The sequence below is a fragment of the Paenibacillus sp. P13VS genome, assembly GCF_015143645.1.
GTDB classification, from domain to species: Bacteria; Bacillota; Bacilli; order Paenibacillales; family Paenibacillaceae; genus Paenibacillus; species Paenibacillus xylanilyticus_A.
Window position 1 is genome coordinate 1 of sequence record NZ_WYEV01000004.1, and the last position, 461,373, is coordinate 461,373.

General features: G+C 47.0%; 431 protein-coding genes, 6 tRNA genes, 5 pseudogenes, 2 riboswitches and 2 other annotated features (1 of these 446 only partly in view). Of the genes and pseudogenes, 122 read left to right on the forward strand and 320 right to left on the reverse strand.

The genetic code is table 11. The annotated features are described in order from the left end of the window. Positions 1-199: 199 nt before the first annotated feature. The 24 genes from GUA98_RS09735 to GUA98_RS09850 all read right to left on the reverse strand — a co-directional run bounded on the left by GUA98_RS09735 (position 200) and on the right by GUA98_RS09850 (position 15,510). Entirely contained in the window at positions 200-487 is a 288-nt protein-coding gene (locus tag GUA98_RS09735) for an SHOCT domain-containing protein (RefSeq protein WP_193722889.1), read from the reverse strand. Between the two features lie 133 nt (positions 488-620). Further along, positions 621-1,133 (reverse strand): hypothetical protein, encoded by a 513-nt coding sequence (locus GUA98_RS09740; RefSeq protein ID WP_227779556.1) that lies wholly within the window; start codon positions 1,131-1,133, stop codon positions 621-623. A gap of 42 nt (positions 1,134-1,175) precedes the next feature. Next, a complete protein-coding gene (locus GUA98_RS09745; protein WP_193722890.1) occupies positions 1,176-1,676 on the reverse strand; it encodes a DUF6985 domain-containing protein in 501 nt (166 codons plus the stop codon). 15 nt (positions 1,677-1,691) lie between these two features. Next, on the reverse strand, positions 1,692-2,732 hold the full coding sequence (locus GUA98_RS09750) for a hypothetical protein (RefSeq protein ID WP_193722891.1): 1,041 nt from the start codon (positions 2,730-2,732) through the stop codon (positions 1,692-1,694). A 206-nt stretch (positions 2,733-2,938) separates the two neighbouring features. Beyond that, positions 2,939-3,793: an MBL fold metallo-hydrolase gene (locus GUA98_RS09755; protein WP_193722892.1), complete on the reverse strand. Its 855-nt coding sequence runs from the start codon at positions 3,791-3,793 to the stop codon at positions 2,939-2,941. Between the two features lie 144 nt (positions 3,794-3,937). Beyond that, complete coding sequence (locus GUA98_RS09760; protein WP_321573860.1) at positions 3,938-4,309, reverse strand: hypothetical protein; 372 nt, start codon at positions 4,307-4,309, stop codon at positions 3,938-3,940. 102 nt (positions 4,310-4,411) lie between these two features. Then, positions 4,412-4,885 carry an NUDIX domain-containing protein gene (locus tag GUA98_RS09765; protein ID WP_193722894.1) on the reverse strand — a complete coding sequence of 158 codons (474 nt, stop codon included), beginning with the start codon at positions 4,883-4,885 and terminating at the stop codon, positions 4,412-4,414. Positions 4,886-4,957: 72 nt separating this feature from the next. Further along, positions 4,958-5,803, reverse strand: coding sequence for a DUF4085 family protein (locus GUA98_RS09770; protein ID WP_193722895.1), 846 nt, complete (start codon positions 5,801-5,803; stop codon positions 4,958-4,960). A gap of 17 nt (positions 5,804-5,820) precedes the next feature. Continuing rightward, positions 5,821-6,366 carry an HAD-IIIA family hydrolase gene (locus GUA98_RS09775; protein WP_193722896.1) on the reverse strand — a complete coding sequence of 182 codons (546 nt, stop codon included), beginning with the start codon at positions 6,364-6,366 and terminating at the stop codon, positions 5,821-5,823. Between the two features lie 101 nt (positions 6,367-6,467). Next, positions 6,468-7,016 carry a GNAT family N-acetyltransferase gene (locus GUA98_RS09780; RefSeq protein ID WP_193722897.1) on the reverse strand — a complete coding sequence of 183 codons (549 nt, stop codon included), beginning with the start codon at positions 7,014-7,016 and terminating at the stop codon, positions 6,468-6,470. Between the two features lie 15 nt (positions 7,017-7,031). Continuing rightward, the gene (gene yqeK, locus GUA98_RS09785) at positions 7,032-7,652 is read right to left on the reverse strand and encodes a bis(5'-nucleosyl)-tetraphosphatase (symmetrical) YqeK (protein ID WP_193722898.1); all 621 of its coding nucleotides are present in this window, start codon (positions 7,650-7,652) and stop codon (positions 7,032-7,034) included. Between the two features lie 88 nt (positions 7,653-7,740). Beyond that, positions 7,741-8,016, reverse strand: coding sequence for a GNAT family N-acetyltransferase (locus tag GUA98_RS09790; RefSeq protein ID WP_193722899.1), 276 nt, complete (start codon positions 8,014-8,016; stop codon positions 7,741-7,743). 498 nt (positions 8,017-8,514) lie between these two features. Continuing rightward, a complete protein-coding gene (locus GUA98_RS09795; protein ID WP_193722900.1) occupies positions 8,515-9,000 on the reverse strand; it encodes a GNAT family N-acetyltransferase in 486 nt (161 codons plus the stop codon). A gap of 38 nt (positions 9,001-9,038) precedes the next feature. Next, a complete protein-coding gene (locus GUA98_RS09800) occupies positions 9,039-9,515 on the reverse strand; it encodes a GNAT family N-acetyltransferase (protein WP_227779559.1) in 477 nt (158 codons plus the stop codon). 72 nt (positions 9,516-9,587) lie between these two features. Next, a complete protein-coding gene (locus GUA98_RS09805) occupies positions 9,588-10,022 on the reverse strand; it encodes a GNAT family N-acetyltransferase (RefSeq protein ID WP_227779560.1) in 435 nt (144 codons plus the stop codon). Positions 10,023-10,073: 51 nt separating this feature from the next. Then, entirely contained in the window at positions 10,074-10,604 is a 531-nt protein-coding gene (locus GUA98_RS09810; protein WP_193722902.1) for an AAA family ATPase, read from the reverse strand. A 54-nt stretch (positions 10,605-10,658) separates the two neighbouring features. Further along, positions 10,659-11,102, reverse strand: coding sequence for a GNAT family N-acetyltransferase (locus GUA98_RS09815; protein WP_193722903.1), 444 nt, complete (start codon positions 11,100-11,102; stop codon positions 10,659-10,661). Between the two features lie 182 nt (positions 11,103-11,284). Beyond that, positions 11,285-12,022 (reverse strand): class I SAM-dependent methyltransferase, encoded by a 738-nt coding sequence (locus tag GUA98_RS09820; protein ID WP_193722904.1) that lies wholly within the window; start codon positions 12,020-12,022, stop codon positions 11,285-11,287. Further along, the gene (locus tag GUA98_RS09825) at positions 12,019-12,393 is read right to left on the reverse strand and encodes a hypothetical protein (RefSeq protein ID WP_193722905.1); all 375 of its coding nucleotides are present in this window, start codon (positions 12,391-12,393) and stop codon (positions 12,019-12,021) included. The genes GUA98_RS09820 and GUA98_RS09825 overlap by 4 nt, the downstream gene beginning before the upstream one ends. Positions 12,394-12,700: 307 nt before the next feature. Then, complete coding sequence (locus tag GUA98_RS09830; protein ID WP_193722906.1) at positions 12,701-13,243, reverse strand: AAA family ATPase; 543 nt, start codon at positions 13,241-13,243, stop codon at positions 12,701-12,703. Between the two features lie 34 nt (positions 13,244-13,277). Then, entirely contained in the window at positions 13,278-13,700 is a 423-nt protein-coding gene (locus GUA98_RS09835; RefSeq protein WP_193722907.1) for an NUDIX hydrolase, read from the reverse strand. A 76-nt stretch (positions 13,701-13,776) separates the two neighbouring features. After that, positions 13,777-14,349: a hypothetical protein gene (locus tag GUA98_RS09840; protein WP_193722908.1), complete on the reverse strand. Its 573-nt coding sequence runs from the start codon at positions 14,347-14,349 to the stop codon at positions 13,777-13,779. Positions 14,350-14,547: 198 nt separating this feature from the next. Next, complete coding sequence (locus GUA98_RS09845) at positions 14,548-15,063, reverse strand: hypothetical protein (RefSeq protein ID WP_193722909.1); 516 nt, start codon at positions 15,061-15,063, stop codon at positions 14,548-14,550. Positions 15,064-15,120: 57 nt separating this feature from the next. After that, complete coding sequence (locus GUA98_RS09850; RefSeq protein WP_153977523.1) at positions 15,121-15,510, reverse strand: winged helix-turn-helix transcriptional regulator; 390 nt, start codon at positions 15,508-15,510, stop codon at positions 15,121-15,123. A 252-nt stretch (positions 15,511-15,762) separates the two neighbouring features. Here GUA98_RS09850 and GUA98_RS09855 point away from each other — a divergent pair, with 252 nt between their 5' ends. Continuing rightward, positions 15,763-16,344: an NAD(P)H oxidoreductase gene (locus GUA98_RS09855; protein ID WP_193722910.1), complete on the forward strand. Its 582-nt coding sequence runs from the start codon at positions 15,763-15,765 to the stop codon at positions 16,342-16,344. A 91-nt stretch (positions 16,345-16,435) separates the two neighbouring features. Here GUA98_RS09855 and GUA98_RS09860 read toward each other — a convergent pair whose 3' ends face one another. From GUA98_RS09860 to GUA98_RS09875, 4 genes are all read right to left on the reverse strand, one after another. Continuing rightward, positions 16,436-17,077: a FusB/FusC family EF-G-binding protein gene (locus GUA98_RS09860; RefSeq protein WP_193722911.1), complete on the reverse strand. Its 642-nt coding sequence runs from the start codon at positions 17,075-17,077 to the stop codon at positions 16,436-16,438. Positions 17,078-17,359: 282 nt separating this feature from the next. Then, positions 17,360-17,920, reverse strand: coding sequence for a stalk domain-containing protein (locus GUA98_RS09865; RefSeq protein WP_227779561.1), 561 nt, complete (start codon positions 17,918-17,920; stop codon positions 17,360-17,362). Between the two features lie 163 nt (positions 17,921-18,083). Beyond that, a complete protein-coding gene (locus GUA98_RS09870; RefSeq protein ID WP_095289392.1) occupies positions 18,084-18,956 on the reverse strand; it encodes a carbohydrate ABC transporter permease in 873 nt (290 codons plus the stop codon). A gap of 18 nt (positions 18,957-18,974) precedes the next feature. Next, complete coding sequence (locus tag GUA98_RS09875; protein WP_193723398.1) at positions 18,975-19,925, reverse strand: ABC transporter permease subunit; 951 nt, start codon at positions 19,923-19,925, stop codon at positions 18,975-18,977. Positions 19,926-20,111: 186 nt separating this feature from the next. Here GUA98_RS09875 and GUA98_RS09880 point away from each other — a divergent pair, with 186 nt between their 5' ends. The 3 genes from GUA98_RS09880 (at position 20,112) to GUA98_RS09890 (ending at position 25,889) form a co-directional block, all read left to right on the forward strand. Then, complete coding sequence (locus tag GUA98_RS09880) at positions 20,112-21,902, forward strand: sensor histidine kinase (protein WP_193722913.1); 1,791 nt, start codon at positions 20,112-20,114, stop codon at positions 21,900-21,902. A 410-nt stretch (positions 21,903-22,312) separates the two neighbouring features. Further along, positions 22,313-23,920, forward strand: coding sequence for a response regulator transcription factor (locus GUA98_RS09885; protein WP_153977518.1), 1,608 nt, complete (start codon positions 22,313-22,315; stop codon positions 23,918-23,920). 289 nt (positions 23,921-24,209) lie between these two features. Further along, on the forward strand, positions 24,210-25,889 hold the full coding sequence (locus tag GUA98_RS09890; RefSeq protein ID WP_193722914.1) for an ABC transporter substrate-binding protein: 1,680 nt from the start codon (positions 24,210-24,212) through the stop codon (positions 25,887-25,889). A 101-nt stretch (positions 25,890-25,990) separates the two neighbouring features. Here the strand turns inward: GUA98_RS09890 and GUA98_RS09895 are convergent, their stop codons facing one another. Together GUA98_RS09895 and GUA98_RS09900 are read right to left on the reverse strand one after the other, a co-directional pair. Next, positions 25,991-27,205: a hypothetical protein gene (locus GUA98_RS09895; RefSeq protein ID WP_193722915.1), complete on the reverse strand. Its 1,215-nt coding sequence runs from the start codon at positions 27,203-27,205 to the stop codon at positions 25,991-25,993. Positions 27,206-27,262: 57 nt separating this feature from the next. Then, positions 27,263-27,865, reverse strand: coding sequence for a hypothetical protein (locus GUA98_RS09900; protein ID WP_153977515.1), 603 nt, complete (start codon positions 27,863-27,865; stop codon positions 27,263-27,265). A gap of 311 nt (positions 27,866-28,176) precedes the next feature. Between GUA98_RS09900 and GUA98_RS09905 the strand changes: the two genes are divergently transcribed. Beyond that, on the forward strand, positions 28,177-28,725 hold the full coding sequence (locus GUA98_RS09905) for an RNA polymerase sigma factor (RefSeq protein ID WP_193722916.1): 549 nt from the start codon (positions 28,177-28,179) through the stop codon (positions 28,723-28,725). A gap of 1 nt (position 28,726) precedes the next feature. Beyond that, the gene (locus tag GUA98_RS09910; RefSeq protein ID WP_227779562.1) at positions 28,727-29,482 is read left to right on the forward strand and encodes an extracellular solute-binding protein; all 756 of its coding nucleotides are present in this window, start codon (positions 28,727-28,729) and stop codon (positions 29,480-29,482) included. A 152-nt stretch (positions 29,483-29,634) separates the two neighbouring features. Here the strand turns inward: GUA98_RS09910 and GUA98_RS09915 are convergent, their stop codons facing one another. From GUA98_RS09915 to GUA98_RS09965, 13 genes and pseudogenes are all read right to left on the reverse strand, one after another. Next, complete coding sequence (locus GUA98_RS09915) at positions 29,635-30,084, reverse strand: hypothetical protein (protein WP_193722917.1); 450 nt, start codon at positions 30,082-30,084, stop codon at positions 29,635-29,637. A gap of 112 nt (positions 30,085-30,196) precedes the next feature. Next, complete coding sequence (locus GUA98_RS29490; protein ID WP_227779563.1) at positions 30,197-30,610, reverse strand: hypothetical protein; 414 nt, start codon at positions 30,608-30,610, stop codon at positions 30,197-30,199. A gap of 90 nt (positions 30,611-30,700) precedes the next feature. Then, the gene (locus tag GUA98_RS29495) at positions 30,701-30,916 is read right to left on the reverse strand and encodes a metallophosphoesterase (protein ID WP_227779564.1); all 216 of its coding nucleotides are present in this window, start codon (positions 30,914-30,916) and stop codon (positions 30,701-30,703) included. A 26-nt stretch (positions 30,917-30,942) separates the two neighbouring features. Beyond that, positions 30,943-31,464, reverse strand: coding sequence for a phosphotransferase-like protein (locus GUA98_RS09925; RefSeq protein ID WP_193722918.1), 522 nt, complete (start codon positions 31,462-31,464; stop codon positions 30,943-30,945). A 78-nt stretch (positions 31,465-31,542) separates the two neighbouring features. Then, positions 31,543-32,190, reverse strand: coding sequence for a lysozyme inhibitor LprI family protein (locus GUA98_RS09930; protein WP_193722919.1), 648 nt, complete (start codon positions 32,188-32,190; stop codon positions 31,543-31,545). Positions 32,191-32,416: 226 nt separating this feature from the next. Further along, positions 32,417-32,812, reverse strand: a complete 396-nt coding sequence (locus tag GUA98_RS09935; RefSeq protein ID WP_193722920.1) for a hypothetical protein — start codon at positions 32,810-32,812, stop codon at positions 32,417-32,419. Positions 32,813-32,884: 72 nt separating this feature from the next. Beyond that, on the reverse strand, positions 32,885-33,262 hold the full coding sequence (locus GUA98_RS09940) for a hypothetical protein (protein WP_193722921.1): 378 nt from the start codon (positions 33,260-33,262) through the stop codon (positions 32,885-32,887). 295 nt (positions 33,263-33,557) lie between these two features. After that, positions 33,558-33,925, reverse strand: a pseudogene (locus GUA98_RS09945) (cytoplasmic protein). Between the two features lie 218 nt (positions 33,926-34,143). Next, positions 34,144-34,305: pseudogene (locus GUA98_RS29500) on the reverse strand (VOC family protein); the annotation flags it as partial. Positions 34,306-34,389: 84 nt separating this feature from the next. After that, positions 34,390-34,833, reverse strand: coding sequence for a GNAT family N-acetyltransferase (locus GUA98_RS09950; RefSeq protein WP_193722923.1), 444 nt, complete (start codon positions 34,831-34,833; stop codon positions 34,390-34,392). 223 nt (positions 34,834-35,056) lie between these two features. Next, on the reverse strand, positions 35,057-35,791 hold the full coding sequence (locus GUA98_RS09955; RefSeq protein WP_321573861.1) for a hypothetical protein: 735 nt from the start codon (positions 35,789-35,791) through the stop codon (positions 35,057-35,059). 157 nt (positions 35,792-35,948) lie between these two features. Further along, on the reverse strand, positions 35,949-36,407 hold the full coding sequence (locus GUA98_RS09960; RefSeq protein WP_193722924.1) for a GNAT family N-acetyltransferase: 459 nt from the start codon (positions 36,405-36,407) through the stop codon (positions 35,949-35,951). A 238-nt stretch (positions 36,408-36,645) separates the two neighbouring features. Beyond that, positions 36,646-37,101 (reverse strand): hypothetical protein, encoded by a 456-nt coding sequence (locus GUA98_RS09965; protein ID WP_193722925.1) that lies wholly within the window; start codon positions 37,099-37,101, stop codon positions 36,646-36,648. 337 nt (positions 37,102-37,438) lie between these two features. On the opposite strand from GUA98_RS09965, the pseudogene GUA98_RS09970 reads away from it, so the two are divergent. Further along, positions 37,439-37,666 (forward strand): annotated as a pseudogene (locus GUA98_RS09970) (ABC transporter ATP-binding protein); the annotation flags it as partial. Positions 37,667-37,986: 320 nt separating this feature from the next. Here the strand turns inward: GUA98_RS09970 and GUA98_RS09975 are convergent. From GUA98_RS09975 to GUA98_RS29505, 10 genes are all read right to left on the reverse strand, one after another. After that, positions 37,987-38,823 (reverse strand): carbohydrate ABC transporter permease, encoded by an 837-nt coding sequence (locus GUA98_RS09975; RefSeq protein WP_193722926.1) that lies wholly within the window; start codon positions 38,821-38,823, stop codon positions 37,987-37,989. Between the two features lie 14 nt (positions 38,824-38,837). Then, on the reverse strand, positions 38,838-39,773 hold the full coding sequence (locus GUA98_RS09980) for a carbohydrate ABC transporter permease (protein WP_193722927.1): 936 nt from the start codon (positions 39,771-39,773) through the stop codon (positions 38,838-38,840). A 72-nt stretch (positions 39,774-39,845) separates the two neighbouring features. Beyond that, on the reverse strand, positions 39,846-41,147 hold the full coding sequence (locus tag GUA98_RS09985) for an ABC transporter substrate-binding protein (protein WP_193722928.1): 1,302 nt from the start codon (positions 41,145-41,147) through the stop codon (positions 39,846-39,848). Between the two features lie 524 nt (positions 41,148-41,671). Then, on the reverse strand, positions 41,672-42,796 hold the full coding sequence (locus GUA98_RS09990) for a GntR family transcriptional regulator (protein ID WP_193722929.1): 1,125 nt from the start codon (positions 42,794-42,796) through the stop codon (positions 41,672-41,674). A gap of 159 nt (positions 42,797-42,955) precedes the next feature. Then, a complete protein-coding gene (locus GUA98_RS09995) occupies positions 42,956-44,506 on the reverse strand; it encodes a hydantoinase/oxoprolinase family protein (RefSeq protein ID WP_193722930.1) in 1,551 nt (516 codons plus the stop codon). Beyond that, on the reverse strand, positions 44,499-45,602 hold the full coding sequence (locus GUA98_RS10000) for a DUF917 domain-containing protein (protein ID WP_193722931.1): 1,104 nt from the start codon (positions 45,600-45,602) through the stop codon (positions 44,499-44,501). The genes GUA98_RS09995 and GUA98_RS10000 overlap by 8 nt, the downstream gene beginning before the upstream one ends. Before the next feature lies 1 nt (position 45,603). Next, positions 45,604-46,869, reverse strand: a complete 1,266-nt coding sequence (locus GUA98_RS10005) for a cytosine permease (protein WP_193722932.1) — start codon at positions 46,867-46,869, stop codon at positions 45,604-45,606. A 129-nt stretch (positions 46,870-46,998) separates the two neighbouring features. Continuing rightward, entirely contained in the window at positions 46,999-48,528 is a 1,530-nt protein-coding gene (locus tag GUA98_RS10010) for a PucR family transcriptional regulator (protein WP_415753017.1), read from the reverse strand. A 361-nt stretch (positions 48,529-48,889) separates the two neighbouring features. Beyond that, a complete protein-coding gene (locus tag GUA98_RS10015; RefSeq protein ID WP_193722933.1) occupies positions 48,890-49,642 on the reverse strand; it encodes a nucleotidyltransferase domain-containing protein in 753 nt (250 codons plus the stop codon). Between the two features lie 11 nt (positions 49,643-49,653). Then, complete coding sequence (locus tag GUA98_RS29505; RefSeq protein ID WP_227779565.1) at positions 49,654-49,890, reverse strand: hypothetical protein; 237 nt, start codon at positions 49,888-49,890, stop codon at positions 49,654-49,656. 805 nt (positions 49,891-50,695) lie between these two features. Between GUA98_RS29505 and GUA98_RS10020 the strand changes: the two genes are divergently transcribed. Continuing rightward, positions 50,696-51,403, forward strand: coding sequence for a CAP domain-containing protein (locus tag GUA98_RS10020; RefSeq protein ID WP_193722934.1), 708 nt, complete (start codon positions 50,696-50,698; stop codon positions 51,401-51,403). Positions 51,404-51,593: 190 nt separating this feature from the next. Here GUA98_RS10020 and GUA98_RS10025 read toward each other — a convergent pair whose 3' ends face one another. The 7 genes from GUA98_RS10025 to GUA98_RS10055 all read right to left on the reverse strand — a co-directional run bounded on the left by GUA98_RS10025 (position 51,594) and on the right by GUA98_RS10055 (position 59,592). Further along, the gene (locus tag GUA98_RS10025; protein ID WP_193722935.1) at positions 51,594-51,887 is read right to left on the reverse strand and encodes a hypothetical protein; all 294 of its coding nucleotides are present in this window, start codon (positions 51,885-51,887) and stop codon (positions 51,594-51,596) included. Between the two features lie 134 nt (positions 51,888-52,021). Further along, positions 52,022-52,978: a serine hydrolase gene (locus tag GUA98_RS10030; protein ID WP_193722936.1), complete on the reverse strand. Its 957-nt coding sequence runs from the start codon at positions 52,976-52,978 to the stop codon at positions 52,022-52,024. Then, positions 52,957-53,829: a serine hydrolase domain-containing protein gene (locus GUA98_RS10035; protein WP_193722937.1), complete on the reverse strand. Its 873-nt coding sequence runs from the start codon at positions 53,827-53,829 to the stop codon at positions 52,957-52,959. Before GUA98_RS10035 ends, GUA98_RS10030 begins: the two co-directional genes overlap by 22 nt. Before the next feature lie 554 nt (positions 53,830-54,383). Beyond that, on the reverse strand, positions 54,384-55,571 hold the full coding sequence (locus GUA98_RS10040) for a glycoside hydrolase family 88 protein (RefSeq protein WP_193722938.1): 1,188 nt from the start codon (positions 55,569-55,571) through the stop codon (positions 54,384-54,386). A 63-nt stretch (positions 55,572-55,634) separates the two neighbouring features. Continuing rightward, positions 55,635-56,438 (reverse strand): polysaccharide deacetylase family protein, encoded by an 804-nt coding sequence (locus GUA98_RS10045; RefSeq protein WP_193722939.1) that lies wholly within the window; start codon positions 56,436-56,438, stop codon positions 55,635-55,637. A gap of 11 nt (positions 56,439-56,449) precedes the next feature. After that, positions 56,450-57,622 (reverse strand): serine hydrolase domain-containing protein, encoded by a 1,173-nt coding sequence (locus tag GUA98_RS10050; protein WP_321573862.1) that lies wholly within the window; start codon positions 57,620-57,622, stop codon positions 56,450-56,452. Beyond that, on the reverse strand, positions 57,619-59,592 hold the full coding sequence (locus tag GUA98_RS10055) for a beta-galactosidase trimerization domain-containing protein (protein WP_193722941.1): 1,974 nt from the start codon (positions 59,590-59,592) through the stop codon (positions 57,619-57,621). The genes GUA98_RS10050 and GUA98_RS10055 overlap by 4 nt, the downstream gene beginning before the upstream one ends. Positions 59,593-59,750: 158 nt before the next feature. Between GUA98_RS10055 and GUA98_RS10060 the strand changes: the two genes are divergently transcribed. Beyond that, positions 59,751-60,620 carry a helix-turn-helix transcriptional regulator gene (locus GUA98_RS10060; RefSeq protein ID WP_193723401.1) on the forward strand — a complete coding sequence of 290 codons (870 nt, stop codon included), beginning with the start codon at positions 59,751-59,753 and terminating at the stop codon, positions 60,618-60,620. A 190-nt stretch (positions 60,621-60,810) separates the two neighbouring features. Here GUA98_RS10060 and GUA98_RS10065 read toward each other — a convergent pair whose 3' ends face one another. After that, the gene (locus tag GUA98_RS10065) at positions 60,811-61,671 is read right to left on the reverse strand and encodes a helix-turn-helix domain-containing protein (RefSeq protein WP_193722942.1); all 861 of its coding nucleotides are present in this window, start codon (positions 61,669-61,671) and stop codon (positions 60,811-60,813) included. Between the two features lie 76 nt (positions 61,672-61,747). Between GUA98_RS10065 and GUA98_RS10070 the strand changes: the two genes are divergently transcribed. The 3 genes from GUA98_RS10070 to GUA98_RS10080 all read left to right on the forward strand — a co-directional run bounded on the left by GUA98_RS10070 (position 61,748) and on the right by GUA98_RS10080 (position 67,472). Beyond that, positions 61,748-62,404, forward strand: a complete 657-nt coding sequence (locus GUA98_RS10070) for a hypothetical protein (RefSeq protein ID WP_227779566.1) — start codon at positions 61,748-61,750, stop codon at positions 62,402-62,404. 31 nt (positions 62,405-62,435) lie between these two features. Beyond that, complete coding sequence (locus GUA98_RS10075; protein ID WP_193722943.1) at positions 62,436-66,428, forward strand: glycoside hydrolase family 2 TIM barrel-domain containing protein; 3,993 nt, start codon at positions 62,436-62,438, stop codon at positions 66,426-66,428. A 78-nt stretch (positions 66,429-66,506) separates the two neighbouring features. After that, on the forward strand, positions 66,507-67,472 hold the full coding sequence (locus GUA98_RS10080) for an alginate lyase family protein (RefSeq protein WP_193722944.1): 966 nt from the start codon (positions 66,507-66,509) through the stop codon (positions 67,470-67,472). Between the two features lie 52 nt (positions 67,473-67,524). Here the strand turns inward: GUA98_RS10080 and GUA98_RS10085 are convergent, their stop codons facing one another. From GUA98_RS10085 to GUA98_RS10100, 4 genes are all read right to left on the reverse strand, one after another. Beyond that, entirely contained in the window at positions 67,525-72,042 is a 4,518-nt protein-coding gene (locus GUA98_RS10085) for an Ig-like domain-containing protein (RefSeq protein WP_193722945.1), read from the reverse strand. Between the two features lie 51 nt (positions 72,043-72,093). Next, positions 72,094-72,963 (reverse strand): carbohydrate ABC transporter permease, encoded by an 870-nt coding sequence (locus GUA98_RS10090; RefSeq protein WP_183522861.1) that lies wholly within the window; start codon positions 72,961-72,963, stop codon positions 72,094-72,096. Positions 72,964-72,982: 19 nt separating this feature from the next. Next, complete coding sequence (locus GUA98_RS10095; protein WP_193722946.1) at positions 72,983-73,882, reverse strand: ABC transporter permease; 900 nt, start codon at positions 73,880-73,882, stop codon at positions 72,983-72,985. An 83-nt stretch (positions 73,883-73,965) separates the two neighbouring features. After that, on the reverse strand, positions 73,966-75,528 hold the full coding sequence (locus GUA98_RS10100) for an extracellular solute-binding protein (protein ID WP_193722947.1): 1,563 nt from the start codon (positions 75,526-75,528) through the stop codon (positions 73,966-73,968). Positions 75,529-75,855: 327 nt separating this feature from the next. Here GUA98_RS10100 and GUA98_RS10105 point away from each other — a divergent pair, with 327 nt between their 5' ends. Next, positions 75,856-78,183 (forward strand): helix-turn-helix domain-containing protein, encoded by a 2,328-nt coding sequence (locus tag GUA98_RS10105; protein WP_193722948.1) that lies wholly within the window; start codon positions 75,856-75,858, stop codon positions 78,181-78,183. A 211-nt stretch (positions 78,184-78,394) separates the two neighbouring features. On the opposite strand, the gene GUA98_RS10110 is transcribed toward GUA98_RS10105, so the two are convergent. The 11 genes from GUA98_RS10110 to GUA98_RS10160 form a co-directional block, all read right to left on the reverse strand. After that, positions 78,395-80,116: a helix-turn-helix domain-containing protein gene (locus GUA98_RS10110; protein WP_193722949.1), complete on the reverse strand. Its 1,722-nt coding sequence runs from the start codon at positions 80,114-80,116 to the stop codon at positions 78,395-78,397. A gap of 45 nt (positions 80,117-80,161) precedes the next feature. Then, positions 80,162-80,938 (reverse strand): (2Fe-2S)-binding protein, encoded by a 777-nt coding sequence (locus GUA98_RS10115; RefSeq protein WP_193722950.1) that lies wholly within the window; start codon positions 80,936-80,938, stop codon positions 80,162-80,164. Between the two features lies 1 nt (position 80,939). After that, on the reverse strand, positions 80,940-81,980 hold the full coding sequence (locus GUA98_RS10120) for an ABC transporter substrate-binding protein (RefSeq protein WP_193722951.1): 1,041 nt from the start codon (positions 81,978-81,980) through the stop codon (positions 80,940-80,942). Positions 81,981-82,605: 625 nt separating this feature from the next. Then, the gene (locus GUA98_RS10125) at positions 82,606-83,190 is read right to left on the reverse strand and encodes a chloramphenicol phosphotransferase CPT family protein (RefSeq protein WP_193722952.1); all 585 of its coding nucleotides are present in this window, start codon (positions 83,188-83,190) and stop codon (positions 82,606-82,608) included. Between the two features lie 395 nt (positions 83,191-83,585). Beyond that, a complete protein-coding gene (locus tag GUA98_RS10130; RefSeq protein WP_193722953.1) occupies positions 83,586-83,861 on the reverse strand; it encodes a hypothetical protein in 276 nt (91 codons plus the stop codon). Positions 83,862-83,881: 20 nt separating this feature from the next. Beyond that, positions 83,882-84,382: an NUDIX hydrolase gene (locus GUA98_RS10135; RefSeq protein ID WP_193722954.1), complete on the reverse strand. Its 501-nt coding sequence runs from the start codon at positions 84,380-84,382 to the stop codon at positions 83,882-83,884. 68 nt (positions 84,383-84,450) lie between these two features. Next, positions 84,451-85,005, reverse strand: coding sequence for a hypothetical protein (locus GUA98_RS10140; RefSeq protein ID WP_193722955.1), 555 nt, complete (start codon positions 85,003-85,005; stop codon positions 84,451-84,453). A 45-nt stretch (positions 85,006-85,050) separates the two neighbouring features. Continuing rightward, positions 85,051-85,548 carry a hypothetical protein gene (locus GUA98_RS10145; RefSeq protein ID WP_227779568.1) on the reverse strand — a complete coding sequence of 166 codons (498 nt, stop codon included), beginning with the start codon at positions 85,546-85,548 and terminating at the stop codon, positions 85,051-85,053. 234 nt (positions 85,549-85,782) lie between these two features. Beyond that, positions 85,783-86,070: a hypothetical protein gene (locus tag GUA98_RS10150; protein WP_153977475.1), complete on the reverse strand. Its 288-nt coding sequence runs from the start codon at positions 86,068-86,070 to the stop codon at positions 85,783-85,785. After that, entirely contained in the window at positions 86,067-86,795 is a 729-nt protein-coding gene (locus tag GUA98_RS10155; protein ID WP_193722957.1) for a hypothetical protein, read from the reverse strand. The genes GUA98_RS10150 and GUA98_RS10155 overlap by 4 nt, the downstream gene beginning before the upstream one ends. A gap of 62 nt (positions 86,796-86,857) precedes the next feature. Continuing rightward, positions 86,858-87,424, reverse strand: a complete 567-nt coding sequence (locus tag GUA98_RS10160) for a histidine phosphatase family protein (protein WP_153977473.1) — start codon at positions 87,422-87,424, stop codon at positions 86,858-86,860. Positions 87,425-87,545: 121 nt separating this feature from the next. Here GUA98_RS10160 and GUA98_RS10165 point away from each other — a divergent pair, with 121 nt between their 5' ends. Beyond that, positions 87,546-88,160 carry a hypothetical protein gene (locus GUA98_RS10165; protein WP_153977472.1) on the forward strand — a complete coding sequence of 205 codons (615 nt, stop codon included), beginning with the start codon at positions 87,546-87,548 and terminating at the stop codon, positions 88,158-88,160. Between the two features lie 360 nt (positions 88,161-88,520). Here GUA98_RS10165 and GUA98_RS10170 read toward each other — a convergent pair whose 3' ends face one another. From GUA98_RS10170 to GUA98_RS10180, 3 genes and pseudogenes are all read right to left on the reverse strand, one after another. Further along, positions 88,521-90,530, reverse strand: coding sequence for a B12-binding domain-containing radical SAM protein (locus GUA98_RS10170; RefSeq protein WP_193722958.1), 2,010 nt, complete (start codon positions 90,528-90,530; stop codon positions 88,521-88,523). A gap of 519 nt (positions 90,531-91,049) precedes the next feature. Next, a complete protein-coding gene (recQ, locus tag GUA98_RS10175; RefSeq protein WP_095360484.1) occupies positions 91,050-92,930 on the reverse strand; it encodes a DNA helicase RecQ in 1,881 nt (626 codons plus the stop codon). Between the two features lie 339 nt (positions 92,931-93,269). Next, a pseudogene (locus GUA98_RS10180) lies at positions 93,270-93,575 on the reverse strand (Rpn family recombination-promoting nuclease/putative transposase); the annotation flags it as partial. Positions 93,576-93,730: 155 nt separating this feature from the next. Here GUA98_RS10180 and GUA98_RS10185 point away from each other — a divergent pair. Then, positions 93,731-94,291: a DUF5412 family protein gene (locus GUA98_RS10185; RefSeq protein ID WP_153977469.1), complete on the forward strand. Its 561-nt coding sequence runs from the start codon at positions 93,731-93,733 to the stop codon at positions 94,289-94,291. 299 nt (positions 94,292-94,590) lie between these two features. Here the strand turns inward: GUA98_RS10185 and GUA98_RS10190 are convergent, their stop codons facing one another. Genes GUA98_RS10190 through GUA98_RS10210 form a run of 5 tightly spaced genes read right to left on the reverse strand, consistent with a single transcriptional unit; the run spans position 94,591 to position 99,713 of the window. Beyond that, positions 94,591-95,721, reverse strand: a complete 1,131-nt coding sequence (locus GUA98_RS10190) for a glycosyltransferase (RefSeq protein ID WP_193722959.1) — start codon at positions 95,719-95,721, stop codon at positions 94,591-94,593. Positions 95,722-95,774: 53 nt separating this feature from the next. After that, on the reverse strand, positions 95,775-96,521 hold the full coding sequence (locus tag GUA98_RS10195) for a class I SAM-dependent methyltransferase (protein WP_153977468.1): 747 nt from the start codon (positions 96,519-96,521) through the stop codon (positions 95,775-95,777). Then, positions 96,508-97,983 carry a nucleotide sugar dehydrogenase gene (locus tag GUA98_RS10200; protein ID WP_193722960.1) on the reverse strand — a complete coding sequence of 492 codons (1,476 nt, stop codon included), beginning with the start codon at positions 97,981-97,983 and terminating at the stop codon, positions 96,508-96,510. The genes GUA98_RS10195 and GUA98_RS10200 overlap by 14 nt, the downstream gene beginning before the upstream one ends. A 32-nt stretch (positions 97,984-98,015) precedes the next feature. Then, on the reverse strand, positions 98,016-99,005 hold the full coding sequence (locus GUA98_RS10205) for a polysaccharide biosynthesis protein (protein WP_193722961.1): 990 nt from the start codon (positions 99,003-99,005) through the stop codon (positions 98,016-98,018). 18 nt (positions 99,006-99,023) lie between these two features. After that, positions 99,024-99,713, reverse strand: a complete 690-nt coding sequence (locus GUA98_RS10210) for a glycosyltransferase (protein WP_193722962.1) — start codon at positions 99,711-99,713, stop codon at positions 99,024-99,026. 249 nt (positions 99,714-99,962) lie between these two features. Between GUA98_RS10210 and GUA98_RS10215 the strand changes: the two genes are divergently transcribed. Then, a complete protein-coding gene (locus tag GUA98_RS10215) occupies positions 99,963-100,673 on the forward strand; it encodes a GT-D fold domain-containing glycosyltransferase (RefSeq protein WP_193722963.1) in 711 nt (236 codons plus the stop codon). Between the two features lie 246 nt (positions 100,674-100,919). Here the strand turns inward: GUA98_RS10215 and GUA98_RS10220 are convergent, their stop codons facing one another. Further along, complete coding sequence (locus GUA98_RS10220; RefSeq protein WP_153977464.1) at positions 100,920-101,327, reverse strand: hypothetical protein; 408 nt, start codon at positions 101,325-101,327, stop codon at positions 100,920-100,922. 190 nt (positions 101,328-101,517) lie between these two features. Here GUA98_RS10220 and GUA98_RS10225 point away from each other — a divergent pair, with 190 nt between their 5' ends. The 12 genes and pseudogenes from GUA98_RS10225 (at position 101,518) to GUA98_RS10275 (ending at position 111,053) form a co-directional block, all read left to right on the forward strand. Beyond that, positions 101,518-102,639 carry an RluA family pseudouridine synthase gene (locus GUA98_RS10225; RefSeq protein WP_153977463.1) on the forward strand — a complete coding sequence of 374 codons (1,122 nt, stop codon included), beginning with the start codon at positions 101,518-101,520 and terminating at the stop codon, positions 102,637-102,639. A 54-nt stretch (positions 102,640-102,693) separates the two neighbouring features. After that, the gene (locus GUA98_RS10230) at positions 102,694-103,272 is read left to right on the forward strand and encodes a DUF1273 domain-containing protein (RefSeq protein WP_193723403.1); all 579 of its coding nucleotides are present in this window, start codon (positions 102,694-102,696) and stop codon (positions 103,270-103,272) included. Positions 103,273-103,384: 112 nt separating this feature from the next. Then, entirely contained in the window at positions 103,385-104,221 is an 837-nt protein-coding gene (speD, locus tag GUA98_RS10235) for an adenosylmethionine decarboxylase (protein WP_095289300.1), read from the forward strand. 180 nt (positions 104,222-104,401) lie between these two features. Further along, positions 104,402-104,893: pseudogene (locus GUA98_RS10240) on the forward strand (GNAT family N-acetyltransferase); the annotation flags it as partial. A gap of 117 nt (positions 104,894-105,010) precedes the next feature. After that, positions 105,011-105,442, forward strand: coding sequence for an NUDIX domain-containing protein (locus GUA98_RS29510; protein WP_321573878.1), 432 nt, complete (start codon positions 105,011-105,013; stop codon positions 105,440-105,442). A gap of 16 nt (positions 105,443-105,458) precedes the next feature. Beyond that, the gene (locus tag GUA98_RS10245; protein ID WP_193722964.1) at positions 105,459-105,980 is read left to right on the forward strand and encodes an ankyrin repeat domain-containing protein; all 522 of its coding nucleotides are present in this window, start codon (positions 105,459-105,461) and stop codon (positions 105,978-105,980) included. 208 nt (positions 105,981-106,188) lie between these two features. Continuing rightward, entirely contained in the window at positions 106,189-106,698 is a 510-nt protein-coding gene (locus tag GUA98_RS10250) for an RNA polymerase sigma factor (RefSeq protein ID WP_321573863.1), read from the forward strand. A 2-nt stretch (positions 106,699-106,700) separates the two neighbouring features. After that, positions 106,701-108,038, forward strand: a complete 1,338-nt coding sequence (locus GUA98_RS10255; protein ID WP_193722965.1) for a DUF4179 domain-containing protein — start codon at positions 106,701-106,703, stop codon at positions 108,036-108,038. 93 nt (positions 108,039-108,131) lie between these two features. After that, on the forward strand, positions 108,132-109,175 hold the full coding sequence (locus GUA98_RS10260; protein ID WP_193722966.1) for a S66 peptidase family protein: 1,044 nt from the start codon (positions 108,132-108,134) through the stop codon (positions 109,173-109,175). Positions 109,176-109,239: 64 nt separating this feature from the next. Beyond that, entirely contained in the window at positions 109,240-109,545 is a 306-nt protein-coding gene (locus tag GUA98_RS10265; protein ID WP_095289295.1) for a hypothetical protein, read from the forward strand. A gap of 275 nt (positions 109,546-109,820) precedes the next feature. Next, positions 109,821-110,585 (forward strand): threonine/serine exporter family protein, encoded by a 765-nt coding sequence (locus GUA98_RS10270; protein ID WP_390584586.1) that lies wholly within the window; start codon positions 109,821-109,823, stop codon positions 110,583-110,585. A gap of 18 nt (positions 110,586-110,603) precedes the next feature. Next, positions 110,604-111,053 (forward strand): threonine/serine exporter family protein, encoded by a 450-nt coding sequence (locus GUA98_RS10275; RefSeq protein ID WP_095360501.1) that lies wholly within the window; start codon positions 110,604-110,606, stop codon positions 111,051-111,053. Positions 111,054-111,175: 122 nt separating this feature from the next. On the opposite strand, the gene GUA98_RS10280 is transcribed toward GUA98_RS10275, so the two are convergent. The 10 genes from GUA98_RS10280 to GUA98_RS10325 form a co-directional block, all read right to left on the reverse strand. Further along, entirely contained in the window at positions 111,176-111,721 is a 546-nt protein-coding gene (locus tag GUA98_RS10280; RefSeq protein ID WP_193722967.1) for a DUF2569 domain-containing protein, read from the reverse strand. 103 nt (positions 111,722-111,824) lie between these two features. Beyond that, a complete protein-coding gene (locus GUA98_RS10285; RefSeq protein WP_227779570.1) occupies positions 111,825-113,687 on the reverse strand; it encodes a transglycosylase domain-containing protein in 1,863 nt (620 codons plus the stop codon). Continuing rightward, positions 113,684-114,406: a hypothetical protein gene (locus GUA98_RS10290; RefSeq protein WP_193722968.1), complete on the reverse strand. Its 723-nt coding sequence runs from the start codon at positions 114,404-114,406 to the stop codon at positions 113,684-113,686. The genes GUA98_RS10285 and GUA98_RS10290 overlap by 4 nt, the downstream gene beginning before the upstream one ends. A gap of 116 nt (positions 114,407-114,522) precedes the next feature. Then, positions 114,523-115,665, reverse strand: coding sequence for a sensor histidine kinase (locus GUA98_RS10295; protein WP_193722969.1), 1,143 nt, complete (start codon positions 115,663-115,665; stop codon positions 114,523-114,525). Positions 115,666-115,731: 66 nt separating this feature from the next. After that, positions 115,732-116,463 (reverse strand): response regulator transcription factor, encoded by a 732-nt coding sequence (locus tag GUA98_RS10300; protein WP_193722970.1) that lies wholly within the window; start codon positions 116,461-116,463, stop codon positions 115,732-115,734. Further along, positions 116,460-117,401: an aminoglycoside phosphotransferase family protein gene (locus tag GUA98_RS10305; protein ID WP_193722971.1), complete on the reverse strand. Its 942-nt coding sequence runs from the start codon at positions 117,399-117,401 to the stop codon at positions 116,460-116,462. Before GUA98_RS10305 ends, GUA98_RS10300 begins: the two co-directional genes overlap by 4 nt. A gap of 134 nt (positions 117,402-117,535) precedes the next feature. Next, on the reverse strand, positions 117,536-117,994 hold the full coding sequence (locus GUA98_RS10310; protein ID WP_193722972.1) for a DinB family protein: 459 nt from the start codon (positions 117,992-117,994) through the stop codon (positions 117,536-117,538). Between the two features lie 197 nt (positions 117,995-118,191). Further along, a complete protein-coding gene (locus GUA98_RS10315; protein WP_193722973.1) occupies positions 118,192-119,133 on the reverse strand; it encodes a YwqG family protein in 942 nt (313 codons plus the stop codon). Positions 119,134-119,284: 151 nt separating this feature from the next. After that, positions 119,285-120,574, reverse strand: a complete 1,290-nt coding sequence (locus GUA98_RS10320) for an ammonium transporter (RefSeq protein WP_193722974.1) — start codon at positions 120,572-120,574, stop codon at positions 119,285-119,287. Further along, on the reverse strand, positions 120,571-120,990 hold the full coding sequence (locus tag GUA98_RS10325) for a hypothetical protein (RefSeq protein WP_153977448.1): 420 nt from the start codon (positions 120,988-120,990) through the stop codon (positions 120,571-120,573). The genes GUA98_RS10320 and GUA98_RS10325 overlap by 4 nt, the downstream gene beginning before the upstream one ends. Before the next feature lie 280 nt (positions 120,991-121,270). Between GUA98_RS10325 and GUA98_RS10330 the strand changes: the two genes are divergently transcribed. Then, positions 121,271-121,762, forward strand: coding sequence for a DinB family protein (locus GUA98_RS10330; protein ID WP_193722975.1), 492 nt, complete (start codon positions 121,271-121,273; stop codon positions 121,760-121,762). 135 nt (positions 121,763-121,897) lie between these two features. Here GUA98_RS10330 and GUA98_RS10335 read toward each other — a convergent pair whose 3' ends face one another. After that, a complete protein-coding gene (locus GUA98_RS10335; protein WP_193722976.1) occupies positions 121,898-122,404 on the reverse strand; it encodes a GNAT family N-acetyltransferase in 507 nt (168 codons plus the stop codon). Between the two features lie 386 nt (positions 122,405-122,790). Between GUA98_RS10335 and GUA98_RS10340 the strand changes: the two genes are divergently transcribed. Beyond that, complete coding sequence (locus GUA98_RS10340) at positions 122,791-123,336, forward strand: GNAT family N-acetyltransferase (protein ID WP_193722977.1); 546 nt, start codon at positions 122,791-122,793, stop codon at positions 123,334-123,336. Here the strand turns inward: GUA98_RS10340 and GUA98_RS10345 are convergent. Both GUA98_RS10345 and GUA98_RS10350 read right to left on the reverse strand, forming a co-directional pair. Next, entirely contained in the window at positions 123,325-124,230 is a 906-nt protein-coding gene (locus GUA98_RS10345) for a hypothetical protein (RefSeq protein ID WP_193722978.1), read from the reverse strand. The genes GUA98_RS10340 and GUA98_RS10345 overlap by 12 nt on opposite strands. An 82-nt stretch (positions 124,231-124,312) precedes the next feature. Then, a complete protein-coding gene (locus tag GUA98_RS10350; protein WP_193722979.1) occupies positions 124,313-125,818 on the reverse strand; it encodes an alpha/beta hydrolase family protein in 1,506 nt (501 codons plus the stop codon). Positions 125,819-126,133: 315 nt separating this feature from the next. On the opposite strand from GUA98_RS10350, the gene GUA98_RS10355 reads away from it, so the two are divergent. The 4 genes from GUA98_RS10355 to GUA98_RS10370 all read left to right on the forward strand — a co-directional run bounded on the left by GUA98_RS10355 (position 126,134) and on the right by GUA98_RS10370 (position 129,646). Beyond that, complete coding sequence (locus tag GUA98_RS10355) at positions 126,134-126,481, forward strand: winged helix-turn-helix transcriptional regulator (RefSeq protein WP_153977443.1); 348 nt, start codon at positions 126,134-126,136, stop codon at positions 126,479-126,481. Between the two features lie 162 nt (positions 126,482-126,643). Continuing rightward, positions 126,644-126,985: an antibiotic biosynthesis monooxygenase gene (locus tag GUA98_RS10360; RefSeq protein WP_153977442.1), complete on the forward strand. Its 342-nt coding sequence runs from the start codon at positions 126,644-126,646 to the stop codon at positions 126,983-126,985. Between the two features lie 246 nt (positions 126,986-127,231). Further along, positions 127,232-128,104 (forward strand): SDR family oxidoreductase, encoded by an 873-nt coding sequence (locus GUA98_RS10365; RefSeq protein ID WP_153977441.1) that lies wholly within the window; start codon positions 127,232-127,234, stop codon positions 128,102-128,104. 345 nt (positions 128,105-128,449) lie between these two features. After that, on the forward strand, positions 128,450-129,646 hold the full coding sequence (locus GUA98_RS10370; RefSeq protein WP_153977440.1) for an MFS transporter: 1,197 nt from the start codon (positions 128,450-128,452) through the stop codon (positions 129,644-129,646). 192 nt (positions 129,647-129,838) lie between these two features. On the opposite strand, the gene GUA98_RS10375 is transcribed toward GUA98_RS10370, so the two are convergent. The 4 genes from GUA98_RS10375 to GUA98_RS10390 form a co-directional block, all read right to left on the reverse strand. Then, positions 129,839-130,804 (reverse strand): quinone oxidoreductase family protein, encoded by a 966-nt coding sequence (locus GUA98_RS10375; RefSeq protein WP_193722980.1) that lies wholly within the window; start codon positions 130,802-130,804, stop codon positions 129,839-129,841. 104 nt (positions 130,805-130,908) lie between these two features. Further along, positions 130,909-131,646: a UMP kinase gene (gene pyrH, locus GUA98_RS10380; RefSeq protein WP_153977439.1), complete on the reverse strand. Its 738-nt coding sequence runs from the start codon at positions 131,644-131,646 to the stop codon at positions 130,909-130,911. Positions 131,647-131,992: 346 nt separating this feature from the next. After that, positions 131,993-132,661, reverse strand: coding sequence for a Type 1 glutamine amidotransferase-like domain-containing protein (locus GUA98_RS10385; RefSeq protein WP_153977438.1), 669 nt, complete (start codon positions 132,659-132,661; stop codon positions 131,993-131,995). Positions 132,662-132,776: 115 nt separating this feature from the next. Next, the gene (locus tag GUA98_RS10390) at positions 132,777-133,694 is read right to left on the reverse strand and encodes a ketopantoate reductase family protein (protein WP_153977437.1); all 918 of its coding nucleotides are present in this window, start codon (positions 133,692-133,694) and stop codon (positions 132,777-132,779) included. A gap of 149 nt (positions 133,695-133,843) precedes the next feature. Here GUA98_RS10390 and GUA98_RS10395 point away from each other — a divergent pair, with 149 nt between their 5' ends. Then, the gene (locus GUA98_RS10395; protein ID WP_153977436.1) at positions 133,844-134,395 is read left to right on the forward strand and encodes a TetR/AcrR family transcriptional regulator; all 552 of its coding nucleotides are present in this window, start codon (positions 133,844-133,846) and stop codon (positions 134,393-134,395) included. A gap of 215 nt (positions 134,396-134,610) precedes the next feature. Here GUA98_RS10395 and GUA98_RS10400 read toward each other — a convergent pair whose 3' ends face one another. The 7 genes from GUA98_RS10400 to GUA98_RS10430 form a co-directional block, all read right to left on the reverse strand. Then, positions 134,611-136,074 carry an MDR family MFS transporter gene (locus tag GUA98_RS10400; RefSeq protein ID WP_153977435.1) on the reverse strand — a complete coding sequence of 488 codons (1,464 nt, stop codon included), beginning with the start codon at positions 136,072-136,074 and terminating at the stop codon, positions 134,611-134,613. Between the two features lie 105 nt (positions 136,075-136,179). Further along, entirely contained in the window at positions 136,180-136,752 is a 573-nt protein-coding gene (locus tag GUA98_RS10405) for a TetR/AcrR family transcriptional regulator (RefSeq protein ID WP_153977434.1), read from the reverse strand. Positions 136,753-137,087: 335 nt separating this feature from the next. Further along, positions 137,088-137,867, reverse strand: a complete 780-nt coding sequence (locus GUA98_RS10410; protein ID WP_153977433.1) for an alpha/beta hydrolase — start codon at positions 137,865-137,867, stop codon at positions 137,088-137,090. A gap of 471 nt (positions 137,868-138,338) precedes the next feature. Then, positions 138,339-138,926: a GNAT family N-acetyltransferase gene (locus GUA98_RS10415; RefSeq protein WP_193722981.1), complete on the reverse strand. Its 588-nt coding sequence runs from the start codon at positions 138,924-138,926 to the stop codon at positions 138,339-138,341. 386 nt (positions 138,927-139,312) lie between these two features. Then, entirely contained in the window at positions 139,313-139,852 is a 540-nt protein-coding gene (locus GUA98_RS10420) for a hypothetical protein (protein ID WP_193722982.1), read from the reverse strand. Between the two features lie 284 nt (positions 139,853-140,136). After that, the gene (locus tag GUA98_RS10425) at positions 140,137-141,219 is read right to left on the reverse strand and encodes a nucleotidyltransferase domain-containing protein (protein ID WP_193722983.1); all 1,083 of its coding nucleotides are present in this window, start codon (positions 141,217-141,219) and stop codon (positions 140,137-140,139) included. Positions 141,220-141,376: 157 nt separating this feature from the next. Next, positions 141,377-141,643, reverse strand: a complete 267-nt coding sequence (locus tag GUA98_RS10430; protein ID WP_193722984.1) for a CD3324 family protein — start codon at positions 141,641-141,643, stop codon at positions 141,377-141,379. 959 nt (positions 141,644-142,602) lie between these two features. Here GUA98_RS10430 and GUA98_RS10435 point away from each other — a divergent pair. Then, entirely contained in the window at positions 142,603-142,986 is a 384-nt protein-coding gene (locus GUA98_RS10435) for a RidA family protein (protein WP_153977422.1), read from the forward strand. Between the two features lie 212 nt (positions 142,987-143,198). On the opposite strand, the gene GUA98_RS10440 is transcribed toward GUA98_RS10435, so the two are convergent. The 11 genes from GUA98_RS10440 to GUA98_RS10485 form a co-directional block, all read right to left on the reverse strand. After that, positions 143,199-143,468, reverse strand: coding sequence for a hypothetical protein (locus GUA98_RS10440; protein WP_193722985.1), 270 nt, complete (start codon positions 143,466-143,468; stop codon positions 143,199-143,201). A gap of 245 nt (positions 143,469-143,713) precedes the next feature. Next, positions 143,714-144,076, reverse strand: a complete 363-nt coding sequence (locus GUA98_RS10445) for a hypothetical protein (protein ID WP_193722986.1) — start codon at positions 144,074-144,076, stop codon at positions 143,714-143,716. Between the two features lie 197 nt (positions 144,077-144,273). After that, positions 144,274-144,402, reverse strand: a complete 129-nt coding sequence (locus GUA98_RS29515; protein ID WP_227779572.1) for a hypothetical protein — start codon at positions 144,400-144,402, stop codon at positions 144,274-144,276. Between the two features lie 50 nt (positions 144,403-144,452). Further along, positions 144,453-144,734 carry a hypothetical protein gene (locus GUA98_RS29520; RefSeq protein ID WP_227779573.1) on the reverse strand — a complete coding sequence of 94 codons (282 nt, stop codon included), beginning with the start codon at positions 144,732-144,734 and terminating at the stop codon, positions 144,453-144,455. 100 nt (positions 144,735-144,834) lie between these two features. Then, a complete protein-coding gene (locus GUA98_RS10455; protein ID WP_227779574.1) occupies positions 144,835-145,611 on the reverse strand; it encodes a DUF1361 domain-containing protein in 777 nt (258 codons plus the stop codon). A 270-nt stretch (positions 145,612-145,881) separates the two neighbouring features. Beyond that, positions 145,882-149,550 (reverse strand): GH32 C-terminal domain-containing protein, encoded by a 3,669-nt coding sequence (locus GUA98_RS10460; protein WP_153977418.1) that lies wholly within the window; start codon positions 149,548-149,550, stop codon positions 145,882-145,884. Positions 149,551-149,844: 294 nt separating this feature from the next. After that, positions 149,845-150,747: an ROK family protein gene (locus GUA98_RS10465; RefSeq protein ID WP_193722988.1), complete on the reverse strand. Its 903-nt coding sequence runs from the start codon at positions 150,745-150,747 to the stop codon at positions 149,845-149,847. A gap of 19 nt (positions 150,748-150,766) precedes the next feature. Then, positions 150,767-152,242: a glycoside hydrolase family 32 protein gene (locus GUA98_RS10470; protein ID WP_153977416.1), complete on the reverse strand. Its 1,476-nt coding sequence runs from the start codon at positions 152,240-152,242 to the stop codon at positions 150,767-150,769. 33 nt (positions 152,243-152,275) lie between these two features. Further along, positions 152,276-153,883, reverse strand: coding sequence for an ABC transporter substrate-binding protein (locus tag GUA98_RS10475; RefSeq protein ID WP_095360564.1), 1,608 nt, complete (start codon positions 153,881-153,883; stop codon positions 152,276-152,278). A 56-nt stretch (positions 153,884-153,939) separates the two neighbouring features. Continuing rightward, the gene (locus GUA98_RS10480; RefSeq protein WP_095289251.1) at positions 153,940-154,821 is read right to left on the reverse strand and encodes a carbohydrate ABC transporter permease; all 882 of its coding nucleotides are present in this window, start codon (positions 154,819-154,821) and stop codon (positions 153,940-153,942) included. A gap of 15 nt (positions 154,822-154,836) precedes the next feature. Then, entirely contained in the window at positions 154,837-155,772 is a 936-nt protein-coding gene (locus GUA98_RS10485) for an ABC transporter permease (RefSeq protein ID WP_170948148.1), read from the reverse strand. A gap of 466 nt (positions 155,773-156,238) precedes the next feature. On the opposite strand from GUA98_RS10485, the gene GUA98_RS10490 reads away from it, so the two are divergent. After that, the gene (locus tag GUA98_RS10490) at positions 156,239-157,306 is read left to right on the forward strand and encodes a LacI family DNA-binding transcriptional regulator (protein ID WP_193722989.1); all 1,068 of its coding nucleotides are present in this window, start codon (positions 156,239-156,241) and stop codon (positions 157,304-157,306) included. A gap of 217 nt (positions 157,307-157,523) precedes the next feature. On the opposite strand, the gene GUA98_RS10495 is transcribed toward GUA98_RS10490, so the two are convergent. From GUA98_RS10495 to GUA98_RS10505, 3 genes are all read right to left on the reverse strand, one after another. Beyond that, on the reverse strand, positions 157,524-157,970 hold the full coding sequence (locus GUA98_RS10495) for a DUF1569 domain-containing protein (protein ID WP_153977414.1): 447 nt from the start codon (positions 157,968-157,970) through the stop codon (positions 157,524-157,526). Positions 157,971-158,129: 159 nt separating this feature from the next. Next, a complete protein-coding gene (locus GUA98_RS10500) occupies positions 158,130-158,468 on the reverse strand; it encodes a hypothetical protein (RefSeq protein WP_193722990.1) in 339 nt (112 codons plus the stop codon). 263 nt (positions 158,469-158,731) lie between these two features. After that, the gene (locus GUA98_RS10505; protein WP_227779575.1) at positions 158,732-159,688 is read right to left on the reverse strand and encodes a class I SAM-dependent methyltransferase; all 957 of its coding nucleotides are present in this window, start codon (positions 159,686-159,688) and stop codon (positions 158,732-158,734) included. Between the two features lie 77 nt (positions 159,689-159,765). Here GUA98_RS10505 and GUA98_RS10510 point away from each other — a divergent pair, with 77 nt between their 5' ends. Together GUA98_RS10510 and GUA98_RS10515 are read left to right on the forward strand one after the other, a co-directional pair. Beyond that, a complete protein-coding gene (locus GUA98_RS10510) occupies positions 159,766-160,008 on the forward strand; it encodes a (4Fe-4S)-binding protein (protein WP_095289244.1) in 243 nt (80 codons plus the stop codon). After that, the gene (locus tag GUA98_RS10515) at positions 160,005-160,289 is read left to right on the forward strand and encodes a GNAT family N-acetyltransferase (protein ID WP_415753018.1); all 285 of its coding nucleotides are present in this window, start codon (positions 160,005-160,007) and stop codon (positions 160,287-160,289) included. Before GUA98_RS10510 ends, GUA98_RS10515 begins: the two co-directional genes overlap by 4 nt. Before the next feature lie 135 nt (positions 160,290-160,424). Here the strand turns inward: GUA98_RS10515 and GUA98_RS10520 are convergent, their stop codons facing one another. Beyond that, a complete protein-coding gene (locus GUA98_RS10520) occupies positions 160,425-160,898 on the reverse strand; it encodes an HIT family protein (RefSeq protein WP_193722992.1) in 474 nt (157 codons plus the stop codon). A gap of 291 nt (positions 160,899-161,189) precedes the next feature. Between GUA98_RS10520 and GUA98_RS10525 the strand changes: the two genes are divergently transcribed. Further along, a complete protein-coding gene (locus GUA98_RS10525; RefSeq protein WP_193722993.1) occupies positions 161,190-161,441 on the forward strand; it encodes a hypothetical protein in 252 nt (83 codons plus the stop codon). A 494-nt stretch (positions 161,442-161,935) separates the two neighbouring features. Here GUA98_RS10525 and GUA98_RS30145 read toward each other — a convergent pair whose 3' ends face one another. Next, entirely contained in the window at positions 161,936-163,078 is a 1,143-nt protein-coding gene (locus tag GUA98_RS30145; RefSeq protein ID WP_193722994.1) for a M23 family metallopeptidase, read from the reverse strand. Positions 163,079-163,329: 251 nt separating this feature from the next. Here GUA98_RS30145 and GUA98_RS10535 point away from each other — a divergent pair, with 251 nt between their 5' ends. The 3 genes from GUA98_RS10535 (at position 163,330) to thrS (ending at position 168,259) form a co-directional block, all read left to right on the forward strand. Further along, positions 163,330-164,091, forward strand: coding sequence for a response regulator transcription factor (locus tag GUA98_RS10535; RefSeq protein ID WP_153977405.1), 762 nt, complete (start codon positions 163,330-163,332; stop codon positions 164,089-164,091). Beyond that, entirely contained in the window at positions 164,088-165,854 is a 1,767-nt protein-coding gene (locus GUA98_RS10540; protein ID WP_153977404.1) for a sensor histidine kinase, read from the forward strand. The genes GUA98_RS10535 and GUA98_RS10540 overlap by 4 nt, the downstream gene beginning before the upstream one ends. A gap of 473 nt (positions 165,855-166,327) precedes the next feature. Continuing rightward, the gene (gene thrS, locus GUA98_RS10545) at positions 166,328-168,259 is read left to right on the forward strand and encodes a threonine--tRNA ligase (RefSeq protein ID WP_153977403.1); all 1,932 of its coding nucleotides are present in this window, start codon (positions 166,328-166,330) and stop codon (positions 168,257-168,259) included. A gap of 112 nt (positions 168,260-168,371) precedes the next feature. Here thrS and GUA98_RS10550 read toward each other — a convergent pair whose 3' ends face one another. Further along, entirely contained in the window at positions 168,372-169,235 is an 864-nt protein-coding gene (locus tag GUA98_RS10550; protein ID WP_153977402.1) for an SDR family oxidoreductase, read from the reverse strand. Between the two features lie 137 nt (positions 169,236-169,372). On the opposite strand from GUA98_RS10550, the gene GUA98_RS10555 reads away from it, so the two are divergent. Beyond that, on the forward strand, positions 169,373-169,870 hold the full coding sequence (locus GUA98_RS10555) for a hypothetical protein (protein ID WP_193722995.1): 498 nt from the start codon (positions 169,373-169,375) through the stop codon (positions 169,868-169,870). 54 nt (positions 169,871-169,924) lie between these two features. Further along, positions 169,925-170,656 (forward strand): MBL fold metallo-hydrolase, encoded by a 732-nt coding sequence (locus tag GUA98_RS10560; protein ID WP_193722996.1) that lies wholly within the window; start codon positions 169,925-169,927, stop codon positions 170,654-170,656. A 170-nt stretch (positions 170,657-170,826) separates the two neighbouring features. Here the strand turns inward: GUA98_RS10560 and GUA98_RS10565 are convergent, their stop codons facing one another. Further along, positions 170,827-172,032, reverse strand: a complete 1,206-nt coding sequence (locus GUA98_RS10565; RefSeq protein ID WP_193722997.1) for a PQQ-dependent sugar dehydrogenase — start codon at positions 172,030-172,032, stop codon at positions 170,827-170,829. A gap of 329 nt (positions 172,033-172,361) precedes the next feature. On the opposite strand from GUA98_RS10565, the gene GUA98_RS10570 reads away from it, so the two are divergent. Beyond that, complete coding sequence (locus tag GUA98_RS10570) at positions 172,362-173,450, forward strand: M24 family metallopeptidase (RefSeq protein ID WP_193722998.1); 1,089 nt, start codon at positions 172,362-172,364, stop codon at positions 173,448-173,450. Between the two features lie 132 nt (positions 173,451-173,582). Here GUA98_RS10570 and GUA98_RS10575 read toward each other — a convergent pair whose 3' ends face one another. Continuing rightward, entirely contained in the window at positions 173,583-174,266 is a 684-nt protein-coding gene (locus GUA98_RS10575) for a queuosine precursor transporter (protein WP_127538252.1), read from the reverse strand. A 225-nt stretch (positions 174,267-174,491) separates the two neighbouring features. Continuing rightward, a complete protein-coding gene (locus tag GUA98_RS10580; protein WP_153977398.1) occupies positions 174,492-175,889 on the reverse strand; it encodes an L-cystine transporter in 1,398 nt (465 codons plus the stop codon). 335 nt (positions 175,890-176,224) lie between these two features. Here GUA98_RS10580 and GUA98_RS10585 point away from each other — a divergent pair, with 335 nt between their 5' ends. Further along, positions 176,225-177,925, forward strand: coding sequence for a methyl-accepting chemotaxis protein (locus tag GUA98_RS10585; protein WP_193722999.1), 1,701 nt, complete (start codon positions 176,225-176,227; stop codon positions 177,923-177,925). 176 nt (positions 177,926-178,101) lie between these two features. Here GUA98_RS10585 and GUA98_RS10590 read toward each other — a convergent pair whose 3' ends face one another. The 11 genes from GUA98_RS10590 to cobD all read right to left on the reverse strand — a co-directional run bounded on the left by GUA98_RS10590 (position 178,102) and on the right by cobD (position 189,694). Continuing rightward, positions 178,102-179,664 carry a cobyric acid synthase gene (locus GUA98_RS10590; RefSeq protein ID WP_193723407.1) on the reverse strand — a complete coding sequence of 521 codons (1,563 nt, stop codon included), beginning with the start codon at positions 179,662-179,664 and terminating at the stop codon, positions 178,102-178,104. Between the two features lie 95 nt (positions 179,665-179,759). Beyond that, the gene (gene cobS / locus GUA98_RS10595; RefSeq protein ID WP_227779576.1) at positions 179,760-180,746 is read right to left on the reverse strand and encodes an adenosylcobinamide-GDP ribazoletransferase; all 987 of its coding nucleotides are present in this window, start codon (positions 180,744-180,746) and stop codon (positions 179,760-179,762) included. Then, positions 180,743-181,303: a bifunctional adenosylcobinamide kinase/adenosylcobinamide-phosphate guanylyltransferase gene (gene cobU / locus GUA98_RS10600; RefSeq protein ID WP_193723000.1), complete on the reverse strand. Its 561-nt coding sequence runs from the start codon at positions 181,301-181,303 to the stop codon at positions 180,743-180,745. The genes cobS and cobU overlap by 4 nt, the downstream gene beginning before the upstream one ends. Then, positions 181,300-182,427, reverse strand: a complete 1,128-nt coding sequence (gene cobT / locus GUA98_RS10605; protein ID WP_193723001.1) for a nicotinate-nucleotide--dimethylbenzimidazole phosphoribosyltransferase — start codon at positions 182,425-182,427, stop codon at positions 181,300-181,302. The genes cobU and cobT overlap by 4 nt, the downstream gene beginning before the upstream one ends. 48 nt (positions 182,428-182,475) lie before the next feature. After that, on the reverse strand, positions 182,476-183,285 hold the full coding sequence (locus GUA98_RS10610; protein ID WP_193723409.1) for an ABC transporter ATP-binding protein: 810 nt from the start codon (positions 183,283-183,285) through the stop codon (positions 182,476-182,478). 32 nt (positions 183,286-183,317) lie between these two features. Then, positions 183,318-184,364 (reverse strand): FecCD family ABC transporter permease, encoded by a 1,047-nt coding sequence (locus tag GUA98_RS10615; protein ID WP_095360590.1) that lies wholly within the window; start codon positions 184,362-184,364, stop codon positions 183,318-183,320. Then, on the reverse strand, positions 184,361-185,362 hold the full coding sequence (locus tag GUA98_RS10620; RefSeq protein ID WP_397332427.1) for an ABC transporter substrate-binding protein: 1,002 nt from the start codon (positions 185,360-185,362) through the stop codon (positions 184,361-184,363). Before GUA98_RS10620 ends, GUA98_RS10615 begins: the two co-directional genes overlap by 4 nt. Positions 185,363-185,808: 446 nt before the next feature. Beyond that, a riboswitch (cobalamin riboswitch) is annotated at positions 185,809-185,939 on the reverse strand. A gap of 170 nt (positions 185,940-186,109) precedes the next feature. After that, positions 186,110-186,757, reverse strand: coding sequence for a histidine phosphatase family protein (locus GUA98_RS10625; protein ID WP_153977393.1), 648 nt, complete (start codon positions 186,755-186,757; stop codon positions 186,110-186,112). Further along, the gene (gene cbiB / locus GUA98_RS10630) at positions 186,748-187,728 is read right to left on the reverse strand and encodes an adenosylcobinamide-phosphate synthase CbiB (protein ID WP_153980596.1); all 981 of its coding nucleotides are present in this window, start codon (positions 187,726-187,728) and stop codon (positions 186,748-186,750) included. The genes GUA98_RS10625 and cbiB overlap by 10 nt, the downstream gene beginning before the upstream one ends. A gap of 41 nt (positions 187,729-187,769) precedes the next feature. Beyond that, positions 187,770-188,567 carry an adenosylcobinamide amidohydrolase gene (locus GUA98_RS10635; RefSeq protein WP_193723003.1) on the reverse strand — a complete coding sequence of 266 codons (798 nt, stop codon included), beginning with the start codon at positions 188,565-188,567 and terminating at the stop codon, positions 187,770-187,772. Beyond that, positions 188,567-189,694, reverse strand: a complete 1,128-nt coding sequence (gene cobD / locus GUA98_RS10640; RefSeq protein ID WP_193723004.1) for a threonine-phosphate decarboxylase CobD — start codon at positions 189,692-189,694, stop codon at positions 188,567-188,569. Before cobD ends, GUA98_RS10635 begins: the two co-directional genes overlap by 1 nt. 211 nt (positions 189,695-189,905) lie before the next feature. Here cobD and GUA98_RS10645 point away from each other — a divergent pair, with 211 nt between their 5' ends. Next, positions 189,906-190,907, forward strand: coding sequence for a lipoate--protein ligase (locus GUA98_RS10645; protein WP_110821339.1), 1,002 nt, complete (start codon positions 189,906-189,908; stop codon positions 190,905-190,907). A gap of 242 nt (positions 190,908-191,149) precedes the next feature. After that, a complete protein-coding gene (locus GUA98_RS10650; RefSeq protein WP_193723005.1) occupies positions 191,150-191,953 on the forward strand; it encodes a Cof-type HAD-IIB family hydrolase in 804 nt (267 codons plus the stop codon). Between the two features lie 202 nt (positions 191,954-192,155). Here GUA98_RS10650 and GUA98_RS10655 read toward each other — a convergent pair whose 3' ends face one another. Continuing rightward, a complete protein-coding gene (locus GUA98_RS10655) occupies positions 192,156-192,491 on the reverse strand; it encodes a hypothetical protein (RefSeq protein WP_193723006.1) in 336 nt (111 codons plus the stop codon). A 37-nt stretch (positions 192,492-192,528) separates the two neighbouring features. Beyond that, the gene (locus tag GUA98_RS10660) at positions 192,529-193,467 is read right to left on the reverse strand and encodes a DMT family transporter (protein ID WP_193723007.1); all 939 of its coding nucleotides are present in this window, start codon (positions 193,465-193,467) and stop codon (positions 192,529-192,531) included. A 120-nt stretch (positions 193,468-193,587) separates the two neighbouring features. On the opposite strand from GUA98_RS10660, the gene GUA98_RS10665 reads away from it, so the two are divergent. Continuing rightward, complete coding sequence (locus GUA98_RS10665) at positions 193,588-195,012, forward strand: PLP-dependent aminotransferase family protein (protein ID WP_321573864.1); 1,425 nt, start codon at positions 193,588-193,590, stop codon at positions 195,010-195,012. 147 nt (positions 195,013-195,159) lie between these two features. Here GUA98_RS10665 and clpP read toward each other — a convergent pair whose 3' ends face one another. From clpP to cysT, 13 genes are all read right to left on the reverse strand, one after another. After that, the gene (clpP, locus tag GUA98_RS10670; RefSeq protein ID WP_153977386.1) at positions 195,160-195,744 is read right to left on the reverse strand and encodes an ATP-dependent Clp endopeptidase proteolytic subunit ClpP; all 585 of its coding nucleotides are present in this window, start codon (positions 195,742-195,744) and stop codon (positions 195,160-195,162) included. Between the two features lie 17 nt (positions 195,745-195,761). Next, positions 195,762-196,628 carry an RNA polymerase sigma factor gene (locus GUA98_RS10675; RefSeq protein WP_193723008.1) on the reverse strand — a complete coding sequence of 289 codons (867 nt, stop codon included), beginning with the start codon at positions 196,626-196,628 and terminating at the stop codon, positions 195,762-195,764. A 157-nt stretch (positions 196,629-196,785) separates the two neighbouring features. Continuing rightward, entirely contained in the window at positions 196,786-197,568 is a 783-nt protein-coding gene (locus GUA98_RS10680; protein ID WP_193723009.1) for an MBL fold metallo-hydrolase, read from the reverse strand. Between the two features lie 188 nt (positions 197,569-197,756). After that, complete coding sequence (locus GUA98_RS10685; protein WP_193723411.1) at positions 197,757-198,203, reverse strand: hypothetical protein; 447 nt, start codon at positions 198,201-198,203, stop codon at positions 197,757-197,759. Between the two features lie 50 nt (positions 198,204-198,253). After that, positions 198,254-199,189 (reverse strand): ABC transporter ATP-binding protein, encoded by a 936-nt coding sequence (locus tag GUA98_RS10690; protein WP_153977383.1) that lies wholly within the window; start codon positions 199,187-199,189, stop codon positions 198,254-198,256. Then, the gene (locus GUA98_RS10695) at positions 199,186-200,211 is read right to left on the reverse strand and encodes an ABC transporter ATP-binding protein (protein ID WP_153977382.1); all 1,026 of its coding nucleotides are present in this window, start codon (positions 200,209-200,211) and stop codon (positions 199,186-199,188) included. The genes GUA98_RS10690 and GUA98_RS10695 overlap by 4 nt, the downstream gene beginning before the upstream one ends. Before the next feature lie 54 nt (positions 200,212-200,265). Then, complete coding sequence (locus tag GUA98_RS10700; RefSeq protein ID WP_153977381.1) at positions 200,266-201,111, reverse strand: ABC transporter permease; 846 nt, start codon at positions 201,109-201,111, stop codon at positions 200,266-200,268. Positions 201,112-201,117: 6 nt separating this feature from the next. Beyond that, a complete protein-coding gene (locus GUA98_RS10705) occupies positions 201,118-202,068 on the reverse strand; it encodes an ABC transporter permease (protein WP_127538232.1) in 951 nt (316 codons plus the stop codon). 271 nt (positions 202,069-202,339) lie between these two features. Next, positions 202,340-203,947, reverse strand: a complete 1,608-nt coding sequence (locus GUA98_RS10710) for an ABC transporter substrate-binding protein (RefSeq protein ID WP_153977380.1) — start codon at positions 203,945-203,947, stop codon at positions 202,340-202,342. A 184-nt stretch (positions 203,948-204,131) separates the two neighbouring features. Beyond that, on the reverse strand, positions 204,132-205,193 hold the full coding sequence (locus GUA98_RS10715) for a sulfate ABC transporter substrate-binding protein (RefSeq protein WP_193723010.1): 1,062 nt from the start codon (positions 205,191-205,193) through the stop codon (positions 204,132-204,134). Positions 205,194-205,219: 26 nt separating this feature from the next. After that, positions 205,220-206,284, reverse strand: a complete 1,065-nt coding sequence (locus GUA98_RS10720; protein ID WP_153977378.1) for a sulfate/molybdate ABC transporter ATP-binding protein — start codon at positions 206,282-206,284, stop codon at positions 205,220-205,222. A 1-nt stretch (position 206,285) separates the two neighbouring features. Continuing rightward, positions 206,286-207,083, reverse strand: coding sequence for a sulfate ABC transporter permease subunit (locus tag GUA98_RS10725; RefSeq protein ID WP_153977377.1), 798 nt, complete (start codon positions 207,081-207,083; stop codon positions 206,286-206,288). Further along, positions 207,080-207,895 (reverse strand): sulfate ABC transporter permease subunit CysT, encoded by an 816-nt coding sequence (cysT, locus tag GUA98_RS10730; RefSeq protein WP_153977376.1) that lies wholly within the window; start codon positions 207,893-207,895, stop codon positions 207,080-207,082. Before cysT ends, GUA98_RS10725 begins: the two co-directional genes overlap by 4 nt. 302 nt (positions 207,896-208,197) lie before the next feature. Between cysT and GUA98_RS10735 the strand changes: the two genes are divergently transcribed. Next, positions 208,198-208,599, forward strand: coding sequence for a secondary thiamine-phosphate synthase enzyme YjbQ (locus tag GUA98_RS10735; RefSeq protein ID WP_127538226.1), 402 nt, complete (start codon positions 208,198-208,200; stop codon positions 208,597-208,599). A gap of 179 nt (positions 208,600-208,778) precedes the next feature. Here the strand turns inward: GUA98_RS10735 and GUA98_RS10740 are convergent, their stop codons facing one another. From GUA98_RS10740 to tkt, 5 genes are all read right to left on the reverse strand, one after another. Next, entirely contained in the window at positions 208,779-209,360 is a 582-nt protein-coding gene (locus GUA98_RS10740) for a TetR/AcrR family transcriptional regulator (protein ID WP_095289205.1), read from the reverse strand. A 5-nt stretch (positions 209,361-209,365) separates the two neighbouring features. After that, positions 209,366-209,998 (reverse strand): YigZ family protein, encoded by a 633-nt coding sequence (locus GUA98_RS10745; protein ID WP_095289361.1) that lies wholly within the window; start codon positions 209,996-209,998, stop codon positions 209,366-209,368. A 168-nt stretch (positions 209,999-210,166) separates the two neighbouring features. Next, complete coding sequence (locus GUA98_RS10750) at positions 210,167-211,522, reverse strand: glucose-6-phosphate isomerase (protein WP_095289204.1); 1,356 nt, start codon at positions 211,520-211,522, stop codon at positions 210,167-210,169. A 184-nt stretch (positions 211,523-211,706) separates the two neighbouring features. After that, positions 211,707-212,024: a pyrimidine/purine nucleoside phosphorylase gene (locus tag GUA98_RS10755; protein WP_095289203.1), complete on the reverse strand. Its 318-nt coding sequence runs from the start codon at positions 212,022-212,024 to the stop codon at positions 211,707-211,709. Between the two features lie 145 nt (positions 212,025-212,169). Beyond that, positions 212,170-214,212 carry a transketolase gene (gene tkt, locus GUA98_RS10760; protein ID WP_193723011.1) on the reverse strand — a complete coding sequence of 681 codons (2,043 nt, stop codon included), beginning with the start codon at positions 214,210-214,212 and terminating at the stop codon, positions 212,170-212,172. 422 nt (positions 214,213-214,634) lie between these two features. On the opposite strand from tkt, the gene GUA98_RS10765 reads away from it, so the two are divergent. Next, positions 214,635-215,120 carry a hypothetical protein gene (locus GUA98_RS10765; protein ID WP_193723012.1) on the forward strand — a complete coding sequence of 162 codons (486 nt, stop codon included), beginning with the start codon at positions 214,635-214,637 and terminating at the stop codon, positions 215,118-215,120. A 72-nt stretch (positions 215,121-215,192) separates the two neighbouring features. Here GUA98_RS10765 and purU read toward each other — a convergent pair whose 3' ends face one another. Further along, on the reverse strand, positions 215,193-216,086 hold the full coding sequence (purU, locus tag GUA98_RS10770) for a formyltetrahydrofolate deformylase (RefSeq protein WP_127538223.1): 894 nt from the start codon (positions 216,084-216,086) through the stop codon (positions 215,193-215,195). A 22-nt stretch (positions 216,087-216,108) separates the two neighbouring features. Next, the gene (locus GUA98_RS10775) at positions 216,109-217,236 is read right to left on the reverse strand and encodes a deoxyribonuclease IV (RefSeq protein WP_110821347.1); all 1,128 of its coding nucleotides are present in this window, start codon (positions 217,234-217,236) and stop codon (positions 216,109-216,111) included. Positions 217,237-217,403: 167 nt separating this feature from the next. Here GUA98_RS10775 and GUA98_RS10780 point away from each other — a divergent pair, with 167 nt between their 5' ends. Both GUA98_RS10780 and GUA98_RS10785 read left to right on the forward strand, forming a co-directional pair. Beyond that, positions 217,404-217,874, forward strand: coding sequence for a DUF2621 domain-containing protein (locus GUA98_RS10780; RefSeq protein WP_095360610.1), 471 nt, complete (start codon positions 217,404-217,406; stop codon positions 217,872-217,874). A 148-nt stretch (positions 217,875-218,022) separates the two neighbouring features. Then, the gene (locus GUA98_RS10785; protein ID WP_095289197.1) at positions 218,023-218,934 is read left to right on the forward strand and encodes a TIGR01777 family oxidoreductase; all 912 of its coding nucleotides are present in this window, start codon (positions 218,023-218,025) and stop codon (positions 218,932-218,934) included. Here the strand turns inward: GUA98_RS10785 and GUA98_RS10790 are convergent. From GUA98_RS10790 to GUA98_RS10865, 16 genes are all read right to left on the reverse strand, one after another. Next, positions 218,923-220,734: a DUF6382 domain-containing protein gene (locus GUA98_RS10790; RefSeq protein ID WP_193723013.1), complete on the reverse strand. Its 1,812-nt coding sequence runs from the start codon at positions 220,732-220,734 to the stop codon at positions 218,923-218,925. The two genes, GUA98_RS10785 and GUA98_RS10790, sit on opposite strands and share 12 nt — an antisense overlap. 60 nt (positions 220,735-220,794) lie before the next feature. After that, positions 220,795-221,307 carry a prepilin peptidase gene (locus GUA98_RS10795; protein ID WP_193723412.1) on the reverse strand — a complete coding sequence of 171 codons (513 nt, stop codon included), beginning with the start codon at positions 221,305-221,307 and terminating at the stop codon, positions 220,795-220,797. A gap of 19 nt (positions 221,308-221,326) precedes the next feature. Then, the gene (locus GUA98_RS10800; protein ID WP_193723014.1) at positions 221,327-222,358 is read right to left on the reverse strand and encodes a TadE/TadG family type IV pilus assembly protein; all 1,032 of its coding nucleotides are present in this window, start codon (positions 222,356-222,358) and stop codon (positions 221,327-221,329) included. Positions 222,359-222,389: 31 nt separating this feature from the next. Next, entirely contained in the window at positions 222,390-224,618 is a 2,229-nt protein-coding gene (locus tag GUA98_RS10805) for a hypothetical protein (RefSeq protein ID WP_193723015.1), read from the reverse strand. Further along, a complete protein-coding gene (locus GUA98_RS10810; RefSeq protein WP_193723016.1) occupies positions 224,599-225,273 on the reverse strand; it encodes a TadE/TadG family type IV pilus assembly protein in 675 nt (224 codons plus the stop codon). Before GUA98_RS10810 ends, GUA98_RS10805 begins: the two co-directional genes overlap by 20 nt. After that, the gene (locus GUA98_RS10815; RefSeq protein WP_095289191.1) at positions 225,257-225,445 is read right to left on the reverse strand and encodes a Flp1 family type IVb pilin; all 189 of its coding nucleotides are present in this window, start codon (positions 225,443-225,445) and stop codon (positions 225,257-225,259) included. The genes GUA98_RS10810 and GUA98_RS10815 overlap by 17 nt, the downstream gene beginning before the upstream one ends. An 11-nt stretch (positions 225,446-225,456) precedes the next feature. Continuing rightward, the gene (locus tag GUA98_RS10820; RefSeq protein ID WP_193723017.1) at positions 225,457-226,326 is read right to left on the reverse strand and encodes a type II secretion system F family protein; all 870 of its coding nucleotides are present in this window, start codon (positions 226,324-226,326) and stop codon (positions 225,457-225,459) included. A 12-nt stretch (positions 226,327-226,338) separates the two neighbouring features. Beyond that, the gene (locus GUA98_RS10825) at positions 226,339-227,100 is read right to left on the reverse strand and encodes a type II secretion system F family protein (protein WP_193723018.1); all 762 of its coding nucleotides are present in this window, start codon (positions 227,098-227,100) and stop codon (positions 226,339-226,341) included. Positions 227,101-227,121: 21 nt separating this feature from the next. Further along, complete coding sequence (locus GUA98_RS10830) at positions 227,122-228,426, reverse strand: CpaF family protein (RefSeq protein ID WP_193723413.1); 1,305 nt, start codon at positions 228,424-228,426, stop codon at positions 227,122-227,124. Continuing rightward, positions 228,426-229,646 carry a ParA family protein gene (locus tag GUA98_RS10835; protein WP_193723019.1) on the reverse strand — a complete coding sequence of 407 codons (1,221 nt, stop codon included), beginning with the start codon at positions 229,644-229,646 and terminating at the stop codon, positions 228,426-228,428. The genes GUA98_RS10830 and GUA98_RS10835 overlap by 1 nt, the downstream gene beginning before the upstream one ends. Positions 229,647-229,827: 181 nt before the next feature. Continuing rightward, entirely contained in the window at positions 229,828-230,211 is a 384-nt protein-coding gene (locus tag GUA98_RS10840; protein WP_095360620.1) for a VOC family protein, read from the reverse strand. A gap of 232 nt (positions 230,212-230,443) precedes the next feature. Further along, positions 230,444-231,307 (reverse strand): DUF6612 family protein, encoded by an 864-nt coding sequence (locus tag GUA98_RS10845; protein ID WP_193723020.1) that lies wholly within the window; start codon positions 231,305-231,307, stop codon positions 230,444-230,446. 95 nt (positions 231,308-231,402) lie between these two features. Beyond that, entirely contained in the window at positions 231,403-231,825 is a 423-nt protein-coding gene (locus GUA98_RS10850; protein WP_095289183.1) for a thiol-disulfide oxidoreductase DCC family protein, read from the reverse strand. 149 nt (positions 231,826-231,974) lie between these two features. Continuing rightward, the gene (locus GUA98_RS10855) at positions 231,975-232,253 is read right to left on the reverse strand and encodes a hypothetical protein (RefSeq protein WP_095289182.1); all 279 of its coding nucleotides are present in this window, start codon (positions 232,251-232,253) and stop codon (positions 231,975-231,977) included. A gap of 150 nt (positions 232,254-232,403) precedes the next feature. Next, positions 232,404-232,649 (reverse strand): zinc ribbon domain-containing protein, encoded by a 246-nt coding sequence (locus tag GUA98_RS10860; protein WP_024629326.1) that lies wholly within the window; start codon positions 232,647-232,649, stop codon positions 232,404-232,406. A 206-nt stretch (positions 232,650-232,855) separates the two neighbouring features. Then, positions 232,856-233,275: an organic hydroperoxide resistance protein gene (locus GUA98_RS10865; RefSeq protein WP_095289181.1), complete on the reverse strand. Its 420-nt coding sequence runs from the start codon at positions 233,273-233,275 to the stop codon at positions 232,856-232,858. Positions 233,276-233,702: 427 nt separating this feature from the next. On the opposite strand from GUA98_RS10865, the gene GUA98_RS10870 reads away from it, so the two are divergent. Next, a complete protein-coding gene (locus GUA98_RS10870) occupies positions 233,703-234,998 on the forward strand; it encodes an Nramp family divalent metal transporter (protein WP_193723414.1) in 1,296 nt (431 codons plus the stop codon). Positions 234,999-235,161: 163 nt separating this feature from the next. Here the strand turns inward: GUA98_RS10870 and GUA98_RS10875 are convergent, their stop codons facing one another. Continuing rightward, positions 235,162-235,845 carry an HAD family hydrolase gene (locus GUA98_RS10875; RefSeq protein ID WP_193723021.1) on the reverse strand — a complete coding sequence of 228 codons (684 nt, stop codon included), beginning with the start codon at positions 235,843-235,845 and terminating at the stop codon, positions 235,162-235,164. A 172-nt stretch (positions 235,846-236,017) separates the two neighbouring features. Beyond that, positions 236,018-236,413: a hypothetical protein gene (locus GUA98_RS10880; protein ID WP_095289178.1), complete on the reverse strand. Its 396-nt coding sequence runs from the start codon at positions 236,411-236,413 to the stop codon at positions 236,018-236,020. Between the two features lie 118 nt (positions 236,414-236,531). Further along, a riboswitch (cyclic di-AMP (ydaO/yuaA leader) is annotated at positions 236,532-236,704 on the reverse strand. A gap of 368 nt (positions 236,705-237,072) precedes the next feature. Between GUA98_RS10880 and GUA98_RS10885 the strand changes: the two genes are divergently transcribed. Beyond that, positions 237,073-237,549, forward strand: a complete 477-nt coding sequence (locus GUA98_RS10885) for a glutathione peroxidase (protein ID WP_095289177.1) — start codon at positions 237,073-237,075, stop codon at positions 237,547-237,549. A 137-nt stretch (positions 237,550-237,686) separates the two neighbouring features. Here the strand turns inward: GUA98_RS10885 and GUA98_RS10890 are convergent. After that, positions 237,687-237,769, reverse strand: a tRNA-Leu gene (locus GUA98_RS10890). Between the two features lie 425 nt (positions 237,770-238,194). Between GUA98_RS10890 and GUA98_RS10895 the strand changes: the two genes are divergently transcribed. The 3 genes from GUA98_RS10895 to GUA98_RS10905 all read left to right on the forward strand — a co-directional run bounded on the left by GUA98_RS10895 (position 238,195) and on the right by GUA98_RS10905 (position 240,072). After that, positions 238,195-238,896, forward strand: a complete 702-nt coding sequence (locus GUA98_RS10895) for an urease accessory protein UreF (RefSeq protein WP_193723022.1) — start codon at positions 238,195-238,197, stop codon at positions 238,894-238,896. A gap of 258 nt (positions 238,897-239,154) precedes the next feature. Further along, entirely contained in the window at positions 239,155-239,358 is a 204-nt protein-coding gene (locus GUA98_RS10900; protein ID WP_095289174.1) for a Rha family transcriptional regulator, read from the forward strand. Between the two features lie 57 nt (positions 239,359-239,415). Next, positions 239,416-240,072 carry a hypothetical protein gene (locus GUA98_RS10905; protein WP_193723023.1) on the forward strand — a complete coding sequence of 219 codons (657 nt, stop codon included), beginning with the start codon at positions 239,416-239,418 and terminating at the stop codon, positions 240,070-240,072. Positions 240,073-240,105: 33 nt separating this feature from the next. Here GUA98_RS10905 and urtE read toward each other — a convergent pair whose 3' ends face one another. The 5 genes from urtE to urtA all read right to left on the reverse strand — a co-directional run bounded on the left by urtE (position 240,106) and on the right by urtA (position 244,968). Continuing rightward, positions 240,106-240,801, reverse strand: a complete 696-nt coding sequence (gene urtE / locus GUA98_RS10910; protein WP_193723024.1) for an urea ABC transporter ATP-binding subunit UrtE — start codon at positions 240,799-240,801, stop codon at positions 240,106-240,108. After that, on the reverse strand, positions 240,779-241,588 hold the full coding sequence (gene urtD / locus GUA98_RS10915) for an urea ABC transporter ATP-binding protein UrtD (protein ID WP_193723025.1): 810 nt from the start codon (positions 241,586-241,588) through the stop codon (positions 240,779-240,781). Before urtD ends, urtE begins: the two co-directional genes overlap by 23 nt. Continuing rightward, entirely contained in the window at positions 241,551-242,642 is a 1,092-nt protein-coding gene (urtC, locus tag GUA98_RS10920; protein ID WP_397332446.1) for an urea ABC transporter permease subunit UrtC, read from the reverse strand. Before urtC ends, urtD begins: the two co-directional genes overlap by 38 nt. A 21-nt stretch (positions 242,643-242,663) precedes the next feature. Beyond that, positions 242,664-243,569, reverse strand: coding sequence for an urea ABC transporter permease subunit UrtB (gene urtB, locus GUA98_RS10925; protein WP_095289165.1), 906 nt, complete (start codon positions 243,567-243,569; stop codon positions 242,664-242,666). 148 nt (positions 243,570-243,717) lie between these two features. Beyond that, a complete protein-coding gene (gene urtA, locus GUA98_RS10930) occupies positions 243,718-244,968 on the reverse strand; it encodes an urea ABC transporter substrate-binding protein (RefSeq protein WP_193723026.1) in 1,251 nt (416 codons plus the stop codon). Positions 244,969-245,188: 220 nt separating this feature from the next. Between urtA and GUA98_RS10935 the strand changes: the two genes are divergently transcribed. The 6 genes from GUA98_RS10935 to GUA98_RS10960 all read left to right on the forward strand — a co-directional run bounded on the left by GUA98_RS10935 (position 245,189) and on the right by GUA98_RS10960 (position 250,168). Beyond that, positions 245,189-245,530: an urease subunit gamma gene (locus tag GUA98_RS10935; RefSeq protein WP_415753019.1), complete on the forward strand. Its 342-nt coding sequence runs from the start codon at positions 245,189-245,191 to the stop codon at positions 245,528-245,530. 18 nt (positions 245,531-245,548) lie between these two features. Further along, entirely contained in the window at positions 245,549-245,938 is a 390-nt protein-coding gene (locus tag GUA98_RS10940) for an urease subunit beta (protein WP_193723027.1), read from the forward strand. After that, positions 245,935-247,653: an urease subunit alpha gene (gene ureC / locus GUA98_RS10945; protein ID WP_193723028.1), complete on the forward strand. Its 1,719-nt coding sequence runs from the start codon at positions 245,935-245,937 to the stop codon at positions 247,651-247,653. The genes GUA98_RS10940 and ureC overlap by 4 nt, the downstream gene beginning before the upstream one ends. Positions 247,654-247,808: 155 nt before the next feature. Further along, on the forward strand, positions 247,809-248,504 hold the full coding sequence (locus GUA98_RS10950) for an urease accessory protein UreF (RefSeq protein ID WP_193723029.1): 696 nt from the start codon (positions 247,809-247,811) through the stop codon (positions 248,502-248,504). Positions 248,505-248,568: 64 nt separating this feature from the next. Then, positions 248,569-249,291 (forward strand): urease accessory protein UreG, encoded by a 723-nt coding sequence (gene ureG / locus GUA98_RS10955; RefSeq protein ID WP_095360634.1) that lies wholly within the window; start codon positions 248,569-248,571, stop codon positions 249,289-249,291. Beyond that, positions 249,206-250,168, forward strand: a complete 963-nt coding sequence (locus GUA98_RS10960; protein WP_193723030.1) for an urease accessory protein UreD — start codon at positions 249,206-249,208, stop codon at positions 250,166-250,168. The genes ureG and GUA98_RS10960 overlap by 86 nt, the downstream gene beginning before the upstream one ends. A 117-nt stretch (positions 250,169-250,285) precedes the next feature. Here GUA98_RS10960 and GUA98_RS10965 read toward each other — a convergent pair whose 3' ends face one another. The 4 genes from GUA98_RS10965 to GUA98_RS10980 all read right to left on the reverse strand — a co-directional run bounded on the left by GUA98_RS10965 (position 250,286) and on the right by GUA98_RS10980 (position 251,252). Next, the gene (locus tag GUA98_RS10965; RefSeq protein WP_193723031.1) at positions 250,286-250,702 is read right to left on the reverse strand and encodes a helix-turn-helix domain-containing protein; all 417 of its coding nucleotides are present in this window, start codon (positions 250,700-250,702) and stop codon (positions 250,286-250,288) included. Positions 250,703-250,915: 213 nt separating this feature from the next. Beyond that, positions 250,916-250,998 (reverse strand) — tRNA-Leu (locus tag GUA98_RS10970). Between the two features lie 17 nt (positions 250,999-251,015). Beyond that, positions 251,016-251,091 (reverse strand) — tRNA-Lys (locus GUA98_RS10975). An 89-nt stretch (positions 251,092-251,180) separates the two neighbouring features. Beyond that, a tRNA-Glu gene (locus GUA98_RS10980) sits at positions 251,181-251,252 on the reverse strand. Positions 251,253-251,570: 318 nt separating this feature from the next. On the opposite strand from GUA98_RS10980, the gene GUA98_RS10985 reads away from it, so the two are divergent. Together GUA98_RS10985 and GUA98_RS10990 are read left to right on the forward strand one after the other, a co-directional pair. Then, positions 251,571-252,347, forward strand: a complete 777-nt coding sequence (locus tag GUA98_RS10985; RefSeq protein ID WP_095360636.1) for a DeoR/GlpR family DNA-binding transcription regulator — start codon at positions 251,571-251,573, stop codon at positions 252,345-252,347. A gap of 4 nt (positions 252,348-252,351) precedes the next feature. Beyond that, positions 252,352-253,248 carry a Cof-type HAD-IIB family hydrolase gene (locus GUA98_RS10990; protein ID WP_153977353.1) on the forward strand — a complete coding sequence of 299 codons (897 nt, stop codon included), beginning with the start codon at positions 252,352-252,354 and terminating at the stop codon, positions 253,246-253,248. Positions 253,249-253,279: 31 nt separating this feature from the next. Here the strand turns inward: GUA98_RS10990 and GUA98_RS10995 are convergent, their stop codons facing one another. After that, positions 253,280-253,951: an MgtC/SapB family protein gene (locus GUA98_RS10995; RefSeq protein ID WP_193723032.1), complete on the reverse strand. Its 672-nt coding sequence runs from the start codon at positions 253,949-253,951 to the stop codon at positions 253,280-253,282. Positions 253,952-254,210: 259 nt separating this feature from the next. Continuing rightward, a complete protein-coding gene (locus GUA98_RS11000) occupies positions 254,211-254,855 on the reverse strand; it encodes a flavin reductase family protein (protein ID WP_193723033.1) in 645 nt (214 codons plus the stop codon). Positions 254,856-254,964: 109 nt separating this feature from the next. On the opposite strand from GUA98_RS11000, the gene GUA98_RS11005 reads away from it, so the two are divergent. Further along, on the forward strand, positions 254,965-255,663 hold the full coding sequence (locus GUA98_RS11005; protein ID WP_193723034.1) for an ArsR/SmtB family transcription factor: 699 nt from the start codon (positions 254,965-254,967) through the stop codon (positions 255,661-255,663). A gap of 223 nt (positions 255,664-255,886) precedes the next feature. Here GUA98_RS11005 and GUA98_RS11010 read toward each other — a convergent pair. The 3 genes from GUA98_RS11010 to GUA98_RS11020 form a co-directional block, all read right to left on the reverse strand. After that, a tRNA-Ser gene (locus GUA98_RS11010) sits at positions 255,887-255,975 on the reverse strand. A 6-nt stretch (positions 255,976-255,981) separates the two neighbouring features. Continuing rightward, positions 255,982-256,057 (reverse strand) — tRNA-Asn (locus GUA98_RS11015). A gap of 153 nt (positions 256,058-256,210) precedes the next feature. Further along, complete coding sequence (locus GUA98_RS11020; protein ID WP_193723035.1) at positions 256,211-256,681, reverse strand: SprT family protein; 471 nt, start codon at positions 256,679-256,681, stop codon at positions 256,211-256,213. A gap of 121 nt (positions 256,682-256,802) precedes the next feature. On the opposite strand from GUA98_RS11020, the gene GUA98_RS11025 reads away from it, so the two are divergent. Both GUA98_RS11025 and cmpA read left to right on the forward strand, forming a co-directional pair. Beyond that, on the forward strand, positions 256,803-257,159 hold the full coding sequence (locus GUA98_RS11025) for a hydrolase/acyltransferase (RefSeq protein ID WP_095289072.1): 357 nt from the start codon (positions 256,803-256,805) through the stop codon (positions 257,157-257,159). Positions 257,160-257,367: 208 nt separating this feature from the next. Beyond that, a complete protein-coding gene (cmpA, locus tag GUA98_RS11030; protein WP_153977349.1) occupies positions 257,368-257,511 on the forward strand; it encodes a cortex morphogenetic protein CmpA in 144 nt (47 codons plus the stop codon). A 145-nt stretch (positions 257,512-257,656) separates the two neighbouring features. Here cmpA and GUA98_RS11035 read toward each other — a convergent pair whose 3' ends face one another. The 6 genes from GUA98_RS11035 to GUA98_RS11060 form a co-directional block, all read right to left on the reverse strand. Beyond that, entirely contained in the window at positions 257,657-259,876 is a 2,220-nt protein-coding gene (locus tag GUA98_RS11035) for a Tex family protein (RefSeq protein WP_321573865.1), read from the reverse strand. Positions 259,877-260,153: 277 nt separating this feature from the next. Continuing rightward, entirely contained in the window at positions 260,154-262,343 is a 2,190-nt protein-coding gene (locus tag GUA98_RS11040; protein WP_193723036.1) for an alpha-galactosidase, read from the reverse strand. Positions 262,344-262,575: 232 nt separating this feature from the next. Continuing rightward, the gene (locus GUA98_RS11045; RefSeq protein ID WP_024630714.1) at positions 262,576-262,926 is read right to left on the reverse strand and encodes a type II toxin-antitoxin system PemK/MazF family toxin; all 351 of its coding nucleotides are present in this window, start codon (positions 262,924-262,926) and stop codon (positions 262,576-262,578) included. Positions 262,927-262,929: 3 nt separating this feature from the next. Then, complete coding sequence (locus GUA98_RS11050; protein ID WP_056699650.1) at positions 262,930-263,211, reverse strand: CopG family ribbon-helix-helix protein; 282 nt, start codon at positions 263,209-263,211, stop codon at positions 262,930-262,932. A gap of 259 nt (positions 263,212-263,470) precedes the next feature. Further along, on the reverse strand, positions 263,471-264,661 hold the full coding sequence (alr, locus tag GUA98_RS11055; protein ID WP_193723037.1) for an alanine racemase: 1,191 nt from the start codon (positions 264,659-264,661) through the stop codon (positions 263,471-263,473). Between the two features lie 439 nt (positions 264,662-265,100). Further along, a complete protein-coding gene (locus GUA98_RS11060) occupies positions 265,101-266,312 on the reverse strand; it encodes a DUF4367 domain-containing protein (protein ID WP_193723038.1) in 1,212 nt (403 codons plus the stop codon). Between the two features lie 290 nt (positions 266,313-266,602). Here GUA98_RS11060 and GUA98_RS11065 point away from each other — a divergent pair, with 290 nt between their 5' ends. Next, on the forward strand, positions 266,603-268,117 hold the full coding sequence (locus tag GUA98_RS11065; protein ID WP_193723039.1) for a serine hydrolase: 1,515 nt from the start codon (positions 266,603-266,605) through the stop codon (positions 268,115-268,117). Positions 268,118-268,151: 34 nt separating this feature from the next. Here GUA98_RS11065 and GUA98_RS11070 read toward each other — a convergent pair whose 3' ends face one another. Next, complete coding sequence (locus tag GUA98_RS11070; protein WP_193723040.1) at positions 268,152-270,011, reverse strand: ABC transporter substrate-binding protein; 1,860 nt, start codon at positions 270,009-270,011, stop codon at positions 268,152-268,154. 122 nt (positions 270,012-270,133) lie between these two features. Here GUA98_RS11070 and GUA98_RS11075 point away from each other — a divergent pair, with 122 nt between their 5' ends. Both GUA98_RS11075 and GUA98_RS11080 read left to right on the forward strand, forming a co-directional pair. Next, positions 270,134-271,402 carry an MDR family MFS transporter gene (locus tag GUA98_RS11075; protein WP_193723041.1) on the forward strand — a complete coding sequence of 423 codons (1,269 nt, stop codon included), beginning with the start codon at positions 270,134-270,136 and terminating at the stop codon, positions 271,400-271,402. 126 nt (positions 271,403-271,528) lie between these two features. Next, positions 271,529-273,706: a serine hydrolase gene (locus GUA98_RS11080; protein WP_193723042.1), complete on the forward strand. Its 2,178-nt coding sequence runs from the start codon at positions 271,529-271,531 to the stop codon at positions 273,704-273,706. A gap of 100 nt (positions 273,707-273,806) precedes the next feature. On the opposite strand, the gene GUA98_RS11085 is transcribed toward GUA98_RS11080, so the two are convergent. Together GUA98_RS11085 and GUA98_RS11090 are read right to left on the reverse strand one after the other, a co-directional pair. Further along, positions 273,807-274,862 (reverse strand): hypothetical protein, encoded by a 1,056-nt coding sequence (locus tag GUA98_RS11085; RefSeq protein ID WP_193723043.1) that lies wholly within the window; start codon positions 274,860-274,862, stop codon positions 273,807-273,809. Then, complete coding sequence (locus GUA98_RS11090) at positions 274,862-276,697, reverse strand: HSP90 family protein (RefSeq protein ID WP_193723044.1); 1,836 nt, start codon at positions 276,695-276,697, stop codon at positions 274,862-274,864. The genes GUA98_RS11085 and GUA98_RS11090 overlap by 1 nt, the downstream gene beginning before the upstream one ends. Positions 276,698-277,150: 453 nt before the next feature. Here GUA98_RS11090 and GUA98_RS11095 point away from each other — a divergent pair, with 453 nt between their 5' ends. From GUA98_RS11095 to GUA98_RS11105, 3 genes are all read left to right on the forward strand, one after another. Further along, positions 277,151-278,056 (forward strand): ABC transporter ATP-binding protein, encoded by a 906-nt coding sequence (locus tag GUA98_RS11095; protein ID WP_193723045.1) that lies wholly within the window; start codon positions 277,151-277,153, stop codon positions 278,054-278,056. Further along, positions 278,049-278,882, forward strand: coding sequence for an ABC transporter permease subunit (locus GUA98_RS11100; protein WP_193723046.1), 834 nt, complete (start codon positions 278,049-278,051; stop codon positions 278,880-278,882). Before GUA98_RS11095 ends, GUA98_RS11100 begins: the two co-directional genes overlap by 8 nt. A gap of 117 nt (positions 278,883-278,999) precedes the next feature. Continuing rightward, positions 279,000-279,797, forward strand: a complete 798-nt coding sequence (locus GUA98_RS11105) for a MurR/RpiR family transcriptional regulator (protein WP_227779577.1) — start codon at positions 279,000-279,002, stop codon at positions 279,795-279,797. On the opposite strand, the gene GUA98_RS11110 is transcribed toward GUA98_RS11105, so the two are convergent. Then, positions 279,794-280,780: a Gfo/Idh/MocA family protein gene (locus GUA98_RS11110; RefSeq protein WP_193723417.1), complete on the reverse strand. Its 987-nt coding sequence runs from the start codon at positions 280,778-280,780 to the stop codon at positions 279,794-279,796. The two genes, GUA98_RS11105 and GUA98_RS11110, sit on opposite strands and share 4 nt — an antisense overlap. Before the next feature lie 20 nt (positions 280,781-280,800). Between GUA98_RS11110 and GUA98_RS29530 the strand changes: the two genes are divergently transcribed. The 3 genes from GUA98_RS29530 to GUA98_RS11120 all read left to right on the forward strand — a co-directional run bounded on the left by GUA98_RS29530 (position 280,801) and on the right by GUA98_RS11120 (position 284,081). Beyond that, on the forward strand, positions 280,801-280,938 hold the full coding sequence (locus tag GUA98_RS29530) for a hypothetical protein (RefSeq protein ID WP_227779578.1): 138 nt from the start codon (positions 280,801-280,803) through the stop codon (positions 280,936-280,938). 82 nt (positions 280,939-281,020) lie between these two features. Beyond that, the gene (locus tag GUA98_RS11115) at positions 281,021-282,307 is read left to right on the forward strand and encodes a DUF5050 domain-containing protein (RefSeq protein WP_193723047.1); all 1,287 of its coding nucleotides are present in this window, start codon (positions 281,021-281,023) and stop codon (positions 282,305-282,307) included. A 202-nt stretch (positions 282,308-282,509) separates the two neighbouring features. Continuing rightward, positions 282,510-284,081, forward strand: a complete 1,572-nt coding sequence (locus tag GUA98_RS11120) for a helix-turn-helix domain-containing protein (RefSeq protein WP_227779579.1) — start codon at positions 282,510-282,512, stop codon at positions 284,079-284,081. Positions 284,082-284,170: 89 nt separating this feature from the next. On the opposite strand, the gene GUA98_RS11125 is transcribed toward GUA98_RS11120, so the two are convergent. Then, positions 284,171-284,746 carry a GbsR/MarR family transcriptional regulator gene (locus GUA98_RS11125; protein WP_153977333.1) on the reverse strand — a complete coding sequence of 192 codons (576 nt, stop codon included), beginning with the start codon at positions 284,744-284,746 and terminating at the stop codon, positions 284,171-284,173. A gap of 494 nt (positions 284,747-285,240) precedes the next feature. Between GUA98_RS11125 and GUA98_RS11130 the strand changes: the two genes are divergently transcribed. Both GUA98_RS11130 and GUA98_RS11135 read left to right on the forward strand, forming a co-directional pair. After that, positions 285,241-286,470, forward strand: coding sequence for a quaternary amine ABC transporter ATP-binding protein (locus tag GUA98_RS11130; protein ID WP_153977332.1), 1,230 nt, complete (start codon positions 285,241-285,243; stop codon positions 286,468-286,470). Then, positions 286,436-289,027, forward strand: a complete 2,592-nt coding sequence (locus GUA98_RS11135) for a glycine betaine ABC transporter substrate-binding protein (RefSeq protein WP_193723049.1) — start codon at positions 286,436-286,438, stop codon at positions 289,025-289,027. Before GUA98_RS11130 ends, GUA98_RS11135 begins: the two co-directional genes overlap by 35 nt. 178 nt (positions 289,028-289,205) lie before the next feature. Here GUA98_RS11135 and GUA98_RS11140 read toward each other — a convergent pair whose 3' ends face one another. The 21 genes from GUA98_RS11140 to GUA98_RS11240 form a co-directional block, all read right to left on the reverse strand. After that, entirely contained in the window at positions 289,206-289,418 is a 213-nt protein-coding gene (locus GUA98_RS11140; protein ID WP_193723050.1) for an immunity 17 family protein, read from the reverse strand. Positions 289,419-289,628: 210 nt separating this feature from the next. After that, entirely contained in the window at positions 289,629-295,157 is a 5,529-nt protein-coding gene (locus GUA98_RS11145; protein WP_227779580.1) for an S-layer homology domain-containing protein, read from the reverse strand. Positions 295,158-295,673: 516 nt separating this feature from the next. Then, on the reverse strand, positions 295,674-297,038 hold the full coding sequence (locus GUA98_RS11150) for an ABC transporter substrate-binding protein (protein ID WP_193723052.1): 1,365 nt from the start codon (positions 297,036-297,038) through the stop codon (positions 295,674-295,676). A gap of 292 nt (positions 297,039-297,330) precedes the next feature. Continuing rightward, on the reverse strand, positions 297,331-298,152 hold the full coding sequence (locus GUA98_RS11155) for a carbohydrate ABC transporter permease (RefSeq protein WP_193723053.1): 822 nt from the start codon (positions 298,150-298,152) through the stop codon (positions 297,331-297,333). Next, positions 298,149-299,111: a carbohydrate ABC transporter permease gene (locus GUA98_RS11160; protein ID WP_193723054.1), complete on the reverse strand. Its 963-nt coding sequence runs from the start codon at positions 299,109-299,111 to the stop codon at positions 298,149-298,151. The genes GUA98_RS11155 and GUA98_RS11160 overlap by 4 nt, the downstream gene beginning before the upstream one ends. 428 nt (positions 299,112-299,539) lie before the next feature. Then, positions 299,540-301,357 (reverse strand): APC family permease, encoded by a 1,818-nt coding sequence (locus GUA98_RS11165; protein WP_095360663.1) that lies wholly within the window; start codon positions 301,355-301,357, stop codon positions 299,540-299,542. A 271-nt stretch (positions 301,358-301,628) separates the two neighbouring features. Further along, positions 301,629-303,509, reverse strand: a complete 1,881-nt coding sequence (locus GUA98_RS11170) for a beta-glucoside-specific PTS transporter subunit IIABC (RefSeq protein WP_193723055.1) — start codon at positions 303,507-303,509, stop codon at positions 301,629-301,631. A 207-nt stretch (positions 303,510-303,716) separates the two neighbouring features. Next, a complete protein-coding gene (gene licT / locus GUA98_RS11175; RefSeq protein WP_127538299.1) occupies positions 303,717-304,547 on the reverse strand; it encodes a BglG family transcription antiterminator LicT in 831 nt (276 codons plus the stop codon). Between the two features lie 366 nt (positions 304,548-304,913). After that, the gene (locus tag GUA98_RS11180; protein ID WP_193723056.1) at positions 304,914-306,353 is read right to left on the reverse strand and encodes a 6-phospho-beta-glucosidase; all 1,440 of its coding nucleotides are present in this window, start codon (positions 306,351-306,353) and stop codon (positions 304,914-304,916) included. Between the two features lie 299 nt (positions 306,354-306,652). Next, positions 306,653-307,513, reverse strand: a complete 861-nt coding sequence (gene rhaD / locus GUA98_RS11185) for a rhamnulose-1-phosphate aldolase (RefSeq protein ID WP_153977321.1) — start codon at positions 307,511-307,513, stop codon at positions 306,653-306,655. Positions 307,514-307,837: 324 nt separating this feature from the next. Then, positions 307,838-308,395, reverse strand: a complete 558-nt coding sequence (locus tag GUA98_RS11190; protein WP_193723057.1) for a GNAT family N-acetyltransferase — start codon at positions 308,393-308,395, stop codon at positions 307,838-307,840. A 211-nt stretch (positions 308,396-308,606) separates the two neighbouring features. Further along, on the reverse strand, positions 308,607-308,894 hold the full coding sequence (locus GUA98_RS11195; RefSeq protein ID WP_095360666.1) for a hypothetical protein: 288 nt from the start codon (positions 308,892-308,894) through the stop codon (positions 308,607-308,609). Positions 308,895-309,072: 178 nt separating this feature from the next. After that, the gene (locus GUA98_RS11200) at positions 309,073-309,561 is read right to left on the reverse strand and encodes a DinB family protein (protein WP_193723058.1); all 489 of its coding nucleotides are present in this window, start codon (positions 309,559-309,561) and stop codon (positions 309,073-309,075) included. 36 nt (positions 309,562-309,597) lie between these two features. Continuing rightward, positions 309,598-310,503 carry a DUF6597 domain-containing transcriptional factor gene (locus GUA98_RS11205; RefSeq protein ID WP_193723059.1) on the reverse strand — a complete coding sequence of 302 codons (906 nt, stop codon included), beginning with the start codon at positions 310,501-310,503 and terminating at the stop codon, positions 309,598-309,600. A gap of 382 nt (positions 310,504-310,885) precedes the next feature. Then, entirely contained in the window at positions 310,886-312,517 is a 1,632-nt protein-coding gene (gene groL / locus GUA98_RS11210) for a chaperonin GroEL (RefSeq protein WP_095289026.1), read from the reverse strand. Between the two features lie 71 nt (positions 312,518-312,588). Then, positions 312,589-312,870, reverse strand: coding sequence for a co-chaperone GroES (gene groES, locus GUA98_RS11215; protein WP_153977313.1), 282 nt, complete (start codon positions 312,868-312,870; stop codon positions 312,589-312,591). Between the two features lie 393 nt (positions 312,871-313,263). Further along, positions 313,264-314,046: a twin-arginine translocase subunit TatC gene (gene tatC, locus GUA98_RS11220; protein ID WP_193723060.1), complete on the reverse strand. Its 783-nt coding sequence runs from the start codon at positions 314,044-314,046 to the stop codon at positions 313,264-313,266. 77 nt (positions 314,047-314,123) lie between these two features. Next, entirely contained in the window at positions 314,124-314,378 is a 255-nt protein-coding gene (gene tatA, locus GUA98_RS11225) for a twin-arginine translocase TatA/TatE family subunit (protein ID WP_193723061.1), read from the reverse strand. A gap of 189 nt (positions 314,379-314,567) precedes the next feature. Further along, positions 314,568-315,053, reverse strand: a complete 486-nt coding sequence (locus tag GUA98_RS11230) for a molybdenum cofactor biosynthesis protein B (RefSeq protein WP_095289023.1) — start codon at positions 315,051-315,053, stop codon at positions 314,568-314,570. Positions 315,054-315,090: 37 nt separating this feature from the next. Further along, positions 315,091-315,603, reverse strand: a complete 513-nt coding sequence (gene moaC / locus GUA98_RS11235; RefSeq protein WP_095360672.1) for a cyclic pyranopterin monophosphate synthase MoaC — start codon at positions 315,601-315,603, stop codon at positions 315,091-315,093. A 9-nt stretch (positions 315,604-315,612) separates the two neighbouring features. Further along, on the reverse strand, positions 315,613-316,236 hold the full coding sequence (locus tag GUA98_RS11240; RefSeq protein ID WP_193723062.1) for a 5-formyltetrahydrofolate cyclo-ligase: 624 nt from the start codon (positions 316,234-316,236) through the stop codon (positions 315,613-315,615). Positions 316,237-316,518: 282 nt separating this feature from the next. On the opposite strand from GUA98_RS11240, the gene GUA98_RS11245 reads away from it, so the two are divergent. Beyond that, on the forward strand, positions 316,519-318,474 hold the full coding sequence (locus GUA98_RS11245; RefSeq protein WP_193723063.1) for an ABC-F family ATP-binding cassette domain-containing protein: 1,956 nt from the start codon (positions 316,519-316,521) through the stop codon (positions 318,472-318,474). Positions 318,475-319,046: 572 nt separating this feature from the next. On the opposite strand, the gene GUA98_RS11250 is transcribed toward GUA98_RS11245, so the two are convergent. The 7 genes from GUA98_RS11250 to GUA98_RS29535 all read right to left on the reverse strand — a co-directional run bounded on the left by GUA98_RS11250 (position 319,047) and on the right by GUA98_RS29535 (position 325,201). After that, positions 319,047-320,603 carry a 2-isopropylmalate synthase gene (locus GUA98_RS11250; protein ID WP_153977307.1) on the reverse strand — a complete coding sequence of 519 codons (1,557 nt, stop codon included), beginning with the start codon at positions 320,601-320,603 and terminating at the stop codon, positions 319,047-319,049. A gap of 190 nt (positions 320,604-320,793) precedes the next feature. Then, positions 320,794-321,102: a binding site (T-box leader), on the reverse strand. A gap of 53 nt (positions 321,103-321,155) precedes the next feature. Next, positions 321,156-321,514, reverse strand: a binding site (T-box leader). 85 nt (positions 321,515-321,599) lie between these two features. Further along, complete coding sequence (tsaD, locus tag GUA98_RS11255; RefSeq protein WP_397332466.1) at positions 321,600-322,655, reverse strand: tRNA (adenosine(37)-N6)-threonylcarbamoyltransferase complex transferase subunit TsaD; 1,056 nt, start codon at positions 322,653-322,655, stop codon at positions 321,600-321,602. Beyond that, positions 322,652-323,173, reverse strand: coding sequence for a ribosomal protein S18-alanine N-acetyltransferase (gene rimI / locus GUA98_RS11260; RefSeq protein ID WP_167301687.1), 522 nt, complete (start codon positions 323,171-323,173; stop codon positions 322,652-322,654). Before rimI ends, tsaD begins: the two co-directional genes overlap by 4 nt. Positions 323,174-323,191: 18 nt before the next feature. Beyond that, on the reverse strand, positions 323,192-324,043 hold the full coding sequence (tsaB, locus tag GUA98_RS11265) for a tRNA (adenosine(37)-N6)-threonylcarbamoyltransferase complex dimerization subunit type 1 TsaB (RefSeq protein ID WP_193723418.1): 852 nt from the start codon (positions 324,041-324,043) through the stop codon (positions 323,192-323,194). Beyond that, positions 324,043-324,528: a tRNA (adenosine(37)-N6)-threonylcarbamoyltransferase complex ATPase subunit type 1 TsaE gene (tsaE, locus tag GUA98_RS11270; protein WP_193723064.1), complete on the reverse strand. Its 486-nt coding sequence runs from the start codon at positions 324,526-324,528 to the stop codon at positions 324,043-324,045. The genes tsaB and tsaE overlap by 1 nt, the downstream gene beginning before the upstream one ends. A 195-nt stretch (positions 324,529-324,723) precedes the next feature. Continuing rightward, the gene (locus GUA98_RS11275) at positions 324,724-324,900 is read right to left on the reverse strand and encodes an H-type small acid-soluble spore protein (RefSeq protein WP_193723419.1); all 177 of its coding nucleotides are present in this window, start codon (positions 324,898-324,900) and stop codon (positions 324,724-324,726) included. A gap of 4 nt (positions 324,901-324,904) precedes the next feature. Next, entirely contained in the window at positions 324,905-325,201 is a 297-nt protein-coding gene (locus tag GUA98_RS29535; protein ID WP_227779581.1) for a hypothetical protein, read from the reverse strand. Positions 325,202-325,397: 196 nt separating this feature from the next. On the opposite strand from GUA98_RS29535, the gene GUA98_RS11285 reads away from it, so the two are divergent. The 5 genes from GUA98_RS11285 to ligD all read left to right on the forward strand — a co-directional run bounded on the left by GUA98_RS11285 (position 325,398) and on the right by ligD (position 330,686). After that, the gene (locus GUA98_RS11285; RefSeq protein ID WP_193723065.1) at positions 325,398-326,306 is read left to right on the forward strand and encodes a Ku protein; all 909 of its coding nucleotides are present in this window, start codon (positions 325,398-325,400) and stop codon (positions 326,304-326,306) included. A gap of 278 nt (positions 326,307-326,584) precedes the next feature. Further along, positions 326,585-327,454 (forward strand): VOC family protein, encoded by an 870-nt coding sequence (locus tag GUA98_RS11290; RefSeq protein WP_193723066.1) that lies wholly within the window; start codon positions 326,585-326,587, stop codon positions 327,452-327,454. Between the two features lie 174 nt (positions 327,455-327,628). Further along, on the forward strand, positions 327,629-328,732 hold the full coding sequence (locus tag GUA98_RS11295; protein ID WP_153977304.1) for a GerAB/ArcD/ProY family transporter: 1,104 nt from the start codon (positions 327,629-327,631) through the stop codon (positions 328,730-328,732). 60 nt (positions 328,733-328,792) lie between these two features. Then, on the forward strand, positions 328,793-329,749 hold the full coding sequence (locus GUA98_RS11300) for an RNA ligase family protein (protein ID WP_193723067.1): 957 nt from the start codon (positions 328,793-328,795) through the stop codon (positions 329,747-329,749). A 46-nt stretch (positions 329,750-329,795) separates the two neighbouring features. Continuing rightward, the gene (gene ligD / locus GUA98_RS11305; protein WP_153977302.1) at positions 329,796-330,686 is read left to right on the forward strand and encodes a non-homologous end-joining DNA ligase; all 891 of its coding nucleotides are present in this window, start codon (positions 329,796-329,798) and stop codon (positions 330,684-330,686) included. Positions 330,687-330,762: 76 nt separating this feature from the next. Here ligD and GUA98_RS11310 read toward each other — a convergent pair whose 3' ends face one another. The 3 genes from GUA98_RS11310 to GUA98_RS29960 all read right to left on the reverse strand — a co-directional run bounded on the left by GUA98_RS11310 (position 330,763) and on the right by GUA98_RS29960 (position 333,728). Then, positions 330,763-331,671 (reverse strand): YitT family protein, encoded by a 909-nt coding sequence (locus GUA98_RS11310; RefSeq protein ID WP_193723068.1) that lies wholly within the window; start codon positions 331,669-331,671, stop codon positions 330,763-330,765. 345 nt (positions 331,672-332,016) lie between these two features. Further along, positions 332,017-333,456, reverse strand: coding sequence for a cardiolipin synthase (cls, locus tag GUA98_RS11315; RefSeq protein WP_193723069.1), 1,440 nt, complete (start codon positions 333,454-333,456; stop codon positions 332,017-332,019). Between the two features lie 146 nt (positions 333,457-333,602). Beyond that, on the reverse strand, positions 333,603-333,728 hold the full coding sequence (locus GUA98_RS29960) for a hypothetical protein (RefSeq protein WP_265333582.1): 126 nt from the start codon (positions 333,726-333,728) through the stop codon (positions 333,603-333,605). 96 nt (positions 333,729-333,824) lie between these two features. Between GUA98_RS29960 and GUA98_RS11320 the strand changes: the two genes are divergently transcribed. After that, a complete protein-coding gene (locus tag GUA98_RS11320; RefSeq protein ID WP_193723070.1) occupies positions 333,825-335,171 on the forward strand; it encodes a hemolysin family protein in 1,347 nt (448 codons plus the stop codon). 107 nt (positions 335,172-335,278) lie between these two features. Here GUA98_RS11320 and GUA98_RS11325 read toward each other — a convergent pair whose 3' ends face one another. From GUA98_RS11325 to GUA98_RS11455, 27 genes are all read right to left on the reverse strand, one after another. Then, complete coding sequence (locus GUA98_RS11325) at positions 335,279-336,868, reverse strand: stalk domain-containing protein (RefSeq protein ID WP_193723071.1); 1,590 nt, start codon at positions 336,866-336,868, stop codon at positions 335,279-335,281. 50 nt (positions 336,869-336,918) lie between these two features. Further along, positions 336,919-337,701 carry a DUF1648 domain-containing protein gene (locus tag GUA98_RS11330; protein ID WP_227779582.1) on the reverse strand — a complete coding sequence of 261 codons (783 nt, stop codon included), beginning with the start codon at positions 337,699-337,701 and terminating at the stop codon, positions 336,919-336,921. Positions 337,702-338,042: 341 nt separating this feature from the next. After that, positions 338,043-338,438, reverse strand: a complete 396-nt coding sequence (locus GUA98_RS11335; protein ID WP_193723073.1) for a GntR family transcriptional regulator — start codon at positions 338,436-338,438, stop codon at positions 338,043-338,045. Positions 338,439-338,654: 216 nt separating this feature from the next. Further along, a complete protein-coding gene (locus GUA98_RS11340; RefSeq protein ID WP_193723074.1) occupies positions 338,655-339,728 on the reverse strand; it encodes an AI-2E family transporter in 1,074 nt (357 codons plus the stop codon). Positions 339,729-339,902: 174 nt separating this feature from the next. Then, the gene (locus tag GUA98_RS11345) at positions 339,903-340,697 is read right to left on the reverse strand and encodes an ABC transporter permease (RefSeq protein WP_095360691.1); all 795 of its coding nucleotides are present in this window, start codon (positions 340,695-340,697) and stop codon (positions 339,903-339,905) included. Then, on the reverse strand, positions 340,690-341,598 hold the full coding sequence (locus GUA98_RS11350) for an ABC transporter ATP-binding protein (RefSeq protein ID WP_193723075.1): 909 nt from the start codon (positions 341,596-341,598) through the stop codon (positions 340,690-340,692). The genes GUA98_RS11345 and GUA98_RS11350 overlap by 8 nt, the downstream gene beginning before the upstream one ends. Before the next feature lie 32 nt (positions 341,599-341,630). Further along, positions 341,631-341,882, reverse strand: coding sequence for a hypothetical protein (locus GUA98_RS11355; RefSeq protein WP_127538137.1), 252 nt, complete (start codon positions 341,880-341,882; stop codon positions 341,631-341,633). Between the two features lie 269 nt (positions 341,883-342,151). Then, positions 342,152-342,670 carry a hypothetical protein gene (locus GUA98_RS11360; RefSeq protein WP_153977293.1) on the reverse strand — a complete coding sequence of 173 codons (519 nt, stop codon included), beginning with the start codon at positions 342,668-342,670 and terminating at the stop codon, positions 342,152-342,154. Positions 342,671-342,782: 112 nt separating this feature from the next. Then, complete coding sequence (locus GUA98_RS11365) at positions 342,783-343,325, reverse strand: VanZ family protein (RefSeq protein ID WP_227779635.1); 543 nt, start codon at positions 343,323-343,325, stop codon at positions 342,783-342,785. Between the two features lie 42 nt (positions 343,326-343,367). Then, the gene (locus GUA98_RS11370; RefSeq protein ID WP_153977291.1) at positions 343,368-344,285 is read right to left on the reverse strand and encodes an LCP family protein; all 918 of its coding nucleotides are present in this window, start codon (positions 344,283-344,285) and stop codon (positions 343,368-343,370) included. Positions 344,286-344,320: 35 nt separating this feature from the next. Then, positions 344,321-345,652, reverse strand: coding sequence for a UDP-glucose dehydrogenase family protein (locus tag GUA98_RS11375; protein WP_153977290.1), 1,332 nt, complete (start codon positions 345,650-345,652; stop codon positions 344,321-344,323). Beyond that, positions 345,649-347,043, reverse strand: coding sequence for a sugar phosphate nucleotidyltransferase (locus GUA98_RS11380; protein ID WP_193723077.1), 1,395 nt, complete (start codon positions 347,041-347,043; stop codon positions 345,649-345,651). Before GUA98_RS11380 ends, GUA98_RS11375 begins: the two co-directional genes overlap by 4 nt. 60 nt (positions 347,044-347,103) lie before the next feature. Further along, a complete protein-coding gene (locus GUA98_RS11385) occupies positions 347,104-348,105 on the reverse strand; it encodes a polysaccharide pyruvyl transferase family protein (protein ID WP_193723078.1) in 1,002 nt (333 codons plus the stop codon). Further along, a complete protein-coding gene (locus GUA98_RS11390; protein ID WP_193723079.1) occupies positions 348,071-349,456 on the reverse strand; it encodes an oligosaccharide flippase family protein in 1,386 nt (461 codons plus the stop codon). The genes GUA98_RS11385 and GUA98_RS11390 overlap by 35 nt, the downstream gene beginning before the upstream one ends. After that, positions 349,456-350,352 carry a glycosyltransferase gene (locus GUA98_RS11395; RefSeq protein ID WP_153977286.1) on the reverse strand — a complete coding sequence of 299 codons (897 nt, stop codon included), beginning with the start codon at positions 350,350-350,352 and terminating at the stop codon, positions 349,456-349,458. Before GUA98_RS11395 ends, GUA98_RS11390 begins: the two co-directional genes overlap by 1 nt. A 31-nt stretch (positions 350,353-350,383) precedes the next feature. Beyond that, entirely contained in the window at positions 350,384-351,529 is a 1,146-nt protein-coding gene (locus GUA98_RS11400; RefSeq protein WP_153977285.1) for a glycosyltransferase family 4 protein, read from the reverse strand. Between the two features lie 39 nt (positions 351,530-351,568). Then, positions 351,569-352,651: a glycosyltransferase family 4 protein gene (locus GUA98_RS11405; RefSeq protein WP_162009903.1), complete on the reverse strand. Its 1,083-nt coding sequence runs from the start codon at positions 352,649-352,651 to the stop codon at positions 351,569-351,571. Continuing rightward, a complete protein-coding gene (locus GUA98_RS11410) occupies positions 352,644-353,798 on the reverse strand; it encodes a glycosyltransferase (RefSeq protein ID WP_236146702.1) in 1,155 nt (384 codons plus the stop codon). The genes GUA98_RS11405 and GUA98_RS11410 overlap by 8 nt, the downstream gene beginning before the upstream one ends. Before the next feature lie 5 nt (positions 353,799-353,803). After that, a complete protein-coding gene (locus tag GUA98_RS11415; protein ID WP_153977283.1) occupies positions 353,804-355,108 on the reverse strand; it encodes a hypothetical protein in 1,305 nt (434 codons plus the stop codon). A gap of 1 nt (position 355,109) precedes the next feature. Continuing rightward, complete coding sequence (locus GUA98_RS11420; protein ID WP_162009902.1) at positions 355,110-356,303, reverse strand: glycosyltransferase family 4 protein; 1,194 nt, start codon at positions 356,301-356,303, stop codon at positions 355,110-355,112. Positions 356,304-356,328: 25 nt separating this feature from the next. Continuing rightward, positions 356,329-357,291 carry a UDP-glucuronic acid decarboxylase family protein gene (locus tag GUA98_RS11425; RefSeq protein WP_153977281.1) on the reverse strand — a complete coding sequence of 321 codons (963 nt, stop codon included), beginning with the start codon at positions 357,289-357,291 and terminating at the stop codon, positions 356,329-356,331. Positions 357,292-357,310: 19 nt separating this feature from the next. After that, complete coding sequence (locus tag GUA98_RS11430) at positions 357,311-357,982, reverse strand: sugar transferase (protein ID WP_321573867.1); 672 nt, start codon at positions 357,980-357,982, stop codon at positions 357,311-357,313. After that, complete coding sequence (gene galU / locus GUA98_RS11435) at positions 357,979-358,887, reverse strand: UTP--glucose-1-phosphate uridylyltransferase GalU (RefSeq protein ID WP_153977280.1); 909 nt, start codon at positions 358,885-358,887, stop codon at positions 357,979-357,981. The genes GUA98_RS11430 and galU overlap by 4 nt, the downstream gene beginning before the upstream one ends. Positions 358,888-359,142: 255 nt before the next feature. Next, on the reverse strand, positions 359,143-359,826 hold the full coding sequence (locus GUA98_RS11440; protein WP_095360708.1) for a CpsD/CapB family tyrosine-protein kinase: 684 nt from the start codon (positions 359,824-359,826) through the stop codon (positions 359,143-359,145). Continuing rightward, positions 359,807-360,556, reverse strand: coding sequence for a YveK family protein (locus GUA98_RS11445; RefSeq protein ID WP_193723080.1), 750 nt, complete (start codon positions 360,554-360,556; stop codon positions 359,807-359,809). Before GUA98_RS11445 ends, GUA98_RS11440 begins: the two co-directional genes overlap by 20 nt. Positions 360,557-360,613: 57 nt before the next feature. Beyond that, on the reverse strand, positions 360,614-361,378 hold the full coding sequence (locus GUA98_RS11450; protein ID WP_153977279.1) for a tyrosine-protein phosphatase: 765 nt from the start codon (positions 361,376-361,378) through the stop codon (positions 360,614-360,616). A gap of 153 nt (positions 361,379-361,531) precedes the next feature. After that, the gene (locus GUA98_RS11455) at positions 361,532-361,966 is read right to left on the reverse strand and encodes a hypothetical protein (protein ID WP_193723081.1); all 435 of its coding nucleotides are present in this window, start codon (positions 361,964-361,966) and stop codon (positions 361,532-361,534) included. A gap of 331 nt (positions 361,967-362,297) precedes the next feature. On the opposite strand from GUA98_RS11455, the gene GUA98_RS11460 reads away from it, so the two are divergent. Continuing rightward, complete coding sequence (locus GUA98_RS11460; protein WP_095360712.1) at positions 362,298-362,666, forward strand: helix-turn-helix domain-containing protein; 369 nt, start codon at positions 362,298-362,300, stop codon at positions 362,664-362,666. 103 nt (positions 362,667-362,769) lie between these two features. Here the strand turns inward: GUA98_RS11460 and GUA98_RS11465 are convergent, their stop codons facing one another. The 4 genes from GUA98_RS11465 to GUA98_RS11480 all read right to left on the reverse strand — a co-directional run bounded on the left by GUA98_RS11465 (position 362,770) and on the right by GUA98_RS11480 (position 371,506). Then, positions 362,770-362,922 (reverse strand): hypothetical protein, encoded by a 153-nt coding sequence (locus GUA98_RS11465; protein WP_153977277.1) that lies wholly within the window; start codon positions 362,920-362,922, stop codon positions 362,770-362,772. A 227-nt stretch (positions 362,923-363,149) separates the two neighbouring features. After that, positions 363,150-367,748 (reverse strand): glutamate synthase large subunit, encoded by a 4,599-nt coding sequence (gene gltB / locus GUA98_RS11470; protein WP_193723082.1) that lies wholly within the window; start codon positions 367,746-367,748, stop codon positions 363,150-363,152. Positions 367,749-368,419: 671 nt separating this feature from the next. After that, positions 368,420-370,711, reverse strand: a complete 2,292-nt coding sequence (locus tag GUA98_RS11475) for a YhgE/Pip domain-containing protein (RefSeq protein ID WP_193723083.1) — start codon at positions 370,709-370,711, stop codon at positions 368,420-368,422. 213 nt (positions 370,712-370,924) lie between these two features. Next, positions 370,925-371,506, reverse strand: a complete 582-nt coding sequence (locus tag GUA98_RS11480) for a TetR/AcrR family transcriptional regulator (protein ID WP_095288977.1) — start codon at positions 371,504-371,506, stop codon at positions 370,925-370,927. 352 nt (positions 371,507-371,858) lie between these two features. Here GUA98_RS11480 and GUA98_RS11485 point away from each other — a divergent pair, with 352 nt between their 5' ends. Continuing rightward, positions 371,859-373,079 carry an MGDG synthase family glycosyltransferase gene (locus tag GUA98_RS11485; RefSeq protein ID WP_193723084.1) on the forward strand — a complete coding sequence of 407 codons (1,221 nt, stop codon included), beginning with the start codon at positions 371,859-371,861 and terminating at the stop codon, positions 373,077-373,079. Between the two features lie 300 nt (positions 373,080-373,379). Here the strand turns inward: GUA98_RS11485 and GUA98_RS11490 are convergent, their stop codons facing one another. Together GUA98_RS11490 and thpR are read right to left on the reverse strand one after the other, a co-directional pair. Then, positions 373,380-374,240: a cell wall hydrolase gene (locus GUA98_RS11490; protein WP_193723085.1), complete on the reverse strand. Its 861-nt coding sequence runs from the start codon at positions 374,238-374,240 to the stop codon at positions 373,380-373,382. A gap of 130 nt (positions 374,241-374,370) precedes the next feature. Next, positions 374,371-374,973 (reverse strand): RNA 2',3'-cyclic phosphodiesterase, encoded by a 603-nt coding sequence (gene thpR, locus GUA98_RS11495; protein ID WP_193723086.1) that lies wholly within the window; start codon positions 374,971-374,973, stop codon positions 374,371-374,373. Between the two features lie 190 nt (positions 374,974-375,163). Between thpR and GUA98_RS11500 the strand changes: the two genes are divergently transcribed. Continuing rightward, positions 375,164-376,120 carry a D-2-hydroxyacid dehydrogenase gene (locus GUA98_RS11500; protein ID WP_193723087.1) on the forward strand — a complete coding sequence of 319 codons (957 nt, stop codon included), beginning with the start codon at positions 375,164-375,166 and terminating at the stop codon, positions 376,118-376,120. A gap of 125 nt (positions 376,121-376,245) precedes the next feature. On the opposite strand, the gene GUA98_RS11505 is transcribed toward GUA98_RS11500, so the two are convergent. The 4 genes from GUA98_RS11505 to GUA98_RS11520 form a co-directional block, all read right to left on the reverse strand. Further along, a complete protein-coding gene (locus GUA98_RS11505; protein WP_415753023.1) occupies positions 376,246-377,223 on the reverse strand; it encodes a TRM11 family SAM-dependent methyltransferase in 978 nt (325 codons plus the stop codon). 53 nt (positions 377,224-377,276) lie between these two features. Next, complete coding sequence (locus tag GUA98_RS11510) at positions 377,277-378,989, reverse strand: methyl-accepting chemotaxis protein (RefSeq protein ID WP_193723089.1); 1,713 nt, start codon at positions 378,987-378,989, stop codon at positions 377,277-377,279. 331 nt (positions 378,990-379,320) lie between these two features. Beyond that, entirely contained in the window at positions 379,321-380,367 is a 1,047-nt protein-coding gene (locus GUA98_RS11515; protein WP_227779585.1) for an MsnO8 family LLM class oxidoreductase, read from the reverse strand. Between the two features lie 18 nt (positions 380,368-380,385). Continuing rightward, a complete protein-coding gene (locus GUA98_RS11520) occupies positions 380,386-381,801 on the reverse strand; it encodes a deoxyguanosinetriphosphate triphosphohydrolase family protein (RefSeq protein ID WP_193723090.1) in 1,416 nt (471 codons plus the stop codon). Positions 381,802-382,065: 264 nt separating this feature from the next. On the opposite strand from GUA98_RS11520, the gene GUA98_RS11525 reads away from it, so the two are divergent. After that, the gene (locus GUA98_RS11525) at positions 382,066-382,224 is read left to right on the forward strand and encodes a hypothetical protein (RefSeq protein ID WP_193723091.1); all 159 of its coding nucleotides are present in this window, start codon (positions 382,066-382,068) and stop codon (positions 382,222-382,224) included. A gap of 273 nt (positions 382,225-382,497) precedes the next feature. On the opposite strand, the gene htpG is transcribed toward GUA98_RS11525, so the two are convergent. From htpG to GUA98_RS11635, 23 genes are all read right to left on the reverse strand, one after another. Continuing rightward, complete coding sequence (gene htpG / locus GUA98_RS11530; protein ID WP_193723092.1) at positions 382,498-384,378, reverse strand: molecular chaperone HtpG; 1,881 nt, start codon at positions 384,376-384,378, stop codon at positions 382,498-382,500. A gap of 572 nt (positions 384,379-384,950) precedes the next feature. Further along, positions 384,951-385,847, reverse strand: coding sequence for a nickel transporter permease (nikC, locus tag GUA98_RS11535; protein ID WP_193723093.1), 897 nt, complete (start codon positions 385,845-385,847; stop codon positions 384,951-384,953). A gap of 255 nt (positions 385,848-386,102) precedes the next feature. Further along, the gene (locus tag GUA98_RS11540; protein WP_095360724.1) at positions 386,103-387,107 is read right to left on the reverse strand and encodes an ABC transporter permease; all 1,005 of its coding nucleotides are present in this window, start codon (positions 387,105-387,107) and stop codon (positions 386,103-386,105) included. 176 nt (positions 387,108-387,283) lie between these two features. Then, positions 387,284-388,933 carry an ABC transporter substrate-binding protein gene (locus tag GUA98_RS11545; RefSeq protein ID WP_153980581.1) on the reverse strand — a complete coding sequence of 550 codons (1,650 nt, stop codon included), beginning with the start codon at positions 388,931-388,933 and terminating at the stop codon, positions 387,284-387,286. Positions 388,934-389,767: 834 nt separating this feature from the next. Continuing rightward, on the reverse strand, positions 389,768-390,697 hold the full coding sequence (locus GUA98_RS11550; RefSeq protein ID WP_193723094.1) for a glycoside hydrolase family 25 protein: 930 nt from the start codon (positions 390,695-390,697) through the stop codon (positions 389,768-389,770). A gap of 149 nt (positions 390,698-390,846) precedes the next feature. Then, positions 390,847-391,050, reverse strand: a complete 204-nt coding sequence (locus GUA98_RS11555; protein WP_227779586.1) for a hypothetical protein — start codon at positions 391,048-391,050, stop codon at positions 390,847-390,849. Positions 391,051-391,078: 28 nt separating this feature from the next. Beyond that, on the reverse strand, positions 391,079-391,576 hold the full coding sequence (locus GUA98_RS11560; protein WP_153977262.1) for a holin family protein: 498 nt from the start codon (positions 391,574-391,576) through the stop codon (positions 391,079-391,081). 269 nt (positions 391,577-391,845) lie between these two features. After that, positions 391,846-393,048: a tail fiber protein gene (locus GUA98_RS11565; protein WP_153977261.1), complete on the reverse strand. Its 1,203-nt coding sequence runs from the start codon at positions 393,046-393,048 to the stop codon at positions 391,846-391,848. Further along, positions 393,048-393,641 carry a YmfQ family protein gene (locus GUA98_RS11570; protein ID WP_193723095.1) on the reverse strand — a complete coding sequence of 198 codons (594 nt, stop codon included), beginning with the start codon at positions 393,639-393,641 and terminating at the stop codon, positions 393,048-393,050. Before GUA98_RS11570 ends, GUA98_RS11565 begins: the two co-directional genes overlap by 1 nt. Then, positions 393,634-394,773 (reverse strand): baseplate J/gp47 family protein, encoded by a 1,140-nt coding sequence (locus GUA98_RS11575; RefSeq protein WP_153977259.1) that lies wholly within the window; start codon positions 394,771-394,773, stop codon positions 393,634-393,636. Before GUA98_RS11575 ends, GUA98_RS11570 begins: the two co-directional genes overlap by 8 nt. 4 nt (positions 394,774-394,777) lie before the next feature. Beyond that, complete coding sequence (locus tag GUA98_RS11580) at positions 394,778-395,233, reverse strand: DUF2634 domain-containing protein (RefSeq protein WP_153977258.1); 456 nt, start codon at positions 395,231-395,233, stop codon at positions 394,778-394,780. Further along, positions 395,226-395,636 (reverse strand): hypothetical protein, encoded by a 411-nt coding sequence (locus GUA98_RS11585; RefSeq protein WP_095288944.1) that lies wholly within the window; start codon positions 395,634-395,636, stop codon positions 395,226-395,228. Before GUA98_RS11585 ends, GUA98_RS11580 begins: the two co-directional genes overlap by 8 nt. Then, positions 395,629-396,615 carry a phage portal protein gene (locus GUA98_RS11590; RefSeq protein ID WP_193723096.1) on the reverse strand — a complete coding sequence of 329 codons (987 nt, stop codon included), beginning with the start codon at positions 396,613-396,615 and terminating at the stop codon, positions 395,629-395,631. The genes GUA98_RS11585 and GUA98_RS11590 overlap by 8 nt, the downstream gene beginning before the upstream one ends. Continuing rightward, on the reverse strand, positions 396,612-397,241 hold the full coding sequence (locus tag GUA98_RS11595) for a LysM peptidoglycan-binding domain-containing protein (RefSeq protein WP_193723422.1): 630 nt from the start codon (positions 397,239-397,241) through the stop codon (positions 396,612-396,614). Before GUA98_RS11595 ends, GUA98_RS11590 begins: the two co-directional genes overlap by 4 nt. Positions 397,242-397,295: 54 nt before the next feature. Further along, positions 397,296-399,098 (reverse strand): hypothetical protein, encoded by a 1,803-nt coding sequence (locus tag GUA98_RS11600; RefSeq protein ID WP_193723097.1) that lies wholly within the window; start codon positions 399,096-399,098, stop codon positions 397,296-397,298. Positions 399,099-399,123: 25 nt separating this feature from the next. Beyond that, the gene (locus GUA98_RS29965; RefSeq protein ID WP_265333588.1) at positions 399,124-399,246 is read right to left on the reverse strand and encodes a hypothetical protein; all 123 of its coding nucleotides are present in this window, start codon (positions 399,244-399,246) and stop codon (positions 399,124-399,126) included. A gap of 35 nt (positions 399,247-399,281) precedes the next feature. Next, entirely contained in the window at positions 399,282-399,716 is a 435-nt protein-coding gene (locus GUA98_RS11605) for a phage tail assembly chaperone (protein ID WP_193723098.1), read from the reverse strand. Positions 399,717-399,859: 143 nt separating this feature from the next. Then, positions 399,860-401,101, reverse strand: coding sequence for a right-handed parallel beta-helix repeat-containing protein (locus GUA98_RS11610; RefSeq protein ID WP_193723099.1), 1,242 nt, complete (start codon positions 401,099-401,101; stop codon positions 399,860-399,862). Between the two features lie 211 nt (positions 401,102-401,312). After that, positions 401,313-401,720 carry a phage tail tube protein gene (locus tag GUA98_RS11615; protein ID WP_110821452.1) on the reverse strand — a complete coding sequence of 136 codons (408 nt, stop codon included), beginning with the start codon at positions 401,718-401,720 and terminating at the stop codon, positions 401,313-401,315. Between the two features lie 93 nt (positions 401,721-401,813). After that, entirely contained in the window at positions 401,814-403,277 is a 1,464-nt protein-coding gene (locus GUA98_RS11620) for a phage tail sheath family protein (RefSeq protein WP_193723100.1), read from the reverse strand. Then, positions 403,277-403,477, reverse strand: a complete 201-nt coding sequence (locus GUA98_RS11625; RefSeq protein ID WP_193723101.1) for a hypothetical protein — start codon at positions 403,475-403,477, stop codon at positions 403,277-403,279. Before GUA98_RS11625 ends, GUA98_RS11620 begins: the two co-directional genes overlap by 1 nt. A gap of 68 nt (positions 403,478-403,545) precedes the next feature. Then, positions 403,546-404,502, reverse strand: coding sequence for a hypothetical protein (locus GUA98_RS11630; protein WP_227779587.1), 957 nt, complete (start codon positions 404,500-404,502; stop codon positions 403,546-403,548). Between the two features lie 472 nt (positions 404,503-404,974). After that, positions 404,975-406,768, reverse strand: a complete 1,794-nt coding sequence (locus GUA98_RS11635; RefSeq protein WP_193723103.1) for a DUF4127 family protein — start codon at positions 406,766-406,768, stop codon at positions 404,975-404,977. Positions 406,769-407,099: 331 nt separating this feature from the next. Between GUA98_RS11635 and GUA98_RS11640 the strand changes: the two genes are divergently transcribed. Next, positions 407,100-407,573 carry a hypothetical protein gene (locus GUA98_RS11640; protein WP_193723104.1) on the forward strand — a complete coding sequence of 158 codons (474 nt, stop codon included), beginning with the start codon at positions 407,100-407,102 and terminating at the stop codon, positions 407,571-407,573. 120 nt (positions 407,574-407,693) lie between these two features. Here GUA98_RS11640 and GUA98_RS11645 read toward each other — a convergent pair whose 3' ends face one another. From GUA98_RS11645 to GUA98_RS11675, 7 genes are all read right to left on the reverse strand, one after another. After that, positions 407,694-408,644 carry a hypothetical protein gene (locus GUA98_RS11645; RefSeq protein ID WP_193723105.1) on the reverse strand — a complete coding sequence of 317 codons (951 nt, stop codon included), beginning with the start codon at positions 408,642-408,644 and terminating at the stop codon, positions 407,694-407,696. Positions 408,645-408,762: 118 nt separating this feature from the next. After that, positions 408,763-409,398, reverse strand: a complete 636-nt coding sequence (locus GUA98_RS11650) for a VOC family protein (protein ID WP_193723106.1) — start codon at positions 409,396-409,398, stop codon at positions 408,763-408,765. 18 nt (positions 409,399-409,416) lie between these two features. Next, the gene (locus GUA98_RS11655; RefSeq protein ID WP_193723107.1) at positions 409,417-409,872 is read right to left on the reverse strand and encodes a VOC family protein; all 456 of its coding nucleotides are present in this window, start codon (positions 409,870-409,872) and stop codon (positions 409,417-409,419) included. 16 nt (positions 409,873-409,888) lie between these two features. Next, positions 409,889-410,464, reverse strand: coding sequence for an NADPH-dependent FMN reductase (locus GUA98_RS11660; protein WP_193723108.1), 576 nt, complete (start codon positions 410,462-410,464; stop codon positions 409,889-409,891). Between the two features lie 182 nt (positions 410,465-410,646). Continuing rightward, positions 410,647-411,378: a response regulator gene (locus GUA98_RS11665; protein WP_227779588.1), complete on the reverse strand. Its 732-nt coding sequence runs from the start codon at positions 411,376-411,378 to the stop codon at positions 410,647-410,649. Between the two features lie 19 nt (positions 411,379-411,397). Next, positions 411,398-413,068, reverse strand: coding sequence for a GAF domain-containing sensor histidine kinase (locus tag GUA98_RS11670; protein ID WP_193723109.1), 1,671 nt, complete (start codon positions 413,066-413,068; stop codon positions 411,398-411,400). Positions 413,069-413,160: 92 nt separating this feature from the next. Beyond that, entirely contained in the window at positions 413,161-413,643 is a 483-nt protein-coding gene (locus GUA98_RS11675; RefSeq protein WP_193723110.1) for an ArpU family phage packaging/lysis transcriptional regulator, read from the reverse strand. A gap of 687 nt (positions 413,644-414,330) precedes the next feature. Between GUA98_RS11675 and GUA98_RS11680 the strand changes: the two genes are divergently transcribed. The 3 genes from GUA98_RS11680 (at position 414,331) to GUA98_RS11690 (ending at position 417,235) form a co-directional block, all read left to right on the forward strand. Beyond that, positions 414,331-414,780, forward strand: a complete 450-nt coding sequence (locus GUA98_RS11680; protein WP_193723424.1) for a helix-turn-helix domain-containing protein — start codon at positions 414,331-414,333, stop codon at positions 414,778-414,780. Between the two features lie 42 nt (positions 414,781-414,822). After that, positions 414,823-415,239, forward strand: coding sequence for an ImmA/IrrE family metallo-endopeptidase (locus GUA98_RS11685; RefSeq protein WP_153977241.1), 417 nt, complete (start codon positions 414,823-414,825; stop codon positions 415,237-415,239). A 181-nt stretch (positions 415,240-415,420) separates the two neighbouring features. Next, a complete protein-coding gene (locus GUA98_RS11690) occupies positions 415,421-417,235 on the forward strand; it encodes a 5'-nucleotidase C-terminal domain-containing protein (protein WP_193723111.1) in 1,815 nt (604 codons plus the stop codon). 618 nt (positions 417,236-417,853) lie between these two features. On the opposite strand, the gene GUA98_RS11695 is transcribed toward GUA98_RS11690, so the two are convergent. Further along, on the reverse strand, positions 417,854-419,587 hold the full coding sequence (locus tag GUA98_RS11695; protein ID WP_193723112.1) for a proline--tRNA ligase: 1,734 nt from the start codon (positions 419,585-419,587) through the stop codon (positions 417,854-417,856). A gap of 534 nt (positions 419,588-420,121) precedes the next feature. Between GUA98_RS11695 and GUA98_RS11700 the strand changes: the two genes are divergently transcribed. After that, entirely contained in the window at positions 420,122-420,793 is a 672-nt protein-coding gene (locus GUA98_RS11700) for a 3'-5' exonuclease (RefSeq protein ID WP_193723113.1), read from the forward strand. Between the two features lie 58 nt (positions 420,794-420,851). Here the strand turns inward: GUA98_RS11700 and GUA98_RS11705 are convergent, their stop codons facing one another. The 3 genes from GUA98_RS11705 to GUA98_RS11715 all read right to left on the reverse strand — a co-directional run bounded on the left by GUA98_RS11705 (position 420,852) and on the right by GUA98_RS11715 (position 423,050). Next, the gene (locus tag GUA98_RS11705) at positions 420,852-421,814 is read right to left on the reverse strand and encodes a helix-turn-helix transcriptional regulator (protein WP_193723114.1); all 963 of its coding nucleotides are present in this window, start codon (positions 421,812-421,814) and stop codon (positions 420,852-420,854) included. A 108-nt stretch (positions 421,815-421,922) separates the two neighbouring features. Further along, positions 421,923-422,675: a hypothetical protein gene (locus GUA98_RS11710; RefSeq protein WP_153977237.1), complete on the reverse strand. Its 753-nt coding sequence runs from the start codon at positions 422,673-422,675 to the stop codon at positions 421,923-421,925. 207 nt (positions 422,676-422,882) lie between these two features. Next, on the reverse strand, positions 422,883-423,050 hold the full coding sequence (locus tag GUA98_RS11715; protein WP_167301686.1) for a hypothetical protein: 168 nt from the start codon (positions 423,048-423,050) through the stop codon (positions 422,883-422,885). A 305-nt stretch (positions 423,051-423,355) separates the two neighbouring features. Between GUA98_RS11715 and GUA98_RS11720 the strand changes: the two genes are divergently transcribed. From GUA98_RS11720 to GUA98_RS11750, 7 genes are all read left to right on the forward strand, one after another. Then, positions 423,356-423,811, forward strand: coding sequence for a hypothetical protein (locus GUA98_RS11720; RefSeq protein ID WP_193723115.1), 456 nt, complete (start codon positions 423,356-423,358; stop codon positions 423,809-423,811). 18 nt (positions 423,812-423,829) lie between these two features. Then, complete coding sequence (locus GUA98_RS11725; RefSeq protein WP_153977235.1) at positions 423,830-424,534, forward strand: AIM24 family protein; 705 nt, start codon at positions 423,830-423,832, stop codon at positions 424,532-424,534. A 348-nt stretch (positions 424,535-424,882) separates the two neighbouring features. Continuing rightward, positions 424,883-425,563, forward strand: a complete 681-nt coding sequence (gene queC / locus GUA98_RS11730) for a 7-cyano-7-deazaguanine synthase QueC (protein ID WP_153980579.1) — start codon at positions 424,883-424,885, stop codon at positions 425,561-425,563. Continuing rightward, a complete protein-coding gene (gene queD / locus GUA98_RS11735) occupies positions 425,560-426,051 on the forward strand; it encodes a 6-carboxytetrahydropterin synthase QueD (protein ID WP_110821465.1) in 492 nt (163 codons plus the stop codon). The genes queC and queD overlap by 4 nt, the downstream gene beginning before the upstream one ends. Next, complete coding sequence (gene queE / locus GUA98_RS11740; RefSeq protein ID WP_153977233.1) at positions 426,044-426,823, forward strand: 7-carboxy-7-deazaguanine synthase QueE; 780 nt, start codon at positions 426,044-426,046, stop codon at positions 426,821-426,823. Before queD ends, queE begins: the two co-directional genes overlap by 8 nt. Positions 426,824-426,988: 165 nt before the next feature. Next, positions 426,989-427,462: a preQ(1) synthase gene (gene queF, locus GUA98_RS11745; RefSeq protein ID WP_095289120.1), complete on the forward strand. Its 474-nt coding sequence runs from the start codon at positions 426,989-426,991 to the stop codon at positions 427,460-427,462. A gap of 287 nt (positions 427,463-427,749) precedes the next feature. Beyond that, complete coding sequence (locus GUA98_RS11750) at positions 427,750-429,024, forward strand: MFS transporter (RefSeq protein WP_397332502.1); 1,275 nt, start codon at positions 427,750-427,752, stop codon at positions 429,022-429,024. 117 nt (positions 429,025-429,141) lie between these two features. On the opposite strand, the gene GUA98_RS11755 is transcribed toward GUA98_RS11750, so the two are convergent. Together GUA98_RS11755 and GUA98_RS11760 are read right to left on the reverse strand one after the other, a co-directional pair. Next, the gene (locus tag GUA98_RS11755; protein WP_153977232.1) at positions 429,142-429,987 is read right to left on the reverse strand and encodes an EcsC family protein; all 846 of its coding nucleotides are present in this window, start codon (positions 429,985-429,987) and stop codon (positions 429,142-429,144) included. Positions 429,988-430,060: 73 nt separating this feature from the next. Then, the gene (locus GUA98_RS11760; protein ID WP_193723116.1) at positions 430,061-430,930 is read right to left on the reverse strand and encodes an AraC family transcriptional regulator; all 870 of its coding nucleotides are present in this window, start codon (positions 430,928-430,930) and stop codon (positions 430,061-430,063) included. Positions 430,931-431,176: 246 nt separating this feature from the next. Between GUA98_RS11760 and GUA98_RS11765 the strand changes: the two genes are divergently transcribed. Both GUA98_RS11765 and GUA98_RS11770 read left to right on the forward strand, forming a co-directional pair. Then, on the forward strand, positions 431,177-432,859 hold the full coding sequence (locus tag GUA98_RS11765) for an ABC transporter substrate-binding protein (RefSeq protein WP_153977230.1): 1,683 nt from the start codon (positions 431,177-431,179) through the stop codon (positions 432,857-432,859). A gap of 12 nt (positions 432,860-432,871) precedes the next feature. After that, a complete protein-coding gene (locus GUA98_RS11770) occupies positions 432,872-434,395 on the forward strand; it encodes a glycoside hydrolase family 43 protein (protein WP_153980577.1) in 1,524 nt (507 codons plus the stop codon). Positions 434,396-434,538: 143 nt separating this feature from the next. Here the strand turns inward: GUA98_RS11770 and GUA98_RS11775 are convergent, their stop codons facing one another. Continuing rightward, positions 434,539-435,462: an S-layer homology domain-containing protein gene (locus GUA98_RS11775; protein WP_153977229.1), complete on the reverse strand. Its 924-nt coding sequence runs from the start codon at positions 435,460-435,462 to the stop codon at positions 434,539-434,541. 356 nt (positions 435,463-435,818) lie between these two features. Between GUA98_RS11775 and GUA98_RS11780 the strand changes: the two genes are divergently transcribed. The 4 genes from GUA98_RS11780 to GUA98_RS11795 all read left to right on the forward strand — a co-directional run bounded on the left by GUA98_RS11780 (position 435,819) and on the right by GUA98_RS11795 (position 440,881). Further along, the gene (locus GUA98_RS11780) at positions 435,819-437,567 is read left to right on the forward strand and encodes an ABC transporter ATP-binding protein (protein ID WP_193723117.1); all 1,749 of its coding nucleotides are present in this window, start codon (positions 435,819-435,821) and stop codon (positions 437,565-437,567) included. Then, positions 437,554-439,419 (forward strand): ABC transporter ATP-binding protein, encoded by a 1,866-nt coding sequence (locus tag GUA98_RS11785; protein ID WP_153977227.1) that lies wholly within the window; start codon positions 437,554-437,556, stop codon positions 439,417-439,419. The genes GUA98_RS11780 and GUA98_RS11785 overlap by 14 nt, the downstream gene beginning before the upstream one ends. A 233-nt stretch (positions 439,420-439,652) precedes the next feature. Continuing rightward, positions 439,653-439,988, forward strand: a complete 336-nt coding sequence (locus tag GUA98_RS11790) for a hypothetical protein (protein WP_153977226.1) — start codon at positions 439,653-439,655, stop codon at positions 439,986-439,988. 119 nt (positions 439,989-440,107) lie between these two features. After that, on the forward strand, positions 440,108-440,881 hold the full coding sequence (locus tag GUA98_RS11795; protein ID WP_153977225.1) for an MBL fold metallo-hydrolase: 774 nt from the start codon (positions 440,108-440,110) through the stop codon (positions 440,879-440,881). Between the two features lie 81 nt (positions 440,882-440,962). Here GUA98_RS11795 and GUA98_RS11800 read toward each other — a convergent pair whose 3' ends face one another. Continuing rightward, entirely contained in the window at positions 440,963-442,468 is a 1,506-nt protein-coding gene (locus tag GUA98_RS11800) for an alpha-N-arabinofuranosidase (RefSeq protein ID WP_153977224.1), read from the reverse strand. 177 nt (positions 442,469-442,645) lie between these two features. Between GUA98_RS11800 and GUA98_RS11805 the strand changes: the two genes are divergently transcribed. Next, complete coding sequence (locus GUA98_RS11805; protein WP_153977223.1) at positions 442,646-443,554, forward strand: ArsR/SmtB family transcription factor; 909 nt, start codon at positions 442,646-442,648, stop codon at positions 443,552-443,554. 134 nt (positions 443,555-443,688) lie between these two features. Here the strand turns inward: GUA98_RS11805 and GUA98_RS11810 are convergent, their stop codons facing one another. The 3 genes from GUA98_RS11810 to GUA98_RS11820 form a co-directional block, all read right to left on the reverse strand. Continuing rightward, a complete protein-coding gene (locus GUA98_RS11810; protein ID WP_153977222.1) occupies positions 443,689-444,480 on the reverse strand; it encodes a C40 family peptidase in 792 nt (263 codons plus the stop codon). A gap of 499 nt (positions 444,481-444,979) precedes the next feature. Further along, on the reverse strand, positions 444,980-446,683 hold the full coding sequence (locus tag GUA98_RS11815; RefSeq protein ID WP_153980576.1) for a methyl-accepting chemotaxis protein: 1,704 nt from the start codon (positions 446,681-446,683) through the stop codon (positions 444,980-444,982). A 246-nt stretch (positions 446,684-446,929) separates the two neighbouring features. Beyond that, positions 446,930-447,481 carry an undecaprenyl-diphosphatase gene (locus tag GUA98_RS11820; protein ID WP_162009901.1) on the reverse strand — a complete coding sequence of 184 codons (552 nt, stop codon included), beginning with the start codon at positions 447,479-447,481 and terminating at the stop codon, positions 446,930-446,932. Between the two features lie 181 nt (positions 447,482-447,662). Here GUA98_RS11820 and GUA98_RS11825 point away from each other — a divergent pair, with 181 nt between their 5' ends. Both GUA98_RS11825 and GUA98_RS11830 read left to right on the forward strand, forming a co-directional pair. Then, positions 447,663-448,640, forward strand: coding sequence for an LCP family protein (locus GUA98_RS11825; protein ID WP_153977221.1), 978 nt, complete (start codon positions 447,663-447,665; stop codon positions 448,638-448,640). A 121-nt stretch (positions 448,641-448,761) separates the two neighbouring features. After that, positions 448,762-450,018 carry an acyltransferase gene (locus tag GUA98_RS11830; protein ID WP_153977220.1) on the forward strand — a complete coding sequence of 419 codons (1,257 nt, stop codon included), beginning with the start codon at positions 448,762-448,764 and terminating at the stop codon, positions 450,016-450,018. A gap of 123 nt (positions 450,019-450,141) precedes the next feature. Here GUA98_RS11830 and GUA98_RS11835 read toward each other — a convergent pair whose 3' ends face one another. Beyond that, the gene (locus GUA98_RS11835) at positions 450,142-450,873 is read right to left on the reverse strand and encodes a hypothetical protein (protein ID WP_153977219.1); all 732 of its coding nucleotides are present in this window, start codon (positions 450,871-450,873) and stop codon (positions 450,142-450,144) included. A 260-nt stretch (positions 450,874-451,133) separates the two neighbouring features. Here GUA98_RS11835 and GUA98_RS11840 point away from each other — a divergent pair, with 260 nt between their 5' ends. Both GUA98_RS11840 and GUA98_RS11845 read left to right on the forward strand, forming a co-directional pair. After that, entirely contained in the window at positions 451,134-452,057 is a 924-nt protein-coding gene (locus tag GUA98_RS11840; RefSeq protein WP_227779589.1) for a hypothetical protein, read from the forward strand. A 45-nt stretch (positions 452,058-452,102) separates the two neighbouring features. After that, entirely contained in the window at positions 452,103-452,345 is a 243-nt protein-coding gene (locus tag GUA98_RS11845) for an NHLP leader peptide family RiPP precursor (protein ID WP_095288899.1), read from the forward strand. An 81-nt stretch (positions 452,346-452,426) separates the two neighbouring features. Here GUA98_RS11845 and GUA98_RS11850 read toward each other — a convergent pair whose 3' ends face one another. Together GUA98_RS11850 and GUA98_RS11855 are read right to left on the reverse strand one after the other, a co-directional pair. Then, entirely contained in the window at positions 452,427-454,328 is a 1,902-nt protein-coding gene (locus tag GUA98_RS11850; protein WP_193723118.1) for a sensor histidine kinase, read from the reverse strand. Positions 454,329-454,531: 203 nt separating this feature from the next. After that, positions 454,532-454,813 (reverse strand): hypothetical protein, encoded by a 282-nt coding sequence (locus tag GUA98_RS11855; protein WP_095288897.1) that lies wholly within the window; start codon positions 454,811-454,813, stop codon positions 454,532-454,534. A 144-nt stretch (positions 454,814-454,957) separates the two neighbouring features. Between GUA98_RS11855 and GUA98_RS11860 the strand changes: the two genes are divergently transcribed. The 3 genes from GUA98_RS11860 to GUA98_RS11870 all read left to right on the forward strand — a co-directional run bounded on the left by GUA98_RS11860 (position 454,958) and on the right by GUA98_RS11870 (position 455,867). After that, positions 454,958-455,119: a hypothetical protein gene (locus GUA98_RS11860; RefSeq protein WP_164764231.1), complete on the forward strand. Its 162-nt coding sequence runs from the start codon at positions 454,958-454,960 to the stop codon at positions 455,117-455,119. Between the two features lie 152 nt (positions 455,120-455,271). Next, positions 455,272-455,643, forward strand: coding sequence for a hypothetical protein (locus tag GUA98_RS11865; RefSeq protein WP_193723446.1), 372 nt, complete (start codon positions 455,272-455,274; stop codon positions 455,641-455,643). 44 nt (positions 455,644-455,687) lie between these two features. Further along, entirely contained in the window at positions 455,688-455,867 is a 180-nt protein-coding gene (locus tag GUA98_RS11870) for a hypothetical protein (RefSeq protein ID WP_153977215.1), read from the forward strand. Positions 455,868-456,024: 157 nt separating this feature from the next. Here GUA98_RS11870 and GUA98_RS11875 read toward each other — a convergent pair whose 3' ends face one another. Further along, positions 456,025-457,257 carry an MFS transporter gene (locus tag GUA98_RS11875; protein ID WP_193723119.1) on the reverse strand — a complete coding sequence of 411 codons (1,233 nt, stop codon included), beginning with the start codon at positions 457,255-457,257 and terminating at the stop codon, positions 456,025-456,027. Between the two features lie 255 nt (positions 457,258-457,512). Between GUA98_RS11875 and GUA98_RS11880 the strand changes: the two genes are divergently transcribed. The 3 genes from GUA98_RS11880 to GUA98_RS11890 all read left to right on the forward strand — a co-directional run bounded on the left by GUA98_RS11880 (position 457,513) and on the right by GUA98_RS11890 (position 459,848). Continuing rightward, entirely contained in the window at positions 457,513-458,163 is a 651-nt protein-coding gene (locus tag GUA98_RS11880) for a peptidylprolyl isomerase (protein WP_193723120.1), read from the forward strand. Between the two features lie 458 nt (positions 458,164-458,621). Further along, a complete protein-coding gene (locus GUA98_RS11885; protein ID WP_110821486.1) occupies positions 458,622-458,879 on the forward strand; it encodes a YqkE family protein in 258 nt (85 codons plus the stop codon). Positions 458,880-459,053: 174 nt separating this feature from the next. Continuing rightward, the gene (locus tag GUA98_RS11890) at positions 459,054-459,848 is read left to right on the forward strand and encodes an SDR family oxidoreductase (RefSeq protein ID WP_153977212.1); all 795 of its coding nucleotides are present in this window, start codon (positions 459,054-459,056) and stop codon (positions 459,846-459,848) included. Between the two features lie 99 nt (positions 459,849-459,947). Here GUA98_RS11890 and GUA98_RS11895 read toward each other — a convergent pair whose 3' ends face one another. Continuing rightward, positions 459,948-460,763 (reverse strand): TIGR02206 family membrane protein, encoded by an 816-nt coding sequence (locus tag GUA98_RS11895; protein ID WP_321573868.1) that lies wholly within the window; start codon positions 460,761-460,763, stop codon positions 459,948-459,950. A 187-nt stretch (positions 460,764-460,950) separates the two neighbouring features. On the opposite strand from GUA98_RS11895, the gene GUA98_RS11900 reads away from it, so the two are divergent. Continuing rightward, positions 460,951-461,373, forward strand: partial view of a ring-cleaving dioxygenase gene (locus tag GUA98_RS11900; protein ID WP_153977210.1) — the 5' end (the start) only. The gene runs 552 nt beyond the window's last position; only the first 423 of its 975 coding nucleotides appear in the window; its start codon is at positions 460,951-460,953; the stop codon falls past the right edge of the window.

The following is a 461,373-nucleotide window of genomic DNA, read 5'->3' on the forward strand; positions in this document are numbered from 1 at the left end:
CTTTCCGATTTGCTTTGATATCTAATAACTGCATCCATTTTTTGTTCGTTTGTAAATTTAGCCATAGAAAAACTGCACCTCCAATTGTTGATAATGTCTAACAATTGGGGTGCAGTTCAGGAATGCCCTGTTTTTGATTTGTGTATATCTGTCTTCTCTTATCGGGTTTGCCAAGCTCTAAACTACCTAATTTTCTGGATTACTTGTACTTAGAGAGCAGTTTATGTTTCTTTTGATCAAATTCAAAGTCAGTAATGATGTTTTTTTCCTTCAGCTCACCTAACTGCAAAAGTTGTTCATGAACATTAACTGGCGGCTTCTTTAACTTATTAGCTCTAACCAAAACAACAATTGAAAAAGGGATTGCATACAACATAGTTAACAGCGCCAAGAATGCAGCATTATCTGGATCTTCTGGCCCTAAACTGAATATCGCAAAAAACATTAATGTGAACAACACGATCCCAATGATCGACAATGCTTTCAAATCCATTCCTCCCAAACATTATGTACTTCTTATTGACGAGATAACTGATGTTAATTGCGAAGCTTGTTTTGAATCTCTTGGCCTGTTCTATGTATTCTTCTTCATTACTCATTCTTCCACTGGCAGAAGGTCTCTAACTTCCATTATTACATAAAACGCAGCCATGGCAAGACAAGTACACTTCATGTTTAGCACATTTCGGGTAACCTGGCGGGATTGTCGGTTGATCGTCATCCTCTTCAATCTCGGACCACTCCAGATAATTGTCCAGATTAACATCTCCTTTAGTAAACGCATGAATCATGATCTGAAATAGCTCCAAGCAGGGTATGAGCGACTCTTTTCGCGGTTTATAACTCAACCTCTCCCACCCCGCTTCAGCAATAGCATGTATAATCATACGGAGCATAAAATCCTTTTCCTCTTCAAAAGTATCTATAGACCAAGGCATCTCATCGATGTCGAAGCCAACCGTTCCGATACCTACGACAGACTGATCCCTCTGGGCCAACCAGATGGTCATTTCCCTCTCACGGTTCGTCCTGGCGAGCATCGAGCCACTGATGGAGAGCACTTCTATAAACACTGATGTTAACCCATTGGACATTCCGATGGATTCGATCACTGGTACAGCATGTTCAGGCATTGAAATGGTATTTCCGATTCTGCTCACCCCTTATAACCAATACTACTCATCCGATTCAGTCCAGATGGCAAATTCGCCATACCCCAAATACTCACGTACTTCAAGAACCTGATGACCAAGCATAACTATTTCCATACCGTTCTCCGTGTCCCAATCCGTACTTCCACCTAGTATGGCTCCCAAGATCTGATCATCCGAATTAGCTGGATTCCGATAAAGTTCAACTTCGCCAACCGCCATGAACGCGAGAATCCCCCTACCTTCCACTTCGGCCAAGCCTGCAGGGTAGTCTGCCGTATCACTCGACATTTTCTCTGTTTTCCATTCGTATACCCGGTTGCATATGTCGTTAACCGTGTCATCCGGCAAGCGATTCAACACATTTTGGATATACCACTCTGCTTCTTCTAAACAGATGTCTTCCGTAGTAAATCGATACTCCACCTCGCATTGGAACAACTCAAGCAGCCCGTATCCAGACACCCGATTCTCATCTGCTGGCTCTTCTACGCCAACACGTTCCAAATGAAAACTATCGGTCATACGATCCCTCCTTCATTAATCTCCGCCTCCGCCACAAGATGAGCAGCTGGATGAGCTGCAGGAAGAGTCAGAAGAGGAGCTACTGCACGATGAACCGGAATTTCCCGAGGAGCCGCTGCTGTCGTTACAATGATCGGCATAACAGCTTGAACTGCTTGAACAACTGCTGCTTGACGAAGCTCCTTGTCCAGCCTTTTCCGGTGGGATAAGTTCCTGTTCGAGACGACCCATGTGCACTCCGTACGTTGCCTCATGATACATGGAGTGATATACCATGGCACTCGCCATGATGAGAGCCACATCGACCGAACCTGAGGATTCCAGGGATAGCTCTTTTTCGCTTAGACTTGCCGATCTCTGCAGCCTCTCAATCAAATAAGAAATGACCTGTGCAGCTTCAGGATCTTCCTGCATGCGTCTAATGTGGAAAAATTGATTCACCAATTCAGTTCGATCTCCCTGAGCGATCAGCGTCTGCAGTTCACCGGATATCGGGTAGCTGAAGAACTCCCCCCAGATTGCGGAGCTATATGGAGTGAACTCGAATAATTGACAGTACACCCAGTCAAACCATGCCCGTGCACCTGGATTTTCACGGCGGGTAACTGCCGGCTCATGATGTACCGTAGAACCCATAAATTCTGCACAAAAATCAGCGTAGGATTTGGTAAACATCAGCATTTCGTGCCATAACTCATCTACCTCATCGCTAAACATCGGGACCTGTTTCAGCAGAGAAGCCATAACGAAGTATCTTTTAAGTTCGAGCAGCTTCCATCGATACTCCAGCTTTTTCATATGAGGATATTCCTGCTCCATACGGAGCTTTAGTTTATTGGAAAAATGCTTATTAAAGCTCTTCTCCAATTGTTGAACGGTTTTATCGTAGGAAATGTCATCACGCAGTCCCAGATTCAAAGGTAATTTTTTGCGTCTATACGTAACTCTCGTGTGCCTTCTGCGTCTTCCTTTCGAACGAAAAATCCTGATCCTGCGCCGAATCACCAAGGCTGCAACCACCAGTAATCCTGCTGCAATGTAGTAGTAGATAGGCATAATAGAGCCTCTCCTCTCCGTTGTTCTTTTTCTATGTATGGATGAAACTACCATTAGTATAAATGACGATTCAAAACTATTAAAGAGCCCTTAGGCATAAAAGCCAGGGCCCTTTAATATCATAGATCTTTCGATGTCGATGAACTCTCGGTAATCAGAATCTTAGTCCTCTCAGCATCAATGCTGCGAGCGTAGGTTTAAACTTTCTACTTATGCTGTAACTGTAAACGTTGATCGTTAACAAATGCTTGTAAAAAGAACATCTCGTTTTCATTGGGAGTCCGCTCATGTTCTTTCTCGAAGTTTGTTATTGCGCTATCTAATGATGTAGATGTCACTGCTCTATTACAGGAAGTCAGCTCTCTCCAAAACACGTCCATCTCATCCAGGTCGCATATCGATTCATGCCCGAGTAGGAAATGATCCGCATCATACTTTTGAATATCCTCTATCATCGGTAACAACATAGCCTGCTTGAAATGAAACAATGAATTAGTTGTTGTTCCATAAGCGCTGTCTCCAAGAAAAATAGTTTTTTCATCCGGAATGTATACGATCGTTGAATCATCTGTATGTGTGCTCCGAATGGTTTCAATCCTACAGATTTTATTGCCCAAATCCAGTTCGAGAGAACCTTCAAAAATGATATCAGAATCATTTAATTGAAACGAGTTTCTCATCGGTATTTCATTCTTGATGATCTCCATACAGTGAGAACTCATCTTGTTTGCCTTCACATATTCATGGAGTGAGTGGTCATCAAAGGAAAAGTTTCTCCAGATATTCATCATTTGTTGGGTTAACCGATTAACAATAATCGTCGCATTGAATTCATTCATTCCTAAAAAATGATCCCAATGCGCATGCGTGATAACCAGGTATTTGATAGGTGGTACATCTAAACGGCTTATTTCCTGTAAAAAATCCTGGGCATGCTGAACCGAATTCCCACCATCGATCACTAGGCTGTATTGATCTCCACATACTAATCCTAAAGTCGGTCTATCTTTATCATTTTGGTTAGATGAGTAATAGATCGATTCACTTAATTTATTTAACATGTCAATTCTCCTCTAATTGTATTGTGGGAGTAAGAGAAAAATCGCATGTTAATGTATATTAACCATGGATCTTTCTCGCTTTTATCGATTTACCAATGGAATCACCCCGATTTCATGTTTAGGTAGTACGTATGTAAATGTTTTTTAAGATAAGGCAATAATCAAACTGGTAATAAGAAGCAGTAGCGTTACCGGAGCCCAGATTCTTCGTTCCCACACGCTGCGTGTTATGAGATTTAGGATTGTTCCCAGCACCAGATACCCAACAATAAACCAAATTGCTGTATTTGCAAATGAAGACCACTCCGGCAATAGCATACCCGCTCTACTCAGTACAACTAAACCAATGAATATGAGAATAGTGATCTGCAGCAAACAGGAATAACGCATGGTTGTCGGATATTTCCCGGGAAACTTCCCACCCATCGCTGCCTCTCCCCACGGCATACCTGCAGCGAGTGCCACTTGAAAGAGAATGACAATCAGAATTAGGACAGAAAACAATATCGAAGACACCAATATCACCAATACACATCCCCACATCTAAATGTAGTATCTTTCCTTATACTTTATTGATGCAAATCGGTCAGTATTCTTCAAACCACAATCGATATTGGATTATCTATCAAAATGCGCTCGTTCTTGGTGATTGGAACTGAAAATGTAATCCGGGTAATGATTGGCTAAAGGTGGACGTTCATGCTCACGGAAAAATTGCAAATCCTTCATCTCTTCATTATTTGATGTTAATTGCCCCGATTGGATTCTGCATTCAAAAACAATGGTTAAATATTCAACTTGATGACCGTTATGATATGTAAAACGTTGACCTTCTCCGCCGTAGACACCAATGATCTTTTCGGGCTCAATGACAAGACCTGTTTCCTCCAATGCTTCTCTGACCATCGCTTGTGCCGGTGTTTCACCAATCTCAATTGCTCCAGCAATTAGCCCCCATGTTGATTCATTATGTTTACGCCCAAATAGGATCTCTCCACGTTCATTTCGAATAATACCAGCCACACCTGGCATAAATATGAGATCATTCCCAATCTTAGCTCTAAGGTTCTTATAGTAATCAGAAATGCTCATTAATGCTGTACCTCCCTCTAGACACCGATAATAAAATGCTACAACTCCAGACAACCTTCATTTGTTATGTTGTCACTCTTCTTCTACGACAATATCCTGGCACTGAATAATCAGTTCAGACATTTCTTCACCATCAAAAAGCATATGTAGTTCATATCCATTTTTGATACAATATAGTTCTTGATAGAGCCAGTACCTACCGACAATGATCCCTTCTTGCTTGATGATCTCAGGTGCAATAAACGTAATCTTATTTAAATTCGTGAACCCTCCACGGGTATCGAATCGAATGACCAAGTCCGAATCCGAGACCAATTCCGTCACGGTGCAATCATGAAAATGGACCTGGTTACGAATATGTTCAGGAATAGGTTCAGCTAGCTGCGCCTCTCTATATTCCTTCGAGATCAGCTGCATTTGAGCCTCATTTAATTTGCTCTGTTTTTTCAACTGCAGCATGACTTTTTTAGTGCAATAACCCAGGGAAAATACACGAATATCTGCAATTTGGTCATAGATCTCTTTCGGTAATTGTGCAATCTTGTTTTCGCAGTTCCATTCCACATTACCTTTAAATTCTTGTTTGCTGCCCAACTCATCAAAAGGTGGCCTCGCATCGTAATTTGCAATTAATTTCTCAGTCGGCATATGATAAACCATCGTATCCTCTTCCGATACCTCATCCCCACTAATAAATTTCTCCGCACGCACCAGAACCGCACCATCCTGCTCCAGCATAAAACGGGGATCGACATTGTAAACATCGCGTTGAAACTTTACATGCTCTTTTTCTTTTCTTTTATATAATCGAAGATAAAGCTCTTCATCCATTTGTTGGGCTCCGCTGTGTACTCGCATACCAAAATGGAGATGTGTTTGTTGGCAAAGTTCATACCACTCTTTTGTAAGATATTTCATGCGCACTCCCTCCTATTTCAATTCTTCAGTTTGGCTTGGATGATCCAATAAACTGCATCTAAAATGTCTCCTGCTATGTAATCAGGTTCCGTTTCCTTCCACTTGTTTCTGTACGTTGTTAATGATGATTCTCCCCAGCCTGTTCTTACAAGAACCTTCATAGCTCCAACAGCGTGAGCAGCAAGCATATCCGTATCGCCTACGTCACCAATAACGATACATCTTGATAAATCTAGATGGTGCTGCTGTGAAGCCTCTAACAACATGCCCGGTTTGGGTTTTCGGCAGCTGCATTCTTGTTCATGTGGGCAAATATAGGATTGATCGAATCCGTATTCACTAAATTGTTCTTCAAACTCTTGGATCGTTGCCTCTCCACGCGATATCCGATACTGATTCGTTATAGCAAATACCTTGATTCCATTTTTCTTCAGAAGTGCTATCGCTTCTTGTGCATTAGGGTATAATTCAAAATCTCTAGGATGAATAAAGTGGCCTGTGCCACCGATGGTTCCATCTCTGTCCATAAAAACAGCTTGTATGTCCAAATTTGGTTTCAGCATGCTTTATTCCTTTCTCCGTTAACTACCGGAATAAAATCATGTTATTGTTACATTTCTTAATGGCGTTCATGCTGATTTTCCAAGGAATACAACGGAAGAAATCAAGGATGTAGAAACTGCTTTTTCAATAGAGCATAGATAACCGTATCCACAAACTGATTCTTCCAATAATAATGTTCCTTTAAAATTCCTTCTTCTCTGAATCCAATGTTCTCAAGCAACTTTCTGGATCCCATATTCTTTGGCTCTACATAGGCTTCAATTCGGTTTAATCCAAGATGGCTAAATCCAAATTCAATGATTCGTTGAATCGCCTCGGTCATATATCCTTGCCCCCAATACTCCGGTGCTAATTCATAGCCTATGTGAGCTTTGTAATGATTTTTCGCCCAACCATGAAATCCACATGTGCCAATCACCTTGTTCTCCGATTTCAACGTAATTCCCCAGCGAATGGCCTGTTCTTGATTAAACCGATCATTCCATCTATGAATGAGCTCTTCCGCTTGTTCAACACTCGTAAAACTCTCTACATCATAAAACTTCGTCACTTCATGTGAAGAAAAATAATGAAATAGATCTCTTGAATCTTCTTGTTTAATCTCTCTTAATACGAACCGAGCTGTCTCTAATACGGGAAATTGAGGCATATTCTTCTCCTTTCATTATCGATTCAATTCTAGCAATTCTTCTCTCGCTTCTATAAGCCAGGGATGTACTAATTTAAGCTTGGAACGTTGTTCCCATACATGGTTCAAATAGATGAGTATTCCATCATTGAGATTGGATTCATCTACTTTATCTCGTATCTCTTGCAGGTAACCATGCTCTCCCGGTAAATTCCAAGATATTTTGTCTGAAATGAAAAGTACTTTATCCAGTAAACTAGAATGTGGTTTAAGCGTGGTATGACATTCGATTGCACTTAGTACTTCTTGATCATTGATATGAAATATTTCTTTTGCCATAGCTTTAGATAACTTCTGGTGAATGATTCTATCATACTTATATTCTTCATCCATGATTTCTACCGATAATGCCTTTGCCAGATTTAGCATTTCACTTACTGGAACCACATTACTAATATCGTGCAATAATCCTGCTTGTTCTGCCTTTTCAGGGTCGGCTCCAAATAATCCGGCTACTCGCTTTGCTTCTGCGGCAACGTCTAATGTGTGTTTCAGGGTTTCTGGATCATTATGTGATTCGAAGAATGAATAAATATTTTGACTTAAATCACTGGATAATTCCACATTCAATACATATGGCTTAAGAATTGGATTCATGTTTTGACCACCTATACGTTAATTTAGCTAACAGTCCCATCCCTACACGATTAGTAATATCTACCGATTCCAATCACTCGATAACATACTATATGACAATATTCTCATAATGATCATGAAGCCATTGCGCTTCTCTAGAAATCCCCTCATTGATGAAACCAACCCGTTCTGGTATCGATCTGCTTTTAAGGTTAGTTTCTGCACATTGTATAATTACACGATTTAATTTCATTTCATTGAATAAGTCATCCAGTAGCCTTGTGATACTTTTGGTAATAATCCCTTGACCTTCCGCTGACGCCGCTAAAAAATATCCAATACTAGTTACTTTATTCTTCCAATCAATATAATGTAATGCGATCATTCCAACCAGTTTACCATCGAACCACAAGCCAGCATCAAAGCCGTTTTAATCTTCATAATTTTGTTTCCACATCTCTATTACTGGATCTAAGTCTTCTGGGGATTGCCGCTTATCCACCCATAGCAACCATTCTCGAAGATGCATTCTGTTCTCATCAATTAATGTGTACAGTTCATCTCTTTCTTGCGGTTGAATTAGATTGATTACTATCGATTCATTCACTTGAAACGGAAACAAATTAATCCCTCCATCAACATCAATCTAGGGTCGATCCAGCTCCGTATGTAATTTGTTCTATGTTTCCCACCAGTAAAAAATACGCCTCAACCTGAGAATTCTCTTAATCTTAGGTTAGGCGTTTGAGGTTCAAACTTTACTCTATTCCATTTTTATACATATAGCAACCAAGAACTTGAACTTCTATATACGACTAAATTGTAGCTGTTTATATCCACCCAATCATTTTCAACATGCCACAATACTTGCAAATACTTCCATTCAAATTTCTAGCTTCATCTGTATAGTTATTATCCTTTTTCCATCTTCTAAATTCGTTATTCTCATATCATTGGGTTTAAATCCATGCTTGTGATAGAATGTGAGCCCTCTTGAATTCGTGCTATGACACGATAATAATAAATTTTTTACTCTATAAATCGATTTTGCCTTCATTATCATTGTCTCTAACAAATACGAAGAAGCACCTTGTCCTCTAAAATGATTGGATACAATAACATTGCCAAGCCAACATACATCACCCTTATAATCATACAAATTGGCATAAGCTATAACTTGATCTGACTCTTTGTGAACTATAACGGTAGGTTCGTATCGATTCTCAAGAAGTTTCACTATCTGATCTGGTGTTAGCGGATATTTAAATTGAGGACTAACATAGAACAATTCTTCATCTGACTGAGGGAAAGAGCTTATATCTTTTAAATCGTCGTTTATTAAAGACCTATAGGAATAGACGAATTTCATCTCCTTTCTCGTTTTGAATAATTCCTGAGTCTTTTTTTTTACACCTTTTTCTTAATATAGCTCATCGAAATGAACTCTAATTCATTCTCTTCATACTTGCTCAAAAAATGTGTTTCTTTCACAAACCCAATCCGCTCATACACCCTGATAGCTCTCTCATTAAATGCTGCAACGACTAATTGATACTCTCGACCACTAAATTGATTGTTCAAAAAGGAAAGGACCTGTGATAGAAACCCCCGACCTCTGCCGTTTCCCGTCAAGTCAGGCTTCAATCCTAAACCAATATCTAACTTCCTCAGATCTGTATAGATGCCCGCTGCATATCCGCCTGGGACCCGTGCTGATCCGCCTACGCATATAAAACCGATTAGATCATCGTGTTCATCTAACGCGTAATAATATTCTCCATTCATCAACTCCAAAATGCTGTCCTCACTACTATCCATGTCATACAGCGAGTACGGATATTCGTACTGCCACTTTGAAATCTGTAAGGCTCTATCCTTGGTCATGGGGTAAAAATGGTAACGTGACACTTTTCAACTCACCTTCCTTTAGTAAATATTTAATACAATTCTGAAAAATCACTTCAACTCCTTAGCAAATACGAATTCATCCTCCCGGTCATAACCTGCTTTTTCATATGTTTTTATCGCCTTAGCATTCTTATTTCCTGTCAAAATTTTGATGTTTTTCACTCCTGAATGATTAAAAATCCCTTCCAGTCGTTCAATCATCATTCCAGCCAATCCATTCCTGCGTGCGGATTCTTGTATGTACATTTCAGTGATCTCAGCCTGATGCTCTGCATAGCAAAACGATTTATAGATCTGTCCGCATGCAAATCCAACGACTTGCTCTTCCATTACAGCTACTACAATAACTTCTCTTCCATTTAAAAGGTCCGTTTCCACCTCTCCCCGGCTTCGACGAACTCCATTAAATTGATCATTCAATTCGATCAAAAATGGTACATCTTCCCTCACGGCTTCACGAACGAATAAATTAAGAATGGACAATGAAATACCTCCTTAATTGGGCTAACCTCAAACTCGAATCACAAACTCGAATCATCTCAATCTGTACTTATCGTTATTAATAATTTCATGAACGATCTCAGGTAGCTGTTCTTCCGTATAATTGCTCGTATATAATTTATTCTCTTCTTTTAGATTGGAGTTGTTTTCAAATTCATTGAGCAGTGTTATGCTTCTTTCTTTCATTTGATTTGCAGCTGCTCTTAAACTGTCTCTATACATAATCGTTTGACGATCTACCATTAGTACCACATAGACTATTCTCACATCATAATTTGCTAATTCTTTTATCAACCCATCGATATCTTCTGGAAAAGCCACATAGTCAACAACTACATCATAACCATAATCTATTAAATTCGTTGTCAAAGAGGATATGTTTTTCCATGTTAAGTCGTTTGTTTCTTTGTCTAACCAGGGTTTACCCCGTCCCTTCACTGGGATATGACTAACCTCATCTCCAGAAATATACACACTTTTATTTAAAGTTTGAACTAGCATTTTTGACGTTGTGGATTTCCCAACTCCTGCGGGTCCAGATATGATGTATAGACTTTTACTCATTTTGTAATCTCCCCATTTTTCAGCTTAATGTCTTTCGTTATTCTTTATCGCATTTTAAGTTAGAACACGAACCACTTCACCGTCAATTAATTCTTCACTTACTCTTTTAAAGCCCAGAGATTCATATAAATGACCTGCAACAGCATTTTCAGCTCTATGTCCTATCATGATTTTCTGGCAGTTCAATGATTCTCTCATTAATGCGATCAATTGTTTCATCGATTCTTTTCCATAACCTTTTCCCTGATATTGTCCATCAATCATTAGAGCGGGTATCCAGTAGTTTCCTTCATGATCCGGTATCGTACAATACACAAGAAATCCAATGATACTTGCACCGAGATATATCGCCATGGGTTGAAATTCAGGGACAAACTTGGATTCAGCAATCCAGTATACGACCGGGGCCGGGAATACTTGCTTTTGGTCCTCTGCTACTTCCAATTGGGTGCAACTATACCAGTTGTCAACGGTTACAGGCTTCAGACTAATTTCCATATTAGATTCCTCCTACCCAAATTACGCAGAGGAATCACTTCATCATTCCCCTGCGTTAAATCCAAACACCTCTTAGATCACTGTCAATGCTGCTCGAATTCATGTTTTTCATACCACATCACTCCTTTCAAATCATTTGACCATAATACTGATTATCTAAGTACTCCCTGGCTAAGATCGGATCAGGAACATTCAAACACTTGAAAATAGGTGCCTTCCCCATATCCGTCCTTCACTTCATGCAAATGAATATGTTGAAATCCATTTGCTCTAAGAATGTCTTCAAACTCTTTCATATCATACAAACGAAGAGGGAAGTTCATCACCTCGGTCTTTTCGATTTTGTCGTCTTTCACTAACTCATATTTCAGCTCCGTTACGAGCATGGATTGCTCTTTGCGATACTGAACTTTTTTGGATAAAACAATTAATTCATCGTTTACCACCTTCCGATCCGTTTCTCTCCATTCTGGAATCTCTTGCACGTCGTTCCCTCTTAACTTAATCGTCAATAGAAGTTTCCCTTCAGCCTTAAGCGCAGATTGCAGATTGGCGAGGCTTTGGTTCACTAATTCACTGGGGAGCAGCGAGAACGATCCAAATGGAATCATAATTAAATCGAACTGGTCGGAGCTTACGAAATTTTCAATCTTTTGATAATATACATGAGGCTTCAGATTTAATCGGTCACCTTTTTCTCTACATACCTTCAGCATATCTTCAGATATATCGAATCCCTCTATCTGTATTCCACGCTGCATAAAAGGGATTAGCATTCTTCCGTTTCCACACATGGGTTCAAGCACACGCATATCTGTTTTGTCCACAAATGATAGGTAAAACTCAAGCTCTCTGCCTTCGGCTAACGATTTGTCACTTTCATATATTCTCGTACAAAGTTCTCCATAATAACTGCTCACTGGTGCTCCTCCTTCATTAGATCATCCATCGCCTGAACAGCCAGTTCCAATGCTTGGATTCTTCGTATGAGAAGCGTCCTCTGAGGACTGCCTTCCTTAGCCTTAGCAAGTGAGTTGTCAATGGATGGCATTAAACCTGTAAGAACACTGCGAGCTTCAGTCAGATCTCTGGAGGTATATGGATGAGGTTTGTGCTGCCACACATGTTCAAGCATAGATAAACCAATACGGAGAGCCTTAAGTCTCTTTTCTATTAAAGTTGTATTTGCCCCTTTCTGAGTCATCTGAGCCAGGGCATTTTCGGATTTAAGGATGGTTGATTGGATGGATTGGGTGGACTGTAATTGAATTCGTTCTGATACGTTTTCCATAATAGGACTGTCCTCCTTTCGCCACTGTCTCTATCCTTCTATGATGCTGTTGATCAACTTTCAGAATTATAGATGTCGGGCGCATTTGTTAACCAGATTTCCAAATGTTTTGATATCCTCTAGATAATCATATCCTGCTGGATTGGATCCGGTTTGATTATACATTCTTACCGCTACCGTTCTATACATTTACTGCTGTAGCAGATGGTTTAACCCGTAAAACATAGTTCATTGAATGTTGTATTCTCTGTTTTCTGTAGGTTGAGCAAAGAGACTCACACATTCTTCACTTTTATCTATTAGTTAGCTAGGTATGATTATGATGTTCGTCTATCTTCCTCAATATGATGTCTACAACCTCACTAGTCTCAAGATGATCCGTTATCAGGTGTGTTCCAAACTTATCATCCTTCAGAGCGTGAACAACCTTCGGCGCTTGTTGATACTGCCAGCCTCCAAATTCATCTCCGCGTTTAGCTAACCGCTTGTATATCGTTTCTTCAGTAGCCACAAGCGAAAAATGATATAATTCTTCGTCAATGGCTTTGAATCCGTTATAGATGTGGTTAAAGTTCTCTTCTTTATAAATAGTCATGGGAACGATTAGGTGCTTGTTATATTTCCGCCTTACTTCTACAGCCGTCTTCACGGTTAGAACTCTCCATAGTTCAATATCCTGAAAATCATCCGTACGCTCATTCTCTTCCCGGCATTCCTCCGGAATGAGTTTTCTGATCATATAACCTATTTCTTCGGGGTCGTATATCATACTATTGTTGATTAAGGGTTGGAGCATCTTTGCTGCCGACGTTTTGCCGGAACCGAATGCTCCATTAATCATAACGATCATAGGATCACTCCGTTTCTAGAAGAGTTTAACTGCATTACTTTCTCCCTTGGTCATAATAAGGAATCTCATTTCCTTCGACTAGACTCCGTATGCCATCCTTAAAATACGGCATTAGCTCACCAGCCTTGTCCACATCCATCCAGGCAACTTCAGATATTTCATGAGGCCTTACAAGCTCTAAGCTTCCTCCAATAACCTCAGCTCTAAACGTGAAGAAGATGGCATGCTCCTGCTTTTTCTCAAATATACATTCATTGATGGCAATGATTCCTTGGACTTTTACATCAAGACCAGTTTCTTCTTTGGCTTCTCTGATGGCTGCTTGATCCAACGTTTCCTCCTTTTCCACAGCGCCACCAGGCAGCGACCAACTGGCATTGCCTTTGTTCTTGACCATTAGAATTTTGGGTGAGGTATCATCCAGGATTAATGCATAGGCTACGTCAACTCGTCTCATTGAGCTATCTCCTTCCGAGATTTATTCAATCGCAGTACCTGGTCTAGTATGACGGCTTCTGCTTCTTCAAAAACACTTAATAACGCTCTTCAAATCTCTTCATCCACCAATCCCTGTTTAATAAATAATCAATTTTAACTGGCATAATCATATATTGTTCATTCACTTCAATGGGTTCTCTTAAACCTGTGTACACTAGATCAATATCTAACTTAAAAGGTTTGATTTTTCTTCCAATCTGACTTTCAAATTCCTGTACATAAGACAAAAGATTCGGCGCACCTTCCCAGTAGTTCATCGCCGCTTGGCCGCCTGCAGGCATGTTCCACCATTTAATAAAAGATGGCCACATATTGATTAGAACAGCCCTCACGTTCTTGTCTGTAATCATTGAAAATTCAGGGGGATCCAAAATCAAACTTCGCTCGATTCCACTTTTAATTAGTCCTTTTTTATAGATACATTGTTTCCATAACTCATTCCACTGCCCTTTGAACTTTTCATTACTTCGTCCACCATTAGAAAAATGACTCCCAGGCCACGTATCTTCTCCGAATTCATCTGTCAACAGTCCATGTGCACTTGCCACAAACATAAGAAAATTCAAATCATAATCTCCTGAGAAGCAAATGGTCCATGTATTGTTCATCCGGTGACCTCCTCTAATATCATGATACCTGGTAGTTCATTGACTATTCGTTGTGCACGAGGTTGTCCGTAACATAACAAATCATTGGTAGTAAAAAAGAGAAACCATAAATTGTAATGACTACGCTTACAAATTTCAGGAACTGCACAACGAATGTAACTTTTCGCTCAAATATGTGTGCAGCTGCTCGGTTTAGGTTTAATTCTTGATTGAAGCGTATACTTTTTTAATTTGGGATGAGAATTTAGCTGCGCCTGGAATTCGCGTACGTTTGAAATATCCGGTTAACAGTTTGGGATGATTTTTGACCAGATCATATTCAATAACGGTGTCAGCGATGACTGATCTTGTAAAACCCAAAATCTCGACTACTTCAGATTTATCCCCCTCATCAAGCTCCTCGCCTTCCCGAAATTCCCCATCCGGGTCACCTTCCAGCTGCTCACTGAATGTTAGACGAGCAACAACATAAGACATAATATTTTCCTTGTCCCGGGCCAATTGCTCCATGATCCACTTAACGCATTCTTCCTCTGTTGGAGACGAGATGCCGAAGCCGTGCAGAGTATACATCCGTTCTCTAAAGGAATCCATTAAGAACTCTGCTTCATAATTGGCATGTTCAACAAACTTGATATCTGGTTTAAGCTGAACAAGTTCATCCGTAACCTTTTTGTACCAATCGCTTGTTAGGAATTCTTCTATTGTTTTCATAACTTCATTCTCCTTCCTGTCCCCAGCTCGTATTTAACTCTTCAATACACCGGAGATTCAAAAATCCTCCAACACTTTGGACTTATCCCCGTACACCTTGTCCAGATGCTCTTCCCCCCAGTAACACAAATGGTCCAGAGCCGGTTTTAATCCCCAACCGTAGTCTGTTAACTCATATTCCACTCTAGGGGGAACCTCCGAATAGACTTTTCGTTGCACAATTTCGTCTTTTTCCAAGCCTCTTAGCTGCGTCGTCAGCATCTTTTGCGTAATTTCAGGTATCAGCTTCCTAAGCTCTGATGAACGTTTCCTCCCTGTCATCAGATGGTAAATAATCAGAGGCTTCCATTTTCCGCCCATTACTTCCAAGGCCGCCTCCACACCTACTTTATACTTTTTGGGAGCGCCAGTTTTATGGTCTTCTGTCAACGTATATCTCTCCTTCATCAAACTATATCCAAAGACTACATCCAAGATAAAAACATAGCCAGTTCCTTCTTTTACGTGTATTATTTCAGCCCACAATAAGGCACAATTTCAGGGTCTATTTAGGGTACTTTCAAGTTCCTATAGCACTCTAATCTTCCTATAGAACTTCAAAGTACGTTCTTCCAGAATATATCATCCCTGTTTATAATAGCATCAGCCATGAAGTGTGGCTACCAAACAAGCGCTGTAGAAAGGTAGTGAAATATAATCATGAACGTTTTAGTTGTTGTTTCTCATCCAAGAAAAGATTCCCTTACATTTCAGGCCGCCGAACGTTTTCTTCAAGGTCTTACTGAGGCTGGTCATGATGTTGAGATATTGGATTTACATGCGATTGGCTTCGATCCTATTCTCCGAGGCATGGATGAACCTGATTACACCCAACCGAATCAAATGTTTTCCCCTGAGGTTAGAACGGAGATGGAGCGATTGAAGAAGCATGATGCTGTGGCTTTTGTGTTTCCTCTCTGGTGGTGGCATCTGCCAGCCATGCTGAAAGGGTATGTGGATCGTGTCATGAACAACGGATTTGCCTACGGTTCGAACAAGCTTCAGCATCAGAAGATCACGTGGATCGCGCTTGCAGGCGTGACCGAAGAACAGATGAAGAAGCGAAATTACGATGAATCAATCACAAACCTGCTCAACGTGGGGATTGCAGATTACTGCGGCGTCTCTAACTCCAGCGTTGAATTTCTGTACGAGACGTTGGATGCCAAGCCTGAGCACTATGAGAACCTGCTTAACCAGGCGTATCAATTGGGACTGAAATATGACAAGGACATAAGCTAACCACACGCAAGTCGGGTAATTGAAATAAGACGCACAGGAATAATCAACTCAAAAAGGTCGCTCCGAAGAGCGACCCTGTCTGTTCCAAGAATTATTTTACTGTCGAAAGAAGAAACTTCTCCAGCATGGTGACGTCAGTGATGCTATGGTTGCAAGCCGTGCTATCCATGCATACGTACTGGCCAATGGAAGCCAAGTTATCCGGCGAATGGCCCTTCGTCTTCACGTTGAAGAATCCGAGCTCCTGATGCCGATTACAGAACATGCAGTACCCTTTTTTGTTCGTAGCTGTAATCCGTCCCTCGATGCCGAGAAAATTCTCTTCGTACGGGTACACAATGAACAGGCGATTGGTGGCAATATCCGTCCATCTCAGATAGGTCGTACGTGCGTAATCGACCGTTTCCAGATCAGGCAGCTTGAGCTTCTTCGCCTTCGGAAACAGCTTCTGAATCTGCTTCGCCGACACTTGCGGGAATGGAATCAGGAATCCTTCCAACCGGTCCAGATAATCCTGCAGCTCATGCGCAGCCTCGTAGGTAGATAACTGCTCCAACAGCTGCTTCTGTTCGGCAGTCAGCTCATCGAAGACTTCAAGAGAATTCGTTACGGCCGTATAACGGACGGTTTCCAGGACTTTGCGATCCGCGACTGTACGCAGCGCTTTGAGCAGGAAATTGGCTTGTTTTGTAATCACATTGAATTGATGATTTTGAATAAATGGTGTTTGCATGGCTTTCAGCCCCTTATTTTTATTAGTATAACAAATAAGGTGCAAAGCCTGCGGGATGATACGTTATGCTTCACTCAGGGCGATCGATGTTCTTCTCGTCGCGCCCTACACAAAGTCCGCCCCTAACAGGCTTTGCGTAAGGCCTTTCTAGCGAACGAGCAATCCGGCGCTGCCAATATTGCCACGGTATAACCCCCAATGCAGTAGATATACCGGAATTATAACAGGACTGGGACTGTATGGGCAACGGAGTTTGCGCCGATTCTTCGCAATTTGTATCGCTCACTGCTGATTTTTCGTAGTTATTCGGATCCCACTCTGACCGTTACTGGATTCCCAACGGATCTCTTTGCCATATGCTTCACTAACGGCTCTTAACGGTAAATAAACTCTCCCCTTCACCATTACGATTTTACTCTTTAATTCAATTTGCTTGTCAAACTCGGTAAAATGACTTTCTCCCACCTTGAAGGTTAACCTTGGCTTGGGGTAATCATCTATGTCTACATATGCAAAAGTTACACTTTTAGCTTTGTTATCCCACCAGATCCCTTTACCAGGCACAGTGAAATCCAGCACACTAATGATATAGACTGGCGAAACCAGTATATGACCTGCAGCGATGATATAATCAGTTCCTTCTACTAACTGGAATGCCTGTTCGTCAATCTTTACTTCGATTGATTTTTGGTGAGCTTCAGTACCCGCTTGAGTCTTTATTTCTTTTTCATTAAGTATAATATCGATCTTTTTTGGTGCACTTGTAGCTGTAAAAGCCATGGATCCGCTTAATAATACACAAGCAAGAGTAACAACCAGCATCTTCTTCACTTTCTTACTCATCCCCTCATGGTCAAAATGCTAACGCTCAGAACCCCACATATAATACCATTTAATTTAAATTAAGGTAATTAAATCTTTTTCACAGTAAAAAAGAGCCACCTCCCTGGCTTCAGGCCAGTTCAGCAACTCCTTTTCACAACCCTATTCCATCCGCTCCACGCGGCTACTCCTTCACAGCCCCCACCACAATCCCCGTTACAAAGTACCGTTGCAGGAACGGATATACGAGCAGGATTGGCAGCGCGCTAATAAAAATCTGGGACGCCCGAATCGTTCGCTGCGACAGGTTCGCAATTGCTTCCGGATCAAGCTTCGTCATGTCGGCCTGCACGATAATCGTCTGCATAAACGTCGCGAGTGGCAGCTTTTCTGAATCGCGGATATAGATGATGCCGTCAAAATATGCGTTCCAATGACCAACCATCATGAACAGAGACACGGTGGCGATCACGGGCACGGAGACGGGCAGATAGATTTTGATAAACGACTGAAAGTGCCCTGCACCATCGATAAAAGCCGCCTCCTCCAGATCCTTCGGCACCGTGCGGAAGAAATTCAGCAGCAGGATAATATTGAACACGGCGACGAGTCCTGGCAGAATGAGTGCCCATAATGTGTTCATCAGCCCGAGCTTCAGAATCAGGATATACCCCGGAATGAGGCCCCCGCTGAAAAGCATCGTGACAACAAAATACCACAGATAAAGGTTGCGTGCGCGGAACACACGTGTCTCCTTGGAGAGCGCATAGGCAGCAATCGTATTCACGATGAGTGCAAGCCCGGTTCCCAGCACCGTCCGCTCCACGGACACCCACAGGGAGGACAGGAAATTGGCGTTATCGAACGTCTTCGCATATGCTTCGAGCGTAAAACCAATCGGCCAGAACGTCACCAGACCGGCATTCGCAGGTGCGGACGCGCTAAGCGATACCATCAGTAAGTGATACAGAGGCAGCAGGCAGAGCAGCGAAAGGATGGTCAGGAACACATTATTGAAGATGCTGAATATGCGATAAGGTAGCGTTTTATGATACATGGCTCGTCATCATCCTTTCTAGAAAATTCGGTATCCGGCGAATCGGTACGCCAGTCGGTAGGAGATCACGATGAGGATCAGACTGATGACCGATTTGAACAGATTCACCGCGGTAGCGAAACTGAACTGCCCACTCAGCAGACCTTCACGATATACAAACGTATCGATAATATCCGCTTGCTGGTAGATTAATGGACTATATAAGTTGAAGATTTGGTCGAAGTTGGCGTTAAGCACATTCCCCAGTGCCAGGGTGGCGATTACGATTCCGATAGGAACCAGCGCCGGGATGGTGATATAGATCGTCTGCTTCCAGCGTCCCGCCCCATCCACTTCAGCTGCTTCGTACAGTGACGGGTTAATGCCGGACAATGCCGCAAGGAAGATAATCGTGTTGAAACCAAACTCTTTCCAGACATCACTCGCAATGATCGTAAATCGGAACCAGTTGCCATCTCCCAGGAAGAAAATCGGCTTGATGCCGAACACCGAGACAAGGAACTGATTGAGAATGCCCGTCTGTGCCAGAATGTCGATCAGGATACCGGACAGCGTTACCCAGGACAAGAAGTGTGGCAGATACACGAGTGTCTGAATGGTTCTTTTGAGCGCCATCTTCCGTACCTCATTGAGCAATAGCGCGAAGACAAAAGGTATGATCAGATTCATGATGATTTTGGAGCAGGCAAAGAACAACGTGTTCCACGTAATCTGCAGGAAATAATCATTTTCCCACATATACCTGAAGTGCTTCAGTCCCACCCATTCCGAACCCGCGAACCCAAGTGCAGGCTTGTAATCCTGAAATGCCATCAATATACCCGACATCGGAATATACGAAAAAATAAAAACCATAATGGCCGCCGGCAGCACCATGAAGTGCAGTACCCACGGCTGTTTGTAGCGTTTCTTTCTCTTCTGTTCTAGCTTGTTCCCCACATTCGCCTGTGGGACCCGTTGACCCTCCATTTTAGCCTCCATAGTGCCCTTCTCCTGTTCCCAAAAAAAGTTTTGTGTGTTAATGGGGTTCTCTGCTATAAATAGTATCAGGCCATTCTGAGCTCTGACTATATAACATTGTTAGGCCGGATAGGGTTTTGTTAGGAATCTGGTGAATACCAGCCTCTACGAACACGAATACGAAGGAGACTTTTTATGCATATATGGAAGCGCTTTATATTATTCGAAAAAAGGACCCGTTCCCGCTTCAGCCTCTTTGCCAAAATCAACTGCTTGATCGTGTTGCTGTTCATCCCGATTATTATCATGTACACCTACTCGAACAACGTCACCTATAACGTGGTCAGCAAAGAACTGCAGATTTCGAATACGAAACAGCTCACGTTTCTGGCCAGTCAGATCGATTCCCGCATTAATCAGATGATGGATTTCAGTCTGATCCTTTCAAGAGATCCCAATGTCCGCGCATTTAACGGTCTGAACATATGGGCTGATCGGTATGATCAGATGCAGACCCGCTATGCCATTCAGGAGAAGATGGTGCTCCAATCTGGCGTCACGGATATATGGAACACCCGATATGCCGTATACTCGCAACAGAATCAGGATGTTATCGCCAACTACAATCGTTCATCCGGGTATGATGAGGATTACTTGAAACGCAATATGAGCGGACAATGGACATACGGGGATCAAGGGGCAGAATCGCAGGAGGGCATGCAGTCCTTTTACTGGTTTTACACCGATTCCTTGGCCCAACCGGGCATGTTGACCGGCAGCAATCTTGTCATTGAAGCCAGCTTCAGTTACGAGAACATTCAGAACATGCTCGATACGTACAAGGCAGGTGGGCAGGGAGATCCCTTCCTTTATCATAAGGGCAATGACCCCATTCTGAATCGCAGTGCAGACAACCAGTTATCGGAGGAACTTATTCAATATCTGGATACACACTCCCTGGAGGATACTACACAGGACGTTGTGCAACTGAATGGGAAAAAGTATCTGGTTAGCGCAGTCAAATCTTCCTATCTGGATTGGCATTTGGTCGACGTGGTCCCGCTGTATCAGATTTTGCAGCCGATCTCGCTCAGCCGAAATTTGTTCTATCTCTTTATGACGCTGCTGTTTGTCGTGGGCATATCTGCTTCGATTCTGCTGTACAGAAACATTCAATCTCCGATCAAAAAGCTGATCCAGGGCCTTCGCCGCGTGCAGCGCGGTGACTATTCCGTACGGCTGCATAGCAAGGATCAGAATGAGTTCTCCTTCCTGTTTCATCGATTCAATGATATGTCTCACCAGATTCAAGACCTGATCGAGAATGTATTCCAGGAGAAAATCAGAGCCAAAGAAGCAACGCTGAAGCAGCTGCAGGCGCAGATTAACCCCCATTTTCTATATAACTGTCTTGGCTACATCATCAACATGGCCCAGATGAAGGACGAGCAGGCTGTCGTGTCCATGGCGCATAATCTGAGTGCATATTATCGGTACACCACCCGCATGGAACGGGAGACGTCCTCGCTTCGGGACGAGATCAAGCTGCTCATCAACTATCTGGATATTCAGAAGCTGCGCAATGGACGAATTGAGTATCATATCGATATCCCTGAGGACATGCTCGCCCAGTCTGTACCGCGCTTAATGCTTCAGCCGATGGTCGAGAACTCCGTCATACACGGCGTGGCGAAGTCCTATTCATCCGGGGAGATTCGCATTACCGGCGAGAGCGTGGATGGTTTCGGCAAGATCTATATCGACGACGACGGCCCCGGCTTAAGCCCGGAACAGTACGATGCGCTGAACCTGAAAATGCAGGAGCCACTACAGGAAGAAATGGGCTGCGGCCTCTGGAATACGAACCAACGAATTATGCATCTGTTCGGCAGCCAGTCCCACCTTCAATTCGGCCCATCCCCACTTGGCGGATTCCGCACCGAGATCGTCTGGGAGATGCCGAAGGAGGATACAGATTCTGAGTGAGATACCGACATTAATTTAAGTTGAGTCATTTTATTTGAAACGAAATATCTACACGTGAACGTAGAGGACAGAAAAAAACTGAAGAAGCGAAGCAAAAAGTTTTCTACAGAAAAGCCTCATTGGAAGGAAGCTACGCTGCACTTTTAATACAATTCCATCTTTATATAAAGCCTGGTTTAAAATAAAGGGTTAGCCGTTATGTGAACCAAAGCGAAGGATTGAAGGGATTCTGTAGAAACGAAGTGTTCGCCTTTCAAGCCCCATTTCAACCTTACCATCATCTAATCCGGAAATGGGGCTTGAACAGCGATCGAAAGAACCCTTCGAATCCGCAGCGACTTCGTTCACAAGAAGTATCCATTTTTTCATTCTAGGCCTTATATTTACACCACCAAGGGAGACGAAAGAATATGCAGATGATCATCGTAGACGACGAAGCACACTGGGTGGATAACCTGTCCATGACCAAGCCCTGGCACACATTGGGGATCGAGCAGGTTCATAGAGCGTACTCCGCGCATGAAGCCTTACAACTGATCGACACCCACCCCATCGATATCGTGATCTCGGACATTCAGATGCCGGAAATGACAGGCATAGAACTGATCGAACGCATCCGGATCCGGGACAAAAAAATAAAATGCATTCTGTTATCGGGTTATTCCGAATTCGATTACGCCAAAAAAGCCATCCAGTACGAGGCCGTGGACTACCTGCTCAAACCGCCGACAGACGATGAATTAATGGGCGCCGTGCAGAAGGCCATCGATCAATTAAATCATGAATGGGAACTCGTCAGTTCACTTAGTCGAACTCAGTTTACTTTACGGGAGAATTTGCCACACTTGCGCGGACGACTGCTTTTGGAGGCATTGCAGGGGCACCGGTTTTCATCCGGCGAATGGGAGCGGAAACTCACCAATTATGATCTGCCCTTTCACGCCGGGGACGCCGCACTCATGCTCGTTCGGTTGGATGAAGAATTCGGACACTATGACAGTCATGATCAGACCCTGATCGAATATGCCATCATCAACATGGCCGAGGAAATTATGGGCGAGTTTATGCACGTGTGGGGTGTGAAGGAGGAGCACGGATATGTGGTGTTTTTGCTGCAGCTGAAGGAACGAAATGACGATATTGGAAAAGAGACCATTCTGGAGAAACTGTCCATTCAGCTTCAATCCAAAGTAAAACAGTTTCTCAAAGGCTCCCTCTCCATTGTCATGACCGAGTGGTTCATCTTTCCGGATCAGCTCTACGATCGCTTCCGTCAGGCCTCCGCATATTTCCGGCAGATCGTCGGAGACGAGCGCGAATTTGTCATGCGCGTCAGCGATGTGGAGACACCTTCAGCTCAAGGTCCGCTGGACGTGCTGTACACTCCGCCCACCTTCATCCATCTGCTGGAAAGCGGACAATGGGATGCCGCCGAAGAGAAAATACTCGCCGTCTGCGCAGAGCTGGATGAGAAATGGTCCGAATCGTGGGAGCATTGCATGGAGGCTGGTTTTCTCATTACCGCTTCATTCACCAACCTCGCCCACCGGAACAAGCTGACCCTGACGAGCCTCATGGGCAGTGATATTGAATATCTTCAGAGCGGGGAGGCCTTCTCCACCATCGGCAAACTGCGCAAATGGTCGCTCGGCGTCCTCGCCAAGCTGAAGGAAGGTACATCCAACGAAATCAAGGATATCCGGTCCGAGTATGTGAAGAAGGTTCAAGAGTTTACGGATAAAAATCTGCATCTGGATGTCTCTTTGCGTGTGCTCGCCGATCATGTCAATCTGCATCCGACCCATTTGTCCAAGATTTACAAGATCGAAACGGGCGAAGGCATCAGTGAATATATCTCGCGCCTGCGCATGGATCGGGCCTGCCACAAGCTGGTCACGACCACCAAAAAAGTATATGAAATCAGCATGGAGATTGGCTATATGGACCCGGCGTATTTTATCAAAGTGTTCAAGCGCCAGTTCGGCGTCACCCCGCAGGAATATCGAGACCAGCATTAAACAGCATATAGAGGTTGTTCAAAAAGTCCGCTTTTGATTACGAATCATGCCTAACGGCATCATCTGCATCGAATATGGAATTCAGCCGAAATGTCCGTTGCTCACGTAGCTTCCTACGCTCCGCTACTCCATTTCTAGCTTTATCCCATCTTCTCGGTACTGAAAACCGATCTTTTTGAACTTTCACTAATAGAGTCCTATCGAAACTAACAAACTCATATAGATGCCCTCCCGCCCGACTTGGTACAGTTACACTTGTAAAGATCATACACCGTAGGGGGATTGAACAATGATCAAATTCAAAACATGGTGGTCCTTGCTCATGGTCATCGCACTCATCACCATCACTGCGTGCGGCAGTGGCGATTCAGCCAGCGAGAATGGTACAGACGATACAACGGCGACGGTCGGCTCAGCCGAAGCTGAAGCTGCTTTTGCCAAAGGAAAATACGACCCACCCATTGAGTTCAGTTCGGTTCGTATGCCGAAGAAATATGTGCAAGGTGACACCAAAGAGAACAACGTTCACGATCGCTGGATGCTCGAAACGCTGGGCATGAAGCATAAGGATTCATGGTATCCGGCTAATGACGATCAATACAGACAGAAGCTGCAGCTGGCTATCGCTTCAGGCGAGAAATTGCCTGATTTCGTATCCGTTCCAACGAACGCGGTACTCACCAATCAGCTGATCGACTCCGGTCAATTCATCGCCATCGATGAACTGTTCGACAAGTACGCCAACCAAATCCTGAAGGATCACGCTGCAGCGCATCCCGAGCTGTGGTACCCGTTCACCAAGGATGGCAAGAGATACAACATGCCGATCCTGGAGTACACCGATAACGACGATACCCTGCTCTGGCTCAGAGAAGACTGGATGGAGAAGCTGAACCTGAAAGCACCTAAGACCATCGCAGATCTTGAGAACATCATGGACAAATTCAAAAACGAGAACCCGGACGGCCTGTCTCCGGATAAAGTATTTCCACTGGCGATCTCGCTGAAAAATAACACCAACACCTGGATGGGCTCGCTCGACTGGTTATTCGGCGCTTACGGCACGATCCAGGAACAATGGAACAAGGACGCGAACGGCAATCTGGAGTACGGCTCCATTAATCCCGGTGCCAAACAAGCCCTTGCGAAGCTGAATGAATGGATGAACAAAGGGTATATCCATACCGACTCCGCGCTGTGGGACGAAGGCAAGTCTGCTGAAAGCTGGACTGCTGGTACGGCAGGCATCCTGCCTGGCGCAAACTGGGTACCCGACTGGCCAGCACCGGACCTGCTCAAGAATGTACCTGGCGCGAAATACAAAGCCTACCCTATTCCGGCTGGACCAGACGGCAAGATCGGCACGAAGTGGCAGAACTCTGGCGTCAACGCCAGTATCATGATCAACAAGGATGCCAAGCATCCGGAAGCCATTTTCCTATACTACAACTACCTGCTCGATAACCTGGCCAACCCGGCAGCGGGCAGTCCATATGAGTACGGCTTTGCCAAAGGTTACGACTGGGATATCGTAGACGGTCAACCGACCAGTGACAAAGAGAAGATCAAAGACTTCTCCAACGAGTTCCCGTTCCTGACGGGTCCGGCTCGTATTCCAGATCTGTATATGAAAACCCTCGTGAAGCTGGCTGACGGCGAGAAACCAGAAACCCCATACGAGAAACAAATGGCCGAGTTCCGCAAACCCGAAAACTGGGCCGCTGCCAAAGTCGTGATGTCGCAGCTCGACATTCGTAAACAAAACTACTTCACCGGCGCAGCCACACCAACCATGGTCTCCAAATGGAACCTGCTTCGCCAGTCCGAGATGGAAACCTTCAACAAAATCATCTACGGCAAACTGCCGATCGATGCCTTTGATCAATTCGTCGCCAACTGGAAATCCAATGGCGGAGATCAGATCACGCAAGAAGTGAATGATTGGTTTAAGTCGGTGAGTGCGAAGTAAGATTTGGATTTTTTGAAAAATAAAGAGTAAACAAAACAAGCCGAAGCGGTAAGATACACGCTTCGGCTTGTTTTTCTATATCTAGTTAACCCAGCTTTATTCTAAGCTTCGTTTTGGAAAGCTTTCCTTTGAGCATTTATAGCTCCTGAATCCTCTTCATTTAAGGATTGCACCTTGTTTAAGAGTTCTTTCAATTTCATTATTTTGATCGTATGTTTCTCAATAATAGCCTGATCCTCTTCCTGGAGAACTTCGTTAGTTGAGAAGGCTTCTACAATTTTTGAACTTCTTTCCAAGCTTTGATTTATTTCTTGAATTAAATCAGTTTTAGACGACGAAGTGGCCGCAAGCTCAGGTTGGCTTACTTCATATTCCTTAAAATCATGTGCGTAATAAAAAACGTCTTCATCTGAATTCGTAAATTCCTCAATACTTCTGGAAGAGATATTCAGTTCCTTTGCTCTTTTATCAAACTGCTCTCTTGGAATTTCTTCAATTCCATACTCTTCTTTTTCCGTAGCCGACATCATTCCCGGGTTCCATTCCTCATTCGTTTTAGCTGCTAAACTCCTTCCTGCACTACCAGCTTCAAGATTCCGGTATCTTACACCCGCAGATAAGAGTTCATAACCCGGACCAAAAATCATATATTCAGTTGATATTTGGGCGGTCTGGTTAGGCTCCACATCAGCGATGAACCAGAAGTACTGACCGGTATCTGAAATATCCGATGACCAATCCCACTTCCTCCATAAACGATTATCTGTCGAAATAACGTCATCCACTGTACTACGCATTGCATCAATTAATCCAACAACTGACCATGCATATCCAGCACTTAAATTGTTAATAGCTGTAATTGCAAAACCAATAACAGCGCCTGCAAGAGAGCTATAGCCTGGTTTTGAACCTGAAGATTCTGGCGCAGAGCCAATATACTTACTGTCTGCGCTAGACCATAAAGCTAATTTGCTTGTATTCGAGGTTCCTTCTATTTCAAATGCTGCTATTCTTATTCTACTCGTCGCTTTATCGTTGTATCTGCTTGCTCCTGTTCCAACCAATCTATAGTTGAATCCCCACGCTCGGCGAGCACTTGACCATTCCGCACCCATAAACCCAATCGAATAAGCGCTGTAGATATCATAATGATTATTTCCAGCTTCCTTCCAAGTCAGAGAATTACTTGCCTCTGTATGATTGACAGGTTGATCCGCTGCAAAAGCATAGTTTCCAAACAATATTGTCGAAAAAATACTTGTAATTAGCAGTGCGCTTACTGCTTTTTTAAAAGGCTTTCTTAATAATGAATTCATTTAGGTCAACTCCCTTTGTATTCGTTTCTCAAAACAAAAGAATCACAATTAAGTACTTTAAAATACAGGAACTTCAACAGAATCTGTACCCATAACTCTTTTTCCATTTTTCTCTTCTGACCCAACCTCAATACCAATTTTTAATGACTCAGAGGGGGACATACCCTTTTGATCCGGACTTAAATCGATCACAATCGTTCCAGTTCCTCCGCCATTTGCTGTAAAATTCCGTTCTCTCCCAATTTCGATCATCGTGCGCCAAGAAGAGTCATCAGAAGAATTCATCCAGGTTGATACATACTCAGCGGGCTTTAACTTTGGTTGATGTTCAGGATAACTACTGGTGATGCTGGAGACACTCCATTGATCAGGGATATAAAATGCAACACCACCCCAGTCAACGGGGTCAATCTCTACATGTGCTACTATTTTGATATGATCAATATGCTCCTTTTCACCCTCAACGAATATCGACCCTTCTGTCATTGTCTTTAAATTTGTTGATTTAGCATCCAGATCAAAGTTTTTAACTTGAATAATATTTCCATTCACAACTGGCTCATTGGCTTCCTTTTTGTTAAAATTCAAAAAAAACAGAATAGATACAATCACAATAAACATAAAAAGCAAGATTAAGTATTTAGATCTTTTTTTCATCATATATCCATACCTCACTTCTGCCTTTGTTTCTTTAAGCTTAACACATAATTAACGCCCTCCTTTCCTTATCAGCTCCTCCCAAGCCTTCGCAGAATTAAATTCATGGTGTAAAGGTGCATACATATATAACGTTACAATCTGCATTATCTAACGAAAAAAGTATGAATATGTAAAATTTAAAAGTCAATTGAATTATTAGTGATATGAATCAACGAAATTAAATAACTTATTATTCCATATAAGATGTATAATTAACAATTAAGAGATTGTTCTGTTTCGTGTTAATTACATAAAATTTATGGAGGACACGTATGGTTCAATGGTTTGATTTTTTTAGAGACCCACTAGACAGTGTTGATTCAACAATTCAGGAAAAGGTGTATAGCTCTTTTTACAAGTTCGTATATCCGAGCGTTTATTCCATGATACTTGATCATTCTTTAACAGAAGATATTATTCAGGATGCTTTCATTAAAGCAATCACAAAGGGTCCATATATTAGATCAGATGCAAATATCCCAGCCTGGATTAAACGATTGACCTATAATACTACTTTAGATTACTTAAGAAAATTGAATAGAGAACGCCGCTTTTTGGCACACCCCTGCAGTTACAATACTGAAACTCTCAGTGATGCACTTACTGTGGAACGAGAAGTAGAGAGAACAGAGACTAATGAAGAACTTTACAGGGCAATTGGCGAGTTGAAATTAGACTATCAAGTAGCTCTTCTATTATTTTATGTGGAGGGAAAAACGTATCGTGATATCTGTCAAGAACTTCATTTAACAGAGTCTGTATTTACACAAAGATTAGCTAGAGCCCGAAAAAAATTACTTCACAATCTCCAAAAAAACTGATTTGATAACGTCGACCTATGCCGGGCACGCGGGCATCCTGCCAGGCTTCAACTGGGTTCTAGACTTGCCTGCATCCGATCTGATCAAGAACGTACCTGGCACGAAAATCAAAGCCTATCCCGTTCCAGCAGGTCCTGACGGCAAGATCGGTACGAAGTGGCAGAACTCTGGTGTCAACGCAAGTATCATGATCAACAAGGATGCCAAGCATCCAGAAGCCATCTTCCTGTACTACAATTACTTGCTCGATAACCTGGCTAACCCGGCTGCTGGCAGTAAGTATGAATACGGCTTCGCCAAAGGTTACGACTGGGATATCATTGACGGACAACCGACCAGTGACAAAGAGAAGATCAAAGACTTCTCCAACGAATTCCCTTTCCTGACCGGCCCAGCACGTATCCCGGATCTGTACATGAAAACACTCGTGAAGCTGGCCAACGGCGAGAAGCCCGAAACACCTTACGAGAAACAAATGGCCGAATTCCGTAAACCGGAAAACTGGTATGCAGGTAAAGTCGTTATGTCCCAGATCGACGTCCGTAAACAAAACTATTTCACTGGCGCTGCAACACCAACCATGGTATCCAAATGGAACCTGCTCCGTCAGTCTGAGATGGAAACCTTCAACAAAATCATCTACGGCAATTTGCCAATTGATGCCTTTGACCAATTCGTCGCCAACTGGAAATCCAACGGCGGAGATCAGATCACGCAAGAAGTGAATGATTGGTTTAAGTCGGTAAGTACGAAGTAAGATTGGGTTAGATTTGAGTTGAAAAGTAAACAAACCAAAACAAGCCGAAGCGTGTATTTCTGCCGCTTCGGCTTGTTTTTCGTTCAAGATTAGTATAACCACCCATTGTTTACGAACCTCTAAGTGGTTTTAAGAAAGATAAATGCCCAATTCTATTGTTCGGTCAACTCATACCACGTCTCGTACCCCTCAATGTTTGTATCTGAGTGGTCACTGGCGTCGGATGTCTTGAAATACCTAGCATAATATGCATGTTCAATTGTCTTTTTATTTTGATCCGTGTTGATATCTAGATAGATATTGGATATTTCCAACCCCCATTTGACACTTCGGGCAATTTCGTTGATGTTATTTACAGTTGAAAATTCGTCCATTTCCATAAGAATGGATTCCAGTTCCTCTTTACTCGGTTCCTCGCTCATATCTATTCTGCAAGAAAGGTTTGGACGAGTAAATGTAAATTGCACTCTTTCGATTGTCGGAAAAAGTTTTTTCAAGTTTTTTGTTAATTCTTTCGTTGTATCGGTGTTGATTCTGTATGTAGTACTGCATCCTGTTGCAAATAGAAGGAAACAAATTAAGAATACGATCCATTTATTCATTTCACACCTTCTCCAAGATTTCATACAACGTTCTTGTACTGACGACGCTCAAGCGACTTATGCGACAATGGATATGATTTTAGTATATGTCCCCTGCAATCCAGATTAACTTTCAGCAGTTCTTTACCTGCTCCGTTATATACAATCCTTCTTGGAAAATTAAACAATTCAGCTGCATTCCATATGCACACCCGCCATCAATTCCGATCTTATCATCACTAAACCAAATATCGGATGTGCCATGGATATCCATCGTTCGTGTATGTCCAAAGATAACTTTTTTGTTTAGATTCTCAAAAGTATGTCGAATGAATTCATCTTTAATATACATAAAATCATGCTCTGACTGGTTCTTCCAGTCCATAACACTCGGATTCAACCCCGCATGAACATAAATGTGATGATCGTCTTCGTGATATAAAGGCAATTTACTTAAAAAATCGATGTGGTGACCATAAGAAGTCATCATTGTAGCCTTCAATTGATTAAATATCTCATTAGACACTTCGCTATCTATGATATTCATATCACAATAACTTTGAAGGGTTGGTATTCCCCCATGTTCAATAAATTTAGATCTAACCAATTCGCTGTCATTATTTATTAAATCAACCAATCATTGGTCATGATTACCCCGTAAAGCAATGGCATGATGCTCAGTTACTAATTCGATGACTTTATCAACTACTGCTTTGATGTTTGGCCCTCTATCTACATAATCCCCCAGCAAAATCAACTGATCATCTATCGAATTAAATTGGATCAGATGCAGCATTTGATTCAATTGATCAATGCATCCATGTATATCGCTAATCATAATTGTTCGCTTCATAGAGGCTCCTAACTGTAATTTTATGATTATTTATCGTTTTGAAATAAGGATGTAATAATAATTTCCGCACATTCTTCTGGTGTATTTAAACTTGTATCGACTGAGCAGCTGTAGCGAATGTTTTGCGACATTATTTTGTTTTGCTCATCAGATTGATCTTCCCTTCTGTCACCACGTTCTACATTTCTCTTACGACAGATATCCAAAGGACAATACACTTCAACGATATCCAAAGGATACCCATTAAAAATTTCTATGACCTTATCGTAATGTGGCTTTAACTCAGGTCTTTCAACAAGTATCCCATCGATTAAGATATTCTTTCCACGATCCGAAAATAATGTTGCTGTGTGATACATCATCATTATGGCTTCACTTAGATGCTTCCAGTAATTATCCTGTAGGTGCTTATCACCAATCGTATTTTCAAAAAGATCATTGGCCACAACATAAAAAAACGGTTCAGAGTAAGTTTGCATAGCTTCTACTATCGAGGTTTTACCTGAACTTGTTACACCATTCAAAAATATAATTCTCCCTTTATCCATATTTCTCATCTTCCTTTGCATCAGTTATTTTTTATAAGATTCGGGGCCAAATTTCTCCTTTTGAGCACGATTCCAACTCTATTCTTTATTTTGGTAAACAAACTCAACTTCACCATCTAGCAAATATCGATATTCAAATAATTGCATTGTTCTTTCCCTAATTCTCTCCCGTATAACCGTGGTTAAGCTTACTGGCCCTCTTGATCCAAGATAACCATTATAAATAAATGTCTCCTCTACAAATTTTGATTCCCTTAAGTGATACTGCAACCATTCTTTCTGCGTTTCAATTAGTGCCTCTCTTGGTTCTTTATCCAATTTAGAAAGAAGCGTTTTATATATTTGATTCAACTCTTTATCCCAAATCTCTGTATATTTGCTTTCGAATGCCCCCCATTCCAATGTTGTAATAATCTCTTTAGAATTTTGAAATTCATTAAATTCCACTTCATAATCATGATCTATAGGGTTATGAAGCATTTCATCATAAAATTCTCCTTTCGAATCAAGGTTCCCAATGCTCATGGGTAATATATTATTGTTAGCAAGATTTGATCGACCTTCCGTTATTTCTTTTGATTCTGTTCCATCACCTGTACTCATTACATCAGGTTCAGAATTCTTTATTGAATTAGTTTCGCTGTTCAAAGTAGTCGGTTGACTACTCTCTTGACAAGATGAACACATTATCGCCATCAAAAATAAGAAGAGTAGTTTAGCTTTCATAATTTATCTCCTTAAGTATTATCTTTAATATTTTCAGGTAATGGTGCATAACGTTCCTTTATTTACGAAACGCCCCAGCCTTAGATAGCTGTTATCCTAGGTTGGGGCATTTATGTCTAACCTCTTCAATGATTTAACATCTGTCAACCAAAGGCAATAGCCTTTATGCGTGAGTACGTTGTTGTATGATGTCATCGCCTTCTTTAAAATACTTTTTCTTATCTAGTTATTCATTATTATATACATACTGGGAGCCAATTCCCCAAAATTTATATTCATAGTTTGCTGGATTTTGCATTAGGTTCTTAGATCGAGTAATCCACGATTTTAACTCTTCTGACTTTGCTGTCACTTCTATTTTCTTTATTAATTGAGACAATTTATTGAGTTCTTCGATTTCTTCCGCTCTTACAATGTCACCGGTAAACACATAAAGACTACTAAGAAAAAAAGAGGTATGTTTGCATTCTTTATCATCTACGAATGTACAAATCATTGGAATGTTTTCAAAACTATTTACGGCTAATTCCCAATCTTGTTCTGGTATTAACTCATTACTATACGCCCACAGTCTAATTTCCTCAGGCGCAGGGTTCCATGCATGTTGAGAATCTCTGAACACATACTTCACCTCCTTGATTTGTTTTTAAATTTCGATATGGAGTTCCTCTTTTATTGATTTTAAAGCTATTAGCTATCTGTTTTTTAGCTTTTCCAATAGTTCTATCTCCTCTTCACCTGAAAGTTGTTCTTCTGCTTTTATTCTCGTCTCATCTATCTTCCGTACCTTTAATCCTCTTTTTATGAGCCATTCTTCACCAGGTTTCATTGTAGTTGCGGGATGTGGGTATACATCCTCACTTATAATTTCTTCATCGATTATGTAAATATATCCACATAACTTACCATTATGAAATCTTGCGCCATTCTCGTCAAAAGCAACAATAGATGGTTTGTGTGAAAAGATTCTTGCTAACTCTCGATCCTGAGTTATTGTGCTTCCGACTAGTAGTTCATCTAATAATATTGGAGAACCATGAAACCAAGGCTTACTGTAGTCCCAATCCTTCATAAGTATCACCTTCAATTAAGTTATATAATGGTTCTTCTTTTTATTGTTCTTTGGTTTATTCATCTTGGCTTTAGGGATTGCGCCTAACGTCTCTGCGTTTACGAACCCGACATGCTTAAAGGACAATCAGCGACAGGGTCGAAGACTTATCCTCTCAGGAGTTGTCTGTGGGATATTACTTCCTCAAATTCCTCTGGCAGTCCAAGGGACGTTTGTTATCGGATGCATCCGAATTCTCAAAAAATTCACCAAGCGTCTCTATCTTTAAATATTATTTGATTTAATCTTCGTTATTCTAAACTATTGTTCTGAACGGTCCTTTCCCATCTGATAGTGTAGAAATTAGTTCTTCGTTTTTTACTTCATAGATATATTCCTTAGCTATATGATCTCTTCCCCCGTGGAGTTCATACCACTGAGTGATCTTCTTATAATGTTCTTTGTCGCTTCTGATATTCGTTTCAATCTCTTCATATTTTTCAATACTATCATATTCCCAGATTGCAATAATCTCAGTTGTTTTCTCTGAATGTGGACCATCCATCTACCTACTAGACGAGCTCCATTCTTCAACTGATTAGGTAAATTGGTTTCAATGAAGTGTCTGTTAAAGATGTCAACGAATTCATTATTGACGATATAATGCTTTCTTCGATAAAACACAGTGATCATCTCCACTAAGTAATATTAAGTACTCTTCGTCTCACGCACTTCGGATGTTTCAGATAACATTCCCTGTATTCATGAACCCCGAAGGGATTGTCTGCTGAAATGCTCCTCTATATTCCTACTTGCAGACCAAGGCTCCATCGGAGCCGCAGCATGAATATTATGTTATCTGACGCCGCACTTCATTAGAAATATCACAATTAATAAGTTCTTTAATTCATCTCTTTCAAAAGCTCTTCCCATTCTTCTATTGATAATTTATTTGATATATTTTTTAAGTTTTCAGGGACACTTACAAAACACATTAATTCTAAACTATTTCCATCTGGATCATCGAAGTAAACTGAAGCGTTTCCCTGATTAGGTCTGACAAAAATAACGTTTTGTATCTACGGGCTGGACGACCCGCAGCTTAGGTACACTTTTTACGACGGACCTCTAGAACTACTTTCAGATTCTTATGATTTAAATTTCATGTTTGTATAATATGTTTTAAATCCGAGTTCTTCCCAAAAACTTCTTCCAGTCGGATTACTTTCTAAAACATCTATAGATATAGTTGAATCCTGAAATAATTCATTTCTTAATAAATCAATTCCTTGTTTCCCTAATCCTCTTCTTCGATATTTCCTACTGATATAATACTGTCTTATATGGAAGGTTTTTTTCTTTTTATTGCTTACGTCCTCTCTTTCCTGATATAAGGCATACCCTACAACATGATCACCCAAGACAAGTAAAGTCGCCTTCCAATCATTATCCAGAAAATCTTTCATCCTGTCGTTCAACTCATTTATTGTCATTTGGTTATCGCTTTTTTCATCTTCAATAAGCTCTTTATTCATTTGGCTTAAAATGTGCACATCGCATAATTGCGCAGGTATTATTCTCAAGTTTTCCATGTTTCAATACCTCGTCTTCTATAAAATAATTGCTTTGGTCTGTGTATAACGTTCCCGTATTCACGAGGCCCCCCCTTAAGCTCGAAGGGCGGCCGGAATGCGGTTAGGTGGTGCGGATGTTTCCGACTGATTTCGCTTCTCTGCTGCTGCCAATTACTTCTCCGATTCCTCATCTATCTTCTGCCGGACCGAGGGCCGAATGGCTCGAAGCATGAATATTATGTTATTTGCTGTTACCTGCCCTCTTCGAGTCCGCTATCAATGTCCTAGCCTTATAAAATATCCATGTCTTTAGCAATGATTCTTTATCTTTATGTGTTGCAATCCTATTCCGATAATAAAAATCATCCAATGAAACTTTCATCTTTCCTAATGGAAAAATTGGTTCGCGACAGATCCATTCATCAAATTGAACTTTCCCTTGACCTGATGTTGTAAACATATCTTTAGGAAGAAGGTATACCATTCCTTCTGTCCAAGGCTTATTCTTCATTGTTGATTCATTTATTGAATAAAAATGATATTTCTTTCTTCGGCCAATAATACAGCCGTTCCTAAAGCTTCCGACTAATCTGGTCCGATTAAATATTGCATAAAACATTGACCAGATCGGATCTGAAGATGCAAAAACTGCTTTCGTTATTCCGCCGTTATATAAGGTTTGTTCACGAGGTTCAAAGCATTCAATATCAAGTTTGTTGGAGCCATGAAACACATATTGGCCTTTCAAAGATAAATACGATAAAAATCGGAACTTTTGAAATGGTAATTGATAATTAATCAAACTCCCATCATTAATTGTTAAAGCTAATTCTTCATATTTGGCAATCTCATCATCGGAAAATACAATCTTCGGAGATGGATATAACAAAATCGAAATTAGTAACGAAATCATTTGCTTTGAATTCCCCTCTCCTAAAATGTTAGCAAGTAATTGCCATAACGTTCCTTTATCCACGACATCTCACCGATTTAAGGCTGCGAATGCATCCAGGCGCGATGCGCTTAGTCGGTGCGGATGTGTCCGCTGATTCTGCTTCCCAGCCGATTGCTAGCCGCCAGGCTGCGATACGTGGATATGATGTTATATGAAGTGGCCACTTCTAAATAACCCTTTATAATATGTATTCAAATTCTACTTCATGTTTTATTGGAATTCCTTCATATCCATTCATTGGAATTGAAGGCTTTTGTCTTCTTGCTTCAGTAATAGCATTTCTATGAATACGAATCATATCAAATCCACGTTTCTGATAGAAACGAATTGCATTTATATTATCATTCGAAGTAATTAACCATACCCTATTGCAATTATTCTTCCTTGCTTTGTCTATAACGAATTGAATTAATTTACTTCCAACTCCCTGTCCTTCTTGTCTACTCTCTATCGATATAATCTCACAGTCGTGTCCATTAATGAGATATAGAACACAACTTATTATGTGATCATCTTCTGTATATACATATCCGTCTAGATTCTTTATTTGGTGCACTTGACCTCTTGAAACCATAATATCTCCACTGAATTTAACAACACGGTTCTTTAGATCTTCATTAATTTCTAAATATGGCATTAAATTATCTCCTGATTTTATTATTATTCACTTCTTTAGCCGTTTCATATAACGTTGTTGTATTCACGAACCATAGAGGCTTAAGGAGCGTTAGCGCCAGGCCGAAGACTTAGCCTCGCAGGGTTGCCCACCTGAACCCACTTCTTCGAAATTCCTCTAGTGGACCAAGGGGCCTAAGCCCCGCAGTGTGAATCTGTTGTTATCAGATTTTGGTGCGTCTTTGAATATTATTCTCAAATTATTCTTTTAATTTTTCTTTAGCGCCAGATAACACTATTTCTATCTCTTCATATAAATTTAAGTCACTAAATTCTTCATGAATCCACAATTTCTCTGTTATTTCTCCGCCGCCCATACCTCCGCAAATTCCTTCTTCAGGTTGGCGAACTTCATAATATAGTCCTTTACCTTCACCTTCATTACAGTCCCAAGCAATGGTATCTAAATCAATAAGTAAGTTTTTTAATGTGTCTTCATTGCATTTGACTATGTCCATTGGACAAGAAAGATAAACCTGTCCACCCCAATCACCTTCCATAATCACATATGTACCATTTGTATTTTTGGCTTGTAGAAAACTTTCAACAAACATATCATTCGGTTTCCCGTTGGCTTCATTAAGAATATGCCTTACAGCACTATGATGTTCAGGTACAATCATTTCTTCATTATTTTCATCTTTCTTATTACTCACTTTGATTCACCTTCTTTGATAGTTTTACGCCAATTTCAGCTAACAGCTAATTTATGTACTTCGTAAATACCAAACATTCGTTCACGTATCTGAACTACGTATATGATAACCCATGTTATGGCATTTGCATAAAAAAAATTAGCGAAAAAGGGAAATTTAGAAAATCATTTAATCCCCATGTCCATCCGATCCAACGGGCTTTGAATACGCTAAATACTTTTCTTACTAACCGCTGAGTTGTTCGCGCTCTCATGTGACCAAGTAATTCCTGAATATACCGTAGTTCTGTCCCATTTTCCTGCAATTAAGTGGAAGGGAGTTCCTCAGGGCATGAATACTTACATTCGCCAGAGTTTTGGTCGGAGAACCTGAATTAATTCTGGCCGATGAGTCTACTGGAAATCTGGATCGAAAAACCGGAGAAGAGATCATGAATCTCTTGCAGCAGCTCCATCAAGGAGGGAAAACCGTCATTATCGTAACGAATGATCTGGAAGTCGCCAAAAGATGCAACCTAATCATCGAAATTGTTGATGGAAAAATAAATAAAGATCAGCTTTCATAGCATGTTGAATGTACAAAGAAACCATCTCTATTGGTATATGGTTGCTCGCACACCCCTTTACCAAGGAACGGTTTCTTTTGATTTTACAATTTTAATAATGGGGCTATGCCTAATCGATTTACGACTTATGGGACAGCCCCACGAGCTGGATGTTTCTCCTCATCTAAAAGTGCCTCGCAAACCAACAATGCCATGAGCAATCTGATCGATAATGCCATTGATGCTTGTGAGTCCATAACAGCCGATCCATGTCGCGGAATGGTCCGTCCTAACATCCCTCGGGTTCCGCATCGTTGGAGCTTAATTCATTTAAATGATATTCAACCTTTTATACCGCTAAATGTAATGCCGCTAATAAACGTCTTTTGAAGAAAAAAGAACAAAACGATAATAGGTAATGTCATCAAGGTGGATACGGCCATTAATAGACCCCATTCCGACCCCTTTTGGCTCTGAAATTGCTGCAATCCGAGCGAAACCGTGTAAGATGGTTCATTGGTTAAATAAAGCAAGGGGCCCATGAAATCAGTCCAGCTCCCCATAAATTGAAACAATGCCACGGCTAATACGGCGGATTTGGCAAGTGGAAACATAATCTGTAAATATATACGGAACTCACTAGCACCGTCTAAGCGGGCCGCTTCGCGCAGGGCATCAGGCAGTCCCATGAAAAACTGCCGCAACAGAAAAATGTAAATGGGCACTCCAAAAAATTGGGGTACAATCAGTGGAAGAGGTGTTCCTACCCAACCTAATTTAGTAAACAACAGGAATAGAGGAATCATTGTCACCTGTCCGGGGATCATCATAACAGCAAGGGTAACAAAGAAAAGTAAACCTCTCCCACGGTACTCTAACTTGGCAAAACTATATGCAACCAAGGGACAGGATATGATCACACCGAGTGTACTAGCGATGGTTATAATCGCCGTGTTTTTCAGATATGTCCAGAAAGGGATATACTCAACAGCACGGGAATAATTACTCCACAGAATTGGACGCGGAATCCACTCTGGTGGGAATGTAAAGATTTGTGTGAGTGGTTTAAGAGAAGTCGAAAGCAGCCAAATGAACGGAATCATGAAAAATGCAGAAGCAACAATTAGACATACATAGGCTAACGCACGATTGATTCTTTTAATAGCGGTAGGATTCATCCCTTACTTCCTCCTTATTTCCCTTGATAATGAACCCAGCGTTTAGACGTAATAAAAATAATTCCGGTTAATGCCATAACGATAATAAATAAGATCCAGGCCATTGCGGAGGCATAACCCATTTTGAAATACCTAAATCCGTTCTCATATAAATACATGACGTAAAATGTCATGGAATTTGCAGGAGTTCCTTGCCCTTTGGTCAACGTATAGGGAAGAGTAAACTGTTGGAATGCACCAATCATTCCCATGACAAGGTTGTAGAAAATAACGGGAGTGAGCAAAGGCAGGGTTACCTTTCTCGTTTTCTGAAACCAGTTAGCTCCATCGATTTGCGCCGCTTCATAGTACTCCTCAGGGATGTCTCCTAATCCAGCAAGGTAGATAACGACAGCTTGCCCAATACCCCAAAGCGACATCAGAATGAGAGAGGGCTTGGACCACGACTCACCACCAAGCCAAGCGGGCCCATCGATACCGATATTCGCTAACATCCCGTTCACCAATCCGAAGTTTGGATGTAACAGCCACATCCACAGAACAGCCAGAGCTACTTGTGGCACGAGAGTAGGTAAGAAAAAGATCGTTCTGAATACAGCCATACCCTTGACCTTCATATTCAACATCATAGCGAGTGCCACACCAAAAAATATACTTAAGGGAACAAAAAATACCGTAAAATAAATCGTGTTGTATACGGATTTCCAAAACAAAGGATCATGGAAAAGATCTCTATAATTATTCATCCCGACAAATTCACCAGGCTGTAGAATGCTGTAAGTAGTGAAGCTGAAGTAGATGGACATTAGCATGGGAATTGCATAAAAGCATAGCAGCCCTATAGCCCAAGGTGAAGCAAACAGCCACCCAATCACGTGAGTTCTGCGGAGTGCTCGTTTCCTTGCCGAAGGAATTGCTTTTACTTGAACTGGATCGGCCAGTTTCGCCATGTACATTCTCCTTCCAATTGTCATTTATGAATAGGCAAGGAGAGAGAGTTCGCTCCCTGCCTACCGAGCACCCTATTTGTCGTATTTTTCTAAAGCCTTATTAACAGTCTCTGTAACTCTATCCAGGTTCTCTTTCGGAGTACCGTTACCGCGGGTAGCCTTTTCAGTAGCGGAAGCTAACTCATTCCACAGCAGTTGCCCTTCAGGAATAACCGGGCGGTTATGTGAATTGGGCAAGATATTAATAAATTCCTTCATAATCGGATCGTCTTTGTAACCGTATTGGTCGTTAACCGAATCAATAACGGAAATTTGAGAGTCAGCATTTAATAACGTTTGCCCCTCTTCTTTCCCTAAGAATTCGAGGAATTCCCAAGCAGAAGCGACGTTCTTGGCGCCTTTAGGGATAATAGCGGACCCGCCTCCCGACCATGTCGTAAAATTAGTACCTGTTGGGGTCGGTATTGGTGCAACACCGTAGTTTAAATCCGGCTTAAATTTTTCGATACCCTTCACCGTGAAGTTTCCACTTATCTTCATGCTGACTTGACCGGAAATGAACGGATCCATTTCCTCCGTACCCGCTGCACTTGTGAATCCGGCGATATCCTCGACATTGTATTTTTTGCCGAAGTCGGTCATCCATTGTAATGCTTCAACGACTTTAGGATCATTTGCGGTAATTTTGCCAGTGTCAGCATCCTGGAATTCTCCTCCAAATGCCCATCCCCAAGTATACAGCCAGCCTTGCGAATACCATGGGATGAACCCGATCCGTTTGAAACGTTTACCTTCCTTGATGGTTAACTTATCGGCGGCCGCTTCAAGCTCGGCGATCGTTTGCGGTGGTTTGTTGGGATCCAACCCTACTTCTTTGAAATGATCCTTATTGTAAAATAGCAGGCGAGAGTCCGTATCCATCGGCATTGCATAAAGCTTTCCTTGATAACTGGACTCCTCCCATGCAAATGGATAATACATTTCCTTACGTATTCCGGATTCAGCTGCCATCGAGGATAAGTCAGTCAGAGAACCTTGTGCAGCCCAAGTACCGACCTTAAACCGATCGAAAAGTGCAACGTCAGGAGGATTGCCGCCTGCGACTGCAGTCAGCAGCTTCTGATCGGATCCCTCGTTGGATTCTGTATAAACCAAATTCATTTTGATCGTAGGGTTTTTCTCCTCAAATGCCTTCACGACTTTATTCATATTATCTAAATCAATTGAGGTAAGACCATGCCACATCGTAACCGTTGTAATCCCCTCTCCGGCCTGATCGCTAGAGCCTCCCTTCGTTGAACAAGCCGTTACAAGTAGTAACATAACCAGAAAGCAAACAAGAATTGGAAATGCGAATTTTTTGGATCTCCTCATTCAAAGTCCCCCTTAAGTTAAATGAACTCGTTTAACTTGAATTCCTATAGGATCCACTTCATTTTCTGATCATCCACAACTTATGTAAGCGCTAACAACTTTGGCGATATGAACTATTAAAATCAGAAAATGATGAACACCGTGAATTTGTTATAGGAACCCACTAGTTATACTAAGTATATTAATATGACATTACAAAACATGTCAATTGCAATATTACGACATCACTATTCATGATGTATGGCTATAATTTAGATATAGAAATCATCGTTTCAAGGTTGGTTGATCTCCGGTCCCCTAACCAATTCCCTGATGTGAAACATGCTTTACCCTAGGAAAAACGCCTATCGACATACTTCATAGAAGACAGACCGCGTCTAAAATGGGTTTTCTTGCGATATCAGGTCAGGAAGGTCCCTGCTTCGAAGTTTATATGTCTGATATCAAAAAAAGTGCCGATAAGCCCCTTGGGACTTCTCGACACTTTGAACATTTGCTTTGGTTTAGCTGCCCTTGTACAGAACTTACCCGTTATCTTTCATGACCATACGATGTTTAATAATGTTCAGCTCGGGAACTGCTGTTCCATGCAATTGAGAGATTAACATATCCACTGCCAATTCACCCATCTGCTTCTCATCCTGCTTAATATGAGTGAAGATGGGTTGACCCAGGTGATCGTTCAGGGAGTCGAAACAAACGATTTCAAATTCCTCCAGAGATTTCCCCATCGAGTGGATGACTTGAGCCAGCATGGTAGCTATTAGGAATTCCGATGCAACAAACGCCTTTACATCAGGGTGTTGTTCCAAAAAATGCTTTACTATTTCTTTATCACTTTCAATCGCTGTTCCATTTATGTTCTTGGGAAGGGTGCCCTTCAAGTTCGTCAATACATAATTTTTGTTCAAATTCATTCCTTCCTGGGTGAAGGCAAACGTATATCCGAGCAGCCTTTCCTCCAATGTTGAAGTGTTCTCTTCCGGCGGAGATAAAAAGGCAATTTTTTTATGACCTTTGCTAATCAGATGACGCGTAAGATCCATGGCTGCTTTCTTATTGTCTGTATATACCGAACAAACCGGAATTCCTTTTAGATATCTATCGGCCAAAACAATTGGAAACCGATCTAATACAAGTCGAAGCAGTTCCGAATTATAGTGATGACCATGAATGGGGGTCACGATTAATCCTTTAATGCCTAAACCAATAAATAAGTCAATCGCACGTTTTTCCTCATCCCGGTCCCCCCAAGTTCGCTTGATAATGAGTTGATAATTATGCTCAGCACTCCGCTTTTCCATCGATCTAAGAAGTTGTAAACCAAACTCGTCAGAAAAATTCGGTATAATAAACCCGATCAACTGCTTATCATCCTCAGGAACTAAGGTTGTTTTTACCTCTGAATAGTGCTTCGGTTCTTGTCCTCCAATGATACCATCGGCCACAAATGAACCCTTTCCTTGTATTCGTTTAATAACTCCAGAATCTGCCAATTTCTCCAGAGCTTTTTTAGATGTAATACGACTGACGCCAAATTGTTCAGCCAACTCTTTTTCAGAAGAGACACGGTCTCCTTCCTTTAATCGACCGTCTTTGATCTCTTGTACAATATAGACATATATCTGCTCGTATAAATGCAATTCCACAAGACCACCCTGACATCATAATATTAATATACTAAGTATATTACACAAGAAGTAATTCGCAAAGTTAATGAGAATACTTTTCCGCTCATCCACTTGCACCTCATCGATAACAAAAAAGAGCCCCACACAAGTTGTATCAACTCATGTGAAGCTCCTCTTCTACTTCATGTTTCCTACGACTTTCACTCGAAGCCTTGTCGCATTTCCCGGATGATAAGCGAGCGGGGTTTCTTCCACTTCGACTAGTTCAACCGTTGCCGGATCGGCGCCAGCAAGTACTGCCTGTTTCACGGCTTTTTCCCGTGCATCTCTTAATGCTGCCTCACGGGGCTCTGTAGAATAGATGTAAATCTGCTCATATTGGCCGCTGATTTGAGCAATACACGCACCAATGGCATTAGCCACGCCCCCGTTCTCTAGCTTAATCATATGGGATACCCCGCGAATGGTGTCCGGAATCACGACACTGCCTCCGCCTACCAACACAAGCTCAACATCACCTGAAGATGTCTTCATTTTATCAATGGTCTGTTCAATGATGGCTGCTATTTCGTCCTGCACCTGTTTAGCAAAGTCTTCATCCAGATGCGCTACCAGGCTCTGATCCCCGACATCTGCAAGACCCAGCCGAACGGCAATGTCCGTTGTCGTAAGTGTATTCCCGCCAAAGACAAGTGCCTCTTGTCCGATCCTGTATCCTACGCTGTCCGGGCCAACTGTAATGTTGCCATTCTCCGAGCGCACGATGCTACCGCCGCCTAGTCCCACTGAGATAATATCGGGCATGCGGAAATTCGTGCGGATATCGCCAACCTCGACTGCAACCGACGATTCCCTCGGGAAGCCATCCTGCAAAACGCCGATGTCCGATGTCGTGCCGCCCACGTCGAGAACCATCGTATCTTTGATTTTTGCCAAATAAGAGGCACCGCGTATGCTGTTCGTAGGTCCACAGGCAATCGTCAGGATCGGAAACTGTTTAGCGTAATCAACTGACATTAAGGTACCGTCATTTTGGCATAAAAACACCGCTGCATCCAATATGCCTTCTTCTTCTAATGCCTTCACAAACCCCTCGGTTGTCGTTTCAATGACCTTGCACAATGCCGCATTGAGGATGGTCGCATTTTCCCGTTCGATTAAACCAACCGAACCAATCAATGAAGAACAGGAAACAGGAAATTCGGGTCCATACATTTGATGGATGAGATCGCGAACGTGGAACTCCTGGTCATTTTTAAGGGATGAAAATACGCCGATGACTGCTATGGATTCAACACTACCGCGCCACTCCTCCAGAAGAGCTGTAATTTCGCCTTCATCAACTTCTCCAAGCAATTGGCCATCGTATTCATATCCGCCATGTACGAGAGAATATTTACCCGACAGCTTCTGAACCATATCCTCAGGCCAGGACGTGTACGGAGCAACGGAAGCCGTTGCCGGGTACCCCAGACGAATGACACCGACTTGGGCCAGCTTTTTCCGTTCAACAATGGCATTGGTGCATTGTGTTGTGCCTAACATGGCATGTGTAATTTGATTTTTATCAATATTCGCCCCCTGCAGCAGCTGCCGGAGCGAGGTTTCAATCCCTGTGCGAATATCCAAGGTTGTTGGGGATTTCACCGCATGGATCAACTGATGATTCTCGTTCAAAATGATGGCATCTGTGTTGGTGCCGCCTACATCGATCCCGATTCTATACATTGTCAGCCACCGCCTTTTTCACCATTTCCTCAAGTGGTACATAATCGTAATCATAGCCGAAGTATCTTGGACCTGCCGTCTGAATTCCCTTATCCGTTCTCCACTTTTCATGAGCGGGCAATCCAATAACCCGTACGCGTTTACCGTATTTCAGGCTCTCTGTGGTCAAAGGCAACAAGGTTTCGTAATCAACCAGACAGATCAAATCAGGCGTCATCGCTATCACCTGACCGTTCTTTTCAGCAATCAGGTTTTCATTTTGAAAATGAACCTGCATCTCTCCGGCTTTAAACGCCTCGATGCCTTCGAGATGCATGCAGCCGAGATTAAATCCGCCCTTGGTTTCACGGATAACATCCACAATTTTCCCTTGAAATAGCTCATAGCCGGATACCCGTTTTAACAGCTCCTCAAGCTTGTCCTTGGCATCTCGGTTCTTCGATGTAATGATTGCTCCGATCTGTTCGGACAGGGTTACGATATGATGAACACCACTCTGCTTCATTTGTGCACCCGTTGCTGGATACAGGCTGACTAAAGAACTGGCCCCCATTTCGACTGTAGCTACCCTGGCGAGCCGTTCTGTCCATTTGTTGTCAATGGTTTCAAAGATGCCAATATTCCCTTTTTCATCCGTTATGGCCATCGGTGTCGCTGGAATGCCGTCCAGGTTAAACGTCACCATCTGAAGCTCCGGAAACGCCCGGCCCATACCGTCACAGTCGATCAGAGGCAATCCCAGCTGTGCCGCAACAACAATCGGAATCATGGAATTGACGCCGCCCGCTTCCATCGGAAACGTACCCGCAATCTTGTCTTTTCCTAAATAATTCGCTAATTTCTGAAAAACCTTCACAAACTCGTCCCCGCGAGGGAATTTCTCCACTAATACGGAAGGTGCCCCCATCATCGCGGCTGGAATGAAAAAATCCTCATCCCCAATCTCGTCCACGGAATATAGTTTGACAGGTCCAAACTTCTTAATGGCCGAGAGAGCCATCAATTTTCCGATATAAGGGTCTCCCCCTCCACCCGTTCCCAGAAATGCTGCTCCGACGGCAATATGTTCAACAGCTGTTTCATCTAAATATCTCATTTTATGATTCCTCCAATATAACTGTCTTCTGAGCAAATAAACGATAGCCTATATAATATATGACAAAAGAAATGACAATTCCGGTCAACGGCTGATTTGGTACCTGCGGAAGGCTTGGGAACAAGGATAACACGACAGGCGTGCAGGCTATGATCGCGCCAACGAGCCATGAGACAACGCCCAACACGTTCACACCCTCAACCTCTTGCCAGCGTCTCTTATCCCCTTTGCCAAGCACCCAATACGAAGCAATCATCACGCCTGCCACCGGCGGAATCATAGCCGACAGAATGGACATGATCGGAGTAAAATAGTTAAGTATACCAACGACAGCGAGTACGGTCCCAAGGGTTCCCGCAATGCCGACAGCCCACTTCTCTTTCTCCTTCGAAACGTTGAACACGTTAATTAAGGCAAAACCACCTGAAATCACATTCACAAGATTCGTTTTCCATGTAGCCAAGATCAAAATCACACCGCCAACAAACGGGGTCATGATGCTCAAAAAGGTTGCTGTGATATCGCTGGCTTGGTAAGCAATCGTCAGGACGGCTCCTGCACCAATCATCAGCAAGCCTGCCGGAACAATCCCGAATAGCGCGGCTTTCAGGACATCAGACCGTTTTCTCGAAAATTGCGAATAATCTCCCGCGATGACTGCCCCCAGCGCAAATGAACCCAGGGTTACGGCCAGTCCGTCGGTAAAATTCATAACGGCCGCAGGCTTATAATTTTGGATGATCTGCAGCGAGTCCCCAGTCAATGCTTCGACCAGACCGTACACGCTGATTCCGATCAATAAAGGGACGGCAATATAACTGATCACCCGCAGCACTTTAACGCCGTACATGGCCGAAACGACCATCACGAGACCGCAGATGAGTGATGCCAGCGGTACAGGAATATTTATACCGATCTCGGCGAGCAGATTGGCCAAAGCTTCCCCGCATACATTCGCCTGAATCCCGAACCATCCAAGACACGCAACAGCGAGGATAATGGACAAAATCGTTCGAGACCCTGTTTTGCCAAACACCTGACCTGCGACCTGAACCGTCGGCCTTCCCAAATCCGTGCTTTGAATCCCCTGTAAAATCATGAGCAGCACAATAATGGAGTAACCTACTAACGTGACAAGCAATACCTTCGATACTCCCATGCCAGCAATCAGCGCATTCCCTACCAACAAACTCGGGATGCTGATGACTGCGCCAGCCCAGATGATCCCGAGACTGAACCAGGATTGATGCTCTTTAACGGCTTTCATATGATCCCCCCCAATCCTGTTCGTTCGAATATTGTTTTCTTATTGTAAAAGATGAAGGAGGTCAGCGTCTTTTTCAGAAAACAAAAAAAATCCGATGTTTTTGTCTTATTGGACAAAACATCGGAACTTTTAGTCATGAATGAGACGGTAGACCATGCAGGCGATATAAACATCGTACGATTCGGAATTGATGGTCACATCATATCCGATGAGCTCGCAAATTTTTTTAATGCGATATTTCACCGTATTTTTGTGGACGAACAACAGCTTGCTGCAATCATCCATATTCCCCTTCGCATCCAGCAGAAAAGTCATCAGGGTTTTCAACGCGTCAGGGTCGTCCATAATTGGCTCCATCACGGACAGGCATTCTTCAGTGATTTCTTCCCCTTGCTTACTGAGGTCTATGGCTCGTTTCATAGAACGAACTTCAGCTGCGGTGTATAGTTTGCGGTGATGATAAATGCTGTGAACCTCTTTAGAGACTTCGTTAACGAGCTGATACATTCGGCGTACGTCCTGTGTGTTACGCATTCTCGGAGAATACACGATGCTTGATATGTCAGCAATGAGACCCGTCGTTTCGATATATTCCGCTGCGATTTCAAACTCATTGTATTTAGATGAACAATTCCCTAGCAACACGACAACGCAGTGATCGATCGTTTGAATGACCGCGGTTTTATAATATTGCAGGAGATGCGCTTTTAAATCTTCCCTTACTCTTCTTTCCTCCGACAAATCCTGAACGTACACGAGCCACATCATTTGAATCCCGGAAACGTCAATATGGAGCAAACTGGCCAATCGGCGCATTTTTTCGCTTTCATCATTCACGATGGCTTTGACCAAAGCGTACTCGCTGACCTCGTTATGCTTATCTCCCCACAAATTGATGGCCACCTGCACCACTTCGCTGATTTGCTCCATCGTCTTCGGAGGCAGCTTCGTATTCTCTTTAATGAGAAACAGGTAAAGGACCTCCCCGTTTTTTTGATGAACACGTTTGTATTCAACAAAGCAGGACGAATCCAGCTCATCTCCTCCCATTCTACCGTTCAAAATGGAAGGCGCCATGGACCGGATCAGACTCTTCACATCAAGCGATGAATTGCGCGGCCACATGACACGATTGATGATATCCAGATTGCTGTTTGTCAGCACGATGTTCGCTTTCATCCGGTCCGACAGCAGTTTAAGGGTAATTTCCACGCTCCGCAAATGTTCCGGCAGCAGCGAGACCTTTTCCAGTGATTCATTCACGAAATGCTCATTCACCTTCTGATTGCTTACGATTGCCTCCATGGCTTCATAAATGACTTCATTATACCTAAGCGAGTAATCGTTTCTCGGCATGCAAATGATAATAAAATTCAGCGATTCTGCCAGCTCAAGCACTTCATCGGCGATATCCGGCAATACAATGCCAACATAATACAAAATCAATCCCATTTCACCAAGGTCATGCAAGTATTGAACCGTCTGACATTGCTGCTCCACGCTGTCCTTAATGGAATAAAAAGAGCTGATGACCAGCTCTTCAGCGTACCATTCTTCTTGAACGGTTTGAATAATTTGCGAGAAGAAATTAACATCCGCCACTTCCAACACAGATAAAGAGGAAACAGTCTGATGAAGCCTACTTGTTCCAGTGATCACCTGTGCTCCTCTAAATGAAGGAAGCTGCAGTAAATCTTTAACGGTTACCCCAATTCAACCACCACTTTTATGTTCAATTCATGCTGCTATGTTTCAATCTGTACGTAATCTGTATCTATAATAGATCATTTCATCCAGAAGGAGCTTCTCTTCGTAAAAGCTTGTTAAAACCAGGCTATGATGCGCGGCTTAACGAAGCAGCGCAAGATAGCTTTCATTATATATTAGTATAACCCTCGCTATGATAAGTAACCAAGTAAGTTCCTTGGCCAACTATGAAATTTATTGCATACTCGGCATAGTCCACTTAGATGTTGAGTCGGCTATCGAGCCGTATCGATAACGCAATTTGAAAACTGCTTTATGATTTTCTCATTGCATTTAGAGCGTTCTCAAAATAGCTATAGACTTCATCTGCAATTCTCAGAAACTCTTCAACAAGTACATCACTATCCAAGTAACAAGCATACAGATCCTCAACTAAAGCAGAGTCAATCTCGCAATACTTTATTATAGCATTCTTCATCTCAATAATGTCATCTTGCCATACACCTGTATCTACTATAACCAAAGAGTATAATGCACGAATTAATCTCTTCGAATACCCTTTAATATATCTAGTTTTCAGCGTGTCATCACTAGCAGTAGAAAGTGAACGACGTATACGATCTACTTCTTCCTTGGTCTCTGTATTTAAGTCTAGAATGAACGCTGGAGAAATAACGATCGGTGGTACTTTTTCACCAATATCATTGCCATATACGCAAACACAGATGATCTTAACCCAAAAACCCCACTCATTCGGTTTATTTAATACATCGTCAATTGAGCAAATGATCGTATCAATCTTAGTGACTATTGGATATTCTTCCAAAAGCCTTTCTTTAATATTTGTCAATCTTTCGTAATCAATATCTTTGGGATTTACACAGACAATAGTAAAGTCCGCATCTGACTTATAAGGTTTAGCCGTCCCTTTGGGAATCGAGCCACACATATAAACGCTATGAATCTTACCTTTAAATTCGGTAAGGATCTGATCTATATACTTATCAACCAAATCCTTATATTCACTTTGTATTTCAATTCTATCTATAACTTTTTCTAGTATCATATTGACTCCTCCTAAACAAAGAATTTCTTTCGGGCTAACGTTCCCGCATTCACGACGCTTGGCGTATGCCAAGTATGTCCGGCAGTCTCTGCTTTATCTCCTGCGAAAATAATGTTCTTTATTACTTGACGCCTTTGAGAAAATACCTGAATTGACTGCTCTGCTAATGTGCGAAATCCCTGAATCCCCTTAGTTTCCGAATTCACTTCACCTTTAGAAATGTTTCTAAAATGAATATTTTCATTCAAAACTCCTATCATTCATTCCATCAACGTTAAACGTGTTATATGCGCTCAGGTATTTTTCAATAAGATCTTTTAAATTTGAGTTCTCCATGTCGAATCAAACTCCTAGATTTTGATATTACATATTTGTCCTGATTTCAGATAACGTTGCTGTATTCGCGAATCCGAGAGGCTTAAAGGAGCGTAGCGACTGGGTCCGTCAGGACTTGTCTCTCAGTGGTTGTCGCCTGATTCCGCTCTTATCTTAGGCTGGGGCGTTTGTTGACTGAGATTTCTTCCATGATTATACATCTGTCAATCAAGGGGCGATAGCCCCGCAGCTTGAATACTGTGTTAAACGCAGTTGCTGACTTCAACGAATTATCAAATACTAGCTTTCAGTTTGTTTTATATGATGCAGCATATGGTTTATACGCTATAAAATTGTCTATCCCACCAACGGAGGCGTTTAGTTAAGCAGGACTTCGATAAGTACACTGTATCTCGCGGCAATAATGAATGAGTGTAATTAGTTTGAATAGATTCTCCCAATTATCCATCGAAATACTCCAATCATTAGGAATCCCATTGAAATAGATAACATTCATCCCGTGATGCATTTATGATCCGATATGGCCTTCTTTATCCATAACCATTCGCAACACGCTTTGCTTTCCTCGAGACACAAAAAAAGACAAGGCGATCTAAATGGTATCGATCATAAAAAAGTACTGGATAAGGAGAGAACCTTATTAGGAATAAGTAAATGGCATACAGGAAAACATAAATCCGGGAACTTCATTAACTAACGGATCTAGGAGGTTGTCGAATGGCAAAGTTTTTCGTTTTAACAATATTATTATTGGTGGCAGGCTGTTCGTCCCATAACAATATGATGCAAAAACAAGTGACTCCTGAGCAAAAACAAATTTCAATTCATGATCATGCTGCTGCACCAAACTCTGTCCTCACACAGGCATCATCAACAGCTACATCTTGGCAAGAGAGATCTATTACAACAAAAGAAGCCCAAAATGGAATTCCATTGGATTTGTTGGATCTGATTCAAACACCGGATGGAAATCCAGTAAACCAGGCACCTGCAGAAAATCCTGAAAATAAGGAGCCAACAGGACAAGTTCAGGAAGGTAAAAAAAATACTACGGATAAAACAGATTTTGAGCAGCAGGTTCTGGATCTGGTCAATCAGGAAAGGGCCAAAACGGGATTAAGTTCCTTGAGTAGGAATGAAGAATTGTCAAATGTGGCTATGGTCAAGGCACAGGACATGTACAACAACAGTTACTTTGATCATAATTCGCCAACACATGGATCCCCCTTCGATATGATGAAGGAATTCGGGATCACATATAATACTGCTGGAGAAAACATCGCAAAAGGGCAAACCACCCCTGCCCAGGTTATGAAGGAGTGGATGAATAGCCCTGGCCACAAAGCAAATATACTGAATAATAGTTATACTCATATCGGTATTGCTTATTATAACAACACATGGGTCCAGGAATTTACTGGGTAGCGCCTTTCATCTCCCAACAATAAAGTATCAAAAACCCGCAATTTATGTTGGGTTTTTTTGATACTTACAGATCCTGCATACGCCACATTTTTGTTTCCTCGAACCGGAATAAAAGTAAAGATGAGCACAGCCAGTTCAATAAGAAATTGCCACTCTATATAGCTACACCAAAGCATACACTACTGATCAATCATGGATAACAGTAGACGATTGAACCAGCTGGTACTTCTTCTGGGGAAATTTCTTTCCCCAAACATATACCGATATTCTTTTTGCCGGCTACAGAATGATTAATTTGAATAGAAACGACTCCATACACTTGCTCTTCCCCGTCCATTTTTTTGATGATAATCTGGTCACCGATCATCTCTTTGATTTTTAACGGAAGTTTTTCATCCAACTCTTCATTGGCCCCCATAACGATGGTTCCGAATTCAGGTGTTTCAAAGACTAAACCAACGCCAAACAACATTTTAGCTTCCATTCTTTGACCACCTTATCCCTGATCTATGAATAACACACTTTTGACATCCTGCACCCTGAGATCGGCATAACGAAGTCTAACCTTGGCATCTCTCAATAATGCTTAAGTCATCCTTTTATCCCTTCCCGCTTTTTCTAAACATACAAATTCCATCCCACAACAAAAGCAGCCAAGATGAAAGCCGAGATGCCAGACATGATATACATCACCTTTTGCTTTTTGCCGTAACTGCTCTTCCGCAGTTTGTAAATGAGCAAACCAAGATACGCCACTGCCAGGACTACATATAGCAGATTAAACCCTAAATTGATGCGTAACGAAGAATATGCGGGATAACTTGGAAGTCTGGTAAGGATGATACAAAGATTCAAAAGGAGCAACCCACCGGCAAAATTAATAGCAAAATAATATTTATCGAAATGGGTTGAAAGATTTCCTCGTTTTTTAAAATTGTAAATAAGCATCCGGATTATGTAACCAATCAAAGCACCTAAGCTGAAAGTGATGGCTAGCGCAACAGGAATAAGAGATAATGCAATCAAATTCACCTTTAAACTGGATACAGGCAAGTAATCCATGTAAGGAGTGTAGGAAATTTTCTCAACAACGCCATTATGCTCGACTACATTATAAAGACTACTTAACTCCGCTTTTGAAAATTTCGTTATATCAAGCAGCCTAAATAAATCGGTAAATCTAGAGGCGGGCCGCCTTGCGGATTGAAAATATCCTCCTCCCTCAGAAGTAACCGAATTAACGTATGTGCTGTTACCGAAAATCTTGCTAATAAGTCCATAATAATAGACTTCCTCAAACGCAATGTTTGTCATGACCACCATTCCAAATTTGGATTCTGGATCAAAGACAACTTTGCTTGAAAACCCTTTTAAATTCCCCTCATGAAGCAGTGTAGGTACCCAATATTCCATCTCAGCGAACCCATGCGCAAATCGCGGAATCGAAGTCCCGTCATAATACAGACTGGTTGACAACATTTCGTCTAACGTATCTCTCTTGGCAAATAATACACTGTTATCATCAACAGGCATCAGCGCTGCAAGGAATTTCCCTAAATCTTCGGCTGTCCCCATGGCTGCCCTGTAGGATAGAACGTTACGTATACTCTGTTCTCACGGATCAGTTTCAAATCTTTCGTGTACCCTTCAATCTCATTCCTTCTCTGCACGAGGTCTGGACGATCCTGCCCCGTTGGATGAACCGTAGTGTCGTTCATATGAAGCGGTTCAAAAATATGTTGATTAACATATTCATAATAAGGTTGGCCACTTACCAATTCCACGATGTAACCGCCTAGACCAACGCCATAGTTCGAATAACCGACGACGCTATTCGGTTTGTAAATCTGTTTCGGCTCATTTTTACGCAGCGTTTCTCCTAAATCATAATCTTCATTCTCGTCGTAATAATACACTTCGGTCACTGTTTGATCTTCCCAACCCGCATTGTGATGCATCAGGTTCAATAGGGTAATCGGTTCATCGTATTTGAGCTTTTTGAAAAATCCTTCTGGCAGATATTCTCTAATATCCGTTTCCAGATCAAGCTTCCCTTGTTCAACAAGCTGCATCACACTCGTATAGACCAACAGTTTAGAGACAGAAGCCCATTCAAAAACAGTGGAGGTATCCGCCTTCAGCTGACTCTCGATATCCGCAAAGCCATATGCTTTATTTACTATGAATTCGCCATCTTTGATCGCCACAACCGAAACGGCAGCGGTATACTTCTCATACGACTCAACATAAGAATCAATGGTTTTCTCTAACTCTGTTAAAGGAATCCTGGATGGTGTAGTCTCAATTTGTTCTTCAGCGTAGACAGGTACTACACAGGTGATAAGGACGAATACGAGTGACAAAACACAAGCGATAATTTTGTTTACCTTGTGAAGACTACGATCTTTCTGGCGATTTTTCTGCATCAGCAACTCTCCTTCAACATCAAATAAGATCGAACCTAGCTCACCTTCCTCAAACGTTAATTCTATGTAATTCTATGAATACATACTTTTTTTTGTGAATTTCATCACGATCATTAAGTTGACTTAAACATTTTTAGTAATATGTATTACTTCAATCTTTCATTTAGTATAACAGTAATTTTATTACAAAATAAAGCGTTTTCGTAATGGATCTCAAATGGAGAATATACAAACTTAAAGGGGAGATTATCGCTGATTGTTTTCGGATTTCTGAAGGATACTGTTCTAAATGGTTCAATGCTCTGATCATATGGTTCTTCGAATCTGCGGAAAAGTGGGACAAGATTGGCATGACGATTTCTGCTATAAGCCCTCTACCACTCCTCAGGCATGATCACTGTATTTTAAAAGAGTACGGGACAATGCCCTCTTCCACGGCTCATATCATAGAACCACGTTTGACCGAGGTCATTATCCCAAAGCGTCAGTACGTTGTTATTTCCAAGCCTCTTATCCATGTTCCCCAATGCTTTAAATAACCCAATATTCCAGTGTTATTTCCCCTTACGCTCATACCAATAACCAGGAATACCATGCGCAAGACGCATTAACGCTTCCAGGTAAAAATAGTCGCCCCAGATCATATAATCATCAGGGGATAAGCCGCCGTGGATATGGTACGAGCCATGCTTAAGAAAGCCTTCGGCTTCATCGTCACCGATCGTGGCATAATTGTTGATTAGCGATTCCATGCTTGTTGCCAGCATCTGCTCGAAATATAGACGATCTGGATCACCAACAGCCAAAAGGGAGATGAGCTCCGCCAGTCCGGCAGCGACGATTGCTGAGGCTGAACTGTCCCGGTAAGTATCCGCATCTACAGGAGCATTGAAGTCCCAATAAGCAACACTGTCCTCGGGCAAATGTTCAAGGAAGTAGCGGGCCATACGTTTGGAAGTCTCCAGAAACGATTTATTTCCAGTATAACGATAGGATAGCGCGAACCCATATACTCCCCATGCTTGCCCCCGCGTCCAGGTCGAACCATTGTTGTAGCCCTGATGTGTCGCACCGCCGATGGGAACACCCGACTTCGCATCGAAGAAAAACGTATGATACGAACTATCATCCCCTCTAACGATATAACGCCGTGTTTTCTCTGCCTGGATCTGTGCTATTTCACCATACGTTGAATCACCCGTCTGTTCACTTGCCCAATACAATAACGGCAGATTAAGCAGGCAATCAATAATAATCCTCCCCGCTTCTTGCTCGTTCTCTGGTGCCCCCCAAGCTTGAATATAACCGCTTCCGTCGCTCGTAGTCCGCCACCGTTTCATTAATACATCAGCTGCATCAAGGGCCAGTTCCCGAGCGCCTTCATCGCCAGTGATGATCCACTGGGCTTTGGCCGATAAGCTGTACAGGAATCCAATATCATGGTGATCCAGGGAGACATGCTGCTCTAGGCGTTGACGTAAACTTGCTACGGCCCCTTCTGCTGCCTTCCGGTAGCGTTCATCGTGTGAATATTCATAGCACAACCACAATATCCCCGGCCAGAAGCCATCTGTCCAGTCTTCGTTATCATTCAAAATATAGGCTCCATTCAGACTCACATGGGGAAACCGGGTCCCGAACTTATCCAAATTATTTAGCGTTTTCGATAGAATGTCCTCAATGGCTTGGTTATAACGTTGTTTTCCTTGTAATTCCGTTGTTTGCAATTCCTCGGTAGACATCGCACTTCAGTCCTCTCTTCATCTATTAGGAGAAATAATCCAGACAATGACAGCAAAAAAGGATCATGAACCGAGCTCGGTCAATTGGCCTGCCGCAAGCTCTACGACGTCCGTTTCCACGCTTACCCATACACTTTGTGCAGAGGGATTATGGACGATCCGGTAATCTGCCGAGAATCGGAGCTGCTGCAATGCATGCATATACGAAACGATTTCAGCATTCGTAGCAAACCAGATATTTTCGTTTCCGGCAACGAGTTCTCCAAATCGATCGATCAGCTCCCAGTTGTTGTCGTTCTCAAATTCATAGCTGTGCCCCCACACATACAGCAATGCCATCTTGGTATGCCTCTGCTTTAAAGCAAGTAACTGCTGCGCGTACTCCACCATTTGCCGATAATGGCAGGTCGGATGCCATCTCAGGAAGTCTGAAGGCATATTGAATCCGAACTCGTTTGCGGCAGTCCGTGCATACTCGATCCCCAGCGAAGGCAGCAGCGAGACAAGCTGGTCGTTATATGTACCAAAAGGGTAGCTCATCCCCCGCACAGGATAACCAACCAGAGCCTCCAATCCCTTTCGATCCTCCGTGATTTCCTGAACCATTTGTTCGACCGGGGACTGTTCGAGAAAAGGATGACTGACGGTATGTGCAGATACTTCATGCCCTGTGAACAGGGGACGTATCTCCTCCCGTGTAAGAAACCCCTCTTTTCCGAGCGTGCCGCTGTTTAAGTGAAACGTACCTTTGAGACCATATTCATTAAACTTCCCGACCAGTCTTCTGTCATGAATCTGTCCATCATCGAAACTCAGGGTGATGGCCTTGTGCACGCCACCCGGAAAGCGATCATATCGAATTCTCATGCCAATTCCTCCTAACGATGATTCAAGCAAGCGTATACGAGATTTCTCAATCGTGGATGCACATAGGGCTCTTGATTGTTCAACATATGCTGCGCATACATGACGGTCAGCTGAGAAGACGGGTCCATGATCGCCAGAGCACCGGCTGCGCCGCTCCAGCCAAATTCACCAAGAGGACTAAGCGACCCGCTAATCTGTTTGGAACGATGGGTGCGAACACCGAGCCCGTAACCATACCCCGCAAGCTGCGACCACGTGAAATGACTGCGAGTGGCCTCCGTCAGATGATCTGTTCTCATGAGATTCACCGTGTCGGCTGCGAGGATTCGAACGCCTTCAGGGCTTGTTCCTTGATGAGTAAGTGCATTCAGAAAGACGGCGTAGTCATTCACCGTGGAGAATAACCCGGCACCGCCGCTCTCATATTCCGAACCGATCCGGTAATCGTTTCCCTCCTTGGGAATAGGTTTGCCTATTGACTCACTATATTCATACTGTGGAGCCAAACGGCTCCGTTTCTCTTCCGATACATCGAAGCCGGTATCACGCATCCCGAGCGGGCCAGTTATTTCATCCCGAACATAGGCACCGAATCGTCTACCGTCCACGGCTTCGACCAAGGCGGCAAGAACGTCATGGCTTAAACTGTAGCTCCACCTCGCCCCCGGTTCGAACAACAGCGGTTCTTCGGCAATGGCCGCAGCAACTTCGCGGGTTGGCGCTCTGCCGCTTGTGCGTCTTACGACTTCCCGGATCGAAGGGGAACGGATATCATAAGAGAGCCCGGCCGACATGGTAAAGAGATCTCGTACCCGGATCGCTCTCCGGGCTTTCTCCAATACCATTTCACCGCTGGGCAAGGTCACTTTCACGGCCATCTCACCATATTCCGGAAGATAGTCCGACAATGGATCATTTAACAGGAGCGCTCCCTTTTCTACCAGCTGAAGGGCTGCCGTGCAGGTCAGAATTTTGGTCAGTGAATACAGCCGAATGATGTGCCTGTCGTGGATGGGAATACGTTGTTCCAAGTCAGCATAACCGCTGCGGTAGCGGAAGACCTCTTGATTACGGTGCAGAACCAAAACCTCCGCCCATGGAATACGCCAATCCGTCAAGCGGTCGATAAGTATGGATAGCGGTTTGAAGTCCATCGCTTTGCTTCCTTCCTGTCTCAATATCACTCGTAATCGATAACTACCATCTGATGGCATTCCAGCTTCGGAACGGTGTAGCTAACCGAACCCTCCTCCCACTTAAAGGGAATGGACTGAACTTGCGGTGCCAAATACACATTCTTCACTTGATGGGGAGTCCGGATGGACACCTCAACATCATATAGGGGGATGATATCCTCAATCACTTCGATCTGTTTGCCACGGCGGACCGGGGACGCATACAGCAGATGGTGGACCAGCCTTTTCTCTTGCTTTTGATCCTGCAGGGTGGTTACGCCCTGGGCAGGCAGATCGGTGTTCAGCGTTTTATTAGGCAGCAGGCGGTTCAGCGCATACAGGATCGTCTCCTTCAGGATCAAACTTCCTTGATTCGCATAATCCTCGAACACGTTCCAGGCCAGATAGATGCCGCTGGCGCTCTCTACCATGCCCGGTCCGCCATAAACATCGCTGCTTGGCGTGTGCTGGTGCGAACAGAAGGTAAAAACATCGCGGTTGAAATACGGGTCTTTCCTGCTGCCTAGCTCCGTTCCGCCGGCAAGTTCGAGCTTCTGGCCTTCCGTATACATGACAAAGGAAGCTTCCCCCAGGCTCGCAGGCTTGAACAACGGATGAAAAAAGTCCGGACGGTATGGATTCACTCCCACATATCTCACTCCGAAATCAATGGCGAAGGACGTGCCGTCCTGGTCCAGACCCGACCAGCCTGTGGCGAGGACCTTACCTCCCTGCTGCAAAAACAAATCCAGCTTATCCTTCAGCTCGTCATTCACCGCCACATAATCCGGTAAAATCAGCACCTGGTAATTCGAAAAATCATGTTCTATATCAATCACATCAAATAGGATATTGCCCTCCAGCAGCATGCGTACAGCACCTGCATCCGAATCGTTCCGACTTGTGTCTTCCTGGGCTTTAGGGTGCATACCCGCTGCTTCCAAGGACAACAATGCTACATCCGCAACGTTCGCGGCATTCACGCACCATGCTTCCTTACTTTCGACTTCACGGTAAGCCGTACCGATCAATTCATAGGTTGCCGGATCCATGCGGCCATTAGGCTGAAGCTGATCCCCAATCGAACACTTTGCACCATTCGCAAGACTGAGAGCGGTTTCATAACGAAGTGCGTTTGGATGTTTATATCCGCCAAATTCTCCCCACGCCGTATGAAATTTCCCGGTCATGCCAAGAAATTCGAATCCGAGCGTTTGTGCGTACCTGGCCGATAGAGGGAAATGGTCATATCCCCATCCGCCGGTAGGCAGCGACTCCAGTTCCAAATGGGTATTCATTGCAGCCAGGTCACGACGACCGCGCTTGATATGTCCGCCATTATGGAAAATGGGCAGACCTGGTTTTATCGATTCCACCGTTTCCTTCACCCTGGCTGTGTAATTGGCATATGTGCTCTCCCAGAGGCTCTTCATCGCTTCCTCGTTGCGGGGGTCATTCCCTTTACGCCGTATGGTATCCACACAGTTATGACAATAACATTTGCGTACACCCACAATATCAAGAAACAATCCGTCTACATCATATCGGAGCAACACTTCCCTAATCTGTTCGATCAGGACATCGAGATAAGGAGAGTTCATGCAAAACTGATGATAACCTGGCTGCATGAAGCCTTCAGCCCAATTCGTTCGATCATTGATGTCACGGATCAGCCACTCGGGGTGACGGCGAGCTAACTTTTCATCCAAACCGGCCGAAAGGTACACTGGTGTTTTTACGTTGATTTCATGGGCTGCCTCAATCTGTGCCGCAAGCAAATCGAAGCTTAAACCCGGATGAATCTCATTGGCCTCCGAAGGATGATACGCCCAACCATGGTGGCACTTGGAGAACACCGTAATCGAGTCGACATGCCCAAGCTTCAACATGTCTTGAAACTGCCTTTTGTCAAAACGGTCCCCAATGGGAACTATGGCTTCCGAGGTGTGAAAATCCAGATGGACTTGACGGAATCGCATGATTTCGCTTCCTTTCTCGTTCATATACCCCTAATATAGGCCTTCCAGCATTGAACGAATAGGTGTAAAGACGACTTTTTATAGCACAATTCCGACCATTCGCAATTCAGTGCATGATACAATAGGTGCACCAAGAAGTAATGGAAAGGGCTGGCCTTATGAATTGTCTGGAGCTAACCATCCCCCCACTTCCGCAATTAGTGACGATTGGTCACTCCATCTGGGATCCGGGGCAGCAGCACCTGAGTCGTTCGTTTAACTTATATGACATGCTCTTTGTAATGAAGGGCACCTTGTATATGACGGAAGATGATGTACCATTCGAAATCACAGCAGGCTCCATGCTTGTGCTTGAGCCGAACCGTCTGCATGTCGGGCATCGCCCTTGCGAGGAAGAAACGGAAATATACTGGCTCCACTTGGCCCACCCTGAGCCTGTCCGAACAATGGACAGCGGACATATTCCATGGTCGACTCCCTTCATGAAAGGCACCAACCTGGATGTCACTCCTCACCGGCAGGTCATGTATATTCCCAAATTCACAAGCCTGCACACCTCAAGCATTCTTCCCTTCCTGCAGCGAATGATGGAGCTTCACCAAAGCTTGTCGCCCGCAACATCCTTGCCGCTGCAGGGGCAGCTCGCTGGCTTGTTGACCGAACTGCAGTCGGCTATGCGTCTGCAATATGCTCCACGGTCGAGAATACTGTGTGATCAAACGATAAGCTACCTCGAACAGCATATTTCCCGTCCCTTCGATGCGAAGCATATGGAAGAAACGCTCCATTTCCATGTGGACTATCTCTCCCGCTGCCTGAAGAAATACACAGGACTGAGTCCACTTCAATACCTGCACGAGCTGCAGATTAGTAAGGCTAAATCTCTTTTGGAGAATACGAGCCTTCCCATATCCGAGATCGGTGTGCTGATCGGGATTGAGAACGCCAATTATTTTATTCGCTTATTCCGAAAAAAACTGGGAATGACACCTGGTCAATATCGCAGCACCCGCTTGGGCCGCACATGACAAAAACAGCAGGAACGTAATCGCCCCTGCTGTTTTCTTATGAGTTCATATTGTTTTGTTTTGTTTTGTTATGGGTTCCTATTGTTTTGTTATGGGTTCCTATTGTTTTGTTATGGGTTCCTATTGTTTTGTTATGAGTTCCGTTCCTACTGTTTTCCTATGAGTCCATGTTGTCTTCTTATCAAGGCGTTTAAACGTATTTCTCCCGATATTCCGTAGGTGTACGCAGGTAAATCTTCTTGAACTGGCGGGCGTAATAATTCTGGTCCCGGAATCCGCTCTCTTGAGCCACTTGCAAAATGGACAGGTTGGGATTACGCAGAAGCGTACAGGAATAATCCAGCCTCCGCCGGATCACATAGTCCATGGGCGTCGTTTGGAAGTTCCTTGCGAACTCGCGAAGAAACTGCCTTTTGGACAAATACGCCCTTTCCGCGAGCATATCCAGATTGAGCGGCTCCTGAAAGTGTTCCTCCAAGTACGTAATGGACTCGGCGATTCGAAGCGCTTTATTCTGAGGCCACCCGTTGTTCGCCACATAATAACGGGAGAGCACACCCATGAGTGCCGTAAAGTAGGAGCGGATCAGCATCCGGTAACCTTCTGGCCGCTGCTCATACTCATCCAGAATGACATCCAGCAGACCGGTGACCTGCCGCAGCTGTTCATCATTCAGGGTAAGCATTCCTTTGAAGTTCATTTCCTTCCGGTAGAACGGCTCGAAATAAAATAATGCCTGGAAGCCGGCCATCAGCTTCAGTTCCTGCAGCTGAGTCATCTGGTCAGGATGAAACATGACGTTGACGTATTCAATATGATCCACGTCTTTATAGCCGTGGGACACATTGCCATGGATGAAGAACACCTGCCCGGCAGAGATCGGATACTCCCTTCCTTCGATAATGTGAGTTGCGGTACCTCCAAGAATGACAACGAGCTCGGAATAGTCATGCTGGTGCACATCAAAGTCATGAGTTAGAGGGCATTTCTCGATGCGAAAAATAAAATCCGTTTCCAGCCCGAGGTCCAGATAATGGCTTTTTCTATTCATGTCGCTATTATGCTAAAGAAGGTCACTATCGTCAAGGAATTATGAAGCCAATTACAGTAACATGGGGATAAACGACATGAAACTGAGGTGGCTTATGTACCGCTATCATTTCCGTGCGCAGTGCCGCGAGAATATGAACCTGATGCAATTGTTCCGCCAAGCTCTACCCATACTCCAAACCCAGACGCAGGAACTCGGCGCCCGTCAACTTAGTCTGTTCCATTTCGGAACACAGCTGTTTCTTTATTATGAAAGCCCCGCTCAGTCGGTTGACCCTCATGAACTGTTCGCTCACTGCGAAGACGCTTTGGAAATCTGGCCCGGAACGAGCAGTGTTAGAAGGTGGGTACCGATGATCGATATATTCCACTATCACAAGCCGGTCAGCGAGAAGCAATGGTTAAGACAAAACGCTTCGGCCCGGCCTTATGCCAGAATCGCCCATCTCAAGCCGGATCAAGTCGCCAGTTATGTCTTTTATCATTACCAGTATCAGGAGGAGAAGCCGGGGGATGGCGATAAGTACGGGATGATTGCCCTGCATGAGAATCTGATGTTCTTCTACTCGGAAGATCCGCCAACCATCGAGAAGCCGTCCTATTCAGGCAAGCTCTCCACATCCAATACGCCGTCAGACTGGGCGGGAACGATGGAGCCACACTTCATACCCTGGGATTCGTCCGATGGGAGCTCCCGGATCTGGCTGGAAATTCCGCTCGTAATCCGGGCATAACGAATGTCAAAATGAAAGGAGTATTCCTACCATGCGAACTCAATATTGCTTAAACGGTGAATGGAATTTCATGCCCTTGTATGTGCAGGGCACTGGCTTCGGGCTTCCTGCAGAGCTGGTTTACGAAGAGCAGAAGGTTCAAGTGCCCTCCAGCTGGAGAAGCTCCTACGAAAGGCTGCCGGGAAAGAACTTTGGGATCATTCCTGAGTACGAATATGCGCCATATGATGTATTTCAATATCCGAAGGAGTGGACGCAAGCCGAAGCGGGAGTTCTTCACCGTTCATTCCGGGTGCCTCCATCCATGAAAGAAGCAGGAACACGCATCTTCCTCCGTATGGACGGGGTCATGCAAAAGGCTGCCGTGTATCTCGACCATCATCTCGTAGCCATGTGGGAGGATGGTTACCTGCCTCTTCTCGTGGAGATTACCGAACTGGTCAGAAAGGATACGGAGCACGAACTTCATGTAGTCTGCGGCAGCTTTGACAAGGTGGAGATTCCTTCTGGTCAACAGAAGATCACGGGCCTTGCAGGCTCGTGGTTTGGTTCGATTTCCAGAGGGATATGGCAGGACGTATATCTGGAAAGTCGGCCCGAGATTTCGCTTGCCGATGTAACAATCCGAACGTCGGTACGGGAGAATCGGCTGGACGTAGATGCTGCGGTAATCCATCCCTTGGCTTCCTCCTTGAAGACATCGCACAAGGCTATTCTTCATGTGCGCGAAAACGGTGATTCGGCGTCCTCCCCCATTCTTCAGGCTGAAGCTGATGTGTTAGCCGTGAGCGGCCAAGGGGATTCAAGCCGGCTCACGTTCCGACTGGATTGGAAGGACGCCAAGTACTGGAATCCGGAGCAGCCTTTCTTGTACAGCTTGGAGCTTGTGCTTCTGGACGGTGACCGGGTTATCGACCGGGTGGAACAGCCATTCGGCTTCCGTGAGATCTGGACCGAGGGTTCGCAGTTTATCCTTAACGGTACGCCCATAAACTTGCGCGGTGACTCCTGGCATTTCCAGGGTGCCATTCAACAAACGCAGGAGTACGTACGCACCTGGTATGGCATGTGCAAGGAGGCCGGAGTGAACTGTGTTCGTCTGCATGCCGCCCCTCATCCGACCTATTATCTGGATATCGCCGATGAAATGGGCATGCTGATTGTGGATGAAACGGCCATCTACGGTTCGAGCAAATCCATGCCTGCCGATCATCCCGCTTATATCGCGAACTGCACAGCCCATGTCCGCAGACTGGTAGAGCGTGACCGTAATCATCCATCCATTATCCTGTGGAGCTTGCAGAACGAGATGCGCTGGGTGGATGGCCGCGATATATTCAAGCAGCATATGCCTTCCATGATGAACCTCATTCGCGAGTTAGATCCTACCCGCCCGATCATCGCAGAAGGCGATAACCGTCTCCTCCCCCAAGAACTTACGGAGGTGGAGAGCAGGCACTATAACATTGACGGCACAATTGACGCATGGGATCGGAAGGCTCCTCTCGTGTTCGGCGAGCATGGCGGCTGGTGGTATGTCTGTCCCCAGAACAGCAGCATGTACGTAGGCTTGACCGCGTATCGAAACACGGATGAATGTATCCGAGGTCTGGCCGAGAAGGAGCGGCTGTTCGTGGAATATGCGAGGCGGCAAGGCGTTTCCGGAATCTCCACCTTCAACTTCGCCCATTATTTCATGCGGGCCATGCCGGAGCACGATATTGTGCTTCCTCCATCTGCTCCAGATACGCCGGGGCCGAAACCAAAAGTCATTCCGAAATACGCCCTAACGCTGAATAACGGCCTTCTTCCGAAGGAATATCCCCTTTATATGAAGAACCCGTCCTTCCCGATCATGGAAGCCTCTTTCAAGCCCGCTACCATGATACCAGCAGAATACAATCATTCCTTCTTCGATGATGAACCCATTTCCAGAAGCTTTGATGTCTATAACGATACCTTCCATTCAAGTAAAACTCAGATTGAATGCAAAGTACGTCAGGAAGGCATACTTCTTCACCAGGAGCTCTTCCTGTTCAACCAAGAACCGGCGGATCATGAGATCGTGACCGTAACCTGGAAACCTGAGCCTGTTAAGGATATAACCGCTTTACACGTTCATGCCGTAATGTTTCACGATGACAAGCTCGTTCATGAGCTGAATTTGCAGTACAAACTGTATCCCTCACATTATAAAACTACCCCGGTCTCTATAGATCGGCCTGTGGCCTTCATAGGTCGGGACGAAGACTTTGATCGGATAAACGTGCTTGTCCCGGAATGCAGACAAATCCGGCTTGAACAGCTTGGTGAGCTTTCACCTAATCACCTCGTCGTTGCAGGCAGCGGACTGGAGGATGAGGACGGTCAACTGGAGATGGCGCTCCGAGATCATGTACGGAGGGGCGGGCGTCTTCTGCTGTTGGAACAGTACCATCTGTCCCTGGGTCAATTGACGATTTCGCGGCAGGATTTCATCAGAGCCCACGCGGGCAGCTATGACCATCCCATCCTTCAGGGCTTGGACGATGAGGATTTGATGTTTTGGGACGAAAAGATCCGTGAGGATGGCCCACCTCCTATCATCCACGCCGCTTTCGAGAAACCGATCAAGGGCAATTTCAATATGATCTTGGAGTGCAGCGCAGGGGACTTTGGAGATGGCGGGGATCTGTGGTCCCCTCTACTGGAATACCGGAACGGCAGCGGCCTCTTCATCGCTAATCAGCTGCAGCTCATGGAGCATTTCGACAGCGTCCCTGCGGCCTGCTGCTTGCTGCGCAACATGCTCGCTTATGCAGGAAACGTCGAATCGATATCGAGCCGAACGGGTGCATGGGTTGAACCGGGAGCAGCAGCAGAGCATTTCCTGCGGTCCCTTGGCCTTTCCTTCGATGTGCTTGGAAAAATCACGAGCAGCCTTTTTGCAACATATCAACTTCTTGTCGTAGAGCCAAGCCTCCTGTTGGATCCGGATTCCGTAGCCGTTTTGAATAAATATGTTCGGCATGGCGGTAAACTCGTCATCCTTCCCGCTGCTCCAGGTCATGAAGCCGCCCTATCTGCTCTGTTGAAGCGCCCTGTCTCGATCCTGAAGCATGAAACGTATCACTTGGAGGCGAATTACGATAGGCCTGCGGTCCAAGGATTAAGTCCGGTTGACCTGTTCGGTTTCGATAAGGTTTTTCTCTCCCCCAGAGAAGTTGTTAATCGTCCCTTGGCCTCTTACAGTCTGCATACGACCGATGCAGCAGTACTATGTGCAAGCGTAGAAGGGACAGCATGGAAGGATTATTTTGTGCATGGGCATACATCGGAATACAGCAGGCTGGCATTGGTGGAGTTAAACCGGGATCATCAACATCCTGCCGGGAGTTTCGTACAGCAAGCGGAACAGGAACAAGGATCTATCATTTTATCTCAACTTCTCCTTGAACCGGATTCCGCCAAGTCCATACGCTTATATAGCCGACTTTTGGCCAATCTGGGGGCCGCCATAGACGACGGTCTTCTTCACAGCTCCAAAACAGACGCGCACTGGTCGATTGAAAAGGTCATGGCACTGCCTTGCAAGCCGTGGATCAATTACGAGGAAATGAAGGCCTATTATACAGATCCGGAATTCTCGCTGAACAATCTGGGCGAGGGGCTCTACGGCTGGATGCTCAAGAAAGAGCGAAGCTCTTCGGACGGTGCCTTTCTTATCCAGGAGCCTGGGGATGAGCGTTGGTTCCTGAGCTGTTTCGTTCATGGTTTGGACCCTTCATGCAATCCGGTCGATGGTATCCTTCGAGGTAAGCTTCAAGTCAACACAAACTGCGAATATGAGATTTATCTAAACGGGAGTCATGTTCCCGATCCGGAGAGACATATCGAGCTGCGTGCGGGTATTAATCGTCTGATCGCCATCGTGCAAGGAGCCGGTGAGGACATCCGGTTCGGTATGGTATTTAGGAACGCAGCCGGTTCATACATGAGGCATCTTCAATATCGTCTGACCTTGGATGATGTGGAGCCCAAGTAAGTTTACTTTTCCGTATCTGATACTGCGACAAGGATATTAATGAATCATTCCATTTCAAAAGAGGTGGGCTGCATGCATATGAAACATTCGACTGCACTTGAAGTTCTTCTTGATCAAGCAAACGAGAGTCTATCTGCGAACAGTCATGCGATTGCCACTTGGGAGATTCCCGGCTTTTACCAGGACACTGAGGGACACACGCTCGCGAAGCGGCGGATGGAGAAGGACGCCCAGGCGGCCTATACGACTGCACTAGCCTACCGGCTGTCAGGAACAGCTGCTTACGCAGGTAAAGCGAAGGAAATCATCATGGGCTGGGCAGTAGTTAATCGGGAGATTACAGGTGCGGACGGACCATTGGTATCCGCCTATCTTGGGGTTGGACTCCTTCTGGCGGCAAATGAAATCAAAGAATACGTGGACTGGAGCGAAAAGGAGCGAGAAATGTTCACCCAATGGATGACCCGGGTGTGCCTGCCGGAGTGGGATCGAATCCCCCTCCGCAACAACTGGTGGAGCTGGAGTCTGTATTCCCAGTTAGCGCTGTATCGTTTTATGGATGATAAGCTTCGTTTGGCAGAAGAGGTGACCGCGCTCAAAGAACATCTCGACCACTCCCTCTCCATCGAAGGATTCATTCCGGAAGAAGCGTCCAGAGGCAAGCATTCCGTGTGGTATCATTATTTCGCTCTCGCTCCGGTAACGGCCGCAGCCAAGCTCGTCCTGGACACGACGGGAGAGGATTTGTTCCGCTGGGTCTCACCGGGCGGCAAAAGCCTCCAGTATGCCGTCCAACAATTCTTCCATTATGTCAACGGACATCTGAAGGAATGGCCATATGACGATAATCCGATCTTCCCGGCACAGCTATCTGGCAATACATGGCCCCTTGATCTGGTTGAGGCGATGGCGAACATCTATAAGAATCCGGACTTTGAACGTTTTGTCGCCCCTTACCGTCCAATCACAGGCAATATTAATATCAACAGCGGCCTTTATCATGCTTATGCATGGATCTATCCCGAGCTGCAAATTCAACGTTAGCAATAAGAAAGAAGCCTTTCCGAAAATGATCGGAAAGGCTTTCTTCTGTGGTCTATTCTGTTGTTACAGCCTGCCCATCCCGAAGCAGGTAGGCTGTTGCTTCCTCCGTAATATGTTTGCCACTCTGGGCTTGAACCTCATGGAGGAACGCTTCCGTATTCCCATTATCCAGTTTCTTAAGCAGGCTATTGGCGATCCCGCCATTATCAATCCAGGACTTCTCCCGAAAGAGGGTTACCAGCGCTTTCAGTGAGCTGACATTTGCATAAGTGGAGAACGTCACAACCGCTTCCTGTTCATTCCCCGCTTCGTCTGTGGCGATTACTGTGAAGGTGTGAGCTCCCAAGGGTAGCATATAGAGAAGCACCCCCGCTCCCTGCTCGATCTGCTGATCATCGAGCCTTGCTGTACTCTTCAATTCATCAACCCCAGACACTTCATCGACAGCAGCCCATGACAGATTCAGGGACTCCGCACTTGTATAATCTCCAGCAAGCGGCTCTGCCACCGAAATCATGGGAGCCGAAGCATCCAGATTAAACTCCAGCGATTTCGCTTCCTCCGCGTTTCCGGATGAATCCAGTGAACGGTATAGAATGGAATAACGGCCGTCCTGACTGAAGGTCAGGGAGTCCTGATAGGCCAGCCAGGTATCCCCTCCATCCAGACTATATTCTGTCGATGCGGATGCAGAAGAGCTTTCAGAAGAAGAATGCAAGGCAAGGGTTACAGGCTGTGTATACCATCCATTCATGCCGTCCGGTTCTGCCGGACTTATGACGGCCGTGGTCTCTGGAGCAGTCCGATCGGTATCGATCAGGGAAAATTGGATGTCATCGAACCACATTTCGCTGAACCCGCCTACATAGAAACCTACCGTTCCAGATGGATTGTGCTTGGTATCCGACCCTTCAAGTCTAAGTTCCCCGTTTACGTACACGCGGATGTCGGCACCTTCGACCCGGATGCGGATGGTGTACTCGGTATCAGGCTTCAGGTCCTCATCAGGTAGATTCGTCGTTTTCAGAGCTGTCCATGCTCCATTATAAAGAATCCATTGTGAAGTGCCGTCCGCCAGCCTCTTGTATGCAATTTTCCCGGATGTGCTGGAGACAGAACGATCATATACATATAGAGTTCCCGTATCCGGCATGACCGCCGGCGTCTTCAACTTGAAGGTAAGGTCATAGTCGGTAAATGTCTTCGGATGAAGGGCCGAGGCGCCTTTGAGAATTTTATACTTTTTGTTGCCATCCACAGTTACAATACTGCGGTTCGGGTCCACCGGCCATCCGTTCGCTCCCGAATCGAAATCCGTAAAGTGCATTACATCAGATACCTGAATGCGTACGGATGCTGAAGCTTCCGGGTTGGCAGCTGATGTTACGGTGATATCTGCCTCGCCTTCCGCCAAAGCGGTTACCCATCCATGTTCATCCACAGCCGCAATTCCCGGTTGGGAGGTATGAAAGATAACCTCCTTATTCTCGGCATCAAGCGGATCAAATTGAAATTGCAGCTGCTTTTGTTCCCCCTTGACCATGTTGACATGGCTCTCACCAAGCAGCAAACCGGATACTTCCCTGCTTGGAACGGTAAATTTGATGTCATCAAACAGGAGCTCACTGAAGCCGCCGGCATAAAATCCAACCTGGCCGGACGCATTGAATGTCGAATCGCTCGCCTTTAGCTTCAATTTGTTATCCACGTAAACACTAATCTCCGGACCCTTAACGATAACTTTCATGTTATAGACGGTATCCGGCTGCAGATCAGGTGCAGCGAGCGTATTCTGCTTCACTGCTGCCCAGGCCGCATTATACAAGAGCCAGGCAGATGTTCCGTTTGCATACTTCCGGTAACCAATTCTGCCGCCGCTTCCGCCAGAATTCAAACGGTCAAACACATAGAATGTGGCATCATCTGCAATGACTTTCGGCGTCTTCATCTTAAAAGTCAGCTCATAATGGTTAAACTCATTCTCGTTTAACGTTGTTGCTCCTTTAACGAGCTTATACATATAGTTACCGCCTTCAACCTCGACAATGCTCCGGTTCGGGTCCGTAGGCCAGCTGTTCCTGCCGTTTTCGAAATCGGTATAATCGATAATGCCATCCCCAACTTCAACAGTAACCTGAACCTCATCCTTTAAGGCCGGATTGTCAGCAGAAACAGCCGTAATCGTAGCATTCCCTATACTAACACCCTTCAGCTTGCCGCTTGGATCCACCTTAACAATCGAAGGGTCGCTCGACGTGTACTGAATAGCGGGGTTCGTTGCGTTCCAGGGAATGACTGCGGAATACAGAGCGAATGACTTCCCAATCCCGATGGTTACGCTCTCGTCATACAATTGGATTCGATCTACAGCAATATCATCCGGAGCCAGGTATGGACCGGCTTTTCCCTGGGTCCCTATCTCGCTGAAAGGGATGGCCGGGAAGCCAGGAATCTTTTGGAACACTTCAGCATCCGCCTTCAAATTCAAATCCCCATTCGCCAGATTAACGAAGCCAGGATCATGATCCGTAATCCAGTTGTTCGCATACTGGAGCAGGTTTCGTTTGTCATTTGCTCCCTGATTATTCGTGCCGCTTAATTTCCTCGTCGGGTTATAGATCACATTGTTCTGAAACGTGTTGGTATCCGGATAAAACCGATTCTCCGTGAAGAAATCCCCCAGTTCCGGATATTTCTCCATATGCGGTGTGCCTTCAAAATTGTTGTTCTTTTCAAACAATGCCTTCCATTTGGGCATATAGTTTTTGGAGATTTGCTGATCCGGTTGATCGCCTAGATACATGTCCGAATATTCATACGGTACCTTTGCATCAATAAAAATATTGTTCCGGGTCTTGATATGGGCACCGCCGTTATTGAGAATGGCATCGTTACCCATGCCGTTAAATATGTTCTCTTCAATGGTAATGCCCATGGTGAAGTTATCCGGATATACCCCTTGAACCCCTGCCTTGCCTTCCCCGATATTGTGGAAATAATTCCGGCGGATTACCGATCCCCGTTCCTGAGGCGACTCGCCCAGATTCATATAGATGGCGCCGAGGTCCGAGAAGGTTTTGCAGACGTCATAAATGTTGTTGTATTCCACGAGATGGTCATTGCCAAAGATCAGCATTCCCGGATGGGGAGCGTCATGAATTTCGTTGTGGGAAACCTTGTTTCCCGCCCCGGTCAGAAAAATGCTCGGATTATAGGCTTTATGGTAATAAGCAAAATCATGGATATGGCTGTTCTCCACGACATTGTTGCCTGGCTCAAGCGTCTTCTTATCTCCACCATTCAGAATCACCCCGGTCCCTCCGATGTGATGAATATGGGAGCTGATCACCGCATGATTCACTCCGTCCACTTTGGCAAAGTCGTTATACAACCAGCGGCTCTGCGTATTAATCAGTACGCCCCCATTGGAGAAATTACGTATTTCGCAGTGCTCCAATCGGACGCTGTCCCCGCCCATAATAACTGCTGCGGAGTCCCGGCCATTCTCCAGGATCAGGTCCTCAAAGGTCACATGCGAAAGATTATTCGCGTTAATCATCGGTGTTTTAAGCATCGTAACCATGATCTCAGGATGATCACTTTCAAAGGCAGCCGTAGGCATAAAGTAGAGTTTACCCTGCTGCCGGTCGATGTAATATTCACCTGGCATATCGATTTCCTCAAGCAGGTTCTGGGCAAAATGGAAGTCCGGGTACCAGTTGGTAAACAGACCGCTCATCTCTCCGTATGCCAAGGTAATCGTCTTGTTGCTTGTATCGATGGATGCCACTTGGTTGTACGACCATTCCCAGCTGTAACCGAATATGCCATCCAACCAGATGTCATCCGCCTCTTCCCAGAGATCCGGTCTTTCGTAATTGTAGGTAAAGGTCCCGCCGCGTGTCTGCAAATCCGGATCATTGCGGGTAGGTCCGGGATCCGTGATGGTGCCCATCTGGACCGTTCCATTGTTGGGCCAGCGGGCAAGGGTCATGCCTTGACCTTCAACATACAGCTCCATCGGAGGAACCTGACTGACGTCATTGGCTTTGTAATACCCATGCCGGCTCATTACCCCGTAATCGGTGATACCTTGAGCTTTCAGGTCTACCTGAAGAACCTTCGTTCTGGCATCTGCACTGATGATTCGGTCCAGGACATTCATGTCCGTTACCGGAGAGAACCAGCTTTTCTGAAGTTCAAGACCGCCGTTTAACCGCACGCTTTCTCCTGGATAAGCCTTGTAGGTTATCCGCTTATTCTCCGTACCGGAGTCCTGCTCCTCCAGCAGAAAGCTTTCGCTTCTATTATAGGTGCCGCCCCTTAAATAGACCGTCACACCGCCTTCAGGCAGCCCGGAACCCTTCTTCACTTGCCGGATTGCATCCCTGGCCTTTTCAAGTGTACGGAATGGAGCGGCTTCCGTTCCCGGATTCGAATCGTCACCATCATTGGAAATATAAAAGACAGCACCAGGGTTCACCGCATCTTCCGCATTCACTCCCGTAACCGGCAGACCCCCTACCAACAAGACCAGGATTAATGCAATAATGATCTGTCTCCTCATCATCTTTGGAAATACCTCCCTTATCAGATCAATCAGATAAAATGCACATGATCACTACCCTTTTACAGATCCAATCATGGTTCCTTTTTCGAAATATCGAAGCAGGAAAGGATACATAACGATCACCGGCAAGGAGCTGACAATGACAGCCGCCATTTTCAAGCTCTCCGGCGCAGGTGGTGTTGCAAGCGTCGCCGTAGTAAACGGGTCGAGTTTGCTCTCGATAAGGATTTGGCGGACAACCTGCTGCAGTACGAATTTGGATGAATCGGTGACGTAAAGCAGGTTATCCATAAACGCATTAATGTGGTAAACCAGATTCCAGAGCCCGATCGTCACAAGAGACGGAATGGACAGCGGGAGCAGAATACGGAACAGAATCCGCAAGTCCCTTGCCCCGTCGATACGAGCTGCTTCGATCAGTGCATCCGGAACGGAGCGAAAAAACGAAATCATCACAAGCACATGAAAAGCATTGGCAGCGGATGGCAGCACATAGACCCAGTGCGTGTTAAGCAGATGCAGTTCTTTGATTAATAGATATTGCGGGACAATCCCGCCATCGAAGATCATTGTGAACAACAGCAGCATGATCAGCAGCCGCTTCATGGGCAGATCGGGACGGGAGAGCGGATAAGCGGCGCAGACGGTAACGAGAAGTGTTAAGGTCGTGCCTACGACCATCCGAAACAGCGTATTCGCATATCCTGACCAGATTAATGGATAGTCCAGAAGCCCGCGGTATGCTTCCCACTCGAAATCCCGAGGATAAAAATGAAATCCGCTTCGCAGTGCTTCTCCCCTACCGCTGAAGGAGACGGACAGGACATGAATGAACGGGTAAACAACGATGAGTGCCAGGATGGACAATATAAGGTAGATCATGGCGGGGGCAATGAGCTCTTGCCATCTTTTTATTTTCATGACTGTCTTCCTCCTGCCTTTACCATAGACCGCTCTCGCCGCGGCTCAATTTTCGCACCGTCAGATTAGCCCCCAGAATCAGCAGGAGCCCTACCAGCGATTTAAACAAACCAATGGCCGCCGTGTAGCTGTACTGAAACTGCTGCAGACCTACCCGGTAGACATAAGTATCGATGACATCACCCGTTTCATAATTGACCGGGTTTAACAGATTGATGATTTGTTCGAAGTTTGCGCTTAAGAAACCACCAAGACTCAGGATGAACATAATCGCGACGGTTGGCATGATGGATGGGATACTAATTCGAATGATTCGCTGCCACCGATTGGCTCCGTCAATGACGGCCGATTCATGCAGCTCCGGGTTAATTGCCGCCAAAGCAGCAAAGTAGATAATCGAGCCCCAGCCGATATCCTTGAGGATCGAAGAAATGACCACAATCGGACGGAAATATTCCTTCTTTCCCATATAAAAGACAGGTTCCCCTCCAAACCACTTCACAATTTCCCCTACAACGCCGGACGTTGGAGAGAGAAAATAAATAATCAGCCCGGACATGACGACCCACGATACAAAATGAGGCAAGTACATGGTCGTCTGGATAAACCGCTGGAAATACCTTGACCTCACCTCATTAAGCAAAATCGCCAGTATGATTGGTGCGGGAAAAGCAAAGATCATCTGATACAAATTCAGGAGCAGGGTGTTTTTAAGTAATCGATAAAAGTCCCCATTCTGAAATATTTCTTGAAAATGGCGGAAACCGACCCATGGACTTCCCCATATGCCGTCGACGACCCGGAAATCCTTGAAGGCAATGACGACTCCATATAATGGGCCGTATTTAAATACAACGAAGAATGCGAAGGCGAACAGAAATAATAAAAGCAGCTCTCCGTGTTTTTTTATCGTTTTCATGGCGCACTTCCTTGTTAAACCAAACTGCCAGCCCTCCCGCAAGGGATGATTACTCCCTCACAGGTGGCCTAGCCAAGTCAGGGTTATTTTTTGAATTGTGCTTGGTACATTTCATTGGCTTCCTTCGTTAATTCATCGCCGCCTTTTGCCTTCCATTCCGTTACGAATGTATCAAACTCAGTCAGAGGAATTTCACCGCTGATGATTTGTGCGAAATATTTTTGCATGAGTGACGTCAATTCCTGCTTGTATTTTCCGTCCGAAGGCAGCACAGAGAATAGCAGCGCATCGGTCCATCTTGGAGCAGATGAATACGTTTTGACCGCCTCATTGACCTTCGGATCGGAATATTTGTCCCGATAAGCCTGGGTGGTAATGTTACCAAAAGAGAACAGGCGGATTCCCAGTTGATCACGCTGCTCCTGCTTGTCGAATCCAGGCAGGAATATAGTCGCCCCCGAGGTAGCCCCGCTCTCAGCAAAATCCCATTGCTCCCCCTTTACACCAAGGCTGGTCATATTGATGGTCTCTTCATCATTGCTCTGTGCCTGTAAAATTTCGAACAGCTTCTCAAGCTTCTCAGGCTGATCCTTGACTTTGCTGCCGATAACCAGGAAATTGCTCTTGATTCCCCAATCCCATGAGCCATCACCGCCAGGTCCCTTCGGATTTTTGGAAAATGTCATCTTGGCATCCGGATTTAGTGCCAGCATTTCCTTGACTGTTGCAGATTCCGGCAGAGCGCCTTTGCTAATCTGCTCTTCAATAACGCCGATCCGGTTGTTATACAGTTTTTTACGATATGAATCCTGTGTATCTGTAATAAATTCCGGATCGATGACCCCATCCTCATACCATTTGCGCAGCTTCGCCAAGGCTTCCTTGGTCTCAGGCATGATCGATCCATTTACAATCTGACCATCCCTCTCCATCCACATGGTCGGCTCCACACCGAATGCACCGAAGATGGAATAGAACCCGGATGACCACGTGGACGTTGCCGTTCCTGTCAACCCGTACGTATCCTTCACACCGTTACCGTCCGGATCCTTTTGTGCAAAGGCATATACGGCTTCCTCGAATTCATCCAACGTCTCCGGGACTTTCTGAATGCCGACCTGATCCAGCCAGTCCTTACGCCACAACATCCCCAGATCGTAAGGCTTCAAATCGATAAACATCGGGATAGCCCACAGCTCGTTATTAACGGTAACGGTCTGAAAAAGCTCTTTCTTTTTCTCAATATCCGCGTAATACTCCGGCATTTTCTCCTTCAACATGTTCTGATCAATGCTCATTAACACGCCCTGATTCTGGTAAGCGATTACATTAGAAGGATCACCGAGCATGAATATGTCTGGTATATCCCCGGAAGCGATACTGGCGTCCGTTACCTTCACGGGTTTGATCTTTACATTGAACTTTTGTTCCAGCCACTTCTGAACCTCCGAGTCATTCACAACTCCATCTGCGGCAAAGTGAATGCCCCAGGAGATTTCGATTGGATTGGAGTTTGCTCCCGGCGTTTCTCCTGCATTAGAACTCGGGCTTGAGGTGTTCGTCTCGGAAGTGCATCCGGTAAGCAAGCCTGCCGTTAAACTTACAGCCAGTAAGATAACGCTTACAAATTTGATTCTTTTACGCAAAAGAATCTACCCCCTGTTGTTGGATTGGTTATGGATTCGAGATTCCCGCATCCTGCCTAACGACCCGGCCGGGTATTGGAAGCGGTTTTTACATACTTAAAATTTAAGCTTTATCCCTTCCGGCGCACAATCCTCTCATTCCATTTTTTTTATGTTTTTGGCTTCAGAAGCCGCGTAGAGCCACTGACGTTATTCCGTTTTTTGTATGTTTTTCAATTTCGATCTGTTCTAATTCGGCTGGTGTGATATATAATGGACTGCACAACTGTTGAGATCATCGAATTTAATTGTAAGCGCTACCACATCTGAGGTAAGGAGGGGATTGCCATGAAAAATAACTCCATGTTCGTGAAACTGCTCCTATCGATGACTGCCATAGCTTTGATCACTGTTGTTCTCATTTCTTCGGTCACTTACATGATATCGGCTGATAACAGTGTCCGTAATGCCATCAGTTATAATGAATCTGTCTTGACTCAGCAGAAGGAGCTGATTCATAAGGAGCTGACCACCATCGGAAATGCGGCCAATAGTCTGCTAATGGCTCAATCCTATGTGTACCATACCATCGGAGGCAAGCTCTCTGTTAGTTCATTAATTGATCTATCCACTCTTGTAGAAGAGCAAAAAAAGCTCAGTCCCTACATTGATTCCATCTATCTGTACTACGCCCCGCTTGAACTTGTCCTGACATCACGTCCGGAGATAAAGACATCTCCTATATCCGACTTTGCTGACCAGTCCTGGCTGGATACCTTAAATCAAGACTCATCATCTCGTACTGTCTGGTTAACGGGAAGATCGAATGGATTTTCTCCGGATCATCCTGCGACCTCCCTGATTCAGAAGATGCCACTGATTGGCCAAGTGGAGGGCGCGATCGTCATTAATTTGAATCTGGATCGACTCTTCGCTGACTACTTAAGTCATTACAATAGCAAGAAAGGCACCATCATGGTCATTGGTCCACAGGGTGAACTCCTCTATTCCGATGCTCATGACAGAGAAGCACTTCTTCAGCAGTGGGATGCTGAACAGGTAACATCGGAGAGCGGCTACTATATAGGTGATTCCGATCAAATCGTATCCTACACTGCATCCAATATGACAGGCTGGCGATTCGTCGATATCACCGAACGATCCGTCCTTCTGCAAGGCATGAACCGAATTAAAGTCCTCATTTGGACAGTCGCCATCCTATATATAACGGCTGCTATTGCTATTTCCTATGTTTTATCGAGAAGATTATATCGTCCGCTGCAAAGTGTGATTTCCTATATTGTGAGCTCGGAAGAATCCGAACGGCGCGACAGATCCGGTGCTCCCAGCAGCACGGATGAAGCCGGCTTTATCCGTCATTCCTTTGAGCAGATGACACGTAACCGCGATATTTTAATCAAAGAAAAGCTGAAAGTGGATGAACTCCTCACCGGAAATCGCACGGCCATTAAGGAAAAGTATCTGAACGATTTAATCCAGGGCAACGTACAGGAAGCAGCAGACAGACCGGACCATGCGGCAGAGCTGCTAGGATTACAGCTTGATTTCAATCGTTTTGCCATCCTGACCCTTGAACTTGAGGAACATCAGCCGATGAGGGGATCGGAGGATCTATTCCATTCCCATCTGCTCCAGTACGGTCTGATGGAAGAGCTGGGAAAGAATATCAACGGGGAAATTTTTGTCAAAGACAGCAGGCACACGGTTATCCTTCTCTCCTTACATTCGGATGCTGATGATACCTTTCCTGTGGAACAAGCCAGAAGCCTCAAATCATATTTTCTCAGTCGTTATGGGATCTCCGTGACCATCGCTGTCAGCCGCATTCACGCCGGAGAACAAGCCGTGCGTGCAGCTTACAACGAAACTCAAGAGGCTTTAAATATGAAAATCTACATTGGGAAGGGCGAAATTCTGCCCTATTCGATCCTTGATGAATGGAAAACGGAAGAAAGTACCTACTATTATCCGTATGAACTCGAAACGAAGCTGCAGCAATCCCTGCTCAAGACGGATAAAGAGGAATGTACTGCCGTGATCCGGGCGATCACCCGGGAGGTGCTAAAGCAAAGGCTGGGTAAAGCCAATATTCATCAGCTGTATGTTCAATTGAGCGGGGAGCTGGTTAAAACACTCGTTCAGACTGGCGGCGAGGTGACCGCTGTTATCGGTGAAGGATCGTCCTATACCGATGCTCTGGCGCGTGCCGAAACCGTTCAGGATATGGAGACATGTGTGTTAACAATCTGCAGCAAGATCATCGACTATCACCGGGAGAAGCGCTCCAAAATGACGGATGTGACCCTTCAGCTGGCAACGGAATTCATGGACAACCATTACAACAAGAATATCTCTGTGGATAACGTGGCCGAACATGTAAAACGCAGCTCGTCCTACTTGGGTCGCATCTTCAAGGAGTCAACGGGCATGACGATTAATGACTATCTCATCCAGCTGCGCATCAAGCGTGCCATGGAGCTGTTGAAGCAGACAGATGCTTCGGTTGAGGAGGTTTGCCGGGAGATTGGGTACGCAAACGTCAGCTATTTCAACAAAATATTCAAGGCCAGAACAGGACTTACCCCAGGACAATTTCGGCACCAACATACGGCAGACCAACAGTTAACGCAGGGAAAAGGGCCGAAGACATCCTAATTGGAATAATTTCCGAATGGATCGTCAATCAGGCCCCGTCCCCAACATTCCGTTTGTTCCTGGCATTCCGTAAAGAGCGATACATCCCTAAGATGACTCGCCTAGAGTATGTTATATGTAAAAAGAAACCGTCCCTTAGGTATGTGTCTGCGCACACTTCCATTTACAAGGAACGGTTTCTTTGGGGTTTATCATTTTCAGGATGGCGCTCTCAAGCCAACAAAGCCTGAGCAATCTGATCGATAATGCCATTGATACCCGTTGGTCCATAACATCCGATCCATGTCGCGGCATCTACCGAGTATATATGCTGTCGCTCATCGGTATCCAGCATCCCCCAGACACTTTGCTCTGTCGCAGACATCCCCTCCTGCATGATTTCGCTGCTAAGCAAAAAGTAGTGGCTGGCGTGTACGGCCGGCAGTCTGTCAACCGAAATATGATAAGCCGTGTCGGAGGGATCGGCTACAAATAACGGGGCAGGCAGACCCAGGTCTCGATAGAGCACAGCGCCTGTACGATGTGAGGCTGTATGTACCCGAACCATTGACTCAAACGGACGAATTAGTGCCACGCTCTTACCTGCCAGTACAGGAGCAAGTTCTTCTGACAATAATGCAGTTCGTCGATGATAATCTGCAATGATCCGCTTGGCCTCTGCTCGCTTGCCCGTCAGCTCACCGAACAGACTCAGAATGGTCTGCCAGCTCTCATTGCGTTTAAACATGAGAACCGGAGCGGTCCGGCTTAACCGTTCATAGTGCGGTTCATGCACCTCCGTACATATAATCAGATCCGGAGACAGTCGTTCCACCGCCGGCAGATCGGGATACTCATACGTTCCAAGTAATTCGGTACCCTGAAGTCTTGCCCTGATATATTGAGGGAAATGGAACGCCGCACTTCCCGATCCTACGCTGCCTGCCGGGGTCAATCCAAGTGCAAGCAGATGATCTGCATATTGCACATCAAGTACAGCAATACGCTGTGGAGATATGGTGACATCATATTGACCTCGCAGATGGCAAATCACAGTGCCTTTTGACGACTCATACCAGGAAGCCATGCGGTTCTGCGGCAAGGGATACATCGAGAGAGCACTTGCTCTCGAAGCAGCAGTCTGCCTATAGAACTGAGGAGGAACTCCATGATATTTCTTAAACGCCCTGCTGAAATAATACATATCGCGATAGCCCATTCTCTCTGCAATTTCCCCAATGGGAGCATCCGTATGACGGAGCATTCGCGACGCACTCTCCATCCGCAGCTGGATGACGTACTCCATCGGTCCAATTTGCTTCTCCTGCTTGAACCGTCGCTGCAGTTGTCTTACGCTGCATCCCGCAAGTGCCGCCAGCTCTTTCAGCTCCAGATTCTGGCGATAATGCCCCGCTATATACGCAGCGACAACATCCACCATGTCTGACGCTGTCCCACCCTGACCACGTTCATGCTCCGTAAAGAGTTCGTAGAGCATCCCCTGCAGCAGTGCATTGGCGTGAAAACGCTCCAGCCCTTCGCCCCTACTCCATTTCGCTGCAATTTTCTCTGCCAGCTGGACCCATTCCGCCTGAGTTCGCGGATGCTCAACAAACGAAGTACGCAGCGGGTGATTGCGGTGGGAGGGCAAAACAAGGGAGACTCCTTCCATGGAGGTTGCCTTATACAAGATCAAGATATAATCCATGTTGTCTGAGGTGGCAGTCAGTGTAAAGGAGGATCCCTCTATCACATGAGCAGCAAAAGAAGCTCCAATGTGGCAAACCTCACCATTCATTGCAAGCTTCCCTTCTCCACCGCCGGCCAGCAGCAACAGATTTGATGTTAATTCGGCTTCGCTAAGACTACTGCCTGGCTGCAACGTACCGCTATGCACGTCAAGCATCTTGATCGTCGTATCACTCCATGGACTTGTCTGTTCTTGCAGCGGCATTTCTCTCATCTCCTGACAATAGCAAAGGTAAAGTTGTTGCTGCTGTCATTTTAATTGAGATTCATTCTCATTGTCAATTTTCGGACATTTGTTGCAATACTCCTCTGACATCTGATAGTACAAGCAGCAGGTAAGGCGCTTGCTCTTTGCAACAGGAACGTTGTTCTTAGTTTCTGTAAATCGCGTAAACGGATTACGTTTTACACCGAACACCTGCCCGGGCGCACCTTGTGTCAGATAAGTAAAATCATTCTGAGCGTGCTGGCTATCCAGCCCATCATCATCTGCATCAGGTGTATACAATCGGCCGATACGTACCATGATATTCTCCCAGAGAATACTCATCGATAGAGGTGCAATTGCAGCAAGCGTCTTTAACAGTGGTGTAAGCTGTACAGCAAACATCTCTTCTACCACTCTTTCCCGCCACACTTCCCTGTCTCCTGTCACTGCATCTGCCTGAAGCCGATTCACCGCCAGAAAAGGAAAACGTGTCCCCCCCTCATGAGCGGAGAGCTTCGGATGATAGAGGAAGCTGTTCTCCGGCTCAAAGGAAACATGCTGATGATGAAAAGTCATCGCCGTCACCAGCGGAGCGGTCCACAGATAGCCAATTCGCTTGGCTAGCATCGAAGCGGCAACCTTCATGTCAGGCGCATCGATATACTCCTGAAACCAGCGGATATACTCTCGGCATGCAGATTCATCATGCAGCTCGCTCAAAGCAATGGTACGGACACTATGTTCAGGCGGTTCACCAAGCCATATCGAATGATCCTCCACCGTTTGTTGCCATAAGTCTGTCGAGAGATATTGGTTCATGTTAATTCGATCCGAGCAGGGCTTCCGAAGCCTGATCTACAATCAGATTAATGGCAAGCGGTCCGTAGTATGCGATCCAAAGGGTCGAATTCACATCATACGCACGGTTATTTTTCACGGCATCAAGGGACTTCCATACTGGATTGCTAATCATAGCCTCTGCTTCTGCGGCAAACAGCTCATCCGACAGTACGAAATAACGATCCGCGCCAATCTCAGGAACCTTCTCCATTGAGATTTCAACAGAGGTATCGTCCTTGATTCCTTCGACGAGTGCAGGCATGTTCAAGCCCAGATCCTGATACAGGATACCGCCTGTACGATGCTCAATACCATGAACACGAATACCTTCTTTTCTCGGACGGATCAGAGCTACCGTTTCATCTCCCATTTTCTCTGACAGCTTCGCCTTCAGACCAGCGACTTTGTCCTCATATGCCTGACGCACCTTCTCTGCCTCGTCCTGTTTGTCTGTAATCTTAGCGACCGTGGCTAACGTATCGCGCCAATCTTCGTAGAAATCGAGTACGAGGGTCGGTGCAATTTTGCTTACATTCTCATACTGTTTCTCCTGGAAGTCGGTCATGATAATCAGATCGGGGTCCAAGGCTACAATCGCTTCCAGATTCGGCTCGTCCCGTGTACCCAGAACCTGTACGTCACTCGGCTGATCACCTAGGTATTCTGGAAAATCGGTGTTGCCTCCAGCGATAACACTGCCTGCCGGCTTCTCGCCAACGGCCAACATTTGATCCAGAAACTTAACATCAAGCACAGCAATTTTATTTGGTTTTTCGTTGAGTGTCAGCTCACCCTTCATGTGTGTGATCGTTACAGGGAAAGCTCCGGCCGTCTGAACTTCTTCATTCGCAGGTGTCTCCGCTGGTGCTGCAGCAGACGGTTTACCACTATCTGTACCTGCTCCGGCACCGCAAGCCGTCAGGACAAGAATCAGAGCCAGCATCAGGCCCATTAACAATCGTGATTGGTGGGCAATGTAGGCATTGCTTCCAGCTGCTTGCCCCTTCGTTCTATGATTCATGATGAATCCCCCTTATGTATTATACTGATAATGATTTTCATTATCGAAACATAAGGAGAGTATAAACGATCTCCGCATCGCGTTACCATGTACTTTTGCGACATTTCAGCCGGACTAATGCGACACTCAGGGAGAAGGAGGATACTATTTCGCTGTATACTTGTTGTTGTAGGCAATGAAATATAGCGATGTAGAATCTTCCACAGCAATCATATCCTTAGTATCTTTGTTATTCATTTTAAATAGCCTTGTACCTACTTTATATGTATTCGAACTTACAGTGTTCGCCTCATTAAGATCTCTCTCATTGGTTGAAGATACTTCTATCTCGCCTATTTGTTCAACTAGTTCATCTTCTGTAACGGTCTCATTACTTGTAATGTAGACTTCATTCTTAATTTTCATCATTTTATCTGAAGCAAAACTTCCAGACGACGATGAACACCCGAATAAAAGTACAATCAAAGAAATGAAAGGTATGAATAGAATTTTTCTTTTTATATTACTTCACCTCCACATATAGACTAAGGTCCCTATTGCTAGGAACCATGTTGTAGTGTGTTAGAAGCTCTATGCTAAATAATATTAATGGGGTTTCTCCGCCAAGACGAGCGTTTTATCTCCTTCAGTCTCTTCTACTCAACTTCTTAAATGCCGAGAATTCCTGCTCGGAATGGATATAATCTAATATCTTTGCAGCACAGTCCGCTGAACTGAGTTCTTCCGTATTCACTTCAAGATCATATTCATCATAGGCATATATGTAGTCAAACTGGGAATGGGCAAGTCCAATTGCGCGATCTCCCCTGCTTTGCTCTCTTCTGGTGAGTTCTTCCTTGGAGCAGTGCACACCCACAAACAATATCGGATAATCCGAAAGCAAATCATAAAAACCGTTAAACCACTTGTCATTGGTAATGACCGTATCCACAATAACATTCAATCCCATCTCCGAAAACAGTTTAATGGTTGAATAGAACAATGAGACAATCGGGTCAAAAAGGATATCTGTCATCACATGAGGCTCCACTTCTCTTGTTGGTTTCATATCTGGATATGTACTGTCGATAAACTGGTCATAATTTTGGGCAAATTGATCTACAGACAGATGATGTAACGGAATGTCTCCCTGCTTTTTCATTTCTACCGCGATACTTGTCTTTCCTGAACTTGACGTTCCGTTCAAAAATATAATGAGTCCTCGTTCCACATGAATCACCCTCACGTATCAGATTGGCGTATCTTTCAGAAACATGTTCCCGTATCCTTGTGCTGGGGTAGCCAGAACAAGTCGAATCAAGGCCCTGTGCCTGCAGCTTGAATATGATGTATGTGTAGTTATCTGCTCTTATCAATCAGATTTACATATTCTTGCTCAATGGTAAGAATGCAGCGACATTAAGCTCCACTTTCTTTATCGAGGCTTACATTAAACGGAGCTGGTATAGGTTTTTGTCCAGAATCATTGGGTATCACAATAATTTCAACCTTTAGATTTAGTGAATCAGGCAGATCGTTTTCATCTATATTCTCAATACCAACAAAGTAATAGTGCTTTTCGTCCAGTTCTATCAGACCTCCACCTGTTGAACCAGAAGTTGAAATTCAATTCCCGTCATTATAAAGCTTACAAGAAATGTTATACTCCTTCAAACTGAACCCTTTCACTTCATATCCAACCTTGATTTCATTTTCGGTGTATTCAGCATTTCTTAAATTAATCGTACCACCATCAACCATTTGGGTCTGAATCTCAATATTTGCGTTGGGCATCTCTGGTTTTCTTAATAAATATCCCACTTTAAAATACCATATCGTCACCAATACAATTACAACAAGAACAGTGATAGCAATAATATACTTTCTTTCTTTTATATACACATGGATTACTCCTTACATCTTCAGTCTCCTTTGAGTTCTTTTCCAAACCTGTGCTTCAAATAATATATTATCCCTGCGCGATCCACATCTGAAAACTGCCTTGGATCATCGATCATACGCTCATAGACCTCATCAATCGTTCTCCATCCGATATTTGTTGTTTCGTCACCCTCTTGTAAGAGTTCCCCCTCCACCTGACATATAAAATACATGCCTATAGAATCTACAGGCCCTTTAATGGTTTGATATACACAATACGGCTCCAAACATTCAACTTCAAAATTCGGGTTGATCCCACATGTATCTATTCGCTTGTGACTACCTTCTACGGCTACAACGGTCAAACCTGTCTCTTCATATACTTCTCTTCTCAATGCATCTATTATGGATTCGTAAAGTTCCAATCTGCCGCCCGGCAATTCCAATGAAACCTCATTCTTTTTATTTCGAGTCTGAATTATGATTTCTGTTCTTTCCCTTTCTTGGCGTTCAATAAAAGCTCTGGCATTAACATAGAACATGAATGATTCTCCTTTAGTTAACGTCTTCATATCAAAGGTTCTTGAATATCTAATGAAGTGTGTCTATACTAACCAAACCAGAAAATCACTCGTACATCTTTGGCGTCTCCTAATGCTGAAAGCTTTGGGATCGTTTCAAAAATGAAATCGTAGCAGGTCTGTTTAACATTTCTGTATTCCATGTATGAATCACAATAAAAACGTTCATTCCAGTTGAATTGCAAGATCTCTTCTAATAGAAGCCAGCTGTGGTCATAAAAATCGTCCTTATTCTCCATTGCAAATTCTTGCAATTCTGGAGAAAGATCCGAAGGAAGGCCTCGCGGAGAAGATATGAATTTAAGATCGTGATCATTTCTTGTATTGGACAAAATACCAAATAAATTATAATTTCTATTCCCGCTATAAAATTCACTTGGATCACTCGGTATCAGTTGGGATGTTTTTTCTTCCGGATACAAGTAGTGGTTGGGATTAACATTCCAGCGATCCGCACTGATCCAGCAAGCCGTATTGTTCAGTTCTTCCTCACTCTTTGGAATTTCAATCAAGCGACCATCAGTCCATTGATATTCTCTTCGATAGTGTCTTTTCTCTACATAAAACCAAATGTCTGTCCCCATAGTCCCCTCCTGAAAAGGTTCCAAAATGATTTGAATTCAATACTTTTATAAGTCGCTGTCCTTCACATAATTATAGACGTTAAAATCATCGTACTTCACGTAGAACCCTTCCCGTATAAGCTTCTGTTCTTCTGGATCGATTCCAAAAGAGAATGACGCGCCCGGACCAACACCTGTCTGACCTACGGAGAATTCTTTCATGTTCTTATCGAACAATCTCACATTCGCTGAAGTGTAAGTAGAGATTCCATCCTCATGAAAAATACCATTATAAATGAACACCCCGGAGGGATTCTCCATATTAAACGTAGTTCTAAACGTAAAATAAATATCGCTGCCTCTATTCAGCACATCCAACAACAGATTAGAGTTGTGGAGCTCTGCTACATTGATATCTTGTTTCATTGGATCATTTACGTTAAAGGTAATCCATTCAGGCTTCACAAAAATTTCGACTGGAATATGTTCTGATCGTAGTGTGACTGTATACCCATCTTGATTCAAAACCTTGTCCGCTATGCCCTCATTGGTATAGTTTGACATGTAGTATTGATAAACGAATATAACGGCTAAGATAAATATAGCAAACAAAAGTATCGTCCATCTTTTTTGGTTCATATCTATCCTTTCATTTTCTGTGTTGTAACTGGGATCCATCAATTATGCAATTTAGAGAAAATCCCCTTTTGATCTTTCCTTCCAATTAAACTCACATGACAGTGCCTTACGGCAGGTCCCCACAAAGCATTCGTCTGTATGCAATGGAATATGTAACTTTTATTTTCCCCATCCACCCTTTAACTTCTCAGCAATGTATAACTGCAAACTGTGGATGTCTGAACAAACCTCTTCTTCCTCCGGTGTATTTCCATATTCCCCTAGCCAACGAGGTGTGTTGATATGCCACTCGTTTGACAAATATTGTTTACGATTCCTATACTCTATCATATGGTTCAAGAGATACTCCAGAGAGCCGAAGGATTGCTTACTTCGATCGTTAACTATGATTTGTAATTTTTCAATGATCGCCTGTAACATGTGTTGGATATATTCTTCTGTGCTCATGAGCGTCTACCAATAAATAGCTTATTCTGAGTCCAATGTAGGTTATAGCCATAGCGATATAGCTCAAAGTATGGATACAGGCAGTCTTCAGCCTCCTGCAAACCTTGATAGCGGGACCACTGCAAGTAATAGGCAACCCAATAATCGCAAGCGATGGAATAGTATGCTTCACTCAACAGTTCGATATTTTCGTTGTAATTGCTACGCGAGCGAAGAAGGTCTCCAAGTGCTTCGTAAACGACCTCACTATCCTCTTCATCCGCACCTTGAATCAATCTTTGCTCTAACTTGCCAATTTCGCCTGGCTGTAATACAACAACTTCCTTCATACATGACAAAGCTCTGAATGCTTCCTTAGCTGCGTCCGCCGCTTCGTCATCCTCCGATACCTTGGAGAACAGGAGCTTCAATCTTTGGATTAACTCCTCCCCCAGACTATGCAATGTGTCCTCGGAAGCATCTTCATTCCCACCATTGAAATAACCTGGCACATATTCGCCGGCGAAATCCTCTGGGTTCAACATCTCATAGATCGGACGTATTCTGTCCAGAAAACGCTGACCGTCTGGAATCGGCTCAAATACTCGTTCAACCCCTGCTCCCGTTGGCATAAACCACTGAAATAATCCATAGAAATGGTCTGCTTCAACCTCCTCATCATCTTCTGGATCAAATTCGTCTCCGCCCATCGCTAGTAAATAGCGGCCGTATTCCTGTTGTTCCATCCATACCATCCCTCTCTTTATTCAACCCAATGACTACTCTCTACCTACCAATTACTTTTACCCTATGCTTCCCATAATCTTGTCACTTGCTCTAATTCCATCCCTTCAAATTGAAGCTTATAGATATCAGGTTTGCTGGTTTGATTAGAAAAATCAAAGCCGTAGCTTGCATCAAAGTAATTCATCATCAACGTCATGACATGTCCGTGCGTGCCAATAGCTACCTTTTTCCCCTGGTATTCTTCTAGAATTTGCTTGAACACATATACAGCTCTATTCTGGCAAACCGTGTTAGACTCGCCTCCTGGTAATGCATAATCAGGGTCTTCAAACATTCGCTTCGAAGCAGGCATAAATTCTTCATCCCTAATATGATCATCTGAAAAATGTCGTTCCCGAAGGTCTTCCATGATCTGAATGTCTATTCCCAGCGCTGTTGCCAGCCCCTCCAAGGTTAAGACAGCTCGGGCATACGGACTTGAGAAGATAGTATGTATTCCTTCATCCTTTAATATTTCTGTGATTTGGGCTGCATTCCCTTTGCCCTTCAAGGTAAGTCCTCTCGTTCTTTCCGTCCCTTCCGTATACGGTGACTCCGCATGCCTAACCATATAAATGATGGTCTTCATATGCCCTCCTTGAATTCTTCTGACTTATACAATTAATTTACAATAATTTTCAGATATGTGTATAGTAGAAATGAAGCAATATTCTTGGAAGGAAACTATATGTAACCGAAAGGATGAGATCATGTTTCTTTTCAAAAAAAAGCATCTACTATTCTCTGTATTATTTGTGCTGGCTATCTCTGTTAGTACAATCGCGTATATGAACGGTCCATCGAAACTGGAGGAGCCAATTCAACAAGTAATCAACCTTTCGGCCAATTCATTAACCTTACGTGAACTAGACAAGTTAGATGCGTTTGCTGAACTGATTGTCATTGGTTATGCCACAGAGGACTTTAGAGATCGAGAGCATGTCGTTACTACATTTGATGATGGGATCATGCAGTCCTTCCACACCAATACAACTATTAAGATTGAGAAGATACTAAAGAAACCTGAGGATTACCCTTCTGATCAGAACAAATTGACGATCATTGAACCCGTAAGTCTGAAGGGAGACGTCAAATATACAGCTAATGACTATGTCGAACTGCAAAAGGGTGATAGAAGTGTTCTTTTTTTACTAAGAAACTCCTATGGTGACTATGGATTAATTAATGATAACTGGGGGAAATTCAGCATGGAAGGGATCAGTCAGAGCAGTATACCTCAATCGGCCACTTCAAATGAATTATTAGAGTACGAGACATTTCGTGGTTCTGTCATGAAGAAGTACAATCTAGATATACAGTCTTAATGCAAGTATTGGGAGACAGTAAATTATCAGAATATTACGTTTTTCATCTCTTTTTATGTTCAGGTATCCAATGAAGTAAAATCCGTAAGTACTCACCGAAATCCTAAAATACAACAAAGGAAGGCCCTTCTTCATCCCCTAGGGAATCAGACGACCTTCCGATGCTTACAGAACATATAGATGTTGTAAAAGGTAAAGATTAGCGCGGCTTGTCCAGTAGCCAGCCGCGTAAGGGTGAGGTGCTGCGCTCATTCATGCAGCACCTCATGGGGAAGCGCCACGACCGCAAAGCCGTGGCGCTTCTTCTGCTGCATGATGCCGATCCGGCCGCCTATGCAGCTTCTTCCTTGGCCGCTGCACCTACATGGCAGCGGCTTCTTCTCCCAGCGGCAGCGTGTAATACTGCGCCTGCTGGTCTTCATGCTGCTGGTATACAACCACCAGCAGCGTCCGGCCTTTCGCGGCAAGCGGGCTGGCGCCAGCTAGCACACGCTCAAGCCGGAACGGAAGCACGTCCAGTACGGCGTGCTTCTGCAGTTCCTTTTCGCCGAGACCAAGGTCGGCGAAAGCACGGGCACCCATGACCGTCTGTGCGGTCATGGCCGAGGTCATCGGCAGCGCACGCGATGCGCTGCCGTCCCCACCGTCCGCCGATCCATCCACGGCGGACTGAGCTGCTTCGCTGCCGATCACACCCGCCGCATCTGCGGCAGAGTTTTCCCCGGCAGCAGCCGCACTTCCCGCAGCGGCACTTGCACCTGTGCCGCTGCTTTCCAGCCATGCTTTGCCTGCGGCACCGGCAACGCGCGGCAGGTGAACGTCTTCGGGACGTTCAGCCAGTGTTTTCATATACAACGCCCACTGATCCTTCTCCAGCGCATCGTCCCACCAGATTTTGCGTGGTTTGTACTTGTGGCCGAGGAAATAATCCAGCTTCATCAGGCCGAGCACGATATCCATATGCGGTGTGTTCCGCGATTCCAGGAAGCTGTGCAGACGGGTGAACAGATCCTCGAGCTGGTGACCAATCTTCTGCCAGCCCTGACCCTCCCAGTAATCCCCGAACGCCTGGAAGAAATCAAATGGCGAGTCAAATTCCTGCTCCATCAGATACTTCAGCGTATGGTCCATCCGGTGTGCGTTCCAGTATTTCTCCAGTACATCCTCCAGCCGCTTCAGGCGCACAATATCACTGAACGGCAGCACGTCACTGCCCAAAATCTCATACGGCGCGTGATCCATATACGTATAATTGTACTTCTCCGCATCCAGACGCAGACCGGTACCACGAAGCATTTTGAGGAATCCGAGCTGAAGCTCTTCCGGCCCCAGAGCAAAGACATCATTAAACGTTTTGCGGAACGTATTGTAATCTTCCTCCGGCAGTCCGGCGATGAGATCCAAATGCTGGTCGATTTTCCCGCTGGCTTTTACCTTGTTCACCGTACGGCTCAGCTTGGCAAAGTTCTGACGGCGTTTCACCAGTTCATTCGTCGGATCATTGGTGGACTGTACACCGATTTCGAACCGGAACGTGCCCGGCGGGGCATTCTCTGCCAGATAATCAAGTACCTCAGGGCGCATGATATCAGCCGTAATTTCAAACTGGAACACCGTTCCCTGATGATTCTCGATCAGGAATTTGAACATCTCCATCGCGTAATCGCGCTTAATGTTGAATGTTCGGTCCACAAACTTGATCAGCTTCGCCCCCTTCTCAATCAGATACAGAATGTCCGACTTTGTCCGCTCAATATCGTAATATCGCACGCCGACCTCAATACTGGACAGACAGAACTGACAACTGAACGGACAGCCCCGGCTGGTTTCAAAATAAACAACCCGTTTCCCGAGATCCGGGATATCCTCTTCAAATCGGTGCGGTGACGGCAGATCGTTCAGATCTGCCTTCGGCCGTCCTGGCATGAGGATGACCTCTTCCCCTTTACGGTACGCGAGTCCATATACAAAATGGAACTTCTTGCTTCCCTCCAGCTCTGTCAGGAGCTGATGCAGCGTCTCTTCCCCTTCACCCATGACGATGAAATCGACATTGGGAATCCGGTTCATCCAATATTCCGTGTCGTAGGACACTTCCGGCCCGCCCAGCAAAATTTTCACGTCAGGCATAACCTTTTTCAGGTTATCAATGACCTTGATTGTCTCTTCAATATTCCAGATGTAACACGAGAAACCAATCACGTCCGCGCCGCGCTGGTACAGGTCAGACACAATATTCATGACTGGATCCTTGATCGTATACTCCGCCAGCTCAATATCAAAATCCTTCTCACTGTACGCCTTCAGACACCGCAAAGCCAGCGAGGTATGGATGTACTTTGCATTTAATGTAGAGAGAATAACCTTCATGGTTCACAACCTTTGCCTGGACACCCAGACCATATTTTTTTGGTAAAAGTAAAGCGCCACAGCCATCCAAACCCGGATGCTGTTCGTGTAAACCTATATCGGCACCCAGTCTTGAATACTGTTCTTGTCATATCTCAATACATATCCATTCCTTGTATCATGGACATATTCACATTTTGTCTTTCAAAGGGTGGACACCCTTTTCAAAAAGACATCTACTCCCCGGGTCCCTCCTGTCTACTACATATAGACCCATGGACACTCATCGGAACCACATCATGTGTAAGCCAACCATCGCTTACTTCAAAAGCAATGTCCACCTTATGAAAGACAATCCATCTCATTTCGTCCACCGCATAGAGACACACGAGACACTCCGACCGATGTAACTTTGCCAGTGACTGGATTCAAGTTTTGTTCACGATCCATAATCCATGATTCAAAATCCACGATTCAAAATCCAAGTTCAAAATCCATCATTTCATAAGCACCTCTGGAATTGAAGCCTTGCCCTTTTACTTACTCATATTCGTAAAATGCATCATCATCCGTATCCACTTCTTCGCCCGTTTGCTTCTGGAAGAACTCAAGGAATGGCAGTCCGTACTTGCGGTACTTGACCTCACCGACCCCTTTAATCATCAGCATGTCACGTTCCGTCTGCGGACATACCACACTCATCTCGCGAAGCGTTGCATCATTGAAAATAATATACGATGGCACATGCTCCTTCGCCGCCAGATCGCGCCGGATCAGGCGCAGCTGCTCGAATACCGTCTCGTTGACCGCCGATGGCATCGCATCGCGACCCCGACGTCCGCCATAGTTTGTACCCGAGGCCGTAGCCGCTGTCTTGCGCACCACACGCTGCATCACTTCACGCTGGCCTTTCAGCACTTCCACCGCCAGCGGCTGTAAACGCACGACCGGATACTGTCCCTCGGACAGCATCAGATATCCTTCGGATACCATGACGTTGATAATTTCGGCAATTTCACGTTCCGTGCGGTTACCCATCACGCCATAGGTCGGCAAGGAATCGAAGCCGTACTCCAGTACTTTCTTGGCACGCGAGCCCTTAAGCACCGACGCCACCAGAGATACACCGTATCGTTCGCGCATGCGGTGAATACAGCTGAAAATTTTCTGTGCATCAATCGTCATATCCACCAGCTCGCGGTCGTCCGTACAGGAACTGCAGATGCCGCATGGCTTGTCCTCATGGATCTCACCGAAATAATCGAGCTGCGCACTGCGCAAACAACGCGTCGTGTAACAATAGTCCACCATCTGCTGCAGCTTCCGGTAATCGTTCTGTTTGCGGTCGCCCTCCATCGGATTCTGCTCGATCAGAAACTTCTGGGTAATAATGTCCTGCGCTCCGAACAGCAGAATACATTGACTCGGCTCTCCGTCCCGTCCCGCACGTCCGGCTTCCTGTACATAAGCCTCCATGTTCTTCGGCATGCTGTAATGCAGCACGTAACGCACGTTGGACTTATCAATCCCCATCCCGAATGCATTTGTCGCAACCATTACCCGGATATCATCATACAAAAACTGCTCCTGACTCTGGGCCCGTTCATCGTCCGTCATCCCTGCATGGTATCGCCCTGCCGGCAAGCCTGCTTGCAGCAAACGCTGATGCAGATCGTCCACGTCCTTACGGGTCGCGGCGTATACAATCCCCGGCTCGCTTGCATGCTCGCGCGCGTAGTTCAACACAAAATCCTTTTTGCTCTCGCCGCGCAGCACGCTAAACGCCAGATTATCCCGCCCAAGTCCGGTCACATAGGTCTGCGGGTCCTGCAAACGCAGCAGCCGCAGAATATCGCCCATGACCTCGGGCGTTGCCGTCGCCGTGAAGGCCGCAACCACCGGCCGCTCCGGCAAACTGTCCACAAACGGCGCTACCGCCAGGTAGCTTGTCCGAAAATCATGGCCCCACTGTGATACACAGTGAGCCTCATCCACAGCCACGCAGGAGATGGGCAGCTGCCCCATCTCATCGCGGAACCAGTCCAGCTCCAGTCGCTCCGGCGCGACATAGAGCAGCTTGAGCTCACCGCGCTGCGCCGCGCGGATGCGATCATTCACTTCTTTGCCGCTTAACGTACTATTAATATAAGCGGCAGCAATACCGGCGGTCGTCAGCGCATCGACCTGGTCCTTCATCAATGAAATGAGCGGGGAAACGACCAGCGTCAGCCCCGGATATAACAGAGCGGGAATCTGATAACAGATCGACTTCCCGCCCCCGGTAGGCATAATGCCCAGCGTATCCTCGTATTCAAGCAGGCTGGACACGATCTTTTTTTGACCCTCGCGAAAGTCGGGATAGCCATAATATTTTTGCAGGAGACCCTGCGCTTCTTCTAAAGTTGGTGCTTGCACACTCATGTAAAGACTCCTTACTTGTCACTGGTGTTCATCCACCAGCTTGGTCCCATCCGCTTTTGACATCCGAACACGGCACCATTGCCGCATCCTTGACAACAAAATGGCGTTCTCATGACTTGTCCGTCAAGCAAAACGCCGCTCTCTTTAGTTTAACGGGCCAGCCCCGAATGAGCAACCGCGTTTTACTGTAAAACGTTTGAAGCTGCATCGCCCATACAAAAACAACCGTTCATCCAGTTTGGACAAACGATTGCTTTTTCGTTATGAACGAACCACACTCATATCCCGGCGGTATAATCAATTGCACCAATCAGCTCGTGTGCTCATTGTACTCCAATGCTAATCTTTCAGCGACTCAATTTCGGACTCCGACAGGCCACTAGCTTTCGCGATAACCGAAACTTCAATTCCTAACGAAAGCATATTTTTTGCAATTTCAAGAGCCTTTCTTTTTTCACCTTCAAGTAATCCTTTTTCTCTCCCCTGAGCTATCCCCTTTTCCGTAGCCCACTCAATCATTGAGGCTTCGTCATGCAAATACTTCTGTCGCTCTTCATACAAACGACGCGCCTCTCGATCCTGACTTAAAAACTCCAGCGTATCCATTGCTTTTTTCAGCGTAGGTTCATTCATTTGCAGCACCTCTAGTAAGATATATCACTCATATTAGGATATTTTTAACTTCATTGTAATCATTAAAACAATCCCTGTGCTATCATTATTTAATGCAGCTTTAAGTGATTACGAATAGAACCACCTACATATCCATGTCATTTGACTCCAAAGGAGGCAAAGCATTAATGGAACGCCACCATCAAGCGAATTCGAGTTCATCCACAACCAAGTCCCGCAAGCCCTGGATACGCAGACATCCCTTCCTCACAACGTTCACCTTCTTGATCTTCATACCGTTATTCATGCTCGTCGCCTATTTCAACCTTCGTCCTTACTTCTCAACATTTGACCGTTCTGAACGAGGAGATCTGAGCTATTCTATGCCTTCACGGAATGGAGAATATACAGCTGAGATTTACGGTGTACCTTACGGCGGTGCAGCCGGTGGAGTAACCATCTGGGTGGACGTGAGGAAAACGAATGATTCGGATGCCTCCCGTGTGAAAACCATCTATCGCGCCGAGCATCACGGGAATAACCATCTCGAATGGGAGAGCGAAAATACACTTCGGATCGAAAACTGGAGCGAATACTCGGATGAGACCATGACGCTCAACATCGACGACGAAATCTATGATGGCCGGGGCTGGGCCTGCAAAAGCCTGCGCATGAAGGACCAGTATTTGCGGTGCTTATCCCCTAATAAAATCCAACACAAAAGCAGCTCCGCTCGCCAAATTCTCTAGGCAAGAGAGCTGCTTATTTCACTTCTATTACCTATCCTTGCATTCTCGACTGTTCTAGCTCCATGATCCATACAGGTTTTAACCACAAGACTGCCCATCGTTAAGAGCAAACTTACTACTTACTATACCGTGCCCCAGAAGATGCATCTTAACACCTTCTCATCCTATTCCTATCACCACTTCAACACTTTACTAATTCTAAAACTTCTGTTAGCTCTCAACGTCTTTTACTTTTATCTTGTTGCTTCGTCTAATAATCTACTCTCTATCGCCCTTTCACTACAGTGTTATTCTTCCTTCTACTTTCGAGACTGTGCCTCGTCCTTCTCTTCTCGATTACGAATCTCTTTGCGTAAAATGGCTTCCAGCTTCTGACGATTATCCAGCAGGCCGGGATCGTTCGGCAGATACTCACGGGCTTTCGTGTTATGCATAAGTGCCTGTTCCCAATTGCCCAGATGGGCATAACAGAGCGATAAACGTGCATGCGGCAGCCAGCTGCGGCAGGCTGTGGGTACCGGCCGCAGACCCGTGTCGCGGCTGCTCACATCTACAGCCTGCATATACCAGTAGATTGCTGAGACCAGCTCCTGTCGTTCATGAAAACAGGCCGCGATTGCACAGCAGAAATCGGCATGCGGCAGATCGTACTGGAACGACTGCAGCAGAGCACCCAGCTTGCGTCCCGGCTGCCCCAGCCGCTCATAACATTCCGCCAGCCGCGCACAGGCAATGAGTCGATCCTCGCGATAGCCGCTGGGCTGCTCCAGCAGCTTCGCGTACCCCCGAGCCGCCGCCGCATAACGCTGGCGGTCATAACATTCGCCTGCATAGTAGAACAGCAGGCGACCCTGGGCTGCGCCCTCTTCGGCGATCCATTTGCGCAGAATGCGCACGTTACGCGCCGAATGATGGCCCGCTTCGCGGCGGTGCGTGACGGCAATGTCTGCCGTAATGACCCCACTCGCCGGGAAGCTGAGCTGCTCGTGCAGCCGGCCATGCCAGCGGCAACCTGCATCCCGCTTGACCAGGCGAAGCCTGCGGTCCGTCACAAGCGGACTCCCCTCCGGCCCCTCGGCCAGCGTATAGTTCAAGATCACAGCTGCCGTCTCCCCCTCGGACGGCAGCTGCTGCTTCAGCTTCTCCAGCTTCGCCCGTTCCGCTGGCAGCAGCACATCATCTGCGTCCAGCCACAGGATATATTCCTGCGTGGCCTGGTCGAAGGAGAAGTTTCGTGCCGCCGCAAAATCATCCGCCCACTCATACGTGAAGATCCGGTCGGTATACTGCGCAGCGATATCCATCGTACGGTCGGATGAACCGGTATCCACAATGACGATCTCGTCCGTGATTCCGGCTACCGAATCCAGACAGCGCGTAAGCGTGCGTTCCTCGTTCTTCACAATCGTGCACAGACTGATGGTGATCACGTTCCCGTGCCCCTTCCTGTCGTACGCGTATTCGTTGGTTCTTCCTTCCCCTGTTACCCTTCCGCATTCTCCTGACGACGAAGCCGTTTCACCTGCTCTACTGCTTGATCCAGCGCCTTCTTGCGCAGTTTCATCAGGCGAAGATGGTTCTGCTCAACCTCGGCAAAGTGCAGATGATCCAGCTGCATCCACTCCGTTACTTGTTTCAAGGTTGGCGACATATGCAGCTGCGTTTTCCGCCGCTTGCGGGCCACGCAACATAAATATTTATGATGAACCTCCAGTTTCAAGACTTCAAAATACGGCATCAGGCACATCGCCAGGTTTCCTGCATAGAACGTCTGCTTGTGGTCATAGAACGGATGATAACCATACGGCACAGTTACGATCAGCGTCCCTTCCTCCTGCAGCAGCCGGTGAACCTGAAGCAACAATGTCTCCGGATGGGCAAAATGCTCCAGCACTTCTCCAAGCAGGACGGTATCGAAGGTGGTCTTTACTTTCCACTGCGTAATGTCCAGCATGCGAAAATCCACATTGTTCCGGACAGGTTTGGACTCTTTGGCGAGCTCTGCCTGGGCATACCGGATACTCTCTTCTTCCAGATCGACACCTGTTACACGAAACCCCTCACGCGCCAGCAAAATGGAGGTAATCCCCTGACTGCATCCAACGTCCAGAATGCGTTTGCCGGTTGCTTCCCGGCACATCCAGTGAATGCGGGTCCGGGTGGCTTCATGGGAATCTTCCGAGTTGATCTCACCATAGTACCGTTCACTTACCCGATCATGATTCGCCATGGGTATCCCCCGATTTCTCTTGAAGATGTGCAGATTCTTCCTGGGCTCCACCCTGAACTTCCGCTGTGTTTGGCTGCACGTGTTCCGTTTGTTCATCTTCTGTCTCTGGCATTTCATTCATTGTAGGGACACTTTGCAACGCTGCTGCCTCAGGCCGATCGGGCTGTCCCAGCACGACAATATGGCCTCCATGGCACCCGGCTGTCGCATTCCGAGTATCGAAAATGAGCTTTGCATGATCCGCCATTTCCTGATAATTGAAGCCCGAATGGTCAGTCGTAATGATCACCAGATCGGCCCAAGACCACAAGCCCGGCACAGCGGGCTGAGACTGAAGCACAGCGCCATCATCCTTGCGGAAGACCGGTACCATCGGATCTGTAAAAACAACCTCTGCTCCCGCTGCGCTCAGTAGGCGGAAAACGTCGAGCGCCGGCGATTCGCGCAAGTCGTCGATATCCTTTTTGTACGCCATGCCTGCCAGTACAACGCGTGCTCCCTGAAGCCGCGTACCTGCCTTCTCCAGCAGTGCTGCTGCACGCTGAACCACACGCTCCGGCATCTGTCGATTCGTTGCATCGGCGAGTGTGATGAATTGCAGATCTGATCCCTGCCGGCTAGCTGCCCAGGACAGATAGATGGGGTCAATGGGGATACAATGTCCACCGATGCCTGGGCCCGGATAGAACGGCATATAGCCAAACGGCTTGGTTGCTGCCGCGTTCAGCACTTCCCAGATGTTCACGCCCATTTGTTCACAGGCAGGCGTGAGCTCGTTCACCAGCGCAATATTGACGCTGCGAAATGTATTTTCAAACAGCTTCGCCGTTTCGGCCACGGTCGTTGAGCTTACTTGAACAATTTCATTGAGGAATGAACCATAGAATTCTTTCCCATAGGACAGGCAGGCAGGTGTTGATCCACCGATAATCTTCGGGGTATTTTTCACACCATAGTTCACACTGCCCGGGTCCACCCGTTCGGGAGAATAACAGACATAGAATTGTTCACCTACTCTCCAGCCTGTGGCTGCTTCGAGCGGCTGCTTCACATGCTCCTCCGTTGTGCCGGGATACGTCGTGCTTTCCAATATAACCAGGCTCCCCTCCTTCAAATAAGGAGTCATGCCATCCACCGCTGCAGCTATATATGAAATATCCGGCTGATGATCAGCTGTCAGCGGCGTAGGTACACAGATAACAATGACATCCGCCTGCGTTACTGCCGCATAATCCGTACCCGCTGTAAACAACCCGGCTTGGGTTAACGATTGTATGATCTCGTCTTCAATTCCAATAACATAGGAGTCACCCTTACGAAGTCTTGTCACCTTGAAAGCATCTATATCGATCCCGTGAACGCGATAACCGGCCTGTGCCATCTCCACCGCCATGGGAAGTCCAACATAACCAAGACCAATCACGACGGCTTTCAGGGAGCGGCTGTTTATTCTGTCTTGCATTGTTTGCACCTCCAAACGCTCCGCCTCCCTTGTTAGTCGATATAGCCGCCTGCACGCAAAAATTCGGCAATGGCCTGCCGCTTCATCAAGTCACTGTCCGAACCGTACTCGGAGAAAGTCACTCGGGGCAGTGTACGATATGCATCGGTCAGGCGCTTGTCCGGTTCCTGCGGCAGGATCACGTAATATTGCTCATCATATTGATAGGTACGCGGCGCCTCATAAGGCGAAATCAGCACTTCATGCAATTTTTCGCCTGGGCGTATGCCGGTAACCTTGTAGTCGCTCGCCGGACGTCCGGCCTGTTCCAGCATAACCGACGCCAGATCCGTCATGTTGCAGGCTTTCATTTTCATCACAAATGTCTCTCCGCCTACCGCAGCCTCAGCCGCCTTAAGCAGCAGATAGATGGCTTCGGTACGAGTCAGGAAAAAGCGGGTCATGCCCTTGTCCGTTATGGTGAGACTTTTGCCTTCATCGATCTGGCGACGGAATAGCGGCACCACACTGCCGCTTGTACCCAGCACATTGCCGCCGCGGATGCAGACAAACCGGGTGTGTTCACTCAACCAATTGGCGCGGATCATCATTTTTTCGCCAAGAGCCTTCGTCATGCCGTATACGTTGATCGGATCTACGGCTTTGTCGGTCGAGACATCGATGACTTTGGGAATCTGCATACGGATCGCGGCGCGGATAATATTCTGCGTACCGATGACATTCGTTTTGAACGCTTCGTCCGGCTGGTCCTCGCATACCGGAACATGTTTTAATGCAGCCAGATGAAAAAGGACGTCCACACCCTTGCACGCATCCTCCACTGCGCGGTAATCCCGGATATCCCCGATGAGGAAACGTAGACGGGCATCATGGTTAAATTCCCGCTGCATGGCAATCTGGGCATATTCGTTACGCGACAGAATGCGAATCTCGGCAGGGTCCTGTTCCAGCAGGACCTCAGTCAGCTTTTGACCCCAGGAGCCTGTTCCTCCAGTGATCAGAATCGTTTGTCCTTTAATCATGGATGAATCCCTCCCTGGTCAGTTCATGAATTCACGTAATACCTGAGCCATCTCGTCCGGGCTTAACCGGTCTTTTGGCGGTACCTTTTTAACCGACGTGTTGTTTGAATGAACGATGTTGACGTAATTGCGCGGAGCGAGGAGCTCGTGCGGCAGATCGATGACATTGCCATGCGTACCTCTGCCCGGGAGCTTCACCCGGTATCCTGCTGCATACTCGGCCGTTTTATATAAGTAGACATAGAATTGCGGTGAACGGTGAAACGCCGGGGCCATCTCGTTATTCACGCTGTCCCACAGGTAACCGTTCTGATTGATTAGTGCCATCGTCTGCGGCTGTGGCTGCACGTCATAGAGCTGCTGGACGAAGGTCCGGTGATACAGGTCATCTGAATCCAGACGGGCAATATAGATGTGCTCGGCTCCTTCTGCAAAGGCCAGAATCGCCCGTACACTCTCGATATGGGTCCCGAATCGAATATTGCTGGGAAGGGGCTCCTGCTGGGTAAGAATCTCCTGCATCAAATCTCCCGACTCCTTGGATAGCTTCACAACGGTCAGAAAATCCTGATTCGTCTGCGCCTTAAGAGAGTGCAAGGTAAAGGTGCGAAAAATGCTCATTCTCCGCTCCAACCACTCTCTTGTAAGCCGCTGCGGGTCCAACCCATAGTTATTGAAATTAATCTCAATCACGACTTTCCTGGACATAACCTTCCTCCTCCTTCGTATCTGCCAATCTCCTGCGCGGAGAATAGATTCATTTCATAGTTTTTGGCAGTCGACTCTATAGCGTATGAAAGGAAGATAGAACCGGTACGGACACTTGCACCAGTTCCTATATAAATAGATTGATATACTCCCCCAAGATTGGCCCTGCGGGTTGAACGTACAAAACGTTAAGGGAACGCGAACATAGAATAGAGCAGTTCCATTTTCAAAGGAGGCCCAAAAGCTGCTATGAATTCAAAATATCTTGAAATGGATGGTGTGCTGGATCAGCTGGAAGAGGCAATCAGAGAACAGCGTCCGTTCTCTCTTGTTCGCGTTGGGGATGGCGAGAATATTGTCATGTCCCAGGAAACGGTATGGACGACGGAGCAGGTTCTTCAGGAGCGCTGGGCCATTAAGGCGAATCTGGGGCAAAAAGGGCTTACCCTTCCCAATCTGCAGCTCCGCGATGAAGTGGCTGCTTCTCTGCAGCGGGCCGATCTCGTCGGTGTGCTTCCCTACGGAGACAGTTCAATCAAAGCCCCCGACCATCTCAAACGGCCGCTAACCGACATGGTGTTCGCCCATTTCGGCATCTCCCCTGCGCTCACTTGCCATGCCTGCGTGAACCGGGAATTGGCTCAGACACCACGCTTCTGGGAAATGCTCGCAGGCAAACGTATTCTGCTCGTTACCCGCGAGCTTGAGGCACTGCATAACACGCTGATGCGGGAACCCTATCATCTGAATATTGCAGCTGCATTGCCCTTTGATCGTTGGGAAGAGATGGGAGAAACACTGCAGTGGATTCAAACCAACCCGGATGCATTTGACGTTGCCCTCTTCTGCTGCGGAGTTAATGCCGTCGTCCTGGCCGAACGCACAGCTGCACTGACGGGTAAAGTGGCAATCGACTTTGGAAAAGCCAATAACATCATTCTCAAAGGCCGTGCCAACTGATCTGCATTTATGGAGCCTGATGGAGTAATACGTTACACGCGTAGCTGTAGAGCAAAAAATCCCGGACTCCTGGAGTCGGGATTTTTTTTGCTTCTCTGGCAAGTTTCAATCCAAGGATACTTCCTTGAAGCGCCAAACCAGGTTACACAAGCACCGCTAGTTTGTTCCGGGTGTATGGCAAACTCTGCTGGTCATGTGAATGAGAATTTTTGACGCCCTACCTTCGGATCAAAGATTACATATCGGCTAGGTCGTTGCTGCAATGCCATAGAACATTTCCGGTCCGGTACGCACTGCCGTAGACACGCCGGAAATAAACGAAGTATACACACTCTCCAGAGCAGGTGGTGCTGACAGGTCCTGTGCCGTAAACGAATGGAATTCAGCCCCGCCGTTCTGTCCTATCGTGCCTTCAGCCCGATAGATTAAAAAGAACGGATCATAAAAGCTGCCGCGAACGATTTCGACAACGAACGTATCTCCGATCTCTCCGGTTACACCAACCGTGCCATTCAAGGTGATAATGGGATTCGCAACACCAAGGGTCTGAAGGCCAATCGATCCGAACGCTTCCGGGGATGGACCCAGAGATAAACCGGGCTGTCCTACGGTTCCCGAGTTCATCGAAGTTCTCATATCGAGGAACACACCCATGAGTAACACCTCCAATGCTGTGGGATACGTTATTCTATGAATCTCGATTCTCGCTCGCTTGGATGGATAACAGATTCGTTCCACCTATTTTTATTTGCACCCGGTTAATGGTATATTGAACTGCATAAACGAAATGAACGGATCGTATGCACACAAGCGGTACAGGCTGTTCAGAAGGAGATTAGTATTCATGAATAAACGCAATCGATCAACAGGCCGTCCATCGGCCAAAGGTAAAGGACCAGCGAGTGCCTCGGCAGCACGTTCCCCGAAAGCTAACGCTTCGACTTCATCTTCTGGGGCTCCCACATCCCGTAATAGCGGAGCATCGAAGAAGCCCTTAACCTCGAAGTCCTCGGCTGCTTCCAAACCCAAACATTCAGGTACTCCCAAACGCGCGGGCAATGCCCATTATCGTAAACAGGAACCACCTCGCCAATATAAAGTAACTGAACCGGATGAGCTACTGAACTTCCTGCTCCAGCATCTAAAATCAGGCCGGAATGCCGTCAAGTCCATCCTGGGACGAGGACAAGTATCCGTAGACCAGACCGTAGTCACCAAGTTTAACCATCCGCTGACGCCTGGACAGATGGTTTCCATCAGCAAGGAAGGCGCCGTAGCCGCACCAACCATGTCAGGACTTACGATTTTGCATGAAGACGATGACATTATCGTGATTCGCAAGGATGCCGGACTGTTGTCCATTGCAGCAGATCGTAGCGATGAGATCACCGCGTATCGTCAACTGACTGAGCACGTACGCCGTACCGATTCGCGCAATCGCATATTTGTCGTGCACCGGCTGGATCGGGATACATCAGGTGTCATGATGTTTGCGAAGAGTGAAGAAGTGAAGCAGAATCTGCAGGACAATTGGAAGGACAAGGTGCAGGAACGCGTATACGTGGCGCTTGTCGAAGGTCAGGTAGCCAAACCGGTGGGCACCATTTCCTCGTGGCTGAAGGAGAGCAAAACGCTGAAGATGTACTCCAGTCCACGTCCCAATGATGGACAGCATGCGGTTACACACTATAAACGGCTTCAATCGAACCGTGAATTCTCCCTGCTCGAAGTTCGGCTGGAGACCGGTCGCAAAAACCAGATCCGCGTGCATATGGAAGATCTCGGCCATCCCATTGCAGGTGACAAGAAATATGGTTCTCGCACCAAAACACTCGGACGTCTTGGACTCCATGCACGCGTGCTATCCTTCATTCATCCTACAACGGACGAACTCATGACCTTCGAGACGGATATTCCGAAGCAATTCCTCTATCCTTTCCGTACAGATGCGCCAGCTTCGAAGTAATCTTGATCGTTGGGCGTTGAGAGGACAAGTCGTGCTGAGAAGGAGGAGGTTAAGCTGAAGAACCTGTTAATTACCGGATACCGGGCACATGAACTGCAAATTTTCGGACAGAAGCATGAAGGAATTCCTTTCATCAAAAAGGCCATCTCCTCCCGTCTCACGCCGCTTGTGGAGGATGGACTAGAGTGGGTGCTAACTCCTGGACAATATGGTGTGGACCTGTGGGCCTGCGAAGTGGTACTTGAGCTAAAAAAGACCTATCCCCACTTGAAGCTGTCCATCATCACTGCGTTTCAGAACCCGGAGGAACAATGGAAGGAAGACAAGCAGGAATACTATCGCACCATCCTTCAGGGCGTGGATTACTACGGAGCGGTGAGCAAGCAGCCTTACATCGGCCCATGGCAATTTACAGCACGGGATGACTTGCTGCTGCGCAAAAGCGATGGCATCCTGCTGGTCTATGATGAGGATGCCGCAGAGGGCAGCCCCCGTTTTGTGAAGGAAAAAGCCGTGAAGAAACAGCAGAATGAGGATTACACGATCATCAGTGTCACTTCCGAGGATATTCAGTCCATAGCCGAGGACGAGCGGATGAACAGCGTAAGCGATTATGAGGACTCCTCATTCTAATGCGGCTGGATAAGCCGGAATTCATGCTTATGTTTTTTTTGGCGAAAGGTTGGGTATAAGTAGTATTAAAACTGCGATTACCATGTCGTATGGATAAAGGGGAACTGCAGCCATGACATTAACGCCTGAGCAGCGCATTCAACTGCATGGGTTCAACAACCTGACCAAGTCGCTGAGCTTCAATATGTACGACATCTGCTACACGAAAACCAAAGAAGAACGCGAAGCTTATATTGAATATATCGATGAACAGTACAACGCGGATCGGCTGAGCAAAATTCTGAAAAATGTCGCGGACATCATTGGTGCGCATGTGCTCAATATCGCACAGCAGGATTATGTCCCCCAAGGGGCCAGTGTGACGATGCTTGTCTCGGAAGGACCGATCGTGGAGGTTCCGGAGGAATCGTTTGAAGAATCCCCAGGTCCGCTCCCGGACAATGTCGTCATGCAGCTCGACAAGAGCCATATCACTGTTCATACGTATCCCGAATTCCACCCCAGTGAAGGGATCAGTACCTTCCGTGCCGACATCGACGTCTCCACCTGTGGGGAAATCTCGCCGCTGAAGGCGCTCAATTATCTGATCCATTCGTTTGACACGGACATCATGATCATGGATTATCGGGTTCGTGGATTCACGCGGGATACGAGCGGCCGCAAGCTGTTTATTGACCACGAGATCGGTTCAATTCAGAACTATATTCCGGACGAGATCAAAAAAGGCTTCGACATGATTGACGTTAACGTGTATCAGGAAAATATTTTCCACACGAAATGCAAGCTGAAGGCGTTTGACCTCGATAACTACCTCTTTGGTTATACCAAGGACAAGCTGAGCCAGGCGGAACAGCATGAAATTACGGAGTGGCTGAAGCTGGAGATGGATGAGATTTATTATGGCAAAAATATAAACCGTCCTTCTGTACAGAATTCTGATTCGTTATAATCCATCATCGGGCTATGCGCCCCACCAACAGGGCTTTGCTGACAACCGGGTCGGCAGAGCCTTTTTGCTGCCTTTCGGTAATTGTCTGGCATCCATAGTATAATAAACATACGAGATATTTTTCAGCTTACACGACCTAAAACCTAAAACAGATTACAAATCAAAAGAGGTGTACGCAGCATGGCTCCACGTAACTTGAATGCTTTTCACGGCTCCAAAGTTCGGCTCGCCGCTCCATGCCCGGAAGATTGCATGCGTCTGGCACATTACACGGACAATTACGAATATTTGCGCAACCTGGATACAGACATTGCGGTTCCGCTAACCCCGGACGAAACGGGATCATCTGCTGTTCGAAGAGACAACGGTTTTGAATTTGCCCTGCGAACACTGGAGGACAATCGATTTATCGGATTTACCGCTCTTTACCGAATTGAATGGAACAATCGCTCGGCTCGCCTTGCCATTGGCATTGGTGAAGATAAGGATCGTGGTCAGGGATACGGAAGTGATGCACTTGATCTGATTATTCGGTATGGCTTTCATGAACTGAATCTGAACCGGATTGCGCTGGAAGTGATTGAATACAATGAAGCCGCCAGGCGCGCGTACTTGAAAGCTGGATTCCGAGAAGAAGGTCGGCAGCGCTCCGCTGTCTTGCGGGACGGAACCCATTATGACCTGATCTCCATGAGCATTTTGGCTGAGGAGTGGGCTGCCCGGACCGGACTTCCGCTGTCGTTCCAATCCACCTCGCCGAAGCTGAAATCCGAATACTCGGCATCCACTGTGCAAGTCGCAGCTGCCTCCGATCAACCTCGTATTGGTGTCGGAGCCGTTATCCTGAACGAACGCAATGAGGTGCTTCTCGTATGGCGGAATCGTCAGCCAGAGCAGTACACTTGGAGCATTCCCGGGGGCAAAGTCGACCCATACGAATCACTGGAAAAGGCGGTCATTCGGGAGATCAAGGAAGAAGTGGATCTGGATATTAGCATCGATCAATTGCTCTGCACCGCTGAGACCATTCGTCCAGAACGAGAAGAACATTGGATATCGGTCCTCTACTCGGCCCGGAATATCCGCGGCATCGCCCGAAATCTGGAAGAAGGCGGCGCAATTGGTGATATCGGCTGGTTCCCGCTCCATGACCTGCCTTCCCCACTCGCCTGTTTTGCCGTACCTGCCCTAGAGGCAGCTAAGCGACTTTATATGGATTAAAATGGAGGTCATTCAATTGAATCAATCCGAAGCAATTCACGCTTTATTTCAGGCAGCGCAACATGGTGATGTAGCGAACCTGCAATCGGTTCTTGCAACCTTCCCTGAGCTGGCCAACACCGAGAACGGAGATGGGCTTACCCCACTGGGATATGCCTCGCATTATGGACAAGCAGATGCAGTTCGTACTCTCCTGGATCATGGAGCAGATGTAAATGCCATTTCTAATTCCAGGATCTCATTCATTCCTTCAAATACGGCACTGCATGCGGCACTTGCAGGGGAGCGTTCTTCAGAGGTCATCCATTTGCTGCTGGAACATGGAGCATCTTGCAGCATCCTTGACAGTGATGGACAGAATGCCCTCCATTCTGCAGCATTTCATACGGATCAGGCTGAACTGATTCAACTGCTGCTACAGCATGGTGCGGACCCGAATGCTCTGAATGCAGCAGGTCAAACTGCACTGGACATCGCAACTGAACGCGGCAACACCTCTACCGCCTCCTATCTGCGAGAAGCAGCTGCAACGAAATAGTAATCCAGCAGACAAAGTGAAACCAAACTTGAATAACCGTCAGGACTCTTGTTGAACTACAAAGAGACAGCCTGGCGGTTGTTTGCGATCTGATTCAAGGTACTGAACGAGAATTTGAGCAATAATCTACATATTTTTCTAAAAGCAAGAACCGATTGGCCCTTCACACGGTCTAATACGAAAACAAAGCCATGAAAGGAGGCGCCATGTGACCCCTACAGAGCTTACTGTTGCCGCACAAAAAGGGGATGCTGAGGCTTTTGCTGCCTTAATGGCAATGCATCAGAGCCGCCTGTATCGGATCGCTTATGCTTACCTGCACAACGAGGGTGATGCCTTGGAAGCGATACAGGAGTCTACATACCGAGCATACCGCAAACTAAAAAAACTAAAAGAGCCTTCATACTTCGGCACCTGGCTCATTCGCATCCTGCTCAATTACTGTGCAGACGAACGCAAACGGAAGAACCGTTACAGCCCGGTCACGGAGATGCACGAACCGAGCAGCTGGGATCGGCCCGAAGATCCGGATCTCGCCGCAGCTGTATCTGCATTGGAACCGGATTGCAAGCAGATTATTATCCTTAGTTATTTCGAAGGATTCTCCCTAACCGAAACTGCCGAGATCCTCGACATTCCGGTTGGTACGGTCAAATCCCGACTTCACCGGACACTTGGACAACTTCGTGCTCAGCTACAAATGAAAGGAGATGCATGATCATGACCGATGAACAGAAGCAGTTTGAGGAGTTGGAACAACGTCTGCATGGACGTAAAACGGAATACGATACGATCACTGTTCCGGATGCTGCTGTGCAGCAGTCTGTACAGACCGGAATACGTCAGGCTGCACGCAGGCGTAAATCGCGGGTACGCTGGTACATGAGCTCGATCTCGGCAGCGGCCATCATCCTGCTGTTTACCGGATGTATCCGAGTCTCCCCCGCTTTTGCCTCCTTCGTGGAGCAATGGCCTGGCATGGAAGGCATCGTCAGCATGATTCGCCAGGACAAAGGTCTGCAGATGGCGATTGATCAATCTTTGCTGCAGAAGGTCGGGATTACCGATGAGCATGACGGGGCTTCTGTGACCATTGACGGCATTATTACCGACGAGTCACGCATGGTTATTTTTTATACGATGAAAGGCATGAAAGATCCGGAGAAGGGTGAGTATGATATCGACTTGCTTGATGGGAATGGTGACCATCTCCCTGTTGCTTTTGGCTATTCTTCACCCAAACCCACTTCAGACGAAAATGTGTACGAGAATATGATTGATGTTGTTTTTACCGATGAGGCCACTCCTCCCGACGAGCTGAGTGTGGTGTTCAAAACCAGAGGTAAAGCGAATCCTGGAGAATGGAAGATCACCCTACCTGTAGATAAAAATTTAACCAAAGGCATGAAGAGAGTTCTGCTGGTGAATCAAACATTAACGGTAGATGGGCAGCGTATTGATGTCAAACAAGCTACCCTTTATCCGACTCGTCTCGTACTTGATGTGGCATTTGATCCGAAAAATACGAAGAAGGTGTTTGGGTTCAGCGATCTTCAACTGGTTGATGAACAAGGGCGTGCATGGAGAACGGACACAACGATGGGTGGCGATGGCGAACGCTCCATTTACTTTGAGAGCATGTATTTCTCCATTCCGAAAAAGCTTACTTTGCATGGGTCTGGTCTTTCTGGTCTGGATAAGGATGAACTGGATCTCTCCCTTGATTTGGAGTCTGGGACTATTACAGGAGGTCCTCCAACTATGAAGTTTATGGGAAGCCAGATTGCTGGAAAAGACCGGATTCTAATGTTCTCTGTACCAGACATGGAGGGCGGATTTGCTTTGGGCTTTACCGAGATTAAGGACGAAGCTGGCAAGACTTTCAATGTGCCAACCTCAAGCTACCGCTCTGGAGATGGAGATTCTTCAGGGATTACAACTGTCCACTCTACTGTAGAAAAAGGAGCAAAAATAAAAGGCCATCTACAAATGAAGCTGAGCACTTATCCAATGAAAATCAAAGCACCATTCTCTCTCGAAATTCCTTTGGATAACTAATTCTAAAATAAAGGCTGGAATTAATAGGAATATTCTATATAATGGAAATCATCTATCAAAAAAATATAATGAACAGAAACGGAGGTTTACACGATGAATACCCATTCCATCCGTTACCCCCAGCCGCTTGCCTCAGGAGACACCATTGGTGTGGCCGCACCTTCAAGTGGTGTGGATGAATCCCTGCATCATTATCTGAATGAGAGCAAACGCAATATGGAGCGACTTGGTTTTCACGTTCAGGAGAGCCGCTGGCTGCGGCAAAATATCAAATGTGTAAGCTCATCCAAAGAGAACCGTGCAGAAGAGATAAACACCTTTTTCCATGATCCAGCGATCAAGGCCATCATTCCACCGTGGGGCGGGGAGTTTCTGATGGATATCCTGCCATTGCTGGATTGGGAAGCTCTAAGGACATTACCGCCGAAATGGGTTCTGGGCTACTCGGATATCAGCACCTTTTTATTCGCCTATACACTGCTCACGGGAACGGCTACAGCTCATGGTACCAACTATGTGGACCTCAGATCGAACAAGCTCGATCCGGTGACTGCCCGCTGGATTGATGTATTACAAACGGGTCAGGGAGGACAGATTACGCAATCCTCCTCCACTCATTATCAATCGGCCTGGATCCGGGAGTCGCCCGGTTTCAATCTGGACACCCCTTCTCGCTGGAAACTTCTCGGTCAACCTGATGATGCAAATGCCTCTGTTACGTTCTCGGGACGACTCTTGGGCGGCTGTATGGATACCATCACCTGCCTAATCGGCACTCCTTACGCGCCGGTTGCATCGTATCTGGACCAGTATTGCGCAGATGAAGGCACCATCTGGTATTTGGAGAGCTGCGAGATGAATGCAGGGGATATTTATCGCCATCTGTGGCAGATGAGACAGGCCGGCTGGTTTGCGGGCGTAAAGGGCTTTTTGTTCGGCAGACCAGCAGGTTATTCGGATACCGGGGATTTCAATTTTACCGATGCCTTGTCCTCTGCACTTGGGGATCTGAATGTGCCTGTACTTTACGATGTGGACCTCGGTCATATCCCTCCGCAGATTACTTTTGTGAATGGCGCACTGGGCCATGTCGATTATCAGGCTGGACGCGCGGGACTTCAGATGTCATTTGTGTAATCACCTTTTGTAGGCGGATGCATACCTTGAAGTAAGAACTTATTTCGAGGAAGGGTTGTGCACCATGTCTGAATCCACATCCACACCATCCGCACGCGTCGTCTATCAGGCCAATCAACCGATGCTCCAATCCGTGCAAAGTGTGCGGAATATGCTTCATCATACAGCCCGGCAGTATGTGGGCCAGAAAGTACAGGTCCAAAATATCGATGGTCAGGTATGGGAAGGCGTCATCATCAGTGCAGATCGGGGGATTCTGTATCTTCAGGTCACTCCAATGCATGGATATCCGGAGCCGCGCGCACTGTTTGGACCAACCATCCTGCCACTCGTGCTGTATGAGCTGCTGGTTATTACCCTGTTAATGTAGTCCATACAATGTGTAATAACGCAACATTCCAAAGGCTTCGCTCCTGTAACCTCCGGGGATTAGGGACGCAGCCTTTTTGGTGCTGCTGCAAACGATCGAGCGGATGTATTAGAAATGTAGGTATGACTTTATTGCTCGTGCGGTATGTTTCCGTGTTAACGTGTGAAATATGATACAATGGTGTCGGCCCCAGGCCTTATCTCATAAGAAACGGAGCATGATCCCGCTTGGAATACAACCCTCTTGATCCCCTTCCTACGGTCCAGACCGAGAAGGTGATTCCGGAAAAGAATACGACTGAACAGTCCCGCGTGATTGCCATCTGCTTGTTGGCAGGCAAAATCATGCTGCAAAGCGGGGGCGAAACCTACCGTGTGGAAGATACGATGAAACGGATGGCTGCCGCCCTGGGACTCCCTCATTCACATAGCTATGTTGTACCGACAGGTATCTTTTTCTCGGTGGATGCTACCGAACCAGCCAAGCTGATTCGCATCTCCGAGCGCACCACAGATCTGGATAAGGTGTCCGAAGTGAACGCCGTCTCCCGCCGCATAGGCCAAGGGGAACTCTCCGTTCAGGAAGCCCATGATCTGCTGCTGCAGATTGAAGGTAAACCCTCTTCCTATTCTGCACGGGTCAAACTGCTTGCCGCAGCACTTTCAAGCGGTTGTTTTACCATCATGTTCGGCGGAGGCTGGGATGACTTCCTGCCTGCTGTGATCTGCGGAGGAATCGGTTATGCCGCAGTTATCGTTTTCCACCGGCTGGTGTTGGTCAAGTTTTTCGCAGAGCTGAGTGCTTCTTTTGTTATCGGCTTGCTCGCCTTCTTACTTGTTGCTATCGGAGCTGGACATGAACGCGACAAAATCATTATTGGATCGGTCATGCCGCTCGTACCCGGACTCCTGATTACCAATGCTGTGCGTGATCTGATGGCTGGACATCTGGTGTCCGGGTTATCCAAGGGAGCTGAGGCGTTCCTGACGGCGTTTGCCATTGGTACAGGCATTGCGGTTGTATTTTCACTTTTTACGTAAGACGGAGGTATGCAGGTTATGCTTCATTTTATAGAACAAGCCCTGACCAGCTTTGTCGCTTCGGCTGCGTTTGGCATCATATTCAATGCTCCACGCCGCATGCTGCTTCATGGCGGCTTCGTCGGCATGATCGGCTGGATTATCTATGTCGTGCTGGAATATGCAGCAGATGCCGTTCCTGCCACACTTGCAGCTACCATCGCAGTTGGTGTGATCAGCCAAATGTTCTCCCGCCTGTTCCGGGCGCCGGTCATTATCTTCAGCGTCGCGGGTATCATTCCACTCGTCCCTGGTGGTCTCGCGTATAATGCCATGCGCAGTTTTGTACAGAATGACTATAGTGCGGCCATCGAGATGGCTGCCAAAGCACTAATGCTATCGGGAGCCATCGCTGTAGGACTTGTCCTTTCTGAAGTTCTCAACCAGACGATACGCCGGCTGCCTGGCGCGCTGAGAGCCAAGTCATAATCGGTTCTGGAATTAGATACGTCTGATGGTCATAGAAAAGGCCCGTTTCATCAGGATTCAACCTGATCATAACGGGCCTTTTAACAATTACTATCTTTGAATGATTGCTTGGTAAGAATGGATTACTTTACGAATGTGTTTTTCACCCGGACCGACTTCAGAAAATATGGAATGAAGATACAGCATGTCAGTATCGATCTGATGGTTAAATTCCGTGCGGGAGTTGTATCGAACGCGTTCAACGCTCCTGGAATCTCAGTCTGACCAATCATGATCCATGTCCCGATGGCAGCCAGCACGTTAGCCAAGTACAGCATAATCATCATGCGTGGAAACTGCCTTTTTTTCATATACAACAGGACCAAATTCACAATAACGATGATCAGAAGAATAACGTTACTTATCGCTCCGTACCATAATAACGGGTTCATGACACGATAGTACAGGTCCAGATCCGCTTCACTGAACATTCCCCGATCGGCTGGATTCATGATAACAGAAACCTGAGACAAATCCATAACCAGTAACAGCAGCGAAGCAATTAAGCTAATCTGAATTAAAATAAGCCAGCCGCCCAATCCGGATATCCCCGGCAGCTCTACCCTTGTCCCGGGTTCAGAAAACAATGATCTTGTGTCAACCTCGGTGTTACGTTCTTGATCTCCCATCTCATCCTCCTTCCAAACCGTTAAAACGTACATTATACCTCATGATCCATATTTTGTGTTGTAAATCAGGAAATAAAAGCCAACGAGTTGGATCCCTTCAGCTCTACCGATCTGCACGGTTCATGACTGATGCAAACAAATCTGCCGCCGCACCACTCCCTGAACGCATGTAATGTTCTGCATCGGTGTGGTCAAATCCCATCCAGACAGCTGCAGTCCACTTGCTCGTGTAACCGACAAACCATAGATCCCGATTACCCTTACTGCCGATCCCAGGTACTGCTGCCTGTGTCGTTCCCGTTTTCCCCGCCACCTTATACCTGCTCAGCCCGGCCCGGCTGCCGGTTCCGTGGCTAACCACATTTTGCAGCATCATGGTCATTGTATTAGCCGTAGTGGACGTGATTACCTGCTTGTTCTCGGGTCGATACGCGTAAATAATTCGTCCATTCGTATCCCTAATCTCTCGAATTAGATGTGCCGTATTGAATCTGCCATTATTGGCAAACACGGAATAGGCCTGGGCCATTTTCAGCGGTGATACGCCTTTATGTACACCTCCCAGCGCAATGGAGAGGTTGAAATCTTCCTGATCCAGTTCAATCCCCAGTCGGCTAGCAAACTCATGTGCCTGCTTCAGCCCCGTCTGATTCAGAAGCCATACCGCTGGTGCATTAATGGACTTCTGAAGTGCAAATGACATCGTGACAGAACCTCTATACTGTCCTCCCAGATTGCTTGGTCGATAACTGCCATAAGATGTGCGTTTGTCAGGCAGCATGCTCTCCGGTTTAAAATGACCGGATTCCAGAGCTGGACCGTACGCAATAATCGGCTTAAATGCCGAACCAGGCTGCCTTGCGTCGGTGATTGCCCGGTTCATGTCACCTGTCACTGGATTTCGTCCACCCATCATCGCTTTCACTTCACCATTATGCTGATCAACTATAACCATACTTGCCTGTACCTGTTCATCTTCCCGATCATCGTTAAACCGTGAGGTGTCACGGAATGCTTCCTCCATGGCAAGCTGTGCCTGGCTGTCGAGTCCGGTGTGAATGGTCCATCCTGCAGATTGAATATCCGCTTCTCGTTTACCAGTGAGACGAGCAGCTTCCTGCATCACTGTATCCACCGCAGATATATAATCCGGCATAGGTTGTTCTGCTGCAGCTGACACAGATGCTGCTTCAGGCGGCGTATAGTCCACGCTGCGCGCTTCCTGCATTTGTTTTCGGGTAATCAGCCCCTGTTCGTACATGAGAGTAAGGATGACGGAGCGTCTGTGCTTGGATCGCTCATCATCATCCACCGGATTATAGATGGAAGGCCCCTTGGGAATACCCGCTAGCGTAGCGATCTGCCATAGCTCAAGCTGATGCAGGTCATCATGGCCGAAGTAACGCCGCGCTGCGGCTTTCACGCCATACTGCTGGCGCCCCATATAGATATGATTCAGATACATCTCCAGCAGTTCATCCTTGTTAAATCTCTTCTCCAGTGATAGGGCAATCGACATTTCGTTCACTTTCCGCACCAGCGTTTTCTCTCCGTTCAAGTACAGATTTCTCGCCAACTGCTGCGTAATGGAGCTGCCTCCCTGACTCCAATCCATGTGTGCGATATCCTGCACAATAGCCCGGCTGATACCGATATAATCGATCCCTTCATGCTGATAAAAGCGGCGGTCTTCCGTAACCAGAAATGCCTGTATTAACAGCTCCGGCATGTCTTCGAGATCCGCATATTCTGCAAACCCGCTCGACTGCGTACGGAATCTAACAATTTCAGCTCCAGTCGAGTCGGTAATAACGGTCGAAGAGGCTTTGGCTATGGCCTCCGGATGATTACGCACCATAGCCTCACCGTATAGAGCCAAATAGAGACAACCTATCAGTATCAAAACAACAACGACTACTGCTGCATCAAAAATAGGATACATGGCCTTCTTTAATTTACTTCTCAATATCCCTGCTCCTTGCCTTCCTGTTCTTCCGGGAAGGCATGTTCACGCGCATCCATGTGAACGGACTCAAGTGCATGCTGTAACAGTAAGGTCTGTTCATAGGCCATTCTTGCCCAATGTTCTATCTCAGCTTGGTCCCTGCAGTGTCCATTCATGATCTCCTCCAGTGCAGAACGAACTCCATACAGCGTCAGTTTGATCGGCAAATCGGCTTGCACCGAACCTCGCTGCACTTCGTCTCTTTTCATCCTTTCATCGGCATGATTATCGAGACCTGAAGTATATTCAGGCAGTGAAGCGAAACCTTCACGTCCATTCAACTGTCCCTTATGCATGCAAAGCGCGATCTCATTCAGGTTGGCTGCGATCTGCCGGAGCTCACCTCGATTCAACACCTCAATCGGAGCGGGGATCTGCCCCTCAGCCATCTCCTGTGTTCCCATGGTAATCCGATTCATATCGTCTGAAATTTTCTGGGATCGAATCCAAAAGAACAGAGCAAATAAGGCTCCTCCGATGAATATCAAGAAGGGCCTTGTTCCGACATGGTTGATTCCCCAGTGGACGATACGAGTCACTCCTGTGGCCTCAGACAAGATGTGATGATAAGCGAAACGTGACATGCGATAAACGACAAACAGGAGCATCGCGCTAAGCAGCGCACTTGCTCCACAGATGTATATGTATCTTAATCTGACTGTACGTAATGAACCTCTCATATTCGGTCTCCTCCTCCATTTAAGCAGATCCTTGTGGATGAGGTTAAGCTTACCGAATACTTCTTAATAAGGAAGTGGTTAACTTCTTATCATTTTCTTAATATAGACTGCTTCTGTTACCTTTCCTGTTCCTCTGAATCATGATGAACAGAAGCAGGAGCCAGCGGGAAGCGAGTGACGAAATCGGTTCTGCCATTCTCACTGAATGCGGCGATACGGCCATGATGCAGCTCAATCATGGATTTGGCAATAGCGAGGCCAAGCCCCGTGCCTCCTGTATCGCGCGAGCGGGATTTGTCGACCCGGTAGAACCTTTCAAATAAATGAGGCAGATCCTGAGCCGGGATAGATTCTCCATAATTACTGATACGGACCACTGCTTCTCCCTCATCAAGGGATAATGCAATTTCAACCACTTTCCCTTGTGCTCCATACCGGATTGCATTGCTGAACAAGTTCTCGTAGGCCCGGACAAGCTCTCCCGGAGCTGCCATAATCCACAGCGGCTCCTGACCACCAGTAATCTTGTACGTCATGCCTACCTCTTCCAGCATGGGAGCAAACTCTTCAGCCAGCTGCATCAGGAACGGATTCAGATTAAGCGGTGTCAGAGACAAGGGAAGGCTTCCACCGCTAACACGTGTATACTCGAATAAATCATCAATCAATTTCCTTAAGGTTAAGGATTTCTCGTATGCAATGCTGACATAATAACGCATTTCAATCTCGTCCTGATACCGATCCTTCTCGATGTACTCCAGGAAACCAAGAATGGAGGTCAGCGGCGTCCGGAGATCATGTGAGATACCCGTGATCAGGTCATTTTTGGCAGCTACCGCACTTCGCTCTTCCTGCAGCGATTGCTGCAATTGCTCAGCCATCTGATTGATGCTGGCAGCAACAACGCCGAATTCATCCGATGTCTTCACCTCGATCCGGTGTGACAGCTCCCCTTTGGCTACCTCCTGAATACCGTCAGTAATCTCGTCCAGAACCAGCATCACTCTGCGCGTGAACAGGAAAAAGAACAGTACAAAAGCTAGCACGCCGATCATAATCATCAGCGGAACAGAACCAATATGGTTAATCAGCCACCGGATTCCTCTGGCCGGAATGGAGTAATTGGGATATACCTGGGCTGCCAGAATGGATTGCACAACCTTGTTGCCACCATACAGAATGGCTGCCGTCAAAATCCCGCTCAGCAGAAAGGCATAGATAAACTTCCACCGAACCGTATTAATTAATTTTGAATTCATCTACAAGACTCCCTGCTCATGTGCTTCAACTGCGATGCAACGTAGCGATATAATCGAGCATTTGTGTTACGGTTTAATCATTTTGTAGCCGACGCCCCACACGGTTTGAATAAATTTCGGATGTTTACTGTCAACTTCAATTTTCTCGCGAATCTTCCGAATATGTACCATCACCGTATTATTTGATTCCATAAATTCTTCTTTCCATACCTGTCTATAAATCTGCTCCATGCTTAATACAGAGCCTTGATGACGTGCGAGCAGCTCCAGGACGGCAAATTCTCGCGGAGTCAGACGAACAGGCTGCTCGTCCACCCAGACCTCATGTGTATCCGTATTGATGACCAGATCATCGATGACCCATTCATGCTCCTTGTGTTCCCGTCCTTCATTAAACGTATAGTACCTGCGAAGTTGGGATTTGGCCCGGGCAACAAGTTCGAGGGGATTAAACGGCTTGGTCACATAATCGTCCGCACCAATGCTTAGTCCCGTTATCTTGTCGATATCCATGCTCTTGGCGGACAGCATGATGATGGGCATCTTCTGCTCTTCCCTGATCTTCATGCACGCTTCGAGTCCGTCCATATTCGGCATCATGACATCCAGAATAATCAGATCGATCTGTTCTTTCTTCAGTTGTTCCAGTGCTTCCAGTCCGTCACTTGCCGTCAAAACCCTGTACCCTTCATTGCCAAAATAAATCTCCATCAGTTTAATAATCTCCTGCTCGTCATCCACAAGCAGAATGGTAGCTGGCTGTGCCACGGCATTATTCCTTTCGATTCCCTGAATCATTGATTCTTCAAATTATACCACCGGGGAACGAATATGCGAAAATCATCATGATCTTCCCGGACACGCTCAATCTTGTCCATCATGTCATTTGTCTCTTCCGGTTTGACCTGCTGGATCCATACTACAGAAGATACAAGCGCCATTGCTGTGTATAAGGAATACAATCTCCAGAACTGCTCGTCAGGCTCATTCCCGCCAAAATAACCCTGGATCTGTCCAATGGAAAAGGGGGTGCTCGTCTCGGATGCAAACAGGCCCAGCTTCAGAAATTCATGAACCGGATCCCCCTGGTCAAAACAGTTAAAATCGATAACACCTGCGAGCTTATCTTCCTTGATTACAAGGTTGCCCGGATGAAAGTCATCATGCTGGAACCCATCGGGCCGATGCTTCATCCAGTCCAGACTCTCCTCGATAAATGCCAGAACATGCTGATCATGTTCCATTTTGACAGAACACTGTCTATACTTCTCCACATAACGCTTATGCTTCTTGCTTTTACGTATGTACCACGATTCTGCTTGGTTCTCTACCTTGAATTGGTGCATTTTCCGCAGCTCAGCACCTGCTTGCACACCTATAGCCCACTGGCTCTGTTGGTTCATCTTCGGGAGCACCTTCGATGCGTCTTCACCCTCTATGTAGCTAAGCAGCATATAGCCATTATCTTCATCAAGTCTCCCCATGCTAACCGGTAACGGGCAGCGAACCCCCAACTCCTGCATGCCCGCCATGCATTGATATTCATTTCTTTTCAAGGGTTCTTGAGACAAGTCAAATGTGCGCAGCAAAAAATCCCCTCGACCCGGGATTTTGACCTTGAACTTCAGATCAGAAGAATAACCTTCCGTTATTGGCAGAAGCTCCATCGTCTGTTGCAGCTTAAGAATATTTCGGAGCTTTTCTTTTAACGCATCATACATCATTTTCTGTCCCACTCCTCCTCCTAAATTATTGAAGCGTATGATCAGCTTGTTGGTCCAGTGTGCGTTGCCTGCACCCGATTGCACGATTCTATGTATGGAGTAGATAGACACGATTCAGGAAATACCAAAATGTACTATGTAGTTCACTATGCAAACAATACTACGCCAGGCTCGATCCCCTCCAGAGTCAACATCGTGTACAACTGCCCTCTGTGATGATAGATATGCCCCATCATTTCGAGCAGCCATTCCAAACGGCTGTATGAAGCCCCCCAATAAGAGTCCGTTACCTTCAACAGTTCCTTGGTGTTAAACTGCCTGTACCGCTGATATAGATACATCCGATTCTCCGCCAGGGACTGCTTGATCTCGCTCAGCGTACGGGGATGATTCATCTCGTAGAACATCGTCATCTCTTCTTCCGTTGCACCTTCGGATATGTACACATCTGCACGGCAGATCAACGACAGATGAGACAGCAGTTCACCAACCGAGCGCTTCCCCTCAATCGGAGTTAAAGCCAAGTCCTGTTCGGACAGCTGATCACAGATGTCAATCAACGATGTGACTGCCACATCAATATGTTTGAATACGGATTCTATCATCCGAATCACTTCCTTTTTATCCCATTATACAGAACATATGATCTCATTTCAACCCAGACCATATCCCCTATATAAATAAACAGGTTGTGCACCAAAACCAACATTCACTGAACAAAAAATGAACAAAAAAATCCCTCTTCCATCATATGGACGGAAACAGGGACGTTTTTGTTGCTTCTATACATTTAATCCGGATCTTAGCTTGAATATAACGAACAATACGTTTGGTCGAACCTTCCGGCAAACAGATCCGATTTACGAATGAAAAATTGCAGTTCTCCGCAATCCCACCACTGGAAACCAATGCCGTCATGGGTATCTATCTTAAGAAGCAGTAACGTATCCTCCAGTTCCTGCCGTGTGCGTTCCGGATCTCCTCCATAATGAGCGGTCAGCTTGTTCTCGCATTTCTCTTCATCATACTCGTATTCTTCACCAAGTACGATCTGTAAAAGGGCTTGATGCTCTGCATCCGGGTGCTGGCCGTCAGGGTAACCGAACATTCCGCCCCAATTCTGGGTACTCGGATGATTCCAGTCCGATTCGAATTCAAGATACCGCTCATACAGCCCTCCTTCCGGGTCTGCCACTTCATTCTCGCCCGTCTGCTGTACGGATAGTGCATTCAGCGCCTGGGCATCAACATAAGCATATGTAGGAAACTCCAAATTAGGCAGTACCGTAACGGCATGTGCTGCAAATTCGGTCTCCAGCGCGGTAACACCTTCAGGCTCACGCCTAGTCAAGTTATGCGAATCCGGCTCATAGATCACATGATGTTCAATATTGTAGGCGGGCTCATCGACTCCAATAAAAAAGTAGAGCATTCCCCGTTCAGGCAAGCTCACGCGTCCATCATTCGGGGTATATGGAAGCAAGTCCACAAGATTCAGCTGGGCAAGAAAAGTCATCGGCACACCATCCTGTGTCAGCGGCCACTGGATATGCTCAGGGAGGTCAGGATTGCCGCCCACACGTGAATTGCCCGTTCGGCGATATTCATCGAGTGTCGATACATCCAGCCGGATTCCCCAGCGACTTGAGGATACCAATAGATCAGCGGCAGTGCCCAATCCGTACTCCTCCAGCGTTTTGCGAGCTTTTCTAGTCAGACGTTCACATTGTTCGGGTTTAATCATTCAGATCCTCTCCTTCAGCCAATACATCTATGGTGAGACATATTCACGTTCACACCTGTATATTCTTCCGGCACGAGTTCTTTCCCTGCTTAAAGTAAAAAAAAGAGACCCGCAGAACGATCTGCAGGTCTCCTTACATATATAAACCTTATTAACGAATCTGATCGGACGAATCACGCTGCAAAGCCCGAATGTGCTCTTCTCCATCAAGAAACTCATGAGCCTGATGCGCAGCCATCACGCCATGATAGCTAATATCCAGTCCCAGATCTTCCTCTTCTTCCGTGGAACGAACAGGTACCATTTTGCCAATGAGCTTCAGACCGAACCAGGTCATGACAAAGCCCCAAATGACAAGCGCCGCGAGTCCCAGTGCCTGAACACCGAGCAGCTTCCAGCCACCGCCCATGAATAACCCGCCATCTGTCGCGAACAGCCCTACAGCAATCGTACCCCACATCCCGGATGCCGCATGGACAGGGAAAGCACCAACCGGATCATCAATCCGGCGACGTTCAAGCCAATTGGTTGCGGCCATCATGAGCAGGCCGGATACTGCACCGATAAAGATCGCTGCTGCATCACCTACAAATGCACAGCCTGCCGTAATCCCCACCAGACCTGCAAGAGATCCATTAATGACCGACGGAGCATCTGAACGTTTGAAGCGGAACAGCGTGTATAACATCGTAACCGCTCCACCCGAGGCAGCTGATAGCATGGTGACAATCGCAATATGACCAATTCTTGCATCCGTGGCGCTAAGCGTACTCCCTGCGTTGAAGCCGAACCAGCCAAACCACAGCAGAAATGCACCTACGGAAGCAAGCGGAAGATTGCTGGGAAGAGCAATGGCACTCACGCCATGAGGCGTGTACTTGCCTTTGCGCGGACCTATAATGATCGCTGCAGCCAAGGCCGAGAATCCACCCAGCGTATGGATGACAGCCGATCCCGCAAAATCCTGCATGCCCAGCTCGCTGAGCCAACCACCGCCCCATGCCCAGTGACCGCCAACCGGGTATATTATAGCCGTCATCAAAATGATATACAGGAGATAGGCCCGGAAGTTGATCCGTTCAGCTACCGCACCTGATACGATGGAAATAACAGCGATGGTGAATGCGGCCTGAAACAGCCAGAACGTTTCAAGCGATACAGGCACGTCGATATGAGACAGATCACCATTCAGGAAGAATCCCGTTACTCCAACAAAACCTCCGGCATCAGAGCCGTACATCAATCCGAATCCAATAGCATAAAAAAGTAACGTACCTATCGTAATGTCGGCAAAAACCTTCATAATAATGTTCACACTGTTTTTATAACGGACAAACCCGGCCTCCAGGAGGGCAAACCCTCCCTCCATCAATAAAATCATGGCCGCACTCAGTACCACCCAGACCGTATCGATCCCGGAGCTTAACGTCTCCAAAGTCATGCTTGTACATCCTCCGTTTCACTAAGCTGTCTGATCTCGCGGATCATATCGGGCGGAAGCTCAATCTCGCCTTTCTCCTTGATGTCAGGATGCTCGATTTGCTCCATAATCCGATCCAGTTCACGAATATGACGGCGGATCTGTTCCATCTTGCGAAAGCGCTCCTTCACCTGCACCATATATTCCACGGCCTGATGATGGGAGGCAGGACGGCCTGCGAACCACTTCCGTACGGTCGACATGGATTGATAGGCAACTTCCTCCGCACGCTTCTTTTGTTCAAATTGTTCAATTTTATGTTTGAGGGTTCCAATCTCATTTTCTTTTTTGACCTTCAGCTGCTCGATAAGGTACAATAAATCGGACGATGATATTTGCAATGCTGTATGGTGGTACACCTCGTCGATTACTAACATATCATGTCAGGACTCCTTACATATCAAGTTACTTGTTACCGATTATAGTTTGCCGCGGTCTGCTCGTCAATCTTTTTTTGGAGTCCGTTTATTTGGATGAGAAGTCGTTCTTCGCAGACGGCTTTATTTTTGTTTATCTCATTACACATAACAGCATCAATTCGGCATCATTCGCATTTTCCGCTTCGATCCTCTATGCTATAGATCAAGCATCCGCATTTCAGTACTGGAACCTCACAAGCTGACATCTAGAACCCATGTATAAGGAGAGGATTGCAACATGTTAACTCGCAATGACGATATTCGGCATCAGATCTGGCAGACCGTCTCGGAGCTGGACGAAGAACAATTGAACCGGAAACCTGCACCGGAGCAATGGAGTGTTATGCAGGTACTCCGTCACTTGAACCTGATGGAGCGCATTATCGTGAAGCAAGCTGAGCTTGCTCTGCAGAAGGAACAACATGTGACCGTGGATAAAAAACCTTACGAACTTTCACTGGACCGCAGCCGTTCCGTCGATGCTCCGCCCCATGTGCAGCCTCCCGCAGGGCCGGAATCCCTTGCTGACGTTCGCCGGGATCTGGAACAATCCCATCAGGCATTGACTGATTTCGCCCAAAGCAATGACTCCTCCCTGCTGCGCAGCAAGTCTTTCCCTCATCCTGTATTTGGAGAGATGGACCTTGCCCAGTGGGTTGATTTTGCAAGCTATCATGAAGAACGCCATCTCGGGCAGATCAAGGATATCAAGCAGCAGCTCGGATTTTAAGAGCTCTCCGTATCCGCAATAAAAACATTAAAAACCTCCAAAGCACGATGATGTGCTTTGGAGGTTTTTTGGGTTCAAAGTAGTTATTATTAACTTAAAATACTGATCATGGCTCATGGCCTGACAGCAGATCATTTACATTATTTTTTTGCCCAAAATCGCCAGATCCCGGTTCACACCGTCCAGCACAGCCACTTCCGGATAGTAACCCCATTGCTCAAAGCCATGCTTGCGCAGCAAACCAAGACTTGGTTCATTATGTCCAAAGACAAAGCCCAGAATCGTTGTAATTCCCAGCGCAGGACAAGCATCAAAAATCGTATTTAACAAACGTCCACCAGCCCCGATTCCCCGGCATTGCTCGTCAACATACACACTCACTTCCACCGTACCGTTGTATGCTGGCCGCCCGTAAAATGAACTCAGACTGGCCCAGGCCACAACTTGTCCTTCAAGTCTCATCACCCAGAGCGGACGACGGTCCGGTGAATGCTCCTCAAACCAAGGCACGCGCTGCTCAACCGTAACAGGCTCCAGGTCTGCTGTCACCATCCGGCTCTCAATTGTGGAATTATAAATCTCCACAATTCTCGGCAAATCCTCAAGACGCGCATATTCAATCTGCACACGTTCCAGCTTCATCTCTACTCCCCCACCATTCCATATCAACTCCAGTATGACGAATATTATAACGGAGAAGGCAAGCAGACGTCATCCCCAAACATTCCTATGCAAAGGCGAGGGGACACCATACCATGAACGGTGTAACTTCAATGAGCTGTCCCCTATCACCTGTTAAATGAACAAAAGCAGTCGATCATAGATCGGCTGCTTTTGTTCAAATTTCTCGTTTAGCTTTCCTTATTCCCTAGCCTCAATATCATTCAGCCAACCCGTCATCATGACGGGTTGGCTTCGCTTCTTGAAGGGCTCTTTTTGTAAACATGGTTGATTTAAATTATAACAATGAGCAACTTACTTTTTATGGTATTATATACATCAAAACTTCCTAAAAGGAGTGTGTAATATTGACCAGTGAGAGTACAATCATTATTACTCCATTACATGATGACCTAATAAAGGATCTCAATAAGACCAATGATTCTTTTGAGATATATGGTAGAGTTGTCCCCAGTTTACAATCAGGAAGATGGTCTTATACTGAAGAACTTTATGAGGAAACGAGAGAAATACGCTTTCCAGATGACCAGCTTGATTGGAGCCAATATATAAACCAAGAGGATAAAGCTTTGTTTTTAGCTTATATGAATAATACTTGCATAGGACAAATCAGAATCATTAAGGATTGGAATCACTTCTGTTATATTGAAAACATTGCTGCCAAAAAGGATTATCGAGGCAGTGGCGTCGGAAAGCTGCTCTTACATAAAGCAGAAGATTGGGCCAGACAAAGAAATCTGATCGGAATGTCCCTGGAGGCACAAGATGATAATCTAGGTGCTTGCCGATTTTATGTGAAACAAGGATTCATACTAGGTGGAGCTGACACACTGAAGCAGTCATATACTCCTGATATTGAAACCACTTTATACTGGTACAAGTTATTCAAGTAACGGTTGTACTTCAATAACTCGTTCCAGCTGACTGGTCAGATAAGGCGAAACATCGCCCATTCTGGACAATTCTTCTAGCAAGGGAAAGGTGTCTCCATTCCATGGCCCTTGTGGATCAAAAACTTGTCTGCCAATTCGCATATTGCCTGCTGTTATATAGGGTTTCAATCGTTCCAAGCCCTCATTAATCAACTCATCCGGAAGGGCTTTGTTCCTGCGCCTTGACCATTCTACCAAGTAAGACATTCCACGCAATATATCATATTCAAAAAATCTCGGGAAGCAGGGTTTCAGCCAATCGGTATTAATGATGGTCCCATCATGTTTAGAACATACAAGACGATGCTCTATTAAATAGCGTGCACCTTCATCGAGAAACACGGCTTCCTGTTCCGTAAAATCGTGGTTTGTATGCCATAAGATCGCCTCTAGAGGCGGAAGGGTAGAAACAATAGAACTTTTATGGGAATGAACATAAGCATCCGGATCACAGTTCAATCCACCATCAGGTAACTGATATTTCAACAGCCATTCGCGAATCCAGGGAAGTTCATGATCCAGATCACAGCCATAAGCTTGGAGAATCATATAGTACACCGCAAGTTCACAATGACAGCAATCCATCTTCAATTTATCACGTTCACTTGTTGGATGATCATTGGGGGAAATGATGAACGTCTGCCAGACTTGCGTTTCCAGCCAACTTTTCGCTTGGACATTAGCAGATTCGGGGATTTTGTCCACTTCTCCTATTTCGTGAATTGCTGCCATGTGCCACCAGGCCCCATTCCATTTGTCACGGCTGTATTCGCTGCTGAACTTTAGGTTCGGGGAAGAATCCAAGAATCTGATCGATTCATCGATAGCTAAATAGATTGATTGATTTTTTTCCATCTAACCTCGCTCCTTTTCATAACTGATCTCATGTTAATTAAGACAGGCTCTCTTGTCTTTTCAATCTACCATCTACCGTAATTTATAACAGTGAGTTTACGAAATTCACCTCTGGAAAGCTGCTATTCGGTCCTTTCATTAAGGTTCCATTTTGATGTTTTAGATACAAATCGAAGAAATCCAGCATGTACGCATTGATAGCGGAGTTAGCTCTTTGGGGTGCAATCTTTCCTGTAATACCCAGCAGGTTGAACATCGGAGAAATGAACTGTACATCGGTAAAATTCAAGTGTTCCGTATTTTCGATATAAAGGATTTGCCCCCCTTCATCGGCCGCTAATCGCATCCGGTCTAGCTCTAACTTTTTGTCTGCCGTTACTTGATCCTCCCACTCTCTTGTTGAACCCATACGTTTAAGTTCTTCATCCGTGTAGACCCGGTTTTCCATCACCATTTTTAATTTCTCAAAATAGCTTTCCGAGTTGATAAACAAAAACGGCTTTTGCAGACCCTCTCTGTCACTCAAACGATAAAGCCCTCCATCAAGGTCTATTCCGACCGCGATTCGCGGATCGTATGCAGCGTCATAAGCAGCCGCACCGCCGATGGAATGACCGAACAACCCAATGTGATCGAGATCCAACCTTCCCTTTAGATTACTTGGGATCTGTCCCGATTGGATAAGCTCGAATTGGTCCAGCGTAAGGATCACATCGTTAGTTAACACTTCCCCCAACTTGTCGCGCATGGTTCTACTCTCCCTATAATCCTGATCCGGCGAGAATAAGTCGTTGGTTGTGTCGGTTGTGATTCGACCGTCTGGAAACTGGGTTGCAAATGTATTGTAGGTGTGGTCAATCACTGCCACGATATATCCGTGACTCGCGAGATGTTCAGCTTGCGTCGTGTGGAGGAACCTCGAAGAGCCAAAACCGGGACTTGCAATGATCAATGGGTATGCTCTCTGTTTTGAAGAGACTTTGGCCTCCAAATAAGCATGATTGGATACATACTGAAGGTGTTGAAACGTAAACCCGGGAAGGCCATAATTCCCAGCCATATAACGTAAAATCTCCGTATCCGGAATAAAGGGAGCGTACTGGCCAGGATCAGCCTGAGCCGGATACCATACCTGAACCATCAATTCCCTGTTACCTTTCGTGCTTTTCCCAAACGTTTCCTCGCGGCTTGAGTCAATAAAATGGAAAGCTTGCGTGCCTACTTTCCACTCACCGGTTGGCACCGGAAGGTTGAAGACGGGAAACACGTAAAGGAGGCACCCTGTTGCCATTAGCCCTATCCCGATAAAAAGCCTACCGAGTACCCTTGGCATTCGAGAGACAATCTGAACGACTTTCGGCTTGATGAAAATGCCAATAAGCGAAATGATAAACATCAGGATTATAAATCCGTATAGAAATAAAAGTTGAATTCTGTATCCTTCGACAAGTAAATGTACCACTAAGAAAGTAAAACTTGCCCCGCTTATAACGAGCAAGGTCGATTTTCGAATACGTTGATGATTGACGAACTGGAGCACCAACAAGCAAACACTACAAATGAAAAGCAGCATTTCTAAAAGCCTCACGCCAACTCCCCCTTAAAATAATCCTATATGTGGATTAGTCTAGAGGAGCAGCTATGCGACTACCATTGATTTAAATGACAATTGCCTTACACACTTGTAAGATTGAGTGATGGCCCAGATAACAGCGAGTGGCTGAATGATGAATTCTTCAACTAACGTGTCCCGTTAGTTCGATTGTCTCGAAACCAAATATAACTATGTAAATTCGTTTTATGACATTGATAATAGCAGACAGTATATACAGCAAGATAGGTTGATTGGATCAACACATGTAATATAATAATTAAAAATTAAATGAGGGATGGTGTTTCTTAATTGAAAACTTTTTATTGTGATCTGGAAATAACCTTAGATGTCATTGGCGGAAAGTGGAAACCTCTTATTCTATATTACTTAATAAAAGGTCCTAAACGGACTGGTGAATTGAAAAGGCTCATCCCATCCATTTCTCAGAAAATGTTAGTACAATCTTTGCGGGAGTTGGAGAGTAATCATTTGATTATAAGAACAATGTTCAATCAGGTGCCTCCAAAAGTGGAATATGCAATATCAGAAATGGGTATGTCTCTTGAACCCACTTTGCGAGCCCTTTGTGATTGGGGTCAGAATTATGCAGAGAAGGCATTGAATAAGGATGAATATCGGAGATTAAATGTGGAATAGAGTCATTTTAGAAATCAATTTATTCTTTACTTCATCACAATTATCACTATTTGGTTACTATATCACCAAAAAGTACGTACTATTTTAAAGGTGATACATCGTACATAATGAGACTTGTGGCCATGAAGAAAATTAAAGAGTTAATAAAAGGAGTGTGTAGCGATGTCAACAAACAACAATCAAATCATTCTCAATATACGTTTTAAAATTAAGCCTGGTCAGAAAGAAGCTTTCCGTGAAAGTCTATTTGCAATGATTAGCAACTTCAAAAGTGAACCTGCCTTTGTAAACGCGATCGTCTCCGATGATCTTGATCATTCTGATGATCTTGTCATCTATGAGATTTGGCAGGGCACCAGAGAAAGTTGGATTCAACACGAACTTACTAAACCTTATCGTGCTGAGTATGAAGGTGCACTTACCAACCTTATTGATGATAGAATCGTAAGCTGGCTTGAACCAGTCGGTGAATGGGGAAGTACACTGACGAATGTTAGACAGTAATTTTTTTTTAAGGTAAGTATTATTACTTGCACAGTAAGTTAATAACCTTTTTTCGATTATAATGTAACTGTGATTGTTACATTTAATGATGTCATATCTCATTTACCTTTATTGGAAAACAAGAATGTGAAACATAGGCTTTCAGTCAAGCCTATGATCTTAAAACTGGTGAACGATTCGGAAAGTTGTAATTGTTTTCTAGTTATACGATTAAAGCATTAATAAAAGTGCAAAGGGGTTATTCATATGGGTAAAATACTTATTACTGGAGCAACAGGTAATCTCGGCAGCAGGACACTAGAGCTTCTTCTTAAAAAAGTTCCGTCCAATCAGGTCGCTGTATTGGTACGTAATCCGGAATCCGAGAAAATCAAAAAGTTTGTTCAAGAAGGTATAGAAGCTCACCAGGGGGACTATTTTGATTATGACTCACTTCTGCGAGCTTTTAATGGGGTTGAAAAAGTTATGCTTATTTCCGCGCAAGCATTTACCGACCGCAATACGCAACATTTCAACGTCATCGCAGCTGCAAAACAGGCCGGTGTCAAACACGTGATTTTCACGTCGATCATACGAAAAGAAAATTCAAATCTTATTATTCCCGAAGTATCGATTTCAGACTTATTTGCTGAACAAACACTTAAAGCATCCGGATTAGCCTATACTATTCTTCGGAATCCACCGTATCTTGAAGTCATGCATTCGTATTTCGGAGATGAGCTTAAAGTCGGCGTACGAGTACCAGCGGGTTCCGGTAAAGTAGCCGCTGCATCTCTGGACGATTTGGCGGCAGCCAACGCAGCCGTTCTTACTCAAAACGGACACGAAGATAAGTCATATACTTTAAGTGGCAGCGAGGGAAGCTCTTTTGCAGACATCGCTGAAGCCCTCTCGGAGATTAATGAGATAAATATCCCTTATGAGGCAATTAGCGAAGAAGAATATATAGACACTATGGTAGCAAATGGCTTGCCTGTTTTTATGACTGATTTCTTATTAGGTTGGGTGAGAGGAATCAACACTGGAGAATTCTCGGAGACGTCTGGGGATCTTGAACATCTGATTGGTCGAAAACCAATGACATATAAGGAATTCTTTAAAATCAAATCTCCAAATTGAAGATTGAAAGCTGGAATGTTACTAACTTAATTCTATGAAAAGTTTAAATTCCTAGACTGCGCTTTTTATTGAGTAAAATTTCCCGTTAGCTCAATATGATATACGAAGAAATAGCCAACCATATAAATGATTGGCTATTTTCTATTCAGCGTTATTGCAACATACTTCTTCAATTCAGCAGTACTCTGATCAGCTGATCACTTGGTAATATTGTTAGACGCTCAACTAGTCATTGAATCGTTGAGATATTTTGATATAAAATGCGATTTACAAATCCTCCACCTGCATATTAAGATATTTACATCGTGTAAAGGTTGACACAATGTAAATAAAGGAGCTCATTTTATGTTACCAAAGTCTGTTCGCTTCCCACTCTTCATTCTCATGTTAAATCTATTTATAGCTTTATTGGGCCAAGGAATGCTTATTCCAATATTGCCTGATTATTTGAAGCTATTCCATGCAGGCGGAACTGTCGCAGGTTTTCTGGTCGCTGCATTTGGTGCAGCTCAATTCTTATTTTCACCTCTGGGAGGACAATTATCTGATCGATTTGGACGCAAAAAGTTAATCATGGCCGGCATGTTCCTTTCAGTCATTTCTGATGTCATATTTGCGCTTTCGACTTCATTGCCTCTGCTTTATGTCGCTCGCTTTATTGGCGGAATCAGCTTGGGTTTAATGATCCCATCGAACTTGGCCTATGTGGCCGATATTACGACCCACGAAACGCGAGCTAAGGGTATGGGGTATTTTGGAGCAGCCATGAATTTGGGCATGGTACTTGGACCCGGTCTTGGTGGCCTCATTGCCGAAATGGGCATACGTGTGCCTTATTTCTGTGCTGCTGGTCTTGGATTGCTCGCTACGCTGCTGACCCTCCTATTGCCTGAGACACTTGCACCTGAAAAAAGAACGCGCTCTTTACGCAATCCGGATGGAAATCACCTTGGAAAAAAAGTTTTGAGTTCCTTTAAAGTTCCCTATTTCAAGTACTTACTTCTACTTCTCGTTATGACCTTCGGTCTCATGAGTTATGAGACGGTATTTGCCCTTTTCGTAGAGAAAAAATACGGTTTTAATGCTGCAACCATCTCTATCATTATTACGCTGGGGGCCATAATCGGTATTGTTATTCAAGTTTGGCTGCTGGATTGGTTTGTGAAAAGGATGGGTGAGATCAGGTTAATTCGACTATCCTTAATTATCGCGCCTATCGCTTTAATGTTAATGCTGATCAAAGTTAACCTTGCTTTTCTTTTATTCGCTTCCGCGTTATTCTTTGCATTTAATTCTTTTTTGCGGCCTTCCGTCAGCACGCTAATATCCAAAAACGCAGGAGATCGACAAGGGTATGCATCTGGTCTGAATACCACATATTCCAGTCTTGGAACCATATTTGGTCCGCTTATTGCAGGTTCGTTATTTGACACAAACCTTAACCTTCCTTATATTTTTGGGGCAGTGATGCTGCTGGCTTCTCTACCGCTTACCATGAATGTATTCCGCTCCAAGAAAGGAAAGTTATCTACAAGTGAATGAAAATTGGCATCAGCAATTAAAAAATAAACATCGTGATGAGCTGATTTCAGCAGGAACTGGAATATGAGCGGATGTTGCAACAGTGTCATGCAGTCGCAGCCCCCTTCACCGACAAGGTGGAGGGGCATTTTTCTTTGACCAGATACAAAAGAATAATCTGCCCTACTTGAGTCTTGGTAGATTCATCGATTTTTATGGTCTTAATAAAATTTTCCCCGTGCTTTTGCGGCTTTCTAGAAATTGATGTGCTTTGCTTCCATCTCGTAGTGCAAATACCGTAGGCTCGGATACCTTTATTCTCCCCTCTTCGATCCAGCGGAACAACTCGGCTGAACGGGTTGCCCGTTCCTCGCGGGAAGTAAGGAAATTCCAAAGATCCCCACCAGTCAAAGTTTTTGACGTATCCATCAACATCCTTGGGTCAACTGGAGCAGGGTCTCCCCCTGCCATTCCATAAAATACAACCGTCCCCCCAATGCGAGTGACTGCAAAACTATCCTCGAGCGTGGAGCCTACTGAGTCATAGACCACATCCACACCTTTTCCGTTTGTCTCCTCCATGACTTTTCTCTTCCAATCATCCGAGTACAAAAAAACCTGATTCCCTCCAGAGTTCTTAATTGCCGACGCCTTCTCCATCGAGGAGGTTAAACCAATGACCCTCCCACCGAAGAGCTTTGCCATTTGAACAAGCAGCTGTCCAACGCCCCCTGCTGCGGCATGAACTAGAATGACATCATTCTCCTTAACCGCATAACTATCTTTTGTTAAATAGTGGGCAGTCAACCCTTGCAGTAAAACAGAAGCCGCCTTATCAAATGAAATGGTCTCTGGAAGAGGAATTGCCTTTTCTATGGGAACAGCCACTTTTTCTGCGTTAGCATGGGGGACATCTGCAAATGCAACAGTGTCGCCAACGCTGATTCCTTGGACATTAGCTCCTGTTTTTTCAACGACTCCTGCCCCTTCATAACCTAAAATAAACGGGGAGTTCCCAGTAAGATGATAATTCCCTTTCCTTCTATAAATATCTGCAAAATTCAATCCGATGGCTTTCATCCTTACTAATATTTCGTCAGGCCCGATAACTGGATCCGAAATTTCAAGATATTCTAGGACTTCCGGTCCTCCGAATTTATTAAATACAAGTGCTTTCAATTGAGTGGCCTCCTCTTATCTATTTTTCAAGAGCTCTGAAAAGAAACGGGCTTGCTTTACGAAATCTAGAGAGCACAAAAGTGCTCCCTCGGACAGAAGTTCTGTTATTCCAATTCCAAAATTGATTCACCGCTAATAATAGTACCATTATTATGCCCTTCACAAATTTCTTTCATCGAGCCTGGTTTATCGAAATTAAACACATGCATGGGCAGATTGTAGTCTCTTGCTAAAATGAAAGCGGACTGGTCCATTACCTTTAAGTTGTGTTTTAAAACATCGTTGTAATGAAGTGAACGAAATTTCCTTGCATCTTTATCCAATTTAGGATCTGCATTAAGAACACCATCAACACCTTGCTTTGCAACGAATAAAGCGTCACAATGAACCTCGACGGCTCTTTGTACAGAAGGATAGTCTGTTGTCACGTAAGGTTGACCGTTCCCCCCTGCAAAAATTACGATATATCCTTTTTCTAGATGGTGGATTGCTCTTAGACGGAAGTATGGTTCTGCAACTGAAGTAATAGGTATTGCCGTCATTACTCGTACTTCCTTTTTGGTCTTGGCTTTAAGAACTCCACGAAGCATTAAACTATTTACTACAGTCGCAAGCGTCCCAATGTTATCTGCTTCTGCCCTTTCTATCCCCCAGCTTTCGGCCATATTACCTCTGAAAATGTTACCCCCACCTATAACTAACGATACTTCAACGCCTAAGTTTATTACTGACATAATTTCATCAGCAATATAGTCTAACCTTTCTGGCTCAAAACCAAATTCAGAGTTTCCTGCTACTGCTCCACCACTTAGCTTAATGAGAACCCTTTTGTACCTTGACAATGATTACACCCCCATAAAATAAAAAACACTAAAGCAATAATTGCTTTAGTGTCTAATGGAATGGAAATATGAAATTATGCAAGTAGACTGAATGTAAGTCCGTCGTGTACACCTCATACTCCCACCCCTTCATGTTTTTTCCATCAAGTGATTTTACATCACGTGAAGGTAAATTGCAATGGTGAGAATTGTCATGTTTTTGGAAGTGATCTTTTGACCCACCTGTTTAAATTCTATTACCCCAATTTTCTAATACACAGAAGGCTATGGAGTAAGTACTAGCTTCTGTTACCCTAGCTCAGATTGTAGGCAACACCGTATCCCGTTCCCTCAGCGGTGAGGAAACTTAGACCGTAAAATGCCTCCAATTCCCTTCGGAAACCACTTCTACTGCTCCATCAACTACCTTGATGGCGGTCTGATCATCAATTGCATAGGCCGGCCCTTGAATCTCTGCGGCCCATCTCTCAGCGGCAGCCATAGTGTTATTGGGCAGCATGACGTGATCAAGATGCGGAAAAATTGAAAAATCAACCAGTCCCAACGTTTCATCGCCACCGGTAGGTGAAGTCCACCCCACAAAGTATTCCCCGATCTTAGGTGCCATCACCATACTGTCTGCGCTCATTCCCACATAAACGGCCCTTAGTGAAGGCAAGAGTTCTGCGAGTCCGGATTGCCGCATCCAATGGTTTAGGAAGAGAGCATCGCCACCCGACACCAGTAAGACATCTGTCTCCCGGACCAAGGGCTCCCAGTGGTCTCTACTGATGCTTGGCAGTGCAGTGAGCTCCAGCACGCCTACAGACTTCCACCCGAGGTCTACCATGGGGTTCTCGGATTTCCCGCTGATAAACTCCCAGGTTTTCACGCCAGGGCCAACCCAGGGATGTCCGTACATCGCCGTGGGAATGCACAGGGCATTGGAGTCAGCGATCGGCTTGTCCAACATGCCAACTAATGCGTTGTGTATGCTTTGGTTATTAACGCCTGCAGATGTCAGTAATAATTTCATACCCTCACTCCCAGTCATTTGACCTTCATAATTTCCCTTATTATCTAGTGTTCGATAAAATGACTATCCTATCCTGTCCTGCCTGTAAGCGAAAAAGTTGTACTCTGATTTGTCGTTAAGCCATTTCCGATTTGATACCATTTTGACTTAAAAATTTTATTAAATCATTACGCAGCTGCACAATCTCATTGTTAGCATGATTCGCATAATCCGGCAACATCATATCTCTAACCATTTTAGTTCGTAGCCATGTCATAAAGAAAAGATCCAAAAATAAGTTTGGCAATTTTAGCACCATTTTTAGCATTGGTGGATCAATGGAAACGCCAGCTTTTTGTATTGCCTTTAGATGCGCTTTTAAAATAACTGTGATTTGGCGAGCCGCATTTCTGGTTTTGGCTGTTTCTTGGTCCATTATCTTATTCTCGGATTGCAAAACGCTCAACATGGCAATGTCTGATACGGCGTGTGTGATAAGATACGCTTGCATATCCTTTTTAATATCGTAGGGCAGCTTTGCTGTTTTAAATATTGTTGCGAGCTTTTCTATGCGTTCTGTCACTAGACCATTAATTTCTCCGAATGCAGTTGCCGCTATAATCTTTGGTAGAAATCGAGTATGCAATATTCCATCTTTAATCTGTCCACCGAAGCCCGGAAACGCGGGTAAAAGTCTATCACCTACGATATCCAGCCACGAAGAAAATCCCTTTGAATTACTAATCATCGTAACTATATTTTTGCTTTGATTATCTTTTAGCGTTAACAACGCTGATTCGGACCGATCATAACGAACGGTAACGAAAATATAATCGTATATATCGTCGTTTTCGAGTGTATCAATGACATTCACTCTTATCGATTTAACTTTACCTTTTTCCTTATACCGCAGGCCATGTTCTCTTAATGATATATATCTATTAGAACGTGCAAATAGGGTAACATCAAACCCTGCTTCTATAAGCTTCATTGCGTACATGCTCCCGATAACACCTGCACCAAATATTAAAATTCGGTCTTGTTTAATTGACATTAAAACCACTCCTACCGTTTACCATTTCTTATTCAATCATCCGACAACATGTTGTATGATGTGATTATAATTTTTCAATATTCATTGATCAACCATCAGTTTTTTATGATTTGTCGGATGATATTCTTAAACGCTAGTAGGAGGAAAACATGAAAAAACAGCCCCAAATAACAGAGAAAACAAGACAAACCTTTGTTGGCGTTTTTTGTGAGCTATATAGCCAAAAACCAATCGAGAAAATTTCAGTTCAGGAAATCACGAATAAATCAGGATATAACCGCAGCACCTTTTATCAATACTTTACTGATATTTACGAATTGTTAGATGCTCTTGAAAATGACTTATTGAACGACATAAAAGAAGAATTGTCGAAAAAAGAGCTATCGATGCATAGCGTTCAAGATGCGCTCCATTGTCTAGACAAAAAAGAACATCTCTTGGTTCTCAATGCCCTTTTAGGTGATTATGGAAGTCCCCGATTTCTAAAACGCTTAAAAAAAGAAATCACTCTCAGTCAGTTGGAGTTAAATGTTCCACAAGATCCTTCCTTAACGCCATACTTGATTGAGTTTTACCTGTCAACCTCCCTTTCCTTATTTCGTCTTTGGCTCCAGCGACAAAAGGATTTATCGTCAGAAGAGTTTTTCAAGTTAGTGGACAACCTCTATTCAAAGGGGGTTACGTCCTATTCTAAAGAATAGATCAAATCATCTAGATTAGATTAGATAACACTTTATCAGGTCATCTCCCATCATCTGTAATTTCATCCTTGTCTGTACAGAATGTTTATGATCATTTTTCCCGCTTTCTTTCCTGATCATATTAATAACAGAATTACAGAAATTTACTGGGGTACAGGCAGCCAATCAGATTGATTGGCTGCCTGATAAAAAAGATGAGTTCATTGATCAATGAACTAGTGTTGACGATTAATCGTTACTCTCTTGAGAAAGAAGGACAGGACCAGCCCGATAAGCGCAATAATCATTCCAAAAATGAAAGCATTATGCACGCCGGCAGTCATGGCAGCTGGTATAAGCGAGATGTCACTTGGATTTTCGGCATTTTTTATAAACTTCTCAGACCCATTGCTCATCACACTGACCGCGACAGCCGTACCGATCGCTCCGAACACTTGTTGGAATGTATTCATAATCGCCGTACCATGTGGGTACAGCTGTGGTGGAAGCTGATTGAGTCCATTCGTCTGTGATGGCATCATAATCATCGAAACACCGATCATCATTAGGATATGAACAGCGATGATGAAGGTAACCGTCGAACTCAGACTTACCGTGGAAAACATCCATAGTGCAATTGATACCAGAACAAGACCAGGTAAGACGATCCATTTCGGTCCGTATTTGTCAAACAATTTCCCCATAAACGGAGCTAGAATTCCGTTTAATGCGCTCGCTGGTAGCAGAATCAAACCTGCGCTAAGCGTAGAGAAAGCTAATGCGGTTTGCAAGTACATTGGAAGTACAAGCATGGAGGATAGAATGACCATGAAGCATAGGCCAACCAATAGTGACCCAATGGCAAACATCGGGTATTTAAAAGCACGCAAATCAAGTAGAGGTGTTGTCATTTTCAACTGACGGATCGTGAATATAATCAGCGCGACAAGACCGATGGCCAACGAAACGAGTACGGTTGGGCTTGTCCAACCACCTTCCCCTTCACCAGCACTACTAAAACCAAAAACAATTCCTCCGAATCCAACCGTCGATAACAACATAGAGAGCAAATCAATTCGGGGCTTACTTGTCGTGGAAACATTTTTCATTTTAAAGATCCCAATAAGAAGTGCCACGGCAAGGAAGACGAGCGAAATCCAGAAGATATAATGCCAGCTCAATGCTTCTACAAGCAAGCCAGCAATGGTAGGTCCAATCGCAGGAGCAAACATGATAACTAGACCAACAAGACCCATTGCAGCCCCACGTTTTTCAATGGGGAAAATAATTAAGATCGTGTTAAACATAAGTGGCAGCATTAAGGCCGTACCGACTGCCTGAACAATACGTGAAACCATTAAGACTCCAAAGCTTGGAGCTAAGGCTCCAATAAAGGCCCCAGTCATTGAAAAAATAAGTGAGGTAATGAAAAGCTGTCTAGTCGTGAAGCGCTGATTCAATAAGCCTGATAAAGGAACGAGAACCCCCATGGTTAACAAATACCCTGTAGTCAACCATTGAATTGTAGATGATCCCACATTAAATATTTGCATTAAGTCAGTCATCGCAACATTTAAGGCTGTTTCCCCAAATAAACCAATAAAACCACTAATTAAAAAGGCGAGTACCATGGGAAATATTTTATAATCCTTTTTTGTTGCTTCAAAATCCGTACCTGCTGTTGCTGCTGAAGCTTGCATCGTTCCACTCCTCTATTTCTCTTTATTATATATTATATAGACCGCCCTATATAATATGGACAGACAATGGTTACGAATCATTGTCTTGGATCTATCCACTCTCGACTATTCCCGGAAAATTGCTGGAACATGACCGGCTGCTCGGCGCATTGGTCTTGAACTGCGCTCGACTACCGACATAATAATAGCACCCTCAATTAAACATACAGAAACCTCTGCCATTTCAATTGCCCGATCCTCGGAAATCCCCGTTTCCACGAGTTTGTTGGATAAGGTATCCTTCCACTCCGCAAATGCAGCCTGACAAGCATCACGGAGCGAATCACTCACCGATGAAGTCTCCGCAGCAGCCAGGAATCCGAATGGAACGAATTTATCGGTTCCAAACTGATCTATAACATCAGCCATGTTAAGTACAAAAGCCTGCATAAAATCTTCTGGCTTGGGAAATTTCATTACTTGTTCCTGAAGTTTGCTTTGTAATCTAAATTGAGTTAATTTCACACATGCAATGGCTAACGCTTCTTTACTTGGAAAGTAATAATATAATGATCCCTTCGGTGATCCACTAGCTTCAATAATTTGATTTAAGGTGGTACCATGATAACCTTGCTTAGCAAATAATTGAGCGGCTACCTCCAAAATAACATCCCTCGTATTAGACTTCTTGGCATCCATTTATTTTACTCACTCCAATACATCAACTGGTTTAAGTATTTAATATATTCGAAGAGGTTTCCAATAATCAATACCACAAATCTCATGTTAATGTCTTAAACAATAAACCGACCGGCCGGTCTATTTATGATATCACCTGATTTTTAAATACACAACTTTTTATTTTTTCGCTTCATAACTCTTTCTTTCCCAGTAAAATTAAACAATCCTGCCCCGTTAGGTGAACAAAAAGCAGCCGATCACAATGAATCGACTGCTTTCTTAATGGTATAGAGCTAACGTTTCCCGTTAGTTCAATGATGATCATTTCTACTTTGGATAGGTCACAGTACATGTCATGCACGATCTAAAGGAAGCCATTTCAACACGTCTTGAATTGTTTTATCCCAGAAGGCCCAATCGTGTACACCTGGCTCTTCAGCGTAAGTATAATCCAGTGAAGAACGCTCAAACGCTTCCTTCAGATCAATATTTAGATCGTACAGGAAATCATTCGTACCGCAAGCTTGGTAAAACGCGGGTTTTGGTCCAGACGTGCGATCATTGGACTGAATCAGATGATAAAGATCGTTATCCGTTCCTGCATGTGGTCCGTCTCCGAATGCGAGACGCAGAAACGGAGGGAACTCGCCGTCCGGCCCCGGGCTCCAAAACGGGAAATTACCCGTCGAAAGTCCAGCCGCCGCAGCGAACATATCAGGCTTGCTTAGCGCCCATTTGAATGCGCCGTAACCACCCATCGATAACCCAGCGACGAAATTTTCCTCGCGAGCGTCTGATAGCGGAAACAAGGACCGGGCAATCTGAGGCAGTTCTTCCATCAGGAAGGTACCGTACTTTCCTCCATACGCCATATCCGTGTAGAAGCTTAATTGGACTTGAGGCATCACGACAGCAAGGCCCAGCTCGGAAACATAGCGTTCAATCGATGTCCGTCTCATCCAAATCGTATCGTCATCAGAGCCGCCATGCAGCAGCCAGAGAACGGGATGCCGTTCCCGGGTAGCAACGCCTTTCATCCCGATTTGCCCCCTGGTTGCCTGAGGTACAATAACGGTCATTGACGTGCTGAGTCCTAACGTTTCTGAGAAAAAATTGCATCGAATCATGGCCATTGTACATTCTCCTCACATTCAAATTATTTAAACAACCACACACCTTTTCCGTTCGGTTAATGCAGTCTGTTATCGTTGCCATCTCGGCCCGATATATATGTTTGATTTCATTGTAAAGGAAGCGCTTTCATATTTATACACAACAAATCCGACATATTTTCATTTCATAATTCGAGTTTTAAGAAATATAGGCACACTTTAAAACATTAAAATTCACGTTAAAAAGTAGTTAAGGGTATTTTTCGTTAAATGAAGAAAATTGATTATCATCCTACTCTCTAGTGAACAAAAGCAGCTGATTCCATTAATCTGCTGCTTTCATTATATGTTTGAGCTATCGTTTTTCCGTTAGTTCAATAGAAAGAGCAGGCTGTGGTTGTCTACTCAAAAATATGTGTAATCTACCCTTTAGTTCAACGAATATCGGATAACCTTGTTTATACCTAAACCTATGAATAAGGAACAACCTCTCTAATGACTCACTTTTTCAGAACTCGTGCTGAAGCGAAAGACTAGCTTTTCTCCATCTTCAGGATGATGACCAAGTTCTTCGGAGTATTTCCCGTTGGTACATGTGTTAAGTGTTTTTCGCCAGAAACGTTTCGCACGTTCGTTTCGTTCGGTGGGATTTGTTTGCAATTCCCATCGCCCTGGCATCTTTCCAATAATCTGTCGCACCGCTTCTTCTCCAACACCCTTTCCTCGATAATTACGTAATAGGAAGAACTCATTCATGTAATAATCGTTATAGTGAGGACAGGGTATGAAAGGGGAAGTAGCCACAAAAGCAAGCCCCGCAGGTATATCATCCACTGTGATCAGATAAGGGAATAATACGTTCGGGTGTTCCCACCAAATATCAAACACGCGATTCTGTTCCATCAAAGTTCGGGTATCATCATTCTCAAACACCCCATAACGATTGATTTTGTGTTCCCATACTTCTGACAAATCATGCAGATAAAGAGGATAAATATTATTGATAATGAACTTCTCCTCCATACCGCATAGTCTAGCGGTAACATTTAACTTTTTTACTTCATGATTAACGCAATCCATTTTGCAACTCCTCCGATTTCGATACTTTCAATCAACGATATTACTGATACCATAATTCTTTCCTATCATCAGTATAAGGTGAATATCGCATCCTTTATAGGCAGAGTATTTATATATTCATTTTTTACATAACAAAAGGCCCGTGTTGGTTTTATTCAACATGAGCCTTTTGTTATGCCTGCGTTTTATAAACAATCTTCTTCATGTTGGTAGGAATTCGCGAGTTGATCTTACATTCATACCCTGCCTAAAAAGCTTCCGAATTATACCCAATGATCCTAAGGTGATTTTAAAATTATGCCCTTGTTAATTCACCTAACCTGCCCGTTAGTTGAAGAAAAAGCCGATCACAATTCTTATTGTGCCATTTCTTCCTTTCCGTTTGTTCAATTTTCGTTTACGTAAGGTTTATAATATTGTTCGTACGACACTTTTGTTTCTTCAAACGTTGGAATCTCTATAAATTCAATATTTTCAGTATGCAAGCCTAAAAAATCTTTTGCAAGGATTCTCACGCTTTTCTTTATCTCATCCAAGTCCCAAGATTGAGATAATTTTGACCACATATCAATATAGATAGGTTTATACCCATCTATATTCGTCGGAGCAGAATGAGTAACTTGAGAAGATACATCTTCTAAATCTCTTGGGTATGTGTAACTATAATAAATATCCTCTTCACCGTTTATGAAACGGTTAATTTCATTACAATATTCTTTATCGTCACCAATAATATCTATATCATATTTCAAAAGATTAGTTAGAGCTATAGCAGTTGTAAGTTCAAAATAACCTAAAAAGTTATTTTGGTCTTGATCTGAATAAAGCGTAATCTCATCATTTCGACTCTTGCTGCAGAATCCGTAAACCCCATACCAGAATAACGAATGTCGGACATGGACATATATTGTTTGAATATTATTCACCTACCTGTAAGACTTTTACCTGAGATTAGACAGGCTTCTTTAGACGATAAATTTTTATAAGCTATTGCAATCACCTTAATAATTCGCTTTTGCAATTTATCCATATTTGTAGACAAATCATTTGCCATCAAAGTGTAATCCATGTACCCATCATAGTGCAAACCTCCAAATAAAAAAGACCGTAAAGAAACTAATTCTTCAGGGCCCTTTAAGAAATTCTATTTTATCAGATAGATTGTCTACAATTCCGTTTCTACGGACATCCTACGAACTGGGATCTAGGGTCAATGATTCATAAAATGGGTATATAGTTGCTCGAAGGTTGTAAAACATTCGACTCTTCTGCCGACTTTATCATACTCGTCTAGATATTCATCCATCACTTCAAGGAACTTCTCTTTCATCACTGATAAATCACTTGCATCAAAGTACTGCATAAGATCAAATTTCTTGGTTCCTTTGGCCACAGTCATCTCATCAAGATACCCTTGTGCTCCATAGGCCGAAATAAAGACGTAGGAGGCATCGTTCGTTATAACACTGTTCAAGATTTTATTGCGGTAGTTACACCACAATTCTTCGTATGTTCCTTTTAGATTATCAAAGGTTGGAGCAGGTTTAACCATGAAGTTATCACACATCGTGTGATGTAACCTCGTGACGCTATTCAGCATATTAAAAGATGCGATTCGAATATCTTCAATGGAATGAGCTTCGATGATGGACATGTATAAGGATTCGAGATCATTCGGTACATAGCGAAGCGAGCATATCTCTTCCAAATATCGCTTAATTCCTCGTTGGATGCACGTGTTATTCATGCTGACTAAGGCATTGACTAGATTGTATAGAACGTCGGCAGATGCATGTCGCACTGAACCGATATCTTCCCCCAGCATCGTATCGCTGTATGCCTGCTTAGCCAAGTCGATCCATTTTTTTGCTCGATTAAGACATGCTTCTCCTATCGGTTCCGCAAGTGCATCTAGAGCTTTTTGTCTAAAGTCGTTCATTTTTTCCAAATCCTCAGGCTTTGCATAGTAGAGTATTTTGAGTTCGGTTAGACTCGAAACATTGGGGCTCTCCAAGGTGGATTGCTCTTGTATTCTTGAATCCCATGGCGTGCAGTAGATGTCATATCCAACGTCATCCAAGATGAAACAATCGGATATTTCCCATCCCCGTTCTGTATTATTAATGATAACTAAATCAAGATCGCTCTTCTCATGAAAGTCCCCCGTGCTAAATGAACCCGTAAGCCCAATAATTGCGATATCGTCTAGAAAATCTCTTTTCACCCGTTCAATCACCATGTTAATGAGCAATTCATTTTTGCTTAGCAGCTTCTCCTTTATGTTTTCATCCATTCGTTACACCGCCTTCGTATGATCCAGCCGTTCTTCATTCCAACAACCTTAACTTGAGTCTATCGATTTAGAGGTGCGGTAACTAGGTATAAGTTGATTTAATTCATCTTTGAACAAAATCCGCTAAACCGTCTATACGACGAGTTAGCGGATTTCGTTAGTTCTTTTTATAGACAATTTTCTTTATACTTTCGCAGGACAAGAAGTATCGTCCCGCCAATTCCTCTATGCTGACGCCATTGCAGAATAAGGATTTAATCTCCGCGTTTCGAGCAGAGACCCTATTCTTGCTTAGGGTTTTTTCGCCCCATTTTAAGTGTGCCTCTTTGGGTTTTGGGATATAAACCAATTCGCCTTGAACGTATTCTTGAATGACACGTAGCAATTCTTCTGGAAAAATAGATTCGGCTTTTGAATATTTCATGGACCTCACTCCTTATTAAATAGATCAATAAGGTGCAAAGCCAGTTAGTAGAATATTACGATTCGTCGTTGGCAATGTAATTGTTTCTAAACTCTATGCAAAGCATTGCCATATTCTTCACTGGCTTTGCATAGAGAGATAAATGTAAGAATCCTACCCCAATTGTTTTCAATAGCCTCACCTCCAATAAAACAGATAGTTGCTATCTGATATGATATCAAAGCTTGTTGTTCAAGTGTTTTACCATGTCTTTGGACTAACACGATTGTACGATTACAATGAATTACCAGCCGTTTTTTTTCTGTGAGAGAGGTGCTTGAACCGAGTCTTCAAGAACTTCAGATGAGTCGCCAGTTGTTGGACGGGTTCGGTGGAGTAACAGCGTTAAGATATACACTTGTAGACAGATACCTTTGATGACGTTTGGAACGAATTACTACTCTAATTATTCTCCAAAAAATTAAACTAACCTGCCCGTTAGTTGAATGGCCGGACTCTAAAGCTGACCCGTCACTATTACAAGCTAAAAGTTTCGTCGATAAACAATCAATCTGATAGAGAGAATTATTCACTTTGAATGGATAAAGATAATTTGCCAATCAGCACCCTTCTAAATGTCGGGCATCATTATTATAAGTGACCAAGTCTTATCTTCTTGTTTCAACCAGTGTGTTATAGATGTATGTTCAGTTTGAGATCCAACCTTCGGCATTTCAAATACGTTTAACCCCCAAAAAACTGGAACGAGCAATCGATTATACCACCGTGATTGTGAGGCTCACCTCTGGTAATCTTAGACTAACTTAAATTCACTCCAGATAAGATTTTCTCTTACTTTATCATCAGCCATAATCATATGTACACTATCTCTTTAGATAGTATCTATCAATAAAGTGCGTACTATATTTTTATTTAAGGTCATTTTATACTAACCTTACTTTGAATCGAGGAGAGAAAAAATGACTAATATTAAAACCTACAATCACGACCTTTGGGATCACGGTATCGCTCAGGCGTACAGCGTTAACGGCACGATCTATATTTCGGGACAATTTTCCCACGATACGGACGGAGCTTTCGTTGGCGGAAATGATATCGAGGCACAAACCCGGCAGACGCTGAAGAATCTCGATCGCGTGTTAGCAGAGTTTGGTATCACGAAGTCAAATCTTGCTTATGTTGAAATCTATCTGACAAATGCACAAGAGCATATCGAGCCATGCATACATCTCTTCAAGGAATACATGGGACAACACCGGCCGGCGGGCAGTTGTATCGGCGTGACATACCTAGCGTTTCCTGAGCAACTGATCGAAATCAGTGCCGTCGCCCACATAGATTAGATGAAGGTAATATATTTTTTATGTCACACGAAAACTAGCCGTAGATTAAGGGAACTGCAGCCGATCAATTGGTCGGCCGCAGTCTTATCTGAATTTAGCTATCGTTTCCCGTTAGCTTAACGGAGTTGATTATATTTCCATACGTATTACGTGTATTTCATTTTTATCTGCAATGACATCTAGTAATGGCAATTCACTTAAACCTACAAATTTTAAATGGATGAGTTGGTACACTCATTTTCATCGAAATCCAGCTTAACTAATCCCTCTTTTTCTTTTTTCAAAAATTCTGAGTTTTCTAATATCAAGAACTCAGAAATTTCTCTACCTATTGAATCATATTCAATAAATTTAACGTAGCTGTTTATAGTAATCTTCAACGATTCCTGGTTCCATCTTTTTACTTCTATGACTAATGATTCTGAATTTAGTCCCAGATATTGAATCGCACCGTCTTCAAGGCGTAGTTCATTGATTTCCATTTTCTCACCTCAGTTATCAAAGATAAATCAACAAAGTATAATTGATACTGCATCTAAATGGCTTATTAACCCCTTTGTCTGTTATCATTAGAGTATCTTCTCTTATCTCAATCAAGTTATACCACAAATGTTATACGTTACACTAACCTGCCCGTTAGCTTAATGAAAAAACAGCCGATCTTATGGATCAGCTGCTTTCTTAATTGTATTATAAACTAGTGTTTACCGTTAGCGTATCCGTGGTTCTAAAAATTAATCACACTAATATCATCTACCTTATAGCCATTAAGACCATCTCGTTTAAACGTCATTTGAACTGTCTCTGGCCACTCTCCTTTCATCACTGTCATTTCTAAAATAAAATCACCCTCTACATTATCCGAACCTTGGATTGGTAACAAGTGAACGTTCGCGTACAAAAAATTGTCACGGTACTTTTGACGAAGAGCACTCATTATTTGAGGATTTAATTCATTGATCAACGTCTGCTGGATTATCGAGCATTGACTTATGTCTGTTACTGACTGAGTTTCTTCAGCTAAAGCTGTAGTTTGGCTAAGCAAAGTCAAACCGAACGCTAAAACCATTCTTTTAATGATCTTTATCAAAAGCAAGCACCCTCATATTTGGAATACTTTATTTTATCCAAAATGAGGAGTTGGATACGTTTTGAACGAATTATCCCATTACATGAACAAAAGCAGCCGATCACACTGGTCTGCAGCTTTCTTAATTGAGTCCACCTACCTCGTGACGCGTTAATTAATCCAATCTTCTGTCTCTACGAAGATCGAATACTTGCTGCTCAGTCCCAGTGCTTTTCTAGCGCTTCTTCACTCTGAGAAAAACCATTTCTTGAATAGAATTCAACGCTCTCGTTGCTTGGCCAAAGTATGAGAAACTCGACCTCATTCTCTTTTGACCAATTTTCCATAGCATTATGGATTTTTGACCCGATACCTAAGTTTCTGAAAGCTGGACGAGTTAAACATTGGTAACGTAACCGTAATAAGGATCTGAAGATTTTCCTGGACGCGGAACTTTATGTATTAGCTGCAAGTACATATGTGACACAAGACTTCCATCAAATTCTGCAATCCAAATATACCAGTCTCCGCTTTGGATTGCTTTTAGCAAAAACTCACTACATATCTGGATAAATTCCTCAAATGTAACGACATTATTAGCATGCTCCTCTTCTGAAAAATCCCAACGCATTTGTACAAGCTGAGGGATATCCTCCGACGTTGCCAAACGAACTAGCATCATTCATCCCCCTACTATTGTAAATATATTCAAATTCATCTTATCACACCTTCACGCTAACCAGCCCTGCCCGTTAGCTTAATGAATTAACGGGCAATATTCATTCTTTACTAGACCTTGCAGTCAACAAGGATACAATAACGTATGCAAATATTTGTATTAAAAATACAATGGCCACAAATTCAATAACCATGCTGTTCCTTGCAAAAAGATCTTGCATGATATCCACAACAATTTGCCAAGGCCTGGACAATACATCCCATGAATTCCACCGATTAAATCTCCCAATGTATACACCCAAACTACTCAACATTAAAATAACGCCAATAACCATCATGTTAATGTACTTACTGAATAGCTTGTTTAACACAACATGTATTTGAATGATTGAGCATGTCGAGAGAAGTAAGCCTAGTATGGCTACGGCAAACGTTAGGGTGAGGTTATACCAAAAATCAATATTAATCCAAAATTGTGTTCCTTCTTGAGCATTGAAATATCTGAATGAATGCAGGATTTCAGTAAAAAGGTATGCCGAATTAGGCAAAAAAAATAGCCAAACCGCACTCATCGGAATCATCCAGATCAGACTCATTTTCGTTAATTTCTTATTGAATATGTATCTAATGCATGATGAGATAATATATGGTACCCATGCCAGGAACATATCCCAGGTTAAGAATTGATACATATTCGTATCAGATTTGATACGTAAATACATCGCAACACCTAAACAACATAACGTAACCACTAGCAAGGTTAAAATAAATCGAAAATCTTGAACAGGATGTTTGTTATCTTTCATTTCGTTGCTTCCCATTCCCTTTCCCTGGGGATTAAAATGCATTGTTGCAGTCTTAAACATATGATTATCCAAATTATAACATGTATTTATTTAACCATCCTGCCATTAGCTTAATAAACTAGCAAGCGAACCGGATTAAATATACAAATAATCAGCATTCGGATCATGCTCTAGTCCTTCCTCTCCCAATTAGAACGGCTGTGAGTATAGAAAAATCAGTTAGAGGACTACACCTTACGTGCAGTCCTCTCCCACATGTTTTATTCAAATGTTGAAGGCGCAGATCAAGACCTACAAATCATTGATCCTGTTACCTTTAATTCTCCAGAACACCACCCACGGTTATTGCACTTTGTTTTCCAAAGTCCATTTTTGATATTCATCTTCAGCATGGAAGTCTTCCATCATCAGCTTGGTTCCATCTTCCGATACACGGAGTGCACTCCCATTGTGCACACTTGTAATGCTTACCGTCCCATCATCGTTATTGGAAATGTTCCAGCGTTGATTGGGATACCCGAGATATGGATAGAGTTGAATCCGATTCTGACCGACATCCCAATCCAGTGACACCCCGCTGACGGTACGGATGGAGTAAGAACCGGAATCATCACCGGTAGGCACAAGTATCCAAGCATAACTCGATGCTTCACCATCCTTTTCGTTGCCAGCTGTCACAACCTCGCCTGCTTGGGATTGCGTCGCTTGTAGGGCCACAGGAAGTTCTGCACTCCGAATGATCACGGTCTCCAGTGCTGCTTTTTTGATGTCATATGCATTCACATGCTGAAAAGACGCACTGCCTCCAAACGTATGAACACCGAAGTGTCCCTCGGCAAACGTGCCATCCTGAACATCCATGATCCGTTCACCGTCCAGATCCACCTGAATACGCGTTCCCTTCGCCTGAATCTGGATATGGTAAGTCTGGTTACTCCGAATGAATTTTGGAATGCGGGCAAGCACCTGCCGATTCTCGAACTTGCCGTCCACTTTATAAAACAGGCGAATCGCCTTCAGGTTGGGATCAACATTCAGATAATAACCACTTCGTCCATCCTCGCTTGCCCGAAACAGAATGGAACCTGCTCCTCCTTCAGCATCCAGCTGTAAGTCAGCCTCATATCGGAAGTCTCCCGCAGTCTCTCGGGCAACATACTGTGAATCACTGCGGTCAATGCCCTGTAAGCCATAGTCCGAAACAAACCACTGCGCAGACGGTCGATCCTTTTGCCAGCCGGATAAATTCGTGTGGAATACGCCATCCGTTACCGTAATCGGTATTTTGGCAGAAGCTTTACCGTTAGCCATGGAAGCCGTCACCCAAGCCTCCCCCTTGCCTACAGCACGAATCGCAGCATGTGTTTTGTCAGAATCAACGATTTTCACCACTTTAGGATTACTCACGGTCCATTTCAGCGGTTGGGCTCCTTTTCCTGGTCCGCCTTCAGCCGAAGCGTAGAGGGTTTCGGTATGACCCACATTCGCTACTCTTCTCTGCGTATCTGCAATAATCTTTGGAGCGGAGGACATGCCTTTTCTCCAGATATTATCCAAGGCATATACATTCAGTGAGACCACTTTTACATTTCCGCCCAGGCTGTAGAACGCCATCGACCTTCCAGCTGGATCCGGAAAAATCACATCCGAGAAAACCACTCTGCCCTCATTGCCAAACACTTCAACAGAAGCTTCATCGACAAATATTCGCAGCTTGATCCTCCCATTTTCAGGTTGTAGCGCAGCTTCGTGTACTTTGGTAAATAAGCCCGAGAAACTCACGTCTCCCGAAGCGGTGCGATCCACGAACATCGTCTCTTTCTCCGTCTTGTAGCCCACGGTCGTTTGTTGTCCTTCCCTTTGACGCAGGTGAAAACCAAACTCCGTAACGGGACTGTCTGCCGGAATTTCCACTTCTGCTTCAATCTCGTATGCACCTGCAGTCAGACCCTTGAGCACATTTTGCGATTGCGGACCGACCATTAACTGCTCCGCACTGTACAGGTTTTGCCGGAGTGTCTCAAGTTCGATAACAGGCTTTTGTACCAGACGCACACCCTCCTCTGTTGTTCGGAGAGAAACTTCTCTTGGAATAGTCAATTGCCCCTTCCAGGGATTCGTCGGGAAATCAAATGGATAATCCCAGTTTGTCATCCACGCAAGCATCACTTTCCGCTGATCCGGCATATTCGCAAATGACATCGACGCATAGAATTCCTTGCCGAAGTCCGTCTTCAGCACTTTCCCGGCAGGATGGTCGTTCAGGAATTTCCCCTCCGCCGTCAGCTCGCCAACAAAGTATTCCGCATCCGATCCTTGCGTCTTCGTATTGGCTCCGGTACTGATCATAAGCACCCACTTGCGCTCATCCGTCCCCTCTACTGGCAGCTGAATCAGGTCGGGACACTCCCATACCCCTCCGCGAATGTATTCCCCATATCCGAAGTTATCGGTTAATGTCCAATCAAGCAGATTCGTTGAGGTAAAAAACCGGATATGGTCCCCGCCAGATACAACCATAATCCAGCGGTTGTGCTCTTCATCCCGAACGACCTTCGGATCGCGAAAGTCCCAACTCCCCGGGTCTTCGCCATTTTGGCCAGGGTTCTCGATCACAATCGGACGGTCTTCAGCGTATTGCCAATTCCGGCCTTGATCCGTACTGTATGCGAGACCGATACGCTGATTGCCACCAGGCTTACCCGGATGGTACGACGTATAGTATGCGATCAGACCTTTGCCACCGGAATCCGAGAACAGGCCGGATGCGTTGTTCAGATCCGCAATCGCTGATCCTGACCATACATGACCCAGATCATTCCATGGCAGCGCAATGGGTAAACGCTTCCATTTTACAAGATCCGTACTGACTGCATGGGCCCATGTCCCTCCGTCCTGGTGAAATAAATGATACTCCCCCTCGTAATAAACCAATCCGTTCGGATCGCTTGCGGACCCCCGTATTGGAGAGTAATGATATTGAGGACGGTATTTTTCCGTATAATACATCGAATTTTCCTTGATATACGCATCTTGAAAATAGGCTATGCCCTGTTTCACTTCAAGTCCGGTATATCCCTCGGCATAACTAGAATCCATGACCTCCACAGCCGGTGCTGCATATCCATCCACATACACCTGAATCAGGCTACCGGAGGCAACCACTTCGATATGGTGCTTTGCTGTCGGATGACTCGGGTATGTACGATCCGAATTCGCAAGAATCGTTCCGTCCGCCTTTTGCAGCTGTACCCGTACCTCTTCCCCTTCTCTACGAAGTGCCGTTTGGTATCCCTTTGTCCCGTCTATATTCGACCTGAATAGTAGAGCTGCGAAGCTACTATCGGCCAAAGACATATCTCCCTCAAATACAAAATCCCCCGCTGTTTTCTCGTATATGATCTGTGTTTCCTCTTGCGCATTTCCTTTGCCTCGATATCCCCGTAGATCCGGCTGCCAATTTCCTTTACTGTAAACGGGGTTACCCAGATTTCCACGCATGGTACTGACATTTACATTTTGGAACAAGCTTGATCCGTCCCACACATGCAGCCCCAGCATCCCTGATACATACGCACTGTCTTTCACATCAATCACCGGGTCGTACCCGCCATCCCAATACACCTGCAGCCTCTCGTCAACCGCTTTTACTTTCAAATGATAAATGCCGCCAGACTCCACGGTTACCGAGTACTCTTCCAACAATGCACCTGGCTTGCCACTGGCATCTTTTAAACGAATCAGACCAGCCTGAGGAACCACTTGCAGCATATAGGAAGACCACCCCGTATCATTGGAACGGAAAACAAGACTGGCATCTGCCTTCATATCCTGGATTAACAGATCCGCTTCATAAATAAAATCTTCGGCCCGCGTGTCCGATAGGACGGTCACATTCTCCTTCTCTTCGGAAATTAAATGAAGTCCTTCATTTGTATCTTCAAAATTGCCTTTACCATGCAATGTCCAACCGGACAAATTCGTTGCTGCCCTGGATACGTCCATTTTCATCGGAACCGCCTCCGTATGTTGAGTTTGAGATTCTGGGCTCTTGGATGATGCCGTACTCTTCATACTCTGCTGCATCGTCAACTTATCCAGAGGGGAAGTTGTCGAATACGCTTCCACAGAAGTGGAACCAAGGACACAGGATAACAGGACGCAGCTAATGGACCTTAACATAAATCTCACGAATATCCCTCATTTCTCTGCGTGATAGAAAAACAAAGAAAGGACGGTGCATTCCCTTAAACAACTGAATCAGTCTTTTAAGCGATCTGCTCCGTCCTTCCTTGAACATGTGGATTACAATGATACCGCTGAATCAGCCTTGACTTGATTAAGTGCTTCGATGCCTAAGGCAAGCGCACCGTATAAACCCGCGTGCTGTCCCAATCCTGGCGGAACAATATATTGGTCGATGTGCTGCAGCAATTCAGGCACGTTCACATAACCATGGAGATTGTGTATAACCTGTTCCCGAATCATGGGAAACAGATGCATCTGCTGCATGACACCACCGCCCAAGATGATCATCTGCGGTGAATGCAGCAGGATGGACGTCGTAATGGATTCGGCAATATAATAGGACTCCATTTCCCATGCCAGGTGGTCGGTCGGCAGCTCGCTGCCGGGTGTCTGCCAACGGGCTTCGATGGCTGGCCCTGCAGCCAATCCCTCCAGGCAATCCCCATGATACTTGCATAATCCGGCAAAGTGATCCTGCGGATGCCGCCTCGTTCGGATGTGTCCACCCTCTGGATGCAGCAATCCGTGTATTCTTTTTCCTCCAGCAATAAGTCCAACGCCAACACCGGTGCCAATCGTATAATATACACAGTTATCCAAGCCCTGCGCAGCTCCCCATGTGACCTCCCCCAGAGCAGCAGCATTCACATCCGTATCCCACCCGAAGGGAACAGGGAATTCCCGCTTCAAGATTCCCACCACATTGCAGTTTTCCCATTCGGACTTCGGAGTTGTGGTAATGTATCCGTAAGTAGGGCTATCCAGCTTCAGATCAATCGGACCAAAGGAACCAATGCCGATAGCCTCTACCCCTTTATCTCTGAAATAGTCACTCACCTTGGCGAGTGTAATCTCGGGATGTTCCGTCGGAAAGCTACACCATTCTTCCATATGTCCTTGTTCGTTGCCTATTCCGCATACAAACTTCGTTCCGCCCGCTTCGATGGCACCTATACGCATCTACCTGCCCTCCTTCTCTTTAGTTCTCATGGGTTTCCACCTTAACGGGAGACAATTCGTAGATATGAAGAGCGGAGAAGACCATGTTTTCCTGATCGGCATCCACCGTAATTCGTGCAGCATCTACATCCGGATAGATCAGGTCCGTAATAACGGCCTGACCGTTACTCGCAAATACCTCAACCGAAGAAGAATCCACATAGATACGCAAGTGTTGACCCCCGCCCTGAACCCTTGCGGTGTGACGTCCCAGGAAATGCTCATGGAAATCAACGATGCCTGATTGGCTGCGATCAACGTATACCTCACGCTGATCCGCGTCTACACCAACGAGCGTTTGATGACTGGCGCTGCTTCTCAAGGTAAATTGAAGAGATTGCTCCGATTCCCATTGCGCATCGACTTCATAGCTCACCAGCTGCAGCGTGCCAAGATGTTTCCTCGCCTCTTGGACAGAAACGTTGTGCAGGGTCAATATCGGTTTCCGGGCTTGCTCCATTTCACGGGCCGGACGCTGAACCAATGTGACTGTACCGTCTATCGTTTCCAAAGTAAGCTCCCGAGCAATCGTCATCGCGCCGCGATAACCTTCGGTTGGCGTCTGGTTGGCATACATCCAGTTGCTCATCCAGCCCATAAACAGGCGTCTGCCGTCTTCAGCCGGAATGTCGGACCAACTGACTCCTGCGTAGTTGTCCCGCCCATGGTCAACCCAGCGAACCGTGCGGGAAGCTTCATCCGGAACAAACGTCGACCCATCAAAATCTCCGATAAAGTACTGTGTTCGCGAGCCTTCCTTGAACGCAGGATCTGCACCAATACTGACAAGCATGACCCATTTTTCATGCCCATGGTCCCCATCCACCGCCAGCGGGAAGAGATCAGGACATTCCCACACGCCGTCATGTGAACCGATGCCTGCGCCGAATTCACTGCTGAGTGTCCAATCTTTCAGATTCGGAGAGCGGTACAAGCATACCGTCTGACCACAGGCAATGATCATCACCCATTCCTTGCTCTGCTCGTGCCAGAACACCTTGGGATCACGGAAATCGACAAAAGACTCATGCTCCAGTACCGGATTGCCCTCATATTTGTTCCATGTGCGGCCATTATCCTTGCTGTATGCAATGCTCTGCCGCTGAATCGGTTGATCGTTCGGCACTTCCAGATGATGCGTGAATATTGCTACCAGTCCTGGTTCCTCATCAAAGAAACCGGAAGTATTATTCCAATCCACCACAGCACTACCCGAAAAGATCATGCCGTGTTCATCCGGCGCCATAGCCACAGGAAGCTCTTCCCAGGTGAACAGATCCTTGGTCACGGCATGCCCCCAATGCATCGGTCCCCATGTGGTACCAAATGGATGATGTTGATAGAACAGGTGATACTCGCCTTTGAAAAACACCATCCCATTGGGATCATTCATCCACTTCTCGTTCGGTGAGAAATGATAAGCACCTCGGTAATCGGTTGTTGAAATGGTAGACATGTAGGTTCTCTCCTTTGAAATACACCGTTTTTTTTATTTTGTATTGCGGTCATATCCCGCTTGTTTAATCTGAAGCCATTCCTGCAGTCCAAGACGGTCCAGCTCTTTCAAATAGGCATCCCATTCCTGCTCGATTTTCCCGTTTTGGTACCATTCTGTGCGCATGCGCAGTACATAAGCGAACAGGTCGGTTTCAATGGTAGACAGGCGGTCGAGTTCATCAATGGAGAAAAATACGCTTGGATAAACGTTCTCTGCTTTCATATGTGGAACCATCACCCGATCCAGAAGCTCCATGCGCCATGCAGCATCTTCCGGTTTGGTCGTGTATTTGTCGTAGTAACTGTCGAGAATCGCCAGTGGTCCGGCAATGCTCGTTTTTTGTCTAAGTTCGACAGGCGCAGCCCCTTCCAGCGGAAGATGCTTCAGCATACCCTTGGCTTCATCGAATTCAAAAATATTTTGCTGCGTTTCATCCCCGTACGTTCCCCAGTTGTTTTGGATCGATTGGAGCGGATCGTACAGCTGGTCTACCCACTTCGCTGTGGATTCCAGATTTTTATTGCTGCTCGTGATAACCATACGTCCTCTGTCGAGTCCGATCCCATTGGTTCTCGTAACATTTCTCTCTCCGTCCGGACCGGCAAGTGGAGGCAAAACATCATACGTGTCATTCATTCCCGTAATGTTGGCCTTATCCCATGTGAAATACATGCCGTACTTATGGTCCTTGCCTTTGGCCAGATACGTATTCCAATCCTGCTGATAGGCTTCCACATCCACTAGGCCTTCCTGGACAAGCTCATGGATATATTTCACAGCTTCCTTATACCCTTCATCCGCTGCCGTAAAGACGACCTTCCCCTCGTTCGTTACCACGGTATGGTCCCAGTTCTCCCCAAGTCCGAATGCGGCAAAGAGAAATGTCAGATCTTCTCCGCCCGGCTTGTTGATGAACGACAACGGAATTTCATCCGCTTTTCCATTTCCATTGGGATCTTGCGTTTTGAAGGCGATTAGCACTTCCTTCAATTCCTCGGTCGTCGTAGGCATCTTCAGTCCGAGTTTATTCAGCCATTCCACATTGATCCAAGGCAGATTATCCACCGCTTGTATCCGCTGCTTGCCGCTTCCCAGCTCCTCAATCCATGGGAAAGAGTAGATATGTCCATCCGGCGCTGTAATCATGCTCTTGTATTCGGGAGCTTCCTCCAGCACCTTTTGCAGATTGGGCATGTATTGTTCGATCAAGTCTTCGAGCGGAATGATGGCTCCGTCCTTGGCCAGTTTCAGGAGATCATAATCTCCGTAACCTGCGTCAAAGATGGCATCGGGCAGCTCCCCGCTGGCTACCGCCAGATTTCTCTTTTCGGCAAACACATCACTCGTATAGTTCTTCCAGTTGATATGCACATTGGTCTTTTCCTCGAGTCGCTTGTTAATCAGTTTCTCGTTCGGATCGGCCGGAGCCAGCGGCGAGCTCTGCGTGATAAAATTCAGTGTCACTTTCCCGTCGGGAGACTGGGCTTCACTGGCTGCGCCGCCCCCTCCTCCACCACAGGCCGTGAGCAGAAGTACAGCAGACAACATGGAAAGGGATACCGATGTAATGCCTCTTTTGGACTTTTTCACTTTTTTCATGACGTGACCTCCACTTTATATTGTTGGATCTGACTTAAGATATCTCAGGCTGTTCACTATTTGAGTGAACCTACCATGACACCCTTTTCGAAATACTTCTGGAAGAACGGATACATGATGATCAGCGGCAGACTCGAAATGACAATCGCAGAATACTTAATCATCTCGGATAGCCGTTTGAGCTCCGCCATGGCAAGCTGATCACTGATCATGCCCGGGGCAGCCTGATTCTGGATCAGAATGGAACGCAGAACGAGCTGTAAGGGATGAAGATTGGGATTATCCAAATAAATCATGGCATCAAAATAGGAATTCCACTGCCCGACGAATGCGTACAGCGCAAGGACAAAAATGATCGGTTTGGATAGCGGAATGACAATCTGAAAGAAAATCTTCATATCGGAAGCACCGTCCACGTTCGCAGCTTCTTTCAGCTCCCTGGGTACACCTTTGAAAAAAGTTCTGGAGAGAATGATGTTCCATACGTTAACCGCTCCCGGAATGATGATCGCCCATATGGTATCCAGCATGCCGAGATTGCGCACCAGAAGGTAGGTTGGAATGAGGCCGCCACCGAAGAACATCGTAATGATAAACAGAACCATGAAAAATCCTCTTCCCGCCAGCCTTTCCTCAGACAAGGCATAACCTGCACAGATCGAAACCGCCACGGTCACGAAGGCAAACGAAACCGAGTACAGCACCGCATTTGCGAAGCCTCGAATCATCGCCGGATTGGACAGAATCATCTGATAACCATCCAGACTCCAGTCGGATACATTGAAGGACAGGCCCTGATTAAGCAGCACGGTTGGATCCATAAAGGAAGCGATAACAATATAAATGAGAGGAACGACCACAACCAGTACAGCACAGGTGAGAAAGATCGCGTTCAGTGCAAGGATCAGACGATCCAGCCCCGTCGGTTTGATAGTCATGAGTGATACTCCTTTCTAGTAAAGGCCTTCGCCTTCGTTTAATTTCTTCACGATCAGATTCACGGTGACAAGCAGGATGACGTTAATGATGGAGTTAAACAACCCTACGGCCGCAGAATAGGCGTAATCACCGGACTGTAATCCGACCTTGTACACATAGGTGGCAATAATTTCGGATGACGGCAGGTTCATGGATGTCTGCATCAGGTATGCCTTCTCGAATCCGATCGACATAATTCCGCCAGCTGCAAGGATAAACACAATAGCCATAATCGGGCGGATGGTCGGAAGGTCAATGTGGCGAATACGTTGAAGAAGATTGGCTCCATCCAGATTGGCTGCATTGTGAAGCTCTGGATCGACATTGGCCAAAGCCGCAACGTATATAATTGAAGCCCAGCCTGCCCCCGTCCAGATATCGGACAAGATGTAGATCCAGCGGAAATATTCGGGTTCGGACATAAACATGATTGGCTGACCTGTAATCCATGTGGTCAATTGATTAATGGGACCTGTCGGCGATAAGAAGATGAAGAGCATGCCCACAACTACGACAACGGATATAAAATTCGGTGCATACAGAAACAATTGAATGTTCTTCTTCACTGCAGCTTGTCGCACCTGATTCAGCATGAGAGCCAGCAAAATAGGCACCGGGAAGCTGAAAATCAATCCCAAAAAGCTGAGCTTAAGCGTATTCATAAAAATGACATCAAAATTGGGTGAAGCCAAAAACTTCTCGAAATGTTTCAGGCCCACCCACTCACTGCCCATAATCCCCTTGATCGGACTGAAGTCCTTAAATGCGATGATGGCTCCATACATCGGAATGTATTTGAAGATCAGTGTCAGGATTAGAGCTGGCGCAAGCAATACATACAGGAAATAATTCTTTTTGAGCTGCTGTAACGGATGAAAAATGGAACTCCTCTCTTTGAGGCTCTTCCCCATCCTCTTATTGGTGTTTACTGTGTTATCCAACATACGACCCCCGTTCATCATTAAAGTTTACAATTGCTCATAGTAAGGGCTTTCAATATTTACAATTGCTTATTTGATATTTTACAATTTATCAGGGTAAGTATCGTTTAGTCAATACAAAATGTGAAAAATAATTGTGCATTTGCTTCACTTTTTTTTGCATAACTCTGTACTAATTGTATGAATTACGGAATCAATATCCAAAAAAAAGCTCGTTGTATAACGTATTTCATCCTGTAACAAAGGTCTCTACCTCAGCAGTATACGATGTAAAACTAAATGACGAATAAATAAAGAATGTGAAATATAAAATTGACAAAAACAATTATATATTGTGCATTTGTAAATTTACAATTGCTATTTGCTTCGATATATTATACATTTGATTTAGAAAACACTTGAGACGATCAATTGACCAATAGAGGTGAGGCACGACATGGCAAAAGAGAAAGTTACGATACAGGATATCGCAGATGCTCTGGGCATCTCCCGAAATACGGCTTCCAAAGCCCTGAATGATAGCGGAAACATCCCGGAAGAAACACGGAGTCGGGTGATCAAGAAAGCCATTGAATTAAGATATAAACAATTTGCTTATATGGAAAGTGAGCATGTTCTGAGTAAAACGCCGGGCAATATCGCCCTGTTAACAGAGAACCTGCCGAATACGTCTCATTTTGGATCGCTGCTCATTAGCGGTTTGGAGAAAAGAATTAGTGCCGAGGGCTATAACCTGTCCATTCATATCGTTCGTGAAGTTGATGAAGAAGCCCTTACCCTACCTAACAATTTTGACATTTCCAAAGTGGACGGCATCATCTGCATCGAGTTATTCAACCTGGAATATACCCGCCTCATCACAGAGCTCGGAATTCCGACGGTCTTTATCGATTGTGCAGCCAACATCTGCTATCCGGATTTCCATGCAGATCTTCTTCTTATGGAGAATGAACATAGCACTTATCAGTTAACCAAAAAATTAATTGATAGCGGCTACAAAAGTATCGGATTCGCTGGAGACTATAATCACTGTAAAAGCTTCAACGAACGATGGACTGGATATCACCGGGCGATGTTGGAATCGGGATTGCAGGTCGATCCAGCCCACTGCATTACAGACAATGATAAGCTGTACTTCTCCAAACCTGGTTGGCTAAGGGAGCGAGTAGCTGCACTGGAGTCGTTCCCTTCCGCATATGTGTGTGCCAATGACTTTATCGCGGTGGATCTAATTAGAGCTTTCAAATTAAGAGAGGTCACGGTTCCGCAGGATATTGTGGTATGTGGATTCGATAACGCACCTGAATCCAGAATTATTGAACCTCCGTTAACGACGGTCCATATTTATAGTAACGAGATGGGGATTAAGGCAGCCGAAATGCTGTTATCCCGAATTGACAACCCCGAACAGCCTTATCAGGTCTCGCATATTGTGACTGCACCCATTATCAGAGAGTCGACACCTGGAATTATGCCAGCCGAGCCTACTCTTGTCAGAAAGTAAGATGGAGAAGAATGTATCTTAATCATGCTGAAATATGTCGCTATTGGCGTTCTCTGAGCAAGTAGTTGAATACAAAAAGAAGTGGATACCCATCTGATGGGTCCACTTCTTTATATTTTCTAATTTACCTCTTCTAGCTTGCCTCAGTTCTTCCTATGCCATATCTCATCCCTAGTTGGCTCTTCTAAATACTAGCACTCAGCACTTTCCCTACTTCTCAAACGCCAAATTGCTTCAGATGATGGTCCAAGTGCTTGTAGATTCCTTTACCCCATTCCTCGGAAGTCAGTCTTCCAAAAAAAGGATGGGGAACTGCACCATTTTTGAGACCTTCACGTTGTAGCGTCAATATATTTTGTTCGAGCTTTTCTTTTTCTACTTCAAACTCTCTTGTATCCATGATCACCATGCTTGGAATCGTAGACATATTACGGGGAAGCGGCTTGTCATTATAAAAAATGGGTTTTGCAAACTTTCCAACCAGTATGCCTAGCAAGCTTCTTGAGGAATGGGTTTTTCCCGTTGCTATGTCTTGGAACGAAGAGCAATGAGCAAGCATCTGAGCAGCATTCATGCGCCCCCACTCAGGTTGAACATCTTGCTTTAATTGATCGATCCGTCCCAAGATTTCTTTTGCAGCCGATAGATCAAAAATCGTTTTCACTAAGACATAGCCCTCCTAACCTTTGCAAGAAAAGAATCCACAATAAAAATATTACCATATTATTCAAGTGGAATGTGGATTACAACAGCATACTCCTTAATGATTAAAACAGCCAATCACAATGATCGGCTGCTTTCTTGTTGTTATTGAGTTTAGAATCTATCCGACATATTTAAGAATGAGCTGGTATATGGCTATGGCGAACCCCAAAATGCTTGCTTTCACTTTAGCTGGATGATTTCTTCTTTTACCGCCAAATAAATAAAGGAGCATGATTATAAATCCTATAGGAATCCATAGCTCAAAGTAACCTTTTGATGTGTAACTAGTGTAAATCGGAGTAATGGTAGTACTGAATAAAAAGTAAAAAAATACCGTAAAACGTCTTGTTTCTAATTGTTTGCTCCACCTTACTAATAAGAAAATAATAACTACTAAGATAATCGTGATGTGTAAAGGGGGAATAAGTATCGTAACGTTTCCAAATGTTAAATCCATTTTTGCGTTGCCCTCCTTTTTTCACCTACGCATGCTCATCTTTCATTGCTTTCAGCATCTAAATCATGAAGCATCCATTATATCAGAATAAGAACCATTTATTGTATAATATTAGGAAATAAATATTCATATCACCATTAAATTATAATTAAAGCATACAGGGTAAAAATGACAAAAGCAGCCGATCTTGTTGATCAGCTGCTTTGTCATGTAAAAGGCGCTATCCTTTTTAGCGATCACTATAATTATGCTTTTCAATAACTCTATTTTACGCAATGAAAAATAAAAGATCGACTTTCAGAATTTGCATATTTAAATTCCCAATCCCCAAATGTTTCAATTTTCGAAAAACCGGCTTGTTTCAGTGACTCATCCAATTCTTCTTGCTTTCGAAATCGTATCTGCATTTTTTCATGAACGAGGACTTCATTTGTTTTTGTATTTTTCACAGTTTCATAGAACGTATAAACATCTTGCTCAAACCCCTCATATTCTGTATAGATTTCAAGCGGGTCTCCACTTAGCCTGTCTTTGGCCACATCAGGACTCATATCCTTCTCCCACTCTTCCCACACTTTTACCAGGGGATTTCTTGTATCAAATATAAAGTGACCACCAGCTTTAAGGGATCGGAATACGTCTGAGGTCACTTGTTTCCAACTATCATCTGTAAGAAATACCTGTGCAACATTGGCTGTCATAATAACCGCGTCATACGTATTGGTTTGTAAATTGGAGCTGTCTCCTACAATCCAGTTCACTTGGCCTGAATCATCCTTACTTCTCGCCAGTTTAATCGCTTCTTCATGGGGATCGATGGCTGTGATTGTATATCCGTTTTGAGCAAGCTGTGTAGTCCACCTTCCTGTTCCACAGCCTAAGTCAGCTATAGACTCCACTTTCAATCTCTTTAGCAATGCAAGGAAAAATTCATCATCTTTTCCCCAAAGGTTAATCTGGTCATATACTAATGGAATCATAAATGTTGTTTTCCCACTTTCTATATCGTTTTTGCGATGAATCTGGATATTACATAAGTATAAACGATATTCCTGATATAGTTCATTTATCTGCCCGTTAGATGAATTAAAGCAACCCATAACCACGAATGCACCCAAACATATAGGAGAATCGTCTCGTTGACTAATCCCGATTTCCTCATTATAATTCGGACATCGAGAGCCATGCCAAAAATTGCTGGCCACGGTTGCCAATGCCATGTCGGTTCAGAAGGTTCCCTTTCGAAGGTTGAATCATGTCTATAAACAAACTCAAAAGTGAAAGATGTGAATGAACGATGAGTAAACAGAAGTTGTACTACGGTAAAGATATCGAAGTCATGTTTGATTCTGAGGTATGCATTCATTCCGGTATTTGCGTAAAGGGCCTCCCTGCTGTGTTTGATTTGAGCAAACGTCCTTGGGTGAATCCCGATGGCGATACTTCAGAGGCCATTGCCCGGCATATTGACACATGTCCAAGCGGAGCACTCACGTATAAACGTCTGGACGATGAATATTCAACAAGGAAAGAGGGATGAACATGCATCATGTAGAACACGAACCTGCTAATAAAAGATTTATTATTCAGGATAAAGGCGACATTGCTGCGGTCATGACGTATGTAATCTCAAGTCCGGAGCTGTACATAATTGACCACACGTTGGTTGAAAATGCTTACCGGGGACAAGGGCTTGGCGATAAGCTGCTCAAAGCTATGGTGGAATACGCGCGCGAAAACGGTATTAAGATTTTACCTTTGTGCCCGTTTGCCAAAGGTCGTTTCGACCGCATTCCTGAATACGCGGATGTTCTCAATTAATACCCATTGAATGATGAGTAAAGTAAGAGAAAAGAGCCAGAGAGTACGAGATCTCTTCGTCCCCTCCGGCTCTTTTGCATTAACTGCTCCTATCATTTTGGTGGGCATCTTCATGAAAGTAATGTTCAAATAGACTTAGATATTTTCCTTTATCCAAGAACGCAGCTTATCAGCATAGAAAGAACGCTCTTCTGGATCGGACTGTGACCCCTTCGACAGATAAAGTTGATCATTTATATATCTAGGGTAAACATGGAGATGATAATGCCACACGTCTTGATTGCCAGCTGGTTCATTATGCTGCCTTGTTGAAATTCCCTCACATCCATATGTACTTTTCATCGCAAATGCTGTAAGCTGAGCCGCGCGGTGAATCTCAGCAGCGTAATCTGCAGGCAGTTCATAGATGTTCTCGAAATGTTGATTGGGCACGATAAGAACATGTCCTTTATTGTTTGGCCACCATTTGCCCGCTATAAATGCAGTTACCTTTTCATTCTGATAGATAATATCCCTTTGTTTTGTTCCCTGTTCAGGTCTCTCAATACCCCAAATACAGCAAAATGGACATTCGTATCCTTCGGGCTTGTGTGAAAATACTGGTGTCATCTCTATTTCCCACCCCCTCTCAACTTCAGGTTTCGAACACTTCCCAATGATCCGATTCCGGGAGGATATACCCCTCCTAAATGTCTAGATATGCAAGCTTAAAAAACTTCATGTACACCTCATTCAACTGTTGGCTGTCAATAAACATACTATATTTACCTTCAAAACTTAAAGTATAGTAATATACCCATATAATTATAACTATAAGGAGTGGACACTATATTAAAAATTAAGTTTTTGAGCATATTTATTATTGTTTGTTTTGTCCTAATCATGGGAGGTTGTAGCTTTATGTCTGATTCTCGAGAAGATGCTCAAGCCATTAACAAGGCTATGAATGCAGGAAAAACATATTTTAAAGAAAAATATGACCTCAACGTTGAATTTACACGCCACAAGTTTAATCCGCCCGATCTCGGTACGGACGTTGGGCTTTTTGGACATTTGACAGAAGATCCGGATACCGAGGTGTTTCTCCTCATTAATTATGAGACGCTCGACGTCGTTACTGCGAGTGTTCCCAAAGAACTGATTAAAAAATAGGAGATAACTGAGCCTTTTTCTGAGGCTCTTTTCTTATATTTGGCCAAGTCTTCATCCCATTATATTCCTGCTCTTTACTACAATATGAAACGGCAGCTTAGCTTTACGTCAACTGCCATTGTGCTGTATTGAACAATTGTTACCCGTTAACATTGTGGGAACTACCTTTTAATATCTTCAGTAATCTTTTGTTTGTATCGAATTATGGCAAGAGGCAGATTAATCATTCCAAGAGTGAAAGAAGATACCATAGATATCCATTGAGGTATGGTAAGATAATAATTCGGTTTTCCGTCTCCTACAGGTCCTACTTTGGGTTGGTAGCTATCCCACCATTCATATAAGAAACCAACAACATAAAGACAGCCAACCCATTAGCCGGCTGCCTGCATGATTTATATGTTTCAAGCTAAGATTACAATTCCATAAGCTCATTCTTTTAATCAGAGATAACCCTACCCCTATCCACTTCTACTACGAACAAATACACCTAGTTACTCAGGAAGACCCTGGAACGTGTTCCCGCGTGTCAGCACCTGACTCTGATCTGCCCAGCGGATCTGAACTGAACGGGAAGTGAACAGATCAGATCCGTCTGAGACTTGAAAATGCAGATGCGCTTCACTGGAGTTACCGGAATTACCAAGCTGCCCGATGAGATCTCCCTGCTTGACTTTATCCCCTGTTTTTACGGCTGCACTTCCTTCCTTGAGATGTGCCGTGATGCTGTATTCCCCATTTCCATGATCGATAACGACAACATTCCCTGCCGGCTCTTCAGCATTCATCACGCCTGGCGTGTTATCCGGAATGTCATTTTTGACTTCAACAACCGTCCCATCTGCAGCTGCATAGAGCGGCTCGCCAAAAGCATAATAGTTTTCATTCACAGCGGCCTCCCCTTGATAACTTAAATCTTCCTTCGTGCGAATAATGTCCAGTGCGTAACGCTGCGTTTCATGCGCATAATGATAATTGGACATCACATCATTTCCTCCCCAGAACACGAACCATTCCCCCTTCATAGGAAACTGAAATTGGGTCTTGGTAAATGCCTTGTCCGTCTCCTCATGCGTTTCAAGCGGCTGGATCAACAGCCCGTCAATCTGATGATCCTCGGCAAAATAGGCCTGTATTCCTTTGGTCCCCGTCTGATCCTTCCAGGAATGCTCCATCAGGTTGTTCATTTTGACTTTCGTAACCTGTTCCCAGGAAGTGACCCCCTCCGTGAAGCTATCCACAGACCGCTTAAACTCTTCGAGCGATATCGTTTCCTTCAGTTCCGGGCTCATTTGATTATAAATGTCGTCCTTCGAACCATTCATCAATGTATCTATGAAATGTTCAGGTGTAATCATCACATCCTCCTCTGCTGAGTTCGTCTCTTCTTTATTGGTGTTTTCTGCGGCTGGCGACGCACTTGAAGTCTGTTCTGCTGATGGCTTTTCCCTCTGGTCAGATGATTCTGTAGCACCGCAGGCAGACAAGAGCACACACGCACCAAGTGCTGCGGCAAGCATTAACCAACTCCTCTGACTTCTCCTTGAACCTTTTTGCAGAGCATATTCTGCTTTCATCCGTTTTTTTTCAATGAACATTTTGGACCGCTGCCTGCTTCCCTTATGATTTCTATTCACTTCCCTGCACCCCTTCTGTAGAACGATTTCTTACCAATCCAGTGTACTAAACCAATCTTATCCTCCGTCTAACCTCCTCTTACGTCTATCATAACTTTGAGGCATGCTGCTGCTTCATAATTAAGATTCTGTTAAGGTTACAAGTACGCTCCACGACTCCTCAGAATGGTATGATAGATTAGATAGACCAACGCAGAAGATCATAGCCGACAACGAATGTAATCATAAAAATCAGGAGGATCTCTTACGTCATGGATAACGTTTCAATCCTGCTTGTTGATGATGAACAGGCGATTTTACATATGTTAAAAACGGTTCTGCTCAAGGAGCAATTCGTAGATATTGACACAGTCACCACAGGTGAAGATGCGATTGCCGCATGTGAAAAGAAAACCTATCACTGTATCGTGCTGGACGTCATGCTGCCAGGCAGAAGCGGGCTGGAAATTTGTCCTTTTCTGCGCCAATTGACCGATGCACCAATTCTCTTTTTAACCGCCAAAACAACCGACTATGACAAGTTGACCGGCTTCGCAGTTGGGGGAGACGATTATGTTGTTAAACCGTTTAATCCACTTGAAGTGGTCGCACGGATGAAATCACTGCTGAAGCGGTATTTGCCCAGACAGGGAGAATTTGGGAGGTTGCTTCCAAATTATGACGCAAATCCGTCATCCCCTTCCCCGCAGGAGGGGATCTATGATTACGGACGCTTTCAGTTGAACGAGCACGCGGGTGAACTCAGGGTCCATGGTCAGCTGGTAGGCTGTCCTGCTCTGGTGTATCAGCTGCTGCTCTTTTTCTGCAAACATCCCAATCGCATCTTCACCAAATCCGAATTGTACGAGCGGGTATGGGAATCGGAGGCCATCCGTGACGACAATACGGTCATGGTTCATATTCACCGAATCCGTGAGCGTATTGAAGCCGATCCCTCCAGGCCTGAACTGCTGGTGAATGTCCGTGGTTTGGGATATAAGCTCGTCCTGCCCGAGGCGGAGCTCCGAAGATGAGCATACGTCGCAGATTGATGACACGGTTCATTGGCCTGCTTGCGGGTGCTGTAATTCTGATTCTGGTTCTCGGTGGAAGCATCGCATATTGGGTCATCCAACAGTTGAATGAAGCCAGCCTTGTTGATGATTTTGCCTCTGTCGGGCTCGAACAGCTGATCAGCACCGCAGAGATTTTGCCGGACGGTTCCGTTCAGTATGATCCCGCGCTGCTAGAGCGTGTGGAGGAGAACAACGGCTGGCTTCAGGTTCTCGATGAGCAAGGCCGTGTGGTGGATGCCTTTCACACCCCTTCCGATGTCCCGAATCACTATAAACCCGGAGAACTTCTATCCTATTGGGAGGGAAGAAAGCCCTTTCCCTACCAGCTTTATTTACTCATAAGGGAAAGAAAGGGGATCAACTTCACCCTGCTGTACGGGGAGAGCAATCAGGCAGTAACGATTTTGGATCAAGTCTACACCGATGGAAGTTATGCCGACGGTAAGCTTGTACTGCCCACCGGGCAGCAGGATATCCTTCGCGCGGCGGACGCCTATCTTGAGATTTTGGATGAGCAGGGACATGTGCTTGCTTCTTTCAATAAGCCTGCAATGGGCACACCGGACAGCTACAGCATTCAGGACCTGATTCTGCGCTCACGATACCCCACCAGGTACGGAATGACCACAGTAACCCTTTATGATGAACAGGATCAATCGACCTGGATGCTGAGTGTTCCTCTTCCCAGCAGTCAAGCAGGCGTGAACGAAAATCCCTTCGGTTTTATTTTTGGTCCTGCCCTGGCTGCACTTCTGGTATCCATCATCATCCTGCTTGTGCTGCTTGCATTCTGGTATGCCAATCGCTTCGGTTATCCCATGCTGCATATGCTTCAATGGCTGCAGCGGCTCGAACGTGGACACTATGAAGAGCCGGCTGGCACCCGGGGCAAGCCACGCAGCCAGAAGCGTAACGGAAAATGGCGTCAAAAATATCGGGTATATGCGGAAGTGCTGCACTCTATCCAGTCGTTGTCGAGTACACTTAAACGTGATGAAGAACTCCGCAGACAGACCGACTCTCTGCGCGAGGAGTGGATTGCCGGGATAACTCATGATCTGAAGACACCCCTGTCCTCCATCCAGGGATATGCACACATGCTGGAAGCTGAGAAATACAACTGGACATCCGAAGAAATACGGGAATTTGCGGGCATCATGCTGGATAAATCCATGTACATGGACCGGCTGGTAAACGACCTGTCCATGACATACCGTCTGCGCAGCGGTGGATACCAGCCTCCTGTCGAGAAAACTGACGTAAATGCGCTACTTCAGGATCTAGTACATCGTGCCGAGCGTAACCCGGCTTATGGAGAAGGCCGTATTACATTCGAACCTGCCACACTCGCAGTGCATGGTTATGTCCATATCCCGTCCTTCGAACGAATTGTCGATAATCTCACCGCCAACGCCCTGCTGCACAATCCACCAGAGACGAAGCTGACCGTTCGTGTTGAGCCAGGTGAGCAGGACGGCAATTTCATCATTCAATTTGCCGATGATGGCCGCGGCATGGATCAGGAGACGGTATGGAGGCTGTTCGAACGATACTATCGCGGCACGGATACGGCGACATCCGATGTCGGATCAGGCCTTGGCATGGCGGTAACCAAAGGGCTGATTGAGGCGATGAAAGGCCGAATCGAGGTTCAATCCCATCCGGACCAGGGAACCACCATACGTTTGATTTTTGATCGCCATTCGGATAAAGCTAAATAAAACTCCGCTTGACCTTTTGATTTTCAGTCTATATAATCGACACTCAATAACACCTGTTCCAATATATTGATATGGATCTCAAGTTCTTTTCACTTCAAATGAACTGACAATAACTTTGCATATTGGCGATGACCAGAGACATGATTTCGTTTGCGTGCTGCCCAGAGAGAGAAGGGATTGGTGAAACCTTCTTCAGCGAACGGAACGGAATTACCCCTCTGCAGCCGTGGCCTCGAACCTCAGCTTGGCGGACTTTCGATGAAAGTTTCGTCCGGTTGTCAGTAGAGTTCACCGCCTGATCCCCGATAACGGATCCCAATGAGGGTTATGATGTTTCCTGTTTTGCGGCGGCTGGCCGATACAGGGGATATTCATAACCAAATTAGGGTGGAACCACGAGCTGAGCGCACTCGTCCCTTTTCCGGGACGGGTGTTTTTTGCGCTTCCATTTCAAACATTGGAGAGTGGTTTGCATGAGTAATCAACAAGGTAACCCTATTGAGATTCGCCTTCAAGGTGGAGCAGTTCGTTCGTACGAGGCAGGCATAAGTATCGGAGAAGTCGCTTCGTCCATCAGTACTAGCTTGGGTAAACAGGCCATCGGAGGCATTGTGGATGGTGTAAACGTCGATCTGGACATGAGGCTTGAACAGGACTGCGAACTCGTCATCGTTACACTGGACAGCGAGGAAGGACTGTATCGTTATCGTCATAGTACTGCGCATGTCCTCGCCCAGGCCCTCAAGCGGATCTACGGTGCGGAACAAGTCAAACTCGGGATTGGCCCCGTCACCCAAGATGGCTTTTATTACGATGTGGATCTGGAGCATGCCTTGTCCATCAGTGATCTGGCTGCCATTGAGCGGGAAATGAACAAGATTGTACAAGAGAATGTGAAGATCAACCGCCGGGTGGTTAGCCGTGAGGAAGCCCTTCGCTTGTTCGAAGAGATTCAGGAACCGTATAAACTTGAACTGATCCATGATTTGCCGCAGGATGCGGAGCTTTCGATCTATGATCAAGGGGAGTTTTTTGATCTGTGCCGTGGCCCACATCTTCCGTCCACTGGCCGGATCAAAGCCTTCAAGCTGCTGAATGTGGCAGGGGCTTACTGGCGGGGCGATTCGAACAACAAAATGCTGCAGCGAATCTACGGCACTGCCTTTCCAAGCAAAGCCCAGCTGGACGACCACCTGCACATGCTGGAGGAAGCCAAGAAGCGGGATCATCGCAAGCTCGGCAAAGAGCTGGGGCTGTTCATGTTCTCTGAGGAAGCACCAGGGATGCCCTTCTATCTCCCGAAAGGCATGACAATCCGTACAGAGCTGGAGCAATTCTCACGCGAGCTGCAGCTGCAGGAAGGGTATCAGGAGGTTCGAACTCCGCTGATGATGAACAATCGTCTGTGGGAGCAATCCGGTCATTGGGAGCACTATAAGGACAATATGTATTTCTCAGAAGTGGATGACGCCACGTTTGCACTGAAGCCGATGAACTGCCCGGGGCATATGCTGATTTTCAAAAATGCACTTCATTCCTATCGCGAGCTTCCCATTCGCATGATGGAATTCGGCCAGGTTCACCGTCATGAATTCTCGGGTGCGCTGAATGGCATGATGCGAGTACGGACATTTTGTCAGGATGATGCCCATCTCTATGTGATGCCGGAACAGATTGAGGAAGAGATCAACCAGGCAATATCCCTGATCGGACGTATGTACGATATTTTTGGTTTTGAATACACAATTGAGCTATCCACTCGTCCCGAAGACTCCATGGGGTCGGAAGAGCTATGGGATCAGGCAGAACGCGCACTGCAAAATGTACTGGATCGGCGCGGCGTGAAATACCGCATCAATGAAGGAGACGGAGCCTTTTATGGGCCGAAGATTGACTTCCATATTCTCGATGCACTGAAACGCAGCTGGCAGTGTGGAACAATCCAGCTTGATTTTCAAATGCCGGAGAAATTCGACCTCACTTATGTTGGCGAGGACAGCCTGAAACACCGTCCGGTCGTGATCCATCGCGCCATCTACGGCTCCATTGATCGCTTCATTGGCATTCTGACTGAGCATTACGCGGGTGCGTTTCCACTATGGCTCGCTCCGGTTCAGGTGAAGCTGCTCCCGGTATCCGATCACTATGCAGATTATGCGCTGCAGGTACAGAGTCAATTGCGAGCAGCAGGCATTCGAGTTGAAACGGATCTGCGCAGCGAGAAGCTGGGGTATAAGATTCGTGAAGCTCAGATGGAAAAGGTGCCTTACTCGCTCGTACTCGGGGAAAATGAGAAAAACGCCCTGTCTGCCTCTGTCCGCGCATACGGTCAGGGAGATCAAGGCGTTCAGAGCATTGAAGCATTTATCCAGGAAGTACAGCAAGCTGTGCAAGCAAAAGCCTAAAATGTCTATCCTAGCGAGTTAACGCAGATGATATAAGTAGATGAGTGTACTATGATCACCTTTGATTATTTACTGGGATGCAGAACCGGTCCTTCACCTCAGCTTGGACTCATCACAACTTCTCATCAGGCTTCAGCCCGACCTGCTGTTCGCTCCATGTCCAGAAACGTTCAGTCACCGCATCATCGACGGCATGTGCTTTGAGCTTCTGCTCTTTCTTTTGATAAAAGTAACGTCCTGTAATTTCTGCTACTTCCGGGCTGGTGGCCAAATAAATCGCTGTTTGGGCCCCTTCCTCGGGAGACAGGAAAAAAGGAAGCTTGCCAATAAAGGCCATGATGCGTGTACCAAAACCAGTATTTCGATCCACGCCAATACTTGTTCCAACTGCACCCGGATGCAGACAATTCACCGTAACTCGGCTATTCGCCACTTTGCGGGACAGCGCACGGGTGAACAGTACGTTGGCCAGCTTGGACTGGGCATAGCTTTTAATCGGGTTATAACCCTTCTTGAGATGCGGGTCGTCGAAGTGAATCTTGCCTGCTTTGTACGCACCGGATGAAACATTCACAACTCTTCCCTGCTCCGCAGCCTGCAAAGGCTGGATCAAGAGCAATGTGAGCAGAAAATGTCCCAGATGGTTAATGCCGATGCTCTGCTCAAAACCATCCGAGGTCTCCTGTCTTTTCAGCATGACCACGCCGGCGTTATTCACCAAAACGTCAAGCGTACTGTAGCGTTCGCGGAAGGAGCGGGCAAAATGGCGGACGCTCTGGGTAGAACCCAGATCACACAGCATTAGCTCAATCGCAGTAGAGCCTGACTCACGCAGGGCCTCTTGCAGAGCCTGCTGTCCGCGCTTCTCGCTGCGGCAGGCCATAATCACCCTATAGCCTTGCCTTGCAAGTTGAATGGTGGTTGCGAGCCCCATGCCGGAATTTGCTCCGGTTACAATGGCTGTTTTCATGGACATCGGATACTTCCCTTCTGAACCTAGGTTCAATTATTGGATGAACGGTCAGAATCCTGCCTCCAATGGAAAAGAGGCACTCCGAGTAACAATATGAGATAATGAAGTTATCACATCTTGGTTTCCATGGGAGGACAGGTATGCTGACCAAAGACGATTTTAAAAAAATCAAAAAAGAAGCAAAGCTTGAAATCGCGGTACTGGAACAAGAGTATCATCATATGGGACAGGAACTTGATTCACCGCAATGGGATCAACGCAAACATCGAAGATATGCATCCCTTGTCATCGAATGCTGCTCCATTCTTGAACACATGTTAAAACAGCTGTATCAGAGCATCTATCAAAAAAAGTTTAATTCGACCGAGCTGATGAAAACTCCTGCTTACCGCGCACGGTCCAATATGGAGATCCTACAGGCCGAATTAAATAAACAACAGATCGCCCTGAAACCTGGGAAAGAAAACATGGAACATGCTCTCAGTCAGGTCTTCCAGGCGAGGAACAAGCTCATTCATGAGAACTTCTCCTTTGACTCCATCGTCAAGGAAGGCATGCAGGCTGAGGAAACCTTTGAAGCGATGCTGGATACCATCCAGAAGTACAGAAAACACTTAAAATATCTTCGTCCAGAATAAGCGCAAGCCATATCATCCCAAAAAGGAGGTGGACCGGACTCGATCCGGAAACCTATGACTAATCCGACAACAGATTTTACTGTGCTGCATCTCAATATCCCTACACCTTCAGGAGACAACCCGATCTACCCCGTAATGCTGCGCGATGAAGATGGCATCACCCTTGTGGACACAGGCATGATTGGCCAATTCGTCGGTCTAGAGTCCGCACTGGAGCAGGAGGGCGTACAGCTGGCTGATGTTAAACGCATCATTTTGACACATCAGGACATTGACCATATCGGTAATCTGGGTGCCCTTCTGGATGCGATACCTGGACTTGAGGTCTGGGCACATGCAGATGAGGTTCCCTATATTAAAGGTGAAAAACCATTGATCAAGTTCACGCCTGAACGTAGAGCCATGCTTTCCGCACCTGTGCTTGCCCAGGCTGATCAGCTCCTCTCCCAGCTGCCTGAGATCGAGATCAGCAGAGTTTTGGAAGATGGAGACATGCTGCCGCTTCAAGGCGGAATTCAGGTCATCCATACCCCTGGACATACCCCGGGGCATATCTGCCTGTACTTCCGTGAATCGGAATTCCTGCTGGCTGCCGACGAACTGCGTGTCGTGGATGATGAACTGGTCGGACCTGCCCCGCCTGCAACACCGGACATGCCTGAAGCGCTAAGAAGTTTGAAAAGACTGACCGGCCTGAAACTGAACAAAGTGCTCTGTTACCATGGCGGCGAATACACAAATGAACCAAGCGCGCATATCGCCAAACTTGCAGAAAGCGCAGATTAATTGGCAGTATCCATCTGCTATGTGCTTCCATATATAAAGCAATCAAGGGGCTGTCCCAAAGTCATGAACTTCGCGGGACGCCCCTTTTTCTTTTTTCACGAACAGAATCCGAGTTCTAATAGATACATGCTTGAGCTCCAATATTAGTAATGGAACCCGGATGCATCAGCTCAACTCTCCGGTGTAAGCACAATGATGTGGTCATCCCCATCCCTCGGAGTTCCTCTTCCGTCCCGATTGTTCGTCAGGATATATAACTTCCCGTCTTCTCCTGAAGTCACGTTACGAATGCGTCCCCACTCATCTTCAAAAATGGGCTCCACCTTCTCCACTTGTGTACCATCCTCGGACAGGGTAATATGCAGCAACTGCTCGCCTCTCAGGTTAGCCGCAAGCAGTGAACCCTCCCACGGTCCTTCCTCTATAAAAGCCATGCCTGATGGTGCCCATGTATCGTCACCACTATGAGCAAGTGGAGCCAGGTAGGTACCCTTGTCATGCTCGTCACCTTCCACTTCAGGCCAGCCATAGTTCTCCCCTGCTTCAATCCGGTTAATCTCATCGTAGTTGCGCTGACCATGCTCGGTAGCATAGAGGTACTTATTATCCGGATTCCATGCAAGACCCTGGGCATTCCGGTGTCCCATGCTGTATACAGGGGAATTCGGCCACGGGTTATCTGAAGGGATCGATCCATCGAGACCAATCCGCAATATTTTGCCACCCAAGCTGTTCTGGTCCTGTGCCAGTTCCGGTTCGTAACGTTCACCAGTTGTAATGTAGAGCAGGTTGTCCGGACCAATCTTGATGCGGCCTCCGTTATGATTCGTTCCGCCAGGGATGTTACCCAGCAGTTCCTTGTCGATCACGGCTTGATCGCCATTCACCTTCAAGCGCAATACCCGATTCGCGATCTCGTCCCCTTCAAGGTAGGAATGGTAGGCGTACAGGTAACCGTTATTCTCAAAATCCGGATCTGCAGCCAGACCGAGCAAGCCCCCTTCTCCTTCTTCATTGAAAGGAGCCTCAAACGCAATGAGTGGTTCGGTTTGTAATTCTCCATCCTTAATCACCCGTATGGTTCCCGGACGCTCCGTAACAAACATCCGTCCGTCTGGAACGTTCACGAGTTCCCAAGGTGCGTTCAGTCCAGTGGCCAGAACCGAAGCCTGATACGGGATAACCGCATTCTCCTGTATTCCTTCTTCCCCGGTATTCGCCTTGTCATTGCCTCCATTTGCTGTCTCTCCCTGACCTGTGCCTTGACCTTGAGACACCTGCTGCGATTCTGTGGAAGGATCGCCTGAAGCACAGGCCGTCAGCAGTGCCATACTTAACAGCGAAGCGTATAGTGGAACACTTACTCGGTTATTCATCATCTCATCTCCTTCTATTAAATAGAGTGTAGTTCGATTTTGCCAAATGCTGCTGCGATATGTTCAAGGATATTTATTCTAAGTATCTGTCCTCTATCGGTATCTCTACCGGTTATCTGTATTTGTATTGGGTTCTGGGTCGTTATTTGTACCGTTATCAGTCAACCATCCTCAACGTCGTTTCGCCCTGTATTTACCCCTCTCTCTGTTCACCTAAACGGAAAATTGACCCTAATAAATAAGGCCCTTCAGGCACTCCCCTTTGGTATTTTTCAATATTCTTCTATAATAGAAGGATAGAAAGAACTGAAAGGTGGAGCTATACACATATGAACCAAAGCCCTTTATCCCGTCTGGAAGCTGATCTGTCTGCACAAGGATTGGACGCCATGCTGATTACAGATCCGAAACATATCTACTATTTAACTGGTTTTGCAAGCAACCCGCATGAACGTTTTCTCGGCCTTGTTCTCGCCCGTGGCGAGGAACCTTTACTGATTGTGCCTGCCCTGGACGCTGAAGCTGCTGCAGCCGCCTCTTCGGTTACCCATATCGCAACTCATACCGATACCGATAATCCCTATGCATTATTCGAACGTTATCAGGGACGCCTCGGCCGGATGGGCCTTGAAAAAGAATACGTCACCGTTGCGCGTTACGAGCAGCTGACCGCTGCCCTTGGTGCAGTCAACTTCGAGGATGTCGGTCCTCTGCTCCGCACACTGCGCGTCAAGAAGACACCGGACGAAGTAGCCCGCATCCGCCATGCCATTCATCTTATTGAAGAAACGCTACGCCAGGGACTGTCTCATGTACGTACTGGCGTAACCGAGATTGAACTGGTAGCTGAAATGGAATATCAGATGAAGAAACTAGGTGCAGATGGTCCTTCCTTCGATACTATGGTGCTTACCGGACCCAAGACAGGTCTGCCGCATGGTACACCGGGTGAACGCAAGCTGCAGCATGGCGACTTGTTGATGTTCGATATGGGTGTATACGCTGCAGGGTATGCATCTGATATTACGCGTACCTTTGCTTTTGGTGACATTTCTCCTGAACTGAAAACCATCTACAATACCGTGCTTGCCGCTAATGAAGCTGCCATTCGCGCAGTTAAGCCCGGCGTGGCATGCGCCGATATCGACCGCGCTGCACGTCAGGTGACGGAAGATGCCGGATACGGCGAACGGTTCATGCACCGTGTTGGACACGGTCTGGGAATTGATGTGCACGAGTATCCTTCCCTGCATGGACAGAATATGGATCTTCTGCAGGAAGGCACCGTATTCACGATTGAACCAGGCATCTATACCCCTGCAGGCGGAGTACGAATTGAGGACGATGTTCTTGTCACAGATACCGGAGTTGAAGTGCTGACTTCCTATCCAAAAGAACTGCAGATCCTGACAGACTAACCTCTAAAATAATATGCAATAAAAATAACCCGCGAAACCATATCCATATGGCTTGCGGGTTATTCTCGTTATAAGACTTGTTGTGCTGCTAACAACCATACTCGAATGAATACGGATGTAGACGAGATCGGATTAGACTTCATCCTTGATTTTAAAATTACGCGCTGCGTATATAAACGGCGTACCCACCGCGGTCAACACGAATTTGATAATGTACGTTGTCAGGAAGATCTCGAGCCAGACATCCCATGGATAGATAAACGCAAATGCAATTGTGCAGAATACCAGCGTATCCACAAAGGAACTGACGATCGAGCTGCCGTTTGTACGAATCCACAACTGATTGCGTCCAGGCGCCACCTTGCGCAGCATGCTGAACAGCCGCACGTCCAGGAACTGGCTGATGAAATACGCTGTCAGACTTCCGAGTGCCAGACGCGGCAGCAGACCGAACAAGGTTTCCATCGACTCTTGCGCAAAGTCCGTCGGTGCCGGTTCGAAGAAGATGACCATCTGCATCAGTACCGTCGTCATGATTAGCGTGAAGAATCCGAACCATACAGCCTTCCGCGCTTCACCCGATCCATACTTCTCATTGAGAAGGTCACTAGTCAGGTACATGCTGACATACATCGTATTGCCAAGCGTCAGTACAATTCCCATAATATCTATCGTTTTGGTCACCTGAATATTGGCTATAACCGTCGCCACACCAATCCAGGCATACAGACCCTTTTTACCGAACAGACGATAACACAATAGGAAAAAACCATACGTTACGAGAACAAAAAGTGCTCCCCAACCCAAATTAAACATAAATACATACACTGCCTTCCTAGTTTTGATTACGCGGGATGGTTACGAACCGCGGTCTGGCCTGGGGCCAAAACATGAATACTCTATCACATTTCCCATCCATTGAACAGCACTAAATAACGACAATCTGCGATTATGTAAAAAAAGCCGCCCTACGGTTAACCCGTAGAACGGCTAATTTTGGCTTATTGCTGTGCTTAAGCCATCCAAGCTATGGAGTCCGGATTATACTTGAACAGCGGAATCCAGATCACGGCTTTGATCATTGAATGTATCCTGATCATTCTCTTTCAGGATTTTACTGGATACGAGACCAGCGGTCATCGAATCGTTCACGTTCAGTGCCGTACGACCCATGTCGATCAGCGGCTCAACCGAGATCAGCAAGCCTGCGAGTGCAACTGGCAGGTTCATCGTGGACAATACGATCAGGGAAGCGAAGGTTGCCCCGCCGCCTACACCGGCTACGCCGAATGAACTGATCACGACAACCAGGATCAGGGTAATGATGAAGTCCCAGCTCATCGGGTCGATACCGACCGTAGGAGCAATCATCACCGCCAGCATGGCCGGATAGATCCCGGCGCAGCCGTTTTGACCAATGGTAGCCCCGAAGCTTGCCGAGAGATTCGCAATACCTTCGGATACGCCCAGTTTCTTCGTCTGTGTCTCCACGTTAAGCGGGATTGCAGCCGCACTTGAACGGGATGTGAAGGCAAATACCAGGGTAGGCAGAACCTTTTTCACATACGTCAACGGGTTGAAGCCAAACAGCGCGATAATAATCAGGTGGATGATAAACATCACAATCAAGGCAACGTAGGAAGCAATGACGAATTTGATGAGTTTCAGGATTTCATCCGGATTCGTGGTGGCCGTTACTTTCGTAATGAGCGCCAGAATCCCGTATGGAGTCAGCCTGAGCACCAGCGTTACGATCCGCATGACTACAGCATATACCGCATTCACCATGCCTCGGAACGTTTCCGCCTGCTGTGGTTTCTTGCGATCCAATCCAAGTACTGCCACACCAATAAATGCCGAGAAGATAACAACCGCAAGGGTAGACGTGCGGCGTTCACCGGTCATGTCTGCAAATGGATTGGAAGGAATGAATTCCAGCACCTGCTGCGGAATCGTCTGATCCTGTACATCAACAAGACGTTCCTCCATCTTCTGCCCCTGCGCGAGCTCTCTGTCCCCGCCTTCGATCTCAATGGAAGTCAAGTTGAAGCTCAGACTTGTTACGATACTTACACTTGCCGCAATAGCCGTCGTAATGAGCAGGATCGCAATGATCGAGAAGCTCATTTTGCCGAGGTTTTGCTTGCCTTTCAAATTCATGATTGCCGAAATAATGGAAACCATGATAAGAGGAATCACGACCATCTGCAGCAATTTAACATATCCTGAACCGACGAGATTAAACCAATCAACAGACTTGGCAACAATGTCAGAATTAGACGAGTATATCAGTTGAAGAATGACGCCATACACAACCCCGATTCCCAGACCCGCGAATACACGCTTGGTAAAGGAAATATGTTTCTTTTGCATCCAATACAGGACGCCTAGAAGAACGAGCATAATCACTACGTTCAGAATGACTAGAAAAGTATCCATCTTGTAAATCCTCCTCAGAATGTGCATACCGATTGAACGGTTTTTTTCTATTCGCTTTATGCGACATTGAACAATATATCATATATCAAACTATTCTGGTAGGTATTAATTGATATTATGTAATATGCATGTAATACATTCAAGAATTTCTGAAAAAAATTCACCGTTTAATGAAAATTCTTCTATTCAACCCCCGGTTAATTTTGTAATATAGGTATATCCGCTTATTCCCAAGTTTTCTCAACGTGAAAATTAGGCCTTTTTTCGTTGGTATATAGTCTTACGATACGGAAAAGCGACAAATGTTAATGAACATGACGTGAAAGGATGATCCTATGTTTCGTAATCGTACGGTTGCCGGCAAAATTAGAGGCACGCTGTTCCTCGTTCTACTGGTCGCTTCCCTGTTGTTTAGTATCAGTTTCTATGCTGTATCCATGAATATTATGCAGAGCTATGTGCTTCCACAGTTCGACAAGGTCCTGAACACGTCCATCCAGGATATATATAAGAACGTCTCCTCCTCCAAGATTTTGCAGGTGCAGAGTGGCGGTGCGGGTTCTGAAGGTGCTGCTCTGACGGTTGAATCCTATTTAGCTGAAAAAGCAAAAGAACATAACTTGGATGCATCTTACGTTGTATCCATCCAGGAAGGCAAAGCGACGGTTGTCATTGCTAACGCAGCCTCAGAAATGAAAGCCGGAGATGAAATCAGCGTGCAATCCGCGATGAATACGGCAGTAGAAAGCAAAGAAATGGTTATCAGTGACGTTTACTCCGATTCCTTCGGCGTACATAAAGCAGCCTTTATTCCGATTGCAGGTAGCAATATGATCATGGCAGTAAGTATGGATGCCCAGTTCATTCAGGATAAAAACGTTCAGATCTTCTGGTTATGCCTGGGTATCACAGCACTCGTCTTCGTGCTCGGTTGGCTGATCTCAGCCAGCATGATCAAAAGAGTAACCAAACCGATCATCCAGCTTGTACAACACAGCAAGCAGATTTCCCAAGGTGACCTGACCGCCCAGCTGCAGATCAAGGGCAAAGATGAAATTGCTCAGCTCGCCGCCAGCTTCCAAACGATGACCCACAATTTGAAGGAAATGATCAGCCGTGCACTGTCTACCTCCAATGAAGTGGTTCAAGGCTCCGATGATCTGTTAAGACGGGTGGAGTCCATGTCCGGTATGGTCAAAAACTCCAGCCGCTCTGCGGAAGACGCGGAGAAAGGCAGTGTGACCATTGCTTCAAGCGCTGCCGAGAATGCGAGAGCCATGGAAGAAATTACGCAGGGCATCATGCATATCGCCTCTTCTGCTGCTGAAGTATCCGAGCAGATTGGTGAAGCTGCAAATGAAGCCGTCAACGGTAACCGTCTCGCACAGGATGCTGTGCAGCAAATGGAACGTGTCGGCCAGACGGCAAACGAGTCACTGCGTTACGTGGAGACGATGAATGAACGTTCCGTAGCAATCGGCACGATTGTTACATCCATTTTCGAAATTACAAAACAGATCAACATGTTATCCCTTAATGCTTCCATTGAAGCAGCACGTGCCGGAGAGCATGGCCGGGGATTCGCTGTCGTAGCCGGTGAAGTCCGCAAGCTGGCGGAACAGTCCAAAACAGCCACGGAGGAAATCGCCGATTATCTCGGAACCATTCGCGAGGATGCGGAACGTTCGGTGAGTGCCATGAACCGGGTAACCCAGGAAATCGGGTCTGGTACCCATGTCGTTCAACAAGCGGGAACGGCCTTCCAGCAGCTGAATGAACTGATCCAGAACGTCAACCTGACCATCCAGACCGTCTCTGCTTCCACAGAGGAAGTCTCCGCAGGCGCAGAGGAAGTGAGTGCATCCGTTGAAGAGACAGCACAGATTACATCCAGATCACGCGAGAGCATGCAGCAGATTGCTTCTACCGCCGAGCATCAGCTCAGTGAGATGGATTCCCACTCGGGTACGGTTCGTCATCTGCATGAACAGGCCATGGAACTGCAGTCTGCGATGAAGAAATTCAAAATTAACTAAAATACCAATCCAGGTATAACATTAAACCATCATTCCCTTCGGTGAACCACAATTAAACCGCAGACTTGCAAATACCCCCATGCGTAACAGAAGCCCGGTTCCGGGTACTGTGAATACACATGGGGGTATTTTTTATTAATTGGTTATAAACTGCTCATTATACATCATCTTGCTATTCAATCATTAACAGTTGAAGCAGGATCTCGGAACTGGATACCCATAATTTCGTATACACGTTTCATGTCCAAGGCTGAGCGCAGAGACTCGGCCACCCGGTCGAATTCCATCTCCTTGCGTTCATGAGCACTATAGGTTTCCTGAAGCGGAGCGAGTCCTTTCCCTTGCCGAAGGCCGTTAAGCCAGGAGCGGCGGAACTGGTCACTTTCAAACAAACCATGCAAGTACGTTCCCCATACTTTGCCATCCGGGCTTCCCCAGCCTTCCTGAAAAGGCTGACCACCTGGATGAGCAATCTCAAACAGCGCAGTCACCTGCTTCGCATCATGGCATTCGGTCACGCCCATATGAATCTCGTACCCATTCACCGGCATGGTATCAACTGAATCTTGATCCTCATACAGACGAATTGGATGCCGCTGCTGCACACGCCCTGAAGCTCTCACCGTCTGTTTATGTTCCAGAAAAGTCGTCGACAGCGGCAGCCATCCCAGACCCTGTGCCTCCTGAATCTGGTTCGCTTCCACTGCGAACGGATCCTTCAAATGCTGGCCCAGCATCTGATAACCACCGCATATCCCCACAAGCTGTACATGATCACGTTCGGTCTGACTCGCGATCGCTTGCTCGAGACCCGACTCTCTCAGGAATGCGAGATCACCAATCGTATCCTTCGTACCCGGAAGCAAAATGGCATCCGGCTGGCCCAGCTCTTCCGGGGAAGTCACATACCGTACATTGACATCCGGTTCACGGGATAGCGAGTCAAAGTCCGTAAAGTTGGAAATCCGCGGATAACGAATAACAGCAAGATCCAGCTCTCTTTTCCCTGATTTGCCATGACGCATGGAGTCCAGCACTACGGAATCCTCAGCTTCAATCTGAATATCTCTTATGTAAGGCAGTACGCCCAATACCGGAATGCCCGTCCGCTCTTCGAGCCAGTCGAGTCCAGGCTGCAGCAGGGACAGATCCCCCCGGAATTTGTTAATGATAAATCCTTTTACACGCTGGACCTCATGCGGCTCCAACAGCTCAAGTGTACCTACAATGGAAGCAAACACGCCTCCGCGATCAATGTCCGAGATCAGAATGACTGGCGAATCCGCCCAGCCTGCCAGATTCATATTGACAATGTCCCGATCCTTCAAGTTAATCTCGGCCGGACTGCCTGCGCCTTCCATCAGTACAATATCATAGGTTTTGCGCAGCCGATTCAGCGCTTCCATGACTGTCTGCTTCGCTTCCGGCAGGAAATGCTGACGATAATCCGAAGCGCTCATCTGGGCAAAAGGTACACCGTGCACCACGATCTGCGAGTGCATATCCCGCACGGGCTTGATCAATATCGGGTTCATATCCGTTGTTGCTTCAATGCCGCACGCTTCTGCCTGCGCTCCCTGGGCTCTGCCAATCTCCTTGCCATCTTCGGTTACGTAGGAGTTAAGTGCCATATTTTGTGATTTAAACGGGGCCGGTCTGAAGCCATCCTGCTTGAATATCCGGCATAATGCCGTAGTAATAACACTCTTCCCCACATCCGATGCCGTACCTTGCAGCATCAATACCGCCGCTTGTCCTACAGGCGTATCCTGCACGTTCCAATCACCTCAGCTCTTTCGCGTTGTGCTCCACATTACTCATTTCCATTCGTTCCCTATATCAAAAATAATCCCTGCAGCAGACTTAACACTGCCAGCAGAGCGGCTTCCAGCAGCTCATTCATCGCACCATATGTATCTCCAGTAAGTCCGCCTAACCTCTCGCTGATGCGTCCGGCAACGAACTTGCCGATAAGATATGCCGCCAGCGGTACCAAAATGGCAGCTGCAATAGGATATAGCCACCAAGGTAATGTCCCAAGGCCCCTATCCATCGCCAGCATTTCTACCATACTGCTGCCAGGCTGAAAGATCCACACTGCAGCAAGTGTAATGACAGCCGCCAGTATGGTCAGACCAACCGCAGCACTCCGTGCCCGCTGGACTTCTTTCCGTTCCCCAAGGCCCTTGAACAGGACAGCAAGTCCATCGTCTCCCCTAGCATTCGGCCAAGCTGAAATGGCATATACCATGAACCAACGGCTCCAGATCATGGGCAGAATCAGCAGCGCTCCATACAGCCAGTTACCACGTGCGATAAAATCAGCAATTAAGGCTGCTTTCATCATGAGCAGCAGCACGCAGGCAATTACGCCCATGGCTCCAACGCGGCTGTCTTTCATAATTTCCAGCATTCGCTCACGGGTACGATAGCTGAGCAGGCCATCCGCTGTGTCCATCCAGCCATCCAGATGGAGTCCTCCCGTAAGCCATACCCATAGGGTCAGGGTCAATACGGCCGCCGGGAACGATGGCAGCAGTGCACCGGTAAGCGCGCCACCAATCCAGACACTTAAGCCAATGGCCGCACCGACCAGCGGATAATAGACTACACTTTCCCGCAGCAGTGGCGGAACGAAGTCAATCTGCATTTTCACCGGGAAACGGGACAAAAATTGAAAAGCGGCCGCAGCCGCATGTTTTTGATCCAGTCGGTTTACATACTCCGCACCCTGAGCAGGCCCCTCGTTTACCTGATTCAGGTGATCTTCACGGGTCATTTCCTCACGATTAGGCTGGTTGTCGTTACTGTCATGGCTCATAAGCGATACTCCTTGCTCTTCAGCTCCATTGCAATCCCTACCGTTACCAGAAATACTTCACGGCAGATGGCTGCGACCCGCTGATTCAATATGCCCGCCAGATCCCGATACCTTCTGCCAAGCGCATACTCCGGTACGATGCCGTCCCCCACTTCATTCGTAACCAGAACAAGCAGCCCGGGATAGGACTCGATGGCGGTTACCAGCGCATTCATATGATCCAGAACAACCTGTTCAGGCTCTTGCTCATGGGTAAGCAGGACGTTGGTCAACCAGAGCGTCAGACAATCCACCAAAATGGTCGGAGCTGACGATCCTGTCTGCGATTCTCCCATTCTTGTAATGAGTTCTGGCAGTGCCAAGGGTTCCTCCACGGTATGCCATAGGTACCCCACTTCATCCCGCTGATTCTGATGTAGACGTATCCGTTCACGCATCTCGTCATCGTACGCCTGTGCGGTTGCGACATACCAGGCCTCGGAGGAGCGCTGCATGCAGAGACGTTCGGCAAAGGAGCTTTTGCCGCTCCTTGCCCCGCCCGTTACAAGTACACTCATGGAGATACCTCTCCCCGAACTGCTCCAGCAGTTGTCGATGAGTCATCCACGGTCTCATTCTCATTCGAGCTTCCCGATACACCAGCGCTTGCAAAAGTGGCCATCTCATTCAAAATACGGCAAGCCGCATCGATGAGATGAAGACTGAGTACACCACCTGTCCCCTCACCCAGCCGCATGTCCAGATCCAGCATCGGTTTGAGGCCAAGTTCGCGCAGAAGCGCAGCATGTCCACTTTCATGCGAGGTATGAGAAGCAATCATATATTCCACACTGACCGGAGCAAGCTGTCTCGCAATCAGTGCCGCTGCAGTGGAGATAAACCCATCCACCACAACAGGGCAGCCATGAGCTGCCGCTGCGAGGATGACACCTGTCAGTCCGGCAATTTCCAATCCGCCCACTTTGCCAAGCACATCCAGGGCATCGTCTGCATCCGGTGCATTCACACTAAGTGCCCGGCTGACAACAGCAGCTTTGCGCTGCAAACCTGCGTCATCCATCCCTGTTCCCCGACCAACCGCAGATGTGGGTGCTGTTCCGGTTAAAGCACACATGACTGCGGCACTCGCCGTAGTATTTCCGATACCCATTTCACCGGTGACAAATAATTGAGTTCCCTTTGCGACTTCAGTCGCCACAACCTCGGCTCCGATTAGAATCGCCTGAATCGCTTCATCACGGCTCATCGCTGCGCCCTGCGCCATGTTGGCTGTACCTTTGCGCACTTTGCGGGAGACCAGGTCCGGGTGTTCCAGATCGGCATTCACACCAATGTCCACACAGATAACATCTGCCCCTGCATGGCGCGCCAGAACGTTGACGGCCGCTCCTCCTGCCAGAAAATTATGAACCATCTGCGGCGTTACCTCTGCCGGGAACGCACTGATGCCTTCGGCAACGACGCCGTGATCGGCAGCCATAACGATGACGGCCCTGCGATCCAGACAAGGCCGAGCCTCGCCAGTTATCCCCGCAAGTCGAATAACCAGCTGTTCCAGTTTGCCGAGACTGCCCGGCGGTTTCGTTAATGAATCCACATGAGCAGAGGCCTCTGCCGCCACTTCTTCATTAGGACCCACGATCCGATCAATTAACTGTTCCAACATCTGTTCATTATTCATACCGCCAGCACTTCCTTCATCAAAATATAGGGTCGCCCCGCTTAACGTTCACTCGTGTTCTCGCCGCAGCAGCAATTGCGGCAGTCCAGTATCGGGATGATTGACCATCGCCGGGTTCACCCGGAAGATATCCCGAATGTTCTCTTCCGTCATCAGCGAATGCGGTGGTCCACTGCTCACGCACATGCCCTCGCGCAGGGCGAGAATATGATCGCAGAATTGCGCAGCGAGGTTCAGATCGTGCAGCACAGCCACAATGGTAATGTTATTTTTTTGCCGCCACGAAGATAATAGCTCCATGAATTGCAATTGATATCGGATATCAAGAAAGGTGGTTGGCTCATCCAACAATAATAATTGGGGTTCCTGGGCCATGACTTTGGCGAGCGCCACCCGCTGCCTCTGCCCGCCGCTGAGTGCATCGAGCGGCCTGTCGGCCATTTCCGTTAGACCCAGTTCTTCCAGTACCCGGTCCACCACGGCCGCTCCATCCGCCGATTCCCTGCCTAACCAATTCTGATAAGGATAACGTCCCATCTCCACCACATCTCGGACGGGATAGGAGATGGCAGGCAGGCCATCCTGCTGCAGCACCGCAATCATGCGGGACAGGTCTTTGCGAGTGTATGAGGTAATCTCCCGCCCTGCAATCCGAATGCTGCCTGCGCCAGGCTGTTCGGTTCCTGCGATGAGCTGGAGCAGCGTTGATTTTCCGCTTCCGTTTGGACCGACTACACCCCACCATTCGCCTTCTGTGACACGCCAGTCCACGTTATGCAGTGCCCGGTGTTCTCCATACATTTTGCCTGCACCAGCAACTTCAATCAGTGGATCGTTTGAGGTAATGCTTGTACCCATGTTTGCACTCATGTTTGCACTCATGTTTGTACTCATGGCATCACCCCTTTTCGCAGCTTTTTATTCCGATGCAGCAGATACGCGAAGAAAGGAGCCCCGACAAAGGCCGTCACCACACCAAGCGGAATTTCGGTCGGTGCCAGCAGGGAGCGTGCAATCGTGTCTGCCCATACCATGAAGATGGCTCCGCCAATCGCGGACAAGGGAACCAGCAAACGATAGTCAGGCCCAACGATCAGCCGAAGAATGTGCGGGATGACAAGACCTACGAATCCAATGACACCCGAAACCGAGACCGCCCCGGCGGTAAGCAGTGTTCCTACGGCAAGGACGGATAGCTTCAGTCCATCCACCTGGACACCGATATGTGCAGCCTGCCGTTCCCCCAGTGCAAGCACATTCAAGGAACGGGCACGGCTCCAGAGGAAAATCAGACCCAGTATAAAATACGGGAAAAGGATGGCCGTATACGACCACCCACGCAGAGCCAGACTTCCCATCGTCCAGTATATAATTTCGTTAATTGTCTGTTTCGACATGGTCGACAGGAAGGAGACCACCGCTCCCAGAAAACTTTGCATCACCACACCCGCCAGAATCAGGCTGTGCGTCGGTATTTTGCGCCCTTCACGAGCCAGGGCGAGCACAAACCATAATGTGAGCACGCCCGTCAGAAACGCAACGAGCGGCAAGGTCCAGATTCCGATCAGTGCATACTGCAATCCGAAGAAAATCAGAAAAGCAGCGCCCACCGATGCGCCAGACGATACGCCAAGCGTAAACGGATCTGCCAGCGGGTTACGAAGAACCCCCTGGAAGCCCGCTCCGGCGATGGCCAGCGATGCACCCACGAGTACAGCAAGCAGCACCCGCGGGAACCTGACCTTCCATATAATCTGCTCGGCTGCCGTACTCCAGTCGGGCGTGATCCAGTCTCCGATCCATGGCATGTGATGAAGCAGAATGCCTGCAATGTCACGGACAGGCAGAGCCACTGAACCGATGCCCGTACAGATCAGCACAGTCAGCACAAGCAGCAGAATTCCGGCTGTTCCGTACACTGCCAGCTTTTTACTCATTGGAACAGGTCAGGATAGATCGCTTTGGCTACAGCTTTCAAACCTTCCGTTACACGTGGACCCGGACGGCTCAGCAGGTTGGCATCCAGGCCAATGACTGCATCGTCTTTCACAGCTGTGATTTGATCCCAGCCGCTGCGCTCTTTGATGATCTGATCCAGTGTTTTGGAGTTTTCATCAATAACATCATTCGCGTACAGAATGACATCGGGATTGGAAGCAATAATGTTCTCTTCGTTAATTTCATTCCAGCCCACGAGGTCGGAAGCAACGTTGATTCCACCGGCTACGGTGATCAGTTCATCCATGAATTCGCCTTTACCCACAGTCCAGCCTGGGGAGAATTCAACATATACCTTTTTCTGATCTTCCGACTTCACAGCCTTAACCGCTTCGGTTACGTCAGCCACGTCCTGTTTCATCTTCGTGATGAGCTCCTGTGCCTGCTCCTGATGATCCGTGATTTTTCCGAACGTTTCGATGTTGTTCATGACATCGTCTATCGATTTCGGATCTGTTTTGAAAATGGTGATACCCAGCTCGCGCAGCTTGGTCACAGCCTCTTCGCTCATGGAGATGCCTGTAAATACGATGTCTGCTTCAGCTGCGATAATTGACTCTTCATTGGGCTTCGTTACACCGCCCATTTTCGGTTTGGTCGTTGCAGCTTCCGGATAATCGTCATAGTCGGATACGCCTACGATCTGCTCGTCCAGTCCAAGGGCGAACAATGACTCAGTTTCTGCCGGAGACACGGATACGATTTTGGCTGGCGCTTTCTCAAACGTGAAGGATTCACCAGTTGCATCCGTTACCGTAAGTGGATATTGTGTTTTGAGATCCGTCTGCTCCTGGCCTTGGGATTGCTCCTGTGCCGGCTGCTGCGTAGACGTACCTGTTCCCTCGTTCGTTGTTGCATTTCCACATCCGGCCAAAGCCAGTGTGAGCATCGCTGCTGTCAGCAGGGACGCCATGCCTTTCCAATTCTTGATGTTCATTCTGTTCATTCTCCCCTTCTCTATTTGTACTATTTCTTGCGACATGCTCAAACTCTTACTCCCCATACTTTGGTGTTCCTATATAAGGTTTGAACTGCAACATTTACACGTTAACGGAGAGTGCAGAACCGATCTGGAGAAACGAAGTGTTCGCCTAAAAGCTTTCCGAAGGGAAGCTACACCGGAAGCATACGCTATCACCGGATTTCCCCTTTTAATAAGGGGATCAAAGAAATCTGGGGGATAACAGCGATCGGAAGACGGTACTGCAATCGTAGTGGTCTAGTGTAAAGCTTACAGGTTCATCCTATATGAACAAAAAAATCCCCGATCCTTACGTCAGGATCAGGGATGACGTCTCGCATATGGCGATCTGCACATCTACAGCGTACCCGCTGTTCATGCACATAGAATTGCCCGAAACGCTGTCCTTTCCTCGAAGGAACACCGGTTTGTACGTCCAGGGCAGGTAACCTGACTTACAGGACTGCTTGTCCTGATTTACAGTGGCGGGACCGTGCCGGATTCACACCGGCTTCCCTATTTCACCCTTTGTGCCGTTCATCGTTTGCATTAACTCGATGAGCTCTTCTTGCGCACAAGGGACCCGTGGTCGCTGATATAGTAACCATTCAAGTGAGCATGTCCCATCCCTCAGCGCTTAAGCGCATAACGAGATATGTATTCATGCTGAAGTCACACTTCTGTTGTGATTATAGGTTATATTGCACATCCTTACAACCCGATTCACGGAAAAGACACCCTGCTTGAAACCCAGCGATTTCCGCTTTTTTCAAGCCGAACCTTAATGGCTTGCCCCGGAATGACCTGCGTATCCCAGAATCCCAGTTCCGGTATGAGACGTGACATGGCATACCGAATGACACCGCCATGGGTAACAACGGCAATCGCAGGAACATAATTTTCTTCGATATGTTCCTCTGGCGAAACGGACACAAGACACTCCTTCACGAAAGAGTCGATCCGCGCAGCAAAAGCCTGCCAAGGCTCGCCGCCCGGTGGCGTCACATCCTGCGGTGCATCAATCCAATTCCGGTAGAGCGGATTGCCCTTGAGCTCATTGTAAGTCATCCCTTCCCATTGCCCAAAATCAATCTCACGCAGACGCGGATCATACTGTACTTGTCCTGCTTGTACCGGAGCAATTCGTTCCACGGTCTGCCGGCAGCGCAGCAGATCACTGCAATATAGCGCATCCCATGTGATTCCGCGAATGGACTCGCGAAGCGGCGCCAGTTCCCGCTCTGCATCCGGCAGGAGACCGATATCGGTATGTCCGAGATATCTCTTTTCCACATTCCAAGAAGTTGTCCCATGACGGATAAACACGATCTCCCGCGCTCCTGTTCCATGCTTCCCGGATTCTACTTCCATAACAGCGCACCTCCAGCTGTCCAGATGCCGAACGTTACCAGCCAGCATAACAGCACAAAAGCTCCCGCCGACCAGAACATCAAACGCGTGGTCCGCACGATATCCTCTGCTTCCATTAGCCGTGTCTGATCGCCCATATAGGCTCGAAAAGAAGCCACACCGTGATAGACGTTATGCCCGCCAAGCCTGATGCCCAGCGCTCCCGCAACGGCCGACTCCGGGAATCCACTGTTCGGGCTGGGGTGCAATCGGGCATCCCGGCGAACCATGCGTGCAGCACCTTTTGCGTTCAATCTCATGAACCATGCACCCGTAATGAGCAGCAAGGCGGTAAGCCGCGCCGGAATCCAGTTCGCCCAATCATCCAGACGAGCAGAGGCCCAGCCGAGATGCAAGTACTTTTCATTTTTATAACCAACCATGGAATCCAGTGTATTGACGGCCCGATAGGCCATCGCAAGCGGAGCACCGCCAATCAGGGCATAGAACAGCGGTGAAACGATGGCATCCACGATATTTTCCGCTACAGTCTCCACAGTTCCCCTCACCACTTCCGGTTCATCCAGATGTGCTGTATCCCGCCCCACGATCATGCCGAGTGAACGTCTAGCCGCAGGCCAATCCCTTTCTCTCAGATGACGATACACTTCCATGCCTGCATCCTTCAGTCCTTTGGAAGCAATGGTGGTGGCAATCAGTACCACTTCAGCGATAACGGCAATCACTGGGTGAACAAGTCCCAGGATGTACAACACTCCCCAAGTAAGCACAAATGCACCACCAGCAATGACGATCGGAAAAAGCATCCCTGCCCGTTTAAGCCCCTGATCACTGCTCACTCGTTTTCTGATGGTCCGCTCCAGTGCAGAAATTCCTTTGCCCATGCCAATCACCGGGTGGGGAATCCAGCGCGGATCTCCTATGAGGCGATCCAGTATGTATGCTGCCAAAATAATCCATGCCCCTGTCATTCCTGCCCATATGGGCCAGTCTGCCCACTGACTCAGAGATATCATCGCTTGCTATTCCTCTCTTTCCACGCCTGTCCAGCTTGTAAACTTTCGGTAACGGCATCATAGACGACACGCCCAATGCCTGCCCCAATTACTGTGGCTGTACCCGCGTAAGAGATCAGTGGTTTACCCTTCACCTGACTTGTGGCCAGCACAATGGCATCTGTCGTCGTTCCTGTTGCAGTCAGTCCGTTTTCCGAATCCATTACACCGCAATCCGAGAGCGCTGCCGTTTTGGCTTCCACCGCTGTCTGAACGGCATTGACCATGGCTCCGGGCGTCATGCGGCCGTTGATCCATAACATGATATTAATGGTACCGGGAGTGTAGGGTGACTCTGCTGCTATTCCCTCTGAGCTAGTTATGTTCCCTGCAGCATCAAATACGGTTCTTGCGGAACCTGCCCGGGCAGCATTGGATACACCTGCCGTCGTACAGCACAAGATCCCTGCTTCATCGCCCACATATTCCTGAACCGATGTGTGCTCAAGCTTAACGGCTGTCAGTAATCCGGCACACGTTGTTGTGCGTTCCTCCCATCCTCTCAGGAGGTCTGCAATATCACGCGGCGGGTCGTCACAACGATAATGCCTGTCTACATAAATATTGAATATGCGATCCAGCTCGATCATACCCCCGCCGTACACAGCACTCGAAATGGCACTTACCCGGTTAGGGATGGCTGCTCGAATATGGCGTTCATGTGCGCTGATGGTTAACCCGGGCCATGCAGAAGAAGCATATTCATTTTGCTCTGCATTTGCATGGGTAAAGTACTGAAAGAATGGCAATGCCATTACTCCACCCCCTCACCCGTTGGCACCGGATTCATTTGTCCGCTCACACTTCTCATTTCGTTCACCAGACGAAGATTCGACTTCGCGTCCTTCACCGCCAGTCGGATATGTCTGTCCCCAAGTCCAGGGTACATGGCACAGCTTCGGATCAGAATTCCCCGCTCCCCCAGAGCCGCCTGTATGGTTGACGCTGTCCATGGCTGCGGCACACGTGCCAGCAGGAAGTTCGCTTCCCCGCGTGTCACTTCGCATCCACAGGCCTCCAGGCCGGATGCCAGTTTCTCTCGTTCAAGCGCCACCTGTTCCAATGTCTCCCGTTCAAAAGCTTCCCCGCTGCTTAGACAGGCTTCTCCCGCGATTAGTGCCAGTCCGTTGACACTCCAGGTTACCTGTTTCTCCGTCATGGCACGAATCAGATCCGGGCGTCCCATCGCATAGCCAAGCCGAAGACCCGGAATGGCATAGAACTTGGTCATAGAGCGAATGATGATCACCTGCGGGTAATCCTGTAACCGGGAAGCCAGGGATTGTCGCTGCGTTTCAGGAATGAAATCCATAAATGCCTCGTCGATCACCAGGACCGTATCTGTCTTCTCGGCATGACGGGCCAGCCGCTGCAATACTTCAACCGGATACTGTACTCCATTGGGGTTGTTCGGCTGTCCAAGAAACAGCAAGTCCACCTGTTCCATCAACCTCTCAATATCTTCGGGAGCTGCTCGCCATTCAAGCTCTTCCTGCCCCAGAACATGATGCATTTCTGCCCCAAATTGCTTGGACAAGGAACGATACTCCGAGAACCCCGGTTCCACTGTGCCCACCTTCCGGGGAGAGAGTCCGAGCAGGATCAGAGCCATGCTTTCCGCAGCTCCATTCCCTATAGATATATATTCCTCTGATAGGCCGAGGCGTTCGCCAAGCAATGATTTGAATGTCCGATGTGCAGGATCAGGATAACGAAGTATCGCCCGCATCCCTTGCTCCAACGCCTTCAGAACGTCCTTGGGCGGACCCAGAGGGTTAATGTTTGCACTAAAATCAAGGAAATCCTCAGGACTCCCGCCAAATCTTGACGCAGCCGTCTCCACGTCACCACCATGTCCAAAAACTTCAATGATACCGCTCATTTTGTCCGTCATCCTTTCTGCATGTCATTTTTATTATGGATGGCGTAACTGTCACGGGTCAATCCTGATTTGCCTACACCATCCATTCCCTGCTTCAATTCCTTTGTGTCCAATCGACAATTCGATTACAATAGAAGAGGAATTTTGATTCGCAGACGCAACACTACATAAGGGATCATCGTCCCTCACATACATTAATGGAGGAATGACCATGCTGTTTGTTGATAACCAGGGCATTACAGATCCTTCTGTAAACCTCGCGATTGAGGAATACATTTTGAAGCATTTGCCGATGGATGACAGCTATCTGCTGTTTTACATTAACCGCCCTTCCATAATTATTGGAAAACACCAGAATACCATCGAAGAGATCAACATCGAATATGTTCAGGATAACGGTGTACAGGTTGTACGTCGTCTCTCTGGAGGCGGCGCAGTCTACCATGATTTGGGCAACCTCAATTTCAGTTTTATTACTAAGGATGACGGACAATCTTTCCACAACTTCCGCAAGTTCACTCAACCTGTCGTGGAAGCTCTGCAGGAGCTGGGTGTGAATGCCGAGCTGACCGGACGCAACGATCTGCAAGTCGGGGAAAAGAAAATCTCGGGTAATGCCCAGTTCTCCACCCGCGGGCGCATGTTCAGTCACGGAACGCTCATGTTTGACCTTAATCTGGATCATGTTCAGGCATCCCTGAATGTTAATCCCGAGAAATTCAAATCCAAGAGCACCAAATCCGTACGCAGCCGTGTCGCCAACATTCGGGATCTGATTGACAGCAACCTGACCATTGAACAATTCCGGGACGAGCTGCTTCGTCACATCTTCCGCATGGAGCCGCAGGATGTTCCCCAATATGAACTCACGGAGAAGGATTGGGACAAGATCAAGGAAATCTCCGCTGAACGTTACAGCAACTGGGACTGGAACTATGGGTTGTCTCCGGAGAGCAATGTGAAGCATACCCGCAAATTCCCTGTCGGCATTATCGATCTGCGCATGAACATTAAGGATGGACGAATCGAGGATATCAAAATCTTCGGTGACTTCTTCGGTGTAGGCGATGTGGCAGATATCGAAGATATGCTGCGCGGCAAGCGTTATGAGGAATCCGAGGTGCGCACGGCACTTGAGGGCCTTGATGTGAAACACTACTTCGGTAACCTGGAGCTGGAGGACTTTATTGGCCTCGTTTTCCTTGAAGAATAGATTTAGATGTAAGTATAGTTTTAGAACGAATTCCTTTATTACACTTTAACGGAAAAAGCAGAATCAATCTGAAGAAGCAAAGCGTTCGCCTTTATCCCTGGATTTCCCCCTTTACATAAGGGACTCAAAGAAATCTAGGGATAACAGTGATCGAAAGATGATTCTGCGTTTGGAGTGATCTGGTGTAATGATGGATCCGTTCGTTCGTGTTTATAGATACAGATAAAAGGAGAGAAACTCAAATGGCTTACAAATTAATGGCAATTGACATCGATGATACCCTTATCAACGACAACAAGGAAGTAACTCCTGCAACACAAACGGCATTGGAGCAAGCAGTTGCCCATGGTGTAGTGGTTACCCTGGCAACAGGACGTGCCTATGCTTCTGCACAAGCACTTGCTCGCCAAACGGGATTGAACGTGCCGATCATTACGTATCAGGGTGCTTTGGTCAAAAACCTGCTGGACGAGAAAGTACTCTATGAGCGCTATGTCCCGCAAGAAGCTTCCCGCAAATTGTACGACTACTGCCTGGAGAACAATCTCCATCTTCAAACGTACATTGATGACAAGCTGTATGCTCGCGAAGAAAACGATAAACTGCGTGATTACGCCAAACTGAATGGTACCCAGTACCATATCGAGCCGGACTTCATCAAAGTTATCGAACAACAAACACCAAAATTGCTTATCATCGATGAGCCTGACTATCTGGATAAAGTGGCCGTTGACCTGCGTGAATTGCTTGGACCAGAAGTGCATATCACCAAGTCCAAACCATACTTCCTCGAGATCATGCATCGTGAAGGAACCAAAGGCCATGCCCTTACCTTCCTGGCGGATCACTTTGGTCACCAATTGAGCGAGTGCATTGCGATCGGTGATTCCTGGAATGACCATGAAATGCTGGAAGTTGCCGGCCTTGGCGTGGCTATGGGCAATGCGATCCCTGCTCTCAAAGAGCTGGCAGATTACATTACGGCAAGCAACAACGAAGACGGCGTGAAGCAGGTCATTGAGAAATTTGTGCTGAACGCGGAGTAATACGATAACGCAAAGCATACGGTAAAACAAAACAGCCCTGGGCAGCGAATAAACTCGCTGAACCAGAGGCTGTTTTTGTTTTGGTTGTATCACCGAATTGGATAGTGATCCACCCAGGCAGCAAGGAGCGAGAGAATAAATGCCGAACAGATCGTTGCATATAATTTGATCATGCTACTCACTCTCCCCTTTTTACCTGTTTTTATCGATCCTGGCCGTCATATGAACTTCGTATGTTGCTTCCGTACTGCTCATCAAACTCACGGTCACGTTCCCTGATCTCCTGTATCGTCTTCCCCATGTTCATACCAGGAATCAGACCAATCAACAGAAGCACCATGCCAACAGTAAACAATAAGATCGCCACAACCAATCCAATGAGGCCACCTGTCTCGGACACAGCTTCCAAATAACGTCCCCATCTGGTGGACCAGACAGTCACTAAAGGAATCTGTATAACAGCAGCAATATGAATAATGCCATAAAGGACAATCCCCGCGAACAGAAATATTGCACCGAGTCTTTGTCTGTTCAACATGATTCCTCACCTCATTCCTATGTAAAAAAGGTAATACCTATTTTACCACAGGTTTGGAAGTTTGCACCAATGAATTGGTTCGTTTACCTCTCTTCAGCCAGCTCATCACTTTCTCATTCATCGCCAGCAAGCCGGATACTACAAGCACCACACCGATCCAGGTAATCCAGCTTACATGTTCACCATAGACAACCGCTCCAAGACCAACCGCAATCGGAGGTGAAATGTACAGCCAGGTTGCCGGGAACAGCGGGTTGGTACGTGACATGATCCAGTAGAACAGGCTATGCCCTACCATTGATCCAATCACCGTCAAGTAGATCAGGGACAAGATCGCCGGAGCCCAATCAAGTCCAGTCGTGCTCCACGATTCCGTCACCGCCGAGAGCCCGGATAACAGCAAGCCTCCATACATCATCTGTACGGCATTAATCGCTACGGGACTTGCTTCCTTGAACTGATTGATCACCTTCTTGGAGTACAGGGCGCCTGCTGAATAGCATACTTCTCCCACAAGCACGGCGATACACCCCCATAACCACAGTGAACTCCCACCAATGGATACACCGGGTAAAACGACAAGCACAACGCCTCCAAAACCGATCAGGCAGCCTGCAATCATGCGGGCAGAGGTTTTCTGCCGCAGCAGAGCAGTCTGCATCACCATAATCATCAGTGGCCCGGTAGCTGATAATATAGCCCCAACGCCTGAGCTGACATATTGCTCTGCCCAATATAATGTGGCAAACGTACCAAAGGTCAGCCCTGCTCCGGTCAGGAGCATTTCTTTTCTCCACAGCAGGGACAGATTGACCTTCCCTTTCATCCACATCCATGCAAACATCAATGCCCCTGCAATGATAAAACGTAATCCGGCCGATAAAAAAGGCGGCATGCCTGCCTCGACCCCAATTTTAATCGCCAGGAACGTTGTTCCAAAAATAAGACACATTACTGTAAATGCTGCTGCAACCATGCTAGCCCCTCCTTCATCTGCTCTCCATCATATAGCACTGTCTACAGAACAGAATGACGAAAACAGAACAGAATCTACTCATTTCCTGTTACAATAGAGTCCAAAAGGAGCGTGAGTCGGGTGGGCAAAACCATGTTGATGACAGATAACAGCCTTAAACTATATGAACAGGTGGTTCATTATCTCGTGGTGCGTATTGAGGCGGGAGAGTGGGCCGAACATGAAAAGCTCCCTTCGGTGCGAAGCCTGTCCGAGCAGCTCGGTGTACATCGGCTTACGGTGTTCAAAGCCTATCAGGAGCTGAAGGAACGCGGGAATGTGTACGTGAAGGACAAGTCCGGTTATTATGTCAGTCCTGCTGACCCGTCGCCTGTAGCGGACCAGGCAGATGACCCTGCTGTATCCGCCTGGCTGCACTGGGACTCACTCGCGCGCGTGCAGTCCCTTGAAGCCGAATATCAATTTTCAAAGTCACTGATTGATCCTGCCCTGCTCCCTAACCTTTACTGGGGAGAACTCATGCGGGATTTGCTGGATCAGTATCCCCGGCTGCTCGGTACGTATTCTACCATTCAGGGTGATATGGAACTGCGTAGTGCGCTGGCAAGCAATCTGACACTGAAAGAACGATTTTACATTTCAGCGGAAGAAGTACTCATTACTACGGGAGCCCAGCAGGCCATTGATCTGATCTCCCGAAGCCTGGTCAGACCAGGCGATCGTGTCCTGATGGAAAGGCCGACCTATGGCCCTGCCATGGAAATTTTCCGCAAACAGGGTGCACGCCTGATCTTCACGGATATACACCCGGCGGGTTATGATCTGGAACAAATTAAGCATCTGATGAAGACGGAGAAGCCACGCGTATTTTACATGACGCCAACCTTCCAGAATCCGACCGGTATTAATATTCCAACCGAACAGCGGAAACAGCTTCCCGAACTTGCCGAACAATATGGATGCTTTCTCGTTGAAGATGACAGCACGTACGATATTTATTTTAAAGAGAAACCTCCGGCGCCAATCTTTACGTACGATACGACAGGACACACGCTCTACATTCGCAGCTACAGCAAATATGTTGCGCCAGGTCTACGTATTGCGGCCATAATGTGCCGTCCCCGGTTTATGCCAGGACTGCAGGCGGTTAAAGCACTGGCTGATAACGGAACTCCCCTTCTGAACCAGAAGCTGTTTCTCCGTTACTTTCAATCTCCGCGCATGCATCAGCACCTGTCGAAGCTGCGTACCGCCATACAATTACGGATGGAAGTCATGGAAAAATGTCTGCAAGAAACAGACTGGAATTGGACACGGCCTGAAGGCGGACTCAACATCTGGGCGGAGCTTCCGGAAGGTATCGATACAGGACGACTGCTTCACCAGTGCATGGAGCATTCTGTTGCGTTTGTCCCCGGAACGGTATTTGATCCTTCGGAAGCTTCCGCAAGTCGCAAGCTGCGTTTGTCCTTCTCCTATACACACGAACAGCAGATCCGCGAAGGGATGAACAGACTCATCGAACTAGTTAAAAGGATGGATTAGCTCTCGTATGTTTCCACTAATGAACTGACATCCACAATGGAATTACAATGGAGCTACAGTAAACGAATCAAAGAGAAGAGCCCGGAAGATCATATGACCTTTCAGGCTCTTTAGATATTTTAAGATCTAAATTATACGGCTGCTTGCTTAATCTGTTCTGGATATTACTTTGTCCACCAGTCCATATTCCACCGCTTCCGCTGCGGTCAGGAAATAATCGCGATCCGAATCTCTCTCGATGCGCTCCAGCGGTTGGCCTGTATGGTTCGCTAACAGCTCATTGAGCCGCTGGCGGTGCTGAATAATTCGGTTGGCATGAATCAGCATATCCGATGCCTGCCCGCGCGTACCCCCATGGGGTTGATGGATCATAATCTCACTATTTGGCAGAGCGAACCGTTTTCCTTTAGTTCCACCGACCAGCAGAATCGTCCCGAAACTCGCGGCCATGCCAGTGCAGATCGTTGAAATATCCGGCTTCACAAATTGCATCGTGTCATAGATTGAGAATCCGGCTGTAACAGATCCACCCGGACTGTTGATGTACATCTGGATATCCTTTTCGGGGTCCTCTGCGGTCAGAAACAGAAGCTGAGCCACAATGGCATTTGCCATCTGATCCTCAATCTCCCCGGACACCATAATGATTCGATCTTTCAGCAAACGTGAATAAATATCATAGCTCCGCTCACCGCGGGCTGTCTGTTCAACTACATAAGGTACATGGTTCATGCCTGTCGCCTCCCGGTTTACGCAACCATGAGCGCGGCATATCCTCCTCCATACATCATTGAAGTCATGCCGGAATTGGAATACCCGTACATCATTGGCTGCGTTGATGAAGACGGCAAAGACTGCTGCAGAATCGTTCCTGCCACGGCCACCGGATCATCCGTACGATTGAGGCACAGATCAATCAGACGCGCCGCATCTCCACTGCGAAAAGCCATCAAATAGCTTCGCAGCTGCTCTGCGCTCACTGAATCTTCATCTGCGCCACTCGCTGCTTCGCCTTCCGTTTCCAGGCTTCGTCTGACGCGTTCCAGAGCAGATCTGGCGCGATTCAGCGCGGCTTTGACCGCTCCTTCCGATGTATCCAGCATCTCCGCAGTCTCTGCCGTCGTGTAACCCATTAAATCACGTAATATATATATCGCTCGCTGCCACGGCGGCAGCTCATTGACAAGGATCTGAACAGCAGACTCGATCTCCTCGAATCGCTCCTCCTCCGCACATTCTTGCATAAATGGTTTCAAGATATCCAATTTGCAAGCGAGCTTCTCCCGCTTCCGAATGACGTCAATCCATGTGTTGCGCGCAATCCGGATCAGATAGGCTTCCCAGTTCATCTCTTGCTTTGTACTACAGGACTGCATAGCCGAAGAAGCCAGCATTTTCACGCAGGTATCCTGAACCAGATCCTCGGCCTCCCAGGTTGAACCGGTCAGAGACAGACAATAAGCGTAGAGACTGCTCATCAGATCTGGCAGCACACTTTCCATCATCTGTTCCACGCTGTATTCAGCTTGACGACCAGTCTGGGTATATGGTTTGAATGGGTTACGATGATCATGTGGTCTGTTGATTCTGCAATCCACGGACTTCACAAAGGCCATGTTTGGGGCCCCCCTTTGTTGGTTCCTGATTGATCTTGCTTCATGTGATGCTTTTTCAATGACTTGCTCTTATGCTCTTACACTATGTAAACGAAGAACCTCCGGTAAAGGATACGCTCTTCTGTATTTATTTTTTTAATTCTAAATAGATTCTAACTTAAACGTTGCCCAACTGTACCCTCATGCCGGTAGCTGCCAGCGTAATACCTGGATCCAGATCGTAGTTTTGCTGTACATCCACGTCATGAGACATATGGGTAAAATAGGTGCACCCCGGTTTCAGTTCCCGCAGCAGTTCCTGCGCCTCGCGCATGTCGTATACGGAACGTGTGGAGAATTCCGCAAGCTCATGGACAAAGCTCGTTCCGATCACCAGCAGATCCAGCCCGTGCAGCGGCTTCTTCTCTGCTTCCTTCAGATCGATGGCATCCGAACAATACGCCCAGCTGTACCCCTCCCGCTCAAGCCGATATGCATAGGAATAACCGTTTTTACCATGGCAGACTTTCCAGGAGTGCACGTTCCATCCGCCAAGCTGGATATCATCATCCGTTTCCAGAAAGTTCATGTGCGCGCTTAGCCAAGGAAATTGCTCCTGAATGGTGGTGATTACTTCGCGCGGTGCGTACAAGCTGCCCTTAACCCCCAGCCAGCGGCAGGCATCCGCCCATTCCGGCAAACCTCCAATATGGTCAAAATGCGCGTGTGTCACCAATAATGTATGAACCATACGCAATCCCTGATCCTCCATCTGTGATCTCCAGTCTGGTCCGCAGTCAATCATAAACGGTTCGGATGCGCCATCTGAATGGATCAGAACAGAAGAACGTTTACGCTGGTTGATCCCGGTCAGACGGGCCTCCGTACAGACTGCACAATCACAGTATACACGCGGTACGCCCATGGCATCCCCGGTTCCCAGAAATGTTAGCTGATTCAATACAGTGATCCCCTCTCTATCTGATGCTGTACTTTCCAAGAAGTTCTGTTTCCTAAATTGTATATCCTCGCCCCCTGCTTTTGCAAAAAAAAGCTCTCCCTATGCAGTTCTAATCCTGCACTAGGGAAAGCCTGATCTCTGACTACATGTAGTCAGCGTATGTAACTTCGACTTGGTCCGCTTGTCGCCTAGACCAAGGCACGCAATTTCAAGGTCAATTCCTGACCCTCGGGCACATCTCTCGAATCGGTAATGACCCAATTTGATGCCAGGCGCTTCGCCAGCACTTCTGCCTGCTCCGGCTTCAACTTCAGGCCGGTTACTACGCCCTCACCGACCGTGAAATCACGCTCCGGTCGCAAACCAAAAGCTTTCTCGATCCAGATACCCAGCCCGCCCCGGGTATTGAATGTAATTCGGTAGCCCTCTTGAACGGCTGCCTCCAGATTTTCTCCATGCTCCTCCGCATACGAGATAAAGTCATCATACCTGTAGTGCTCTTCGGAAACCGCATCAAAAGCAGCCACGTCCTTGGCCTTGATAGCCTGTAGTATTTGGTCTTCAGACATGCCTTTGCCACGGGCCTGTTCCAGGCGAATGGCCGTACTTTGGGATAATTTGATCTCTGTACTCATCATCTCTCACCTTCCTGTTCATCCATTCGGATGCTAGAATTATAACCCAATTATATCCTGTCCCGATATCCGGATACAAAGTGTCCCGGCGACACTTCCATCCATTCCGGTTCTTCATCCCCGCGACGTGCTGATGGGTCCGTGTCCCCGCTATAGATGGGTGGCATCTCGTTGCGAACGCTTGGATCCGGAACGGGTATTGCAGCGAGCAAGGCCTGGGTATACGGATGTACCGGATTGCGGTACAGTTCTTCGGTTGGAGCCACCTCAACCAGTTTGCCGCGATACATTACCCCAATCCGGTTGGAGATATGACGTACCATCGACAAGTCATGGGCAATGAACAAATAGGTCAGACCCATCTCTGCCTGCAGGTCTTCAAGCATGTTGACCACCTGGGCCTGTACGGATACATCCAGCGCAGACAACGGCTCATCACACAGTATAAACTCCGGATTGACCGACAGAGCCCGAGCAATGCTGATCCGCTGACGTTGTCCACCGCTGAACTCATGCGGATAACGTTCGGCATGTTCCGGCTTCAAGCCTACGCGGTTCATCAGGTCATACGCTCTCCCCTTCATTTCTGCCTTCGAACCATAGTTATGAATCTCCATTGGTTCACTGATGATTTGCAAGACATTCATGCCTGGATTCAGTGATGAGTACGGGTCTTGGAAAATCGTCTGCATCCGTTTGCGAAACGGCTTCAGCTGTCTTTCGTTCATCTTGGCAACGTCCTGTCCGCCAAACAGGATACTTCCATCCGTCACATCATAGAGTCTTACGATGCTGCGTCCAGTTGTTGATTTGCCGCAGCCGGACTCACCCACGAGTCCGAACGTCTCCCCCTTATGAATATGGAAGCTAACGTTATCGACAGCCTTAACGACTTCCTGACCCTTGTTTCTTCCACGCACGGGGAAATATTTTTTTAGTCCACGCACGTCCAGCAGCACTTCACGCTGATCTGTTATTGCACTCATTTCTCCACCTCCTCTGTACGTGTTCCAAGTTGTGCCTGGTGTTGGTTTCGATCTTCGTCATTCAGCAGCCAACATAAAGCGCGATGGCCCGGTGCTGTTTCGGTATACTCAGGCATCTGCTTGCAGACTTCCATCGCATGTGGACAACGTTCCATAAACGGACATCCCGTTGGCGGGTGCAGCAGGTTCGGCGGTGTGCCTTCAATCGTGGCGAGCCGTTGTCGCCCCCCTTCTTCACCCGGCTTCGGAATGGATCGCAGCAGTCCCTGCGTATAGGGGTGCTGGGGATGGGCAAATATGCGTTCCACCGGCCCTTCTTCCATAATCAATCCACCATACATCACGATCACGCGTGTACAGACCTGCGCGACGACACCAAGGTCATGCGTAATCATTAAAATAGATGTCTGTGTGGATTCCTTCAGCTCCTGCATCAGCTGCAAAATTTGCGCCTGGATCGTCACATCAAGTGCCGTCGTTGGTTCATCGGCAATGAGCAGCTCGGGCTTGCAGGACAAAGCCATGGCAATCATTACACGTTGGCGCATCCCGCCGCTGAATTCATGCGGATATTGGTCGATGCGTTCCTCTGGTGAAGGAATACCTACCTGGCGCAGCAGCTCAATGGCTTCCTTGCGAGCCGCGGACTTATCCATTTTCCGGTGACGGCGAATAACTTCAATCATCTGTTTGCCCACACGGACTACAGGATTAAGCGAAGTCATCGGATCCTGAAATATCATGGAGATCCGGTTGCCCCGAATTTTGCGCATTTCACTATCCGATTTGTTCAGCAGATCTTCTCCTCGAAACAAAATCTGTCCATCCGTAATCCGCCCCGGCGACTGGATGAGCCTGATCAATGAACGGGCTGTTACACTTTTGCCGCTGCCCGACTCACCAACGAGTCCAACTACTTCGCCCTCATTCAGGGTAAAGCTTACCCCCCGTACGGATTGCACCTCTCCTTCACGGGTGGCAAAGGACGTTCTCAGTTCTTTGACCGATAATAAATCTGTCATTGTTGTATTCACCCCGCTGTGTAAGTTCAACCAAAGAATATTAGTTAATATTATCTATCTTTTGTTTGCTTTAGGTTCAAAGGCTACACGGAATACATCACCCAGGAAGTTGAAGGATAGTACTGTCAGCAAAATGAACAATCCAGGGAAAATGGCCATATACGGCGCTTCACTGATGAAGCCCTGGGCATCATTCAGCATGCTGCCCCAGGAGGAATTCGGCTGTTTGACTCCCAGGCCGAGAAAGCTCAGGGACGATTCCATAAGAATAGCTCCTGCAATATTGATGGTTGCGGCTACGATAATGGTCGGCATGATGTTGGGGATGATGTGCTTCATAATGATGCGGAAGGGCTTCTGCCCCGATACCCGCGCATACAGAACATACTCCCGCTGCTTCACCGACATGGCTTCCGCCCTCACAATCCGGGCAATGTTCATCCAGCTTAACACCCCAATAATGACGATAATCGTGCCAATTCCCGGTTTGAGGTACGCGTTCAGGATCAACATGAGGAAGAATGACGGAATGGACATCAGTACGTCCACAATACGCATCAACGTATTATCCACCCAGCCTCCAAAATAGCCACTCACCGTGCCGACGAGTGTACCTACTATAACTGCGATGGCCATCGACAGGAAACCTACCGCAAGAGAAACACGGCCTCCGTACAGCGCACGAGCCAAATAATCTCGTCCATAATCATCCGTCCCGAACCAGTGATCCGCACTCGGCTGCTGCAATCGCTCCATGACCACAATCTCATTGGGATCATGCGGGGATAAAAACGCAAACAGGGATGCGAGCACAAATATGCCCAATATAATGACAGCCGCAATGCCCAGTTTCTGATGCCTGAACTGCGTCCGTAAGTTACGCCAGCGCATTGAATTCATGTTGTCTCACCCCGTTGTCTTAATTCGTGGATCTACCACGCCATATAGAATATCGGCTACCAGGTTACCGACCACCAGCAGCACGGAGGAAATCATCGTAATGCCCATAATAATCGGATAATCCAGACCATGCACGGCTGAGATTCCCAGTGAACCCATCCCTGGCCATGAGAATACAGATTCCGTAATAAACGCTCCGGCAATCAGCTCAGGCAAGGACATGCCGAGAATGGTGATGACCGGAAGCAGTACATTTTTGAGCACATGGCGAAGCAGTACTGTTCCTCGGGTAGCTCCATAAGCATACTGAATCTGAACATAGTCCTCTTCCAGCTGACTGATCGTATTTGAACGAATATAACGCATGTACACCGACACATTCATGAAGGTCAGTACGGTACATGGCAGAATACCATGTTTGATAATATCCCACGCCGAATCGACTCCGACGGTCCGCATGCCCATGCTGGGCAGCCAGTGCAGCTGTACGGCGAAAAAATAAATCAACATCATGCCGAACCAGAAGCTCGGAATGGAAATCCCAATGTAGGAAAGAAGACTGAGACCACGGTCAAACAAACTGTTCTGGCGCGAACCCGCAATCATGCTCAGTGGAATCGAAATAAGTAATGATAACAATAGCGACGCTCCCATCAATCCAAACGTAGCGGGAAGACGTTCAACAATTAATTCGGCAACCGGGCGGTGATTGACCAGTGAATAGCCGAGATCACCTGTCAGAACATTTTTCAGCCACACCACGTATTGCACATACATGGGCTGGTCCAGTCCAAGATTTTGCCGAATACGTTCCACATCCTCTGCTCCCATATTGGGAGTAACAAAGGAAAGCACCGGATCGCCCGGCGCCAGCTTGATCAAGGTAAAGGAAACGATGGAGATAACAAACAAAAGCGGGATCGCCTGTACGATCCTTCGGACAATATAGTTATTCACACGGGCACCTCCGAATCAACGCCGGCCTCGCGGCCGGCGTTATTGGCTTGTTATATAGAATGAACGCATGTGGATGGAACCAAGGATTCACAACAGCCACTCCGATGACAGAACAACCTTCCGATCGCTGTTATCCCCAGATTTCTTTGATTCCTTTATAAAAAGGGGAAATCCGGGAATAAAGGCGAACGCTTTGCTTCTTCAGGTTATTTCTGCTCTCTACGTTCTTGGTGAATCTCAAAGGTTCAAACCATGTTTTCATTCGATATAATTATTTTTTATAGATTTTAGACAGGTCTTCCAGCATAACTACCGGTTTCGGATTGGCATCCTCAACACCGCCGTACGTGTTGTCCACTGCTACCACTGCTTTTGTGTATGCAATTGGATATACGGTCATTTCGTTTGCTACGGTTTGTTGAATTTGTTTGTACAGCTCTCCACGTTTTGCTTCATCAATCTCAACCGCTGCATCACTCCACAGCTTGTCGAAATCAGCGTTTTTGTAGTGGGAGTAGTTATATGCTGCATCGCTCAGGAAGAGGGATTTGTAAGCATCCGGCTCATAACCCATGATGTATCCGCCAAAGGACAGTTCAAAGTCTGTATTGTTCATATCCAACGTACGGTTACCATAAGCTGTTCCGTCCATCGGCAGCAATTCCACTTCAATACCCACATCTTTCAGCTTTTGCTGAATGTACAAGGCTTGGCTTGTTTGTGGTTTATTTGTGTTTGTGTAAGCCAGGCGCAATTTCAGATTGCTTACGCCTGCATCGGCCAGCAGCTGCTTGGCTTTCTCGAGGTTGTAGTCATACTTCTCCACATCGTCGGTTTGATACAGCGTGTCGGGTGTCAGAATGGACGCAGCCGGTTCAGCAAAATCAGCCGAGGAATACGAAGCTGTGATCAATTCATTTTTATCCAAAGCATAGGCAATCGCTTGACGCACTTCTTTCTTTTGCATGGAAGGTACGTTCAGGTTAAACACCATGTACTGCAGGCGGCCTTCCGGATAAGTCAGCATGTTGAATTTGCCTGTATCATTCAATTTGTTGTAATCCTGTGTATCGACCATACGCATTTGAATCTCGCCATTTTGCAGAGCCAGGTTCGCTGCATTCGGGTCTTTGGCTACACGGTACGTCACGCTATCCAAGTGAGCTTTGCCTGCAAAGTAATCGTCAAAACGTTCCAGTGTCACATATTCACCTGGGCGGTATTCCTTGAATTTGAACGGACCGGAACCGATTGGGTTGTTGTTTTTGTCGCTTTTCTCAATATCCGCTTCGCCTTCAAAAATGTGTTTCGGGATTGGGGAGAAGGAAACCAACGCGCCTTCAAAAGCTGCTGATACTTCCGGCAGTTGGAATTCCACGGTGAGATCGTCCACTTTCGTAACTTTCACCGGTTTGCCATTGAAAACATATTGGCTGCGGGAAGAGCTATGCTGCTTCTCATCGAGAATGCTGTCCATGGTAAACACGATATCATCCGCCGTCAGCGGTTGTCCGTCATGCCATTTCAGTCCATCCTTAAGCTTCAATGTATACGTCAGGTGATCTTCCGAGAAGCTGTCGCTTTCGGCGAGCACATATGTTTTTTTGCCATCATTCACGTTAAATAGTGGAGCATATAAGGACTGATCAATCGTCAACGTGACACGGTCTCCCGCGTAGATCGGATTCATCACTTTGGGATCATCCTGTACTGCAATAATAATGCTTCCGCCATCTTTCGGCTGTCCATTATCCGTAGAAGCAGTACTTCCCTCGTTATTAGAAGAAGTATTTGCTCCATCACCACTGCTGCCGCATGCACTCATGATTGCAACAACCAGAACCAGCATCAATGACAGCCACATTTTTTTAGATTTCATTATGATATTTCCCCTCGCTGTAATTTATCTTCTGTTAGCTAGTATATCAAGGATTCGACAAAAAGCAATGACTTTTTCCAACTTAACCTATCGGATTTTATTTAAATCGCTTTATTGTCCAACAATGCAAAAAACCTCCAATTCGCTGACTCCAGCAAATCGAAGGTCTTTGTTTGTAATTCTTTTATAGTCCTGCCAGTACCTGATACCAGACACCACGTTTGGAATATAGCGTACTGCGTACTTCGTCCCAGCCACCAAGGTAGTTGATATCAAACAGACCTTCAGGTGTTGGAAACGTGGATTCCGTCTCGGCAAATACATTCGGATCTACCGAACGAAAACCATGCTTGGCGAATATGCGCTGAGCCTCCGGAGTTCGCAGGTAGTCCACAAAGGCCTCTGCCAACTCCCTATTCCCATGTTTATCCGCATATTTATCCACCACAACCGCCGGATTTTCAATCAGGATTGTATTCTTCGGTACAACGATATCGTACTTAACACCCTGGGCAATACGGGCAAGCAATTCATTCTCATACGTCACGATGACATCGCCGACGCCATATTCAAAGGCTGCCATGGAAGATCGGCCGCTTTTATCCAGTGATTCGACATTTTCATGCACCTTCTCCAGAAATGCTTTGGCAGCGGCAGGATCCTTCTGGCCCTTTTCTTCCGACAGCTTCAGCCCTGCTCCGTAGATTGCATTGATATCCCATTGGGCTCCGCCTGACGTTTTGGGATTGGGGTACAGCACCTTGACTCCCGGCTTGGTCAAATCTTCAAAATCACGGATCCCCAGAGGGTTGCCATCCCTTGTTCCAAGAACAACAATGGAACGTGTAATCATGCCATCATTCGGCGTTTGTTTCCAATCGGAGGTCACGAGGTCGGCTTTGACCAGTTTATCGATGTCACTTTCCATGGCGAGCAATGCCACATCAGCCTCGAATCCGCCAACAATGGCCCTTGCTTGAGTACCTGAAGCTTCATAGGACTCCTGGAAATTAACCGTCTGTCCGGTTTTTGCTTTCCATTCCTCCTTGAACTCGGGCAGCAGCTCTCCGACAGCATCCTTGGCTACACTGTATGCACCAATGACAAGTGTATTGGATTGTTCAGCCGCAGAGGGTCCGTTCTGTTCGCCTTCCGCTTCCTGATTGCTGCAGCCTACGGTCATGCAGACGAGCAGAAGCATAAGGGCAGCGTATAGGAGTATTTTTTTCTTCTTCATCGTCTGCATGGGGCAGCCTCTCTTTCGAGCGCATTTTAGATCATGACCGGCATTGGATCTTCCTTCAGGCGATTCTCGACAACCCAGCTATCCGTGTCATTAAACAGATAAGCGCGGTGTACAAGCACCCGAATCTGTTGACCTATCTCCAGTGTCGTTTTCTCAAGTGAACGATATGTGATCAGCTTGTGGCCCTGTACCTCGACTTCCACCATCCACTCACTGCCGCGGAAGTGAAGATGCTTCACCGTACCCTTTTCGGTAGCTGACAGCATGGAAAATTCGTTTTTCAGACCAATCTCGATGTACTCAGGCCTGATTAAGGCACGCGTGTGATCTCCTTGTACCGCATGTTCAAAGCCTTTAAGCTGCGAGGCATCCTCCACAACGGTGGATTCACCAATAAAGGTTGCCACAAATGGAGTCTGCGGATTTTTGTAGATATCCCACGGTGTTCCTTTTTGCTCTAAACGGCCTTGGCTGATAATCATGATTTCATCCGCAACTTCGATCGCTTCATCCTGGTCATGTGTTACAAAGATCGAGGTAATGCCGACCCGCTCAATCAGCTCTCTCAACCATGAACGCAGCTCCTGGCGAATCTTGGCATCGATGGCGGCAAAAGGCTCATCCAGCAGCAGCAGCTGCGGCTCAGGAGCCAAAGCTCTGGCAAATGCGACACGCTGACGCTGTCCACCGGACAGTTGATGCGGATAGCGCTGTTCAAAACCTTTTAGCCCGGTCAGCTCAACAAGTTCCATGACCCGATCACGAATCTGGGCTTTGGGTGTCTTTTTGACCTTAAGTCCAAAAGCGATATTATCAAAAACAGTCATGTGTTTGAACAAGGCATAGTTCTGAAAAACAAACCCGATTCCCCGCTCCTGCGGAGGCAGATGATTCACAACCTTGCCGTGAAAGCGAATCTCTCCGGAGTCCGGGTTTTCCAGACCGGCGAGCATGCGCAGAATAGACGTTTTGCCTCCTCCACTGGGCCCTAGCAGACCGATCAGATGGCCTTTGGCAATATCGAACGAGACATCTTTTACCGCATGAAATTGACCGAAATGTTTGTTCAGATCACGGACTTCCACATGCATCTCAATGCACTTCCTTTCGCTTCTTGGCCCATTCCATCATGAGCAGCAGCCCAACGGAGAAGGTAACCAGTACCAATGCCACACCATTTGCGGCAGAGACATTAAAATTCTCAACATCCTGATAAACAAGCGTTGTTGCCGTCTGTGTTTTGTTCATAATATTGCCCGATACCACCAGCACTGCACCGAATTCTCCAAGCGATCGTGCAACGGTAAGTACAAGCCCGTATACGACAGCCCAGCGAATGGAAGGCCAGGTGACACTCCAGAACGTCCTCCACCCATATGCGCCAAGCGTTGAAGCCGCCTCTTCCTGCTGCGAACCGAGCTCCTGCAGAACCGGCATAACCTCCCTGACCATCAGCGGGAATGTGACAAACAGCGTTGCAATGACCATTCCAGGGAAGGCGTACACTACATTGAAGCCGATTCCTTCAAAAAAGCCACCCATAATGCTGTTCGGCCCGAGCAGCAATACAATCATCAACCCGCCAATGACGGGGGACACCGCATAAGGCAGGTCCACAATGCTGTTTAACAACCCTTTGATGCGATCACTAAGCCATCCGGCACGAACCAGGTAAATGGCCATCATAATGCCAAACAATGTATTTAACAGCGTGACGACCAACACCACAAGTCCGGTCATCATCAAGGCATGCAGCGCCTCAGGGCGCATCAGCCCATCCAGAAAGCCTCCTGCACCGTCTTCAAATGCTCCGATCAATATGCGTCCCAAAGGAATAATCAGAAGCACAATAAATACCGCAAACGTAAGTCCAATTAATAGCCGTCTCATCGTCTTCTCCCCCGCATCTGCACCAGATTAATCAGCCAGAGGATCAGGAAAGAAAGCGTGAGGAGCAGCACGGATACAGCAGCTGCACCCGTAGGATTGTCACTTTCAATCTCGCCGTAGATAAATACGGAAGCCGTCAGCGTTCTGCCCGGGATGTTGCCCGCCACCAGCACAACTGCTCCAAACTCTGCAAGTGCTCTGGAGAAAGCAAGCATACCACCGCTAATCATGCCTGGAGCCATAGAAGGCAGAATGACCTGCCTGAACGTACGCGCCTTCGATGCACCCATGGTATAGGAGGCTTCTTCCTCCGAAGGGTCGATCTCCTCCAGAAGCGGCTGCACCGCACGAATCACGAATGGAAACGTAACAAAGGTCATCGCAATGACGATCGCAGGCTGATGAAACACGATTTCAATTCCTATGGTTTCAGCCAGCTTGCCTACAGCACTGACCGGTCCAAGCAGCAGCATAATCATTAATCCGCCAACTGCAGTAGGAAGTGCAAAAGGCAGATCTACGAGACTGTTGAGAAACGATCTCCCAAAGAAACGATAACGCGTGAGCACCCAGGCAATCATGGTGCCAATTACCACGTTAATCAGTGTGGCGATAACAGCCAGTCGAACGGTAAGCAATACAGCTTTCCACGCGATTGGATCCATGATGCTCTCGGCAAAATTGCTCCATCCTTCAGAGAAGGAATTGACGTACACACCGATAATTGGAAGCACGATGAGTACAATAAAATATAGCAATACAGTACTGCGGAATCCCCAAGTCCATCCCTTGTGACGAAGAACGGTATTCATTGCTGCATTCCCTCCCAGCCTCCGGCTCCATATCCGGTCGGCAGTCTCCCTGCTTTGGTACATTCATTTTTCTAAGTTGAATTATATCACTTTAACATTATTCCCATTAGTCTACTTGGTTTTTTGCTTATCTGATACTTTACCAGTTTGCAGTGCTAACCGTCAATGCTTTTATTGTATATAATTTGGGCGTTTAGCAGATGATTGGTTAACCATTTTACCCGTGAATTGTGGTTTGTTTGAATTGGAGTGGTTAAGGTACAATTTAGAAGATAATTTAAGAGGATAAGGAGCGCTGCCAGATGTTATATACGAAAAAAATATCAACCTCCAGACGGGATGAAATCAAGGATATCACAAGAGAAGTAGAGCAGGTTGTCCGCAATAGCGGTGTACAAAACGGAACTGTCCTTGTCTATTGTCCCCACACCACAGCAGGTATTGCCATTAATGAAAATGCCGACCCGGATGTTAAACATGATGTGCTGCTTCGTCTGAACGAAGTGTATCCTTGGGAACATCCCCAATATCGACATGCTGAGGGGAATACCGCTTCCCATCTGAAATCCATCACAACCGGTCCATCTCAAACGGTGATCATTCATGAAGGCCGATTATTACTCGGCAGATGGCAGGGGATTTATTTCAGCGAATTCGACGGCCCTCGTGAGCGCGAATATTTTATCAAGATCATGGAAGGCTAATTCAGCCAAACGCAAACAGGCGGACAACCCTAATTTAGGGCTACAATCCGCCTGTCTTGGTCTTTCGCGCCAATAAACTTTCGCGAGACAACGTTATAAAGAATTAATGTTATGACAATTCACCGCCCTGAAGTATAGGAGTGCGACAAAAGCGCCTTTTATAGGACGCCAGGCTGGTGTTATAGATTGCGGCATAGAACTTTGACATGAGATAATGCCGACGATTCAATCTCAGCAAACGTTACACGATCCTGAATATAATACGATATAAATCCGTGCATGGACAAAAACAGCGTGCGCGGCACACATTGGATATCTTCATCCGTACAGCCTTCCTCGTTCATGTACTGCCTGACAATGGAAGCAAATAATTCGAAGCATCTTCCCTGCTCCGTACGACAATAAGATAACAGCTCCTCATCCCGAATCATGAACATAATCTCGTATTGATACGGATTCTCCAGACCAAAACGAATGAATTCCAACATGATATGCTCTACCTTGCTCATACCGCCCACGACTGGCCTGACCATGGCTTGCAGCAGCAAATGTCCCAGATGATTGAAATCTTCTACCACAATGGCATAGAACAATTCTGCCTTTTCCTTGAAATGATAATACAGCGACCCATGACTATAGCCCAGATGCTGGCCGATGCTTCGCATCGAAATGGCGCGGTATCCTTTGGTAATAAAAAGATGTCTCGCCGCCTCCAGGATCCGCTCCCTCGACAACTCTTGTTCGACTGCTCTTCTAGCCATATATTTTATTCCCCTTCAATAAAATAAAGCCGCTGTCCCTCCGTGATCCGGGATTGCCCTTGCGTCAAATCCGTGATCCAGGCGATGAATGCCTCGGTTTCACTATCCGGCGGAAGACAAGTCAACGTAACCTTATCGGTGAATCCAGTTTCACCCGTACGGACTTCCCGGCTTCTTAATTCATTTTCCACTTTTCCCAGCCACGTATAATCCAGTTCCACAAACACTTCACGATGAAGCACTTTGGTTATGGCCTCTCCAGCTTCAATAGCCGCTACAGCGCCATCCGTATATGCACGGATTAAACCGCCAGCTCCAAGCATGATTCCCCCAAAATACCGTGTAACCACAATAGCCACATTTTTCAGTTGCTGATTTTTGATGACTTCAAGAATGGGTTTCCCAGCAGTTCCGCTTGGTTCCCCGTCATCGGATTGCTTCTGGATCTCATCTCTTTCCCCTATCATGTAGGCGGAGCAATTATGAGTGGCATTCCAGTGTTTCTTCTTGATTTCATCAATAAAAGCAACTGCTTCTTCTTCCGTTGTAACTGGCATAATGTGACCGATGAAACGCGACTTCTTGATGACAATTTCCAGATTGCCCGGTCCTCGAACCGTGCGGTAACGTTCAAGCATTTCAATCCAACTTTCCGATTTAATCCATTTTACAAGAAAGCAGTTCCCCGCGCGGACGCGGATGAACTGCCTTGGTTTAAACATCCGGGGATCACTGCATTCAACCTCACAACGAAACCCGGGTGTCATTACACATGCTTTATTTAACTATATGAGTCAAACCAAGAATTATTCGGAAAGTCTCGCTTCAAGCGCAGCTTTCTCTTCTTCAAAGCCTGGTTTGCCCAGCAATGCGAACATATTTTTCTTGTAAGCTTCTACTCCTGGTTGGTCAAACGGGTTGACGCCCAGCAGATATCCGCTGATGCCGCATGCTTTTTCAAAGAAGTATACCAGATATCCGAAAGAATATGGAGACATATCCGGAATATTCACAATCAGGTTTGGAACTTGGCCATCTGTATGTGCAAGCAGCGTACCTTGGAACGCTTTTTTGTTGACGAAGTCCATTGTTTTGCCTTCCAGGAAGTTCAGACCATCGAGGTCATCCGGATCAGCTTCGATCGAGATATGCTCGGATACTTCAGCTACCTGAATGACAGTTTCGAAAATGTTCCGGCTTCCTTCCTGGATGAATTGACCCATGGAGTGCAAGTCAGTGGAGAAATCAACTGATGCAGGATAGATTCCTTTGTAATCTTTACCTTCACTCTCTCCGTAAAGCTGTTTCCACCACTCGGATACAAAGTGCAGGGATGGCTCGTAGTTAACGAGGATTTCTGTTCCTTTACCTTTACGGTACAAGGCGTTACGAACAGCAGCATATTGATATGCTTCATTCTCAGCTACATTCGGGTTGCTGTATTCTTTGGATGCGTCAGCTGCACCTTGCATCATTTCTTCGATGTTAATGCCAGCTGTAGCAATCGGCAGCAAGCCTACTGCTGTCAGTACCGAGTAACGTCCACCTACATCATCCGGAATAACGAAAGACTCGTAACCTTCTTCGTTTGCCAGTTTTTTCAGTGCGCCGCGCTCTTTGTCTGTTGTAGCATAGATACGTTTGCGAGCTTCTTCTTTACCGTATTTTTTCTCCAGTGCTGCGCGGAAGATACGGAAAGCAATGGCTGGCTCGGTTGTCGTACCGGATTTGGAGATAACATTCACGGAGAAGTCTTTGCCTTCAACCAGATCCAGCAAGTGAGTTACATAGGTGGAACTGATATTGTTACCTGCGAAATAGATTTCAGGCGTTTTGCGTTTATCTTTTGGCAGGTTGTTATAGAAGGAGTGTGTCAGCATTTCAATCGCTGCGCGTGCACCCAGGTATGAACCACCGATACCGATAACGATCAGTACTTCGGAATCACTTTGGATTTTGGCAGCCGCTTTTTGAATGCGGGAGAATTCTTCCTTGTCATAAGCGGTTGGCAGGTCAATCCAGCCCAGGTAATCGGATCCGGTTCCCGTTCCGTTGTGGAGCTGCTCGTGAGCCAGGCGAATCGGTTCAGCGAAATAGTCCACTTCATGCTGGTTTACAAATTGCAAGGCAGTGCTGTAATCAAACTTCACTTTTTTTGCCATGATCTAAAAACCTCCTGATATCGGTAGCTTATTTTTCCGTTTTCCATTCAAACAACTTAGCATAAGGATACTTCAAATCCACGGGGCTGACAAGCTTGCAGCTTGAACTTTGTCACTTCTAATTCAAGAAGCAAAAAGGGTAAACCAAACCCGCTGATTGCAGGTTTTGGCTACCCTTCTTGTATTATTCCGCCGGGTACGAGCAGCAGTAGTCGGTAACGCTGCGTATCTCCAGTTTGAATTTGGATTCGGCAGGCACGTGGAACGTAGCTTGACCTTGAATCTCTTGCCAATCTTCTTCTCCGGGAAGCAATACTCTCAGATCGCCGGACAGAATCTCCATGATTTCACGGGAATCTGTACCGAACTCATAGCTGCCTGGGAGCATGATGCCCAGAGTCACTTTGCTGCCATCCCCCAAAATAACCGTTCTGCTGGTTACCTGGCCATCATAATAAATGTTGGCCTCTTTTACTACACTGACTTGATCAAACTGTGACATGCGTACCCGCTCCCCCTGAAGTTAATGAAAACAAAAGGCAAAACAGATCAGGATATATCCTCATCCTTACTCTGCCGGAAATAACTTTGCTGCCACGAACAGAACAGATTGGGCTGTTCCATTCGCAGCAGCGTTTTTCAAGCTATTACAGCAATGCTTTTACGCGGCTAACCACGTTATCGACTGTGAAGCCATACTCTTCGATAACACGGTCGCCAGGCGCGGAAGCACCGAATGTGCTGATTCCGAGAATGTCGCCTTGATCGCCAACATATTTCTCCCAGCCCATTGGATAAGCCATTTCAATGGCCAGACGAGCTTTAACATCCGGAAGCAGGACGGATTCTTTGTAAGCTTTGTCCTGTTTCTCGAACAGATCCCAGCTCGGCATGCTGATTACGCGAACTTGGATACCTTGTTCAGCGAGTTCAGCTTGAGCTTTGACAGCCAATTGCACTTCGGAACCTGTAGCGATGATTTGTGCTACTGGTTTGCCGTCTTTTGCATCCGAAACAACATAAGCACCGCGTTTAACGTTCTCACGGGAGCCTTCTACTGTTCCTTCCAGGATCGGCAAGTTTTGACGAGTGAGTACGAGTGCTACCGGGTTGTTCTTGTTCTCAAGCGCATAAGCCCATGCAGCAGATGTCTCATTACCGTCAGCCGGACGAATTACTGTCAGGTTAGGAATGATACGCAGGGACGCAAGTTGCTCAATTGGCTCATGCGTAGGACCATCTTCACCAACAGCAATACTGTCGTGAGTCAGAACGTATGTCACAGGCAGACCCATCAGGGCAGCCAGACGAACAGCCGGACGCAGGTAGTCAGTGAACACGAAGAATGTACCACCGAATACTTTCACACCGCTGTGCAGTGCCATACCGTTCATTGCTCCAGCCATACCGAATTCACGGATACCGAAGTAGATGTTGCGGCCAGAGTAATCTTCTGGTGCAAAGTTTGCAATGTTGTTCAGGTGTGTCATTGTGGAGCTTTCCAAGTCAGCAGATCCACCAGTCAGATGAGGCACGTTGTGCGCCAAACCGTTCAGTGCATTACCGGAAGCAACACGAGTGGAAAGAGCTTTGTCTGTTGCAGCATATTTAGGCAGATCGCGGTCCCAACCTTCTGGAAGGTCACCGTTGATTGCTGTTTCGAACTGAGCTGCCAGCTCTGGGAATGCTTTTTTGTACTCGGCGAATTTCTCGTCCCAAGCTTTGTTTGCGGAGATACCACGATCTTTGACTTGAGCAAAGTGATCGCGAACTTCAGCTGGTACGTGGAAATCTTCCTCGTAAACCCATTTGTAAAATTCTTTGGTCAGTTTCGCTTCGTCAGCACCCAGTGGGGAACCGTGAGTACCGCCGTGGCCGCCTTTACCTTGTTTGTTCGGGCTACCATAACCGATAACCGTTTTTACTTCGATCAGTGTAGGACGCAGTGTATCAGCTTGTCCTTCCTGAATTGCTTTTTCGATTGCAGGCAGATCGTTACCATCTTCTACACGCAGCACTTGCCAGCCATAAGCTTCGAAGCGTTTTGCGATGCTTTCGGAAGAAGACAGGTTCAACTCACCATCAAGCGTGATGTCGTTGGAGTCGAACAACATGATCAGTTTACCCAGGTGCAGACGTCCGGCAAGGGAAGCTGCTTCGTGGGATACGCCTTCCATAAGGTCACCGTCACCACAGATTGCATAAGTGTAGTGGTCGATAACGTTGAATTTATCCTTGTTGTATGTCGCGCCCAGTTGTGCTTCAGCCATAGCCATACCTACAGCCATTGCAATACCTTGTCCCAGTGGGCCAGTCGTAGCGTCAACACCTGCAGTATGTCCGAATTCCGGGTGACCCGGAGTTTTGCTTCCCCATTGGCGGAATTGTTTCAATTCTTCCATAGGAAGATCGTAGCCACTCAGGTGCAGCAAGCTGTACAGCAGCATGGAACCATGTCCTGCAGACAGCACAAAACGGTCCCGGTTAACCCAAGTTGGGTGGTCCGGGTTATGTGTCATCGTTTTTGCAAAAAGTTGGTACCCCATTGGAGCGGAGCCCATAGGCATTCCCGGGTGTCCCGATTTTGCTTTCTCGATTGCATCAATTGCCAGAGTACGTACAGTTGTAATCGACAGGTTGTCGATTGTGTTGTTCTCGTCCTTTTGAATCGCTTCGTTCTTGTCAGTCATGGTTTGTCCTCCTCATGTCTTTAGATAAGTCGGGTGCGCAAGCGAATCCCTCTCATCATACAAGCAAACCGTATATAACAATAAGTGAATCCGCTTGAATGTTTCATTTTGACTTATTCACTTTTGTATTGTATCACTTGGCGTGAAGCTTTTCCATAACCTTCTTTTAGAAGTTCCGGAAAATTCGGTTGTTTGTGGGTGAGACGGGTTTATTCCAGCGCAGAATAAAAGGTGTTCGGTAGAGCATTTAAGCCCATGTCCGGCTTGGCAAGCCTCGCTAATCCATCGGATGAAGTATAACCTTTAACCGGAAAACCATACACTTTTTACAGCTCGAAGTTTTTTTCATAGGGTATCGTTCATGTTTCTGATTCGAAATCCCTACGGCTGTGTTACTCTCAGAAAGAAAGGAGGCTTGCCGCATGTCAGGACCACAAGCTGTAGAGCCAAAGTCGTCAAATCATCCATTACCCTGGATTGCAGGGACGTTAACAGGCATCATCACCGGTTTATTTCTTGGCTTATTTCTTAAAGTGGTTCAGGCTTACACGGGTGAAAAGGTGTATACCCTGCTGCTGAATGTTGATTTTGTGCCCTGGCTTCCGCCCATTTTGCCTGAATGGTTCGAATTTACGCTCCATCTTCTTGTTTCTGTCATCATCGGCCTCTTCTACTTCTGGTGGATTCAACGTTCCGATTTCCCTTTGGTTAAAGGCTTTTTGCTCGGTGCGTTCTCTTCCCTGCTATATATTCCGCTCTCTCTGTTATCTGTACGAGTTCCAGGCTTAATGGATTTAAAGGCCATATCGCTTTGGATTATCGGACACCTTCTATTTGGCATTCTCCTTGGCGTCTGCGGACGGATATGGAAACGACAAAAAGGCGATTCCCATTCAGCTCGCAAATAGGAAGTCGCCTTTTCTTATCAGGGCCGATTCACATGGTCCCGAATCAACCTTGCACAGTATTAAAGCATCAAGCTAAAATACAACGGTCTTGTTTTCGTGAACCAGAATCCGGTCTTCAACATGCCATTTAACCGCACGTGCAAGTACAACGCGCTCAATGGTACGTCCGATCCGTTTCAATTCGGTCACGTCATCTCCATGGCTTACACGCTGAACGTCCTGCTCGATAATCGGCCCGCCATCCAGTTCTTCGGTCACATAATGCGCTGTTGCTCCGATAATTTTAACACCACGATTATACGCCTGAGCATATGGCTTACCACCGACAAAAGCCGGAAGGAAGGAATGGTGGATATTAATAATCCGATTCCGGTAATGCTCAATAAACATTGGAGAGATAATTTGCATATAACGTGCAAGAATAATGACATCAATATCGTTACCGATGACGTCCAGCTGACGCTGCTCCGCTTCCTTTTTCGTATCAGCCGTTACCGGAATATGATGATAAGGAATGCCGAATGATTCCACGTAATCCTTCATATCCAAGTGGTTGCTTACCACGAGAGCGATATCGGCATCAAGGTCTCCGGCCTGCCATTGCCACAGCAATTCAACCAGACAATGATCTTCCTTGGATACAAAAATAGCCAGTTTCTTCTTGCGGCTAACCGCAGAGAGAGACCACTCCATCTTGAAGCGCTCGGCCACTTCCGCAAAATCAGCTTCCAGCTTGGCCAGACTCGCTGTCAGTTCCGGAAGATCGAATTCGATGCGCATGAAAAACATGCCGCCAGCCGGGTCCATGGTGTACTGGTCAGACTGAACAATGTTTGCACCATGCTGGTGCAGGAAATGTGATACGGCAGCTACAATTCCTGGACCATCCGGACAGGAAATAAGCATCCGCGCCCGATCGGCGCGGTTTTTGGAATCAGGACGTGCTTGTTTTGCATGAATCTCCATCGGGCTATTCTTCCTCCTTCAATTAAGCCGTGACCAGCAGTTCTTTTCCTGCAAGCCAGGCGATCAAACGATGATTCAGTTGCTCTTCGTTCAAATGCGGGAACAACGCTGCTTCCGCTACCAGATCATACAACCGCTCCAGCGGTTCACGCGGATCAGCCTTTTTGGCTTTTGCATCATTCTTGAGCAGCGTCCAAACGTCGAGAATATAGGAACGCGAGTCAATCTCTTTCCCCTGGAAGAAGTGCTGCAGCTGCTCTACCTCTGTTAGGAATTCCGGACCAAACCGGCCGCTCACATCTCCACGAAGCAATGCAATTTCCACCTCGTACATCGGGCGTTGTGTCTTGGCTTCCTTGCCGATCCATGGTGTCTCCAGAATAAATGGACGTCCTTGAAGCGCCTCGTGATGAACGATGCGATTAATCGCTTCAAAACCAATCCAGCCGGAACCAATCGGTGTATGACGGTCCTTGCGTGCACCTACTGCATTCTTACTATCATTAATATGCATTACGGTAATGCGGTCAAGCCCTACTGTACGATCAAACTGCTCAAGCACTCCATCCAGATCATTCACGATATCATATCCTGCATCATGAATATGGCATGTATCCATACATACCGCGAGACGTTCGTTATGCGTAACCTTCTCCATGATCTGTGCGATCTCTTCGAAGCTGCGGCCCATTTCGGTCCCTTTTCCAGCCATTGTTTCAAGAGCAATCTTCACATCGGTCTCTTTGACACCGTCGAGCACTTCATTGAGCCCTTCGGCAATTCGTCCAATACCATAATGAGCATCCTTATCCGTAAAGGCGCCGGGATGAAGCACAATATTTTTGACACCAATGGCATGCGTACGGCGGATTTCTTCCTGAAGGAAGCTTACAGCCAGTTCATACGTGTTTTCTTTGTATGAACCAAGGTTAATAATGTATGGCGCATGGACAACAATATCTTCCATTCCGCCCTCTTGCATGGCAAGCTTGCCTTCCTCGATATACATGGACTCAATAGGCTTGCGGCGCGTATTCTGCGGTGCACCCGTATATATCATAAACGAACTGGAACCGTACGAGGACGCTTCCTTCGTTGCACTCAATAATCCCTTGTCCGAAAAGGACACGTGGGAGCCGATTTTCAGCATCATTGATCCCCCTTTTTCTGAATTATCCCTTATTCTAACGCGATTATCGAAATAAATCTAGAAATGCGCTATAATTCGGGTTACAGGCTATTTTTTACAGCTAATTTGGAACATGGTGGGCGGAATCCGTCTTTCCGTGAAAATCAATGAACCGAGGTGACTCCGCAATGATTTTCGGCTCCTACGCTATGACGTTAGTCAGCAGTTCCCCCAGCAATTGGTTTATGAATACGATCGCATTCTGGACGTTTCTTTTGCTTGGCAGCATGTGTATCGGTGGATTCTTTATGATGCGCAAGTTTTTGAAAGTGCTCCCAAAAGCGGACGGCAAATCCAAACTGGATTGGCAAAATTACTGGGTAGAAACAAGCCGCCACCTGTGGACGGACGAAGCCAAGGCTTTTCTGGATCAACTCGTAGAGCCTGTACCCGGTCCGTTTCGCGATATCGCCAAACATTCAATTGCAGCAGAGATTGGTAAAATTGCTGTTGAAAACAAGGCAACCGAGGTGTCCCGAGATCACTGCATCAAAGGATACATTATAGCCACACCGAAGCGTGATAATAAGTTTTTGGTCAAATTTTTGGAGAAAAACCAAATTGATTACTCGCCTTATAAACATCTGATGAATAAATAAAAGAAGTTTCCATTGTGGACGGAATCACATACTCATCTCCAACACACGAGCTCCATCAGGTAAGTCATTCGCAGACAGGCATTGCTTACCGCCGGGGCTGTTTGTTGATCCGCCATATATGAAATTTACAATACAGGAGGGCTGAAGCATGAAAATCGCCATATGTGGAGGAACAGGTTTTGTGGGAAGTGCACTTGTAGATTACTGGCTGCAAGCAGGTCATCAGGTTCAGATTATCACGCGCAAACTGCCTGATCTTCATGATCCCGGTGAACGACTTACATATATATCTTGGGAACAGCTTGAAGAAAGACCTCATCTGCTGGAAGGTTTGGATGCTCTGGTGAACCTTGCCGGGGAAACGCTGAATCAGCGCTGGACGACCAAGGCCAAGCTGGAGATTGTGGAATCGAGAGTAACGACAGTATCCAAGGTAGCCCGGCTGCTGGCTAAACTTGAACATAAACCGGAGGTTGTCGTGCAGGCATCCGCCATGGCTATATACGGAACCTCTCCGTCGGAGACCTTTGATGAAAGTTCCCCGCAAAAATCAATGAACTTTCCGTCCCGGGTTGCCGAACAATGGGAGATTGCTGCAGATGCCATCCAGGATGTGAGACTGGTCAAAATTCGTGTCAGCCTCGTACTTGGTCATAAAAGAGGAGCCTTTCCGTTAATGAAGCTGCCATATATGCTTGGTGTAGGTGGCAAAATTGGCAGTGGCAAACAGTGGACGACCTGGATACACATATTGGATATTGTAAGGCTCATTGATTTTACGATACATAATAAGGAAATCTCGGGTCCGGTGAATGCATCCGCTCCGAATCCCGTAACCAATGACGAGTTTGGACGCACAGTTGGCAAGGTCTATCATCGTCCACACTGGTTCCCGGTCCCCGGTTTCCTGATTAAAGCAGTGGTCGGAGAACTCTCTGTTGTATTACTTCAGGGGCAGCGTGTCATTCCGCAGAAGGCGCTGGATCACGGGTTCGAATTCACCTTCCCAACCTTAACCGATGCCCTGGAAGATTTGAAGCATCGCGGATTATCCGACTGAACGGTAGGTATAGACGGATTCTGCCAGCATGAAGGTATCCCCGTCTTCCAGTGGATATTCCTTATAAGGTGCAAGAGGCTTGCCCTGCAGAATGGTGCCATTCACAGAACCCAGATCCTTAATGACATAGCCCGATTTGTTCCGGCTCAATTCCACATGAGCACGGGACACACCGGTTGTTGAATCCACCCATTGAACCATCTCTGCCGATCGCCCGATAACAAAGGAAGCTCCCTGCACATCCATCCGCTCATTCCGGTTACTTGCCCCTAATCGGCGTTCCAGATAAAAGGATGGCGTTACTTGACCGAAGCCCTTTGCTGCCTCCCCAGTCATACTTTGCAGATTTACTGTTGCCTCCGTTCCAGATTCAGTCCGAATCAGCTCAGACGTTGGTGCAGTAATATGATCGAACTGCTGTTGGTTCATGGGTGATGATTCTGATTCTGGTTCGGTATCTAATCGTTGAAAGCGCGAATTCAGAGTTGTACTGGCAACACTCGCATACCCCTGTGCAGGTGGGTTATTGTCAGTCTTCGGCTCTGATTGGTTCCAGCGCCAGCTCTCCTGATATAGCTCTTCTGATTCCTCTTCATTTTTAGTTCGCTTATGACCTAATTTAAGAAATGAAGCTTGATCAATCCTTTTGAGCCCTGCCGCTTTGGATATACCGAATTTCCCTTTGCTAATCCAGGCCCAGCAAGCAACCGCAAGTAATGCGACACTTAGAACGATGGATATTATCATAGGTGTCTGACCGGGCTGCTCCATATAAGCGAATCTCCATACTAGGGCTATACCGACCATGCAAATAAGAATAATATACGTCACTTTAGACGTTCCGGTCTTTTGTTCCATTTCCATGTTCTCATCAAATGAAGCTTCGTTAGAATTGTTCACCGCTGGGTCGGTCCTGTCTGTAAAAGGAGATGAGACTCCTCTAGAATCACGTGTGCTCAGGAAGTTTGGACTTATACTTAACCTGTTACTGTTTGCCCCTTCCTGCTCCAATACTTGATCCGGCTGTTGACGAGAATTGGAGTATGTTTCAGCCCGCATGTTGTCTTGGTCAGGCTTCGATCGGTCGTGTTGTCTATGTAAACGTGGCAATTGTGCAAACTCAGGTTCAGATTGAACATAAGCAGAACGTTCGTTCACAGTCCTATTCTCTCTAGGCTCGTTCACACGGGAAGACAAAAATGTTGAGCTACCGAGCCCTGCTTGTTCATCCGCGTAGAGTTCCAGTAACAATTCCCGCAGCTGTCCAACATCCCACCGTTCGTCATCACATAGCTGCAAAACCCGCTGAATGCCTTCACCCTGCAACTCCTGCACATGAGCCATCAGCCGGATGACCAGTTCACGAAATTGCCCCGGAGTCGGATCCACAACTACTGATTCCTGAATCGGTACATAAACCATGCCCAGCTCCCCTTGTTCCAGTGAACCTTTTACAAATATGCTCTCTTCCTGCAGCATCAGCTTAGGGGGTTCGAGCATGTATTGACGGCATTCCGTGAAGGTATCTGCGAGTTGAAACAATAGACCGTACAGCACATGCAGTTTAATTTTGCCTGCCTTTAGGAACTGGGATAACATTTTATACCCGGAAATATCATATTGAAGAGTAACATTGCGATCCATCTCACGAATGTGGAGCGGAAGCAGTCGAGGAATATCATTGGAAGACATCATCCCCGTCTGTACACGGCTTAATTCGTCCATCCGTAATCCTTCGGCTTTTTCCAGAACCATAAATGCTCCGCCGTTTCGTATAAAATCTTTCGTTAATCCATACATGCCAATCCTCTCTTTCTGCTGTAAATTCAACTTCAACTTCAACTTTCTTTCTGTATCGTTCTATGAAATCATATAAACATAGGCACTGATAAAGCCTGGCAATACAGCCAGCATAAACGGGAACTTCAGTGTTTTCTCCTTGCTGACCAGTTTGAGTGAACCGAGCATGAAGAAGCCTGCAAGCCCACCGGCCATGTTAAGAATCCGTTTGGCTGAATCCCTGCGGAACAACAGAATAATTAAGCCGATTGCCCCGGCATATAGAACGGAATACACAACAACGTGAATTCCAAAAGAAATGCCCGTCCATGCTCCAATCCCGCCAAACAGTTTTACATCTCCAGCTCCTACTGCTCCAATCGCGTACATCACCAACAAAATGCCAAAACAGGCTGCAAACCCCGCGGCAGAGAAGATCAAGCCTTCCCATCCATCCCATATCCCATGGGCCAGCACACCCAGAGCGGTTACAGGCAACGTCAGCCGATTTGGAATTTTCATGGACCGCACATCGGTTACAAAGGCAGTCATCACGTATAAGCCACAAGCTGCAATGAACCATTCCACCCCCATCACTCCTCTATCCATATCACTATTTTCTTGATGCTACATTAAACTCCGTTGTCGTCTTGCTGCCATCCGCAGTTTCCACTACAAATGTCCAGGTCCCTTCGGTCGTGCGAGTACCTACAAACCAGTTCCACTCGATCACGCCATTCTCATCCGCTGTAGCCCAGCCAATATGCTTCGCTGTACTTTCTCCCGACTTATAAAAAATCGTTAGGTTTGCAGTGGCCCCTGGTTCCACCTGAACCTTGATTGTTGCATTATTCCCTATGTAGGCAGGCTCTGGCTTGGATAACACGGTTATTGAACCTGCAGCGTCTCCATTGCCCTCATTACTATTCGAACCTTCTCCCGTATCTCCGATCCATATGCGCTCAGCGGCAGCAGCTTGAATCCGTAGTGGTTTGCCGAGGAAAGGCACTTTAATCGGCAGTTCATAACTGAGCTCCAGCCTGAAATACGGATTCGTTTTGTTCTTGAGATCCGGCACAGATATCCCGTTAACATGTATACGCTCCATATCCAGCAATTCCGGATCTATAAAAGGTTGAAGCAAGGGTTTTATAGCTGGATCAAGTACAGTCTCGATAACGGAAGTCTTAATCTCCTGCAAGGGCTGCTCCCCACTGGATGCAGCCGCACGCATCCAATTACTTAGTGGATCCGGCAGAGACGAAGCATACTCTTCAGCCCATTCCGTTAGTGACAACTCTGGTATGCTCCAGCCACTTCCCTTCTCTTCACCACCAGCGGAATCCGATGGAGTGAAGACAAGAGAAACTGGATATATCTTGGTGGAGAGCTGCTTTACGGCTTCACCTGCTGTGCTTTGCAGGGCTGTCGAGATCAGTGTCATTTGTACGATATAGACAAGGAACATGACAAAGAACAGAAACACAGGCAGAACGAGCGAAGCTTCCAATACCATGCTTCCCTGTTCCTTTTTCGAAGAGCTTGCCTGCTTCGGCAGAGATTTCAATTGTTCCATTTTGCGCAACCGTGTTAATCGAAGCAGCCATCGTGCACATTCTTTTGGGTCTAGCTCCTGCTTCTCCATAATCCCTCCACCTGAAAAGGTACGGCTTGATTCAATAGGAATAATCCGTCCTCCGGTCTATGAATAATCGCCCATCTTCAACCTGGTCTGCATTCCCCATAACTGCACCTATACTTTTGATCACCCCTGGCAAAAACCATAACTTCACACTGCTGCGTATGTTCCCTGATGCATACGTTTGTTTTTCATCAGGATTAACGCCTGTATTCAGCCGAATCAATGCCAGCATTCTGGACATTTTTCTTTCATTGTTACTGTGCATTAAAAGGAATAGTCTTAGATGGTCCCTGTATGTAAGCTTAACCTTGATAAATTTGGACAACTCCACACTGCCCTCTTTGGAGAGCTTCACCATATCCGCTATGGCGTGGGTAATCCCGTATAAAATTGCAGCCGATAACACCAGAAGGGGATTACCGAGTTTACTGTTCTCAATTAATCCTTCTGCGGTTCGAATCGCCAAACGCATACCAAATATCTCTGCATATGCAGCTGCAATGTTGCCTGATGGATTGTGAAACCCGTAAATGATATATTCCAGCTCCTGATTCTCCAGTTTGAAGACCTCACTCGAATCCCCGCTTCCTTCAGTCCAATCGAGCAGCTGTCCAAAATCCATCGAATTGAAATAAGCGAGGGCGTATTCATTCTGGAATAATTCATCCCCTAGACTATCCAGCAGGCCAGACATCCCGCCAAATAAACTGTCCATTCCATTCATGGCGTCACCGCCTGAATCGTAAGGATCGCCTGCAATTTCCGCCTTTTTGGACTCCTCCCGGCTAGCCTGGTTAAATGCAATGTTGGCATTATAATATTGCTCCAACTGCTTGAATGCTTCCGTTGATCCGGAATGTCCATTTTCAATCTGTGACAATATGCGCTTCATGTCCTTTAATTTTGCCTTGGACTCCTTGTCGTTGGCCTTGCGCTGCGCATCAGATCCCCGACCTTCCTCAAGCAGCTGTTTGCTCTGAAGAATGACATTGGAGGCACCACTTCGTACATAAGAGTCCATGTATCGTTCTGTGACCTGACTTGCCTGTCTCACAGCAGGCTTAACAGGCACACCGCTCTGACCCGTCACATTGCGAAGCTGTGTATTCAGGTCAAGGCTGTCTTTTCTAACCTGATTAAAGTCTGAGGTTTGGGAGCGGATATGTTCTTTTAACTGATCAAACAATGCATCGGCTCTCACCAACTCAGAGGCAAGTGAACGTGTATCTTTGGCTTCGCTGCCTGATCCGGTAGATGGTGGACTCTGTCCAGGAAGGTTTGAATTCCCGACTTTTTCATAACTCGCATTCTGCGAACGGCTCTCCCCTTCAGCGATAACCCGCTTCATTTCCTCGTTAAGATTACGCGCTTCATCAATCAGAGTCTGGGCTGCCTCGAGCTTCGTTTGATGCGCCTGTTGTGCCGGCTGCAGAACCATACTTATACCGGTGACCACATTACCAACGCCTGTCCGGTAACGAGCCAGCTCCAGGATATACTGCTGCTGGTTGAATGGTAGTCCTTCATCTGCTTGTTTCTTGCTTAGATAATCCGTATAACGTGCTGCGATCTCGGCAGCAGTCTCCGGCGTTTCTTCCATCATTTCATCGTAAATGGCAGGTGAGGGAGGGCTCATGATAAGAGCAGGGAGATCTTTCAATGTATTGGCTGAATCGGTCTGATTGGCTATCGCCTCATCCAGCAAATCCTCACGCTTGTCATATAGCTTCTGTAATTTTTTGAGCAAGTCTACGGTATGCGCGGCTTCTTTCATTTCCTCCGACATTGGCTTGAAGCGATTGACCACCTCTAACGTAAAATCAACCGGAGCCCGATATTTCATGTCCTCCTGAATCTGGCGATTGAAAATATCATACCTGCCCAATTCCCGTTCCATGCTCAGGGTGCTTGTATCCCACTGTATATCCAGAATGGGGAATCCGTCCTTCACAGCCGATGGCTTCACACTATCATTCAGCACCTTGGCCATAATGGCTTCACCACTGCTATCTCCATAACCAAACAAGCCATACTCCCGGAGTGAAGTGTCGTATGCAGACATCACCGATCTCAACGCTGCATAAGCCATGCGTTCTGACTGAACTTTGAAGGCGGCTATTCGGGCATAATCGATGAATACCGCGACAAACATGTAGATTCCCGCCAGGATTAAGATCAAGAACAGGGTCACAGCACCTGATTCACCGTCTTTTTTTCTGAACAGCGCTGCTCTCCTCCTCTCTCTACTTTTTGGCTTTGCCAAAATGCTGCAGGACCTGTCCTGCTTCAGCTGCTGTACCGGTTGCCACGCCGCCTTTCCCTTTGAATTTGGCAGCATAATAACGGACCAGATCCACCGTTCGGATAAATTCCGCCGGCTCGACAACCGCTGATGAACCTTGTGTCAGAACACGGTTACCCGAATCAAACAAAAAAGAAGGAAGAGGCAAAGAAATAACCTGCTCCAGCTTGGTCGTAACTTTTCGCTGTATCAAGGAGTTCTGATACTCAATCGTTCCACGCATCCCACCTGGCATGTTCTGAACGGCTTGGGATAACTTCTGCTCAGTCAAACTCCCACCTTCACTAGCAGGCACGGGAACACTACTCTGATTATCCGCACCAGCCCAGCCAAACAGTGCTCCGAGCAATCGGTCATCCGTTAATCTCCAGTAGAGATTGTCATGTTCGCCTGCCGCTACTTCACCTGTCATGGCCTGCTTGTGACTGTTATCCCAACTGTAGGCGGCTCGTTCCGATGCAGCATAGGCATGCTGGTTCAAAAAGGTTTTTTGATACATATACATCGTGAAAAACAGAATTAACACGAGAATGAACAGCACCACCGGGAAGACCAGGGAAGCCTCGATCGTGAAGCTTCCATCTTCCCTTTTGAATCGTTTACTCAAAGAATTCATCACTCTTTTTGCTAACTTGACCAAGTAAACGAGTTACCAGGGTTTTAATTTGATCTTTGAAAATCAAGGCGATAATAATGATGACGCCAATAATCAGAATCAGCTCCAGCGTACCCAGACCGTCCTCTTCGTTCCAAAATGTACTTGCTTTGCTTTTCAATATCTCCTGCATTTCCATTCCTCCTACATATTCATCATCATAAAAGCAGGTGCTCCGATCATAACCACAATGGTAAAAAAGATCAGAACCATCGGAAACACCAGTTTGGAAGATGCCTGTTCTCCCTTAGCCCGACTGACAGCCTTGCGTTTCTCCCACAACACATGGGACAGATCCCGCAGCGCGAGTACAAAGTCACCTCCCCCACGGCGGAAATTCAGCAGAACTGTCGTCGTAAAAATCGTAACTTCCTGCACACCACAGCGGCGGCTGAACTGTTCAAACGACTGTTGAAAAGAATACCCATTGTTCCAATCACCGACTGTTTTTCGCAACTCGTTGTAGAGCGGATGGTCACGCTCCCCTTGACTTGCAACACAGTGAACGATAGCCCTTTGTACGGTTTCCCCCGCCCCAACAAGCAGCACAATCCGGTTTAACAGCTCGGGCAGCTCCATAAGAATATCCTGGTCTCTTCGCTGTACCTTGGTATGAAGATCTTTATAGAGCGCAAAAGGCAGTGCAACGGCTAGGGCAAGCCCACCTAACAGACCTCCGTTTCCGATATCGCCAACGAGTGATAACAGACAGCCCACAAGCAGCATCAGCCAGGCATACGTCAGCATTTCAGCACTATAGAGCATCGTTTTCTCTCCGCTATGCTGGATGCCGTGCATTTTCTGGATGGCATGCTGCATGCGGTACATCAGCACAGGTAATCTTCGGCCTACCTCATATCTGTCCAGTAAAAACAGAAAGGGTCCATGCAGTTTGTTCAGACGCAAGCCTTCCATATGAAGTTGGCGCAGATGGCGGTAGGTTTGTCCTCGCGTTCGATCCAGCACCAGCCACCCTGCTCCGAGCACCCCTCCGAATATAATGGGAAGCAGCATCGAATCAGCTCCTTATACTTTGATATCCATAATGCGTGTAATCCACAGGTAACAGCAGGCGAGCAATACCAAAGCCACGCTGGAGATCAGATATCCCATACCGCTATACAGTGGTTCCATGAAATCCTTGGCCGTCAAATTCAAAAAAATAAGAAAAATAAAAGGAGCGGCAAACATCGCCTTGGACTCAAACCTTTTCTGTGCCACAGCGACCATGATATCCTGCTGGATGTCCAGCTTCTCGCCAATCACAGCAGAGGTTCGGCGAACCACCTCGACCAGGTCTCCACCCGTCCGCTTGCACGTGATGAATACATCTGCAAAATTCGTTATATCCTCGATGCCAGCCCGGTCAGAAAAGTCCTGCAGCGCCTCCTCAATCGGTTGACCATATTCCATTCTTGTCCGCAAAATAGTGAACTCCCGAATGAGATCGGTATCCGCTTCAGGGTTGAGCATCCGCAGATCTTCTACCGATTCCTTAAATCCATTTTCCACGGATTTCCCCGCAGCCAGTGCAGAGGATAACGCATATAACGCTTGTTTAAAATGTAAACTCAGTGTCATTCTTCTTCGTTCCAGCAGTACCTTTGTCCAGTGTTTTGGCACCCATATGCATCCCGCAGCCAAGATCACCCCTGCCAACCAGTGGTGATAGAACAAAATACCCACACCGAAAAATAGCAGTCCACTAATCAACATGCAGACGGTTCGTTGTCTACCGGATAGCCTGTATACGGTATAATCCGTTAATACCTGTCTGGACTCACCCAACCTAATCACCTTCTAACCGCTTCAATTTACCCTGTTATCCGAATCCTCTAACTCATTATGGTACCGACCTATGTATTCACTCAGCCACTCCCCAAGCCCGGCCATTTGGATCTTCTCAACCTGCTTCAACTTTCCGACCTGTACCAACCCTCCAATGATCCTGCCTTCCCTTTCATCCCGCTCCTGGAAACGAAAAAGCGGGTTCAGCAGTACTTCTCCGTCCTTCATGCCAATGACTTCACTGATTTCCGTCACTCGCCTTGAACGGTCTCTCAACCGTGATAGATGAACGAAGATATCAATTGCCGAGCTGATCTGCTGCCGCACAACCGAAATCGGAAGCTCTGCCCCGCTGAGTACCATCGTCTCCAATCTGCTGATCATGTCCGAGATGTTATTGGCATGCCCTGTAGATAATGAACCGTCATGACCAGTATTCATGGCCTGCAGCATATCCAAGGCTTCCGCACCCCGCACTTCTCCGATTACAATCCGGTTGGGTCTCATCCGCAGTGAAGACTTGATCAGATCCCGGATGGAGATCTCACCCTTGCCCTCGGTATTGGCGTTCCGCGTCTCCAGCGACACCAGATTCGGCACCGTGACAATCTGCAGCTCGGCGGAATCTTCAATTGTAATAATTCGTTCATCCGGAGGGATGAACTGTGACAATGCATTCAGAAAGGTCGTTTTCCCTGACCCGGTTCCGCCTCCGATGAAGATATTGAATTTGCTGCGTACCAACTGCTGCAGCAGCTCGGCCGCCTCCTCATGCAGGGCACCTTTTCCAATCAGGTCCGATATGGTCATCGGTTCACTTGGGAACTTCCGGATCGTCATGGTAGGACCTTTTAGCGCAATCGGCGGCAGCACAATATTGACCCGCGAGCCGTCCTTGAGACGAGCATCCACAATGGGAGAAGACTCATTCACGATCCGGTTCACCCCGGAGACGATCATCTGGATAATATCCTCCAGCCGTTCTCTGGATTCGAATTCGAGCTGAATTTGGCTAACTTCGCCTTCCTGCTCGACAAAGATCTCCCGGTGACTATTAATCATAATCTCCGTAATGTCAGGATGATCCACCAGGGGTTGAAGAATATCCAACCCGCGAAACGAATCAAACAGCCTCTGCACCAGCGCATGTCTTTCTCCAGATGTCAGGTCACTCAGTTCCGGATCAGATAACACCTTGCGTTCAATCCCCTGCCAAAGCTCCTTGTCCCCCGCTGAAGACGTTAAGTCAAGGCCTGCCCTGACTTCGCGGCGCATGTTCTGGAATTGTTCTTCACGTTCCAAAACTCTACGGGATGCATCACTCATCATGCCCACCCATCTCCCTTATGGATGCGCCCCGTCTGCTTCAGATCATCCTCTCCGTCCTGTACAAGCATGGCACACAGCCTTTTGACCTCACGCTGAAATATGGGAGAGCTTAGCAGCACTTCCTCCTGGTGAAGCTGCTTCCAGGAAGGAATATAAGGCAGCACTGCATCCAGCTGCAGCTCAGGTCGTGGAACGGCATTGACTACGCTGTCTCGGTATTTGTTTACCACAAAGCGGGCGCGATCCAGTACACGTTCAACCAAGTCAGGCTCAGTCCGCTCTGCATGCGCCAGCCATTGGCCCCACCGGTGCATGGCAGACAGGTCATCTTCAACCAGCCATACCAAGACATCTGCTGCTTTCAAAATGCCTTGACTGCGTTCGTCCCAACCGGAGTCTCCATCCAGAATCAACACGTCATATTGCCCGGAAGCAGACAAATAATGAACGAGCCCGGTCGTATCTTCACACGACATCTGCAGCAGTTCCTTCCGGTTGGATAAGGGCCAGAATACGTCTGCCTTCAGTCCATCATGACGAAGCACGTAACCATCTATGCCCTTCGAGGGAGCCAGTGTAGTCACCTGCCCGTGCTTGCCCGACTCCTTCCTCCCGACCTTAAGATCATACAGCAGCCTAGACAGCCCGGTTTCGGCATCCGGAACACGCTGTAAGCTTCGGGATAATCCCTTCTCCAGGAACGGCAGCACGCTGTCCAGCGTTTCCAGATTAAGATAGAGCACGGCGTAGCCTGCCAGTCCGAGCTGCTTGGCCATATGCAGTGACACAGCTGTCTTGCCGCTTCCTCCCGAAGCTGACACCACTCCAATGGAAAGGGTTTGCTGCCCTGGACGGTGTACCTTTTTGCGACGAGGCTGCCGACTTGCATTCAGAACGGTATCCAACAATGCAGGCAGAGGTTGATATTTCATTAAGCGCTTGTCTTCCTCCACCTCCTCATAACCTTCACTGAGAAGCAGCCAAGGCACACCCGGACTTTCACCCATACTTTCCAGCCAGGGATTCAGAAACTCAGGTTCTGCAATAACCAGATCCGGCTGTTCCTGTCCTTCATGTTCATGCATATACTCGTGAAACGATTCCCACTGTGAAAAGGCAGTAAATCGCATTGCTGCACCAAATGAACTCCCCTGAACAAAATCAAGCCAGGCACTGACATACTCCTTGTCTTTTGAAGCAAGTACTGCCTTCAGCACGCTCAATTTCTCCTCCCCTCCCTGTAGAAAAGCACAAAAAAACACCGACCATGATCCGCATGTATTATGCAAGATTATGGACGGTGCTTCCGTCACGTGCTATGGATGTATGGATAATATAGCATACAATTTCTGGACGAGCAAGAGATTTATACAATTAACATTCGGAAGCTTCCATCCTTTATGAATGATAAGGTGCATCAAATTCAATAATGTTACGATCCGGATCAAGAACGAAAATCTGTGCAAACCCTGCAACACTATCCGGTCTCGCTTCATACTCAATTCCCTGCTGTTCCAGCCAGGCTATCGTTTCGTTGTGACTTTTCACCCAGATGGCAAAGTGACCATCCGTCGTATCAATTCCCGCCTCACGCAGTGTATGTCCTTGCGGGTGCTGGAGCAGATGCAGCTGCTGACTGCCAATCGCGTACCATGTGCCAGTAGAGCGGAAAGGCGGACGTTCAATCTCCTGCATACCTAGCAGTCCGGTATAAAATTGTTTGGCAACATCCAGATCACGCACAGCCAGGCTAACATGATGTATATGTGCATATTCAATCATCGCATAATTCTCCTTCCAATTAATAAGACATCAACATAACTTAATCGCTTACACGACTATACTATACCTTCATGCTTCCTGACCAGTTATTGAAAAGAGAAAAACATCTTCGAGGCAAGCTAGTAACCTCTCTGGGTTCACACAAACTTGGATCAAAGATGTTTTCTGATAGAACAACGTTACATGGATTCAAAAAAGGACGTTTTTTGCTTGCAGCAAGCTTGAACTTTTCCTATTTCGCGCTGTCCAATGCTTCCTGTGGAATCTCAATCTCTTCTACCTGGTTATGGTTGGAGAAGGTGCTGGTCATCTTCATGTCCATGGTGATCTTCTGGCCTTCCTGCTCCATCTCCATCACCATATTCACGTCGGTACCAACCGGAAGATACGTCTCCTTGTTCACCATATATTTCATTTGCATACTTGTAATATTCATCTGTTCAAGCATCGCTTGTGTCTGGGCGTCCGTTCCATTCTGCTCCATGACGGATTGAGCCAGTTCCTTCACGTTATCACCCGATACGTCTGCGGTAATGACATAATTGTCGCCCTCTTCGGTAATCTTGGTATCTTCCGCAATTTTATTGAATTGGTCCAATTCTTCTTCCGGGTTCAAGGTTGATTTCATTTGCTCAATCAGCTGCTTCGTTTGATCATCAGGGATTTTAACCCATTGTTCTCCCACCTGCGAATAGATGGCATCGGAAGTAATGTACTGCTTCACATTTTGTGCTTCCTGCCCTGACATTTCCATGTTCATCTCTTGATAGATCATCATGGGATCCTTGATGATGTCCATCTTCATTGTTGTTTTTACCTGTTGATCCTGTGACTGTTCACCAGCCTCCAGCTTCAAATTCTGATCAATGGTTGCATCGCTCGAGAAGCTTTTCAATTCCTTGGCTGCTTCATTCGTTTTGGTAATCAATTCTTCCAGTGTAGGGATCTGTGTTCCCTGCTCTGCAGGTGTATTGCCCTCGTTTGTTGCTTCGTTGCCAGCCGGCGGCGTTACAGTAGTGTTATCCGCATCGTCACCGCATGCTGTCAGGCTTACTGCCAATAATGCCCCGATAATGAATGTCGTCCACTTCTTCAACTGTTTGTCCTCCCAAAATAGATGTGATCCGTATTCATTACCCAAATGTTTCCTTTATTAATCATGTTTGTGGTACATGCGTTCTCAAGTACGATTTACAAAAACCGATTCTTGATCTCGGGTGTCGGCAGCATACACGCTTCGTCCTTGCCAAACCACCGGTAACGATTACGAGCCACCCAGTTATATACGGCATTACGAATGAATTTGGGCACAATAATAAAGACATATAATAATGGATACGGAAATTTCAGACCTTTGGCCAGCCGCAGTGCAGCTGTCGAACGTGTATAGTAACGGCCATTTTCGATAAGTACAAACGTATCCATGCTGTCTGTAGACAGATTTCCTTTCTTCAGCAAGTCCTTGGCTACATCGGATTGGAGCGATGCAAAATGATATTTCCCTTCCGGATCACGTTTGATAATCCATTTGGTTAATCCTTGGCAAAAGTGACAAACCCCGTCCACGAGTACAATCGGGTGTCCCTCATGCTCATCCGCTCGAATTGATGTCATAATTGAAGCCTCCTCATTTGTGCTGTTAGATTAACTTACCCACTTTTCACCTTCACGTTCGGCTATCCCCAAAATTTATACGACTCAATAGGAATTGAATAGAAAAAGAGCGCAGGCTCTAAAGCCTACGCTCGTATCTGTTTGGGCAATTACTCAGCAATTGCCTTTTCCATCCACTCATCTTCAATCATTTGTTGGTGCAGGTCTCCTGCCCATTGGTCCATGCATTTGCAAATGAAATCTTTGCGGCATACGGGACAAGGCGTTTTCTGCAGACGGCTGATCGCTGTCATCTTCCATTCCGGAGATTTGGAGTAGAATACGCGGCACTGTGTGCCATCTACCAGCTTCATCGTAAATTCATACAATCCGTCATTTTCGTTTTTGCTGGCTACTTGCAATTTTGCAATACGTGGTCTATAAGACATGGATATCACCTGTCAATTCAAATTTGTTTCCTGCATGACTTTTCTCAGTACTAAGTCATATTAAAGAAATTTTAGTTCGATGTCAACTCAGGGAGCACGAACCTCCCAGGTTATTTTGAATTGATTCCATACCCACCAAGTTATGCCACACTATCCGCCGAACAAAATATCCAATATCGTGCCTACCTGCCCCTGCTTTTTGCCTTTCAGTACATCGGGGTCGAATACTTCCACATAACCACAGGAGGAACAGGCTACGAACAAATAGTGGTTATGCTGAATATCGAACATTTTGCTAAGACCAGCCCCGGACATGGATACTTCCTTGATGTTGCAATCCGTTCCCCGACATTTCGTACATACAAACCTTCGCTCAATCATCTCTTCAATACTCATTTGCATTCCCCCTTTTTCAGATGCCTGGCATGAAGCAAGAGTATAATTATGTAAAAGAGTACGCGATTAAACCTGCAATCTCCTGCATGTCTTCTGATTTTAAATACAAAACCCTGCCGTTAGCCAGCAGGGCTTGTACCAAACAACAGGTATCCATGATAGCCTGCTTCATTTACCTCTCCCGTTACTTCAGCGGTTTTTTCGGTTTACACCACGTTCAATACGACATCAATATTCCCGCGAGTCGCTTTGGAATAAGGGCAAAAATCATGAGCTTTGCGAGCCAGATCCTCTGCCTGACTATGATCCACACCCGGCATGCTTACATCCAGCCGGACCGACAACTGGAATCCGTCATCCGCAGGGTCTTTTCCAATGGATACATTACTTGTTACAGTCACATCTTCCAGTTTAACGCCAGCTTTACGTGCCACGTTGGCAAGAGCACTTTCGTAACATGCACCATATCCTGCGGCAAAGAGCTGCTCAGGGTTCGTACCTTCACCGCCGGATCCACCCAGCTCTTTTGGCATTTTCAGATCATGTTTAAGGACTCCATCCGATGAAGTTACCGAACCTGTACGTCCACCTTTGACTGTCGCAGTTGCTGTATATAAAGCTTCCATTAGAATCTCTCCTTTTACACCAATATTTTTGCTGCCTACAATTCAATTTAAACTTCTGGCTCAATTTGAAACGGATTTGGGTTACTTCATCAGCTTCTGCATCTTTGTCATTTTCATGCATCTGGCTTTCATCAGCATAACGCCACCTATGATATACAGGTAAATTTTCTGAAGTTGGGTAATATACTAAGAGCCTGACTCCACCCGCTTCTCATTTTGTCCATCTACATAAAAGTTGCACTAGACAAAAATTATTGAATGAGTACAATGTAAGTAACAACATATATTTTCAGACATATAAAAGTGAATGCCAGGTCTTCATCATACGGAGCATCAATACGATTATTATTAAGAAGTCAGGTGAACATTTATGAGTAAAAAAAATCCATTCAGCTCTCCTTCGGCTGAACAATTGGCCGCAGCAGGCATGGCTCCCTCCCTCGGGGAAGCACACAGCTCCATGAAGGTTCCGAAAAACGTGGCCTGGTGGAAAAAATTCCTCGCCTTTGTCGGCCCAGGTTATCTGGTCGCTGTCGGCTATATGGACCCGGGTAACTGGGCAACAGATATTGCCGGGGGTTCCCAGTTCGGTTATACGCTATTATCCGTTATTTTAATCTCTAACCTTATGGCCGTCGTATTACAGTCACTTGCAGGCAAGCTTGGTATTGTAACTGGACGGGATCTGGCTCAAGCCTGCCGTGAAAGGTTCAGTATGCCAGTTGTCATTATGCTCTGGGTCTTGTGTGAATTGGCCATTGCTGCTACAGATTTGGCTGAGGTCATCGGTTCAGCCATCGCACTGAAGCTTCTATTCAACATTCCGATGTTATACGGCGTCATTATTACGGCTGTGGATGTTCTGATTATCCTTTTGCTGCAAAATAAAGGCTTCCGCGCGCTGGAAACACTGGTCATTGTACTGATGGCAACCATCGCCCTCTGCTTCGGGATTGATCTGTTTCTTGCCAAACCGGATATGGGCGGAGTGCTTACCGGCTTTGTTCCAAGTGCCGAGATACTAACGAATCCAGCGATGCTGTATATCGCCATCGGAATCATCGGAGCAACGGTTATGCCGCACAATCTGTACTTGCATTCGTCCATCGTGCAGACCCGGCAGATCGAACAGACAACTCAAGGGAAAAGAGAAGCCATTCGATACTCCACTATGGATTCAACGATCGCTTTGACCCTGGCCCTGTTTATCAACGCTGCCATACTCATTGTGTCAGCCGCTGTATTTCACAGCGCAGGCATGACACAGGTCGCTGAGATTGCAGATGCTTATCACTTGCTCACACCTCTGCTGGGCACAACCATTGCAAGTATCCTGTTTGGTGTCGCTCTGCTGGCCTCAGGTCAGAACTCTACGCTTACAGGTACACTGTCCGGACAGATTGTCATGGAAGGTTTCCTGAACATTCGGATTCCGGCTTGGCTCCGCCGGCTCGTGACCCGATTAATTGCGATCATCCCTGCCGTTATCGTGACGGCTATCGCCGGCGAACATGGAACGGAAGAGCTGCTGATTTTGAGCCAGGTAATTCTATCCTTGCAGCTGCCTTTTGCCGTTATTCCACTTGTGATGTTTACGAGTGACAAAAAAAGCATGGGCGCATTCGCCAATAAACTGTGGCTCAAAGTCGTCTCCTGGATCATCGCTGCCGTAATTGTGGTTCTGAACGTTTATCTGATCTTCCAGACCATCATGCTGTTTTAATCTATATATACGCTAAAACCGTCTCCCTCTTACCAGAGATTCATTAAAAAAGGCTGATCCCTCATCAAGAATATACTTGAAGGGATCAGCCTTTTAGCTTTGCCGTACACTTGCCTTGTCCTTTATTTAATGACGCGAAAGTCATCTTTTTTTATTTTATCCATTAACCCTCAGAAGGCACAAGCAGTGGAATAAGCTGCTCCAAGGATTCGATGGTCCAGTCTGCACGCTCTTGGCCCTCCAGCTCAGGCTGAAACCGTCCATAGCCCTGCAAAATCCGAATCGTCAACAACCCCAGCTTCTTGGCAGGAATGATATCGTTATCAATCCGATCCCCAATCATGACTGCTTCCTCGGGTTCACATCCCGCCTGCTTCAAAGCCACAGCATAGAGTTCCGGATCCGGCTTCGATACGCCTTCTTCTGCCGAGCATGCCAGTACATCCACGTACCTCCGCAGACCGTAGCTCTCCAGGCGCTCAGCTGTCCCTGGACTCTGATTGGCAATGATGCCAATTCGATAATGGTATGACAATTCCTTCAACACCGCGTCAGCAGAAGCGAAGGGCTTCTCCAGTTCCTTCCGGAACTTCAACTTCTCCTGGATCTGCTCCCTATGACGTTCATCGCTGATTAGCGTTCGAATGGCTACCCTCATGGGCCACTGCTCATAGTTTCGGTAACAGGAGGCAAATATCTCTCGCACTTCCTCTATTTTCACCGGATACCCAAGCAAGCAGGCTTCTTTTACAAACTGCCCTATAATATCATCTACCGGCTCCCATTCGTCGACCAGCGTATCTCCTACATCAAAGAACAACCATTTTAACCCCCGTACATCAGGCACGCCTATTCCTCCTTGTTAGCCACGAACGCAATCTCTATACATCAGCAATGTACACTAATGCTCAAATAAAAAAGAAGACCCACCATCATGCATGAGTCTCCTCAGAATTCCGTTTTTCCACAAGTTCAATTATAACAGGCACCTTACACCGGATCAATCGGCAGCTATCACATTAACCATTAAGCAAGAAGCCAACTTCTCCATTAAGAGAATACACAATGCGGTCAGCTCCCATCCCGCGGTAAATGCCTTTGGGGTGACTCTGTTCCGTAATTACACATAGTGATTTGGAAGTCCAGGAACGGCAGATCTGCAGATAGCGGCAGGTCAGGTTCAAACTGTTCTCGAAAATAAAAACGTTGCCTACGCTCGACTGCGGCAGAAACCACTTCTGAGCTTCAGCTGTATTCATGCGAATGACGTTCTCCACTCCGATTCTGCGGAGCTTCCGTTCTTCCCCTGCACTGTTGGTCAGAACGGCAAACGGCATTTTTTTGTACATCAACAGCTTGATAAACTTGCGCCCTGCTTCATTCGGTGCTGTTACTAAAATCATCTCATTATCCATCATTCGTTCCTCCCTTGGCGTGAAAAGACAACAAAAAAGAAGCGTGGGGGACCAAGGCCTCCCGAACGCTTCTTGAATAACCCATGACGAAAACGCCATGAATATGCGTACGGCTTGTTGCCTCTCCCTTTAACGCTTACGAGGTTAGCTGACGGATTCGGGCGCGAGAGTCGCCCTATTTCCGGCTTGCACCGAAAAATTCACCCCATGGATTAGCTGCAATGACAGCCATTCCGATTGGTTCCCCCGTTTCCCACCCATGAATGAATGGAAACTCAGCGATTAAAACATCGTTCCTGTTTCATATATTGACCAGAGCGATATTATCGTTTGTTTCGTTGTTCATGTTAAGTTTAATTGAATTAGAAATTACGATATGAATCATACACCCGCGACATGTTAGTGTAAAGTACGGTCAGATCACCGAATGGACGAATTTAAGGCATTACATATCAATGATATCGCTTACAACCTATCCATTCTCCATCCATCTCTGTGAAGCTCGCTAATTCTCGTTCTTATGAAAAACGGTTGTAATTTTAGATATATGTAAGTCAACATAGGAATTTAGTCAATTAGTTTTGCATTATCTAATTGTAAGCAATATAATATAACTATAGGAATCATTAACCCATTATACGATATGGAGGCGACTGATCATGTCCGTTTATGACTACAAAGTCAATACCCTTCGGGGCCAGGAAGTCGAGATGTCCGATTATCGCAACAAGGTGCTGCTGATTGTTAATACGGCGAGCAAATGTGGTCTGACCCCGCAATTTGAAGGCTTACAGGAACTTTATAACAAATTCAAAGACCGACAGTTTGAAGTACTGGGCTTCCCAAGCAACCAATTCGCTCAGGAAAAAGGATCTTCCGACGATATTGCAGAGTTCTGCCAGATGAATTACGGTGTAAGCTTCCCTATGTTTGAGAAAATTGATGTCAATGGCTCAAGCGCTCATCCTCTATTCCAGCACCTGACAACAGAGGCACCGGGACTGCTCGGATCCAAAGCCATCAAGTGGAACTTTACCAAATTCCTCGTTGATCAGAACGGACGCGTTGTGAAGCGTTATGCTCCAAAAACAACTCCTGACCAAATTGAGGCTGATATTGAGAAACTTCTGAAATAGATCAACATGGAGAGGCCATCATCAACAGGGAACCAGAGAAAGACCGGTTCTGTGTGAATGGTCTTTCTTTATGTTGTTCCAAACGCAAAAAAGAGGCTTTCCATATTCGGAAAACCTCTTCTTGTCGTACAATATGATGCGGTCGAGAGGACTCGAACCTCCACGGGCATACGCCCACTACCCCCTCAAGATAGCGTGTCTGCCATTCCACCACGACCGCATGTCGTAAATAATCGGCAACAAAATTGATTATACAGGATCACATTATAAAAGTAAAGCACTTTTATTAAAACTACTTTTGCACCTGTGTTTTTCCTCCAAATATCGGTTTTTATCGTCATGATCTTTTAACTGCTGCATACATTAAATTTCAAATCTTTTATATATCTTCATTTTTAATTGTAGCTCTCCATAAGAAAACATATCATATACATAACATTAATTTTATGTGTTTAAACTATTTTCAGTCACATAATGTAACATTTAAATATAATTAAAACTTAAAAACAAGAAACCATTGACAGAATACGGATATTTATGTGATTATATATATCATATAATTCGGATCTTAAACATAAAAGCTTTCGTAAATCAATATTAATGTTATATAATATAACATTTTACGAACATAGGAGGCGAAAGACCGTGAACCGTAGGAATAAGCTGCTCGATTATGTCAAACTGCTTGATTCCTCCATTCATGTCGGAGGTTTTACCCATTCATTTGGTATGGATGTACACATTGCTGAAGGCAGCATCCGAAATGCCGATGATCTGGAGTCCTTCATGCGCTGCCAGCTGCATCCCAGTATCGTTCGACTTGAGGGCATGGCGATTAAAGGTATCTACAGCGCAACAGATCATAATGACACATGGCGAACAGCACTCATTGACAAGTTGGTTCACGTTCAGCGGACTCCTTCTGATCAAAGGGAGCAAGCTGCTGCCATGGGTAAAAGACTGATCAAGCTGGCCCGGGCTCTCCACCCCTGGATTGAATTCAGTCAGCTCGAACACACCCTTGCCAAATACGAGTCTGTAGGCTGCCTCTCTACTGTTCACGCCTGGATTAACCACTACCTCGATATCCCCGTCGAGGAAGCGGTAATGGGTTACTTGCACTCAGCCATGAATGCATGCATAACCGAAGCTTCCAAAGTCCTCCCCATGCATAACGATACCACCCAGGAACTGCTGGTTCGCCTGGCCGCAGACCTGGAGCATGAATGGAATACCGTTAGCGCCTCCGCTGCGGATGGACCGGCACAGCCAACCTCCATGTCCATGAAATCGCTGTTCCCCAGCTTCTATATGCTTGGCGCAGGGCTGCATGCTTATCGCGCCTAATCTTACCACCTCCAAGCCCCCCTCATATTTCCCCAAACGAAAAAAGCACGCAGCAACCTCCTTGCTGACGTGCTTTTTCTTGTATGTCTATAGAACATCACGTTTTTACGTCATTATTTAATATTAATACACTATTTTTCATTGTTTCTAATTGTTACATGACGTAAATACGTATATAATGTAATGAACAGCTCGCATCTCCCACTATTATACACAGCCGAAGGCGGGTTGAAATACTTCTATGAGGGGTGAACCCTTTTGAACAAAAAGAAACCCGTAACTCCGTTCGGATGGGCCATCAAACGCCGCTTAACGGAGCTTCAGATGGACCAGAAAACGTTCTGCGAGAAGCACGACATCCCGCCGTATCGTTTATCCAATCTCATCCATGGCACACGAAAAGCCACCCGTTTCCGAAACCAGGTCGCAGACATTTTGCAAATTTCGGATGAACTTCGATGACACCACCATTACCCTGCCGTCCCGATCCTTTAACTGATTGCCAAGGAGGGCCTATTCATGAGCTTCTTTACAACCGACCTTGAAAGGTTATCCTTTCAATCCTTACGTCATCAACTCATCATCGTCGACCGCGACTGGAGAATCCGCAGCTGCAATACCGCATGGCAGAACGGGCTTGGGCGATTGCATCTCTCGAAATATAAAAAGGCCGACGCCCATCGACCGTCTTACGAAACGTTTCATTATCTTCAGCTGCTGCAGATATGGGCAGCCCAGGAAGAGGAAACCGAGAATTTATCCATTATTCAGAAGTTGGAGAAGATTCAATATCCCTTTGTTCACTGCCATACATATGACATATCTGTACAGTCTGCGAACCTGGACCTTCGATGGTTTAGGCTGGAGCTGACACCCTTGAATTACACTAATCCTCCGTCTCCAATAGGACTAGCTCTGATCTCGCATACAGACATCACGGAACAGAAGCGAATTGAACAGCAATTGAAGCTGGCTCTATCCGAAGTGAGAACACTACGCGGACTGCTTCCTATTTGCGCTGTCTGCAAACAGATTAAGGACGAGCAGGACATCTGGAATTCAGTCGAAAGTTATTTGGAGAGACATACCCATGCAGAATTTACACACGACATCTGTCCGGATTGCATCCGCAGACTATACCCGAAGTACTCTAATATTCTGGATAAACGCTCCTGAGCAAAGCAAAAAAGCAAAAAATAACCACCTCTCCTATACGGACAGGTGGTGTTCAAATTGAGACATATCCAATTCCTCCGGTGATCCTTGCAGCGCAATTACACCCTTATCCATGACATAGATGTAATCCGCAGCCCCGCGCACGAAGTCAATACTCTGCTCGACGAGCAGCACCGAAATGTCGCCCTTCGCCTTGATTTGCAGAATGACCTGCCGAATATCCTCGACAATTGAAGGCTGTATGCCTTCCGTTGGTTCATCCAGCAACAATAGTCCAGGCCGGGAGGCAAGCGCTCGCGCGAAGGCAAGCTGCTGCTGCTGGCCACCACTCAGATCACCGCCCTGTCGACCATACATGGTCGCAAGGACCGGAAACATCGCGAGCACATCTTCAGGAAACGTCTTCACCCCAGGCGCAGATGTCTCCAGACCGAGCAGCAGATTTTCCTTTACTGTGAGCTGAGGGAAAATCTCACGCCCCTGAGGAACATATCCAATGCCTGCCCTGGCACGTTTGGCAGGCTCCAAAGTGGATATATCCTGCCCTTTCCAGTGGATGGCCCCCTTCCTTGTTTTGAGCAGGCCCATCAACGTTTTCATCAACGTTGTTTTGCCGACACCATTCCGGCCCATGAGGCAGACCACCTGTCCAGGCAGGACATCCAAATTAACACCACGCAGCACATTGCTTTCCCCGTAGCCGGATTCAATTCGTTGCAGCGACAGCATGGTCATCTCTCCTTTTTCCCAAGTAGACTTCGGCCACCCTGGGATCTTCCTGCACTTCAGCCATGGTACCTTCCTTCAACAGCTTGCCTTCATGCATCACGGTCACTTTGGCCGCGTACTCACGGACAAACTCCATGTCATGCTCCACAACCACGACCGAACGTTCACGTGCTATCCCCTGTAACAACCTGCCTGTTTTATGCGTTTCCTCGTCCGTCATCCCGGCAACCGGTTCGTCCAGCAGCAACACGCGCGGTTCCTGAAGCAGCAGCATGCCTATTTCCAGCCACTGCTTCTCGCCGTGAGATAGCGCCCCTGCCCGTGTATACACGCGGTCTTGCAATCCAATTTGCGCTATGACCTGTTCCATTGCCGTGTTGATTTTCCCAAAGCGCGGAATCCCAAGAGTCCGAAGAGGTGAACGCTGACTTTCCGCCGCCAAAGCCAAATTTTCCTGTACGGTAAGACCTCCGAAGATGGACGGAGCCTGGAATTTGCGTCCTACACCCTTCCGGACGATCTGATGCTCCTTCAGACGTGTCAGCTCTGTGCCATCTTCCAGGCGCACCGTGCCGGAGACGGGTTTGGTTTTTCCGCAAATGACATCCAGCATTGTCGTTTTCCCCGCACCATTGGGGCCGATCAGAAAATGCAAATCATGCTCAAGCAGCTTCAGGTTCATGCCGTTAACTGCGACGAATCCGCCAAAAGCTACGGTAATACTTTCAGCCATCAACACGGGTGAAGCTTCAGTAGACTTCAGGTTTTTCCTTACTGACAGGGACATGCACAACCTCTCCTCTCCGCTTCAGCAATCGAACGACATTTCGATAGACTCCAACGAGCCCGTGAGGCATGAACAATACTACCGTTACAAACAGCCCGCCGAGAACAAACAACCAGCCTTCAGGGTACGCCTCACTTATCCCGGTTTTGGCTGCATTCAGAACCACCGCCCCGATCACAGCCCCAATCAACGTGCCGCGACCCCCCAAGGCAACCCATAACACCATTTCAATGGATGGAACAATCCCCATCATGGACGGCGAGATAATCCCCACCTGAAGAACAAACAGCATACCCGCTATTCCTGCAAGAGCCCCGGAGAGGGCAAACGTCAACGTTTTATAGCCCGCAGGATCATAACCCAGGAAACGTACCCGGTTTTCTCCGTCCCGCGAAGCTTCAAGCACCTGACCAAACCGACTATTTACTATTCTTCTGCAGAGAAGGTACGTGAGCACCAAAATGGCAAGTGTAATATAGTAGAGCACAATTGTTGTTCCTGCAGAATGCAGCGTGAAGCCAAAAATGGAGTTATAGCCGGTTATACCGTTAGTCCCCCCGGTCCACTCCTGTTTGCCAATAAACAGGGTAACCGTGATTAATACAAGGGCTTGTGTCAAAATCGTAAAATACACCCCGGTAATTCGGTTACGAAACGTAAACCACCCCAGCACAAATGCCAGCAAAGCCGGAAGAGCAATACCCAGAATTAACGCCACTGGAAATGAACGAAATGGTTCCCAAAACCACGGAAGACCTGACAACCCGCTCCACCCCATGAAATCAGGCAGGGATGTGCCGCTCGCCTGCAGCTTCAGATACATGGCCATGGCGTAACCACCAAGACCAAAGAACACCCCATGCCCCAGACTCAGAACCCCGCCGTAGCCCCAGATCAGATCCAGTCCGATGGCCAGAATAGCCAGTGCCAGGAATTTAGCGAGCAAGCTAAGCCGAAACTCGGTAGAGATTAGCGGGGCAAGACACATTAGAATCAGTACGACCGCCCAGATAATTCTCGTTTTTAAACTGCCTGACTTCAGAAGTGCTGACATCATATAACCCCCTTCTTCCTGTTAATCGAGACTGCGGGTTCGCATGGCAACCAGCCCCCGCGGCTTCCATTGCAGAAAAGCAACGATACATACGAACACCAGCACCTTGCCGATGGAGGCAGACGTGTAGGTTTCAAACAATGTATTGAACATGCCAATCCCGAGCGCTCCGCATACCGTTCCTACCAGTTTGCCAACCCCGCCAAGAACGACAACCATAAATGCATCTACAATATAATAGGTTCCCAGCGAAGGGCCGATCGGCCCAATAAGCGTCAGAGCACAACCCGCGATACCCGCGATTCCTGAACCAATGGCAAAGGTCATGCCATCTACCCGTCTGGTCGAAATCCCGAGACAGCCCGCCATGCTCCGGTTCTGCATGACAGCGCGCATCCGTCGTCCGGAAGAAGTGCGGTAGATGTACAGATACATACACAGCAGGACAACCGCGACAAGTGCGATGATAAAAATCCGTTTATACGGAAATACGATACCGTCAGAGATCGCAAGACCGCCGTTAAGCCAGGACGGACTGGATACCCCCACATTCGGCGCCCCGAAAATGGTACGTGCCAGCTGCTGCAGCATCATTCCAACTCCCCATGTAGCCAGTAAACTGTCCAAGGGCCTACCATATAAATGCCGGATCAAAATCACTTCAAGCAGCCAGCCGATAAGTGCTGCTACACCAAACGCGATCGGCAATGCCACGATAAAATAAACTTCGAACCAAGCTGCCGGAGCATAGGAAATAAACAGATTTTGAGTCACATACGTTGCATATGCACCAATCATAATCAGCTCACCGTGAGCCATGTTGATGACATTCATAAGACCAAACGTTACTGCAAGCCCCAGCGCAATCAATAACAGGATCGAGCTGATGCTAAGGCCATTGAACATTTGCAGAACAAACATATCCATCCCGATCACCCTTTCACATGCTAAAAGCCTCTTTCCGATTCAAATACGTCACCAAGACTACGCATCAATGCTTTATCGTAATATTGTACGAGGGTGCGCTGTCCCACCCTCATCCGTAATCTCAGAAGTTTGGACATGAATGTCTTGCTTATTGATTGCTTAGGGAAGCTCCCCATTCGTATGTTTTCAAATAAGGATCTGGCTTGACAGGAGAACCGGAGTTCCACAATTCCTTGAATTGACCATCTTCCTGCACTTCTCCGATCCGGACGGTTTTGTAGATATGCTGATTCTCTCCGTCCACGGTTACTTTCCCCTCGGGAGCATCAAATTCCAATCCTTTTGCCGCTTCTCTGACCTTCTCCACATCGGTTGAACCCGCTTTTTCAACAGCTGCCTTCCAGAGGTACACTGCTACGTAACCCGCCTCAATCGGGTCAGCCGTCACCCGGTCAGCACCATATTTTTCTTTATATTTCTCAACAAAAGTTTTGTTCTCTGGAGTATCTGTTGTTTGGTAATAGTTCCATGAAGCCAGGTGCCCTTTCAGCACATCTGCTCCAATGCCCCGAATTTCCTCTTCCGCCACACTGACCGACAGCGTCGTCATCTGTTCCGAGGTGATGCCAGCATCCTTCAGCTGCTTGAAAAAGGCTACATTGCTGTCCCCGTTAAGCGTGTTATACACCACATCCGGCTTCGCAGCTTTGATTTTGCTTATGATGGTACTGTAATCGGTATGGCCCAGCGGTGTGTATTCCTCGCCAACCACTTCTCCGCCTTCAGCTGCCAATTGAGCCTTGATTACCTGATTCGCTGTTTTCGGGAAAACATAGTCTGAACCTAGGAGATAGAAAGTTTTGCCCCTATTCTCCAGCAGCCAGGTTACGGAAGGAACAATTTGTTGGTTCGTTGTTGCACCTGTATAAAAAATGTTGGGAGATGACTCCAGTCCTTCATACTGCACCGGATAAAATAAAAGCCCTTTATTCTGCTCGAACACGGGGAGCATCGCCTTTCGACTCGCCGAGGTCCATCCGCCAAAAACAGCGGCCACCTTATCCTGCTGAAGCAGCTTTCCGGCCTTTTCCGCAAAAGTCGGCCAATCCGAGGCCCCATCTTCAATGACAGGCTCAATCTGTTTGCCAAGGACACCACCAGCTGCATTGATCTCTTCAATCGCAAGCATCTCGGCATCCTTGACAGATACCTCGCTTATGGCCATCGTTCCACTCAAGGAATGAAGAATACCCACCTTGATCGTCTCATCAGACGCAGCGACTTCCCCTGTTCCACCGGAATTCGAAGCTTCAGGTGGCGTTCCACCTTCCACACATCCCGTTAAAGCAATGACCGCCCCAAGCAAAATTCCCCATAATCTGACCGACCTCTTCTTCAATAGCCTACACTCCCTTTTTTTAGTCTATTGACGAACATTAAGGTCATTTAACTCCGAAATGTTCGTTGATCCAAATTATGGAGGCTCCAACTCTTCATGTCAATAATGCTTACATAATTTTATTTTACGCCTACTTGTTTCATGCATGCTGCTAATATGTTTCAAACCTTATTGACAAAGGGTCACCCTGTGTGAGTATATTTAACATATAATATGATTCATGAAGATATATACTTTTATGGGAAAGGTCGGATGGCCCTTGCACTGGACGGAGCAGGAAAAAGAAAAACTGCTGATTACCGTAGCCGCCAATCTCGCCCGCGAACGCAGAGGACGCGGATTGAAGCTAAATGTTCCCGAAGCCATCGCTTTGTTAACCTCCGAGCTCATGGAACGAGCGCGGGATGGAATGAGCGTAGCGGATTTGATGAGATATGGCGGTACAATCCTTACACGGGATGATTGTATGGAGGGAGTCCCCGATATGATTCCCGAGGTACAGGTGGAAGCTACATTCCCTGACGGGACCAAGTTGGTTACCGTGCATGAACCCATACGCTGAGAAAGGCAGGAGAATGCCATGATTCCAGGCGAATATCGATTGAAACCGGATGAGATTGTCTGTCATCCCGATCGCCAAACGATACGATTAATTGTCTTGAACCGCGGTGATCGCCCCGTGCAGGTCGGTTCTCATGTTCACTTCTATGAAGTAAATGCCGCTCTGGACTTCGACCGCACAGCAGCGTTCGGACATCGTTTGCACATCCCTGCAGGCACCGCCGTTCGTTTTGAACCGGGGGAAGAAAAGCCGGTGGAACTCACCACTTTTGGCGGCAAACGGCAGATTTATGGATTTAACGGATTAACGGAAGGATCGGCAGACCAGCCTCCAGACCCGCAGAAGCTCGAAGCCTTCCTGAAGGCTTTCGCCCCCACGCCATCACAGGATGGAGGAGATCCAGCATGAAACGCATGTCTCGCGAACAATACGCTTCCATGTTCGGCCCAACAACCGGGGATGCTGTAAGACTGGCAGATACGGAGCTCTGGGCAGAGATTGAGCATGATTACGCAGTATACGGGGATGAGAGCAAATTCGGAGGCGGGAAAGTCATTCGGGACGGCATGGGCCAGTCCGCAACCGCTCTTCGCAGCCACGGCACGCCGGATACTGTTATTACAAATGCTATCATTATCGATCATTGGGGAATTGTAAAAGCAGATATTGGCATTCGTGACGGAATCATCTGTGCGATTGGCAAATCGGGTAATCCGGATACAATGGACGGAGTCGATCCACTCCTTGTGATTGGCGCTTCCACCGAGATCATCGCCGGCGAAGGCATGATTGTCACCGCAGGCGGAATCGATACCCACATTCATTTCATTTGTCCGCAGCAGATTCAAACCGCCCTGTCTTCCGGAGTAACTACCATGATCGGCGGAGGTACAGGACCAGCGACAGGCACCAAAGCAACCACCTGCACACCTGGAGCCTGGCATATCCATCGCATGCTGGAGTCCGCCGAAGCCTTTCCTATGAATATTGGTTATCTGGGGAAGGGCAATAGTTCAACCACCGCTCCACTCATTGAACAGATCGAAGCTGGTGTCATCGGCTTGAAATTGCATGAGGATTGGGGGACAACCCCTAGTGCCATTGACGCGTGTCTGACTGCCGCAGGAGAACATGATATTCAGGTAGCTATTCATACCGATACCCTGAATGAGACTGGTTTTCTGGAGAATACCCTTGCCGCCATTAACGGCCGCACAATTCACACGTATCATACGGAAGGCGCAGGCGGCGGACACGCACCAGACATTATCCGCGCTGCCGGTGAATCGTACGTGATTCCTTCTTCAACCAACCCCACGCGTCCGTATACGCGGAATACAGTTGAAGAACACCTCGATATGTTGATGGTGTGCCACCATCTGGATCCGGCCATTCCGGAGGATGTTGCTTTTGCCGATTCCCGGATTCGCCCTGAGACCATTGCTGCAGAAGACATTCTGCACGATCTCGGTGTGTTCAGCATTATCAGTTCCGATTCCCAGGCCATGGGCCGGGTAGGCGAAGTCATCATCCGCACCTGGCAGACCGCAGACAAAATGAAAAAACAGCGCGGCAAGCTGGAATTGAATTCTGATTCCCCTTCCGACAATGACCGCATCAAAAGATATGTCGCCAAATATACGATCAATCCCGCCATCGCTCATGGCATCAGTCATATCGTCGGTTCTGTGGAAGTGGGCAAGCTAGCGGATCTGATCGTCTGGAATCCAGCCTATTTTGGGGTCAAGCCCGAAATGGTGATTAAAGGCGGTATGATCACTTTCGCTCAGATGGGTGATCCGAACGCCTCCATCCCGACACCTCAGCCCGTGTTCGGCAGACCGATGTTCGGGTCATACGGTGGAGCTATCGCCAAAGGGTCTATCACTTTCGTCTCCCAAGCTGCTGCTGATGCAGGCATCAAGGAGACACTTGGTTTAAACAAACGTGTGGAAGCCGTCAAAGGCTGCCGCTCGGTGAGCAAAAAGGATATGATCCACAACGATGTGACTCCTCACATTGAAGTGGACCCTGAGACGTATGAGGTTCGAGCCGATGGGGTACTGCTTACGTGCGAACCTGCGGATGAGCTGCCGATGGCACAGCGCTACTTCATGTTTTGACATCTAGTGATAAAGCGAACGTTTCACTTCTTCAGGTTCGTACTGCCCTCTACGTTATCGTTTAAAATCACGTCCAACCTGTATCCTTACTTTATTTTTATATCGGATTTTGGTTGGAAGGGAAATAAGACAGAAGCAAAGAAAGGACGCTTGGCATGATGCAAAGTGGTACGAAGCTGCTTCGATATGTTCAACTGCTCGACTCGGCCCTGCCCATCGGCGGGTTCTCCCACTCTTTCGGTCTGGAAGCATACACGCATGACGGCACCATTCGAACAATCACCGAGCTTGAACAATTCATTCGCAGCCAGCTTCACTCCAGCCTGATTCGGCTCGATGGACTTGCTATCAAAGGCGTTTACCAAGCAATGGAGGAACAAGACTCCGCTCTACTCGCTCTCTATGATAAGCGGGTACACGCCCAGCGAACCCCCCGGGAGATCAGGGAAAGCGGCCATAAGATGGGAAAGCGAATGCTGAAACTTGCCCGTTCTCTCTATCCTTGGATGGACTTTTCACTTATTGATGAGGCTGTGCAAGCGCATGGTGCCTATTGCGGGATTACTACCATTCACGGTTATATCCTTTATCAGTTGAAAATCGGATTAGATGAGGCCGTTACCGGTCATTTGTATACCTCAGTGAACGCTTATGTCAACAGCGCACTGCGCCTCCTGCCAATCGGGCAAACCGAGGCACAGATGCTCATTCACAAACTACTCGATGATATCGAATCCGAATGGATTCGTATTCGGGATGACGACCCGGAAGATATGCACAGTTTCGGTATTGCCCAGGAAATCTATGCCATGCGGCACGAAAACTTACCTGCACGCCTGTTTATGTCCTGATACCCGTATTTATAAGCTACAACTTTCTATTAAAATAAGCCGATAATCCAAGGAGGAATTTGTTATGTGTGGAGGAGCTAATCATACGCATCATCCGGAGTGGGAACGTAAGGCATTTGATCGCAGCAGACCAATGCGAATTGGTATTGGGGGTCCGGTAGGCTCCGGCAAAACTGCCCTTGTGGAGAAGTTGTCGAAGGCGCTGCGTACTCGCTATAGTCTGGCCGTCATCACGAACGATATTTATACCAAGGAAGATGCCGAAATCCTGCTGCGCCAGAACGCTCTTGCGCCAGAACGCATTATTGGCGTTGAAACAGGCGGATGTCCACATACAGCCATCCGAGAAGATGCGTCAATGAATTTTGAAGCAGTAGACGAATTGGTCGAGCGTTTTCCCGATCTGCAATTAATCTTCATTGAGAGCGGCGGCGATAACCTCTCTGCTGCATTCAGCCCGGAACTTGCAGATGTGTTCATCTACATCATTGACGTTGCCCAAGGGGAAAAATTGCCTCGCAAAGGCGGTCCAGGCATTACCCGCTCAGACCTGCTGCTGATCAACAAAACAGACCTTGCACCTTATGTCGGCGCAAGTTTGCAGGTAATGAAGGATGATACCGAGCGCGTACGCGAAGGTCGCCCATATGTAATGTCGAATCTCATGAGCGGTGAAGGGGTATCCGAGATCATTCACTGGCTTGAGCACCAATACATGGATGACGATGCTGCCGCTGCGCATCTGCATTCACACAGCCATGACCACGGCTCAGCCCACAGCCATTAATTCATCTCCCGTATCGGAAGGAGCCGAAACGAAGTTGGGCATTCGTGCTGAAGGAGCGGTGATACGACGCAGCGAGCTTCGAGCCACATTTGCCCTTCAAGAGGGACGTACGATCATGACAGATCGTTATTATAGCGCCCCTCTCCGGTTCAGTCGCTCCTTTCGCCCACCGGGGAACAGCAATGGGTTATGCCTCTACACATCAGACGTCTCTCCCGGTGTTCTGAACGGGGATCATTATCATTCCGAGTGGCATTTGGGCGAAGGCACCCATGTGATGCTGAGCAGTACATCAGCGACACGCCTTCACCCTACGCCTTCACTTCCCTCGTCGGTCAACCATTACTTCCAGATCAGGAAAGGCGCAGTGCTTGAATACTTCCCGGAATGTGTAATCCCATTCAAAGGTAGTTCTTCTTCGCTTACTGCCACCTTCCATCTGGAGGAACAGGCCATTCTCGCTTATGCAGATGTCTGGTCAGCCGGACGAATTCACCGGGGTGAGGCTTTTGAGTTCAGCAAATATCGAAACTCAACTGAAATATGGCAAGGGGACCAGCTTGCTGTGTGGGACCGATTCGGCATGGAACCTTCACGCGATGATCCACAAAAATCAGCTGCATTGCTGGATTTCACCCATACTGCTGCCCTGTGGATGATCGCTCCTGGGCTGGGGGCAGCGGAACTGGAAAGCATCAGGTCCGCACTGCCTCCAGATGGTCGAATGCTCGCTGGTGCAAGCCTGCTCGCGAGCGGAGGGATCGGCGTCCGTTTGCTTGGCATGGCTGCCTGGGAACTTCAGGAACAATGCCTGCACATTTGGAACACCATTCGACCACAGCTGTTAGGCAACGAGAACCTTACGTTCCGCAAATGAACCACATATCATGATTTCATGAGCCAAAGATGAAGTCGATTATCGTCATCTCACATGAACACAAAAAAACCTCTGAACATTTCCGGAAATCATCCGGGTTGGTTCAGAGGTTTTGCATTAGAGCGATTCATCCGTTTCGGGTTTATCATCTTCCTTATATCGAAAGTCAGCAGCATTTCTACTTTCCTTGGACTTGCGATAGCGGGTAAATTCAATATATTCGCTGATAAAAGACTGCTCTTCGGTCGATAACTCACTCTCCTGGCAATCCAATTGCCGCAACACGCCAAAAAAATAATCCTCCCGTTTTTCCCGTACCATCGCTTCCTTGGATGGACGTCCAATCATGAGCCAGTCCAGACTCACATCAAAAAACGCAGCGATCTCAATCAGTTTATTCGTGCTCGGAATCGACTTTCCACGTTTCCAATCACCCAGATTCCCGGTGCTGATCTTCAGTTGTTGACAGAATGCTTTCTTTGTCATCCCTCGCTCGGCAATCAGGTGTTCAATTCGCTCATATATCGACTGCATACAGGACCGCCTTCCAACCATATTATCTAAAACCCATATCTTGCACCATAACGTAATTCTCCGCCAACATTATATAGACAATTATACCACAACAGATATCAATCCTCAGCCCTTCTTCATCCATGAGCAGTTTTCACATAGATATATATATAAAATAAAAATAGACTCTCATGGATATCCACGAGAGTCTATTTCCCTAACGTTTACATGTAATGCGGTCGAGAGGACTCGAACCTCCACGGGTATACACCCACTACCCCCTCAAGATAGCGTGTCTGCCATTCCACCACGACCGCATATTCAATTGTATAAATGGTGAGCCATGAAGGGCTCGAACCTTCGACACCCTGATTAAAAGTCAGGTGCTCTACCAACTGAGCTAATGGCTCTTGCTGTAACTTCACCGATGTGCCATATCATCTCTTGGTTTAAGAACAATGAATTGCGAGGTTTCCTTATTAAAAAGGTGGTGAAGATATGACCCGTAGGGGATTCGAACCCCTGTTACCTCCGTGAAAGGGAGGTGTCTTAACCCCTTGACCAACGGGCCTTGTTAACAAGTTGTCTTTCTTGGCGACAAGAATGAGTATACCACACCATATAAAAATAGTGCAACACTTTTTTTATTTTTTATCTAGCGCTTCTTATAAAGATCATTTTTCAAGAAAATAGGCCCGTTTAACTCGCATATACCATCTGAGTTAACCGAATTTCATATCATTGTCATCAGAATCCTTACATCATGTTAAAATTAGTTCAAACCACTTACAAAAACTTATGTTCACTTAAAATATTGCAAACTAAATTGCAAATACTTATAATTAGGTTATCAGTATTACGGTCACTCATTAGCAAGGAGGCGGCATGCTTGTTTCAGGAAGAACGAATGCAGCTCATTATCGAACATCTTCGCAAACATAACCGGATCTCGGCAGACGAGATCGTTACCCTTTTTGACGTCTCGCGGGACACGGCTCGAAGAGATCTGATCAAGCTGGAAGAACAGGACGCCATTATCCGAACACGGGGCGGCGCCATCCTCCCCTCTCCTCCCCGTGAATATATCTCATACAAGGATCGCCTGCTCCATGTTTCAGAAGAAAAAAGGGCTATAGGCAAACTCGCTGCAGCCATGGTCCGCCAAGGTGAAAACATCATTCTGGATTCTTCCACGACGGTGCAGGCTTGTGCTGAGCATCTGAATGGAAAGTCCTGTACAGTCATCACCAATTCCATTCATTCCGCAGATCTTCTCTCCAATCACTCGGCTGTCCATATTCGTTTACTTGGCGGCAAAGTCGACAAGGAACAACGTTATGTTTACGGCGCCTCGGTGATCGAAACACTCTCTCATTATTACGTGGATAAAGCCTTTATCGGTATTGGCGGGATTACGATGGATGGATTCAGTGCTTCCGAAGAAGAAGGCAAGATTAAGCAAAAAATGATGCAGGCGGCAAAAGAGGTCTTCGTGCTCGCAGATCATTCCAAATTTGATAAACGTTACGGGTACCGTTTTGCCGACTGGTCACTGATTGATGTACTGATTACCGACCAATGGCCATCAGACGAATGGCGTAACTTTTTGAATGAACAACAGGTTGAGATTCTCATTCCTGAACCAACAGAAGATAAGGAGTTGTAAAGTGATGAAATTATTTGCTACGGACTTGGATGGAACGCTGCTAAACAGAGACAGTCAGATTAGCCCGGAAAATGCTGCTGCCATTCACCGGGCCCAGCAAGAAGGATTGAAAGTTACCATTGCAACAGGGCGCGTCTATTCGGACGTTGTCGGCATTTGCCAAGAAGGCGGGATTAACACGCCTGTCATTGGGTCCAATGGAGCCACGATTCATGATGCTGACGGGAACCGTCTGTATCATCTTCCGCTCGAACGTGAGACAGCAGCATCCGTCATGCAGTGGCTCGAAGATCATGAGTGCTATTATGAAGCGTCCACTCAGCAGGGAATATACGCCCCGATCAGCAGTCATGATACGATGCTTGCCGAGATGGATCGAATCCTGGGAACAAGTCCTGGTGAGGACGTTGAGCGCCTGATTCGTGCCGTTAAGAAGCATTATGACAAGAAAGACTACCATCGCGTTCAATCCCATCAGGAGATTCCTGCAGAAGCCTACATTTACAACATTATGGCCTTCTCCCTCGACCCGGATCAATTACAGACAGGAAGAGCTCACTTTGCCTCCAGATCGGATGTCGCGATGGTCGTATCCTCTGAACACAACTTCGAGATGCAGCATCCCGATGTGTCCAAAGGTAATGCTCTCACTAAACTGGCTGCACATCTCGATATTTCCATGGAAGATACGGCAGCTATCGGCGACAATTTCAATGATGTTTCCATGTTAAAAATGGCAGGACTCGGCATCGCCATGGGCAATGGTGAACCTGAGATTCAAGCCCTTGCCAAGGCTATAACATTAACCAATGTAGAACACGGTGTCGCCCATGCCATTCACGCTGTACTGGACGGCAAACCGATCTCCCGGCCCGAAATCGTTGCTGAAGGCGGTCAGTAAATTCGGTGCTGTTAGGAAATCGCACGATCTCTCACTTCAACTCGACGGATCTCACATGCGGTACGTCCTGCAGCAGTACAATCAACTGTTCTCCCCGGAAGGACCCGGGCATCTGAACGGTGAATTCAAGCACAGTCTCCTGAGCCGAGTCTGTGCTTGTTTGTTGTTCCGTCCTGAATCCGATGACCGAAATCTTCTCCTGCCCCAGCAGTGCCAATATGGCTTTCAGGCTGTCTGCTTCCTGCTCCAGGCGAATGGTTAACGTTTCGGTTCTCGCGGAAACCAGCCAGCGTGTCGGCCGATGCAGCAGCATCTGTGCGAGCACGATTAGCAGGGTTACACCTGCTCCTGTCCAATAGAGTCCCGCACCTACTGCCAGTCCCATACCTGCCGTTGCCCAGATGCCAGCGGCTGTCGTCAATCCCCGGACGGTATGGCGCTGCGTGAAGATCATTCCGGCCCCAATGAAACCTACACCGCTAACCACTTGCGCTGCGATCCGGGAAGGGTCAAGCGACAGATTAGCCCAGCCTGCCTGATCCTGAAATCCATACTTTGAGACAATCATCATTAACGCTGCACCAACAGCGACCACAAAATGAGTGCGTATTCCCGCTTCTTTCATCCGGTTTTTGCGTTCATACCCGATAAGGACCCCGCAGATCCCTGCTATGAGAACTCGCATCAAATATTCCATTTCCATTCTCAAGCCACCTCTCTTATATCAGCATTTTGCAGATGGACCGTCACTTCCTGAATTAATGCAATATGCTTATGTATATGCTTACATGTATCCTCCTTTACTATTTACCCATTTCCTCTCCAATAATTAATCCACACAGCAACTTCCTTCTATATCAGGCGGCACAAAAAAGAGACCTGTACGGCCTCCACTTCAATTCCCTTTATTACCCACCATTACAAAAATGGTCTGTTTCTATCCTTTCGGATTGCACTGATCCCTATTCAGCACGGAAGTTCTCCCCTTGTCGCTCTCCTAATCCGTAATAATGGCGGAAATTATAGATTAACGGGTTCCACTTTGCCGGATCAATTTTATTCAGTCCAGAGATAAGCTTCTTATGTGCATGTACCTCCAGCGATTTCACTTCGACTACGGCCATAAAAGGCGTATGCTCCGGCGTACGGATGTGCTGTACAGATGCCTCAATCTGAAGCGGACACTCGGCTATTCTCAGAGGTTTAACCCGATGCGAATCCTGAGCGGTAAACCCGGCTGCTTCAAATTTCTCCGAACAAAATTCATAACCCATCTGTCTTTTCTCCTCAGGAACCGGATATGTACCCGTATAACGCCCCAGAGATTCAACAGATCTCCACATGGACGCATCCGGCAAATTTATGACACATTCAGGATGTCTTTTTAAGTTCTCATAGGCTTTTCCCTGGATGCCCAAGCCGAGGACAAGACAATTCCCCAACGCCCAGGAAGAGGACAATGGCGACAGGTTCGTTGACCCATCCTCGTTTAAGGTGCTTAAGAGAAGTACGGGTGTTCCATAATATAAAATGCTTGGGTTAATCGTCTCATGCTGGTCCGTTACTACCTCCTCAGCAGATCGTTTTGCAGCATTTTCAAAATTCATTGGTTTGCTCCATCTCCTGTCTCACTTACTTGGCCCCTCAATGCAAGTTTGAACTCTGCGGTGGCCTGCCCCAATTGTAATACGTCAACAGTTCAAGTATCATCGAAGTATGAATGCATATCCAAATATATCTGTTATCGCGTCATTAATTGCCGATCCGAGTCGCGCTGTCTTTCTCGAAGCACTACTGGGTGGACAGGCCCTGCCTGCAGGCGAGCTTGCCTATATGGCTGGTGTCACACCTCAAACCGCGAGCAACCATCTTACCAAACTTGTAGACGGCGGACTGTTAGTTGTTGAACGGCAAGGGCGGCATCGCTACTTCCGGTTGGCTGGCCAGGACATTGCCTTTCTGATTGAAACGATGGGCAGTATCGCCCCTCCTGTTCAGGTGAGGTCACTCAAACAGTCCAATCAGCTCCAGCATCTGAGCTTTGCTCGTACCTGTTATGGACACCTTGCTGGTAAGCTAGGAATTGCTCTGTGTGATGCATTGTTGCGGGAGGAATATCTACTGGAGCCGGAAGCAGATCAGGCCAAGGATTATCACATTACGGAGAAAGGAAGACAATGGTTTACTTCATTCGGAATTGATCTTCAGGTTAAACCGGGTTCAAGACGTGCCATTGCCCGCAAATGTCTGGACTGGAGCGAGCGGCGTCACCACATATCCGGACTGCTGGGTGAACAAATGGAACACAGACTTTCGCAGCTCGAGTGGACCCGGAAGAAGCCTGGCAGCCGCTCTGTTGAAGTTACGGATGCTGGCAAGAAGGGTTTATACGAGGTTTTGGGAATCTCGCTGTAGGCAGGTTACGTTGCAGCTCTCACCAAAGGAAGATCTATACCAAAAAATCCCCTTCACAACAAACCGGTCAACGGTTCGTGTGAAGGGGATTCTATTCGTGTATTCAATGCGGAGAGAGAAGGATACTCTCACTTCGTTCGAGACTGCGATGTATCGCTATCGAAGGCTATGCTCCGACGAACCTTTAGGGTTCTCATCCCTTTGCGGAGAAGTATAATCAGAACGGAGAGAGAGGGATTCGAACCCTCGCACCGCTTACGCAGTCTAACCCCTTAGCAGAGGGTCCCCTTATAGCCACTTGGGTATCTCTCCAAGAAATGGCTCCCCGAACAGGACTCGAACCTGTGACAACTCGATTAACAGTCGAGTGCTCTACCAACTGAGCTATCAGGGAATAATCTCGAATAAACATAATTTATCATGATTAATAAGCCAAGTCAACATCTTAACTATACTTTCTTGCTAACTGTAAAAAAGGGAGGAAATACAGCTCGTAGAGGTATATTGCATCCCCTCTTCAAGCCGGCTATATCCACTAGGATGAACACTACTCGTTAGAGATGGCTTGAAGAGCCAGCTTGCCAGCGCACCGACCGCATCTGTAACGTTTGGGATCCATTTTTCGTTTACGCAGATATTCCGTTCCACAGCTCTTGCATACCAGCTTGTACCGATAAGGCTGCGGCTTCCTGCCCTTGCCATCGGGAAGGGACTGACAGAACCTCGAACCGCCTACCTTTTGCAGAAGAGCCTTGAATTCCGGGTCCCTGTGGCGATAGCCGCGTCCGCGAATATGCAGATGGTAGTGGCACAATTCGTGCTTTATAATTTTCTCGACCTCATCCCGCCCGTATGCCTCGAGCTGATGTGGATTAATCTCAATTCGGTGACTCTTCAGCATATATCGGCCGCCGGTTGTCGTCAGACGTCGATTAAACAAGGCCTCGTGGGTAAACGGAACCCCGAAATGATCCAGCGATACCTGCTCAATCCACTGCTGCAGCTCAGCATTATCCACCCGGTTTCCCCTCCTTTCTTACCCCTTGGACCGTTCCTTTTTCCGGTATAATACTTGAATTTTAACCGTTTCGTAGGCTACACTGTCAAGTAGAATGTATGAGGGGAGATTATTACACGTTATGCCTACAATGCGTTATGTCATCCTGCAGCAGGAACAGCAATTAGAGTTTGTTGAAATGCCCGCTGATTACGCCTATCAACTCAGTGCACTCAACCTGCGTCTGCACAAAGAGATTGATAAACTTACTGCAGCGGATGTACCTGTACTGCCCTGGGCCATCGCTGAATGTGACGACCTTGATCTTCTGAACGAGCAGCTCAGTATCACCGGAGGGCTGGATTACATCAATGCGCTTGAGCATAGCTTCGCCAAACTGCGCGAGACGCATTATCCCTTGATTTCCTTACTCACCGAGATTCGGGCGCTTCAAGCCCAGCTGGAACAATGGTACGAAGAAGAAATGGAAACACGCTGATTTATTTATCGTTTTCCGAAAGTGCACATCCTAACCTGTAAGCGCATTTCCGTAACCGGATTTGCGCTTTTTATTTTATCTCAATCGACAGGTCGGTTGACAAGCCGGACATTGTTTTTACACGTTCCGCACGGCTTAATCCGCACAGTCCAGGCTATTGCCACATATGCTAACGTACAGATGAATTATGCAAGAGGAGGAGATCCCTTTGCCTCAATGGCTTTGCAATCAACTGATGCGTGCTTTTCACAAGAAGGACAGCAGACAGATCAAGCTGCTGAACGAATGCTGGTTCTTTTACCGGAACAAACCTGCTAATGGCACACCGCGCAGCGCGGAACGTGAACTCTAGAATTTAACCTCACTCTTCATGTATACAGCCCATTCTCTCTTCCTACATTAACTCATTCGAAGAATATGGAACGGTCGACAACACCATTCGAGCCGACAACAAACAGCCTTCCCGCAACTGGGAAGGCTGTTCTCGGGTCATGGGACTAGGAAGTCTGCTTCGACGCAGGCTTTTTCATAGTCAGGCCAACCCGGCCTTTTTTGGTATCCACATTCATTACCCATACCGTTACATTATCACCAACAGAAACAACATCCATTGGATGCTTGACGTAACCGTTGCTCAGCTGTGAAATATGGACAAGTCCATCACTCTTGATCCCGATATCGACAAAGGCACCAAAATCAATTACGTTGCGAACGGTACCTTGGAGTTCCATGCCTTCAACCAGATCCTCAATTTTAAGGACATCCGTACGGAAAATAGGCAGCGGCATTTCTTCCCGAGGGTCACGTCCCGGGCGCTGTAAGCTGTCGAGAATGTCGCGCAGTGTAGGCACACCCACGTCCAGTTTCACAGCTAGCTGTTCAGGCTGCTGTTCGGATAGAAGCACGGACAGCTCCTTGCTGCCCAACTTGTCCAGTTCCACCTGAAGTTCTTTGAACAACTGATCGACGACCTTGTAGGATTCCGGGTGAATCGGTGTACGATCCAGCGGATTCTCACCTTCACTAATGCGCATGAAACCTACGCATTGTTCATAGGTTTTGGCACCCAGACGCGGCACCTTCTGCAGCTGACGACGGTTCGTAAAGCGTCCGTTTTCCTCGCGGTACTTCACAATGTTTTTGGCAATCGTCGCATTCACGCCGGCCACATAGGACAGCAGCGATGGCGAAGCCGTATTCACATCCACGCCTACATGGTTAACCGCAGATTCCACGACCGCTTTCAGACTTTCCTCCAGAATCTTTTGAGAAACGTCATGCTGGTATTGGCCTACACCAATGGCCTTTGGATCAATTTTCACCAGTTCAGCCAGAGGGTCCTGTACACGACGGGCAATGGAAGCTGCACTGCGCTCGGCCACGTCCAGATCCGGGAATTCCTCCTGCGCAAGCTTGGAAGCGGAATACACACTTGCTCCTGCTTCATTAACAATGAGGTACACCAGGCTCTCATCGCCATTTTCCTGAATGATCTCGGCTACGAACTGTTCCGTTTCACGGGAAGCTGTACCATTACCAATAACGATCAGTCCAATGTCATACTGCTTGATCATCCGGTGGAATACCTCGGCTGCTTCGCGCTTTTTGTTGTGAGGTGGCGTCGGGTACGTAACAGCGACTTCCAGCAGTTTGCCCGTATCATCCACTACAGCCAGTTTGCAGCCTGTACGATAAGCAGGGTCGACACCAAGCACACGTTTGCCATGAATCGGCGGCTGAAGCAGCAGGTTACGCAGATTGGCAGAAAACACGGAGATTGCCTGGCTCTCTCCCTTTTCCGTCAGTTCTGCCCGGACTTCGCGCTCAATGGAAGGTGCAATCAGACGTTTGTAGGCATCTTCAATGACAGCCCGCAATACATCCTGTACTGCAGATGTACCCTTGATGACCTGACCTTCCATATGACGATGGGCCGGTTCAGGCGGAACCTCCAGACCTACTTTCAGAATGCTCTCGCGCTCCCCGCGGTTAATGGCGAGAATCCGGTGCGGAGGCATCTTTTTGGCCAATTCACGATAATCATAATAGTTCTCATAGACCGATTCCTGCTCCGCATCCTTCGCTTCCGAAGTCAACATGCCGTGATCCAGCGTATAGCGACGAATCCACGCACGAATGGCAGCATCATCAGCGATGTTCTCGGCAAGAATGTCTTTGGCTCCCTGAAGGGCTGCTTCTGCATCATCCACTCCAAGCTCTGCATTGATGTAACGCGCAGCTTCTTCGAGCACATTCCCCTGTTTCGGTTGGCTCCAGATCCAAACAGCTAAAGGCTCAAGACCTTTTTCCTTGGCTACGCTGGCACGCGTTTTGCGCTTCTGGCGATAAGGACGGTACAGATCCTCTACCTCCTGCAGCTTCACAGCCTGGGTAATGGACTTTTTCAGTTCTCCCGTCAATTTACCTTGTTCTTCTATAATACGGATGACTTCCACTTTGCGATCCTCAAGGTTACGCAGATATACGAGACGTTCCTCAATCAGTCGCAGCTGGTTCTCATCCAGCTCTCCAGTCATTTCTTTACGGTAGCGGGCGATAAACGGAATCGTATTGCCTTCTTCCAGAAGCTCTGACGTCGTGCGCACCTGCTTCAAGGCCAGTGACAGTTCCTTGGCTACCTGTTTGATGATTCTTTCCTGGCGTTCCGCCTTTATTGTTTCTTCATTGGGTTCCAGAACCGTTCCCTGTTCAGACAAATAAATCCCTCTTTCCTTCCTGAATCGTTTCAGATTAAGCATGTTCAGGGCAGCTATGCTGCTGTAATCACAGTATCGAATCTGCACTCAGGCAGATTGCTCTTCCCTATATTATCACAAAATTCCGTTCAGTTTTCCAGCATTCCTACTGGTTACAAGTTCTTACAGTGAGTTTTTATGGTTCATCGCTTCGCGTAACTCATAAGAAAAGACCGAAAACGTCACCCCGACGTATTCCGGTCTTCCCCGAAAAGCACTGCATTAAACACAGGATTACCTATACCCGTTCGAAACGGAACATCTCGCTCAAATAATCTCCTGTGGCACGACCTACGGAAATTCCGCCATACATCAATGCATCGCCCGTGTACGTCTCGGTGCCGCCCTTCAGGCGGTAATCGGCGTCAGGATCCAATCCCTTCAGCTTCAGACGTTGGAGAGGAGCATTGGGCTCGGACAACACGCGGAAATAAAATACCACTGCTTCGCTTCCATCGGGTGCGATAAACATCCATGCCGTTTCGTTACCCTCAAACGGACTGAGCAGACGACGGAACGTGCCATACTGAATGGTGCCCCGAATCTCCTTGTACAGCTCCACTTGAGCCTTCACAATCGCGTTCTCTTCCTCGGTGAAACGTGTCAGGTCAAGCTCGTAGCCAAAGTTGCCCGACATGGCAACATGTCCACGGATCTCCAGCGACGTAATGCGGTTAACCTGATGGTTCGGTACGGCCGAGATATGTGATCCCATGGAACTTACCGGATACACGAGACTTGTTCCGTATTGGATGCGCAGACGGGATACAGCATCCGTATTGTCGCTTGTCCACGTTTGCGGCATGTAATACAGCATGCCCGGATCGAAACGACCGCCACCACCTGAGCAGCTTTCAAACAAAATATTAGGGAAGGAAGACGTAATCCGTTCCATCACCTCATACAATCCAAGCATATAGCGATGAGCTGTCTCACGCTGTCTGTCCGCAGGCAGCTGTGCAGAGCCAATCTCCGTCATATTCCGGTTCATGTCCCATTTCACATACGAAATCGGCGCAGAACCCAATACGTCGCTCAGCATGCGCACGATTTCATCCCGAACATCTTGGCGGGAGAAATCCAGGACCAACTGCTGTCTGCCCTCTGTCCGGCGACGGTCTGGTACATGCAGGCACCAGTCCGGGTGCTTGCGATACAACTCACTATCCGGCGAGATCATCTCTGGCTCGAACCACAATCCAAACTGCATGTCGAGTGCGGTTACACGGTTCGCCAGGTCATCCAGACCTTGAGGCAGCTTGTTCTTGTCCACAATCCAGTCACCCAGCGAAGAGTCGTCACTGTCACGATGTCCGAACCAGCCGTCATCCAATACAAACAGCTCGATGCCGAGCTGCTTCCCTGCACGCGCAATCTGTTCAATCTTATCTGCATTAAAACCAAAATACGTCGCTTCCCAGTTATTCACCAATACCGGACGCTCTGCATTGCGGAATTTGCCGCGAGCAAGCCGTTCGCGATAAATTTCGTGATAAGACTGGGACATGCCGTCAAGTCCTGCATCCGAATAGACCATGACCGTCTCAGGAGTTTGGAAAGCTTCTCCGGATTCCAGCTTCCAGCTGAACTCAAACGGGTTAATACCGAGAGATACACGCGTGGTGTGGAACTGATCCACTTCTGCTTGCGCTGTGAAACTTCCGCTGTATACGAGACTGAAGCCGTACACTTCTCCCTGATCTTCATCCGTACCTGGCGTCATCAACGCGATAAACGGGTTTTGTTGATGGCTGCTTGAACCACGTCGGCTTTCCACGCCTTGCAAGCCAGAAGCCAGTGGGCGACGAACAATATCGCGTTCCCGCGTCCATGCACCTGACAGCTGCAGCAGTTCATAATCAGCATGCGGGAAATCTACGGATGTGCTTAGTGCACGAGCCACATTCACCGAGGTAGCGCTCTCATTAATGATACGCATCGAGCGCGTAATTGCATTAAAGGACGAATAGGCTGTGTAGGAGAGCTCAATGCGGACTCCTGCCACGCGATCCTCCATTTCAATTACGAGCGTATCAGCTTCATCTGCAGCTTCCACATAAGTCGCTGGCAACCCTTGAAGAGCAGGTTTGCCTTTCTCCAACCGATGACCAACATACGTGAATTCCGAGACACTTGAACCATTCTCCAGTTGAAGCTGTACGGCCGGGTTACGGAAATCACTTGTTCCATAAACAGGCAGCTCCAATGGAAGTGTATCAAATGAGATCGTCCGGTCCTCGGGTACCGGATTCGGGCTGAAGGAAGCGCGTTCTGTCCGAACATGGAGCCAGCTCAGATCTGAATTGCGTAATTTTTTGCCATAATACAGATGTACCAAATATCCCGAAGGAAGCACCTGGAATACGTAACTTGCCTTGCGGGTTTGTAAATGAAATTGTAGTTTCTCTTCATGGATATAAATGCTCATATGTCTCCTCCACCTCTATATACATCTTTGACGTAAACGGTTTCTCAGGTTCCATTATAGCGAAAAGCACGCCAATGTTCTACGCTTTCATTTTTGTTCAGACAAAAGAGCGTACCACAGCCCTTGGGCCGCGATACGCTCCTCTGAAATGTTGTCTGCAATTGTGTGTTCCCCGCAAGGAACATCCCGCTACGGGCGGATTGCTGGCAGCCCAAACCCGGTGCCAAGCAACCTAAAAATCGATCAAACCTAAACTGATCTGCAACGCCTCATTGACCAATTTCATGGTCTCCTCGTCCAGATGGGTAATCTTGTCAGTCAGTCTTTGTTTGTCAATCGTCCGTATTTGTTCGAGCAAAATCACAGAGTCCCGGTCAAAGCCATGAGCCGCAGCATCAATCTCGACATGCGTCGGCAGCTTTGCCTTCTGAATCTGGGCGGTGATAGCCGCCACGATACACGTTGGACTGAACCGGTTACCGATGTCATTCTGGATGACCAGCACCGGCCTGACTCCACCTTGCTCCGAACCGACAACGGGAGAAAGATCCGCAAAAAAAACGTCACCGCGTTTTACGATCAATGTCTACACCCCGCTAACTAAGCGGTCCAGAGTGCTGTCCGCATCTTCCTCCGCGTGAAAGGCCTCGGATGCCATGGTCAGATTAATTTTTGCCATCTCCATGTACCCGCGCTGCATGGACTCACGGATGTAACGCTTCTTCCGTTCGGTCAAATACAGCTTCATGGCCTGCCTAATCAATTCGCTGCGGTTGGAATTCTCCAGCGCTACGATGCCATCCACTTCCTGCAGGAGATGATCAGGCAAACTGATCATAATCCGCTTGGTGTTCTGCAAGTTGGCCACCTATCTTCCACCCCCACAAACCTTTCGCCATTGTGAACCAGTATTACGTTTTTCCAGAACTTTTATACAAAGGAATATATATGCCCCGAGTATATCAAGTATGCTGTACTCCATTATAAACATGGGGGGCAATATTCGTACAGACCAAACATCTCTTTTCAGGATTTTTCATCCTCGTCAATATAACAACATTCGAGATGCTCCGACACTTTTCCTTCCATTCCGAAAAAAAGTTTATTGGTAATAGCGTCCAGTTAGACTACCAGGATGTCAAAAGAGGATTAACCTTGGCGACTTCAACACCGTTCCGGAAATAGATTCGCGGAATCCGATGAGCCATCATGCAGATCACCTCATAGGCAATCGTATCAAGCTGGGAGGCCACTTCATCTGCGGTAATCACACCATCAGATTGGTGACCGATGAGGACAACCTCTTCGCCGGCTTGAATTTCTTCCGCCTCTTCAGCGAAAGATTGCAGCGACACCATACACTGATCCATGCAGATCGTACCGACGACGGGAACGCGGCGGCCACGTACAAGCACTTGAGCTTTACCTGTCAGCATTCTTGAAAATCCGTCTGCATAGCCGATAGGCAGGGTCGCAATTCGTTCGTTCCCTTGTGTCACATAACGGGTTCCGTAGCTGACCCCCCAATGAGGCGGCAGCGTTTTGACCAGAACCGCTTTCGTCTTCAGTGTCAATACCGGGACCAGTTTCACTACTTGATGATTCACCTCGGCCGAAGGGTACAGCCCATAGAGACTGATACCCACTCGTACCATATTGTAGGATAATTCCGGTGTATCAATGGCAGCTGCACTGTTCGCCGTATGTATAATCGGGATGACACATCCCTGATCCCGCAGCGCTTCAACCACGCTTTGAAACCGTCGATACTGCTCCAGTGTATAGGTCTTGTCTTCTTCATCCGCCTTGGCATAATGAGTGAACATGCCTTCGAGTAGGACCTGTTCCATTGCTGCTGTTTCCTGGATGAAAGCAATAGCTTCATCGCCGGGCAGCAGACCCAGGCGTCCCATACCACTATCAATTTTGATGTGAACCTTCAATGGGTTCTGAGACGATCCTGTATCCAGAGCACGAATCGCTTCAAGCACTTCCCTGCTGAACAGGGTTATGGTCACATCATGTTCCCTGGCTACAGCAACACCCTCAGGCGGTGTATATCCCAATACCAGGATCGGAGCCTTGATTCCGTGTTGTCGCAGTTCAAGCGCTTCGTCCAGAAAAGCGACACTCAGATAATCCACTCCGATTCGTTCCAGTTCTCTGGCCGTCTCCACAGCTCCATGTCCATAAGCGTTCGCCTTGACACAAGCTAGAAACTTCATGCCTTGGGGCAGAACCGAGCGGAAAGCGTCTACGTTGCTACTCAAATGATCCAAGTTGATCTCCGCTTGGGTCGGCCGATATTGTCCTTGCACGTTCTGTCACCTTCTCTAGTCATCTTAATCCGGCTCACATATCAGACTCCATCGTAATGCTCAAGCATGTGACTGTCAAATGAGCAGAAGAACGGTGACTCAAAAAGTGTGCCCAGCATAATGTCGAAGCCGGAAGCGGATGAAGAAACAGGCTGATAAGCGATACGGACATGAGTTTAAAATGCAGCCTCACGCCCTCTCTCTCTGCCTATACCGATTACTTACCCGGTTCATCCCGCATATAAGCGTGTTTTGTATTTATTGGGTCAACCTGCCCATTTCACTGTTCAGTTTTCAAGCAATACCCATTACGAAACGCCCTGCTTTTCCTCTCCATCATATGCTGCGGCAGCCTAACTGTGTACATCAAAAAGCACCGGAGAACAAGTCCCCGATGCTCCTTAGCATTCCTAATGCCCTAACGACTATACCTATTACATCATTTACCTGACTGCTCCTGCATGGATGTTGCAATCTGAACCATTTCACTCTCCGGCAGATCCGCACTCGTGATTCTGTATTCTATTCCATCGGTCATCCATGTTAACGTTTGTAACGCGTCTCCACTAATCATTCCCAAAGTGAATCCAAGATCCACTACGCGAGATGGTGCGAGTGAAACAGCTCTATCCTGCGGTCTGGCTTCGAAAATCGTATAATTATACGTTCCTTCGTAGCGAAGCATAACCGAGTAATCGCCGGATTCCTCCACAATTTGATCATCCTTCAGCTTGACGCCTTCCGGAGCGTATGTCGGTTCGATCACACCAAAGCTGCCGGCTCCTTCCGGTTCAGTCATGGTAGGCTCCTCTGTGCCTGGTTCACCACTCGCCGGGTCCTGAGCTCCCTGTTGTTCCGGGTTCTCGCTCACACCGGTTTGTCCATCAGTGACCCCTTCAGCAGAACCTGTAGTCGGTTCTTGACCTGGAGCTGTCTCGGAGCTTGCTGGCTCCTTGGTTCCATTTTCTCCTGGCTGCTCGGCCGGATTCGTTGCGTCTGTTCCGCTGTTTCCTTCCGTGCCTGCTGTCATGTTGCGCTGCATATCAAAGGCATCTTTGCTGAATTCTGCACCGAATTTGAAACTGTCAAATTTAACATCTACGACGACGTTTGCATTGGAGTCTGAAACCTCAACCTGTTTGGGTGCATAATCACTTTTGTTCAGCCAGATTTTTTGTCTGACCAGTGCGTGCGTATTATAATTGGCAGCTACATCAAATACGTAGCTCTCCTTCTCATCTGCGAACTGACGTGTTGTATCACCTGTAATGCTGCGAATCAGTGTCTCATAGAGATAAACTTGACCCTGGTTATCCGGCCAGTTGCTCTGGAACCGGAAGCTTTTGTTCTGGCTTGGTGTCAGGACGAATACGCCCTCATCGTTGCGCAGTACAATCTGGGTGACATCCTTTTTGGCGTTGGTAAGCGCAATTCGGTAATATGAAGGCTTCTGATGCCACACCTCGACCTTATACTGCTGCGGCGTATCTCCGGTATGCAGTGTCATAACACCTGCTCCCTGGTAACTCTCCATCTCTCCTACGACTTCGTTCAGATCTTTGACCACGGCTGCCGCATCCTTCTTCCCGCAGGCGGCAAGTAAGGCCGATAAGACCAATACCATGGCAAGCATCCATGATATTCGGCGCATGACATCATCCCCTTTAGCACAATGTTTTCACTTCAGGATTGTGCGTACAGCAGAACCCCTACTTGATTAGTACATGTCTATGAGGGACTTGTTCGATTTATGCGGACTGGTTTGACAAGCTTTCTATCCCCTTGTTAGGACAAGTGATCATAGGCAAATCAGTCTCGGGCCCGATGTTAACTTTATCCAGAAAAGGCATAGTTGTAATGAACACTTCTTGGATGACAGCTACATACGAGTTTTGATGTCTTGATTGGAACTCATTTCATATTTTCATTGGAGGGATCGTAATGACTACCACAAAACATCGCTCATTACTGGACGGACTGGATGAATTTGTAACTGAACAGCTGCAAACCTGGAAGGGGGTTGGCGCAGCGGTCGCTGTAATTCACAAGAATGAGGTCATTTGGCAAAAAGGCTATGGGTATCGAGACCTGGAATCCAAACTCGAAGTAACACCAAGCACTCTCTTTGCCATCGGGTCCAGTACTAAAGCTTTTACGGCAGCAACCGCTGCCCTGTTAGTCGATCAAGAACTGCTGAACTGGGATAAGCCTGTTAAAACGTATATGGATGATTTTAAAATGTTCGACCCTGTGGCTACGGAACGTCTGACCATTCGTGATATGTTATGTCATCGCTCCGGACTGCCCAGGCATGAAATGGCATGGTACAACTCTGCACGGACCAGAGAGCAGCTCGTAAACGCTCTACAGTATCTTGAACCAAATGAGGATTTCAGAAATAAGTGGCAATATCAAAACCTGATGTACATGACTGCGGGCTTTCTCGTCGGAAAGTTGAAGGAAACAACCTGGGAGAGCGTCGTTCAGGATCACCTGTTTGAGCCGCTAGGGATGACATCCAGTTTGTTTTCTGTGGAGGAAATGCAGCTCCAGCCTGATTTTGCTGTTCCTTATATGGAGAAAGACGTCGAAAATGTGCGTATTCCGTATCGAAACATCGATGCAATTGGTCCGGCAGGCTCCATGAACAGCAATCTGGAAGACATGATAACCTGGTTGCGATTGCAATTGAATCAGGGGCAGCATGATGGACAGCAGCTCGTCTCCAAGGAACAAATGGAAACATTGCACAGCCCGCAGATGCCATGTGATACTCCGTTTCATGGTCCAGAGATGCCTGTCTGCACCTATGGACTCGGTTGGTTCATCGAACCTTATCGTGGACATTCGTTCATTCATCATGGGGGCGCTATTGATGGTTTTAGTTCACAGGTCGCCTTTTTGCCGGAAGAAGAGATCGGGATTGTCGTACTGTGCAATACGAATGGAAGTATTGTCCCTTACACAGTCACATTTAACATCATAGACCGATTGCTTGGAATGGAGCCTGTGGATTGGAGCAAAAGGATGGCCAAATTAATGAGTGGCGGGGAGTCAGCGGAATCTGCAGTTACGGATAAGCCAGAAACGTTGGACCCCGCGGCAACACCAGTCGCTGATGCTGATGAAAAAACGGGTAATGCACAAGATGATACAAAAATTATGCCCCTTGAGCGACCTCTAATTACCTACGCAGGTACTTATGTTCATGCCGGATACGGAGAATTGTCCATTCAAATGAAAGATGACGGCTTACAAGCGATATTCAACGAGATTGAAATGCCCATGGAATACACAGGCAATGATACCTTTTCCGTTCTGCTTGTTTTATTTGGACTCAAAATCACGTTTACTTTCCAGGTCGATCAGGATAATAATACTCATTCCATTTCCATTCCATTCTTGATGGAACCGGGGGCGAATCCTATTGAGTTTATGAAGAAAAACGAAGAATAGCGGCTCACTATAGGCTCATCCCGCTGTGTATCACTTACCACAGCGGGATGTAGGCCGGATAACTTGCTTCCTTATGATCAGCTTCCGGTTTGCGTTTCACCCACAGACGGCGTAGATCAGGCATCCCATACCCCACCACATTGTAATCACGAAGTGAGGCATGATGGGCATGCTCCTCCCTGAAACGATAGGCGGGTAGTAGCAGCGCCTCCTCGATCAGTTTGGCCTCTAACCCCAGCAGCGCTGCCATTCGTTCGCCACCTTCCCGAGTTCCTACGATGCGCCTGCATTCCATGTCTAACTCCTTTTTCCGATCATCATCCATGGCAACCAGGAACAATGTATTCTGAAAGGTAAACATGATGAACAGGCTCAGCATGACATGATCATCGAACACTTCCCCCGTATACACGAGATCACATGACCTGAATTCATCATGGTACACCGCACTTACGGGATCACCTGGAACGATGTCGATATGCAGCCCGATCCGTTCACAGCGTTGTACAAACCAGAGCATGTCCGTCTCCATTTTCTTCCCATCCTCTACCCATAACCGCAGCGTCTGGCCCGTGTAGCTGCTTCGCTTAAGCAGTTCTTCCGCCAAGGCCAATGAGGAATCTGTGATGAAATCCTGTGTCCTCATTCGTTTCTCTCCTATAGGCAAGCTGCCCATCTCTACTTCCCTCGTATCCCCATAATTATCCCGAACCAGGCTGTATGCAGGCTGATTACGCGTATCCCGGAACGCATCCATCATCTCCTGTTGATTCAGCAGCTGCTGCACAGCCTGGCGGAAATACAGATCCTGCTGTGGGCCTTCTTTGCGCATATTAAACGTCATATATACTCCGCCCTGAACTTCATGCTGTACCGCATGAGGCGCTCCATCCGGAAACAAATCCTGCTTGATCACCGACTCTACGAGTGCGGACTGCGGCAGCTGCCACACCTCAACTCGATCAATGTAGGCACGTCCTCTGAAATAGGAAGAAAATACATCCAAAACGAGCAGTCTGGGGTGATTCTTCGTTAAACGATACGGGCCTGTTCCAACAGGATGCATCCGGTCGAACGCCACATCCCGCGGCAAAATCGACGCACACATGCTGCTCATCAGATCAGGGAACATGAAGTTTGAGCTAGATAACGTAAAACGTACCGTCAGCTCATCAAATGTCTCGATCTTCGCAATGGTGCCAAACAGCGGCCGGCAGGGATTGCCGGTATCCTCAAGGATTCGTTCAAATGTGAACTTCACATCCTCTGCATCCAGTATTCGGCCATGATGAAATAGAACACCTTTGTGCAGATAAAATGTCCATTCTGTTCCTTCAAGATTGCTCTCCCACGCCACGGCAAGACTTGGCTCACAGATACGACGCTCAGCATTATAGCGTACCAGGCGATCGAATACCTCTGCGACAATGCCCACTTCTCCCCACATGGCAGCCCGGGTCGGATCCAAGGTCTCAAACGGAAAGTTCTGTGGGATCCTCAGGATATCCATCCTTCCCATGGTACCCTGGTCTGAACGAAGACCAAACTGTTCCTGTAAACCCTGCATTAACATTTCCCGCAACGAAAAAGGCAGACTCGCGGCCAGCTGATAGGCTTCTTCCAGTCTGTTGCCCTGCAGCAGGCGATCAAAACGTTCACGGGCGATATCAAGCAGCGGTGCCTGAAAGACCAGCAAGGACTTTTTCCCTCTACCACGCCTCGGACTCCACTCAATCCAGTCGTTATCCATAAACTTGTTCATAATCAAATTCATGTTACGCATCGTGCAGCACAACTGCTGTGCCAGCTCTCCAATCGTCGTTGGCCATTCTTCATCATCTTGAACGTTCGGAAACGCCATACGCAATTGAATATAATGGTCAGCTACTTCCACGACATTCCCTACCTTCCCACTCTGCTAAAATACGAAATTCATTCATCCGCTTCTACAGTTTTTCTTCAGGTTTTCCTCCATTATACTCAGTAACATCTACATGACAATCCAGGAAGGAAGAAATGCAACCGATGAAATACGCAGATTTGCACCGCAACATTAAAATTCGCATCATTACTGACTTTTTTACAGACTTGACCCAGAAATCAATCATTCCGTTCATGGCCATTTATCTGAGTGTGCAGATGGGAGCTGGCTGGGCTGGTGTGCTGCTGACGGTCAACATTGTATCCTCCATGATCGCTGGTCTGGGCGCAGGATACTGGTCGGATCGAATTGGACGCAAAAAAATGATGGTCATCGCTCAATGTGTGCAAGTATTCGCCTTGTTCTGGCTGGCTGCAGCGAATTCGCCCTGGCTGAACTCGGTAGAACTGACCTGCATCATGTTTTTTCTTAGCAGTCTAAGCTCCGGTATCACTGTTCCCATCGCAGGTGCGATGATCGTGGACGTAAGCAGTGAACATGAACGACATTATGTATATGGATTACAGTATTGGACGACCAATGTAGCCATTACATTTGGCGCACTGATGGGCGGATTGTTATTCGATTCCTTCCGATTCATTCTGTTCAGTCTGGTGTGCATGGAGAGCTTGGTAACCTTGTTCATTTTGTTGTTTTTCATTCAAGAAACCATGGAAAGAACAGCAAAAACGGGCTCGGTGCAGACTGTCGCATCAGTCAGAAGAAATATGTTTAAGACCTACGGAAGTGTTCTCAGGGACAGAAGGTTCATGGTCTTCTTCACCGCCTCGGTTCTGGCCGTCTCTCTCGAATTCCAACTGGATAAATACATTGCTGTTCGTCTGAAAAGTGAGTTCAGTGCCCAGCTGTTCCACTGGAACATTTCGGGGCTGCAGATGTTCAGTCTAATCTTGGCGATCAATACAGTACTGGTTGCCTTGGTCGCAATTCCATTCTCCAAATGGATGGGACGTTTCCAATCCAGATCCATCATGACGGTTGGCATGTGTCTCTACACCGCAGGTTTCGCTGTACTTGCATTTAGCAACTGGGCCTTACTCCTAATTGGATCTGCCGTCCTGCTGACGATTGGCGAATTGATGTACTCCCCGGTACGCCAAGTACTTCTTGCCGGGATGATCCCCGATTCGGACCGAGCAGCATATATGGCTTCAGATGGCATGAGTTATAATGTCGCTGCCCTGCTGGGCAGTTTGGGGCTAATGATCGGAGCAATGCTGCCTTCATATGCCATGGCCAGCCTGTATGTCATCATCGGGGCCTTTGCTCTTGTATTTTTCCGCCAATCACTCAGGCCGTCAGCCGAACCGAGCGAGTCCATGCGATGTGCAGATGCCTCATAAGCTCCTCACCGTGAGGAATTCTTTCTAGTTTCGTAATTGAACTAATCATGAAACCTACCAAGCCAATTGGAAGTAATACACAGTGAACAGGCTTTATTGCCAAAATTTGCGCAAGGGAGTGTTTACATGAATTTTTCCAATCGAAGGAGCCGCTTCAGATCCACCTCGCTAACAGGTGCATTCATGGCTTTCGTCCTGTCGCTAAGTCTCTGGGCACCAGCGGTTCATGCGGAAACCTCATCACCTCAGGTCAATGAAAAAGGACAAACCAAAGCTCTAACCTCTGAATCAGCAGAGGCATTTCTGGACATGTTTTTTGATTCGGCTGAAGCCAAGGCACAATATGTCGGTGCTTCCGTTGTTGTCGTCAAAGATGGGAAAGTCCTGGCAGAGAAAGGCTATGGCTATGCCAATCAGGAGAGCGAGACGCCTGTCGATCCGAAAAGTACGGCTTTTCGTGTAGCCTCCGTCTCCAAAACATTTACGGCAGCAGCCGTCATGCAATTGGTGGAGCAGGGGAAGGTCGATCTGCAAGCCGATTTTCAAACGTATGTGAAGGGCCTTGAGTTTGATAACCCTTTTGACAAGCCTGTCACTGTGGAAAACCTGCTTACGCACACTACCGGATTCGAGATTCGTGATCCGCAGCAGGAAGATATTCACGCCGACTTCGACAAAACTGTCTCCATGGAGGACTACGCACAGCAGCACATGCCTCCAGTTGTCAGAGAACCTGGCAGTGCCTATATGTACGACAACTTCTCATTCCTGCTGCTCGGCATGATTGTGGAGAATGTCAGCGGTGAACCATTTGAGACGTACATGCAGCAGCACATTTTCAAACCACTCGGTATGGATAACAGCAGCTTCGTGCTGAATGACAAGTTCAAGAATCAGCTCGCGACAGGCTATGACGCGGTACATAATCCGCTCGATCTGTACACCCTCTCTCCAACACCGATGCCTCAAGGAGGCATGTTGTCAACGGCCGAGGATATCGGGAACTTCATGATCACTTTCCTGAATGATGGTGTGACAGATAACGAGCGTATACTGAAGGAATCCACCGTCAAAAGCATGGAGCAGTATCGCTCCTCCATTCATCCGGTACTCCCGGACACAACGTATGGATTTGAAGCAGCATTTCAGCTGCCTGGTGCGGGCAGCAGCCCTGCGATCATTACCAAAGCAGGCGACCTGATGGGTTTCAGCTCTTATCTCTTCCTTATTCCGGAGCAAAATACAGGCGTCTTCCTTACGTATAATCAAGCGGGAGCTCTTCGTAATCTGTTCTACCCGGCTTTCATCCAGACCTTTTTCCCGCAGTATGCGGAGCCGGTCGAAATCAAGGATTTTACGCCTCAATCCACCGATGAACTGCAGCGGTTCGCCGGGCTGTATGCTGACCTAAGACTAAGTACGATTGTCAGTTCTCTCAAAAACGATGGCACAGAACCCGGTAAATTGAGCATTTCAGATGCCTTCCTGGGTCCACGTACCCTGATTCAGGTGGATAAGAATCTGTTCAAGGATGAGTTGACGGGTCAATTCACAGCCTTTAAGGAACAAGCAGATGGAACAATTTATATGAAAGAACCCTACCTCAATCCACTGGGATATGAGAAAAAAGGACAGAAACCTCAGGGATTCCGGGACGTTCGTCCGGATAGCCCTTATGCCGAGGCCATCTATGGATTACAGTCGCTCGGTCATTATGACAATGATGCAACTGAAGCATTCCAGCCGAAGTCGGCCGTTACACGCGCCGAATTCATAGAGAATGTACTGAAAATGAGCGGTCTCAAACCAAGCCAAACAACACCGCCTGCGGATAGCGATTGGGCCAGTCACCCTGCAGCAGGCTACATCCAGCTCGGTTATGAAGTCGGCATGATCACGGGTGCGGATTCCAAACAATTCAAGCCGGATCAAGTCATTACCCGCCAGGAAGCCATGGTCATGATCTGGAGATCGCTGCAGCTGCAGTATCCGAATGAGCTGTTCCAGGATGTGAAGGTTGCCGGACATGCAGATGAGTGGGCTGTTCCTGCAATCCAGATGATGGTTAAGCTCGGCATTCATGGTCCGGAAGTGAAGGTATTGGAGGATGGTTCTGTGGATGTTCTTGCCCGCAAACCGCTCATTCGTCAAGAAGAGGCTGCCATCATGTATCAATTGTTTACGCAACCAACGGATAAGATTGTGGCTGAACTTATGGCTCAGCAGCCTCAACCAGAAGCCTCCGATTTTGATGATGCTGATGAGGATCAGCCTTCACCCACCAGTACGGAAGAAACACCTTAAATGACCGAAGTGTAGTAACACAATTCCAGACATCTCAAACAGGCTTGTTCAGAAGGAGGATAACCTTCTTCGAACAAGCCTGTTTTTTTACCATGTTATGTTACACGTTGGCGAGCAACGAAGAGACATGATGATTGCCATTCCGTTGATCGTATTTCTCCGCTGCCGCCTTAGCATAACCCTCAAAATAATTAGCCAAAGCATGCAAGTCTCCAGGGTCTCCTTCATACGGGAAAGAAGCAGGAAGGCGCAATTGGTATCCTGGCGATTCCTCTACCCAGCGGCGCAGCAGCTGAGCTGCTCTGGCGTAGAACATCATTTTGGCAAAAGGATCTTCATGATCGGCGGCCAGTACCAGACTTTCTTCCAACACATCAATTCCCTTCGACGGGTTGGTTCGTGCCAGATAATCCATCTGTTCGGCGAAGCTCTGTACAAAATCATTTTGGCCCTTGATCATCCGGTACCCTTTCTGCTGATGCTTGTTCGCTTCCTCAATCCGTCCGAGACGGTATAGCGGCATCAGGACTTCGGATAACGTCAGGTGCGGGATTTCAGCGCAGCTCATACGTCCCTTTAAGATCGGTTTGGCCGCCTCCAGAACCTGCTCATCGTCTCCTTTTAGAATCCAGTAACGCATGATTTCATCCTGTTCGCATGCTTCACAATCACTCATAAAGTCACGGTCCATTGTTCTGAACTTGGCATAACTGCTTCCTGCTTCCTCCAGGTCACCAAGATCCATGAATATGCGGAAACGATAATACCAGTATGAACGATCACTGTAGCCAAAGGATTTGAAACGTCGTCCAAAGTCCTCCAGCAGCTCCATCATCTTATCGCGAGAGACCTCGGGGAAACTGGAGAGTTCGCCCAGGATCCATTTGTACGACCACATTAATGTCTCTTCATCATAGCGCTCAGGCTGCTGATCAAACTTGCCAAGCTGCCAGGAAAAAGCGATAAGTGCTTTCATGGGATATCCGCAGAACGTGGCTGTTTCCACAATCTCGGATCGAGCTTCGTATGCCTCTTCCTCCATGCCATTTACGTCGGCCACTCTGGCTGCTTCTTCAAGCATACCCAGTTTCGCTGTACCGTTAGGCAAGCCATAGGCCTCGTCCATCAATCTCTCGAAATCCATCTCTGTATTCATCAGGCATCCCCCTTACGATCCGTATTTGCGCGTAAACCCCAGTCAATAAAACGAACGATGCCTTGATTCAGCACCTCAAGCTCCTGCCGGTTCATGGCATAGTGACCCATCATTAGTGCATTCACATAGAGCATCTCAATGGCAATCGGCGTCATTTGGCTATCTGGTGTCGTTAACACGCGCTGAATGATTGGATTATTTACATTCAGATACAAGGTGGAGTAGCCAGTAGAGCTGATGCCAGAGGATAATGAGCCCAGTACGGAAGAGAACAGTTCTGTACTCTCCTCACTTGCCTTTTCCAATGCACGAAGGGTAGAAGATTCCTGCGATAGCGTGAACAGTACAGGCAGGTCTTCCGGTTTGAACCCCTTCACCTCGGCACGGCAGCGAAAGCGCTGGAGAGCCGAATCCGCCAGACGCAGTGCATCATAGTAATCATTGCGCTGGGCTGGTGGTACATCCGTGAAGCTAAGCGAAACCTGATCCGGCTGCAGTCGCTCGGTATGCACATTTTGTACCGCAAGTGGCAGTGACGCCATCAATTCGTTGTCATAGATGTATCCGCCATTAATAACGAGCAGGGATTGCGCAGACGCGACGTGGTGAATCTGACGATACTCATCCACTGTAGTCGTGAAGTATAACGTCTCTCCTTCAGCCATTAACTCCCCCAGCTCCCGGTGGCCCCGTGTGCTCTCAAATGGCAGCCAGCGATATATCATTGCATAAAAATCCTGATCCTGCACAGCCAGTGCCTTCATGGAGAGTGCATGCAGATGTATGAGCTTCTTCAGGCGCTCTGTCTGGTTCTCCGCCATATCGGACAGTCCTTGACGAAGGGCATCGCCAAGTTCGGAGCGTACTTCTTCCAGCTTTTCATTTTCATAAAAATGTTCACGCGAAGCCGTTGGTTGAAGCTCATCGGTCCAGATCAGACATTTCACGAAGAAAGCCCAATCCGGCAAAATATTCTCTGCCTTCTCCGAGATCAGCATCCGCTTCAAATACACCCGGTGAGAACGCTTGGCATTCAGATTAACGGCATGTGGAAGCACAAATGCAATCCCTCCGGTACGCCCGGAAGCTGTCGTCAGTGGGATGAAATCTTCAAACGTCTCTCCAAGCAGGCGTCCACCAAATGCAAGCACCTCCGCTTTGCGCCCTTTGGCAAGTTCCGGCTGCGTAAGCCACACAGGCGAATCGGCATTGACGATGTCCTGTACACCTTCGCTCTGAAGCGTCACGGGATAAGGTAACAAGGCCCCATAATAGAACAAAGCTTCCTTCACATATTCCGGTTCAAAATAATGGGCGGCATCCGGCGTACAGCGCAAATACACTTTGGTCCCCGGAGATAACTGGGTCTCAAGCTGGCGAATGGTATAGGTTCCATCCGGCTTGCCGCGCCATTCCATCGAAGGTCCTCCCTTCGCGGATTGGGTCAGCATGACGATCTCATTGCTCACCATGAAGCAGGACAACAGCCCGATCCCGAATCGTCCGATAAAAGAAGTCTCTCCATCCAGCAGGGCTTGCTGCCCACGCTTCGACGATTGTCCGATCATCGCCAGAAATTCGTGAATATCAGCTTCGGTTAAGCCGATGCCGTTATCCTCCACCATCATCGTTAACTGTTCACCTGTACCTGTCAGCTCTACGCGCACTTCGCCTTGAAATCCGGGCTCTGCCTCACTTCGTGCTGTAATGGCATCGGTCGCGTTCTGCATCAGCTCACGCAAGAAAACTTTGGGACTGCTATAGAGATGATTCGATAAGATCTGAATCATGCCACTCAGATTGACCTGAAAACGATACTCATTGGATGCTGCCATTTTTGTTCACCTTCCTGGTCCAACACACACAGAACCTCGACTTCATATGTGTACATACAATGTGTTAGACGAATTATAAGATATCAAATATGTAACTCTAAGACATCGGCATTTCACACCTGAAAATGCCAAACGACCACGCCAAGCCGGCCCTGGTGGTTACCAAGACCGGCGTTAGATGAATATTCAGGCATACATCATATGTATAAGGCCTTCCCTTTTATTACCTCATTATGGATGGCAATGAAACGGGATATTGCATCCTTTTTACCACAATACAATGAACAGGAGAATGAGAAAACAAACCTGAGACCCGATTTTCCCGGACTTTAGGGCGGAAATGCCCTTTTCTCCGTGGGACTTTGGACCGAATAATATTTTTTACAATCCATTTGAACGATATTGTCCTGCTAAACGTATCATCTTCAAATGGAGAACGGATGGTGAAGGCATATGATTGAAGTTCGCAGCATATCCAAACAATTTATGGAGCACCAGGCCCTGCGTGATGTCAGCTTCACGATTGAACCAGGCAGCGTGACCGGATTAATCGGCCCCAACGGTTCAGGCAAAACAACCCTGATCCGCATTATAAACGGTGTCCTTGGGGCAACAAGCGGATCCGTAACGATTAACGGATTGGATCCCTCCACCCATGCGGAGAAGGTGCTGGCCATGTGCGGCACACTCACGGAACAGAGTGGACTGTATGAAAATATGAGCGGACGCGACAATCTCGTTTTCTTCGCAGATGCCTTTGGTGTACAGCAGCAATCCAAACGAATTGACGAGCTGGTAGAGCTGTTCGAATTACAGGAGTATCAGCACCGCAAAGTGGGCACCTACAGCACAGGCATGAAGAAACGGCTCGGCCTTGCCCGAGTTCTGCTTCATCGCCCTTCCATTCTATTTCTGGATGAGCCGACCAATGGCCTGGACCCTGATGGGATTCAGATGGTACTCCGGATCATTCGCCGGATGAACCGTGAGGAGAACATGACCATTCTGGTCTCTTCGCATGTCCTGTCCCAACTCTCAGCCGTATGTGATCGATATATTTTCATGGATAAGGGACGCAAGGTTGAAGAAGGCTCGGAGCAGGAGATTATACATCGTTATCTAACTGCGCCAAGGCTTGAGGTAGAGGCCGTCTTGGCTGATGGATGGAGTGCGGCTGCTGAGTTTAATCCGGAGATCCTCTCGGCGGACAAGGCTATTTTCCACCTCCAGTCCCGTGAGGAAATCCCCATGCTGCTCAGATATTTAACCACGAACGGCCAAGTCTATCAGGCTCGCCTAATCGGCAGTGATCTGGAAAGCATCTATTTTGCCATCAGGGAGGCACACCATCATGAATAATCGTCAAGCCATAAAAGCACTGGTACGCAAAGATATTCGGGCCATCACAGCCAGCATTCAGCTATGGCTCCCCATGCTGATCGTTCCACTCATTATCGGGGTTACCATGCCCGCCATACTCATATGGCTCTCTTCCCGCGTTGAACTTCGTTCCATCGGAAATATCGGATTCCTGCTCGACAGTCTTGATATCTTAAGCAGTTCAGGACAGATCCCGGAACTGGCCTCCATGGCTACAGACAACCATCGCATTGTCTATTATCTGGCCTTATATATGTTTGCACCGCTGTTTCTGATCATTCCGGTGATGGCCTCCAGCATTCTGACAGCGAACAGCTTCGCAGGGGAGAAGGAACGCAAGACGCTCGAAGGTCTTCTCTTCACACCCATCAGCATGGATACCCTGTTCAAAGGCAAAGTACTGGCTGCTCTTATCCCTTCCATACTGCTGTCCTGGATTACCTTTCTCATCTATGGGATCATTGCCAATATTCTGATGTACCCTATGTTCGGAGCCCTGATGTTCCCAAACTGGAATTGGATCATTCTTGTGCTGTGGGTGGTTCCGTCATGCAGTCTTATGGTCATTCTGCTCAATGTGTTGATCTCGGCCAAAGTTCGTGGATTTCAGGAAGCTTATCAGCTGGGAGGACTTATCGTTCTTCCTCTGCTGGCACTAATTGCTGGTCAGGCAAGCGGAATGCTGCTTATCAGCCCGGTATTGCTGCTGCTGATCGGAGCTGCGCTTCTGCTCATCAGCCTGGTCCTGCTTCGTCTGGTTTCACTCTGGAATAGTCGCCAGCAGCTGGCTGAGAGTCAGATCTGATCATGGTGACAGCAAAAGTGTTTCTATGCAAATGGCAGCCCGATTGAGAAAACAAAAACGACAGGTTATGATAGGGAGACATGCACTTGGGGATGACCGAAGAAAGGAATGGAACGAATGATGGAATACCGTCTGCTTCAGAAAATGAAATATGCACAGCAATTAACTGCACAGGAGAAGCATATTGTGGACCACATTCTGAACAATCCCGAAGTTGTTTTTGAATCTACGGCACAAGAACTGGCTCAAGCCACCTATACAAGCTCATCAACCATTGTCCGCTTATGCAAAAAGCTGGGTACCCAAGGGTACCCAGACTTTCAATTAAAGCTTGCCCTCGATTATCAGCGGGCTCCTGCCACGCTTCCACCTGCGGATCATCCCTTTACCGAAATGGAGGATGTACGTTCCGCAATGGATTCCGTACCTTACCTTTATCATCAGGCATTGGAGGAAACACGCCGTCTGCTGAACGTTTCTATGTTGCAGCGAATCGCCAATTGGGTGAAGGAATCCGGCCGGATTGATATCTACGGCAGTGATATGAACTACTACCTTGCACAGCAGGCCTGCACCAAGTGGAATGAACTGGGCATCTCCGCTATCGCGCACAACGGTCCGAATATGCATTATTTGAACACAATGAATTCCAATGTATCCACACTTTCCTTCGTCATTTCACATACCGGTGAGAATCAGTCGATGGTTGATGTCGCCAAAATTCTGAACGGGAAAAACAAGAACGTCATTGCGATCACGGGTAATCACCATTCCAGCTTGTCCAGACAATCTACCGAAACCCTGCTCAGCTATGACTACAATGAACAAATGAGGCTTGCCAAAATGTCCTCTATGGTTTCTGTACTTTATCTCTTCGATATCCTGTACATGAGCAGCATTCGTGACAGCTATTAAACCCGATCGGCAGCAAAGACAATCCCCGCATCCTTGCGCGCTTCTGTCAATATGTTCATCACAGATTGACTGTGGCTGAGGAGCTCATAACATTTCGTGTAATCCTTATTATTATAGATATTTCTGAAGGCTTCCCATTCGTAATAAAGCCAGTTTGACTGTGCCTGCACATTGATGATCTCCAAGGGCTCCTGCCCAATCTGGACCTTGATTTCCTGACACCCGTTGGCTCCTCCCACAACTTGAATATATCCCTTCTCCCCCTGGATCAGGACAAAATTCAAGCTGCTGGTATCTTTGCATCCCACACACTCCGCAATAAACTCGGGATACTTCAGAACCACCACCCCTGATGTATCAATTCCGTTGACGTGTCGGTTGGCTGTATAGGATACGGTTTGCGGGCGGCCAAACATCTTCATGACAACATGAAGGTTGTAGATGTTGATATCCATCAGTGCACCACCGGAGAATTCGGGGTTAAATACATTTGGTCTCTCCCCGGCAAGCAGCTGATTGTATTTACTCGAATACTGGCTGTAATTGCACTGAATGAACCGGATATTCCCCAGTTTGGACAGCTGCTCCTTCACCTTGTTGTAATTAGGAAGAGGGATGTTTGAGATGGCCTCAAACAGGAACAGATTTTTTTCCCGGGCCAGCTCAATCAGCGTTTGGGCTTCCAAGGCCGTTGATGTAAATGGCTTTTCACAGACGACATGCTTGCCATGTTGAAGCGCCTGATAGGCCTGCTCATAATGCATGCTGTTGGGTGATGCGATGTAAATAAAGTCCACATTCGGGTCAGCATAGAGCTCGTTCAGATCCGTGTAGATGGTCTGCACTCCATATTTGTCTGCAAGCGGCTCTCCTGTTTCCCTTTTTCGAGAATAAATGGCTGTACATTTCACTCCATCCACTTCATTAATTGCCGATAAAATGGCATCCACAATAAATCCTGTCCCAATCGTTGCTATATTCATCATCGTTCCACTCCTCTTCTTTGGCTAAGCGCAATGTTATCATGCAGCAGCCTCGTGGTGAACGCTTTGGAGAAGGAATGGCCGCAGCATTCGAAAATGGATTCAAGGCTTGGGATAGCGTGAAATTCAATTTCAAAGTGTGGGCATTGGCCAGCTGAGATATAACAATTTTTCCCTAGTTTACCGATATAATTTAAGAAACGAACTACATACATATGGATGAAGGGTGTCGATGGAGACATGAGCAAATGGTTTACAGGCATGCAGCGCAAGATCAGTACGTTCCTGTTGTTTACACTGATCACTGCAGCAATATGGGGTGGAGGTAATGCAGCACAGGCAGCTTCCCTCAATCAATCTACGGTGTATTACGAGTCAGACGGCGTATTGTACAAAGTATCCGGGGATGGCAGCAATACGACAGAAGTTTTACTTGATTTTCAGGGTGTGGACCTTGTAGCAGCAGGTTCTCACCTCTACTACACTTCATCTGAAACTTCCACAACACTGCTTCGGGTCCCCAATGACGGATCGCGCGATACCGCCGAGACGTTTGCAAGCGACGTTCTGCGTTACGATACGGATAACGGATTCATCTATTACATGGATGCGAAAGGTTCGATCTATCGTGCGAGTGGTGATGGTGAGCGAACTTCCGTTAAAAAGATCGCAGACAAAGCAGATACGGATTTCCCGCTGCTCGCTGTCATTAAGGGCCGCGTGTATTACAACGCCCTCGTTAACGGCAATACCTGGATCGTCTCCAAAGCTACAAATGGCAGCGGAACGGTACAACGAATTGCTGAAGGCGCAGTGGAAAGCACTTATTTTATGAATCCGGCAAAAAACAAACTGCAGCTGATGGTTAACACCAATCCTTATGAAACCTACTACTCCACCAATGCTGTGGTCATGTACAACGTGAACTACAGTACAGGCAAGGCGAGTGCTGTGAATCCAAAAGCCAAGCTGGACGTGAACGCAGTATACTCCGGTGGCTGGAGCAGCTCGTTTTACGTGTACAACAAAGGAATCAGCCTGGACAGCAACAAGGATTACAACTATGCAACAGGCAAAGCTTTTGCCCTTACGACATCGGGCAAGACATTCCAGCTTCATAGCAAAAGCATCCGAGAAATAAGTGCACTTGGCACAGACAAGGCAGTTATCATTGATGCAGGTAAAAAAGCGTACGCAAAAACCGTATCTGGCAGCAAGGTCACCAAAACGACCAATCTAAATTTGTCTAACGTCAATTACGTTGGGGATCAGCTGACCAATGGCACCGCAAAACTTGCCTACATTTCTGGCGACAAGGGCCTCTACGCTGTAAGTTCGGCGCTCAAAGTAACCAAACTGGTCGGGGATGAATGGGACACCTTCCATTTCAGAGATGACGTTCCAGGCATCTTCTACATTAACGCCAAAGACCTCTATCGTTTGTATCATATCCAGGCGAATGGCTCAGGTAATAAAGTGTTAAGCGAAGTATTCCTGGACGACATTCTGTTGGTAACACCAAACTGAATTTCTTAAATAAAGAGGATTACCTTGCAGCCCTGCGGCTCCTGGTATCCTCTTTTTATATGTTCACAACTATTTTTGAAAAACGTCTTCCATATGAGAATGATAATTGTTATCATTAAGAAAATGAGACAAAAGGATGGTCCGTATGAATGAACAGCTTCCCTTCATTTCTGAAACGTCAACTCTACCACTCCTCTCTTCCATGTGCCGTGTACGCCGTGGAGAGAATTTCCGTGTGCATGGCAAGACGGTTTCCCGGCCTATGCTGTGTCTTGTTTTGCAAGGAGAAGGTGTCCTGATTCTTAATGATCAAATACATAAAGCCCGCGCCCATCAACTATTTGTACTGGAAAAAGGGACCACGATTGAGGCTGCCTCCCGCTCCGGTATTACGGAATGTATTCTCCTATCGATGAACACGGTCCAGTTGAAGCAAGTACGTGGTGAATGGAAAATGATTTCTGATCCCTGCCTACCCTTCCAATGGTCAACGGGTCCTATGCCTGTTCGTCATGAACAGCAGATGGTCGCACGCATGGAACAATTATATACAGCCTATCAGGGCGTTCAGCAGGAACATTTTATTAATATACACACGCAGCTCCACGAATTGTTGCAGTACATTTCCGAGAATCGTCTAGAAGCCAATCATGAGAAAGTCGACCCTGCCCTGGAGCGAAGCATTATGTATATGCACCGATTCATGGGTGAAGGCATAAGTATGGACCAGCTGGCCAAGATCGCCGGCCTGACTCCGAGCTCATATTCCCGCAGCTTCAAGAAGGCCAAAGACATGTCGCCAACAGATTACCTGAATCGACTGCGGATTGAAGAAGCCAAACAACAATTGCAGCTGGATCCATGTTCAATTAAAGATGTTGCTGAATCTGTAGGTTATGGCAATGAGTATTATTTTAATCGCAAATTTAAACAAGCTGTCGGTATCTCACCCACTATATATATGAAGAGAGAACAATTGCGAGTAGCAACGGCTTCCGTTCTGGGCTTGGAACATAACTTGTCTTCCCTGGGGCTAGAAGCGAATGCGACGCTAAACGGATTCACAGATCAGGAACTGAGCGAGAACGAACACCAGCATAAGCTCACATTGCAATTCAACAAGCTTCGCCAATCCAAGCCTGATCTGATTATTGCCGACACCCATCATGAACCCTATTACGATAAACTGAAAAGTATTGCGCCAACCGTGCTTCTTGAGCCTGTTCAGGACTGGAAACACATTCATTTCCGTATTGCCGAGCTGGTTGGACGAGAAAAACAAGCCTTGGATCATTTCAAACAGCTTGAATTCAGAACGCTGGATGTGGGCAAACGTCTGCAGCAGTTTTTTGACCATGAACGGGTTACACTAGTGGAGGTTAAGCCTCCAATGATCCGGCTGCAGGGTACGATCAATCATCCCCTGAGCCAATTGTTGTATACCGAATTGGGGCTGCAGCCTGCACAGATTGCTCCGCCAGAACACCAATGGGTCGATTACCCTGCTGAGCGCATCCCTCTGCTGGATACGGATCACTTGTTCATCCATCGTCTCTCCATGCATCCTGCCAGCGAAAAATTGCTGCGGCGGTTAAAACAGACGTCTTCATGGAATCGTTCGCCTGCTGTACTTGGTGGCAATGTACATGATATTTCAAGCTGGCTGATGATGAGCTGGACACCTTCGGGACGTCACCGGATTATGGATGAGCTTATACACATCGCAGAGCAGCACGCGGCCCTCTCTCATGCCGGACTGATCGGGCAATTCTAATGCATTTGGAACGAAATCTGATTTTTTTTCTTCATTATAAATACACAGCAAAAAGGCGCCTCAATAGGAGAGCGCCTTTTGGGTTCTGCTTAAGAGTTATCTTGAATCTCTTCCCGCGGAACCAGCTTATAGATTTCTTCATCTTCCATGGTGTCGATCAGTCGGTCCAGCCATTTGTAATATGCTTCCGCTTGCAACACTTTATTTTTGTCTACCTTTAGAATGTGAAGAAGTTCGGCATCTGCTTGCTCGTCCAGGTCTTTAATCAAACGATTCAGCTCCTCAATGGACTTGCGCAGCACCTGAAGGTTACTCTCCACAGCTTTTCTCCATTTAATCGCAAAATAATCCGTAAACGTCTGATGCCAGTCATACTCCACTTCATATAGGTCTTTCCGAGAGCCCTTGCTCCATACCTTATTTACCATTTTCAGATCCAGCAGTGTTCGTACGCCGGTACTCATGCTCGTTTTGCTCATTTCCATTTCCCGGCCCATATCGTCAAGGGTCATTGGTTTGTCTGCAAAAAAAAGCAATCCATATAAGTGTCCCGTGGACAGCGTAACACCGTATAGATCCATATTACGTCCGATAGCTTCAATGACGCGTTTACGGATTCTAAGAACGGTTGCCTGCTGTTCTTCTTGTAAATGGTCCAAGCCCATGCTTGCAACCTCCATTCTGAACATTCCCAGTCTTGGCACAAATAATTGCAACCATACAAGATCCTGCTTACATGGGAAAGCATCCGGCCGGACATCCTATACGCCAGAGGGCTTTCATTCACCCAATGTATGAAAATGGAACCTCACCAGGTTGCATCTGCCTACGACTATCTTTAACCAAAAAACAGCTTAAATTAGCTCATTGTCTATTGTAGGAAAAGCAATATCAAATGTAAAGCTGCCTCATTAGGCATAATAAGGAGTAAAACAGAGCATTTGGACGGAAAACTTTGTACAGTTTTTACTGTACAAACATTATGTACTGTTTATTCAGTTGATATACTGGTTAAGTATTGATACAATACAAAACGTTACCCAGAAAGACGGGAAGCGAAGCAACAATTACCGGATTTCGTGGCTGGGCGCACAAGTGTATGGGCTTGTGGATGCTGAAAGCCGTTCGAAGTGCACAACACATCAGAAGGGGTGAAAACATGACCATACTTGAAGTAAAAAATGTAAGTAAACTGTTTGGCCCCCAAACCGAGCAAGGTCTGCAATTACTGGAGCAAGGTTGGGGCAAAGAAAAGTTGGCCAAAGAAAAACAGATAACGGTTGGTGTCAACCGGGTCAACATGGAAATTAAGCAAGGTGAGATTTTTGTCATCATGGGACTTTCAGGAAGTGGTAAATCCACACTGGTTCGAATGTTCAATCGACTGATTGAACCAACATCCGGTGAGATTCTCGTTCATGGCAAGGATCTACGTAAAATGAACAAAGAACAATTGCGCGAAGTACGCCGGAAAACAATCAGCATGGTATTCCAAAAATTTGCGTTGTTCCCGCACCGTACCGTTCTTGATAATGTGGAGTATGGACTTGAAGTCCAAAAGGTGGACAAAGCTGTTCGCCGGGAAAAAGCGAAAACCTCACTTGAACTGGTTGGCCTCAAAGGCTGGGAAGATAAGATGCCAGATGAACTGAGTGGTGGTATGCAGCAGCGTGTCGGCTTGGCTCGTGCGCTAGCCAATGACCCGGAAGTACTTTTAATGGATGAAGCGTTCAGTGCACTAGATCCACTGATCCGCCGGGATATGCAGGATGAACTGATTGAGCTTCAGGATAAAATGAAAAAGACGATTATTTTCATTACCCATGACTTGGACGAAGCGCTGCGCATCGGTGATCGTATTGCCCTCATGAAGGACGGCGCTGTCGTGCAGATCGGTACTCCGGAAGAAATTATGATTCAACCGGCCAACTCTTATGTGGCCCGCTTCGTCGAAGACGTGGATTTGTCCAAAGTCCTCACTGCATCACATGTTATGCGGCGCCCTGAAACAATTACGCTTGACCGTGGTCCTCGTGTTGCCCTCGAATTAATGCGCGAACGTGGTATTTCCAACCTGTTTGTCATTGACCGTTCGAAGAAATTGCTTGGTGTCATTACAGCAGATGATGCATCCCGTGCGATGCGTGAAAACAAAGTACTGAACGACATTCTGATCACGGACGGCCCGACTGTGGCACCTGAGACCCTGATTCATGAATTGTTCGAAATGGTAAGTTCAGCACATGTGCCTCTCGCGGTTGTAGGTGAAAATGGCCGCCTGCAAGGTGTTATCGTCCGCGGTGCCCTGCTGGGTGCGCTTAGCGGAGAAGTTGCAGTAAAGGAGGAACTTGTGAATGATTCCCAAAATACCACTAGCGTCGTGGATTGAATCCATCGTTGACTGGATGAGCTCCTCGCTCTCCGGATTGTTTAGAGTTATTTCTGTTGTTATTCAGGAGGTTGTCGGATTTTTCTCCGGGCTGTTCATGCTCCCGCATCCGCTCCTGTTCATTGCGATACTGGGTGTTTTAGCGTTCCTCGTGGGTCGCCTCCCATTGACACTATTTACGGTGATCGGGTTCCTGCTCGTGGATAACTTGGGATACTGGTCCCAATCGATGGACACACTCGGTCTGGTTATCACATCAGGACTGATCTCCATTCTGATCGGTGTTCCGGTCGGAATCTGGCTGGCTTACAGCAAAACTGCAGCACGCATTATTACACCGCTGCTTGACTTCATGCAGACAATGCCTGCATTTGTTTACTTGCTGCCAGCCGTAACCTTCTTTAGTCTCGGTGTCGTTCCGGGTGTTATCGCATCTGTTATCTTCGCGATTCCGCCAACCATTCGTCTGACTCATTTGGGGATCAAACAGGTTTCTGGCGAACTGGTTGAAGCAGCTGATGCATTTGGTTCGACTTCCATGCAAAAACTGTTCAAAGTACAGCTTCCACTCGCCTTGCCTACCGTCATGTCGGGGATCAACCAAACAATTATGCTGTCGCTGTCCATGGTTGTCATTGCATCCATGATCGGTGCACAGGGTATTGGTGCGGAAGTATATCGTGCGGTAACACAGCTTCAAATTGGTAAAGGTTTCGAAGCAGGTCTGGCTGTCGTAGTACTCGCGATTGTACTCGACCGTTTCACGCAAAATCTGTTTATGCCTGGTCGGAAAAAGACCTCTCGTGTATCTTCTAAACAGAAAGCTTGGATTGCCGCAGCAGCTACACTGGTGGTGCTGGTTGCCGGTTTCTCCCAATACTTCACGGGCGGTAATACTACATCTGCCGGCGGTAACAACACAGCAGCCAATGCTGTAGGTGAAGAAGTCAATTATCAGATTATTGGTATCGATCCAGGGGCTGGTATCATGAAGTCCGCTGCCAAAGCGATCGAAGACTATAAACTGACTGACTGGACTCTTATTGAAGGCTCTGGTGCAGCCATGACGGCTACGCTGGACAAAGCGATCAAAAATGAGGAACCAATCATTATTACAGGTTGGACTCCGCACTGGATGTTCAACAAATATGATCTGAAATATCTGGAAGACCCTGAGAAATCTTTCGGTGATGCGGAAGAAATTCATACCATCGCCCGTAAAGGTCTGAAAGAAGATCACCCTGTTGCTTACGAATTCCTGTCCCGTTTCCAATGGACGTCGGATCAAATGGGTGAAATGATGACTGCTATTCAGGATGGCACATCCCCCGAAGAAGCAGCCAAAGCATATGCTGAGAAACATGCAGATCAGATTGCTGAATGGACCAAAGGTCTGACTCCTGTTAACGGCGACACATTTAAACTTAGCTATGTGGCTTGGGATTCCGAAATCGCAAGTACCAACCTGCTGAAATATGTGATGGAAAACAAACTGGGTTATAAAGTTAATGCTCTGCAAGTCGAAGCCGGACCGATGTGGACAGGGGTTGCTTCAGGTGATGTCGATGCTTCTCCAGCAGCTTGGCTGCCACTTACTCACGCTGACTACTGGGAACGTTACAAAGACCAGGTGGAAGATCTCGGAGCCAACATGACAGGTGTACGTACCGGTCTCGTTGTTCCTTCATACATGACGGACGTGAATTCGATTGAAGATCTGGAAACTGGAGCTGCTTCCTCCGCGCCAACGGCGAATGCCAATGTAGGTGATGAAGTGAACCATCAGATCATCGGTATCGATCCAGGTGCCGGCATCATGAAATCCACAGCAAGTGCTATTGAACATTACGGTCTGTCCAACTGGAACCTCGTTGAAGGTTCCGGTGCAGCCATGACAGCTACACTCGATAAAGCCTTCAAAAATGAAGAGCCCATTATCATTACAGGCTGGACACCACACTGGATGTTCAATCAATATGACCTGAAGTATCTGGATGATCCTGACAAGGTGTTCGGTGACGCTGAAGAGATTCATACCATTGCACGCAAGGGACTGAAAGAGGATCAACCTGTTGCCTATGAATTCCTGTCCCGTTTCCAATGGACCTCGGACGACATGGGCGAGATGATGATCGCCATCCAGGGTGGCACTTCACCAGAACAGGCAGCTAAGGATTATGCTGAAAAACATGCAGATCAAATTAGCGAATGGACAAAAGGTTTGACGCCTGTTAATGGTAAAACCCTTCGTCTCGGTTATGTTGCATGGGACTCGGAAATTGCAAGCACCAACCTGCTAAAATACGTGCTTGAGACAGAACTGGGTTATACCGTCAATGCCCTGCAAGTCGAAGCTGGTCCGATGTGGACCGGGGTAGCCACAGGTGATGTTGATGCTTCACCCGCTGCTTGGCTCCCGCTCACCCATGCAGACTACTGGGAAAAATATAAAGATCAGATCGATGATCTGGGTGCCAACATGACAGGTGTCAAAACCGGACTTGTTGTCCCTGCGTATATGGATGTTCAATCCATTAACGATTTAAAAGATAATTAAACCAAATCGAGTTGAATCAACCTCAATTTGGAAAAAAGACCACCGAAAAATTCGGTGGTCTTTTTTATTTGCTGCTTTTTCCGGAAATTCGAGCAGGCTGAATTCATTAATGCTAGATCTCATATGAGATGTACTTCTAATGGAGCTATGTAGGTATACTTTGAACTGAACTATTTCTTTATCCGATAAGTAACAATAACACACCAATTGTAATGAGTATTACACCCAAAATGCCATAGACTACCCTTGCTGCCTGTCGCCCAATCGTTTTCACGAAAAGTCCTGCCTGAAAGGTACTCATGAACCAATCCCAATTCTTCATACCACCCAACATGCTGAAAATCCCTGCGATTATGGCAACCAATGCAAGCAAGATCGGTTGATCCTGCATATCATCACCCCTTCCAATATAATCCTGTTTACTATACTCGCTCATGGTGAAAATGAACAGTAATTAAATAGTAAAAAACGGCTTACAGATTGTGATCTGCAAGCCGTTGAATTGAGTGCTAGAAATTAAACTCTTTTGAGATTTGTAGGGATTTGAACAAACCTGACCTGCTTCTGATTACGAAGCATCATTTCTTTAATACGGATCTGGTTATAGCTCACTTGCCGACATCAGCAGCGTCACCACTTCTGCACGGGTCGCATTTACAAGTGGATTAAACCTGTTATTGCCTGTGCCCTTAATCAATCCAGCTTCATAAGCTGCTGCAATGTAAGGAACTGCCCATGCCGGAACTTGATTTGCATCTGTGAAGCTTAACGTGGCATTGGATTCGATCGGAAGTCCCAGCGCTCTTACCAGCATGACTGTCATTTCCACACGTGATACGTTGCCTGATGCACGGAATGTCTCATCGGTATATCCGCTGATAATGCCTTGCTCAACTGCCTGAGCTATAAACGATTGTGCCCACGCCGGGATTTTATCAGCATCCTTGAACGTTAACGCTTTGCTGCTGGCTGGAAGCTCGAATGCTCTCGCAAGCATTACTGCAAATTCAGCACGTGTAGCCGAAGCATTCGGACGGAAATTACCGTCTGCATATCCGTTCACAATTCCCCGGGAAATGGCCTGTTCGATTGCAGCTGCTGCCCAGTGATTAACGATATCCTTCAGAATGACGCCCGGATTCGGTGTTGTCGTTCCACCATTTCCATTACCCGGAACGGATGGCGTTGTTGGTGTCGTTGGAGTGGTCGGATTGGTTGGCGTTACCGGGGTTGTTGGTGTTGTTGGTGTCGTTGTGCCTCCACCACTATTGCCACTGCCCGGATTGCCGCCATTGTTGCCACCGCCATTCCCAGGATTGCTTCCATTTCCGTCACCTGGAAGCGGAGCTCCTTTCAGATCCGTACTGCGTCCTTCTGTTGTCTGATTAACTACACCCACTCGATCCAGATGCTCATGGAAGACCTCATAGTCTACCAGGTTGAGTTCGTAGAATCGGTTGGCATCCTTCGCTGCTCTCATGGAGCGGTAGAAGTCTCCCCCATTCGCCATAAAGGAGTTCGTTGCCACGATGTAATATCCGTTTGGATCGATATCCGTGTACGTACCATCCGCATTTTTGATTTGCACTTTCAGTACGCGTTGACCTACTTGCGTCACGGTATTGGTCGCAGAATCAATTTTCTCGCCCGGTTTGGTAGAATCGTAGTAGAAGCGCATGCCCGATACTTGTGGGAAGCGTCCTTCTCCTGTTTCCACACCACTCACACCATTTTCGAGAGCAGCTGTAATTTCCTTACCTGTCATTTTCAGTGCAGACAGATTGTTACCGAATGGCATCACGGTGAGCAGGTCGCCCAACGTAATGTCACCTTTCTGGAACGATGCCCGGATACCACCGCCGTTTTGGATGGCTACATATCCTTTCACGTCGTTTTCCTTAACGATGGATTTCACTTTTTCCAGCATACCGTCTGTCATAAGGTTACCCAGGTTGGTTTCCTGCTTGCGCACGTTACCACGTTCTCCATCAAGGAATACGTTCGTTTTACCGATGACTTCTTTCTTGAAATCTTCCAGCAGTGGTGCATATTCTGCCAGCTTGGCTTTTGCTGCCGGGTCATCTTGGTATACATATTTACCCGCAGAATCCTTGGCATCCAGGCTCAGCAATTTGCCGTTCCACGTTTTCAATACACCCTCTGCATCGAACGTGACATCCAGTTGACCCAGAGACACATCATATTCTCCCGTTTGGACAACCAGAATCGGTTCAGCATGAGCTTCGACCACAACAGGCTCGCTTAGAATTGTATGGGAGTGACCACCCACTACAATGTCGATGCCTTCCACGGCTTCTGCCAGCTTCAGATCTTCCGAGTACCCCAGATGGGTCAGTGCAATAATTTTGTTAATGCCTTCTTGCTCGAGCATGGCAACTGTCGCTTGTGCACTTGCAATGTAGTTTTCGAATTTCAGATCATCTCCCGGTGAGGACAGGGATACGGTATCTGTCGTCGTTAAGCCGAAGATTCCGACTTTCTCGCCGTCCACTTCCGTAATGATAGCCGGATAGATCTCAGCATTCTCAGCTGGATGTCCGATCGTATCTTTGTATAAGCTGCCCAGGTTGGCATCCTTCGTAAAGTCGATATTGGCACTAACGAATGGGAACTTCGCTTTCTCAATGAATTCCTTCAGCACGCTTGTGCCTTTATCAAACTCATGGTTACCAAAGGTCATTGCGTCGTATCCGATCATGTTCATGAATTCCAGATCCGCTTGACCGTTGAAGAGATTGAAATACAAGGTTCCAGAGAACACGTCTCCGGCATCCAGCACCAAGGTGTTCTCGTTGCGTGTTTCTTTGATCGCCGTTACGCGGCGTGGAATGTTATCCAAATGCGCGTGCGTGTCATTCGTGTGCAATACACGAAGGTTGAAGTCGCCCTCTTCTTCACTGCTGCCGATGCTCAATTGTGCAAGCAGTGGATCATGGTCACTGACGCGTCCATCCGCTGTTTCAAAATCCGCATTCACATGCACCACTTCAATGGCTGCCGTTTCAGACAGATTTTTGCTCACCAAAATGTGGTCCAGTGTTTGTGAATTACCGTCATAGATGTAGGAATAGCGTTTATTTTCTGGCAGCTTATTCACCAGATTGTCCAGTTCGTTGCCTTCGATGATATTCAAAGTCTTGGAGAACTGGAAGTCATTGAAATCCCCAAGCACAGCTACATTTACGTCAGGATCTTTATCCAAGAGTTCTTTCACAAAACCATTCACAGCCGCTGCCTGTCTGGCACGCTGAATTTCACTGCTTCGTGTCGCAGGCTGAATACTACCATAAGGCTTCAGATCGCCACCTTTGGAATTAAGGTGATTCGCGATCACAACTACTCGTTCTCCATTAAATTCGAACTCAGCTGCTAGAGGTTTACGTGAGCTGGCAAATGCATCGTTTGTGGGATCAATACGCCCTGGATTCAGGGACAGTGTTCCATCCGATTCCACTTGGATCGCTGTTGTAGCATCTCCCTTAGTTCCTTGTTTCAAAGAAACTCGCGCCTCGTTGTACAGGAATCCTACACGAATGTTGGCACCCGGAGCCCCACCATCCAAATTGTTTACCGGAGCAATATCCGTGTACTTATAAGTAGGACCACCATTACTAGCAATTGCATCAATTAAGGTCTGGAAGCTCGCATCCGCAGCAGTTGTTCCACTGTCCGTTGCTCCATCGTTATCCTGCACTTCCATGATACCAATAACATCAGGATTCTTGAGGTTGTTAACCACAATACTACCGATTTTCACTGCTCTTGCAGCATCCTTCTGGCTGAAATTCTCCACGTTGAAGGTTGCAATCGTCAGTTTATCATCAGCTTGCTCAATTACCGTTGTTGCCTGTTTAAGGTCACTCGAAATAATTGCCGGCAAATCCCCTTCCGGAGCTACCTTATAATTGCCGTTAGCGTAAGTCATCACACCTTGGACAGAATCCGCAAGCTTGTCCCCCGTTTTAACAGCCTGAGAAGGCTTTTTATTGATAAACAGCCGCTGTGGATTCAGGGAGCTCTCGAATGGTTCGGCCCCATCTCCAGTCAGAATAACTCCCCCTGCAGGCGTTCGTAACGGATTGTTTTCACCATTATCTACTACGACTGCCAGTCCTGGTTCACTGGAATACGGACCGATAATCGTGGCTTGATCAAGCTGTACTCTCATGCCTTCCAAACTCTCGTAAAAGTCGATTGCATCCACATCCGGATTAAACTCACCGAACTGATCCGAATCAATTACGGTAGGAATCATACGGCCATTCTTCCCAAGGATAACAGGCTCGGGCAGCGTCTGATTTTCACCTTCAACCGTAATCCCTGTAGCAACAATTTCTGTTGTTGCCAGCTCCGTCGTTGCTGTCGCATATTCCTTCACTTGACCGGATACGCTGACTTTGTTTCCTACCACCATGCCGTGAGTGGATTTATAAATAAGGATACCCTCAGATGTTTTTATGTCGTCATCTTCCATGCCAGGAATCTCCTGCATATAGAACGAACTTGCATTGACAACATGAGTCACGATACCTTCAACATTTTGGACAGCCAGACCATCATACAGGGATTTATGAGATGCTCCTTGTATATCGTGAATTCTCAGGTTGTCCAGTTCCTGAAGAACGGTGTAAGCAAAGCTATATACATCACTTGTGTTTCCGCCTGATACGGCGATCGCTTTAACAACCGTATCTTCGTCTACTGTGATCGGGCCACTATAAGGTGTAGATGTTTGGGTGGGTTCTGTTCCATCAACCGTGTAATAAATTTCCGCTCCTGCTGTTGGTGAGGATAGAGTCACGGTTGATCCTTTGACAATACCACCCGACGGGGCACTGGCTGTTACGGAGAGCAAATTTTCGACAACATCTGCTGCTGTACGTGGAATCAGCTCAAGGCCATAGCTTGTGTGATATGTCATGACGCCTGTCACTTTTTCGTATGTTTTGCCTGCTGCCAGTGCGGTTGGACTATTCTTCGCATAGATCGTGATTTCTGCACCATCGGCATCTGTCGCATAAAAGGTAGAACTGCTGCTTCTTGTCACTGTGACTTCATTCACTTCGACAAGCATCCCCTCAAATATACCGCCTGCACCCTTGCCTCCGCCCTCAGCCGGCATGAAGTCTTTGGATGTCAGATTGATCGGTGCTGGAATTTCTTGATTCTTGTCCAGAATTTTGATGTAACCGCCTGGGAACCCGGCCTTGTCTTTCTCTATCTGAAGCAAACCATTATAAATAGTGATTGGGCCATATGCTTCAATACGGTCTCCCGGCTCTACTGTGGAATCCGTTCCACGAACGACGATTCCGGCATTCTCATCCTGAATATACAGATTGGCCATACCTCCAGACTCTTCGCGGTAGGTCACAATCCCTTGAACGGTAACCTGGGTGTTCTCCGATTGGTTTCTGGCACTGGAGATGGAGATCGGTGTATTATCCACGATCGTATAATCGAAATTGGTAACATCACTATTTTCTAGACCGTCTTTTGCTGCATAGGTTTCAATATAAGTTGCATCATTTACTTTAATGGGAACGGTGTATGGGAGATAATCAGTGTCATCCTTTTGCTTGTAGTAGACTGCGGCACCAACTGTGGTTGTTGCAAGAGTAACCTTTGTTCCAGCTGGAACCGTTCCTGAGGAGGGATTAGCGGTAACGTTTGCCACTTTGGTTTCAGGCGTCTCATCAATCAGTTGGAAGGTAGTAGTTGAGGCAACGGAGCGTATCCCTTTAGAACTAAAGTATTGAGATAACGTGCCATTGTTAATACGAACTTTGGATTTATACAAGGAAGGATTACTTTGTAGTCCGAAAACGCTTCGGGGAGCAGATGTAGGCACCTGAACAGGCATCATCTTGCTGATATTGGTTTCTTCAGGGCTATCAGCGATTGCAAAATTAGTGTCCAGTGTAAAAGGTGAATTCAGATTGACGTTTGGACCATTACTAAACGTTCCTACGACATAACCTTCCACCGTAGCGGATGAATCATTTGATTCCATAGATAGTGCCTGAGCGACCGTCAACGGTTCATCCGCTGCAGCTGCCTTGCTGTTAAATAACCCAGCCGGAATAGCCCCTGTAATCAGCAGCACCATGGCTAAAAATAATCTGAGCCAACTCCTTATTTGCTTACTATGCATCCTTTTCCTACCCCCATGTCTCGAATTTGCAATCATTTGTTCAAAGAGCTTGTACATTGGTTCAAATATAAGATAACTGAACTCCTTTATGATGTAAACCAAATTCTTGTTGTTTGATATAAATTAGTACATATACTTTACACTGTTTTAATAAATCGTGTTTTGAAACCAATTACAGGACCACATTTCAATAAAAAATGTGACTTTATGACTCTAAATATTCAATAAACCATGCGCATTTGACTATTTCAAGTTAGGTATTATTACATAAGGTTTTAATCAAATATTTTTCTCGACATAAACTGATAACATTTTAATATTCAAAGAAGTGTTAACCCGAATCTTGATCAAGCTTTTAGACACAGCAAAACGATGCGACGTTCCATCAAGAGCGCCGCATACGCTGTGTTGTTATATAAAACTTCGATACTGTACCTAACGGATGATCCGGTTCGATTTGTACGCTTTTTCTTATTTCTTCACAGTACTGTTATACTGGGCAATCTTGTCTGTAATTTGTTTCGCAGCAGCATCGAGTGCTTCTTGCGGTGTACCTTGTCCGTTTAGTACAGTCTCAATCGCTCCTTCGACAAGTTGTCGAGCCTCCGGGAATACGCCCATTACCGCCCCGGATGTTGCTGTCGAATCAGCGGAAGCGTGCAATTGGTCGACTGCTGTCTGGAATTGCGGGTACTTCGCCATATTATCCTTTAATACTTGCTGATCGTAGGCTGCTGTCGTAATTGGGAAGTATCCTGTCGCAACACTCCAGTTGGCTTGTACTTCAGGTGTCGCCAGGTACTTGATGAATTCCCAAGCAGCCTGCTGCTGTGCTTCCGACTTGTTGTTCATGATGTACAAGCTTGCCCCGCCTACAACCACGCCGCCTTCTTTGGCATCTGCCGGACGAGGCAAGAAGCCTGTTCCCAGCTCAAACTTGCCACCAGCACCTTCCACAATTTTGCGCAAACCAGCGGTGGAATCCAGTGTCATACCAATTTGCTCTGCGGTAAATGCCGCCGTGGTATCATCTGTGCTGCGACCCAGATTAGAGAGTGTCTTCTCATCAATCATCTTTTTCCACCATGTCAGTGTCTTCACACCCGCTTCAGCATTCAAGAGAGATTCTGTCGCAGCGCCATCTCTTCCGTTACCATTGTTTACATAATCTGCATTCTGGTTTGCGAAGAACTGCTCCATGAACCAGCCGTAGATGGCCATGGATGCACCCGGCTTGCCGTCTTTCGCCAGTGCTTTCGCCGCTTGTTCAAACTCTTCATACGTCTTCGGCGGATTCTCTGGGTCAAGACCTGCTGCCTTAAACATATCTTTGTTGTAGTATAGAATCGGGTTCGAGGTGTTGAAAGGCATGGCGTTCAGTTTGCCATCAATCGTGTAATAACGGATGATATTCGGCTCCAGTTGGGACAGGTCGAACTTGTCTTTGTCGATAAAATTCTGTACTGGTGTGATCATGCCTGAATCGATCATAAACTTGCTGCCGATCTCGTATACCTGGATGATGTCCGGACCGCTGTCCGATCCCATGGATGCTTTCAGCTTGTTTAGACTCTCATCGTATTTCCCTTGATAGATTGCTTTTACCTGAATATCCGGATGGCTTGCATTGAAATCGGAAGCGAGCTGGTTAATGGCTTTCTCCCCTGCTCCGGACATGGAATGCCACCACGTCAGTTGAGTCGGCTCAGCAGCTGCCGCATCCGCTTGAGCTCCACTTACCGGACTGCTTGTCTCTGTTTTGCCGCCGCAGGCGGATATAACCAACATGAGTGCAGCCAACATCAATGCAAATGTGCCTCTTTTTTTCAAACGCATAATCTCTCTCCTTTTATTTGTGGCTCATTTCAAAAATCAATCTTGGGAATTCTGCAAGGTGGCCGTTGCGGTCACGAATCGTTCTTCAGATTGCTGTTATCCCCGGATTCTTTTATCCACTCTTTAGAGGGATCATCCGGTGCTAAACGCAAACGCTTCGCTTCTTCTGAATCGACTTCGTCCCCTCCACTACTTTCGCAGTTTCTCCAAAAATGATTTTAAGAGTGCGCCTTATTTATTCGCTCTTGGGTAACAAAACCTGCCATCCTGAATGCACAACATATTTACTTAACTAACCCTTCAGCGCGCCTGCAGCCATACCCCGGACAAGCTGTTTCAACCCAAAAACAAGCAGCAGCAGCGACGGCAGGATAACTAGTGCCGTTCCGGCAAATACCAGGTTCCACGCCGTGGATTCCTGGAACTCCAGCATCGAAATTCCGATCTGCACCGTTCTCATCTCTGGGGTGTTGGTTACAAGCAATGGCCAGAGATACGAGTTGTACATATTCAGGAATGAATAGATCGCCAGCGTTCCTAATGCAGGACGGGATAGCGGCAGAACATGGGATACAAAATAGCGGATATGTCCGCACCCATCGATCTTTGCCGCCTCAAACAGCTCCTTCGGCAGCTGCATGAAAAACTGTCTTAACAGGAATGTGCCGAATGCCGTGGCCAGAAATGGTACGGTAAGCCCTTGATAGCTATCCAGCCACCCCCAGCTGCGGATCGTCAGATAATTGGGAATCATGGTGACTTCCCACGGGATCATCATCGTTGCGACGAACATGCTGAAAATGATATTCTTCCCTTTAAACTGCATTTTGGCAAAAGCATACGCAGCCATACTCGCTGTTATCAGCTGTCCAAGCATCGTCAGACCTGCAACCAGGAATGTATTTCCGATGAAGGAACCGATGGGAACAATATCAAACACTTCGGTAAAGTTGGATAAATCGATCGACTGCGGAATGATATGCGGCGGATAGGCACTGGCATCCTCAGGCGTCATGACGGCCATGAAAAAGGTATACAGCACCGGATACAGCACTAGCGCCGCACAGATGGTAAGCAATATATACAATAGCGATTTCGTCCACGGTGTCTTCATTGATAATGCACTTTCCTTTCCACCCACTTGAACTGAATCAGGGTCAGCAGCATAATGACCGCGAAGAGAATGAGTGCCTGTGCACTTCCCGTTCCGAAGCGGAAATTCACGAAGGCTTCCTGATAGATGGAATAGACGAATACATTGGTACTGTCCATTGGGCCCCCACGGGTTAATATGTTAATCTGTCCAAACGATTGGAAGGCTCCGATGATCGAAACGACTGTAACAAAAAACAGCGTTGGTGAAAGCAGTGGCATGGAGATTTTACGAAACGTAACCAGAGGTCCTGCACCATCAATCTTCGCACTTTCATAGATCTCATCCGGGATGCCCTGCAATCCGCTGGACAAGATAATGTAATTGAATCCAAGATTCATCCAGATTGTCATGATGGAAATGGAGACTAGCGCCCAATCCGGACTGGTCAGCCAGGGGATTGGATCGACGCCCACCTTGCTAAGCAGATAATTCAACATGCCCAGAGTCGGGTGGAACAGGAACTTCCAGATGACAGCCGATGAACCAACCGATAATACAACAGGCAGAGAGAACACAAACTGGAACAAGCGCATGCCCTTGAAACGATTGTGAGTCAGCGCGGCCAGAATCAGGGCAGCCAATATGCCGGTTGGCACCGTAAACAGGACAAACAGCAGCGTTACTTTCATGCCCTGTAAGAACAGTCCTGACTGAAACACAGCCTTGAAGTTGTCCAGTCCCACATAAGCCGCGATTTGGCCGGTTGGATCGGTGGAGTGCAAGCTCAGATAAACAGACTTGAACATCGGGTAAAACAGAAACACTGCAAACAAAAGCAGCGATGGTGCCAGGAAACCATAGGCCAGCAGATTCTCCCGCATCCGCTGTACTCGCAGCGAAGCTGTCCGGCGCTCTTTGGTATCGGATACGCGCCGTCTGGCGGCGGGCAAGCTGATCCGGTTGTCAAGCTCACTCATCGGATTTTCTTCCCCCTTGGTCTATGCATTCGGTGTGTGAATGTAACTTAAGCTTCATCAACACCACATCATCTAGTGTAAAAGTCGAATGTCACAGCAGGATTCACTCAGAATCAACTTCACGTTAATCGTGGACAAGGGACTTTACATATGAATGAAAATTCAGATCGACAGGTTGGAGGCTTATAAACGAACGAAAAAACCGCAGCAATCCCCATTCCGGGATATTCCTGCGGTTCATTGTGTAAACGAAATATAAACGGGGATGCCGTGATACCCTCATCCTTTTTTTACAATAATCTACAATACGTCCACATGAACTTGTCGATTCATTTAAGATAATTTCATAATAGCGTCAGCACGAAAAAGGCAAAGTAATCGATGGAATTCAGATAAGGCGCGACTGCCCAAAAGGCAGTGACACAGCTCTATCGATTAAGATGATAAGGTACCGTCGTCACGATCACGTCTTTATAATTAATCAGATAAGCCCGGATCATGAAGCTGGTCTGGTTATGCAGTACATTTTGCCACCAGTGCTTGGTGATGAACTGCGGAATCAAAATGGTGATATGGTCGGTCTCGGCCGTTTTCCACTCCACAGTATCGATGAATTTCTTCAGCGGGCCCATAATGCTGCGGTATCTCGATTTGATAACAACCAGTCGCACACCCGGGTTCCATTCCTCCCACTTCTGCTCCATCTTGCGGATGGACTCATCATCGAATCCGATATACAAGGCCACCACATGATCCGACATCGTCTGTGCATAACTGATCGTGTTCATGACCACCCGCGTAATCCCAGCTACCGGAATGACAATTGTATTGCCTTTTTGCGCTGGCTTATCGATCTTAATATCAATGCGCAGCTCATCTGCGATATTGCAGTAATGGCGGTGAATACGCATGAAGACATATACAACAAGCGGCAAAAAGATAAAGATGACCCACGTTTGCGTGAACTTGGTGAAAATGAAGATCAAAGTGATCGACAGTGTGGTCAGCATACCAATCGTATTCACCAGCAGCTTCATCTGCCAGCCTGACGGCTTCACTTTGATCCAGCGAATCATCATGCCGAGCTGCGACAGGGTGAATGGGATAAACACGCCCACCGCGTAGAGTGGGATCAGGCTTTCCGTATTTCCTTTGAATCCAACAACAAGCAAGGCAGACATGACACTCAGAAAAATAATGCCGTTCGAGAAGCCCAGCCGATCTCCCCTAACCATAAACATATGAGGCATATATTTGTCCTTGGCCATCATGAAGGACAGCAGCGGGAATGCGGAATACGCTGTATTCGCTGCCAGAAATAAGATCAGTGCCGTTACACCTTGAATGATAAAATACATCCACCCTCTGCCGAAGGTTGCTTCGGCAATCTGTGAAATGACCGTAGCATGGGGATCCGGTTTTACTCCATAACCGAAGGCGAGCAACGTGATCCCGATAAACATAACCCCGAGAATACATCCCATGAGCATCAGCGTGCCAGCTGCATTTTTCTCGGCAGGCTGCTTGAAGTTCGGGATGGCATTACTAACGGCCTCCACACCGGTTAGAGCTGAGCAGCCGGAGCTGAATGCCTTCAGCAGCAGAAATATACTCACATGCGACAGACTTGTTCCGAATTCAGGCGCGGCTGCTTCCATGCCGCCTGTCAGAAACTTAATGCCGCCCGATATAATCAAAACCGCAATTGAAAAGATAAACAGGTAGATCGGAATGGCCAGTACGGAAGCCGATTCCGTAACCCCCCGCAAATTCATAATCGTCAGAAAAACAATCATTATTAGTGCAATCACTACGCTGTAATCATGAAGCACCGGAAAAGCCGATGTAATGGCATCCGTCCCTGCAGATGAACTTACAGCAACCGTTAGAATATAATCGACCAGCAGAGATCCTCCAGCAATTAGGCTGGATGTTGTCCCCAGATTATCCTTGGCTACGATATACGCACCGCCACCTGTAGGATAAGCAAATATCGTCTGACGGTAGGAAAAAATTAAAATGACGAGTAATCCGAGTACGGCGATGGAAATGGGCACAGAATACCACAAGGCGGCAAATCCGGCCGCTACGAGCACCAGCAAAATCTGTTCCGTTCCATAGGCTACAGAGGATAGCGCATCGGAGGACAGGATGGCGAGTGCCTTCCATTTCCCCAACTTTTCTGCATCCAGTTCAGCCGATTTCATCGGTCTGCCGATTAAGATTCTCTTCATTTTGCCAAGCATGATCATTACTTCCTTCCATCTCTCATCTGTGAAGCATTGTTATTATGCAAAATCCGAAGCTCCCTGACAATACGTCATTTCACCCGAAAATCGCCAGCGTGTGATAATGCATCCTACGATTCAATAATGGATAACAAAGCGGTTCTTTATCAGCGTTTTGAACTTTTTTGAACCAAAATGACGTTTGTTAGCCGAAAAATAAGAAATGGCCCTCGGTTTATTGAACCAAAGGCCATTCATTTTTAGAAGGTAAATGCATGTATTTATGAAGTTACTTTGTACCGTAAAGGCTCAGCAGCGAATCTTTGGCATTAACCTCTCCCTCTGTTTTAAGCGGCTGCACTTGCTGGTAATTAGCAGAGTTCGTCACAATAATCGGCGTTACCGTAGCATATCCGGCAGCCTTGATCTGGGCAATATCGAACTCTAGCAGCAGATCTCCAGCATTCACCCGATCGCCTTCCTTGATATGCGAGACAAAATGCTGCCCATCCAATTTGACGGTGTCCACACCAACATGAACTAATATTTCCGCACCACTGTCGGATACGACAGCCAGTGCGTGTTTTTTCTTGAAGGCCACCGTAACCGTACCATCAAACGGAGCTACCACTCTTCCTACACTTGGCTCAATGGCAATCCCCTGCCCCATAGCACCGGACGAAAAAGCCGGGTCCGGAACTTCCGTCAGATTAACGATTTTGCCCTGGATCGGGCTGAGCACCAGTTGGTCTGCTGCCTGCGTCGAAGGTTCCAATTGAGCGGCTTTCTCGGCTGTATCGCCTTTGTTCTCTTCTTCACTCACCGGATCTTCGAAGCCCATAATATACGTTAATACGGCCGACACGATAAAGGAAACGACAATTCCAATAATTAATCCCGGGAAACCTTGACCGCCTGGGCCGTAGAAGATCGGCAGGGTCAGCAACCCCGGAGCACCAGATGCGAAAGCCTGGGTCCCCGCTTGGCCGATAATCGCGCCTCCGATCGCACCTCCGATAAGACCTGCAATAAATGGGCGTTTCAGCGGAAGTGTAACCCCATAGATCGCCGGTTCAGTGATCCCGAATAAAGCCGTCAGCGTGGAGGACCCTGCAAGGGTTCTCAGCTTTTTGTTCTTCGTTTTAAGCATGACCCCAAATGCAGCTCCCGTCTGAGCGAATACTGAAGCTGTTGCAGCAGGCTTAATGCCATCACGGCCGTGAACCGCGACATTGTTGATGAAGATTGGCACCAGGCCCCAGTGCACCCCGAAAATGACGAACAATTGCCAGCCCGCACCCATAACGGCTCCCGCAAGCAAAGGACTGAAGCCAAATGCGGCAACCAGAGCTGATGCGATGGCGTTACCTACATATACACCGAATGGTCCAAATGCTATTAACGTTAGTGGAACCATGATGACTAAGAGCAGCAGCGGCGTAATGAAGTTTTTGACACTCTGATGGATCACTTCACTGAACCATTTCTCCAACAAACTCATCACGATAACCGATATGATGATGGGAATAACAGTTGATGAATAACTCATCATAATTACCGGAATGCCAAAGAAATCAGTTTGTGTACCTTCATTTTTCAACGTAATAATGGTCGGATATATTAATGCGCCCGCAATGGTCAGCGCAACGAAAATATTCCCCTGAAATTTCCGTGCAGTTGTAACCGCTAACAGCATCGGCAGGAAGTAAAACAGACTATCTGCAGCAGCATAAAGGATAATATAGGTTGTGTCCGTTGTTTCAAGCCAGCCTGCATTGCTGGCGATCAGCAGAAGTCCCTTCAAAATCCCGGCTCCCGCCATGACACCCAAAAGTGGAGCAAAGATGCTTGAAATCACGTCGATAATGCCGCCAAGACCTTTGACGGATTTCCCCGTTTTTTCCTTGGGTGAGGAATCATCCAAAATGTTGCTCACTTTTCCGATAGCACTGTAAACCTCGGGTACCGTATTGCCAACGACAACCTGGAACTGTCCACCGTTCTCCTTTACGGCAATGATACCATCCAATTTTTCCAACTTGCTCTTATCGGCTTTGGCGTCGTCTTTTAATACAAACCGCAAGCGTGTTGCGCAATGCACCAGAGAAACGACATTTTTCTCCCCACCGACCAGCTGAACGATATCTTTGGCCAGCTTTTCATGACTCATATTCTGCACCCCCATGTTTATTGACGACAGGTCTTTGATTTTTTGCACGCAAAAAACCTAAGCCTTGAAGAAAGGTGCACAAACGATGCATCCTTTTCATGGCTTAGGTTTTGCCTGCATAACCAGTAACAATCCCAGTTAAATCATATGTTCTTCCTGTTAATCACATAATATAATTATAAAACCATTTTTGTCAACATTTATTTATTAACGATTAACTACTCTTTCAATATGCACCGTCAGATACAGTTTTTCTTCGTTCGTCAGGTCGTGATCGTATTCCTTTTTGACAAACATTTGGATTTTTTCCGTGCAGGCCGCTGCTTCTTGATGCTTCTCTTTAATCATGTCGTAGATATGGTCATAGTTGTTGTTATAATGTGTTCCATTTAATACTCGCTGCGAGAAGAACTTCAGATGGGTGATGAACCGAAAATAGCTAAGGGATTCCTCGTCAAATTCCATCTTGAAATGATATTTCGCAATGTTGATGATTTGCTGAATGAATTTGGTCATGTTCATCGTGGTCACAACTTCTTCATTCATTTCTGCATTCACGATATGCAGCGCGATGAAGGCAGCCTCATCTTCGGGAAGTTCGTATCCAAGCCTGGATTTGATCTGTTCCAGCGTGTTCAATCCTAGAATAAATTCAGACTTATAGAGCTGTTTGATCTCCCATAACATCACATTTTTAATATCGACACCCTCGCGATAGCGTTCGATTGCAAAATGAATATGATCCGTCAAGGAGACGTAAATATTTTCATTCAGGCTTCTCCCCATGTTATCCTTAGCGTGGGTGATGACCTCCTCGACAATTTCGATCAGTTCGATCGGAACTTCACGCAGCAGCATTTTGAAATTATCAGAAGTCTGCTTATTCTTAAGGGCAAATACCTTCTGGATGCGGGTCTCGTCTACTTTATCTCCCGGTTTCTTCTTGAAGGCAATTCCTCGTCCCATCACGACAAGCTCAGCCCCGTCTGTCTGATATGTGCTGATTACATTGTTGTTAATGACCTTGGCTATTTTCACTTCCATCCCCCATTCACGATCCACTCGTAACTACAACCTATCGCATTTTGGAGATGCAAAAAAAACCTGAAGCAGTACAAAACGGAAAAACGTCCTGAAACGTTATTCTCGGAAGACGGACAGCTTTTTGCCTAAGGCAATTAACGCCCTTTAGAGCGTAAATACCCGGTACGAACGACAAATAAACCGACGCCTAATTTTGCATGCTTAGGTTTTGCCTACATGATATGTAGTAACAATCCCAAAACGATATAATTGCGTAAAGTATATCGCGAACTTACAGATATGTCAACGCTTTCACAGAAACCCTGTTACTCAGAAGATCCACCCGCCGAGGTGAATCTTCCGAATGAACAAGCTGTTGTCTTACGCCTCCAAATCCGTACCTCCGGATGCAATGACTTTCTTATACCAATGAAAACTTTTTTTCTTAATTCGCTTCAAATCACCATGTCCTGTGTTGTCGCGATCTACGTAAATATAACCGTAGCGCTTTTTCATCTCGCCAGACGATGCGCTCACGATATCAATTGGCCCCCAGCTAGTGTAACCGATAATTTCAACGCCATCCTGCAGCGCTTCACCCATCTCGGCAACATGCCGCTTCAGGTAATCAATGCGATAGTCATCGTGAATTTCTCCGTTTGGCGCAACTTCGTCGTTGGCCCCAAGACCATTTTCGACCACGAAGAGTGGTTTTTGATAGCGATCATGCAGTTGATTGGCCGTTATGCGGAATCCCTTCGGATCGATCGTCCATCCCCAATCGGATTTCTCCAAATAAGGATTGGCGACTGAGCCGAATACATTACCGCTGGTCATGTTCTTGACCACTTCCGGATCAGTACTTGTTGTTCGGCTGGAATAATAGCTAAATCCGATATAATCTACGGTATGATCTCTCAGAATGTCCGCATCCCCAGGTTCCATCACGATGTTCAGACCATGATCCGTAAAGAAGCGTTTCGCATAGCCGGGATATGCCCCCCGCGACTGCACGTCGATGAAGAAGTAAGACTCCCGGTCCTTCTCCATACCCTGGAACACATCGTCTGGATTGCAGGTATACGGATAGAAGCTGCCCGCTGCAAGCATACAGCCAATCATGGCCCCAGGAATGATCTCATGGCAGGCCTTAACGGCTAATGCGCTTGCGACCAGCTGGTGGTGAGCTGCTTGATACTGAATTTCTTTTATATTATCTCCTTCCTTGAAAGCCAAGCCGGCACCCAGAAACGGCAAATGCAACAGCATGTTGATTTCGTTGAAAGTCATCCAGTATTTAACCTTATCCTTGTAACGCGTAAATACGGTTTTGGCATAGGTTTCGAACAAATTCACCAGCTTGCGGTTTCTCCAGCTCCCGTACTTCTCAATCAGGTTGACCGGTACATCGAAGTGGGCAAGTGTTACAACCGGTTCAATTCCGTGCTTCAGCATTTCATCAAAAAGATTGTCGTAAAACTTCAGCCCAGCTTCGTTTGCCGCCGACTCTTCCCCACTCGGAAAAATACGTGCCCATGCAATGGAAACCCGGAGTGCCTTGAATCCCATTTCAGCAAATAGCGCGATATCCTCTGGATAACGGTGGTAAAAATCAATTGCTTCATGTGAAGGATAAAATTCTCCGTCCTGTGGCTTAAATCCCGGTACGTTCCCCTTCATGATGCTTCTGCGATTCTCTCCGGAAGGCAGGAGGTCCACGATGCTTAGTCCTTTGCCATCCTCCAGGTAAGCCCCTTCGGCCTGATTGGCGGCAATGGCACCACCCCACAAAAAGTTTTCAGGAAATTTGAAATTGCTCATAACGAACTCTCCTTTCAGCTGCATTAAGTAATGTACAACCACCTCTCTAATTCAGGGCAACAAAAAAACCCGAACCAGCCTGTCTACACACGTAGCGTAAACAAGCCAGCTCAGGTTATGCCCATATCGGTAACATTCCCAGAATGCATTATGCGGTTTTATAGAACTTTACCAAGATTTAGGACGGTTGTCAATTGCATTAATTTAGATGTTCTCCTAATGCTTTTCTCTTCAATTAGAAGCTTCTTAGGTATTTCCTGAGAGCCGTCCTTTCCATGTGCATCGCAATCTCTTTTGGTCTATCCGCTAATTTTTGTTGAATTCAGTATACCTGCACGCGGGGTAACCCCGAAGGCCTGGGCCAACGTGGTCAGCTGTTCATCCGTAATTCGCTGCTGAATCTCATGGCCCGCAACCAACATGTAAACCTGAGCTGCTTTCTCAATCGTCTCAATGAGACCGAAGGCCTCATCGATGGTTGTTCCGGTCCCGAAGATCCCGTGCTGCGGCCAGATTACCGCTTGAACTTCCTTCATTTTCTCCGCCGTCTCACGGCCGATCTCATTCGATCCAGGTATCATCCACGGGATGATGCCAACGCCGTCCGGGAAAACGACCACGCATTCTGTACACATCTGCCATAGGGTTTTCGTGAATTTCACTTCATCCAGTTCGTGGATAAACGTCATCGCCAGCACGTTAGTCGCATGGTTATGCATGACCACCCGGTGGTTCGGGTCCACTTTCAGACGCTCAATATGGCTCATAAAATGCGTTGGCAGCTCACTCGTTGGATTCGCCCCATTCTTCAATCCCCAGAGCACTTCCAGTTCTTCTCCATCATTCGAGACACGCAGCAAGCCCAGATTGCTCTCCGGATCCGCAAGTACATTTTTGAAATATTTGCCCGATGCGGTTACGATCACATATTTGCCTGCCAGTTCATGGACCGAAAACGCGGGTTTAATCCGCCTTATAACCTGATGAACATCAATGTATCTTGCCACTTCTTCTTCTTCCAGCAGATAACTGACATTCCCTCCGTTGCGCTCATCCCAACCATTTTTCCACATATGCTGCGTAATCTCCGCCATCTCACGGATAAAGGGAATATTCCATCCCGGTGCTTGCGTCGCTTCGTTTCTAAGGGTCACGTTCATGATCATTCTCTCCTTGTTTGGAAAATGTCGATACCAATCACGTACAAAGTAAGTTCCTTTTTTCACATTCATTATACCTTTGTTTATCTTTACTAGTCAATAAAAAAACCGCATATAATCTTTATTTATTTTTGTTTATATTTGATTTAACCGATTATAAAACCATAACAAAAAAATACCCTGCCGGATTCCGGCAGGGCTAGTCACACATCTATCTAACACGAGAAGGGGTTTACAAGAAATATCTTACCCCCTCTACCTTAATAGAAGCTGAAAATCGCATAAAAAAACAATGAAAAACGGAACGTCGCCATTTAGGTACAACTACTTCATGTCTTTTTCCGACAATAAGTAAGACGGATGCATCTTGCCTGTCGGCTCGTAGAATTCATCTTTTTTATAAGTAAACCCCAGCTTCTGCAACAGCCGTTTGGATACGCCATTCTCTGGATGATGTCCTGCGAAGAGTGCATCAACATCCAATTGCTCAAATGCATAGCGAATAACGGCCTTCCCTGCTTCGAGTGCATACCCTTTCCCCCAGTGATCTCTGGTCAGATGCACACCAAATTCATAGATTTTCTCCTCTGGTGCAGAAGGACGTAATCCGCAGCACCCTACGAACACACCTGTTTCCTTATCAAAAAGCGGCCAGTACTGCACCTCCATCTCCCGCTGCCGTTCCATTTCCTGCGCGAGTCTGGCTTCGATCTCATCCTCGCTCATGAACCCCTTGCTGCTAACCCACTTCGTCACCTCGGGGTCTCCCCAGAGTGCAGAAGCCAAAGGTCGGTCCTCCTCACTCCAGGTGGAGAATTGAAGACGTTCCGTTTCCAGAAATGTTTCTCTGCTTTTCACGCCTGTTTTATTGGTTCGATCCATATTCCTACCCCTCCTGCTTCTATGCATGGTTCTACGAACGACTATACTATAAATTACTCGTATAGCTTCCCTCATAAACAGAACGATGTAATATTAGAAATAACAGGCTGTGAATCTATTAATACCGTCTATCTAAATTATCTCATCATAAATAAAAAAGCCCCTGTCGACATCTTGTCCGACAAGGGCTTATCAAAGCATGCTGCGTTCATTAGAAATCAGATGTTGCGATTTGGATCGTACCGGTCGAAGCACCTGCAACCGTAGTTAACAAGGCAGCAACGAGCAGCAAATGAACCGACAACGTGAGGCTGTTACCTGCAGGAATCGTATACGTGATCACGGGTGCATTGACACGAGTGACAACCAGATCTACCGGAGCAGGTCCAAAGTTGTTAACTGTGATGCTGGCATTGGTGCCTCCAAACAGATTTTCGTAATACGATTTCCCTACGCCAGCAGCCAAGTTGTAAAACTGTTGTGGTAAAAGGATGGCCATTGAAATCACCTCCTTTTGCTTTGATACGGTATTCTATGTTTGAAATCTAGCATTGTAACGGTAAATTGACCGTGGAACTACGTCCATTTTGATAGAGTTCATAGTTTATCTAGGCTACTAACAAAAAAAAGCCCCAAAGGGCTCCACACAAGATGTGTCCGCCTTCAGGGCCTCATGATTATGCATATAACATGAAAAAGTTTAACTCATGTCCTTGCTGCTTAAGATAGTTGTACAACTGGGAACGATGATGGAACACATGGGTTACCGTCTCAATTTGCCATTTCACCTGTACATGTCCATGCTCCATATAAAAGGCAGTGGTAGACCGATTCAACAGGTCCTCTTCACTCAGTGCTACGATGTACTCTTTGTACGTTTCAAAATTGCGCCACAGGACCGCTTCCAGCTGTTCAATATCCTCGATACCAGATAGACTATTCTCTATTGCTCCAACTTCCGCTTCACTTTTCTCCTGCATGATCGCAAGGTCAGATGCCGTAATCTGAATCCAGTGGTGAACCAGCTCCACCAGTGAACGCATGTTTTCCTGAGGGCGATAAGCCCAGTCTTCCGGACGAATCAGGCGAATCAGAGAAGCTCCGGTCCTTACACCTGTCTCCAACTCATCCAACAAATGATCCCGAATTTGCATTGTTCCATTCATAGGTTATATCCCCTTTATCCCCTTTATTTTAAATTCTCACATGTCCAGTATAGACTCTAGCTCGTCTGATCTATTGTACAATTCGGACAACATGCGGCGATGCTCGCTCGCAGCGGTCAGCGGAGTTTCTCCATAGAACTTGCGAAATTGCCGAATCAGATGGGCCTGATCGAAGAATCCATGATTCTGAGCCAGTGCCGACCAGTCCATTTGGTGACCTTTATGAATATCTCTCAGAACACAGTGAAACCGAACGACCTCGCTAAATCGTTTGGGGCTGATCCCCACCCATTCACCAAACTTGCGGTGCAGCTGCCGCTCACTGACAACCTCACAGCTGGCCAGCTCTTTCACACTCATCTGCCCACCATGAACAAAGATCCGGTGCATGGCATTCTTCATCAAATCTTTCTCATATGTACTTCCATCCCCAGATAATAGGCACAAGTACGTCTCCATGACCTGCACTCTCTCTTCAAAATGCTTGGTCCCAGCCATTCGTTCGCGAAGCTCGTCGATGTTAGCTGGCCAGCATTCCTCCAAGGGGATGCGCCTGTCCGTGAAGGATTCTAGCGGCAAACCGTGAAAGTGACGTGCCCCACCGGGGAAAAATCGAACACCAAAGGTATAGTCTGCAGGCGGGTTGATCTCTACACTCACCGGAATGGCAAACGGCTCTGTATAATTGCCACAGTAGGCAAAAGAATGCTGCTGAAGAACCGCATCATATGTTATCAGGATATCCGTACAACCATCAGGTAATACTCTGCCGGGCAAACTCTCTAAAGGATTATAACCAGCATAAGAAGTAGTCCCCGATTCCCAGAAGCAAGCAATATAGGCTGTCATCGGGTAAGACGGTGGTTGTTCTATGTAATAGGTGTGTACATCGGTCCCATTCATCTGGATTGGCCTGAACAACGGGTGCAGCCTGGCGTCCACTGATAACTCCCCTCCAAAAACCAAGGATAACTAACTATTTCAATCACTCTACTATTTTCTCTATCATATCATCTCAGGGATAACTCAGGAAAAAAAAGTGCCCTACCGGAGGACAATCCGATAGGGCCATTCACACATCTATTTAACACGAGAAGGGGCTTACAAGATCGATATTACCTTCACTACCTTAAATGAATCTGAAATGGAGATGAAAGGTAGTTCAAATTTTAAATTACCTGCAAGCAGTCTCTCCCCTTCTGTCATTGAACGAAACAAAAAGACCCCAAAAGAAGTCACTTGTTCAAGTGTACATCTCTCGGGGCCTTCTTCTACTCATGGATATGAGTTGCTAGATGATTCATAAAGGTTGTTAAACCTTTACTTACATCATTCCACCCATTCCACCCATGCCGCCCATATCAGGAGCGCCAGCAGCGCCTGCAGGTTCTGGCTTGTCAGCGATAACCGCTTCAGTAGTCAAGAACATTGCTGCTACGGAAGCAGCGTTTTGCAGAGCAGAACGAGTTACTTTCGCAGGGTCAACGATACCTGCTTCGATCATGTTAACCCACTCGCCAGTAGCTGCGTTGTAACCTACGCCTACTTGCTCTTTTTTCAGACGTTCCACGATGACGGAACCTTCTTCGCCAGCGTTAGCTGCGATTGTGCGGATTGGTGATTCCAGTGCTTTCAGCACGATGTTCACACCTGTTTGCTCGTCACCGGACAGAGCTACACCAGCAACCGCTTGATATACGTTCAGGAGCGCAGTACCACCACCGGATACGATACCTTCTTCAACCGCAGCGCGAGTTGCGTTCAGGGCATCTTCGATACGCAGTTTGCGTTCTTTCAATTCTGTTTCAGTAGCCGCACCGACTTTGATTACCGCTACGCCGCCGGACAATTTAGCCAGACGCTCTTGCAGTTTCTCTTTGTCGAACTCGGAAGTTGTTTCTTCCAATTGTGTACGGATTTGGCTAACACGAGCATCGATATCGGATTTGTTACCAGCACCGTCAACGATGATTGTGTTTTCTTTAGTTACACGGATTTGACGAGCTGTACCCAGTTGTTCCACAACAGCGGATTTCAGGTCCAGACCCAGTTCTTCCGTGATCACTTGGCCACCAGTGAGGGCTGCGATATCTTGCAGCATTGCTTTACGACGGTCACCAAAGCCAGGAGCTTTAACCGCTACAGCGTTGAATGTACCACGCAGTTTGTTCACAACCAGCATCGCCAGTGCTTCGCCTTCGATATCTTCAGCGATCAATACGAGCGGTTTGCCTTGTTGTACGATTTTCTCAAGCAATGGCAGGATGTCCTGTGTGCTGGAGATTTTTTTATCTGTGATCAGGATGTACGGGTTGTCCAGAACAGCTTCCATTTTGTCCGTATCCGTGATCATGTATGGAGAGATGTAACCGCGGTCGAATTGCATACCTTCAACCACTTCCAGCTCCGTTGCGAATCCACGGGATTCTTCAACAGTGATTACGCCGTCTTTGCCCACTTTTTCCATAGCTTCAGCGATCAGTTCGCCTACTTCTTCGTCAGCTGCAGAGATTGCAGCAACTTGTGCGATGGATTGTTTGCCTTCTACCGGTTTGGAGATGGATTGAAGTTCAGCAACCGCAGCTTTAACCGCTTTGTCGATCCCTTTACGGATACCGATTGGGCTAGCGCCTGCAGTTACGTTTTTCAGACCTTCTGTGATCAATGCTTGAGCAAGTACAGTCGCTGTTGTAGTACCGTCACCAGCAACATCGTTTGTTTTGGTTGCTACTTCTTTAACCAGTTGTGCACCCATGTTCTCGAATGCATCTTCCAGTTCGATTTCTTTAGCGATGGTTACACCGTCATTCGTGATGAGCGGGCTTCCGAATTTTTTCTCCAAAACCACGTTACGGCCTTTAGGACCGAGCGTTACTTTTACTGCGTTAGCCAATGCATCCACACCGCGAAGCATGGAGCGACGAGCGTCTTCACTAAATTTAATGTCTTTAGCCATGGTAAGAAAACCTCCCTAGTATATTGTAAAATGATCTTGCTATATGGTTCGGTTAACCGATTAAATTTGAATTAGTCGAGAATCGCGTGGATATCGCTCTCTTTCATAATCAAATATTCTTTACCTTCGAATTTGATTTCTGTTCCGGCATATTTGGAGAAGATTACGCGATCTCCTTCTTTCACTTCCAGAGCTACACGTACGCCGTCTTTCAGTGCACCCGCTCCAACGGCAATAATTCTGCCCTCTTGCGGTTTTTCTTTAGCAGAGTCCGGAAGTACGATCCCGAAAGAAGTTGTTTGCTCTTGCTCCAGTGGTTCTACCAATACGCGTTCACCTAAAGGTCTGATCATGAAAAATAGCCTCCTTTTGAAATTATATAACGTTGCATTGTAGGTTGTAGCCATATGTATTAGCACTCGACAGTGTTTAGTGCTAACAACCAACTTTATGATACTCAACTTGAAGCATGATTTCAAGTCCTTTTGAAGAATTCATGCGAGAATTTACGCTGCATTAACATCAGGACATCAAAATGGTGTGTTCAGTACCGCACCTCTTCTTGTGTAACCCTGTTACCAAGTCACCAATTAGCTGTAAACGAATCACTAAACAGCCCTTCACCATTGTATCCATTGCTGAACAAAATATGCCTGCCTGTCCCAGAACGTAGATCTCTCTGCAATTCATAATACCGGGCATAGTCTAGTTGAAACCAGCAAGAACAAGAGCACAGGAAGGCTCACTTAACCTGCGCTCTGCTCATTGTTGGCACGTACATATCTCGCCTCTGCTGCTTCATCAGCCGCAAGCTGCTTGCGGTATACGATGGCAGACAGAAACACACTGATCTCATATAACAGGAGTAACGGAATCATAACAAGCAGATCGGAAATGAAATCCGGCGGCGTCACCACAACTGCGATGAAGATCAGGACAAAATAAGCCAACCGCCGCATCTTTCGCAGACGGATTGGATTCAATATCCGAAGCCCTGTCAGAAACATAATGAGCAGCGGAAGCTCGAATAACAGCGATACCGGCAGCACAATTCCAAACAGGAAACTGAAATACTGTTTCATTCCATAGGTCTCCACAAGCCCCATCTTCTCCGTAATCGTGGAGGTGAAAGCGAGTGCCATCGGAAATACAACATAGTATGCAAAGGCCAGTCCAACGAGAAATAACAGAAATACATAAGGTACATACTTCAGCGTCGCTTTCCGTTCACGGGGCCGCAAGCCTGGACTTACAAACTTCCAGATCTGAAACACCGTAAAGGGCAGCGTAATAATCAGTGAAAACAGGCCGGCAATCTTCATATAGATCCCTATTCCATCCCAGAAGGAGAAGGCATGCAGCACAAACCCCTGAGCCGATTCCGCCTTCGTCAAATAGCGGTACACCGGATCTGCTACGAAGAATCCTGCCACCAGGCCCAGCACAAAAACGCTTAACACATAGATCAGCCGCTTGCGCAGCTCACTCAAATGTTCCGTAATGGTCATTTCTTCATTCTGCTGCGTCATTCCTGCCCTCCATTATTGCCAGCTTAAAATACAAAACCCTTCCGGCAGGAAGGGATTTCTCATTCATTGCCGTCAGGTTACTCCGGCAGACGCTTGTCTACAGGCTTGGAAGCGGGCTCAGGCTCACTATCCACTGCCAGCGGCTTGGATTTCTCCTGCTCTTTGCGATTGGTCGAATCATCCTCAGAGATGATTTCACGTGCGCCCTCTTTGAATTCACGGAAAGTACGTCCAACAGCACGTCCCAGTTCCGGGAGCTTGTTAGGTCCAAACAACAATAAAGCGATCACGGCCAGCAAAATAAAACCTGTTGGTCCAATGGAACTAAACATTGATATTCCTCCTCGTCTCAAGCTTGGAAGATGCGTACACTTGGCCCTACACTCATAGATGACTCTGCTGTAATTTACAATTAAGCCCATCATACCACAGATGTAACCACTTACATAACCCGCAAAATAAACTAAGGAGTACAAAAAGAAACGATTTTTAACTCTACATCTTTCCGGGTTGATTGCCCGTTATTGCTTAAATTGCCCTGTAACCATCAGGAGCGCTTCGGGAAGCTGATCCATAATCGCAGCCAGATGCTCATGCACACCCTTCGGTGTACCCGGCAAATTGACAATCAACGTACGTCCGCGAATCCCGCACACGCCCCGGAACAGCATGGCGGAACGATTTTTGCTCATCACGCTGTATCTCATCGCTTCTGCCATTCCCGGAACTTCACGTTCAATGACCCGACGCGTGGCCTCCGGTGTAATATCACGAATCGCGAGTTCCGTACCTCCGGTCGTTAGTACAAGGTCTGCATGGAAATAGTCTGTCATCTCAATCAAGGCCGCAATAATCTCATCGGGTTCATCCGGAACGATGCGGTATTCCACGATCTCCCCACCCAGTTCTTCTTCCACTAGCTCCCGGATTACTTGTGCACTCGTATCCTCACGTTCCCCGCGGGCCCCTTTGTCGCTGGCTGTCAGGATTGCTGTTCTCCACACCATAAAGATCACCCTTCTCCTCTATGAAAATAAATGTCCCTTATCGGTTGAAATCACCGTTTTTGCCACCACTTTTGGATTGCAGCATCGTTGGTCCGATAATCATGTCTTTTTGCAATGCTTTGCACATGTCATAGATCGTCAGTGCCGCTGCTGAAGCCGCCGTGAGCGCCTCCATCTCGACACCGGTTTTGCCTTCTGTCTTGACCGTGACCTGAATTGATAGTTCGTCCAGTCCGTTGTCCTCAAAACGAATATCCACACCATTCAGTGCCAGCGGATGGCACATCGGAATCCAGTCTGACGTTTTTTTGGCACCTTGAATTCCTGCGATTTGAGCCACGGCGAGCACATCGCCCTTTCCGATCCGACCCTCCCGAATGGCTTCCAGTGTGGAGGGATTCATCGTCACCTTGGATACGGCCACTGCCGTACGCACAGTTACCTCTTTGCCCGAAATATCCACCATACGGGCACGTCCCTGCTCGTTAAAATGTGTCAGCTTGCCTTCGCTCGAATCCGATCCATTCCTTGCATTGGAGTTCAATACCATCACAACCCTTTATTCGATATGTAGTATACCTTCGGTTGTCATCAACAGATCCATACGCAGATCAAACGGGTCCATCGGAATGTCATCCTGCAGTTGTCCCGGCAAGACGAGTGCAGCCAGAAGCGGCCTTTTCCCTGCCTTGAAGCACTCTGCTTCGAGCTGCTCGGCAAATCGATCATAATAACCGCCGCCATAACCAATTCGTCCGCCATAAAGATCGTATCCGAGGCCCGGTACAATGACGAGATCAATATTCGGCCATTCCTCACGCTGAAGCACCTCGCAGGTGTCTTTGGGCTCCGGGATCCCCCATACGCCAGGCTCAATATCGTGCTCTCCGGCTACCCGCCTTAATTCCATACGGGCCGGATTGGCCAGTACTTTCGGTGCGAACATTCTGTCACCATGCTTCCAACCATCCTCAAACAGAAAGGCCGTCGATGCTTCGCTTCTATAAGACAAGTAGCTGAAAATCGTCAACCTCTGCTTGTCCTGCCGAAGTCGCTGCAGCTCCTGTTTAGCCACAAGACTAATTTCACTCATGGCGTGCTCCCGAATTGCCTCATCCATCAGATCACGACTCTTCATCAGTCTGGAACGAAGCTGGCTTTTGGGTTCCGTCCGGTCCTGCATGTTCCTGGATAACCTCCTGTTGATGTGGAAGGTAGTAAAAAAGCGTCAATTCAAAACAATTCATTATATGTTAAGACCAGTTGTCGTCTCGTTGAAAAAATTAAAATGAGTGATTTTCTGCAAAATCCTCATATATTCACATGTCTTCTTTCAGTTTATCATTGATTGAACAAAAAGACTACACGCCGGGGCGCTCGTTATCGGTGCATTTGATCTGTATTTCATGTAAACTGGAATGTAGTTGATTAATCAAGAACTGGACCTATGGAGGAACTTAATTATATGCTGCTGCAAGTATCCGGAATTATTAAACGTTATGGTGTCGATCCGATTCTGGACGGCGTGAACTTACAAATATTAGAACGTGAACGCATCGGACTCGTGGGCGTGAATGGTGCGGGGAAATCTACCCTGCTCAAAATCATTGCGGGCGAAATGTCCTATGACGGCGGACAGATTTTCAAATCCAAAGAAACAACACTGGGTTATCTCGCCCAGAACAGTGGTCTGCAATCCGACCGCTCCATCTGGGAGGAGATGATGCATGTATTCTCCCATCTAACCCAGGCTGAGGCTGAGCTGCGGAAGATGGAACAGGATATTGCCGATCCAGCCCAGATGGAGGACGAGAAAAAGTACGCCGACCTCCTTGAACGCTACGCCCAGCGATCAGACTGGTTTAAGGACCACGGGGGTTATGCGATGGAAACGCGCATTCGCAGCGTCCTGCACGGAATGGGCTTTGGCGAGTTTTCACCCGATACTCCGATTGCTACCCTAAGCGGTGGACAAAAGACACGTCTTGCACTTGCCCGCATCCTGCTTCAGGCACCTGACCTGCTCATGCTGGACGAGCCTACCAACTATCTGGACATTCCAACCCTAACCTGGCTGGAAGATTATCTAAGAGGTTATTCAGGAGCCCTGCTAGTTGTATCCCATGACCGGTATTTCCTTGATCGGCTGGTGACCACCATTGTGGAGATCGAACGGCACCGTTCCAAAAAGTACACAGGGAACTACAGTCGTTATATGGAGCTGAAGGCAGCCGAGTATGAAAGTCAGATGAAACAGTACGAGAAACAGCAGGATGAGATCGCCAAGATGGAGGACTTTGTACAGAAAAATATTGTACGTGCATCCACGACAAAGCGTGCTCAGAGCCGCCGTAAGGCGCTGGACAAGATGGAACGTTTGGACAAGCCGATGGGTGACTTAAAGAAAGCTCACTTTTCTTTTGAGACAGCCGTCATGTCGGGTAAGGAAGTGCTTCGTGTGGACGATCTATCTGTCGCTTACGATGAAGCTTCGCCATTATTTCGCAATGTCTCATTCGATCTTAGACGCGGGGAAACGGTAGCACTGATCGGACCGAACGGGATCGGGAAATCCACGATGCTGAAATGCCTCACCGGAAGCCTGCGCCCGGTAAGCGGCCAGATTCAGTGGGGAACCAAGGTGCAGATCGGCTATTATGATCAGGAGCAAACGGGTCTAAACCCCAACAATACGGTTCTGGAGGAACTGTGGAGCGCTTATCCCGGCATGGAGGAAGCAAGAATTCGCACCGTGCTTGGCAACTTCCTGTTCAGCGGAGACGATGTACTCAAAAAGATCTCCTCGCTGAGTGGCGGTGAGAAGGCTCGTGTCTCCCTCTCCAAGCTCATGCTCAAGGAAGCCAACATGCTGATTCTCGATGAGCCTACCAACCATCTCGACCTTTTCGCGAAAGAAGTATTGGAAGCAGCGCTCATGGATTATGAGGGCACACTGCTGTTCATCTCTCATGACCGGTATTTCCTTAACAAAATGGCTGAACGGATCGTGGAGCTGCATCCTGGAGGAACCGAGCATTACCTCGGAAACTATGATGACTATATTGAAAAGAAGCAGGAGCTTGAGGACATCGCACGCGAAGCTGAAGAAGCAGCTCTCTCTTCCTCTAAGCGGTCTGTGAAACCCGATCAGGAACCAACCGAGAAATCCGGAGCCGCCTCATTCGAAGCAGACAAGCAGGCCAAGCGTGAGGAGCGTAATCGGCAGCGGAAACAGGAAGCCCTCGAACAACAGATTGCCCAGCTGGAAACGGAAATTACGGAGCTCGAAGCCCAGATGGCCCTTCCAGAGGTGTTTCAGGATTACATGAAGCTGCAGGAGCTTCAGGGAGACGCGGAAGCACGGAAGCACCAGCTGGCCAAAGCGTATGAAGATTGGGAAATCCTCGCGCTTGAGTCTTGATTTCGCACCTCGTCAGCATCCGTAGTATTGGGCTCATGTGCAAGTTCAGTTAGTAAAAACGAAAATCGGAAAAGCCGACTCCTTGACCGGATCGGCTTTTTTGTTTTTTATATGAATCGCTTCAGAGATTAATTTAGAGATTTTGCATTTGTCAAATTTACTCGAATTGTGAAAAATATTTTCACTCTACTCCATTTCATATTTATCCACAGAAAAGCAAGATAGCAAGCAGATTAATGAAGTTAATTATACAGCGGTAGAATCGCATTTTTGAACAAAAACCATATTTATCCACCAAGTTATCCACGTTATCCACAACTTTGTGGATACAAGGGGTGAATACTATCCCCTAAACCCTTTTAGTTTCGAAAACATTGCTGGATTGACTTTCGTTCAGTTACCCACAAATTACCCTGAATATGTGGATAACTATAATCACACCTTGACAGATCGCTTTTTACTTATATAGATTATCTCACATAATCAGACAAAAGCAGACCTTCCAATCCTAGGTCTGCTTTTCGATTTCTGATAACTCACTTTGCTCTTTTACCTTGCTTATTCAACCTTTTCTATACGTGCACAGACTTGTCACTTTCCGTTGACTCTGCCTTGAGTCCCGCAGCGTTACATGCTGCCACATAAGCAAGACCTGCTGCCATAACAATATCATTGTGCGTAGCTGTTCCTCTGAATTCCCGTCCTGCACGTTCCACAGCAACAGCCGCCTCTGCTGTCGCCTCTTCTCCTCCGCTCAGCGCATGGATTTCCATATCCACGAAGCTGATATCATCGGAAATGCTCTGACCGATCGCACGAATGGCTGCTTCTACCGGTCCGCTGCCAACGGCAGAATACGTCTGTTCGCCCGCACCTGTCCGGATCCGAACGGCTGCCATCCGGTCTGTCATGCTGCCTGCCGTTACCTGCAGTTCAACCAGCTCATAATCCTGCGCAGGAATGTTCATCGTCTGGCTGACCATTTGCAGCAGCTGATCGTCACTGACCACTTTTTGCTTGTCGGCGGTTTCCTTGAACACTTCGTACAATTGTTCCATTTGCTGCTCATCCGGTTCGAAACCGTACTTGCGAACACGGTCTTTCAGGGCGTGACGACCCGAATGTTTTCCCAGAATGATCATGCTGCGCGGAATACCCAACGCTTCAGGGTCCATGATTTCATAGGTATTCCGATTCTTCAGTAGTCCATCCTGGTGAATTCCCGATTCATGCTGGAACGCATTGCGTCCGACCACCGGCTTATTGTAAGCAATCGGGAAGTGCATGGCCCGGCTGATCTGGCGGGACGTCTCGTATAGCTGATTCAATTTGATATTCGTTGTGGCACCAATGGCATCTCCTCGTGTCTCCAGTGCCATGATCAGCTCCTCCAATGCACAGTTACCTGTACGCTCACCAATTCCGTTGATCGTTACTTCGATCTGGGAAGCCCCGTTCGCAATCGCAGCCAAACTGTTGGCCACTGCAAGTCCCAGATCATTATGACAGTGGGCGCTATACCGTACTTGATCGCCACCTCTGGCCCCCTCGCGGACACGGCGGAACATCTCTCCGTATTCATGCGGCAGCGCGTAACCGACGGTATCCGGCAGATTGATGATGCTGGCCCCAGCTTCAATAGCTACCTCAATCATCTCGATCAGGTCATCCATTTTGGTCCGGGCTGCATCCATCGCCGTGAATTCCACAATGTCGGTAAACTGGCGTGCATAGGACACCATCTCCCGTGCAGTAGCGACAACCTCACTGCGTGGACGGCGCAATTGGTGCTCAATGTGGATATCTGAAGAAGAGATGAACAGGTGAATCCGGCGTCGTGCAGCATCAGCTGTCGCTTTTACTGCAGCGTCTATGTCTCCTTTGACTGCACGGGCGAACCCACAAATTTCCACGTTTTGCAGTTGTCTGGATATCGCCTGAACCGCCGCGAACTCCCCTGGGCTGGAGATCGGGAATCCAGGCTCAATGACGTCAATGCCAAGCGCAGCCAGCTGGTGAGCCAGCTCAATTTTTTGTTCCGGCTGCAGACTGGCGCCAGGTGCCTGTTCTCCATCACGCAGTGTGGTATCAAAAATCTCAATTTTCCGCTTGTTCATTTCCGTTGTCATTATACTCCGCCTCCATTAATTTCAATGTATGTGTATTCTATGATAAACATTATCCATGCAGTTTTTTTCTCTCCTGAGTGCACGTCGACTTGCACTCCTGAATTCAATTCCTGCTCACCATTCTTATACGATACGCTTCCACACCCACCCATTTGCTGCCGGCAGCAAAACAAATAACCCGCCATCTCATCTAAGAGACGGCGGGTTATATCCCCTCCGCGGTACCACTCTTGCTTGACGATTCCGGCTTGCGCCAGACATCATCCACCTCGTCGTCTCCGGACTCACCATCACTGCCCTGTTGTTCATAGCGCTGCTTGATGGAGCAATCTGGAGAAACACCTTATAACGGTGGTCAGCCGTTGCTGTGTACACAGGACTTCCTGGTTCCACAGCTCCGTTCCCGGGCGAGATTCAAACGATTCCAGCCACTGCGTCGCACCACCCCGCAGCTCTCTGAGCGCTTCATCGTTTTACTGCTCCCGTTCATTACATTTATCGTATGTAACCCTTTTGTTCAATCAAAAAAAGCCTGCCATCTCTCGCAATAATGCAAGAGACGACAGGCTGTAGCCATCGCGGTACCACTCTTGTTGACTTTCCATGCTCCCAAGGCAGCCTCCGTATGCGTCCATACGGATCTATTTCCTCAAGGATGAAAAATCCCCTTCGTTATTGCCGAGTTCTTACCTGACATTCAGGTCATCTGCACGGCAACGGCCCAATCACGGAGGCAATCCGTAACGATGTACTTTCTTATGACCGATTCGGCCTTCGGATCCTCCTGTGGAGTTTCCGTGTTCCATCGTTCCGCTTCCAGGCGAGTTTCTGGTTTCCTTCGACTGCGTTTCACCATCCCGCAGCTCTCTAAGACCCGGATTAACCTTACTATTCCTGTTCATTGCGTTTTCGGTTCAGGACTTCAATATCCTGTTTAAATTTGTAACTAATATACATTCTTCACATGCTGCTGTCAACTCTTAATTCCAACATTGACTACACAGACTGAACAGACCATGCCTCCAAGGATAATCCCGGATCTGCCTTGGCATCGAATTCAGAGATTTCACCCCGCTGCCATTTCAAATAAGCGGCAGCTCCGATCATCGCTGCATTATCCGTACAGTACTCCATCGGCGGAATCAGCAATTCGAGCCCTTCCTTGGCACATCGCTCCTGCAGAGCCGAGCGTAAACCGCGGTTAGCCGCAACACCTCCGCACAGCAAAAGCTGGCGTGATCCGTATTCACGAACGGCTCGCACCGCCTTCTCTACCAAAACTTCCACTACAGCTTCCTGGAACCCACGCGCCACAGCAGACGGTTCCAGCGTTTCTCCACGCATTTTGGCCTGATTGAGTGCGTTCAGCACAGCCGATTTCAATCCACTGAGACTGAAATCATAAGAACCCGCTTCCAGCCACACCCGAGGTAACGGCACAACCTGTTCTGCTTCAGACGCCATCCGGTCCACATGAGGGCCCCCCGGATACGGGCATCCCAAGGCACGTGCTACCTTGTCATAAGCCTCACCTACGGCATCATCCCGCGTACGGCCAATCAGCTTGAACTTACCCTCGGATTCCATATGCACAAGCTCCGTATGTCCACCCGACACCACCAGAGCCATCGCAGGATATTGCAATTCATGTGTAAGCCGGTTGGCATAGATATGGCCAGCAATATGATGCGTGCCAATCAGCGGTTTGCCCAGTGCCATGGCTAGCGTTTTGGCCGCAACGATACCTACCAGCAATGCCCCCACCAGACCAGGTCCCTGCGTTACGGCAATCGCGCTCAGGTCTCTTGGACGGATACCGGATTGTTCAATCGCCTGTTCCATCATCAAGGTAATCACTTCAACATGTTTACGTGAAGCAACCTCAGGCACCACTCCGCCAAACGCCTTATGTGTCTCAATCTGACTCGAGATCAGGTTGGACAGCACTTCCTGCCCATCCTTGACCACGGCAACCGATGTTTCATCACAGCTGGTCTCCACCGCCAAAATATAGGATGGACCCGATTGTTGTTGTTCACTCATTTCGCTCATGAATCCGTTACGCTTCCTTCCTCTTCGCCGCTCCGGCCTGCAGGCGGCAAATTCGCCCACATAATCATCGCATCCTCCTGATTGTCGGAGTAATACCCTTTGCGAAGACCTGCCGATTCAAACCCTTTTTTCTCATACAAACGCTGGGCAACCAGGTTCGATACCCTCACTTCCAGCGTCATTCGCTCCATGCCAAGATATGCCGCTGTTCTCATAAGCTCATCCAGCAGTTTCTCGCCAAGCTTGCGACCCCTGTAGGCCTCTCTTACGGCAATGTTGGTAATATGGGCCTCATCCATGATGGTCCACATCCCTGCATATCCGATAGCTCTGCCTTCCAGTTCCATGACCATATATTTGGCAAAATGATTATTCGTTAATTCGTTTCGAAATGCTTCTTCCGTCCAGGGCATCGTAAATGCCTCATGTTCAATCACCATAACATCCGGAATGTCGTTCAATGTCATGAGTCTGAACTGAAGTGCTGCATCCTGTCCGTAACCTTCCATCTCGTCCATCCGCTCGCCACCCTTCTTTCAGCCTTTGCGCAGTAGATTGGCTTCCGCCTCGGCCAGCTGGGTGTAGTTCGGCACCAGCGCATGCACATCATCGCGCTGCCCTGCAAGCAGCGCTTCGGCGCCAAGGCGCCCGATCCAGCGGCCTTCCAGCTCATAGGGTACGAGCTGGAGCGCCGTACCTGCTGGGCAGCGGAGCTCAGCCGCTGCTGCCGCATGCGGGCCCGTCTCGCCGACAATCCAGACGGCTGCGGGCCGCTCTTCCGGCGCCGCCTCCGCCATGCGGGCGGCGAGAGCTTCCAGCCATCCGTCCATCATGCGGATGGCATCTGGCGCAAGCCGCCGGGGCGCATCGCTCCCGGCGGAGGCGAACAGCGCGGTGTACGCCTGACCGCGCCGCGCATCCACGAGCGGAACGATCCAGTGGACAGGGGCGGCACCTGTGCCGCCCTGGTCCGCGGATGGCGTTCCGCCAGCCCCTGCTGCGGCAGGTTCATTTGCCGCAGCTTCGGCTTTGGCCGCGAGGCCGCGATGCCAGCCGCCCCAGGCCATCGCCTGCAGGCTGGACACCCCGGCAACGGGGATGTCCCATGCCCAGGCGAGTGTTTTCGCCGCCGTTACCGCAATGCGGATACCTGTGTATGAGCCTGGGCCGATGCCTACGGCAATGCCGTCCAGCTGGCCAGGTGCAGTGCTGCTTGCTGCCAGCAGCTGCTCCATTACAGGCACGACATGCACGGAGTGATTCCGTTCGGCACGTTCATTGCGCTCCTCCAGCAAGGCGTGATCTTCCATCACCGAGGCAGCCATCACCGCGGTGGACGTATCCAACGCCAAAAACCGCTGACGCGGCTTTTTTTGTAAATCTTCCATCATCTATTGACTCCATTCTGTCTGAACTGCCGGCACATGGCGGCATAAGTCTCACCGTATCCATCCAGCGTAATCTTGCGATCCTCCGGACCGGTTGTTTCAATCTGTACATGCAAATGGTCCTCCGGCAGCAGTTCGGGAATGATACTGGACCACTCCACCAGACTGACTCCGGCTCCATAGAAGTATTCATCCAGCCCAAGCTCGTCCGCTTCTTCCAGTGAAATACGATACACATCCATGTGATATAAAGGCAAACGCCCTTCATATTCCTTAATTAACGTAAACGTGGGACTGTTCACCACTTCACGGATACCCAAATGCCAGGCAAACTTCTGTGAAAATGCCGTTTTGCCCGCGCCCAAATCACCATCAAGTGCAATCACCATTCCGGCAATTGCCTGTTCAGCAAGTGCGGACGCAAGCGCCTCTGTATCTGCAATGCCATGGGACTCAAACTCCCACTGCTCATGCGTTTTGTTCAATATACGCCCCACCTTTGGCGGTCAGCCGCCTGAGTTCACTTTGAACCTTATTATATCGGTCCCTTTCTCCCCCCGCAAGCATCAGGGATGAACAGCAAAAGCTACATTGGCAGATCATAAAATCAAATAAACCGGCACCTGACGGCACCGGCCTTCCTGCAACATCCTGTATTTAACGTTATCTTCGTTAAGTTCCTACTCTTCCAGGCGGTCCACACGCACGGTCTGCGTATTTCCCGGTCTGCTGCCTACCTGAACGGTAGCCATTCCGTTCGCTTCGTCCACATGTTCAATCCAAACCGGATCTCCCTCCAGGGTAACCGCAATTGTATCCTTGGAATCGTAAATCGCCTTGGCACGTTTTGCATCCATCATGTTATTCATACTCTCCTTCCGGATCATCATGTGGTTCACGAATCATCGTGTCCGTCGTACTCTCACCAATATACCCGTTATCCTCGGTAACCTGGCCTCCACCTAACCCTTCATTCACCATCCGGTCAATGTCGAGCATGAAGGACTCCCGATCAAGTGGCAGCTTCTCGGAAGTCACCGCTTCCCAGTTCACCGCAGCAGCTGGCGTGTAAACTTCTTCAGAATCCTCTGCCCCGTCAATGGGATATGGAGAAAAGGCATGTTTGTGCGCTTCTTCTTCATCCCTACTGTTCTTCATTTCGGTACCTCCCAGGTTGTTCGATGTCATCCACTTCCTGAATCACATGCTTAAGACTCAATACCGTGTTCAAGCATGTTTCTGTTATCATCCCCCAGTCAGCCCGAACCATACGAATTCATCCTGTAAGCGATTATCCAGTCACAGAAATGCCCATACTACATCATAAAAAGGTACCTCGGAAAGGAGCCGACCCATGCATACGGTCTGGAAAGGTGCAATCAGCTTCGGTCTCGTGCACGTCCCTGTCAAGATGTTCTCGGCTACTGAAGACAAAGACATCTCCATGCGCTACATCCATAAAGTCTGCGGCAGCCCGCTCGCTTACGTCCGTCAATGTCCTTCCTGTGAAGTGGATGTGAAGTGGGAAGAAATTACGAAAGGGTATGAATACGAAAAAGGAAAATTTGTGCTCTTCGAAAAAGACGAGCTGGAAGCCCTGAATGATTCAGCCAGCAAGACCATCACCATCCTGGATTTTGTGGATTTGACGGAGATCGATCCCATCTATTTTCAAAAAACATATTACCTCTCTCCCGATCAGGCCGGCGGTAACGCTTATCAGCTGCTGATGACAGCCATGCGGGATACCGGCAAAATCGGCATCGCCAAGGTCTCCATTCGTTCCAAAAGCAGCCTCGCTGCCATTCGGGTACTGGAGGATTGTCTCTCCATGGAAACCATCTTCTATCCGGATGAGATTCGTCCGGTCTCACAAGTACCAAACTTGCCGGAAGCTCAAAATGTCAATGACAAGGAATTGACGATGGCGAAGCTGCTGATTGATCAACTGTCCACACCTTTTGAACCCGGCAAATATACAGACGATTACCGCAATAAACTGCTGGATCTCATCAATCACAAAGTAGCGGGTGAAGAGATCAAGATTGCGCCGGCTAAACCGGAAGCGAATGTCATGGATCTGATGGCAGCCCTTCAAGCCAGCATTGAGGCAGTCAAGCCTATTCCTGCTGACCCGGGAACAACAACAGCCAAACCCAAAAAACGCGCTCCCAAAAAGACAGCTGTGCAAGCCGTGGTCGGAAGCGATACCGAAGCAGCTCCACCCAAAAAGAAAAGAGCCGCTTCCAAGTCCAAATCATAACGAACAAAAATATTTACGATATGACCCATCCGGCTCCGTTAGCCGGATTTTATTTTTTTATAAGCCCTCATGTCCTAGTATAGGTTCGCTCGAAACGTGAAAATACAATTGACGAAAGTATATTTATATTTTATATTAACTTATGAAAAGTAACTTATTTATCATTATAAAGTTTAACTTATAGGATCCGAAGCGAGAATGATATGACATACCTATATTTGTTAAAGCAATTTAGATGAGATGATCTCAAATTTATTTCATATGAGGAGGAAATGATGATGACTACCCCATACCAGATCCCTGCAACTACTCACTTGGGTGAAGTGAGCCTGCGAATCAGCAACCTGGAGCGATCCATTCAATTTTACACCGAGGTGGTTGGACTTCGTTTACTGGAACGGCAGGAGAAGGTCGCAACGATGACCGCTGACGGCAAAACGTCGCTGCTGCGTCTGGAAGAACTAACTGATGCGGTGACATTGCCTATTCGCTCTCACGCGGGCTTATACCATTTTGCCATTCTGCTGCCTGACCGCAAGTCCCTTGGGCTTGCCCTCCGCAACCTCGCCGCCTCTGGCATTGAAATCGGCCAAGGGGATCACCTGGTGAGTGAAGCCTTTTATATTTCCGATCCGGATCAAAACGGCATTGAAATCTACGCTGACCGTCCCCGTGATACCTGGAAACGGGATACAGACAACAACTACATCATGGCAAGTGATCCAGTGGATGTGCAGAGCTTGTTCGATATCTCTGAGAATGAGCCTTGGAATGGCCTGCCGGCCGGAACCGTTATTGGTCATGTACACTTTCATGTACGCAGCCTGGAAGAATCCCGCCGTTTCTACACTGGTGTGCTCGGCTTTGACGTGGTTGGCAATTTTGCCGGCATGTCGGCGCTGTTTGTTTCTGCAGGTGGGTATCACCACCATATCGGCCTGAATATCTGGGCAGGCACAGGTGCTCCTGCGAATCCGAACCAGGCTACGGGAATCGACTACTTTACCATCGTATACGCTGGACAGGAACAATTGCAGCACGCGCTGGAACAATTGCGTAATCAAGGTTCCACACTTGAGGAACTGGGCGGTCAATGGTTTACCATCGATCCGCAGAATATCCGTATACGGCTGGTTACAGCAGAATAAACGTGTTACTCCATTATTTAATTTCATGGCATACCGTGGAAGCTCGGACAGTGTACATCTCTTGATCCTTTGTTTAGAGATGATGCCCTCGTCCGGGCTTTTTTTTATTATAAATATGGTGAATTTGGCGCATCCTAACCTAATATCCAGTCCGTTCGATGAAGGAGAACCCACATGGTTGAAAAGGGACGTCTGACTGTAAGGCAGCTTGCCGCCTTAATGTTCCTCTGCACAATTGGTGAACAAATACTTGTATTTCCGGCCATGATCACCTCATTCGCCCACGAAGATGCCTGGATATCCGGTTTACTCGGTGTCGCCGGAGGTATGGGGATTCTGTTCATTTTTTTGGTCACCTATAAGCTCCACCCCAAACTCAATCTGATCGAAAATGCACTTCGTACATTCGGACCTTGGATCGGGGCCTTGTTCAGCTGCTTTTATTTGTTTTATTTTCTGATTGGTACGTCCACATTCGTCAGGGAAATCGGGGATTTCATGTCTACCCAGATCCTGCCTGAATCGCCGCACTTGATTTTGCACCTGCTCTTTGTTGGCACTCTCGTATGGGGGCTCATCTGCGGCCTCGAATGTATAGCGAGGAGTGCAGAGCTTTGGCTTCCCTTGATCGTCTTGTTTTTGCTTATTCTAACGATTTGTCTGCTCCCTCACGTAAAACTGGATAATATCCAGCCTGTTCTTGCCCAAGGCTTCGCTGCTCCATTCCGAGGTTTTATTGCCGTGCTGACCTATCCTTACTGTGAGTTATGCATCTTCATGATGTTACTCCCTTACGCCAAGAAGGAACCTCATTTGGAGAAGGATTTTCTTCTGGCAGGATTCATTGGCGGCCTGATGCTTACACTGACGCTGACCATTTGTCTTCTGGTTATGGGGCCGTTTATGACGCAGCATCACTGGTTCGCCTCTTTTCAACTGTCGCAAGAGATTAATATAGGCAACTTTGTGCAGCGAATCGAAGCCTTTATGGCCTCCGTCTGGATTATCGCCGTTTTCTTCAAAAGCATTCTGTTCTTCTACAGCTTTATCCTGGGGATCACGAACCTGTGCCGACTTTCAAGCTACCGTATGCTTATTCTGCCTGCGTCCCTTTTGATTTTGGCGATGTCCATCCTGGTGGCTCCGGACGAGGTTTTTTATCTCAAAGTCATTATCCCCTATTGGATCGACTGGGATCTTACGTGCGGAATCGCACTTCCTGTGCTGCTTATTTTGGTACATAAATTAAAGTCTCGTGCTTCAAAACGAGAACGTTAAAGCAGGTAACCACTTCTGGTTACGATTGCTCAATACTGCCACCCGAAAGGAGCCCTGTACATGTTTAAGCCTCTGATCCCCTTTGAACCCATATCCCGGGACAGCATTCCAAGCGGACCTAACTGGATTGCCCAGGTGAAATGGGATGGGGTTCGCATGCTTGCGTACGAAGATGGCCATGAACTCAGGTTGATTAACCGCAGACTGCACGACCGGACAGTTCAGTATCCAGAGCTGGTCTCTGACCGCAATCTGTGCAGCGTCCCCTCCTACATTCTGGATGGCGAAGTGATTGCGCTTGACCCCGAAACGGGAAAGCCTTCTTTTTACCATGTGCTGCGCCGGGACCGCATGAGCAAACCAGACGCGATCGCCCAGGCCTTGTACCGGATTCCGGTGACTTATATGGTTTTCGATATTTTATACTGTGATGGAAAATGGGTCACGGATCAACCGCTTGCCGAACGCCAGCGTCTTCTTCATCGTGTTCTTAACCCGGGCTCACACGTTCAGGAGGTGACCAATACCTCCGATGCGGCTTCTCTGCTCACCGTTATGAGACAGCATCAGATGGAGGGAATTGTCTGTAAAGACCTCACAAGTACCTATGGCATCAATGGCAAGGATCAGCGCTGGCAAAAGGTTAAAATCATGCATGATCTATATGCCATGATTGGCGGGGTTACCTACCGTAGCGGCGTCGTTAACGCCATTGCGGTTGGTGTATATGATGGGCCTCATTTTGTCTATATTGGTCATGTCGGCACAGGTAAGCTGAACTCAGCTACCTGGCGTAAACTGACCGAGGAAGTTGAACCTTTGATTCAAAAGGAGCGGCCGTTCCATAACGTGCCCGAACGAAGCTCCGAAACGACATGGATCAGGCCCCAGATCGGAGTCAAAGTGCAATACATGGAACTGACCCAGCATCGCACTCTCCGCCATCCAAGCATACAAGCATTTGCTGAAGTATCTCGTGAAGATTGTCTTGCCAGCCAGCTCACCATCGAGGTGTAGTAGGTGTGTTTTATTTTTTTAGACTCATGAAAAGGGAGGTGTTCATATGCCCCGTACGATCAAAGGTACCATTACCATCGAGGGAGTAGAGCTTACTGTAACCAATCCCGACAAATTACTGTGGCCTGAAGCAGGAGTAACGAAAGCCATCTATCTGCAGAAGCTTGCCGCTATCGCTCCCTTTCTGCTGACGTACACCAGGAACCGCCTCCTGACAACCATCCGATATCCGCATGGTGCAGGCGGTGAATTTTTTTATCAAAAAAATGCTCCTGAACCCATTCCTGAGTTCGTACGTACCGAAATTCATGAGGGCATCCGCTATATCGTCATGGACGGTCTTCCGGAGCTGCTGTGGCTCGGCAATCTTGCCGCCCTGGAATTCCATCCCTCGTTACATGCTGTAGGCAGTCATCTCCCATGTGAATGGATGATTGATCTCGACCCCTCTCTTGAAGAGGAGCCGCGTATTATGCAGGCTGCTCTAATCGTAGGCGAAACGCTGACTTCCCTTGGCCTCCGTTCCGTACCCAAAACTTCCGGTGCCACAGGCATACAGATCATCGTTCCCATCCGACAGGGCGTCACCTTTGATGAGCTGCGGGATATTGGTCATTTTGTCGGCAAGTACGTCACCCAGAAGCATCCCGACCTGTTTACACTGGAGCGGCTCAAAAAGGACCGCGGAGACCGCATATATTTCGATTACCTGCAGCATTATGGCGGCAAAACCCTGGCAGCACCGTATACACCGCGAGCTAAACCCGGAGGTACCGTATCCACCCCGCTCACATGGGATGAAGTTCGGAACAATGTGTCGGTTAAGGATTATCACTTGATGAATATTGTGGAACGGCTGCAGCAGGTAGGCGATCTCATTGCCAGCGTGGAGCCGCAGCCCGTAGAACTCATTACGCAGCACCTCAAAAAGAAATAGCCGGCAGCCCTCAAACCGAGGACGCCGGCTATTTCTTCATTTCTTATTATAAGCTTCTCACATCGGGTAAGACTCGCTAATGGATACCTTTTTTCTTGAAACGTCCGCCCTTCACGTCATGAATGTTACCGATCGCCACAAAGGCATGCGGGTCCCAATCTTCCACGATCGACTTCAGCTTCGCTTCTTCCAGACGAGTAATGACCACGAAGATAATTTTCTTCTCATCCCCGCTGAATCCGCCTTCCCCATCCAGGAAAGTAACCCCACGACCGAGACGGTCTGTCAGGGCTGAACCGATATCCCGATATTTCTCACTGATGATCCATACCGATTTGGACTGATCCAAACCTTCATTGACGATATCAATCATCTTCATAGCAATATAGTACGCGATCATTGAATACAGGGCGTTCGGCCAACCGAATACAAATCCTGCGCCTGCGAAAATAAACACGTTAATGAACAAAACAATCTGTCCGACAGACAATGGTGACTTCTCACTCAGCAGGATGGCTACGATCTCCGTACCATCAAGCGATCCCCCAGACCTGATAACAAGGCCGACACCGACCCCCAGGATCAATCCGCCAAAAACAGCTCCGAGCAGCGGCTCACCCGGTGTCAATGCAGGAACATGGTGCAATAAAGAAGTTCCGATGGACATGGCCACAATGCCAAGCAATGTGGATAACGCGAACGTTTTACCAATTTGTTTGTAACCCAGGATCAGAAATGGCAAGTTGAGCAAGGTCAGGAAAATCCCGAGCGGCAGATTCGTAAGCTCTGACACCATAATCGAGATCCCCGTAATCCCACCATCAATGACGCCATTAGGCACCAGAAATATTTCAAGTGATACGGCCATCAGTGCGGCACCAACCAAAATCATTACAATACGTTGCAGGAGCTTCAGTGTAAATACCGAGCTTTTTACATTCCGATCCGGCTTCGATGTTAATTCTTTAACCGTTACATTGGACATGGTATCCCCCCCGTTTGATCAATATGTGAATCAATTTCATAAATCATTTAAATACCGGACGGGGAAACTACATATAGAAGAAAACGATCTCGGTCGAACCCTATACGTACCCTGCTATAAGCATCTAAAAGCAATATGAAATGGATTCAAATATGTCTTAATTCCGGTTTACACTTCGAAAAGAGAGCAAAAGGGAGCCTGTTTCCCGCAGACTCCCCTCCTTCGCCAAGACATGATTTATATATTTATTATATCATAAAAGATCAAATTTGAGCAAAATAGTTAGCAAAAAGAAGATAAATTCAAAAAAAGTGAATTTATCTTCAGAAATCGAACCTAAAACGGCTAAAGCAGCGGAGAAAGCATGCGAGAAAGTATTTCTGCCCCTTTTTGTCCTCGTGATCGCCCCTGAAAGACCTCCAGATCAATTTTGCTGCATTCCTGCAAATCCCGTTCAAAATCTTCAATAAGCCGATTCATGGAAGAAGACTCAAACAAGACGGCGGTCAACTCAAAGTTGCAGAAAAAACTCCGCATATCCATGTTCGCAGTGCCTACGGTTGCAAGGAGTTCGTCCACAATCATGACCTTGGCATGTACAAATCCTTTTCGATATTGATAAAACTCCACGCCCGCACGAAGCAGTTCCTCAACGTAAGAAAGGGAGGCCAGATGAACAAGCCGGGAATCCGACTGGTAAGGAATGATAATCTTAACATCCACTCCGCTTACAGCTGCCGTCTTAAGTGCTTCATACAGGGCAGGGTCCGGAATAAAATAGGGACTTGTAATATAGATGCGGTTACAGGCTACCGAGATGGCACCAAAACACATCTCCTGAATGGCATCCCACTCCTGGTCGGGACCGCTGGCGAGAATTTGAATGCGTTCTTCACCGCTGCATATGTGGGGCGGGAACAATTCGGTCAATTGAGGTTCGGAAATCTGCTCTCCAGATGCCAGCTTCCAGTCATTAAGAAATGTATTTTGCAGGAAATAAACGGCATCTCCCTCGATCTGCACATGAGTATCCCGCCAAAATCCAATCTTCGGATACTGCCCAAGATAATCATCGCCTACGTTAATCCCGCCCACGAATCCCACCTTGCCATCCACAACGACAATCTTGCGGTGGTTGCGATAGTTCACCCTGCGGTCAATCGTGGCGATCAATGGTGGAAGAAAGAAGTGAAACTCCACTCCCGCTTCCTTCAGCTCGCGGATAAAGCTCCAGCTCATTTTATGACTGCCCAGGCCATCACAAATAAATCGAACCTTAACCCCTTCCTGTGCCTTACGAATCATGACTTCCTGGAATTGGGTACTGATCACATCATCACGGAAGATATAAAATTCCACGTGCAAATGATGTTTCGCCTTCTCCATTTCATGCAGCATTGCAGAAAATGCCTCTTCTCCATTTGTGAGCACCTTGCTATGGTTACAACCGGTTATCGGGCTTTCCGACAGATGCGTTAATAAATTGAACAACCGCTGCTGATGCTCGAAGCCGTGGTCCGGCATCTGCGAAGCATCCTCCACGATATGGGCTTGTTCCCAGATGGTCTCTCTGATCTCGCGGAAGATTCGTGATCCTGCCTTGCGGACCTTTTTACGCTTGTTATAGTCCTGAGCGACAAAGTAGTACACCACGAATCCAACGAGTGGAACGCAAAATAAAATAAACAGCCAGGCCACTGCCTTGGACGGATTACGGAATTCCAGCACCAATATTGTGGCTGCCTGAAAAATAAAAACAACTAAGATGATGACCAGCCAAATCATTCGGCTTCCCCCTCGATGACGTTCTACTGCCTTTCTCTCTCTCTTCATCAGTTTTGACGATAAAGGATATAGCTAATCATAGATACCCAATGTTAGGCACATTCGTAACGTTCGCATAGATAAAACATTACATACATAAACTAAACCTACGTTTTTTGGACGGGTCTTCCTTTGAAAGGGTTGTCTATACTGACTGTGTTTGCATCTACATATTCTTTATCATGTCTAAAAAACCGCATCACAGCGCGATTTTCAGGCATTTCACCTTCCATAGTCTTCCTCCTTGGCCCCGCAGGAGGTGGTCTTCTGACGTTAAATTCGATATAATATTCGTTAAAAACTTATTACCTAAAGGAGAAGAGTAGTGAATGGACAGTGAGAGGTATGCGTTAAATTTAGTATTGGTTGCGATTTTGATAGGATTTTCAGCATTTTTCGTTGCGGTTGAATTTGCCTTGGTACGAATTCGTCCAAGCCGGATTGACCAAATGATTGCAGAAGGAAACAAGCGTGCTCTGGCTGTCAAACAGGCTGTTGCCAACCTGGATGGATATCTGTCCGCATGTCAGCTCGGGATAACCATTACATCCCTCGGTCTTGGATGGCTTGGTGAACCGACGGTTGAGAAAATTCTCCACCCTGTGTTTGAAAGCATGCACTTACCTGAGACGCTCTCATCATTCTTATCGTTTGTTATTGCCTTTGTCGCCATTACATATTTGCATGTTGTGGTTGGTGAACTTGCTCCCAAAACGATTGCAATCCGCAAAGCTGAAACGGTTGCGCTCCTGACGTCTACACCTATCATCTGGTTTAACCGAATTATGTATCCTTTTATCTGGCTGTTGAACGGCTCGGCGAATCAACTGGTCAAATTGTTTGGAATCAAGCCTGCGTCCGAGCATGAAGAGGCGCACTCAGAAGAAGAACTGCAAATTATCATTAATGAAAGCTTCGAAAGCGGCAAAATTAATCAGGCCGAGTTCGGTTATGTTAGCCGGATCTTTGCTTTTGATGAAATGCTCGCCAAAGAAATTATGGTACCCCGGACCGATATGGTCTGCCTTTATGTCAATAAAACGAATGAAGAAAACCTGGAAATTATCAGGGAGGAGCAATATACCCGATTCCCGGTTGTCAATGAGAGCAAGGACGATATCATTGGTATCATCAATACCAAACAGTTCTTCCTGGAGCTCTACGGGAACGACGAACCGGTTGATCTGTCTTCGCTGATTCAGCCCGTATCTGCTGTTCACGAAACGACTCCGGTGAAGGATCTGCTCAAGAAAATGCAGAAGGACGGCGTGCACATCGCGGTGCTGGTCGACGAATATGGCGGTACATCAGGGATTGTAACCATCGAGGATGTTCTTGAACAGATTGTCGGCGAGATTCGCGACGAGTTCGATGCGGACGAAGTGGAAGATATCCAGATCATCAATGAGAACTATGTCATTATGGATGGCAAGGTATCCCTGTCGAAGGTTAACGACATGTTTATGTCGAATCTCGATGCCGATGAATGGGACACCATTGGTGGATGGCTCTACAGCCATCGCCCGGAAATGAACGAGCAGGATGAGTATGAATTTGAGAACCTGACGTTTGTACTTCTGGAAAAAGACAAAAACCGTTTCTACAAGGTGGCGGTTGTACCTAAAGAACCACTTGTCATGTCTGAGTATACGGATGAAAACGAGAAAGAGGCCTAATTGGGCTAAATGAAGGCATCTCCATAGATAAGAAGAAAGAGCACTTACCAATTTAGGTAAGTGCTCTTCTTCTTATCTCCCGCTTGATGCGTCAATTCCCCATGTTATCACTCCACTTTTAATACCCATTTTGCAATATCATCGATAATAGCTTTGGAGACGTTAGATGGTTCAGTGTACTCTTGACCAATTGAAAGTCCATCATAGCTGGATAAGAGATGATTCACCTTTGGATAGCTATTGTACGTTACATTGGAATGACCTTGAAGAGCCGTTTTCCAATTCTGGAATTGATCCATAGACACTTGCACATCATTTTCACCTTGCAGAATAAGCATGGGGATATGTTGTGATTTAGCCAGTTCCGCAGGTACATAATCTCTCTGCTCAAACCACCAATAAGCAGGTTGAAGTGGAAACGCCTCAGGAAGATGATCTACAGAATAATTAGGATCCTTAACGATTGCAGCAACATTTTTGTAAAAATCAACTTGTTTTTGAATGATCGCCGTGTCCAAACCAAGCTGCTTCATCCGATCTAACAAATCTTTCTGCTGCTCGGTAAGCACATCCACAAAGCTGCTACTTGGTGCAGCAAGCAGAATACTTCCTGCAATATCATGTTGTTTATCCTCAGCAATGATTAACGGTACTGCAAACCCGCCTTGACTATGTCCAGCTACAAAAATCGCTGTAGAATCAATATGTGCATTCTTTTTAAGTAAGGCTACGGCATCGTTTACCTGATCCACACTTTCTTGTTTTAATGTGAATTTAGGCTGTGAAGCCACTTTATAGGTATGCTCATAGGTGACCTTATCGTATCTTAATACAGCAACGCCTTGTGAAGCTAAACCTACCGCAAGATCGCGAAATGGCTTTGCCCCACCAATGGCAGCGTCTCGATTGCTAGGCCCAGAACCGTGTACCAGAATGACAACCGGGAAAGGTCCCTCTCCCTTGGGCAAAGTTAATGTCCCTGGTAAAGCTAAATCTCCCTGACCAACCGTAATGTCTTGTTCCGTATAAGCAGATGGATCGTCGTAACTTGGTTTTTGATACACATTTGGAGCAGCCGCGGCAACATACAAGTCATCCACCAGTCCGTCCTGATTCATTCTGACGGTAATATTTACACTGGTAAGCTCTGTTTTAAACGTATATGTGACATTGCGATGCACGGAGTTGTTCTCTACGTGTTTTGCTACGGCTTTATTTGTCATTTTCCCATTTTGACCTTCTAATGCTGACCATAGCTGACTCAATAACGTGGGTGACAACACTCCACTCACCGAGGTATGAACATACTTGGCTGCCTCCTTGCCATCCCCTTCACTTATAAGTGAAATGAATATATCCTCAGGTGCCGCCTTCAGTGCCTCGATAAGAAATCCCCCATCCATATAGGTAACCCCTTTCGTTAACTGAACAGGATGGTCTAAGGGAATGACTTGCCCATCAACTATCGCCTGTTTCTCCCCTACCTTAACTACAATGGTAAGCTCATTTTTTGTTATTGTAATTTGTCCTGTGTTTTGCTGCCAAGATACCTCTGCCCCATTCTTTACTGCAATCTCACGAACAGGAACTAGATTTTCATGATCAACAGGTTTCTCGACAGCTGCTGAGATGGAAGTTACCGGCAGGATAAGGCATACGAAAGTAAGAGAACATAATAGCTTTTTCCAATTGTTCATCGTAATAACTCCTCCTAATCATTTTAGGGTATGCATAGATCTATGAGCATTTATTGGCTCAGAACTCTGCTTATAACAACAATAGCAATGATAAGTAACAACAGGACCCAAGATAGTGGACGAGCGAAGTTAATCGTCCAGCCTATTCCATAACGTTTCTCTACAGTAAAAGAAGGATCATTGGGATTGAAGTAAATAAAACCAAGCTTCCAATACTCATCATCGTTCACAGGCTGCTCCTTAGAGCGTTCGCTATCCTCTTGATGATTACGTATCTTCCCGCCGCCTTGTCTGCCTGTGAGAGACAGCAATATAGCGCCTAATAAGATTCCCACTGAGGTGATCAGACTAATCGCGGTTAACAAGACCTGATTAGGAACGAACATATTGATCTGAATGAAGGCAAATAAGATGGTTAGAAGCAACCCTGTAATGATCGTAAATAGGGACCACTTACGGCGGAATCGGATATGTTCAGCAGCAAATTGGGCAGGATTGGATGGAGTAAGCTGTTGTTTGCTTGTTTTAATACTCCAGTTAACCAGCATCAGGAGGGCAATTACTCCTAGCTGTACCAGATTAATAGCGAGTACTGAAAGGTAGGTTTTAGGCACACTGGAAGTGACATTGCCCTGAAGATCGTATTTCATTGGAATAACGTTAGGTAGTGCATCATAATTCAGGATCGAAATGATCGCAACGGCTACAATAATAGCCAGATGAATTAGAAACCAATAGTTGGAATACGTGAGCTTATTTTGGCGGAAGGTGGTATCAATTTTAACCCGTTGAGGTGCTTCTGCAGGTGGAAGTGTTCCCTTTAACCTTTTCATCTTGAAATGAAAAATTAAATGTAGTGCTACCCAATACACAACGAACATCACGGTGCAAGCACCGGTGATTATTGCTGTAGATTCTTCATTGGCAGATCGGAGTAAAAATAGGCAGACAACTATAACCAACCCGTTTCCGATCAGACTTACTGCAGCAAACGTTTTGCGTAACTTACGTAGAATAGGTGTGTAATAATTATATTCACTTACCGTAACCCCAAAGCTAATGGTTTCCCTTGTTAGATAAGGTGTAAAGGATAGAAGTACGGCTAATGGAGCAAAGATTAAGATGACAGATAAGATACTAAATAGTTGCATACATAACACACTCCCTTATTCGTTTATTCCTTGTTGTGCCCCATCTTCACATCATCATAGATTTGATCTAATATCGCAGACAATTCCTCTTTGGTCATGCCTCGACATATCGCTTCGGCAATAATTGGTCTTAATTCTCTTTGCTGCTTTTTCAAAAAATCATCCGTTAGACCAGGCATTCCATCAGGGTTTACGACAACTCCCTTTTGTCTGTGAATTAGTATGTATCCATCTTGCTTGAGTAGCGTATAAGCCTTGTTGACCGTATGAAGGTTAACACCAATATCTGCTGCCAAATTCCGAACTGAAGGTAGCGCTTCACCTAGCTGCAGTTCACCACTAGCAATGCCTTCGATAATTTGATAAACCAGTTGAGAATAAATGGGAAGTTCGGACTGCATGTCAAGTTGAATAATCAAGAGTTCACCTTCTTTTGTTGTCTGTTATATACCAAGTATAACAGATATAACAAAGGTGAGCAATGCGCATAAAAATAAAGCCGCATATCCATAGTAAGGGCAGGCTTACCTGACCCTTCACCATTGATACTCGGCTTATCTTCATGAGCTTATACTATGTGATTCAAGAGTAAACATGAGTGGAGGCACATGACCGTGCTGTCTTTTACATACCATTCATAGTTCAGTCTTATCTTCGACAATCCGATAATGGATTTTACGAACGATAATTTTCAGAATCATATATAGTGGAATAACAATAATCATACCCAAAATGTTCCACAGATCGGCACCTACTAGCAACAGAATAACTGTTGTCAGCGGATGAATATCCAGCTGCTTGCCATATACATAGGGAGATATCAGGTTATCTTGAATCTGCTGGGCAACGACAATAATGATTAGCGACCAGATCGCCATCGACGGAGATTCAATAAAGGCCACTATCACGACCGGTATCGCCGCCAATATGGCACCCACATAAGGAATAAAGTTCAATATGATGGAAGCTGCCGTCAGCAATAACGCATATGGCAAACCAAGAATAAGAAAACCAATGTACATCAGGATCCCGAGTGCAACATTGACAATAACTCGCCCAACAATAAAATTGCTCAGCGCTTCATCAATTTCATGAACGGTCTCTTCTCCATCCTTCCGATAACGTCTCGGCAAAAGCAAGGTGAGATTGGTGCCAAACTTGCTGCCTTCCTTAAGCATGTAATACAGCATAATTGGAAAGGTAGCCAAAATGATGACCAGATTGGATACAACCGAGAACAGACCTGACAGATAATCACTTACCTGTGTAATTCCCTGTGTCAGGAATTCGGAAAATCTTGACACAAGATCCGAGTCCTCCGGCAAGTATCTGGACAGGAATCCGTTTCTCTCCAGTTCGTTTAGCTGTTCACTAAGTGAGGCTATTAGAGCTGGCGTATTTTCAATAAAGTTCCACAGCTGCTCACGAAGTGACGGCCATATGAGCACGCTAAACCCGGCAATCAGCAGGGCAATCACAACATAAATAATGAGAACGGACAGGGCTCTTTTCAACCGATGTCGTTCCATGAAATCAACGAGCGGCCGAAGCAAATAATAGAAAAAGCCCGCGATTAACAGCGGAATAATAATGATATGTATTAGTGAAGTTAACGGGCGGAAAATAAAGTTCACCTTATCTCCCAAATACACAATGAGCAGCAGCAATATAATGGCTGTGCAAATTCGGTAGAACTTGTTATTTATCAAGAAAATGATCCCTCCATACACTGCTCTGCCAGCACCGGGCTATAATCTGGTGTACCTTCTTCAGTCACCTGATTATATGTACCCTTAAATGCAAGTATTGCCACATTGCATGTCAGTTAACGTGAAGGACCTTTCTCTTGCCGATGAAAAATGAGCAAAAAAAGAAGCAGGCGGTTAGCCTGCCACATCTCTTTTGCTGAATACAACCCATGAAACAACCATAAAAATCACATAGTACACAGCGAGTACGGCAACCGAGAAACCAAGGGTCATTCCCGCGTTACCCCCGCCGAACAATCCGAGGTCCATTCCCGAATTCATATACCGGCTGAGATCCATGTTATTAAATAGTACATATTTGGCCCAGTCATAGCGAGCCGGATTGAAGATCAAGGCAAAGATACTCTGGGTAAACATGATAAACAGTGACAGGCCAATCGCCAGTGCTCCCGAACGAAACACGGAGGAGACCATAAAGGCTATGGCCAGCGTAATAAACAGATCAACGTACAGGTATGCCCATAACGTAAAGGCATATGATGCCGAGGTCACGCCGCCAGCTGCACTTCCATCATGGGAGAACAGAACATAGGACATCCCTGTTGCGAGCAAGAGAATAAGCACTGTACTGAGCAGACTGAATCCCAGAACCGTAATGTATTTGGAAGCCAAAATTTTGCTGCGTGACCACGGACGAATAAGCAGCAGTTTAATTGTGCCCCATGTGAATTCACCAGCTACCGCTTCAGCCGCAATGACCACACAGAAGATGGTATTCAGGAAAAATACGATCTGAACCGTCGTTATTGCCGCTTCCCAGAAGTAAACGTCACTGCCTCCCATGCCTTCTCTCAGCAGCACCGGAAGCAGCAGCGAAATTAAAGCCAAAAATGAAAGCATAATCCAGGTACGGGGACGCCGAAAGATTTTCATATTTTCATTCAACAACAGATTTCCAAAGTTAGGCAATACCTCCGCCCCCAGTCACTTGTAAAAATTGATCTTCGAGTGTATGTGTCACGTTGCGGATACCGTATACCTGTATTCCTTCGCTTACCAGTCTGGCATTGAAATCCGGAATCTGGTCACGCGACAGGCGCACCACAAGCATGTTGCCTTGAACAGTCGCATCCTGAATGAGTTCTGAAGCACGCTGTGCATCATTCACCTCAAAGACCACTTCCGTCAGTGCATCCGCACCAGCTTCAGCTTTGAGGTTTCTCACGTCAATCAGCTTACCATTTTGGATAATGGCGACCGTATCACACATGAGTTCCATCTCTGACAACAGGTGACTGGACACAAAGACCGTAATGCCTTCTTCACGGGTGAGCTGACGAAGATAATCCCGAAGTTCCCGAATCCCTTGCGGATCAAGGCCGTTGGTTGGCTCATCCAATACTAGCAGCTTCGGCTTATGTAATATGGCTTGGGCGACACCAAGACGCTGACGCATGCCCAAAGAATAAGTTTTCACCTTGTCATGAATACGGGCGGTAAGCCCTACACGCTCAATGGTTTCCGCAATGCGTTCCTTGGTAATTCCTGGCGACATGCGGGCAAAATGGACGAGGTTCTGATATCCGGTGAGAAATTTGTACATTTCCGGATTCTCTACAATGGCACCTACCTGGGCCACCGCCTGCTCAAATTCATTTTTGATACTATGTCCCGAGATGATAATATCTCCCTTGCTAATGGACATAAGTCCGACCATCATCCGGATCGTTGTTGTTTTCCCGGCACCATTAGGCCCTAAAAAACCAAAAACCTGCCCCGGAGAAATATCCAGAGTCAGGTCGCTGACCAACGATCGGGAAGATATGATTTTGCTGACGCCCTGAAGTCGGACGACCGGCTCCTGCTGCATGCAATTCCCTCCCTCATCGACAGGCTAATAAATCATGCCCGCCTCTCATATGAACATAGTGTATCATAATCTTTGGTATAATGTCCCGTAAACTGGGTGTTCTCCTTACGCTTCATATGGATCTGACACGCTCCACAGCATCCAAGCGGCATCTCACTCCGGTAAAATCCGGTGCGAAATACGTGATTGCCTCCATAGCCCTCTTCCTTTAATTCGACAGAGCCTCTACCAACCGACACAATCATCCCACAACTGACACAGTAAAAGCGGCTCGTTTCGATCACAGAAATTCCTTCCCCTCAACAAGGAGCACTGTAGTCCCTGTTATTTGTCGTTAGAAGCTGAATTTTGATACATTTTGTATCTATCTCGTAATTTACTTGACCCCAGGACTATTGTCAAGCCCCTTCTGGCTTTAGAATAGAGTAAAACACAAAAAAAGCTCTATAAATGCGACAAAAGTCTCGCATTTATAGAGCTTAAAATAGGAGCAATGATACAATATGATGCAAAGTATAGGTATATATTAAACTGCCACCACACATCACGAGGATCACTCGCTGCTCTCACTTGAATGCTGTTCCTCGCCCTTGTCAGGGTAATACCAGAGCAGTGTCCACTCCTGTCCATCCTGCACGACGTAACAGGTCTGTACAATATCCAATTGCCCAAAGGTACTTCTGTACTTCATGGTTATTCCGACCTTGTACGCCTCGGGAAATGGCTTTACGCCATCCATCACCGTAACATCAAATTCCCGCTCGGGCTTTTCCATCTCAAACTCAAAGGTTTCCACGCCGAAATGCTGCATGAAGATATGAGCTCTGGACTGTAAATAGGCACTTTTGGAGAAACGCTCTTTCATTAATGGGTGAAACAGTTCCCATGAGCTGCCGAAATCACCTGCCTGCTCATACTTGTAAAACTCTTCAACCACCGAAGCAGCGTCGTCCGGCGCATCTGCCCGAAAGAGATAGGGGATCGTTCTGCCTATTAACCATAGCAGCAACAGCACAAGTGCGATGAATCCGATCTTTTTGAACAAGGCATTACGATTGCGTCTTCGCAGCATGTCCGTCCCTCCTGTCCTACTCCATTCTTATGATGAATAGCCGGAAAGTAGAAGCTGGAGGAAGAAGAGCATTTCCTGGGAAATCCCTTTGTTCAAGATCATCTCAAGAACTCTAATGTCCGCGAGACCTTAATTTACGAATCACAGTCTTCGTCATTACATATGTTGCAATTCCGAAGCAGCCTCCGATCAGATCCACGCCGATGTCACGGATCGAACTTGTTCGATTAGGGCTGAACTGTTGTATATATTCATCGATTGAGGCTATTATAGCCACCACAACCAGCGAAGCAGCGATACAGGTCACCATTCGCATTTTCCTGTATCGCAGTCCACCGTAGACAAGTACTGCGAGCACAGCGTAGACAAACAAGTGTGCACTCTTTCGAAAGATAAACTCGGCAAAATCATACGGTCTCTGCCTCAATGAATAGTCATTCTCTCCGTAAGTGAACTGTATATCAGGCAAAGCGAATCCGATTTTGACTTTGTCGGACAATTGATGCAGCCAAGGCTGAATGGTTTGCTGCTGGTATGATTGTTTGGACATGGACCAAATCACCAAGATCCAAACTGCAACCAGCAGCAAGGACAAGATAAAACCGAATAATCTCCGTTTGCGTCCGTGTCTCCTTTTTCTGGAGCCCTCCTCCATCAGTATTGTTATCACCACTTTCGTTACCCAATCCAAAACCTTTTATTTCTGCAAATTCTCCCGAATTATTCCATGAATGCGATCCCGTTCCTGTTGTTCCACAATGTAATAGTAAATACCATTGATTTTTTCGCCCTTGCCCTTGATTTCCACTGTATCAATATGTTCAAGATCACTGCGGTAATCCAGAATGAGTTCCTTCATTTCATCAAACGTCAGATCCGTCCTAACGTGTGTCCCGAGCTCATCCAGCATATTCTGAAGATTAAGTACACTGGAGAACTGCATTGTATTTTTCATCATTTGTTTCAGTACTTCACGCTGTCTTCCATTACGTCCTAAGTCTCCTTGGGGATCATCATACCGCATTCTTGAAAAACCAAGTGCAGCCACACCATCCAGATGAATATTTCCCTGTTCGTACCGTCGGCCGTCATAATCGAATGCAAACGGATTATTTACGTCCACACCACCGACCAAATCAATGATTTTCGCAAAACCTTCCATGTCCACCTTCATGTAATAGTGAATAGGGGCATCCAGAAACTGTTCCACGGTTTTCACCGACATGTCTACGCCCCCGAAGGCATACGCATGATTGATTTTGTCTTCTGTGTTGTGACCTACAATCTCGGTTCGTGTATCCCTCGGAATATTAAACATAAGCACTTGTTTTTTGCCAGGATTCACACTTAATACGATCATCGTATCCGAGCGCCCTGGATCGTTCGGGCGTTCATCCACCCCGAGAATAAGAGCATTGAAGGGCTCTTTACTATTAATATCAACAGGCAGCCCGCCTCTACTGTCCGATATGGACACGGGCTGAGCCGGATCACGCGGCTCATAGATCTGATCAGCCGTAGATTTGACGGACTGGTATAGATACGTCGCATACCCAAACACTGCAATGACGAAAATGGAAACGACCCAGATCGAAATTTTCATCCACTTTTTCATGGTATTTCCTCACTCACGTTATGATGATCTTCCGTTTAGATGATTGCTGCCGCTTTGCCTTCAGCGTGGTTAAGTCCAGGACGGCCTACAGAATAATACTGAAATCCGGAGGCTTTAATTTGTTCCTTGTTATACACGTTACGTCCGTCAATCATGATTGCTTCATTCATCATGCTTGCAAGCTCTTTCAGATTCATCTGGGAGAATTCTTTCCACTCGGTTAGCACGCAAAGGGCATCGGCTCCTTTGGCAGCATGAAGGGGGTTTTCTTCCCAAACAATCGAGGCGGCATCAACTTCTCTTCGGAAGTTGGTTGTGGCAATTGGATCATACGCCTTAACCACAGCCCCGGCTTCTGTCAAATATTTAATAATATCAATAGCTGGTGCGTCCCTGACATCATCTGTATCAGGCTTAAAAGCAAGACCCCAGATAGCTATGGTTCTACCGTTAAGGGTTCCAAAAATCTCCTCAAGCTTGCGAATCACATTGAAACGTTGATCCTGATTCACCTGAACTACAGATTTCAATAATTTGAAATCATAATCCACTTGGCCAGCAATCTGAATCAGTGCCTGTGTATCTTTCGGGAAACATGAACCACCGTAACCAATGCCAGCTTTCAGGAATGAAGAACCAATCCGTTTATCATATCCCATGCCTTCTGCTACACGTGTAACATCTGCGCCAACCTTCTCACATATATTCGAGATTTCGTTAATAAAAGATATTTTCGTTGCGAGGAATGCATTGGATGCGTACTTAATCATCTCTGCCGACCGAATGTCCGTAATGATCAAGTTTTCGGTTAATGGGCGATGAAGTTTCTTGAGCGCTCGAATTGCTCGTTCACTGTCCGTACCAATCACGATACGATCCGGGTTCAGTGTATCCTTCACAGCCGAACCTTCCCGTAAGAATTCAGGTACCGAAGCTACATCAAATGGTTGAGTGGAGATACTCTGGATGAGCTCTCTTACGCGATCATTAGTGCCCACAGGCACTGTGCTCTTGGTCACCACAATTTTATAGCTCTCCAGATGGGTACCAATCTCGATTGCCACCTGCTCAACAAATCCCAGATTGGCCTCGCCGTTTGGCAAAGAGGGGGTTCCGACTGCGATAAAAATAATATCGGATTCACGAATAGCCTCTGCGATATCGGACGTGAAGGATAACTTGCCTGCCCGTTTGTTGGCAACCATGAGTTCCTGGAGTCCTGGCTCGTAAATGGGTACTTCCCCTGCATTCAGCATTTCAACCTTGTCCTGATTGTTATCTACACAGATGACCCGATTGCCGAGTTCAGAAAAGCAGACTCCCGATACAAGACCTACATACCCTGTTCCAATAACCGCAATATTCATCTTGTTTTCCCCCAGTTCACACAATTTTGGATGATGTCCGCCCATTCCATTTCAATTCTTACAATATCCTCTTCGATCAGCTCGCTGCCCATCTGGACTTCGATAATTTCCAGTTCTGTAATAGCTTTCACACTATGTTTTCCGCCAGACGGAATTGAAATGGTATCGCCCTGATGAATCCGTTGTAAATCACCATCCAGAATGAACTCACCCTGTCCGGAAACGACCGTCCAAACTTCGTTTCGTTTCAGATGATATTGATAGGACAGATTTTTATCGGCTTCAATAATAATGCGTTTCGTTAATACCTCTTCGCCCTTGGAATTCCGTGTATAATCGAGCACTTTATAGCAGCCCCAGCGCCGTTCTTCATACATAGGACGTTCCGCACTATCTTTGAGGACTTCTTTGATCTGTGGACTTGCCTCTTTCTCGCTGACCAGAATACCATCCGGGCTTGTAGCCACAATTACATTAGAAACGCCCAGTACGCATACCGGGATGTTCAATTCGTTGACCAGATGTGTATTTAATGAGCTGTCTGTAACAACTCCCTTGCCTACAATGTTAGTGCTCATTTCATCTGTCAGCGTATTCCACGTCCCCAGGTCTTTCCAGTATCCATCGTAAGGTGTAACGACAATCCGAGATGCTTTTTCCACGACTTGATAGTCGAAACTGATTTTCTCCAGTCTGCCATATTGCTTAAGCATCTCTTCATACTGGATGGGCAACTCAAGCTCGATCAGCAGATTAATCAGATAATTAAGCTTGAACGCAAAAACCCCGCAGTTCCAAAGGGCAGATTGCTCAATCATCTCTGCCGCTTCAGCCTCGCGAGGTTTTTCTTGAAAACGGGATACCTTGGCGTACTCCATAGGTTCATCCTTAGTTCCTATTCGTTGTTCTGGCACAATATAACCGTACTTTTCAGAAGGGTACGTAGGCTGGACGCCAATCAAAGCCAATTCAGCACCGGAATTTTCTAACACCTGGTCTAGCTCGGTAACCTTGTAAAAGAAAGATTCCTCCACATATGGGTCTACAGGAAGTATAGCTACCGTTTCATTCAGCCCTACCCCTTGCACCGAATAGAGATATGCAGCCGTCAGAGCAATAGCCGGGAAGGTATCCCTGCGTTCTGGTTCAACAACCAGATCCACTTCTTCTCCCAATTGGCTGCGTAAAATTTCCACTTGAGGCTTACTCGTAGCAATCGTCGCCTGGTCACTCAACCCCGTTTGCTGCAGCTGTCTCCATACACGCTGTACCATTGATTCCGATTGCCCTTGCGGTCCTTCAAGCACCTTGAGGAACTGCTTCGAACGTGTATCATTGGATAAGGGCCACAACCTTTTGCCTGATCCTCCGGATAGAAGTACGATTCGCAATATGATCACTCCACTCTATATTTTTCAAAAAACGGATGCTGCTTGAAAGTGATGTGCAGGCTACACAGACACGGTTGACTGCATGTAATTATGATCGATCTTTGCACTTTTCTTAGCAGAAGATAAATCCAGTGTGGCCGTGTTGACCTGGTGGGTCCATATTCGATAATATCCGGAGTTTTTGCCGTATGAATTATCGATTAGAAGATTGGGCTTCGCCATCAAACAAGACAAGATATGTCCATGCAACCTAGAAGAATGAATCATCTCATATTCACTGAAACAACGAATTGCTTTGTTGACCAAATAATCACTGTAATTCATCCAGATCTTCTGAAGCAGCCGTCTGCCTCTTCCTTTACGAAGTCCAAGCCCTAGCCAATACACCAGTTTGCGCTCGTAGCGATTATACAGAGTAGGCCAATCCAGAAAATCCCCTTGCTGATCTGCAGCCATATGAGAAGGTTCTGCCGCTTTTTCGATATCTGTTCTATAAAAATTCAATCGTTCTTTGCGCGGTGAGCTAGTTCTCTCGATCGGCCACAATTGATGAGCCATATCTGGTATCAATGAAACGTGGCACCCTTTAAAGTTCTCCGTTGCGATCTGATAAGAGGGTTCATCTCGTACAAACAGATGAAGATCGGAATGTTGGCTGAATACTTCAGCCGTTTTACGCAGAGCGGTTTCTTCCTTGAAGAAGATCGTTTGAGGAAGTATAATGATCCGATGCTCGGGATATTTTCGTATTATGTTTTCCCTGAGACGTTGATGGGCTTCGTATAAATCACCGAAATTCCCACCACCATGAAGCACAATAATATGGTCTTTGGGGATTACTGTTTGTTCATTGAAATCGTGGACACTGTAACGTTCAGCAACTTGTATTCGATAGTCTTTGAAAAAGGCTTCCGTCCCTTTCATAATCAACAGATCGCCGCAATTGCTATGCACAGGATAATCAATATAGTAGATTTTGGACTCAGGAGGCATGATCTCCAATATCTGCTCAAGCTTCTTCTTCAACTCATCCATGCGATGAGTCCTTTGCAAGTTTGGCATCTTTTCCGGCTCCTTTGAGTATATTTTTCTCTCTTAAACGATCCTTTAGAAATGAAATATCTGCTCGGTCATAGAGCATTTTGCGAATTGGCATTTTAAAAATGACAGAGATAGATATGAGCGACATCAGAATACGTACAAATGAACCCAGTAACAGGGCGAGGCCAATCCCAAACAGTCCGAACAACGGAGTTAACACAAAAAACAAGGTAATCGTCACACCAAGTGCTATAACCTGACGTAAAACAATTACGCCTGGTCGACCCAGTGCATTAAAAGCCGAAGCCAGAATCCATGATCCCCCGCCTACAATGCATTCAAGAGAAAGCAGATAAAAGGTATTGCTCGCCTGAAGAAACTCAGGTCCAAATAGTAGGCCAATAAAAAAACGACCAATCAGCATACTAGGTATGATGATGATCGTCATAAGAACCATACTGATTCGAAAAGCTCTTCCTACGAGTGTCAGTACTTTCTCCTGTTCCATTCCTGCAACTTTGGGAAAGATCACATTTGTGATTGCCATCTGTACTACATTGAACATGCGGGACAGCGCATAAACCACAGAATATAAACCAAAATCCATCGGTGTTAAAAGCGCCAGGATAATAATTTTGTCGAACTGGTTATATAACGTGCCTAACAACTCTACTCCATACACTCGAATGCCGTAACTAAACAAATGAATACAGGTTTTGAATTGAGCAACTAATTGATTGATCGAACCGAAAATCTGTTGTCGCATCATGAACATGTAACCGAGCAGAACCAGAATATTGGCTGCAAAACTGATCATGATGGCTTTCTCCACAGTTAATAACCCTGAAGCCCATAGTGCAATAAGTCCAAACAAATTAAAAAGAGGGGCAAGCAGTCGGGAGAGATTATAAATATGGAACTTTTCCGTACCTTGAGCTGATGCCGCCAGCACTCCCATAAGTAACAGAACAGGTACCATGGAGACCGTATACCAGCGTGCAATGGTAACTACGGATTCAGAGTATCCGGAGAGCCATAAGGGAATACCAAACCAACTGATTATGCCAGCAATTAAACTAATGGGAAGCTGAACGGCAAAACTCATGCTGATGTATGTCGGCAATTGATCACTGTGTTTTTTCACATTGTAGATGAGTGAAGTCGGTAGCCCGAGAGCTGCAAGTCCTGATATTAATGTAGGCCAGAACAGCACGGCAGCAAGCTCTCCTTTGCCCGTAGCCCCAAACATGCGGGCTGTCACAATGGACGTGAGTGTTGTAACACCCATAATAAGAATATTGGCAAAACTGGTCATGAGAATGTTTTGAATCATGCTGTAATCACGTCTGTTCTTGGCAACGGCCATATTCATTAGGCGTTCAATCCTCTGCCATTACGGAAGGAACCGACAATTGTTCCGTTCCGGTATGATATTTTTGCCATTTCGCTCATCACCTTTTGAACATTATTGAATGATATAACAATTAATAAGGCTGCCTGTATTATTCTAGCTGCATGCTTAAAAATTCCCCACCCGCTTTTTTGATAACGGGTTGCATCGCTAATTCCTTGCCAGTAAACTCTTCTTAACAACCAACGTTTTGTAAGCCTACTTTTAGCAATTTTATGCTCAACAACTGCGTATGGATTGTAAAATACTTTATACTCTAATCGAACCCGGCCAATAAGCTCACTTTCTTCGCTAGACATCAGATTGCTTCCTACACGCCCTAAATCTTCTCTGAAGGGCTGCATCTGCTCAAAAATGCTCATTCTGAAGGCAACATTTGCACCAAATGGAATAGCTGGCGCCTCCATTTCTACTATATCACCAGAGAAATCCATAAGAGTATATAAGCTGATGATATCGTTCGGTATCCATTCGGGCTTGCCACCTTCCCAGATCGGTACGATTTTCCCACCCACACAGCCAATTTCTGAGTTCATGTCAAATATGCGAATAATCTCTCTGATCCAAGAAGGACAGGCCAATGCGTCGTCATCTAAAAATAAAATAAACTCCCCTTTAGCTTCCTTGATAGATCTATTTCGTGCATAGGACAGACCCAATTGAGGTTCGAAAATATACCGAACATTCTCAGGAAAATGATGTGAGTAAAAAAGTTCCTTGGTGTTGTCTGACGAGTTATTATCTACTACCAAAATTTCATAATCTTTTGATTCGGCATCCCCATTCAAAATACTTTCCACGGCCTGCATGGTGTCAACAGCCCTATTGTGTGTACAGATGGATATTGAAGCCCTCATAGTTCCCCTCCAAAAATACAATTTAATGAGGTTACGCCAACTTGTTCAGCAATTGACTACGATGTGACCATAGGCAATGATTGACAACCCAATCATGCCCATTATTCCCCATTTCTTTAGCCAACTTCTCGTTCAGAACTAACTCTTCAATACGGTTGGCAATTTCGATATCATCCATAGGATCAACCAAGTACCCTGTAACTTGATCCTTCACTGCATCAGGTATTCCGCCACTGTTACCTGCAATGACAGGCAATCTGTAATAATTGGCTTCAAGGAACACGATGCCAAAGCCCTCAACGTCACCCTTTTCCTTAATATCACGGCTTGGCATAATGAATATATCCGAGCATTCATATAACTGATGAAGCTCCTGATCGGTTATGCCACCTGTGAAGACAACTATCGAATCCAGACCATACTTGATGACAAGACGCTCTAATTCACCTCGATAAGGACCATCACCACATATCAGATATTTAAGATTCGGGATATGCTTCATGACTTGGCGGATTGCTTTGAGTGTGACATCATGCCCTTTGCGCTCCACCAGACGAGAGACGGTGATCATCACTTTTTTTCCATGCAGATCATACTTGTCTCGAACATCTTCGACGGATTGGTCTGCCCCACTTAACTTACTCACATTCAGGCCTGGAGGAATGATCACGATCTGATGTTCATGTATTCCCAGTTCTATCAACTTGGATTTGGTATACTGACTATTCGCTATCACCTTGTCAGACCGCTTAAGAATCATCATTAGGAGTGGAAATAGCCTGCTGTTTACCATCCCCATAACATCCAGTCCGTGAACGTAAGGGAAATATTTCATTCCAAAGAATGCTTTCATGAAAGGCCCGGCAACGCCTACCGGAAACACATTAACAAAGTGAATCTCACTCGTCTTTCTACGCCATTTCAGAATAATAAGCTGTAGAATCAAAATAACTTGCGATAGGATCAGCAGAACCTTGTTGGAGTTCCAGTATATTCGCTTCCGAATAATCTCAAAGTCTGCTTTCCGGTCAAACTGATTCGATTCCACCTTATCTTTGATTTTATTGGTTAGAACCGTAACCTCTTCTGAAGGAATCTGAGAGATAAGCCCGTAGGCATAATCATGAATCCCTCCTTTTTCTGGCGGAAAATCAATTGCGACAAAAACTTTAGTCATGCGATTTATCTCCCTTGAAAGACCATATGGGTTCAATATTCACACTGTGCTCATAATGATATTCACCGTGTCTTTTGCACATTTGTTCCAGGAAAATAGACCTGAATGATTTTTGCCTTTATACGACAATTGCAGGCTTAAATCTGGATCTGATGTAATTTCAATTAACCGGGAAGCCGCTTCTTTTGGGCTGTTAGGATCAAAATACAGAACTGCATCCCCGCATACTTCAGGAATGGAAGCACGAGAAGATACAATGACTGGGCAGCCTGTTGCCATTGCTTCCAGCGGCGGCAAACCGAAACCTTCATATAAAGAAGGGAAAATAAAACCGGCAGCATCTTCATAAAGTGCCTTTAGTTCTTCATCCGTAACATAGCCCACCCAATTCACTGCATCAGATTCAGCCCATGCTTGTTCACCAAAAACCTTGCTGTTTTTGGAGCCGACAATAACTACGTTCAGCTGATGAGCCTCGATCTCGGGCAAAACATCAAAAATCAAATTAAAATTTTTATAGGGGTTCATCGTGCTAACTGCCAGGATATACGGCGATTTAATCCCATATTTTTCTTTTGTACCTTCAGCGGCCTTTTTCCGATGAATATGGTCGATACCCAGATGAGTGACAGCCAGCTTATGCTCCGCTATTTTACAGTGCTGCATGAGCTCTCCCTTGGAAAAGTGGGATACTGTAATGATTTTTTTTGAGGTTTTGCCCAGACGAACCATCAGGAATTTGTACCAGGAGCGGAATGCAAATGAAAATGCGTTAGGATAATTGAAAACGGCAGCATCATGAATGGTTACGATCTGATTCTTGTTAAAAGCCGGCCCCGTGTTACATAGATTAATTAAGAGGCCATTCTTCGCGTGAAAAGGTAGCTCCAGCTGTTCCCACAGGTGCCCCTTTAGTTTACCGACCACTTTGTGACGAACGTGTTTGAAATCCGGCTGGGTAACTATGTTGGAGGGTGACAATAAACAGAACTCGTACTGGGAAGAATCGATTTCTCCCTGCTCAATCATTGCATCAATTTCTTTTACAAGTTCCAATGCATATCGTTGTACTCCAGTAATCGTTTGAGTAAGAAACCGGGCATTAATATATATTTTAGTCATGTACATCTCCAGCTCTCTTAGAAAGTTCAAAATGACCCGATACAGAGGATCCTATCGCCATATGCCCTACATGGGTATGGTGATAGAGATTCACAATCTCCTCATTCATTCGTTCCGCGTGAAACTTATTCTTATACAAGACATATCCCGCTTCACCCATCTTCTTCAACTCATCCTTGTTAAGGTTTTTGAGAATGTTCAGCAGTTCATGAGAATGTTCAATGTCAAATAAATATCCGCTATCTCCGTGCTCAACCAGTTCTGGCAGAGCTCCGCGCCGGCTTGCAATAACGGGTTTTCGATTCTTCATGGCCTCTACAGCGACTAGTCCAAACCCTTCCCAGCGAGATGGCATGATTACTGCATCACACTGTTGATAATAACGATCAATATCTGCATTATTTACCCAACCCAAACGGATAACATTGTCCGGAAAGCTCCATTCATTCTGTTCCAGCACACTATCCCCAATAACATATAAACGGAGATAACGCTGTAATTCAGGATTATCATTTAATATTCGTAAGAGCAGATCCAACCCTTTTTGCCGATCATATCTGCCTACAAACAATAACTGAATAATTTCAGAATCACGATCTATTTCGCTTATTGAATTCATACCATTATCTTCACGCTCGCGTACACCGTTATACACCAACTTGGACTTGGAGGCAGGTAAACCCAATTTTATGGAACTTTCCAGCTCGTGCTTAGAGATATTAATTATTACATCCGTTCGATAGGCCATAATTTTCTCGATGAATGCATATCCCTTCTTGTACAACGGCTTCGTATCCATAAGAAAAGCCCATCCATGAGAACAATAAAAGATACTGACTTTTTTGGGCTGAATAAAAAATAAGCTCCTTGCAAGTAAACCGGCAAATGAGCTGTGTATGTGAATAATATCCGGTTGTAATTTGCGAATGGTCTGATGAATCTGCCACATCGCCGAAAGAAAATGCTTGGGGTGACGCTTGTATTTGTATTGCAAAATATGATCTGGATCCAAATCAAAACTTGTGGCGCTATTATAAGCACTCATTAGCAGATAAACGTCGAAATGTTTCCGCTGGTATGCTACAACCTCATTAAGATAGGTTGCCATCCCCCCAACAACGTACTCTCCAATATGCAAAACCTTCACTGCGCTCACCCCACTTTCTGTGGCTTATCATATACATCATGAGAACCTACAAGAGCCATACCAATGACAATCCAGAAAAATATATTGGCTGGAAACATTTCAAGTACATTTGTAGTTAAACTAGAAGCTGCAATTCCGGCGAGTAGTGCGGTAGCCATTTGTGGTAAACGGATTTTATCCGAAGATGGTAGCATATCCATTTTACGCACAAGGACCACGACAAGCAGAACAAACAAGACAACAAAATAAAGTAAGCCTATCCATCCGGTCTGTTCATAAAAGGAAAAAATCTGATTATCCACAGCAAAGTTATTGGAGTTCAATCCGATCATGTGCGTTCGCCGACTAGCAGCACCAACCGAGCCAATACCATTACCTACCACCCCATGCATGGACAACGGAGATGTTAGTCTGCTTCCCCAGGTGTTGAATCGATCAAGCATGGAAGAGACAGACAGCAGGTTATAAGAATCCAACAAGCGGGTACCAGCAAATACACCAATGGGCAACAACATAAACGTGATACCAAGTATTAATGTGTTCTTTTTGTTGTACTTTCGAATTTTCAGAAAAAACAGTACAACTTGATATACGATCCACAGCACCAAAGCCGAACGAATAGTCGACAGTAACAAGAAGCTTATCGTCAAGAGTTGGATACTTATTCGAAACATGTTGTATTTAACAGCTGCTTTCATGCGCTCTGCAATTAGACCCGTAATTAGTAAGGTATAGGCATAACCATCAGGTGAATAGGTGATGGAAGACAGCCGAGGTACACCTTCCAGATAGTTCTTGATATTTACACCATAAACAAACCCCATCGTTATTAATTTCTCTATGCCTAATGAATACTGTATTAACCATCCTGCAATCAACAAAATGAAAACAATAAAGTTCGTTCTGGCAAATGCATAGAATCCGCCGTATTTAGCGAATAACATACCTGCGAACATCATCATTAAAGGTAAGAATGTTATCTTCAGACCATAGATGAGTGTAACCACACTCGAGCCCATGAACAGATTCAAAGAGCCCAGCGCTATGACTGAACCCATCACAAACAAGAACGGATTTAGAAAGGAGGTTTGTTCTCGATACATTTTGCTCAGTGCAAAAAGAGAAACCAAGATCATACCTACATCTTTCAACGTTCTAACCACGATATTATCCACGTAAATGGATACCAAACCATAAAAGGATAAATACACGATCAAAATATGCATGGAAACCAAAAATAGCGAGGATGGGGCATCCGATCTCACCTGAACGAGTGGATGAGATCTGGCATTCAGGGATATCATTTGCATGTTAACCTCCACGCCTGATTAGCTTTTCATAAATATCACTATGTTCTTTAAGAAGGTAATCTTCATTAAAGGACTGGCAGTGCTCGAAGCATTGATTCTTCAACCGTTGTTTCGCTGACTCAGACAGATTGTAATAATGTAGAATGGACTTCGTAATTTCTTCTACACTGTGGGGGGCAAAAGAGAATTGTTCGGCATCCAGTAGAATTTCTGGCATCCCTCCCACCCTCGAAGCATAAATAGGCGTGCCCACTTGATAAGATTCAATGACTACTCTGCCAAATGGCTCATTCCAAGTGGAAGGGACAATAGTCAGGTCCATATCCCTCATCTTCAGGGGAATTTGTGATTTTTCCAACTTCCCCATAAATTTAATTCTTGGGTCTGACTCGGATCTTCCCTTTAACTCCCCCACCATTGGACCATCTCCAAAAATAAACAGTGTACCTACAATCTGATCATTCAGTTGTTTTACCGCATCAATTAAATATTGAACACCCTTCACTTCCGTCAGTTGCCCAAAATATCCAATTTCCAGCGGCTGGTCATGATGTACCTGTTTACTGGCATACAGATTCTGTACCTCTTCATTGTTCTCGACAATATTATGAATCACATGTTTGGAAGAACGCTCGAATAACCCCAGACCTGTATGAGTTCTAAGGATATGTCCTGATATGCCGATGACTGCCGAGATCATCCGGCTATATCTTTTGGAGATTTGTCTATATATTTTGGAGTATGCCTCGATCTTAATGGGTTCAATCAGTGAGAAATCCCGCAACGTGTGCACCACAGGAATATTAAGTTCATAGGCTGCCTTCCAGATCGCCAGACTGAGGCCCGGAATATTCTGAGTATGAATTACCGAGGGCTTAGTCTGTAAAAGATATTGTTTTATATGCTGATACTGCTTCCTATTAAATATATCCTGTACTCGCCATAGCACTTTATCCGGAGCGGATACTTGTTTGGTTGAATCACCGATCCAATACCGATTGTTAAACGGTAATCGTAATATCTCAATCCCATTAATCGTATCTGTAATCACTTCGCCATTTTTATGGCTGCCAACAGTCATGACTTCCACGTGATAACTGGGGCTCAGCGTCTGTGCTAGGATCTGTGTTGATATCTCTGCCCCGCCAATGACATGCGGTGGATACAAACTGTGGGCAATCAATATTTTATGCACGTATCTCATCTCACTTTGATTAGCTTCATGGAGTTTCCTGCAATGTGGCACGAACATTCTCAATCGTTAACTTCAGTCCTGTTTCCAGTGATATTTCAGGCTCCCAGCCGAGCACGGCACGTGCCTTATCAATCACAGGACGACGAACTTTGGGATCATCCTGAGGCAAAGGCTGGAACACCAGCTTACTATCGGATTGGGCCAACTTTTTTACCAAATACGCCACTTCAAGGACAGTGTATTCCGTCGGGTTGCCGATATTAATAATTTCTCCATTCGCCTCTTCGGTTTCCATCATTTTTTGCAGACCACGAATATTGTCATCCACATAGCAGAACGAACGGGTTTGAGAGCCATCCCCATAAACGGTGATGTCCTGTCCGGTCAGTGCCTGGGTCACAAAATTAGAGATGACACGGCCATCATCATTCCGCAAACCGGATGAATACGTATTAAAGATGCGCGCTACTTTAACGGGAACTCTGTGTTTCGTGTAGTATTCATAACAAAAAACTTCGCCCAAACGTTTGGCCTCATCGTAACAGGCTCTCGGTCCCCATGTGTTTACATTCCCTCGATAACTCTCAGGCTGTGGATGCACCTCAGGATCCCCATAAGCTTCACTTGTACTTGAAAATAGAAACTTCGCTCCCTTGGTTCGGGCCAGCTCAAGCATGTGATAAGTTCCCTGCGTGTTCACCCATATCGTACCGATGGAATCAGCTTGATAGAATTTGGGTGAAGCCGGCGACGCAAGATGGTACACCTCATCCACAGGCTGATCAATCAGAAAATCGAGTGAAGCCGCCAACGTGACATCAGCTTCTTGAAAATGGAAAAGGTGGCTGCTTGCCACCTCTTCCAGATTACTGGACACGCCTGTCGACAGATTATCAATTCCTGTAACCCGATGTCCTTGATGAATTAAAGATTTGACCAGGTGTGAGCCCAAGAAGCCGGCTGCCCCCGTCACTACAATATGTTTCAATACGTTCACGCTCCATCCGTCAAAATGTATTGCTTTTAATCATTACCATGGCCGTTCTGAAGATAATTTTAATGTCTAACTGCAGCGAGACGTTGGAGATATAATGGAAATCATATTGCAGATTGTGATGGATGGGCTCTTTGCGAGCTTCACTCACCTGCCATAATCCGGTAATACCTGGCTTTACCAGAAAACGTCTGCGCTCCAGATCCGTGTAACTTTCTTCTACAATTCGCTTCATTTCAGGTCTGGGACCCACAAAGCTCATATCACCCTTGATAATGTTAAGCAATTGTGGCAGCTCATCCAGACTCGTCTTGCGTAGCAAGCGACCCAGACGGGTGATTCTGGGATCATGACTTGTCGTTGGAGATAACCCATATTTCGGTGCGTCCGTACGCATCGTTCTAAATTTATAAATATTAAACTTAATTCCATTTTTTCCGTAACGCTCCTGTTTAAAGATCACAGGTCCTTTGGAATCGAGTTTGATCATTACCGCAATGACAAGCATGATCGGAGATGTTAGCAGTAATAACAGAGCAGCCACAAAAAAATCGATGAATGGCTTCATAACATCGGCGTACCCGCCAACACGTTTAGAGTACGGCTGTTCAAGCAGTTTCCCATGACCTTCCTTGGCAATGGCCTCTCCGCCGCTTCCATAATACTCTGGTCCCGAGAGATTCACAGACCATCCCCTCCTGCTACAAGCACTTCGTTCAATTTTTCCTTCATTAAGATCTCTTCAATCGCCATTAAGACTGGTGCACGAAGCTCATTATTTTTCAACGCAAAATCTAGCGTAGTCAGGATATATCCTAGTTTCTCGCCCACGTCGAACCGGGAACCTTCGAAATCATACGCGCTGATTCCTTCATCGTGATTAAGCATTTGCAGAGCATCGGTAAGCTGAATCTCACCACCAGCTCCAACATTTTGCTCTTCCAGATACTCGAATACCTTAGGCGTCAAAATGTATCGGCCCATGATTGCAAGATTGGAAGGAGCAGAACCGAGTGGCGGTTTCTCTACCATACTATTTACAGAAGAAAGTCTTCCATCAGTATGCAGTGGATCAATAATTCCATAGCGATAGGTTTCACTTGGACTTACCGTTTTCACACCAAGCACCGACTGGTTAACCTTCTCGTATTGTTGAATCAACTGCTTCGTGCACGGTACTTCGGATACGACAATGTCATCGCCAAGCAACACGGCAAAGGGCTCATTGCCGATAAAATTCCGGGCACACCAAACGGCATGCCCCAATCCCAGGGCTTCCTTCTGCCTTATGTAGTGAATATCAACGTTGGAGGATTTCCTAACTTCTTCCAGTAAACCCAGCTTGCCTTTCTCCAGCAAATTGTGCTCCAATTCAAACGCACTATCGAAATGATCCTCAATTGCACGCTTCCCTTTGCCAGTTACGATAATAATGTCTTCAATACCGGAAGCTACTGCTTCCTCCACAATGTATTGAATGGTCGGTTTGTCTACGATAGGGAGCATCTCTTTAGGCATTGCCTTTGTAGCGGGTAAAAATCGGGTCCCCAAACCTGCTGCGGGAATGATTGCTTTCCTCACTTTAGTCATAAATACCACCCTATCCTTCTTATTTTTATGGTTTAAAAGTATGAGTTGAACCACTTAAATCCATGAAACCTTGAAATAAATTGATGCAATTCTTACTTTCAATTTCATAAAGGGGCATTCAACCCACCCTCACGTCACACCCTTGACGATTAACGTCTAAGGTACACTACCCACAGTGTGACCGAGTGCCTACCTTGATAAAGGTATAGTAGACATGACCTGACAGTGCTATTTGGGATTTATAACGAAAGCTACTTAAACATTTTCGACGTAATCAGCATTCCGATTTTTCGGTACCTGTACATTGTTCAGAACTGCTCCGAGAATCCGTGCATTTACATGTTCGAGATGTGCCTTTGCCTTTTTGACCAAGTCTTTCTTCACCTTGCCTGCACTTACGACAAGAAGGACGCCATCGCACAATGAACTGATAATCAAAGCATCCGTCACGGCCAGAACAGGCGGAGTATCAAATAGAATGACATCGTATTCTTCCTTCAGACTCTCCAGCAGGGCTGTCATTTTACGGGAACCCAGCATCTCGGAAGGATTGGGCGGAATCGGACCGGAAGAGAGAACATGCAATCCTTCCACATCCGTTTCTCTCAATACTTCCGTCACCTTATATTGACTCGACAATACACTGGTCAGCCCAACATGGTTGGGAACATTAAACATGCGGTGCACAGCAGGTTTGCGCAGGTCCGTATCCATAAGCAGAACCTTTTTCCCTTCCTGTGCATAGGTCACGGCCAGATTTCCGATCGTTGTGGTTTTACCTTCACCCGACAAAGCCGAAGCGATCATGATCGTTTGGATCTGACTATCAATGGATGAAAATTGGATGTTGGTTCTCAGCTTACGATAAGCCTCAGATGAACTGGACTTGGGATTAGCCATTGTAACTAGGCTTCCTTTATCATTGGTTAACCGTGGCATACTGGCCGTCACCTACCTGTTTTTGAGATGTTGTCTGTTTGGAACTGCGAACTTCTTCTTTTTTAATTTTGGATATGACAGCGAGTGCCGGAATTCCCAGCTCTTTCTCCAATTCATCTTCGGTTTTCAACGTATCATCCAAGTATTCCAAGAGGAATACAAAACCTACTGCCAGCAGAAGTCCTACGAGAAAGCTGATCAGGATATTAAGGGTTGGATTTACATTGATGGGTCTGGACGATTCCGTGGGTTTGGCTTCACTTAGAATGGTTACATTATCCACTTTCATAATTACGGGGATTTGGGATTCAAACACTTTGGCAACGGCATTAACTGTTTTGGCCGCTTTTTCCGAAGACAAGCCCGTAGCGGTTAAACTCATAACCTGGGATTCATTCGCTGTGGTTACCGAGATGTTCTGTGCCAGTTGATTGCCGTTCATGCCTAGATCGGGGTATGTAGCAGCTACTTTGTCGAGGATTGCTGAAGATTTAATGATTTCCATATACGAGTTAATCACTTTAATGTTGGTTTGAATGGACCCAATATCCAGACTGGGAACACCCTCTGCGTTATATGCCTGATTGACGATCAATTTTGCGTTCGCTTCATAAATGGGGACGGTAAAAAAATAATTTTTGACACCTGCTCCAATGCAAGCAACTGCAACAAAGGCTACGATGATCCAAATTCGCTTGCGTAAAATTTGCATGTACTCTTTCAGTTCCACCTTGTATTCCTCCCATTCAATTCAGCGATTATGATGACATTCTATCGATCTGACTGCTTACCAGAACAACAACCTGCGTTTGAGAACCTTCGGTTTTTCTTGCTCTATGTCTATACTTTGGTTGTTCCATAACGACCAAGCATTATTTTTTAAGCGTGAAACCAGTTCTTTGCCAAATCTGCGGCCTAGCTGCTCATATGCAGCATTCATAGCAAATGAACGAATATGAATGTCATGAGCATCTGATGAAATGAAATGAAACGGGTTTTCTTTGCAAAAATGAAAACACCATTTCTGAACTTTTCGTCCGAAAAGTCCTATGATGGACTGGGCTGTGAGCTGAATCAGTGCGCCCTGTTGAATGTATTCAACCAATAGTCCAGGATTATTCTGGATTGGGTGATTCCTTTCGGGATGAGCAATGATAGGTACGATACCGGCTACTTTAAGTTCGTGAAGTATTCCGGTGAACTGCGAGGGAATATAGCCAAAGGGCAATTCCAGCAACATGTAACGACTCCCGGCAAGTGTGCAGCATTTGCCTGCGTGTAAGTCTCGAATCAGAGCTTCATGAACCCTGATCTCCTGTCCGGGGCGGACCTCCAAGCGAATGTTGCGTTTGCGAAGCTCTGCACGAAGCAGTTCCACGGCCTGATTGACCACAATCGGTTCATTATTGTAATGCCCGTTCAGGTGATGCGGAGTTGCAATGATCGAGGTAACTCCCGAGGCTGCCGCCTTCTCGGCCATGTCGATGGACTGTTCCATGTGAACCGGACCATCATCAAGACCTGATAAAATGTGGCAGTGTATTTCAACCATATCCAAACTTCCTCAATGTATGATCCCCCTCGCCCTTTTATTCATCGCGCAAAATGCTTTTGGTGTTAAAGAACTAATGCATAACGCTATGAAATATAGTAAAATGGCGTTAAGTACATGCTTGTTCAGAAAATGTTTAGAATTTGTGATGCTTCATATGGTAAAATCGATGTAATGATAGGGTTTTTGCAGGTCCGGTTGTTCCGCTGCCTTTTCATAGGCGACTCGGGATACCGTAGGAAACTGCACGTCACGAAGCATCTGATTTAACTGTCCAGTTATATATAGTGTCTGCTCTTGCTGAATATGCAGGCTTGAATGATACAATGTAAGCTCGCCGAATGGCTGTTTCCATTCCAAGCTTGCCTGAAGCCTTACACATACTTGTCGATCTTCTACATCCAAGCCGATCAACATCGTTGACGATACCGGTAAAACCAGGTCACTCAGGAAGGTAATCGCTTTTGTATCCATCCCAAGCAAGAGAACGGGACGTCGTTTGCGGTCTACTGTGTTACCCTGAAACTCCTGAATGTACATATGGACATTTAATTCTAAATCGGCCCATTCCTGAATCACTGAATTCATCGTTTCATTCCTTTAGAATGGATTAGACTCCAAGTGTTGCCATTATTCCTTCTCACAGGTATATTGCATAGGCAACGGGGAGACACTTAAATTATTCCAAATGATACATTTTGTATCTTCCATACGTCCAATTTACGATACAAATTGTATCATGTCAAGCAGTATTTGGACATGGTTCTTTTGATTTACGACAATATGAGATGTCCTTAGACAGACCTATTCAGATATAGGTCTGTCCAAGCGTCATCTTTTTGCAGGAAAGCTGCCCTGATCAAAAAATAGCTCAGGATTGGTTTAATATATTTGACATGGCGTTCAGGGGGAAAAGCGTATGAACTACGGAAATCGCATTGCTGAATTAAGGGAACAGCGGGGACTTACTCAAGAAGAACTTGCGAGCTCCATTCATATTACCAGGGCCGCTCTCTCCCATTATGAGAAGAATCGACGCAAACCGGACTTTGAAGTATTAACCAGGCTTGCTGATATTTTTAATGTATCCATTGATTACCTCATAGGGCGTACGAAGCAGAGCGATGTGGTTATGGATGAGGATGTTCGGGAATTTGTGGACTCGCTTGAATTATCGGATAAGGAAGTGTTGGATCGCTTCGATCTGATGATCGATGGCAAACCCTTAACAGAAGAAGAGGCACGTCGTTTTATTGCTTTTGTCCGAATGGAACGCAGTATGGATTAACTCCAACCAAGGAAGACCCAGTCCCGAGTAGTCATCTCTTCGGTTCCTGGGTTTTTTTGCGTCTTAACTCCCTCCAATACATGTTTGTGTATGATTCTGGTTATTAGTGCTCATTGTTGACGGAGGATATGAACTCGTTCCAACGCTCCGGGTCGATTCCGCATTGCAGTAAAACCTTCATGATGTCCATCTCGGTTGCTTCCACTTGTTTACCTGTCGGCTTAAGTTCGCCCCTGTTTGGATTCTTCATATTCATTCCGCTAACCTCTCTTATCTATATATACTTTCTCTGCACTCCAAAACTAGCCTTATTATACTTGAGAAAGTTCCTCAATGTTGTCGTCTCATGGCGATAGCGTTTTTGGTACGGGTTCTAATTTTGTCGAAACACAAATAGGAGCTTCACAGCGCCTCATTGGCAGCCATAAAGCTCCTATTATTTCTTCATACAACCCATTCACGCAATCCTGTTAAAAGAGGGACTTAACCTCCCGTACGTGCAAGCTCACGCATATTGGCTTCAAATGCAGCCAGCAAAGCTTCCTCTCCCGTCAAGCCTGTCGCCTGAACACGTTCGATCTGCTCTGTCATCCGTTTGAAGTCTTTCGGAATAACCCGAACGAACTGGTTCACAGAATCCTGCCAGTTCTCCAAAATACGCTCACCTGCAGCACTGCCTGTATAAGCCACATGACGTTGAATCATGCCGCGCAGGTCTGCACTTTCCGATACATCTTCAATCCGCTCCAAAAGAACCATTTCCAGGTTACAACGCTGCAGGAATGTGCCTTCCGGATCATATACGTAAGCAATACCTCCGGACATCCCGGCTGCAAAGTTACGACCTGTATCACCCAGTACGACGACACGTCCGCCGGTCATATATTCACAACCGTGGTCACCCACACCCTCGACAACGACTTTTGCACCCGAATTCCGTACGGCAAACCGCTCACCTGCAATCCCGCGGATATAAGCTTCACCACTGGTTGCTCCATACAGAGCCGTGTTACCAATGATGATATTATCTTCCGCTTTGAACGTTGCTTTCGGAGAAGGCATAACAATCAGTTTACCTCCGGATAACCCTTTACCAACGTAGTCATTGGAATCCCCTTCAACCGTCAGGGTCATCCCTTTAGGTACAAAGGCCCCGAAGCTTTGTCCGGCAGAGCCGACAAACTTGAATTGAACGGTGTCTTCCGGTAGTCCAGCAAGACCATATTTCCGTGTAATCTCACTACCCAGAATCGTACCTACTGCCCGGTTAACGTTAGTAATCGGAAGAACAGCCTCAACCGGTTGGCCAGATTCAATCGCAGGTTGAGCCAACGTAAGCAGCTGCTGCATGTCGAGCGTCTCTTCCAGTTGATGATTCTGGTGCTGTGTACGATAACGTGCAGAACCTTCCGGCATTTCAGGTACATGGAGCAACACAGACAGATCCACACCTTTTTTCTTCCAATGATCTACTGCCTGAACCGTTTCAAGACAGTCTGTACGTCCAACCATTTCCTGAATGGTACGGAAGCCAAGCTCAGCCATAATTTCGCGTACATCTTCAGCGACAAAACGCATGAAGTTCACCACGTGAGCCGGATCACCCATGTAATTTTTGCGCAGCTCCGGATTTTGCGTTGCTACACCTACCGGACATGTATCCATCTGGCAAACACGCATCATGATACATCCCAGTGCCACGAGTGGTGCTGTGGAGAAACCATACTCCTCCGCTCCAAGCAAGGCAGCAATCGCAAGGTCGCGACCATTCAGCATTTTACCATCCGTTTCCAGAACAACACGATCACGCAGATTGTTCAGCATCAGCGTTTGATGTGTTTCGGCAAGACCAAGCTCCCAAGGCATACCCGCGTGACGGATCGAGCCTTGTGGAGATGCCCCCGTACCGCCGTCGTATCCACTTACGAGGATAATATCGGCACGACCTTTGGCTACACCTGCAGCAATGGTACCTACGCCGACTTCGGAAACCAGCTTCACGTTGATTTCCGCACGTGGATTTGCGTTTTTCAGGTCATAGATCAACTCAGCCAAATCCTCGATAGAGTAGATGTCGTGATGCGGTGGCGGCGAGATCAGACCCACGCCAGGCGTTGAACCACGAACTTCAGCAACCCAAGGATATACTTTACGTCCTGGCAGCTGTCCACCTTCACCCGGTTTCGCACCTTGTGCCATTTTGATCTGGATCTCGTCAGCATTCACGAGATAGTTAGACGTAACACCGAAACGTCCGGATGCAACCTGTTTAATGGCACTGCGGCGCGAATCACCGTTGCTATCTTTAATGAAGCGAGCCGGATCCTCCCCGCCTTCACCTGTGTTCGATTTACCACCTACACGGTTCATGGCGATCGCCAAATCCTCGTGTGCTTCCTTACTGATGGAACCGAAGGACATCGCACCTGTTTTGAAGCGGCGCATAATACTTTCAACGGATTCCACTTCCTCCAGCGGAACTGCCGGCCCTGCCGGTTTCAGTTTCAACATGGAACGAATCGTCAGCAACTGATCATTCTCACCCTGCACCAGTTTGGCATACTTTTTGTACAGGTTGTAATCGCCTGTGCGAACGGCGTGCTGTAACGTATGAATCGTTTGCGGGTTGAACAGATGTTCCTCCCCGTCATTACGCCACTGATATTCACCGCCAGAATCCAGCACTTTGTCATTGCCGTCTTTGTCCGTAAAGGCACGATTATGATGAGTGAGCACCTCTGCTGCCACTTCTTCCAAACCAATACCACCGATCCGGGATGGTGTCCAAGTAAAGTAACGATCAACGAAATCAGACTTCAGGCCCACTGCTTCAAAAATTTGAGCGCCCCGATAGGACTGAATTGTCGAGATTCCCATTTTGGACAATATTTTAATAACGCCTTTGGTTGCGGCTTTAATGTAGTTTTTGACAGCTTTCTCATGCGAGATGCCGCGCAGCAGCCCTTGCTGAATCATGTCATCGAGTGTTTCGAATGCCAGATAAGGGTTCACGGCACTTACGCCGTAGCCCAGCAGCAATGCGTAGTGATGAATATCACGAGGCTCTGCCGATTCCAGCAAGATGCTGACTTTGGTTCTTGTACCCTGACGGATCAGGTGGTGATGCAAACCTGCCACCGCAAGCAGTGCAGGAATGGCCGCATTCTCCGCATCCACGCCGCGGTCAGACAAGATCAAGATGTTATGACCTTTGTCGATTACACGGTCTGCTGCTCCGAAGAGCAGATCCATCGCTTTGCGCAGTCCTTCCGCACCTTCCGCAGCCGTGAAGAAAATCGGGATGGTCATCGAACGGAAGCCTGGACGGCGCACGTGACGAATTTTCGCGAAATCTTCATTGGACAATACCGGTGTATCCAGACGGATCTGGCGACAGCTCTCCGGTTCAGGATTGAGCAAGTTGCGCTCTGGACCAATCGTTGTAGCCGTAGACGTGACGATCTCTTCACGGATGGCATCAATTGGTGGGTTAGTTACCTGTGCAAACATCTGTTTAAAGTAGTTATACAAACGCTGCGGACGATCCGACAGCACTGCCAGTGGTGCATCATAACCCATGGAACCCGTAGCTTCCATCCCTGTGGATGCCATTGGCTCAAGCACTTTGCGCAGTTCCTCAAATGTATATCCATAGGCCAGCTGAAGCTGGGTTACGTTATCGTGTTTTGGATCTGGAAGTTCCGGCGCTTCCGGCAGTTCATTCAGATCCATCAAGTGCTCATCGAGCCACTCCTGATACGGATTCTCGGCTGCAATCAGGGCTTTTACTTCCTCATCCGAGATGATGCGTCCTTCTTTTGTATCCACGAGCAGCATGCGACCTGGACGCAGACGATCCTTATACAGAATTTCTTCTGGAGCAATATCCAGGACTCCGACTTCAGAGGACAAAATGATACGATCGTCTTTCGTTACATAATAACGTGCAGGACGCAGACCGTTACGGTCCAGTGTTGCACCAATCTGCAGACCATCCGTGAAGGCCATTGCTGCCGGCCCATCCCAAGGCTCCATCATCGTGCTGTGATATTCATAGAATGCTTTTTTGGCCGGATCCATTCCCTCATCCGTGCTCCACGGCTCAGGAACCATCATCATCGCCACGTGTGGCAAGGAACGTCCGCTCAAATACAAGAACTCCAGTGTGTTATCAAACATCGCCGTATCCGAACCGTCCGGGTTAATGATCGGCTTCACTTTGGAGATGTCGTTGCCAAACACTTCGCTCTCAAACAGCGATTGACGTGCGTGCATCCAGTTCACGTTACCACGCATCGTATTGATCTCACCGTTGTGGATCATGAAGCGATACGGGTGGGCCCGCTCCCAGCTTGGGAATGTATTGGTACTGAAACGGGAGTGCACTAATGCAATCGCCGATTCAACCAAATCTTCCTGCAAATCGAGATAGAACTGTCCAACCTGCTCGGTAGTCAGCATGCCTTTGTAGACAATTTTACGACAGGACAAGCTTGGCAAGTAGAATGAACCGCCTTCTTTTTCATCAGCCGAATAACGGATCGCCAGCTCAGCACGTCTGCGAATCACATACAGCTTACGCTCGAACGCGAGCTCATCGTTGATATCCGCAGATCTGCCAATGAACACCTGACGCACATAAGGCTTCGCAGCCAGAGCGGAACGACCAAGCATCTCATCAAAGGTCGGCACATCCCGGAAACCGAGGAATGTCTGTCCTTCTTCTTCAATGATTTTCTTCAGGCTTTCTTGGTGAGCATCACGAATCTCAGCATCCTGAGAAAGGAACAGCATTCCCACGCCATACGCTCCCTGCTCTGGCAGCGCAAAACCGAGGCGCTCTGCTTCCTGTGCAAAATAACGATGTGGAATCTGAATCAAAATACCGGCTCCGTCACCGGAATTCGGCTCACTGCCCTGTCCCCCGCGGTGCTCCATATTACTGAGCATGGTCAGTGCCTGACTAACGATATCGTGTGAAGGTACTCCTTTGATGTTGGCAACAAAACCCATTCCGCATGCATCTTTTTCGAACTGTGGGTCATACAAACCCTGTTTAGGAGGTAATCCGATGTGTCTCATGGAACGCAACCTTTCTATAATGAAGTATTTCGGAAAGATCAAGAACATAGGCAACAAGCAACAATGAAACGGGAGGAGCGGGCCTACAGGTTGAGAACCCTGCTGAATAATCGGGGTGACCACAATCGGGTCATTGGATTTAGAGTACTTCTGCTGCTGGAGAAGAAGTCATTCTTTTGTAGTGCTTCCGGATGAGCCGGTAAAGAGCACAATTATAATTACTCGCAGTCGCTGGCACGACCGCTGATATGGAGCGACGTTTTTTGATATAGTTCTATTATTTTAACACCGACCTAACATCAGCGCAATTTAAACTTTTTAATACCTCTGATAAGAAATGTTTTGCAGTACAGCTTTAGTGTGATGACGTTTAAATTCATCTCTTTTTCGAATAATTATACACATTTTAAGACAGAGTACAACTGATTTTATCTGCTGACAAAAGAAAAACATTCCATATGCAGCCTGTGTTTCTGCTTAATATCAACAAAATTCCATTCTGTTTCCGAGCAAAATGCAGCCCGAACATGCATTTGTATACAAAAAGAGCCTGTGGCCCATTTTGGGGTCACAAGCTCTTTGCACTTTTTGACTACTATGTTGCATAATTTTGATACTGGTTAACAAACTTTATTTTTCCATCCAAGCCATTACTCCGCATTACTTCAGACTTATGCTGTCACAACTTGACCCGATTCGGCCGCATCAGTCATTTCAGCTTCTTTTCTCGGGCGACGGCCACTCCAGAGGAAGTATGCCAGCGTCAACAGAATGGATACCCCAGCATAGATGGCCAGGATTCCAGCTTGATGCCACATCACATCGAAGTTTCCACTGGATACGACTGCTTTGAAGCCCATAATGCTATGCGTCATCGGTAACCATGGGCTAAATGCCTGGAGCCAGGACGGAATCAGTTCTACCGGGAAGGTTCCTGCACTTGCCGCAAGCTGGAATACCAGCAGCAGAATGACCACGTAGCGTCCAGGCAGATCAAGCCAGGTAACAAGCGCCTGAACAATCAACATGAACGTCAGCCCCGTAATAATTGTAAACAGATAGAACAGTCCTACACTGTGCGTTTCCAGACCAAGACCATACAGCATAAAGCTCGCAACGATAACCGATTGGAAAATGCTCATGGAGCCAAATACGAGTGTACGGCTTACAAAACGGCTCCAGCCGGATGCACCCGGTACGGATGTATCACGCATTTTCAAAATAATGGTCGAAATAAGGGATCCGACAAACAGTCCAATGGACAGGAAGAATGGCGTCAATCCTGTACCGTAATTGGACACGGATTCTGCTTCATTCTCAGCCGAGTTAATCGGTTCAGCAAACATGTTGACCACATCATCAGTCTTTTTCACTTCAGACGTTTTCTGAGCGGCATCATTCAGCTTGGTTGCCAGTTCACTTGAGCCGTCTTTAAGCTCAGTCAAACCATTAGCCAATTCGCCTGCACCATCACCAAGCTGTTTGGAACCGTCTGTCAGCGAACTCACACCACCGCTCAGCTTGCCTACGCCGGTTTGCAAGGCACTTGTGCCTGTGCCAAGTTGTTTGGCCCCGTTTACCAGCTGAGTGCCTCCGCTTGCAGCTTCACCCAACTTGCCGCTAAACTGCTTCAGGCCTTCGGAGAGCTTCGCTCCGCCTTCGCTAAGCTGATTGGCTCCAGCCAGCAGCTGCTGCTGTCCATCAACCAGCTGGTCGGCTCCAGCCAGCAGCTGCTGTTGTCCGCCGTGAAGCTCTGTCGCACCTGCTGCAAGCTGCTGGTTGCCCTCGTGAAGCTGATTGGCTCCTTGCGCCAGCTTCTGCTCGCTCTCGTGCAGCTGCGCGCTGCCTTCTGCCACAGCCTCACTGGCTGCCAGCAGCTTCTGAACATCCTCACTGGCAGCCAGCTCCGGATTAGATGCAGCCAGCTGTTTCAAACCGTCCGCCACACCTTGGGCACCGTCCGCAACTTTACTGCTTCCATCAACGGCAGACTGTAAGCCTGACGCCAGTGTTCCACTACCCTGTACGGCGCTTTGCAATCCTTCAGAGAGTTTCGCACTGCCTTGTTCGGATGATTGCAGCCCTGCCTGCAGTTTGCCTGTACCATCAAGTGATGATTGAAGACCTGCCTGCAGCTTGTCACTGCCATCCTTTAACTGGTCTGCTCCGCTTTGAAGCTGATCCGAGGCTGCAGTCTGCAGCTGCTGAAGACCGGATACCAAACTGGTTGTTCCGCTTTCCAGCTGGGTTGCCCCGGTATGCAAAGCGTCAACGCCATCGCTCAATGGAGATAGTCCATCCTGAAGCTCCAGTGTTCCGGATGCCAGTTTGGCCAAATTGTCTTTCAGCTTGACCGCACCATCATCCAGTTTGCCTGCCCCCGTATTCAGTTCGCCCGCACCATCGCCGGCTTCCGCCAGTCCGTCAGATACTTCGGAGAACTTGTCGAGCAGCGTTTCAGCATAAGCCTCTGTCACCTTCGCAGATACTTTCGCCTTAAGATCCTTGATTGCCGTCTTGCCGATCTGTGCACCTACGAAGCTGTAATTACCGTTCGGTTCGTAGATCAGTTCAGCCGGCTGCGGTTGATCATCCAGCAGCGTGGTGGCCTGGGAAGAGAAATTTTCAGGAATCGTAATTTGCATATAATACTTGTCGTTCTGCATACCCTCTTTGGCTTGAGCTGCATTAACGAATTCCCATTCAAAATCTTTATTTTTCTTCAGCTCATCCACCAGATCGTCGCCCACCTGCAAGGATTTGCCTTCAAGCTCTGCTCCCTTGTCGAGGTTGACGACAGCAACCGGCATTTGGTCAACATGGCCATACGGGTCCCAATAGGCAGCCAGATAAATGCCGCTATACAGGATCGGAATAAACATTACAGCAATGACGGGGATCAACACCTTCGGGTTTCTCACGGCCGATCCCACATCCTTGAAAAACACGGATAAAGATTTCATGTCATTTTCTCCCCTAACTCTCTGCTTCATGAGCAGGAACTAACTTAATGTAAACGTGTGAATAAATTCAGCAATTTGCTGAAATACGAAATGACCACTTTCCTCAAACGGTCAATTCAGGACAAAAAACAAACCTGCCTCTCGGCAAGCTCACTGCCTTCATGCAAAAGATACTCCATATTCTCCCTATATTATAGTAGAGAAATTTGGAAGCTACATGACGGCAGCAATTCCTTCCATTAAGAAAAGACGAAAGTAATTTTTGATTTCCTCTTTGCTGAGCGGTTCGTGCTGTTTATTCCAATCCGAGGTGAGCGCAATATACAGACGGATCATCATAAAGGCCACGACTTGCGGATCACAATCCCGAATCTCACCGCTGTCTCTGGCTTTCTCCAGTTCCTTGGACAAGAAATCGGAAATGACCTTCTCCACCTTGTCCAGACCCTCCTTGGCCTGAAGTGTTCCAAAATCCTTTAGTTCCTGGGATAGCTTCACCAATAAATCATGATCACGTCGGAATTCCAGCAATGAATCCAGCACACGAAACAGGTTATCAAAAAAGGCACTTTCCTGACGCACTTCACGATGGGCAATATTTTTCATTTCCTGGATCACTTCCACCAGAATCTGATCAAAAAGCTGCTCCTTGTTCGTGAAAAAAGTATAAATTGTCCCTTTGCCTACATTCGCTATCTTGGCTACCTGATCCATCGTGGTAGCTTTGTATCCAAACATGGCGAACGACTGAGCTGCTGCATGAATGACCTGCTGCCTCCGGTCAATCGGAGCCATCATATCCCCTCCTTCACTGATCTTCTCTTATAAAATGACCAAAAATACAATTTGGTCACTTGGTCAAAACTTACATTATCACCTTCGACAACAGATTGCAACCCTAACATTTCAAATTTGTGTTAATTTATTTTAACCGAAATGCAGTGGAAAGTGATTCATTCGTCGTCTATAGTGTATGATGGTTCCAATAATACGGATTAAACGAAGATGGACTGTCTCAGAACATCAACTTTCGTGTAAATATTTATGGAATGAACATGATTTTCCGTTTCGCTGTATATTCATGTATTGAAGGGTACGGCAGAACGGTGAATTGATCAAATTTAAACTTATGAATAAAGGTGAACTCATGCGAAAACCAAGAGTGCTCTTATTATCCGAAGGTTTCGGCACCGGTCACACCCAAGCCGCACATGCACTGGCAAGCGGCATCAAAAAGGTCAGTCCACACGTCCATAGCCGCGTTATCGAACTTGGCAAATTCCTGAATCCGACGGTGGCTCCGCTTATCTTTTCCGCCTATCGAAAAACATTATCCGTCCAGCCCAAACTGGTCAGCTTGCTGTATCGGACACAATATAATAAATCGTTGAACGGATTTACCAAACTCGCCTTGCATCGGATTTTCTATACTCAGACGGCGCAGGTCGTATCCCAGTTGAAGCCGGATGCAGTAATCTGCACTCATCCATTTCCGAATGCGGTCATTTCAAGACTGAAACGGCAAGGGCTGAACATCCCACTGTATACGGTTATTACGGATTACGATGTGCACGGTACTTGGATCAATCCTGAAGTGAACCAGTATCTGGTCTCTACCCCACAGGTTAAGGCATTACTTGAGATTCGGGGAGTCGACCCCTCTCGAATTCAGGTTACGGGAATTCCCGTGCATCCTGATTTTTGGGAAGCAGGTGACAAAGTACGGCTGCGTCAGGAAATGGGGCTTCAGGATATGCCTACCGCACTGCTTATGGGCGGTGGATGGGGGCTTTCCTTTGATGAAGAACATATGAAACTATTAACCTCCTGGGCCGATCGGGTGCAGCTTGTTTTTTGCCTTGGAAGCAACGAGAAGATGATCTCCAAGATGAAAGAGATGGCTTGCTTCCAGCATCCAAACATCCGCATTCTCGGTTACACAAGGGAAGTCAGCAAGCTGATGGACGTATCGGACGTCCTTATTACGAAACCGGGCGGCATGACTTGCACAGAGGCTCTGGCCAAAGGGCTGCCGATGTTGTTTATTCCACCGCTTCCAGGCCAGGAAGAAGAGAATTGCGAGTATTTTGTACAAGCCGGATACGGCCAGGTGATACATTCAGCAGACGTCATTACCACAAGGTTCAAAGAGCTGTGTGACCAGACAAAAGCACCGAATGAAGCTGAAAGCCAGCTGAAAGTTGTACGCAAACCGTGGAACAGACCATCCTATGATCCAACGTCTTGTGCACAGGCTGTGCACGAATTATTGTGTCCGGCTGCAGCCGGCTTCCCCTCCACGCCCAAGGAACGCTTCAAGGCCGGAATTCCTGCCACGACGCTGTCAGGTACCAGAATTCCATTCTAAGGCCTCTAAGGGCCCTTGGAGCTCTTCTAAGAGGGTGTTGAATGTTGATAGACATGTCTTATGATTATCATCAACTCATTTGAAACGAAATGCATACAGAAAAGGTTCCCTTCTCATTTTGGAAGGGAACCTTCTTCAATTTCCTTTAGAATAAACGTATGTTTTACCAGAAAAAAGGGTAATTTAAAGGAAAGAGATCCATGTAAATACCGAAATAAAACTCTGTTTCAGGTGTTATCTAAGGTTCGTGTAATGTGAATACATTAACTACCCTGCCTGTTTGCAGAATTTTCAGATCAATTACTTGTAAAAAGTATGATGACCGATCGTTTTCACTTTTTTCTTCGAATGGGCAACCGTCAGATCATCGGCAAGCGTTAATGACAAGAAATAATACGTATCATCAGCGACTTCCTTCCGTCCATTCAGTGCAGCATTCACTGCCTTCACGCTGTCCTCATTGGGAACTACACGCTTCAGACGTCCGTTGGCTACCGGGCTGAATTGAGACTTCTGATAGATTACCTTATAAATAGTATCGGGAAAATTGGCTGACCGCAGCCGGTTTAAGACAACATTGGCAACTGCCACTTTGCCTTCGTACGGTTCACCTTCCGCCTCTGCCATGACAATTTTTTGCAGCAGAAGCAGCTCTTTATCGGACACACTGTATGACCAGGTTGCAAGTTTTGAGTCCTCCTGGTTCAAAAGCTCAGTCCGCGTAAAGTAAAGTTTTTGGGGGGGAGTTGTTACAGCAGCAGCCGCTTTGGCCTTCTCTATTTTGGCCAATTTCAGGGCAGCTTCTTTTTTGGCTTTGGCCGCAGCAGCAGCTCTGGCCTTATGCTTGGCCTTGGCTTCCTTCAATTCCTGTTCTTCCTGAGCAGCCGTAAGCCAGTCCTTGGCTGGCAATGAAGCCGTCCAGTTTGCTGTATGAATCGATGAATCAGCAGACAGACTTGTCCCGTCTGACATCATTCGCCTGTCCCCAGCAGAAGAAGATGATGCGCTATTTTGCACAGAAGCCGCCAGATCGGTCATCTGTTTACTATCACTTGCCTCGTTCCATTTCCCAGTTGCCTGGACTACATTAACCCCCACTATACATACAAGCAGCACAGATAACATCGGTGCTACCCAACGATTCTTGCTTATAATATCCATTCGTAAGATTCCTCCTGTCGAACAATTCCCTTAACTAAGTAACCCAAAAAAAAGAATTTGAATAACGATGGCTAATATTACATAGGGATAAACGTAATGTCAATGTGATTTTATGTCATAAAAACGAGTTTTAGGAAAATGAAAACGTATCCACAACCTCATACATCGGCGATTGTCCAAGCCTGGTCACATAAAGTACAAAGTCCTCCACAATCCATGATTTAGCACCCAAGGAATGTTCCGGAAGCACCCCATAAATCCCTTTATCTTCATTTCCTGGAGCTAAACCCAGAAATTTGCGTGCAATTGTAATGTGCGGAGAGTAAGGTCTCAGCTCTGCTTCATATCCAAGTGTCGATGTGGCCTCCAGAATCCGCTTGTGAAGAAGATTCAACGTCTCCAGCTCGCCGTCCACACCCCTCCACAACACCTTCGGAGCATCTTTCAGACCAAAAGTTCCCCACCCGGAAGTTTGCAGTTCAAACGGCTGAATCCCTGTACTCGCCATGCGCAGCGCTTTCCGCAGATGCCCAATATCACTCACCAGTGTATCTCCCAGAAATTGCAGCGTGATATGGTAATCCCGATGGTCTGTCCATTTGCGAAAATCAAGTCCGTTCTTCACCATTTCTGCATCGAGTTGAAGGGATTCCTGAATAGGTGCCGGAAGACGTATTGCCGTAAATAATCTTTCCCGCCGTGATGGTAGATCCGTATATGAATAGTTATTCATCATCGTATACACCTCTCTAAAGTTCGTTCTATTATTTCATAATCATATGTCCTGTTTCAAGTTGGGTAATTATAGATTGACACAAATGTCAGCACTTGCACATGAGGCTGCACTCCTGCCTTTCTGCAGCATTTTCTCAAATCTGCTACACTTATCTCACAACTCAATTGAATTCAGGAGGTTACACACTATGGGTAAAATTGTATGTTTTCCATCTTTATCTGCGGAGCAGCAGCAGCGCATTTTAGACGCCGCACCCGGCTATACGCTGACCGTCAGCAAAGCCAAGGAGATTGACCCTGCCGAGTTAACAGAAGCCGAAATCATTGTTGGCTGGTCTCCACTCGTCACCGAACACGCCCTGAAGAAGGACAGCCTCCTGAAATGGGTACAGGTCTGGTCCGCAGGTGTGGATAACCTACCCTTCTCGGATTTGGAGCAAAAAAATATTCAGGTGACCAGTGCCAATGGCGTACATGCCATCCCGATCACTGAAATTATTGTAGGCATGATGTTATCGCACAGCCGCTGGCTGAGACAAGCCATGCTTCATCAACAGCAAGCCGAGTGGAAAAATCCCGGCAAACCACTGCCAGAGCTGCACGGCAAAACGGCTGTCATTGTTGGTGTAGGAGAGATCGGCACCGAAGCTGCCCGTATTCTCAAGGCGTTTGGCATGAATGTCATCGGGGTTCGCCGGTCCGGCAAAGACGTTCCTAATGTCGATCATATGTACGATATGTCCGGACTTCATGAAGCTGTCGGCAAAGGTGATTATGTCATCAACATCTTGCCCCTCACAGACGAAACCCATCATCTGTATGATCAAACCGCATTCGAACATTTCAAGACAGGCTCCTGCTTCGTCAATGTAGGACGAGGTCCAAGTGTAGACACTGAAGCACTGATTCGTGCACTGGATAGCGGTCAGGTCGCCTATGCTGCATTGGATGTTTTTGAAGAAGAACCCCTTCCTGCGAAGCATCCATTATGGCAAAAGGATAATGTGTTAATTACCCCCCATATCGCGGGAAGTACGGAGCAATATACGGATCGGGCACTTGATATTTTTGTAGAAAATTTGGAAGCTTACCTGGCGGGCAAAACACTGCCGCTCAACCTGGTCGACTATAGTCATAAATACTAATTCGTCCTCCATTTTCCATGCGTAATTGTACAAATACCTTATCATTATTTCTAAAAATGGATATAAAAAACCTCCACACCCGGAAATCATTTCTTCCGAGTTGGAGGTTTTCTTCTACTATATAACTATGTGCATAACCAAACGTGACGTATAAACGTTCCTTTCCGCACAGCGCAATACTGATTCACTTCCCACCCCGCTGCAAGCAAATGCTCTTCCACCCATTCCGTGGAGACAACTACAGCCCGTTTCGCCAGCCTGCGCAGACTTGTGAGCATGACGCGCTGGTCTTCATCCGGAAGGACGGAACACAGATTATAGGGCATATCCAAAATCGCTGCGTCGTAAGATCCCTCTAATTCATTCATGTCACCCAGCGTAAGGCAAGCCGGATCATAACCAAAGTGCGGCAGATTGATGCGTGCTCCCTGAATGGCCAGCGGATTCAGGTCGTTCCCTCTTGCCTCGATCCCCATGGAGAGTGCTTCGATGACTACCGTACCCATGCCGCAGCATGGATCAAGCAGCCGCTGGTTCAGGATGTTTGGTACGGCTATGTTAACGAGAGATCTGGCCAGTGCAACTCCGAATCCTGTGGAGTAATTTTGCGGCTTCTGCTGATGACTGTGCCACGATCGATCCGCTTCTGTCCACTGACCCAGGATCCATTTTCTACCTGTTTGTATTAGTCCAAAGGTCACTTTCGGGTGCTTCATCTGCGCCTTGCCCTTGATGCACATTCCCACTTCTCTTTCCAGCTGGCGGGAATGTTCATAATCAGGCATCTGGTCTCCTTCTTTCAGACAGACCACTTTGAACGTTTCTTCCGAAAGCAATTCGATCTTCGCTGCAGCCGGAAGCAAATCATTCACGCTATCCGCTTCCGATATCACGTCCAGCCTTCCATGAATAAACGGACTTCTGCCTGGTGGAATGCATATACTGGACCGCATATATGAGCGTAAATTCGAATTCATTTCCAGTGTGGAACCAACCAGTGTATGGAGCTCAAGCGAGCATAATTCACGCTCATTCTCATGACAGGCAAACGTATAGATGTACTCTTGGTTGATTGAACTTCTTGTGATGTCGGTCGAATTGATTTCAGTCAACATTGCAGCCGTCCTTCATGTTTCTTCTATTATAAGAAGAAGGTTTATATTTTTAATTTTTCGATGGAAGCAAGCAGGTCATCCGACAGTTCCTTCAGTGTTTGAATGCTGCCGCTGATCGTTTCCATGGAGCTTACCTGTTCTTCAGCCGAAGCCGAAACTTCCTCTACGCTTGCCGCAGATTGCTCCGATACTGCCGAGATCTGTTGGCTAAAATCATTCATGCGTCCACTTGCATCCTGCATGCCTTCCAACCCGGCTGTCATCGTGCCAATCACGTGAACCATTTCCTCCACAGATTCATTAATATTCCGGAATAGATTCCCCGACGTTCGTACATGTTCCTGCCCCAGTTCAGTCTCCCGGACACCTGTACGCAATTCAGCCACAACTCCCTGGGAATCCTGCTGGATATCTTCCGTAATCACTGTAATTTCCTCCACTGAAGTCTGCACCGCTTCCGATAACTTCCGTACCTCGGATGCCACCACGGCGAACCCACGACCACTCTCTCCAGCACGGGCCGCCTCAATGGAAGCATTCAATGCCAGCAGGTTGGTCTGCCTGGCGATGTCACGAATCACTTGGACCAGCTTGGAAATATCCTCGTTTTTACGGTTTAGCTGCTCCATCCGCTCCATCGAAGCCGAGACAGCCCCGGAAATTTGCTGCATTTGCTGCACGGATTGCTCCATGGCCTTGCGTCCATTCAATCCCTGCTCCAGCACACGTTCTGACATCGCACTAAGCTTGCTCCCTTGATTGGCATGCTGCTGAATGTGCTCGTTCAATCCCTCAACCGCACGTGCTGATTCAACTGCCGTTACGGCCTGACTCTCTGCAGCCTTAGCTGACTCTTCCATCGTAATGGCAATCTGCTGACTTCCAATTTTGACTTCTTCCGAAGAGATGGCCAGCTCGTTGCTCTGACGATTCACCGCTTCGGCAACACGTCTGACATTCAACACCATGGAAGTCAGATTTCCTTTCATCGTGTTTACCGCTTTAGCCAAGAGCCCTACTTCATCTTCGTGCTTGGTATGTATATCCTGCACATTCAGTTGGCCTTCTGCAATCAGCTTCACTGCACTAATAACCCGGAGCAGCGGTTTCACGACCTGCGAACGGATAATCGGAATCGCGATCGCCGTGATCGCAATCATGATCAGCACCCCTACAATAATGATCATTCGACCATTCTGCACCGACCTGATGGTTTGCGCTGCCGAGAGATCCGACTGATTCTGATTGTACTCGACCAGATAGTCCAGATCGACCTGCATGGCATCGAAGGATTCAGCCCCTTTTTCCGAAACTTCCTTCGCCAGCTGGGATTGTCCTTGATCACTCAAATTGATCGCTTGGGTATTCAGCTTAAGGTAAGCTGCCCACTTCGTCTTGAATGCGTCCCAGTGCTCCCGTTCGTCTGTCGCCTTATCCTGCTGATCATATATTTTGATCGCCTGTGTCGTTTCACGAATATAGTTGGTGCGCTCTTCAGCGAGTTCAGCCTTGTCTCCATCCTGAGCATCAAAGTGCCGGTAACTCAATGACAAAATATGTTCGGTGGTATAGTTCAACCTATTGATTTGCTGAATCGAAGGCATCCAGTTCCCCGTTATCTCATTGGTGTTGGCTTCCATAGAGTTTAACCGGATAACAATGGTGACACTAAGGAGAATTAAACAGAGGATTAACAAATAGAACGCGATGCTGATACGCAGACCGATACTCCTGATCTTGAATCTGCTGAACATGTGATTTCCCCCTTATACCGGATTCGGCCTACCTCCGAATTTTCGGTTCTTTGGTCTTGGTTTTACCCTTCTTTTGGCATCTTGCAAAACACTCTTTTATCATATATCTATGGGTAAACTGACGTAAAGTATTATAACATTATTTTGTTTAAGACATGCTTCGTTTTGTAAAAACTTGTGCCTCGTAAACACGTTGATTTCATAGGAATACATGCGAAAGCATCAGCGAGATAAAATGGAAAAGAGCTGCAGCATGCGGAGAATACCGATCTGCAACCCTTCAACATGTTAAATTGTGAGGATTATCCTATGAAAACAGGAAGAGCACCGCTTACTTCACCATGGTTTTACCAAACTCGGCAAGTAACCGATAAGACGCAAGTCTTCGCTCGTAATCAGGTCCGGCTGTAACTACCAGAAATTGCTTCGTCCCCAGACGTTTGCTTACCTGCCCGAATTGTTCCCAGATCTGCGGCGCTGTTCCTGCAAAATGTTTGCGCGCTTCGTCCTCACCCTCGCCCTTCTCAATGTTGATCTGACCACCAGTCCCCGTACTAGAGTTAGATTCCTTCTCTGGAGCGTTCAGGGCTGGCACATCTTGTCCACTCTGCCTTCGCCGATCTGCTATTTCGCAGCTCCAGTCCCGAGCTTCCTCCTCTGTCTCTGCACACATTGCACTGACCGCAGCCATCACTTGGGGTTTACTCATTGTTTTACTGGGAATAAACCCATCCCGATACCTCTTTACCGCTTCCGTACCATCGGCGTCACTCATAAACTGCCCAAACACATACCCCATGCCAAACCGTGCAGCAAACTCGGCACTCTTGACGTTGGTACCCAGCATCCACAGGGATACGGGAAGTTCAGGGATTGGACGTGCCGTTACCCGATGCTCCTCATAGCTGTACCGATCCTCGAGCAATTCAGTGAGTGCCGCGAGTGATTCAGCCAATTTGGACACATGCTGCAAATAATTGCCACTTAGCGCCATGGTGGCATGCGGCCCACCTCCTGGCGCGCGTCCCAGTCCCAGCTCAATTCTCCCTGGGTACAGTGCAGCCAGCAGCCGAAATGACTCGGCCACCTTCAGCGGACTGTAATGAGGCAGCAGCACCGCACCCGATCCCAGCTGAATGGTTGCTGTCCTCGCACCAATATGCGAGAGCAAAACTTCAGGCGATGCGGATGCAAGTTCCTCCATATCATGATGCTCGGACGTCCAGTACCGGGTATATCCCCAAGCTTCGGCATGTTGAGCCAAGGATACAGACTGCTGCAATGCCTCTTCCGCTGCAGCTCCATTCAACCTTGGCACAAGGTCGAGCACGCCCAGACTGAACGGCTCACTTGAGCCTGTGCCGATGTTTGTATACAAGCTCCTCACTCCTTATTTTTAGTCCAGATCGTAGATGGAGCCTACCTTCAGACCGTACAATTCATTGTATATTTTCTCGGCAAACGCATCCGTCATACCTGCAATATAATCAATCACCATGTGTTCCCATGTCCAGATCGGATGAGCCTTCGCCTGATCCTTCTCATAGCGCTGCAGCCAGTCGGATGGAATGATGGATTTGGACGTTTCCGGGTCCAGGAACGCATCCCACAGGCGCTTGATCATCCATTCACTGCGTTTTTGCAGACGCTGTACGCGCAGATCACGAATCATGGTCACCCAGGCAAAGCTCTTGAGCACACTCACCGTGCGCAGCATATCAAGATCCTCTGCACCTTCGCGGACAAACGTGACCTTCTTCCAATCCCCGTCGTCAATTACGCCCAGGCTGCCCACAAAGAGGCTGACCCAGTATGCCTTGACTTCGCGGCGGGTACGGGAGTAATCATGCTCGCAGAACGGCATCTTCTCATTCCAGACACGCAGGAATGAAGCAAGCACTTCTTCTACCTTTTGCCCAATCGCCTCTCTCGTCCATCCATTCCAGAACAGATCCTCGAGTGTAGTAATTTTATCCACAATCAGGCGATGAATGTGCGGATCCTGGAGGAAATGCTCATGCACTTCGATTTTGCCTGCCTTAATGCCATCCTCCAGATCATGTGCGGAGTACGCAATATCGTCACAGAGGTCCATGAGCTGTGCTTCAAGCGTCTTTTTGCCAGTCGGCATGTTCCAGCGATTACGTATCTCGTGGATATATTGCCACTCATGATGATACATCCCCTTCTTGCTCTCCGTACCCGGGTAAGGATATTTGTTGATTCCAAGCAGCACTGCATCGGACAGATTCAGTCCATCGATGTCCTCCCGCTTCTCCAGAAACATGATGAGACGGAAGTTATGTGCGTTGCCTTCAAAATGCTCATATTTCCGCTTCAGCTCTGCACGAACCTCGGGCTCCTGTTGGGGTGACTTCGCACTGCGGTTCTTCTTCATGATCTTCTTGACCTCGGTGTTGATCAGGTCATCCAATATGCCGTCCAGTACTTCTTCCCCTTTATGTCCAAACGGCGGATGTCCGAAATCATGTGCAATTGCGGCACATTCCACCACTTCCGAATCAATAATAAGCCCCGGGCTGTCCGCCTGACTCCAGTCCACTTGCGGGTATCGACGAAGCAGGCTTCTTGCCGCCTCTCGCGCGATCTGTGCAACCTCAAGGGAGTGGGTTAACCGGGTGCGATAATAGTCGCCTGTTCCGGCACCAAACACCTGGGATTTGCCCTGCAACCGGCGGAAGGTCGGTGAATGAATCAGTCTTGAATAGTCCCGTTCATACGCTGCACGAGCTCCATCCAGTTTGGTAAGTTCGGGATATTGTCTATGTTCTCTCAAATCGTTCCATTGCATGTGATCACTCCTAGCCGACTGTCTCTATTTTGAGTGATTATACACAACATCCGTCGTTTCGAAAAGCAAAACCTGTCTGTGATTGTCATCTCTTCTCACATCAACTTGTGATGTACAGTCTTCTTCTTTTATTATACCCCGACAGACTATCATCCGTGCACCTAAATGAATAATGATATACATCGAAATACATCAAAATATAAAACATTCAGAGTATTGTAGAGATCATTCCGATAACTCAAAAAGATAGGATGAAAATTACTGATGAGCATCGGTGGCCGTTCCGGTTACGGATCGTTCTTCCGATCGCTGTTGTCTCCAGGTTTTCTGAATTTCCCTTGGCAAGGGAAAAACCCGGAGACAAACGCGACCGCTCCGCTTCTTCAGAATCGATTCCGTCCCCTCCACTACTTCGCTGCTTAACGCTATGGATTTCATTAAAAAGTAGTATATTTTTAGAATCTAAATCAGTAGGAAGTCGCAAAAGACAAACTCAATCTCAATTCAAGTGCGCCCCCTTTCATGATCTCTGTCTCCTATTTGTTTCCTTGGAGGGGGAGAAAATAAAAAACCGACAGGGACGGAATCTCCCTGTCGGGTGCAGATGGTCAGCGTCTCGCTTGCTGACCTATTATTTATGGAGTGCTGATCGCGTGAAGCTGCGCGCCGAGTGCAATGCTCAGCTGGGTGATGCGATTACACCATCACTTTACAGATATCGTTTGTGAACTCTACTGGATCTTGGATTGGCAAGCCCTCAATCAGCAATGCCTGGTGGTACAGAAGACTAGTGTACAGGCTCAGTTTTTCCTTATCCTGTGCGTAAGCATCTTTCAGGGATTTGAAGACATCGTGGTTAACGTTGATCTCCAGCACCTTATCTGCCTGTACATTCTCACTGTTCGGCATGGCTTTCAGGATTTTCTCCATCTCGATGGTCAGTTCACCTTCGGTGGACAAACATACCGGATGGCTTCTGAGGCGTTTGGAAGCTTTGACGGCTTTTACTTTACCTGCGAGCTGAGCTTGCATCGCTTCAAACAACTCTTTGTTATCGTTGTCTTCTGCTTCGTTTTTCTCTTTGTCCTCGCTGTCTTCGATACCCAAGTCACCGCTGGAGATGGATTTGAACTCTTTCTCCTTGTAGTTCATGATCATTTTGATCGCGAATTCATCGATGTCCTCCGTGAAGTACAGCACTTCATATCCTTTATCCAGTACACCCTCGATCTGAGGCAGCTTCTCAATCCGTTCAATGGACTCACCGGATGCGTAGTAGATATACTTCTGATCTTCAGGCATTCTGGAAACGTACTCGTCCAGGCTGACCAGCTTCTTCTCTTTGGAAGAAGAGAACAGCAGCAGATCCTGCAGCGTATCCTTGTTTACGCCATAGTCGCTGTATACGCCATATTTCAACTGACGCCCAAACGCTTGATAGAATTTCTCGTAGCTCTCGCGATCGTCCTTCAGCAGGCTTTGCAGTTGGCTCTTGATTTTGTTTTTGATATTTTTCGCGATCAGGCTCAGCTGACGGTCATGCTGCAGCATTTCACGGGAAATGTTCAGGGACAGGTCTTCCGAATCGACCATACCTTTGACGAATCCGAAGTAATCCGGCAGCAGATCGCCGCATTTGTCCATGATCAGGACACCGTTGGAGTACAATTCCAGGCCTTTTTCGTACTCTTTGGTATAGTAATCAAACGGCGTGCTCTCCGGAATAAACAGAATGGCATTGTATACCACAGCGCCGTCCGCGCTGATATGCAAGTGTTTGAGCGGTTTGTCAAAACCGTACCGTTTTTCCATATAGAAGTTGTTGTAATCTTCTTCGGTCAGCTCGCTTTTGTTTTTGCGCCAGATCGGCACCATGCTGTTCACGGTTTGCTCTTCCTTGTACTCCTCGAACTCGTTCTCCGTACCTTCCTTCGGACGCTGACTTGTCACATCCATCTTGATCGGGTAACGAATGAAGTCGGAATATTTCTTGATGATGGATCTCAGGCGATACTCTTCCAAAAACTCATCGTAGGAATCCTCTTCGGTATTCTGTTTAATCGTCAGGACGATTTCCGTACCTACGGAATCTTTCTCAGCTGGAGTAATTGTGTATCCATCCGCACCTTCAGACTCCCACTTCCAAGCTTCGTTGCTGCCCAGCGTTTTACTCGTTACGGTCAGCTTGTCCGCCACCATGAACGCAGAGTAGAAACCAACCCCGAACTGTCCGATGATGTTATGGCCGTCTTTGGCCTCGTTTTCCTTTTTGAATGCCAGCGAGCCGCTCTTCGCGATAACCCCGAGATTGTTCTCCAGCTCTTCCTGACTCATCCCGATTCCGGTATCAGTCAACGTGAGCGTACGGTTCTCTTTGTCGATGGTCAGCTTGATGTAGTAATCCTCTTTGTTGAAGACAAGCGTATCGTCGGTCAGGGCTTTGTAATATATTTTGTCAATGGCGTCACTGGAGTTGGAGATCAATTCTCTCAAGAAGATTTCTCTTTGGGTATAGATGGAGTTGATCATCATATCCAGCAAACGTTTGGATTCTGCCTGGAACTGTTTCTTGGCCATGAATGGGTGTTCTCCTTTCAATTTGGGATATAGAATGATTGATTTGCAGTTATAGAACAAACCATTTACCTTTACACGAAGCCACTTCGCTAACCAGAACCATTTTCCGATCGCTGTTATCCCCAGATTTTTTTGATTCCAATAGTATAAATGGAAAATCCGGTGATAAAGGCGAACACTTCGCTTCTCCAAATTGGTTCTGAACGCTTCGTTCCCGTGTAGTCTCCAAGTTCGTTCTATGAAACAAAATTAATCATTCCATATGTAGTCGCTGTAGTATAAAGCATCATTTGTTAGCACTCGGATGACCGGAGTGCTAAACCCTTTCTTTTATATAACATATGGCAAAATTGGGTGTCAATACGCCGGGCGTTATTTTAACAAAATGGGTGCTTAACACGTCGTTTATACACGCATATTTGATTTTAACGTAATCCATCAGACAATACAAAAGCCAGCTCGAATCCATATTCGAACTGGCTTTTTCCCGGATTGGTGTAGCTGAAATGGTCAGCCTGGCTAATATCAGGTAAAAAAGTAGGTCAATGAAAGAATCGAGCGCATTCCTTCATTTATTTCACCATCTTTGGATCAAGGGTATCACGCAATCCATCCCCGAGCAGGTTGAAGCCGAGTACCGTCAGCATGATGGAAAGGCCGGGAAAGATAAGCGTCCACGGCGCCTTCTGCAAAAACTGACGTGAATCCGATAGCATTTTCCCCCATTCCGGGTCAGGCGGCTGTGCACCCATGCCGAGGAACCCCAGTGCGGCCGCCTCAATAGTGGCTGTCCCGATGCCCAGTGTTCCCTGAACAATCAGCGGGGTAAGACTGTTCGGCAGGATATGGCGAAACAGAATACGCATATTATTTGCGCCCAGTGTGCGGGCAGATGTAATGAATTCCTCCTGTCTCAAGCTAAGTACACGCGAACGCACCAATCGTCCGTAGGTCGGAATGTTGACGATAGCTATGGCGAGTAATGCATTTTGCAGCGAGGGACCAAGGATTGCCACAATGGCAATCGCGAGCAGGATGCCCGGAAAGGCCAGCAGAATATCGAATAGACGCGAGATGAGCATGTCTGCCCATTTTCCATAAAACCCGGCAACTAGTCCAAGCAATGCTCCCGCAATAATGGAACCGATCACCGAGAAGAACCCCACCCACAAGGAGATACGCGCTCCGTAAAGCACTCGGGAAAATACGTCACGCCCCAGATCGTCGGTACCAAACCAATGCTCTGCCGAAGGGGCCTGAAGCCGATCCGTCAGCACTTGTTCCTTGTAATCATAAGGAGAAATGTAAGGCGCAAGGAAGGCCAGCAGGATGAAAAACACAATAATGATCAGTCCGGCGAGCGCCAGCCGATTGCGGCGAAATGTTCTCCAGGCTTCCCGCCATGGACCGGATGCACCTGCCGATACTGCTTCTATGGATTGTCCGGTGTTGGTTGATAATTTGGCCATGCGGCGTCTCCCTTCTTTAGCTATGAATGAAAGATAAGAAGAATGATTCCAATAACACTTCGGACTACGATTGCTGAACCATCTTCCGATCGCTGTTATCCTCAGATTTGTTGATCCACTTTTTTTAAGGGTAAAAATCTGCTGATAAATGCGAACGCTTCGCTTCTACAGATTAGTTCTGCACTCTTCGTATCGTGTAATTTCTGATATCTATCTTATTTAAAAATTCATTCATCAAAACAAATGATGGAGTTCCTACTTATAGCTGATTCGTGGATCAAACACAGCATAGAGCAAGTCGACAATCAGGTTGATCAATACGAAAAAGAAGGCAACGATCAGAATGCCACTCTGAATGACCGGATAATCCCGCGAACTAATCGCTTCATATATATAGCGTCCCACACCAGGCCAAGCGAAGATTGTTTCAGTCAGTACCGCGCCGCCGAGCAAAGAGCCGGTTTGGATGCCGATAACGGTCAGGACCGGAATAAAGGCATTTTTGAGTGCATGTCCATATACGACAAAAAACGGACCGAGACCCTTCGCCTTTGCGGTGCGGATATAATCCGAACTCATGACCTCAAGCATGCTGGAGCGAGTCATCCGAGCAATAACAGCCATCGGAATTGTTCCAAGCGCAACACTTGGCAGGATGAGATGTTTGGTTACAGTCCACAGCTGGTCCCAACGCCCGGCAATCATCGTATCCAGAACATAGAGACCAGTGATGGCATCGACGGGATCACGTGCGTTCATTCGTCCAATGGACGGCAGCCAGTGCAGCTTGTTGGCAAACAGCCATTGTTCCATCAGACCAAGCCAGAAGATTGGCATTGATACACCAACCAAAGCAATGACCATACAGCAGTAGTCGAACCAGGAGTTATGCTTCCATGCGCTGACGATCCCCGCATTAACACCAATAATGACGGCAAATAGCATACTTGCCATCGTCAATTCGAGCGTCGCTGTCAGGTAAGGTACGATTTCCTGGGCAATAGGCACCTTGGTGCGAATGGATGTGCCCAAGTCTCCTTGGAGCAAATCGCCAAGATAAGCGAAATACTGCTGGAACCACGGTTTATCCAGTCCGAGCTGGTCCCGAAGGGCTTGCTTGGACTGTTCGGTTGCCTTTTGCCCAAGTATCGTCTCCGCCGGGTCGCCCGGGATGGCATGAATGATGGAAAAGACGATCAGGGTCATGCCGAGCAGTACGGGCAGCAGCACGAGTATGCGTTTGACAATATAACTGTTCAATCCCTATTCACCTGCCTTTGACGTATCTTGCAACATGCAATTATAAAAGCGCTGGCAGACAAGAATGCTTTAGATTGTTATGACCAGATGTGGATTCTCTTCTAAGCATTGCGTGTTCACCAGCGCCTTGAAAGATGAAACGAAAAATAATGATGATTTTAGATCACATAGATCCGTTATTCAAAATAAGCATTTGCATAGGATTCGCTGCCCAGTGGGGAAGGCACAAAACCTTTCAGGTTTGCTTTGCCTGCCAGAATAGGTGTCGTGTGCACAAGTGGAATCCACGGTGCATCTTCCTTGATAATGACTTGAGCCTGTTTGTACAGCTCGGCGCGTTTGTCCTGATCCGTTTCTTTCTGCGCTTCGGTCAGCAGAACATGCAGCTCTTCGTTTACATAGAAGCTGCGGTTGTTGCCCGGGATGGCGTCTTTATCCAGCAGTGTGTACAGGAAGTTATCCGGGTCGCCGTTATCTCCGGTCCAGCCGAGCATGTAGATGTCGTCCTTCTCTCCGGCTTTTGCATCATCGAGATAAGTCGCCCACTCCGGCGATTCGATGTTGACGGTCACTCCGATTTTCTCAAAATCAGCTTGGATCGCTTCGGCCACCTTCTTGCCGTCAGGCATGTAAGGACGGGACACCGGCATGGCGTAGAACGTCACCGGGTCTGGCAATCCATCCGGGAAGCCGGCTTCGGCCAGCAATGCTTTTGCTTTTTCCAGATCATACGGGTAGTCCTCAATGGCGTCGTTGTAACCCCACAGGGTTGGCGGCATCGGGTTCACCGCAGGCTGGGCCTGTCCGGCAAAGAACGCATCGATAATGCCCTGCTTGTTCACCGCATGGTTAAGGGCTTGTCTTACTTTTACATCGTCAAAGGGTTTCTTCTTGAAGTTAAAGCCGATATACGCCACGTTGAACGGTGGACGCTCGATCTTCTGCAGCTCACTGTTGCCTTCGAGAATGGACAGATCATCCGGGTTCAAGTCCTCCATGACATCAATCTCGCCATTTTGCAGGGCATTGAAGCGTGCCGTGTTGTCCGGAATCGAACGAACAATGACTTTGTTCAGCTTCGGTAAGCCTTCTTTCCAGTAATTCGGATTTTTCTCCAGGGTGATGGAGTCGTTCCGCTTCCACTCTACGAATACAAATGGACCTGTGCCCACGGGTTCGCTTTTGAAATTCTCTTTTTTCTCCTGAATGGCTGTTGGACTGGCAATACCGAATGGGGTCATCGCGATATTTTGCAGGAAAGGCGCCTGCGGCTGGTTCAGCGTGAACTCTACAGTCGTCTCGTCAATCGCCTTCACTTCCTTGATGACACGGCCGTCCTCTGGCCCAAACATGGAATCGTAATAGTCGAAGGAATCCCCTTCAAATTTATATTCACTCGCCGGATCACTCCAACGGTTGAAGTTAAACACAACAGCATCGGCATTGAAATCTGTTCCATCATGGAACTTCACACCAGACTTCAGCTTAAACGTGTACTTCAGGCCATCCGCCGAAATCTCCCAGCTCTCTGCCAGACCAGGAACGACCTCCGTCTCGCCTTCCTTGTAATCCAGCAATGAATCGAAGACCTGGTGCCCAATCTTCAGCGACTCCCCGTCTGTTACAATCGCAGGGTCCAATGCCACCGAATCCCCGCCGCGGCCCATGATCATCGTATCTTGCGCTTCCGTTACTTCGGCTGGCGGCTCACTGCCTTCCGCCGGAGCAGGCGAATTTCCAGCTCCCTCATTGCTGGAGCAGCCGGACAACACCAAGACGGTGCTCAAAGCCAGAGTCACAAAACCGGACATCCATTTCTTTCTCATTCGCATACGTACAACACCCTTCCCTGTCTCATAATGTGTGTAATGCTCGCGTGAAAAACTTCAATGATAGCCATTGGTTCGGTGCTTGCTTGTATCAATGAAAGGCTTTAGGTGCCTGTGATACCTGTAATTACGATCGTATTAGGATAAGAGTGGATTACTATTCGTTTTTACGGTTTTATGGACCCAGATAGAATTTATGTGAATTTAAAATAATACCTTATAGAAAAGAAGTTAGTTCGGCTCAGTTGCGCAATATTTGAACTTAGGTCAATTAGCAACAGCATTCTACTTTTTGGATGGAAATGAAAATTGTTAGAAGACAAAAAAGACAAGAGAATTGCATCACGACATGGTGGTAGAACATCGCTCGTTTTAGATACATATCGTTTGTTTGCTCATGAAGTTTGGCATTGACCATTGGAAGGATTAGGCAGCATCTAACAATCGTTAAAAGCTAAATGGATGTAGAACGTCGTCGTTCTCATGAAAGTAGTTGTATGAAGCTGGCGTGTATGAGTGTGTATGTTCGAAGATGCAGGGATTGGACAACAGGGAGACATTACAATAACTTATCATGTTAAGGCTCTGTCATGGTGAGGAGATTTATGTAAATAAACAGTGGTTGAAAACAATTTTGTGTAACTTACTTTACATCACATTCATCAATTAGACAAGAGTTTTGCGGACATAAGTCTTCAACTTTATTCGTACGTTAATTTTAATTACATAAAACACAAAAAAGGAACACCATTCGACATGATAATGCCGATGTGTCCCCTCTTAATCCCGCTCTGGCAACTTCCAATATAGCTTTATTATGTCGGTGTTAACTCACTTCTTAAACAAACCTCTGCGATACATGACCGTAATAAAACGGTAAAAATCATAACTCGCCCCATTTTCGATGCTGAACAGCGGATTTTTGGTGTCATACGCCAGGGCCGCATCCACGGCTGCTTTAGCCCACACCGGAACTTCCATCTGCTGACGTGCCTGCAGTTTATCTACCTGCGCCTTCAGCGCATCAAACGCTGCTTTCTCTTCGGCTGTCATCGGTTCGCCCCCTTTCGGTGGTTCGGTCGGTTTCACAGGCTCGAATGGTTCAGGCGGCTTCGGCGTGGCTGCTGCATATCTGGCCCGCAGCTCCGCTGCCGATCCTTCGAACTCATTCATGTCCACGTTGCCGCTAATTCCATTCACTTTGCCCGAATCCGTGTACTGCCAGAACGTCCAACGTTTCCAGGCAGGCTGGTCATCCGGCACACGTGTGCTGCTGTACCGCGCAACCCACAGATCGTACGTGCCAAGTGAAGGTTCAAAATTGCTGGCAAATGAATTGCCCGTATATATGATTGGTTTTACACCTGTGAGACGCTGCAGTTCGGTTAAAAAGGCTTTGGCTACCGTGTTGATCTGGGCTTTGCTCAGATTACCCGGGTTGTTCTCATAGTCCATAACAGGTGGCAGCTGCAGCGCCTTCGCGCCTCCGACTTTATTTAGCGTACTCGCATAATGCGCCGCTTCGGCCTTGGCCCCATCCGTGGACGTTGCCCGGAAGAAGTGGTACGTTCCGACCAGCATGCCTGCCGTCAGTGCGCCGCTTACATTTTTCTGAAAGTTCGGATCGGTATACGTCTGCCCCTCGGTTGCCTTGATGAACACAAACGTCATGCCGCTTGCCTTCACTTTGGCCCAGTCGATATTGCCCTGGTAGCGAGAGACGTCAATGCCCTGCGTGTTGCCTGAGCTTCTGGTTTGCATGTTTCTCACACCCTTTATGCGGCAATTGCCGTTTGTATATAGTTAATGCCAAGGATCCTGGGATTGCTTGTGTGCGTGTCCCTTGTTGATGGTAAAAGCCAAGTAGCCAAGTTCAGTTGATTATATATTAACCCACCAAGGAAAACATACTAAGTCGGCACGTGACCGTTCCAGATCCGGATCGTCCTTCCGATCGCTGTTGTCTCCAAATTTTCTTGATTTATTTTCTCAAAGGTTTGAAATTCGGAGACAAAGGCGACCGCTATCGCTTCTTCAGAATCGATTCCGTCTCTTCCACTACCTGTTGCCATTAGCACATACTTTTGACTCAGAAGCGCTCTGTCTGTTGTCACAGAGTACATTGGAATGAATGTTGAATCCTTACTTCGTGTCATCCCTAATCTGTTCATCCACGTCCTTATGATCTGATGGTGCAATAGATTCTCTGGAATTGGGAGTATAGTTACCGGGAATCCCCCCGTCCCCTCCCTTGCCCTTGAGCACTTCAATGGCCTGCCGGATCGCAGGTGGAATCGGTGCTCCCAGTTTGCCCCCATTTTCAATAATGGATAACAGCTCATTCGCGATATAAAAAAAGGCGACCGCATCCCTGAACAAATGTCCGTCTCCCAGAACACCGTCCACCAGATGAGCCACCGATACCATTGCAAATATAAATACCTTTCGCGCGATGCCAAACATCCCGACATTGCTTTCGAGCTTGCCACTCGCCCCCGCTGCCGCGATACCGGTTAGGTAGTCGAGGATGACGAAAACGAGCAATACCCCAAGCACGCCTGACCAGCCGCCGAAGAAGTAGGTTGCTGAGCTGCTTAACAGGGCGATAAAAGACTTCCATATAGTGTCCCATTTTTCCATGCTTTCACCTCCTTAAACAAGGATTACGAGCTTTCGTTCACTCCATTACAAAAATTCACTTCCGAACATATTAAGTCCCTCAAATTCTATTGTGCAGTACCATACCATATGTCTTTTTTTCACATACATCAGAGATATACAGGGGGTTACAGTGACATCCTGTAACCCACGTGTTGTAAATCAAAAGGGGATTTATAGAGAGAGGTGTGATGTTGTGGGCAGATACTGTATATACGCACACTCATTGTTGTCATCCTTATCTCATTCACCTAAACGGATACAATATTCCCATAAAAACTATAGTTGCAGTTGGATGTCCCCGTTCCCGCTACCATTAACCCTATCCGAATTTGCATTGTAGTATTAGCATTGAAATTTGCAGGCTTTTCATTAGTGTAGTGCTGGTAAGTAAGGCTGCCCGTCAATTTTTGAGAACGAGAAACCCCTGCAACCAAATCTAACTGAGCAGAGTGTAACTTGGTTGAGTTTAATTCACCGTTGCCGCTATAAGCAGCCACGGTAAAAGCCCACATAACCCCGTTTCCATCCATCAAAACCAAGGCTACTCGCTTATTGTTGTCTGTATTGGTAGCGTAAAAAAAATCCGAACTGGCTTGTATTGATATAAGTTTTGTCCCTGCCGGGATTGTCGCCACCACTGGACCGTATGCACCCACAGGTCCGCCAGGCAATGATAAACCTCCCGCTGGTAATGATATCGGTAAATATTGATAATAACCTTGTTCGATCCCGTTTATTTTTGATACCAGTGTTGCCCATGGATCGGATGTGGATGCACTGCCACCCTTGGCGTTAATGGCACCCACTATGCCATTCTTAGCATCAACGCCAGATTGAAAAACATCAAGGCTCCAAGGTTGCCAAATATTATTTTCCCGCGTCCTCTGGTAAAGAGTCTGAGTGCCACCGTTAAGCCGACTTGCCCTTTGAATTACATAACCCGATCCATTTGAATGACACTGTACATCAATGTACCACCATTCATCTACATTCGCTGGGATTGGAGCATTAGTTAAACTATTTCCGTTATATTGACCATTGGCCACCAATGAGTTAAGGTCTGTACCGGAAACCAACTGACTTTTACCATCATCAGCCGTAAGTTTATGTTTCTGCCATGTCTTTGTATCAATATAAGATTTAGCATTTGCTGTCGCATCTGTAGTAGCTACATTAATAGCCGCCACCCTCGCATCCCTTACCGCCCTCTCCGTCGCTGCCACCGTCTCCGACGTCCCATCCGTCTTGCTCGATAACTGCACCTTCCCCTTCTGCGTCAAAGACGCATCGGGAATATCCATCTTGCTCACCGCTTCACGAAGCGTATCCAAATCGCCCAGTGTCGCGACACCTGCATCTATCTTTTCAAAAATCCCATTAATACTCTCCCGGTTTACGTTCTCGTTGCCCAAGGGGAGAGGCAATTTCAGTCGATCCGTTTCTTGTGGCATTACGCCCACACCTCCAGTTCATTCCACGTCAGGGACGCGGCATCAAGTTCATCCCAAGTTACCTGTTTTCCATCCATGTCGTCCCACACCAGATAGCGATACTCATACTCCACGGCCATGTGGGCCGGTTTTAGTTCATCAATCGCACGTTTAAGATCATCAATATTTGGCGGGATACCCATCGTATCCACAAAGCTCACCGTAAAACTCCACGCCTCCGGTTGAAACGTGACATCCACCTTGCCTCCGGCATACGCCTCAGCTACATTCGCCACCAGTCTTCCGGAAAATGTCCCGGCACCGCGCAGCTTTGACTCCACCACGGCACGTCGTTGCTCCACGGGTTTGAGTCGATCCGTCTCAAGGCCAAGTTCCTGCTCCCAGAAATCCAATCCCCACGTCGCCGTACGGACGAAAAATTGATCCAATGTCTCATCCAGCGCCTGATACAGCAGATCCATCTCGGTACCTTTGGACTGCATATCCGCCTGCATAACGCGCGAAGTCTCATAATAACTCGGCAAATACGAGAACAGTTCTTTCCCCTTCGGGCTTGAGATTGTAGAATCCACAACCCCCGGCGGACTACTCATGGACATCCACCGTCCCCAGCACCGCCACCTGACTCGCAGTCATCTCAATATTTTGGTCGCTCACACCGTTTACGGTCAGCTCCGAATAGTCGATGATGGGCGGAATGTCCAGCAAAATCGCAGCAATGCGGGTGTATCGCACGAGCGGATCATCAAATGCCAACTGTTTCAGATATGCAGTTACCCCGCGTTCGATTAATGCTCGGACATCCGCCAAGGTTGCATCACTGGCCAGCGTCAGCTTCACCTCAATGTTCATGGGCACTTCCTCGGCTGGCATGACCGACACCACCGGACCTGCCGGTGCAACGCCTTCACCTTGACCATCCTGCGTCGGGTCCACATACTTCTGCACGGCCGCCACCAGATCGCTGCCTGCCGCACGTTTGTCCGTATCCAGCAGATACAATCCTACCGTGCCCGGACCCTTCCATAACGGAATTACACGTGTTGCGCCAACACCAGGCACTTCACTGGCCCATTGCACATACTGTGCCTTGTTGCCGCTTGTCCCCTGGTTGCGGACTTTGGCATAAAAGCGTTCCAGCAGCGCCGTGTCCGCCTCAATATCCGCACCGCCTTTGATAACGTCCGTGTTCACCACAGACGTCACGCCACTTACCGGTGTAGACAGCACGGTCACAGTGCCAGTCGGCACATTGCTTTCTTTTCCGGCAACGAGCGCTCGCACACCAACTACTCCGAATCCATCTTCTCCAAGCTCTACGCTCCCAACAGTCTCGTATTCCAGCGAAGCTTCACCAGATACTTCATCCGCGAGCGTCGCTACAACTGTACCAGCCGGCACCGCTTTCCCCGGTGTACCCGTGAACCTCACCGTGCCTTGTGCCGCCACCGCGGCCCGCCGCGTAATACCATGCTCTCCCGCACGCAGATCCAGCTCTTCCGAACGAAAATTCGGGTCACTGCTCGCAGCTGTACTGGCAAAACCACGCCGAAGCAGCTCCTGCGCCCACAGCGCCGCCTCAGACAGCATAAACGCAACCGGAGCTTCCGCGTCCCACAGAAACGATCCCTCCGACTTATCCAGATCCGCGGGTAGACGATCCAGCATGCGCTGCATAATCTGTTCCTCCGTCTGGTCCTCCAAATAACGCGGAATCTCAGCCATCCCGTCAGATCACCTCACTTTCTAGAATAAACATCTCTTCCTGTACACTCGCCACCCGGCACGAGAACATGCACTGCTCTAGGTTCCAATCAAACGTGAACTGGTCTACCGAATCCGTGCGTGGATCAGCCAGCAGCGTCTCCGTCACCATCCGGGTAATCTCACTTTCCATCACACCCCGGCTGTCACCCTGACCCACCAGCTCTTCCAGCTCCGAGCCATAGTTCCGGGAGTAAATTACATTTCTGTACCGCGGCGTCTTCACCGCCTTGATGCACCACTGCACCCAGGCTTCCTGCGGACCTGCCGCAGCCACTTTGCCACTTGGGGTCAGTACAAAATCCCCTGCATCATAATCGAATCGCCAGCTCCGCCCAAAGCGAACCTCTTCCGAAGCCGCACCCGACAGGTCCTCTTCATCTCCCCAGACCACACCCGTTTCCGGGAACAAACTAGGCATTCGCACTCACCACCTTACACAGCACCACAATGTCGTTACCACCATTTACCCGCATCGCCAGCACACGGTCCCCAGCCTTCAACCCTTTCCCCAGAGACCATACCGCTTCTTCCACTTCCTCTTCTTGCAAAAGAAACCTTCCCGTGCCCGTCGTTCCGCCATTCGCCACGTCAGGTATCCCGGAGATCGCGCCAACAGCCTCGCGCTCCGGCAACCCAAGCGTGCCCGGCAGCTCGGCCACGAGATAGTCCTGCACTTCGTGCTTGAAATCATCCAGCTTCACGCCGGACGAAGTCATCGTACCCAGCACCGCGCCCATGCCGCTCACGGCCTGACGGGTATGCGTACTCATCGCGCCCCGCATGACTTCGGCAAAATGCCCATACGGATCTTCCTTATTCAAGGTAATACCTCCTTTTCACCAGCTCCGCCGTGCCCAGCTCCAGCGTCATCGTACCTGGCCCAGCCGATAGGTCTCGACTGACGGACATGACGATCAGCTTCAGGCCTTTGAGCAGCACCGCATCGCCGGCGCGAATCGTGTTGACATCTGGCGCGGAAACGGTAAAGGTCTCCTGGATGCCTGTCAGCCGACTCTTCGCAAGCTTCTTGGCAGCCGCCGCCGTTTTGACCTGATCGTCCTCGATCAGCTTTTGCAAGGTGCCCAGTTCCTCCACACCATCCTGCTCAATCGCCAGCACTTTCGATGGCACTTCCTTGCCGCTGCTGGATTCCGATGCAGCCATGACTTTAACTTTGGTGACTGCCCCTTCCAGCGTACGCATCTGGGACAGATCGATCAGCCGATCCAGCTCGTACACCTTCACATTGCTGCCTACCTTGAACAGCTGCAGCCCGCCAGGCGTCATCCGGGGATGATACATGTCTCCGCCAGACTTGGCCGTTTCCTTCAGGTCCGCAAACATCATCGAAAAGATCGTCTGCGATCGATACACCGCTTTGCCCAGCTTTGTTTTGGTGTCTGGCAGTGTTCCGTATGGAATCTTCCACTCTTTGGCGTACGTTTCGAGCCGCTGCGTGGCGGTTTGGTCTTTGGGCAGAAGGAACTCATCTTCCGATTTTTCCAGATAGATCATCCGGTCGTACACCGTGAGAGACAGCCGCTTGGTGCCGCTGTTCGAGCTTTCCACCTCCCAGATGACCGCAGGATGCAGCAGATGAACCATCGATTTTTCGCCAAAAGGAACCCCGCTGATCCGCACTGCCATCCCCGGTGATATCGCAGGCAAACCTGAAGATGCCGACACCGCCAGACGGATGCTCGCCTGATAGGCAATCTGATCGAGCGAGTCCTTCAGCGTAATCGTCTCCACCAGCTTGGTAAGGTCATATTTGTCGTCCACAATAACCTTGTAGGTCATGGCATCACCAGCTTTTGTCCGGGCTTGATCCGGTTCGGATCACTGCCGATGGTTTTCACATTGAGCTTGTAGATCTCGTTCCATTTGGAACTGCTGCCCAGCTCAAGCTTTGCAATTTTGGACAGAGAATCGCCAGATTTGACGGTGTAGGTCTTGCTGCTCTTTTTCAGATCGGTACGAGAACCCGACTTGCTTCCTGATGTTGCCGCCCCAACCTTCTCCACTTTCGAATCCCGCCAGGTACGCAGTGTAATATCAAAATAAATGTCCCCACTCTCACCGCCCCGGAAGGTCGTATTGTGCGAGATCAGATACACCGGCACATTGACCCCTGTGTTGGAAATGATGAAACGAAGTGGTTTTTTGGATACGAGAAACGTATTCAGTATATTCATCGCCACCCGCGGATCAGGTACCGGTTCGTACATGCAGTAGGACGCGTCATATACTTTTGGAAAAAAAGAAGAGAAGGTGATCTCCTTCACCTTCTCTCCCTGTGCAAAATCAAACTCGCCATACTCCAGCATATTGATCGTTTCATACCCTTTGGACCTTGATATCGTGAGCTCCTCTGGCTTCACCGGAAATCTGAACGATGTTGTTCCATCCTTCAGGGTGAATTCCATTCGGATTCCTTCCACATTGTCTTTAATTACACTCATAACAGGCCTCCTTTCTGCTTAGGCCATAATGGTTTTACGGTTTTCCATCGCGCGGCGGAACTCTCCCGAAATTCGCTGTCCAACTTGATGTGTGATCGCATCGTAGTCGATGGCATTTTCACGGACAGTCACCTGCACAGCCCCTTGAGGCACGTTGACGGCGATCTGGTTGGTCGTTTCGGTTTTAAAATCCTTAAGGTAACCGGCCAGACTGCTCATCTGGTCTTCTGATATTTGTACCGACATCGTAGACGATTTGCCATTCGTCTGGGCTCCATTGCCGATCGCCATCGCTTGGGAGTGCATCACACTTGTTCCCATAAGAGCAGCAGTCGTGGATTGACCGCCCATGCTGTTTGCATAAGCCATAGGCCCAGTTATGGTAAGCGCAGATGGAATATAAGCCGGAGGCATCGAGGGACCAGTGGGTACTGGAGTTGGGTTAGCAACGGTTGTAGATGAGACGATCTTTTCTTCTTTTTTGGAACCAAAGCCAAAGAAATTGGATATACCACTCACCATGCTCTTCGTTTTTTCAGAAACAAAATCCGCTGCAGTCGACAACGCTTTACCTGCACCTTCCGTAGCGTTGGACATAAAGTTTCCAATATCTTTGGCCTTATCCCCGATCCAGCCTCCCGCGGAACTGCCGGCCCATCCACCTAATGCACCCCCAATATACGTGCCGATACCAGGCAAAATAAAACTGCCAATGGCGCTACCAATCGCGGTACCAGCAGTTCCACCGATCATGGATCCGACTGCTCTGCCTCGTTCCTCAGGAGGAGCAGTGGCAACATTGGCTACATCGGCAAGCATGCTAATGGGTCCAAGAAGTTTACCCGCTCCCTTTGCGAGTCCCCCGCTCAGTTTGCTGAACATACCATTGCCCGAAGACATATTGGACATTGGCGAACCTGAGGGAGCATTTGCGCTAAATCCGAATCGATTCGGATTCAGTTTTTGATCAAAGTCCACTTTCAGCTTCTTCTGTTCAGCATCAGAGATGTTGGTTATGATTTTTTTCGCAGGATCAGAAGCAGGCGTTTTTGCAGTTCCAGTCGCACGTTCTTGGTAGGACTTGGAACCGCTCTTGTAAGGACCTTTTTTTCCTCCCTCTGTTGCGGCTACAGTTTTAGCACTCCCACCACTTGCACTTTTGGTTTTGCCACCTTTAGCTCCGCCTTTTGAAAGTCTTCCTACAAGGCTTCCGCCAGAGCAGCAGCAACATTGTGAAGTATTGCTTGAACTTGATTTCCCTTTAGATTTTTCATAGAAGAACTTAACACCTTTCCCAAACTTTCCGAGTAAGTCTGTTGCATTATTTAATGGATCAAGAAAATCATTACTTTTTTGTGCCATTTCCCGTATCCAACTAATTTCTTCTTCCTTCGGCGCGTTCTTTATCGTATTATTATTGCTCCCAATGTTCAGAGACAGCGAAGGCCCGCTCGATGCTGGACTCAGCTTCCCCATCGCCACTTCAACCTTCTGCTTCACCTCCACCGACACCGTTCCCGAAGCCTTCACCATCTGGTTACGGAAACTATTCAGTTTCGCGATTGCACGGTCCAATGCCGGACTTAATTGATCATCCAGCCCAATCTTCGGTGTGATTCGCAGCCTGCTTAACCGAACAGCCGTACTATAGATGCTTTCCAGCCTGCGTCCGGTTGTTCTCAGTTCATTGTTTACCTTGATTAGACTCTGATACCGTACCCTGCCCAGACGTTCAGTCGAACGCTGGATCTGATCCAGATAACGGATGGTTGTACGCATTTCCGCGTTGGATTTGGATAAACCTACAATCATTTCTGCCATTCCTTTCACCTCCTCTCCAAGCTAATTATCGATTCATTTGCGAAGTCAGTGCTGCCATCTCCTCTTCCGAAAAAGCAAGCAGCAGCGAGCGTTCCCCTCGCGGCAAAGACCAAAACTCTCCGGGACGAAGATGGTGACGAACCCACATGTGATACAGGAACGTGGTCATCCCGCCGGAGTGTATCAGTTTTTTAGGTCTTCAATCTCCACACCGAAGCCGGATAGCTCCAGCACCTTGTCGCCTACAGCATCCAGTTCACCCGCAAGCAGCATGCGGCGAACCGCCTGTTCTCCACCGGACAGCTTCATACGGCCTGTGATACGGTTATCTCCCCATCCGGACAGTTCCAGACCGCGGACATTCATTTTCACCGTGGCTTCGGAGATCAGCAGTGCGTTAAAGGTTTCGGTATCTACCTTCTCTTCCGTACGTCCTTTTGTCGTTTTGCGGATCGTACAGCGTTCGCGAATCTGATCCACTTTGGAGGAGGTCAGTCCACGCAGGGTCAACATCAGTTCCAGGCGCTGAATGCGCACATTCTCTTCCGGCAAACGTTCTGCTGCTTCAAACAGCTGATCCAGAATCTGTTCTTCGGACATGTTTTCATTCATACTCATAGGGCGCAATCTCCTTCTCATTTCACAATTGGATAACTCATCTCAACAATTAGGGACAACAAATAGACCGAGATTCCTCAGCCTGCATGTGTGCCCCTATCTTGTTAAGTCATTTTCAATTCATCTCTTGATAGTTTTTTTATTTAGGAAACTCCTAATACGTGGTTCCGTTCGTTGATAATGTTGACTGTGTCCAGAACGCCACCTTGACTTGCTACCAACTCAACGCCACGAACAGTTTGTTTTGTGGTATCACGGATAATGTTATCTACAACAATGATTCCTGTAGCAATTGTGCCTGCACCATGAGCTTGTACAAGTACACCAGAGATTCCTGAATCAATAATCAGGTTACCTTGAACGATAACATCAACGCGATTACCGAAAAGCTTCACGCCTTCATTCTTAGCGGAAATAATTTTATTGTTTGCGATGATAGCTCTGGAGTGTGGGTACAATCCTTCTTTCGATGGAGTCGCGAGGGAATCATACCACCCAGAGAACTTAAAAGTATTGAACTGAGCATCAAATGTTCCTTCAATGAAATTCTCTCCACAGTATTCGATCAAGGTATGCGTGATTCTTACATCCTCAGGTCTACCTTTGGGATTACGGATAAAGATTCCGTTTGTTGCCAATCCATTGCCTGTCTGATTGAGTTCACCTGTACGACGAATCGTACATCTGAAGATAATAATGTTGTTGATGACATCTGTTACATCTGTGGAACTAGTCCCTGCAAATGTTTGGATTCCACGATATTTGGTGTCCTCAATCAACGTGTGTTCGACTGCAACAGTATTAGCTTTTTGAACCATGATACCTGACTGGCCATATGTCCGAGAAATAACACTGTTTGTGATCAGAACGTTTTTGGCATGTTGTACATAGATACCCATGCCTTCTGTCTCAATCTTCGTTGTATTGATACCAATGTTATTGATCTTACAAGAATCAATCTTGATATTTGTAGAGTAATTCACCTGGTTACTGAACTGAATAGCATTTTGATTGATATCTTGGAGATTACAACGAATGATCTCAATATTATTTACTCCAAACAGCGTAATACCATGACCTTCACTTAGTTGAATGCCGTTTGGTGTTTTACCTGCAATGGTCAAACCAATAATGCGAATACCATGAGCTTCAAGGTTGAGTGCACCTTTGGAGAACAACGTTGCACCTTCACCATTGATCGTTTTAAGTTTTGTAATTGCTTTTGGGAATCTTACACGGTAAGCTCCTGGTGGGAGAAACACTTGTACTGCGGGGTCATTCATCAGCGCATCAAAAGCTTCAGTCCAATCCCATTCAGATCTTGGATCTGTACGGTTAGACACCAAATCGATATATTTCTCGATAGACACATGCACGTTTTCCATATTAAAAACCTCCATTTTTTGTTTGTTTTTCTATGCAAATTCTGCTGGTCTGACCCTGATGTCCTTGTTACGGAATGTATTGAAGCATAACCCTTTACAGTTTCTCCCCATCCCAGAGTTTTCCCAAAACATTAATATTAACGATACCTTGAACACCTGACGTATTCTTTAAACTATTAATAAAACCGCATCTACTCAATTACCTACTGTTTCACAATGCAACAATCGGATTCAACAGTTCAAATCCTTCAAACGTAAAGCCTGTTTCCTCCGGTACTTCCTCACCCGCTGTCCAGTTTGCAAGCTGGATTTTGTCCACCATGCAGCCTTTCAGCAGAACACTCTCATGTCCATACGACTCCGGATCGTCCAGCTTCGAGATGATTTGGAACTTGGTGAAGCCGCGCTGGATCATGTCGGAAGTAACCTTGTAACCTGTCATTGTGCCTGTTCCTTTTTTCGCGCCATTTTTGTGAACTTTCCAGTCATTTCCGACCAGATTCAGCTCACGTTTTTCAATTTCCACACTGGCTTCCAGCTTGTTAATATTTGTCTGCCACACCCCATCCATATGCAGCTGACCATGGGTACCGAGAATAACTCTTGATGCATCCAACATGTAAAATTCCTCCTTGGGATCTTTTCGAATGAAAAAACAAATTCAACTCATAACTAAACTAAGCTAAGCTCTCGCCCTGCTCTTCTACACGACTTATTGCATGTAAAATGTACCAAACAACTGCTCCATCACATCGGTTAGCTTCACATTCCACTGCAGGAATACCTGATCTGCCTCCGGTTTCAGGATCGGGGCTGCGCCATAATAGGCTGGGTCGAGAATGACATCATACCCCTCAGCCTCAATCACATTGCTCTGTGCGAGCAGCGCAAGATAAGCCTTCATTGCACCGATCAGTGCCTGGCGACCCTCTTCGGTATTGTTGACTTTCCCGATATACGTATCTTCCGCAGAACGCTGCAAGTCTGTGCTAATCGCATCCATCACACGAATGGAACGGATTTTTTTCCATGCGTTATTTTGTCCGGCAGCAGGAGTCACGAGTGTATTTACACCGCGAAGCGCCTTCACCTGGCGGCCATCATGGAAGAATATAAATACGCCATTCTGTACTGCCTGCTCCTGTTCCGCACGAGTCCAGCGGCGTGTGACATCATCGAACGGTGAAGGAGCGTACGTTGTCGATTCATTCAGACGTTGTCCAGCGATGAGACCGGCGACATAAGCGGATGTTTCCGCTGAACTGTAGTACGCATCCCCCAGACGCACACCGGTACCGACATTGATCACACCTTCGTGATTCAAAGTCAGTGAACGGGCGGCCGCTTTCTGTGCAGCCGTTGCTGACGTATCCTCTGCGATGGAACCGCCAAATACAGCCATCACCGGTTTCCCCTCGCTGCGTACACGTTTCACCCACGCCGCAAAGCTTGCCAGCAAAGGCGCATCTGCCGCATGATCCAGTGCCAATACGTCGAATTGCTCGCCTTCCAGTGCACCCTGAACCGCAATATATTCCGCGTTGGTCAGGTCATCGTTACCGCTCGCACCACCTTTGAAAGCCGCACCCGACACGGTCGCAACCACACCCGTACCATCGCCAATCGCTTGAGCCGTTACCCACTCATTGCGCTCGTCCTCATTCATCTGTTTGGCTAGAGATGCTGCCGAGATATCCGCGGTAAGGAGTGCATACAACATCCGATTTCCTTCAAACAGGCGCACTTCATGCTTCGTATTATCAATTACACCCGGCTGAATGGTGACATAGAATCCGTTTGCACGATCTCCCGCATACTTGGCATCCAGCTGTAATACGTCCGCATCGCTGCTGTCCTTCAACGTTAGACTGGCTGCTTCTGCCGTGGCGCCTGCTACCCGATAGGCGAGCAGTTTCTTCGGACCACCCAGAAGAGCAAGCTTCAAAGAAGTATAGGCTGTCCCATTATCCAGCGCATGTGCAGAATAAATACGTTCAATCGCCGCTTCGCTTCCGACTTCCACAAAGGTTCCCACCGGACCCCAGTTCGCCTTGACCGGAACGACAACCGTTCCCCGATTACCTGCTTGAATGGCTGAAGATGCTGCCGCCTGAAAATTCATATATAAGCCCGGAAGGACCGGACGATTCGTTTGCTCCCATGTTCCGCCTGCCATTATCCCTTCACCTTCGCTTTCATAAATTGGTTGATTCTTACTTGCGTTTCCTCAATGGAAAACGTCTGCTGCGCTGCTTCGTACAGCGCACCATGCAGCACCTCTGCCTTAACGGCAAAGAGGGCTTCCGCATGATTCATCAGTTCCACCCGCGTATATTGCGGGTCAGGCTGTTTACTTTTTTTTACGGTGCTTGCCATTGCCATTCACCTCATCTTCGAATTACGGATACTTTTCCACCCTAGAGACGGTTCCTTGCCATTCAAGACTAATCGATTCCCTTACTGTGATGAATCTCGCGGATCAACGGTACATCCGTCGCCGGACGACGGGATCGCTGCTGCAGGGTCAGACGAATCTGCCCGTTCAGGTAAGCATCTGCCTGCAAATCAGCTGAAACCTCCTCCACCGTCAGGTACCGGGTATCCTCTGCATTTGCCAGAGCAATACGGGTCTGTACAGCCAGTTGCTCGACCAGACTTGTAACGGTATGACGGGTGACCCCTTCACCTGCAGCAACAACATGTCCCGTCCACTGCTTTCGCATCTCCAGCGCCGAAGTGCCTGCAGCAGCTGAGCTGTAACCCGTCAATCGCCACAGCACGGAAGGTGTCTCATATCCTCCGGGCCAGACGTCGCCATACACGGACCATTCGGAACCAAGCGCTGACTGTGTCCAGTCCTGAAGGGCAGCCATCCATGAATCCGATGTACCTGAAGCAGTATGGTTATTGGTGGATTCAGGAATATACATCCCGAACCGCAAACTTCGCGTCAGCATGCCTGATCCGGCGTCCACCCGGTCATAGTCGGATGATCCGAAATAGATGCAGGTAAACGCTGCACCCTTCTCGTCCTCCAGCCGTACCTGATGAAGTCCCTTTACCAGCTCCGCGGACCACATTTCCAGCCGTTCTGCTCCACCATCTTCCGGGCGAACGTACGGAGAGATTTTAATAATTCGTCGGTACCCTGCCCAAGCAGACTTGGGTATTTCTTCGGCAAAAGCAACGACCGCACAAGGCCCTGTCAGAACCTCACCCTGTGCAGGGACATCCAGCACCCGGCCTTCCCATGCCGGAACGAGTGCTGCAAGCTTTTGCTTCAGCGTCTGTCTCACCGCCACACTCATTTGGTTTGCCCCTATAGCTGTAACGTTTGTTTCATTTTGCATAGACACATTCATTTCGCCCCCTTCAGCTGCACTCTTGTCATCTGTTCGCATGATGCAGCAGCCATGCGGCAGCCTAAGACTCCCCCTTGTTCTCAGTGACTGAGTATATGATAACTACCGAGATCAATGCCGGACACGAGTCACCGCATCAAAAAGACCGGCCTCTTGGCCGGTCTGTACATAAGCGTATGAGCTTTCGGTGTGTGTCCGTTTGCGATTGATCCGATAATACAATCTTACACCCTTTTCTCCCTAGCGCGGACGGCGAATCGGATGACTTCCGTGTGGTTTAGGGAGTGTCTGGGGCGGAAAAAAGACGAGTCCACGTTTCTCACAATATAAGATGAACTGAAACATTTACACGAGAACGAAGAGTGCAGAATCAGTCTGGAGAAGCAGAGCGGTCGCGTTTATCACTGGATTTTTCCCTTTAGAGAAGGGAATCACAAAAAGCCGGGGATAACAGTGATCGTAAGATGGTTCTGCAATCGTAGTGGTCTAGTGTAAAGTTTATAGGTTCACATTATTTCAACGTAACCTGCGGACTCAATGTAATTTCAAATGCACGTCCCCAGATGAAATCCGGATTGGCATAGTCGAGTACAGCATGGCAATATTTCGCATACAACACATCGCAGTTGCGGATTTGGTTGATCGCCACGTTACCTTGAGCAAAGGCCGTTTTGCTTGCGAGACCCGCGGTGTACGTCTGCATCAGATCCCGAAGCAGCGTCTGCAGGTGTGCATAATCTTCCTCGGCATTGAACAGCACCATATTCTGGTCCGCAAGGGTAGCCACATTGGTATAGAGCGCGTGAGCTCTGGAGTACGTGCGGATATCCGCGATCGCTACAGCTTTATAGTAGTAATCTTTCAGGAACCGTTTGAACAGCAATGATCCATGCGCATCAACAGCTTCGTGAAGAGCAGAAGCGCGTTTTTCTGTGGTGACAAAAGCATATCGGGATTGTCCCATGCCTACCGCAAGGCCAATCTTGTTCCCCGGTGTATTCCAGGCGCTGCAACCAAGTACCCGGCCGGTATATGGACTGTTCAGCAGTGCTTCCGCTACATCCACATTCGCTGGTCCTTTTCCGACAAAATCAATCAGCACCGCCGGCAATCCTTGCTCACTAATGCTCGTCAGCCGTTCAACCGCGGCTTGGACCTGATCCAGCGCCGTAATCGCAATAATCTCGATATCCACACCTGGTTTTGGTCCCGGCTTTCCTGAGGGCCCGTTGGTCATGCTATCCACTTCCGAGGACATGTCAAGCGAAGTGGTTCCCTCAGCATCTCCTGGGTAAGCCGCATCCGATACCAGCACCCCGCCTACAATATCAATATGGCGAGCTACATTCTCGTGAACGTCCATATATTCATAGGTATTAATAATTGTGGAACCATGAGGGCCATAATAATTTACAGCGTAACGTGTTTTCGCGCCGCCTCGCAGCAGCTGATTCGCCATCCGCGCCACAAGGGCATGACCGAGACCGTCCGCATCCGGAAGGATGATGGCCCGTTCGGGATTTTGTCCGTCAGTTCCCCCCAGCCATTCGTTAATTCGTGCTTCAACATAGTTAATCTCGTTAATCTGAACCCCCTGTGTATTCGCATCGTCGACACCTACAGCGAGGAAATCAATGTACCCTTTGCGGGCTAGCTGATCCAGAATGTACAGGTTTGTTTTGAACTTGTGCTGTCTGGTGTTGTAGTATTGCTCTTTATTGAAAAAGGTCGTTTCACCATACTCCACACCATCTGGCGACAGGTTGTAGCCGTTAATAATGTCCTCAAACTCGGTATAAGCCTGACGCGGCTGCTGCATGAGTGCACGGGATTCGTTGTAGGCGTCGAGCGCAAGACCGTCTGCAAATGAAGTGGTCGCCAGACGCATGACCGTATCCATGACATACACCGGTTTACGCGGATATTTCTCCTTGATCACTTGAATCACATTGAGCAGACGCGTCGTTTCTTCATCGTAGTTCGGGTATGCGTCTCCTCCGTCTTCCCGAAGCTGACGACTGCCAATCAGACCGCCGTAGGCCAGCATATCAGATGAGATAATGAATCCATCGACTTGGGCAGCATGCTGCAGAATAAACGTATAAATGTTGGTCGGGATACCATACGTAGGTGCAGATGTGCCGAGCAGTGTTGTGCCTTCTGTCGTTTTTTCCGAATCGAGACGGTTTTGAATATCACCCAGGTTCGGCGTAACGATATGGATGCCTGCTGCCTTCCCTTGAACAATGACGTCATCCAAGTTAGCCGGGCGGTCATCCAGCGGAACATACAATACGGTTTTCATATCATGTAACCTCCTGTTTATTGAATTCTGTCTTACATAAGTACCCGATTAGAGCAAGCTCACCATCACCGCATCAAAAAACCGGCCCCCAGGCCGGCTGTACATTAGCGTATGTGCTATCGGCTGTGTCCCTTGCTGCTAATCCGATAATACAATCTTACACCCTTTTTCCGGCTCTGCTGACGGTGAAAGGTACGGTTTCCGTCTGATTGTCGTTGCCCTCCGGGAGGTAAAAAGTCGGTTCCAGGTAATCTCTGTTACGATCGTCAAACATTATGCTTATATTGTACGTTTAATATATATAAACAAGACTGTATAAAGGATGGATATCATGAAAACATCGGATTGGTTCTATTTGTGGATAGCCATACCCTGTTATATGGCAGGACCCGTTATGTACACCATGACGATGTATATTCTCTACCAGGATACGAACGTATTAACTGTCCCCCTTCTTGGATGGACTGCTGCAACATTTTCGTCCGTTGTTATACTGTTTTATCTGCTTACAGTTATCTTTTTACGTGTACTAAAGATCTATTTCTTTTGGCTGCAAACCCTGTTCTATATGCTCTTATCCCTTATCCCCGTGAATATGACTACGGTTCTTATGGGTTCAGGAACTTCCCGGCTGCCAGGACTTTCTTTTCCGTTTACACCTGAAGGCATCCCATTACTAGTGTTCTGGGAAAGTATCGCAGTTATGAGTTCCTGGGGTGTCTGGGCTGCTCACAAACCTTCCATTAAACCTCCCTTCCTAGTCTTCTCCGGTGTCCTTCTTATCCTGTTTATCCTTGAATTCTAGCCTCGTTAAAACAAAAAAAGAGCACCGCCATTTCAGGCAGTGCTCTTCATCATTTATATGTTTGCCATCGCATAACATGTACTCTTAAATGCCCTGAGCGATTGCCTTAACATTTAATTCTTAAGCAATAATATACCGGAAATTCTCCCAGCTCTCCGGGAACGAATGACCGTTTCTAGTATGATGATAAAAGCTGAACGGAAATTTGAACACATGGCCTGCGTTCCAATCGCGGGATCGACGGTCGGTTAGCCAGTATTCCAGCTCGTGCGGCAGAGCCGTCGAACGTTCGGCAGGAACCAGCGGCAGCACGTCGACTGGAGATTGCAATGTCCACTGTCCATCTTCACGTACCGCTTCCCGGCTCAATCGAAGGGCCTTTATCATCGTCAGGAACGGTGGAATTCCTTTGTGAAACAGTGCCGGATAACCCAGCTCATGCAAGATATTGAGTGCATGGCCGTAGGTCAGCATATGACCGATCAGATCATGATGGGACTCGGCCTGATAGATCGCTGGGAACGCTCCCAGCTCATCCAGAATCAACCGGGACAGCTGCTCCGGTCCGTCAATTCGAGGAAAATTATCCGTATCATCTATCTGCAGACTGCGGATTTCCTTAACCGTTGTGTTCAGCCACGATCTTCCCGGTATGGTCTTCTCAAACGAATCGATCAGCTCCACCATCCGTTCGATATCCTGCTCAGTGCCCCAGCCATCCAGCTCGCGAATGGCTTTCAGCGTAAGCGCACCATAGATTGCCTGGTGTCCAACCCAGTGAAGTTCTCCAATCGTACGATCCAGCGCTTCTGTGATCCGCGCCTCGGCTTCTTCCCGTTCGAGTATTTCATCACGGGCCGATTGTTGCTCCTGATCCACTCCATGCTTGCGAAGCATGGCTTTCGCCTCAGCGGTAACACTGCCCGCCGCAAGGGAAGACAGACGATTTTCCCGAACCCAGAAATAAGCGGCAATCGCTCCTGCTCCATAGTGGGCATGCCACAGGTCACCTGTACGCTCCCGACTCGAAACGATGACCCTCAGACCCTCTTCCAACAAACGTCGATCCATAACGTCATCACTCCTTCACCGAATTTAAATTCATTACACCATGTTTACATTGTGTTTACTTCTATAAAATGAATCAAATCGTGCATATATGCCCGTTTCGCTTCCCAGTTTCAATCATTTACCCAAACTGTAGTCTGCCGACACCTTGTACGACAACTTCGAGCGGGAATCGTTGTGCTTTTTGCTCCGAAAAGAACCAGATCCGTTCCTTTTTCACCACAATAAACAGACCACTCACATCTCCTACCTGGGCAAAGGTTTCACTTATCGCTCTCCATCGGTTTAAGCCCATTCGCTCCAATTCTCCCACCGTGGACAATACATCTTCTGTTACAAGCCCTACTTCGCACACTTGCAGCAGATCCTCCGCGGAGAAAGGACGTTCACTCTTATGATGAGTATTGTGATGAGCAATCAGTTCCAGAATGTTACCAGCGGGATCCTCGAAATAGAGCGAATGGGAATTCCAGTTCTCTGAAAAGGTTTCATCCTCTCCGTCCTGCGTACTGAGCTCTACGCGTGCCGCTGCCCAGGCTTTGGCCTCCTGAAAACGATTCTTCGGAATCATCCAGGCAAAATGATAGAAGGGCTCATGTTCCGTCTCGCTCTGGACAAATATCATTCTTGTGCAGCCGATCTGCAGTGTGAATGAGGTATCGGAGACAGCATCCACCTTCAGTCCGAGCGTATCCCTATAGAACGGTTTAATCTCAGCCAAACGAGATGTGTGCAGCTTCACTTCTTCAAATAGCATATGACTGCCTCCTCTCCATCACGCCCGTCCGTGCATCTTCTCCCATGTGCTCCATGGCACCATACCCAGCTCCGGCTTCGCTTCATCCGGAAGCATGGATATGAATTCAAGAGAATGGCCATCCGGGTCCTTGAAATATACCGATACAGCCGGCATCCAGCCGAATACATACAGCTCACCGATATCATCATCAAGGAAGTTGTGCGTTGGAATTCCCTTCCCCTCCAGATAGGTGACAGCATGCTTCATGTCCTCCAGCGATACATGAAAGGCAAAATGCTGCCGCTGCACCTGCTCCGGTTCTTTTTCCCACAGCCCCAGCATCGCATTCCCCGCTCCACCAATCCAGTAAAATGAGTTACCGCGATCCTTCTGCCCATAAGCATGCGGCAAACCGACAATCTGTTCATAGAAATGATGTGATCTCTCCAGATTCGTTACATTCAAATGGGTTTCAAATATGCCTTTAATCATGTTCATAACCTCTTTCTCAGCTTTCGGATGATTTCCGCGCAGATGTTAATATCTGGGCCAGGCTCAGGAACGAACCAATCACTCGCTGAATTCGCTCCTCAATGTCCTGGCTGCCTTCATATTCCTCATATCCGTCAAAGGTTGCTTCAAACCGCCTCCGCTGCGCACCCCCAATGGAGATCCACTCTTGTGCATTAATCCCATGCAGATTGCGAACGATGGCCTGCAGCTGCAAAAGAGAACTAACCCCCACCACTCCTCCCGCAGAGCTGATCGACAAGACCGGTTTGCCGCTAAAGTGTGCCTGGCTCAGATGATCCAGCGCATTTTTGAGCACCCCGCTGATGCTGCCGTGATACTCTGGCGTGGATAAAATAATGGCGTCCGCCGCGAGCATGCGCGAGTTGAGTTCTGCCAGGTTGTGATCCTCTGCCTGCTTCTCATCCGGTGCGTAGAATGGAACGGGTGTCTGATACAGATCAAACAGGCTCGCCTCATGACCCTGGTTGCGCATGACTTCGACCGCATATTCCCCCAAACGTGTACTGGTTGCATTCTTTCGGTTGCTTCCTGCCAATACGATAATCTTCATCTATGTCACACTCCTGCCTCTTTTTGGTTTGTATTCCATGATCAACCTTCATTTCTTCTGTCTCTATCTTACCTTGCTTCTTCTTCCAGTTCGTCAGCAGATAGACTTAACTTGCAGCACAAAAAAACTCAACCTTTCGGTTGAGTTTCTACGACTTTAGGCTGAGAAGGGGATCGAATCCATCAGACCCAGCCGTTCTTCACGGCATGGATGGCTGCTTGCGTACGATCGGCCAATCCCAATTTATCCAGCAGATGACTGACATGTGTTTTTACCGTTTTCTCTGTTATTACGAGCTGAACCGCAATCTCCTTGTTGCTGAGTCCCTGTGCAATAAGGGCCAATACCTCTTGCTCGCGGCGGGTCAGCGCATCCAGACTCGGTGAAGTTTCTTCCACTCGCAAAGGCTGCTTAAGCTTCTCATAATCCTGAACTTTCCCGTATGCTGCTGAATCTGTGCGTACCGTATCCTGCGCTTCTAACTGTATCTCAGATGAAGCCATTACATGCATTAACTGACCAGCCGCGGCAGGATGAAGCTGGGCCTGTCCTGCATGCACATTCCTTATCGCAACGGCAAGATCCTCGGGTTCAATATCCTTCATCAGATACCCTTTGACCCCAGCCCGCACGGCAGGAATAACGTGATCCTGATCCGAAAACGACGTGAGCACAATCACGCGAATTCCAGGCAAAATCGTGCGTAGGCGTCTGGCGGTTTCAATCCCGTCCAGCACAGGCATATGCAGATCCATGAGCACCACATCGGGCTGCAGCTTCTCTGCCTGTTCAATCGCCTCCTGCCCATTGGAGGCTTCGCCCACCACTTTCATATCTGTCTGCGTGGACAAAAACACGTGCAGTCCGCGTCTAACCATGGCATGATCATCTGCGAGCAAAATTGTAATCGGCATGTTGTGTCTCCCCCTGACATTAACCCAATTCGGACGGGAGTGGAATAACTACCGTTACCGATGTTCCCGTACGGGATGAACTTATAAGATCCAGCTTGCCTCCCAGCGAATGCGCCCGCTCTTTCATAATGGACAGCCCCAGTGAACGGGCAGGCAGGGGCTGCTTTCTTTTGGCTCCACCTTTTCCCCGATCCTTAATAATGAACACGGCTTCGGTATCCCCCAGCTGGAGAGTAATATCTGCCGCTGTAACTTCCGCATGTTTGCGTACATTATTCAGGGCTTCCTGTCCAATTCGCCATAACCCCTCTTCTATATTGCGAGGCAGGCTGCGCATGCCGGTTCGGTTAACGACGACCTGCAGCCCCTGATTCGTACCATACTCCTGCAGTGCACTTAGCAGACCGGATTCGAGTCCGGCGGGCCGAAGCTGCATGATCAGCGCTCGCATTTCCTTCAGAGCTTCTTGGGATAACGAACGGATATCTCTCATCGCTTCAGCTGCCAGATGCAGCTCTGCTGTACCGGACAACATGCTCTCTGCTCCCTTGGCGGTCAACGAGAGCGAGAACAATATTTGATTTACTGAATCATGAAGATCCCGAGCCAGTCGGTTTCGCTCCTCCAGACGGGTTAATTCACGGCGCTTCTCGACGAGTCTCAGACTTTCCCAAGAGGCTGTAATATGTTCTGCCAGCGCATCTATCACCTCACGGTCTGACAGAAGAGAATCCACTTCCGAACCAAGCTGGGCGACCAGCACGGCTGTTTCCCCAGGAGGGCTGAGTGGTATGGCCGCAGCCAGACCTGAAGACATAACGGAGTCGGGAGGCATTGTGCCGCAAACCTGAGACAATTCTACCATCTCGGCTGCTGATAATATGTCGGCGCGATGCGATTGAATCACACGTTGTAGTAGGCGATCCGTCTCCGGAGGTATCTCGTTCACTAGCAATGAGTCTTCCAAGGTACTGGCATGCGCCTTTTGAATACTTAGAGCTCCATTTTTTTGAGCTATCAGAGCGACAAAAGGCCATTCGTAATGCTGTCCAAGCAGCTTGACCACCGTTCTGGCCATATCGTCAGCATTGCTGCACTCGTTCAGTTCCAGCCCCAGCGCTCTGCTGAACTCCCCCAGCCTGGCATACTGATCCGCTCTTCTCTGCTCGCCGCGATATAATCTCATGCGCTCCATGGCACTTCCGATTTGATAGGCTACGGCCTGCAGAAGCGCCAGCTCCCCTTCACTAAAATGCTCTTTGCCTGGTGCGGCAACGTTGAGCAATCCTATCATTTTCTCACCCGATCGCAGCGGAACCGTCGCATGATGGGTGATGTCACGCGTGTCTCCCCACTGATGCTCCGTGGCATCCTCAAGCCGTTTGCAGTTAATAATGTTGACGGCATTATCGAGTCTACCATCCCGGAAACGGTTTACACACCAGCATGTTCCACAGCGCATGGGCTCCTTGTCTTGATGAAGCAGAGCCGGCGGCAGGTTATAGTCCGATACACATGAATATTCTCCGCCCTCACGAATGAGAAACACCCAGCCTGTCGTAAGTCCCGTCAGCTCCAGCAGCTTGCCTACTACCGTATCCAGCATCGGGCTCAGATCATTGGATGTGTTCAGCGTCTCCGCAATGGTTTTCAGCGTGTACATTTCCTGCATTCCGGAATCTTGCGGCATGCGGATTTCTCTCCTTTATTCCATCGAAGTGTTGTTGTTTCATTATTGTATACAATCATTTCAGGAGTTTAAAGGACGAACTTCCAATCCTTTCAACCAAGCTTTTGGCGGCTCTTACGGGATATGGAGAGCGGCTCCACATTAATCAGTCCCCGATCGGATAAGGCAAGGGCCATTTTATAGAAGGCACGAGTTCGGATTTTGGTGTACGTATCCTTGCTCACAGGCGGATCAAATACATGGTTGTACACCTTGTAATCAAACACGTCATCATCCTTCAGGTACCGTTCACATACCAGTACCCGCTCCTTCTCACTCAGACGAGACACGATGTAATCAATTGTATCGCAGTACGCCTGACGTGCACGCTGTACATCCGCATTGTAGATTGCCGTTCTGGCGGTTGAATCCCCTGTGACATTGGTAGGCCCGTGGAAACGCTCCGTGTAACTCGCCGTGACCATGACCTCACGTTCTTCAAAGGCAATCGTTTTATAAATCCGGTATTTCTCCAGCGCGGCTTCCACAGCCGTTTGCGTTTTGCGTCGATCCAGTTCAGGCAGCAATAATTCCATATTCATTCTCCTCCTTAAGAGTTTGGTATAAAATGAAACACGCTAAGCTTCACTTCTTTTATGAGTGTTATACAGTCTGATTAGAGAATAACGGCCATTGTCCAGGTCTCTTGTGTTGCCTTTTGGAATCACTTCCGCAGGGCTTCATACATTGAGTGTTCCGGTTTCCAGTACATATAAATCGTTTGAATTTAATGTTATGTTCGTATTTTGTTCGTATTTCTATTTGAGGATACCACTTATTGGAGATTAGAGTAAACCTTCATTTTGGGTCATTTTGCCGATAAAATAAAACCCTCGCTCTTATTCTCTATACCTTTTGGCATAATTGTTTCAATTCCCTTTACCTAATGGTATATATACGTTATAGTACAGATAATTACAGATCCCTCGCATAGGCGACTTTCTATTATAAATATTAAGAATGTACTTAAATGTTAATGTGGACATGGTTTGCCCTCTAGAAGTGTGGAAGTAGTGGAGGAGACGGAATCGATTCTGAAAAAGCGATAGCGTTCGCATTTATCACCGGATTTCTCCCTTTCATAAGGGATCAAGGAAATCTGGGGATAACGGCGATTGGAAGAACGATCCGTAGCCGGAACGGGGCACCAGCAGATCATAGGGCATGGAGTGTTTCTTAGTATCTATTTAATACGCTTATACGAATTGAAGGAGTTGGCATGAATTGTGGAGCACGCTTTTGGTCCTTATCTGAAACAACTGCGGGAACAGCAGAGCTATAGCATCAATCAGCTCGCCGAAGCAGCAGGAATCAGCAACTCGCAAATTTCACGCATTGAAAATGGAGTCCGCGGTGTTCCTAAACCAGCCACGATTCGCAAATTGGCAGATGCCCTCTCCGTTCCCTATGCCGACATGATGAAACAGGCAGGGTATATTGAGGCAGTAGCAAATGGAGCAAGCGAAGCTCAGGACATTCCCAAATGGGCGACGTACAAAGACCGGCGTGATTTCAAGAAAATGCTCGAGGACGAAGACGATCTGATGTTTGACGGAATTCCACTGGATGACGAAGACAAAAAACGTATCAAGGATGTACTGACCGGATTGTTCTGGGAAGCCAAGCAGATGAACAAACGCAAGAAAAACGATGAACCGGACAGCCGCCAATGAGGCATGGAAAGCTGATTACAATGAAGCAGCAGGTGAGATGATATGGACGAGATGGTAACAAAGCTGATTCGAAAACACCGGACCAACTGCCCCTTCAGCATTGCCAGAGCCATTGGAATACAGATCCGTTTCACCAATCTGGGCAAGTCTACCAAAGGGCTGTATTTCCGCAAGCTCCGCCGCAGATTTATTGTCATTCACAGTGAACTTCCGCCGGAATGGCAGCGGTTTGTATGTGCTCATGAACTTGGACATGACCGATTGCACAAAGGCATTAATCGTTTCTTTTTGGAGGAACACTCCTATTTTGCTCCCGGCAAGCTCGAAAGGCAGGCCAATCGTTTTGCCATTCAATTATTGACCTCAGGAGTCATGCCGGAACCTGATGAATCCCTGGAGAAATACTGTTTACGTACAGGACTGCCGCGCGAAGCGCAGCATTTTTTTTACTCGATATAAGAACATATGTTTCATTCAAATGAGAATTAACTTTATTCCCCAGCCGCTTGATTTACATGTCACTTTCAGGTTACCTATTTTTACGTAAATCACGAGATTTCCTAATCATAGTCTGCTAAAATACAATTTGAACTGTGCGAGAGCTCAGGCAGATCATATTTTTGGGAGGGTACAGATTCATATGAAAATCTGGAAGACTTACGTTTCACTTCTGCTAACGGCTTGCTTACTGTTTGGCAGTGTAGGAATTGCGGCCGCTGCAACGGATACAACTCCGGGCACGGGTAAACACATTACGATTCTACATACGAATGACACACATGCACGTGCAGTTGAAGCATCACCTGCAATGGGCTATGCCAAAGTGGCAGGGATTGCTGACAAATACCGCAGCGAGAATCCCAATACCCTTTTGCTTGATGCAGGAGATGCTGTGCACGGTACAACCTTTGCAACACTCGTGAACGGCGAGAGTATCGTCAAAGTCATGAATGAAATGGGCTACCAGGCCATCGTTCCGGGTAACCACGAATTCAACTACGGTTCCAAGCACCTTGTTGAGCTTGCGGACATGATGAATTTTCCAATGCTCAGTGCGAACGTGAAGAAAAAAGACGGAACTCGTCTTTTTGATCCCTATCTTATTAAAGAAGTTGACGGTATCAAAATCGGAATCATCGCTTTGACTACACCTGAAACCATGTACAAAACGAATCCAAAGAATGTTGAAGGTCTTGATATTACTGACCCAGCTGCAGAAGCCAAAATTCTGGTGAACGAAATTCGCAGCAAAGTGGATGTGGTAGTTGTTCTGGGACACCTTGGACAAGATGCTTCCAGTACAGACACTAGCTTCAAAGTGGTAAAAGAAGTTCCGGGGATTGATGTATTCATCGACGGACACAGCCACACCATTCTCCAGGATGGTCTCGTATCCGACAACGGAACATTGATTGCGAGTGCCGGAGAGTACACCAACTTCGTAGGTGTCATCGATCTGTGGGTAGACGGTGGCAAGGTAACGAAGAAACAAGCGACATTGATTGATGAAACAGAAGCCAAAGATATTAAACCGAATGAGAAAGTAGCAGCACTCGTGAACTCCATTCAAAAAGAACAAGAACCTATTCTTAAGGAAGAAGTCGCCAATACAGCAATCCTGCTTGATGGAAAACGCGAACAAGTTCGTGCTGGTGAGACTAACCTGGGTGACCTGCTCGCAGATGCCATTCGTGACGTCAGCAATGCAGATATCGCACTTACGAACGGCGGCGGTATCCGTGCTTCCATTGAAAAAGGTATCGTAACCAAAGGCGACATTATCACTGTACTTCCTTTTGGTAATCAGGTTGTAACGCTGGATGTAAAAGGCTCTGATGTTCTGGCAGCCCTTGAAAACGGCGTAGCCTCCTACCCGGAACCAAGCGGCGGTTTCCCGCAAGTATCTGGCATGACGTTCAGTATCGATACTTCAGCTGCTGAAGGCAGTCGTGTACATTCCGTGACGATTGGCGGCAAAGCTCTTGATCCGGAAGCCACGTATACACTGGCTACAAATGATTTCACAGCTGTTGGCGGTGACGAGTATACCATGTTCAACAAATACACCATCTCCGGCATGTACGGTGCAATGGACGAAGCATTGATTGAATACATGCAGAAGCTTGGCGCTGTGGACATCAAAACTGATGGCCGTATCAAGGAAGCAAAAACACCTGTAGTTGAACCGGAAGCTCCAGAGACAGAGACACCGGCTCCAGCTACACCGAAGCCAGAAACACCAAAACCGGTAACACCAAAACCAGAAACACCATCAAAACCGGCACCAAACAAACCAGCTCCTGCCAAAGTATATGTTGTAAAATCCGGAGACTCCCTGTACTCCATCTCCAAAAAATACAACACAACCTGGCAAGCGCTGCAAAAGTTGAACAGCATCAAAAATCCTCACTGGATTTATCCTGGTCAACAACTGAAGCTGCCTGCTGCTTCTTAAGCAAACCAATATTCGAATAGTGTGACCTGCTCCACAGATCGATTGAATCAGAAGTAATAATAGCAGTATCGAAAAAAGGGTGTTCCTCAAGCCATTCTGGCTGAAGGAGCACCCTTTCTGCTTCTCATTTGAAAAGCAATAATTCACCTTTCCCTTGTAAGCCCTTTAGGCAAAAACGATTGAAATACCTTTGCGGCAAAAATAAATCTTCAAACCTATTCTATCGCATACACACTCTCTGAGTCCCTAATGGTGAACTATAGAAAATATGCGCATAATTGCCACTACTGCGCGATTCGTTCGCTTTCCAGACAAACAAAATAACCAAAAATGCTTTGCATATTTGCACGTCTTTCCATACTTCAACCCCATCTGTGGGACGTGTACTTTTCAAAAAGTTAAAATACATGATTCACATTAGTAAAGAGTAGTCATTTTGTACGGCATCATGCATATGTTCCTGTTAATTCATATGTCTATAGGCCTTGTTTTAGTGCTTTATTTCAAAATATCCCATAAAAATGGAATATTCCATAATATGCGGACCTATAAAATATGTCTCATTATGACACGAATTTACAGTGGACTGACATTCGGACAAATAAGAATATCTACGGACTAGAGCACTTCCTTGGCATGAGTCAATGCCTCTTCCACACTCATGCTAATCCGCTTGGTTTCCCCTTTACTGGCAAGAGTGTGGGACCCTAATTCGACATTCCGTTCTGCAGCGCCCCGGCCAACCACGATCTGCACAGGCAGACCAATGAGTTCCGCATCCTTGAACTTCACCCCGGGACGTTCATCCCGATCATCCGTCAGCACCGTGTAACCCGCATCCCCTAGCTGCTGTTCAAGTTCCAGGACAAGCTGACGCTGCTGCTCATCTTTCCAGTTTACGGGGATCAGGTGAATCTGATATGGCGCAACAGCTGCCGGCCACTTTATTCCGTCCTCTCCAGCATATTGCTCGGCAATGGCAGCCATCAGACGGGACACTCCAATACCGTAACATCCCATCACCGGGGCACACTGGCGACCATTCCGGTCCAAGAATGAAGCGTTCATGGCATCACTATATTTGGTACCCAGTTTGAAAATGTGGCCTACTTCAATGCCTTTGGTGAATACAAGCTTTGCCCCACATGAAGGGCAGTTATCCCCGTCAGCCGCAAAGCGAATTCGTTCAACTTTGTTCAAGGCAAAATCCATCCCCGGGCGAACACCCGACAAATGCATATCAACTTCGTTGGCCCCGGTAATAGCACTTCCCATCGCAGCCACATCCACGTCCACGATGAGTGAAAGATCCAGACCGACAGGTCCCAGGAAACCAACCTTCAAATCAGAACGTCCTGCCAGCGCTTCTTCGTCAGCCAGAATGAGTTCCTCGGCACCCAATACGTGTTTGAGCGCAATATCATTCACTTCGTGGTCCCCGCGAACAAGTGCAGCAATCAGTTGACCATCCGCCTGATAGAGCAGTGTTTTGATGATATGCTCCGGTCCCTCACCGACGTAGGAACTGAGCTCGGAAATGGTACGAATGGCGGGTGTATGGATTCGGATTAGCGATGGGTCGGCGGCATTGGACTGGGATTCAGCTGTATTCTGGGTTACAGCTCCATTTGTCTGGTATCCGGCCTTCTCGAGATTCGCTGCATACCCACACTGCTTACAGGATACAATCGTATCCTCTCCCACATCAGCCAGTGCCATGAATTCGTGTGTTTCTCCCTGACCGCCGATTGTACCTGCATCTGCTTCCACACGAATATATTCCAGACCGCAGCGCTCCAAAATGTGTGAATATGCCTTATTCATCGCCTGATACGTATGATCCAGCTCTTCCCAGTCGGAAGCAAAAGAGTACGCATCCTTCATAATAAACTCGCGGCCACGCAGCAAGCCGAATCTTGGACGCCGTTCATCCCGGAACTTGGTTCCAATCTGATACAACGTGAAGGGCAATTTCCTATAGGAATTGACCTCATCACGCACAAGAGCAGTCACCACTTCCTCATGGGTTGGTCCGAGGGCGAACTCCCGATCATGGCGATCCTGCAAACGCATTAACTCAGGGCCGTACTGGCTGTATCTTCCCGATTCTTCCCACAGCTCTGCCGGCTGCATAATAGGCAGCAGCACTTCCTGACAACCCGCACGGTCCATTTCTTCACGAACGATCCGCTCGACATTGAGCAGTATACGCCGCCCCAGCGGCAAATAACTGTATATCCCTGCCGCCAGCTGGCGAATCATGCCTGAACGAAGCAGCCAGCGATGTCCCGCTGCATCCGCTTCTGCCGGCGCTTCACGTAATGTTGGAACAAGCATTTCACTTTGACGCATCCATTCCACACTCCTTATCTTCCTGATCATATTTGCAAAATGAGTGGATAAACAGCAAAAAGACACATCCGTCAAGGGACGAATGTGTCGTGGTACCACCCTTATTTAACTGCATGGTTATGTTCATTCACACGTCTCGGGTTCCCCCGGGCATGCTGAACAAACATCCCGTTTCCCAATAGGCAATACGGAAAATCATGCAGTCCTCTGAGGCGTAACGGGCCCAGTCCGGCGGAGGTTGCAGCCTGCTGGCATTCTCTTCCGCAGCTCGCGAGGTGGGAATTACGAAGCAGCAGCAGAAACCTCTCACCAATCGGTTCCCTCTCTGATTGAAGCTGGCTGGCGCAATTATATCCTCGCTAATCGCTGTTATCATTTTTGATCACATTAGTGCATTTGCAAGCAATTGTCAACTACTGCGTTACAGGTAGATAACGGGCAGGAAGAATTCCGCAGGTGATGCTGACATCCCGCTGGCTTCCCTGTAATATAGAGAGATAGAGAACATGTATTATTGATAAAGGAGCTTGTCCTATGCCATATATTATCTATGATCTTGAGTTTACGGTTAGCCGTAACGCTCGTTACTCTTCTGAAATCATCGATATCGGTGCGGTAAAAGTGAAGGAAGGACCTGACGGATTATATGTATCCGACACGTTTCATACTTATGTTCGTCCCTCGAATAAGTCGGTACTGTCCACCGACACCATTCAATTTACCGGAATTACGCAAAAAGATATTGATGCTGCTCCTCTTTTTCCTGAAGCACTCCAAAACTTTATTGCCTGGATGGGAAGCGAAGTTTATTACATGTGTTCCTGGGGACCCGATGACCGCAGCAAGCTGATCTCCCATTGTCGTACACACCAGCTTGATGTTGCCTGGATCACGAATCACAATGACCTGCAGCAGCAGTGGTCGCGAACCATTCGCAAGGAAGGCAAATTCCGTCAGCTTGGACTGGCTCAAGCACTCGAACTATGCGGTATCGAGTTCGATGGCACCCAGCACCGTGCACTCGATGACGCCATCAATACCGCCAAAGTATTTATGCATCAATTCGACCGCTTTAATCTGGAAACCAACTGTGCCGCCGATGATGAAGGTGTTGCTTCCAAGGTGGTGTATTCCAGCAGCACAGAAGACGATGTGAAAGATTCACCCTTCGGTAATCTCGCTCATCTGTTCAAAACCAATGAATAAGCTGTGTTATCATTCCTCTTAATCATGGATGCAAAAGAACGCCTGTCCACGCTGGGCATTAGCTATACAACTGCTGCCAGCGTTGCAGGCGTTCTTTCATTACACTTCGGTATCCCTCGGGTTCAAGAATCTCTGCCTCCGGCCCATATTGACTAAGCCATCTCAAAAATTCCTGATCATCATCCAAAATGGTCTCCAGCAGTAATGTTCCTTCTGGTTCCATCGTGAGAATGGGACGTACCAAAAATTTTTGCTGCATCACATGCTCAACAGCATCGCGGGAGAAACGGATCTTGAACGCAATCCATTCTTGTTCTTGACAGGCTCCCGACTTGCGGAAATGGGATTGCAAAAGAAAGTCGTCTTTGCGGAATGTACGAGGCAGAATCCGTACTTTTTGCAGATTCTCTACTTCAAAAATCCGTAGCGCCTCCGAAAGATGACAGTATGCCAATAGATCAAAACGGTACTCACGTGGAATCAAGCAATACGGATCGAGCCGCACCACTTTCTTCATGTTTTGAGTGAGATATTCTGCCTCAATTGTGCTTTGTGACATGCCAGCTTGAAGTAAAGTTACCAGTGAACTGCTTTTCCATTCATCGCCGTCATTCTGCCAGGCAGGCAGCCCTGTTTTAAATAAACCGCCAATCTGCTCTGACCACTCTACCCGCTCCGTTTTGTTCTTCTGATTCGATGCAACCACTTTCTCATAGGCGCTCTCAAAGGCAGGCTTCAGATAAGGACGAATATCATCCATAACCTCCGCCAAATGAGCAAAAGCGTGAGCCTCCTCATCAGACCAGTTGAGCGGATACATGGCAAAGTTGCTGATAAACATGTAACCTCTCCCGTGTCCCATATTGGCGATCGGAATATGCATTGCGCTGAGGGCCTCCATGTCGCGATATATCGTCCTTTCCGTTGTCTCGCATCGCTCGGCCAGCTCCCGGGCCAGTATTCCCGGTTTTGCCTGCACGAGAGTTATAATGCGCATTAATCGGATCAGTCGGTCTGTCATTTTGCCGGACCCTCCACTAAGTTGTCAAAAAAATCGATACAACTCCATCCAATTGTTAATCATGATATATAGTACATTCGACTCACTCTTTATTTTCACCTTTAAATTCTATGTAGAAACATTCATTATCATATCATTCTCAATAGTCCTTTGTTCCTGCTCACATAACATGGTTTTTTCGTGGCTATTGTACGCTCCGCCATACGTGATTCCGTAGTGGTAACGCAGCTTCTCCACAATTTCCGCTTCTTGGTAATAATCCAGATCCTGCTTTCGTGCTGCCTCAATCAGCAAGGCATCTGCATGCCTGCGAAGCAGATTGCTTCCCTCTTGCGCACGACCTCTTTCATAGGCCCGCAGGGCTTGTTTGATCAACGGCACGGTCTCGCTTAATTTAATCGTCTTCTCCACCTTCGGGTCCTCCGGCTGCCTTAACATCCCCAGGTGGCTTGTATATTGTATATACAATTGCTCACGGCGCAGCAGTACTCTCTGACTCTGCTTCACTTTGCGTGTGCTCCAGTAGGCAGAGCATATGGCTGCTTTTCCAGACACACGAGGGCCCATGGCAAATTCGAGGAGAATCTGTTTACTCTCCCCTTTGTATACATCGCCGAGCCGCAGAATATAGCCGATGTCAGTCTCCTTTGATCGGCAACCATAAATCCCTTTGAGTTCAATTCCAAATTCCGGTTTGAGCAAAAGTTCCATGTCTCTCGACACAATTTTAGGTGCTACTTTCCTAAGTCTTTTGGCAGGGGCCCCGTAACGCCATTCCACCATCATATATACGGGGTCGGCCCCCCCTGTCGGTATGGCCTCTCTGTTCCACGAATAACATACTTCAAAGACTGAGTTCACTGGTAGTCTCTCCCCCGATTTATGTGTATTATCTTATAAGTTATCAGGGTGAATGGACACTATATTGTCACGGAACATATGTTCGCATAATATTTTTACATTAAAATGTTTTTACATCCCTAAATCCGTCTAAATCCGACATAAAACGACGAAAAAGCTTGGCATTATGCCAAGCTTCCCCGCTCCATATTTATGACAAGTCCCAACTTACATGGTAGGCTGATTCATTCCCATTTCGGTCATGGATGCTGCCCATTCCGGTTCTCTCACTGGCGCGTAAGTCACGCTATCAATGATTAGTTTACGCCCGATTGGCTCTCCGTTTACGGTAATCATAATCGTCTTGGTTGGTGTCGTTTGCTCTGTTGTGTACATATATTTCTTCTCCTTTATTCACGATCTTATTCTAAAATCGGATATATTATTATTTTTTATTATTTTCGTCATTGTGAATGGAAGCACCCGGAACCGGGGTAATGATATTATGTTTAAACTGTCCGCGCGCTGCCTTGAACGTATATTACCCTGGTGCACGCTGAATTAAACAAATGATTTCTCCTGAAAATTTGCAATGCACTGAACCCAACACGTCCCTTTTGGCGTATAATGTAAGAGCCGTATTTCAACAAATGACGACGAATTCGGCAGACGAAAAACCTCACCGAAAGAAGGTGCCAATGATGCCACAATCCATGAAGGGTCATTTCATTCGGGTGTTATTCACCACATGCATTTTATTTACCGTTACGCTGACCTCTACAGTAAATGCAGCTAGTGCCAATATATTTTCTGACATATACAGCGGCTGGGAACGCGTTTCCGAGCTCCCTGGTGAAGTGAACGCCCTGCAGGAAAGCTACCAGCAGACGCTGAACCAACTCAATGAAACCTCTGCTCAATTGGGACAAGCCCAGGCCAATGTTGAAGCATTCAAGGCCCAGAATGAGCAGTTAATAGAACAGAACCAGAAGCTGACTGATATGGTGACCAAACTGCAGGAAGATCAAGATGCCAAAAATGCCACGACCAAACGAATTCAAACGATGATCATCACCGTCATTGTCCTCATATTAGGCTATTTTGTTCTGATTCGCGTGATGCGCTGGGGAATGCGTCGTCGTTCGGGCCGAGCCTAAAAGAACAGGAGCAAGCACATGCACATACACCTGAACACTGCCGAGGCTGGCGGAGCTGGACAAGTGGTAACCTTCTCGCTGGTCCAGAATGACCGGCTTCATATTTTGCATCCACAGCAAATCGTTGCCTTTCGCGGATCGTGCAGCAGCCGCAATGACAAGTTTATGAACATCTCAGGCATGGTTCGCAAAAAAAAGCTGATCAAATCCGAAATTACCGGCCCCTGCCAATTTGTGGCTGCCCTCCCTCCCGGCTTTACCATGAAGGAAGTGGAGCTCACCGAGGAAAGTGATTTGCTGTACGATTTTCGGCATCTCTTCTTTTACTCAGACGGAGTGAACATGCATACCAAGATCCAGAAGATTAAGAACATGCTGATCACTCAGGATGCTGTCAAAATGAAATTCTCAGGCAAAGGCAAAATTGGACTGTTAACCCAAGGCCAGGTCTGCCAGCAGGAATTACACCCAACCGCCCCGCTATACGTAGATGCAGGCAGCATCATAGCCTATCCCGAGAATGCCAAGCTGGAACTCACGGTGTATGGAAATAATCTCGCCAGTCAGCATATGAACTACCACTGGAAAATGACGGGACAGGGCTCGGTGCTCTTCCAGGCAGGACGGGAGAATAGCAGACTCGAACGGGACCTGAATGATGAAGGACTGTTCAAACGCATCCTTAAGGAAGTCATTCCTTTCGGCAATGTAATCATTAAATGAGCCGCCCGGTGCTCTCCGCATTTATTACACATGCGGGGTAGTCACCGGGCGATTTCGTGTTATAATGGTTCAGACAATTGAAGAAGAAAATCCATGCCTCCTGGCATGGGAGAGGTTCGCGAACTCCCTCTATAAGACTTGACCTTTTGTAGGTCATTACAAGTCTTGCGTACACCGTGTATGACGTACGTAAAAAACTAAGGACACTTTTACCGTGCTGTTTTTTTTAGCAGCGTAAGGAAAGGTGTGTTTTTTGATGGATGCCAGTTCATGAACTTCTCTGTTCTTCCGACACTCTATGCCTAGGTGCATGGATTGATCTTAAGAAGATGGAGAGGTTTTTTTATGTTGAACGAAGAAAAAGCGGTCGTCGTATTTAGCGGCGGTCAGGATAGTACCACATGTTTGTTTTGGGCCAAACAGCAATTTGCTGAAGTTGAGGTGGTGACCTTCGATTATGGACAGCGTCATAAGCTGGAGATCGAATGTGCTGCTGCAATTGCACGCGATCTGAATGTACAGCAAACCGTGCTGGACATGAGTCTGCTTAACCAGCTTGCACCTAATGCATTGACCCGTACAGATGTAGAAATTAAGCATGAAAAAGGCGAGCTGCCCAGCACATTTGTAGATGGCCGCAACCTGCTTTTCCTCAGTTTTGCCGCCATTCTGGCGAAGCAAAAAGGAGCGCGTCATCTGGTCACTGGCGTATGTGAGACAGATTTCAGCGGATATCCGGATTGCCGGGATTCATTTGTTAAATCCATGAATGTGACGCTTAATCTGTCGATGGACTACCCATTTGTCATTCATACTCCGCTGATGTGGCTGGATAAGGCCCAAACGTGGAAAATGGCTGATGACCTTGGTGCCTTCGATTATGTACGCGAGCGGACACTGACCTGCTATAACGGGGTTATTGGAGATGGATGCGGTGAATGCCCTGCATGCAAACTGCGCAAAGCAGGATTGGATCGCTACGTGGAGCAGCGCTCTGCTGGGGCATCTGTAGGAGCAGATGTACGATGAGAGAGCCAGGAACATTCCGCATAGTTGAGCATTTGCAGCGGATTGGGGAGGATATTCTTCCTTCACAGCTGCGTTATCACCGCAAACGTGTGCTGGTCAGCAAAGAGTTCACTTTCGATGCTGCGCACCACCTGCATTGTTATGAAGGCAAGTGCAAGAACTTGCACGGCCATACGTATAGAGTCGTTTTTGGCATTAGCGGTTATCCGGGCGAGACCGGATTGACGGTTGATTTTGGACACATCAAGGATATATGGAAGACAAAAATTGAAGGATACCTGGATCATCAGTATCTGAATGAGACGCTTCCCCTCATGAATACCACGGCTGAAAATATGGTCGTCTGGCTGTTCGAACAAATGGAACACGCGCTTCAGACTGAACCATATGCTGGGCTTACCGAAGGCGGCCGAACCGAATTTGTGCGCCTCTACGAGACACCAACCAGCTACGCCGAGGCTAGACGGGAGTGGATGATTGATGAGTAGTGTGCATGAAAACATGAATGCTTCTTCCTCCGTACAAAACAAAGAAGCCCGCATCCCCGTCATGGAGATTTTCGGTCCAACAGTTCAAGGCGAAGGCATGGTGATCGGACAGAAAACCATGTTTGTTCGCACCGCTGGCTGCGATTATCGCTGCTCCTGGTGCGATTCTGCATTTACCTGGGACGGCACTGGCAAGGACCAGATTCAGATGATTACACCAGAGGACGTATGGGCTGAATTGCGCCGCATTGGCGGTTCGCGATTCTCCCATGTTACCATCTCCGGGGGGAACCCTGCCCTGCTGGCTTCGCTGGGCGGGTTGGTTTCTTTGCTCCGGGAGAACGGCATCCGCACTGCGGTGGAGACGCAGGGCTCCCGCTGGCAGCCTTGGCTGGCTGACATTGACGAAGTCACCGTGTCTCCCAAGCCGCCTAGCTCGGGCATGGACACCAACTGGGACGTGCTGGATGATCTCATTAAGCGATTGTCCACAGGCCCTGCAGGACGCAGCCACAGCCTGAAAATTGTTATCTTCGATGAAGCAGATTTGGATTATGCCCGCCGCGTGCATGAACGGTATCCGGCTACCAATTTGTATTTGCAGACCGGAAACCCGGACGTCACTTCTACGGAGACGCCAGATCTGGCTTCGTCGCTGCTCGCCCGTTATGAGTGGTTGATTGATCAGGTCAGTGTATCAGATGACCTGAATGATGTCCGCGTGCTTCCACAGCTGCACACTTTGGTGTGGGGAAACAAACGCGGCGTTTGATTCGCTCCATGGATAGTTTGGGTGGAATGGGCGGCATGATGTATTTTTTTGTAAACAACTAGAGGCTTCATATTTAAAACTTGGAATCCCTATCATATATACCGGAGAGCTTCGCGCTTGAACGGAACAAGGAGAGTTAATACATTGACAAGACAACCTGATGAAATGAAAGATGTAACGCTTCTGGGTAACCAGGGCGTGAAATATACGTTCGAGTATGATCCCGGCATTTTGGAAAGCTTTGATAACAAGCATCCATACCGCGATTATTTTGTTAAATTCAACTGCCCGGAATTCACGAGCCTGTGCCCAATCACGGGTCAACCTGATTTTGCCACCATTTATATCAGCTATATTCCCGATGTGAAAATGGTAGAGAGCAAATCGCTTAAACTGTACCTGTTCAGTTTCCGCAACCATGGGGATTTCCACGAGGATTGTGTGAATATTATCATGAACGACCTGATCAAGCTGATGGATCCTCGTTATATAGAGGTTTGGGGCAAATTTACGCCGCGCGGCGGCATTTCCATCGATCCGTATACGAACTACGGCAAGCCTGGAACCAAGTATGAACAGATGGCTGAACACCGCATGATGAATCATGACATGTATCCGGAAACGATTGATAACCGTTAATTTTCCGGCACTTCTGTTCCGCTGTGCAGTATATCGAAAATAATTGAACACTTGAAAGCCGAACTCTTCACTCCGAAGAACTTCGGCTTTTATTTATGTAATCCCACAATCGCCCAAATGATCGATAGAACTTATCAAGAGCGGTTAATATATTCTATGGAATGTCATTATTTCACCTGTTCCCCTTGTCGCTTCCAACAATCTATCCTATTATGTAACAATATGCTTAGGCACACTACATTATCAGGCGCTGATCCCTCGTGACCGCGACCAAAGGAGAAAAGTACATGTCCATGCAAACTTCATTAACCAAGGACGCTGCCATGCGTTCGAAAAACCAACCCGGATTGGATGCCCAGAGCACCGTTTACCGGATCTTGATTGCCATCAGTCTGGTTCACTTGTTTAACGATTCGATCCAGTCTGTCATTCCGGCTATTTTTCCAATCCTGAAAGACTCCATGCATCTTACATACACACAGATCGGATGGATATCCTTCGCCATCAATTTTACCGCATCCATTATGCAGCCTGTTGTAGGCTGGTTTGCAGATAAGAAGCCCACGCCTTCGATATTGCCGATCGGCATGGGATTTACGTTCACCGGCATGCTTCTACTGGCGTTTGCCGACAGTTATATGGCTGTCCTGATTTCCGTTATCTTTGTCGGGCTTGGTTCGGCCGCTTTTCACCCAGAAGGTTCCCGGGTATCCCATATGGCCGCAGGGCCTCGTCGGGGTCTCGCTCAATCCATCTTCCAGGTGGGTGGCAACGCCGGACAGTCTCTTGCTCCGCTCTTGACGAGATGGATCTTCATTCCGTTTGGTTTGTTCGGTGCCATCGGATTCACCGGCATTGCAGCCATGGGGATTGCCGTACAGATCTATATTGCCCGCTGGTACGGCCGCATGCTGCAATCCGGAGGTTATCTTCGCAAACAGGCGGCTGCGCGTCGTGCTCCAAATCCCGCACTTCGCAAAAGGATAGCGGCTGCCATCACGATTCTGATTATGCTCGTCTTTGTTCGTTCATGGTATGTCGCTTCCATCGGCAGCTTCTATGCGTTTAATCTGAAGGAATTGTTCAGCCTCTCCACAGAGGATGCACAGATCTATATCTTCCTGTTCCTGGCCGCTGGCGCACTCGGCACATTCTTCGGAGGTCCACTGGCAGATCGCTTCGGCAAACGCAACATGATTTTCCTGTCGATGGCCGGAGCGGCTCCACTGGCGCTGCTGCTGCCTTATGCCAATTTGTTCTGGACCGGAGTGCTGCTGACCATTATCGGATTCATCATGCTATCCAGCTTCTCTGTGACTGTGGTTTATGCCCAAATGCTCATTCCGGGCAAAATCGGAACCGTCTCCGGGTTAATCACCGGGCTCGCATTCGGTATGGGAGGACTCGGTGCGCTTGTCCTGGGTAACTGGATCGACGTGTTCGGTGTATCTCCAGTCATGCAGATGTGCAGCTTCCTGCCGCTGATCGGCATATTCACCTTCCTGCTGCCTTCGGATAAGGTACTGAAACGCTGGGCGGATGAAAACGGCAGTGAGGAATAAACAAGGATACTGATACTGTTACTACACTTCTATAAACCTAAATAAACAGCCAAAAAGGGTTCCCGCTTCAATCTGGTATACAGATTGGCGGGAACCCTTTTATTCATTAATCGTTTATTACTTCAAGCGCTGAAGAATCAGCCTTTTTTTATATAACATTTTGCCTGCTTCGGCAACATCACTAATCGTATTTTTGTTGCTTACCGAACCAAACACCATGCCGGCAATCGGGATAAGCTGGAACAGCTTTTTCCAGCCGAATGATTCACTATAGGAATTGAACACCTCACGCCAGCCCTGCATTTGTGAAACGACCTGTACTTGCTTGTCCGGATTGTCATACTCGGCCAGTTCATCAATAATTGCCTTCTTGCCTACGATGTCGGCGGAGGAGAACTGCAGGCACTTCACAATGAATATCCGTTCCTGGGGATCGTCGGGATCATATCCGTAACATAAGGCCATCTCTTGCAGTACCTTCAGGGAAAGCCCCATCACCATCGGGATATCTGCTGCGATCGTTACAATACCGCCAATTCCTGTTGCGGCACCCTGTGCTGCGGCAAATTTGGTTCTGCTCTCCGTAATGTTGTCAGCAACGCGGTCCAACACTTCAAGCGGCAGATGTTCTACACTATGAATTTTGGCAGTCCCTTCTGCTTCGGCATCCTCTTCGAGGCGATAGGTATGATCCTTCATGGAGTGACCCGATCTCTCCGCTTCTTCCTGAAGCAGCTTGGCTACTTTCTTTTTCTGAACGAGGAATTTGCCGCCATTCTGTACATACTGCCCAACTTCGTTCAGGGCATCGCCAATTTTCTGTTTGATTGCTTTTGGCATGACTTTATCCAGCATCGCAAATGGCAAACGCCCGATTTTATCCCAGATGAATAAATCCTTCTGTTCCTTTTCCCACTTTATAATCTGCTCAAGCTCCTGATCCAATGTTTCACGTGAATCCATATATGATCCTCCTGTATGTCCGATTAATTTCTTTCAGCTATGGATTGTATACGTTGAAAAAGGATTCTGGTTACTAATCGATGTGATTTTGCCTGTATACCTTAGGGGAGACTCCATAGGCCTTTCGGAACTGACGTGTGAAGTAGTTGCTATCGTTAAACCCGCATTCATAGGAGATCTGGGTTATGGTCAGGCTGCTGTGTTTCAACAAGCTGCATGCTCTCTCCAGGCGAAGCGTCAACATATAAGCAATTGGTGTCATCTGATAATAGGAGCGAAAGATCCGATTCAGGTGCCTTACCGAGATATTGGATTTACCTGCAATCTCCTCCAGTGTCAGCGGCTCCAGGTAATGATCTTCCATATAGGATATGGCATTCGCCAAGTGCATCAGATGGTTGCCCTCCATCCCCTTTTCCTGCGTATCATAGTGCCTCGACAGGTAGACGACCAGCTCCGTGAACCGTGAGAGCAGCATCGTCTGATACCCCTGCAGCTGGCCATGATACTCTTCAATCATGACCGCAATCAGCGATTCCACATACTCCAGACTGGGAATGGGAAGCGCCAGCTTGCCAGGATAAGATTGAATATTGCGATAGTATGGTTCCAGCACGAACAGCGCCTGATACCCGTTCGATTTCTTCAGATCCGGTCCAATGGATGCAAGCATCTCCGGTCTGAACATAATATTGCAGATTTTAAAGTCATGAGGGTCCCTGTAAGCATGAGGTGTGGAGCCGTTAATGACAAAGGCATTGCCCTTTTTGATAAAATACTCCTCCGTATGTACAACATGCGTGGCATTACCGTTCAGCACGATGACGAGCTCCGAAAAATCGACGTGCTGATGCAGCTCGGTATCCTCCTCATGCCCACCGTACTGAATATAAAATGGAAACTGCAAGTCAGATGTAAACCAGTTCAAATACGTGCTGCTCAATCGTTTCTCCTCCACGATTCCGGTTGGATTGATGTCTATATCATGCTACTCCAAGACCGAAAAATCAAGGTTTCCACCGTACGCCCCCGATATAATTCATCATGTAGAGACGGCAGTGGATGACGAATTAAGGAGGTGTATACGATCAGAAACACATGATCATGATTCTGCTCTACGGGCAGTCTGATTTTTTTAAGATCAGATTTGTAAACGCATTCAAAATTACAAATATCTCAGGGGGTTAGCATGGTTAAATCGATAAGAAACATTCCCAAATGGTCCGTCGCACTCACACTCTCATTCAGCTTGCTTGCAGGATGCAGCAGTGAAGGTGCAACAAATGGCAGCTCCAGCGGTGATGAAACGGCTCCAGTAACCTTCACTTTCTTCGGTGCAGATGCCAATCCGAATTGGAGCAACATGCAGGATGAGGTCGGAAAGGAAATTACCAAACAAACCGGTGTAACCCTCAATGCGGAGTTCGCCATGTCGGATCCATCCCAGCGTTTGGCACTAATCGCAGCAAGCGGGGATTACCCGGATCTGATCAGTCCCAAAGGGGATCTCGACAAATTAATCGATGCCGGGGCCATGCTTGATCTAACCGATCTGATTGAAGAGCATGCGCCCAACCTCAAAAAACTGTTCGGGGATGAAATGAAGCGGCTTCGCTACAGCAATGATGATCCCTCCATCTACGTCATTCCAACATACTCTGCGATTGATGGGGTCAACTTCGTCGCAGGCGGCGGCTTCCAGCTGCAGCATCGAGCCGTGAAGGAAGCTGGATATCCTAAGATCAAAACGTTACAGGATTACGAGAATGTCATCCGCAATTATCTGGAGAAACATCCTACCGATGAAAATGGCAATCCAAACATCGGCATGACGCTGAATGCGGACGACTGGCACATTCAGATTACTGTAACGAACCAGGCAGCTGAAACGACCGGCAAATCAGGTGACGGTGAATACTACATCGATCCGGAAACCTATGAGGCTTCTTATCATTTCCGCATCGAAGGTGAAAAGGAATATTTCCAGTGGCTGAACCACATGTACAATACCGGTTTGCTCGATAAGGAGTCCTTTGTGCAAAAGAATGACCAGTATCTGTCCAAAGTCGCTTCTGGCCGGGTTATCGGCCTGACCGATGTGGACTGGGGCTATGCTGACGGCGAAAAGGCACTGAAAGCTGCCGGGAAAAATGACCAGACCTACGGACACTATTCTGTCATGTTATCGGATCAATACAAGGATAACCGTTATCAATCAACGGGCTTTATGGCTGGCTGGGGTCTTGGCATCACTGTAGACTGCGAAGATCCGGTCCGGGCGATCAAGTTCCTGGACTACCTTGCTTCAGAAGAAGCCCAGGTATTGAACAACTGGGGAATTGAAGGCAAGCATTATGAAGTCAAGGATGGCACCCGTGTTGTCCCCGCTGAAGTACAGGAACGTATCGTGAATGATAACATTGCGTTCAGCAGGGAATCCGGTATCGGATTTTACACGAACCTCGGTGCTCACTATGGAGATGGTGTCAAAGACTCCACCGGCAATTATTACACCAAGAACTTCCCGGAACAGATTGTGGAAAATTATACGGATGCCGATAAGGAAACTCTCAAGGCCTATGGTGCCACAACATGGATGGATTTGTTCCCGAATGAAAAGGAATTTCCATCCAAACCTTGGGGTGCCGTATGGAACATCTCTGTGCCGAGCGAGGACGAGATCAACATTATCTCAAGTAAGGTCAAGGACATCACATGGAAGCAGATCCCACAGGCCATAATGGCCAAACCGGAGGAATTTGAAGCCATCTGGAATGACTATCAGCAGATGCTGATTGACGCCGGCGTTGAGAAAATGGAACAAGGATTTACCAAGTACGTCCAGGACCGCGTTAAACTTTGGAATGAATAGGAGTAATACATGATGAAATACAGCAATCCCGTCATACCTGGCTTTTATCCTGATCCGAGTATCTGCCGGGTAGATGAAGATTATTACCTGGTAACCAGCACCTTCGAATACGCTCCAGGAGTGCCCATATTCCACAGCCGAGATCTGGTCCACTGGCGGCAGATTGGCCATGTGCTAACCTCTGACCAACAGATTGTACTGGCAAATGCATGGGTTTCCGGGGGAATCTATGCGCCAACCCTTCGGCATCATGACGGCTGGTTCTATATGATCACGACCAATGTAAGTGCAGGTGGCAACTTTTATGTACGCAGCCGTCAGCCTGAAGGCCCTTGGTCGGAACCCGTTTATGTTGATCAGAAAGGCATTGATCCCTCCCTTTTATTCGATGAAGATGGCCGGGTATACTTCCAATCTGCCTGTAACGGTGCAGAAGGTGAAGGCATCTATCAGTGCGAGATTGATATCGAAACAGGGGAACGATTAACCGACAGCCGATTAATCTGGAAAGGAACAGGAGGAGCCGCGCCTGAGGCACCCCATCTGTACAAAGTAAATGGCATGTATTATCTGATGATTGCTGAAGGAGGCACGGAATATGGACATATGGTTACCATTGCCCGCAGCAACGATCCCTATGGACCATATGAAGCTTGTCCGGCCAATCCGATCCTGTCCAATCGAAGCATGAAGACCAGCATCCATGCTACAGGGCATGCAGACCTTATCCAGATTCAGGATGGAAGCTGGTGGGCCGTCTGCCTCGGCATTCGTCCTGCTGGCTATCCGCTGCGGCATCATCTGGGACGTGAGACGTTCCTTGCTCCAGTCACTTGGACCGAAGATGGATGGCCTGTCATCGGTGATAACGGACATATGGAGCCTATCATGACTGGACCGCAGCTGCCGGAAACGCCGTGGCCATCGCCAGCAGTTCGAGAGCATTTTGACCTGCCCACACTGGGGCTGGGCTGGGTGTTCCTGCGAAATCCGGCTCCAGGCAGCTGGTCCCTAACTTCGAATCCAGGTCACTTGACCTTATGCGGGAACTCCTTCTCCCTTCATGATCAGGGGAATCCCGCATTTGTTGGGCGGCGCTTGAGTCATTTCCACTGCAGCATTGCTGCCAGTCTGGATTATGAGCCGCTGCAGGAAGAAGAAGAGGCCGGGTTAACGGTCTTCATGAATGGAAACTATCATTACGATCTGGCGATTAAGCAGATTCATGGTGAGAAGAAAGTTATTTTCCGCCGAACCGTAGGTTCATTACAAACTGAACAGGTTCACGACTGTGGAACAGGCCCCGTCAGATTAAAAATTCAGACAGATCGTAATCAATTCACGTTTTTCCTGCAGCACGACTTGGGAAAGGACATCCGGATAGGATCTGGTGAAACCCATCTGCTCTCTACCGAAGTGGCAGGCGGCTTCACGGGCATCATCATCGCCATGTACGCTCATGCTCCATGCGGAGTCGGTACACCAGCACATTTCGATTGGTTTGACTATGAACCGCAAGAGGAAACACAGGACTAATCATTAATAGCAGCCATGCAAACAAACCCAAAAACCCACCGTCCATGTTGATCTGGCCGCGGTGGGTTTTAAGTCTCTTCTAGCGATGAATTTATTCCTTACATTATCAATCTAACAAGGGTTCATTCCGTAAACAAATGCTCTTACTTGCCGGAAGGCTGTGCTTCAGCGGTATACCCGGCTGGAATATCCGTCTCTGCCGTAACTTCCGTGATCACCATCGGATACATCATGTCCGGATCTGGCTGAACGATGGAATACAGCACGATCGCACGTCCATCCTTCTCCAGTTTGACGTCATCAATCTTCAAACCGTAGCCAGGATGAGGCATTTCAGCCGTGAGCTTCACCTTGGTTGTTTTGTCATCAACCTTCGTTGTAGTTACTTCAGGTACGATGGCTTGCTGGCCTTCCCCTGGAGTCTCTGGAGCTGGCTCAGCCGATCCACCATTGCCGTGCTTATCCACAAATTCAAGTGCATTGAAGATCATGCTTGCAGCCTCCATACGGGTAAGCGACTGATCTGGACGGAAGTTGCCGTCCTTATCCAGTTCAATGATGTTCATGTTCAGCAGGTTCTGGACTGCAGATATGGCGTCCTTACCGATTTTATTTTCGTCCTTAACCAAATTATACTTCATAATAACCGGATAATTCCCGGTTGTGTTAATGCCTTCATGAAGCAAAATAACAAATTGCTCACGTGTCATCTTGCCTTGCGGATTCAACTCTACCGGGATGGACAGACCATTTTGGGTTGCAGCCTGTACAGCATCTGCATACCAGGTATCCGGACTGATTTTATTTTGCGCGGAAGCGGCAGCATATTCATTTTTCAATCCAAATGCCTTCACGATCAATTGAACCCCCTGCGGCTCGGACAACGCCTGATCCGGACGGAACAGATCCGCCGTTACACCACTGACAACCCCTTTGGATTTCAGGGAATCCACGATAGTTTTTTGCCCTTCATCGGTTACGTCCGAAAAAGCGAATACAGAAGCACCTCCTGCCGTCAGAGAAACGCAAAGCGCAAGTGTTGCAGCCAATCCTTTTTTATGTTTCATTTCCTGGCACCTCCTAAGTTTAGTAAACCCTATTTTTGACTTCTTCAATCCTACAGACGGGACACCTTCAGAAAATGTTTCAGAGAATTCGACATTAGGGTAATCTTGTGCAAAAAACTACATATCCATGTCTGCATGGCCTGGAAATTTTCACTTTCATGCCCTTCTTCCCGGCTTCGTTGACAATGATACGAATTAGCGCAAAAATAAGAAAAGAAGAAATCATTTGTTAACGGATAAATAGCAAACTGGATCGCATAAAGTAAGAGGGCACGACGCGCTAATTATAGGTGTCGGCCCTTTTCTTGCCTCCGTACCTTGCCTAACTTTCACCCTAACAAAGGAGAACCCGAGATATGTCCAAGACAGGATTACTTCGAAGCTATGTCGTCTCCAACTGGCCCGTGTATCTGACTGCTGTTGTGCTGATCATTGCCTCCAATGTCGGTCAGGCCTCTTTGCCCCGTATTCTGGGCAGTTTCACGGACCAGCTCATGCAGAATACACTTCAAATGAATACAGTCATCCGTTACAGCCTATGGCTTCTGGCCATCGCTATCGCCTACAACCTTCTCTTCGGAACAGGACAGTTCATGATTATGCGACTTGGACGCCGCTTCGAATTCATGACACGCGAACGCATTTTCGGCAAGTTTTCCGAATTGAGCGAGCACTACTTTTCCAAGCAGGGAAACGGGAAACTGCTCAGCTATGTCATGAATGACGTTACCTCCGTGCGCGAAGCCATTTCCAACGGGGTGACGATGATGACAAATGCCACATTTCTGCTGATCTCCTGTATCGTCATGATGCTGCTTAGTGGCATTCCCATGAGCCTTATTCTAATCAGTATCATTCCCTTGCTGGCCATCCCCTTTCTGGTTGTGTTCTTTGGCCCCCGCATCCGCAAGCGTTCTCGTGATGTGCAGGATGCCCTTGCAAGCATGACCGAATCTGCAGAAGAGCAGCTCGGCGGAATTCGCGTGACAAAGACGTTTGCCATTGAAGACGGTGCCCGTGCACGATTCGGCGCAACTGTAGATGCCATTAAGGAAAAACAATTGCGACTCGTGCGACTCTCTTCCCTGTTTCAAGCGCTGCTGCCACTGCTTGGGGCCATCTCGCTTGTTGTTTCCCTGCTTGTCGGAGGTATTCTGACGATGCAAAATTCCATTACACTCGGAAGCTTTGTTGCGCTGACGCTATATTTGCGGATCATTATGGGACCGCTTCAGCAGATTGGCAATGTCATTAATACCATGCAGCGATCGGGAGCGTCCCTTGAACGGGTTAACGATCTGCTGACAGAAAAACCGGATGTCCGGGAAGTCCCCGGGGCCAAAACCCTGAGTGCCGTGAATGACATCACCATTGACGAATTATCCTTCTCCTACCCCGGGAGCTCCGCTTCTGCTCTTAAGCACATCAGTCTGAAGATTGCCGCAGGACAGACCGTAGGCATTGTGGGCAAGACCGGCTCCGGCAAAAGCACCCTGGTCAAACTGCTGCTTCGTACAGATGAACCGCCTGAAGGCACGATTCGTATGAATGGCACAGACATTCGGCAGCTGTCGCTGGAAAGTCTTCGTTCCCGCATTGCCTATGTCCCGCAGGATGGTTTCCTGTTCAGCACCACCATTCGAGACAATATCGCTTTCAGTGACCGAGAGGTCCCGCTGGACAACGTGGAACGTAGTGCAAGGCAGGCCATGATCTACGACAACATTATTCGCTTCCCGGATCAGTTCGACACCCTGCTCGGTGAACGTGGACTAACGTTGTCCGGCGGTCAGCGTCAGCGAACCAGCTTGGCTCGGGGATTGATCAAAAAGGCTCAGATCCTTATTCTCGACGACAGCATGAGCGCCGTTGATGCGGTAACGGAAAGTGGCATCCTGCGCAGCCTGAAGAAAATTGGCAAAGGCAAAACAACCCTGATTATCTCCCATCGCATTAGCGCCGTCCGTCATGCGGATGAAATTATTGTGCTGGATGAGGGACACATCGCTGAACAAGGCACGCACTCGCAATTAATGGCCGCTGAGGGCCTGTACGCTGCGACCTATCGTTTGCAGGAGGAGGGATTGCATCATGAAGGACCATAAGACCGGTGCCCATACCCTAGTAAGTCCCGAACCTCAGGCCTCATCCGGGAACCATGCAGGTTCGGGCACAGAGAGAGAACTCAGCAAGCGTTCATCGTTCAAAGCGATGATGAGCTACGCTAGACCTCATCGATTTGCTTTTTTGGGCATCTTTTTATGCTCCTTGCTCGGGATCTCCGCCGACCTGCTCCAGCCATATCTGGTCAAAATCGCTATTGATGACCATCTGGCAATCGGCCAGACCAGCATAGGATTTCTTGTAAAACTGGCTGCCGTCTATCTGGCACTGGCTGTAATCAGCTTTATTTTTACCTATATACAAAACAACCTGCTGCAGCATGTCGGTCAGAACATCGTCTCTCGTATTCGTAAAGATCTCTTCCGGCACATCTCCAAAATGTCGATGTCCTTCTTCGACCGCTTCCATATCGGAAGTCTGGTCACGAATGTGTCCAGCGACACGGAGACGATCAGCAGTTTCTTCACCCAGGTTCTGCTCAGTCTGATTCGGGATGGCATGATGCTGGTGCTCATTATCTTCTTCATGTTCCAGCTTGACCCGGTGCTCGCTGGTTACTCGCTGATTGTACTGCCCGTTATCGCCATTGTGGCGATCCTGTTTCGCAGCAAGCTGCGCCAGGCCTATCAAAATGCCCGTACCCATCTCTCCCGCCTGATTGCTTTTACGGCGGAGAACCTGTCCGGCATGTTTCTGATTCAGGCTTTTCACCAGGAGGAGGAACAGAAGAAACGCTTCACAGAGCAAAATAAGTTACATTTGAAGGCCAACATCACCCAGGCCCGTTCCAATGTCATCTTCAACCGGACGTTTGACATTCTGGGTAACGCCGCCCTGGTGATGATGGTATGGCTTGGCGGACGCGCCGTGCTGGGTGAATCGCTGCAGGTCGGTGTGCTTTATGCATTTATCAGCTACATCCGCCAGTTCTTCCAGCCGATCAACCAGATTACGATGCAATGGAATACGTTCCAGTCCACTACCGTATCCATGGATCGGATCTGGAACATTCTGAATACCAGACCCGAGGTCGCAGATCCAAAAGCAGAGACTGCTTCTTCACTGGACCCCCGGGACGTGATGGGACAAATTGATTTTAACGATGTGTCCTTCGGCTACCGGGCTGACCGTCCACTCATTCAGCATCTGAATCTGCACCTCTATCCAGGGGAAATGGTCGGCATTGTGGGTACAACGGGAGCTGGCAAAAGCACACTGATCTCCCTGCTCAATCGGTTCTACGATGTCAATCAGGGCAGCATTGAAATCGACGGCACGGATATCAGGCAGCTACCTCAGGCCAAGCTGCATCGTATTGTGGGGCTTATTCAGCAGGAGCCTTTTCTATTCTCAGGCTCCATTATTGACAATGTCCGCATGTTTCGGGAGGATATTACGAGAGAACAGGCAATCGAAGCCTGCCGTTTTGTCGGGGCACATGCCATGATCTCAAGACTGCCGCAGGGATACGATACTCGCCTCTCGGAACGCGGTAGCGGTCTGTCTGCCGGGGAACGTCAGTTAATCTCTTTTGCCCGCATTGTCGTATTCCAGCCCCGTATACTTATTCTCGATGAGGCAACCGCCAATCTGGATTCCCATACCGAGCAGCTGGTGCAGCAGGCCCTGGAAACGGTATCTCAGGGTCGAACCACGATTGTCATTGCACATCGCCTGTCTACTGTTATGCACGCAGACCGGATTCTGGTCATGGAACATGGCGAAATTGTTGAGGAAGGCTCGCACCAGCATCTGATCGAAGCCGAAGGCATCTACGCCGACCTGTACGCCCATGCACGGGAGACCGGTGGTGACACCGCAATTCCGGGGTAATGAATGCCCATCTGTGCCGCCTGCACCGCAGTGCGGCATGATTTATGTTTGGGGCAGATGATGATAAGGAGGATTACCTTTTGGAACATGAAACAGCTGAGTTTGATGATCAGCATTTAGGCTATCGCCGGAGTACTATGCTCTGAAAAAGCACATTATGTCTTATATTTTTACTGTTATGTGCAGCTCTACTCTGGATCAATTATGTTGAATACGCGGGGAGATTGCAGACATTGCCCTACACGATTGCTGCCATTATTGGCATGTGGCTCGTGGGTCCACTGTTTTTCATGTTTTTGTCGGGCTTAACCAGACGATCCACCGTGTTATTCTCTTGGAATGATGAAGCACTCGTAACCCAGGGAAGGACCGTTCCTTGGCATAAGATTCGTCATATCGAACTTACAGCATCCGGGGCCAGCAGTTGGATGTTATCCTCAGCTCCCCTGATCGCCCTGCATCTGAAGGACGGTAAACGGCTTTACATCCGGACTGGCCATTTACTTACCTCAAAGGAACTGCTCCGAGCCGAGATTCTGCTGCAGTTGAACCTGCGCGAGAAGAGGTAACGAGATACTTGAAGCTTACTTCTCCCATCCATTTCTTGGTTATGCGCGTTATTTACTGCAAAAACGGGTTGTATACCATATAGGAGAATATATACCTATCTTGAAGGAGTGCAGATGCAATGAAAATTCAATTGATTCGTCATGCCACCCTATGGCTTGAATATGCCGATCTGAATATCCTGGTTGATCCAATGTTGATGGATCCTGAAGAGATGCCTGCTTTTCCCAATACACCTAATGATCTACGCAATCCGAGAGCGGCCTTGCCGGAAACAGAGACCGATTACACCAATCCGGATGTGGTGATTGTTACCCATACCCACATCGATCACTGGGATGCAGCCGCGGCGGAACGGCTCCGCAAGGATGTGCCTTTATTGTGTCAGCCTGGTGATGAGAACATATTTATCGAAGCCGGTTTCACGAGTGTTCATGCGGTGGATGAGAAATATGAGTTTCATTCTGTACGTTTTGCACGAACTTCAGGCCAGCATGGCACGGGGGAAATCGCCGAGCGGATGGGCAAGGTATCCGGTTTTGTGCTTGAGGCTGATGCCGAACCCGTATCGTATATTGCCGGAGACACGATCTGGTGCGAAGAACCGGCCGAAGCCATAGAGCGATACCAACCGGAAGTAATCGTTGTCAACGCGGGGGGTGCCCGTTTTACCCAGGGTGACCCAATCACCATGGACGGACCGGATGTAGCTGCAGTGAAACGACATGCACCGGATGCACATGTCATCGCCGTTCATATGGATGCCATCAACCATTGCATGATGACCCGGTTGGATCTCGCCAGTTACCTGGCTTCCGAACAGCTGAACGGGCAGGTTCTCATTCCCCGGGATGGTGAAAGTTTCGTATTTGATTCAAAAACGGAGCTGGAGTAATACCCGTTAATCTGAATAGTAAAAAAGGATGTTCCCGTCACCTCAAGACGGAAACATCCTTTTCTTCCATTACACTTATTTTTATTGAATTTTCAAACGAATCACGTTCCAGGAAGCCTTCGCAAGACTTGCAGTAACCTGCGTGCCTGACACTTCAGCCCCGCCGCGGTTATGTGGAGCTACCCGATTCGGCTGTGCAGCCGTATTCACGGCTTTGAGGTCATCACTTTCCAGTACGATATGCTCCAGAAGGCTGCATTGTCCGAAGCTGCGCAGATCGACTTCAAGCTGAAGAGAATCTTCCAGGTGACGGTTCACGGCAAATACAGTTACTTCACCCTGCTCTTCATTATGCACCGCAATTCCTTCCAGGTACGGCACGTCCGTAATTTGCTTCGTATCGTACTTCGCTGATTGAATCAATGGCACAAGTGCTGTTCCACGTCCAAAGACGGAAGCGTGCATAAACGGATAGAAAATGGTCTGTCTCCAGGCAGCACCACCTGTGTCCGTCATGATCGGCGCGATAACGTTAACCAATTGTGCGAGGCAGGCCATCTTCACGCGATCCGCATGCTTAAGCATGCTAATCAGCATACATCCCACAAGCAGCGCATCTTCATGGTTGTATACATCCTCCAGCTGTGGAGGTGCAATCTGCCACGGATCCAGCTTCCTGTCACTTTCATTGGAATGGTACCATACGTTCCACTCATCGAAAGACAGATACATCGTTTTCTTGCTGCGCTTCTTCGCCTTGATGTAATCACAGGTTGCCATGACGGTCTCAATAAACCGATCCATTTCCAGCGAACGCGCCAGGAACGTAGGCGTATCATCATCCGCGTTGCCATAATACTGATGGAGTGACAAGTATTCCACATGATCATAGGTTTGATCCAGCACGGTTGCTTCCCATTCCGGGAACGTTGGCATGCCCAGTGACGAACTTCCGCAGGCAACCAGCTCAATGGTTGGATCAGTCCATTTCATAACTTTCGCTGCTTCAAGCGCAACCCGTCCATATTCTTCTGCCGTTTTGTGACCGATCTGCCATGGGCCGTCCATCTCGTTACCCAAGCACCAGGTTTTAACCGCATGTGGCTCCTTGTAACCATGCTTGATCCGCAGATCACTATAATATGAACCTTCCGGATGGTTGCTGTACTCCACGATGTTCCGGGCTGCATCTACGCCCCGTGTCCCCAAATTGACGGCCATCATGACTTCGGAATTCGCAAGTTTGGACCAATCCACGAATTCGTTGAAACCGAATTCATTTGTCTCAATGGTTCTCCAGGCCAGCTCAAGTCTGCGTTTACGTTCTGCAACGGGTCCTACGGAATCTTCCCAATTGTAACCGGATACAAAGTTCCCCCCAGGATAGCGTACAATCGGCACCTGCAGCTCCTTGACCATCTCCAGCACATCCGTACGGAATCCCGCTTCGTTCGCAGAGGAATGCCCCGGCTCATAAATACCGCCATATACGGCACGTCCGAGATGCTCAATGAATGAACCGTATAAACGTTTATCGACTGCACCAATCGTGAAATCCTTGTCTACCGTCATTTTTGCTTTTACCATCGTGAAGTTCAGCTCCTTAAGATTAATAAAAAAATTAATTGATAATCTATGGATCAACGTTCATATTTATATTAAAATCGATTATAACCCTAATTTCAACCTGAATTTTTAAAAATGTTATTCTTTTTGATGGATTTATGTTTAACTTAATTCTATATTCAATAATGGAGGAACCCCATGATTAGAGCAAATACGGATGCCGAATGGCTGCCCTTATACGAAGCACTTGCCAGTGAAGTGCGCTTGCAGATTATACGGCTTGTTGCCGAGAACCCGATGAATGTAAAAGATATCGCCGCCTCACTTGGTCTAAGCAGTGCCATCGTAACGATGCACGTTCGCAAGCTGCAGGATGTCGGCATCATTCAATCCAAGATGGTCCGCAAGGACGGCGGTACCCACAAAATGAACAGCCTTGCGATCGACTGGATCGGCATCTCCATGCCACAGGATACCGGTATGTCGAACAAGGTGCACGAGGTTGCTATACCCGTCGGGCACTATACCCATTTTGACGTTTATCCCACCTGCGGCCTAGCTACAGTCAATCATGTGATTGGGCAATATGATGACCCGAGGTATTTCCTGGATCCCGAGCGGATGCACGCGAATATTCTCTGGTTCGGACGCGGATTTGTGGAATACAAAATTCCAAACTATCTCTTATCGGGACAGCAGATTAACTCGATTGAATTATCACTGGAGATCGGTTCAGAGGCTCCTTCGGTCAATCCCAATTGGCCCTCCGATATTACCTTTATGCTCAACGGGATACAGGTCGGTGAATGGACTAGCCCAGGTGATTCGGGGAATGGCCGCGGCGTATTCACGCCAGACTGGTGGAGTGAAAGTGTCAATCAGTACGGCATGCTGAAAGTGCTGCGGATCACGCAGGAAGGCACGTTTATTGATGGGCAGCGCGTGTCCGAAGTAACACTCTCGGATATTCCGGTCGAGCGCAATCAATGGACATTGCGATTGTCGGTAGAAGAAGATGCCCAGCATGTAGGAGGTCTTACCTTATACGGTGAGGGATTCGGCAACTATAATCAGGATATACTGTTCCGTCTTTACTACCAGGATTAGAGGTCTCAAAAAATACAAAAAACCTTCCATCTGCCTATTCGGCGATGATGGAAGGTCTTTTTGCTGTATCCACATTTTCTGTTCTCACGATACACATTTATTCTACGAGAGCTCAAAACTTGCCTTTACTGATCTTACAGTGCACTCCCGCCATACAGAAAGCGATATTCCCAGTGCTTGCCCGAGATGTCGCTGGTCGTTACTCCGCCACCAGCATTGGAATAGGTGTGCAGTATTTTTCCGTCGCCGAGATAGATTCCGACATGCGTAATTCTTGCCGTAGACTTGTTCACCCCAGCATATGAGGAAGCTTTCGTGCCTTTATAAGACATAAAGAACATCAAATCTCCACGCTTGAGTTTTTTCCAATCCGTCTTAACAGAACCTTTGCCTTTTACATAAGTTCCCTGCTGACGTGAATCTGCAGGAAGCTTGACTCCAAGTGCATCGATAAATGCCTGGCGGACAAAGCTGGAGCAATCGAACGTAGCCGTACTGTTTCTGCTCGCTCCGAACTCATAAGGCGTGCCCCAATATTTCATGCCAGCAGCAATAACTTTCTCCACAGCGGCGCTGCCTGTTACAGAAGCGCTGCTGGAACCCGATGTTGTTGTGCTGCCGCTAACGGCTTTGGTGTATTTAGATGAAGAGGATATGTATCCTGTCCGGTTGCTGGAATCTTTTACTTTATACCATGCGGATCCGGATTGTTGAAGTACGGTAATGGTTTCCCCTTTACCCACCATACGAACAACACTCGCAGAAGATGATGGTGAAGTACGCATGTTAACTCCCCAGATCACTTTCAGCTTGGCATTTTCGGCCGTTGCTGCGGATACCGGTGCCGTTAGTGCTCCTGTCGTCAGACTTCCCATCAGCATCGTTGCTGTTAGACTCGCGGTAATGATTTTACTTTTCCAGTTCATGATGTCGTGTTCCCCCTGATGTTACAGAAATTTAACCTGGCTTCGTTCTCTCCGGGCTTGCCCCATTGTAAACGGGCTGTCCATCGTGATCATCAGACCAAAGTCCTGTATTCGCCTCAAGCTTATTGAGTACTAAGGATCAGGAGTTGAACCGGCATCAACAAGAATAACTGTATGAATATTAAGTAATTTGCAAAGGTTAAAATATTGTAACTATTTGATACCACTTCGTTTCCAGCTATTACAGTCCGTTCAATTAACCTAATCAGACAATAGGTCAATAGACCCACATTCAAAATCACATATTCCATAAGTGGTAAACATTACTACTCGCGAAAAACCTTAAAAGCAGCGTCAATTCGCCTATTTTGTACCAAGTGGTTTTCAATAATCGATCTTTTCTGCCTTACTTTTAACAAGACATGTCCAGCCCAGAGTACAAAAAAAGACTGTTACTTATGACGCTGCTCGCGCCTGAAGTAACAGTCTCTCGAATATTCTATACTTTGAATTTATTGATCTGTTCTTGCAACTCTTCTGCCATTTTGGAGAGAGAACCAGCTGAGGATGCAATCTCTTCCATGGAAGCCAGCTGTTCTTCGGTTGCCGCAGATACATTGTGTACCCCGCCTGATGCTTCCTCCGCAATATTGGAGATTTGATCCACATATCGAACCACTTCATCCGTACTTGCTGACATTTCTTCCGATCCTGCAGATACTTCCTGAATTTCACCAGCGACCTTGTTCACTGCTTCTGAGATTTGCTCAAAGGCTTGTCCTGCCGCAGTTACCATCTCTATTCCGGCTTCTGTTTCACTGCTGTTCACTTTTACGGCCTGTACCGCATGGTTCGTGTCATTCTGAATGAGCTGTACCAGGTCCGTAATTTTCTGTGCGGATTCCGATGATTCTTCGGCCAATTTACGAACTTCTCCGGCAACAACGGCGAAACCACGTCCGTGTTCACCTGCACGTGCGGCCTCGATCGCAGCATTCAATGCGAGAAGGTTGGTTTGACGAGCAATATTGTTGATGACTTCCGTAATGCTGCCAATCTCTGCAGAACGTTCTCCAAGCCCGGTTACGAGCTCTGTTAGTGAAGCAATGGACGTACGTACCGATCCCATTTGATCCACAGCCTGCTGGATAATCATATTCCCTTCAGCCGATTGATTCGCTGCATCCACAGCCGATACGGATACACTCTGAGCAAGCTCTGCAATCTGTTCTGAACCAATGGCCATTTCGCTCATCGCCTGGGAAGAACGTTTCACTATATTCACCTGGTCAGATGTGCCCACAGCCAGCTGTTCCACAGTTGCGGAAATTTGCTCTGATGCTTGCGTATTTTGCTCGGCACTCGCCAGCAGTTCTTCCGAAGAAGCAGCTACCTGCTCGGAAGTCACGGAAACGGACTGAATCATCGCACGCAAGTTACCCGTCATGGTATTGAAGGAAGCAGCCAGCGTGCCAAGCTCATCCTTGTTTTTCAGCGTGATCGTTTCGCCCGTTAGATCACCGTTTGCAATCAGCATTGCCGATTCGTTCATCTTCTTAATTGGTCTCGAGATGATGCTTGCAATGAAGAATGCGATAAAGACTGCGATCAGGAAGGAAATGACCGTCACTACCAAAATGATAATAAATGCTCTGTTTGCCTCATCCAGTGAATCCGCTGTAGCTTGGCCCGATAAGCCATTGCCCATCGTAATCAGCTGAGCAATAGAATCATTAGCTGTAAACCATAACGGATATGCTTCGGCATGCAGCCTGCTGGCTTCTTCAAAATTATTAGCCATGCCAAATTCAATAAATGTTGGCATTTTTTCTAAATAGGCATCATAATTCGTGCTAAACGTATCATAAAGCGCGATTGCGTCAGCACTACCCTTTATAAGTGGAATCAGCTGTTTGCGCTCGTCCTCAATCTTGGTTTGGAGCTGCTGTAATGCTTCATTCATCTTTACAACTTCACTTTCATTCGTCTCCACAATGACCGCCAGAGCCAGGCGCTCTACATCAGAGATATCGCCATTCATCGTACCAAGTAAACTAACGCTTGGCATCCACATCTGATCAATTTCTTCAGAAGTATTAGACATTTCCTGAATCTGCGTCAATGCATAAGTGGTTACAAAGGCTAGCAGTGCCACTACTACCAAAAACCCAGCCAACAATTTCATGCGAATCGTTAACCTCATTTTCCCTATCAAGCTTCCCTGCGTGTTTTTCATGTTCCCACTCCTTAACTTGGCCATAAACCAATACATATGAATAGTATATCGACACCTATCGACATGAATTGTAGATATGCAAATTTAATTTTCAATAAGTTTCATGTAACTTCGAAATAAAAACAAAAAAGCCTCCGTCTTTGGCAAAGCCAAAAACGCAAGACTTTAATGGATATATCGCCCTATCCTCTTCTTCATACGATAAACGCCGCTCTAGCGAAACACCCGCCGATGGATATGGATAAAGAAATCAGGAACCGACTTCGTATAGTTACGCGTTGTGATCAGAATGACACTGACCAGACTGCCCAGTATGAAACCGCCAAGAATATCTCCCGGATAATGCACACCTACATATACACGCGATACCCCAGTCAGTACAGCAAGCAGCAGCATCCACCATCCAAATCGACGTCCGATGAAAAACGAAGCGGCAGCAAGAGCAAAGACAAATGAAGCATGCTTGCTTGGAAAAGATGGATCCGGTACATGCGGCACCAGCTGATGTACATTCCCTTCCACAAATGGTCTTGGATGACCAACGGCTGGAGATATGCCCCACTTGGCAAGAACAAGAGCTACAATAGATGCTACACATGCATAAAAGACAATACGCTGCTTGGCCGGATTACCCAGGAACCAGACAATAACCAGAAGAGCAATCATAATCCACACGGCATATTCTGCTGCAGTGATCATAAACCAGTCCAGAAGCGGAACCCGGTCCGCAAACTGGTTGATCCAGTTAAAAACAGATTGATTCATAATTGCGTTCATACCTCCATGACATAAAACGTGATTCGTTTTTACACTATAATACCCACCAACGATTTGTCAAACAATGCACCAACTGACCGAATATCCGAAATCAAAGGGGACATTTCTCTTACTTTTTGTTAAAATAGTTTGGGTTACATACCAGTTCAACAATAGAAAGGTGAAGATTATGCTTAAAAAATGGTTATGGGGGACAACCCTAACCCTGGCACTTGCCGTAACAGGTGTCCTCGTATATTACGGATATTCCATTGTACATTTTGCCAATAGCATCTCAACCGCTTCAGGTACTTCCTCATCGTCTACAACCAATCCTCAGGCAGACCTTGGTACAGACACTACAACTACACCAATCCCCAAGTGGGAAGGCAAGGAACGCGTAAACATCCTGCTTCTCGGGGGTGACTCCAGAGGTGATGATGCAGGGCGCTCAGATTCGGTCATGGTGGCTTCCATTGATCCGGTGTCTAAACGGGCGCATTTATTCTCTGTCCTGCGAGATACATATGTGGAAATACCCGGACATGGCAAAAGCCGGCTTAACGCAGCTTTTTCGTACGGGGGCGCTGAATTGACCAAACAAACGGTAAGCAATCTGCTCGGTATTCCGATTCAGCATTACGTATACACGGATTTCATCGGCTTTATGGCTCTTGTCGATGCCGTAGGCGGCATTGATATTGATGTGGAAAAAGACATGTACTACACCAGCAAAGCTGACAAACATATGTATGACATTGATCTCAAAAAAGGACTTCAGCATATGGACGGCAAAACGGCCCTCCAATATGTTCGTTTTCGGCATGATGCCACATCGGACTTCACGCGCACCGAACGGCAGCGAATCTTCATGACCGAGCTTGCCAAGAAGCTGCAAAGCACTACCTCCCTCTTCAAAATTCCAGAGATCCTGGAGGCGGTTGCCCCTTATATCGAAACAGACCTCAGCCCTACGCAGATGCTGAAGCTGGCCTCGCTCGGGTTTGACATTAATGTCAATGAAGTGGACAAACAGCAGATTCCACCTAATAAATTGTTAACCAACGAACTTGCAGGTTCCGCTCAGGTTCTGGGCGTGGATAAAAACAAACTCCAGGCATTCATTCAAAATTTGTTCGAGGAAGATGCTCAGGCAGAACAACAATAAATAGAAAAGCGGTGGCCTTATGGGCCGCCGTTTTTCTATCCTTTTTTCACCATTTAATCTCCTCTTAATGTTGAGATAGTACCCTTTAATGATGTTGTGTATTGGAAGGAGGCGGGCCATCTTGGGTAAACCGCGTATAGAAGAGTGGACGCAGCTGCGCGGGATCGCGTTTCTCGCCATCGTCATGCAGCATAATATTGCGGAATATATCTATCGTTCAGATATCGAACAGCCGGATTCCGTCATGCTGACCATGATCTATCATCTCACCAGGTTCGGAACGCCGACCTTTGTCTTTTTGTCCGGTGTGATGCTTTTTTATCATCATCATCAGGTCAAGCCGGAATACCGTCCATTCATCCGAAAACGATTTGGGGATATTTATGTGCCCTTTGTTCTCTGGACACTGATCTACTGGCTGTCTGTTCGCATTTTCACACCTGCATTTTGGCTCTCGGGCACGCCGGATGTCCGCAGCTTGATCCGCGAGCTTTTCATCCCTCAGACAGGATATCATCTCTGGTTTGTCATTATGATTTTTCAGTTTTATGTGTTATTTCCTTTGTTCCGGCTCGGGGTTCAATTCGTGAACAGTCAGCTTACCAAAACCACCAGAATAACGCGCATGCATTCCGTTATATTGCTTGTTCTGCTTGCAGCAGGGATGTATAGCTTGCTAATGAAGTGGTCCTATTACGACATGGCCAGCTGGACAGCAACCCTTGCGAAGCCATGGTCTACATTGCTGGAGTATCGTTCCTACTCCTGGGTGATGTACTGGTTCTATTTTTTACTTGGGGCAGTTTGCGCCTGGGCTGTAGACACTTGGAGAAACTGGACCATTCGTGCACTACCATGGATGATCAGTCTTTTTATTGGCATGTACTTCTGGCTGGGTTACGATGTGCTCAGAGGGTCTGGGGATGTAGTTAATCTTAATATATCGACATATCTGAAGCCGACAACGTTCATTATTATTATGGCGCAGATGTTCATGTTATATGGATTCCTTGTTCTGTTACGAGGCAAAACAACGAAGTTCCTGGGCGCTCTCACCTGGATCGGCCGCTATTCGTTCGGCGGATATCTAGTGCATGCTCTGGTGATATATGCGATCGCCTACTTCACCAGACCACTCCAGCTTGGCGGCTGGCATCTGCCGGTAACCTTGCTGTCATTTCTGGTGACAGCTGCCACAGCGCTGGCCATTAGCTATGGACTATCCCGATTACCGGGTTCCCGTTATACGGTCGGGTTACAGCGTAAGCGGAGCAGGAACTTGCCTGGTCAAGGTTCGGATACTGCAGAGCCTCGGCTTAAAGCCGGATCAGTTACACCTCTGAGTGCAAGTGCAGGCCCTTCTTCTGAAACAAGCTAGAAGGCTGGTCACGTTGCATAATCTAGTAAAAGTGAACCTCAGTCAACCTCGTTATATACCTACGTTGGCGAGAAACAGGGCGCCTGTCTTCCAAGGAAGACAGGCGCCCTGCATATACATCGATTAATCTGACTCGGTCGAAGCCGGATGCCCAGGTGCATGCTCCCGTGGAATAGAATGTGCCCCACCCTTATGGTTCACGAGCCGCTGCAGATCCCCCGTCAATTGCTCCTTCAGCTTGTCAATGAGCTGTGTTTCACTAATCCCATGTGCTTTGGCAACCTCAGCAAGAGACTTGCCACTTTTTAACTGCTCATGAAGCTGTTCCGGCGTAATGCCAATAAACTGAGCAATCGCCTTATGGTTCAAGGAAGGATGTTTTCTACCATGACCTGCAAACTCCCTACGCAGCTCTCTGAGCGGGGTATTGATGACCTTTTTCAACTTTTCATCCATGTCAGCCTTGGCTGCCGAGACCTGTTCCTTGGTTAAGCAGCCTTCTGCAGCAGCTTGATCCAGACGTTTCACAAGGGATGGTTTAAGCTTCTGTAACAGCTGCTCTTCGCTTAGACCTTTGCGCTCCTTGGCAATCTGGCTCAATGTCTTGCCTAGCTCCATCTGCTCCTTCAGATCCCGGAGTCCAATGCCGAGCAGATCGGCAGTTTCACCAATCATAAATAATCCATGACTTGCCTGCATACAAGGTTGTTTGTCATGCTGGGAAGCTGCCGGAGATGTCATTTCGGTGCTGTCAGGCTTTTCTGCCGCACTGGCTGAGGCAGCATTTCCCGTTGCTGCTAATATGAGCATGGCTGCCAAACTGCTTACAAGCCATGTTTTCCATGGGTGCTTCATATTTGTTTTCCGCCTTTCGTATGTCGAAATACTGTGGTCTACACCTAGTTTGAGCCTAATCCACCCGTTTTTATCCCATAAAAATACAAAAAGTCATCAAATATTTCACAATTCATCACAAAAGATCCTATTTTTTTCAATTCATATCCGCTATACTGGGTATAACTCCATGATCTAGTCGAATAGTCCTTAATTATTTTATTGCGGAAGGGCGTAAGCAAACGATGCGGAGAGAATGGCTTGATCCGTTTAGATCCGATTTGGAGGTGGTGTTCGCTGCTGCCAAGCAGCTGGTTCAGAACTATCCTGAATCCCTGTCAGAACATGCACTGAAACAACTTCACTCAATTAATCCCCTGTTACGCGATTCAGGTCACAGCTATATTGGCTACATTATTCCGCTCTGGATGCAGAATTCAGACGAACTCCCTCCACAGACTGCACACAAGTTAAGCACGGCCTGTATGATTCATATGTTGTATTTTCTCAATCAGGATGAAGTGATGGATGAACGTCCTGATGACAGCACATTGAAGTTATCCTTGGGTAATTTATACTACATGGATGCTTTGCGTATCTACTCGGATTTATTTAGCCCGTCTTCCCTGTTTTGGACGTATTTCAGACAATATGTAACAGAATGGGCTGTTAGTGTTAACGGCGAGAAGTCGCTGGATTACTTCAAAAAAAAACCGCTTCTGATCGCCCAAAAGGCTGCTCCCCTTCAACTTGGAGCTGCTGGTGCTCTTCTTTTACTTGAACAAAAAGACCGAATTGATGCGGTGTGTTCTGCTGTTAACATCACACTCATGACCCTCCAGATGACAGACGATTTTAATGACATGGATCAAGATGCTGCGCTGGGAAATTATAATAGTTTCCTTTCTCATATTTCTTCTGCTCTACAACTAACTTATCCTGAACAGCCGCTAAGCGAGCGTATCCGGGATAATATGTACAGCACACCAATTATGTACTCTTATGTGGACATAGCTTACCGATATCATGACATCTTAGCATCGTCTAACTCAGGTATTCCGCACCTCTTGACCTTTAATAAGCACTTATGCCAAACACTTGTACAAGCTGTCGACGCAATCAAGCAGCATAAAAAAATGCTTCATCAAGGCGGGTTTCATTACTGGATCAGTGAACATGCCTTAAACCCACAAGGGAAGTCATGAAACTGTGACAGTTCATATTCTATATTAAGAAGGGATTGTTGAACGATGATGGTATCTGAGAGAACAATGCATGAGGATATTATTGAAAAGGCCTGGACCGATGAACATTTCAGACAGCAGCTGCATTCCAATCCAAAACAGGCACTTCGCGATGCATTCGGTATTGATATTCCGGACAACGTTAAGATCCGTACAGTAGAAGAACAGCAGAATGATTATGTTCTTGTTATTCCGCCCAATCCCTCCAAAGTGAATTATGACGTGAATTGTGGACCTTGGAGAACCTAAACACCCAAATTAACGGCTCTGAGCCAACATTACGGGTAAAGGGGTAGAGGACAAAAAAGCTGTCTATCTTCTGCCAGTCCGTCAATCGACGAACTCGGCAAAAGATACAACAGCTTCCGTTCCTACCCCTTTTGTACTTGTAAATGAGATCTCGCCATGCATCGCTTCCACAATTCGGAAGGTTACCATCATCCCAAGCCCTGTTCCCTTGATCTTGTTGGAGAAGTAGGGCTCTCCCAGGCGGACCAAAGCTTCCTCATCCATGCCTTCCCCGTTATCCCTCACGTGAACTTTAATCATTCCATCCTGGGCATAGGCCCATATATCAATCTGGCCTTGACCCTGTAATGCTTCGATACTGTTTTTAATAATATTAATAAAGGCCTGTTTGAACTTGGAGGAGTTGCCACGAATCCAGAGATCTGGCGGAATATCCGTTGTTATTTTACCGCCTTCCAGATTGGCCATTGGCACCAGAATCCCTTCAATATGCGCAAACTCTTCGGCAATATTAAGAGATGCGATATGATCAAACTCCGGTTTGGCAAACGTCAGAAAGTCCGTAATGATCCCTGAGGCCCGGTCAAGCTCCTCAAGGGCAATTCGCACATACCCCTTGTTTTTGTTGTCTTCCTGTTCGGTCATCAGCTGTAAAAATCCTCTGGTCACCTGTAAAGGATTCCGAACTTCATGGGCAACTGAAGCGGCCAGCTCACTAATAATCTCCATCTTCTCGGATCGCTGCAATTCATTGTTGAACAGCTCCAGTTCCTTGGAGTATTCAATGACCTGTCTATGCTTTTCCGCAAAACGACTGCCCAGAATGGCTATAAGTGCTATGATAAAAGCAACCATCGACCACTTCCACCATATGAGATGATACGTGCCGTTCCGCTGATAGTACCATAACAATTCGGCTACACTGATGAGCGCAAACGTACTGTATCCTGCAGCCAGCAGTATCGCTTCCTTGTTTCTCCTTAGCGCCTGAGATATGGTACCAATCATCAGTAATGTCAGCAGGATCACCAAAATGACCCCGATTGCCTTTTGAACCAGATATACATACAGTACGTCCCATTGACCGCTCGAGATGAAATACAGGAGCAGTGCGAAGATTGCAATACCCGAATACACGAGCTGGAATTTTCTTAACTTCGTGAAAATCCCATAAGGTCCTGTCCCAATAATCTGTTCGAAAAAATAACATAATGCAGGCATTCCCGCCAGCATCGCCATATCGAACAATATGGAGTACAGATCCCCGTAAATCTGGTAGAACGTATACAGAAATTGTGAATACGTAATGATCATCGTTCCGATGGAACCCATGACAACACATAGCGAGATCCATAATCCCTTATGGAATTTACCAAAGAAGAATGTGCAGCTGAGCATGGTCATGGCTGTAAACAGAAAGGTTGCCCCTAAGATGACATCCAACAAACCATTATGAATATATCTCTCCTGCAGATTGGTGTATCTGCCTACCTCCACCATCCCAAAGATTCCGAGTCGGCCGTTGGTATTTTCAGCCCATATATACAGCTGCTCATGTGAATTTTCGATGGATAAAGGCAGCAGCACCGCATTGTTGTCGTAGTTATAATGATAGTTCTCATACACCTTGCGATCCTGAAGATAGATCACAATATGTTGACCTTTAATATTTTCAAAGCGAATGGCAGAATCATCCTCGCTCAGTTGTGGAATGGTCAAGCGAGTCCATATTGACTCCGTAGAAGGATTGACCGTGGTGTAATCCGGCTTCTCCAGCCCTTGCCGCTCCCAGACTTCATCGGGTCTTCCCACTTCGCTGATAAACCCCTGATCGTGTTCATTTCCCCATTTTACTTCCCATGTCGTAATGGGGACAGGGCTGTTATCTTCCTGTAAACCTGCCGCGCCTACTCCCTGCGGCCAATACATGATGAATAACAGGCTGATCCATAGGACGATGATAGCTTTGGGCACATTTTTCATTCACAGCACCTCAAAGTTCATATTTTGAGCATTTAGCAACATTTGAATGGTGCTAAATGCTGAATCTTATCCCCTAACTCTATCATTTATGATTCGCCATGATTCAACGTGTCACCTTCTAATGGCAAACGAAAAAAATCACATTTTAGTCCAACTATATATTTATTTCCATTTATAACGAGGGAATCCAGTTATTCTTTGTCTTATCCGCGTAAATCTTCGAACTGGTTCTCAATCATTTCCCGTTCTGTTCGTTCATAGGCATTCCGAAACTTCAGCCACTGCTCCGTTTCCTCATCCTCATAAATCGTCCATATATCCGAAAAAAGAAAATCACGCAACTGGACAACTTGTCCTGCCCATATGCCACCGACCCAGAACAAACCGTCCGGTCTGCGAATGACTGTACGCGAAAAACCGGGCGTAGATGCCTTTTGTCCAATTCGGATTCGAGTGATCATATTGCCAAGTGTAAACCATTCCAACTGGAATCCCTCCCTATTTTATCATGCTCCATCATAACATAGGCCCTGCTCGAAAGCTGTACCAGCTGCTCTGCGATTCAATTCGCTTCTATGGGTGTAATGGTTCCTCAAAGCAACCATTCACCTATTAAGGAGATGATTTAAATGAACGAGCCACACAAAACGGTAGAAGTAGAACGGAAAGATATCCAGCAAAAATCGGATTCCAGCATGGTCGCCTCCACTTTTATTAAATATGCGGCTTATGTACTCATTTTTTTCGGCTTCCTGTATTTTCTCGTCAAATATGTATTCCCTAAATTTTAAACATTCATATTCGGGTCAACCCAGGGAATGCTAACACGTGCAGGATTACATCGTTTAGGGTTTGGGTAACTACGAGGTAAGAACCTTAGAAAATATCAGCACAATAATACATGCAGTCAATCACATTTAATTCCTGAAAGGAGCTGCTACTTATGACAGACAGACCGATTAGTAATGACGAAAGCGACCGTTATTATGACCGATATCAGAGGTTCCGCGATATTCCGCCCGAAACGGAAGTACCCGCGGGCGATATGGATACATTTGACGAAGTGTCCGGAAGACGGATTGAAACCGATGAGACGGACCTGCCTCCTGTAGCTGCAACGACAGTAGAGGATGAGGAGCTCGAATCACGTTTGGCAGAGCCTGCACTGGAATCTGTGCCTGATGCCGATCTGCTGCAGCCGAATAGCCCGGTTGACCCGGCTGCACCTGATCCGGACGCCCTTCATGGTACTGATCTTCTCAATGGTGCAGGAGCCGATGCCAAACCGCAGGACGACATTCTTCCACGAGGTTAAGATTGGCAAACTCCCTTGCGTCGTGAAAAAGGAGGTGCAGCATAATGAAGGAAGACCACCATAAACATGTCGAGACGCCGGATAGTCTGGTGACCGAACGGGACATCGATCCTGATTTCGGGCTATTTACGGAAGATTCATTTCCGGATGCTCTGGAAAAAGAGGATCAGCGTGATGCTGTTGAGCATGCCATTCCGAAGGAGAAATCCGATTCTGAAGAATGATACACCTTTTCTATGAAATGAATCAGACTGAACAATAGGGAAATCTCTCATGAAGAGGTTTCCCTTTTTAAATGTATATTACTTCCTCACATATATAGTCATATCAAAAAGATGGCTGCTGTATTGCTACAGCGCCATCCCTCTCCTAAATATCCATCTATCGATCTGCTGTTACCGCTTTCTTCGATGCTGATTTTCCTGAACCCGGGAGCTTGTGCTCCAAGCCAGACCATTTGGCTACAATCGCTGTGATTAAGAGCGCCAGTCCATTGATGATAAAAATCCAGCGAATAGGCAGCCATCCACCGAGAATACCACCGATAATGGGTCCTGCCATCGTACCGATCTGGGACGCTGACTGATTCAAGCTAAAGGCCCTTCCTCGGAAACCCGGGTCCGTCGCCTGCACAATCATGGCATTGATGGCCGGGAACACAGCCGCGAAGAACAACCCATATACAAACCGCAAAACACCAAAACCGATATAACCTGTCGTGAAAAACTGCAGCAGATTCCCCACTGCCCCACCGACGAGTCCAATAATCAGCACTTTGCCGTAACCGATGCGCTGACCAATCTTCCCCCATCTCGGTGCCATAATGACGGTAGCTATACCTACCGCTGAGAAAATAATACCTGAGCTGAGTGATGCCCTGTCCGGCTGAATACCCATCTCCATGACATAGACCGTAAGCAGCGGCTCAAGAATCATGACGGAAAAGGTACAGATGCCCATCATGCCTAACACCGTAATAAACAGACGATTCGCTCTGGCCTCACGGATATCATCCATGACATGGGAACGCGGCTTATTGCGATTAAAATTCTCCTCTTTTACCCAGAAGGTCGCGATTACCGCAGAGACGAGCACCACAATGGCCGAAAATAAAAAAGCATTTCGATTGCCGTAGTAGTGGCTTACCACACCGCCAATCAACGGACCAATGATCCCGCCCGTAGCTCCGGCGGTGGACATGATACCGAGCGCGTATCCGGTCTTCGCTTCCGGGGTATTCGTACCTACAAGGGCAATCGCTGCCGGAACGAAACCAGCCAGCAATCCCTGAAACAGCCGGACTACGATGAGTGAATATGGGTCCTGTACAAAGTAGTTGATCAAATATAAAACCGCAAGGCTGTATCCCGACCGGATCAGCATTGGCTTGCGTCCGTATTTGTCTGCCAGGGAACCCCAGAACGGAGACACCAGTGCACTGGCCAGAAATGTGATGCCAAAAGCCAGCCCTGACCAAAACTCCAGGTGATCACGAACGCCGAGATCGCCGCTCAGAAACAAGGGCAAAAACGGGATGGAGATTGAATACGCGGTGCTGCAAAAAAATACACCAATCCACAAAATCACCAGATTACGCTTCCACGAGAAGTCCATATACCCACACGTCCTTTCCGTTACTGACGCCCGGGACTGCCGTGGTTTGGAGCGGACGGAACAGACCCGTACGTCCCTGCTGCGGAAGCATTTTCCTTATTTTACACCTATGCTGCCATGAAGACCATCCCTGCACCTGCAAAAGCAAAGCTTGGATTGCCTTCCTGTCCCAAAAAACGGTATGATAGTTGATGGATTATCCCAAAATAATTCCGTTGAAATACATTAAGCAGAGATGCAAGGGGGAACATTCTCATGTCTTTACGATGGAAAAAAACAACTGCTGCATCGCTGATCATGGCGCTGCTGCTTATTGTTATTAGCGGCTGCGGACGCCCTTCGAGCAGCGCTACGGAACCCGTTCCGGCGCCGCCTGAAGGTCAAAACCCGGTAGCCACGATTGAAATGCAGGATGGGCAAAAAATCGTGATCGAACTCTATCCGGATATTGCGCCCAACACGGTATACAATTTCATCTCGCTGGCCAATCAGGGTTTCTATGATGGCCTCATCTTTCACCGCGTCGTTCCAGGCTTCATGATTCAAGGTGGAGATCCGAATGGTAATGGGACAGGCGGCCCCGGATATGCCATTAAGGGTGAATTCACATCCAACGGGCACAAAAATAATCTGAAGCACACGCGCGGAGTGATCTCCATGGCGCGTACAGATAATCTGGACTCAGCCGGGTCACAATTTTTCATTATGCTGGCAGATGCTGATTACTTGGACAATGCTTATGCCTCCTTCGGCAAAGTCACAGAGGGAATGGACGTCGTCGATGGAATTGCGGCTCAAGAAGTGGGCCAGAATGACAAACCGGTTACGGATCAAGTCATGAAAAAAGTGACTGTGGACACGCATGGATTGGAATATCCTGAACCTGTTAAAATGCCTGAGGAATAAACCTCTAGGTACATTACTTACAAACAAAAGCTCTGTCTTGCGATAAATACGCAAGGCAGAGCTTTATTTAATGATAGCGTTTACATATGAGGTTTTAAAAAAAGCCTCTACGCACGTATATATGCAGCAGCTCTGCAACCCGCTGTTCTCACAACATCCACCCCAACAAACGGAACCAGCCAATAATCGCAATCCATAGCGGGCAGCTGAAGGCAATCCCCCATGCAAGCCCTTTCAACATGCTGCGGTCAACTTCCACGAACAACGACTCCTTTCTCCAGGGAATAGTCGCAGTATCGGTAATACTATATGATTTTATACCCGTTTTCATTCGTCACGGACCAGCTGATTTCCTTCTTTTCTTGACTCGATTCATGGAATGGATACCGGGAACCTGATATACTATGACTACGCATCAAAACAGGGAACCTGATTTACGTTGGAGAGGAGAATTTTCCATGGCAAAATCCAAAAAACAACCTGCTGCTCCCAAAGCAGCTCAGGATAAACCAACGACGCTGAAGGATCTGCTCAGCAGCGACGTGCTGGAGAAGCTGAAGGCACAAGCTGATGAAGCCAAGGCTGCCGAAGCCCAGCGCAAGGAAGAGGAACGCCAGCAGGCCGAAGAGGCTCGCAAAGCGGAACAGAAGCGTCGGGATAATGACTTCGAGTATTTATTGAATAACAGCTCGCTGGACTGGAAGAAGCATAAATAACATTTCAGCAAGCGATTCGCATATTAGACGTCATTTCAGATGTAGATGCAGGACCGATTATCGGTCCTGTTTTTTTGGGTTGGGCAAGTATGAAGGATTCTGATTCACCTCCCTTGTGCCGGGTATGTAGAGATAGAGAGTAACGTGAAATCTTATGGACGTGGAGGGATCAGGATGAGTGAACAGCGTTTGAATGGAAAAGTGGCGATTGTGACCGGTGGTGGCTCCGGTATTGGGCAGGCTACCGCGATTCGTTTTGCAGAGCATGGAGCCAAAGTCTACATGCTGGACCGTACACCAGAGAAAGCGGAAGAAACGAAGCAGACCATTGAGCAGGCTGGCGGTGAAGCGTATGTGATTGAATGCGATATTTCCAAGCCGGACCATGTGCAAAAAGCCATTAATCAAGCTGCGGCTGAAGCCGGCAAGCTGGATATTGTATTCGCCAATGCAGGGATCAACGGCACCATGGCGCCGATTGAAACGATGGAACCGGAAGACTGGGACCAAACGATGGAGATTAATATGCGCGGCACGTTTGCAACCGTCAAATACGCCATCCCCCATCTGAAGGACCGTGGAGGCAGCATCATCATCACCAGTTCGATTAACGGTAACCGGGTATTCTCAGGTATCGGGTTCTCTGCATACGCTTCCAGCAAAGCCGGGCAAACTGCTTTTACGAAGATGGCTGCGCTCGAACTGGCCCGTTACAAGATTCGCGTCAATGCCGTATGTCCTGGTGCCATCGACACCAATATCGATGACAACACCTATCCATCCGATGATCTGAAGGATGTACAGATCCCCGTGGAGTTCCCGGAAGGCCATGAACATCCGCTCAAGGGTGAACCTGGTACTTCGGAACAGGTAGCCAACCTGGTGCTTTTCCTGGCTTCCGACGAGTCTTCCCATGTCACAGGTACACGAATCTATGTGGATGGTGCAGAATCCCTCCTTCGGGGATAAGTTATCCACTTCATCATATCGAGTCCTATAAATTAAACATCCCGCATGTCTCCTGAGCTTCAGGATACTGCGGGATTTTCATTGTTCTCCTTTTGCCAATCATACCGCGGAGCTTCTCTCGTTCTTCACCCGGTTCCTCACTCGCTCCGGAATGGCGAAGAACAGTACGTACATGAGCGAAAACAATACGGCTGCCAGTACTTCTTCTCCCACGATATATAACGGGTACGGTCCCAGAAGATCCAGCACGGATGCCGTCTCCGGTTTGTGACGAAGAAACATATAATTGGCTTCCAGAAGCACATCCATTCCATATACAATGAGCGCCGCCACATTAACAAAAACCATCGAACCCACGACCGATCGCCAGCTTGGACGAAGCTGTTCTACCCAGGTCATATAGAGCAAGGCAAGTATAATACAGGCATGAGCCGTAAAAAATTGAATAAAACGAAAATGTGGAACGGTATAACCCAGGTTGGGAGTTACGATCGCCATCAATGCACCTGCAGTCCCTGCAAATAATAACGCCGAATGAAGCATACGACTGCGTGTTAACAGCAGTACGGCCGACAACAACAGGGACAGACTGCACAGCTCCAGCGGAAGCGATGTCCTCACACTCCATACCCCGCCGTAGACATACCAGATCTGAAGCAGCACTTCACAACCTATCATAAAGATGGCTAAGGTGAATCGCAGCACCCTACGTGTGCGTTCCGGCCATGCTCTCAAGTGATTTCTAAACAGGTACAGCAAGATAATCACTATTGCCGTGCAGGCTATTGCCCATATGTGTGAATTCGAAAACATGATAAAAGGCCGTTCATCATAAGGGTCAAGCCACTGGGGATATCCCATGTCCTTCTCCTTCCCATCACAAACAGTGATCCCTTGAAATGTAATATTTTTCATTTTGGCATTAATTGAAGCGAAAGTCTATCCGTTGAATGTTTCAGATATGTGTTGCTTTATAATTATCTTTATGTTAAGATAAATCCAGAACAAAACAAACAAAAAGTTAGCCACTTAATAAAAGTTAAATATATAACTTACACATAATCAAGAATACCCAATCCCAATTATTCAGGAGGAATTAACAATGCAAATCAAAGGACTTCACCACGTATCCGCACTGACCGCACATGCCGCTGAAAACTATCGCTTTTATACCGATGTCATGGGCCTTCGCCTGATCAAAAAAACAGTAAACCAGGATGACGTTTCCGTGTACCACCTCTTCTATGGAGATGAAAAAGGCAATCCCGGCACCGAGCTGACCTTCTTCGAAATTCCGATGGCCGGACAGACACGTGAAGGCGTGAACAGCATCTCTGCTACTTCGCTGCGCGTTCCGAGTGATGTTGCTCTCCAGTACTGGATCAAACGTTTTGACGAATACGAAGTACCTCACGGTGAAATTATGAATCGCGGTGGCCGTGCAACACTCTCCTTTACTGATTTTGAGAACCAGCGTCTGATCTTGGTGTCTGACGAAAACAACACAGGTGTTCCTGGGGGCAAA

Bases quoted from the DNA above. Each gene is read 5' to 3' on its own strand.
- GUA98_RS09975 (WP_193722926.1), bottom strand. From the start codon at position 38,823: ATGAATCCTACCGCTATTAAAAGAATCAATCGTGCGTTAGCCTATGTA.
- GUA98_RS10335 (WP_193722976.1), bottom strand. From the start codon at position 122,404: ATGAAGCTGGAACGTGTGCAGATTGAATATGCGCGTCTTGAGGATTTG.
- GUA98_RS11845 (WP_095288899.1), top strand. From the start codon at position 452,103: ATGATGGTATCTGAGAGAACAATGCATGAGGATATTATTGAAAAGGCC.
- GUA98_RS10075 (WP_193722943.1), top strand. From the start codon at position 62,436: ATGCGAACTCAATATTGCTTAAACGGTGAATGGAATTTCATGCCCTTG.
- GUA98_RS11550 (WP_193723094.1), bottom strand. From the start codon at position 390,697: ATGCAAACCAGAAGCTCAGGCAACACGCAGGGCATTGACGTCTCTCGC.
- GUA98_RS10695 (WP_153977382.1), bottom strand. From the start codon at position 200,211: ATGACAGATTTATTATCGGTCAAAGAACTGAGAACGTCCTTTGCCACC.
- GUA98_RS11310 (WP_193723068.1), bottom strand. From the start codon at position 331,671: ATGTCCAATGTAACGGTTAAAGAATTAACATCGAAGCCGGATCGGAAT.
- GUA98_RS10085 (WP_193722945.1), bottom strand. From the start codon at position 72,042: ATGATGAGGAGACAGATCATTATTGCATTAATCCTGGTCTTGTTGGTA.
- GUA98_RS10435 (WP_153977422.1), top strand. From the start codon at position 142,603: ATGACTAATATTAAAACCTACAATCACGACCTTTGGGATCACGGTATC.
- GUA98_RS09795 (WP_193722900.1), bottom strand. From the start codon at position 9,000: ATGAAATTCGTCTATTCCTATAGGTCTTTAATAAACGACGATTTAAAA.
- GUA98_RS10610 (WP_193723409.1), bottom strand. From the start codon at position 183,285: ATGGGTACAAGCATTACCTCAAACGATCCACTGATTGAAGTTGCTGGT.
- GUA98_RS10520 (WP_193722992.1), bottom strand. From the start codon at position 160,898: ATGACACCAGTATTTTCACACAAGCCCGAAGGATACGAATGTCCATTT.
- thrS (WP_153977403.1), top strand. From the start codon at position 166,328: ATGAGTAATCAACAAGGTAACCCTATTGAGATTCGCCTTCAAGGTGGA.
- GUA98_RS10170 (WP_193722958.1), bottom strand. From the start codon at position 90,530: ATGAAGGTTATTCTCTCTACATTAAATGCAAAGTACATCCATACCTCG.
- GUA98_RS10590 (WP_193723407.1), bottom strand. From the start codon at position 179,664: ATGCTGCAAGGTACGGCATCGGATGTGGGGAAGAGTGTTATTACTACG.
- GUA98_RS10785 (WP_095289197.1), top strand. From the start codon at position 218,023: ATGAAAATCGCCATATGTGGAGGAACAGGTTTTGTGGGAAGTGCACTT.
- GUA98_RS11865 (WP_193723446.1), top strand. From the start codon at position 455,272: ATGACAGACAGACCGATTAGTAATGACGAAAGCGACCGTTATTATGAC.
- GUA98_RS11450 (WP_153977279.1), bottom strand. From the start codon at position 361,378: ATGGTTGAAATACACTGCCACATTTTATCAGGTCTTGATGATGGTCCG.
- GUA98_RS11875 (WP_193723119.1), bottom strand. From the start codon at position 457,257: ATGGACTTCTCGTGGAAGCGTAATCTGGTGATTTTGTGGATTGGTGTA.
- GUA98_RS10905 (WP_193723023.1), top strand. From the start codon at position 239,416: ATGAGCTTCTTTACAACCGACCTTGAAAGGTTATCCTTTCAATCCTTA.
- GUA98_RS10790 (WP_193723013.1), bottom strand. From the start codon at position 220,734: ATGTATGGATTAACGAAAGATTTTATACGAAACGGCGGAGCATTTATG.
- GUA98_RS10660 (WP_193723007.1), bottom strand. From the start codon at position 193,467: ATGGTTGCAGCAGCATTTACAGTAATGTGTCTTATTTTTGGAACAACG.
- GUA98_RS10555 (WP_193722995.1), top strand. From the start codon at position 169,373: ATGCTGACCAAAGACGATTTTAAAAAAATCAAAAAAGAAGCAAAGCTT.
- GUA98_RS10185 (WP_153977469.1), top strand. From the start codon at position 93,731: ATGGAACGCCACCATCAAGCGAATTCGAGTTCATCCACAACCAAGTCC.
- GUA98_RS11560 (WP_153977262.1), bottom strand. From the start codon at position 391,576: ATGGAAAAATGGGACACTATATGGAAGTCTTTTATCGCCCTGTTAAGC.
- GUA98_RS09830 (WP_193722906.1), bottom strand. From the start codon at position 13,243: ATGATCGTTATGATTAATGGAGCATTCGGTTCCGGCAAAACGTCGGCA.
- GUA98_RS10800 (WP_193723014.1), bottom strand. From the start codon at position 222,358: ATGGAGAAGCAGGAGCTAGACCCAAAAGAATGTGCACGATGGCTGCTT.
- GUA98_RS09740 (WP_227779556.1), bottom strand. From the start codon at position 1,133: ATGCCTGAACATGCTGTACCAGTGATCGAATCCATCGGAATGTCCAAT.
- GUA98_RS11795 (WP_153977225.1), top strand. From the start codon at position 440,108: ATGAAAATTCAATTGATTCGTCATGCCACCCTATGGCTTGAATATGCC.
- GUA98_RS10535 (WP_153977405.1), top strand. From the start codon at position 163,330: ATGGATAACGTTTCAATCCTGCTTGTTGATGATGAACAGGCGATTTTA.
- GUA98_RS10195 (WP_153977468.1), bottom strand. From the start codon at position 96,521: ATGGCGAATCATGATCGGGTAAGTGAACGGTACTATGGTGAGATCAAC.
- GUA98_RS11490 (WP_193723085.1), bottom strand. From the start codon at position 374,240: ATGGATATTATAAGCAAGAATCGTTGGGTAGCACCGATGTTATCTGTG.
- GUA98_RS11595 (WP_193723422.1), bottom strand. From the start codon at position 397,241: ATGGAATTCACCCTGAAGGATGGAACAACATCGTTCAGATTTCCGGTG.
- GUA98_RS11765 (WP_153977230.1), top strand. From the start codon at position 431,177: ATGGTTAAATCGATAAGAAACATTCCCAAATGGTCCGTCGCACTCACA.
- GUA98_RS09845 (WP_193722909.1), bottom strand. From the start codon at position 15,063: ATGAAAACAATAGAAGAATTCCTAACAAGCGATTGGTACAAAAAGGTT.
- cobS (WP_227779576.1), bottom strand. From the start codon at position 180,746: ATGAGCCATGACAGTAACGACAACCAGCCTAATCGTGAGGAAATGACC.
- GUA98_RS10510 (WP_095289244.1), top strand. From the start codon at position 159,766: ATGAGTAAACAGAAGTTGTACTACGGTAAAGATATCGAAGTCATGTTT.
- GUA98_RS11800 (WP_153977224.1), bottom strand. From the start codon at position 442,468: ATGGTAAAAGCAAAAATGACGGTAGACAAGGATTTCACGATTGGTGCA.
- GUA98_RS11720 (WP_193723115.1), top strand. From the start codon at position 423,356: ATGCCACAATCCATGAAGGGTCATTTCATTCGGGTGTTATTCACCACA.
- GUA98_RS11390 (WP_193723079.1), bottom strand. From the start codon at position 349,456: ATGAATATGGCCGTTGCCAAGAACAGACGTGATTACAGCATGATTCAA.
- GUA98_RS11190 (WP_193723057.1), bottom strand. From the start codon at position 308,395: ATGGATCGAACCAATAAAACAGGCGTGAAAAGCAGAGAAACATTTCTG.
- GUA98_RS09880 (WP_193722913.1), top strand. From the start codon at position 20,112: ATGCATATATGGAAGCGCTTTATATTATTCGAAAAAAGGACCCGTTCC.
- GUA98_RS10585 (WP_193722999.1), top strand. From the start codon at position 176,225: ATGTTTCGTAATCGTACGGTTGCCGGCAAAATTAGAGGCACGCTGTTC.
- cls (WP_193723069.1), bottom strand. From the start codon at position 333,456: ATGATTTGGCTGGTCATCATCTTAGTTGTTTTTATTTTTCAGGCAGCC.
- cobD (WP_193723004.1), bottom strand. From the start codon at position 189,694: ATGAGCGGTATCATTGAAGTTTTTGGACATGGTGGTGACGTGGAGACG.
- GUA98_RS10820 (WP_193723017.1), bottom strand. From the start codon at position 226,326: ATGCTGCTTCCCATTATATTCGGAGGGGTGCTCGGAGCAGGGTGGCTG.
- GUA98_RS09900 (WP_153977515.1), bottom strand. From the start codon at position 27,865: ATGATGAAAAAAAGATCTAAATACTTAATCTTGCTTTTTATGTTTATT.
- GUA98_RS10275 (WP_095360501.1), top strand. From the start codon at position 110,604: ATGCTTCATTTTATAGAACAAGCCCTGACCAGCTTTGTCGCTTCGGCT.
- GUA98_RS10615 (WP_095360590.1), bottom strand. From the start codon at position 184,364: ATGAGTAAAAAGCTGGCAGTGTACGGAACAGCCGGAATTCTGCTGCTT.
- GUA98_RS10745 (WP_095289361.1), bottom strand. From the start codon at position 209,998: ATGCTTGAACGTTACCGCACGGTTCGAGGACCGGGCAATCTGGAAATT.
- GUA98_RS10870 (WP_193723414.1), top strand. From the start codon at position 233,703: ATGGCTCCCTCCCTCGGGGAAGCACACAGCTCCATGAAGGTTCCGAAA.
- GUA98_RS10690 (WP_153977383.1), bottom strand. From the start codon at position 199,189: ATGAGTGCAATAACAGATCAGCGTGAAGTGCTGCTGGACGTGCGTGGA.
- nikC (WP_193723093.1), bottom strand. From the start codon at position 385,847: ATGGCCAAATTATCAACCAACACCGGACAATCCATAGAAGCAGTATCG.
- GUA98_RS10575 (WP_127538252.1), bottom strand. From the start codon at position 174,266: ATGTTTAATTTGGGTTGGGGAGCACTTTTTGTTCTCGTAACGTATGGT.
- GUA98_RS11195 (WP_095360666.1), bottom strand. From the start codon at position 308,894: ATGGCCATCCTTTTACCACAACAGTTTTACAACTTGGCTGCTGGCGTA.
- GUA98_RS11825 (WP_153977221.1), top strand. From the start codon at position 447,663: ATGCTTAAAAAATGGTTATGGGGGACAACCCTAACCCTGGCACTTGCC.
- GUA98_RS11645 (WP_193723105.1), bottom strand. From the start codon at position 408,644: ATGGATCGACGTTTGTTGGAAGAGGGTCTGAGGGTCATCGTTTCGAGT.
- GUA98_RS11890 (WP_153977212.1), top strand. From the start codon at position 459,054: ATGAGTGAACAGCGTTTGAATGGAAAAGTGGCGATTGTGACCGGTGGT.
- GUA98_RS09860 (WP_193722911.1), bottom strand. From the start codon at position 17,077: ATGCAAACACCATTTATTCAAAATCATCAATTCAATGTGATTACAAAA.
- GUA98_RS11520 (WP_193723090.1), bottom strand. From the start codon at position 381,801: ATGCAATGGAACGATTTGAGAGAACATAGACAATATCCCGAACTTACC.
- GUA98_RS11815 (WP_153980576.1), bottom strand. From the start codon at position 446,683: ATGAGGTTAACGATTCGCATGAAATTGTTGGCTGGGTTTTTGGTAGTA.
- GUA98_RS10165 (WP_153977472.1), top strand. From the start codon at position 87,546: ATGTTTCTTTTCAAAAAAAAGCATCTACTATTCTCTGTATTATTTGTG.
- GUA98_RS10700 (WP_153977381.1), bottom strand. From the start codon at position 201,111: ATGAATTCAATGCGCTGGCGTAACTTACGGACGCAGTTCAGGCATCAG.
- GUA98_RS10115 (WP_193722950.1), bottom strand. From the start codon at position 80,938: ATGAACCAATATCTCTCGACAGACTTATGGCAACAAACGGTGGAGGAT.
- GUA98_RS10620 (WP_397332427.1), bottom strand. From the start codon at position 185,362: ATGAACATCAAGAATTGGAAAGGCATGGCGTCCCTGCTGACAGCAGCG.
- GUA98_RS10030 (WP_193722936.1), bottom strand. From the start codon at position 52,978: ATGGGGACAGCCGAAGATTTAGGGAAATTCCTTGCAGCGCTGATGCCT.
- ureC (WP_193723028.1), top strand. From the start codon at position 245,935: ATGAAACGCATGTCTCGCGAACAATACGCTTCCATGTTCGGCCCAACA.
- GUA98_RS10485 (WP_170948148.1), bottom strand. From the start codon at position 155,772: ATGGGGAAGAGCCTCAAAGAGAGGAGTTCCATTTTTCATCCGTTACAG.
- GUA98_RS11005 (WP_193723034.1), top strand. From the start codon at position 254,965: ATGAATGCATATCCAAATATATCTGTTATCGCGTCATTAATTGCCGAT.
- GUA98_RS09750 (WP_193722891.1), bottom strand. From the start codon at position 2,732: ATGCCTATCTACTACTACATTGCAGCAGGATTACTGGTGGTTGCAGCC.
- GUA98_RS10885 (WP_095289177.1), top strand. From the start codon at position 237,073: ATGTCCGTTTATGACTACAAAGTCAATACCCTTCGGGGCCAGGAAGTC.
- GUA98_RS10400 (WP_153977435.1), bottom strand. From the start codon at position 136,074: ATGCAAGCTTCAGCAGCAACAGCAGGTACGGATTTTGAAGCAACAAAA.
- GUA98_RS10880 (WP_095289178.1), bottom strand. From the start codon at position 236,413: ATGGATAATGAGATGATTTTAGTAACAGCACCGAATGAAGCAGGGCGC.
- GUA98_RS10210 (WP_193722962.1), bottom strand. From the start codon at position 99,713: ATGTCCAGGAAAGTCGTGATTGAGATTAATTTCAATAACTATGGGTTG.
- GUA98_RS11105 (WP_227779577.1), top strand. From the start codon at position 279,000: ATGATGGAATACCGTCTGCTTCAGAAAATGAAATATGCACAGCAATTA.
- urtC (WP_397332446.1), bottom strand. From the start codon at position 242,642: ATGTCAGCACTTCTGAAGTCAGGCAGTTTAAAAACGAGAATTATCTGG.
- GUA98_RS11440 (WP_095360708.1), bottom strand. From the start codon at position 359,826: ATGCCACGGTTAACCAATGATAAAGGAAGCCTAGTTACAATGGCTAAT.
- GUA98_RS10090 (WP_183522861.1), bottom strand. From the start codon at position 72,963: ATGAAAATAAAAAGATGGCAAGAGCTCATTGCCCCCGCCATGATCTAC.
- GUA98_RS09810 (WP_193722902.1), bottom strand. From the start codon at position 10,604: ATGAGTAAAAGTCTATACATCATATCTGGACCCGCAGGAGTTGGGAAA.
- GUA98_RS10480 (WP_095289251.1), bottom strand. From the start codon at position 154,821: ATGACTATCAAACCGACGGGGCTGGATCGTCTGATCCTTGCACTGAAC.
- groES (WP_153977313.1), bottom strand. From the start codon at position 312,870: ATGATCAGACCTTTAGGTGAACGCGTATTGGTAGAACCACTGGAGCAA.
- GUA98_RS11880 (WP_193723120.1), top strand. From the start codon at position 457,513: ATGTCTTTACGATGGAAAAAAACAACTGCTGCATCGCTGATCATGGCG.
- rhaD (WP_153977321.1), bottom strand. From the start codon at position 307,513: ATGAACGTGACCCTTAGAAACGAAGCGACGCAAGCACCGGGATGGAAT.
- GUA98_RS10365 (WP_153977441.1), top strand. From the start codon at position 127,232: ATGGGTAAAATACTTATTACTGGAGCAACAGGTAATCTCGGCAGCAGG.
- GUA98_RS10475 (WP_095360564.1), bottom strand. From the start codon at position 153,883: ATGAAAAAAGTGAAAAAGTCCAAAAGAGGCATTACATCGGTATCCCTT.
- GUA98_RS10060 (WP_193723401.1), top strand. From the start codon at position 59,751: ATGAATTGTCTGGAGCTAACCATCCCCCCACTTCCGCAATTAGTGACG.
- GUA98_RS10425 (WP_193722983.1), bottom strand. From the start codon at position 141,219: ATGGATGAAAACATAAAGGAGAAGCTGCTAAGCAAAAATGAATTGCTC.
- gltB (WP_193723082.1), bottom strand. From the start codon at position 367,748: ATGAGACACATCGGATTACCTCCTAAACAGGGTTTGTATGACCCACAG.
- GUA98_RS10330 (WP_193722975.1), top strand. From the start codon at position 121,271: ATGTTAACTCGCAATGACGATATTCGGCATCAGATCTGGCAGACCGTC.
- GUA98_RS10720 (WP_153977378.1), bottom strand. From the start codon at position 206,284: ATGCATGTGGAAGTCCGTGATCTGAACAAACATTTCGGTCAATTTCAT.
- GUA98_RS10860 (WP_024629326.1), bottom strand. From the start codon at position 232,649: ATGAGTATTGAAGAGATGATTGAGCGAAGGTTTGTATGTACGAAATGT.
- GUA98_RS09865 (WP_227779561.1), bottom strand. From the start codon at position 17,920: ATGAGTAAGAAAGTGAAGAAGATGCTGGTTGTTACTCTTGCTTGTGTA.
- GUA98_RS11110 (WP_193723417.1), bottom strand. From the start codon at position 280,780: ATGAATATAGCAACGATTGGGACAGGATTTATTGTGGATGCCATTTTA.
- GUA98_RS11155 (WP_193723053.1), bottom strand. From the start codon at position 298,152: ATGAAGACACCGTGGACGAAATCGCTATTGTATATATTGCTTACCATC.
- GUA98_RS11725 (WP_153977235.1), top strand. From the start codon at position 423,830: ATGCACATACACCTGAACACTGCCGAGGCTGGCGGAGCTGGACAAGTG.
- GUA98_RS10095 (WP_193722946.1), bottom strand. From the start codon at position 73,882: ATGAAAACGATAAAAAAACACGGAGAGCTGCTTTTATTATTTCTGTTC.
- GUA98_RS10220 (WP_153977464.1), bottom strand. From the start codon at position 101,327: ATGGGTGTGTTCCTCGATATGAGAACTTCGATGAACTCGGGAACCGTA.
- GUA98_RS09870 (WP_095289392.1), bottom strand. From the start codon at position 18,956: ATGTATCATAAAACGCTACCTTATCGCATATTCAGCATCTTCAATAAT.
- GUA98_RS10200 (WP_193722960.1), bottom strand. From the start codon at position 97,983: ATGCAAGACAGAATAAACAGCCGCTCCCTGAAAGCCGTCGTGATTGGT.
- GUA98_RS10040 (WP_193722938.1), bottom strand. From the start codon at position 55,571: ATGTCTACCGAGGAATTGCAAACAACGGAATTACAAGGAAAACAACGT.
- GUA98_RS11675 (WP_193723110.1), bottom strand. From the start codon at position 413,643: ATGGAATTATTGCTGCCTGAACTGGATCGACGCAAAACGCAAACGGCT.
- GUA98_RS09780 (WP_193722897.1), bottom strand. From the start codon at position 7,016: ATGCCTCAATTTCCCGTATTAGAGACAGCTCGGTTCGTATTAAGAGAG.
- GUA98_RS10795 (WP_193723412.1), bottom strand. From the start codon at position 221,307: ATGGGGGTGGAATGGTTCATTGCAGCTTGTGGCTTATACGTGATGACT.
- GUA98_RS11245 (WP_193723063.1), top strand. From the start codon at position 316,519: ATGCTGCTGCAAGTATCCGGAATTATTAAACGTTATGGTGTCGATCCG.
- GUA98_RS09840 (WP_193722908.1), bottom strand. From the start codon at position 14,349: ATGAACAATACATGGACCATTTGCTTCTCAGGAGATTATGATTTGAAT.
- GUA98_RS11755 (WP_153977232.1), bottom strand. From the start codon at position 429,987: ATGGATTCACGTGAAACATTGGATCAGGAGCTTGAGCAGATTATAAAG.
- GUA98_RS10045 (WP_193722939.1), bottom strand. From the start codon at position 56,438: ATGAGAATTCGATATGATCGCTTTCCGGGTGGCGTGCACAAGGCCATC.
- clpP (WP_153977386.1), bottom strand. From the start codon at position 195,744: ATGAACCATGTACCTTATGTAGTTGAACAGACAGCCCGCGGTGAGCGG.
- GUA98_RS10110 (WP_193722949.1), bottom strand. From the start codon at position 80,116: ATGCCGCTGCAAGAACAGACAAGTCCATGGAGTGATACGACGATCAAG.
- GUA98_RS29960 (WP_265333582.1), bottom strand. From the start codon at position 333,728: ATGGAAGGTGAAATGCCTGAAAATCGCGCTGTGATGCGGTTTTTTAGA.
- GUA98_RS11665 (WP_227779588.1), bottom strand. From the start codon at position 411,378: ATGCCGATTACAATTTTGCTCGCAGATGATCATGCCATGGTTAGACGC.
- GUA98_RS11895 (WP_321573868.1), bottom strand. From the start codon at position 460,763: ATGAAAAATATTACATTTCAAGGGATCACTGTTTGTGATGGGAAGGAG.
- GUA98_RS10995 (WP_193723032.1), bottom strand. From the start codon at position 253,951: ATGGAAATGGAATATTTGATGCGAGTTCTCATAGCAGGGATCTGCGGG.
- GUA98_RS11750 (WP_397332502.1), top strand. From the start codon at position 427,750: ATGTCCATGCAAACTTCATTAACCAAGGACGCTGCCATGCGTTCGAAA.
- GUA98_RS11485 (WP_193723084.1), top strand. From the start codon at position 371,859: ATGCGAAAACCAAGAGTGCTCTTATTATCCGAAGGTTTCGGCACCGGT.
- ureG (WP_095360634.1), top strand. From the start codon at position 248,569: ATGTGTGGAGGAGCTAATCATACGCATCATCCGGAGTGGGAACGTAAG.
- GUA98_RS10815 (WP_095289191.1), bottom strand. From the start codon at position 225,445: ATGCAGGAGATATTGAAAAGCAAAGCAAGTACATTTTGGAACGAAGAG.
- recQ (WP_095360484.1), bottom strand. From the start codon at position 92,930: ATGAGTGTGCAAGCACCAACTTTAGAAGAAGCGCAGGGTCTCCTGCAA.
- GUA98_RS09775 (WP_193722896.1), bottom strand. From the start codon at position 6,366: ATGCTGAAACCAAATTTGGACATACAAGCTGTTTTTATGGACAGAGAT.
- htpG (WP_193723092.1), bottom strand. From the start codon at position 384,378: ATGGCCAAGAAACAGTTCCAGGCAGAATCCAAACGTTTGCTGGATATG.
- GUA98_RS11075 (WP_193723041.1), top strand. From the start codon at position 270,134: ATGCAACCGATGAAATACGCAGATTTGCACCGCAACATTAAAATTCGC.
- GUA98_RS29535 (WP_227779581.1), bottom strand. From the start codon at position 325,201: ATGAAGAACAGTAGGGATGAAGAAGAAGCGCACAAACATGCCTTTTCT.
- GUA98_RS11670 (WP_193723109.1), bottom strand. From the start codon at position 413,068: ATGCCGCAAGATTCCGGAATGCAGGAAATGTACACGCTGAAAACCATT.
- GUA98_RS10525 (WP_193722993.1), top strand. From the start codon at position 161,190: ATGTCTGATTCTCGAGAAGATGCTCAAGCCATTAACAAGGCTATGAAT.
- GUA98_RS11100 (WP_193723046.1), top strand. From the start codon at position 278,049: ATGAATAATCGTCAAGCCATAAAAGCACTGGTACGCAAAGATATTCGG.
- GUA98_RS11065 (WP_193723039.1), top strand. From the start codon at position 266,603: ATGACTACCACAAAACATCGCTCATTACTGGACGGACTGGATGAATTT.
- GUA98_RS11460 (WP_095360712.1), top strand. From the start codon at position 362,298: ATGAACTACGGAAATCGCATTGCTGAATTAAGGGAACAGCGGGGACTT.
- queF (WP_095289120.1), top strand. From the start codon at position 426,989: ATGAAAGATGTAACGCTTCTGGGTAACCAGGGCGTGAAATATACGTTC.
- GUA98_RS10410 (WP_153977433.1), bottom strand. From the start codon at position 137,867: ATGGCCATGATTCGATGCAATTTTTTCTCAGAAACGTTAGGACTCAGC.
- GUA98_RS11295 (WP_153977304.1), top strand. From the start codon at position 327,629: ATGGTTGAAAAGGGACGTCTGACTGTAAGGCAGCTTGCCGCCTTAATG.
- GUA98_RS10065 (WP_193722942.1), bottom strand. From the start codon at position 61,671: ATGAATAGAAAAAGCCATTATCTGGACCTCGGGCTGGAAACGGATTTT.
- GUA98_RS09745 (WP_193722890.1), bottom strand. From the start codon at position 1,676: ATGACCGATAGTTTTCATTTGGAACGTGTTGGCGTAGAAGAGCCAGCA.
- GUA98_RS11350 (WP_193723075.1), bottom strand. From the start codon at position 341,598: ATGCAGCAGGAGCCGGTCGTCCGACTTCAGGGCGTCAGCAAAATCATA.
- tkt (WP_193723011.1), bottom strand. From the start codon at position 214,212: ATGACTGACAAGAACGAAGCGATTCAAAAGGACGAGAACAACACAATC.
- GUA98_RS09950 (WP_193722923.1), bottom strand. From the start codon at position 34,833: ATGGAAAACTTGAGAATAATACCTGCGCAATTATGCGATGTGCACATT.
- moaC (WP_095360672.1), bottom strand. From the start codon at position 315,603: ATGGTATTGAACTCCAATGCAAGGAATGGATCGGATTCGAGCGAAGGC.
- GUA98_RS11640 (WP_193723104.1), top strand. From the start codon at position 407,100: ATGAAAACATCGGATTGGTTCTATTTGTGGATAGCCATACCCTGTTAT.
- GUA98_RS10935 (WP_415753019.1), top strand. From the start codon at position 245,189: ATGAAGATATATACTTTTATGGGAAAGGTCGGATGGCCCTTGCACTGG.
- GUA98_RS11600 (WP_193723097.1), bottom strand. From the start codon at position 399,098: ATGGCAGAAATGATTGTAGGTTTATCCAAATCCAACGCGGAAATGCGT.
- GUA98_RS11160 (WP_193723054.1), bottom strand. From the start codon at position 299,111: ATGAGTGAGCTTGACAACCGGATCAGCTTGCCCGCCGCCAGACGGCGC.
- GUA98_RS10345 (WP_193722978.1), bottom strand. From the start codon at position 124,230: ATGGAAAAAAATCAATCAATCTATTTAGCTATCGATGAATCGATCAGA.
- GUA98_RS11690 (WP_193723111.1), top strand. From the start codon at position 415,421: ATGAAAATCTGGAAGACTTACGTTTCACTTCTGCTAACGGCTTGCTTA.
- GUA98_RS11570 (WP_193723095.1), bottom strand. From the start codon at position 393,641: ATGAGTAGTCCGCCGGGGGTTGTGGATTCTACAATCTCAAGCCCGAAG.
- thpR (WP_193723086.1), bottom strand. From the start codon at position 374,973: ATGAATAACTATTCATATACGGATCTACCATCACGGCGGGAAAGATTA.
- GUA98_RS11090 (WP_193723044.1), bottom strand. From the start codon at position 276,697: ATGGCAGCATCCAATGAGTATCGTTTTCAGGTCAATCTGAGTGGCATG.
- GUA98_RS10025 (WP_193722935.1), bottom strand. From the start codon at position 51,887: ATGGAAGCTAAAATGTTGTTTGGCGTTGGTTTAGTCTTTGAAACACCT.
- GUA98_RS10440 (WP_193722985.1), bottom strand. From the start codon at position 143,468: ATGGAAATCAATGAACTACGCCTTGAAGACGGTGCGATTCAATATCTG.
- GUA98_RS09855 (WP_193722910.1), top strand. From the start codon at position 15,763: ATGAACGTTTTAGTTGTTGTTTCTCATCCAAGAAAAGATTCCCTTACA.
- GUA98_RS11180 (WP_193723056.1), bottom strand. From the start codon at position 306,353: ATGAGCAATTTCAAATTTCCTGAAAACTTTTTGTGGGGTGGTGCCATT.
- GUA98_RS29490 (WP_227779563.1), bottom strand. From the start codon at position 30,610: ATGAATATCATAGATAGCGAAGTGTCTAATGAGATATTTAATCAATTG.
- GUA98_RS10715 (WP_193723010.1), bottom strand. From the start codon at position 205,193: ATGCAGACGATGAAGAAGAAAAAAATACTCCTATACGCTGCCCTTATG.
- GUA98_RS11025 (WP_095289072.1), top strand. From the start codon at position 256,803: ATGCCTACAATGCGTTATGTCATCCTGCAGCAGGAACAGCAATTAGAG.
- GUA98_RS11170 (WP_193723055.1), bottom strand. From the start codon at position 303,509: ATGAGTCATGAAAAGCTGGCCAAAGATATCGTTCAGCTGGTCGGTGGG.
- GUA98_RS11590 (WP_193723096.1), bottom strand. From the start codon at position 396,615: ATGACCTACAAGGTTATTGTGGACGACAAATATGACCTTACCAAGCTG.
- GUA98_RS11575 (WP_153977259.1), bottom strand. From the start codon at position 394,773: ATGGCTGAGATTCCGCGTTATTTGGAGGACCAGACGGAGGAACAGATT.
- GUA98_RS10120 (WP_193722951.1), bottom strand. From the start codon at position 81,980: ATGAATCATAGAACGAAGGGGCAAGCAGCTGGAAGCAATGCCTACATT.
- GUA98_RS10145 (WP_227779568.1), bottom strand. From the start codon at position 85,548: ATGTCAAACTATACCAATGAGGGCATAGCGGACAAGGTTTTGAATCAA.
- GUA98_RS11480 (WP_095288977.1), bottom strand. From the start codon at position 371,506: ATGGCTCCGATTGACCGGAGGCAGCAGGTCATTCATGCAGCAGCTCAG.
- GUA98_RS09925 (WP_193722918.1), bottom strand. From the start codon at position 31,464: ATGGATAAAGGGAGAATTATATTTTTGAATGGTGTAACAAGTTCAGGT.
- GUA98_RS11000 (WP_193723033.1), bottom strand. From the start codon at position 254,855: ATGAATTTTGAAAATGCTGCAAAACGATCTGCTGAGGAGGTAGTAACG.
- GUA98_RS09800 (WP_227779559.1), bottom strand. From the start codon at position 9,515: ATGACCAAGGATAGAGCCTTACAGATTTCAAAGTGGCAGTACGAATAT.
- GUA98_RS10080 (WP_193722944.1), top strand. From the start codon at position 66,507: ATGAAACATTCGACTGCACTTGAAGTTCTTCTTGATCAAGCAAACGAG.
- GUA98_RS10965 (WP_193723031.1), bottom strand. From the start codon at position 250,702: ATGCAGTCGATATATGAGCGAATTGAACACCTGATTGCCGAGCGAGGG.
- GUA98_RS10570 (WP_193722998.1), top strand. From the start codon at position 172,362: ATGAACCAAAGCCCTTTATCCCGTCTGGAAGCTGATCTGTCTGCACAA.
- GUA98_RS10225 (WP_153977463.1), top strand. From the start codon at position 101,518: ATGAATAAACGCAATCGATCAACAGGCCGTCCATCGGCCAAAGGTAAA.
- GUA98_RS10405 (WP_153977434.1), bottom strand. From the start codon at position 136,752: ATGGATGCCAAGAAGTCTAATACGAGGGATGTTATTTTGGAGGTAGCC.
- tatC (WP_193723060.1), bottom strand. From the start codon at position 314,046: ATGACGCAGCAGAATGAAGAAATGACCATTACGGAACATTTGAGTGAG.
- GUA98_RS11785 (WP_153977227.1), top strand. From the start codon at position 437,554: ATGAAGGACCATAAGACCGGTGCCCATACCCTAGTAAGTCCCGAACCT.
- GUA98_RS10505 (WP_227779575.1), bottom strand. From the start codon at position 159,688: ATGGCATTGGCAACCGTGGCCAGCAATTTTTGGCATGGCTCTCGATGT.
- GUA98_RS11370 (WP_153977291.1), bottom strand. From the start codon at position 344,285: ATGAAAAAGTGGATGAAAATTTCGATCTGGGTCGTTTCCATTTTCGTC.
- GUA98_RS11820 (WP_162009901.1), bottom strand. From the start codon at position 447,481: ATGAATCAATCTGTTTTTAACTGGATCAACCAGTTTGCGGACCGGGTT.
- GUA98_RS11580 (WP_153977258.1), bottom strand. From the start codon at position 395,233: ATGCCTAGTTTGTTCCCGGAAACGGGTGTGGTCTGGGGAGATGAAGAG.
- GUA98_RS11125 (WP_153977333.1), bottom strand. From the start codon at position 284,746: ATGGGCTTGGACCATTTACAAGAAGAACAGCAGGCAACCGTTCTTAGA.
- GUA98_RS10415 (WP_193722981.1), bottom strand. From the start codon at position 138,926: ATGGATTGCGTTAATCATGAAGTAAAAAAGTTAAATGTTACCGCTAGA.
- GUA98_RS11860 (WP_164764231.1), top strand. From the start codon at position 454,958: ATGAACGAGCCACACAAAACGGTAGAAGTAGAACGGAAAGATATCCAG.
- GUA98_RS10360 (WP_153977442.1), top strand. From the start codon at position 126,644: ATGTCAACAAACAACAATCAAATCATTCTCAATATACGTTTTAAAATT.
- GUA98_RS11120 (WP_227779579.1), top strand. From the start codon at position 282,510: ATGTGCCGTGTACGCCGTGGAGAGAATTTCCGTGTGCATGGCAAGACG.
- GUA98_RS11885 (WP_110821486.1), top strand. From the start codon at position 458,622: ATGGCAAAATCCAAAAAACAACCTGCTGCTCCCAAAGCAGCTCAGGAT.
- rimI (WP_167301687.1), bottom strand. From the start codon at position 323,173: ATGGACGAGATGGAAGGTTACGGACAGGATGCAGCACTTCAGTTCAGA.
- GUA98_RS10460 (WP_153977418.1), bottom strand. From the start codon at position 149,550: ATGAAAATGGACGTATCCAGGGCAGCAACGAATTTGTCCGGTTGGACA.
- GUA98_RS10390 (WP_153977437.1), bottom strand. From the start codon at position 133,694: ATGTCAATTAAACAAGACCGAATTTTAATATTTGGTGCAGGTGTTATC.
- cbiB (WP_153980596.1), bottom strand. From the start codon at position 187,728: ATGACAGGGGCATGGATTATTTTGGCAGCATACATACTGGATCGCCTC.
- GUA98_RS11465 (WP_153977277.1), bottom strand. From the start codon at position 362,922: ATGAATATGAAGAATCCAAACAGGGGCGAACTTAAGCCGACAGGTAAA.
- GUA98_RS09980 (WP_193722927.1), bottom strand. From the start codon at position 39,773: ATGGCGAAACTGGCCGATCCAGTTCAAGTAAAAGCAATTCCTTCGGCA.
- GUA98_RS11080 (WP_193723042.1), top strand. From the start codon at position 271,529: ATGAATTTTTCCAATCGAAGGAGCCGCTTCAGATCCACCTCGCTAACA.
- GUA98_RS11060 (WP_193723038.1), bottom strand. From the start codon at position 266,312: ATGCGCCGAATATCATGGATGCTTGCCATGGTATTGGTCTTATCGGCC.
- GUA98_RS10005 (WP_193722932.1), bottom strand. From the start codon at position 46,869: ATGAAAGCCGTTAAAGAGCATCAATCCTGGTTCAGTCTCGGGATCATC.
- GUA98_RS10280 (WP_193722967.1), bottom strand. From the start codon at position 111,721: ATGGGAGATCAAGAACGTAACACCGAGGTTGACACAAGATCATTGTTT.
- GUA98_RS09770 (WP_193722895.1), bottom strand. From the start codon at position 5,803: ATGAAATATCTTACAAAAGAGTGGTATGAACTTTGCCAACAAACACAT.
- GUA98_RS11140 (WP_193723050.1), bottom strand. From the start codon at position 289,418: ATGCAGGATCAACCGATCTTGCTTGCATTGGTTGCCATAATCGCAGGG.
- GUA98_RS11700 (WP_193723113.1), top strand. From the start codon at position 420,122: ATGCCATATATTATCTATGATCTTGAGTTTACGGTTAGCCGTAACGCT.
- GUA98_RS10550 (WP_153977402.1), bottom strand. From the start codon at position 169,235: ATGTCCATGAAAACAGCCATTGTAACCGGAGCAAATTCCGGCATGGGG.
- GUA98_RS11870 (WP_153977215.1), top strand. From the start codon at position 455,688: ATGAAGGAAGACCACCATAAACATGTCGAGACGCCGGATAGTCTGGTG.
- GUA98_RS10070 (WP_227779566.1), top strand. From the start codon at position 61,748: ATGAAACTGAGGTGGCTTATGTACCGCTATCATTTCCGTGCGCAGTGC.
- GUA98_RS10370 (WP_153977440.1), top strand. From the start codon at position 128,450: ATGTTACCAAAGTCTGTTCGCTTCCCACTCTTCATTCTCATGTTAAAT.
- GUA98_RS10865 (WP_095289181.1), bottom strand. From the start codon at position 233,275: ATGGAAGCTTTATATACAGCAACTGCGACAGTCAAAGGTGGACGTACA.
- GUA98_RS11275 (WP_193723419.1), bottom strand. From the start codon at position 324,900: ATGGATGCAAAACGTGCCAAGGCGATTTACGATTCCAAGGATACAATT.
- GUA98_RS11770 (WP_153980577.1), top strand. From the start codon at position 432,872: ATGAAATACAGCAATCCCGTCATACCTGGCTTTTATCCTGATCCGAGT.
- GUA98_RS11200 (WP_193723058.1), bottom strand. From the start codon at position 309,561: ATGAATGGAACAATGCAAATTCGGGATCATTTGTTGGATGAGTTGGAG.
- GUA98_RS11405 (WP_162009903.1), bottom strand. From the start codon at position 352,651: ATGACTAAAATATATATTAATGCCCGGTTTCTTACTCAAACGATTACT.
- GUA98_RS11510 (WP_193723089.1), bottom strand. From the start codon at position 378,989: ATGTTCAGCAGATTCAAGATCAGGAGTATCGGTCTGCGTATCAGCATC.
- GUA98_RS10855 (WP_095289182.1), bottom strand. From the start codon at position 232,253: ATGTCTTATAGACCACGTATTGCAAAATTGCAAGTAGCCAGCAAAAAC.
- GUA98_RS10725 (WP_153977377.1), bottom strand. From the start codon at position 207,083: ATGAGACGGCTATTAATTGGACTTACGTTTGCGGTATTTATTGTGCTT.
- GUA98_RS10710 (WP_153977380.1), bottom strand. From the start codon at position 203,947: ATGAAATCTAAAAAAATGTGGCTGTCATTGATGCTGGTTCTGGTTGTT.
- GUA98_RS09960 (WP_193722924.1), bottom strand. From the start codon at position 36,407: ATGCCATATTTAGAAATTAATGAAGATCTAAAGAACCGTGTTGTTAAA.
- urtB (WP_095289165.1), bottom strand. From the start codon at position 243,569: ATGGATATGTTTGTTCTGCAAATGTTCAATGGCCTTAGCATCAGCTCG.
- GUA98_RS10295 (WP_193722969.1), bottom strand. From the start codon at position 115,665: ATGAATTCAAAATTAATTAATACGGTTCGGTGGAAGTTTATCTATGCC.
- GUA98_RS11525 (WP_193723091.1), top strand. From the start codon at position 382,066: ATGAGCATCGGTGGCCGTTCCGGTTACGGATCGTTCTTCCGATCGCTG.
- GUA98_RS10470 (WP_153977416.1), bottom strand. From the start codon at position 152,242: ATGTCTACCATTTCAACAACCGATTACCGAGGTGCTTATCATTTCTCA.
- GUA98_RS10775 (WP_110821347.1), bottom strand. From the start codon at position 217,236: ATGCTGAAAATCGGCTCCCACGTGTCCTTTTCGGACAAGGGATTATTG.
- GUA98_RS10840 (WP_095360620.1), bottom strand. From the start codon at position 230,211: ATGATTGAATATGCACATATACATCATGTTAGCCTGGCTGTGCGTGAT.
- GUA98_RS11635 (WP_193723103.1), bottom strand. From the start codon at position 406,768: ATGAAAACCGTATTGTATGTTCCGCTGGATGACCGCCCGGCTAACTTG.
- cobU (WP_193723000.1), bottom strand. From the start codon at position 181,303: ATGAGTGTACTTGTAACGGGCGGGGCAAGGAGCGGCAAAAGCTCCTTT.
- GUA98_RS10135 (WP_193722954.1), bottom strand. From the start codon at position 84,382: ATGTTCTATGTTAATGCCAGAGCTTTTATTGAACGCCAAGAAAGGGAA.
- GUA98_RS11715 (WP_167301686.1), bottom strand. From the start codon at position 423,050: ATGTACACAACAGAGCAAACGACACCAACCAAGACGATTATGATTACC.
- GUA98_RS10560 (WP_193722996.1), top strand. From the start codon at position 169,925: ATGACTAATCCGACAACAGATTTTACTGTGCTGCATCTCAATATCCCT.
- urtD (WP_193723025.1), bottom strand. From the start codon at position 241,588: ATGTCCCTGTCAGTAAGGAAAAACCTGAAGTCTACTGAAGCTTCACCC.
- GUA98_RS09985 (WP_193722928.1), bottom strand. From the start codon at position 41,147: ATGAGGAGATCCAAAAAATTCGCATTTCCAATTCTTGTTTGCTTTCTG.
- GUA98_RS09940 (WP_193722921.1), bottom strand. From the start codon at position 33,262: ATGAAGGATTGGGACTACAGTAAGCCTTGGTTTCATGGTTCTCCAATA.
- GUA98_RS09835 (WP_193722907.1), bottom strand. From the start codon at position 13,700: ATGAGACGAGTTGACGTAGCCTATGCATTAATCCTGGATGATACCTCA.
- GUA98_RS10055 (WP_193722941.1), bottom strand. From the start codon at position 59,592: ATGCGATTCCGTCAAGTCCATCTGGATTTTCACACCTCGGAAGCCATA.
- galU (WP_153977280.1), bottom strand. From the start codon at position 358,887: ATGACTAAAGTGAGGAAAGCAATCATTCCCGCAGCAGGTTTGGGGACC.
- GUA98_RS10655 (WP_193723006.1), bottom strand. From the start codon at position 192,491: ATGTTGAACAGACAAAGACTCGGTGCAATATTTCTGTTCGCGGGGATT.
- GUA98_RS10625 (WP_153977393.1), bottom strand. From the start codon at position 186,757: ATGGAAGTAGAATCCGGGAAGCATGGAACAGGAGCGCGGGAGATCGTG.
- GUA98_RS10395 (WP_153977436.1), top strand. From the start codon at position 133,844: ATGAAAAAACAGCCCCAAATAACAGAGAAAACAAGACAAACCTTTGTT.
- GUA98_RS10940 (WP_193723027.1), top strand. From the start codon at position 245,549: ATGATTCCAGGCGAATATCGATTGAAACCGGATGAGATTGTCTGTCAT.
- GUA98_RS10645 (WP_110821339.1), top strand. From the start codon at position 189,906: ATGCTGTTTGTTGATAACCAGGGCATTACAGATCCTTCTGTAAACCTC.
- GUA98_RS11655 (WP_193723107.1), bottom strand. From the start codon at position 409,872: ATGATTAAAGGCATATTTGAAACCCATTTGAATGTAACGAATCTGGAG.
- queE (WP_153977233.1), top strand. From the start codon at position 426,044: ATGAGTAGTGTGCATGAAAACATGAATGCTTCTTCCTCCGTACAAAAC.
- GUA98_RS09825 (WP_193722905.1), bottom strand. From the start codon at position 12,393: ATGGAAAACGTATCAGAACGAATTCAATTACAGTCCACCCAATCCATC.
- urtE (WP_193723024.1), bottom strand. From the start codon at position 240,801: ATGCTGTCGCTGCAACGAATTGAATCCGGCTACGGGGAAAGCAATGTG.
- tatA (WP_193723061.1), bottom strand. From the start codon at position 314,378: ATGTTTAGTTCCATTGGACCAACAGGTTTTATTTTGCTGGCCGTGATC.
- GUA98_RS09815 (WP_193722903.1), bottom strand. From the start codon at position 11,102: ATGGAAATTAGTCTGAAGCCTGTAACCGTTGACAACTGGTATAGTTGC.
- GUA98_RS11660 (WP_193723108.1), bottom strand. From the start codon at position 410,464: ATGAAGATTATCGTATTGGCAGGAAGCAACCGAAAGAATGCAACCAGT.
- GUA98_RS11230 (WP_095289023.1), bottom strand. From the start codon at position 315,053: ATGGTGTGGAGAACAGCAATCCTGACAGCCAGCGACAAAGGGGCCCGC.
- GUA98_RS11565 (WP_153977261.1), bottom strand. From the start codon at position 393,048: ATGCCACAAGAAACGGATCGACTGAAATTGCCTCTCCCCTTGGGCAAC.
- GUA98_RS11375 (WP_153977290.1), bottom strand. From the start codon at position 345,652: ATGAATATTGCGGTTATTGGAACAGGGTATGTAGGTCTTGTATCGGGA.
- GUA98_RS10035 (WP_193722937.1), bottom strand. From the start codon at position 53,829: ATGCAGAAAAATCGCCAGAAAGATCGTAGTCTTCACAAGGTAAACAAA.
- GUA98_RS11325 (WP_193723071.1), bottom strand. From the start codon at position 336,868: ATGAACAATTGGAAAAAGCTATTATGTTCTCTTACTTTCGTATGCCTT.
- GUA98_RS09890 (WP_193722914.1), top strand. From the start codon at position 24,210: ATGATCAAATTCAAAACATGGTGGTCCTTGCTCATGGTCATCGCACTC.
- ligD (WP_153977302.1), top strand. From the start codon at position 329,796: ATGCCCCGTACGATCAAAGGTACCATTACCATCGAGGGAGTAGAGCTT.
- GUA98_RS10000 (WP_193722931.1), bottom strand. From the start codon at position 45,602: ATGAGATATTTAGATGAAACAGCTGTTGAACATATTGCCGTCGGAGCA.
- GUA98_RS11615 (WP_110821452.1), bottom strand. From the start codon at position 401,720: ATGTTGGATGCATCAAGAGTTATTCTCGGTACCCATGGTCAGCTGCAT.
- GUA98_RS11130 (WP_153977332.1), top strand. From the start codon at position 285,241: ATGACCATACTTGAAGTAAAAAATGTAAGTAAACTGTTTGGCCCCCAA.
- GUA98_RS10685 (WP_193723411.1), bottom strand. From the start codon at position 198,203: ATGAGTACAGAGATCAAATTATCCCAAAGTACGGCCATTCGCCTGGAA.
- GUA98_RS10105 (WP_193722948.1), top strand. From the start codon at position 75,856: ATGAAAAATAACTCCATGTTCGTGAAACTGCTCCTATCGATGACTGCC.
- GUA98_RS11085 (WP_193723043.1), bottom strand. From the start codon at position 274,862: ATGAATACAGAGATGGATTTCGAGAGATTGATGGACGAGGCCTATGGC.
- GUA98_RS11685 (WP_153977241.1), top strand. From the start codon at position 414,823: ATGGACGAGATGGTAACAAAGCTGATTCGAAAACACCGGACCAACTGC.
- GUA98_RS09930 (WP_193722919.1), bottom strand. From the start codon at position 32,190: ATGAAAGCTAAACTACTCTTCTTATTTTTGATGGCGATAATGTGTTCA.
- GUA98_RS11320 (WP_193723070.1), top strand. From the start codon at position 333,825: ATGGACAGTGAGAGGTATGCGTTAAATTTAGTATTGGTTGCGATTTTG.
- GUA98_RS11250 (WP_153977307.1), bottom strand. From the start codon at position 320,603: ATGACAACGGAAATGAACAAGCGGAAAATTGAGATTTTTGATACCACA.
- GUA98_RS10315 (WP_193722973.1), bottom strand. From the start codon at position 119,133: ATGATTAAACCCGAACAATGTGAACGTCTGACTAGAAAAGCTCGCAAA.
- GUA98_RS29495 (WP_227779564.1), bottom strand. From the start codon at position 30,916: ATGAAGCGAACAATTATGATTAGCGATATACATGGATGCATTGATCAA.
- GUA98_RS10735 (WP_127538226.1), top strand. From the start codon at position 208,198: ATGTTATATACGAAAAAAATATCAACCTCCAGACGGGATGAAATCAAG.
- GUA98_RS11400 (WP_153977285.1), bottom strand. From the start codon at position 351,529: ATGACTAAAGTTTTTGTCGCAATTGATTTTCCGCCAGAAAAAGGAGGG.
- GUA98_RS10635 (WP_193723003.1), bottom strand. From the start codon at position 188,567: ATGGCATTGCCATTCTTTCAGTACTTTACCCATGCAAATGCAGAGCAA.
- GUA98_RS09790 (WP_193722899.1), bottom strand. From the start codon at position 8,016: ATGATCGCATTACATTATATTGATTGGAAGAATAAAGTAACTAGTATT.
- GUA98_RS11705 (WP_193723114.1), bottom strand. From the start codon at position 421,814: ATGACAGACCGACTGATCCGATTAATGCGCATTATAACTCTCGTGCAG.
- GUA98_RS11805 (WP_153977223.1), top strand. From the start codon at position 442,646: ATGATTAGAGCAAATACGGATGCCGAATGGCTGCCCTTATACGAAGCA.
- GUA98_RS11040 (WP_193723036.1), bottom strand. From the start codon at position 262,343: ATGAGCATTTATATCCATGAAGAGAAACTACAATTTCATTTACAAACC.
- GUA98_RS09850 (WP_153977523.1), bottom strand. From the start codon at position 15,510: ATGAAGGAGAGATATACGTTGACAGAAGACCATAAAACTGGCGCTCCC.
- GUA98_RS09995 (WP_193722930.1), bottom strand. From the start codon at position 44,506: ATGTATAGAATCGGGATCGATGTAGGCGGCACCAACACAGATGCCATC.
- GUA98_RS10215 (WP_193722963.1), top strand. From the start codon at position 99,963: ATGAATTCAAAATATCTTGAAATGGATGGTGTGCTGGATCAGCTGGAA.
- GUA98_RS10830 (WP_193723413.1), bottom strand. From the start codon at position 228,426: ATGAGTGATGCATCCCGTAGAGTTTTGGAACGTGAAGAACAATTCCAG.
- GUA98_RS10020 (WP_193722934.1), top strand. From the start codon at position 50,696: ATGGCAAAGTTTTTCGTTTTAACAATATTATTATTGGTGGCAGGCTGT.
- GUA98_RS11385 (WP_193723078.1), bottom strand. From the start codon at position 348,105: ATGCCAAACTTGCAAAGGACTCATCGCATGGATGAGTTGAAGAAGAAG.
- GUA98_RS11835 (WP_153977219.1), bottom strand. From the start codon at position 450,873: ATGAAGCACCCATGGAAAACATGGCTTGTAAGCAGTTTGGCAGCCATG.
- GUA98_RS10155 (WP_193722957.1), bottom strand. From the start codon at position 86,795: ATGGAACAACAGGAATACGGCCGCTATTTACTAGCGATGGGCGGAGAC.
- GUA98_RS10140 (WP_193722955.1), bottom strand. From the start codon at position 85,005: ATGGGGACAGACATTTGGTTTTATGTAGAGAAAAGACACTATCGAAGA.
- GUA98_RS11365 (WP_227779635.1), bottom strand. From the start codon at position 343,325: ATGGAGGAGGGCTCCAGAAAAAGGAGACACGGACGCAAACGGAGATTA.
- GUA98_RS11395 (WP_153977286.1), bottom strand. From the start codon at position 350,352: ATGAGGGCTTCAATATCCATCTGTACACACAATAGGGCTGTTGACACC.
- GUA98_RS29965 (WP_265333588.1), bottom strand. From the start codon at position 399,246: ATGTGGGTTCGTCACCATCTTCGTCCCGGAGAGTTTTGGTCTTTGCCG.
- GUA98_RS09885 (WP_153977518.1), top strand. From the start codon at position 22,313: ATGCAGATGATCATCGTAGACGACGAAGCACACTGGGTGGATAACCTG.
- cysT (WP_153977376.1), bottom strand. From the start codon at position 207,895: ATGAATACCGTTCTTCGTCACAAGGGATGGACTTGGGGATTCCGCAGT.
- tsaD (WP_397332466.1), bottom strand. From the start codon at position 322,655: ATGAGCGAAATGAGTGAACAACAACAATCGGGTCCATCCTATATTTTG.
- GUA98_RS11330 (WP_227779582.1), bottom strand. From the start codon at position 337,701: ATGAAAAGGTTAAAGGGAACACTTCCACCTGCAGAAGCACCTCAACGG.
- GUA98_RS11625 (WP_193723101.1), bottom strand. From the start codon at position 403,477: ATGGCAAGCACCGTAAAAAAAAGTAAACAGCCTGACCCGCAATATACG.
- GUA98_RS10160 (WP_153977473.1), bottom strand. From the start codon at position 87,424: ATGAAGACCATCATTTATATGGTTAGGCATGCGGAGTCACCGTATACG.
- speD (WP_095289300.1), top strand. From the start codon at position 103,385: ATGACATTAACGCCTGAGCAGCGCATTCAACTGCATGGGTTCAACAAC.
- GUA98_RS11150 (WP_193723052.1), bottom strand. From the start codon at position 297,038: ATGCGTTTGAAAAAAAGAGGCACATTTGCATTGATGTTGGCTGCACTC.
- GUA98_RS11415 (WP_153977283.1), bottom strand. From the start codon at position 355,108: ATGCAAATGATATCCCTGAATGCCAGATCTCATCCACTCGTTCAGGTG.
- GUA98_RS10540 (WP_153977404.1), top strand. From the start codon at position 164,088: ATGAGCATACGTCGCAGATTGATGACACGGTTCATTGGCCTGCTTGCG.
- GUA98_RS11290 (WP_193723066.1), top strand. From the start codon at position 326,585: ATGACTACCCCATACCAGATCCCTGCAACTACTCACTTGGGTGAAGTG.
- GUA98_RS10385 (WP_153977438.1), bottom strand. From the start codon at position 132,661: ATGAAATTATTACTGACATCTGCAGGCGTTAATAACCAAAGCATACAC.
- GUA98_RS11455 (WP_193723081.1), bottom strand. From the start codon at position 361,966: ATGAATTCAGTGATTCAGGAATGGGCCGATTTAGAATTAAATGTCCAT.
- GUA98_RS11850 (WP_193723118.1), bottom strand. From the start codon at position 454,328: ATGAAAAATGTGCCCAAAGCTATCATCGTCCTATGGATCAGCCTGTTA.
- GUA98_RS10650 (WP_193723005.1), top strand. From the start codon at position 191,150: ATGGCTTACAAATTAATGGCAATTGACATCGATGATACCCTTATCAAC.
- GUA98_RS11545 (WP_153980581.1), bottom strand. From the start codon at position 388,933: ATGAGAAAGAAATGGATGTCCGGTTTTGTGACTCTGGCTTTGAGCACC.
- queD (WP_110821465.1), top strand. From the start codon at position 425,560: ATGAGAGAGCCAGGAACATTCCGCATAGTTGAGCATTTGCAGCGGATT.
- GUA98_RS10755 (WP_095289203.1), bottom strand. From the start codon at position 212,024: ATGTCACAGTTTGATCAAGTCAGTGTAGTAAAAGAGGCCAACATTTAT.
- GUA98_RS10780 (WP_095360610.1), top strand. From the start codon at position 217,404: ATGATTTTCGGCTCCTACGCTATGACGTTAGTCAGCAGTTCCCCCAGC.
- GUA98_RS10675 (WP_193723008.1), bottom strand. From the start codon at position 196,628: ATGGCCTTTGTGAAGTCCGTGGATTGCAGAATCAACAGACCACATGAT.
- GUA98_RS11240 (WP_193723062.1), bottom strand. From the start codon at position 316,236: ATGCAGGACCGGACGGAACCCAAAAGCCAGCTTCGTTCCAGACTGATG.
- GUA98_RS10325 (WP_153977448.1), bottom strand. From the start codon at position 120,990: ATGTTAGTAATCGACGAGGTGTACCACCATACAGCATTGCAAATATCA.
- GUA98_RS10300 (WP_193722970.1), bottom strand. From the start codon at position 116,463: ATGATTCAGGGAATCGAAAGGAATAATGCCGTGGCACAGCCAGCTACC.
- GUA98_RS10265 (WP_095289295.1), top strand. From the start codon at position 109,240: ATGTCTGAATCCACATCCACACCATCCGCACGCGTCGTCTATCAGGCC.
- GUA98_RS29515 (WP_227779572.1), bottom strand. From the start codon at position 144,402: ATGGAAAATTGGTCAAAAGAGAATGAGGTCGAGTTTCTCATACTTTGG.
- GUA98_RS09875 (WP_193723398.1), bottom strand. From the start codon at position 19,925: ATGGAGGGTCAACGGGTCCCACAGGCGAATGTGGGGAACAAGCTAGAA.
- GUA98_RS09755 (WP_193722892.1), bottom strand. From the start codon at position 3,793: ATGTTAAATAAATTAAGTGAATCGATCTATTACTCATCTAACCAAAAT.
- GUA98_RS10260 (WP_193722966.1), top strand. From the start codon at position 108,132: ATGAATACCCATTCCATCCGTTACCCCCAGCCGCTTGCCTCAGGAGAC.
- GUA98_RS11695 (WP_193723112.1), bottom strand. From the start codon at position 419,587: ATGCGTCAAAGTGAAATGCTTGTTCCAACATTACGTGAAGCGCCGGCA.
- GUA98_RS29520 (WP_227779573.1), bottom strand. From the start codon at position 144,734: ATGCTAGTTCGTTTGGCAACGTCGGAGGATATCCCTCAGCTTGTACAA.
- GUA98_RS10320 (WP_193722974.1), bottom strand. From the start codon at position 120,574: ATGACTTTGGAGACGTTAAGCTCCGGGATCGATACGGTCTGGGTGGTA.
- cobT (WP_193723001.1), bottom strand. From the start codon at position 182,427: ATGAATAATGAACAGATGTTGGAACAGTTAATTGATCGGATCGTGGGT.
- GUA98_RS10500 (WP_193722990.1), bottom strand. From the start codon at position 158,468: ATGGATTTAACATTTGGAAACGTTACGATACTTATTCCCCCTTTACAC.
- GUA98_RS09895 (WP_193722915.1), bottom strand. From the start codon at position 27,205: ATGAATTCATTATTAAGAAAGCCTTTTAAAAAAGCAGTAAGCGCACTG.
- GUA98_RS11095 (WP_193723045.1), top strand. From the start codon at position 277,151: ATGATTGAAGTTCGCAGCATATCCAAACAATTTATGGAGCACCAGGCC.
- GUA98_RS10950 (WP_193723029.1), top strand. From the start codon at position 247,809: ATGATGCAAAGTGGTACGAAGCTGCTTCGATATGTTCAACTGCTCGAC.
- GUA98_RS10150 (WP_153977475.1), bottom strand. From the start codon at position 86,070: ATGAGCACAGAAGAATATATCCAACACATGTTACAGGCGATCATTGAA.
- GUA98_RS10465 (WP_193722988.1), bottom strand. From the start codon at position 150,747: ATGCGTATAGGTGCCATCGAAGCGGGCGGAACGAAGTTTGTATGCGGA.
- GUA98_RS11300 (WP_193723067.1), top strand. From the start codon at position 328,793: ATGTTTAAGCCTCTGATCCCCTTTGAACCCATATCCCGGGACAGCATT.
- tsaB (WP_193723418.1), bottom strand. From the start codon at position 324,043: ATGGAAGATTTACAAAAAAAGCCGCGTCAGCGGTTTTTGGCGTTGGAT.
- GUA98_RS10765 (WP_193723012.1), top strand. From the start codon at position 214,635: ATGTCAGGACCACAAGCTGTAGAGCCAAAGTCGTCAAATCATCCATTA.
- GUA98_RS11610 (WP_193723099.1), bottom strand. From the start codon at position 401,101: ATGGAAAACGTGCATGTGTCTATCGAGAAATATATCGATTTGGTGTCT.
- GUA98_RS11135 (WP_193723049.1), top strand. From the start codon at position 286,436: ATGATTCCCAAAATACCACTAGCGTCGTGGATTGAATCCATCGTTGAC.
- GUA98_RS11605 (WP_193723098.1), bottom strand. From the start codon at position 399,716: ATGAGTATGAATGAAAACATGTCCGAAGAACAGATTCTGGATCAGCTG.
- GUA98_RS10810 (WP_193723016.1), bottom strand. From the start codon at position 225,273: ATGAATTCTTTGAGTAAACGATTCAAAAGGGAAGATGGAAGCTTCACG.
- GUA98_RS10565 (WP_193722997.1), bottom strand. From the start codon at position 172,032: ATGAATAACCGAGTAAGTGTTCCACTATACGCTTCGCTGTTAAGTATG.
- purU (WP_127538223.1), bottom strand. From the start codon at position 216,086: ATGGAGATTCATGCAAAACAAGCACGTCCTGATTCCAAAAACCGCGCC.
- GUA98_RS11285 (WP_193723065.1), top strand. From the start codon at position 325,398: ATGCATACGGTCTGGAAAGGTGCAATCAGCTTCGGTCTCGTGCACGTC.
- GUA98_RS10850 (WP_095289183.1), bottom strand. From the start codon at position 231,825: ATGACATCAATTCGAGCGGATGAGCATGAGGGACACCCGATTGTACTC.
- GUA98_RS09905 (WP_193722916.1), top strand. From the start codon at position 28,177: ATGGTTCAATGGTTTGATTTTTTTAGAGACCCACTAGACAGTGTTGAT.
- GUA98_RS11360 (WP_153977293.1), bottom strand. From the start codon at position 342,670: ATGCTGCGAAGACGCAATCGTAATGCCTTGTTCAAAAAGATCGGATTC.
- GUA98_RS10990 (WP_153977353.1), top strand. From the start codon at position 252,352: ATGAAATTATTTGCTACGGACTTGGATGGAACGCTGCTAAACAGAGAC.
- GUA98_RS10430 (WP_193722984.1), bottom strand. From the start codon at position 141,643: ATGAAATATTCAAAAGCCGAATCTATTTTTCCAGAAGAATTGCTACGT.
- GUA98_RS11620 (WP_193723100.1), bottom strand. From the start codon at position 403,277: ATGGCAGGCGGAACATGGGAGCAAACGAATCGTCCGGTCCTTCCGGGC.
- GUA98_RS11650 (WP_193723106.1), bottom strand. From the start codon at position 409,398: ATGCTATTTGAAGAAGTGAAGCTGCACACATCTCGTTTGGCTGAGATT.
- GUA98_RS09765 (WP_193722894.1), bottom strand. From the start codon at position 4,885: ATGAGCATTTCTGATTACTATAAGAACCTTAGAGCTAAGATTGGGAAT.
- GUA98_RS10740 (WP_095289205.1), bottom strand. From the start codon at position 209,360: ATGGCTAGAAGAGCAGTCGAACAAGAGTTGTCGAGGGAGCGGATCCTG.
- GUA98_RS10205 (WP_193722961.1), bottom strand. From the start codon at position 99,005: ATGATTAAAGGACAAACGATTCTGATCACTGGAGGAACAGGCTCCTGG.
- GUA98_RS11115 (WP_193723047.1), top strand. From the start codon at position 281,021: ATGAGCAAATGGTTTACAGGCATGCAGCGCAAGATCAGTACGTTCCTG.
- GUA98_RS10515 (WP_415753018.1), top strand. From the start codon at position 160,005: ATGAACATGCATCATGTAGAACACGAACCTGCTAATAAAAGATTTATT.
- groL (WP_095289026.1), bottom strand. From the start codon at position 312,517: ATGGCTAAAGACATTAAATTTAGTGAAGACGCTCGTCGCTCCATGCTT.
- GUA98_RS10290 (WP_193722968.1), bottom strand. From the start codon at position 114,406: ATGAGAGGTTCATTACGTACAGTCAGATTAAGATACATATACATCTGT.
- GUA98_RS10015 (WP_193722933.1), bottom strand. From the start codon at position 49,642: ATGATACTAGAAAAAGTTATAGATAGAATTGAAATACAAAGTGAATAT.
- GUA98_RS11780 (WP_193723117.1), top strand. From the start codon at position 435,819: ATGTCCAAGACAGGATTACTTCGAAGCTATGTCGTCTCCAACTGGCCC.
- GUA98_RS11775 (WP_153977229.1), bottom strand. From the start codon at position 435,462: ATGAAACATAAAAAAGGATTGGCTGCAACACTTGCGCTTTGCGTTTCT.
- GUA98_RS11630 (WP_227779587.1), bottom strand. From the start codon at position 404,502: ATGCGAACAGATGACAAGAGTGCAGCTGAAGGGGGCGAAATGAATGTG.
- GUA98_RS11475 (WP_193723083.1), bottom strand. From the start codon at position 370,711: ATGAAATCTTTATCCGTGTTTTTCAAGGATGTGGGATCGGCCGTGAGA.
- GUA98_RS10750 (WP_095289204.1), bottom strand. From the start codon at position 211,522: ATGGCAAAAAAAGTGAAGTTTGATTACAGCACTGCCTTGCAATTTGTA.
- GUA98_RS11165 (WP_095360663.1), bottom strand. From the start codon at position 301,357: ATGCTTGGCAAAATGAAGAGAATCTTAATCGGCAGACCGATGAAATCG.
- GUA98_RS10490 (WP_193722989.1), top strand. From the start codon at position 156,239: ATGGCAAAAGAGAAAGTTACGATACAGGATATCGCAGATGCTCTGGGC.
- GUA98_RS10255 (WP_193722965.1), top strand. From the start codon at position 106,701: ATGACCGATGAACAGAAGCAGTTTGAGGAGTTGGAACAACGTCTGCAT.
- yqeK (WP_193722898.1), bottom strand. From the start codon at position 7,652: ATGAATCCAATTCTTAAGCCATATGTATTGAATGTGGAATTATCCAGT.
- GUA98_RS11810 (WP_153977222.1), bottom strand. From the start codon at position 444,480: ATGAACTGGAAAAGTAAAATCATTACCGCGAGTCTAACAGCAACGATG.
- GUA98_RS10580 (WP_153977398.1), bottom strand. From the start codon at position 175,889: ATGGATACTTTTCTAGTCATTCTGAACGTAGTGATTATGCTCGTTCTT.
- GUA98_RS09915 (WP_193722917.1), bottom strand. From the start codon at position 30,084: ATGAATAAATGGATCGTATTCTTAATTTGTTTCCTTCTATTTGCAACA.
- GUA98_RS11500 (WP_193723087.1), top strand. From the start codon at position 375,164: ATGGGTAAAATTGTATGTTTTCCATCTTTATCTGCGGAGCAGCAGCAG.
- GUA98_RS11145 (WP_227779580.1), bottom strand. From the start codon at position 295,157: ATGGTGCTGCTGATTACAGGGGCTATTCCGGCTGGGTTATTTAACAGC.
- GUA98_RS10310 (WP_193722972.1), bottom strand. From the start codon at position 117,994: ATGATAGAATCCGTATTCAAACATATTGATGTGGCAGTCACATCGTTG.